Consider the following 461,373-nt stretch of genomic DNA (forward strand, 5'->3'; position numbering starts at 1 on the left):
CGGTGAATGCCGCCGGATGCGTCAGCAGGATGGCGCGTGGTACTACCCAGGCAGCGTGCGCCAGGCATATCAGTGCACCCAGCGCTGCAGCCCACACAGCGATGTCCAGCCAGTACAACGCGATCAGTGCCAGACACTGGACCGCGAGATACACCGTCACCAGCAGACGTGAAGCCTGCCAGTGACATTCAAAGCGATCACTGAGGCTGGACACGATCCAGAATCATGCGAACCATGCGCTGCAATTCAGCATCCTCGGATGCGGCACGCTGCATGAACCAGCCGAACATATCCTGATCCTCACAGGTCAGCAGACGGCGGTACAAATCGCGGTCCACGTCATTCAAATGTGGATAGACCTCACGGACAAACGGCACCAGCAGCACGTCCAGTTCAAGCATGCCGCGGCGGCTGTGCCAGTAAAGGCGGTTGAGTTCAACGTCTTCGACCATGGAGCGCTCCTCAAAGTAGGCGGCAAGTATACAGCCGTGAGCCGGGCGCGCGAATCTCGCAATGGTCGCAGCAGTTTTCATGTACCCGTATGCATAACCTCGACTCGGCACTATGATGTGTCCCCGGACTTTTTTCCCAATCTGCGATGACCATGGCCCACACAGCTTTTTTCTGCACGCTATCCCATGAGGGCGTTCTCGCCGTTCGCGGCGTGGATGCCAGCAAGTTTCTTCAGGGTCAGCTGACGTGCAACCTCAATTATCTGAATGAAGACACATCCAGCCTGGGTGCCCGTTGCACACAGAAAGGCCGGATGCAGTCGAGTTTTCGTATCGTCTTCGAGGGCGACGGCTGCCTGCTGGCGATGGCTGGCGAACTGATCGAGGCGCAACTGCTCGACCTGCGCAAATACGCAGTGTTCTCCAAATCAAAGCTCACGGACGAAAGCGCAGACTGGGTGCGCTTCGGTCTGCAGGACGGGGACGCCGCGCTGGTCAGCCTGGGGCTGGATCTGCCACAGCAAACCGATAGCGTGGTGCGCGCCAACGATCTGATGGCGATCCGCGTCTCGCCAGGCCGGGCCGAGCTCTGGGTGCGCAGCGCAGAGGCCGACAGCATCAAGTCGCGTCTGGCATCGCACTTGAATGAAGCCCCGCTGAACGACTGGCTACTGGGCCAGATACGTGTCGGCATCGGCCAGGTGTTCGGCAGCACTCGCGAAGAATTCATTCCGCAGATGATCAATCTGCAAGCGGTTGGCGGCGTCAGCTTCAAGAAAGGCTGCTACACCGGCCAGGAAATCGTTGCCAGAATGCAATATCTTGGCAAACTCAAGCGCAGGCTTTATCGCCTGACCCTGAGCGGCGAAGAGATCCCGCAGCCCGGTACGGCACTGTTCTCACCGGTGCATGCCAGCGCGGTGGGCAACGTTGTCATCGCCGCACAGGATGGGCAGAACATCGAACTGCTCGCGGTATTGCAGGGTGATGCGGCAGAAGACGGCCGTATCAATCTTGGCTCGCCAGAAGGCGCAGCGCTGCAAATGAGTGAACTGCCCTACACACTGGACAGCAAACTCGAAACTCAGCGCTAGCCAGACGAACACATTCAGCTTCCTAGTGTCTTTAGAGCGATCCAGTACAGCCTGGCGCTCTGAAGGGCGCGCGGATAACTCTGGACACCCCCAACAGCTGCGAGATGCAACATGAGCAAGATGGCTGACGAGGTGCAGAGAAACTTGATCAAGGCCATCGACAGAGATGCCTTGTTTCTCCCCACCCTGCCGGAAGTGGCACTGAGAATTCGCCTGGCTGCAGAGGACACCGAGATCAGTATCTCGGCCCTGAGCAAGGTCATCGGTAGCGATACAGCCCTTTCGGCACGCCTGATAAAGGTTGCGAACAGCCCCTTGCTGCGCCCGAACTTTGAAGTCAGCGACGTCAATACCGCGATTCGACGCCTGGGCGTCAACTACACCTGCAACCTGGCCATTGGTCTGGTGGTCGAGCAGATGTTCCACGCCAAATCGCCGGTCATCGAACAGAAAATGCGCGATATCTGGAAGCAAAGCCTGCAGGTTGCCGGTATCAGCTACACCCTGTGTCAGCGCTACACCAATCTGAAACCTGATCAGGCCACGCTCGCCGGGCTGATCCACCTGATCGGGATTCTGCCGATCCTGACCTATGCCGAAGACCATTACGAGTTGCTGTCCGACCCGATCAGCCTCAACCACGTGATCGACAGCATTCATCCGGTCATCGGCGAGCGCCTGCTGCGCTCATGGGACTTCCCTGAACCGCTGGCCTGTGTGCCAGGCCAGTTCCAGAACTTCGCGCGCGTCTCGAAAAACCCGGACTACACCGATCTGGTACAGATCGCCACGGTGCATATCCACAGAAATACCGACCACCCCTTCAGCCTCATTGAAATGGTCGACCTGCCTGCCTACAGCCAGTTGAGACTTGCCAGAGCCGAAGACGTGCTCAGCGCCCAGATGGACGAAGCCAAGAGCATGCTCTACTAGCCTCGACCCATCAGGTGGCGCTGAAACTGACCCTTACCTTCAAGCCGCGCTCGGCGCCCTCGTGCAAGGTGATTCTGGCCAGATGTGCCCGGCAGATCTCACCCACAATCGCCAGCCCGAGCCCGGCACCGCTGCCCTGCTGGCTGCGACGGTAAAAACGCTCGAAGACCCGTTCACGCTCATCTGCAGGAATGCCGGGACCATCATCCTCGACCTCCAGAACACCCGGCGCATAGACCCGCAACACCACGTTGCCGCCTGGCGAGGTATGGGCCAGCGCATTGTCGATCAGATTGCTCAGCAACTCGTTCAGCAAGGTCGGCTCGCCGCGCAGCCAGACCGGCTCATCAGCCTCCAGCGCCAGCGCCACGCCCCGGGAATGAGCCAACGGCGCCATGGCCATGCCCAGCTCCCTGGCCAGTTGACTGAGATCCAGCTGTTGCGCCCCACCCTCGGCGATGGCCCGCGCGCCGTTTTCGATGCGCGCCAGGGACAGCAACTGGTTGGCCAGATGCGTGAGTCGATCGGTGCCGAGCGCCGCCGACTCCAGCGTGCTGCGCCAATGCTGCGGGTCGCGTTCGCGCAGCCCCAGTTCGACCCGCGCCTTCAGGGCGGCCAGCGGGGTACGCAGTTCGTGGGCCGCATCGGCGATGAATTGCGCCTGACGCTCGAACTGCACGCGCAGTCGCTCGGTGAAGTGGTTCAGCGCGCCCACCAACGGACGCAGTTCGTGCTGCACCTCAACCATCGGCAACGCGCGCAGATCATCCGGCTGACGCTCCTCGACGGCAGTACGCAGCCGCTCCAGCGGTCGCAATGCCGCGCTTACCGTGAACCAGACCAGCAGCAGCGCGCCCCCTCCGAGCATGCCCAGGCGCAGCAATGTGTCGGCCATCAGGCTGCGCGCCATGCCCTTGCGCGCTTCCTGGGTTTCGGCAACGCGGATTTCAGCGGTACCGTTCATGCCCGGGTCGGTCACCGGCTTGAGCAGGCTGACGACACGCACATCCTGCCCCTGATAGGTTCCGTTATAAAATTTCGCCAGGGCCGGGTAATCGTCGGTACGCAAGGTACCGGGCGGCGGCGAAGGCAGGTTTTCATAGCCGGAAATCAGCTTCTGATGAATGTCATTGACTTGATAGTAGATGCGCCCTTCGCTGTCGTAGGCGAAGGTATCCAGCGCCACGTAGGGGATGTCGGCGCTCAGCGTCCCATCACGCTGGGTCAGACCGGCAGCGATGGTCCGCGCGGAAGCCAGCAATGTGCGGTCATAGGCGGTGTCGGCCACTTCGCGGCCATTCCAGTAAGCGCTCATGCCGCTGGCCAGCATCAACACCACCAGCAGCAAGGCCAGGTTCCACAACAACCGCCAGCGCAGGCTGTCGTTAATCATCACGGCTTTCCAGCAGATACCCCAGACCGCGAAAGGTCACGATGGCCACGGAATGCCCGTCGAGCTTTTTCCGCAGACGATGGACATAGATCTCGATGGCGTCGGGGCTGGCTTCTTCATCGAGCCCGAACACCTGCGCCGCCAGTTGCTCCTTGCTCATCACCCGACCCGGCCGGGCGATAAGCGCTTCCAGCACCGCCTGTTCGCGAGAGGTCAGGGTCAGCAGTTCTTCACCAAGCGTGAAACGTCGCGTATCCAGATCGTAGGCCAGCACGCCGCAACACTGTTGCCGCTCGCCACCCAGCACACTGCGCCGCAGCAAGGCCTTGACCCTGGCTTCCAGCTCGGAGAGTTCAAAAGGCTTGGCCAGGTAGTCGTCGGCGCCCAGATTCAGGCCATGGACCCGGTCCTTGACGTCACTGCGCGCCGTCAGCATCAGCACCGGCAGGTTTTTGCTGCGCGCGCGCAGACGCGCCAGCACTTCGAAGCCATCCATGCGCGGCAACCCGACATCGAGAATGGCAACGGCGTATTCCTCGCTGTTCAACGCCAGGTCGGCAGCCACGCCATCATGCAGCACATCAACGGTCAAACCCGCGCTTTTGAGCGCCTGCGCGACACTTTCAGCCAATTGCAGATGATCTTCCACAAGAAGAACACGCATCGCCGTCTCCTGATTGTCACTGTTGTTATCGATCGGGGTATCGAGGCTCGTGGCGGTGGAGTTTACAGGCCGGCCGCCGTCTGTGAAGGCCAGAAACGCTTCGCGGCTCTTCAATCACGACGCGAAAGGCAGCTGAAAGGTTTACGAAAGGTTTGTCGTTTAGCATCGCGAGAAGACCCGACAAAAGGGTACGTAAAAAACAGGCGCCCGGATGCGTCTGAACAATAAAAACAATAAATCGCTAAACGGAGTCACGCCATGTCTACGCCCGCCCAGGCTCACCAGCCCATGGAGCACATCCCGTCGAGGGCTGCTCTGCACACTCTTACCGCTACCCGCCTCGAAACAACACACCAGCGCAAACGCCCGCCCCTGTGACACAGCACTCAGGTTTCGCCATGCGCGTGACAAAAGCGCCTGCTGGACAGCTTCTCTCTGCCAAAAACAACAATATCTCTGGAGACTGAACATGAAATTTTCCCTGCGCCATATAGCCGCCACCGCTGGGTGCATGCTGATTGCCAGCCAGTTGCTTGCCGAACCCAAACGTCCGGAATGCATTGCCCCTGCCTCGCCCGGTGGCGGGTTCGACCTGACCTGCAAACTGGTGCAGAGCGCACTGATCAACGAGAAGATTCTGAACTCGCCGATGCGCGTCACTTACATGCCAGGCGGTGTCGGCGCGGTGGCCTACAACGCAGTCGTCGCGCAGCGCCCCGCCGATGCCGGCACACTGGTCGCGTGGTCCAGCGGTTCGCTGCTCAATCTGGCACAGGGCAAATTCGGTCGTTTCGATGAAAACGCAGTGCGCTGGCTCGCCGCTGTGGGCACCAGCTATGGCGCCATCGCCGTGAAGAGCGACTCGCCCTACAAGAACCTCGACGACCTGGTCCAGGCGCTCAAGGCCGACCCGAGCAAAGTCGTGATCGGCTCGGGCGGCACCGTGGGCAGCCAGGACTGGATGCAGACCGCGTTGATCGCCAAGGCCGCAGGCATCAACCCGCGCGCCCTGCGCTACGTGGCACTCGAAGGCGGCGGTGAAATCGCCACCGCGTTGCTCGGCGGCCACATCCAGGTGGGCAGTACCGATATTTCCGACTCCATGCCGCACATTCTGAGCGGCGACATGCGCCTGCTCGCGGTATTCGCCGAGAAGCGTATCGACGAACCCGAAATGAAAGACATCCCTACCGCCAAGGAGCAGGGCTACGACATCGTCTGGCCTGTAGTGCGTGGCTTCTACCTCGGGCCAAAGGTCAGCGACGAAGACTACAACTGGTGGAAAGCCTCGTTCGACAAGATCCTGGCCTCCGAAGACTTCGCCAAACTGCGCGACCAGCGCGAGTTGTTCCCGTTCGCCATGAGCGGCGCGGAACTGGACACCTACGTCAAGAAGCAGGTTGCCGACTACAAAGTGATGGCCAAGGAATTCGGCCTGATTCAGTGATTGAACTCAATTGACTGACATTCCGTTGTGCCCGCCTTAAGGGCGCGACTCAGGAGCTTCTCATGGTCATACAACGCATCTTCGCTGGCGTGCTGTTGCTGGCATGCATAGGCCTTGCCCTTATGGCCTGGCCTTATCAGGCCCCTTTTTCCTATGAACCGGTCGGACCACGCGCCTTCCCGCTGCTGATGCTCGGGCTGATGGGCGTCGCCCTGCTGTACCTGCTGATCAGACCCACACCCATCGTGCACACCGAGGAAGACCCGGAGCTGGACTGCGAGACCCTGATCAAGATCGGCGTGTGCATCGTCCTGCTGCTGGTATTCGCAGGGCTGTTCGAACCGCTGGGCTTCATCCTCAGCAGCATTCTGATCGGCATCCCCATGGCCCGCCTGTATGGCGGTCGCTGGCTGCCGAGCGTGGTGGTGGTGGTTCTGATGAGCGTCGGCCTGTACCTGCTGTTCGACAAGGCCATGGACGTCCCCTTGCCTTTGGGCCTGCTCAGCGTTCTGGAGAATTAAAATGGATACTTTCGGTTATCTGGGCCAGGGCTTCGGTGTCGCCCTGACGCCTTACAACCTGATCACGGCGCTGTGCGGAACATTGATTGGTACTGTCGTCGGCCTGCTACCGGGGCTTGGACCGATCAACGGTGTCGCGCTGCTGATCCCTATCGCCTTCGCGCTGGGCCTGCCGCCCGAATCGGCGCTGATTCTGCTGGCAGCCGTGTACCTGGGCTGCGAATACGGCGGACGCATCAGCTCGATCCTGCTGAACATTCCGGGTGAAGCGTCCACCGTGATGACCACCCTGGACGGTTACCCGATGGCCCGCCAGGGCCTGGCCGGGGTCGCACTGTCGCTGTCGGCCTGGAGTTCGTTCATCGGCGCGTTCATCGCCACCTGCGGCATGGTGCTGTTCGCGCCGTTGCTCGCCAAATGGGCGATTGCTTTCGGGCCTGCGGAATACTTCGTGCTGATGGTGTTCGCGATCGTCTGCCTGGGCGGAATGGCCGGTGACCGGCCGTTGAAGACGTTCATTGCCGCGCTGATCGGGCTGTTCCTGTCTGCGGTCGGTATCGATGCCAACAGCGGGGTGTACCGTTTCACGGGCGACAACATACACCTCACCGATGGCATTCAGTTCGTGGTGCTGGTGCTCGGCCTGTTTTCGATCAGCGAAATCCTCTTGCTGCTGGAGAAAACCCATCGCGGCCAGGAGGCAGTCAAGGCCACCGGGCGCATGATGTTCAACGTCAAGGAAGCCGCTGCCGTGTTCGTGGTGAATATTCGCTGCGGTCTGCTGGGGTTCATCCTTGGCGTATTGCCTGGCGCCGGTGCGACGCTGGCCAGCGCGGTCGCTTACATGACGGAAAAACGCATCGCCGGCGCTGGCGGCAAGTTCGGCCAGGGCGACATGCGTGGCCTGGCCGCACCCGAGACAGCCATCGGCGCGACGGCCTGCGGCGCCCTGGTGCCGATGCTGACGCTGGGCGTGCCCGGTTCAGGCACCACAGCGGTGATGATCGGCGCGTTGTCGCTGTACAACATCACGCCCGGCCCGATGCTGTTTCAGCAGCAGCCGGACATCGTCTGGGGCCTGATCGCGTCGTTGTTCATCGCCAACATCATGCTGGTGATCCTCAACATCCCGATGATTCGCATCTTCACGCGCATCCTTGCCGTGCCGAACTGGGCGCTGGTGCCGGTGATTGCGATCATCACCGGCATCGGTGTGTATGCAGTGCACGCCACCACGTTCGACCTGTTCCTGATGGTCGGCATCGGTATCTTCGGTTACATCCTGCGCAAGCTGGACTTCCCGCTGTCGCCGATCCTGCTCGGGTTCATCCTTGGTGGCCTGATGGAGCAGAACCTGCGTCGTGCCCTGTCGATCTCCAACGGCGAACTGGGGATCCTCTGGTCCAGCCCGATTACCCTTGGCGTCTGGGTGGTGACCGTGTTCATGCTGCTGTTCCCGCTGCTGCGCATCTGGCGCAAGCGCGCCAAACAGCAGGCTGCTGCGACGCATGGCTGATTTCTCTCTGCGCCAATGGTGGGCAACACCGTTGATCGGCCTGCTGGGCGGCTACCTCGCCAGCCAGGTCGGCTGGCCGTTGCCGTGGATGGTGGGCTCGTTGCTGGCAATCATCCTGGTGCGCTGCCTGACACCCTGGCAGCTGGCGCAGATTCCCGGCGGGCGCAAGTGTGGTCAGCTGATCATCGGGATCGGCATCGGCCTGCACTTCACCCCGGTAGTCATCGAACAGGTACTGGCGCATTTCGGGCTGATTTTCATCGGTGCGCTGGTTACCAGTCTGTCGTGTCTGGTCGGCGTGTGGCTGATGCTGCGTACCGGAGAGGATCGCCCTACGGCGTTCTTCTCCAGCATGCCGGGCGGTTCCGGGGAGATGGTCAACCTCGGCGCACGTAACGGTGCAACGCTGAGCAGTGTCGCGGCCGCACAAAGTCTGCGGGTACTTGCCGTCGTGCTGTGCGTGCCGGCGATCTTCAAATACCTATTGGGTGATGGCGCACCCGCGTTGCATGCCAGCGTCGTCGACTGGCGCTGGCTGGCCGTTCTGTTGCCGCTCGGTGCCGCGCTGGCCTGGCTGTGGCAACATCTCAAGCAGCCCAATCCCTGGCTGTTCGGCCCGCTGCTGCTCAGTGCCGTGGTGAGCGTGGTCTGGGACTTGAAAATCGGCCTGCCCAACGGTGCCAGCCAGCTTGGCCAGTTGCTGATCGGCAGCGGGCTGGGTTGTCATTTCAATCGGGAGTTCTTTCGGCGTGCGCCATCGTTCCTGGCGCGCACGCTGCTGGGCACTGCGCTGACCATGCTGATCGCCGCGCTGGCGGCACTGGCGCTGAGCGCCCTCACCCACCTGGACCTGCGTTCACTGACGCTGGGCATGATGCCCGGCGGCATCGCAGAAATGAGCCTGACCGCCGAAGTGCTGCAACTGTCGGTGCCGCTGGTCACGGCCATGCAGGTCATGCGCCTGCTGTTCGTGCTGTTTCTCGCCGAGCCGCTGTACCGACGCTGGAACAAACGGCTCGCTGACTGAACAGGTCGCTGGAACCCTTTCAAATTCAAATCAGAGCGCAGGCAAGCGCCAGTCAATCGGCGCGATGCCGTTTTGCTCAAGGTACTTGTTGGCCCGCCCGAAGTGCCCGTTGCCCAGGAAGCCTTTGTAGGCTGACAACGGCGAAGGATGGACAGAGGTCAGCACCAGATGCTTGGTCGCATCGACCAGTTTCTGCTTGCTCTGCGCATGAGCGCCCCACAGCAGGAACACCAGATGCGGCTGATGCTCGCTGACCACTTGGATGATCCGGTCAGTGAAGTGCTGCCAGCCTTTGCCCGCATGCGACGCCGCGTTGGCACGTTCGACGGTCAGGGTGGTGTTCAGCAACAGCACGCCCTGATCAGCCCAGGATTGCAGGCAACCGTGGTTCGGAATATCGATGTTCAGGTCGCGTTTCAGCTCTTTGTAGATGTTGACCAGCGATGGCGGCGTCGGCACACCCGGTTGCACCGAGAAGCACAGACCATGCGCCTGATTCGGGCCGTGATACGGATCCTGGCCAAGAATGACCACTTTCACGTTATCCAGCGGCGTGGAGTTCAACGCATTGAAAATCAGCGGACCGGGCGGATAGATTTCCTTGCCCGCCGCGTGCTCCTGACGCAGAAACTCGCGCAATTGAGCCATGTAGGGTTGTTCGAATTCGTCACGCAGGGCGTTTTTCCAGCTGGGCTCAAGCTTGATGCGGTCGTCGCTAGTCATGGTTACATCCGGTAAAAACAATGCGCGGACACTAGGAAAGCCGGGCAGCAAAGTCAATGCCGGTCGCGCTATGCGCCTTCAAGATCGGACGCAGAGCGTCCAGAAAGGCGTGCCGACGCGGAGCGTCGGCACCATAGTCATGTTGCAGCAGTCATGTTGCAGCAGTCAGTTTGCAGCAGTCAGTTCACAGCGCTGACACGATCGTGAGCGCGCGGCTTTCAGCTAGCGATGCCCGCCACGACCATCGCCGCGCCCGCCTCGTCCATGATCACGGCCATCTCTTCCGCCACGCCCACCGTGGTCATCCCAGCCACGATTGCCTCGGTCGCCGCGGAAGCCGTCGTTACGTCCGAAGCCGTCATTGCGGCCGAAACCGCCATTGCCACGAAAGCCGTCGTTTCTCCAGCCATAACCCGGTGGACGTCCCGGCTGGTAGTAGCGCGGCGGGGGCGGTGGCGCGTAATAGCGTGGTGCCGGGGCGTAGTAGCGAGGCTGGGTGTAATAGCGCGGTTGAGGCGCCACATAGATGCGTCGCTCCTGATAGTAGGTAGCGCGATAGCCATTGTCATACGCGTAGGCGCCGCCAACGACAGTCGGCTGCGTGTACACATCGGATTCGTAGTAACCGGGACCTGCGTAGCAACCAGAAAGGAAAAGGGTCAGCAACGTGATAAGCAAGGGTCTTCGATACATGGCGGCCTCCTGGACCGCGATTGGGCCAAACCAGCGACGCTGGGCGGCGTCCGTCAAAGCGGTTGGCGGACGAATTGTCTGACATCGAAAAGGCCTTCTAGTGCCTTGGGGCAGCCTTGAGGCCTGACTACGAATGGTTGCCCACTGGCTCGCAAAGGCTCTGCGACCAAGGCCTGCAGGCGTATTTCAACGTTCTACAAAGATGCTACAAAACATTTCATCCGCCGTTGCCTCATCACGGTGCGCCCTCGCACCAGCACAAGGCAGTTCCTGCGGCAACTGACCGTCGACGACTCGCCCAGGCCTTGAAAAACAAGGCGCAGCACGAGTTGGCACAACTCTCGCTTGAGTGAGCGGTGTGCAGGAGTCAACACAGGTTCGCGGCACCACAATTTGCAATAGCCGACTAGGGTTCCGGCTTGCCGCCAGGCAAGTGGCTGGTCCGAGAGTTGGCGACCTCCAGTAGAGGTTACACGGCGGGACAAAAGCCCGGGAGACAGGGACACCAGTGGTGTCACGTTGCTCCTGGCCGCCTTTTTTCACTACTGGAGATTTCTCAACATGCAAAAGTCTCGTCTCTTCGGTCTGCTGACGGCAGGCCTGCTTGCTGCGTTGAGCCTCTCGGCAAATGCCGCCCAGAAAGATCACTTCAACGTCTGCTGGACCATCTACGCAGGCTGGATGCCGTGGGAATACGCAGGTAGCCAGGGCATCGTCGACAAGTGGGCGAAAAAGTACGGCATCAAGATCGATGTCACCCAGCTCAATGACTACGTCGAATCCATCAATCAGTACACCGCCGGCCAGTTCGATGGCTGCACCATGACCAACATGGACGCCCTGACCATTCCGGCCGCAGGTGGCGTGGAAAGCACGGCACTGATCGTCAGCGACTTCTCCAATGGCAACGACGGCATCGTGCTCAAGGGCGAAGGCAAGAAAGTCGCCGACCTCAAAGGCATGGACGTCAATCTGGTCGAGCTGTCGGTGTCTCACTACCTGCTGGCCCGGGCGCTGGACAGCGTCAAGCTCAGCGAAAAAGACCTCAAAGTGGTCAACACCTCGGATGCCGATATCTCGGCCGCTTTCAATACCGACGATGTACAGGCGGTTACCACCTGGAACCCGATGCTCTCGGACATCAAGGCCAGGCCCGGCGTCACCGAAGTGTTCAACTCCAGCCAGATCCCCGGCGAGATCATGGACATGATGGTCGTCAACACCCAGACCCTGAAAGACAACCCGGCCCTGGGCAAAGCCCTGACTGGCGCCTGGTTTGAAGTGGTCGCGCTGATGAACGCCAAAAACGCTCAGGCCAAGGCTGCGCTGGAACACATGGCCAAGGCATCGGGCACCGATCTGGCCGGCTTCCAGGCGCAACTGGACACCACCAAGCTGTTTGCCACACCCAAGGAAGCCCTTGAGTTCGCGACCAGCAAACAGCTGCCGGACACCCAGCGCAAAGTGGCTGACTTCTCGTTCGCCCACGGCTTGCTCGGCGAAGGCGCACGCGACGCCGATGCGGTCGGCATGTCGTTCGCCAATGGTGTGACGCTCGGCGACAAGGGCAATCTCAAGCTGCACTTTGACCCTAGCTACGTGCAGATGGCCGTCGACGGCAAGCTGTAAATCACGTTCAGTAGAAAGGTCATTGCCATGCGTTTGATAAACCGCCATCCGGATCGTGCCGGTCGCCTGATACTGGTGATCCTGCCGTTCGCCCTGTTGCTGTTCGCCTATTTCATGGGCTCGGCCACCCGGCTTGCGGAAAACCCCAGCGACAAACTGCTGCCCAGCGCGGTACAGATGGCCGATGCGGTCAAGCGCATGGCGTTCGTTGCCGACCCGCGCAGCGGTGACTACCTGCTGTGGCAGGACAGCGCATCGAGCCTGCAACGCCTGGCCATCGGCCTGGGGATCAGCGCGCTGCTGGGTCTGTGTCTGGGCATCGCAGCGGGCATCCTGCCGTTGTGCGGCGCACCGCTGTCGCCCTTGCTGACGGTGCTGTCGATGGTGCCGCCGCTGGCCATTCTGCCGATTCTGTTCATCGTGTTCGGCCTGGGCGAGTTGTCGAAGGTGATGCTGATCGTGATCGGTATCACGCCGATTCTGGCCCGTGACCTGGAACAGCGCGCCCGTGAAATCCCGGTCGAACTGCTGATCAAGGCGCAAACCCTCGGCGCCTCGACCTGGACACTGATCCTGCGGGTGATCCTGCCGCAATTACTGCCACGCCTGTTGATCGCCCTGCGTCTGGTGCTGGGGTCGGCGTGGCTGTTTCTGATCGCCGCCGAGGCGATTGCTTCGACTGACGGCCTGGGCTACCGGATCTTCCTGGTGCGGCGCTATCTGGCGATGGACGTGATCCTGCCCTATGTGGTGTGGATCACCCTGCTCGCCTGGCTGATGGACTGGGGCCTGAAAGCCCTGACCCGACGTGCCTTTCCCTGGTACGAAGGAGCGCGAGCATGAGCTTTATCAGTGTGCGCAACGTCTGGCAGCAATACGCCGACCAGGTGGTGCTCGAGGGCCTCAACCTGGACGTGGCCGAAGGCGAGTTCTGCACGCTGGTCGGCGCGTCGGGCTGCGGCAAGTCGACCTTTCTGCGCCTGTTGCTGGGTCAGGAATCCCCCAGTCGCGGTCTGATCACCCTGGACGGCACGCCCTTGCGCAATGAGCCGGATGCCAGCCGCGGCGTGGTGTTTCAGCGCTATTCGGTGTTCCCGCACCTGTCGGTGCTCGACAACGTGGCGCTGGGTCTGGAGCTGCCCCGCTCGCCCTTGCTCGGCCGGCTGTTCGGCCAGGCAAAAGGCGAGGCCCGCGAGCACGCCGCGCAGTTGCTCGGCAAGGTCGGCCTCGGGCATGCGCTGGACAAGTATCCGACACAATTGTCCGGCGGCATGCAGCAGCGCCTGGCCATCGCTCAGGCACTGATCATGAAACCGCGCGTGCTGCTGCTGGACGAGCCGTTCGGCGCGCTCGACCCCGGCATCCGCAAGGACATGCACCACCTGCTGCTGGACCTGTGGCGCGAAACGAAACTGACCGTGTTCATGGTCACCCACGACCTGTCCGAAGGTTTCAACCTCGGCACCCGCCTGCTGGTTTTCGACAAGGTACGCCACGACCCGCACGCACCCGGCGCCTATGGCGCACGCATCACTTACGACATCCCCCTCAACAGCGAACGCCGCGCCGAACGCGCCGCCATCGATTCGCTGCTCAACGTTTCAGAGGAGCCCGTTCAATGACTGACTCAACCACGCTGTACCCGGTTTTCGCCGAAGAGATGCTGCCCGGTGGCGGCCATCGTTCGTTCATCCTCAAACGCGGCGAACTGCTGCGTCTGACCGACCTGCACGGCAACGCCAACGTCAGCCTGACCCTGCTCAACGCCCGCGAAAAAACCGAACGGCTGAACCTGCCCGACAGCCTCAAATGCCAGCACACCGCACGCCTGAGCAACGGTCATTGCCTGTATTCGGACATGGGCCGCGTACTGGCGGCCATCGTCACTGATACCTGCGGCTGGAGCGACAGCATTGCTGGCGTGCTCAATGCTCAGGAGGTTGCTGAAAAGTATGGCCAGGGTCGCTACCAGGAATTGCACAACGGCTTCTTTCGCAATGGCGTCGACAACCTGCTGGTCGAGCTGGGCAAATGGGGGCTGGGACTGTCCGACCTGCTGATGACCCTCAACCTGTTCAGCCGTGTCGATGTCGACGAGGCAGGAACCCTGCACTTCGCCCCGAACAATTCCAAAGCCGGCGACTACATCGAACTCTACGCACCGATGGACACGCTGGTGGTGCTGACCGCGCTGCAACACCCGATGGACCCCAACCCGGAATATGCCCCGCAACCGCTCAAGCTCAGCTGGATGAAAGCCGACGCCAGCGTTGCCGAGCACTGCCGCACCTCGCGCCCGGAAAACGCGCGCGGCTTCATCAATACCGACCGCCTGTTCGCCTGAGGAGCCTTGTCATGAACTCACCCACTCATCTTTGCTGCGACGCGACCATCCCGGCCGGCGAGCCCTTTCTGGCCGAGGTCAAGGCCGGGCAGACCGTGCGCATCCTCGACCTGCAAGGCAATCAGGCCGTCGACACGCTGTTTTTCAGCCTGAGCAACCCGCGTGAACGCTACGACGTGCAGCGCACCCTGCGCCGTCAGAACAGCGTGTACCTGACCACCGGCAGCGTGCTGTTTTCCAACCTCGGCCAGCCGATGCTGACCATTGTCGATGACACCTGCGGTCGCCACGACACACTCGGTGGCGCGTGCGCGCAAGAGAGCAACACCGTGCGCTACGCCTTGGAAAAGCGCTACATGCACAGCTGCCGCGACAACTATCTGCGCGCCTGTGTGCATGACGGCCGTCTGAGCAAGGCCGACATCGGCCCCAACATCAATTTCTTCATGAACGTACCCGTGACCGCCGAAGGCGGCCTGACCTTCGAAGACGGTATTTCCGCGCCCGGCAAATACGTCGAGCTGCGCGCTGAAATGGACGTGATCGTGCTGATTTCCAACTGTCCACAGCTCAACAACCCCTGCAACGGCTACAACCCGACGCCTGCGCAGTTGTTGATTCGCGACTGACCCGGCACCTGCCCTCAGCAACGGACGACCGTTGCGTAGATTGATCAATAGCGGGACGGCCCGCTTCCCATCACGAAACCGAGTGCGACTGGGTTTCCGGGGTTATGCCATGTTCGACAAACTGCTGATCGCCAACCGTGGCGCCATTGCCTGCCGCATCCTGCGGACCCTGCGCACCTTGCAGGTCAAGGGCGTGGCGGTGTATTCCGAAGCCGACGCTGCCAGCCTGCACCTGATGCAGGCCGACGAAGCCCACAGCCTGGGCGAAGGTGGCGCAGCCGGAACCTATCTGGCGGTGGACAAGATCCTCGCCATCGCCAACGCCAGCGGCGCCAAAGCCATTCATCCCGGCTACGGGTTCCTCTCCGAAAACGCTGCATTCGCTCAGGCCTGCGAAGACGCCGGTATCGCCTTCGTCGGCCCGACGCCCGAGCAGCTGCGCGTATTCGGCCTCAAGCACACCGCCCGAGCGCTGGCCAAGCAGCATGGCGTGCCCATGCTCGAAGGCACCGAACTGCTCGACAGTCTGGAGTCGGCCATCGCGGCAGCTCGCACCATCGGCTACCCGGTGATGCTCAAGAGCACGGCGGGCGGTGGCGGCATCGGCATGCGTGTGTGTCGCAGTGCCGAAGAGCTGGCTGACTCGTTCGAGGCGGTCAAGCGCCTCGGTCAGAACAATTTCAGCGATGCGGGTGTGTTCATCGAGAAATACATCCAGCGCGCCCGCCACCTGGAAGTGCAGGTGTTCGGCGACGGTCAGGGCGAGGTGCTGGCGCTTGGCGTACGCGACTGCTCGGTGCAGCGGCGCAATCAGAAAGTGCTGGAAGAAACCCCGGCCCCGAACCTGCCGCACGGCATGGCCGAAGAACTCTGCGCAGCGGCTGTCAAACTCGCCAGGGCAGTCAATTATCGCAGCGCCGGGACGGTCGAGTTCGTCTTCGACAGTGAAGATCAGCGCTTCTATTTTCTGGAAGTGAACACACGCTTGCAGGTCGAGCACGGCGTCACCGAGCAGGTCTGGGGCGTGGATCTGGTCAGCTGGATGGTGCAACTGGCCGCCGGTGATCTGCCGCCGCTGGATCAGTTGCAGGCCGGTCTGAAACCGCTTGGTCATGCGATTCAGGCGCGGCTGTACGCGGAAGATCCGGGCCGTGACTTCCAGCCCTGCCCTGGCCTGCTGACTGCGGCTGATTTCCCGCCTGCCGATGGCCGGACGCTGCGCATCGACACCTGGGTCGAAGCCGGTTGCGAGATACCGCCGTACTTCGACCCGATGATCGCCAAGCTGATCAGTTGGGCACCGACCCGCGAGGACGCCAGCGCCGGGCTGATCGACGCGCTGAACGAAACGCGTCTGTACGGTGTGGAAACCAATCGCGACTACTTGCGCCAGATCATTGCCGACGCGCCGTTCGCCAGTGGCCAGCCATGGACCCGCTGTCTGGAAGATCTGGTGTATCGCGCTGACACCTTCGAAGTGCTGAGCGGCGGCACCCAGACCAGCATTCAGGATTACCCGGGACGACTGGGCTACTGGGCGGTCGGTGTACCGCCATCCGGGCCGATGGACAGCCGCGCGTTGCGCCAGGGCAATGAGCTGCTGGGCAACCCCGAAGGATGCGCTGCGCTGGAAATCACCATGAGCGGGCCGCTACTGCGCTTCAACACCGATGCGGTGGTCGCAGTGACCGGTGCGCACATCCCGATCACCCTCGATGGCCAATCCTGTGCGATGAACACCACGCTATTGGTGAGCGCCGGTTCGACGTTGTCGCTGGGCACCATCGCAGGTGCCGGTGTACGCAGCTACCTGTGCGTGCGCGGCGGGCTCGACGTGCCGGATTATCTGGGCAGCAAAAGTACCTTTACCCTCGGCCAGTTCGGCGGTCATGGTGGTCGCGCGCTGCGCGCCGGTGATGTGCTGCACATCGCGCCCCTGATGGAGCGCAGTGCCGGGCAGCGGATTGCCGACGAGGCACTTGAAGCGCTGACAGACGTGCGCCGGATAAGGGTCATTTACGGCCCGCATGCGGCCCCGGAATACTTCACCGAAGCGTACATCGAGAGGTTTTTCGCGACCGACTGGGAAGTGCATTTCAACTCCAGCCGCACCGGCGTGCGCCTGATCGGCCCAAAACCCGAATGGGTGCGCGCCGACGGTGGCGAGGCGGGGTTGCACCCTTCCAACATTCACGACAACCCGTATGCGATCGGCGCGGTGGATTTCACTGGGGACATGCCGGTAATCCTCGGGCCGGATGGGCCCAGCCTGGGCGGATTCGTCTGCCCGGTGACCATCATCGAGGCAGACCTGTGGCAGCTGGGGCAATTGAAGGCTGGCGACAGGGTCCGATTCACCCCGGTCAGTGTCGAGGCGTGTCATGCAGAACGATGCGGGAGCGAGCTTGTTCGCGAAGACAGTATTCCTGACGCAGAAAATCCATCGACTGCAACGCCCTCTTCGCGAGCAAGCTCGCTCCCACAAGGCCCCGCAAACTCCAGTAGGAGCGAACTTGTTCGCGAAGACAGTATTCCTGACGCAGAAAATCCATCGGCTGTGCCGCCCTCTTCGCGAGCAAGCTCGCTCCCACAAAGCACCGCGCGCCTTCAAGGCATCGCAAACTCCCGTAGGAGCGAACTTGTTCGCGAAAACAGTATTCCTGACGCAGAAACCCCATCGACTGCACCGCCATCTTCGCGAGCAAGCCAGCTTCCACAAGGCCCCGCGAACTCCCGTGGGAGCGAGCTTGCTCGCGAAGGCTATATGCCTGACGCAGAAACCCCATCGACTGTGCCGACTTCTTCGCGAGCAAGCCAGCTTCCACAAGGCCCGGCAAACTCCCGTGGGAGCAAGCTTGCTCGCGAAGGCTATATGCCTGACGCAGAAAATCCATTGACTGCACCGCCATCTTCGCGAGCAAGCCAGCTTCCACAAGGCCCCGCAAACTCCAGTAGGAGCGAAGTTGTTCACGAAGGCTATATGCCTGACGCAGAAAATCCATTGACTGCACCGCCATCTTCGCGAGCAAGCTCGCTCCCACAAGACTCCGCGAACTCCCGTAGGAGCGAGCTTGCTCGCGAAGGCTATATGCCTGACGCAGAAAATCCATTGACTACACCTCCCTCTTCGCGAGCAAGCCAGCTTCCACAAGGCCCGGCAAACTCCCGTGGGAGCGAGCTTGCTCGCGAAGGCTATATTCCTGACGCAGAAAATCCATTGACTGCACCTCCCTCTTCGCGAGCAAGCTCGCTCCCACAAGGCACCGCGCGCCTTCAAGGCATCGCAAACTCCCGTAGGAGCGAACTTGTTCGCGAAGGCAGTATTCCTGACGCGGAAAATCCATCGACTGCAACGCCCTCTTCGCGAGCAAGCTCGCTCCCACAAGGCCCCGCAAACTCCAGTAGGAGCGAAGTTGTTCGCGTAGAGGATCTGCGCACTCCGGTCATCCTCGACATCGGCCAGGACGATAAACGCCTGGTCGCACGTCTGTCCGGCGATACCCATCTGCTGCTGGAAATCGGTGCGCCGGAGCTGGATCTGGTGCTGCGCCTGCGTGGCCACGCACTGATGCTTGCGCTGGAGGCCAAGGCGCTGGCGGGTGTGATCGACCTGACGCCAGGCATTCGCTCGCTGCAAGTCCACTATCGCCCCGAGCAGCTGCCGCTTCGGCAACTGCTCGACATCGTCGCCGGAGAATGGGACGCGGTGTGCGCCGCGAAAGACCTGCAAGTGGCGTCGCGCATCGTCCATCTGCCACTGTCCTGGGACGACCCGGCCTGCCAGCTGGCCATCGAAAAATACATGACCACCGTGCGCAAGGACGCACCGTGGTGCCCAAGCAACCTGGAGTTCATCCGCCGTATCAATGACCTGCCCAACCTCGACGAAGTGCAACGTACGGTGTTCGACGCCAGTTATCTGGTCATGGGCCTGGGCGATGTGTACCTCGGCGCACCGGTGGCCACGCCGCTGGACCCGCGCCACCGGCTGGTCACCACCAAGTACAACCCGGCACGCACCTGGACCGCCGAGAATTCGGTGGGCATCGGCGGCGCCTACATGTGCGTGTATGGCATGGAAGGCCCCGGCGGTTATCAGTTCGTTGGCCGCACGTTGCAGATGTGGAATCGCTATCGCGACGTCGCCGCCTTCCAGGGCAAACCATGGCTGTTGCGCTTCTTCGATCAGATCCGTTTCTACCCGGTCAGCGCCGACGAACTGGGGCGTATCCGCCGCGACTTCCCGCTGGGTCGCTTCGCCCTGAACATCGAACACAGCACCCTGAATCTGGCTGATTACCAGGCCTTCCTGAGCCGCGAAGCCGAAGGCATTACGGCATTCCGCGCCCAGCAAAACGCCGCTTTCAACGCCGAGCGCGAACGCTGGATCGCCAACGGGCAGGCCGATTTCCAGAGCGATGAAGGCGTGGCGCCGAACACTGAAGAACAGCCCCTGCAACCCGGCCAGCAAGGCGTCGACAGCCACATCGCCGGCAATCTCTGGCAAGTCCAGGTGCAACCGGGAGCGCGCGTGGAAGCAGGCGATGTGCTGGTGATTCTGGAGTCCATGAAAATGGAAATCCCCCTGCTCGCCCCGATCGCCGGCGTGGTGCAGGACGTCAGGGTGCAACCCGGCTCGGCAGTACGCGCAGGGCAACGGGTGGTGGTACTGAGCGCAGACTGAATCGAACAACTTTTCACTTTCAAGGGAATCCCGTCATGAACGACACAGCACTGCCCAATGACCTGCGCCTGGACACCGTACGCACGGCCTACCAGTCCGGGCGGATATCCCCGCGCCAGCTGATCCTGGCGCTGCGCGAAAAAGCCGCAAGGCTGAACAGCGATTATCACCTGTTCATCCACCTGCTCAGCCCGGCTGAACTCGAGCCTTACCTGGCCGCACTGGACGATCGTGATCCCAGAGACCTGCCGCTGTTCGGCGTGCCCTTCGCGATCAAGGACAATATTGATCTGGCGGCCATTCCAACCACCGCAGCCTGCCCGGACTACGCCTACACACCCGAGCACTCGGCAAGCGTCGTCGCACAACTGATCGCACTGGGTGCAGTGCCCATGGGCAAGACCAATCTGGACCAGTTCGCCACGGGTTTGAACGGCAGCCGCTCGCCCTATGGCGCCTGCCCCAACAGCGTATTGAACGAGTACCCGTCCGGCGGCTCGAGCGCCGGCTCGTCGCTGGCCGTGGCCCTGGGCGTCAGCAGCTTCTCGCTGGGCACCGACACGGCGGGCTCGGGCCGAGTGCCTGCGGCACTGAACAACCTGGTGGGAATGAAAGCCAGCAAGGGGCTGATTTCCACGGCGGGCGTGGTGCCCGCATGCCGCACGCAGGATTGCGTCTCGACCTTCACCGCCACGGCGCGGGAAGCCAGCGAGCTATTGGCACTGATCGCCGCCTTTGATCCGCGCGATGAGTACAGCCGTCGCAACCCGCTGTGGAACGACGCCTCGGCGTTCGGCACACCTCGCCCGTTTCGCTTCGGTGTACCCCGCGCCGAGGACCTGCAGTTCTTTGGCTGTGCCGAGGGGCCCGGACTGTTCAGCGCAGCCATCGACCACCTCACCGCGCTGGGTGGCGAAGCGGTCACGGTGGACTTGTCACCGTTTCTCGAAGCGGCGCGGTTGTTGTACGAGGGGCCGTGGGTGGCGGAACGCTACAGCGTCGCCGGGCAGTTGATGGAAGAACGCCCTGACGCGGTATTGCCGGTGATCCGCGACGTGCTGGCCAAAGCCCCCCAGGTCAGCGGAGTCGATACGTTTCGCGCGCAATACCGCCTGCAAGCACTCAAGGCGACGTGCGATCGGGCGCTTGAAGGGCTGGGGTGCGTAGTAACGCCAAGCATCGGCCGCCCGGTGACATCCGCAGAGCTGGCGGCCGAGCCGGTGTTGCGCAATTCGGAGCTGGGTTACTACACGAATTTCGTCAACCTGCTCGACTACGCCGCCGTCGCCGTGCCCAGCACGTTCATGAGCAATGGTCTGCCGTGGGGCGTGACGCTGTTCGGACGAGCGTTCACCGATCAGTACCTGCTCAGCCTGGCCGACGCCTTGCAGCGGCAAACCGGCCTGCCCTTGATTGGCGGCGAAGCACCTCGACTGCCTGCGCCGCAGAGCACTGCGCGCAACGATATGGCGCGGTTGGTGGTCTGCGGTGCCCATCTGGACGGACTGGCGTTGAACTGGCAGCTCAGGCAACGCGGGGCACGCCTGCTGGAAACCACGCAAAGCTCGGCCGACTATCGGCTGTATGCGCTGGCCGGTGGTCCGCCGTTTCGGCCCGGCATGGTGCGGGTGGCCGAACAGGGCGTGGCCATCGACGTGGAGGTCTGGGAGTTGCCAAGTGTCGAGCTGGGATCGTTCCTGACCGGCATTCCGGCACCGCTCGGGCTGGGCAAGGTGCAATTGGCCGACGGCCGCTGGGAGACCGGTTTCATCTGTGAAGCCTATGGCCTGGAGGGTGCCCGCGATATCAGCCAGCTCGGCGGCTGGCGTGCGCACCTGCAACAGCAGTAAGCGCAAGGCGGCACCCTCGGGCGTGCCGCCTCACTCTTTCAGCGCGCTGGCGTGTCGCGATACATAGTTGTGACCTTCCCCGTCACACTTCTCGAAATAATGGGCATTCATTCATTTTGACCGCACGTCATGAATCCCATCTGGAGTCCGCTTCGCCAGGACACGCTGTTTCACCCATCCTCTTTGCTGCTGGAACAAACCAGCGTTCTGCGCCCCGAGCACAGCAGTAGCAGACACGACACGCTGAACGCATCGATACCGTTTACCCTGGCGGACGGCTTTTCAATGCCCGAACCAACGCCGTTGCCTGCGGTAGCGGAAGAAAGCGAGCCGGAAGACGCCGCACCACACATCGAACGTCAGCTCAGGGCCATGCGTAACAGTGCAGGCTTCCGGCTGATTGCCGACTCGCCATTGCTCCTGCAAGCCTGCCAGCTGGACATGGACTTTCCGCCGACCCGACAGGATTACGTTCGCCAGCACCTGACCGAGCTGCTCAGACAGAAAAGCGGCAAGGCACTCGACCCGGACGTCCTGCAGATCACCTTCAGCAACAATGACCGACCTGCTGTTGACGACAATGGACACGAGCATTACAGCGTCAGCCTGTCGCTGACCGATGTGGCGCTGGCCAGCTTCGAGCCTGCGCACTTCCAGGCGCTGTCGCGTAGCACCCTTGCCGATCTTTCACTGTGCGAAAACACGCCTGTGCTGACAACCGCGCAGATGTTCAAGCTGATTGGCGAGCTGCCGCTCAAACGCAATTACCACGCCGTACTGCAGGCTTTCAGAGCCCGACACGAGGCGACCTGGCGCACATTGTCGCGGCTGGCGTTCCTTGACAACCTGGCTCGGCAGCTCAATCACAGGCACATCAGCCGGGACGGCTATTGGCTGGCGCTGGACGCCATGGGACTTGACCGGTCTCCCATCGACACCGACACGATCAGCATGAGTGGGCGAGGGGAAAAATCCGAGGTCCGGATCCTGACCCTGAATGGCAAACGGGTGCCGGAAATATTTCAGATCAGCTCGAAAACCACCTCGCACTGTTTCATTCACATCCTGGGTGCCAAGGGCAACGTCGTCGAATACATCAGCGATGATCCACGGCAAATGAGCAGACGCCTGTTGGCGGCGATGAACGCCTCGGGGCTCTACGGCCAGGTATTTCTTTCGCTTGAGCAGCATGCCGGCATCGTTGCCGAGGCGCCGCTGATCGAAGGCGACCTGTTCACCGCACTGACCCAGGCCTGGTTCGCCGGGCTTCTAGCCGACAGCCACGCGCGCAGCACGCTCGACCTGCTCAGACCGGTAGCGCGCAGTCTGGCGCTGGCTGGTGCAGCAGACCTGTGGCAGGTACAGCCAGGCATTCTGGAGCAGATCCCGGCTGCATCGAAAATGGCCGGCCAGGTCATGGCGAGCTATCTACAGGAAAACCACGCGCTGACGCTCAACCCCGAACAGGTATTCATCGCTTATCAACCCGGCTATTCGAGCAACCCCCTGGGCAACCCCAGATTGCCGCCTACGTATATTCACACGCCCGACCCGAGGCCGATCAGCCTGAGCGAGGCGCTGATAAGCAATTATCGAGTCGATCACCCAGCTGGCTACATCGACCACGGCGGCGGCACCATCGTCTTCCTCGACCCCACCGGGCAGGGCGACAGTGAGCAGGGTCAGTTGCTGGAGATCAGTCCGCAGGCGCTCGAGGATTACATCAGAGCCTTCGACTTTCTGACCTGGATGACCCAGCGCGTCCACGACTTCTGGGACCAGCGGAGAACCGCCATCGAACAGGCGTTCAGAACCACGTTCATCAGCCAGGCACTGATCAGCCTCAAGCGCGGCAGCCTCACGCGCAGCACCTTCGATCTGCTCGTGGAAACCCTTGCGCCCTCGGCGCCTGATCAATGGCGGTCACTCGGTTTTTTCGTCCAGGGCGCGTTGATCGACGGCATGCAACAACAGTACACCGGCCTGCTGGTTCTTGAGCAACCGGGCTCACCGAACGTGCTTTATCAGGCGGGCCACGCCGATGCGTTCATCGAGTTTGCAGATGACACGGCGCTGAAGCTGCATCTGAACCGGGCAACGGCCAATCCGGAATGGCGTGAGGCGGTCATGCGGTATGTTCCCCGCCGTCATCACCAGCGCCTGGACTACCTGCTCAAATTATGGGGCGGGACACAGGCGCCCAACCCACCCGTTTCCATCCTTCGCCCCTGGACCGATGCGCTGTACAACCCTGACACGCGACAGGCCATGAGCCACTCGTTGTGTGAAAAAAGGCTGGAAGACACGCCATTCGCTTTTCTACACCAACTGCTCAAACAGAACGCGCGGGATGACGCAGAGGATCAGATCGTCACGTCAACGCAGGTAACCCTGGCGGACTGGACCGACCGGCTGCAGCAATTACAGCGGCTGCTGGTGCCTATGTCCTTGTTGCTGACACCTGCGCTCGTTGCCTCCCTGGCGACGGAAATTGGCATCACCTCGCTGGCCATTGCCGCAACCCATCTGCCGGGCAGCCGTTACGCAGAGAAAAACCAGGCGTTGCTGGCTACGCTAACGCTGGGCTTGCTGCAACTGGCTCCGCACACGCCAAGGCTGCTGCGCTCACTGAGCCGAATCGTCAAACCTGCCGTGCGTAACCGCCAAACCACCGCGATTACACTCAACCGGGCGCTCGGCACCCGGCCGTTGCGCAGGCAATTTGTCACGCCGCGGCAGACCCGGCTGGAGAAATTCTTTCACACCGACGCCCTGCTCAAGCGCTGGACGGTCAGCACTGCCGTCTCGTCAAACCTGTTGCAGGTCCATGCCTGGAAGCTGGGTAAAAGGTTCCTCTTATGGACGTCCGACAGAGGTCAGGCGCGCACTCTGGTGGTCAGCAGCCATGGGTACTACACGCCGTGGTCCCGAACGGTGAAGATCCCCAATGGCACCGAGATTCGCACCTACGCGCCGCATGGCTACGAACTGGTGGACCCGAAGCTGCATCGGGTCGTCAATAAGAACGCCCGGCCATTCGCCCGTTCCAACACGGCGGTGCACAGCGTGATGCAGCCCACACCGCTTGAACCACTGCTTCTCACCGACAAGTTGATAGCAGGCACTTCGCTGCCCGGCAGGCTGAAGAACTACAGCCTGTCCAAGTTTCAGACGACGACCAGCGAGACCTATGACGAGATCGCAAGCGTGGTGGGCAATTCGCGCGCCTCGCCCCTGCGCGGCTGGTTGCCGCCGACGCCGATGGATGTTCTGACAGTGCGCAATCGCTTCGGCATGCCCCCGCCATCGCTGGCCGACCTTTTCGAAAGCCTGTCCATGCAAGGCATCCATTACGACAGAATATTACTGGTGCACTGCCGGTGTGCGGCGATATCGGCGCTGATGAACCGCTCACCCGTCTATCATGCCCCGGCAGCGAGCTCGGTGATTGCTAATATGGCCTGAACCGAACACCCCGATCATCCAGCAAGGCGCTTACTCTCGACATGACAACGGCCTCCCCTGACACCGCGCTGTGCCCCCTCTGCGGCTTCAGCAACCAATGCAGCCTGGCCGATCCGCGCACCGTGGACCAGCCCTGCTGGTGCTTTTCGCAAAGTATCGACCCGGCATTGCTGGCAGCGCTGCCGGATAACCTTCGCGACAAAGCCTGTCTTTGCCCGCGCTGCGCCGGGATCAAGGATGCTGCGCCAGGCTCTGTACGAAAAGTCGGCGAGCGAAGGTCAGGCGAGGCAAAAACAGGCGAGGAACGGCCGGGGTCGCGTTCGACTCTACGTGTTGTAAATGAGCATTCCGAGCCTGTTTTTAACGAAGCATCACCGAGCGCAGCCACTTTTCGTACAGAGCCTAGTCCACAGAAACGCCGGGGCACAGAGTAAGATGCGCGCCCCGTCCTTCGCTCGCCGTTATCGCCATGCGCCTTGATCGTTTCCTCAGCAACCTGCCACGCTTCAATCGTCAGCAAGTGCGCCTGGCGCTGGCCAGCGGACGGGTGCAGGTAGACGGCCAGGCAACCCGCGACCCGCACCACGAAGTACGCGAATTCAGTTGTGTGGCGCTTGACGAAGAAATCCTCCAGGCAGGCAAAGTCCCCCGCTACTTCATGCTGCACAAGCCCGAAGGCTGCGTCAGCGCGACGAGCGATGCGCAGCATCCGACCGTGCTCGATTTGCTGGACGAGCCTGACAAGCACGAACTGCACATCGCCGGACGGCTGGACTTCAACACCACCGGCCTGATGCTGATAACCAACGACGGTCAATGGTCGCGGCGCCTGACTCAGCCACAGAGCAAAATGCCCAAAGTCTATTACGTCGAGACCGAGCAACCGATCGATGAACGCTACGCCGCGAAATTCGCCGAAGGCCTGTATTTCGCATTCGAAGGCATCACCACGCAACCGGCGCAATTGACCTTGTTGGGGCAGCGCAGTGCGCGCCTGAGCATTGTCGAAGGCCGCTATCATCAGGTGAAACGAATGTTCGGCCACTTCGACAACAAAGTGTTGCGCCTGCATCGGGAAACCATCGGCGCGCTGCTGCTGGACCCCGACCTGCGCCCCGGCAGCTACCGTGCGCTGAACGCCGGGGAAATCGGCCTGTTTTGAACGTCATAGCCGCCTGGCAGACGCTGGTCGGATCGGCACAGGCCTTTGATCGACTATCGCATGTCTGTCACGAAACGCGGGCAATGTCATAGGCACGCATACCTGTCTACGCCAGGAGTGAAACCTATGTCGCCAGAAAAAGCAGTGCTCGACATTCAAGGACAGTTTCGGGTTTATACCGAGTTCTATCGCACCGATGCCGCCGCCAAGACCATCATTCTGGTCAACGGCTCGCTGGCCACTACCGCATCATTTGCCCAGACCGTCCGCAACCTCTACCCGACCTTCAACGTGGTGCTTTACGACCAGCCCTATTCAGGCAAATCCAAACCGCACAATCTGCATGGCGCGCCACTGACCCGGGAAGAGGAAGGCCAGTTGCTGCTGGAACTGATCGATCACTTCAACGCCGAGCACGTGCTGTCCTTCTCGTGGGGCGGCGCAGCGACGCTGGTTGCCCTGGCGCATCGGCCAAAACGCATCGAAAGCGCAGTGATCAGTTCGTTCTCCCCAGTGATCAACGAGAAGATGCATGACTACCTGTGTCACGGCATCACGCACCTGGGCGCGCACAACCGTTATGACATGGGCCACTTGATCAACAACACCGTCGGCAAGCATCTGCCTACGTTGTTCAAGCGCTTCAATTTCCGTCATATCAGCAGCCTGGATGCTCACGAGTATGACCAGATGCATTACCACTTCAGCCAGGTTCTGGAGCTCGACCCGGACAATTACCTGACCGCAGGCAAGAACATCACCGCCCCCGTGCTGTTCATCAACGGTGCCCTGGATGAGTACACCTGCGCGCACGACGCAGCGCAGTTCTCCCGGTACCTGCACGATTGCAGCTTCAGCACCATCGACGCCACCGGCCACTTTCTGGACATGGAACACAAGGCCGCCTGCCGCGACTCGAAACAGGTACTGATGAACTTCCTGCAACCGGCACAGGTGTCACGCGACGGCCATAACCGGGTTCAGGACTATCCGTCCCTGACCTTCTGAAAACCGCACACGGAGCCACCGTCAGCTGCGGAGCATTGTCATCTGGCGGTGGGTTTTCAGGGTGAGTATCAGGGGGCAAAGCGCTGCGCAGTGAAATTAGCGCTTCAAATCAGGGCAGGGTTCTGGTACAAAGTCAGCCGCTCAGAGCAGCTCTCAGAGCGGGTATAGTTTAGTGGTAAAACGAAAGCTTCCCAAGCTTTAGTTGAGGGTTCGATTCCCTCTACCCGCTCCATTTCTCTCCTGACTCATCGATTTAACTGAAATCCATTGAGTAACAGCGAGACAGTCACGTAGTCCTCCTGCAAAGCGCTCCTTCAACGTGACACAGCGCAACGACCTCCCCCGCCGTTCGAACGGAATCTACGTCCTTCTCATCACTGCCCCGGCTCGCTAGCGCGTTCAATCGGGTCAAGGACAAATTCACACGCCCCCGAACCACTGATCTCCGCTCAGCTGACGCTGCAGCATTGCATCTGGTGGCCGGGGCATTCATGCGTTAAGCCCGTTACCGGTGTGCTTGAATATCCTGCAGCGGCAGCAGATCCATGACGTCACAGAACAATTGCCGGTGCTTCCAGTCGTTTCTGTCGCCAATCACATAGAGGCGTCGCTTGGCGCGCGTCGCCGCCACGTTCAGCAGGTTAGGTTCCGAAACAGCCCAGTCGCGAGCGCCAGCTCCGGCAGTGTTGCCGCCCAGTACGACGATGACGATCGATGCCTCCTTGCCTTGCATCGTGTGGATCGTGCCCGACACTAGCTTGCCTCGGAGCATGCGCTTGAGGTTTTGCTGCACAGCCTTGAAAGGCGTGATGACTGAAATATCTTTCGCCTCTACGCCATCGCCATGCAGCCGCTTGAGCAGGTCGCGTAAGACCTGGCCTTCCGCAGGCACCCAATTTCCTTCGGAAGCCCCACTGACATGTATCCACCCTGTCGGCAGACTGGCGAGGGTTTCTTTGTCGGCATGCGGTGCAATCGTTCCATACACCATCGCTCCGTCGTAGGCGATAAGGTTGGCGAGTGCATACATAGGCTTGTCGCAGCGGCGATGCACAACCAATGGCAATCCTACCCACGTCTTGCCACCGGCAGGCCCGGCCATGCGCCCCCAAGGGGTGGCTTCGTCAGCCAGGACCTGTGCGGATTTTTGATTGGGAATCCAGTGTGCATCAACACCGTAACGCGTACGCATGTGCTCCAGCACCGCATCGGATACGGTGACGATGGGCTTGAGTTGCAGTGGGTCTCCCACCAGCAACGCACGTCGGGACCGCCACAGTGCGCCGACTGCCTGTTGCGGAGCGGCCTGACCTGCCTCATCCACGAGTAACCAGCCGATCTCACTGGCACCCAGCGAGCCAAACGAACGGGCAAATGATGCAAAGGTGCTGCTCAACACCGGAACGACCATGAACAAAGAAGCCCACGCCGAACGGATTGCATCGCGCGACAAGCCTTGGAAGCGCGAACCGGTCAACAGACTGTTGATCATGAATAAATTGGAACGCAGCCTTGAAGCCTCAAGTTCGAAGAACGTCTGGTGGAGCTTCAGGGCCTGGATGAAAACCCGCGCCCGAGCCTTCCGCCAGCCTTGAATGCGCCAGGGTTCGGCCAGTTCAATGGCATCCCCATCCCCGATAGCATTGTCTTTCAACCAAGCGAGCAGATGGTCGGCCTGATGACTGGTTGCCAGTTCCATGGCATCGCGCGTAAGCGTTTGGTCCTGCTGCTGCGATCCCTGAAGCACTCGGCGCGCTTCAGTGATTTTTCTTTCCGACTGGACCTTATCGATATCGAGTTGTTGAGTGAGACGTGTGATCCGCTCGAACTCGGCTTTGGCAATATCCCGCTGGCTTTCCAGCAGTTCCCGAGCGGCATTCCAGTTGCGCCGAGCATTTCCCAGGCTGAATAAATTTGACCAGAAACCGGGCCTGCGCGGGAGTTCCCCAAGTGCGTCAAGACACTTCTTGAGTGCCATATTAGCGGGGCCACCTTCCTCGTTATCCAGGCGCAAGAGTTCATTTGCTATCTCAATCAGTGACTGTTCGAATGACCGGAGCTTTTCGGAGTCTTCGGCAATCTTCTTCCTGACCTCGAGGATGGCCAGGATCAACTCACGAATCCGACTGGCGTCACTGCATGCTTTGCGTTCTTGCGCCTTGATCGCCTCGTAGTCAGAGACTGCTTGCTGCCACAGCGCTTGACGTTGCTCTGGAGAGCGGACCGCATTTACCTCGGCACTCACATTGAGCCAACCCCAAAATCCCTTCGGGCCCTTCTCTTCCTCGGGTAGAGCATCTTCGCTCTGGTTCTCGCTGTCGTCGGCGTTCTCCATCTCCGCAGAGGAGGCCGAAAAGAGTGCCTCCACAATGTTGTCGACGTCTTCATCAGGGTCGACCTCAGTCTCGTCCTCTACCTCCACTGCAACCTCGGCTCCGCTGCCAAACGGGCGCTGGCCATAGAAGTAACGATCTACGAACTTGTTGCGTCGTGCCTTGCTCCCCAGTGCACCGGAAATCAGTCCCCACGCAGGTTTATCCGAGACCAGCTCCCCCAGCTCGGCGAAATACTCTGCTTCTGGCAACCAGCTGTCATCAATCTTGTCTCGCTGCGGCAGCTCCAGCGTCACATTTTCCACGGCACCGTTGTTGGATGAAGCGACTACGATTTCGAAGCCATACAGTGCGGGGTTGAGCCTGAAACTGTATTGCTGCCTGCCACCGTCGTTGGCAGCTTCGCGTCCGTCGCTTGCGAATGCATCGGAAGCACGGCGTAGCTTGGCAAACGCATCGGCGCGGCTGGTGATAATCGCTGCAATAAGGTCGCGCAACAGCGTCGTCTTGCCCGTTCCAGGCGGGCCGTTGACGCCAAGCAGCCCTTGACCATCGGCCAGGGTGGACTGGATTGTGTTGACGGCCAGCTGCTGGGAATGCACCAGGCCCAAATGGTGCTCGGTAGGCCAACAGCTACTGGCGTAAGCATCCGGCATCAGTCGCCCCATCAGTGGCAACGATGCACGCTTATCGTCCATATGCAGGCGAAGCTCGGGATCGTGATAGCGCAGGTACTGATCCAGTGGTTCGCTTTTCACCCCCCTGGAGATCGCATCGGCGACATCGGCAAGATCGTCCAGCAAAAAGCTGTTCAGTGGATCGTCTTCCGACTCGGGCTTGTCGGGCTTGACGGGTTGTGAGCGAAAGCGAAAATGATGATGGTCCATCTCACCAAAAAAGTCCCCCAGCCCCAGGAGCTGGAGGGTCCAGTGAGTCAGTTCGCGCAAGTCTGCGCTTGATACCTCACCTTCGAACAGGGTGTTGGCGCGCTCCCTGACGGTCTTTTGGTCGGTCTCGAACCCTCTGGTCCAATCCTTGCCGGTCAATACCCGACCAAGAAACCACGCTTCGCTTGAAAGCACGAGGCTGTCATCGACCAGTCGGCCCGCCATCGTGAATTTTGCCGCAAACACGGCTGACTCGCGAAACCTGGGCTCCTGGTAGCCCTGATCGGCGCCGTACATCGCATCGAGCTTCTCGGCAACGAGACGACTGTCGTAAAGATGAGCATAGAGCGTGTGGCTCCATATGCGCTTCTTGGGCAGCGCCTGTTGACTGACGATACTTTCCGGAGTCCACGGAAGCAGCGGACGCTGAATTGACGTGTCATGGATAAACGCTTCGTATCGATTAGCGCGTTTTTTCAGCTTGGGTGCTGATTGTGGTTGCAACAACTCGACCGCATGCCAGTACCGGACGATGCTTTCTTGATCCATCAAAATGACTTCCCCTGACTCACTGATCGGGCCTTTTTAGGTGTTAGAAGGCGCGGTATTGGGTGATAGTAAAACGATTGGGTACCGGTGAATGCAACCCAAACATCGAAGTCATTGCAGTAGACCGGCACTGGCCTTACCCACCCCCGCCTCTCCCGGCACCCGCGCCTTGGCCTCTTGCGCCGAAACCGGCGCCACCAGGTACTGCCGATACTCGCGAAACGCCTGCAAGACAGAGGCATCCTGCGGGCGATAGTCGTCGCCGCTATCCTGTTGCTGATTCGCCACACAAGGCCTGCCGATCACGCTCATGCACACGTTGTTTGCAGCCGTCGAAACCGGCTCGAACAAAGCGAATGCCGTACCTGGCTGATCCGTATCGTTGAACAGTGGGTGGGCTACGTTTTCGAAGTCGTTTCCCTCTACCAGCAACTGTGAAGATGAGGTCCGCGACATGATTGCGCCTTGGTAGGTCATGCGCTGAAAGACGTTGTTGACCAGTTGAGCGCGGATTTGCGCATTTTTCATCCCGCCGGAATGAGGTGCTCTGCCGGAGGTGTCGTGTATGTAGTTTCTCGACAGCGTCAGCGTGTCCTGACTGCCGAGGAACAGCCAGACCCAATAATGATGGCCATCGCAGGTAGACGAGTAAGGCGTACGGCCGTCGAATTCATTGCTGGAAATGGTGACGTGTGAAGCAGTGCCCCAGCCTGTCACGATCATCTGTCTGCCGATCCGCGCAAAGGTGTTGTGATCGATCCACACGCCATCGGCCTTGTTCAGGGTCAGCGCATCGCCGCCCCATACGACATGCGGGTTGATATCCGAAAGGGTCAGGTTACGAACGATCACGTTATGCGCACCGTCGCCAATGAACAGTCCAGCGCCCTGAATGCCTGCCTTGTCGCCAAGCCCGATCAATGTCTTGTTGGAGCCGACTTTCAGTGGTTTCAGTCCCGCGTTGTCGTAGGTCACCATGACGGGCGGCCTTGATTGGCAGAAGTCGTTGGCACCATTCAGTGCAAGCTGCTCACCACCCTGCGGGCAGGGTTTCACGACGCAGCCAGGCTCGGTCGTTGTGCTATTGCCGTTAGTAATCACGCTCGCGCGGAAGTCGAATGTGTGGTCCAGGACAATCACTCGGGGTGTGTCATCGGTGCAGGCCCCGTGTGAGTCATGCGACGAGCAGAGTGCTGATCGAAGTTCATCCGGTGTGGAGGGATGCACGGCAGCCGCGGAGCCTCCGCCGGTCACGCCCTTGGCGAAACCTTCAGGCATGTCTGCTGCCCACAGGCATTGCGCTCCTGACAGGAGCAGAACCAGAGTGGGGGCGATCTTCAGACAGCCGCTTTGCAAAAGAGAACGCAGGGGCGTCATCGGTTGAGCTTCCAGTCATGCCCGCGGGAATCGCGGGACAATCTGGATGCTAAACGGACTGCGGCCTGGCCTGCTCCGCTTCCATGGTGTTGGTCAGCCTACGTTCAGGCTCCCTCGCTCACGAAAACACCCGCTCCATCCTGACGCTGTCAATCCCGCGCCCATGCCCGTCGATATCGACCGAGACCACGGCAAAGCCCAGGTTCGAGTAAAACCCCTGAACATGCTGGCTGGTATCGATAAAGGCTCGGGTGACGCTCGGTAATGCCTGCATGCGTTGCAGTCGGGCCTCGGTCAGAAACCTGCCAAGGCCGCTGCCGTGGCGGTCGCTGATGACCATGCCCCAGGTCAGCTCTGCCACTTCAGGGTCTGACAACACCAGGTATCCACCACAGGCGACAACCTCGCCGTCACGCTCGGCTACGAAGTAATGGCCCAAAGGGGCCATCAGAAAACGGGCAAATTGCTCGCGCTCCGCAGGGTCGAAGTAGCGCGGGACGTTGGTGTCGAAGATATCCAGACATCGCTCACGATCTGCAAGGGTGTACGGCCGTAGCATGTCCATGACAGGCCTGTTTTGCAGGGGTGATTAAAGCGCCTGGCGAAATATATCCTGAATCTGCTCAAGATCGGCAGGACGCGGGTTGGTCAGGCCGCAGGCATCTTTCAGGGCATTGCTGGCCAGCATCGGGAAGTCTTCCTCCTTGACGCCCAGCGTAGCAAGACCTGCCGGGATTTCCACGGCAGCCGACAATGCACGAATGGCGTCGATGGCTGCCTGAGCGCCTTCTTCCGGAGAGAGCCCACGGATATTGCTGCCCATGGCGTGTGCAACGTCGGTCAGGCGTGCAGCGCTGACGCTGGCGTTAAAGCGCTGCACATGGGGCAGCAATACGGCGTTGCACACACCGTGGGGCAAATCATAAAAGCCGCCCAACTGGTGCGCCATGGCGTGCACGTAGCCCAGTGACGCGTTATTGAACGCCATGCCGGCCAGAAACTGGGCATACGCCATGTTCTCGCGGGCAGTGATATTGGCCCCGTTGTTGAATGCGTCGCGCAAATTGTTGGCGATCAGCGCCATAGCCTGTAACGCACAGGCGTCAGTGATCGGGTTGGCAGCCGTGGAGACATAGGCTTCGATTGAGTGAGTCAAGGCATCCATGCCAGTGGCGGCAGTCAGCGACCTGGGCATGGCGACCATCATGTCGGGATCATTCACGGACAACAGCGGCGTGACGTTGCGGTCGATGATCGCCATTTTTACGTGCCGGGCTTCGTCGGTAATGATGCAGAAGCGGGTCATTTCACTCGCGGTTCCGGCGGTGGTATTGATGGCAATCAAAGGCAACTGCGGTTTTGCCGAACGGTCGACGCCCTCATAATCGCTGATATGCCCCCCGTTGCTGGCGCACAGGGCAATACCTTTTGCACAGTCGTGAGGCGAGCCACCGCCCAGCGATATGACGAAATCGCAATGGCGCTCCTGCAACAGGGCCAGGCCGTTCTCGACGTTGGCGATGGTCGGGTTGGGCCGGGCACCGTCGTACACAACCGAGTCAATGCCCTGCTCCACCAACAGCCCGGCGACCTGACTGGCTACTCCGGCCCTGGCAAGGCCAGCATCCGTGACGATCAGGGCCTTGCGAAATCCGTATTTGCGTATGGCGAGTATGGCTTCGTCAATGCAGCCAGTGCCGATGATGTTCACAGCGGGGATGAAAAAAGTGCTGATCATGACGGACCCTCGAGGGTAGCGCGGATGCTGGGGTGATGAGCCAAGCATCCGCCTTGCGCGAGGTACAACCATTGATCCAGCGCAACGAAGCAGTCAAACGCCAGACCGTTGGTCGCAGACGCTTCGGCCACTGCGCACAGGACGGCTATTTTCAGCCGATAAAGCCGTCGCTCTTGAGCAGCGTTTCCAGGCAATGCTCGCTAAGGCCGTAGAACGTCTTGAGCTCCTGAATGCGCGCCAGTAACTGAGCCGGATCGACCGGCTCGGCACGCTTGACCGCGAGGATCATCTTGTTCTTGTTGGTATGCTCCAGCGAGATGAACTCGAACACTTTGGTCTCGTAACCGCATGCTTCCAGCAATAGCGCGCGCAGGCTGTCGGTGACCATTTCTGCCTGCTGGCCCATGTGCAGACCGTATTGCAGCATCGGTTTCAACAGCGTCGGGCTCTGGATCTGCAAGCGGATCTGTTTGTGGCAGCACGGCGAGCACATGATGATCGAGGCGCCGGAGCGAATGCCCATATGAATGGCGTAGTCTGTCGCGATGTCACAGGCGTGCAGCGCGATCATCACGTCCAGCGCGCTGGGCGCCACTGTACGCACGTCACCCTGCGCAAAGGTCAGCCCCGGATGATCGAGCTTCGCCGCCGCCTCGTTGCACAGCGTGACCATGTCTTCGCGCAGTTCGACACCGGTCACCTGCCCTTGCGCCTGCAAGGTGTTGCACAGGTAGTCGTGGATGGCGAAGGTCAGATAACCCTTGCCTGAGCCGAAGTCCGCGACCTTGATCGGCTGATCGAGCTTGAGCGGCGATGAGCTCAGTGCATGGGAAAACACTTCGATGAATTTGTTGATCTGCTTCCATTTGCGCGACATGGCCGGAATCAGCTCATGCTGGCGATTGGTCACACCCAAGTCAGTCAGGAATGGCCGGGTAAGCTCCAGGTAGCGTTTCTTCTCACGGTCATGCCCGGCCGAAGGAGCCTGGCGCTCCTGCTGAGTCTTGCTTTTGAACAGCGTTGTCTTGCCCTTCTTGCTGAACTCCAACTGCACCTCGTCGGTCAGCGACAACAGGTGCGCGTTCTTGAAGGACGCCGGTATCAGGCTGGCAATGACAGCCACCGCTTCAGCAAGCGAAAAATTCTTGGTGATGTCGCGAGTCTTGTAGCGATACACGAAGCTCAGGCACGGTTGCTCCTTGACGGTCAGCGGCTTGATGATGATCCGCTGCAAGTCGGCTTCGCTGCCCACGTATTTGGCCAGGACCAGCTTGATCAGCGAGTTCTGCGACAGGCTGATGTCCAGCAGGCCAAGGAACTGCGCGAGGTGATCGGTCGCAGCGATGGGTGACGTGGAGGTAATGACTGACATTGAAAATGTGCCTCAAGCGTCCCGTCCGGGACTCGAAAAATCAGACCGGCATTTTAGGCGCGTCGGCACGTCAAGGGCACCCTTATTTTTCAGAGACTACGCGGGCTGTTAGTGCGGTCCTACACACCATTGCGACACGCACATGATCGGTAAAACAATCTCTACCGACAACCGCGAAGCATTGCTTGCGCCGTGTAAAAACACCTTTATAGTCGTTGTGGCTGATTACAGTTAATCAGATAAAAGTTCTGGAGCCTTTTGCTCCGGCAGAATAAACCGCACAAGGAACGTGCCTTATGTTGAGTCAAGCAGCACTGCTGGAAAACGACACACTCGCGCGGGTCACCTTAAAACCCGTAGAGTATTTGAACCTTATACTTGATGATGAAAAAAAGGGTGGCCGTGGCGCCGCGCTTATTTTGACCAAAGAAGACATTCTTAGTCTGAAACGTTACGAACGACACGCCCTTAACATCCCCACGTCACTCGCTCGCGTCGAACAGCAATTGGGTTTTACAACCAGTAGCATTCCCGGGCTTGAGCCTAAAGACATGCTGGTGACTTACAAGGCAATCCACAACCACGGCAAAAGCTGGCTGGGTATCGAGGACGCCATCAAGCGCAGCGGTTTCACCATTGACCTGTTTGCCGCACACTTCTCGGATCAGGGTCGGCAGATCATCAGTTACATTGAAAAAATGGACTTTGCCAGGCAGCTGGGTCTGACCGTTGTCGATCTGACCCTTGAAGAGGTCCGCGATACATCGCCCACGCCACTGGGGCAAACCGACCAGAAGGTCTGTATCACGCTGGCCCAGTTCCTGAAAGAAACCGCGTCACAAATAAAGAACCATCAGCACGCGGCCAGCACGTTGGCGCAACACATCGATACCTTCAGCACCGTCCTGAGCGTTCAACTCATTCCCGGCATCAACGATAAGGTAAAACTGGCAAAGCGCTCTGATCTGGACCAGCAGATCAGCGAACTGGAAAAAGACATCGAACAGCTGACCGTCGATATAGAACACAAGAACAAAGAATATAAGGCAGCCATAACCAATATTGCCTGGGGTGGTTTCGGAGGGCCCATCGGGGTTGCTATCACGGGAGGTATTTTTGGCGCCCAGGCGGAAAAAATCCGGAAAGAAAAAAACCGGATGATCGCCTCCAAGAACCTCAAGGTTCAGACACTCAAGGAAAAAGTTCCGTTGGCCGCCGCCGTACGCAGCCTGCAGATACTCTTCGAGGATATGAATATTCGCATGATGGACGCTCATCAGAGTGCGACCAATCTGAAAGACCTATGGACCCTGCTGGCGGCATACATTGACAGCTCTGCAGATGAACTGGCAGCGATCAGCGACGATCAGGCACTGATGATTTTCGCTATACGGTTTCAGGCCGTAGTCACGCCGTGGCTGGAAATAAAAAGCATGACCGCCCAGTTACTGAAGCTATTTGAAAGTGCGCTGGACCAGTTTCAACACGAACAGCAATCCAGCCTGAAAGGACAATGACCATGAGCACTGAAACCTTGGGTAAGCCGATGGTCCTCACGCCTCCCGATACTGAAATCATGAATGCCGCCAGCCAGAATATTCTGGCCCAGGTGAATACGTTGAAGCTGGACTTTCTGCCGGCGATGAAAGAAAAAATGCTGTCGCTTCAAAACGCATTGACGCGTGCAGACAACGCCTATCGTGAAGCGCTGGCCGATATCACTGTGCAGTTGAATAACGTGAACCTGCAGCCGATCGATCTGAGGCAACAGCACATTGAAGCAGACGCTCGACTCAGCGATAAACAAAAGAAGCAAGCGATCAGCCTGCTGAACGGCGAGCGCATTCGTCTGCTCTCGAATCTGACCGCCGTTTTGCGCAGCAGCGCTCACGCCATTGCCGAGCGCAGCGATGATATGGCGCAAATAAACCTCACGCTGGAAGACAACCGTTTACAGGACATACTCCAGCAACAGATTGACGGCATGACACAACGCTCAGCCGCTTTGGAAAGCGCGATGAGTGTCATCGCTGAAGACCGGCGCCTGCTTGACACAACGATCAAGACCTATGAAAAGTACAACCTTGCCGACCTGTTCAAGGACATGCTGCCTACTCAGGAAGAACTGCAGATCGTCACCATGCCATCGCCGGAACTTGCGTTGATCACCGCCGGAATTGCCAGACTCGGAAAACTCCTGGACAAGATCAGCAGCGCCCTGACCTACCTTGACCTTACTGAAGAACGCGACAGACTGAGGTCGCGCTATAACGCACTGCTCGCCGAGTCCCGCACGGTCGCCCAGGAAGCAAAGTCAATCAACGGAAGGCTCGATGAGCTGACCGGGCTCGCTGACATCAGCAAGAGCAAGGCACTTTGGGTCAAAGAGGCCAGGAAGGTTTATCACTCGCTCTACAACTTTCTGGATCAGATCACGTCGCAAGATGACGCTTCTGCACCGATCAGCACGCCTGTCGAAAAACTGAAGACGTACATAAAATCGTTCTACGATATCAGGCGCCTCGTCTGACGCGTCAGCCTTCAATATAAAGGCAGGCGTTGATCCATATCGACACCTGCCTTTTGTTGTTACCCCAGCACCACCAGCCGATTCGGCAATTCATTCCTGCCGTGAGTCACTGGTACATGATCGGCAAGCAGCTCGCCACAGGCATGGATACACCCGAGAAACCCCTGCAAGGTCTGTCCGTCTCTGACCTGCTGGGTAAACACGTCAACCATCGCCTTCCAGGTGTCGTTGTGCAGACGACTGGCAATGCCATGGTCAACCAGGATTTCGACATACCGTTCGGCCTCGCTGACAAACACCAGAATGCCGGTTCCGTCGTGGGTCTTGTGCAGGTTCTGCTCGAGAAACTGCCGACGCGCGAGATTCCCGGCCCGCCAGCGCCGCACCGAAAGCGGCACCAGCAACGCGGAGACCTTCGACAGGCGACACACCAGCGCGACAATAATGAACGTACTCATCTGCGCGAGCATCAACTCGTCCGCGCTCAACCATTGAAGGCAGTAGTTGATCGTGCCCGGCAGCAGCAGGCCGATCAGCCCGGCCCAGATCAACGGCATGTAGGCATAGTCGTCAGCGCGAGCGGCCAGTACCGTGACCAGCTCGGCGTCAGTGCGCTGCTCGACGCGGTCAATCGCTTCGGCAACCTGCCGCTGTTCGTCTTTGTTCAGTAAAGCCATGGTTCCCTCATTCCGAATCAATCAACTACCAGTTGCCTGAAGCACCGCCACCGCCGAAGCGTCCGCCACTGCGATCGGCGACTCTTTCACGTGCGGGCCGGGTGGCGCCGCCCCGTCTGACACTCATGATTACAATCCCCAGCACGATGAGGGTCAACACGATACCGATCAGCCAGACCTGGTCGTCATCGGGCTGCTCGTCATAGTCGGACATCTGCCCTGTCGGCTCGGGATAATCGGGTATCTGCCCACCCAATGCCGCGATGACCGCGCGCGTACCGCGCTCTATGCCGACGGCAAACCGGTTGTCGTCAAACTCGGGGGTCATCAGCATGTCGATGATCAGAGACGCCTGGGCGTCGTTGAGACGGTCCTTCAGCGCACCGCCGACCTCCATGAACACCTTGCGCTTGTCGCGATAGACCACCAGCAGAACACTGTCATCCTTGCCATGCAGCCCCAGGCCCCAGGCGTCGCCGAGTCGAGAGCCGAACTCTTCGATGCTCGAGCCCTGCAGATCAGCGAGGGTCACCACCACTACCCGCTCCCCGGTCGCCTTTTCATGGGCGCTCAGAAGTCTGGCCAGACGAACCGTAGTCTGGCTGTCGAGCATCTGTGCGGCATCCACCACACTGCCGGTCATCGGCGGAAAAACCAGTGCTGATGGCTCTGCCTCGGCCCGCAATACCCCTCCCAACAGCATCACCATGTACAGCATCCACTGTGAAACAGACTTCAAAATCCAGACCTCCGGTGTTTTTTTGAATCCATTGAAACGACACGCCTTAGCCAAAACACAAGTTCCCCGGCATAATCCACCGCCAACACCTGGTGCGTTCACTATTTGATCGAACAGGGTCTGTACAAAAATCAATCAAACCGCCATTTTCGTACACACCCTGGGGAGACTTCGTACAGTCAAGCGGATAGCAACTATCCTTGCATCACGTACGAACCATAACGCCAAAGGTCCATAACCCAAAAACTGGCTGTCGGACATTAAACGCGAGTTACTGACAAAAGCCTTGAGAAATCATTCATGAATAAGCTGTGTTTATTAGGTTTGCTGGTCGGTATGGCCAGTCAGTCGGTGATGGCCCAGACCGCTGCCGCCACGGACAATACAACGCTTCAGGCCAAGAATGCCTTCATCGGCAAACTCATGAAACAAATGACTCTGGACGAAAAGATCGGTCAGTTGCGACTCATCAGTATCAGTTCGGAAATGCCACAGCCGCAAATTCTCAAGGAAATTGCCGCCGGACGAATCGGCGGTACGTTCAACTCCATTACCCGTTCGGAAAATCGTCCGCTGCAGGAAGCCGCAGTCGCCAAAAGCCGTCTGAAAATTCCGATGTTTTTTGCCTACGACGTGATTCACGGTCACCGGACGATTTTCCCGATCAGCCTGGGCATGGCCGCCAGCTGGGACATGGACGCCATCGCGACGATGGGCCGGGTCTCGGCCAAAGAAGCCAGTGCCGACAGTATCGACATGACCTTCGCGCCCATGGTGGATATTTCCCGCGACCCTCGCTGGGGCCGCAGCTCCGAAGGCTTCGGTGAAGACACCTACCTGGTGTCACGCATTTCCGATGTGATGGTCAGGTCCTTCCAGGGCAAGAACGTCGCAGCCAATGACAGCATCATGGCCGCCGTCAAACACTTCGCCCTGTATGGCGCGGTAGAAGGCGGGCGCGACTACAACACCGTGGACATGAGCATGACGCGCATGTACCAGGACTACCTGCCGCCGTACAAGGCCGGCATCGATGCCGGCGCCGGCGGCATCATGGTCGCGCTCAACTCGATCAACGGCGTCCCGTCGACCTCCAACAAATGGCTGATGCAGGACCTGTTGCGCAAGGACTGGGGCTTCAAGGGCGTGACCATCAGTGACCACGGCGCGCTCAAGGAGCTGATCGACCACGGCGTGGCCAAGGATTTCCGCGAGGCCGCCAAGCTGGCTATCAAGGCGGGCGTCGACCTGAGCATGAACGACGCGGCCTATGGCGAGCAGTTGCCCGGGCTGGTGAAAGACGGCGAGGTTTCCATGAAGGAAATCGACAGCGCCGTGCGTGAAGTGCTGGGTGCCAAGTACGACATGGACCTGTTCGCCTCGCCTTACGGTCGCATCGGCGTTGCCGCCGATGACCCTGCCGACACCTATGCGGATGACCGCCTGCACCGTGCCGAAGCTCGCGATGTGGCGCGCAAGACGCTGGTGCTGCTGAAAAACCAGAACGAGACATTGCCACTCAAGAAGCAAGGCACCATCGCGGTGATCGGCGGACTGGCGCAAAGTCACCTCGACATGCTCGGCAGCTGGTCGGCAGCCGGTCGTCCCAACCAGTCGGTGACAGTGTATGAAGGGCTGGCCAACGCGGTCGGCGACAAGGCCAAGCTGGTTTACGCACGCGGTGCCAACGTCAGTGACAATGAACACGTCCTCAACTACCTGAACTTCATGGAGAAGGAAGTAGAGATCGACCCGCGTCCGGCGCAGGAAATGATCGACGAAGCGGTCAAGGTCGCCGAGCAGGCCGATGTGATCGTTGCCGTGGTCGGTGAGTCGCGCGGCATGTCGCATGAATCGGCCAGCCGCAGCAGCCTGAACATTCCGGGCAAACAGCGCGACCTGATCAAGGCGCTCAAGGCCACTGGCAAACCACTGGTGCTGGTGCTGATGAATGGCCGTCCGCTGGTTCTGGTCGACGAACAGGAACAGGCCGACGCCATGCTCGAAACCTGGTTCCCGGGCACCGAAGGCGGCAATGCAGTGGCTGACGTACTGTTCGGCGACTACAACCCGTCGGGCAAGCTGGCCATGACATTTCCGCGCTCGATCGGTCAACTGCCGGTCTACTATGCGCACCTGAACACCGGCCGTCCGTATCACGAAGGCAAGCCAGGCAACTACACCTCGCACTATTTCGAGGAGCCCAATGGCCCGCTGTTCCCGTTCGGTTATGGTCTGAGCTACACCCAGTTCGACGTCTCGGACATCACGTTGTCGGACGCCAGCATGACGCGCAAAGGCAAGCTCACTGCCAGCGTGACCGTGAAGAATACCGGCAAGGTTGCCGGTGCTACCGTTGTGCAGCTGTATCTGCATGACGTAGCGGCGTCGATCAGCCGTCCGGTAAAGGAACTGAAAAACTTCGAAAAAGTGATGCTTGAGCCCGGAGAAGAAAAAGTCGTGACCTTCACCCTCAGTGAAGACGACCTGAAGTTCTACAACACCGAGCTCAAGCACGTGGCGGAACCTGGCGAATTCAAGGTCATGATCGGCCTGGACTCCGAAGCTGTGAAAGAAGCGACCTTCAATCTGTTGTAACCCCTGCGCATGACGCGTTCGTGAGCAGTCGCTCGGGAACGCGCCAACAGGGTCCGATCAGGCTGCGACATGACGCTCAAGCATCGCTACTGGCGCATTACCCTGTACGTGCTGCTGATTCTGGCCGGTGCAGCCCTGTGCGCCGGGCTCGCGATGCGTCAGGCGCAGCGTCACGCAATGTCTGAAGATGCCGCGCGTGCCGAAGGACAACTGGCACTGTATGCCAATACCCTGCACACCCTGATCGAGCGCTACCGCGCCCTGCCCTCCGTGCTGGCGCTGGACCCGGAAATTCGAGCCGCGCTGAGCGGCCCGGTAACCGGTGAAGTACAGAACGCACTCAACCTCAAGCTGGAAAAAATCAACAACGCGGCTCATTCGTCGACGCTGGAGTTGCTCGACCTGCAGGGTCTGGCGATTGGCGCGAGCAACTGGCGCACGCCCAACAGCTATGTCGGTCACAACTACGCTTTTCGACCCTACTTCCTGCAGACCCGCGCCAAGGGTACCGGGCGCTTTTATGCGGTCGGGGTGACCACCGGAATTCCGGGGTACTTTCTGTCCAGCGCGGTGTTGAATGATACCGGTGGGTTCATGGGGGCGATGGTCGTCAAGCTGGAGTTCCCCAGCCTCGAGCAGGAGTGGGATAAGGGCGGCGACCTGCTGCTGGTCAGCGATGAGAAAGGCATCGTGTTTATCGCCAATCAACCAGGCTGGCGCTATCGCGAGCTGCTGCCGATCTCGGTGGAAGACCGTGCCACCCTGTTGCGCACCCGCCAGTACGACAAGCAGGTATTGTCACCGCTGCGCAGCCGGGTCATCGACAGCTTCAGCGAAAACAGCCATTTGAGCCGTGTCGACGGCCCGGACGGCACCACGGACTATCTCTGGCAGTCGCTGCCCCTTGCGGACGAGAACTGGACCCTGCACCTGTTGCGCAAGCCGCCCGCGTCCAGCGAGGATGTGCGCAACGCAGGACTGGCCGCCGCAGGCATCTGGCTGGCGCTGGTATTTCTGGGCCTGTTTCTCTATCAGCGCTGGCGACTGGCGCGATTGAGGGAGCGCAACCGGGATGAACTGGAGCGCCTGGTGCAAGAGCGCACACGCGATCTGCACACCGCGCAGGACGGTCTGGTGCAGTCGGCCAAACTCGCGGCGCTGGGGCAGATGTCGGCAGCGCTGGCCCACGAAATCAACCAACCGCTGACCGCCCAGCGCATGCAGCTGGCGACCCTGCGACTGCTGCTCGATCAAGGCCGAATCGATGAAGCCTGCAAAGCGCTGGTTCCCGTCGATCAGCAACTGACACGTATGGCCGCCTTGACCAGCCATCTGAAAACCTTCGCGCGCAAGAGCCCCAGCGGCCTGCGCGAGAGGCTGGACCTGGCCACGGTGGTCGATCAGGCCTTGCTGTTGCTCGACCCGCGCCTGCGCGAGGAACACGTCGACTGCGTCCTGCATCTGGCACGCCCGGCATGGGTGCGCGGCGACGCCATCCGCCTGGAGCAGGTGCTGATAAACCTGCTGCGCAATGCACTGGACGCCATGCGCGAGTGCCGCTCCAGGCGCCTTGAAGTGCGTATCGACGCCCTCGACAATCAGTGGCGGCTCAGTGTCAGGGACAACGGAAGCGGGATCGCTGCGGAAAATCTGCCCAGCATTTTCGATCCGTTCTTCACCACCAAACCGGTAGGCGATGGTCTGGGCCTTGGCCTGGCGGTGTCGTACGCCATCATTCATGAACTGGGCGGACAACTGACGGCGCAAAACCATGCGGACGGCGCCGAATTCTGGTTCAGCCTGCCCAACGACTTCCTGGAGGCCTGACCCGGCATGTTGAATTCGGTCATCGTGGTAGACGACGAGGCGCCCATTCGGCAAGCCGTCGAACAATGGCTGACGCTGTCGGGGTTCGAGGTGCAAGTCTTCGCCCGCGCCGAAGAGTGCCTGGCGCACATACCGGAACACTTCCCCGGCGTCGTGCTGACCGATGTGCGCATGCCAGGCATGAGCGGTCTGGAGCTGCTGACCCGGTTGCAAGGCGCAGACCGCGACCTGCCGGTCATCCTCCTGACCGGTCATGGCGATGTGCCGATGGCTGTGGAAGCGATGCGCGAAGGGGCCTATGACTTTCTGGAAAAACCCTTCAGCCCGGAAACCCTGATCAGCAACCTGCGGCGCGCCCTCGAGAAACGCCAGCTGGTGCTGGAAAACCGCCGCCTGCATGAGCAGGCCGATGCCAGAACCCGCCTGGACGCCACGCTGCTCGGCGTATCGCCCGGCATGCAGACACTGCGCCGCCAGGTGCTGGAACTGGCGCAACTGCCGGTCAATGTGATCATTCGCGGGGAAACCGGCAGCGGCAAGGAACTGGTCGCTCGCTGCCTGCACGATTTCGGGCCGCGCGCCGCCAGACCTTTTGTTGCACTCAACTGCGCGGCCATCCCGGAGCACCTGTTCGAAGCCGAGCTGTTCGGCCACGAAAGCGGCGCCTTCACCGGCGCGCAGGGCAAACGCATCGGTCGTCTGGAGTATGCCGACGGCGGCACGGTGTTCCTTGATGAAATCGAGAGCATGCCGATGGCACAGCAGGTCAAGCTGCTGCGCGTTCTGCAGGACAAGCGCCTTGAGCGGCTGGGCTCGAATCAGAGTATCGACGTCGACCTGCGAATCATTGCCGCGACCAAGCCTGATCTTCTCGAAGAAGCGCGTGCCGGGCGCTTCCGCGAAGATCTGGCCTATCGCCTGAACGTTGCCGAGCTGCGCCTGCCGCCGCTGCGCGAGCGTCTTGAAGACATCGCGCAACTGTTCAGCCACTTCGCCCGCGCCGCCGCCGAACGCGTGGGCCGGGAGGCGCCCGCGCTGGATGCAGCGCGCCTGAGCCTTTTGCTCGGCCATGACTGGCCTGGCAACGTGCGCGAGCTGGCCAATGCCGCCGAGCGGCAGGCGCTGGGTCTGGAGCAGGCCCTGCCGCAACCTGATACTCAATGGCAGGGACATTCATTGGCGGCGCGTCAGGAAGCCTTCGAAGCACAATGCCTGCGCGCTTCGCTGGCCCGTCATAAAGGCGACATCAAGGCGGTGCTCAATGAGCTGCAACTGCCTCGAAGGACGCTGAACGAGAAGATGCAGCGCCATGCTCTGGTACGCGAAACGTTCCTCGAATGAGGGCTGCGCAGATTCCGTACAGCTTGTTCCGGCGATAACCGAACATTTCCTGCAGCGCCGGGTCTGCATACTGTTCACGGCTATATGAGGGTCGTGATGGCTGGATACTTATAAGGCATAATGACATCATGCGCGCATGGCTATTCAGCTCACTTTGACAGTCCGAAAGATGGGGCATTTTCTACCGTGAATACTCCCCTCGACCTCCCATTGGGAGGCGGCGAAATGGGTCGGTTTATCCGAGAGACGGACTGGTCGACGTCCGCGCTGGGACCTAAGCAGGCATGGCCCGCAGCGCTACTGTCTTCAATGAATCTGATGCTCAGTTGCCCTGACAGCATGTACCTGCTCTGGGGCCCGGACTACACCCTGTTTTTCAATGACGCTTACGCTCAGGTCCTGCCCATCGCGGCAGCACAGGCGCAGGGGCAGCCCATTGCCTCGGTCTGGGGCGATGCCTGGGAAGCCGTGCGGCCGCTCGCCGAGCAGGCGCTGGCCGGACAAAACCGCCGCTCCGACAATATTCAGCGCACCATCGTGCGCAATGGCAAGCCCGAGCAGACCTGGTGGTCGCTGTCCTACTCGCCGCTGTATGGCGATAGCGGCCTGATCGAGGGCGTGTTCTGCCGTGTCAACGAGACCACCTTGCAGGTCATGGCTGAAGCACGTCAGTCGGAAAACGAAGCGTTCACGGACCGTGTGCTGTCGAGCATCAACGACTGCATCAAGGTGCTGGACCTGGACTCGCGCCTGACCTTCATGAGTGAGGGCGGTCAGCGGATCATGGAGGTCAGCGATTTCAACGCGATTCGCGGCTGCCCCTGGCCTGACTTCTGGCAGGAACAGGGCAATCTGGACGCCATCGCGGCAGTCGAAGCGGCCAGAGCGGGTCAGAACGCCAGTTTTACGGGCTCGGCGAGAACCCTGGCCGGCACCACCAAGTGGTGGCACGTGCAGGTCAGCCCGATTTTCGGCAAGGATGGCAAACCGGAGAAGATCCTCTGTGTGTCCAGGGACATGACCCAGCTCAGAGACGCTGAAGAAGCCCTGCTGTCGCTCAACGAGACGCTCGAGCAGCGCGTGGTCGAACGCACCCAGGACCGTGATCGCATCTGGCGGCTATCGACCGACCTGATGCTGGTGGCGCAGTTCGACGGGATCATCTCGGCAGTCAATCCGGCATGGACGCAAGCCCTCGGCTGGTCGGAAGAACAACTGCTCGACAGCCAGTTTCTGGCACTGGTGCACCCTGAGGACGTGGACAGTACGCTGGCCGCCATGAGCGGGCTGGAGAACGGCCGCACCATCCCGCACTTCAAGAATCGCTATCGCCATCAGGACGGCTCGTACCGGACCATCTCCTGGACGGCCGTGCCGGACAAGCAATTCATCCATGCCGTCGGCCGTGACATTCAGGCCGAGGAAGAGGCCAATGAAGCGCTGCGGCTTTCACAGGACGCCCTGCATCAGGCGCAGAAGCTGGAAGCCATTGGCCAACTTACCGGCGGCGTAGCGCATGACTTCAATAATCTGTTGACGGTGATCCGCTCCTGCAGCGACCTGCTGAAGTCGCCAAACCTCGAAGAGCATCGTCGCGTCAAATACGTCGAAGCCATTTCCAGCACGGTGGACCGGGCCGCGCGCCTGACCGGACAGTTGCTGGCGTTTGCCCGCCGTCAGGCCTTGCAGCCGGAAGTGTTCGATGTGTGCAAAAGCGTGGCGCGCATTGGCGAGATGATGGACACGCTGACCGGCGCGCGGATTCAGGTCAGCATCGACCTGCCTGCCGAGCCGTGCTTCATCTTCGCCGATGGCAGCCAGTTCGATACTGCGCTGGTCAACATGGTGGTCAATGCCCGCGATGCGATGTCCGGCGCGGGGCGGCTGGTCATCAAGGTTGAATGCGCTGCCTGTCCTGCCGACGATCAACCCGCTTCACTCGGCGAGGGTGACTGTATAGAGGGTGACTATGTAAGGGTATCGCTGACCGATACCGGCGCCGGTATTGCCAAGGAGAAGCTGGGCCTGATCTTCGAACCGTTCTATACCACCAAGAGTGTCGGTCAGGGCACCGGGCTGGGGTTGTCGCAGGTATTCGGGTTTGCCAAACAGTCGGGTGGTGAGGTGCTGGTTGAAAGCGAGCTGGGCAAAGGCAGCCGCTTCACGCTGTGCCTGCCCAGCGCACAGAATCACGAAGTCGTCCAGGAAGACCATCGCCACACCCTCACCCCATTGCCCGGGCTGTGCGTGCTGATGGTCGAGGACAATCAGGACATCGGCACCTATACCCGCCCCATGCTTGAGCAATTGGGCTTTCAGGTGCTCTGGGTGAGCAGTGCCGCCGAGGCACTGAAAGAGCTTTCCGGCAACCCGGAAAACTTTCATGTGGTGTTCTCGGATATCGCCATGCCGGGGATGAGCGGCCTGGAACTGTACGCCGAAATCGAAGCGCGCTATCCGTGGATGCCGGTGGTTCTTACCACCGGGTACAGCACTGAGTTCGCGACGATCGCTCAGGACGAAACACAGCGCTTCGACCTGTTGCAGAAACCCTACTCCAGAGACGATCTGGCGGCGATTCTGCACAAGGCGGTGAGCCGTAGCGGCGAACACTGAGGGGATGGATTCGCATCAATTCATCACGCCAGCGGATTCACTGATGCCTGATACGCATGAGTGAATCCCGGCACTCCCGACGCATAAACCCAAGACAACACCGGTTGCCTTGATTCAGAATCACGCAAAACATCGCAACACTCTTAGAGCAGGGAGCATTTTCGAGATGATCGTCGGTATTGATCTGGGCACCACCAACAGCCTGGTGGCGGTATGGCGCGACGGCAGCAGCGAGCTGGTGACCAACGCACTGGGAGAAACACTCACCCCCAGCGTTGTCGGGCTGGACGACGACGGGCAGATTCTGGTCGGCAAGGCAGCCCGCGAACGCCTGCAGACCCACCCGGAAAAAACCGCCGCCCTGTTCAAACGCTACATGGGCAGCGCCCAGGAAATTCGCCTCGGCTCTGCTACTTACCGCCCCGAAGAGCTGTCCTCGCTGGTGCTCAAAAGCCTGAAGGCTGATGTCGAGCGCGCGTTTGGCGAGCCTGTTACCGAAGCGGTGATCAGCGTCCCGGCCTATTTCAGCGACGCTCAACGTAAAGCCACGCGTATTGCCGGAGAGCTGGCGGGCCTCAAGGTCGAGAAGCTCATCAACGAGCCGACAGCGGCGGCACTTGCGTATGGCCTTCACCAGAAGGAAGGCGAAACCTCGTTTCTGGTCTTCGATCTGGGTGGCGGGACCTTCGACATCTCGATCCTCGAACTTTTCGACGGCGTGATGGAAGTACGTGCCAGCGCGGGCGACAACTTTCTGGGGGGTGAAGATTTCGATCAGGTCATGGTCGAGCACTTTGTGAACCTGCACCGCGATGAGCCGGACTTCCCGTCAACGGAGCTGATTGCCCCGGCCTTGCGGCGCGAAGCCGAGCGGGTGCGCAGGGCTTTGGGCCAGGACGCAAGTGCCGACTTCGTATTGCGTCACGCCGACAGGGAATGGCGAAAGACCATTACTCAAGAGCAGATGAGCGATTTTTATGCGCCCCTGCTCAACCGCCTTCGCGCGCCGGCCGAGCGTGCGCTTCGAGACGCGCGGATACGCGTCGCCGATCTGGATGAGATTCTGCTGGTGGGCGGCACGACGCGCATGCCGTTGATCCGCAAGCTTGCCGCGAGCCTGTTCGGGCGCTTCCCTTCCATTGCTCTCAATCCCGATGAAATCGTCGCTCAGGGCGCAGCGGTGCAGGCGGCACTCAAGCACCGGGATGCAGCGCTGGAAGAAATCGTCCTCACCGATGTGTGCCCTTACACGCTTGGGATCGAGACCATCACGCAAGTTGGCAATCGCTATGAAAGCGGTCACTACCTGCCCATTATCGAACGCAATAGCGTCGTACCGGTCAGCCGGGTAAAAACAGTGCAGACCGTCAGTGATGATCAAGAGCACGTTATGGTGCGGATCTTTCAAGGCGAAAGCCGTATGGTCAAGGACAACATCGCCCTGGGCGAGCTCATTATCCCGATCCCCAGGGCGAAGGCCGGCGAAGTGGCGCTGGATGTGCGTTTTACCTATGACAATAACGGCCTGCTGGAGGCCGACGTGATGACACAGCTGACCGGGGAACGTCACAAGCTGGTCATCGAAAACAACCCTGGCGTGATGACGCCTGATGAAATACAGGAGCGCCTTCAGGTACTCGAAGCACTCAAAGTCCATCCGCGCGAACAACAGGCCAACACTCATCTGATCGCCAGACTTGAACGCCTGTATCAGGAATGCCTGGGCAGCGATCGAGAACTTATCGATCACAGGACCACCCAGTTCCAGCATGTGCTGGAGACGCAGGACGAGCGGCAGATCAGCGAAATTCGCAAGCAACTCAAACAGGAAGTCGACACGTTCGAGCAGGGCGCAAGATGATCGACTGTTGGTCAGTACTTGAGCTGAATAACGATGCCGACGAGCGCAGCATCAAACGACAATATGCCCGGTTACTGAAGGTCAACCGTCCTGATGAAGACCCGGCTGCCTTCCAGAATCTGCGTGATGCCTATGAAGAGGCGCTGCAGCTGGCACGATCACGCGCAGATGAAGACGACCAGCCTGTCATGCTGCGCCAGCCCTTGCCTGAGCCCTCGCCTGCCACGCTTCTGACAACGACCGTTATCGAGCAGCCCGGTGGCCTGGACTGGCTTCAACAGGTCAGGCAAACCACTGCGCAGAATCTGCCCGAGCAACAGCAGCTCGCCATGGAGCATGGACAGGCGGAGCGCTTTCAACAACTGGTGCTGCTGGAGTGCCTGAACGACTCGGCGCGTCGTGTCGAGTTGATCAAAGCTGCATTTCAGCATCTGCGCTGGCTGACGGTATGGCAAAGCATTCACATCAGCAGCTACCAGCAGCACGCCTTGGCCGAGGCGATATTGCGCGAGGCGTTCGAAGCATTCAGCGCACTCATCGAGAGCGGGCAGCATGCACGCTTCATTGAAGAACTTCAGACGCTGGAGCAACAGCCCTGGCTGACAGAGCTGGAGCGTCGCGAGCATTTGCAATGCAGGTGCATGGTGTTGCTGATTGCCAGCCAGCATGTGACCTCTGACCTGCTGGAACAGACGCGCGCGGTATTTGGCTGGAACCTGCAGCAAAACCTTCACCCCGGTCCTGAAGACCTTTGGCAGACGCTGCGCCAGCGATACGAAGAAGTGGAGTACGCCGAGCATCTGCAACGCCTGCTCGATGCCAAACCGAGCACTGCCGAAGGCAAGGCCGCGCACTTGATGTTCAAGCCGCCACGTCTGGCCGCGCGGATCCGTACTGCGGTCAAGCAAGACGCCTCGGTGTGGAACGCCTGCGCGCATATTCAGGAGCAGTTGACCGTCCACTACCCCGATATCCTCAAGCGCTACCCCGAAGCAGACCTGAACGCCTGGAAACTCATGCGTGAGCAGAGCGATTTCACGCCGCTCATCTGGGTCTACATCGGCGCGTTTCTGCTGGCGTTGCTGGCACCCCCGCTAGCGCCTGAAGGCACGGAATACAATCCGGGAACGCGGGTGCTCGTGCTGTTCCTGACACCGCTCTGGACAACCGTCGGCTTCTTCATCTTTATCTGTGTATGGCGTCCGCTGATGGTTCTCGCAGAGCCTGCCGATGCCTGGCTGAGCAGCAAGTTACTGCCCAAGGTGCTGAGCTGGCCCGGTGCCCAGGCGCTGGTCTTGCGGCATGGCCTTCCGTTTTTGTTTCTGGGCCTTGTCCACGTGCTTGACGGCCCGCGCACGCTGCTGGCTTATCTGCTGCTGGCGGTGCTGTGGGTCGCCCTGTCGCCTTATCGCTACCTGTTTCAGACGGCGCCTGCCCGGCAGAAGATTCGGCAGTTTTATGCAAGGCACACAGTCATGGTGATCATCGGCACGCTGAGCATCGTCATGGCGGCGCTGTTGATCTCCTCTAAAATGAGCGCTTGAGCGGTCTTCTGTCGGCAATCGACCAGAACACCCTACGGCGAGCGCTCCCATCGGCAAGAATCCGCTTACTCCGGCCGTGCAGATAAGCGGATTCTTGCTCATCAAAGTCGCCCGACCGCTCTAGAACAAGCCCTCATGGTCTGGCACAGCTCCTGCTATGTAACACGCAGGGCATCGAATGCCTCCTTCCAAAAATAATGAAAACAAGGAACACCATGGAAACTTCCAATCCCGCCTCCCATGGGTCGGCTGCTACTGCCGCTGGCCAGAAAACCACCTCCAGCCGTCTCAAATCGATTTTCAGTGGCTCGGTCGGCAACATGGTCGAGTGGTACGACTGGTACGTCTACGCCGCCTTCTCGCTGTACTTCGCCAAAGCCTTCTTTCCCAAGGGCGACACCACCGCCCAGTTGCTCAACACCGCTGCGATCTTTGCCGTCGGCTTTCTGATGCGGCCTATCGGTGGCTGGCTGATGGGGCTTTACGCTGACTACAAAGGCCGCAAGGCTGCACTGATGGCCTCGGTGCTGCTGATGTGCTTCGGCTCGCTGATCATTGCCCTGACGCCAGGCTATGAAAGCATCGGCGTCGGTGCTCCGATCCTGCTGGTGTTTGCCCGCTTGCTGCAGGGCCTGTCTGTCGGCGGTGAATACGGCACGTCCGCCACCTACCTCAGCGAAATGGCCACCAAGGAGCGTCGCGGCTTCTTCTCCAGCTTTCAGTACGTCACGCTGATTTCCGGCCAGCTCATCGCGCTGGGCGTGCTGATCGTTCTGCAACAGACGCTGACCACCGAGCAGCTCTATGCCTGGGGCTGGCGTATCCCGTTCGTCATCGGTGCCCTGTGCGCAATCGTCGCGCTGTTCCTGCGTCGCGGCATGGAAGAAACCGAGTCGTTCACGCGCAAGAAGAAGGAAAAGCCCAAGGAAAGCCTGATGCGCACGCTGATGCGTCATCCCAAGGAACTGATGACCGTCGTGGGTCTGACCATGGGCGGGACGCTGGCTTTCTACACTTACACCACTTACATGCAGAAGTATCTGGTCAACACCGTCGGCATGAGCATCACCGACTCGACGTCGATATCAGCGGCGACACTGTTTCTGTTCATGCTGTTGCAGCCGGTCATCGGCGCGCTGTCCGACAAGGTCGGGCGTCGTCCGATCCTGATCGCGTTCGGCGTGTTGGGAACGCTATGTACCGTACCGATCCTGACCACGTTGCATACCATTCAGACATGGTGGGGTGCGTTCTTCCTGATCATGGCGGCATTGATCATTGTCAGCGGCTATACCTCGATCAACGCAGTGGTGAAGGCCGAGCTGTTTCCGACCGAGATCCGTGCGCTGGGCGTCGGTCTGCCTTACGCCCTGACGGTATCGATCTTCGGCGGCACTGCGGAATACATCGCGCTGTGGTTCAAGAGCATCGGGATGGAAACCGGTTACTACTGGTACGTCACTGCCTGTATTGCCTGCTCGCTGCTGGTGTATGTGTTCATGAAAGACACCCGCAAGCACTCGCGTATCGAAACTGACTGATCGGATTGCGACGATTCTCGTGCCCAGGCTCCGCTCTCATCGTTATATACAAATCTCGTGGGAGCGAGCTTGCTCGCGAAGAGGCCGGTACAGCCTCCAGAAATAGAGCGTTATGACTGACTCTTCATGATCAATGGGGATCGCCGCCCCGTTCACTCCATTTTTCGGGCTTATCGAGACGTGTGTATAACGCTGAGGACTCCGCGCAGGCAGAAGAGTCATTCAGGCTCACTTACAACGATCAATAGCATCGCCCGCATTGATACATCAGCCGCTCCAAAACAATCAATTACATCCAGGACCTGCAACAGAGTGTTACAGGGCGGTGCGTTATTTAGCCGAATTTCAGTAATAACCGCTTGAATAAACTGCGCTTTTAATTTGTCAAGAGCCTTTATTACAAGACTTTTCAGAAATTGCACCACAATAACGCAACACCGCCTGCAAGGCCCGAAACCAGAGCATTACAGACAACTATCATTTTCAGCGATGATCGCTAGCAATCCTATTAACTTCTTAATAATCCGCTGGCGCGTAGCATTGCCTCCATACCGGGATGACAACTCACCCGACACTCATTGGAGACATCATCATGAAAACCAACACACTGATCTTTGGCCTGGCTATTTCTGTTCTGGCTTCCAGCGCATTTGCACTTCCAGCCACCCACGTTCAAAGCGACCTGTCCAGCGCCACCCTCGTTGCTGAAGGCGGTACCAAACACACTAACGTCGGCTCGATCCGTGTATCGGCTGACGGCGCAGATCACGTCGGTGCCAACCGTCTCGCCGCTGATGGCGCAGACCGCGTCGGTGCCAACCGTCAGGCTGCCGATGGTGCAGACCACGTCGGTGCCAATCGTCTTGCTGCAGACGGTGCAGATCGCGTAGGCGCCAATCGTCTGGGCTGATCGCTCACGCAACACCCCCAAAGCCCGGCCGATGTCGGGCTTCTTCATGTCTGGCTCAGGATGAAACACGCACGCTGCTCTGGCATCCTCTGCAAATGCGCAGCACTATGCTGACATCCACTATTGAGCCCATCAGGAACCGAGCATGTCAGACGCTATTCACTCCTACGAGCCATCCAAGGGTCACGGCCTGCCGCACGACCCGTTCAACGCGATTGTAGGCCCACGCCCGATTGGCTGGATTTCGTCGCAGGATGCCAACGGCAAACTCAACCTGGCACCTTACAGCTTCTTCAATGCGTTCAACTACGTGCCGCCGATCATCGGGTTCTGCAGCGTGGGCCGCAAAGACAGCCTCAATAATATCGAGCAGACCGGCGAGTTCGTCTGGAACCTGGCGACCCGCTCGCTGGCCGAAGCCATGAATCAGAGCTGCGCACCGGTGGCGCCGGACGTCAGCGAATTCGAACTGGCAAACCTGACACCACTGGCCTCGCAGATCGTCTCGGTGCCGCGTGTACTCGAAACGCCAGTGTCGTTCGAGTGCAAGGTCACGCAGATCATTCAATTGCAACGCGCCGACAAGGAACTGGTGCCCAGCTGGTTGATTCTCGGCGAGGTGGTGGCGGTGCACATCGACAAGTCGCTGCTCAAGGACGGCGTTTACGACACCGCCGCCGCCGAGCCGATTCTGCGCGGCGGCGGCCCGGCGGATTACTTCCAGCTCGGCCCGGAAGCGCTGTTCAAGATGTTCCGCCCAGGCGCCTGATCAGGCGTCAGCCCAGACCGGTTCGCCCTCTGCATCGATATCGACCAGCCGCTGCAGCTCTTGCACAGCGGCCAGGTCGGCATCATCGGCGGTCTTGAATTTCTGGTCCGGCAGCAGCGCATGAAAACGCGGTGCGCCGCCGGCGCCCAGCGCCTTTACGGCAATCGCCGCGTTATAACCCTGCTCGGACGGCATCACTGCCGAGACCACTTCAAACCCGTTGTATTCCTTGCGTGCCATGTCTCTCAACCCTGCCAATACGTCAAAGCGCGAATTCTAGCGCGTCTTTCGGCTCGTCCGACACGCGCCATGCAGCGATAAGGCAGCCGACGCAAAACCCAACCTTGTCCTACACTCTAATCAGTCCTTTCAAACTGCTCTGTAGCCGAGGTAAGGAGTGCGTCATGAAAGCAATAACAAGAAAGTGCATGGTTGTCGCAGGAGCTCTGGCGGTATTGGCTGTATACGGCGCCGGTGCCTATCGTAACGAACTGGCGCGCCAGGCCCCCTATGTCTCCAGCTGTACGTTTGGCCATTGCGTGCCAACCGATGCAACCTTCAGCGCCTTGCGATGAGGCGCGCACAGCGTGAATTGCATCGCCATTGCGCAAAGGCAGCTATCGATTAGCAAGCTATCGGATTAGACTGGCCAGACTCTCCCGCCACACTTGCGGCGGGTCAACACTGCCATCAGGTTTTGCCTTGACCAGTCTTAATCAAACGCCTCCGGCCATCCGCAGCATCCTGTTTGCGTTGATGATGGCAGTCCTGCTCAGCGCGCTGGACCAAACCATCGTCGCGGTCTCGATGCCCGCCATCTCTGCCCAATTCAGAGACATCGATCTACTGGCCTGGGTCATATCCGCCTATATGGTGTCGTTGACCGTGGCCGTGCCGATCTACGGCAAGCTCGGCGATCTTTACGGGCGCCGTAAACTGATGCTGTTCGGGCTGGGGATTTTTACCCTGGCGTCACTGTTCTGTGGCCTGGCGCAGAGCATGGAGCAACTGGTCCTGGCGCGCGTCCTGCAAGGCATCGGCGCAGGCGGGATGGTTTCGGTCAGCCAGGCGATCATCGCCGACATCGTTCCACCTCGCGAACGTGGCCGCTATCAGGGTTATTTCAGCAGCATGTACGCCGTGGCCAGCGTCGCCGGGCCGGTGCTTGGCGGCCTGATGACTGAATACCTGTCCTGGCGCTGGGTGTTCCTGATCAATCTGCCATTGGGGGCCGCTGCGCTGATCGTCGCGTATCGGACCCTGGTCGGCCTGCCGGTGCCGCAGCGCAAGCCGATCATCGATTACCTGGGTACCGTGCTGATGATCATCGGCCTGACAGCGCTGCTGTTAGGGATTACCGAAATTGGCCAGGGGCATGGCCTGGGCGATGCCGAGGTTCAGTTGTTACTGGGCACGGCCCTGCTGACGCTGGCCATTTTCGTCTGGTACGAACGTCGCACTGCCGAACCGTTGCTGCCCATGCATCTGTTCACCAACAAGAGCGCCGTGCTGTGCTGGTGCACCGTGTTCTTCACCAGTTTTCAGGCCATCTCCCTGATTGTCCTGATGCCGCTGCGTTACCAGACCGTTACCGGGGGCGGCGCAGACAGCGCCGCCCTGCACTTGCTTCCACTGGCGATTGGCATGCCGATGGGCGCCTATTTTGCCGGGCGACGCACCGCGCATACCGGGCGCTACAAGCCGCTGATCCTGACCGGTGCGCTGTTGATGCCGGTTGCGATTCTGGGCATGGCCTTCACGCCGCCGCAGTCGCTGATAGTGATGAGCCTGTTCATGGTCCTCACCGGTGTTGCGACCGGCATGCAGTTCCCCACGTCATTGGTCGGCACTCAGAATTCGGTTCAGCCCCGGGATATGGGCGTGGCGACCAGCACGACCAATCTGTTCCGCTCACTGGGTGGTGCAGTGGGCGTGGCACTGATGTCGGCGCTGCTGTTGGCCATGTTGCAGCACACCGGGGTCGGCCAACTCGGCGCAGGAGCGCTGGGTAGCGAAGGCAGCTCCGGCAACGTCCTGCTCGACAGTCTGAACGCGGCAACCGGCCCCGCGCTGGAAACCCTGCGCACCGAACTGGCAGTGACCTTCAGAAACCTGCTGATCACCAGCGCGGCCATTTCGCTGCTCGGTCTTGCGGCAGCCGCAGTGATGCCCAATAGATTATTGCGAGGACGGGACTGATCGGCCTTTCCGGCTCAGGAAGGCAACCCGGCCCAGAACCATTGCGTTTTCTTGCTCTTTATATGAGCAAACGCAGGCATCAGTTCACCCTCGTCGAAGTGCCGACGCGAACCGGACTGTGCGCTGCTGAACCAGCTGCCTGAGCGAGGGCATGCTTGCCCGGCATAGACCGGCGGCAGCGGCTTTTCATCGAATCGCGCATACCACTGCGCAGTGGTTTCATCGGTAAAACCGATTCCGGGAGCCAGGTAGGGATGAAGATTGCCGGTGTCCTGCAGGCGAATCGGCTTGATCATCCTGTTGACCGTCACATAAGGCTTTGGCGGCGGCAGCCCTCGCCCGCCCAGCTCAGGCACCTCGCCGGCGCGAATGATCAGGCCGTTGCGATAGGTGTGGAAAACGATCTCACTGTGCGCACTCATCTCGCCGCGCATTTTGTCGCTGCCCCCCAACTGCCTGACGAACGCATCACCGAGCACGGTGTACCAGCTGACGCCCTTGATGCGGTCCAGCAGACGCAGGCTTTCAATGTGCGGGCCGGGGTCGACCATCAGCCCGCTAAAATCCTGAGCAAGCCGGAATTCCCACGGCAAATACTGATGGCCATCGCAAGGCAACACACAAGCAAGACCACCAAAGCCGTGCTCGGCCTGCAGTTCGCTGCTGAGGTACCTGATCCACTCCTCGTAATGTTTCAAGCCGTCGGGCTCGGTCAGGTATGACCAGGGCAGAACCATTTTCAGACACGATCGATCGTTGTCGGCCTGCCCCTCTGAGGTGTTCATCACGAACAGGCTATAGGTGGCGACTTCAGCCTGAGTGGCGCTGGCGATAGACCAGATGAACTGCTCGTCTGGCGGACTCTCGACAATCTGACGCCGGGTCGAGGCGAAACCGGAGCCACTCAGGCGGCGCATGCGTTTGAAGAGTTGCCATTTGAGTCTGGTTTTGAACGCATCGTAAAAGCGCGAAAAACAGGCTTCGACGCGACGCTTCATCTCCACGGTGTGGCCATTGCGAAAATACAGCGTAGTGATCAATCCCAACCGTATGACCGGTGTGCCCAACACGGAATCCATGGCCACACGTTCGGATTGTTGCGTGACCCTGGCCAATAACCTCACAGCATCAGTTGCAGTGTCCGACATGCCCCGCCCTCCCATCAGTCGCGGGGGTCAGGTTTTTGCGCGTACCTGCATGCCCTTCGCAGGTTTCGGTCACGCCGGAAATGTCCCCACTCATTGGGTAGCCATGGCCCTGCCAGCGCGAGTGAACATCAGCGTAACTGGCGATGATTTCAAGGCACATAGGCGCAAGATTCGGCAAAAACATGCAACCTTCCTCTCTTCTGATTTTTTCAGGAGGCGAAGAGTGAAGGGAGTTTTCCTGCAGGGCAATACTCGGAATTTACTTTGGGAAATCAGCTACATGTATCAGGAAATGTCCTACCTGCTTCCTACAATATCTTGTCAGATCAACGCTCGCTGATACCTGCACGGTGGGCGCAATCAATGAATACCGGCAAACGATCGGTAAACACACTCTATAAGAGGCACGAATCGGAGTCAGGCTCTGCACAGCGTCGCTGGCAGGCGGAACCGGCGGGTGCCCCGCCGGTCATGTCCAGTCAGGCACCCACTGTCGAGCGGTTATTATCGATCAGCAACGTCGGGCTGAAACGCAGCATGTCCAGGCACACGTCGACCAGTTGCTCGGCCTCTGCAGGCAGCGAGAAGCTGTCCGGAACCAGCAGCCATTGATAGATGATGCCGTTGACGTAAGCAAACAGGGCCACTGCAGCGCGCGCGGTGTCCAGCCTTTTGGGTAGCTGCCCCTGGCGTACGGCATTGTTCAGCCCCAGGGTGATCCGATCGTGGCACTGTATGGCGTTGTCCTGGCGCTGACGACGAAAATCACACATCTCGTCGGTAAACTCGCACTTGTGAAACAGGATTTCATTGATGCGACGGGTTTTCGGGTCCAGTGCGAGCTCATGAAACAGGTGAATCAACAGATTTCTCATGCAGCCCAGCGGGTCTTCCTCTTCCTCGCTCTGACTGGCCTGCGCCATTTCGTCGAGGGGTTCCTGAAGACTGTCGAGCATGGCCTGCACCAGATCGGCCTTATTGTTAAAGTGCCAATAGATGGCGCCTCGCGTCACACCGGCAAGGGTTGCAATGTCGGCCAGCGTGGTGCGGGCGACGCCTCGCTCATAAAAAGCCTGCTCGGCAGCCTCCAGAATCTGGCTGCGAGTGATCTGAGCTTCCTCTTTGGTGCGACGAACCATGGCAATAAGACCTCAAAAAATTCACCTCAGGCACGCGTCTTGCGTCATGCCTCGAGATATGGCCGGGCGGCATTTGTCTCGCCTTGTCCCGAATTGGCTGCCGGCTTCCTGAATAGTGGCCGAATGCGCACAGCGGGTGTTTACAAACAGCCGCGAATGTAAGTATATTCCTTAGCATGCTACTTATCTAGCCGAAATATTTTTTAACACTTCAACGTACTGTTGAGAAAACAGGCTCCTGCCCCGAGGATCTTCATGCAATTCAAGCCAGCTGTTACCGTTCTGGTCACTGCCATCGCCCTGGCAACCCTGCTCAGTGGCTGTAGCAAGAAGGAACAGGCCGCCCCGCCTGCGCAAACCCCTCAGGTAGGCGTCGTTACCATCAAAGCACAGCCCTATACCCTGACCACCGAGCTGCCGGGCCGGACCACCGCCTTCCGCGTTGCCGAGGTTCGCCCTCAGGTCAACGGCATCATTCTCAAGCGTCTGTTCACCGAAGGTGGCGATGTCAAAGCCGGTCAGCAGCTCTACCAGATCGACCCGGCTGTCTATGAAGCCAACGCCAACAGCGCCAAGGCCACCCTGCAGTCCGCCAAGTCGATGTCCGATCGCTACAAGCAACTGGTCAGCGAGCAGGCAGTGAGCCGTCAGGAGTACGACACGGCGCTGGCGTCGACCCAGGAAGCTCAGGCAGCCCTGCAGACCGCCCAGATCAACCTGCGCTACACCAAGGTGCTGGCACCTATTTCCGGTCGTATCGGTCGCTCCGCGGTGACGGAAGGCGCACTGGTGAGCAGCGCGCAGACCGATGCGATGGCAACCATCCAGCAACTCGACCCGATCTATGTCGATGTGGTGCAGTCATCTGCCGACATGCTCAAGCTGCGCAGCGACCTGGATAGCGGCAAACTGCAGAAAGCCGGCGACAACGCGGCCAAGGTCAAGCTGACCCTGGAAGACAACAGCGTCTACGCCCAGGAAGGCAAACTGGAGTTCTCCGAAGTATCGGTTGACCAGACCACCGGCTCCGTGACCCTGCGTGCCGTGTTCCCGAACCCTGAGCACCGTCTGCTGCCGGGCATGTTCGTTCACGCCCAATTGCAGGCTGGCGTCAATTCGAAGGCCATCCTGGCACCGCAGCAAGGTGTGACCCGCGACCTGAAAGGCACGCCGACCGCCATGGTCGTCAATCAGGACAACAAGGTTGAAATGCGTACGCTGGTGGCCAATCGCACCGTGGGCAGCGACTGGCTGATCGAAGACGGCCTGAAAGAAGGTGATCGCGTCATTACTGAAGGCCTGCAGTACGTCAAACCAGGCGCCGAAGTGAAAGTCGCCGAAGCGACCAACGTCAAAGGAGCAAACCCGGCACCTGCCCCGGCCACTGATAAAGCCGCAGGCAGCAAAGGGGAGTAACCCATGTCGAAATTTTTTATTGATCGACCCATTTTTGCCTGGGTTATTGCCCTCGTGATCATGCTGGTCGGTGCGCTGTCGATTTCCAGCCTGCCGATCAACCAGTACCCGAGCATCGCACCGCCCGCCATCGGTATCCAGGTCACCTATCCGGGCGCGTCTGCCCAGACGGTGCAGGACACTGTGGTTCAGGTGATCGAGCAACAGCTCAACGGTATCGATAACCTGCGTTATGTCAGCTCGGAAAGTAACTCCGACGGCAGCATGACCATCACTGCGACGTTCAATCAGGGCACCAACCCGGATACGGCGCAGGTTCAGGTGCAGAACAAGCTCAACCTCGCGACCCCGCTGCTGCCACAGGAAGTGCAGCAACAGGGTATCCGCGTCACCAAGGCAGTGAAGAACTTCCTGATGGTGATCGGTCTGGTGTCGGAAGACGGCAGCATGGGCAAGGAAGACCTGGCCAACTACATCGTGTCGAACATGCAGGATCCGATCTCGCGGACCTCCGGTGTGGGTGACTTCCAGGTGTTCGGTTCGCAGTACGCCATGCGTATCTGGCTGGACCCGGCCAAGCTGAACAACTTCCAGCTGACCCCGGTGGACGTGAAAGACGCGATCACCGCGCAAAACGTCCAGGTGTCGTCCGGCCAGTTGGGCGGCCTGCCATCGATCAGCGGTCAGCAACTGAACGCCACGATCATCGGCAAGACCCGTCTGCAGACCGCCGAGCAGTTCGGCAACATCTTCCTCAAGGTCAACACCGACGGCTCGCAGGTTCGCCTGAAAGACGTCGCCACGGTCGGCCTGGGCGCAGAAAACTACAGCACCGACTCGCAGTTCGACGGCAAACCGGCTTCCGGTCTGGCGATCAAGCTCGCAACCGGCGCCAACGCGCTGGACACCGCCAAGGCCATCCGCGCGACCGTTTCCTCGCTGGAGCCGTTCTTTCCGCCTGGCATGAAAGTCGTGTATCCGTATGACACGACACCGGTGGTCAGCGAATCGATCAACGGTGTGGTGCACACCCTGATCGAAGCGATCGTGCTGGTGTTCCTGGTGATGTACCTGTTCCTGCAGAACTTCCGCGCAACCATCATCACCACGATGACCGTTCCGGTGGTCTTGCTGGGTACGTTCGGCATCCTCGCGGCCTTCGGTTTCACCATCAACACCCTGACCATGTTCGGTATGGTGCTGGCCATCGGCTTGCTGGTGGACGATGCGATTGTGGTGGTGGAAAACGTCGAGCGGGTCATGGAGGAGGAAAAGCTCTCCCCGCGCGACGCCACGATCAAATCCATGACACAGATTCAGGGCGCACTGGTCGGTATTGCCCTGGTGCTGTCGGCGGTTCTGTTGCCGATGGCGTTCTTCGGCGGCTCCACCGGGGTGATCTACAAGCAGTTCTCGATCACCATCGTCTCGGCCATGGCCCTGTCGGTCGTGGTTGCGCTGATCTTTACCCCGGCGCTGTGCGCCACCATGCTCAAGCCCATCGATCACGAGAAGCACGGACAACCGAAACGGGGTTTCTTCGGCTGGTTCAACCGCACCTTCGACCGCAGCGTTCTGAGTTACGAGCGCGGCGTCGGCAACATGCTCAAGCACAAGTGGCCTGCGTATCTGGGTTACATACTGATCTGCGCGGGCATGGTGTTCATGTTCATGCGTATTCCGGCTGCGTTCCTGCCGGAAGAAGACCAGGGCGTTATCTTCGCCCAGATCCAGACACCGGCCGGCTCCTCGACCGAGCGCACGCAGGAAGTCATCGATCAGATGCGTGAGTACCTGCTGACCAAGGAAAGCGGCGCGGTGAAGTCGGTGTTCTCGGTAAACGGCTTCAACTTCGCGGGCCGCGGTCAAAGCTCGGCGATTGCGTTCGTGATGCTCAAGCCGTGGGAAGAGCGTGATTCCAACAACAGCGTTTTCGAACTGGCCAAGCGGGCTCAAGGCTATTTCTTCAGCCTGCGCGACGCGATGGTGTTTGCGGTCGTCCCGCCTTCGGTACTCGAACTGGGTAACGCCACAGGCTTCGACGTCTACCTGCAGGATCAGGGCGGCGTGGGTCACGACAAGCTGATGGAAGCGCGTAACCAGTTCCTCGGCATGGCAGCACAGAGCAAGATTCTGGCGGGCGTGCGTCCGAACGGTCTGAACGACGAACCGCAATACCAGTTGATCATCGACGACGAGCGCGCCAGCGCTTTGGGTATCACCCTGTCGGACATCAACAACACCCTGTCCATCGCCTTGGGTGGCAGCTATGTCAACGACTTCATCGACCGTGGCCGTGTGAAGAAGGTGTACATTCAGGGTGATGCAGGTGCGCGTATGACGCCTGAAGACCTGAAGAAATGGTACGTACGCAACAGCGCGGGCGAGATGGTGCCGTTCTCGGCCTTCGCCAGCGGCAAATGGTCCTACGGCTCGCCGAAACTGTCTCGCTACAACGGCGTGGCGGCAGAGGAAATTCTCGGTACTCCGGCACCGGGCTACAGCAGCGGCGATGCAATGACCGAAGTTGAAGCACTGGCCAAGAAGCTGCCGCAAGGTATCGGCATTTCGTGGACCGGTCTGTCCTACGAGGAACGCCTGTCCGGTTCACAGGCCCCTGCCCTGTATGCCCTGTCGTTGCTGGTCGTGTTCCTCTGTCTGGCGGCATTGTATGAAAGCTGGTCGATTCCGATCGCGGTCATCCTTGTGGTGCCACTGGGGGTTATCGGTGCACTGATGGCAACCAGCCTGCGCGGTCTGTCCAACGACGTGTTCTTCCAGGTCGGGTTGCTGGTGACGGTGGGTCTGGCGGCGAAAAACGCCATTCTGATCGTCGAGTTCGCCAAAGAGCTTCATGAACAGGGCAAGAGCCTGGTCGACGCGGCGATCGAGGCCTGCCGCATGCGTCTGCGCCCGATCATCATGACCTCCATGGCCTTCATCCTTGGCGTTGTGCCGCTGGCGATTTCCTCGGGCGCAGGTTCGGGTAGTCAGCATTCGATCGGTACCGGCGTAATTGGCGGTATGATCACCGCAGTTATTCTGGCGATCTTCTGGGTGCCCCTGTTCTTCGTAACGGTTTCAGGGCTCTTCAAGAGCAAGCAGAAACATATTTCACACGATGAGGCTGGCCAATGAGCAAGTCATTGATCTCACTTGCAGTTACCGCGTTCATTCTCGGCGGCTGCTCTTTGATCCCCGATTACAAGCAGCCGCAAGCACCGGTCGCGGCACAATATCCGCAAGGGCCAGCGTACTCGCCGGTCGAAGGCGCCAAAATGGCCGCCGCGGAGCAAGGCTGGCGGCACTTCTTCAATGACCCGGCGCTGCAACAGCTGATTCAGACTGCACTGCTCAACAACCGTGACCTGCGGGTTGCGGCGCTGAACATCGACGCCTACCGCGCCCAGTACCGTATCCAGCGCTCGGACCTGTTCCCTGCTGTTTCGGCCACCGGTAGCGGCTCACGTCAGCGCGTGCCGGGTGACCAGTCGCAGACCGGTCAGCCAGGCATCACCAGCAGCTACTCGGCCACCCTGGGTGTCAGCTCGTACGAGCTGGACCTCTTCGGCCGGGTCCGCAGCCTCAGCGAGCAGGCGCTGGAGACCTACTTCGCCAGCGAGGAAGCGCGTCGCAGTACCCAGATCAGTCTGGTGGCCAGCGTCGCCAATGCCTACATGACCTGGCAGGCCGACAAGGAACTGCTCAAGCTGACGCAGGACACCCTGAAGACCTACGAAGAAAGCTTCCGTCTGACCTCGCGCGCCAGCGAAGTCGGCGTTTCTTCGGCACTGGACCTGAGCCAGTCGCGCACCGCCGTCGAAAGCGCGCGCGCCAAACTGGCCCAGTACCAGCGCCTGGTTGCCCAGGATCAGAACAGCCTGGTGCTGCTGCTTGGCACCAGCCTGCCCGACAACCTGCCGGCCAGCCACTTGCTCGATTCCGACATGCTGACCGAAATGCCGGCAGGCCTGCCGTCCGACCTGCTGCAGCGTCGTCCGGACATTCTCGAGGCCGAGCACTCGCTCAAGGCGGCCAACGCCAACATCGGCGCGGCACGTGCAGCGTTCTTCCCGAGCATCAGCCTGACGGCCAGTGCCGGGACCAGCAGCAGCGAGCTGTCCGGCCTGTTCAAGGGCGGATCGGGCGCCTGGCTGTTCCAGCCAAGCATCAACATCCCGATCTTCAACGCCGGCAACCTGCGCGCCAGCCTGGACTACTCGAAAATCCAGAAGGAAATCAGCGTCGCCAACTACGAGAAGGCGATTCAGACCGCCTTCCAGGAAGTGTCCGACGGCCTGGCTTCGCGCAAGACCTATGACGAGCAGCTCCAGGCGCAACGTGACTTCGTCGCGGCCAACCAGGATTACTACCGTCTGGCCGAGCGTCGCTACCGGATCGGCATCGACAGCAACCTGACATTCCTCGACGCCCAGCGCTCGCTGTTCAGTGCGCAACAAACGCTGATCACCGACCGCCTGTCGCAGCTGACCAGCGAGGTCAACCTGTACAAGGCCCTCGGCGGCGGCTGGTATGAAAGAACCGGGCAGACCGAAACCATCTCCAAGGAGAAGCCTTCGGTTCAGTTGTTCTGATTGCAGTGCATAAAAAACCCACCTGATCAGGTGGGTTTTTTTATGGCCGAAACACACCTGCGATCAGTGATCCTGATGCAGGTACTTGGGCTCTTTGGGCAAACGCAGACTGAACAGGAACGCTACCGCCATCATCGCCGTCACGTACCAGTAAAAGCTGTTTTCCATTCCGGCACTCTTGAGCTTCAGGGCAACCCACTCAGCCGAGCCGCCGAACACCGCGTTGGCCACCGCATACGCCAGCCCTACGCCCAGCGCACGAACCTGTGGCGGAAACATTTCGGCTTTGACCAGCCCGCTGATCGAGGTGTAGAAGCTGACGATCGCCAGCGCCAGGGTAATCAGCACGAAGGCAATGAACGGGTTGGTGGTGGTCTTGAGCGTCATCAGGATTGGCACTGTACACAGCGTACCCAGCGCGCCGAACAGGAGCATCGAATTGCGACGGCCGATGCGGTCTGCGAGCATGCCGAAGAACGGCTGCATGCACATGTACAGAAACAGCGCGCCGGTCATGATGTAGCTGGCGGTCTTGGCTTCCATGCCCCCGGTGTTGACCAGGTATTTCTGCATGTAGGTCGTGAAGGTGTAGAAAATCAGCGAGCCACCGGCGGTGTAGCCCAGCACGGTGATGAAGGCCGCAGCATGATGCTTGAACAGTGCCGCAATACTGCCCGCGTCCTTATCCTGCCGGCTTTCGGCCGTGGTGGTTTCATTGAGGGTGCGACGCAGCAGCAAGGCGATGACCGCAGCGCCAGCACCGATCACGAAGGGGATGCGCCAGCCGTAGTCACGCAGCTCTTCGGTGGTCAGGAATTGCTGGAGAATGACCACCGTCAACACGGCCAGCAATTGCCCGCCGATCAGGGTCACGTACTGGAACGAAGCATAAAAGCCGCGCTGGCCACGCAGCGCCACTTCACTCATGTAGGTGGCCGTGGTGCCGTACTCGCCACCTACCGACAGACCTTGCAGCAGGCGCGCCATCAGCAGCAAGGCCGGCGCCCAGGCACCAATCGATGCATAGGTCGGCAGGCAGGCGATGATCAGTGATCCGGCACACATCATGGTGACCGAAATCAGCATGGAGTTCTTGCGCCCATGTTTGTCCGCGACACGACCAAACAGCCAGCCGCCAATCGGACGCATCAGAAAGCCAGCGGCAAACACACCCGCGGTGTTGAGCAACTGAACGGTCGGATCATCGGAAGGAAAGAAAGCCGGTGCGAAATAAATTGCGCAGAAAGCGTAGATATAGAAGTCGAACCATTCGACCAGGTTGCCGGATGAGGCGCCGACAATCGCGAAAATTCTTTTGCTTCGCTCCTCGCCGGTGTAATGCGGTGCTTTTGATGTTGTAGTCATTATTTTCCCCAAGCAGAACTGTCCATAAGAAACAATCTGTAACACCGTCTTTAATCGAGCACAATCAGTCAGGCCAATTCAGCCGACAGGAATAGCGGTATCGTTGAACATTCCGCGCCCGGACGAACAACAACCCGGATCATCGGCCTGCCTTTTCGTGGAGGCAGACAAACGATCCGGGTTGCTGGACAACAGGTTGAAGCAGGAGGGTTTACCGCTCGATGGCCAGCGCGAGCCCCTGCCCGACGCCGACGCACATGGTTGCCAGGCCTCTGCGCCCGCCGGTTTTCTCCAGATGATGCAGCGCCGTCAGCACCAGCCGCGCGCCGCTCATGCCCAGCGGGTGGCCGAGGGCAATCGCCCCGCCGTTGGGATTGACCTGCGGTGCATCGTCGGCCAGACCCAGTTCGCGCAAGACCGCAAGCCCCTGGCTGGCAAACGCTTCATTGAGTTCGATGACATCGAAATCAGTCACCGCCAGGCCCAGACGCTCGACCAGCTTGCGCACCGCTGGCACCGGGCCAATGCCCATCACCCGAGGTGCAACCGCCGCGCTGGCCATGCCGAGCACGCGGGCACGCGGCGTCAGGCCATGCTTTTTCACCGCTTCGGCCGACGCCAGAATCAGCGCAGCAGCACCGTCGTTGACCCCGGACGCGTTACCGGCAGTCACCGTGCGGTCCGGGCCGTTGACCGGCTTGAGTTTGCTCAGGGTTTCCAGACTGGTATCGCCACGCGGATGCTCATCCTTGTCGACAAGGGTCTCGCCCTTTTTGTGCGCGACTCGCACCGGCACGATCTCTTCCTCGAAAAAGCCCGCAGCCTGGGCAACGGCAGTGCGTTGCTGGCTGCGCAGGGCGAAAGCGTCCTGATCGGCTCGAGAAATCCTGAAGTCGGTTGCAACGTTGTCGCCCGTCTCGGGCATCGAGTCCACGCCGTACTGTGCTTTCATCGCCGGATTGATAAAGCGCCAGCCGATGGTGGTGTCTTCCAGCTTCATGTTGCGCGAAAACGCGGCATCGGCCTTGCCCATCACGAAGGGCGCGCGGGACATCGACTCGACGCCTCCGGCGATTGCCAGCTCGATTTCACCTGACGCGATGGCCCGGAAAGCGGTGCCGATGGCGTCCATACCGGACGCGCACAGGCGATTGAGGGTGACCCCCGGTACGCTTTGTGGCAGCCCGGCCAACAGTGCGGCCATGCGCGCAACGTTGCGGTTGTCCTCGCCGGCCTGATTGGCACAGCCGAAAAACACTTCGTCGATCTCCTCCCAGTTGACCGACGGGTTGCGCTCCATCAGCGCCTTGATCGGCACCGCCGCCAGGTCGTCTGCACGCACTGAAGACAGCCCGCCACCAAAGCGACCGATGGGCGTACGAATCGCATCGCAAATAAACACTTCACGCATCACGCTTCTCCTGCAACCTGACCGTGAGCCGCGGCAGTCCGTGCTTCCAGATCACGCAGCGCCGTCAGCTCGACCTCGGTAGGCTCTTCGGAGACCACAACGGTGTCGGCAAAGCGGATCGCCCAACCGGTTGCGGCGATAACCTGCTCACGGGTCACGCCAGGGTGCAGCGTAGTCACGACGAACTCGTGGGTGCCGGCTTCCGGCTCCATGATGCACAGGTCGGTGATGATGCCCACCGGGCCGGCACCGGGCAGGCCCAGACGCTTGCGCGAATCGCCGCCTTCGCCATGGCCGACCGAGGTGATGAAATCCAGCTTGTCGACGAACGAACGCGCCGACTGCTTGAGAATGATCAGCACTGACTTGGCCGACCCGGCGATCTCCGGCGCACCACCGGCGCCCGGCAGACGCACTTTGGGATGGTGGTAATCACCGACCACGGTGGTGTTGATGTTGCCGAAGCGGTCGACCTGCGCTGCGCCGAGAAAGCCGACATCGACGCGACCGCCCTGCAGCCAGTAACGAAAGATTTCGCTGGTGGATACCACTGTGTCTGCGGTTTCAGCCAGCTCGCCATCGCCGATAGACAGCGGCAACACCGTGGGCTTGGCACCAATCGGACCGGACTCGTAGATCAGTACCACGTCAGGCGCAGAGGTAAGACGTGCCAGGTTCGCCGCCTTCGAAGGCAGGCCGATGCCGACGAAGCACACAGAACCATTGCGCAAGCGACGGGCTGCGGCAACGGTCATCATTTCACTGGTGGAGTAAGTCATTATTTGGCCTCCGAAGCGCGAGCCAGCTTGCTCTGGAATTCACTGAAATCTGCGGTGCCGTGGATGTATTCATCGATCCACGCGGTGAAGGTCTCCCGGTCTCGGGCGATCGGGTCCCAGGCCTGATAGAAGGGGTTGTCACGTTCGTAGTAACCGTGCGCATAAGACGGGTGAGCACCGCCTGGCACCAGACACACGGCGCTCAGCGCCCAGGTCGGCAGCACGCAGGAGTTCATCGGGGCGTTCAGGTCATCGACGATTTCTTCCACCGTCACAATGCAGCGCTGTGCAGCCAGCGCGGCTTCTTTCTGCGCACCGAGAATGCCCCACAACAGCACGTTGCCCTTGCGGTCGGCTTTCTGTGCATGAATCACGGTCACGTCCGGGCGCACCGAAGGCACCGCTGCCAGCACCTCACCGGTGAACGGGCAGGTGACGGTCTTGATCAGCGGGTTGACCTTGGGCAGGTCAGAGCCGGCGTAAGCGCGCAGCACAGCGAACGGCAGACCGGACGCACCGGCTACATAGGCGTTGGCGAGGTCAGCATGGCTGTGCTCTTCAATTTCCATCGCGCGCGGCCATTGTTTTTCAACGGCATCGCGCAAACGGTGCAAGGAGCCAACGCCAGGGTTGCCGCCCCACGAAAAAATCAGCCGCTTCGCACAGCCGGCACCGATCAACTGGTCGTAGATCAGATCGGGCGTCATGCGCACCAGGGTCAGGTCCTTTTTACCCTGACGGATGATTTCATGGCCAGCGGCCGTGGGGATCAGATGAGTGAAGCCTTCCAGCGCAACGGTGTCGCCATCGTTGACCAGTTGCTTCACCGCATCGCGTAGAGAAAGAATGTCTGCCATGAGGTGCTCCGAACCCAACATCACGTTCAATGATCAGCGCGAAGACCTGCGCCGGAATGAAAATGAGGTTATGCCTGAGCAAGAGGGCAAACAATCCGATAATCGACTAAACGTTCGGTAATCGAACGAATTCCATCATTCCGAAACACGGCCACTTCAGGTAAACAGCTGCGTACTCAAGTCGCGACTGGCATCAAGCATGATGGGCAGAAAGCGCTGTTCCAGCTCGCTGCGTGCCACACGTCCGGCGCTGGTGCTGACATTCAGCGCCGCCAGCACCTGGCCCGACGCATCATAGACTGGTACCGCAATTGAACGCAGCCCCTGTTCCAGTTCCTGATCGACAATACACCAGCCCTGTTGCCGAACCAGTTGCAGACATTCGAGCAAGGCTTCCGGGGTGCGAATGGTGCGGCTGGTCTTGGGCTGCAGATCGACATGGTCAAGGTATTCATGCAACGACACGTCATCCAGTGCGGCCAGCAGAATGCGGCCCATGGACGTGCAGTACGCGGGAAGACGACCGCCCACGGAAAGGTCGACCGAGATCAGCCGCTGCGTGGTGGCAGAGCGCGCGATATAAAGAATGTCGTCGCCTTCCAGCGTGGCCATGTTGCACGCCTCGTGCAGCTGGTCGCTCATACGGTCCAGATAAGGCTGCGACGAGGTTGCCAGTGGCGTCGATGACAAATAGGCGTGGCCCAGCGTCAACACCTTGGGCAGTAGCGAGTAGGTACGGCCGTCAGTGGTCGCATAACCGAGCTTGATCAGGGTGTGCAGACAACGACGCACTGCCGCACGGGGGATCTCCGTGCGATGGCTGATCTGCGCAATGGTCAGGTGCCGCTTGCGCTCCTGAAAGGCATGAATCACGGCCAGCCCACGCGCCAGCGAGGTCATGAAATCCGGATCACCGGTCAGCGCCTGAATGCGCTTTGCGGGCGACGCCACGATGGGCGGTGCCAATGAGGCAAAAGATTTACGCAGTTCGTCGTTCATTGACACACCTTATGTAACTGCCTTTCAGGCCCTGTAAACCGCAGGTTTCAGCTCTTTGCAGGGGAGCGAAGCCAACCCCCGGTTGTGCGATTATCGAACAGGTGGCCGATAATCGCAATTGACCCCATGTAAATATACTTATACCTTTACCTCTGCCATGAAGTGACTTCTTGGAAATACTGGTCAGGTACCCACTGAGAAGTCCAAGGCAGCGGCCTTGCTCACCAAGCAAGGCCGTTTTCATTACTCAGGCGCTTGCTGTGTGCCCGATGCTCGCGACACCCTCCCCCTCCCGCTCTCGATCAGCGCCCGCCGCGCAACTCCACACATCCTGCATATAAAAAACGGTGAATTTCTTCGCCAACATTTTGTCGTCGAAAATGAAAACTGTTTTATAAAACTTATGTCATATAAACGGCTCACTGAAACTTCGGAACAATCGTACAAAAAAACCAGACCTGTGAACTCATTCAACCTCTGTTGTTGACGTAGCAGAAGTTCTTGGAGATAGTATCGGTCAGTTGGTTGGCAATACCCTCGCAACGATTGATCCATTCACCCGATTTCTGCCTCGACTGTCCTGTCGAAGCGTTGTCACGGTGCACCATCGCCGCGAGACCATCAGCAAGCCTGCCAGCGCAAGCCCTGTGCTTGAAATCAAACGTGTGTCGCTACGACAGGTATTTCTCTCTGGTGCACGTAGCCGCAGACAACAACAGGCATGTCCAGTAACCCTTTCGCGCAATCGCCCGAACAGGTCGCTGACTGTATTGGGTATACAGCCAGACTGGAGTGAACATACTTGCACTGTTTTGCGTCATCGCCAGAGCCCATTCGACTCGATCAGGTATTAAAGTGACTAAAGATGAACTGCGCGCGGAACTTGAGCGCCAGGAACAACGCTACAAGGATGTCTACGGCGGTGAAATCACCACCTACGCCGCGCAACCGGAACCGGAACGCAAGCCCTGGCGCAAGAGAGCCAGCCTGCTGGACCAGGCGTTCAAGCAAGAACTGCAAAAGATGGAAGAAGGCCTGAAAGAAGAGCCGTAACAGCACGGGTCCGATGATCCCTGCCCGATTACGTCTTCGACTTCCAGCACCCGGAATTACACGCCTCACGGCCTCATTGAGCATTCAACGGGGCGGCGCTCATGCGTCTTTTTTTTGGTTTGAGGCGACACCTCGCGGTGACGACAAGTCGTTCGGTATTTTTTCTGTCATAATCGCGCCCCCTTCAGACCCGGTCAGAAAACCTACATGATCGATTTATTCAGCGGGCTTGATGCCTGGGTGCTTGTGAGCCTGTTGCTCGCCCTGGCTTTCGTCCTCACCTTCGAGTTCATCAACGGCTTTCATGACACCGCCAACGCGGTGGCGACAGTCATTTACACCAAAGCAATGCCGCCTCATCTGGCCGTGTTCTTCTCCGGTGTATTCAACTTTCTCGGCGTGTTGCTGGGCGGCGTGGGCGTTGCCTATGCCATCGTCCATCTGCTGCCGGTCGAACTGCTCATCAACGTCAACACCGGACATGGCCTGGCCATGGTGTTCTCGCTGCTGGCGGCGGCCATCACCTGGAACCTCGGGACCTGGTACTTCGGTATTCCGGCCTCCAGTTCGCACACGCTGATCGGCTCGATACTCGGTGTGGGTCTGGCCAATGCCCTGCTCAACGATATCCCGTTGGCCGATGGCGTGAACTGGCAGAAAGCGATCGATATCGGCGCTTCGCTGGTGTTCTCGCCGCTGGCCGGCTTTATCGTTGCGGGTCTGGTGCTGGTTGCCCTGAAATGGTGGCGCCCGCTGTCGAAGATGCACAAGACCCCTGACCAGCGCCGCAAGCTGGACGACAAGAAGCACCCTCCGTTCTGGAACCGTCTGGTACTGGTCATTTCCGCCATGGCAGTCAGCTTCGTACACGGTTCGAATGACGGCCAGAAAGGCATTGGCCTGATCATGCTGGTGCTGATCGGCATCGTGCCCAGCCAGTTCGTGCTTGACCTGACCAGCACGACCTACCAGATCGAACGTACCCGCGATGCGACCCAGCATCTGAGCCAGTTCTATCAGCGCAACAGCAGCACGCTGGGCGAATATCTGGCCATGGGCAAAGCCGAAAAAGGCGACCTGCCGTCCAGCTCCGCGTGTAATCCGAAGCAGACCGAACCTACCATCGACGCGCTGCTCGACCGCCTGAAGGGCGTGTCCGACTACCACGCGCTGGCCCCTGAAAGCCGCATCGAAGTGCGTCGCTATCTGTTGTGCCTGGACGACACCGCCCGCAAGGTCGGCAAACTTCCAGACCTGTCAGCGCGTGAAAAATCCGATCTGGAGAAACTTCGCAAGGACCTGACCACCACCACCGAGTACGCACCGTTCTGGGTGATTCTGGCGGTCGCACTGGCGCTGGGTATCGGCACCATGGTCGGCTGGAAGCGTGTAGTCCTGACGATCGGCGAGAAGATCGGCAAGCAGGGCATGACTTACGCACAAGGCATGTCCGCGCAAATCACTACCGCCTGCGCAATCGGTCTGGCCAACGTGTTCAGCCTTCCGGTGTCCACCACGCACATTCTGTCGTCGGGTGTGGCCGGCACCATGGTCGCCAACAAGAGCGGCCTTCAGGGCGGAACCGTGCGCACCATCCTGCTGGCCTGGGTGCTGACCCTGCCGGCAACGGTCGCCTTGTCCGCAGCGCTGTTCTGGCTGGCTTCCAAGGCCCTGGCCTGATCTAGGCTCTGTACGAAAAGTCGGCGAGCGAAGGTCAGGCGAGGCAAAAACAGGCGAGGAACGGCCGGGGTCGCGATCGACTCTACGTGTTGTAAATGAGCATTCCGATTGGACTCGCATCCGAGCCTGTTTTTAACGAAGCATCACCGAGCGCAGCCACTTTTCGTAAAGAGCCTAAAACCCTTCGGGCGGTGCATGCCTTGCACCGCTCAAGGGTTTGACTCACTTATCCTCTTGCTCCCCCTCCTCCTCAAGCCCTTCACCAGGCGCTTGCGCTTGCTGCAGCTCGCGCCACAGTGCTGCGGCACCGTCGAAATCAGTGCCATTTTCCGCAGTCAGTTCCGCAGGGTCATAGCGGCTCAGGCAGCCTTCGCCAAGCGTTGCCGGAGCGGTGGAAGTGGCTTTGTCGAGAGGATCGGTCATTGGCTGTCACCTTGCGCGTTACACCATTGCCGACAGCTGAGTCGGAAGCGCGACAGACGCGCTCCCGAAAAGATAGATCAGCCGAAGACGACTGTCTTGTTGTCGTGAACCAGCACACGGTCTTCCAGATGAGCGCGCAGGCCGCGGGCCAGCACCATCTTTTCCACGTCGCGACCGAAGCGCACCATGTTTTCGATGCTGTCACGGTGGCTGACGCGCACGACGTCCTGCTCGATGATCGGACCGGCATCGAGCTCTTCGGTCACATAGTGGCAGGTCGCGCCGATCAGCTTGACGCCGCGCAACGAGGCCTGATGGTACGGCTTGGCACCCACGAACGATGGCAGGAAGCTGTGGTGGATATTGATGACCTGATGGGCATATTCACGGCACAACTGTGGCGGCAGAATCTGCATGTAGCGCGCCAGAACCACGACATCGGCCTGATGATGACCGACCAGACGCGACACCTCGGCGAATGCCGGCTCCTTGTCTTTCGGGTCAACCGGAACATGGTAGTAAGGGATGTCATGCCACTCGACCATGCTGCGCAGGTCCTGGTGGTTTGAAATCACACAGGCGATGTCGCAGTCGAGTTCGTCACTGTGCCAGCGGTGCAGCAGGTCGGCCAGACAGTGTGATTCGCGACTGGCCATGAGCACGACGCGCTTCTTCTGCGCCGAGTCGGTAATGCGCCAGTCCATCGAAAATTCTTCGGCAATCGGCGTGAAGGCTTCACGGAACCCGTCCAGGTCAAAAGGCAGGGTGTCGGCACGGATCTCGTGACGCATGAAAAACCAGCCGCTGAGATTGTCCGAGTGATGACTCGCTTCGGTGATCCAGCCGTTATGGGACGCCAGAAAGTTACTGACTTTGGCAACGATGCCTACACGGTCCGGGCAAGCAATCACCAGACGAAAAGTGCGCATTGGGGGAAACTCCAGAACTTCGCAAAGCCGCTATTCTAGCGGCTGCGCAGCAAAACTGCAGTATCTCTGTTGCCTGAATGCAGAGGCCGAAAAAGCACACCGCCAAGGCCAAAGATTGCACCGTGCCAGTATGCGTTTTCCGGGTGCGCACCGCTAAACAAAACCTGTAATAAGAAGGGCTTTATAGCGGCGATCTTTTGAAGGAAGCGTGACGCGTCCCTAGTTCAGGCGTCTGTAGGACGTGTGTATATTGCTAAATAATTCAAATAAAACTTTTATTTAATGTTTACTTGCTCATTTACAGTGACTATTATTGCCGCACTGTATCCCTGCAACCCTCACAACATAAGGTCCCCTCATGTCCCTGATCAACGAATACCGCGCTACAGAAGAAGCCATCAAAGAACTGCAAGCCCGTTTGAAGAACCTGTCGCAAGACGACAAACTGCAAACCGAGCTGGAATTCGAAGGCAAACTGCGCACGCTGATGGGCGAATACCAAAAGTCGCTGCGTGACATCATTGCCCTGCTGGATCCGGATGCCAAGGTAAACAAGGCCCCTCGTGGCGGCGCTGTTAAACCTGCCGGCACCAAGCGCGCCCGTAAGGTCAAGCAATACAAGAACCCGCACAACGGTGAAGTCATCGAAACCAAAGGCGGCAACCACAAGACGCTGAAAGAGTGGAAAGCCAAGTGGGGCAGCGACGACGTTGAAAGCTGGGCCACTTTGCTGGGCTAAGCTTCACCAGGTCGCGGTTCATTGCGATTGAAAAAACGCCAGCCTGCTGGCGTTTTTTATTGCCCGGTATTTTTTATACGCCCAGACGGTTACTCAGCCTGTGTGCGTAATCCTGCCACTGCCGTAACACCTCCAGCTGCTCTGGCCCGGCACTAAGGGAGCATTCTATCCATGCGGCCGTAAAGTCATGCAGGGTGTTGGGGGCGCCCCATTCCGGGTTGCGCAAGCGCTGCTGACAGAAATCCCGCCAGCGTGTTTGCTCTTCGCCACTCAAGGTGTCTGGGAAGTTACGAGCGCGATACCTGAATAACAATTCAGGCAATCGGGCATCATCAAACGGCCACGCATCACGCGCCAGTTGTTCTGGCTCGGCCTGTCGAACTTGCTCACACAGTCGACGATCACGGTCCCCGATAAAACCGTCATATAACTGCTGTTCGGGATCGTCACTTGCGGCGAAATCGTCCTTGCCGTAAATGGCAGCCAGTTTACCGTGCCAAACTTCGCGGTTTTCACTCAATTGCGTTGCGCGTGCCTGATAGCCGGCCATGTCCAGTTGCAGCCGCTGCTGATCTTCGCTGCGCAGCACCCCCAGCGGGGCGATCACCGGGCAACGGTTTATATGCAACAGTTTGAGCGGCACGGGCAATTCGCCGTCGCTCAGCGCATCGTGCCGCGTATATAAACGGCGCTTGAGTATTTCAGCGTCCTCGTGCAACAACGGTGCATGATCCAGGTGCAGATCACACACGATCAGCGCATTGCGATTATGCGGGTGCCAGGCCAACGGCAGCACCACGCCCAGGTAATTGCGCGCCGCAGAAAAGCGTCCCGAAATATGCACCAGAGGCTGCATCAGGCGAACCTGTTCCTGGACTTTCTGCTTACTGCGCAAGGTGAACAGATAGTCATAAAGCTTCGGCTGCTTTTCACGAATCAAACGTGCCAGAGCAATCGTTGCACGGACATCGGATAACGCATCGTGCGCCTGTCCATGATCAATACCGTTGGCAGCCGTCAGCCGCTCCAGTTTCAGCGTGACCCGGCCGTCCTGTTCCGGCCAGACAATGCCATCGGGGCGCAATGCATAGGCGGCCCGCACGACATCGATCAGATCCCAGCGACTGTTGCCCCCCTGCCATTCGCGTGCATAGGGGTCGAAGAAGTTGCGATAAAAACTGTAGCGCGTGACTTCGTCATCGAAACGCAAGGTGTTGTAACCCGCGCCACAGGTACCCGGCGCAGACAGCTCGGCATGTACGCGCGTCATGAAATCGGCCTCGCACAAGCCTTTTTCTGCCAGCGTGGCCGGAGTGATTCCGGTAATCATGCAGGCAACAGGATGAGGCAGGATGTCATCGCTGAGCTGGCAGTGCAGATTGACCGGAGGCGCGATTTCATTGAGCTCGGTATCCGTGCGAATTCCGGCCATCTGCAGCGCACGGTCATTGCGCGGGTTGATACCGGTGGTTTCGTAGTCGTACCAGAAGATGCTGGAGGTCACGGGCTGATCCTGAACAAAAGACCCGCGAAGTGTAGGGCGTGACAGGTGTCATTGGCTAATCGGGTCGTATCCGGCGCACCGGGAAATGTTTTCTTACAGCCCGCGTATTGAATGGTCGGTTGCTTAGCTCCGCTGCGCTAGCTAGCATCAGTTTTCGTTTTCAGGCGCGTCCTTCCGACAATGTCATCCCGTCCCGCTTCGCCAAGGAATGCAGCGCTGCCCACGCCGTTGGACACGCGCATTGAAATCGAGACGCCAGAAGGCATCGATATGCTTCTGCGCCCTGCCGGGCTGGTTTCCCGCGCACTGGCGTTCGGCATCGACTTCGCCATTCGCGCAGCCCTCGTCGGCCTGTTCTTTGTGCTTCTGCAGTTACTCGACAAGCTCGGCATGGGTCTGGCCGCTCTGGTGTTCTTTCTGGTGAACTGGTGGTACATGGTGCTGTTTGAAGTGCTCAACCAGGGACGCACACCCGGAAAGCGCCTGCTCGGGCTGCGGGTGGTGCACGACGACGGCACGCCCATCGACTGGTCTTCGTCGCTGATCCGTAACCTGCTGCGCTTCGTCGACATGCTCCCGCTGGGCTACGGGCTGGGGGCGATTACTTGTCTGAACCACCCGTTCTTCAAACGGCTGGGCGATCTTGCAGCGGGAACGCTGGTGATTTACAGCGACCGGCCGGTAGCGCGCCCTACCCTGCCGCAGGCCGATCCGGTCATCGTGCCTTTTGCCCTGCATCTGGATGAACAGCGGGCGGTGCTCGGCCTGGCGGAACGGCAGGCTGAACTGTCCAGCGCGCGAACCCAGGAACTCGCGGCCATCCTTGCCGAACCCTTGCATATTCCCGCCGACACGGCGGTCGCTCATGTAAACGGCATCGCCCGCAACCTGCTGGGACCGACATGAAGCAGAGCCTGTTTGAAACCCGCCATCAGCAGGAGTGGCAACGCTTCGAGCAGCGCCTGACGGCCCTTGAACAAGGCAAGGGCGATGTCAGCGGCGGCGAGACCTTTCCCGGCGATTATCGACGCCTCTGCCACCATCTGGCGCTGGCCCAGGAGCGCGGCTACAGCAGCCATCTGGTCGACCCCCTGCATCAGTTGGCCATGCGCGGTCATCAGCAACTTTACCGTCACCGCAGCACTGCCGGGGTGCGACTGCTGAGCTTCGTTCTGGGCGGCTTTCCGCGACGCGTGCGGGCCGAGTGGCGCTTTGTGCTGGTCGCCAGTCTGCTGCTGTTCGGCAGCCTGATCGGCATGGCGCTGCTGGTGTATGGTTTTCCACAACTGATCTACAGCGTCGTCAGCCCCGAGCAACTGGCAGACATGCAGAGTATGTATGATCCGTCGGCCAGCCGGGTCGGACAGCCCGTCGAGCGAGGTTCCGATACGGACTGGATGATGTTCGGCTACTACATCATGAACAACATCGGCATCGCCTTCCAGACCTATGCCAGCGGCTTGCTGTTCGGGCTGGGCAGTCTGTTTTTCCTGCTCTTCAACGGCTTGATGACCGGCGCAATCGCCGGGCACCTGACAGACATCGGTTACGGACAGACCTTCTGGCCCTTCGTCATCGGTCACGGCGCCTTCGAGCTGACGGCCATCGCTTTTGCCGGGGCTGCGGGCCTCAAGCTGGGCTGGGCCTTGCTGGCCCCCGGACGGCTGACGCGCAGCGCCGCCCTGCGCATCGCCGCGCGGGCCAGCATGCAACTGGTCGGCGGGGTGATCCTGTTTCTGCTGATCGCAGCCTTCATCGAGGCGTACTGGTCATCGATGACCTGGCCCGGGCCGCTTCTCAAGTACCTGACAGGTGCCGTCCTGTGGTTGCTGGTGGCCGCGTATCTGACTCTGGCAGGACGTACACCTCATGCGCCTGACTGAGTCGACTGTTGCCATACGCCCTCGCTCGCCCTGGGAGGCCATCGACCTGGGCGTACTGCTCGCCGGGCGGCACCGCGGCGTTTTGATGAGCAGTTGGGCAATCGTCACCCTGCCCTTTTTCTGCGTCCTCAGTGCGTTGCTCTGGGATTACCCAACAGCTGCCATTCTGCTGTTCTGGTGGCTCAAACCTGCGTTTGATCGGTTGCCGCTGCTGATCCTTTCGCAGTCACTGTTCGGTGCCACGCCGACACTGCGCCAGGCCCTCAAGGCCTGGCCGGCGACCCTGAAGGCGCAACTGCTGCCCAGCCTGTTGTGGCGACGTCTTTCCCTGAGTCGCAGTTTCCAACTGCCGGTGCAGCAACTGGAGCATCTGGCAGGCACCGAGCGCGCCCTGCGCATCAGCCTGCTCAGCCAGAAAGACCTGCGTGCCGCACAGCTGCTCACCATCGTTGGCGCACACCTGGAATACGCACTGTGGATAGGCCTGCTGGTCCTGCTCTACGCCCTGATACCGCAGCAGATACAGATCGACTGGCACTGGATGAGTCTGCTCGACGTCGAAAACCAATGGCTGTGGATCGACCACCTGACCAACCTCTTCTATGCCCTGGCGCTGATACTTTGGGAACCTGTATATGTCGCCTGCGGCTTCACGCTGTATTTGAATCGCCGCACGGTTCTTGAAGCCTGGGACATAGAACTGGTCTTCCGACGCCTGCGCCAGCGCCTGATCGGCACTGCCTATGCCGTGTTGATGGGCGTCGGGCTGTTACTTTCGACAGCACCCGCACCGGTCTGGGCCGATCAGCAAAGCTACAGCTGCCCGCTGCCGGAATCCGCCCCCGCGCAATCCGTTCCGTCCGTGGCGGCGCCCGACACGCCGCGTCTGACCCGCCAGCCCCTGACCAGCGAAGCGGCGCGCAGCGAGATCCAGAGCGTTCTGCAACAGCCACCCTTCCGCAACCCGAGGACCGAAACTGGCTGGCGCTTTCCTGAAAAACAGAAAGGCCCGTCTGCAGCCCGGGACGCGCGCGATCAGAGCTGGCTGATGACCTGGCTCAATCGGTTTCTGCGCGCAGCGAGCGCCTTGGCCAGCCTGATTGAAGTACTGCTGTGGGGCGTGGTCATCGGGCTTGTGGGGCTGGTGATCTTTCGTTACCGGGACTGGTTCAGGACCTTCGTTAGCCGGAAGACCGGCAAGGCAAACACCACCCGCCCGGCACCCGAGCAGCTCTTTGGTCTGCAAGTCAATGCCGAAAGCCTGCCCGACGATGTTGCCGGCCGGGCCGAGCAGCTCTGGAACAACCAGCCCCGCGAAGCGCTGGGTCTGTTGTACCGCGCCCTGCTCAGCCGCTTGCTGAGCGACTATCGATTGCCCTTGAAAAATGCCGATACCGAAAGTCAGGTACTCGCACGTATCGCCGCGCTTAACCAGCCGCTGCTGAGTGAGTTCAGCCGCACGCTGACCGCACACTGGCAAAACCTCGCCTACGGGCATCGCCTGCCACCGGCCCACGCCCGGCAGGAACTCTGCGATGGCTGGCGTCGTCTGTTCAACCGGTCAGCGCAGCCATGAGCCGCCGCACCGGGCTGCTGATCGGGCTGCTGGTCCTGTCATTACTGGCAGGCGGCGCGCTGTTTCTGAGCACCCAGCTCGAGCGCTACGAGAAAACGGTCGATCAGGGCCCCTCGCCAGAGGCGAAGGCCAATCCTTGGCTGGCGGCCGAACACTTTCTGCGTGGCCGCTCCCTCACAGTGAATACCGTCGACACGCTGGCTCAGCTTCCCGACCCGAGTCAGAGCACCCAGACCCTGCTGCTGCTCGATGACCGGGAAGACATGACCCCGGCGCAAACCCAAACGCTGCTGAACTGGGCCGAGGCAGGCGGGCACCTGCTGTTCGTCGCCGAACAACTCTGGGACGAACAAAAAGGTCGCAGCGGTGACCTGCTGCTGGACAGTCTGCAGATTCATCAGTACCTCACCAAAGACATCAATGCCAAGGAACAGCAACTGACCGACGCTCAGCCGCCACTGCCCATCCCGCTGATGACGCCCGCCCCCAAACACCAGAAAATACCTTGGCCAGAGCTGACCCGCCTGTACCTGGAAAACGAGAGCGCCCCGGCCTACATGAGTTTCGATCCGGCGTTTCACCTCGAAGACCCGGAAGATCACGCCCAATCCTGGGCCAACAGCGCCGATGCCACGCACCTGCTGCAGATAAGCCGGGGCAATGGGCTGATCACCGTTGTCACGGACGCCAACCTGTGGAAAACCCGCTCGATCGGCCACTATGACAATGCCTGGCTGCTCTGGTATCTGACGCAGGACAGCCAAGTGACTTTGGTGCTGCAAACCGAACACGACAACCTGCTGAGCCTGTTACTGCGCAACTATCCTCAGGCACTGCTGACGCTGGCACTGCTGATTGCTCTGGGTCTGTGGCACATCGGTCTGCGCGAGGGCCCGCTGCGGCGGCCCGCGCCACTCGCACGCCGCCAACTGACCGAGCACCTGCGCGCCAGTGCCGAGTTCCTGCGCAAACACACCGGGCAGCAGACGCTGATCAAACGCCTGCAACAGGACATACTGCGTCGCGCCCGCCAACTGCATCCCGGTTTCGAGCGGCTGGTCATTGCCGAACAATGGCAAGTGCTTGCTCGCCTGACCCGTCAGCCCACCAGCGCCATCAGCGACGCGCTGCGCCCTCGCCCGCCGCAACGCCTGTCCCACAGCGAATTCACCCGCCAGGTAGCCCACCTGCAAACAATCAGGAATGCCCTATGAGTGATCAAACACCCGCCCCATCAGGCAGCACCGAGCCACTTGCCGAGCCCGCAGCCGAATCCACCACCCAGTTGCAGCAGCGTCAGCGCGCCAGCCAGTTGGCTCAGGCGTTGCGCAATGAGCTGCAAAAGGCCGTGATCGGACAAAATGCGGTTATCGACGACGTGCTGACCGCGCTGATCGGTGGCGGACATGTGTTGCTGGAAGGTGTTCCGGGGCTTGGCAAGACGCTGCTGGTTCGGGCGCTGGCCAGTTGCATCGGCTGCGAATTCGCCCGCATCCAGTTTACGCCGGACCTGATGCCCAGCGATGTGACCGGTCATGCGGTGTACGACCTGCAGACCGAGCAGTTCAAGCTGCGCAAGGGGCCGCTGTTCACCAACCTGCTGCTGGCCGACGAAATCAACAGGGCACCGGCCAAGACCCAGGCGGCATTGCTCGAAGCGATGCAGGAGCGGCAAGTCACCCTTGAAGGGCGCGCCCTGCCGATCCCGCAGCCGTTCATGGTGCTGGCGACCCAGAACCCCATCGAACAGGAGGGCACCTATCCATTGCCGGAAGCTGAACTGGACCGTTTCATGCTCAAACTGCGCATGGATTATCCCGAAGCGCAGGAAGAGCTGAACATGGTGCGTCAGGTCACCCGCTCGTCCCGGGCTGACATGCTGGATGTGCGACCGCTCAGGGTCATCATGCAGGCCCGCGAGGTTCAGGCGCTGCAACGCATTGCCAGCGAGCTGCCCATCGATGAGCAAGTGCTGGACTACGCCGTGCGGCTGGCACGCAGCACGCGCACCTGGCCGGGTCTGAGTCAGGGCGCAGGCCCGCGCGCTTCGATTGCGCTGGTGCGTGGCGGGCGGGCCCGAGCTGTGTTGCGTGGCGGCGAGTTCGTGACCCCGGACGACATCAAGGGCTGCGCACTGGCGGTGCTGCGACACCGGGTCAGGTTGTCACCTGAGCTGGACATCGAAGGGCTGTCGGTGGATCAGGTGCTCAGGCAGATCCTCGACCAGGTCTCGGCACCGCGCCTGTGAAACAGGTCCTCAAGCCGTCGGTCACGCTGCTGCGCTGGCTCGGCGGGCTGATGGGTGTGGCCGTGCTGCTCGGCACGCTTCATGCGCTGGGCGTCGAGTATCCGGCAAAAATCGACGACCTTTACTGGGGGGCATTGCTGACCCTCGTCGTCGTGAGCGTGCTTGATGCAATCTGGCTGCTCAGAAGCCCCTCGCCACGTGTGCAGCGTGAGCTGGCGGGCAGTCTGACGCTGGATCGCTGGAACGAAGCCCGACTTGATGTGCAGCACGACGGTGGCAGCCCCGTGACCGTGCGGATATTCGATCATGTGCCGCACGGGCTGGAACACGAAAACCTGCCGCAGTCACTCACCCTGGCCGCACGCGGTAAAGGCAGCATTGGCTATCGTCTGCGCCCGTCAAGCCGGGGGCATTTCACCTTTGAGCGTTGCGAAATCAGCCTGCCGGGGCCTTTGCGCCTGTGGACGGCACGACGCTACCTGGCAGTGCCCGGCACCACGCGGGTCTATCCGGATTTCGCCCGCCTCTGCGGCGGTCAATTGATGGCGGTGGATAACTGGCTGAGCCAACTGGGCGTGCGCCAGTTGCAACGTCGCGGGCTGGGCATGGAATTCAACCAGTTGCGTGAGTTTCGCGAGGGCGACAGCCTGCGCCAGATCGACTGGAAAGCCACCGCCCGCCAGCGAGCGCCCATCGCACGGGAATACCAGGACGAGCGGGATCAGCAGATCGTTTTCATGCTCGATTGCGGACGTCGGATGCGCAGTCAGGACGGCGACCTGTCTCACTTCGATCACGCCCTCAACGCTTGCCTGCTGTTGAGCTATGTCGCGCTGCGTCAGGGTGATTCTGTCGGTATTGCGACCTTTGCCGGCGAGCAGGATCGTTATCTGGCGCCGGTGAAGGGGCCTGGACAGCTGAATCGGGTGCTCAATTCGGTCTATGACCTGCAGACCACCCGGCGCCCCGCTGACTACAGCGCCGCCGTGCGCCAACTGATGGTTCGTCATAAAAGACGCTCACTGGTGGTGTTGATGACCAACTTGCGCGATGAAGACGATGAGGAGCTGCTGGCCGCCGCCAGGCAGCTCGGTAAACAGCATCGGGTACTGATTGCCAGCCTGCGAGAGGAAGTACTCGACGGCCTGCGCCACTCACCGGTGCACACGTACGATGAAGCGCTGAGTTATTGCGGAACGATCGACTTTCTCAACGCCCGGGCTTCGCTGCATGATCGCTTGAGTGCGCAAGGCATCGTGATCATGGATGCGCGGCCAGGAGAACTGGGACCACAGTTGGTCAACCGTTACATGAGCTGGAAAAAGGCAGGGACGTTATGAACGACGCCCTGCCCTTCAGGCAGCAGCCTCAGGCAGAGGCTTCGTAGGAGGGGTAAAAGCAGAAGTACTGTCGCAACAGCTGCACGAACTCCAGATACTCTGCAGAAACCTGACACAATTGAAAACCGGAGTCATAACTGCCAGGTGTCTCGTCTTCGTGACACCAGAGGCACTTGGCGCTCACATCGATGGGCTGTCCGATATTGCCATTCGGCAGTTTCAGGCACAGATCGAACCTCGCCCCCACCAGGATCGGCAGGCTGCTGATAAGCATCAGCCCCTCACCGGAGACATTCCCCAGACACCCCACCAGCTTGCCGGTATGACGATTGAAAACCTGCAGATAATCCTGCAGTTGATGGCGTTCGATTTTCCGCTCTTTATACATGGCAGGCTGCCTTCCGGGACCGGTGCTGCGACCACGCAACACTGTGTGTTCGTTGCGGATGTCGAATACGCTGCACGACAGAGGCTATCCAGGAAACAGTCTCGACCCGGAGCCCTGCAGCTCGTCCGCTTAATGACCTCAGACTAGCTCACAATTAGTCGAAATCCACCCGAACACAGCACCTTCCATTCAAACGAGGGTAATTATTTCGATACGGGAGCGTTTCGAACAGGTACAGGTATGGGTCTGGCAGGTTGAGCCCTGGGGTAAAGGCCTGTTTGTGCCAGCGTGTCGAGTCTGGCGCGTGCGCGGAAGGCGTATTCACTTTCCGGATACTGCGCCATCAGGAATTGATAGGTCTGTGCCGCATCGACATACAATTTCTGTCGCTCCAGGCACTGGCCGCGCAACATCGACACTTCCGGCTGGACATAACGGCGCGAGCGGCTCTGGCGTTCGACCTTGGAGAGATCGAGCATCACCCGATCACAGTCACCTTCCTGATAGGCACGGTAGGCGTGATCGAGGTTGGAATTCATCGCCCAGCGGGTGCAACCGCTGAGCGCAGTCAGTAATACAACAATCGTTACAATACGCATGGGACTCTCCTGTTCTCTGCCCTGTATCGGCGTCACGGCCTGTTTCTTCAGGCCAATAGAGCGCCGGTTGTCAGCCGATTGCCCTCCCTGACCCTGACACGGTAGTGCAAAGGAACAATGACTAAAGACCCAGACAGGAGTAGCCTCTCGCTGCGCTTCAATTAAGGAGTTTGTGCATGACCGTTCGCCGCACCAAAATCGTCGCCACACTTGGCCCTGCCAGCAACTCGCCGGAAGTCATCGAACAACTGATCCTTTCGGGTCTGGACGTTGCTCGTCTGAACTTCTCTCACGGTACTCCGGACGAGCACAAGGCTCGCGCCAGGCTGATCCGCGAAATCGCCGCCAGACACGGGCGCTTCGTCGCTCTGCTGGGCGACCTGCAGGGTCCGAAGATCCGTATCGCAAAGTTCACCGACAAGCGAATAGAGCTGAAGGTCGGTGACAAGTTCACCTTCTCCACTGCTCATCCGCTGACCAGTGGCAACCAGCAGATCGTGGGTATCGATTACCCGGATCTGGTCAAGGATTGCGGCGTAGGCGACGAGTTGCTGCTCGACGATGGTCGCGTGGTCATGCGCGTCGATACCCAGACCGCTGACGAACTGCACTGCACCGTGCTGATCGGTGGTCCGCTGTCCGACCACAAAGGCATCAACCGTCGTGGTGGTGGCCTGACGGCGCCAGCACTGACCGAAAAAGACAAGCAGGACATCAAGCTCGCTGCCGAGATGGACCTGGACTACCTGGCCGTTTCCTTCCCGCGCGACGCCGCCGACATGGAATACGCCCGCCAGTTGCGCGACGAATCCGGTGGTACGGCCTGGCTGGTGGCCAAGATCGAACGTGCCGAAGCCGTTGCCAACGACGAAGTGCTGGATGAGCTGATCCGCGCCAGTGACGCGGTCATGGTCGCTCGTGGTGACCTGGGTGTCGAAATCGGTGATGCCGAACTGGTCGGCGTACAGAAACGCATCATCCTGCACGCCCGTCGCCACAACAAGGCGGTGATCGTCGCCACGCAGATGATGGAGTCGATGATCTCCAGCCCCATGCCGACGCGTGCCGAAGTGTCCGACGTGGCCAACGCCGTGCTCGACTACACCGACGCCGTGATGCTGTCGGCCGAAAGTGCTGCAGGCTCCTACCCGATCGAAGCGGTTCAGGCCATGGCCCGTATCTGCATCGGTGCTGAAAAGCACCCGACCGGCAAGACGTCCAGCCACCGCATCGGTCACTCGTTCACCCGTTGTGACGAAAGCATCGCGCTGGCGGCCATGTACACCGCCAACCACTTCCCGGGCGTGAAGGCGATCATCGCACTGACCGAAAGCGGCTACACCCCGCTGATCATGTCGCGCATCCGCTCCTCGGTGCCGATCTACGCGTTCTCTCCGCACCGTGGTACTCAGGCGCGTGCTGCGATGTTCCGTGGTGTCTACACCGTGCCGTTCGACCCGGCAGCGCTGCCGCCAGGTCAGGTCAGCCAGGCCGCAGTCGACGAACTGCTCAAGCGTGGTCTGGTCGAGCAAGGTGACTGGGTCATCCTCACCAAGGGCGACAGCTACCACACCATCGGGGGCACCAACGGCATGAAGATTCTGCACGTCGGCGACCCGTTGGTCTGATCGCAGCACGTTGCAAGCCAAGGCCCCGTCTCGCAAGAGTCGGGGCCTTTTGCGTTGGGTCAGCCTTATTGTGATTATCGTGTCGAAGAACGAGAACTGTAACTGACGTGCCTCTTATTCCCGCGCCACAAACACATCCGCCAGCAACTGATTACGCGGCAGCCCGGCCAGATACAGCCGTTTGGCAAACATCTCCACGCTGTCGGCACTGCCGCACACCAGCGCCATCGCGTGCCGCGACAACAGGCGCAGTTCGGCCAGGGTTGCCTGTAACGTCTGCGGAGTAACCAGCTGAACATGCAGGTGGGGGTAACGTTCAGCCAGAGCGCGCAGTTCATCGGCCAGATAGTGCTCCTGGCTGTCGCGGGCCAGGTGAATCACGCGTATCGCGCCTTGATGGTCCTGACGCAGAGCCTCGCGCAGCACGCCCCACAAGGGACCGAGCCCGGTGCCGGCGGCCAGCAGCAACAAGGGCTTCTCCTGCCAGTCCGGGTCGTAACGCAGCGCCCCGCCACGCAACTCGCCGAGCCTCAGGGCGTTGCCGACCTGCAACTGGCGGGCAACGTCACGGAAGGCCCCGGGCTGCAGGCAGTCGATGTGAAACTCCAGAAACGCATCCTCACCGGGAAGGCTCGCCAGCGAGTAAGGCCGCGCAACACCGCTGTCAGTCCACAACACCTGGTGCTGCCCGGCGCTGTAGCGCAAAGGCCGCGCAGGCTCCAGACGCAAACGCAGCACCGACGCAGAGAGCCAGTCGCAGCCTGCCACTGTGGCAGGCAGACCATCCCGCTGCGGGTCGAACACCTCGACAGCCAGATCCCCCGCCACTCGGCACTGACAGGCAAGCCGCCAACCCTGCTGGCGCTTTTCGGCAGGCAGCGCGTCGGGCAAAGCGTCTTCAGGCTCGCCCTTTACGACGCGCACCAGACACGCGTGGCAACTGCCGGCACGACAGCTGTAAGGGACCGGAATACCGGCATGGTTCAGGGCGTCGAGCAGATTGCTGGCCGATGCCACCGACCAGCTAAGCTCACCCACATGCAATTGAGGCATCAAAACGGCCTGTGCAGAAAATAACGGCGATTGTACAGACTGGCCTGTCGGGCGGGTTATACTGCCGCGCCTTTTTGCGCCCGCTATCGCCAACCTGACAGCTCTGGTTCAAGCCGCAGTTCCAGACTGCCGCCGATAGCGTAATTGAATGTTCCCGTCCTTACAGAGGAGCGCGCCGCATGACCGTGATCAAGCAAGACGACCTGATTCAGAGCGTTGCAGACGCACTGCAGTTCATTTCCTATTACCACCCCGTGGACTTCATCCAGGCCATGCACGAGGCGTATCTGCGTGAAGAGTCGCCTGCCGCTCGTGACTCCATCGCCCAGATCCTGATCAACTCGCGCATGTGCGCGACCGGTCATCGCCCGATCTGCCAGGACACCGGCATCGTCACGGTTTTCGTGCGCGTGGGGATGGATGTTCGCTGGGACGGCGCCACCATGGGCCTGGACGACATGATCAACGAAGGCGTGCGTCGCGCGTACAACCTGCCTGAAAACGTGCTGCGTGCCTCGATCCTTGCCGATCCGGCAGGCGCTCGCAAAAACACCAAGGACAACACCCCGGCCGTCATTCACTACTCCATCGTCCCGGGTAACACCGTGGAAGTGGACGTCGCGGCGAAAGGCGGCGGTTCGGAAAACAAATCGAAGATGGCGATGCTCAACCCGTCCGATTCGATCGTCGACTGGGTTCTGAAAACCGTACCGACCATGGGCGCAGGCTGGTGCCCACCGGGCATGCTCGGCATCGGCATCGGCGGCACCGCAGAAAAAGCCGCGGTCATGGCCAAGGAAGTGTTGATGGAATCCATCGACATTCATGAGCTTAAAGCCCGCGGCCCGCAGAATCGTATCGAAGAGATGCGTCTGGAGCTGTTCGAGAAGGTCAACCAGCTGGGCATTGGCGCTCAGGGCCTGGGCGGTCTGACCACCGTGCTCGACGTGAAGATAATGGATTACCCGACCCACGCCGCGTCGCTGCCGGTGTGCATGATCCCCAACTGCGCCGCCACCCGCCACGCGCACTTCGTACTCGACGGCAGCGGCCCTGCTTCGCTGGAGGCGCCATCGCTGGACGCCTACCCGGAAATCGTCTGGGAAGCCGGCCCATCGGCCCGCCGCGTCAACCTCGATACCCTGACCCCGGAAGAAGTACAAAGCTGGAAACCGGGCGAAACCGTTTTGCTCAATGGCAAGATGCTCACCGGCCGCGACGCGGCGCACAAGCGCATGGTCGAAATGCTCAACCGGGGCGAAACCCTGCCGGTGGACCTCAAGGGTCGCTTCATCTACTACGTCGGCCCGGTTGATCCGGTGCGCGAAGAAGTCGTCGGCCCGGCCGGCCCGACCACGGCCACCCGGATGGACAAGTTCACCCGGCAGATCCTCGACCAGACCGGCCTGCTGGGCATGATCGGCAAATCCGAACGCGGCCCGACCGCCATCGAAGCGATCCGTGACCACAAGGCCGTGTACCTGATGGCCGTCGGTGGTGCTGCCTATCTGGTGGCTCAGGCGATCAAGAAATCCCGCGTCGTGGCCTTCGCCGAGCTGGGCATGGAAGCGATCTACGAGTTCGAGGTCAAGGACATGCCGGTGACCGTGGCCGTAGACAGCAACGGTGAGTCCGTACACATCACCGGCCCGCAGATCTGGCAGAAGAAGATCAGCGACAGTCTGGCGGTGGAAGTGCAGTAAGCACCGGATAAAACCCGTCTCATTGAGGCGGGTTTTATCGTTTATGGTCAGCGCCAGGTTTGCGCCGCGCCGCTTTTTATAGGCCGATGCAGCGGCATCCTCCTGGCCATTTGGTCGGCGAAGGTAAACGGCTGCCATCCTCGATAACGTTCGAACTCTTGCCACTGGGCCATGCTTTCAGAGCAGACTCAGACCGATGCCGTCATACCCATCGGGTCTGCATATAGCTCCTGCACTCGGCTTCCTCATATCGCTCGCTTCCTTCACTCGTTATATTAGTTAACACACTCGTACCTGAGTGAGCAGCAAAAAAGCTGTCATCATTAAAAGTAACAGTGTGCTTACTCTCCCACTTGTTCTCTAAGATCCAGGCGCCAAAGTGCAGAGTGCGCATAGGAAAATATGAGCAGCGCCCAGGTGTCTGCGTTACGTAAAAGCAGGTTGCTCCTGAGTGTTTTATCGGTCTGCAGTTTTTTTTCTACATCGCTGGCGTGTGTGCTGCCGACGAGTGACAGCAACGTTTTTTTGGAAACGTTTTTTTCAGAGGTTGTGGCGAGCTTTTTGTCATGCAACCCTGCTCCGACTTCGTAGGCTTCCTCCGAGGTGTCTTGGCTATTAGGATTTATGGTGTGTCCTTTTCGATAGTAATAGAAATCTTCAGTGTTTAGCTTTATATGTGAAAGCTCGTGAATAAACGTCATGGCCATTACTTTTTTTGATTCTTTTAGCCCTGCTTCCGTGAAAAATATTCGCTCGTGAGGGTCACCCTTCATGACAAAAGCAAGCTCAGTGGGCACCTTGCTTTTTACAACCACCAGCTGCTCGGCATTTTCATTTTTGTAACTGATTGCAGCGGCATGAAGGGTTCTGACGTTGTTTAATAGCACATCATGGTTAGAATCCTGCCCCCCCAGTATTTGATCTGCCAGCGCAGAGGCGTTAGCGAGCTCGGGGTTCTCCAGTGCCTTGATCGCCTCGGCAGTCGCTGTCACTGCATAATCAATTGCGTTTCTTAACGTACCCGCTGTGTCACTATTATTTTTTTGAAGGTCCGTAAGCCCGCGGCTCAAAATAGGCCCCCTCTTTAAACGCACCTCTAATTCTGTCATGTCGTATTTTGTTTTGTATTTCGCGAGTCCCGATGCATCTCGGTAATTAACAGGTGAGTTTGCGATGAACTGATAAAGATTCAACCCATCCACATCCCCCGCCGGGTCCGGATTGATCCACCTTTGCAACCACGGCGCGTAATACCTGAACCCGTAATAATAAAGCCCGCTGGCATCGCGTTCTTTACCCGAGTAACGAACTGTTTTGTACTTGGCTTCTACTGAACTGCGCGCCGCCCACCAGGCCGTGCCGCCAAACGGATAATAACTTTCCTGGCTGATCAGGCCGCCTTGCTGATCAAGCTCCAGCGTGCTCGAGCCCAGATGATCACCCAGGCTGTAACGCACCTGATCGTTCGCAACAGCATCTGGTTTTCCCGCTTCCCAGTGCAACACCCGCACGCTGTTGCGACCCGCCTGAGTATTAATAACGTGAAGGGTTTCGCCATCGGCTGTGGTGCGGATTTCCAGCCCCGGCAGGTAGCGCACTTCGTTGGTCAGTGTGCGACCTGATGCCTGTGCGGTGCTGATCTTGCGACAACGCTGACCCTGCCCATCGTAGATATAACGCTCTTCATCGTTCGGCTGGTCTTCACGTTGCACGGTGGTGATGTGCTGCAACTGATTACGCGCATCCCAGCTCATGGTCTGCCCACGCACGAGTTGCAACAGGTTGCCGTTGGCGTCGAAACTTGTGGCGAAATCCACTTCTCCTTCATCGTCGGGCAGGCTGCGATTGCTGTCGGGATCAACGTGCATGTTGCGGGTGAAGTTGTGCGCGCCCTCGTGGCGCATTTGCAGCAGATTACCCGCAGCGTCGTAGCGGTAACGCTGTGTAGTTGCTGACCTGACACGGGTCATCCGTCGGCAGAGATTGCAGGCCCGGCAACGCCGGGCCATGGCTGGCACCGTTTCTGACTTCACAGCCGCTGGCTTCGATCAGCTGATACAGCGTGTCGTACTCGAAGCGACTGATCGGCTCGACGAGCTGGTTGTTGCAATAACGGTCTGGCTGGGACGCATCGTTGACCACCAGAACATTACCGACCGGGTCATAGCTGTAAATCAGCTTTTGCAATAGCGCGCCATCCGCCGCCATCGCGCTGAGTGCAGCGAGCCGGCTGTCCTGCGGATCATATTGGAAGTGACTGACAACACCATTGCCGGCCGTTTCCTGCTCGACCTGGTCAAGCGCGTTGTAATGAATTTCACCGACCAGCGTTTGCGGTGGTGAGGCACCGGCCAATGTCAGTTCAGCCGCTTTCAACTGCCCAGCGACGGTCAGGCCAAAGGCCTGTGTATTGCCCATGGCATCGGTCTGCCAGATCGCTTCGCCCAGCGCATTGACCCCACAGCGGGTTTGCAGCCCGACAGGCTCAAGCAATGCATCGCGCTCTGCTTCGCCCAGCGGCCAGTCCGGACTTTCAGGCGCTTGCAAAAAATGCCGTTCCTCACCCAGCGCAGCGCCAGGCAGGCCGTAATCATGCAGCAAACGCGAGCCTGCCGTATCGTCATGGCGAATCAGTTGATTGCACTGGTTATGCTCAGCGGCGTCGGCACCACCATAGGCCAGGCGTTCGACGACAAGCCCCTGCTCTGTCACAGAGACCGGGCGCAACGAACTGTCGTATTCCATCAAGCGCTGAGTGCCTCGCCCATCGCAGCTTTCAAGCAACTGCCCGGCCTCGCCCATCAGGTTCAGTCGCCAACCCGAGTCGACGCTTTCACTCAGCAAAGCCGCTCCGGACAGACTGAACCTGACCACCCGGTTTGCCGGGGTCTGCGCTTCGGTTTCCGAGCGACTGAACAGACGCGGATCACGACCGACAACCGGACGCCCTGCCCGGTCATAGCGCTGATGGGTCACCCGCGCGGCAAGAGGCTGCCCGGCCACAGTTCGACAGAACTGCACGCTACGCACAACCAGCGCACGCGGATCAATGACCACCAGTAGCGGCGTATTGCTGTGCACAATCGAACTCATGACCTTCATCCATGAAAGTTTGATAAGAACACTATTTCCTGCCTGACAGGATCAGTGCACGGACGTGCAGCACGAAAAATCAAGCTCATACTTCAAATACAGACCGGACGCCCTCGCGCGACCACAGCATCCTGCATCTACTTAACATAGCCTCGCGCCTTCATTTTTGAAACAACCTGCTCTCTTCCGAGAAAAAGCCCTAAAAATGCAATATTATCTGCATTATTACGCAGGATGCGGTCCCTGACACCCGGGTACGTTAAGCGGTTAACGTGGATATCTTGAAGACTACGGGTTGCAAACAGACTTGTTACATCATCTGCCGTCAGTTTACCTTCGCGAATCATGCTATCAATATTCGAAAATATGACGTGGTCATGCTGCCCTGCTGTGACATGACTTGCCGACTCTAACATGCTCTGCAAATGCTCATCCACGTCACCTGGTGTTAACTGCTCAACACCTTCATCCCGATTGACGTTCGCATTCATATAAATGTAATCCTTCGAACGCCTCTGCGTGGTATGGGAAATTTCATGGCCCATTACCAGCGCGGTTCCCAGCACATGAAAATCCAATACCTCCCGCCCTAAAAATATTCTTTTGTGTGGGTCGTTTGAAAAGGTAAGACCCTGAGTACCTGGCTGCCTGCCAAAGACGGCAAACTGATTAAACCCGTGCCCTGCCGTATAATCCTGCACCACGTCGTTCAAACTCGCGTACTGACTGGCCATTTCGGGCATTTGTGCCAGTGATGTATACCCCATGACATTCCAGACGACGACTTTTTGCGTTTCAGTTAAATCTCCGCTATTAAAAACACGCTGACTCTCCTTATAGGCCACTTCAACAACCTCAAGGGCATGACCCAGCTTATCTGTCGGAGGCTTCTTCAACAGTTTTATATTTTCTCTGCCTCGAGCGATGAGGGTGAGGCCACTTGAACTGGCCTGCTGCTCGTAAGCGTCTTGAAAGCCCTGATAAGGTCGATGTTGCAAACCCGCTATATCTTTATTTCGTAACGGACTATTCCGAACCATTGTATAAAGATTCAACCCATCTACAGCCCCCGCCGGGTCAGGATTGATCCACCGCTGCAACCACGGCGCGTAATACCTGAACCCGTAGTAATAAAGCCCACTGGCATCGCGCTCTTTACCCGAGTACCGAACTGTTTTGTACCTGGCGTCCACTGCACTGCGCGCCGCCCACCAGGCCGTACCGCCGAACGGATAATAACTTTCCTGGCTGATCAGGCCGCCTTGCTGATCCAGTTCCAGCGTGCTCGAGCCCAGATGATCACCCAGGCTGTAACGCACCTGATCGTTCGCAATAGCGCTTGGCTTTCCGGCTTCCCAGTGCAACACTCGCACACTATTGCGACCCGCCTGAGCGGTGATGACATGGAGGATTTCGCCATCGGCCGTAGTGCGAATTTCCAGCCCCGGCAGGTAGCGCACTTCGTTGATCAGCGTGCGACCTGATGCCTGCGCGGTGCTGATCTTGCGGCAACGCTGACCTTGGCCGTCATAGACATAGCGTTCGTCATCGTTCGCCCCGTCTTCACGTTGCACAGTGGTGATGTGCTGCAACTGGTTACGCACATCCCAACCCATAACCTGACCACGCACCAGTTGCAGCAGGTTGCCGTTGGCATCAAAACTCGTGGCGAAATCCACATCCTCGTCATCGTCGGGCAGGCTGCGATTGCTGTCCGGTGCAACGTGCATGTTGCGGGTGAAGTTGTGTGCGCCTTCGTGGCGCATTTGCAGCAGGTTACCCGCAGGGTCGTAGCTGTAATGCTGTCTGTAGTTGCTGACCTGGCAAGGATCGAGCGTCGGGACAGGTTGCAGACCGGGCAGCGCCGGACCATGACTGGCACCGTTTCTGACCTCACGACCCGTGGCTTCGATCAACTGATACAACGTGTCGTAACAGTAGCGGTTTATCGGCTCAATACGCTGATTGCCGCAATACCGGTCTGGTTGCGAGGCATCGTTGATGAGTAGAACGTTACCTGCCGGGTCATAGCTGTAATTCAGTTTTTGCAGCACTGAGCCGTCAGCAGATAGCGCACTGAGTTCAATCAGCCGACCGTCCTGTCGATCATACACATAGCGGCTGACCACGCCATTTCCTGCCGTCTCCTGCTCGACCTGGTTGAATGCGTCATAGTCAATTGCACTGACCAGCGTTTGCGGCTGTTCCGTATTGGTCAGGGTCAGTTCAACAGCGTGCAGTTGCCCCGCCGCACCGTAACTGAAACGCTGGACGTTACCGTTGGCGTCAGTCTGCGCCAGCGCTTCGCCCTGCGCGTTGAAAGCCCGGCGTGTCTGCAGGCCGACGGGCTCCAGCAGTGCATCACGATCAGGTTCGGCAAGTGGCCAGTCCGGGCGGTCAGGCGACTGCAGGAAACACCGTTCCTCACTCAGAACCCCGCCCGACAGTCCATAGTCCTGCAGCAGGCGCGAGCCTGCCGTATCGTCATGGCGAATCAGTTGATTGCACTGGTTACGCTCAGCAGTGGCGGGCCCGCCATAAGTGAAGCGCTCGGTCATTCGGCCTGATTCGTTGATCGCCAAAGGGCGCAATTGCGCGTCGTATTCGATCTGGCGCGGGTTGTCACGTCCGTCCCAGCCGTCGACTAACTGCCCCGCTTCGCCATTGAGGCTCACCCGCCAACCTGAGTCGACACTTTTCGATAGCAGCAAAGCCCCGGACAAACTGACGATTTGCATCAGGTTCACAGGCGCACAGACACCGTATTTCAAACGACTGGCAAAACGTGGATCGCGACTGGCGATCAGTCGCCCGGCCTTGTCGAAATATTGCTGCGTCACCCTGGCTTCAACAGGCTGATCATCAGCGCCACGATAGAACTGCACACTGCGTACCGGCAGGGCCCGTGAATCGCTGACCGCCAATTGCGGCGTATTGGTGTGCATGATCGAGTTCATCCTTGAAACCTCTATCCGCCGTTAGTGACGCCCTTCAACCATAACAGCAGACAAACGGAAGCACGCGGCTTGGTCAAGAACCAATAGGCATAAACTTTGGGTGGTCAATCGCCAATGAATATACCTTCAGCGGCGGGCGCTAATGCTTTGTTTTTATAGGAAATGCTTGGTGTTGCTGATGGTTGACTGACACTTTTGTCAGCTAGACGCGAGCGCCATGGTAAACAAGGCTGTGTCATGACCACTGGAGCGCCGGACATGACCGAGCAACCCTTCTCCCTTCTACGCAACCTGGCCCGAACCGGGAACGACACGCACGAACATGGCGATGACACGTTACCGTTCATCAACGCGATGGAAAAACTGAACATCCATTCAGTGTTCGATATCGTACGGCGCTCCAAAAGCGCTTTTGTTCACGAACTCTCACGTATCAGTGATGCTGATGCAGCGCTCGCCTATGAAAACGCTCGCTGTTACGCCACCCAGATCGTGCGCCTGTATCGCAATCAACTGCTGTCTTCAGGCCGGCCCCAGCCAGTGACACGGCGCACCGGCGTGCGTTCACTGGTAGACATCGGGCCTAGCTTTCCCAATCTTTTCAAGGAAAACTGGGATCTGTTTTGCAAGGTGGGTGCGATAGAAGCCAAGGATTCGCCCGTTGCGTACCTGACGTCCTTGTACCGGTTTGCTCTGGAACAGCTGGAAGGCAGCGTCGCGGAGGACAGCCGAATCAAACTCCATGACCGACGGCCTGATCTCAAAGGTCTGTTGATCGACCAACAAAGCACCTTCACGCCAATCCCCACGCTGCACATCGTCAATCAGGTGTTAAGTAAAGCCATCAATGCCTATGTGGACACGGTGCCTGAGGACAAGGGCAAGTCTATTTACCAATTGGTGGCCGAAAAACAACACCCGTTTCAGTTTCCTTACAACTTCCACTTTCAACAGATCAGCCTCGGGCTTGCCGGGAAGAAGCCAATGTTAGGCGAGCTGAATTACTGCGTCAGCCTTGAACTTCCAACCACTTCCAGGTACGGCAGTGACTATGGAAAAGTGCAGCACTCCAGTGCCATCGCACAAGTGCTGATGAGCGGAGCAGGCCCAGAGCAACAGGCAATCGTGATTGAACCTGCCTTATCCAGTCTGGCAAACGCAGACACGTCAGCAGACCTGACCCGTCAGTTCTTCAAAACGAAATACAACGTCGATTACGTCGACGACGCCAGCAATCCTTTGAATAATCTGAACGTCTTCCTGGAGAAGACGGGTCTGGACAGTGACGGAGTCGAAGCCCTGCTTGCCATAGGCAACCACACGGCCTATGCCTCTCCCAACATCCGTGCAGCGGGAAACACCGCAGATGAAGACTCCCCACTCGATGCGAGCCTGACAGCAATCAAGGCCCGATTCGGAGCTGGCTACGTCAATGGCCCGACCAATCAGCCGGCAATGGCTCTGAACAAGGATGCGTACGGCACTGAGCGGCTGGTAAACACCAGCGTGGACCGCTTCGACCGTCTGCAACGCATGATCCGTCTGCAGCGCTGGACGGGCATTCCGTTTACAGCGCTGGACACGTTGGTCATGGCGGTCATTCGCTCCGAAGGCGCCGTGAACCTGCAGATGGTGCTGACGGTAAATACGCTACGCGCACTGGGAACCTATCGGTATCTGAACAAACGTTACGGCCTCGCGCCTGATGAGTTTGCAGCCTTTGTTCACCTGATGCCCGGCGAGGCAAACGACGGACGCTTGCCGATGTTCGACCGGGTCTTCAACAACCCGGCATTGTTCGATACTCCGCTGGTGCTGGATGGGTCGATTCTCGACCTCGATCAGGACAGTAGCCAGCACGTCAAGACTCGCGCTCAGTTGAGCCGAGCCCTGCAGTTATCCAGCACTCATGAAGGCTTGAGGCAGCTGGCCGTCGATGTTCGCGAACTGATTGGCAACGCGCCCACTGACTTCAGACTCAATTTGAGCATGATTTCTTCGCTGTACCGCCAAGCCCGCATTGCTTCGATGTTCGGTCTGACCACAGCAGAATGCCGGGCATTGATCGACCTGCTGGGCACTCTGTCTTTTCGGAAAAAGGTGGTCTCAGGTCAACTCGACGACACCGAACCGGACGTGCTCGATATCCTGATGCAACTGGACTGGGCAGTCACGTGGCTCAAAGCGTCTGACCGAGACATCGCTGCACTGCGACGTCAGCTAGGCTGGGACATCACCGAAACGATAGTCACGCAGGAACTGACTGTTCAACTTGAGCAATTGACCAACGATGCGCGCCAGGCTGTACTGAAGAGAGACCAGCTGGCATCCCTTGACTTGCCAAGCAAGGATGACCAAAACAACACCATCAATTGGTGGACTATCCTCGATTACGACCTGATCGACGGATTAGGGCTGGTCACGACTCAGCCGCTGCACGAGGAACCCGCGGTCAGCATCCGCCGCACCCTGCATGAACGCTTGTCCTCCATAGCCATCGCGGAACCCCTTGCAAGCGAAGTCGAAGCCAGACTTGAAACGTTCGTATTGAACGGCTACCGGAGTCAACATCGGCTGGTGGAAGGGCTGTTGCTGACCCTCACCGGTTTGCCGCCGGACCGTTGCGAGCCGGTGATACGCTGGGCAGGCAGCGATGCAGGCAAGTTTCTCGGTGCGTTACTTTGGCATGATGGCGCCATTCAGAAGGTCTCGACGCTGATTCGCTATTCAGAAGTCAGCCAGCAACTGGGGCTGAGCGCCCGGGCATTACGCACATTTTTAATCAGTCCACGCTGGCTGCATGCAGACTTTGGCTTCCTGCTTCCCCTTTCAATGAACAGTCTGTATTTGCTCGACCGTTACCGCAACTGGCGCGACAACTGCGGTTACCCGGAAGAAACGCTGCTCGATTATTTCAAGCAAGCCAATGACACGCATCGAGACAATACCCAATGTGCTGCGCGGCTGGCGTCACTGACAGGCTGGACGTCATCTGAGGTACTGGCCGCAAACGCATTGCTGACCGGGTCAGATCGTATCGCTTCCAGCATGCACGAGGTGGACTGGTTGAGCCGGATGCACAGCGCCAGTGATGTCACCGGCCTTTCGGCAAGACAATTACTGTCGGCTACTGACCTGACAGCGACCAGCACTGCCTCGCACTGGAAGTCAGCAGGCGAAGCCGTGATAGCCGCCAACCGTTAAGTCGTGAGCATTAACCTGTTCAATGCCATGGAGGCCTGATCATGTCCGATACCCTTGAAAGCCGGCTCAACGAATCCTTTCGCGATGCGCTGGTGGCGTACTATCTGGGTGAGGTCGTTCCCAACGACCCTATGCTGAAGCGCCTGGGCCTGGACCAGCGCTTGAAAACGGCCAACGACCTGTACGAGTTTTTTCTGCTCGACAATCAGGTCGGCAATGAAGTCCAGACCAGCTATGTCGCATCGGCAATGAGCAGCCTGCAACAGCTCATCAATGGTACGTTACTGGGCATGGAGCCCGGCTATGAAACACTGCTGCCGACCGAAGCGCGCTTTGTCGAGTGGCGTGAACGCAGCAGTCAATACCCGATCTGGGCGGCCAATATGCAATTGGCACTGTATCCGGAAATCTATATTTCTCCGGCATTGCGCTTGAAGAAGTCCGGCTACTTCACGCAACTGGAAAACGATATCAATCAGAACAGGATCAATGTCGACACGGCGCAGGAAGCGGTAAAAGCTTACCTGGCCAGTTTTGAAGAAGTCGCCAACCTGACCATCATCAATGGCTATATCGACAGTGATCGATTTGCGCAAGGCAAGTACTACTTTATCGGCACGTCGCGCGCCGAGAATATTTATTACTGGCGCACGGTGGACATGAATGAGCGTGCCTACCAGGAAGGCACTGAAGGGCCGAAGTTCGATAATCCGACACCCGGTGCCTGGTCCGACTGGAAGCGCGCCGAGATCGGCATCAATGCCAATACGCTGGAAAGAACCATTCGCCCGGTGTATTTCAACAATCGGTTGTTTGTGGCGTGGGTGGACCTGGTTCACGTGACAGAACAGGTAGCGGTCACGCTGCCCGAAGGTACAGTCAAGCCAGCTGCCGATGGCAGTATCCCCATCACCCCACCGGCTGACATCGCGCCCTTGACGGTGGTCACACCCAATGTGCGTCTGGTATTCAATATTTCCTATAAAAAATACGACGACTCCTGGAGTGCGCCACACATCTACATGGACGTGACAACACCCAATGTCGTCACCCGGGCAGGCAAGGCAGTCAACCTTGAAAACGACCTGAACAGTATTGCGATCTTCGATGTATCGGCATCCCCGGAATCGCTGTTTATCGCGATGTATGCGGGTGAAACGCTGGCGCCTGGTGACACCGATGGCTCAACATCGACCTATGCTTTTCTGCACACGGCCTTTATCGACAAGAATTTCAACAAAACGCCAGCTTTTCCAGTTGCGAACTACGTAGACGCCGTTTCCGACAAGGCAGACCTGGGTCCGGAGCAGCCCCGCGTGCGCAAGACCTGTTGGGCATTTGCTTTAAAGAACAAGGGGAATTTTCAGTTTACGTGGAGTTTGTATATCAGGCTAAAACCATCCCTGACAACATCTCCAAACACTGGCGATACCTGGTGGGACTACCAAGACCATCAGGAAGCAATAGCCCAGATGACCGGTACCTATGCACCCCGCCTGGACCTTGAAAACGCCACACTAAAATTAAGCACTGCAATAACCAAGGACATCCTCATTAAGGGTACGACTAAAACCACACTCGTATTGACTGAGCCCGCCAGCCAGTGGACGTTTGAGTTCATAACGACACCCTACGATCTCGACCTCGACCAGAACAGCTTTATATTACAGAACGGATCAAACTTAAAAATCGAATCAACCGGAGGCTATTGGGGCGATCTGTCGCTGAACCTGTATAGCGCCGTAGACGCCCTTCCCTCAAGCACCGCGTTCCTTCGCAACCAACACAATAGTTATTACCGTATAGAACGATATACCACCGACTGGAATCTTGGAGGCGGCAAACTGAAGGTGGGCGCTGTCGAGCTAATGTCTTTGGCGGCAACCGACCCGGAGGTCATATCCTCGGCACTCATAGCACTTATACAAGGCGAAACTTCATATGATCTGTATCCCTCTGTACACGTAGGGCCTCACTACGCTGACACGCTTTCTTTCGCTCAATGGTTCAGTTACCCATTGGATATGAGCGTCCCCCACAACAACTCGCAAAAGCACCTGACCGCACGACCTCCGACCAGCAGTATTACGGCACCGAGCCGTTACGAAACAACCATTACCTTCGATAAATCCACGCTTCTGCCAAATCTTCCGCAAACCCGATTCATCAGCGGCTCGAAAAAGTTTTATATCACTCATGGCGTCGGCGTCAACTCGGTTAATCCCCCGGTCTGGATCGGTAACGCCCTCAAATCCACAGAAATAGAACTGGAGTGGGCAACCGCTGATGGGGGCGACCCTATCGCGCCCAAAATCAGCAAACGCATAAGCGCCATTCTGGGCATCGCCGAATACATCGATTTCTCCGCCTCCAGCATTCGGTTCAGCGACAACTCGACCACCGACACCCGCGACCCCATTCGCATGAACACGCTGTTCGCCCGCGAGCTGATCAACAAGGCCAACATTGCGCTCGAAGCCTTGTTGTCCTGGGACACCCAGCAGCTACAGGAACCGCCCATCGGTGATGACGCCATTGCTGACCTGATGGACTTCAAAGGCGCCAACGGCCTTTACTTCTGGGAGCTGTTTCTGCATCTGCCGTTCATGATCTCCCATCGCCTCAACCTGGAACAACGCTTCACCGATGCCGAACGCTGGCTCGGGTTCATCTTCGACCCGGGCCGTAAAAAAACCAGCGACGCACCGGCTTACTGGAACGTTCGACCTCTGGTTGAAGTACCTGATCCGGATTACTTTCTGCGCGCCCCGATCGACCCGGACGGTATCGCGGCAAGTGACCCGGTGCGCTATCAGAAAGCGGTGTATTTCCATTACATCAAGAACCTGATCGACCGGGGCGACATGGCCTATCGGCAACTGACGCCCGACAGTCTGGGCGAAGCCAAGCTCTGGTATGTGCGTATTCTCGATCTGCTCGGGCCGCGCCCGGATGTGAAACTGATCAGCCAATGGACGCCTGTGGCGTTGGGCGATCTGGCAACGTCCAGCAGTCCGGGGCTGCGGGCTTTCGAGCAGCAGCTTGTCGAGCAGGAGCAACAGGTACGTACCAGCGCCGCCGTCAACGACGGCAAAGCCACTGTCAGTTTCAGCCAACCGTCCCTGCGCCTGAGCACCTTCGGCAGCGACCCGACATTGAACGAGGAAGACAGCGATCACTTCATCCTCCCGATGAATTCGGAGCTGGTCAAATATTGGGACATGCTTGAGTCGCGCCTGTACAACCTGCGCCACAACATGACGCTGGACGGCAAGCCACTCTCCCTGCCGCTGTTCGCCGCACCGCTGGACCCAAGGGCACTGCTCGCGGCCTACGCCAATGGCGCGACCGATGGTGGTGCTGGCAGCCTGCTGGCTCAGGACACACCGCACTATCGCTACCCGGTCATGTTTGCCAGGGCCAGCGCGGCGGTGGAAACCCTGATCCAGTTTGGCTTCACCCTGCTGTCGATCATTGAGCGCAAGGAGCAAGGGCAGTTGATGGAGCTGCAACAGCAGCAGGTCTGGGAGTTCGCCCAGTACGCCATTGACCTGCAGCTCGAGGCGCAAAAAGTCGAAGTTCAGGCACGCAAGGCATTGGAGGCCAGCAAGGCCGTGATTGATGCCCGAGCCGGTTTTTACGGCCAACTGGCGGCTGAAAATGTCAGTGCAGTGGAAATCGCAGCGGGTGCCGCCAAACTTGTTTCACGGATTGCCGAAAGCGCTGCCAGTGCGGCCAGCATCGTGGCTTCAGCCATGAAAGTAGCCCCTAATCACGCCGGTATTCATGCCGGTGCAACCGGCGGTATGGCCGTTGGTGCCGCAGCCGGAGGTGCAGTAGGCGGCTTCAGGCTGGAAGGCGTACCGGAAATGGTTGCAACTGGCGCTCATGCGTTCGCCGCGCGATCTGCGGCTGTCAGTGATGCACTGGAGCGCACGGAAATGTTCCGTCGGCGCCTCCAGGAATGGGAACACGCGCGTGATCAGGCGATGCTCGAATCTGAACAGATCACCTTGCAACTGGCTGTCCACGACGCCCAGACCCGCGTTACCGCCTTGCAACTTCGTCAGGCTCAGGAAGCCAAAAAACAGGCCGAGACCGTCTACGCATTTCTTAACAAGCGCTTCACCAACAGCCAGCTCTATCAATGGCTCAATGGGCAGTTCTCGACCTTCTACTACCAGGCCTATGACGCAACATTCTCACTGTGCCTGGCGACGCAAGCCTGCTGGCAGTATGAAATTGCCGACTACTCGGCCTCCTTCATCCAGCCCGCGGCCTGGAAAGACGCGTGGCGCGGCCTGGCTGCTGGCGAGGCCCTGAAACTGAATTTGCTGCGCATGGATGCAGCCTACATGGCCCGCAACGAACGCAAAATGGAGATCGTCAAGACGGTTTCGGTGCGCCAGCTGCCAATAACCGAGGGAGATGCTGCCGGGATCAATCACGGCTGGGATGCAGTGGTCGAGCGCCTGGCGCAAGACGGGATTGCCGAGTTCGAAATCACCCGAGCCATGCTTGACGACGATTACCCGGGCCACTATCTGCGTCGTATCAGACGCATCAGTGTGTCGTTGCCCGTCACGGTCGGGCCTTATCAGGACATCCGCGCCACCCTGACCCAGTCGTACAGCGCGGTGCAGATGGACGCACAGCCTGACGCGCCGCTCAAGGAAAACATGCGCGCCAGCCAGCAGATCGCCTTGTCTACCGGCGTGGACGATGACGGGCTGTTCGTTTTCAACTTCGACGATGAGCGTTATCTGCCGTTTGAGGGCACCGGTGCGATCTCTCGCTGGACCCTGAGCTTTTCCAACCCGGCATCGCAGCGCGACATGATCGACTCGATCACCGACATCATCGTGCACATGCGCTACACGGCGAAAAGTCGTTAACCGACAGGGAGCAAGCGTCATGGAAGCTCAATCGCAATCGCAGAATCAATCGCCGCAGTCTCTCCAGCCGGCTGTTGCCACCCCGTCATTACCCAAAGGCGGTGGCGCGATTCAAAGCATCGGCAAGGGCTGGGGATCGGTTGGCACCAGCGGCGCGGCATCACTGGAGATCGCCCTGCCGATCAGCCAGGGCCGCGGTTACGCGCCCGCCCTGTCGCTGAGTTATCAAAGCACCTCCGGCAACGGTGTGTTCGGGCTTGGCTGGAACCTGAACACCAGCAAAGTGGCGCGTCGTGCCAGCAAGGGCGTACCGAGCTACACCGACGATGATCTTGTTTTCGGCCCCGGAGGCGATGTCTGCCTGCCAGAACGCGACGACAGCGGCGCGCTGGTTTCGAGTCAGGTCAGCCGCTACAACGGTGATGATCTGGATGCGACTTATCAGGTAGTGCGTTACTTCAGCAGAGTCGAAGGGGCCTTTGCGCGCATCGAGCATTGGCGCGTAAACAACACAGATCCCGGCTTCTGGCTGATTCACGGCGCCGACGGCAGCCTGAACCTCTATGGCAGGAAGATCTCGTCGCGTATTGCCGACCCGGCAGACATGAACCGGGTTGCCGAATGGTTGCTGGATGAAAGCATGAATGCCGTCGGCGAACACATCCTCTACGAATACAAGCCCGAAGACCATCAGGGCCTGCCGGAGGATCACCCGAGAAACTTCCGCGCCCAACGTTACCTGAGCCGGGTTCGCTACGGCAATGCCAAGGCGCACCCTTTGCTTTACCTGTGGGAGGAAGATTCGCTGGACGATTTGCTGTGGCACTTCGACCTGTTATTCGACTATGGCCAGCGCGACACCCGCAGTGATCCGCCGCCCGCATATGACGAGCAATTTACCTGGCCGGTGCGCAGTGATCCGCATTCAAGTTTCGCCTACGGTTTTGAGCTGGGTAATCTGCGCCTGTGCCGGCAGGTTCTGATGTTCCATCACTTCCCGAATGAACTCGGAGCATCCCCGCTGCTGACCCGGCGACTGCTGCTGGAGCATTATCAGACAACCCTCGGCTACAACATGCTGAGCGCGGCGCATTCAGAAGCATGGGATGGCACTGACTGGCGGCGCGTCGATCGACAACCCCCTGTGCAATTTCAATACACCGATTTCAGTCTTGAGTCGGGCATTTACACGCCGCTGGAGCCCATGGCCGGCCTGAATGACGGCCAGCAATACCAGTTGGTCGATCTGTATGGCGACGGCTTGCCCGGCATTCTGTATCGCGACGACAAGGCCTGGCTTTATCGCGAACCGATCCGTGATACCGCTGGCACAGCGGATGCCGTTGCCTACGGAACCTGTCAACCGTTACCCCGCATTCCCACGGCTGATTCAGCCGCACCGGTACGTCAGACCCTGACAGATCTGACCGGCGACGGGCGGCTGGACTGGGTTGTCGCCCAACCGGGAATGGCCGGATTCTTTACCCTCAACCCTGATCGAAGCTGGTCGAAATACGCCACGTTCTCGGCTTTTCCTGCAGAGTTTTTCCACCCGCAAGGCCAAATGGCGGATCTGGTCGGCGACGGGCTGTCGGATCTGGCCTTGATCGGCCCACGTAGCGTTCGTCTGTATGCCAACCGTCGAGCCGATGGATTCGCCGCAGCGGTGGACATTCCTCACGACGAGGATCGCCTGCCATTGCTCAGCGACAGTTCCACTGAACTGGTGGCGTTCAGCGACCTGCTGGGTACCGGGCAACAACACCTGATCCGGATACGGCACAACGAAATCCGCGTCTGGCCGAACCTGGGCCGAGGCCGGTTCGGCAAGGGCCAGTTGTTTGCCACACTGCCCTACACCTATGAAGCTTTCGATTCGAGCCGGGTGCGACTGGCGGACCTGGATGGCTCAGGTGCCAGTGACGTGCTTTATCTGCAAGCCGATGGCTTCCAGGTCTTCATGAATCAGGGCGGCAACGGTCTGGCCGCGGCCTTCGATCAGCCCTGGCCAGAGGGCGTGCGTTATGACCGATTCTGCCAGTTCAGTGCGGTCGATCTGCTGGGCCTCGGCTTTTCCAGCCTGGTGCTGACCGTGCCACACATGGCGCCCCGGCACTGGAGCCTTTACTACGCAGCCGACCGGACAGGCACGGTGCACAAACCGTATTTGCTGAAGGCCTCGGACAACAATCTCGGTGCTGCCGGAGAAGTCAGCTATCGCAGTTCGGCGCAGGAATGGCTGGACGAAAAGAACGAGCTGCGGGGCGCAGGCAGCGTTGCCGTCTCGGAATTGCCGTTCCCGGTTCATGTGGTCGTCAGGCAAACCCTGCAGGACAAGGTCACTGGCAATACGCTGACTCAGTTGTTCCGCTATCGACAGGGTTTCTATGACCCTCGCGAACGCGAGTTTCGCGGCTTCGGCTTGCTCCTGCAGACCGACACCGAAACGTCGTCGCAGAATCAGGAAGACTTTACCGCTCCGGTATTGAACAAGACCTGGTTCCACACCGGACGCTACCCCGCCAGACCTTGCACTGACTATGACCGCAGCGACCTCCTGGCACGCTTGCCCGGCGAACATGTGTTGTCCCGACTCGACGCCGCAACCCAGACAGAGCTGCCGATAACAGACGCGGATGACGCGACCTTGCAGGAAATGGCACGAGCGCTGAGCGGCTCGGTACTGCGCGGCGAAGTCTTTGGACTCGACGCCAGTCAACGTCCCACAGTGCTGTATTCGACCCAGTCCTGCCGCTATCTGGTTCGCCAACTGCAAGCATTGAGCGCACATCGACCCTACGCATCGATGCTGCCGCTGAGCCTGGAAGTCATCACCTATCGTTACGAGGCCGAGGAACTGGAGGATCCGATGTGCGAACACAGCATGAACCTGGCGTGGGACCGCTACGGCTCGATGCTCCACTCAGCCAGCGTCAACTATGCGCGGCGCAAGAAACCGGGCGACGCGCCCCCCTTCGCGGACCCTTACCAGCAACAATGGTGGGAAGCGTCGCACGACGAAGCTCAACAACAGTTCTACGCGAATGAAATGCGCGCCGAAGCCATTCATCTGGACAGCCCGCAGAGCTGGCGTCTGGGGCTGCCTTACCGCACACGCAGCGATGCCATGCTCATTCCGGCAAGCGCCTTGACGCCTGCGCAGATCAGCTACGAACAGTTCTCCGATCCGGACGGGCCATTCGCAACCTTGCCACGCACGCTCACCAGTCTGTCGGTGCAACGCTACATCGGTTGTGGCGATGGCGAGGCGACCTTTCAGGCGCTGGCTGACGCCGTTGAAACGGCTGAACTGGATGATCATGCACTGAGCGCCTATGAGCGGGTCATGGACAGCGTCACTCTGGCCGAAAAACTCGTCGAGATCGGCTATCAGCAGATGCCAAGCTTTCTGCCCGCAGACAGCCTGAATCTATGGTCGGTAAAACGCGGCTTCGCCACTTATGCCGGTCCGGAGCATTTCTTTCACCCCACCACATTCAGGCCCACACGCAGCCATGGCTGGAGTCTTGTCGAGTACGACGCCTATGATCTGTTCACGACTCGCATTACCGACCCGGCAGGCTGCGTCACCACGGCTGAATACGATTATCGTGTGCTGCAGCCAAGACGAATCATCGACCCCAATCAGAACAGTCAGGAAGCGGATTACGACGCCTTCGGCAGGGTATGGGCAACCAGCTTTTACGGCACGGAACTGGGTGAGGCAGCCGGTTTTCCGCCGCTCAATCGCGCCGGACATTACTGGGCTTCTGCCAGCGATGTCGTACTGCAACCCGACTATGCGCTGGGCAGGCAGGCCAGCGCGGCCTATTACGATGGCAATACGGCTTTGGGGCGGGTCCACATACCGCTGGCAACCGCTGTCCTGGTTGCGGACCGCTACCCCGAAGATCCAGACAGGCAGATCCGCATCAGCATGGCGTCGATAGACGGCTTCGGTCGCACCCTGCAAACCCGTCAAAAGGTGGAGGACGGCGACGCCTATTCCGTCGATGAATGGGGCAATCTCGAACTGGTCGGCGGTCAACCGAAAATTGTCCACGCATCGCCACGCTGGCGTGTCAGTGAACGGGTGGAATACAACAATAAAGGCCTGGCGGTGCGCGTCTACCGGCCGTATTTCGCCAACAGTCATCTGTATGTGAACGACGCCTCGATACGCTCACAAAACATCGTCGACAAACAGTTCTACGACCCGCTGGGGCGTCCGACCATCACCATTACCGCCAAAGGCTGGATGCGCCGGCAGACCTATCGGGTCTGGTACACAGTAAGTGAGGACGAAAACGACACGGCCGAGGAAGTGCTGGCAGCGAGGAAGGCAGCCGAGCATGGTCAGTAGCGCGGTACATGCCCATACGCCGGAGTTGATCGTTTGCGAGGGGCGTGGCCTGGTTGTGCGCCAGGTCCTTTTACATCGAACCGAAGCCACGGAAGCGGCCGCAATGCGGGTTACCCGACAGCGTTTCGACCCGGCAGGCAGAATGATCGCCGCCACTGATCCACGTCTGGCCAACGCCAACCGGAGCACTGTCTACAGCCTTGGCGGCAACGCGTTGGCCACTGAGAGTGTCGATGCCGGCTGGCAACGGGTGTTATTCGGCGAGGCGGGCCAGGTCTTGCGCGACTGGGATGGTCGCGGCACCGAGAAGCAGCTCCAGTACGACCTGCACCTGCGCCCGACAAGGATCATCGAACAGAATCGGTGTGCAGAGCGGTTCACCTTTGGCCAGGCAGATGCAGCGGCACACAACCAATGCAATCAACTGGTTCGCCATGACGATACGGCGGGTTCGCGCTTGCTGGCAGATTACGGGCTGCTCGGCGTAGCGCTTTGTGAAGAACGACAGTTCCTGCAAACCCCTGATAGCCCGGACTGGCCGCTGGCCGAAGCCGAGCGCGATGCCTTGCTTGAGCCTGTCGTGCTGCAAACCTGCTGGCGGTTCAATGCGCTGGGCGACGCGCTTGCGCAGACCGATGCCATGGGCAATACCCAGGCATTTGGCATGACAGTCGCCGGGCAGTTGAAAGCGGCTGGACTGACATTGGCCGGTGCCTCACAGCCGCAGACACTGGTCAATGAAATTCATTACAACGCGTTCAATCAAGTCGAACAGGAAACAGCGGGCAATGGCGTAGTCAGCCTTTATTCCTATGATCAACAGGACGGCCGACTGACCGGGCTGAGCGCGATATCTGCTGACGGCACGCTGCTGCAGCAACTCAATTACAGCTATGACCCGGTGGGCAATATCCTGCTCGTCAACGATACGTCTCAACCGGACAGGTATTGCGACAACCAGCTTATCGAACCGATCAGCCGTTACCGTTACGACACGCTGTATCAACTGATCGAAGCCAGCGGCCGTGAAGTCCGAAATGTTGCCAGCCATGGTCCCGCGTTGCCCGGGCTGCAACCTCTGCCAGCGCTTGATCCTTGCCAGGTCAGCAACTACAGACAGAATTACAGCTACGACGCAGCGGGCAATCTGATGCAAATGCGCCACGAAGGTTCGCACGCGTTCACCCGCAACATGCACGTTGCCCCGGACAGCAATCGCAGCCTGCCCGACGATGACGGGGATGTGGATTTCGCCACGAGCTTTGATGCCAACGGCAATCTGCTGCAACTGGTTCGCGGGCAGGTTATGGGTTGGGATGCGCGTAATCAGTTGCAGTACATCACTACTGTGCAACGTGAAGACGGGTCGAACGATGACGAACGCTATGTCTATGACGGCCAGGGTCAACGTTGTCGCAAGATCAGTACTGCTCAGGCATCAGGTCGCACCCTGATCAACGAAGTGCGCTACCTGCCGGGGCTGGAAATTCGTACCACGGCCGATGGCGAAATCCTCCATGTCATCACCGCTCAGGCGGGTCGCAATAGTGTGCGAGTGTTGCACTGGAAAGCCGGAAAACCGGGCATTATTACGAACGATCAGGTGCGTTACAGCCTGGGTGATCATCTGGGCTCGAGCACGCTGGAACTGGATCAGCAAGGCGGCCTGATCAGCCAGGAAAGCTATTACCCTTTCGGCGGCACGGCCTGGTGGGCGGCGCGCAGCGCAGTGGAAGCGAAGTACAAGACCGTGCGTTATTCGGGCAAGGAGCGCGACGCCAGCGGGCTTTATTACTACGGGTTCAGGTATTACGCGCCGTGGTTGCAGCGGTGGATCAATCCGGACCCGGCGGGGGATGTGGATGGGTTGAATCTGTACGGGTACGTAAAAAACAGTCCAATCACCTATTACGACAGGTTGGGATACATGGGGAAGCACGCGCTTGAGTCGCCGCCATCACCCGCTCGTCGAAAACCGATAACCTCAAATAGCTATGCCCTTGAAAATCAAGATGCGAGACCCGGTGTTTTGTGGGGCGATCAGGAGCCATTCCTCGGACCTGCTTACACATTACCAGACAGATATCTTGTTTCCGGATTGGAAGAAAGATTGGCCGCAGTTGATAAACGTTCCGGCGAGGCGACCGCTATCGTAGCGACGATGTTTGACCATAACAGCAGCTTGGCATACGGCCCCTACGTCGTAGAATCAAAGCATCTTCAAAAAGAGGACGACTTCCTCAACGAATACGCGCCCAACGAATGGACCTTTCGTTCAAATTACAAAAGAAGCGGAAGCAATGACTACCATGCCAATGACGTAGTCCGATACCAGTATAGAACCATCGCCCAAAAAACAAATACCCATGGCGTTTTACCTTCGGTTATAAAAAATAGCTTCGTCGTGAATAATGAGACGTTGACGAAAACTTTGACAATAGAAAACAAAACTCCGGAAATGCTACAGACTTTTCTTCAGGAAACGCCCAACGGCAAGCGAACTCAACGAGTACTTGACGACTTTGGCATGGAGGCTTTATGGGTTGATCGGCAGGGGGACTCAGAATTCCCCTTCGCTGACTTTATTGTTGCTGTACGCCCTAAACAGCAATCATATAGCCAGACTGGCTTTTACTAGGGAAACGATGGGGAAGACTTCCAAACTTGGTAGAACGTCTGATCTCAATCGCCGAGACGCCTGATGAAGCAGATGACCTTCACCGACGCCGACGCCGACGCCGAATACGCCGCACGGAAAGTTTCTCTTGGTCAATACCAGGTTGGTAAAAGGACGTCTAGACATGAACGAAGCTATGCATGCCCATACCACTGACCGAGTTTCAAATGGAGGCATTGTGGGTGCAGCGCCAAACAGATCCTGTACTGGATCCGATCAGCCATTTTACGCTCGGAGTGAAACACATTAATCATTTTAAACTGTAGACTCACGTCACCATCTCCAATATTGAGAATGCTCGGTACTTGCAACCGCAACTCAAAGCAAAGCCATTTTTATTTATAAGGCAGCACTCTGACAGTGCAAAGCGGCCGATAGATTCTGTACGACCACTCTGACAACAAGTAGAGATATTTCAGTCAACACCAAAGGTTGCTGACAACCATGTTCGATAAAAATAAAGATTACGCTGCTGAAACATATGGATAACTGCATGTAACATAAGACCGATCGAACGTGGAGATTTGAAACATGGCATTTGATGCGTACATCAAAATCGAAGGCATTCCAGGCGAAGCGCTGGATGATCGCTACAAGGACTGTATCGAGATCACCGGGTATGGTTTCGGCATGCACCAAAGTACCTCAGCCACGGCGAGTTCTTAAGGAGGCGCCTCGTCGGGCCGGACGTCCTTGACGTGATTTCACGTTCACCAAGATCTCAGAAAACTCCTTGAGCCTTACTTAATGAAGTCACTTTCTACGAGCACACTAATCTGCTTCACACTTACCGCTTTTAATATCCCTGCATCTGCTCAGCCATCATCGCCAGAAGGCATGAATAGAACCCACGCGCAAAACTATAAAGACATGGTTCTTGCCACCTGCATTGCGAACGCTTACAAATTCAGTGACAACGTCGGGACTGACGCTGGCAGCAGCGTCACAGCGTTGCGCGAGTGGGCCAACTATGATTGGAAAAAAGCCCTGAGAAGCCCAGAGAATTCGTAGACAACCACCTCGCAAGAGACTACACAAACCCTCTTGTCGAGCCCGAAATAAAAGGCGTGAAATTTGACTTGCTTAAGTGCCTTGATCTTTACCACAGCAAAGAGCTGGATGCGCAGACAAAAAAAGCCGTAATAAACCCTACACATACCGACGTGCAAGACTACAAGCGACCCTAAACGCGAAATGGAGTTACGTATAATGAGGATACCTTTTGCAATCAAGACAGTATTTCTTGTATTCGCGACAACCCACTGTTTTGCAGACACACTACCTTCATCACCGGAAGGCATGCATAGAAGCTATGCACAGAACTACAAGGACCTGGTTCTTGCCAACTGTATAGCGAATGCCTACGCCTACGATGTGAAGGTCGAAATTGACGCGGGTAGCAGCGTCAGCGCGATGGAAGACTGGGCAAACTACGATTGGGAGGTGGGTCCTGACGAAATCCGGGCGCTGGTCAAAAAATACCTTGCCAGAGACTACACAAACCCGTTGGCTGAGTCACAGATCAAGGGCGTGAAATTCGATCTCTTGAAGTGCCTAGATCTGTATCACAGCAAGGAACTGGATGCCTTGACAAAAAAGACTGTCGTAGATCCGAACCATACCTATATGCAAGACTATAAGTGATGGCGATGTTAAACCTCACAGGGATATTTAAAAAATGAGGTTATTTCTCGCGACCACGACAGTATTTCTATCTCTCGCAGCCTCCAACAGCTTCGCTTACACACCCACCTCCTCACCCGAAGGCATGTACCGAACCTTTGAAAAAAACTACAAGGACATGGCGCTCGCCACCTGCATAACCACCGCTTATAAATATGACGTAAACGTCGGAATTGACGCGGGCAGCAGTGTCAGTGCGATGCGTGACTGGACCTACTATGACATGGAAAAAAGTCCTCTTGCCGTCAAGGCCCTGGTTGAAAAATACCTCGCGCGCGACTACACAAACCCGTTGGCCGAATCCCAGATCAAGGGTATAAAATTCGACCTGCTGAAATGCCTGGACATGTATCACAGCAAGGAACTGGACGCGCTGACGAAGAAAGTCGTTACAGATCCAAATCATACCTACATGCAGAATATCAAAAAGCCTTAACCACTCCCTTCATGCAACAAGCCTGTCCGGCAAACACTGCACAGGCTATTTCCATTACAAGCACTCTACTCCGCACATTATCTTTAAGGCGGAGACACATCATGCTGATCCACTGTGATCCGGTAACTTCCTAACGTCTCGCCTTCGGTAACGTACTGCTTGCTGAAATACTGACAAACAGCCCTCGTCACTTCCCCGCCTGCAACGAGAACATCCTCAGCAAACCCATTTCGATAATTCTTGTAGGAATTATCAGCAGGACGCCTCCCTTCCAATTGAAGGAAATTTCCGAGAAAATCCCGGCCTCTTGCGCTTGGCTATTCAGGTCTCTAGCCTCCATTGATCGCTGCCCAATCAGCGATCAGGTTTGGTAGACCTGAGTGACCTGTGCGCAATGCGCCACCTTCTCAAGGCGCATTTTTTCGGCCTGCGTTTATGGTGGCCGTGCGCTTGGCGTCTTCGGACGCACCGGCTTGCCTGGTCACCGGTCTACCAACCTGCGTACGGCCGCCACCCTGATCGTTTGGTAGCGAAAGGGGCGGCTCCTTTCATTGATCAGGAGTTGCAAACATGCCCGATAAAATCGTTCCCGACCCGCCCACCGCCCTGTTCACCGTCAACGCATCCGTCAGCCAGGAGGAAGCGCTCAATTACGCTTCGGATCTGCTGCGCTGCATCATTACGACGGCCTATGAGTCCGGCGATAGCACCCAGGGCACCAGCCGTGACCTGGCGTTTTCGGTGTTGCACATGGCCGAGATGGCCAAAGCCATGGTTGATCGTTCACTGGAATGCATCGTTTGAGCAGATGACAACCGGGGCCGCGCTCGGCCCCGCGCCAACCTCAGTTACGCTGATCCAGCAAGTTCACCACCAGCCGGTCGATCCAGCCCCACAAGCGCTGTTTGACGCGCCGCCACAGCGGTCTGGCCTTCCAGTCTGCCAGCGTGGTTTCGGCGCTCAGGGCGAAGTCTTTTTCGAAACTGGCGACCACGTCGCGGGTCAGTCCGGGGTCGAGGGCTTCGAGGTTGGCTTCCAGGTTGAAGCGCAGGTTCCAGTGATCGAAGTTGCACGAGCCGAGACTCACCCAGTCGTCGATCAGGACCATTTTCAGGTGCAGAAAGCAGGGCTGGTATTCGAACACCTTGACCCCGGCGCGCAACAGGCGCGGGTAGTAGCGTTGACCGGCATAGCGTACGGACGGGTGATCGGTGCGCGGCCCGGTCAGCAGCAAACGCACATCTACGCCACGCGCCGCGGCCCGGCGCAAGGCGCGGCGGACTTTCCAGGTGGGCAGAAAGTAAGGGGTTGCCAGCCAGATCCGCTTTTGCCCGGTGTGCAGCGCACGTACCAGCGACTGCAGAATGTCGCGGTGCTGGCGGGAATCGGCATACGCCACGCGGCCCAGCCCCTCGCCGGTTACCGGGGCTTTGGGCAGATGATCAAGGCCGAAGTTTTCTTTCGGACGCCAGGCGAAACGCCGGGCGTTGGCGTGGAACTGCCGGTTGAACAGCGCCTGCCAGTCAATCACCAGCGGCCCGGTGATTTCGACCATCACTTCGTGCCACTGGCTGGCGTCCTTGTCCGGCTCCCAGAACTCGTCGGTCACGCCGGTGCCGCCCACCACGGCCAAGGCCTTGTCCACCACCAGCAGTTTGCGATGGTCGCGGTAGAAGTTGCGCACGCCCCGCCGCCAGTGGATCGGATTGTAGAAACGCAGAATCACACCGGCATCGGTCAGTTGCTTGCGCAGGCCGGCGTCGAAGGCTTTTGAACCGAAGTCATCGAACAGGCAGCGCACGATCACGCCACGTCTGCCCGCCTCGACCAGCGCGCGCACGATGGCGTCGGCGCAAGCCCCGGCTTCGACCAGGTACAACTCCAGATCGACCTGCTGCTCGGCGCGATCAATGGCTGCGATCATGCGCGGGAAGAACGCAGGACCGTCGATCAGCAATTGAAAGCGGTTGTTTTCACGCCACGGGAAAATCGCACCGTTCATATCAGCGCGCCGTGAAGATCAGGACAGCCCCGACCGGGACCGAGAGGCTCACCGCCGACAATCCTGCGGCATTGCGCAAGGCCTTGAAGTCCGGGGCCATATCGAAATCCTGGGCATGGATCACCAGCGGCTCGAGCGTCACGACCTGAAAGCGCCGCTCGTCGAGACGCGTCGCCAGCAGCTCGGCGTTATAGCTGTGGGTCTTGCCGCGCAGGCTGACGGTCAGCGGTAAACGCAGTTCCAGTTGTGCGCCGGGCGCAAGGTTATTGATCGGGCGCATGTCGAGCTGCGCATTGATCTGAGCAGCCGGAAACTTGCGCACCTGAAACACCTGCTCTCGAAGGCGCTCGTCGCGCAGCGGAATGCCGGTGCTGACCGAGTCGGTTTCAACCTCTACCTCAGCCAGCCCCTTGGCGTCGACTTTGCCGTGCAGCACGAGAAAGCGATGCACCTCGGCAATATCGGCATTTTTGGTCGAGGTGAACGAGAGTCGCGACGACTCGTTATCCAGATACCAGTTCGCATGGGCAGGTAACGCCACTGCGGCCAGCATGACCAGCAGCAGGCGATTCATAGTGAGCATGCAGACTCCAGACGTGCAATTGAGGGCCACCTTATCCGCCTGTCTGACCGCTGGCAAACGCCTGCGTTCGGCGGCAATCCATCAAGCCCTCATGGCAGCAGGCGACAGCCCTGTCGCTCACCCTGCCACGATGCACTGCTGGTGCGTCCCAGGCCGCTGGCAATGACCCGTTTTTGACTGCTGTCGTCGACCAGGGTGCTGGGCAGATACTGTTTGATGTAGCCCTGGCAATACGCTTCGGAATTGTTCATGACGTACCTGCACGAACAGTATTCCTTGGCGGTGTAGGCACTGATGATGGTCGGAAATGCCTGCAGGTTGACACGGTACTGCCAGGCGAGTACGGCAAGTGCGGCAACGATCAGCAACAGCAGGCTGCTGAAGGGACGGCGCAGGATGAACATTCGACGCGTGCTCATTGACCGCCCTCCTTGCCGAACGCGGCCTGTACGCGCTTGAGCATCTCATTGTGGTTGTAGGTACTGTCGCGGTCATCGGCATAGCGCACGATTACCAGCTTCTGATCGGGAATCACATACAGCGCCTGCCCCCAATGCCCCAGTGCCGCGAAGGTGTCGGGGGGAGCGTCCGGCCACGGTCCTTTGCCGCCATCGCCAGTGCGGTTAAGCCACCATTGACCTGCGGGCACTTCAACGCTGGCATCCACGCCTGCACCGGCAAACGGCGTCAGCACGAAGTCCATCCACTGCTTGTTGAGCAACTGCCGATCCTGCCATTGCCCGCCGCGCTGCATCAGCAGGCCGATGCGGGCCAGATCGCGGGCGGTCATGTAGGCATAGGAAGAACCTACAAATGTACCCGCGCCATCGGTTTCCCAGACCGCACTGCGGATGCCGAGCGGGTCGAACAGCGCGGTCCATGGATAACCCGGATAAACCTCATCGCCGACCATCTTTTTCAAGGCCGCCGCCAGCACGGTGCTGTCGCCGCTGGAGTAAAGGTAAGTCTTGCCTGGGGGTTGGGCAGCGCTGTGATCGGCGGTGAAGCGCGCCATGTCATCACGCCCGCGGGTGTAGAGCATGGCGACTACCGAGGAGTTGAGCGGAGCGTATTCGTAGTCTTCCTGCCAATCCAGACCCGAAGCCCAGTGCATCAGGTCTTTGATGGCGATATCGGGGTGCGCCTTGAACGGCGTGTAGAACTTCGCTACCGGGTCATTCAGTTGAAAGCGCCCTTCTGCGAACGCCACCCCCAACACCGTCGCCATGATGCTTTTGCTGATCGACCAGGTCAGGTGCGGCGTTTGCGCGGTGGTCACACCGGCATAGCGCTCGTACACAACTTCGCCATCACGAATCACCAGCAGCGCATCGGTGCGTACGCCCTTGCGCGAGGCGTCGTCACGCGGCGGGAAGGCATAGGCCTCGAGCTCTTCGATGGCCGCAGATCGCGGCACAGACCGAGAAGGCCATTGCTCTGCCGGCCATGTTTGAGCAACGACGCCCTGGGCACTGAAACCCAGGATCAGAACCAGACACAGGCGGACAAATCTACGCGGCATGACAGGGCCTCTAAAGAGTAATCCGCACACCGTATCAGCGTTTCATGACAGTTAGCCATCGCCCCGGGAACGGACGCAGAGCGTCCAGAACGGCACGTCCAGGCGGAGCACGCATGATCCTGCTTAGGCCGATCGTTCCTCACGCTCCAGCGTGGGAATGCATTCGCGTGACGCTCTGCGTCACAAATCTGCGCCGCCCTGCAACGGTCAAGACCAAACGCAGAAGAAATGGCCCCAGCGTTTCCCGTCACACAACCATCACCAAAGCTTCACAGGCATGACACGCCATCTCCCTAGCCTGCAGTTACGGCAAAGCGCCTGGACAAATCAGTCAACCAGCCCTTTCTGCATCTGCAAGGCTGGCTCATGGAGATTCGTATGACCCAGATCGCCCGCATTCGTGACAACACTTCTGAACGTCGTCTTCAGGCCGAGCGCCTGATTGGAGCGCGCGCCTTGCAGGAAGCACAGGCGTTGCGTTTCAGTGTGTTCAGCGAAGAGTTCAACGCCCGTCTCAACGGCGCCGAACAAGGCCTGGACATCGACGATTACGATGTTCACTGCTCGCACATCGGGGTACGCGACCTGAACACCGGGCGTCTGGTTGCCACGACCCGGCTGCTCGACCACCAGGCCGCCAACACGCTGGGGCGCTTCTACAGCGAAGAAGAGTTCAGCCTGCACGGGCTGGTCAATCTGCAAGGGCCGATCCTCGAACTGGGTCGCACCTGCGTCGATCCGGCCTACCGCAACGGCGGCACCATTGCGGTGTTGTGGAGCGAACTGGCCGAGGTGCTCAACGAAGGCGGCTACAGCTACCTGATGGGCTGCGCGAGCATCCCGATGCAGGACGGCGGTATTCAGGCCCATGCGATCATGCAACGCCTGCGCGAACGCTACCTGTGCAACGAGCACCTGCGCGCCGAACCGAAGAATCCGCTGCCGACCCTCGACATCCCGAGCAATGTGATCTGCGAGATGCCACCGCTGCTCAAGGCCTACATGCGTCTGGGGGCCAAGATCTGTGGCGAACCGTGCTGGGACGAAGACTTCCAGGTGGCCGACGTGTTCATCCTGCTCAAGCGCGACGACCTGTGCCCGCGCTATGCCCGCCACTTCAAGGCGGCCGTGTGATGAGCCGGTTGCGCGGCTATGCCCGCGTAGTCCGGGTGCTACTGGTCGTAGCGCTCGGATTGACGATTGCCAGCGCGTTCGCGGTCCTGGAACGTACCAGGATCGGAGGTTCGATGGAGCGCAGACAGCGCTGGAGCCGCTGGTTCATGGCACGCCTGACCAACGCCCTGCCGTTTCGCGTCACCGTGACAGGTCAACTGCCAACCCAGCCCATGCTGTGGGTCAGCAACCATGTGTCATGGACCGACATCGCCCTGCTCGGCATGCTCGCGCCGCTGTCGTTTCTGTCGAAGGCCGAAGTACGCACCTGGCCGGTAGCGGGCTGGCTGGCGCTGAAGGCCGGTACGCTGTTCATTCGTCGCGGATCGGGCGACAGCCGTCTGATCCAGAAGCAGATGTGCAACCACCTGCAACAAGGCAACGCACTGCTGATCTTCCCCGAAGGCACCACCACGGACGGCAAAAGCCTGCGCACCTTTCACGGTCGTCTGCTGTCCAGCGCCATCGACGCTGGCGTGCCGATTCAGCCGGTGGCCATTGGTTACTCGCGTGACGGCAAACCGGACCCGATAGCCCCGTTCATTGGCGACGATGACCTGCTGTCGCATTTGCGCCGACTGTTCGCCAACGAGCAGAGCGACGTGCATATTCACTTGCTGACACCGATCCCTACCGCTGACCAGGAACGCGCCGCACTGGCCTTCAAGGCCCAGCAGGCCGTTCAGGTGGCATTGTTTGGCGAGCCGCAGGCTCAGCCGAGCGAAGTGGTTTCGCGGCCGGCCCGAGCGGCCTGAGCGAAATTCTCGAGCAGCGGATAGAACTCGGCGAAATCCGCACTCAAGGGCTGGTAAAGCGCCTGCAGTTCCTGCATGCCGCCGGCCAGCCCTTCGGGTCGTGACAGGCGTCGGGATATGCCGCTCAACACCTGCTCCAGCACCCCGAAATCCCGGTACGAACCCAACCAGTCCTGCGCCGCCATGCGCGGTGCGATCAGCGCCAGCCGCTCGGGCAACTGCGGCTCGGCAGCCAGCGTGGCATAGACCTTGCGGGTGAATGCGTCCAACGGCAGATCGGCATAACGATGCCAGTCGCGCGCCAGGCAATGATCGAAAAAGACGTCGAGCATGATGCCGGCATAGCGCCGTCTCTGCAGCGGAAAGCGCGCAATGGAGGCCTTGATCAGCGGATGACTGTCAGTGAAGGCGTCGATGCTGCGATGCAGACGAATCGCCGCTTCCAGCTCCGCAGGAAAACGTCCCGGCAGCGGACCTTTGACGAAGTCGCCATACAGGCTGCCGAGCAATTGAGCAGGCCGATGCCCACCAAGATGAAGATGTGCCAAGTAGTTCATGGCTGCAAGCCTAGGCCGCTTTCGGGCCTGCTGTCCATATATCGTTATAACCCGATATAGCGATTTGACCCATCCTAAGCACATAATCATATTTCTATATCGCGAAATACAGATATAAGGTTCGCTCTATCGCGATATAACGCTACACCGCCTGTGAGAACGAGATGCCTATCGACCTCGACGACATAATAAAAGCCCTGGCCCACCCGGTCCGCCGAGAAATCCTGACCTGGCTGAAAGACCCGCGTGCGAGCTTTCCCGCCCAGGAGTACTCGATCGAACACGGCGTGTGCGCCGGACAGATCGATCAGCGTGCGGGATTGTCACAATCCACTGTCTCGGCCCATCTGGCGACCTTGCAACGCGCTGGTCTGATCAGCAGCAAGAAGGTCGGCCAATGGCATTTCTTCCGACGCAACGAAGAAGTCATACAGGCATTCGTTCAGGCGCTGGTTGAAGAACTGAACAACCCGACCTGATTTTTCAACATCTACCAGGAGCTGCCCCGTGCCTCTTTCGCTACTCATTCTGGCCCTGAGCGCCTTCGCCATCGGCACCACCGAATTCGTCATCATGGGCCTGCTGCCTGATGTGGCGGCCGACCTTGGCGTATCGATACCCGGCGCAGGCTGGCTGGTGACCGGCTATGCGCTGGGTGTCGCCGTCGGTGCGCCGTTCATGGCCATGGCCACGGCAAAACTGCCGCGCAAGGCCGCGCTGGTCACGCTGATGGGGATTTTCATCATTGGCAATCTGCTCTGTGCGCTGGCCAGTGACTACAACGTCCTGATGTTCGCCCGCGTGGTGACTGCGCTGTGCCACGGTGCGTTCTTCGGCATCGGCTCGGTGGTTGCCGCAGGTCTGGTGCCCGCCAACCGGCGTGCCTCAGCGGTGGCCTTGATGTTCACCGGCCTGACCCTGGCCAACGTACTGGGCGTGCCGCTGGGCACTGCGCTGGGTCAATACGCAGGCTGGCGTTCGACCTTCTGGGCTGTCACGGTCATCGGCGTGATTGCGCTCATTGGCCTGATCCGCTTTCTGCCGACCAACCGCAATGAAGAAAAGCTCGATATGCGCGCTGAACTAGGCGCTCTCCGCGGTGCCGGCATCTGGCTGTCGCTGACCATGACTGCGCTGTTCTCGGCGTCCATGTTCACCCTGTTCACTTACATTGCCCCGCTGCTCGGAGAAGTCACCGGTGTATCGCCCAACGGCGTGACCTGGACCCTGCTGCTCATCGGTCTGGGCCTGACCGCCGGCAACGTGATCGGCGGCAAGATGGCCGACCGCCGCCTGTCATCCACGCTGATTGGCGTGTTCGTCTCGATGGCGGTGATCTCCACCGTACTCAGCTGGACCAGCGCCGCGCTGGTCCCGACTGAAATCACCCTGTTCCTCTGGGCAGTCGCGGCTTTCGCTGCCGTCCCGGCGCTGCAGATCAACGTGGTGACCTTCGGCAAGGCGGCACCCAACCTGGTTTCAACCTTGAACATCGGCGCCTTCAACGTCGGCAACGCACTCGGCGCCTGGGTCGGTGGCAGCGTCATCGCCCACGGTCTGGGCCTGACCAGCGTACCGCTGGCGGCAGCCGTACTGGCAGTGCTGGCGCTGCTGATCACCCTGATTACTTTCCGTCAGACCGGCAATCCGGATCTGGCACACGCTACGCATTGATCAATTACGAGGATTCGATACATGACGACTATCTTTGACCCGATCACCCTGGGCGATCTGCAACTGCCCAACCGCATCATCATGGCCCCACTGACGCGCTGCCGTGCCGATGAAGGCCGTGTACCGAACGCGATGATGGCCGAGTATTACGTGCAGCGCGCCTCGGCCGGCCTGATCCTGACCGAAGCCACCTCTGTCACGCCGATGGGCGTGGGCTACCCCGACACCCCGGGCATCTGGTCCAACGACCAGGTACGTGGCTGGAGCAATATCACCAAGGCCGTGCACAACGCCGGTGGCCGTATCGCCCTGCAGTTGTGGCACGTGGGCCGTATTTCCCACCCGTCCTACCTGAACGGCGAAACCCCGGTCGCGCCGAGTGCCATTGCGGCTGAAGGGCACGTGAGCCTGATGCGCCCCATCACACCACTGCCAGTACCTCGCGCGCTGGAGCTGGCGGAAATCGGTGACATCGTCGAGGCCTATCGCGTCGGTGCGGAAAACGCCAAGGCTGCGGGCTTCGACGGCGTGGAAGTGCATGGCGCCAACGGCTATCTGCTCGAACAGTTCCTGCTGACCGGCAGCAACCAGCGCACCGACGAGTACGGCGGTTCGGTGGAAAATCGTGCGCGTCTGCTGCTCGAAGTGACCGACGCAGTCATCGATGTCTGGGGCGCTGGCCGTGTAGGTGTTCACCTCTCGCCTCGCTTCGACATGCACGACATGAGCGATGCAAACCGTGCTGAAACCTTCAGCTACGTGGCCAAAGAGCTCGGCAAGCGCGGTATAGCCTTCATCTGTGCCCGTGAGCATGATGCTGAAGACAGCCTCGGCCCACAGTTGAAGAAGGATTTCGGCGGCGTTTATATCGCCAACGAGAAGTTCACCAAAGACAGCGCCAATGCCTGGCTGGCAGAAGGCAAGGCCGACGCAATCGCGTTCGGTGTGCCGTACATTGCCAACCCTGACCTGCCGGAGCGGCTGGCCAGCGATGCCCCTCTGAACGAAGCCCATCCGGAGACGTTCTACGCCAAAGGGCCGGTCGGTTACATCGACTACCCGCGCCTGTAAAACGTTACTGCAAGGCAAAAAACCCTGACTCGCAAGAGTCAGGGTTTTTTATCGCCCGTGCAAGGGTAACCGCTACGGCGCAACGTCAGGCTTGACTGTACCTAATACATTGCCTTCGGCGTCGGTGATCGTACCATCCGCCATCTTCCAGCGACCGTCCGGGTAGTTGACCGAGCCATCCGCAAAAACCCAGGTTCCATCCTTGTGCTGGATATCACCATTGGGGTGCTCTGTAGAGCCATCGGCATGCACGGTCGTGCCGTCAAGGTTCTGCACGGCTCCGTCAGAATGGGTGACGGATTGACCATCTGCAGACTCGACGCTGCCGTTCGGATAGCTGACAGTACCGTCCGCGTTGTTCACGCTGTTGGGCGGCTGGACCAGTTGCAGGACGCCCGTTGCGGTGTTGACGACTGCCAGTAGTTTGTCCAGACGCGAAGGTGCAGCAGGCACCGGGGGCACCGTCTGCGCTACCGGCTCACTGGTAGAGGGCTTGACCTGCGGCTTGACTGGCGGCTTGGCCGGGTTCGTTGTCTTGACCGGCGGTTTCACAGGCGGCTCGACCGGGTTAGTGGTCTTGACCGGCGGTTTCACAGGCGGCTTGACCGGGTCCGTTTTCTTGACCGGCGGTTTCACAGGCGGCTTGACTGGATCCGTTTTCTTGACCGGCGGCTTGACTGGATCTTTCGCCTTGACCGGGGGTTTGACGTTTACCTTTGGCTTGATTGATACCGGATACTCAAGATGCATGGGCTGAAGTTCTTCAGCAACGAGGCCATCTTTTTCGGTTGTGTCTTTGTGCATATCGATGTGCATATCTTTGATTCCATTCATTATTGAAATTCCATTTATTTAACTGAAACGCAAGCGTAAGCCCTCCCTCCACTGGCAGGCATATAACTATCTAGCGAGTGCAAAAAAACCGGGCCACCTGCCTGCCGCTATGGGCAGCAGCAGGCAAGGTGCGGTTTCAACGACGTGCGTTGAGCTGTTGCGACAGGTTCTGGATCTGACTGTTAAGCGTGTTGATGCTACGGGTGACCTGCGCACGGAAGGCATCGAACTCGGCAGTATTGCCGCCTGCTGACGGTGCCGGAGTATTTTCCTGCTCGCTTTTGAGCACCATCAGTTCTTGTTCAAGTCGCTCGACAGCAGTTGAAGGGTTGCCCTGCTTTTTCAGGGCTGCGACATCGGCTGCCACGCTCTTGATCTGGGCGTCCAGCTTGCCCTGCTCAGCCTGAGCGGTTTTCAGGTCAGGCAACGCTGTTTTCAGCGCAGCCAGTTCAGCGACAACGCTTTTCAATTGTTCCTGCATCTGCGCGTTTTCGGTTTGCTGTTGCGCCGTTTGCGCGGCCATCTGCTCCAGACGCTTGTCGAGACTGCCTTGCTGACCTTCAACGCCTTCACGCTGTTTGTCCTGGTCTTCCAGTTGCGCTTCGAGCAACTTGATGCGCTGCTTGAGGGCTTCGCCGTCACTGGACAGCGATTCGGTGGCCACGACCTTGCCGGAGATATCCTGCAAACGCCCCGCCGCCTCTTCGCTGATACGCGCAAAGCTTTCCTGCGTCGCCACCAGTTGTTGCTCCATCAGGGACACTTGCTGAAAGCTCCACCAGCCAAGGCCGCAAAACGCAATGAACAGCGCACCGACCAATGCCCAGAGCGGCCCGGTGCTCGGCCCCTTGACCTTGACCACAGGCGTGGTGCGCGAATAGACGGTGGTGCGCTCGCGTGCGCCATTGCTCGGCGCAAAGTCGTCGTCATCGTCCTTGGCGCTCAGGCTGGGAACGTCATCGACATCGTCGTAGGGATCGTTGCGCATGAATAACCCTTCAGGAAGCTGTTAAATCAAAGTTCGTAAATCAAAGTTCGGCAGTATAACAACAGCGCAGAATCAATCTCACTGTGCTACTGCCGCATTCAGATCGGGTGCTGTGCCTGCCACCAGCCACAGAATTCATCCAGCGCCGTCCACAGGCTGACCTGCGGCTGATAATCCAGATAATGCCTTGCACGGCCGATATCAAGCGTGAAGTCCTTGTTCATGACCTGCATGCCCAGTCTGGACAGCGTAGGTTCAGGTCGGCCCGGCCACAGCATGCAGGCCGCTTCGTTGATCGCCGCCGCACTGTAGGCCAGCCCGTAAGAACGATAGCGGGTAACCTGAGGCAACTGCATCTGCCGCATCACATAATTGATCGCATCCCACAACGGGACCGGCGTGCCGTTACTGATGTTGTACGCCTTGCCCAGCGCAGACCCGGTTGCCAGCAAGCTGCTCAACAGCGCTTCATTGAGGTTCTGCATGCTGGTGAAATCGACCATGTTCAGGCCGTTGCCTACGATCGACAGACGCTTCTTACGCTGCATGTGCAGCAGGCGCGGAAAGATACTGTTGTCGCCAGCACCGGTGACGAAACGCGGCCGCAGGGCAATCACTTCCAGGCCGAACTCTTCAGCGCCGAAGACCTTTTGCTCGGCCAGGTATTTGGTGGCCGCATAGTGGTTGTGGAAGCGCCTGGGCACCTGGTCTTCGGTGATATCGCGGCGCGAGTGACCATCGAAATAGATCGACGGCGATGACAGGTGGACCAGCCTGCGCACTCTTTGTTTCAGGCAGCCCTCGACAATGTTCTCGGTGAGTTGCACGTTGCCCTGCACAAAATCCTGACGACGCCCCCACATGCCGACGGAGCCGGCGCAATGCACCACGGCCTCGACGTCATCGCACAGCGCGCGCACCAGATACGGGTCGGCGAGGTCGCCCTGAATGAACTCGGCGCCGCGTCTGACCAGATGCTCGACCGCATCGGCACGACGGCCATTGATCCGCACGCTCATGCCCTGCTCAAGGGCAAAACGCGCAAAGCGTCCGCCGATGAAGCCACTTGCGCCGGTGACCAGAATTTTCATTTACCGCTCCATTAACGCGTCTGCGTGACAGGGGTAACCCGACACGCATTGATTACACATGATCGTAATGACGATCATTCATCGCTCAACGGCACCAGCCAGTGGGCAGCATGTTGTGCCAGATGCTCGGTGAGACGTGTCAGCAACTGACCACCGTTGCGCCAATGGTGCCAGTACAACGGCACATCAATACAGCGATCCGGCAGCAGTTCAAGCAGCGTGCCGCTGCGCAATTGCTCGCGCACTTGCAGTTCGGGCGCCAGCCCCCAGCCCATTCCGGCTTCGATCATACGGATGAAACCCTCGGAAGAAGGGCACAAATGATGCTCGAAACCGTCCTGCACACCAAGCAATGCCAGATAACGATGCTGCAAAAGATCATCCGGCCCGTAAACGAGCGCCGCTGATCTGACCAGTTTTTCGGGGCTGACACCGTCCGCAAAATGGCGCGCGATGAATGCCGGGCTGGCCAGCGCCCGATAGCGCATCGCCCCCAGCAACTGACTGCGCGCCCCGGCCACCGGGCGCTCACTGCCACACAGACACGCTGCGACTTCGCCAGTGCGCATGCGTTTGAGCCCGACGTCCTGATCTTCGACCACCAGGTCCAGCAACAGACGATGCTGCGTGCAGAAGTCACCAATGGCCGGAGCCCACCACGTTGCCAGACTGTCGGCGTTCAAGGCGATCCGCAAACGCTCGGGCATGCCCTCCTCGTCCAGTGCCGGCACCTGACTTTGCAGATCGCGCTCCAGCAAGCGGACCTGCTGCACGTGATTGAGCAGGCGTCGGCCGATGTCGGTCGGGCTCGGCGGCGTGGCGCGGACCAGCACCGGCTGCCCAATGCGCGCCTCCAGCAATTTGATCCGTTGCGAGACCGCTGACTGCGACAGCCCCAGCACCTGGGCCGCACGTTCGAACCCGGCCTGCTCGATAACTGCGGCGAGCGCGGACAACAGCTTGTAGTCGAACATCAGTTTCCCTAATGAGAGATGATTATTATTGGTTTTACTTATATCGCTTCAACATTGAAAGTCGCCACCTGAATCTGCTCGATGGGAACGTATTTATGTGGCAAAGCTACTTCAACGGATTGCTGATCGCCGCTGGCCTGATCATGGCCATCGGCTCGCAAAACGCATTCGTACTGGCTCAGGGGCTGCGCCGTGAACACCACGTGTCAGTCGCGATGCTCTGCATTATCTGCGATGCCATTCTGGTCGCCGCCGGGGTGTTCGGTCTGGCCAATGTGCTGGCGCAAAACCCGACCCTGCTGGCGGTGGCGCGCTGGGGCGGTGTGCTATTCCTCAGTTGGTATGGCGTGCAGGCACTGCGCCGGGCCTGCTCGAAGCAGAGCCTCGAACACGGTGCCGCGGCTGGCAAAAGATCGCGCCGCACGGTACTGCTCAGCGCATTGGCCGTGACCTTGCTCAACCCGCATGTGTACCTGGACACCGTACTACTGATCGGCTCGCTCGGGGCACAACAGAGTGTGCCGGGCGCCTATGTAGCAGGCGCCGCGAGCGCTTCGTTGCTGTGGTTTTCCTGCCTCGCCATCGGCGCGGCCTGGCTCGCTCCCTGGCTGGCCCGCCCTGCCACATGGCGTCTGCTGGATGTGATGGTGGCGGTCATGATGTTCAGTGTGGCGTGGCAATTGATCCGTTCGGCCTGAAGGTTTCATGTCCGTTGAAGCAACAGCGCGGGAACCTCTATCCCACACAGTTGTTGCGTGGTTAAGCCGCAGGCCCGGTGCTATAGTCCGGGGTCTGCGCCGCAAAAGAGTAAAACTCCCGGTGCATGCTGTATCTGGCCGCCCGTGATCGGCCCTGCGACTACCGCAATTGACCTGAAAGGAGATAAACCATGGCTTTTGAATTGCCGCCACTGCCCTACGCCAAAGACGCTCTGGTGCCGCACATTTCTGCGGAGACTCTGGAATATCACCACGACAAGCACCACAACACCTATGTCGTGAACCTGAACAACCTGGTGCCTGGCACCGAGTTCGAAGGCAAGACCCTGGAAGAGATCATCAAGACCTCATCGGGCGGTATCTTCAACAACGCCGCTCAGGTCTGGAACCACACGTTCTACTGGAACTGCCTGGCCCCTAACGCTGGCGGCGAGCCTACCGGCGCTCTGGCCGAAGCCATCAACAAGGCGTTCGGTTCCTTCGACAAGTTCAAGGAAGAGTTCAGCAAGACTTCCATCGGCACTTTCGGCTCCGGCTGGGGCTGGCTGGTGAAGAAGGCTGACGGCTCCCTGGCACTGGCCAGCACCATCGGTGCCGGCAACCCGTTGACCAGCGGCGACACCCCGCTGCTGACCTGCGATGTCTGGGAACACGCCTACTACATCGACTATCGCAACCTGCGTCCGAAGTACGTGGAAGCGTTCTGGAACCTGGTTAACTGGGACTTCGTGGCCAAGCAATTCGCCTCCTGAGTCCAGCGTCATCGAAAAACCCGGCCTAGCGTCGGGTTTTTTATATTTTCCGGCCGGTAAAGGTCGCTCACCCGATGCCTGTTTCACAGACGGCGTCGAACACCCGCCTGCCAGTCAGGCGAATCGCAAATCTTTTTTCGCCTGCCGCTCGTACTTTGTGTATTGTCAGAAAACGCTAGCTGACTCGTGCCACAACGTAATTCTCTATGACGTAATTCTTTACAGTGTTCTGCTCAGGTTACCTAACTGGCCACCCGACGCATTGAGGTGGCTTTGGCCAGCAGGTGCAAGGAACGCGAAGATCAGCCAGGCGTACCGGTTGTGACAAGGTCACGGCGTGCGGGCCTGGTTTTTCGAGGGTCATGAGGCGATATGCCCTCCGACACGAACTAAGGAACGGCCATTGAAGCTGGAACTCAAGAACAGCCTGTCGGTAAAGCTGCTGCGCGTTGTGCTGCTTTCGGCGCTTCTGGTGGGCGTCCTGCTCAGTTGTGCGCAAATCATCTTCGACGCCTACAAGACTCGTCAGGCCGTGGCGAGCGATGCTGAGCGAATTCTCGGCATGTTCCGCGATCCTTCGACACAGGCCGTCTACAGCCTGGACCGCGAGATGGGCATGCAAGTCATCGAAGGCCTGTTCCAGGATGACTCGGTACGCATGGCGTCCATAGGGCACCCCAATGAAAGCCTGCTGGCCGAGAAAGACCGGCCGCTGAAAGACTCTCCCACCCGGTGGCTGACAGACCTCATCCTCGGCCAGGAGCGCAGCTTCACCACTCAACTGGTAGGCCGCAGCCCCTACAGCGAGTATTACGGCGACCTGCGCATCACACTCGACACTGCCAATTACGGCGAAAGCTTTCTGGTCAATGCCGGCATCATCTTTGTCGCCGGCGTGCTGCGTGCGCTGGCAATGGGGCTGGTGCTGTATCTGGTCTATCACTGGCTGCTGACCAAGCCGCTGTCAAAGATCATCGAGCACCTGATCGCGATCAACCCCGACCGCCCCAGCGAACACCAATTGCCGTTGCTCAAAGGCCACGAGAAAAACGAACTGGGGATCTGGGTCAATACCGCCAATCAATTGCTGGCCTCCATTGAGCGCCACACTTATCTGCGCCATGAGGCCGAGAACAATCTGCAGCGCATGGCGCAATACGATTTCCTCACCGGTCTGCCCAATCGACTTCAGTTGCAGACCGGGCTGGACAGGATTCTGGAAGATGCGGGGCGCCAGCAACACAGAGTGGCGGTTCTTTGCGTGGGTCTGGATGACTTCAAGGGCATCAACGAACAGTTCAGCTACCAGTCCGGCGATCAATTACTGCTCGCACTCGCTGACCGCCTGCGCGCGCACAGCGTACTGCTCGGCGCACTGGCACGCCTGGGCGGCGACCAGTTCGCGCTGGTTCAGTCCAACATCGAACAGCCCTACGAGGCAGCAGAGCTGGCGCAGAATATTCTCGATGAGCTGGAGGCACCGTTCATTGTCGGTGACCAGCAGATTCGACTGCGGGCAACCATCGGCATCACGCTGTTTCCCGAAGACGGCGACAGCACCGAGAAACTGCTGCAAAAAGCCGAACAGACCATGACGCTGGCCAAAGCCCGCTCGCGTAACCGGTATCAGTTCTACATCGCCAGCGTGGACAGCGAAATGCGCCGCCGCCGCGAACTTGAAAAAGACCTGCGCGAAGCCCTGCCACGCAATCAGCTGTACCTGGTCTATCAACCGCAGATCAGCTACCGCGATCACCGTATCGTCGGCGTAGAAGCACTGATCCGCTGGCAGCATCCGGAGCATGGCCTGGTGCCGCCGGACGTATTCATCCCGCTGGCCGAACAGAACGGCACGATCATCGTCATCGGAGAGTGGGTGCTGGATCAGGCCTGCCGTCAGCTGCGCGAATGGCTCGATCAGGGGTTCACCGATTTGCGCATGGCCGTCAACCTGTCGACCGTGCAGCTGCATCACGCGGAACTGCCCCGCGTGGTCAACAACCTGCTGCAGATCTATCGCTTGCCACCGCGCAGCCTGGAACTGGAAGTGACCGAAACCGGGCTGATGGAAGATATCAACACCGCCGCCCAGCACCTGTTGAGCTTGCGACGCTCCGGCGCCTTGATTGCCATCGATGACTTCGGCACCGGCTACTCATCGCTGAGTTACCTGAAAAGCTTGCCGCTGGACAAGATCAAGATTGACCGCAGCTTCGTGCAGGATCTGATCGATGACGACGATGACGCTACTATCGTGCGAGCCATTATCCAGCTGGGCAAAAGCCTGGGCATGCAAGTGATTGCCGAAGGTGTGGAGACCGTCGAGCAGGAGGCCTATGTCGTAACCGAGGGCTGTCACGAAGGCCAGGGCTATCTGTACAGCAAGCCGCTGCCGGGTCGCGAACTGCTGGCCTACCTCAAGCAGTCGCGTCAGGACCATGCCGCCAGTCTGTGAGCCGATTTGCATGCTCCCGGCCATTCACCTCATCTTGAAACCGACTGTTACAACCTGCCGAATGCCTGAACACACCCACACAGGCGTTTTGCCTTTACATCGAATGCAAATCTTTCGCATTATGTCGCAGATTTTATGGGCGCACCCCCGCCATCACCTTTATCGACGCAGGATTCCGTCATGATTCGTATGCCTCTGGCAACCGCTAGTCTGTTGGCCATCGCTATCTCTCTCGCCGGTTGTGGCGAAGGCAAGGACAAGGCTGCCGCACCGGCTCCCGCGCCAGCCGCTGCTCCGGCGACGCCGGCTGCGACGCCTGCTGCTCCTGCTCCTGCTCCGGCAGCCGCCGCCCAGACTGACGACGCGGCGGCCAAGGCTGTGGTCGCGAACTACGCCAACATGGTGTCCGCCGTGTTCGACGATGCCGAGGCCGGCGCGAAAAAACTCAGCACGGCCGTCGACGCCTTCCTGGCCAAACCCAACGATGAAACCCTGAAAGCCGCCCGTGAGGCGTGGATCGCTGCGCGTGTGCCGTACATGCAGAGCGAAGTCTTCCGCTTCGGTAACACCATCATCGATGACTGGGAAGGACAGGTTAACGCCTGGCCCCTGGACGAAGGCCTGATCGACTATGTGGCCAAGGATTATCAACACGCACTGGGCAACCCGGGCGCCACTGCCAACATCATCGCCAACACCGAGATTCAGGTCGGCGAAGACAAGGTCGACGTAAAGGAAATCACCTCCGAAAAACTCGCCAGCCTGAACGAGCTGGGCGGTTCCGAGGCCAACGTCGCCACCGGCTACCACGCCATCGAATTCCTGCTCTGGGGTCAGGACCTGAACGGTACCGGCCCTGGCGCCGGCGCACGTCCGGCCAGCGATTACCTGGAGGGGGCTGGCGCAACCGGCGACCACAATGATCGCCGCCGCGCCTACCTCAAGGCCGTCACCGACCTGCTGGTCAGCGACCTTGAAGAAATGTCCGGTAACTGGAAGGCCGGCGTGCCCGACAACTACCGCGCCACGCTGGAAGCCGAACCCGGCGAAAGCGGTCTGCGCAAAATGCTCTTCGGCATGGGCAGCCTGTCGCTGGGTGAACTGGCGGGCGAGCGCATGAAAGTCGCGCTGGAAGCCAACTCCAGCGAAGACGAACACGACTGCTTCAGCGATAACACGCACAACTCGCACTTCTACAACGGCAAGGGCATTCGCAACGTTTACCTGGGCGAGTACACCCGCACCGACGGCAGCAAGGTCAGTGGCCCGAGCCTTTCGTCTCTGGTCGCCAAGGCAGACCCGGCCACCGACGCCACCTTGCGCGCTGACCTGGACGACACTCAGGCCAAGTTGCAGGTCATTGTCGATCACGCGAACAAGGGCGAGCATTTCGACCAGTTGATCGCTGCCGGCAACACGGCTGGCAATCAGGTGGTGCGTGACGCCATCGCCGCGCTGGTCAAACAGACCGGCGCTATCGAGCAGGCGGCTGGCAAGCTGGGCATCACTGACCTGAACCCGGACAACGCCGATCACGAGTTCTGATCAACCGCGTTTGTTGCAGTAACCATCAATGCCGGTCAGTTCGCTGACCGGCATTTTTTGTGTCTGATTGACAGGCATCGTTTGCAACTGCCGTGCGCGTTGACCTGCGACATCGGCAGACTCCCGAGCATCAGTACAACGTATCGGCAATACGTCCCGGCAACGCCTTGTCGTAGGCATCACCGTCGATCTGCTCCGCCGAAACCGCCTTGAGGATCTGCCCGGCAGTGGGTAGCGCGCTGCGTTCGATGTGCTTCGCCGGGTCCCACAAACCGGACCTGATGGTCGCCCTGCTGCACTGGAAATACACGCTGGTCACTGAAATGCGCAGGACAGACCTGGGCAACTGGCCCTTCACTGCGAAACGCGACAGCAACTCGGGCTCAACCGATATCTGAGCGGTTCCGTTGACGCGCAGGGTTTCACCCACGCCGGGTATGAGAAACAACAGCGCAACGCGCGGATCGTTGACGATGTTGCGCAGCGTATCGATGCGGTTGTTGCCGCGTCGGTCCGGCAGATAAAGCGTCTTGCTGTCCTCGATATGCACCAGACCCGCCTGATCGCCACGTGGAGAAGCATCGAGCCCGTCAGGCCCGGCAGAGGCAAGCACGGCAAACGGTGCCTGCTCGATGAAAGGCCGGTAGACCTCATGAATGTGGTCAACTTCCTTGATGAGCGAAGGAGGTGCGATCGGGCCATAGATCGCTTCCAGTGCCTGGAGGGTGGTCACGAACGCGCTGTTGTCCGGGTTATTCATTGGATAATCTCTGCTGGCCGTTGGTGTATGAATGCTGCCAGCGTCATGTGACTGATCGTATGAAGCAGCCTGCGCAGCATAGGCAAAAACATCAGGACCCGACCAGCCTCAAAGATTCGTAACATCACATTGCACAACACGTCGCAAACGATAATCCCTCTTATTCAAACCGCACGAGGCTGATAAGCTTGCACGCCCCGATTTTTCGCCCCGTTGCAGGATGTCTATGAGTACGCGGCTCCGTCTATCACTTGCCTTGCTCACGACCCTGGTCCTGAGCGCATGCGATGACGCCCCGCGTTTCACGCATGCCGAGCCGGGAGAAGCCTTGTCGGGTGGCAGCGCCACCGTCAGGAAGAGCGACCAGAGCGCTTTCTCGATGCCCTCGGCCAACCTGGCCCCCGTGCGGCGGCTGGACTTCAGCGTCGGCAACAGCTTCTTCCGCAGCCCGTGGGTGATTGCGCCATCGACCACCACGGCTCGCGATGGGCTTGGCCCGCTGTTCAACACCAATGCCTGCCAGAACTGCCACATCAAGGACGGTCGCGGTCATCCGCCGGAGGCTGGCGACAGCAATGCCGTGTCCATGCTGGTCAGGCTGTCGATTCCCGATGACCCGGCCTATGCCGACCTTATAAAACGCAACGGCGTGCTGCCCGAACCGGTCTACGGCGGGCAATTGCAGGACATGTCGAACCCCGGCGTAACGCCCGAGGGCAAGGTGCGGGTCGAGTACGATGCGCTGACGGTCGAATTTCGCGATGGCACATCAGTCGAGCTGCGCCAGCCGACCCTCAGGATCACCCAGTTGGGCTATGGCCCCATGCACTCCGATACTCACATCTCGGCTCGCGTGGCCCCGCCAATGATCGGCCTGGGCTTGCTCGAGGCGATTGCCGATGACGCCATCCTTGCCAATGCCGACCCCGATGACAAGAACGCCGATGGCATCTCGGGACGTCCCAACTGGGTCTGGGACGATGCTCGGCAAAAAGTGGTGATGGGCCGGTTTGGCTGGAAAGCCGGCCAGCCGAATCTCAACCAGCAGAACGTGCACGCCTTTTCCGGCGACATGGGGCTGACCACCAGCCTGCGCCCTTTCGATGATTGCACGCCGGCCCAGACCGATTGCCTGGCTGCGCCCAATGGCAATGGCCCGGATGGCGAACCGGAAGTCAGCGACAACATCCTGCGCCTGGTGGAGTTCTACACCCGCAACCTGGGTGTTCCGGCGCGCCGCAAGGTCGACGACCCGCAGGTGCTGGCAGGCAAGAACCTGTTTTTCCAGGCGGGCTGTCAGCAATGCCACACCCCCTCTTTCAAAACCCGTAGCGACGCCGCCGAACCCGAGTTGGCCAATCAGGAAATTCGCCCGTACAGCGACCTGCTGCTGCACGACATGGGCGAAGGGCTGGCCGATAACCGTACCGAGTTCCAGGCCAGCGGAAGTGAGTGGCGCACCCCGCCCTTGTGGGGGCTGGGCCTGACCGGCACCGTAAGCGGACACACGCAACTGTTGCATGACGGTCGCGCGCGCAATGTGCTTGAGGCGATACTGTGGCACGGCGGCGAAGCGCAGGCGGCGCAGCGCCAGGTTCTGGCTTTTGACGCCCAGCAACGTGAAGCGCTGTTGGCCTTCCTGAATTCGTTATGATTGCGCCCTTTGCAGAATCTTCCTGTTCAAACACCTTCCTTTAAGAAATAAGGAGCCGGACATGTTCCGACCCAAGTTGTTGCTGACCAGCCTTGCGGCGCTTGCCTTGGGTGCCTGCTCGCCATCCGACCCTCAGGCGGTGACGTCCGCAGCGATTGCCAAACAGGTCATCCTGCCGACCTACAGCCGCTGGGTAGAGGCTGATCGTCAGTTGGCAGCCAGCGCATTAGCGTTCTGCCAGGGCAAGACTGATCTGGCCAGCGCCCGCGCCGACTTTCTGAAAGCACAGAAGACCTGGGCCGAGTTGCAACCACTGTTGATCGGCCCTCTGGCCGAAGGCAATCGCGCCTGGCAAATACAGTTCTGGCCAGACAAGAAGAACCTGGTGGGCCGTCAGGTCGAGCAACTGGTGACTGCACAGCCGCAGATCACCGCTCAGGAACTGTCCAAGGCCAGTGTCGTGGTGCAGGGTTTGTCCGCCTACGAATACATCCTCTTCGACGCCGACATCGACATGGCCAATGCCGAGCAGAAAGCACGCTACTGCCCGCTGCTGATGGCCATCGGTGAACGCCAGAAACAACTGGCTGAAGAAATCCTCAACAGCTGGAACAGCACTGACGGCATGCTCGCGCAATTGAGCAAGTTCCCCAATCAGCGCTACGCCGACTCTCATGAAGCCATCGCCGAATTGCTGCGGGTTCAGGTCACCGCCCTCGACAGCCTGAAGAAAAAGCTCGGCACGCCACTGGGTCGTCAGAGCAAGGGGCAACCGCAGCCCTTCCAGGCAGATGCGTGGCGCAGCAAGTCGTCGCTCAGCAGCCTGGAAGCCAGCCTGATCAGCGCCGAGACGGTGTGGACCGGTGTCGACAACAAGGGCTTGCGCAGCCTGCTGCCCGCCGAGCAGAAACCGCTGGCCGACAAAATCGATGCCGCCTACGCTAACAGCCGCAAATTGCTGTCGGAACTCAAGCAGCCACTGGCCGACCTGCTGGCCACGGATGCAGGACGCCAGCAACTCAATGCGTTTTACGACAGCCTGAACGCGGTGCACCGCCTGCACGAAGGCGAGCTGGCCAAGGCCCTCGGCATTCAGTTGGGCTTCAACGCCAACGACGGCGATTGATCAAGAGGTACATGTGATGTTGCGACGTCAGGCCATGGCGCTCGGCAGTCTTCTGCTCAGCGCCTGCACGCTGGGTGGCTGGACCCTGTTCAGGCAAAAGGACACACGCCCCTTGTTGCTTTCCGCTCGCGACGATGGCGACGGCAAGCACTACGCGGTGGGTTTCAAGCTCGACGGAACGCAGGTATTCGCCACCCGGGTGGGCCAGCGCTGCCACGACATCATCAATCATCCCGATTTGCCACTCGCGGTGTTCATCGCCCGTCGCCCAGGTACTGAAAGCTACCTGATCGACCTGCGCGATGGTCGCTTGCTGCAAACCATAGTGTCGCAGCCTGACCGCCACTTCTACGGCCATGCCGTGATTCATCGCGACGGCGAATGGCTGTATGCGACGGAAAACGACACCCGCGATCCAGGCCGCGGTTTATTGGGCGTCTACCGCTTCGTCGGCGAGCGACTGGTGCACTCGGCTGAAATTTCCACGCATGGCATCGGTCCGCATCAGGTCTCCTGGATGCCGGACGGTGAAACGCTGGTGGTCGCCAATGGTGGCATTCGCACCGAAGCGGAAAGCCGGGTAGAGATGAACCTCGATGCCATGCAACCCAGCCTGGTCATCATGCAGCGTGACGGTACCTTGCTCAGCAAGGAAGCGCTTTCCCAGCAGATGAACAGCGTGCGCCACATGGGCATTGCCAGCGATGGCACCATCGTCGCGGGTCAACAGTTCATGGGCGACAGCCACAAGTTGGCCGAACTGCTGGCCATCAAGCGTCCAGGCCAGCCATTCCAGGCGTTTCCGGTAGCAGAAGAGCAATTGCGCGCGATGGCCCATTACACCGCCAGCGTCGCAGTACACAGTGACCTGCGACTGGTGGCCCTGACGGCGCCACGCGGCAATCGCTTCTTCATCTGGGACCTGGACAGTGGCGCACTGAAACTGGATGCGCCGCTGCCGGACTGTGCGGGAGTGGGGGCTGTCGCCGACGGCTTTGTCGTGACCTCAGGCCAGGGACGCTGCCGCTTCTATGACTGTCGCAAGGCGCAACTGCTGGCTCGGCCATTGGACCTGCCAGCCGGGTTGTGGGACAACCATCTTCATCTGGCTCAGGTGGGTTAGGTACAGGGCCTGCAAGGGCTTCAGTTTTTGACCCCGGTGCCCTGCGCCAGGCTGTACATGAACAGCAACAGGTCGTGGTCCGGCTGCACGTTCACCAGATTCTTCGCCACGCGTGGCATCGGGCAATGCCCCTCGCCGTGCTGTGTGGTGAGGATGCGAGTAGACGGTTGTTCAAGCGCCGCCACGGCGACGGTGGCAACTGCCAGTGCACCGAAGATAAACAAACCTCTTGCCATTTCTAGCTTCATGACTCTAAACCTTTGATAGAGCTGCCAAACGCTGCCTGATAAAAGTAGATCAACTTCTGCCAGTCTGCAGCGCTGAATGACGAATGGCGTCGTAGCTGTTTCATATCATGCTGGGCTGCGCCTTGAGCGGTAAGGCGACGACGGCCCTTCTCGAGATCGAGCAAGGCGACCTCGACGTTGGCGTCCGGCCCTTCCCCTGTCACGCGCACGAAAATGTGCTTGATGTACAGACAGCTGTGCTGCCAGCGACCCAGGTGCATGCGCGCCAGCGTGGCTGCCACTTCCTTGAGCACCCGCTCATAGAACAGCTCGCCATGGCGCTCGCGCCCTCCGGCAGCCTGCCACTTTTCAATTTCCTCGAAGCCTTCCAGCGCCACGGTGACCAGCAATGCCCTCCAGGCGTTGTCCTCACCGCGTTCAGCACCGCAAAACACCACTTCGGGAACGACGACGCCAAGCTTGCGCAGGCCTTCAAGCGCCTCGCGCTCGCGCAGTACGGTGGGTCGGCCCAGCGGGTGCAGCAGGCTGCGGTAGATATGACCTGTCTGACGCTTGGCATAAAGGGTCTGCCCATCGTCCATGACCAGCCGCTGCACACCACTTTCGCCACCGCGACGCACATTGGGTTCTTCAACCCATTCGCCACGCTGGCTCCAGAACTGATCGAACTCATTCTGGATCGGGTTCACGACTGGTTCTTTCACGGACTGCAAACCCATCTTTTTACCTTTTACGTAGGACATAGACTCGCCACATGGCGTACATGGGCAGGAAATCCATTCGGTTCTGAATGCGAAATCCTGCCTGCTCAAATTCGGTTTCCGCGGTAACAACAGGTAACACAAAACGATTCTGGTAACTTTCCCGCCCGTTTTTTTGCTGGCGCTTGTTCTCCAGGCGCGCACGCTTCCATGCCTTGAAATTGCCATCAACCCAGAGGGAGACGATCACGCTGTCACGGGTCACGCGCTGAAACTCGCGCAATAGAGCCATCCGGTCGCTGGACTGACCGACATGGTGCAACAAGCGCATGCAGAAAATGCTGTCTACTGCGTTATCCGGCAGGTCGATGGCAAAGGCAGATGTCTGCAAAGGTTGTACCCGTTTTACAACGTCTGCCGGCTGCGAGGCACAGGCGGTACTGAGCATGTCTGCGGAGTTATCGGCACCGATGATCGAGCGGTTCGGCTTCTCGGCCAATAACGGCCAGAAGCGTCCGGCACCACAAGGCAGGTCCAGCACCAGGCCCGGGTCTCCGGCCATGTGCAGCGCCTTTCTCGCCAACTGTTCATCGCGATGATGCGACAGCTTGCGCCAGATACCGTCCTGATGCTTTTCCAGGTACTGGCGGGCGTGTGTCTTGTCGTACTTTCGGGAAAACTCGAGTTCGATGCGATCGCTCATGAGAGCAGCTCCTGATGTTGATGGGGGCCAAACTAAAGGCACCGCCGTCACCGTCAGGTCATCTGAATGTGAAAAAAATGTTACCTTTTAACGTCAGGTGTTTCGAGATTTTACAGAGAGTTAGAGGCCGTGTGTGGCCAATCGACGAAGTGCAGTCAATTGGCCGCTACACAATGAGGCCGGTCTACTCGGGAGAAAGGTCAGGGTTTGATCACGTTGAGCGTTACCTTGAACCGGCAACCATGAGGTTCCATAGGGGTGAGATCGACGCTCCATCCCTGGTTGGTACAAATGCGCTGCACCAGTGACAGCCCGAGGCCCAGCCCCTCTCCGCGCTGCTCGTTGCCGCGTACGAAAGGCTCGAACATTGCCTCGCGCTTCTCCTCGGGAATGCCCACACCACTGTCCTCCACGGTGAAGCTTTCGGCGTGCAGGGTCAGCGCAATGAATCCGTGATCGGTGTAGTGAAGCGCGTTGCGCAGCAAGTTGCCCATCACGGCATGCAGGAAGGTCGCGTTGTAACGAATATCGGACAGCTGGTCATCGGCCGGTGGCGTGTAGGTCAACTGCAGCCCCTTACTCTCTATCGGGTCACGCCACTGGGAGATCAATTGTTCGGCCACCCCGACCAGCGTGGCCTTGGGCGTCATGGCCGGGTCTTCGCGCTGGGTGCGAGCGAGCATCAGGAAGGTTTGTACCAGATCGCGCATTTCTTCGCAGGCACGGCCGATACGCTCGACCTGACGGCGGCCGCGCAAATCGAGCGCAGGGTTTTCCAGCAGCAGCTCACAAGAGCTGGCCAGCACCATCAACGGCGTACGCAGTTCATGGCTCACGTCGCTGGTGAACATGCGCTCGCGAATCAACGCCTGCCGCAAACGCCCCAATGTTGCATCGAAGGCCACCGCCAACTCGCCGACTTCGTCAGCGGCGTAGTCGGGCGCCAGTGGCGGTGCCAGTCCGAGCAACTGGTCACGGTGGCGAACCTGCCGGGCCAGACGCACCACAGGTGCCATGACCCGGCGCGCCAGCACCCAACCGAGAAATACCGCCAGCGCCAGGGCCAGAACGAAACCGACCAGTACGACGGCGAACAGCACCCGCTCACGCTCTTCAAAATCGCTCTGATCCTGCAACAGGGCGTAATGCCGGCCATCCACCACCTCGATCATGGCGTGGTATGACAACGGCCCACGGAACACCTCATGGAAGCCTGGCTCAAGGTGACGAATATCCTTGGGCAGGTCGAAGTCGCCAGGACCATTGCTGAAATAGAACAACTGGTCGGGCTTGGGCCGGTGGCTCCAGTCGCTGACGCTGTCCATCAGCATCAGACGGTTGAGGTCACCACCGAGGCCGGCGGAAATCAGCTTTTCTTCGACCAGGTGGACGGTGGAGATGATCCCGATGGCGAACGACCCGGCGACCAGTGCACTCATCAATGCGAAGGCAATGATGATCCGTTGCGCAAGACTCTGTTTAAACTCCATCCCGGCCCTCGGCCAAGCGATAGCCCACGCCATGCACGGTCTGCAACAGCGGTTTGCCAAACGGTTTGTCGATCACCTGACGCAACTGGTGCACATGGCTACGCAGGCTGTCGCTGTCCGGGCAGTCATCGCCCCACAGCGCTTCTTCGAGAATCTCGCGACGCAGCACATGCGGGCTTTTCTGCATCAGGACGGCGAGCAGCTTGAGCCCGACCGGGTTGAGCTTGAGCATGCGCCCCTCACGCGTCACTTCAAGGGTGTCGAGGTCATAGACCAGATCGGCCACCTGCAAGGTACGCCGCCCGCCGCCCTGGGCACGACGCAATACCGCTTCGATCCGCGCGGCCAGTTCAGACAGGGCAAACGGCTTGAGCAGGTAGTCGTCAGCACCGGAGCGGAAACCCTGCAGACGGTCGTCCAGCTGATCGCGGGCGGTCAGCATGATGACCGGCGTATCACGCCGGGCATCTTCGCGCAGACGCTTGCACAAGGTGTAGCCGTCGATACCGGGCAGCATGATGTCGAGGACGATCAGGTCGTAGTGCTCGGTGGCTGCCAGATGCAGTCCTGAGAGGCCATCCTGGGCGCAATCGACGGTATAGCCTTTCATGCCCAGGTAATCGGCCATGTTCGCCAGGATGTCGCGGTTGTCTTCAACCAGAAGAATTCGCATAAAGCACTCTCATATGCAGTTTGGGCTGGCGCAGCTTAAGACGAAGTGGGCGTGAGGGCCAGCGCCGAAATGGCATGACGTTTTTTTCACCTATGATTCATAAGGCTCATGACACACTTTGAGACGAACCGTCGCACACAATAATCGCGGCATGCCCTTCAAAGATCTGGATTCGATATGTCGAAAACCGTCGCCCCACCCTGCTCCCGTTCGATCAACCCGTGGATTTACCTGGGTATTCCTGTCGCCGTGGCGCTGATCCTCATGCTGCTTGAACTGACTTCGCTGGACATGGACATCGCCAAACTGGCCTTCGATCCGGTCAGCGGACAGTTCATCGGCAGGCACAGTTATTTTCTCGAAGACGTTCTCCACGACCGCGCCAAACAACTGGTCATGGTATTCGGCGCGGTGGCCACGATCGGCTTTGCGGCATCCTTCAAGGTAGAACGCCTGATCCCGTGGCGCAGAGAGTTGGGTTGCCTGGTGCTGTCCATGGCGCTTTCAACTGCCTTCGTTACCCCGGTGAAAGTGGTGACGTCAGTGCAATGCCCCTGGAGCCTGAAGGAATTCGGTGGTCAGGAAACCTACAGCGAACTGCTTAGCCCACGCCCTGCGACCGATAAACCGGGACGCTGCTGGCCGGGCGGGCATGCGGCGACCGGCTTTACCCTGTTCGCACTGTTCTTCGCCCTTCGCGACCGCCGTCCACGGATGGCGAAAACGGGCCTGGCTCTGGCGTTTGGCCTGGGAACGGTTTTCTCTGTCGGGCGGATGCTGCAAGGTGCGCACTTCTTTTCCCATAACATCTGGACGGCGGTGTTCTGCTGGCTGATCTGTCTGGGGGTTTATTATTTCGTGCTTTACCGCCCCGAACCCAAAGGTCTCGAGAACAGCAAGGTACAACCGACGCATTGATTGATCCGGCACACAAAGACCATAAAAAACCCCGCACAAGGCGGGGTTCTTTATGGGTGTAACGCTGGTGGTAAAGCTGGCTTACATCATGCCGCCCATACCACCCATGCCGCCCATGTCCGGCATGCCGCCGCCTGCTGGCTTGTCTTCAGGCACGTCAGCGATCATCGCCTCGGTGGTGATCATCAAGCTGGCGATGGAGGACGCCGCCTGCAGAGCAGAGCGAGTCACTTTGGCCGGGTCAAGGATACCCATTTCGATCATGTCGCCGTATTCGCCGGAAGCAGCGTTGTAACCGTAGTTACCCGAACCCTGCTTGACCTTGTCGACAACAACGCTTGGCTCGTCACCGGAGTTGGCAACGATCTGGCGCAGAGGCGCTTCGACTGCACGACGCAGCAGAGCGATACCGACGTCCTGATCAGCGTTGTCGCCTTTCAGACCTTCGATAGCCTGCAGCGAGCGAACCAGTGCCACGCCACCGCCAGGTACCACGCCTTCTTCAACGGCTGCGCGGGTTGCGTGCAGGGCGTCTTCAACGCGGGCTTTCTTCTCTTTCATCTCGACTTCGGAACCGGCACCGACCTTGATCACTGCAACGCCGCCAGACAGCTTGGCCAGACGCTCTTGCAATTTTTCCTTGTCGTAGTCCGAGCTGGTGTCGCCGATTTGCTGACGGATCTGGGAGATACGCGAGTCGATATCGGTTTTCACGCCTGCACCATCGATGATGGTGGTGTTTTCCTTGTTCAGGATAACGCGCTTGGCATTACCCAGGTGTTCCAGGGTAGTGGTTTCCAGGCTCAGGCCGATCTCTTCGGAGATAACGGTACCGCCAGTCAGAACAGCGATGTCCTGCAGCATGGCCTTGCGACGATCACCGAAACCTGGAGCCTTGACGGCAGCAACTTTCACGATACCGCGCATGTTGTTGACCACCAGAGTCGCCAGCGCTTCGCCTTCAACGTCTTCGGCAACGATCAGCAGAGGACGGCCAGCCTTGGCGACTGCTTCCAGAACCGGCAGCATTTCGCGAATGTTGGAGATCTTCTTGTCGACCAGCAACAGCAGCGGGCTGTCCAGCTCGGCAACCATGGTGTCCGGCTTGTTGATGAAGTAAGGGGACAGGTAACCACGGTCAAACTGCATGCCTTCTACAACAGACAGCTCGTTTTCCAGGCCCGAACCTTCTTCAACGGTGATAACGCCGTCTTTGGTCACTTTTTCCATGGCTTCGGCAATGATGTCGCCGATGGAGTGATCAGAGTTGGCCGAGATGGTGCCGACCTGGGCGATTGCCTTGGTGTCGGTGCATGGCTTGGACAGCTTTTTCAGCTCGGCAACAATGGCGATGGTCGCCTTGTCGATGCCGCGCTTGAGGTCCATCGGGTTCATGCCGGCAGCGACAGCCTTCAGGCCTTCGTTGACGATGGCCTGAGCCAGAACGGTAGCGGTAGTGGTACCGTCGCCTGCATCATCGTTGGCACGGGAAGCAACGTCTTTGACCAGCTGCGCGCCCATGTTTTCGAAACGGTCTTTAAGCTCGATTTCCTTGGCAACCGAAACACCGTCTTTGGTGATCAGCGGAGCGCCAAAGCTTTTCTCGATGATAACGTTGCGGCCTTTAGGGCCCAGGGTCGCTTTAACTGCGTCAGCCAGGACGTTTACACCGGCGAGCATTTTTTTGCGGCCAGAATCGCCGAATTTAACTTCTTTAGCAGCCATGATCATTATTCCTTGAATACTTAGTAGTAACGGAAGTCAGCGGGAGCACTCAGCCTTCGACGACAGCAAGAATCTCGTTCTCGCTCATCACCAGCAGGTCTTCGCCGTCTACTTTCACTGTGTTGCTGCCGGAATAAGGGCCGAACACAACCTTGTCACCCACTTTCACAGCCAGCGCACGTACTTCGCCGTTGTCCAGCACGCGGCCGGTACCCACAGCAACGATCTCGCCGCGGTTAGGCTTTTCAGCAGCCGAACCTGGCAGAACGATACCGCCGGCAGTTTTCGTTTCTTCTTCACTGCGACGGATGACGACGCGGTCATGCAGAGGACGAAGCTTCATTGTCGATCTCCTGATTATGTTTGTTTGATCGTCCGGTGAGTGCACCGGCCGGTTTAAATCCGGACTTGCCGGTTACGGTTCGACGCGCGAACCGCAGAATACGGTCTGGCCTTCAGGCCAGAAACCTTGCGGTGACCCATACATAAGGGCGAGCAAAGTGATTACAAGTCTTGGATAGAAATTTTTTACACCCGAACCGGCTGGTCAAAACGAACGCGGCACCCTGAGGTGCCGCGCTGCCGGGGGGTGTGGAGATTACTTGTCGCGATGCTCGAACTCGCCTTCGATGACGTCGGGCTCGCGGGTAGGCTGGTGAATTGCAGTTGGGCGATGACTCGACGCACCGTGATTGGCAGGTGTCTGCAAATCATCGGCGAAGGCCCGCTGACGCATGGCCTGATCTTCGGCGCGCTGGCGGACCTTGTTGATCAGCAGACGACGGGTGATCGGCAGCAGGCAGATGACACCCAGAATGTCGCTGATGAAACCGGGCAACAGCAGCAGCCCGCCGCCCACGGCAACCATCAGGCCTTCGAGCATTTCCTGCGCAGGCAGCTCGCCACGCGCCAGGCTTTCGCGTGCACGCAGCGCCGTCGCAAACCCGGCTACGCGCATCACGAACAAGCCGAGCATCGACGTCGCGACGACCAGCAGAAAGGTCCAGAGAAAGCCGATGGACATCCCGACACGAACCAGCAGAAACAGCTCAAGTACCGGGAATAATAGAAACAGCAGCAAAAAAACACGCATCAAATGAGTTCCTCAAGGGAAGAATGCCTTCCGAGTAGACCGTATGTGATGTCAGAAGGTCGTTAATTCAAGCTCCCTGCACCTGGCTTGCCGCTAAATTATGCGCACAAGTGAGCTGAACCAGGCCTTCACAAACGTGTATCGGTGTATTTCAGGGCTCGCGGCAGACCCGAGACGAACGCGCAAAAACAGCCTATAACGTGCTCTGGCTATGGCATAAGCACTCGCAACCCGCCAGTGATGCCATGGAAACGATCAACTGTGATTGGGCACGCATATGGAATTGAAAGACAAGCTGATAATCATCACCGGCGGCTGCCAGGGGCTGGGCAGAGCCATGGCCGAATACCTGGCCGGCAAAGGCGCCAACCTGGCGCTGCTGGACCTCAATCAGGAGAAACTCGATCAGGCTGTAGCCGCCTGTGAGGCACTCGGGGTCAAGGCTCGCGCCTATCTGTGCAATGTCGCCAACGAAGATCAGGTCGTCGATACGGTCAGCAAGGTCGCCGAGGATTTCGGCGCCATTCATGGCCTGGTCAACAACGCTGGCATTCTGCGTGACGGCCTGCTGGTCAAGGTCAAGGATGGCGAGATGACCAAACTGAGCCTCGCGCAATGGCAGGCGGTGATTGACGTCAATCTGACCGGCGTCTTCCTCTGCACCCGCGAAGTGGCGGCGAAAATGATCGAGCAGAAGAGTCAGGGCGCGATCATCAATATCTCGTCGATTTCACGTGCAGGGAATATCGGACAGACCAACTACTCGGCAGCCAAGGCCGGTGTGGCGGCTGCGACGGTTACCTGGGCAAGGGAACTCGCCCGCTACGGCATCCGTGTGGCAGGCGTGGCGCCGGGGTTCATTGAAACCGAAATGACCGGCAGCATGCGCCCCGAAGCCCTCGAGAAGATGACCTCGGCGATCCCGCTCAAGCGCATGGGCAGGCCGGACGAGATTGCACACTCGGTGGCTTATATTCTGGAAAACGATTATTTCAGCGGACGCATCCTGGAGCTGGATGGCGCGATGCGGATCTAGTCAGCCCGTAAAAGCAGCAGGCGACGCACAGGGTGTGCGTCGCCTGCTCTTCGCTTACCAGCTTACGCCGAAGCCAGCGGTGTAGCGTGTCTTGTCGACATCGCCATTGCTCGAACCACTGATGACGTTCTTCTCGGCTTTCAGGTTAAGCGACGCCCAGTCGGTCACCTTGTAGCGCAGCCCCGCTTCGACATCCAGCGAGTAGTCGGCGACGGAGCTCAGCGGCTTGCCCAGCTCGCCGTTGGTGAAGAATTCGACCTTCTTGCCGATCAGGTAGCGGTTGTAATCCCAGGTGCCGGCAACGGAATAGAAGTTTTCCTTCTCGTCGTTGGAGAACTCGAAATCGGTACGGTTAAGCAGCGCACCGACCTTGAATGCACCCAGTTCGTCATCCCACAGCTGGTAACCCGGACCGGTACCGACTACGCGCTGACGAGACAGATCCTCGACCTTGTCGCGTTTGTAGCTGATGCGACCGTCCCAGAAGAATTTCTCGGTCAGGAAGCGGTCCAGCGAGTACTCGGCGCTCCAGTTGTCAGTGCCGACCACGTCGTCGGTGGTCTCGCGGTTGTAATCGCCCTTGGCGTTGTGACGCCAGTCGCCATGACGAGCCGAGGTCTTGAAGGCGACGTTGTAATCATTGGTATCGTTTTCGGCCTGCTGGAAATCCAGCGCCGCGTCGATGTTGCCTTTCCAGACAAGATCCGTGATAACCGGCTTGGGCTTGATGATCTGATGGATACTTGCCAGATCGACGGTCTTGGGTGCATCGCCATTGGCCAGCACGACCTTGCCGTCATCCGCAGCCTGCAGCGAATTGGAGACCTCACCGCCATGCTCATCCTGCTTGACCAGCAACGGCTGATCGCTTTTCAGGGTCTTGACCTGTTTCCAGTCCAGCGCGATGGCGCCACCGTATTCGGTCTGCAGCAGCAACTTGCCGCCGTCGAACACCTTGATTGTGCCGGTCAGGCGGTCGCCATTCTTCAACCAGACGGTATCGGCAAGCAATGGAGTGGAAACAGCGGTGATTGCAAGGCACAACAGGGTTCTGGACAACATAAGCGATAACTAGGCTCTGTAAGGCGGGAATCGGGCATTTTCCTGCGGGGAGGTGTCGGGGCGATCCATGTACCACCAAGCACGGTGGTAACAGACAGCCCGGACCATCGAAAGTTCAGCGAACGACAATCAATAGCGTTTTATACAGGATTATCGCGTGACAGATCCGGACTTAACATTACCTTACCCAGCGGGACAATCGCCAAACGAGGCGCGACGCACCGCCCTTTACCTGACGATGGCGCAGATACCCGAAGGCAAAGTGGTCGCCTACGGGCAACTTGCCGAACTAGCAGGCCTGGGCCGAGCGGCACGCTGGGTGGGGCGTACCTTGAGCCAGTTGCCGGACGGTTCTTCCCTGCCGTGGCACCGGGTTCTGGGGGCTGGCGGTCGGCTCAGTCTGCCGCCTGGCAGCGTTTCCGGCGACGAACAACGGGCACGTTTACGCGCCGAGGGCGTTACCATTGTGAATAATCGGGTTGATATGCAGCGCCATGGCTGGCGTCCCCTATAGCACAGCGGTTAGAGTGCGCCCTTTGTTTTCGTAACCTGAGGCAGATTCCAGCCCATGCCCCGTAAAACCTGGCGCGCCGCGCTCGCCGCATATGCCAGCCCGTCGACATTAGTGTTACTGCTGCTCGGATTCGCTGCGGGCATGCCTTATATGCTGGTCTTTTCGACATTATCCGTGTGGTTGCGCGAAGCCGGTGTCGCGCGCGAGACCATCGGCTATGCGAGCCTGATCGGCCTTGCCTACGCCTTTAAATGGGTCTGGTCGCCATTGCTCGACCAATGGCGTCTGCCCCTGCTCGGCAAGCTGGGACGTCGTCGCTCCTGGTTGGTGCTTGCACAGAGCCTGGTGATTCTGGGCCTGATCGGCATGGGCTTCTGCGACCCGCAAAAGCATCTCTCGTGGCTGATCGCGATTGCCGTGGTGGTCGCCTTCTCGTCCGCCACGCAAGACATCGCCATTGATGCCTATCGCCTGGAAATTGCCCAGGACACCCAACAGGCTGCCCTGGCCGCCAGCTACATGTCCGGTTACCGGGTGGCTGCACTGCTGGCGACTGCGGGTGCACTGTATTTCGCCGAGGGCTTCGGCTCTACAGGCTTTGCCTACAAGCATTCAGCGTGGACCGGCACCTATGTGCTGTTCGGACTGCTGATGCTGCCCGCGCTGGTCACCACACTGATCATGCGCGAGCCGCCGGTGCCGCTGCGCACCCAGCTGTCGGCAGCGCGCTATGGCTTCACGCACCAGCTGGCCTCGGTGTTCGTGCTGATTGTGCTGCTGGTCTCCGTACCGGCGATGTTTACCCAGCTTTACAATACCGACTTCGCCAGTGTGCTGTTCAACGGCACCAGCTGGATGGACCTGTTGCTGGAAGACCGGGCGTTTTTACGCGCGATTCTCTACACGCTCCTGACAATCGCCTGCCTGTCCTCGATGGGTCGTCGCGGACTGGCACCGGTTCTCACTCCGATCAACGATTTCATCATGCGCTACCGCTGGCAGGCGCTGCTGTTGCTGGGCCTGATCGCGACCTACCGGATGTCGGACACGGTGATGGGCGTCATGGCCAACGTGTTCTACATCGACCAGGGCTTTACCAAGGACCAGATCGCCAGCGTCAGCAAAATCTTCGGCCTGATCATGACCTTGCTGGGGGCCGGTATCGGCGGACTGCTGATCGTGCGCTTCGGCATCATGCCGATCCTGTTCATCGGCGGACTGGCCTCGGCTTCGACCAATATCCTGTTCCTGTTGCTGGCGGACATGGGCCCGAACGTGAAGATGCTGATCGTTACCATCTCGCTGGACAACCTCAGCTCCGGGCTGGCGACATCGGCGTTCGTCGCCTACCTGTCGAGCCTCACCAACCTGAAATTCTCTGCCACGCAATACGCCTTGCTCAGCTCCATCATGCTGCTGCTACCGCGCCTGCTGGGCGGCTATTCCGGTGTGGTGGTGGAAAAGTACGGCTACCACAACTTCTTCCTGATCACCGCGCTGCTGGGCATTCCGACGCTGGTGATGATCATCCTGCAATGGAACCGAGAGATACGCACGGCGAAGACCGAGCCGCCTCAAGAGGCTTCCGTTATCGACAAGCCCTGATCTCTGGCTACCTCATCAAGGAACAACATTGGACACCGAAAACAAAGCACGCGCTTTCAACCCCGTCCCCCTGATCCTTATCAGTCTGGGGATCTGGCTGCCGATCATCGGCACCCTGCTGAGCTCCTACCTGTCACAGGATCCCGCGACCCCTTCCGGGCCAATGGCGTTCGGTGGCGCGGTGGTTCTGCTCGCACAGGTGGAGATCTTCGCCATCATCTTCCTGCTGGTTTATGCGTTCGCCGTAAAACCGTGGAGACTCTCCACAACCCTACGCACGGTGTTCTCGATCAACGCAGTCGCCGCCGTCGTCGCGGCAATCGGCATTATCGTTACGCTGGCCAATATAAGCCTGCAGTAATCGTCGACTAAAAAAGCCCTGGAAAGGTGCTGCTTGAATGAAAATCGCTGAGTTAACAGCGAGAAGAGTGGCCAAAGCTTCTTTGATCGGTGCCCTCTCGGTGAGCCCCTTCAACAGTACAAATATCCGACGGCAAGACGCTGTAGGAAAACTCTGGATTTTTGCTGCGGTAGCGCCCTGCTCAATTTCTGCATTGAGATAAAGGATGTATTCAAGCACCATCCAGGTTATAGATTGTTTCAAAGGATGGAACTCAAGACATGCTGGACGCAAACGCAACCCATATTGCCCTCACGCTGGAGGGGATATCCGTTGATTTTCAGGTACTCGGTTTTGTGGGGCGTGAAGCCCTCAATCAGCCGTTCTGCTTCGACATCGAACTGGTCAGCACCCGCCCCGACCTGAAGCTCGAAGAGTTGCTGCACAAGCGTGGCTGCCTGACCTTCGGTGCCACCGGCAAGGGCCTTGTCCACGGTCTGGTCTATCGCATCACGCAAGGCGACTCCGGCAAAAGCCTGACCCGCTACAGCATCAGGCTCATGCCGCAGCTGGCTTACCTGCGCCACAACCACGACCAACAAATCTTCCAGCAACTGACCGTACCGAAGATCATCGCCCAGGTCCTCGAAGCCCGTGGCATCTTGGCCGACGCCTACAGCTTTCAGCTCGGTGCGACCTACCCCGAGCGCGATTACTGCGTGCAGTACGACGAGTCAGACCTGCATTTCATCCAGCGCCTGTGTGAAGAAGAAGGCATTCACTTCCACTTCCAGCACAGTGCCAGCGGTCACACACTGGTGTTCGGCGATGATCAGACGGTGTTCCGCAAACTGGCGCCAGTGAGCTATCAGCAAGACTCCGGCATGGCCGCTGAAAAGCCGGTGATCAAACGTTTCAACCTGCGCCTGGAAACCCGCACCACCCGCGTCAGCCGGCGCGATTACGATTTCAAAAAGCCAGGCATCCTGCCCGAAAGCGCCGCCAAAAGCGCCTTTGCTCCGGACCTGGAGGACTACGACTACCCTGGCCGCTTCACCAGCCGTGAGCGCGGCAAACAACTGGCGACCCGCGCCTTGGAACGCCATCGCAGCGACTACCAGCTCGCCGAAGGCAAAGGCGACGAGCCGACGCTGGTCAGCGGCCATTTCCTGGCCCTGAACGAACATCCACGCGCAGAGTGGAACGACCTCTGGCTGCTGCTGGAAGTCATTCACGAAGGCAAACAGCCGCAAGTGCTGGGCGCAAACGTCACCAGCGACGTCACGGATAACAAAGACGATTTTCACCAGGGCTACCGTAATCACTTCCTGGCCACGCCGTGGGATGCGCATTACCGCCCTGCCCTGGAGCACCCCAAACCCAAAGCGCTGGGTATCCAGACGGCCTTCGTCACCGGGCCACCGGGTGAAGAAATCCATTGCGACGAATACGGGCGTGTCAAAGTCCAGTTCCATTGGGATCGTGACGGCCAGGCCAACGACAACTCCAGCTGCTGGTTGCGCGTCGCCACTGGCTGGGCCGGAAATGCCTACGGAGGCATCGCCACTCCACGCGTGGGTATGGAGGTACTCGTCACCTTCCTCGAAGGCGACCCCGACCAACCGCTGATCAGCGGCTGCCTGTTTCACAAGGAAAACGTCGTTCCCTACGACCTGCCGGCGAACAAAACCCGCAGCACCTTCAAGACGCTCAGCTCACCGGGCGGCAAGGGCTACAACGAGTTTCGCATCGAAGACAAGAAAGGTGCGGAACAGATCTACCTGCACGCCCAGCGCGACTGGGATGAAAACATCGAGCATGACCAGAAGATCCACATCGGCAATGAGCGGCATGACACGGTCGAGGCCGATGTGTTCAGCGAGTTCAAGGTGGAAGAACATCGAATCACGCACCTGGACCGCAAGACTGAAGCGCGAGCAGATGACCACCTGACCGTCGGCGTGACCCGGCATGTGAAAATCGGGGCGGCGCAGTTTGTAGAAGCCGGTACGGAGATTCACTACCACGCAGGCGACAAGGTGGTGATTGAGGCCGGAGTGGAACTGACCGCCAAGGCAGGTGGCAGCTTCGTCAAGCTGGACGCCGGTGGCGTGACAATCAGCGGTCCCGAGGTGAAGGTCAATACAGGAGGTTCTGCAGGTGTCGGGACCGGGATCGGTATTCTGACGCCACTCGTTCCGGGTGCCGCTGGCGCAGCCATTGCGGGGCAATTACTGAGTCCGCCCCCCATGGGAGAGCTCAGTGCCCAGGCGCCGACGGAAGAGGAGCTTGAGGAAGAGGAAGAAGAGGTTGAGCTGGAAGAGATCACCTTGCGAATCGGGATGTTCTTTGACGGGACGGGCAACAACCGCATCAACAGTGAGCGGGCGTTTGGCTGCTTTGCGTCAGACGTGAACCTGGAGGAAGCCGCTGAAGATATTCGTCAGTACTGCGCGGCTCATGGTTTTGACGGCAAGGGAAGCAGTCCGGATAACAGTTATGGCAATGATGTCAGCAACGTCGCCCGTCTTTATGCCCTTTATATAGACCAGCGGGACATAACACTTCCGATTGACGCCAAAACCGCAAACCTGTCCGTATATTTGGACGGGATCGGTACCAGCAGTACCGCAGGAGATTCCACCTTTTCGCAAGGCACGGGTATGGGTGTGCAGGGCGTCCGGGCGCGAGTTGAAGAAACCCCGCCGCTTATTCTCGAGGCTATCCGAACATTTCAGGACAACAACCCCGATAAGCGTGTCGCTAAAATCGAGTTCGATATTTTCGGCTTCAGCCGTGGTGCTGCCGCAGCCAGGGATTTTGCCAATGAAGTCCTCAAGGGCGAAGGAAGCATTCTGGCTAAGGCGATCCCCGCTGGCACTCCAGGGTTAGTGGACAGCTTTGCCTGGAAGCCGCATATCGATTTTTCCATCAATTTCATTGGCGTTTACGACACGGTCGCGGCCATTGCCAATCCGCTGAAGGGGGACTGGACGGGTAATAACGCTTATAACCCTGGGATCAACATCCATCTGGCGCCAGACGCGGCCCACAAAGTCGTCCAGTTGGTCGCTCGCAATGAACGCCGTTATAACTTTGCCCTCAACAGCCTTGGATCGGCCGATATTGTCCTGCCTGGCGCGCACTCAGACCTGGGCGGCGGTTATTTACCCAAGGCGATGGAGCGCATCCTGCTCAGCAAACCGCGTAAAAGCACGGTTGAAGAAAGGACGTCGTTCGCTGACGCCAACAGTTACAAGCTTGCCCAGCAGGACTTGAGACGGCTTCAAGACCAACTGGCCCCCTATAACCTTCCGTTGGAGATCCGCACGTGGGAGGTGCCGTTTCGTAACACCGACAGAGACAACCGCAAAGACATGAAACACGTGTATGCCGCCGTAAGCAGCCAGCGCGAAGTCCGCGGTGATCTGTCCTTGATCTACTTTCGGATCATGCGCGAACTGGCCGTGAAAAATGGGGTGCCGTTTGGCGAGATAGACGAAGGTGAAATGCGACTCTCTTTACCTGCGGAGCTCGTCCCCATCTCCGAGAAACTGATGGCTTACGCTCAAGGGAAAAGCAGAACAACCGGGCTAACCTCGCAGGAGGAAGAACTGCTGTTTCACCGTTATGTGCATATCTCCGATAACTGGAACGCCGCTAAAAATCTTAACAATAGCGACCTGAACATTATCTTCATCAATCGACCAGACGAAAACTCTGTACGCACGGTGCATCCAAATGAGTAATTTTATCCGTATCGCGCTTGCCGCGTTTCTGCTCGGTGGTTGTACTGTCGCCAGCAGCCAGTCAATGCCTTACAAATCCTGGTATCTGGGGTTCTCGGTCCCCGACTACATGGAAGTCTGGATTGAAACAGCCGATGTGGTTGATATTCAGGACCATATGTACCCACGTGCGATGAGTGGCAACGCATCAATATCAACTCCCCCCAACAACTCAGGCGATCCACGTGGCTGGCCGAAAAGAGCCGGCATAGGTAAAGGTAAGCACGTAACAGGGGCCGACTTGCCCAAACAGATCTATGTCCGTTGGCAATCGCTGGCAGAACCGCAAACGTACCAAATGGTGATTAAAGTCCCCGAGGCGACCAGGGAGCTTATGCGCAAGGGCGAAAAAGTGTTCTGTGCATTTGATGGGAAATGGATCACGGGTTATCGTAATTCAATCGGCGTAAGGCTAGTCCCCGGAGGTATTGCCAAAGTCTGGGTAGGCGGCGCCTGCATGACACCGGTCGAGGTGACTACGGTACACGCGGTGATTGCTCCGCGCGGTCCGTATGAAGGTACGTCTGGTGGCCACCACCGGCCCCTTTCAGCAGTTTCCAAAGCCTATGTCGAGAAGTTTGGTGTGCCGTACGACTCTTGGAAGTAGGTCAGTGCCGGCCCTTTAAGCATTCTGGATGCGAAGGGCTGGCACGTCATATCGTTACTCGACCAGACGAAAGTTCTGTGCGCACGGTGCATCCAAATGATTAATTTTATCCGTATCACTTTTGTCGTTTTTCTGCTCAGTGGCTGCACATTTGCTAGCAGTAGTTCAATGCCTTACAAATCCTGGTATCTGGGGTTCTCTGCCCCCGCTTACATGGAAGTCTGGATCGAAACAGCCGATGTCGTCGATATTCAGGACCACGTATACCCACGTGCGATGAGTGGTAACGCGTCAATATTAACTCCCACAAACAACTCTGGCGATCCGCGAGGTTGGCCAAAAAGAATAGCCCTCGGCAGCGGTAAGAATGTAACAGGTGCCGACTTGCCCAAACAGATCTATGTCCGTTGGCAATCTCTGGCCGAACCGCAAACTTACCTGATGGTGATTAAATTCCCTGAGGCCACTCGAGAGATCATGCTCAAGGGGGAGAAAGTGTTCTGCGCGGCCGATGGGAAATGGATAACGGGTTATCGTGATTCAATTGGTATAAGGCTGGCCCCCGGAGGCATTGCCAAAGTCTGGGTAGGCGGCGCCTGCATGACATCAATCGAGGTGGCTACGGTAAAAGCTATTATTGATCCGCGCGGCCCGTATGAAGGTAAGTCTGGTGGCCACTACCGACCCCTTTCAGCAGTCTCCAAAGCCTATGTCGAGAAGTTTGGTGTGCCGTACGACTCGTGGAAGTAGGTCAGTGCCGGCCCTTTAAGCATCCTGGATGCGAAGGGCTGGCACGTCACATCTTTAATCGACCAGACGAAAGTTCTGTGCTCACGGTGCATCCAAATGATTAATTTTATACGTATCGCGCTCGCCGCACTTCTACTCGGTGGTTGCACTTTCGCCAGCAGCCAGTCAATGCCTTACAAATCCTGGTACCTGGGGTTCTCGGTCCCCGACTACATGGAAGTCTGGATCGAAACAGCAGATGTGGTCGACATTCAGGACCATGTGTTTCAACGTGCGATGAGTGGTACCGCGTCAATATTAACCCCCCCCAACAACTCAGGCGATCCACGTGGCTGGCCGAAAAGAGCCGGCATAGGTAAAGGTAAGCACGTAACAGGGGCCGACTTGCCCAAACAGATCTATGTCCGTTGGCAATCGCTGGCAGAACCGCAAACGTACCAAATGGTGATTAAAATCCCCGAGGCGACCCGGGAGCTCATGCGCAAAGAGGAAAAGGCTTTCTGTTCATTTGGTGGAGAATGGATCACCGGTTATCGTGACTCGATCGGTATAAGGCTGGCTCCTGGAGGTATCGCCAAAGTCTGGGTAGGCGGCGGCTGCATGACACCGATCGAGGTGGCTACGGTAAAAGCCGTGATTGATCCGCGCGGCCCGTATGAAGGTAAGTCTGGTGGCCACTACCGGCCCCTTTCAGCCGTTTCCAAAGCCTATGTCGAGAAGTTTGGTGTGCCGTACGACTCGTGGAAGTAGGTCAGTGCTGGCACTTTTATCATCCTGGATGCGAAGGGCTGGCACGTCACATCTTTAATCGACCAGACGAAAACTCTGTGCGCACGGTGCATCCTAATGATTAATTTTATACGTATCGCGCTCGCCGCGCTTCTGCTCGGTGGTTGCACTTTCGCAAGCAGCCAGTCAATGCCTTATAAATCCTGGTACCTGGGGTTCTCGGTCCCCGACTACATGGAAGTCTGGATCGAAACAGCAGATGTGGTCGACATTCAGGACCATGTGTTTCAACGTGCGATGAGTGGTACCGCGTCAATATTAACCCCCCCCAACAACTCAGGCGATCCACGTGGTTGGCCGAAAAGAGCTGGCATTGGTAAAGGTAAACACGTAACAGGGGCGGACTTGCCCAAGCAGATCTATGTCCGTTGGCAATCGCTGGCCGAACCGCAAACCTACCTGATGGTGATTAAAATCCCAGAGGCCACTCGAGAGATCATGCGCAAGGGGGAGAAAGTGTTCTGCGCGGCCGATGGGAAATGGATCACGGGTTATCGTGATTCAATCGGTGTAAGGCTGGTCCCCGGAGGTATCGCCAGAGTCTGGGTAGGCGGCGCCTGCATGACACCGGTCGAGGTGACTACGGTAAAAGCCGTGATTGATCCGCGCGGTCCGTATGAAGGTAAGTCTGGTGGTAAGTACGACTCTCTTTCCGATGTATCCAAAGCCTATATCGAGAAATTTGGTGTGCCGTACGACTCGTGGAAGTAGGTCAATGCTGGCCCTTTAAGCATCCTGGATGCGAAGGGCTGGCACGTCACATCTTTAATCGATCAGACGAAAACTCTGTGCGCACGGTGCATCCAAATGATTAATTTTATACGTATCACTTTTGTCGTTTTTCTGCTGAGTGGCTGCACATTTGCTAGCAGTAGCTCACTACCTTACAAAGCATGGACTCTAGGGTTCTCTGCTCCTGACTACATGGAGGTCTGGATCGAAACAGCCGATGTGGTCGACATTCAGGACCATGTGTTTCAACGTGCGGCGAGTGGCATTGCGTCAATGCAATCGCCTCCCAACAACTCCGGCAATCCTCGTGGTTGGCCGAAAAGAGGGCCTGCCGGAGGCGGAAAACGTGTGTTAGGCGCGGACTTGCCCAAATATATCCATGTCCGCTGGCAATCGCTGGTTGAACCGCAAACCTACCTGATGGTGATAAAAATCCCCGAGGCCACTCGAGAGATCATGCGCAAGGGGGAAAAAGTGTTCTGCGAGGCCGATGGAAAATGGATCACGGGTTATCGTAAGGCAATCGGCATAAGGCTGATCCCGGGAGGTATCGCCAGGGTTTGGGTAGGCGGCGCCTGCATGACACCGGTCGAGGTGACTACGGTACAAGCCGTTATTGACCCTCGTGGCCCGTATGAAGGTAAGTCTGATGGTGAGTACGACCCTCTCACCGATGCATCCAAAGCCTATGTCGAGAAGTTTGGTGTGCCGTACGACTCTTGGAAGTAGATCAATACTGGCCCTCCAAGCATCCTGGATGCGAAGGGCTGGCACGTCACACCTTTAATCGACCGGACGAAAGTTCTGTGCGCACGGTGCATCCAAATGATTAATTTTATCCGTATCGTTTTTGTCGCTTTTCTGCTTAGCGGCTGCACCTTCGCCAATAGCCAGTCAATGCCCTATAAAGCCTGGCGCTTGGGATTTTCTGCTCCCGCTTACATGGAAGTCTGGATCGAATCGGCGGATGTGGTCGATATTCAGGAACAGGTATATCCACGTGCGATGAGTGGCAACGCTGCAATACTAACGCCCCCCAACAACTCCGGCGATCCCCGAGGCTGGCCTAAAAGAGCAGGTTGGGGTAAGGGCAAGTACGTGACAGGTGCTGACTTGCCCAAACAGATCTATGTCCGCTGGCAATCGCTGGTCGAGCCGCAAACCTACCAGATGGTGATTAAAATCCCCGAGGCGACCCGGGAGCTTATGCGCAAGGGGGAGAAAGTGTTCTGCGCGGCCGATGCGCAATGGATCACCGGATATCGTGAGGCAATAGGTATAAGGCTGGTTCCCGGAGGCATTGCCAAAGTATCGGTAACCGGTCCCTGCATGACACCTATCGAGGTGACTACGATAAAAGCCGTGATTGATCCGCGCGGTCCGTATGAAGGTAAGTCTGGTGGTCACTACAGGCCCCTTTCAGCAGTTTCCAAAGCCTATATCGAGAAGTTTGGTGTGCCGTACGACTCTTGGAAGTAGATCAATACTGGCCCTCCAAGCATCCTGGATGCGAAGGGCTGGCACGTCATATCTTTACTCGACCAGACGAAAGTTCTGTGCGCACGGTGCATCCAAATGATTAATTTTATCCGTATCACTTTTGTCGTTTTTCTGCTCAGTGGCTGCACCTTTGCCAATAGCCAGTCAATGCCCTATAAGGCTTGGCGCTTGGGGTTTTCGGCTCCCGCTTACATGGAAGTCTGGATCGAAACGGCAGATGTGGTCGATATTCAGGACCAGGTATATCCACGTGCAATGAGTGGCATTGCCGCAATGCAAGAGCCTCCTAACAACACCGGCGATCCCCGAGGCTGGCCGAAAAGAGCAAGTTGGGGTAAGGGCAAATACGTTACAGGGGCTGACTTGCCCAAACAGATTTATGTCCGCTGGCAATCGCTGGTCGAGCCGCAAACCTACCAGATGGTGATTAAAATCCCCGAGGCGACCAGGGAGCTTATGCGCAAGGGCGAAAAAGTTTTCTGTACATTTGATGGGAAATGGATCACCGGATATCGTGAGGCAATCGGCATAAGGCTGGTCCCCGGAGGTATTGCCAAAGTATGGGTAACCGGTCCCTGCATGACACCGATCGAGGTGGCTACGGTAAAAGCGGTGATTGATCCGCGCGGCCCGTATGAAGGTAAGTCTGGTGGTGAGTACGCCCCTCCCTCCGATGTCTCCAAAGCCTATGTCGAGAAGTTTGGTGTGCCGTACGACTCTTGGAAGTAGGTCAGCGCTGGCCCTTTAAGCATTCTGGATGCGAAGGGCTGGCACGTCACATCTTTAATCGACCAGACGAAAACTCTGTACGCACGGTGCATCCAAATGAGTAATTTTATACGTATCGCGCTTGCCGCGTTTCTGCTCGGTGGTTGTACTGTCGCCAGTAGTCAGTCAATGCCCTATAAAGCATGGACGCTGGGGTTCTCGGCTCCTGACTACATGGAGGTCTGGATCGAAACAGCCGATGTGGTCGACATTCAGGACCATGTGTTTCAACGTGCGGCGAGTGGCATTGCGTCAATGCAATCGCCTCCCAACAACTCCGGCAATCCTCGTGGTTGGCCGAAAAGAGGGCCTGCCGGAGGCGGAAAACGTGTGATAGGTGCGGAATTGCCCAAATATATCCATGTCCGTTGGCAATCGCTGGTTGAGCCGCAGACCTACCTGATGGTGGTAAAAATACCCGAGGCGACCAGAGAGCTTATGCGCAAGGGCGAAAAAGTTTTCTGTACTTTTAATGGGAAATGGATCACGGGTTATCGTGATTCAATCGGCATAAGGCTGGTACCCGGAGGCATTGCCAGAGTCTGGGTCGGCGGTCCTTGCATGACACCGGTCGAAGTGACTACGGTAAAAGCTATGATTGATCCGCGGGGCCCGTATGAAGGTAAGTCTGGTGGTAAATACGACTCTCTCTCCGATGAATCCAAAGCCTATATCGAAAAATTTGGTGTGCCGTACGACTCTTGGAAGTAGGTCAGCGCTGGCCCTTTAAGCATCCTGGATGCGTAGGGCCATTGTGCTGTTTTCGAAATCGCCTTTCGCTGGACACTGCAACTAAAAAAGCCCCGACTCTCAAGAGCCAGGGCTTTGTCTTACCGCACAAACCCTTATTCCTGAACCACCCGCACAATCCGTTGCGGCAGTGGGATCTCGATGCCGGCGTCCTTCAGGCGGTCGCGCGCTTCGATGTTGAACATCGACGTCACGTCGCCCATGTCGCCACTGCTGGTCCAGACGCGCAGGGACAAGGTAATCGCGTTCTCCCCCAGCGCTGCCACCACAGCCTGGGGGGCCGGGTCCTTGAGGACGCGCGGGTCGTCGGCCATGTCCAGCAGGACCTGCAAGGCCTTCTTGAGATCGGCATCATGGCTGACGCCGATGTCGAAGGTGATCTTGCGGGTCGGTTGACGGTTGGTGTTGGTGATGATGCCGTTGGACAGGTTGCCGTTGGGAATGATCACGGTACGGTTGTCGCCGGTGCGCAGCACGGTGTGGAAGATCTGGATGTTGTCGACGGTTCCCGCCACACCCTGGGCTTCGATCCAGTCACCGATACGGAACGGGCGGAACAACAGAATCAGTACGCCACCGGCGAAGTTCGCCAGGCTGCCTTGCAGGGCCAGACCGATCGCCAGACCGGCCGCACCGATCGCCGCCACGAACGAGGTGGTTTCCACGCCGATCATCGACGCGACGCTGACCACCAGCAGGATTTTCAGAATGACGTTGGCCAGATTACTGACAAAGCCCTGCAAGGCCAGATCGGCGTGTCGCAAGGCCAGCAAGGCGCCCAGTTTGCCGGTCAGCCGGTTGATCAGCCACCAGCCTACGCACAGCGTGACGACTGCCAGCAGCAAGCGGCTGCCGTACTCCATGATCATCGGAATCCAGGCCTGCGACGCTTGCCACAGATGACCGACTTCTGCGTTTAAATCCATCGTTATCTCCTTACTCGTCACGAACTGCGATCAAAACCACGGCGGCCTGCCGTCATTTCAATGCTCAGGGCGATTCGGACTGGCGGGGGAACGCAGGGTTCCCCGGCTTTCAATGCAACGATCAGTCGCGGAAGTTGTTGAATTGCAACGGCATGCCCGAATCGTAGGCACGCAGCGCTGCGATGGCTTCTTGCAGGTCGTCGCGCTTCTTACCGGTCACCCGCACCTGCTCGCCCTGGATGGCGGCCTGGACCTTGAGCTTGGCTTCCTTGATGTGAGCGACGATTTTCTTCGCCAGCTCCTTGTCGATGCCTTCACGCAGGATGACTTCCTGCTTCATCAATTTGCCGGAAGCATAAGCGTCCTTGATCTCGAGGCACTTCGCGTCGATCTTGCGTTTGACCAGCGCCAGCTTGAGGATTTCGATCATGGCCTCCAGCTGGAAGTCTGCTTCTGCGGTCAGCGTGACAGTCAGTTCCTTGAACTCGAACGTGCCTTTGCCTTTGAGGTCATAGCGACGGTCCAGCTCTTTGATAGCGTTGTCGACGGCATTCGTGACTTCGTGTTTATCCAATTCGGACACTACGTCGAACGAGGGCATGTATGTTCTCCAGATAAACGGCGTGCGCACAATTCGGGCACGCATGACTTGACGGTGTGAAAGAACGCTCATTATAACGAGACTTTTCCGGCGTTCACTGTGAGCCTTCCATGCACATCCTTGTTTTCACCTTCTGCAGACCGCTTCAGCGCCATAACGTGCCGCTGTGATGGCGGCGACATGGCATGTTCTCGGTGCGGGCAGCCTGGGCAGTCTCTGGGCGACGCGACTGGCACGCGCGAATCTGCCGGTGCGGTTGATCCTTCGTAACGCGGATCGGCTGGCCGCCTATCAAGCCAATGGCAGCTGCGTGACGCTGGTCGAGAACGATATTGCCCATGCGTACCGGGTCGAAGCACAGACCGCCGACCATCGACAGCCCATCGAACGGCTGCTGGTGGCCTGCAAGGCTTACGAGGCCGAGCAGGCTGTCGCTCAACTGGCTCCGCGACTGACGGCGCAGGCCGACGTCATCCTGCTGCAGAACGGTCTGGGCAGCCAGGATGCAGTGGCCGCACAAATACCCCACGCGCGCTGCCTGTTCGCGTCCAGCACCGAAGGCGCATTTCTGGAGTCGGACTGGCGCGTCAGGTTCGCTGGCCATGGTTTCAACTGGCTGGGTGATGCATCCAACCCGACAGCCCCCGCGCTTGTGCAGGATTTGCACGACAGTGGCATTCCCCACGAATGGACGCCGGACATCCTGACCCGCCTGTGGCGCAAGCTGGCCCTCAACTGTGCGATCAACCCGCTAACGGTCCTGCACGACTGCCGTAATGGTGGCCTGCTCGAACACGCCTGCGAGGTCGCCACGCTGTGCGCCGAGTTGAGCGAACTGCTGGGCCGCTGCGGCCAGCCAGCGGCTGCGCAGGAGTTGCACGCTGAAGTGCTGCGGGTCATCCAGGCGACCGCCGCCAACTACTCATCCATGTATCAGGATGTGCTTCACGGGCGACGCACCGAAATCAGCTACCTGCTGGGTTACGCGTGCGCAGCCGCAGTGCGTCATGGCTGCCCGGCACCGCACCTGCAGCATTTGCAGACGCGTCTGACCGCTCATCTGGCAAGCAAGGGTTTGCGTACCGACTAGCCCGCGCTACCCTGCTCGCATCACCCGTCACTGCGACTTGCCCAATGCCTTTGCGCCAACGCCTGGAAAACCTGCCGGTAGGTCAGAAACTGCTGGCTGCCCTGCTGGTCCTGATGACCACTGTACTGCTGGTCGCCAACCTGACCTTCATCAGCGCGGCCTACTACATCTCTCAGGAGGCGATGGCTCCGCAGGCCCTGCAGACCATCGGCAGGCTGATCAGCAGCGCCAACCTCAACGAGCGGGCCTTGTACTCGCCTGATGAGGCGCGCGCGCTGCTCAAGGAGCTGAGAAGCTACGGGCCGTTGCGTGCCGCAGCCCTGTATGACAACAGCGGCGAGCGGCTTGAACAGATGCATCAGGGCGAAAGCCTTGAGCTGCCCAGACGCTTTAAAGACCTGGATAGCTGGCGCCTCACCGAATTTCGCAGCACGCAAGTCATCACCGTACCCAAAGGTGACGAGCCGCCAGGGCATCTGCTGCTGGTGGCCAGCAGCGAGCTGCCACCGGCCTTCTACACCGGCACGCTCACCGCCAGCCTGGGCATTCTGGTGTTCAGCGTGTTGCTGTGGCTGGTGGTGGCGCGGCAGATTCGCCGACTGATCACCGAGCCCATTTACCAACTGGAAGAATTGTCCCGGCAGGTGACCCGCGAAGAGAACTACGCACTGCGCGCAGAACCCGGCAACGATGATGAAATCGGCAGTCTGGCCGAGGCGTTCAACACCATGCTGTCGCGTATCGAAGCGCGTGAACAGCAACTCAAGCGCGCGCGCGACGACTCGCAGGAAGCCTACGATCAGGCCCAGGGGCTGGCCGAGGAAACCCGCCACACCAACCGCAAGCTGGAGCTGGAAGTCCAGGTGCGCAGCAAGATCGAGAAGAAGCTCACCGGCTTTCAGAATTACCTCAACAGCATCATCGACTCGATGCCCTCGGCGATGATTGCGCTGGATGAACAGTTGTACGTCACCCAGTGGAATCAGGAAGCCACAGCGCTGTCCGGCACCACACTGGACGAAGCGCTGAACCAGCCGATCTTCCTGGCCTTCGAGCCGATGCGCTCGTTTCTGCCGCAGATCAAACACACCGTCGAGCGTCACAGCGTGACCAAGATCGAGCGCGTGACCTGGATCAAGAATGACGAGCCCCGCCACTACGCTCTGACGTTCTATCCGTTGACTGGCGATGCCGGGCGCGGCGTGGTGATCCGGATCGATGACATCACCCAGCGCATATCGCTGGAAGAAATGATGGTGCAGTCGGAAAAAATGCTGTCTGTCGGCGGTCTGGCAGCAGGCATGGCCCATGAGATCAACAACCCGCTGGGCGCCATACTGCACAACGTACAGAACATCCGTCGGCGGCTGTCCCCGGAACTGCCGAAGAACATCGAGCAGGCCGAGGCCGACGGCATCGATCTGGCGCAGGTCAACCATTACCTGGAAAGCCGCGAAGTGCCGAAACTGCTCGACGGTATTCAACAGGCCGGTGCCAGGGCCGCAAAAATTGTCAGCCACATGCTCAATTTCAGCCGCCTGAGCAGTCGGCAGTTATCGCCCTGCGACTTGCCGGCCTTGATCGATCAGGCCGTGGAGATCGCCAGTAACGACTTCGATCTGACCATCGGCTTCGACTTCAAGGGTCAGCACATCATCCGTCAGTTCGACCCCGAACTGGGTCCGGTACCATGCATCGCCAACGAGCTGGAGCAGGTGCTGCTGAACCTGCTGAAGAACGCCGCGCAGGCCATTCACCAGCGGCCGGAGAGCGAAGAGCCAGGGCGCATTACCCTGCGCACGCGTCTCAATCCGCCGTGGGCCGAGATTCAGGTCGAGGACAACGGCATCGGCATGTCGGAGAGCATTCGCAAGCGTACGTTCGAGCCGTTTTTCACCACCAAGGAAATCGGCCAGGGCACCGGGCTGGGTCTGTCGGTGTCCTACTTCATTGTCACCAACAACCACAAAGGCCAGATGGAGGTACATTCCTCTCTCGGCACGGGCACCTGCTTTACGCTGCGTCTACCGCTGGTGGCCAACCCGGTGAGCGTTCAGCAGCAGGTCATTTCAAAATCCTGATCAGGAATCGCATCAATGGGCTTTCGTTTGTCGAAGATTTACACGCGTACCGGCGATGCCGGTGAAACCGGTCTGGGCGATGGCCGACGCGTCTCCAAGGATCATCCGCGCGTCGAGGCCATCGGTGAGGTCGATACGCTCAACAGCCAGCTGGGACTGTTGCTGGCGGGGCTGATCGATGAAGCTCAGCGCGTCCCGGCGCTCAACGAAGTGATCGAAGTACTTGCACCCTGCCAGCACCGACTGTTCGATCTGGGCGGGGAACTGGCCATGCCGACCTACAAGGCGCTGAACGAAGCCGAGGTCGAGCGGCTGGAAGCCGCCATTGATGTCTGGAATGAGGAACTGGGCCCGCTGGAGAATTTCATTTTGCCAGGCGGTTCATCGCTGATCGCCCAAGCGCACATCTGCCGTAGCCTGGCACGCAGTGCAGAACGTCGCTGTCAGCATCTGAATGCCGTCGAGCCGCTGGAAGGCGCAGGGCTGGCGTACATCAACAGGCTGTCGGACCTGCTGTTCGTCGCAGCCCGATTGATCGCCAGACGACAGGGCATTTCCGAGATCCTTTGGCAGCCCGCGCCCAAGCCGCTTTGATGGACATATCCATTAAACGGAGCATCACAGAAGACATCCTCACGCCAGCGTTCTGGCGTTAGGTATAGGTCTTGTGGGAGTGAGCGAGGCGGGCTCACGAAGACGTCGGTCCAGACGCCCCATTTTCAGGGGTTTTACTGGCCTCTTCGCGAGCAGTTGGCTCCCACGGCCTGCGGCCAGAATCAAGAGCAGACTTGTGTATAACGCTAGTTACTCTGCGTGGGCATGCCGTTCTGGACGCTCTGTGTCCTCTGCTGAGCGTCAGACGATCTCGTCAGGCCAGAACGCGCGAATCCCGGCCACGCCCTGTGCGCCGCTCTCCCAGGCCTGTTGACGCTCGGCAGGGCCCACTCCGCCCAACAGAAAGACCGGCTTGTTGAAGCCTGCGATCAATTGCGTTGCCTGCTGCCAGCCCAGCGGCTGTGCATCAGGGTGGGTCAGGGTTGGCTGAACGGGCGACAGGGTGACGAAATCCACGCCCATCTGCTCGGCCAGAGCCAGCTCTTCGGCGTTATGGCATGACGCCGCCAGCCAGCGGTTCTCCGGGAACGGACGCCCGCGACTGGCGTACTTGCGCAGCTGCTCCGCCGTCAGGTGCCAGCCGGCGGACGGAAAGTCGCCCAGCCACTCCAGAGGCCCTTTGAGCATGAGCTGCGCCTTGCCGGCACACAGGCCTGCCGCATCCACGGCCAGGTCACGGTACTTCGGATCGTAGCCGCCCGGTGCCCGCAACTGGACCAGCTTGATGCCACCGGCGATGGCTTTCTGCATACCGCGCAACAGCTCGATAGTGTCCAGCCCGTCAGGCGTGATCAGATACTCGCCAGGCAAACGTGCCGCCGCGACGATCGGCTGATTGGCGGCTGGAAAGTCATAATTGGCCAGCTCGCGCGGGGTGGCCCAGACCAGCGGCTGCCCTTCGGCGCCATGCGCCTGGCCAGTGAAGGCCGAGACTTCCCAGACGTCCAGGAGCACCTGCTTGTCCGGATAGTCGTGGCAGACCTTGATCAGCGGACGCGCAGCCGTCACCAGGATACCCAGCTCTTCCTGCAGTTCACGTGCGAGCGCCGCCTGGACGGTCTCGCCCTCCTCGACCTTACCGCCGGGAAACTCCCAGAGGCCACCTTGATGCTGGGTATCGGCACGTCGGGCAATCAATACGCTGCCGTCAGCACCACGAATGACGGCGGCGGCCACATGCACTCGTTTCACGATCAGGACTCCTCCAGACCGGCCTGCTGCCAGCGTTTGAAGGCAGGCCATTGGTAGATGGTTTCGATGTAAGCCAGCGCTTCTGCGGGCAACTCGACACGATAGCTGCGCAGACGAATCGCCACCGGCGCGAAGAACGCATCGGCAATGCTCGGCTTGCCGAACAGAAACGGACCGCTTTCGGCCGCCGCATTGCGGCATTCGGCCCACAGCTCGACAATACGGTCGATGTCGTTCTGGGTATCGACCGGAATCACTTCCAGTGCCTGATCCTGACGCAGGTCCATCGGCATATTCGAACGCAGGCTGACAAAACCGCTGTGCATCTGCGCGCAGGCAGAACGCGCCTGGGCACGTGCGGCGGTGTCGCTCGGCCACAGGTCGGCGTCCGGAAAACGCTCGACCAGGTATTCGCAAATGGCCAGCGAATCGATGATCGTGCCGTGCTTGCACTGCAACGCAGGGACCTTGCCGGTCGGTGAATACTTGAGAATGTTCGCGCGGGTGTCAGGCTGGTTCAGGCGGATGACCTGATCGGTGAACGGAGCACCGGTCATTTCCAGCACCAGCCAGGGACGCAGCGACCAGGAGGAGTAGCGTTTGTCGCCGATAATCAGATGCAGGCTCATGGTTCAGCTCCATTGAGCCCGGCGCGAAGACAGGATGCCGGCGCGCCGGGCATTGAATCAGGTGCGGTATTCCGCATTGATCTTCACGTACTCGTGAGAAAGATCGGTGGTCCAGATCGTTTCGCTGCAATCGCCGCGGCCCAGCTCGATACGGATGGTGATTTCTTCTTCGGCCATGACCGCCGAGCCCTGCTCTTCGGTGTAGGTCGTGGCGCGGCAGCCCTGGCTGGCGATGCACACGCCCCCCAGGAATACGTCGATCTTGCTCACGTCCAGATCCGGCACACCGGCACGGCCGACCGCCGCCAGGATACGTCCCCAGTTCGGGTCGGAGGCGAACAACGCGGTCTTGATCAGCGGCGAGTGGGCCACGGCATAGCCGACGTCCAGGCATTCCTGGTGATTGCCGCCACCGTTGACTTCCACGGTCACGAACTTGGTCGCACCCTCACCGTCACGCACGATGGCCTGAGCGACCTCCATGCACACGTCGAACACGGCTTTCTTCAACGCTTCGAACAACGTGCCTTTGGCCTCGGTAATTTCCGGCAGGTCAGCCTGACCGGTGGCGATCAGCATGCAGCAATCGTTGGTCGAGGTGTCGCCATCGATGGTGATGCGGTTGAACGACTTGTTGGCGCTGTCACGAATCAGGTCCTGAAGCACGCTCTGCGCCACTTTGGCGTCGGTGGCGATGTAACCGAGCATGGTCGCCATGTTCGGGCGAATCATGCCTGCGCCCTTGCTGATGCCGGTCACAGTGACGGTCACGCCGTCATGGCTGAACTGACGGCTGGCGCCTTTGGGCAGGGTGTCGGTGGTCATGATCCCGGTCGCCGCAGCGGCCCAGTTATCCACAGACAGATCATCGATCGCGGCTTGCAGAGCGCCTTCGATCTTTTCCACCGGCAGCGGCTCGCCGATCACGCCCGTCGAGTAGGGCAGCACCGCCGAAGCATCGACGCCAGTCAGTTGCGCCAGCTTCTCGCAAGTACGACGCGCCGCAACCAGACCCGGCTCGCCGGTGCCCGCATTGGCATTGCCGGTGTTGGTCAACAGATAACGCACAGTGCCCTGGACGCGCTGTTTGGCCAGAATGACCGGCGCTGCGCAGAACGCATTCAAGGTGAATACACCGGCAACGCTGGAGCCTTCGGCACAGCGCATGACCACAACATCCTTGCGCCCCGGGCGTTTGATGCCGGCAGAAGAAATGCCAAGTTCAAAACCGGGAACCGGGTGCAACGCAGGCAAAGGACCAAGACCAACAGCCATCGGGGTGCTCCTCATGGAGTGTGGCGCCGTCCGCATCGGTACGGCGCTCAATGAAAAAACGCCGCGACGGGCAAGCCGGTCGCGGCGCAGGTATTACACGGTCAAAGGCTTAGTTGATCTGGCCGTGACAGTGCTTGAATTTCTTGCCCGAACCACACCAGCACAGCTCGTTGCGACCCAGCTTCTGGTCGTTGCGAACCGGCTCGGATGCAACGGCAACAGGCGCTTCGCCACCCTCTTCGTCGAGCAGCGGTTGCTCGATGCCCGGGGCAGGCGCGTGTTCGAACTGCATGCGACTGGCCAGCTCTTCGGCGTCCTGACGCAGGCGTGCCTCTTCTTCCTCTGGATCTTCGCGACGAACCTGAACATGCGAGAGCACACGGATGGTGTCGCGCTTGATCGAGTCGAGCAGTTCCTGGAACAGCGTGAAGGACTCGCGCTTGTATTCCTGCTTCGGGTTCTTCTGAGCGTAGCCGCGCAGGTGGATACCGTGACGCAGGTGGTCCATGGTCGACAGGTGATCTTTCCACAGGTCGTCCAGCACGCGCAGGAGGATCTGCTTCTCGAAGGAGCGCAGCGCTTCGGCGCTGGCCTGGTCTTCCTTCTCGTTGTACGCCACCAGCAACTGCGCCATGATTTTTTCGCGCAGGCTGTCTTCGTGCAGCTTGTCGTCTTCGTCGAGCCACTGCTGGATCGGCAGTTGAACCGCGAAGTCGGTATTGAGCGCCGATTCCAGGCCTGCAACATTCCACTGCTCCGGCAGCGACTGTGGCGGAATGTGCTGGCTGATCAGGTTGTTGAGCACTTCCTCGCGGAAGTCGGCAATGGTCTCGCCAATGTTCTCGGCAGCCAACAACGTGTTACGCATGTGATAAATCACTTTACGCTGCTCGTTGGCCACGTCATCGAATTCAAGCAACTGTTTGCGGATGTCGAAGTTGCGACCTTCCACCTTGCGCTGCGCTTTTTCGATGGCGTTGGTCACCATGCGATGCTCGATGGCCTCGCCGGACTGCATACCCAGCGCCTTCATGAAGTTCTTCACCCGGTCAGAGGCAAAGATGCGCATCAGGCTGTCTTCGAGCGACAGGTAGAAACGGCTGGAGCCGGTGTCGCCCTGACGGCCGGCACGACCGCGCAGCTGGTTGTCGATACGACGCGATTCGTGACGCTCGGAGGCGATGACGTGCAGGCCGCCCGCTTCGATCACCTGCTGATGGCGCTTCTGCCAGTCAGCCTTGATCTGTGCGATCTGCTCGGGGGTCGGGTCTTCCAGATTGGCAACCTCGACTTCCCAGTTGCCGCCCAGCAGGATGTCGGTACCACGACCAGCCATGTTGGTGGCGATGGTCAACGCACCCGGACGACCGGCCTGCGCAATGATTTCCGCTTCCTTTTCGTGGAACTTGGCGTTCAGAACCTTGTGCTCGATGCCTTCCTTGTTGAGCAGATTGGACATGTGCTCGGAAGTTTCGATGGTCGCCGTACCGACCAGTACCGGACGGTTTTCCGCGATGCAGGCCTTGATGTCGGTGACGATGGCGGCGTACTTCTCTTCCGCCGTCAGATAGACCAGGTCGTTGAAGTCCTTACGCGCCAAAGGCTTGTTCGGCGGGATGACCATGACGGCCAGGTTGTAGATCTGGTGGAATTCGAACGCTTCGGTGTCGGCGGTACCGGTCATGCCGGACAGCTTGTTGTACAGACGGAAGTAGTTCTGGAACGTGGTCGATGCCAGGGTCTGGCTTTCGGCCTGAATGTTCAGACCTTCCTTGGCTTCGATGGCCTGGTGCAGACCTTCGGACAGGCGACGGCCCGGCATGGTCCGGCCGGTGTGTTCGTCGACCAGCAGCACCTGACCGTCCGAAACGATGTATTCGACGTTGCGGTTGAACAGCTTGTGCGCACGCAGACCGGCATAGACGTGAGTCAGCAGGCCCAGGTTATGCGCCGAGTACAGGCTCTCGCCTTCGGCCAGCAGGCCGACTTCGGTGAGCATTTCTTCGATGAACTGGTGACCGGCTTCGTTCAGTTCGACCTGACGGGTTTTCTCGTCAACGGTGAAATGCCCCGGCTTGGTGACTTCGCCTTCCACTTCCTCGATATGCTGCTCGAGCTTGGGGATCAGGCGGTTGATTTCGGTGTACAGCTTGGAGCTGTCTTCAGCCTGACCGGAGATGATCAGCGGCGTACGCGCTTCGTCGATCAGAATCGAGTCGACTTCGTCGATCACGGCAAAATTGAGTTCACGCTGGAACTTGTCGTCCATGCTGAACGCCATGTTGTCGCGCAGGTAATCGAAACCGTATTCGTTGTTGGTGCCGTACGTGATATCGGCAGCGTAGGCGGCGCGCTTCTCTTCTGGCGGCTGGAATGGCGTGACGATGCCTACGGTCAGGCCGAGGAATTCGTACAGCGGACGCATCCAGTTGGCATCGCGGCGAGCGAGGTAGTCGTTCACGGTAACCACGTGAACGCCCTTGCCGGACAATGCGTTGAGGTAGACAGCCAGCGTACCGACCAGGGTTTTACCTTCACCGGTACGCATTTCCGCGATCTGACCTTCGTGCAGGGTCATGCCGCCGATCAACTGGACGTCGAAGTGGCGCATGCCCATGACGCGCTTGCCCGCTTCACGAGCGACAGCAAAGGCTTCCGGGAGCAATTGATCGAGGGTCTCGCCTTTGGCTATGCGGGCCTTGAACTCTTCGGTCTTGGCGCGCAGTTGCTCGTCCGAAAGGGCCACCATTTGCTCTTCGAAGGCATTGACGATCTGTACCGTCTTGAGCATGCGTTTTACTTCACGCTCGTTCTTGCTTCCAAAAAGTTTTTTCAACAAAGGCGCAAACATATCGACAGGATCTTCCACACATAGGAATGGAGGGCGGCCCCGTGAGTCGCCCGTGCAGCCCAGATGGCCGCATGCGAACGAGCATTCTACCCGGAAACGATGGTGAGGAAAGTGGCGTTATTCCACGATGCTGGCACAGCGCTGTGACGGGGCAGGTTTACAATGGGGCCATTTTCAAGCACTTCAACCCGTTATCCGGGGAAGTTACTCATTGATTTGCATATGAAAGCACGGAAATGCCCTGAAAAGCAGCCGTCAGAACGCTTTCTGTTAAGATGTTCATCTTGTTACCCAGGCATCCCTCCATGGCCTTTCGTCCTCTGAACGCCCGCCCGCCCGCTGTTCTGCTGCGTGAAGCCAAGCCCCTGAAGGCTATATTTCGCCACGCCGAACGCCTCAGCCACCTGCAGCGCCTGCTCGAAAGCCAGCTGCAGCCTGCGGCTCGCGAGCATTGTCGCGTGGCCTCGTGGCGCGAGGGCACCTTGTTGCTGATCGTGACGGACGGTCACTGGGCCACGCGCCTGCGCTACCAGCAGAAACGCCTGCACCGGCAAATGATGGCCTTCGACGAATTCATCAACCTGACCCGCATTGTGTTCAAGGTGCAGCCGCCTGAAGCGCCACGCGGGGCGGCCACGCACACGATCGATCTGTCGGCAGTGGCTGCCGAAAACATTCAGGCCACCGCTGAAGGCATCACCGATCCACGCCTGCGTGCCGCACTTGAACGGCTGGCCAGCCATGCAAAGGACAGGAAGTAAGCCTGCCTGATCGCTGCAAGGCCTCCGCGAGCACTGACTTCCCCTGAATAAACCCATAAAAAAAGGCCACCCGAGGGCAGCCTTTAAAGAACAAAAGGAAAGAGAGTAAAGCTTGCTTACACGGCCGCGACAGGGCGCATGTAAGAAATTGGTGCCGTACTGGCATCCTCGAAAGTCACCACTTCCCAAGCGTCTTTCTGCTCGATCAACGTGCGCAGCAGACGGTTGTTCAGTGCATGCCCCGATTTGAAACCCCGGAACTCACCTATCAGGCTGTTGCCCAGCAGGTAGAGGTCACCGATGGCGTCGAGGATTTTGTGTTTGACGAATTCGTCCTCGTAACGCAGGCCGTCTTCGTTCAGTACACCGTCCTTGTCGACCACGATGGCGTTTTCCACGCTGCCGCCGAGTGCGAGGTTGTGCTTGCGCAGGTACTCGATATCACTCATGAACCCGAAGGTCCGGGCACGGCTGACTTCCTTCACGAAGGAAGTGCTGGAAAAGTCCACGCTTGCACTCTGGGTGCGGTCACGGAAGACGGGGTGATCGAAATCGATCTCGAAACTGACCTTAAACCCTTCGAAAGGCACGAAGGTAGCGCGTTTACCGCCCTCCTCCACCGTGACTTCACGCAGGATACGGATGAATTTCTTCGGCGCGTCCTGTTCTTCCAGGCCTGCCGATTGAATCAGGAATACGAAAGGGCCTGCGCTGCCGTCCATGATAGGAACTTCGGAGGCAGAGAGCTCGACGTAGGCGTTATCGATGCCAAGGCCAGCCATGGCCGAGAGCAAGTGTTCTACCGTGTCGACTTTGACATCACCATTGACCAGAGTGGTCGACAGAGTGGTGTCACCGACGTTTTCCGCACGCGCAGGGATCTGCACGACGGGGTCAAGGTCAGCTCGGCAAAACACAATGCCGGTATTCACAGGTGCGGGCTTGAGGGTCAGGTAAACCTTCTCCCCGGAGTGCAGGCCTACACCTGTGGCACGGATAATATTTTTCAGGGTGCGTTGTTTAATCATGGCATGGGCCGCTTCAGCGCAAGTTGCGAACTGGTATCAACAAAGGCTGGCGATGATAGCAGACCATGCCTTTGCTGAACACCAATCACCCTAATACCCCTGATACATTTCATCAATCGGCCTGACGACGCAGGAAAGCCGGGATGTCCAGGTAATCAAGATCATCGTTGGGATTCATCTTCGCCGCGGCTGTAGCGCCTGCGTGTGCCTGATTGCGCATCACGGTAGGACGATCCAGGTCACGGTAGTTGACCGACGGTGCTTCCTGGCGGGACGCCTGCTGTGTAGGAGCCTGCTGGGTGGTCTGCAACGTGTTATCAATGACCTTGACAGGTTTCTCGATTTTCGCGCCCAGGCCGGTGGCAACCACGGTCACGTGCAACTCGTCACGCATATCCGGATCGATAACGGTACCGACCTTGACCATCGCGTGCTCGGAAGCGAACGCCTCGATGATGCTACCCACGTCCGAGTACTCACCCAGAGACAGGTCAGGACCGGCAGTGATGTTGACCAGGATGCCGCGAGCGCCCTGCAGGTTGACGTCTTCGAGCAACGGGTTGCGGATGGCCGCTTCAGTCGCTTCACGTGCACGGTTAGGACCGCTGGCGCAGCCAGTGCCCATCATCGCCATGCCCATTTCGCTCATCACGGTACGCACGTCGGCGAAGTCGACGTTGATCATGCCCGGACGCTTGATGATGTCGGAGATACCGCGAACGGCACCGGCCAGTACATCGTCAGCCTTGGCGAAAGCCGACAGCAGGCTGGCGTCTTTACCGAGGATGGTCAGCAGCTTCTCGTTGGGGATGGTGATCAACGAGTCGACGCTTTCGGACAGCATGCGGATGCCTTCATCGGCGATCTGCATACGCTTGCGACCTTCGAACGGGAACGGACGGGTCACGACTGCGACCGTCAGAATGCCCATTTCCTTGGCCACTTCAGCAATGATCGGGGCTGCACCGGTACCGGTACCGCCGCCCATGCCCGTGGTGATGAAAACCATGTTGGTGCCCTGCAGAACTTCTGCAATGCGCTCACGATCTTCCAGTGCGGCCTGACGACCGACTTCAGGGTTGGCGCCAGCGCCAAGGCCTTTGGTCACGCCGGTGCCCAGTTGCAGAATGGTCCGCGCGCCGATGTTTTTCAGCGCTTGAGCATCAGTGTTGGCGCAGATGAATTCCACGCCTTCGATGTTGCTCTTGACCATGTGATTGACAGCGTTGCCGCCACCACCGCCTACGCCGATAACCTTGATAACCGGGCTTTGCGGGACGTTGTCTACGAGTTCGAACATTTTCTCTCTCCTTCCGCTTTCTAGTTAGTTTTGCCTACTGCCTGCCGATATTGCTGGTGAAGCCCTGAATCTGAAGCCATGAAACCGTTGAACGTTGAAACCTAGAAATTGCCCTGCACCCAACGCTTGATACGCTCAAGCACCGGTGCCTTGGTTTCGTCGCTGTAACTGCTGTTGCCGACAATCCCGGACAGCGAAATGCCATCCGATTGTTTTTGCAGCCCGTACATCAACAGACCTACGCCGGTTGAGTAGATCGGGTTGCGCACAACATCAGCGAGCCCTTTGACGCTGTGCGGTACGCCCAGGCGGACCGGCATGTGGAAGATTTCCTCGGCCAGTTCGACCGCACCTTCCATTTTCGCTGTGCCCCCGGTCAGCACGATGCCAGCCGGGATCAGGTCTTCGTAGCCGCTGCGGCGCAGTTCGGCCTGGATCAGGGTGAACAGCTCGTCGTAACGAGGCTCTACCACTTCGGCCAGGGCCTGACGCGACAGCTCGCGAGGTGGACGGTCGCCCACGCTCGGCACTTTGATGGTTTCGCCTGCACCGGCCAGCTTGGCCAGCGCACAGGCATAACGAATCTTGATTTCTTCGGCGTACTGGGTCGGAGTGCGCAACGCCATGGCGATGTCGTTGGTCACCTGGTCACCCGCAATCGGGATGACCGCCGTGTGGCGAATGGCGCCTTCGGTGAAGATCGCGATGTCGGTGGTGCCGCCGCCGATGTCCACCAGGCAGACACCCAGTTCTTTCTCGTCATCGGTCAGCACGGAATACGCCGAGGCCAACTGCTCGAGGATGATGTCATCGACTTCCAGACCGCAGCGACGCACGCACTTCTCGATGTTCTGCGCCGCGTTCACTGCACAGGTCACCACGTGGACCTTGGCTTCCAGACGTACGCCGGACATGCCCAGGGGCTCACGCACGCCTTCCTGGTTATCGATCACGTAATCCTGAGGCAGGGTGTGCAACACGCGCTGGTCGGCAGGAATGGCCACCGCCTGAGCAGCATCGAGCACACGCTCCAGGTCCGCAGAGCTGACTTCGCGATCACGAATCGCCACGATGCCGTGCGAGTTCAGGCTGCGAATGTGGCTGCCCGCCACGCCAACGAATGCCGAGTGGATACGGCAGCCGGCCATCAACTGCGCTTCTTCGATTGCGCGCTGGATCGACTGCACGGTCGACTCGATATTCACCACCACGCCCTTTTTCAGGCCGCGGGAGGGATGGGTACCGATACCCACGATTTCCAGCGAGCCATCGGCCGCGACTTCGCCTACCAGTGCCACCACCTTGGAGGTACCGATATCCAGCCCGACGATCATTTTGCCGCTTTGCACATTTGCCATGGTCCTGCCTCTTATCAATTCTTCGCGACGGCGGGTTTTTCCGTCGCCGGCGCTGCCTGTTCGCGCCAACCGACCGCAAGGCCGTTGGAGTAACGCAAGTCGACGCGCGCGATATTCGTTATTTGGTCTTTCAGCGTTTTGTCGTAAATCGCGATGAAGCGGCGCATTTTTTCGACAAGGTGGTCGCGTCCAAGCAACAATTCGATACCCGGGCCAGCACTACCGGCACCTGTTGTCAGGAACCAGCTGCCACGCTCGCGCAGTTCCAGGCGCACGATGGAGAAGCCCAGCGGGCGCAACATCTGACTCAACACCTGATACTGCTGCATCACCTGCTGCTGGGCCCGCTGCGGGCCGAACAACTGGGGAAGATGTTCGTAATTGGACAGTTCACGCGGTGTGAAAGCCTGCCCCTGGTTATTCAACAGCGCTTCATCGCCCCAACGGGCAACCGGCAATTGCTCTTCAAGACGAATCACTACCTGATCCGGCCATACACGACGGACCTCGGCGTGCGCGATCCATGGCATCTGCTCAAGCTCGGTGCGCATGGCCGCCAGATCGATCTTGAAAAAGCTCGACGCCACATAAGGCGCAATCCGCTGCTGCACAGCCTGCTGGCTGATGTAACTCAAATCGCCCTGCACGTTGATGCGGGTGATCGGGCGGTCGGCGTACGGCAGCAGACGCTGTGCTGCCTCATAAGTACCGAAGCCCAGAACCACCAACAGCACGGGCCAGAGCAGACGCTTCAGAAAACTGAAGTTGGCCTTGGGCAGGCGCGCCGACAAGGGCTCCTTGGCCACCATACGGCTGGCGCCGCGCGGCACCGGCTTGTTGCGGCCGGTTGCAGGTGGCTGAGGACGTGTCGACGGGCCGTACATGCCTTAACCCCTCGCCTGAACGCTGTCGGCCAGGATCGCCAACACCAGTTGTTGAAAATCCAGACCTGCCGCACGGGCCGCCATAGGCACCAGACTGTGATCGGTCATGCCCGGTACAGTATTGACTTCCAGTAACCAGAACTTGCCTTGTGCGTCCTGCATGACATCCGTGCGCGCCCACCCTGCAATGCCAATGGCATCGCAAGCACGTGCTGCAAGTTGTTTGAGTTCCTGTTCCTGCGCATCGCCAAGTCCGCACGGAATCCGGTACTGGGTATCGGACGCCAGGTACTTGGCATCGTAATCATAAAAACTGTGAGGAGTGCCCAGGCCGATGGGAGGCAACACCTGGCCACGCAGAGACGCCACAGTGAACTCAGGTCCCTGAATCCATTGTTCGACTAATACTTGCGAATCGTAGGTACTGGCGGCTTTCCATGCGGCGATCAATTCATCGACGCTGTTCACCTTTGCCATACCGATACTTGAACCTTCATGGGCCGGTTTGACGATCAAAGGCAAGCCCAGTTCCGTCGCCGCGCAAATACAATCACTCTCGTTTTCAAGAACGGCATGCGCCGGTGTAGCAAGGCCGAGACTCTGCCAGACCTGCTTGGTGCGCAGCTTGTCCATCGCCAGCGCAGAAGCCAGTACGCCACTGCCGGTATAAGGGATTTCCAGGCATTCCAGCAGGCCTTGCATGGTGCCGTCTTCACCGCCGCGTCCGTGCAGAACAATAAAGGCACGGTCGATTTTCTCGCTGACCAGTCGCTGCAGGAAGTCATCGCCCACATCGATGCCGAACGCATCCACACCAGCCTCGAGCAACGCGCCGAGCACGGCATTACCCGAGTTCAGCGAGACCGCACGCTCGGCACTCTTGCCACCGAAGAGCACGGCGACACGGCCGAAGCTTTTCGGCTCGAGTGTCGAGCGCAGGGACGACTGGGCAACGGCTGTCATTTCAGCTTCCCTTCGGTGGAGGCCACTTTGGCACCGGCGAACAGCGGGCTCTTGAGTAACTGCGGTGCGAGACCAGCGATGTCACCGGCGCCCTGACACAACAGGATGTCGCCGGCACGCAGCAACGGCTTGACCAGCGGCGCCAGCTCTACACCGCGTTCGATGTAGATCGGGTCCAGCTGGCCGCGCTGACGAATGCTGTGGCACAGGTTGCGGCTGTCCGCACCGGGAACAGGCTCTTCACCGGCCGGGTAGACTTCCATCAACAACAGAACATTGGCTTCGGCCAGGACCTGCACGAAGTCGTCGTACAGGTCACGGGTGCGGCTGAAACGGTGTGGCTGGTAAACCATTACCAGACGACGATCAGGCCAGCCGCCACGCACAGCGTTAATCACGGCTGCGACTTCGCGCGGGTGGTGACCGTAGTCATCGACCAGCATCACGTGACCACCGTCGACCGGCAGCTCGCCGTAAACCTGGAAGCGCCGACCGACGCCCTGGAACCCGGAAAGGCCCTGAACGATGGCCTCGTCGCTGACACCCTCATCAGTGGCGATGGCAATGGTCGCCAGCGAGTTGAGTACGTTGTGATTGCCGGGCATGTTCACCGACACATCCAGCGGCTCGCGGTCGCGGCGCAGTACGGTGAAGAAGGTCAGCATGCCGTCCTGACGCACATTGATTGCGCGTATATCGGCAGACTCGCTGAAGCCGTAGGTCAGCGTCGGACGCTTGACCAGCGGCAGAATCTCACGCACCACCGGGTCGTCGATGCACATGACTGCCAGCCCGTAGAACGGCAGGTTGTGCAGGAACTCGACGAAGGTCTTCTTCAGTTTGTTGAAGTCGCCTTCGTAGGTCGCCATGTGATCGGCGTCGATATTGGTGACCACTGCGACCAGAGGCTGCAGGTGCAGGAAGCTGGCGTCGCTTTCATCGGCTTCGGCGATCAGGTAGCGGCTGGTGCCCAACTGCGCATTGGTGCCTGCCGCATTGAGACGGCCGCCAATCACGAAGGTCGGGTCCAGGCCGCCAGCAGCGAACACCGAGGCGATCAGGCTGGTGGTGGTGGTCTTGCCGTGCGTACCGGCAACGGCGATGCCGTGGCGATAACGCATCAGCTCGGCGAGCATCTCGGCACGCGGTACGACCGGGATGCGACGCTCCAGGGCAGTGGCCACTTCCGGGTTGGAGGTGTTGACGGCGCTGGACACCACCAGTACGTCGGCACCGATGGTGTTCTCGGCACGATGGCCGACAAAAATCTGCGCGCCGAACGATTCCAGGCGCTCAGTCACGGCCGAACCCTTCAGGTCGGAGCCCGAGACTTCGTAGCCCAGGTTCAACAACACCTCAGCGATCCCGCACATGCCTACGCCGCCGATACCGACGAAGTGGATACGACGGATACGGCGCATTTCAGGTTGTGGCATGGCGCGTTGATTCTCAACCATGGGCCACCTCCACGCAGACGTTGACGACGGTGCGGGTTGCATCAGGCTTGGCCAGGCTGCGTGCAGTGCGGGCCATGCTGTTTAATTGTTCGGGTTGCATCAAAACCTCTTTCAGGCGTGCTGCCATCTCGGCGGCGCCAGTTGTCGCTTGCGGCATGACGAAGGCTGCGCCTTCGCGAGCCAGATAGTCAGCGTTACGTGACTGATGGTCATCAATCGCGTGGGGCAGCGGTATCAGCAACGACGGCAGGCCGGCGGCGGCCAGTTCGCTGATGGTCAATGCGCCTGCGCGGCAGACCACCAGATCGGCCCAGCCATAGGCTTGGGCCATGTTCTGGATGAACGGCGCAACCTGCGCCTCGACGCCCACGTTGCGATAGCGCTCGGCGGTGACTGCGTCATGATTCTTGCCCGACTGATGAAAGACTTCGGGCTGGATGTCCTGAGGCAGCTGAGACAGCGCCTCGGGCAGTAATTTGTTCAACGGCTCCGCGCCCAGGCTGCCGCCCAGTACCAGCAGACGAGCCTTGCGTCCGGCCAGTGCCTGACGCGGTGTTTCCAGAAACAGCTCGACACGCACCGGGTTGCCGGTGGTGCGACGCTTGGACGAATCCGCAAAAGTGTTCGGGAACGCTTCGCACACCCGGCTGGCGAACGACGCCAGACTGCGGTTGGCGGTACCGGCCACGGCGTTCTGCTCGTGAATGATCAACGGTACGCCGGCCAGCTTCGCCGCCAGACCGCCGGGGCCGGTGACGTAGCCACCAAAGCCGACCACGCAGACCGGTTTCACCTGACGCACGACCTTGCGTGCCTGCATCAGGGCCTTGAGCAACATGAAAGGCGCCTTGAGCAGCGACAAGCGGCCTTTGCCACGCAGACCGGTGACGTTGATCAGGTGCAGCGTCAGACCGGCTTGCGGTACCAGTTCGTTTTCGATACCGCGCGGCGTGCCCAGCCAATGGACCTTGTAGCCGCGTGCCTGAAACTCGCGGGCACAGGCCAGCGCCGGGAATACATGCCCGCCGGTCCCGCCCGCCATGATCAGCACATTAGCGTCCATGGGGCGTCTCCTCGGCGAAGTCGCTTTCCTTGAACTCGGCCTCTTCACTGCCCATGTTGTTGCGCGATTCCCACTCGATGCGCAGCAGCAGCCCGAGGCTCGCGCAGCAGATCACCAGCGAGCTGCCGCCGTAGCTGAGGAACGGCAGGGTCAGGCCCTTGGTGGGCAGCAAGCCGACGTTCACACCGATGTTGATCAGGAACTGACCGATCCACAGGAACGACAGACCGTAGGCCACGTAGGCACCGAAGAACTGCTTGGCGCGCTCGGCCCACATGCCGATGTACATGCCGCGAATACTGACGAACAGAAACAGCGCGACGGTGATCAGCGAACCCACGACGCCCAGCTCTTCTGCAAGGACCGAGAACACGAAGTCGGTGTGCGCTTCCGGAAGGTAGAACTGCTTCTGCACGCTGTTGCCCAGCCCGACGCCGAACCACTCGCCGCGACCGAAGGCGATCAGCGCCTGGGTCAACTGATAGCCGGAACCGAACTGGTCGGCCCACGGGTCCGTAAAGTTGGTCAGACGCGCCATCCGGTAAGGTTGGGCCTGAACCAGCACCACCACAGAAGCGACCGCCAGTACCACCATCAGCGAGAAGCGGAACAGGCCGACCCCGCCAAGAAACAGCATGGCCGCCGCCGCGCCCATCATGACCACGGTCGCACCGAAGTCAGGCTCCATGAGCAGCAGACCGGCCATCGGCAGCAGCACGATGAACGGCTTGAAAAAGCCCATCCAGCTTTCGCGAACTTCCTGCTGCTGACGAATCAGGTAGCCGGCAAGGAAGATCACCACAAACACCTTGGCGATTTCCGACGGCTGCACGTTGAACGCGCCGAAGCCGATCCAGCGCATCGAACCGTTCACCTCGCGCCCGATTCCCGGCACCAGTACCAGCAGCAACAGGCCGAACGCACCGAGCAGCATCATCCAGCCCAGGCGCTGCCAGGTGGCCACCGGAATCATCATGGTCACGCCGCAGGCACCCAGGCCGATCAGCAGATAAACCAGGTGACGGGTCATCATGTACAGCGTGTTGCCCGACTGCACCGCGGCCACTTCCGAAGAAGCCGAGGTAATCATTACCAGGCCAAGGCCGAGCAGCGCCAGGCAGCCGACCAGCATCGGGAAATCGAGGTCGATGCCGCGCCCGCTGATCAGTGGCGATGGATAAGGCTTGATCACACCGAAGATCATGACAAGCACTCCACTGCCTGCGCGAACACACGTCCGCGCTCTTCATAATTCTTGAACATGTCCAGACTGGCGCATGCAGGAGAAAGCAATACGGCGTCGCCACGTTGCGCCAGTTTGGCGCTGTGCTCGACAGCCGCCTGGATGGTATCGACACGCAGCAGCGGAACGGCGTCGCCCAATGCCCGGGCAATCAGCTCGGCATCACGCCCAAGCAGTACCGCTGCGCGGCAATGCCTGGCGACTGGCGCACGCAAACCGCTGAAGTCAGCGCCTTTGCCATCGCCGCCGGCGATCAGCACCAGCTTGCCATCGATATCCGAGCCCAGCCCTTCGATGGCAGCCAGTGCGGCACCGACATTGGTGGCTTTGGAGTCGTTGTAGTAATCAACGCCTTCGTGCTCGCGCAGCCACTGGCAGCGATGCTCCAGGCCGGTGAATTCACGCAGGCTGGCGAGCATGGCGTCGAACGGCAGGCCGACTGCATGCCCGAGCGCCAAGGCTGCGAGCGCGTTGGCCTGATTGTGCGCACCGCGCACTTTCAGCTCACGCACCGACATGAGGTTTTCAAACTGGAACGCCAGGTACTTTTCGCCGTTCTCTTCACGCAGGCCGAAACCATGGAAATCGGGCTTGTTGAGGCCGAATGTCCAGCACGGCAGACCTTCGCCAATCAACGGACGAGACAGCGCGTCCTGACGATTGACCACCACTTGCCGCGCGCCACGGAAAATCCGGTGCTTGGCCAAGTGGTAGGCAGGCAGGCCGCTGTAGCGGTCCATGTGGTCTTCGCTGATATTCAGCACGGTCGCCACTTCAGCATTGAGCTGGTCGGTGGTTTCGAGCTGAAAGCTGGAAAGCTCCATCACGTAAAGCTCGACATCGTCGCTCAGCAGGTCCAGCGCCGGAGTGCCGAGATTGCCGCCCACCGCCACACGCTTTCCAGCGGCAGCGGCCATCTCGCCGACCAGCGTGGTCACGGTGCTTTTTGCATTCGAACCGGTAATGGCAATCACCGGCGCCTTCGCGTAACGCGCGAACAGTTCGATGTCGCCCGACAGTTTGACGCCGCGTGCGTGCGCCTGCTGCAGGGCCGGGGTCGCCAGGGCCAGACCGGGGCTGACATACAGCTCATCGGCACGGCAGAGGAAATCCACGTCCAGCTCGCCACAACGCACTTCCACCTGCGGATAGTCGCGACGCAAGGTCGCCAGCTCAGGAGGATTCTCCCGCGTGTCGGCCACAGCAAAGGACACGCCCTGGTTCGCCAGGAAGCGAACCAGAGACATGCCGCTTTTGCCTAGACCCACGACAATGCGGAAGCGGTCGGAAACGATCAGGGACACTCGTTCTACCTCAGTTTCAGCGTGGCAAGGCCAATGAGCACCAGAATCACGGTGATGATCCAGAAACGGACGATCACACGTGGCTCGGGCCAGCCTTTGAGTTCAAAGTGGTGGTGGATCGGCGCCATGCGGAATACGCGGCGGCCGGTAAGTTTGAAAGACGCAACCTGAATGACCACTGAAAGGGTTTCCATCACGAACACGCCGCCCATGATGAACAGGACCATTTCCTGACGAACGATCACCGCCATGGTGCCCAGCGCCGCGCCGAGCGCCAGCGCACCGACGTCGCCCATGAACACCTGCGCCGGATACGTGTTGAACCAGAGGAACCCCAGCCCGGCGCCAATCAGCGCGCCAGAGAACACAATCAGCTCGCCCGCCCCCGGAACGTAGGGAATCAGCAGGTATTCAGCGAATTTCACGTTACCTGACAGGTAGCAGAAGATGCCCAATGCACCGCCCACCATCACCGTTGGCATGATCGCCAGACCGTCCAGGCCGTCAGTCAGGTTGACTGCGTTGCTGGAGCCGACGATCACGAAATAGGTCAGTACGATGAAACCGATACCCAGCGGGATGCGCACATCCTTGAGCATCGGCACGATCAGCGTGGTTTCGGTTGCCGACGGCGCAGTCGTATAAAGGAAGATCGCGGCACAGAGGCCAAATACCGACTGCCAGAAATACTTCCAGCGGCTCGGCAGGCCCCGCGAATTCTTTTCGATCACCTTGCGGTAGTCATCGACCCAACCGATCGCGCCGAACAGGAAGGTCACCAGCAACACGACCCACACGTAACGGTTGCTCAGGTCAGCCCACAGCAACGTACTGATACCAATGGACGACAGGATCAGCGCCCCGCCCATGGTCGGCGTGCCGGACTTGGACAGGTGCGACTGCGGACCGTCGTTACGCACCGACTGACCGATCTGACGCATCTGCAGGGTGCGGATCATCCACGGCCCCAGGCACAGTGACAGCGTCAGTGCAGTGAGCACGCCAAGAATCCCGCGCAATGACAGGTACTGAAAGACCGCGAAGCCTTTGTAGAACTGTTGTAAAAACTCGGCCAACAGCAGCAGCATTAATGTTTCTCCAGGCTAGAACCGCACAAGGCAGCCACGACGTGTTCCATCGCAGCGCTACGCGAGCCCTTGATCAGTAAAGTGGTATCGGGGTCCTGCTCGGCGCCCAGCGCCGCAATCAGTTCAGCCTGACTGGCAAAGTGGTAAGCGTGCTCGCCAAAGGCGCTGACGGCGTGAGTCATCAACGGGCCGACGGCATACAGCGCCGAGACCTTGCCAGCGGCATAGGCACCGACTTCGCGATGGCCCTGCTCGGCCCAGTCGCCCAACTCGCCGATATCGCCCAGCACCAGTACGGTACGACCGGTGAAGCCGGTGAGGATGTCGACGGCCGCGTTGATCGAGGCAGGGTTGGCGTTGTAGGTATCATCAATGACGCGCGTGCCATTGCTGGCGATTTGCGCCACGGCACGGCCCTTGACCGGCTGCACGTTGTTCAGCCCGGTAACGATCCCTTCCAGCGGCACCCCCATTGCGCAGCCGGCAGCCGCAGCGGCCAGGGCGTTGGACACATTGTGCGTGCCGAGCAGGTTCAGTTGAACCCGGGCGGTGCCGAGCGGGCTGCTGATGATAAAGCCCGGGCAGCCCCGAGCATCACGGCTAAGCTCGCTGGCGTACACATCCGCCGCAGAGTCGGTCAGTGCGAAGGTCAGGACATTGCGATTGCCGGCGCGCTTGCGCCAGATCGGAAACGCCTTGTCTTCCAGGTTCAAGACTGCAGTGCCACCCGCGTCGAGACCTTCCAGAATCTCGCCCTTGGCTTCGACAATCCTGTCCGGGCCGCCAAACTCGCCAACATGGGCGGTGCCGGCGTTGGTAATCATGGCGACGTGCGGCTTGGCAAGGCTCACGGTGTAGGCAATCTCGCCAACCCGCGATGCACCCAGTTCGATCACAGCGGACGTGTATTCGGGAGCCAGTTCCAGCAGCGTCAGTGGAACGCCCAATTCGTTGTTCAGGTTGCCTCGGGTCGCCAGCACAGGCCCGCGCGTGCGCAGGATGCTCGCGAGCATCTCCTTGACCGTGGTTTTGCCACTCGACCCGGTGACGGCAGCAACCGGCCGGTCGACGAACGCATTGCGATTCATGGCACCCAGCTGGGCAAGTGCCTTGCGGGTATCCAGCACGACCAGTTGCGGCAAGGCGGCGCCCTGCACTTCGCGCTCGACCAGCGCACCGACCGCACCTTTGGCAGCCACTTGGTCGAGGTATTCATGACCGTCGAAACGCGGGCCGGTCAGGGCCACGAACAGTTGCCCAGGCTCGATGCCACGACTGTCGGTGCTCACGCCGGCAAAGCTGCAGTCGCCGCCGACCAGACGGGCGTCGAGTGGTACAACCAGTTCGCGGAAGGTCATTGGCTTAAGCATTCGCAGGCTCCCATACGGCAAGCGCACTGGCGGCTTCTTGCAAATCGGAGAACGGCTGCCGCTGACCGTTGATTTCCTGGTAGTCCTCGTGGCCCTTGCCAGCAAGCACCACCACGTCATCGGCATTGGCGCTGGCAATCAGCTCGGCAATGGCCTGACCGCGACCTTCGATGAAACGCACCTTGTCCGCAGCAACGAAGCCAGGGCGTATATCGTCAAAAATACTGACAGGCGATTCGGAGCGCGGATTGTCATCAGTGACCCATACGCCGTCGGCCAGACGCTCGACCACTCCAGCCATCAACGGACGCTTGCCACGGTCACGATCACCGCCGCAGCCGAACAGGCACAACAAGCGGCCCTTGGCGTGCGGGCGCAGTGCTTCGAGTACTTTTTCCAGCGCGTCCGGGGTGTGCGCGTAATCCACGACCACCAGAGGCTTGTCGGCACCCCCCAGACGCTGCATGCGTCCGACCGGGCCTTCGAGTTTCGGCAGCGCCTTGAGAATTTCGTCCAGCGCGTAATCCAGGCCCAGCAGCGCGCCGACCGCAGCCAGCACATTGCTCAGATTGAAACGACCCAGCAGGCTGCTGCGCAGGAAATGCTCGCCCTGCGGCGTGACCAGCGTGGCACGCACGCCATCGTCATCGAACTTCGCATCGCGGCAATACAGGTAGGCCGAACTGTCCAGCTGGCTGTAGGTGATCAACCGCGACTCTTGTTTGACCGCGGCCAGTTCACGACCGAAGTCGTCATCCAGGTTGATCACCCGGCATTTCAGATCGGACCATGCGAACAGCTTCGCCTTGGCGGCAGCGTAGGCCTCCATGGTGCCGTGATAATCCAGATGGTCACGGGACAGATTAGTCAGCACCGCCACATCAAAGGCCAGCGCCGTAGCGCGTCCCTGATCAAGACCGTGGGACGAGACTTCCATCGCCACTGCGCGCGCACCGGCCTTTCTCAGGTCGGTCAGCGTCGCCTGCACGGCAATCGGGTCGGGCGTGGTGTGGCGACCGCTTTGCAGCGAGCCGTAGAAACCGGTGCCCAAGGTACCGACGATCCCGCAACGCTGGCCGAGGACATCAAGCGCCTGGGCCACCAGTTGGGTCACGCTGGTCTTGCCGTTGGTGCCGGTAACACCGACCAGATTCAGACTGCGGCTCGGATCGCCATAGAAGCGACCGGCGATAGCGGACAACTGCCCGGCGAGCCCCTTGACCGGGATCAGCGGCACGTCGGTGATCGGCAGCACGGTCGACCCTTCGACTTCATAGGCTACGGCAGCTGCGCCACGCTTGAGCGCGTCGGCGATATGCGCGCGGCCATCGACCTTGATGCCCGGCACTGCCAGAAACAGGTCGCCCGGGCGCACATTGCGGCTGTCGAGGGTCAACTCGCGAATCAGCGCATCGCGGTCGGTGTGAGCGAAAATCTTGCTCAGATTAAATGCCATCAACCACGCCCTCCTTTGGCTGCCGGTGCGGCGTTGACTTGTTCGGGTGGCGCAAGGTTGTCCGGCGTCACGTTCATCAGACGCAACGTGCCGGACATGACCTTGCTGAATACCGGGGCCGAAACCAGACCACCGTAGTAACCACCCTTGCTCGGTTCGTCGATGACAACCACGATGGCGTAACGCGGGTTACTCATCGGGCCGAAACCGGCGAACAGCGAGCGATAGGAATTTTCCGCATAGCCCTTGGTGCCAATGGACGTCTTGCGCGCCGTACCACTCTTGCCGCCAACGTGGTAGGACGGCACACGGGCGCGATAGACGCCGCGTGGGTCCTCGATAACCTGCTGCAACATGCCTTGCAGGGTCTTCGCGGTTTTCTCCGGAATGGCCTGGGTCGACTCCGGCTCTTTATCTGTTTTCAGGATGGTCAACGGCACGATGCGGCCATTGTTGGCCAGCGCGCCGTAGGCATGCACCAGCTGCAAGGCCGTGACCGACAGACCGTAGCCATAGGACAGCGTGGCGGTTTCGGCCTTGCGCCATTCGCGGTAGTTGGGCAGGTTGCCGACGCGCTCGCCAGGGAAGCCGAGGCCGGTGTACTGACCGAAACCGACGCGCTGCATGGCACGGAAGATCGCCTCACCGCCCACATCAAACGCAACCTTGCTCATGCCGACGTTACTGGAGTTGATCAGAATGCCGGTCAGATCGAGGATCGGGCCTTCGGTCTTGGTCACGTCACGAATCGTGTACTTGCCGATCTGCAGGGTGCCCGGATAAACCTCGACCTTGTCGGTAGGCTTCCAGCGGCCACTGTCCAGCGCTGCGGTCATGGAGATCGGCTTCATGGTCGAACCGGGTTCGAACACGTCGATGATGGCCCGGTTGCGCATGGCGGCAGGCACCATGGTGCGACGGTTGTTCGGGTTATAGGTGGGCTGGTTGACCATCGCCAGAACCTCACCGGTCTTGACGTCCATGATCACCATGCTGCCGGCCTTGGCCTCGTTCTCGACGATGGCATTGCGCAGTTCACGGGTCGCCAGGTACTGCAGGCGCAGGTCAATAGACAAAGCCAAGGTCTTTCCGGCCTTGGCATTCTTGGTGACCTGAACATCCTTGATCAGTCGACCGCGCCGGTCCTTGATGACCTGACGCTTGCCGGGCACACCGGCGAGCCAGTCGTCATACGCCAGCTCGACGCCTTCCCGGCCATGGTCATCAAGGTCGGTAAAGCCGACCATGTGTGCAGTGACATCGCCGGCCGGATAAAAGCGGCGGAACTCTTCGATGCCGTAAACGCCGGGCACTTTCAGATCGATGACCGACTGGCCCTGTTCTGGCGTGAGGCCACGGACCAGGTAGATGAATTCCTTGTTTGCCTGCGAGTCCAGACGCTCGGTCAATGCCTTGAGATCCTGGCCCAGCGCTGCGGCCAGCATCGGCCACTTGGACTTGTCCTGCTGCATTTCACGCGGGTTGGCCCACAGCGTCGTCACCGGAGTACTGACCGCCAGCGGCTCGCCGTTACGGTCGGTGATCAGGCCACGGTGCGCCGGAATAGGGATATGCCGAAGGCTGCGTGCATCGCCCTGTTCCTTGAGAAAGGTATGGTCGATGACCTGCAGGTCGACAATGCGCCAGCAAATGGCGAGCACGAGGGACACCAGCAGCCCTACGACTACGCGAAAGCGCCACGGATAAAGAGCGCCATCAAGTTTCATCATGGCGCCACCATCCGCACTTCGGCAGCGCTCGGGATGCGCATCTTCAGCTGTTCGGTGGCCAGAGTTTCGATACGGCTGTGCGCAGTCCAGGTGCTCTGCTCAAGAATCAGCCGGCCCCACTCTGCCTGCGCCTTGTCGCGCACGCTCATTTCCGAATACAGCGAGTTGAGCAGTTGACGATTCCAATGTGCACTATAGGAAACGCCAATCGCCGAAATCAGGACAGCAATGAACAGCAGCAGCATAATGAAACTGCCGCCGGGCAGAGGCTTCAGAAACAGACGGCTCACCTGAGCTTCTCCGCTACACGCATGACAGCACTGCGCGAGCGCGGGTTGGCTTTGGTTTCGGCATCCGAGGCGAATTGAGCCTTGCCGTGAATTTTGATTTTCGGTTCGAACGGTTTGAACTGGATCGGCAGATTGCGCGGCATGTTGTCGGCTTCGCCCTTGGCGAGCTTGCGCATGAACAGCTTGACGATGCGGTCTTCCAGCGAGTGAAAGCTGATGACGACCAGGCGGCCACCCACTTCCAGCGCATCCAGTGCCGCTTCGAGGCCGGCTTCCAGATCGCCCAGTTCGTTGTTTACGTGAATACGCAGGCCCTGAAAGGCACGCGTTGCCGGATTCTTGCCCTTTTCCCAGGCAGGGTTGGCGACCTTGAGCACTTCTGCCAGATCGGCTGTGCGCTCGAAAGGCTGGACTTCGCGACGCGCAACGACCGCATTGGCCATCCGCTTGGCAAACCGCTCTTCGCCGTATTCCTTGAAGACGCGGGCAATTTCTTCAGCCGGTGCAGTTGCGATGAACTCGGCGGCGCTTACGCCACGGGCGGGGTCCATGCGCATATCCAGAGGACCGTCGTTCATGAAGCTGAAACCGCGCTCTGGATCATCCAGCTGCGGGGACGACACGCCCAGATCCAGCAGAATGCCACTGACCTTGCCGGCCAAACCGCGCTCCTGAGTTTCGGATCCCAATTCGGCAAAGCTGCGCTGCACAATGACAAAGCGGCCGTCTTCGGCCGCTAGCGCTTGCCCGGTGGCAATCGCTTGAGGGTCCTTGTCGAATCCCAGAAGCCGACCATCGGGGCCCAGCTGGCTGAGTATCAGACGACTATGCCCGCCACGTCCGAACGTGCCGTCCAGATAGCAGCCATCGGCGCGCACCTCGAGAGCCTCCACGGCTTCTTCAAGCAGCACGGTGATGTGGGTAAAGCCGCTATTCATAGTCACAGGATCAAATCACGTAATTCGTCGGGCATCGCGCCAGGTTTTTGAATGGCAGCCAGGTCAGCGTCAGCAAGAGCGTTCCAGGCGTCCTCGTCCCACAGTTGAAACTTGTTGAGCTGGCCCACCAACATCACGCGCTTGTCGAGCTTCGCGTATTCGCGAAGACGTGGCGGCACCAGAAAACGCCCGCTGCCATCGAGTTCCAGATCGACAGCATTACCAATCAGAAGCCTTTGCAGACGACGGTTTTCTTCACGAAACGTCGCCAGATCACGAAGTTTTGCCTCTATCAGCTCCCATTCGGAAAGCGGGTAAAGGCAAAGGCATGGATCAACGGCATCAATGGTCACGATAAGTTGGCCGGCGCTACGCGAATCCAACTCGTCACGGTACCGGCTCGGCATAGCGAGACGGCCCTTGGCATCGAGATTGATCGCATTGGCACCACGGAACACAGGCGCATTCTCCGAATATTAGCTTTTTGCGCTAAAAAAACCCACTTCGTGCCACTTTCTGCCACTTGCGCACACTATAGGAACGCGCCCACCACACCGTCAAGGCACGGTCTTAAGGAAAACCCTTACATTTCGGAGATTTAGGAGAGGCATTGGGGATAAAAGGGTAATTTTGCGAAGGATCCGACGGATAAATCCCACGCAACTCAAATCGTTGCGATTCGAAGTTAATGTAATTTATGAGCTGTAAGATTTTTTTGGTATTACGGAGGGGTTTTGCTGCTTGAAACGAAGGGGAAGAAAAAAGGTGGAGAGTCGATCTGTAAGCCGGGTTCTGTCGAGAACAGTCATTCCTCTACGACGGCCATCACTGGACGTCTTTAGCAACCTACCCGGTTCCAGCGCGGGCCACGCCTAGGAACCCTATTTGGTCTTGCTCCGAGTGGGGTTTACCTTGCCACGAACTGTTACCAGACGTGCGGTGCGCTCTTACCGCACCTTTTCACCCTTACCGGCACCGAAGTGCTTAGGCGGTTATTTTCTGTGGCACTTTCCGTAGGCTCACGCCTCCCAGGCGTTACCTGGCACTCCGCCCTATGGAGCCCGGACTTTCCTCCCCCCCTTGTTGCGGAACAACAAGAGGCAGCGACTGTCCAATCGACTCTCCGCCGACAAGGTTAGCGGCACACGCCATCAAGAACAAGCTTTAATAGCATGCGTGTCCCGGTTGTCCCTTTCAAAAGCAGCGTGTTACTCCTTCTGTTTTTCCAGCGCCACCTGATACAGCAGGTTCTTGCGCACGCCGGTTATTTCGGCAGCCAGCGCTGCGGCGCGCTTGAGCGGCATCTCGGCAAGCAGCAAATCCAGCACCCTGCGGGCCTCATCACCGATGACGTCCTCGTCATCCGGCGGCGTCCAGCCCGCCACCAGCACGACGCACTCGCCACGCTGCTGATTACTGTCGGATTCGACGAACGCCCGCAGCTCACCTAAAGGCAGACCCTTGAGGGTTTCGAAAGTTTTGGTTATTTCACGCGCCAGCAACGCCTGACGGTCAGCACCGAAGACCAGTTCCATATCCTGCAGACACTCCAGGATGCGGTGCGGCGCCTCATAATAGATCAGCGTGCGCGGCTCTTCCCTGACACGCTCAAGCCTGGCCTTGCGACCGGCAGACTTGGCCGGAAGAAAGCCTTCGAAAATGAATCGATCCGACGGCAGCCCGGCCGCAGACAGCGCTGCGATCAAGGCGCACGCGCCCGGCACCGGTACGACCGGCACACCCGCGGCGCGCGCCTGGCGCACCAGGTGGTAACCGGGATCGGAGATCAGTGGCGTGCCCGCATCGGAAATCAGTGCGACGTCATCACCGGCCAGCAGACGCGTGATGAACCGACTACCCTCATCACGTTCATTATGTTCGTGACAGGCCGCCAATGGCGTAGAGATGCCGAAATGCTGCATCAGCCGTGCGGAATGACGCGTGTCTTCAGCCGCAATCAGCGCGACCTCACGCAACACCTTCAGGGCTCGCACGCTCATGTCGTCCAGATTGCCGATAGGAGTCGCCACTACATAAAGCGAACCCGAAGTGGAATTCGAAACAACCGGAACAGTCAAAACGCAAACCTCGCAGGTTAAAACAGGCACTTGGAAAAAATGCATTGTACAGACTGCGGCCCGGCGGAACGGTTCGCGCGTCAGGATGCCGACAAAAAAGGAATGAAAACATGTTCAGACCCGAGCAAGAAGCGCGGCGCACCTCTCGAATTGAACGATTTGGCCGCCAGATGACCTTAACGCGACTGATATCACGGCTTTAAATACCTTCGACATCGCACCCCGGCCAGCGCTTGGGTACAATCCCCCGTTAATTCGCTCGAGTTTCAGGAACATACCAATGATCGCTTGTCTGCGGCTGCTCTCTGCCCTCTGCCTCGCTGCCCTCCTCGCAGCCTGTGCCAGCTCGCCCTCGTCCAGCCTTGGCGAGCTGCCTCGAACCCCTGATGCCAGTATCGAGCAATTGCTCGAGCAGGCCGCCAGCGCCAAAACACCCGAGCAGGCCGCAACGCTGCGCTTGAGTGCTGCCGATCTGGCCAACCGCCAGAATGACGCGGGGCGCGCCGCGCAAATCCTCGGACAGGTGCAAATCGATCAACTCAAGCCCGGCTTGCAGGTTTTCGCCAGCACACTGTCCGCTGAGCTGGCGATGGGCCGCAATCAACCCAAGGCAGCGCTGACCGCCCTGAATCATCCAAGCATGCAGCGCCTTGGCGAACTGTCGGTCGAGCAGCAGATTCGCACTCACATGGTCAAGGCACGCGCTCTGGAAGCCGATGGTCAGGCTCTGGCAGCCGCCAACGAGCGGGTTTACGCCGGCCCGCTGCTGCAAGGCACAGACGCCAGCGCCAACAATGACGCGATCTGGACACTGGTCTCCGCCCTGCCTGCCGAGCAACTGCAGAGCACAGCCACCGACGATATGGGCGGCTGGCTGAACCTGGCTCGCTCGATCAAGGGCGCAGGCACGCTCGAGCAGCAACAGGCTGCCATCGACAACTGGAAAGCGCAGAACCCTAAACACCCTGCTGCACTGCAATTGCCTACTGCCCTCGCGCAGCTGCGTGCACTGACCAGCGAGCCGATTACCAAAATCGCCCTGCTGCTGCCGCAGGACGGTCAGTTGGCCGCGGTCGCCAAGGCGTTGCGCGAAGGCTTCATGGCCGCGCACTTCCAGGCTCAGCAAGCAGGCGAGAATCCGCCGGCCATTCAGGTCTTCGACAGCTCGCGAATCACCTCGATGGACGAGTTCTACCGTCAGGCTCAGGCCGCTGGTGTGCAACTGGTCGTCGGTCCGCTGGAAAAGAACCTCGTCAAACAGCTGAACAGCCGTCAGCAGCTGCCTATCACTACCCTGGCGCTGAACTACAGCGACACCAGCAATGAAGGCCCTGCCCAGCTGTATCAGTTCGGCCTGGCCGCCGAAGACGAAGCCCGCGAGGTCGCACGTCGCGCCTGGGCGGACGGCAAGCGCAGCGCCGTAGCGATGGTTCCGAAAGGCGAATGGGGCGACCGCGTGCTGGATGCCTTCCGCAAGAGCTGGCAGGCCAAGGGCGGCACGCTGATCGCTGCAGAGCACGTTGATCAGCCCGTAGAACTGGCACAGCAGGTCGCCGACCTGTTCCAGCTGCGCAACAGCGAAGGCCGCGCGCAACGCCTGCAAAGCACGGCCGGCACTCAGATCGCCGCTCAGCCAAGCCGTCGCCAGGACATCGACTTCATGTTTCTCGCCGCGACCCCGCAACAAGCGCAGCAGATCAAACCCACCATGGTCTTCCAGTACGCAGGTGACGTTCCGGTCTACGCCACTTCGCACCTGTTCACCAACAGCAACGATCACGCGCAATACATGGACCTGAATGGCGTGCGCTTCTGCGAAACGCCGTGGCTGCTGAACGCCGAAGACCCGCTGCGCCAGCAGGTCACCGCGCAATGGCCGCAGGCCGCAGGCAGCCTGGGTCGCCTGTATGCGATGGGTATCGACGCCTATCGTCTGGCACCGCGCCTCGCCCAGCTCAAGGCAATGCCTGACAGCCGCATTGACGGGCTGTCCGGCAGCCTCAGCCTGAACCCTGGCCGTCGCGTCGAACGCCAACTGCCATGGGCCGAATTCGTCGACGGCAAGGTCCAGCGCCTGCCGGACACGGCTCCTTGATGCAACGCAGCACCCGCCAGCAAGCAGGGCGCGAGGCTGAAGCCTTCGCCCTGCAGTTTTTGCAACGACAGGGGCTGCGCCTGATTGAACAAAACTGGTTATGCAAACGCGGCGAGCTTGATCTAGTCATGCTTGACGGCGATACAGTAGTATTCGTCGAAGTTCGCTACCGGCGCCATTCAGGCTGGGGCGGCGCCATGGAAAGCGTCGATTTTCGCAAGCAGGAGAAACTCGTCACGGCCGCACAGCTTTTTCTGCAGCACGCAACGGCCTGGGCCAATCATCCTTGCCGTTTCGACGTGATCGCCATTGAAGGCGAGCCTGGCAATGCCGCACCGCTGAACTGGATCAAGAGCGCTTTTGACAGCTGAGCTGGCGCAGCGGCCCAGCCTGAGCCAGGAATGCAATACGCTACAGCCCTCACCGATTTCGCTATTTGTTTTGCCGGCTGCACACCTTGTGTGCCGGATAGCTCCCGGGAGAACCCGGCGCATCCGCCTCGCCGCCGTACGCTCTAATTAAGGTCACATTGATGGACATGCAATCCCGAATTCGCCGGCTGTTCCAGGCCAGCATCGAAACCAAGCAACAGGCGATGGAAGTCCTAGCACCCTTTATCGAGCAAGCCAGTCAGGTCATGGTCAATGCCCTGCTCAACGAGGGCAAGATGCTCGCGTGCGGCAACGGCGGATCAGCAGGCGATGCACAGCACTTTTCCTCGGAACTGCTCAACCGCTTCGAACGTGAGCGGCCGAGCCTGCCGGCGATTGCACTGACCACCGACAGCTCGACGATCACCTCGATCGCCAACGATTACAGCTACAACGAAATCTTCTCCAAACAGATCCGCGCGCTGGGGCAGCCAGGCGATGTGTTGCTGGCCATTTCCACCAGCGGCAACTCGGCGAATATTATTCAGGCCATCCAGGCCGCACATGATCGCGAAATGATTGTCGTAGCATTGACGGGACGCGACGGTGGCGGCATGGCCTCGCTGCTATTGCCCGAGGATGTGGAGATCCGCGTACCCGCCAATGTCACGGCACGCATACAAGAAGTCCATCTGCTGGCGATCCATTGCCTTTGCGATTTGATCGACAGCCAACTGTTCGGGAGTGAAGAATGACCCCTAATCGTCTCAGCCTACTGGTTCTGACACTGTGCCTCAGCGTCACCGGATGCAGTTCGGTGATCACGGCCACTCGCGAAAAACCGATCGAAGATGATCGCGGCACGCGCACCTTCGGCAGCAAGATCGATGACTCGCTGATCGAAACCAAGGCAGCCGTCAACATCTCCAAGGCCAGCCCTGACCTCGCAGACGGTTCCCACATCGTTGTGACCAGCTTCAACGGCATCGTGCTGCTGGCTGGCCAGACACCGCGTGCCGACCTCAAGGCCATGGCCGAACAGGCCGCCAGCGCGGTTCAGCGCGTCAAGAAGGTCAACAACGAACTGCAGGTGATGGCACCCTCCTCGCTGCTGGCGCGCAACAACGACGCCTGGCTGACGACCAAGATCAAAAGCCAGATGATCGCTGACGCGTCCATCCCCGGCTCGCGCATCAAGGTAGTGACCGAGAACGGCATCGTGTTCCTGCTGGGCCTGGTGACCCAGGACGAAGCCAATCGTGCTACCAACCTGGTACAGGGCGTGTCCGGTGTGCAGAAGATCGTCAAACTCTTCGAGTACATCGACTGACGGGTGACCGACAGGCATGAAAAAGGCGATCCGAAGATCGCCTTTTTTATTGCCCGTTTTTTACTTCACGACCTTCAGACTCGGCCTGCCACTCGGACGTGGCGGTTCGCTGTCTGGCGGAGGCGTATCGTCTTCGATCTCGATCTCGATTTCCTCGCCCTCTTCCATGGAAGGCTCCAGATCGAAAACCATGCCCTGACCGTTCTCGCGGGCATAAATACCCAGGATGGCAGCGACAGGTACGTAAAGCGTGTGCGGCACACCGCCGAAGCGGCCTTCGAAACTGACCGCTTCGTTATCCATATGCAGATGACGCACGGCACTGGGCGAAACATTCAGGACAATCTGCCCGTCATTGGCAAACCCTTGCGGGACCTGCACCGACGGGTAATCCGCATTGACCAGCACATGCGGGGTGCAATCGTTATCGACGATCCACTCATAGAGAGCACGAACAAGATAAGGGCGACTGGAGTTCATCAACGGCTCCTTAAGCCTTAGCGCATTTCACGTTCGGCAGCAGACAGACTCGTCTGAAAAGCCTCACGCGCAAATTGGCGCTCCATGTAATCAAGCAACGGCTTGGCAGGCCGCGGCAATTCAATACCCAAAATTGGCAAACGCCAGAGTATGGGGAGTAGACAGCAGTCAACGAGACTTAGCTCGTCGCTCATGAAAAAAGCTTTTTCCGCGAACAACGGGGAAACCCCGGCCAGACTCTCGCGAAGCTCCTTGCGCGCCTGAACACGAGCAGGCTCTTTGCTGCGCGTGTCCAGAATCAGGTCGACAAGGCCGCACCAGTCTCTCTGGATACGATGGATCAGCAAACGGCTATTGGCACGGGCAACCGGATAGACGGGCAGCAGAGGCGGATGTGGATAGCGCTCATCCAGATACTCCATCACCACGGTCGACTCGTACAACGCCAGGTCACGATCGACGAGGGTCGGCACGCTGCCGTACGGATTTACTTCAATCAGTTGCGGCGGATGACGACCTGCCACCACTTCAATGATTTCGGCGCTGACACCCTTCTCGGCGAGCACAATGCGTACGCGATGAGAATAGTGGTCGGCGGGGTCGGAGTAGCAGGCCAACCGGTTGGTCACGCCCATGGCGATCCTCCTCGCTTGTTAAAATTTATCGGACAGACGAACGAACGCGCTTCAAGGGCGCATCCGATAATGAACGCAACAGGACAGGTGTTCGTCGCGGGCCACAAGATAGCTCATTTACGCGATGTAAATTCCGTAATCTTCGTCGACAGGCGGATAAATTTCACAATATCGACGTAAAACAAGCAGCCCAAAAACACCTTAACCGTAAAACACACGCCCATAAAAAAACGCCCAGCCCCGCGAGGGGATGGACGTTCTTTCTTTGAACGAAGAGCGTATTAACGCTTCGAGTACTGCGGACGCTTACGCGCTTTACGCAGACCGACTTTCTTACGTTCAACTTCACGAGCATCGCGAGTCACGAAGCCTGCTTTACGCAGAGCGCCACGCAGTGTCTCGTCGTACTGCATCAGAGCGCGAGTGATACCGTGGCGGATTGCGCCAGCCTGACCACTTACACCGCCACCGATAACGGTGACGTAGATGTCGAACTTTTCAACTGTCTCGGTCAGTTCCAGCGGCTGACGAACTACCATGCGGGCAGTTTCGCGACCGAAGAAATTGTCCAGGGAGCGGTTGTTGATCGAGATGTTACCAGTACCCGGACGCAGGAAAACGCGAGCGGTTGCGGTCTTGCGACGGCCAGTGCCGTAATTTTGAGTCGCCGACATAATGAACTATTCCGTTAAAACTTCAGTTCTTGGGGCTGCTGAGCAGTATGAGGGTGTACAGCGCCCGCATAGACTTTCAGCTTACGATACATGTCGCGACCCAGCGGGTTCTTAGGCAGCATGCCTTTGACCGCGGTCTCGATCACGCGCTCAGGAGCTTTGGCGATCAGCTTTTCGAAGTTGATCGACTTGATCCCGCCCGGAAAACCGGAGTGTGAGTAGTAGATCTTGTCGGTGGTCTTGGCACCAGTAACGCGGATCTGCTCGGCATTGATCACGACGATGTAGTCGCCGGTATCAACGTGCGGAGTGTATTCCGGTTTGTGCTTGCCACGCAGACGGCTCGCGATTTCGGTGGCCAGACGACCCAGGGTCTGACCAGCAGCGTCGACGACGAACCAGTCGCGCTTAACTGTTTCCGGTTTAGCAGTAAAAGTTTTCATTCTTTATAGCCTCAGGGGCCGCCCTGAAAATTAGACGGCGGATCTTACTGAATAGTGCGTACTTTGACAAGTCAAAGGCAGCCGGAAACAGACGCTATCGGGGGCTCGGGTCAGCGCGTCCGTTATACGGCAAGATTCTTCGGCAGACGGCGCATCACTTCCACTGCAAAGAGCTGGCGGATTATACAGACTGTAAAAATAACCTCAACCGGATTTTTTGTTCACATTCTGTTTATTGCCTGCGGGGCGTGGATTGGCGGATATTTACCCCCCTTAGCACAAAGCCATCATGGGTACCCTGCCAAGGAGCCCCACGTAACGAGGCTGGACAGTTTTGGCAAAAAATAAGACGATCCAGCCGTTGCTTGACCATTTACCCATATAAGAATAACGACTATGCCGATCCGACACGCCACTCTTCTGCGCCGCGTAAGCATCCTGACCACGGACAAGATGTTTGCCTCGACCGTCATGCAGGCCAAGGACTTCTTCCATCTGGCGAGCCTGCGCTACAGCAAGCAATTGGGCCACGGCCTCGTACCCGCCTTCGAAACGCGCCTGGTCAGCCCGGACGGGCTTTCGGTCAGCAGCTTCAGCGACGTCACCCTGCCGGTCGACGGCGCGCTGTGCCAGAGCGACATCATCGTCATCCCGGCCTTTTGGGACGATTTTGAAACCCTCTGCCAGCGTTACCCACAGATCCTGCCGTGGTTGCGCGAGCAGCACGCCAACGGTGCCGTACTCTGCGCCGAAGCCACCGGTGTCTACTGGCTTGCCGAAGCCGGCTTGCTGGACGGCAAGGAGGCGACGACCTACTGGCGTTTTTTCAGCGCATTTGCCGAGCGCTATCCCAAGGTCCTGCTCAATCAGGAGAAGCACCTGACCGATGCCGACAACGTGTATTGCGCGGGCGGCACGACCTCGGCCTGCGATCTGTACATTTATCTGATCGAGCGCTTCTGCGGCGCCAATGTCGCCCAGGCCGTCGCCCGCGACATCCTCTATGAAGTGCGGCGCACGTACTCGCCGGGGCGAATCGGCTTTGGCGGTCAGAAGCTTCATCAGGACGTGGTCATTCTGCAGATTCAGCACTGGCTGGAAGAGCACTTTGCCGACAAGTTCCGTTTTGAAGACGTGGCCCGCGAGCACGGCATGAGCATTCGCAATTTCATGCGCCGCTTTCAGACCGCCACAGGCGACAAGCCGCTGCATTACCTGCAACGGCTGCGGATCGAAACGGCAAAGGGATTGCTCTCGGGGACGCGCAAGAGCATCAAGACCATCAGCTACGAAGTGGGCTACGACGACGCCAGCTTCTTTGCCCGACTGTTCCGCCAGCACACCGAGCTGTCACCCAATCAGTACCGGCAACAGTTCGAGAGTCAGAGGGAGAAGCTATAAGCTGCAAGCTGCAAGCTGCAAGCTGCAAGAGCCTGGGCTTTTAGCTTGCGGCTTGCAGCTTGAAACTTGCCGCAGCGACTAGGCCCTGTGCGCCCGCGAGAGGAACTCGTGGGACTGCATTTCCAGCAGACGGCTCAAGGTGCGCTGGAACTCGAACATCAAGCGGCCACCGGTGTACAGGTCCTTCAATTCAACCTCGGCCGAGATGATCAGCTTGACGTTGCGATCGTAGAACTCGTCGACCATGTTGATAAAGCGTCGGGCGATGTCGTCAGTGGCAACGTCCATCTGCTCGACACCGCTGATCAGCACGGCATGGAAGATCTTGCCCAGCTCGATGTAGTCGTTCTGACTGCGCGGGCCGTCGCACAACTCACGGAAGTCGAACCATGCCACATCGTCACAGGTGCGCAGCGCACGGATCTCGCGGTTTTCGATCATCAACACATCGTTTTCGATGGTTTCTGCGCAATCCGGCGTCAGTGCCTTGAAGCTTTTACGCAGACTTTCCTGTGCAACTTCGTTGAGCGGGAAGTGGAACAGTTCGGCCTGCTCCAGATGCCGCAGACGGTAATCGACGCCACTGTCGACGTTGACGATGTCGGTGTTCTGCTTGATCAGCGCGATGGCCGGCAGGAAGCGCGCCCGCTGCAGGCCGTCCTTGTACAGACCGTCCGGAACGATGTTGGAAGTCGCCACCAGCGTCACGCCGTTCTTGAACAGCTCTTCCATCAGCGTGCCAAGGATCATGGCATCAGTGATATCGGAGACGAAAAATTCGTCGAAACAGATGACCCGCGCCTCGTCGGAAAAACGCCTGGCGATGATCGTCAGCGGGTTTTTCTCGCCCTTGAGGGTCTTCATCTCTTCGTGCACGCGCTTCATGAAGCGGTGGAAGTGCGTACGGACCTTGTCCTGGAACGGCAGCGCGTCGAAGAACGTATCGACCAGATACGTCTTGCCGCGACCTACGCCACCCCAGAAGTACAGCCCCTTGACCAGCGTCTGCTCTTTCTTGCCGAACAGTTTGCCGAACAGGCCGGGCTTGCTGTCGTGAGCGGCGATCAGATCGTCGTACAGGCGCTGCAGATGACGCACAGCGTTTTCCTGAGCGGCATCGTGAAAGAAGTCCGGGCGTTTCAGATCAGCTTGATATCGTTCTAGGGGCGTCATAATTCGTTAGCAAGGCAACAAAAACGGGTCGTCACTGTAGCGACGACCCCGGGGATTGGCAATCAGTCCTGTTGGGGAGCGAGCGCCAGCTTGAGCGTTTCGATGGCACTGTCGCGCGTGGCAGCGTCGGCGAATACCGGACTGTCCGCCACACAGGCGCCGTTCAGCCACAGCGTGAAGCGATCGTCTTCGCTGCGCAGGTCCAGTTCACCGCCCTGCTGCAACTGCTTGCTGACCACGCCAGCCGCCTTGCCATCGGCAAAATTGCGCGACAACAGCAACTGCTCGCCATCGGCTGCCAGCAGACGGAAACGGAAGCTGCCGTCGTCTTCACGGAAGCTGACGAAACGGGCGCCTTTAGTGGCCTTCTTCTTGCCGGTGTCGGCGTTCTGCACCACGGTACGGAACGACCGCAGGCCCACCGCCTCGCGCAACTCTTCGAGGAAAGGGGTGGCGACACGTCGGGCTTTCTGTGCGCCAGCGAGCAGGATGTCTTCGAGATCGGCAGGACGCTCGATCAGCCCCAGATACTTTTCACGGGGCTCGCTAAGCTGCGCATCCAGCAACGTGAACAGACGATTCTTGGCTTCACCCCAACCCAGGCCCTGCAACAGGTCGGAACGGAATTCAGCGCACTGCTCGGCGGTCGAGAAGGCCTGATACAGGGTAAACAGGTGCGAGGTGTCCGGGTCTTTTGCTTCACCCGGCGCACGTGAGTCGGTGACGATGCGCGATATCGCGCCTTTCATGTCCTTGGCAGCGCTGAACAACGGGATGGTGTTGTCGTAGCTCTTGGACATCTTGCGACCGTCCAGACCGGGCAGCGTCGCCACGCTCTCTTCGATCAGCGCCTCGGGCATGACGAAGAATTCCTTGCCATTGCCGAACAGGTGATTGAAACGCTGGCCGATGTCGCGTGCCATTTCAACGTGCTGAATCTGATCGCGGCCTACCGGAACCTGATGCGCATTGAACATCAGGATGTCGGCAGCCATCAGCACCGGGTAGCTGTACAGCCCCATGGTGATGCCTGCATCCGGGTCTTCACCACCTTCCACGTTCTTGTCTACCGACGCCTTGTAGGCGTGGGCGCGATTGAGCAGGCCCTTGGCCGCGACGCAGGTGAGCAGCCAGGTCAGTTCCGGGATTTCAGGGATGTCCGACTGGCGATAGAAGGTCACACGATCAACGTCCAGCCCCGCCGCCAGCCAGGTCGCGGCGATTTCCAGACGCGAGCGCTGAATGCGCAGCGGGTCATCGCATTTGATCAGCGCGTGGTAGTCGGCCAGAAAGTAGAACGAGTCGAAATCGCTCTGACGGCTGGCGACAATGGCCGGGCGAATGGCGCCCGCGTAGTTGCCCAGATGGGGAGTGCCGGTGGTCGTGATACCGGTCAGGATACGAGTGGTCATGGCAGGTCGCTTATCAATAGGATGCAATACGGGCTGCAATCAGCTGGAAAGTCGCGGCAGGAGCAGATCTTTCAGATCAGTCAGCTTGCCGTGAAAAAAGTGTCCGCATTCTGCCACTTTCAGCAGCTCATGGGGACGTTGCAACGCGGCGGACCATGCATAGACCGTCTCGGGATCGATCACTTCGTCGTTCTCCGGCTGAATGATCGTCAGCGGGCAGGCCTTGGGCAGTACGCTCTGATCCTCAAGGCGCGACGCCGCAGCCGCAATCAGAAACAGATGGGTGAGCGTTTCACCCTGCGCTTCCAGCCTGCCACCCAGATTGGCAGCGACGTAGCCGCCAAAGGAAAATCCGAACAGGGTCATCGGCAGATCTGGATGTTGCGCCCGCAGCCATTGGGCGGCAGCCTGGGCATCATCGATCTCGCCCGGCCCGGCAACCGAGGTACCGGCACTGGCACCGACGCCGCGATAATTGAAGCGCAACGTGATCAAACCCTGATCGCGTGCGGTACGCTGCAATGTCGAGACGACTTTATTGAGCATCGTTCCGCCCTGTATCGGGTTAGGATGGCAGATCAGTGCAACACCTCGGGCGTCGGGGACGTCCTGGTACAGCGCTTCGAGCTGGCCTTCAGGGCCATCGATAAATAATGGGGTTTCACGCATGAGCAAAACAGAACTCCGTGACCTCGAAATGGGTCGACTCGTCTAGCTGATTGTCTGCGGCTTGCATATCAACGATACGTCGCGGGTATACAGCGCAGGTTCGAGCCGTTAACGTAAAGCAAAGCCGTTTATAGAGGAAGGACTCGTGGAACACTCGCTCTTAGTCTGGTTGTTGCCGACGCTCGCCCTGGTGGCCGGTGTCGTCATTGGTTTTCTGGTGGCACGCCTGCTGCCCAACACCGTTCCGAACAGCACCCAGCGCCAGCTGGATGACATTCAGGAGCGTTTCGACGCCTATCAGAACGAGGTAGTCACGCACTTCAACAGCACGGCCAATCTGGTCCAAAAGCTTTCACAGAGCTATCAGGATGTTCAGGAACACCTTGCCGAGGGCGCCAACCGCCTGGCTCTCGACGAGCTGACCCGCCAACGCCTGCTGGCCGCGCTGCACCCTGAGGCCAGTCATGCGCACCGCGATCATCGCGACCGCCTGACCCCGCCACGCGACACTGAAACACCCAAGGATTACGCCCCCAAGTCGCCCAACACCCCGGGCATGCTCGATGAGCATTACGGCTTGAAGAAGTAAGCTTTCGCAGCCACACAAAAAGCCCGCCGCAGAGAGCATCTGCGGCGGGCTTTTCTGTGGATTGAAACTGCAATCCCTTGCCCCGCTAGAGGCTATGAATCAGATCGCGCCGCGGCTGCGCAGCAGCTCCAGCACCTGCCTGACGCTTTCTTCGACGTTGAGTGTCTGCGTGTCGATCACCAGATCGGCATTCAGCGGCACGTCATACGGGAAGGACTCGCCAGGAATGTTGTCGCCATCGGCGGCATACAGGCCCTGTGGATCACGCTCGCGGCAGACCGCTGGCGATGCCTGCACATAGACGGTAAGCAGACGATCCTTGCCGATCAGCGCCTTGGCGCGCTCACGCCCTTCTGCATCCGGTGCAACGAATGCCGCCAGGGTCAGCAGGCCGGCTTCGTTGAACTGACGCGCCACATGAGCGGCACGGCTCCAGTTCTCGGTACGACCGGCACGGTCCTGTGACAAGCCCTTGTTCAGGTCATGACGCAGGTTCTGACCGTCCAGCACATAGACCGCACGGCCCATGTCGAACAGCTTGCGCTCGACGGCATAGGCCAGGGTGCTCTTGCCCGCACCGGACAGGCCGCTGAACAACACGGTGGCCGGTTGCTGGCCGAAGCGCTGCGCGCGCTCCTCAGTGGAGACGTGAGCCCGTTCGCCATGGTGCTGCGAGCCACCACCTGAAACCGGCTTGGCGATGATCATGCCCGCAGCAACGGTGCCATTGGTCAAACGATCGATGACGATGAACGAACCCGTGGTGCGGTTGCTGCTGTAGCCGTCCAGCGCGATAGGCGCATCAAGGCTGACCTTGACCCGGCCGATCTCGTTCAGCTGCAACGAGCTGGCAGGGCCTTCCTGCAGCGTGTTCACATCGACCCGGTGGGTGATGCTGGCGATGGAGCCCGGCACATAGCTGGTGGCGCGCTTGATGTCGTACTTCTTGCCCGGCAGCATCGGCTCTTCGGCCATCCACACCAGCATGGCATCGAACGCATCGCTGACCTGCGGAACGTTGTCGGCATGCACCAGCAGATCACCACGGGAAATGTCGATCTCGTCTTCCATGGTCAGCGTCACCGCCTGACCCGGCCCCGCCTGCTCCAGCTCGCCCTCAAAGGTGACGATGGACTTCACACGGCTGCTTTTGCCCGACGGCAGCACGACGATCTCGTCGCCCTTGTGCACGATGCCGCTGGCCAGCGTACCGGCGAAGCCGCGGAAGTTCAGGTTCGGACGATTGACGTACTGCACCGGGAAACGCAGGTCCGCATAGTTGCGGTCGCTGGCGATTTCGACAGTTTCGAGAATTTCCATCAGCGACTGGCCGGTGTACCACGGCGAACGCTCGCTCTTGTTCACCACGTTGTCGCCCTTGAGCGCCGACATCGGCACAAAAGCCATGGTGGTCGGCTTGAACGCGATGCCCTCGGCAAACTTCAGGTAATCGGCCTTGATCGACTCGAAAACGCTTTCATCGAAGCCGTTGAGGTCCATCTTGTTGATGGCGACGACGATATGCTTGATGCCCAGCAGCGAGGCGATATAGCTGTGACGACGGGTCTGGGTCTGCACGCCATAGCGGGCGTCCACCAGAATGATCGCCAGGTCACAGGTCGACGCACCGGTAGCCATGTTGCGGGTGTACTGCTCGTGGCCCGGGGTGTCGGCGATGATGAACTTACGCTTGGCGGTGGAGAAATAGCGATAAGCGACATCGATGGTGATGCCCTGCTCCCGCTCGGCCTGCAGGCCATCCACCAGCAACGCCAGATCGACATCATCGCCGGTGGTGCCGGACTTCTTCGAGTCACGGGTGATGGCTTCCAGATGATCTTCGTAGATCATCTTGGAGTCGTGCAGCAGACGCCCGATCAGCGTGCTCTTGCCGTCATCGACGTTGCCACAGGTAAGAAAGCGCAGCATTTCCTTGCGTTCGTGCTGGCCGAGATAGGCGAGGATGTCCTCGCTGATCAAATCAGATTGGTGACTCATAGCGGTTGAGCTCCAAGCTGTAAGCTTCAAGCGGCAAGCTTGTCGGCGTACAGCTATTCAGAAATTTTGTTGATCAGCCCGCACAGCATTTTCGAGAGCTCGCGGGTTTCAGTAATCAATGCTGCTGCAACTGCCTCAGGGATATAACCGATTTCACTGCCGATCATGAGCTGAGTTCTCAGCTCGCCGCACGAGGCTTTCGCAATATACAAAAAGCGACATTTGTCCTTGGCAGTGAATCGCTCCATGCCCTCAGCAATATTGCTTGGTACCGACAAACCAGAGCGTGTGATCTGGCTTCTGAAAGCCAGATCAGGGCAAGACACCGTTTGCCTGTAGAGAATGACCGCCAGCGCCTTTGCTCTTTGCCATACCAAGAGTCTCTCGAAGTCCATTTCGATCCCCTGCTTTTAATTTTCTTGTAGCTTGCCGCTTGAAGCTAAAAGCTGCTCCTTAGAAATAACCCTGACGTTTCTTTTCTTCCATCGAACCAGCGCCGTCATGGTCAATGACCCGGCCCTGGCGTTCGGAAGTTCGCGTCAGCAACATTTCCTGAATGATGTCGGTCAGGCTGGTCGCTTCGGACTCGACGGCACCGGTCAGCGGGTAGCAGCCCAGAGTGCGGAAACGGACCTTTTTCTTGACGATGCGCGACTTCTCTTCATCGGTGAGATGCTCGAGGATGCGCTCGTCGTCGATCATGATCAGCGTGCCGTTCTTCTCGATAACGTCGCGCTCGGCGGCGAAATACAGCGGCACGATCGGGATGCCTTCCAAGTAGATGTACTGCCAGATGTCCAGCTCGGTCCAGTTGGAGAGCGGGAACACACGAATCGACTCACCTTTGTTGACGTTGCCGTTGTAGACGTTCCACAGCTCGGGACGCTGGTTTTTCGGGTCCCAGCGGTGCTTGCTGTCACGGAACGAGTAGACGCGTTCCTTGGCCCGGGACTTTTCTTCGTCGCGTCGGGCACCGCCAAAGGCGGCGTCGAAACCATGCTTGTCGAGCGCCTGCTTCAGGCCCTCGGTCTTCATGATGTCGGTGTGTTTGGCGCTGCCGTGGGTGAACGGATTGATGCCCTGTGCCACGCCATCGGGGTTGATGTGGGTGATCAGGTCCAGGCCCATTTCCTCGACCATCTGGTCACGAAAGCGATACATCTCCTGGAATTTCCAGCGCGTATCGACGTGCATGACCGGGAATGGCAGTTTACCGGGGAAGAATGCCTTGCGCGCCAGGTGCAGCATCACGGCCGAATCTTTGCCGATCGAGTACAGCATCACCGGGTTATCGAACTCGGCGGCGACCTCGCGGATGATGTGGATGCTTTCCGCCTCCAGCTGTTTCAGATGCGTCAGTTTGTCAACCATGGCTACTCACGGATTGCGTTCGTTATGGACCGGGAAACCCCGGGGCGGCCAGCGGGCCGTATTCGAGCCGCGCACTTTAACATGCGTGATATCGCTAATCAGCGATGCAACTAGATCGAAACGATCTATGCATATGCCCTGCTGTTTGATCGTTCAAATCGGGTTCGGGCAGTCGATAAAGATATGTTCGAGCGCAAACCGCCGCGCCAGATAATCGCCCAGCGCCTGCACGCCGTAGCGCTCGGTGGCATGATGACCGGCGGCAATGAAGCTGATGTCATTCTCGCGTGCACTATGAAACGTCTGCTCCGACGCTTCGCCACTGAGGAACAGATCGACGCCTTCCAGCACCGCCTGATCGATATAGTTCTGACCACCGCCCGTGCACCAGCCGACACGGCGAATCATCTGACTGCCTTCGATGAGCAACGGCTCACGACCCAGCGCATCCTGCACACGACGGGCGAAATCCCGTGCAGTCACGGGCTCGGACAATGAGCCGATCAGCCCGACCACACGCGGGTTTTCAGGGTCCAGAGGGCCTTCGACCGTGATGTCCAGTTGACGCGCCAGTTGCACGTTATTGCCCACCTCGGGGTGCACATCCAGCGGCAGGTGATAGGCCAGCAGGCTGATGTCATGCTTGAGCAGGGTTTTCAGGCGACGCTGCTTCATACCGACGACACACGGGTTTTCGCCCTTCCAGAAATAACCGTGGTGGACCAGAACCAGATCAGCCTGAGCGTCGACTGCCGCGTCCAGCAGGGCCTGACTGGCCGTCACGCCGCTGACGATGCGCATGACTTGCGGACGCCCTTCGACCTGCAGGCCATTGGGGCAGTAATCCTGAATCCGGGCACTGTTCAGATAGCGGTCGGCTTCTTCGACCAGGGTGCTCAGGGCAACAGCCATAAAAGACTCCTAAATATGCAGTTCAGAGCTGCGTTGTACTCGTATAATGCCCGCCATTATGGCGCACCCGTGGCAAAACTTTCTGCGCCCGCAACCATCAGGACTTGTTAAATGTTCAAGGCACTGCGTTTTTTCGGCTGGCCATTGCTGGCTGGCGTGCTTATCGCCATGCTGATTATTCAGCGCTATCCGCAGTGGGTCGGCCTGCCGAGCCTGGATGTCAATCTGCAACAGGCCCCGCAGACCACCAATGTCATGCAAGGTCCGTCTTCCTATGCCGACGCGGTCATTGCCGCAGCGCCCGCGGTGGTCAACCTCTATACCACCAAGATGGTCAACAAGGGCAACAACCCGCTTTTCGAAGACCCGCAGTTCCGACGCTTCTTCGGCGATAACACGCCCAAGCAGAAGCGCATGGAATCGAGCCTGGGTTCTGGCGTCATGATGAGCCCCGAAGGCTACATACTGACCAACAACCACGTCACCACCGGCGCTGACCAGATCGTGGTCGCGCTCAAGGACGGCCGTGAAACCATTGCCCGGGTCATCGGCAATGACCCGGAAACCGACCTCGCGGTGCTCAAGATCGACCTGAAAAATCTGCCGGCGATTACCATCGCGCGCTCTGACAGCATCCGCATCGGCGACGTGGCACTGGCGATCGGCAACCCGTTCGGGGTCGGCCAGACCGTGACCATGGGCATCATCAGTGCCACCGGGCGCAATCAGTTGGGCCTCAACACCTATGAAGACTTCATTCAGACCGATGCGGCCATCAACCCGGGTAACTCGGGGGGTGCGCTGGTGGACGCCAGCGGCAACCTGATCGGTATCAATACCGCGATCTTTTCCAAGTCCGGCGGCTCGCAGGGCATCGGCTTCGCCATTCCGACCAAGCTGGCCATGGATGTCATGAAGTCGATCATCGAGCACGGTCAGGTCATTCGTGGCTGGCTGGGCATCGAAGTTCAACCCCTGACTCAGGAACTGGCCGAATCCTTCGGGCTGAAGGATCGTCCAGGCATCGTTGTGGCGGGCATCTTCCGCGACGGCCCGGCGCAGAAAGCCGGACTGCAACTGGGTGACGTGATCCTGAGCATCAATGGCGAACCTGCCGGCGACGGTCGTCGCTCGATGAACCAGGTGGCGCGTACCAAACCCAAGGACAAGATTGCCATCGACGTGATGCGCAACGGCAAGGAAATGCGCCTGAGCGCCGAAGTCGGCCTGCGTCCACCGCCCGCCCCTACCCCGGTCGCAGCGCCGGAGTGATGCGCCAGTACCTCAAAATGAGGTACAGCACAGATCAGTGACGCCCGAAATAAAGGGCGTCCAGGCTTCTGCCCAAAGGACGTGGGAGCCAACTGCTCGCGAAGGCGTAGTAACGGATATATAGATTTTCAGCGACTGCACCGGCCCCTTCGTGAGCAGGCTCACTTCCACAGGTCCGGCGTGTTTTCAAGCCCTGTGGATCACTCCCGCAGGTCGGGGGTGTTTTCGAGCCACGTAGATGTTCTGCAGCAGCGCTGATCTTGTGGGAGCGAGCTTGCTCGCGAAGGCGTAGTCACGGATATATAGATTTTCAGCGACTGCCCCGGCCCCTTCGTGAGCAAGCTCACTCCCACAGGTCCGGCGTGTTTTCAAGCCCTGTGGATCACTCCCGCAGGTCGGGGGTGTTTTCGAGCCACGTAGATGTTCTGCAGCAGCGCTGATCTTGTGGGAGCGAGCTTGCTCGCGAAGACGGTGTTTCAGTCGATGCATTTTCGGCGTTTGTGCAGACCCTTTCGCGAGCAAGCTCGCTCCCACAGGTCCGAGGTGTTTTCGAGCCATGTGGATTACTTACACAGGTCGGCGATGAGTGACGGCGCAGAGTCAGCCCGTGTTCGGGCTGACCGATCCGCTTCTCAGAGGTCGCTCAGACCTTCCAGCAACGCCTGGTGCTGCTCTGGCGTGCCGATGCTGATGCGCAGGAACTGGGCGATTCGCTGCTGTTTGAAGTGGCGGACGATGACGCCCTGCTCGCGCAGTCTGGCAGCCAGTGCTGCGGCATCGTGTTGCGGGTGGCGGGCGAAGATGAAGTTGGCTGCCGATGGCAGCACCTCAAAGCCTTTGCCCTGCAGTTGCTCGACCAGTGCCTCGCGGCTTTCGATGACCTTGTTGCGGGTCATCTCGAAGTGCTCGCGATCCTCGAAAGCGGCCGCCCCACCCACATTGGCCATACGGTCCAGCGGATAGGAGTTGAAGCTGTTCTTGACCCGCTCCAGCGCCTCGATCAGGTCAGGATGCCCCACCGCCAGGCCGACGCGCAGGCCGGCCAGCGAGCGCGACTTGGACAGGGTCTGGGTGACCAGCAGGTTCGGGTAACGATCGACCAGCGTAATGGCTGTCTCGCCACCAAAGTCGATATACGCTTCATCGACGACCACCACCGAATCCGGGCTGGCCTTGATGATCTGCTCGACCTTGTCCAGACCGAGCAGGCAACCGGTCGGCGCATTCGGGTTGGGGAAGATGATCCCGGCATTCGGTCTGGCGTAGTCTTCGGCACGAATCTGGAACTGTTCGTCCAGCGGGACCGTTTCATAGTCGATGCCATACAGACCGCAATACACCGGATAGAAGCTGTAGCTGATATCCGGGAACAGCAGCGGAGTATCGTGCTGAAACAAGGCATGGAAAATGTGCGCCAGCACTTCATCCGAGCCGTTGCCCAGGAATACCTGACTGGGCTGCACCTTGTAGTAATCGGCGACAGCGTGCTTGAGCAGATCGCTGTTGGGGTCCGGGTACAGGCGCAAGTCGTCGGTCAGCGCAGCGCGCATGGCGTCAATGGCCTTTGGCGAAGGGCCATACGGGTTTTCATTGGTATTGAGCTTGACCAGTCGGGTCAGTTTCGGCTGTTCGCCCGGCACATAAGGCACCAGATCGCTGACAAAAGGGCTCCAGAATTTGCTCATTATTTGCCGTCCTCTGTGTTGCCTGCTTTCCAGTCAGGGTCAGTGATTCGGTATTCGGCACTGCGCGCGTGGCCGCTCAGGGATTCGCCACGAGCCAGCACGGACGCGGTCTTGCCCAGCTCGGACGCACCTTGCGGCGAGCAATAGATGATCGACGAGCGCTTCTGGAAATCGTAGACGCCCAGCGGCGAGGAAAAACGCGCCGTGCCGGAGGTCGGCAGCACGTGGTTGGGACCTGCGCAATAGTCGCCCAGTGCTTCGGAGGTGTGACGCCCCATGAAGATCGCACCCGCATGGCGAATCTGCGGCAGCCAGGCTTCCGGATCGGCGACCGACAGTTCGAGGTGCTCGGGCGCAATGCGATTGGCGACTTCGATGGCCTGGGCCATGTCAGCCACCTTTATCAGCGCGCCGCGACCGTTGATCGACGTTTCGACGATGGCCGCCCGCTCCATGGTCGGCAGCAGACGGGTGATGCTGGCCGCCACCTTGTCGAGAAATTCGGCATCCGGACTGACCAGAATGGCCTGGGCATCTTCGTCGTGTTCGGCCTGCGAGAACAGGTCCATGGCAATCCAGTCAGGATCGGTCTGGCCGTCACACACCACCAGAATCTCGGAAGGACCGGCGATCATGTCGATCCCGACTTGGCCGAACACGTGACGCTTGGCGGTGGCCACATAAATGTTGCCAGGGCCGACCACCTTGTCGACTTTCGGCACGCTTTCAGTACCGTAAGCCAGCGCTGCAACAGCCTGCGCACCGCCGATGGTAAACACCCGGTCGACACCTGCAATGCAGGCAGCGGCCAGCACCAGCTCGTTGATTTCACCACGCGGCGTCGGCACGACCATCACCACCTCGGTCACACCTGCCACCTTGGCCGGTATGGCGTTCATCAAAACCGACGACGGGTAGGAAGCCTTGCCACCCGGCACGTACAGGCCTGCACGGTCCAGCGGCGTGACCTTCTGGCCCAGCACCGTGCCGTCGGCCTCGGTGTAGCTCCAGGAATCCTGCTTCTGCTTTTCGTGGTAGCTGCGCACACGCTCGGCGGCCTTTTCCAGGGCTTCGCGCTGAACCGGGGTAATGCGCGTCAACGCAAGTTCCAGACGCTCGCGAGGCAGGATCAGGTCGGCCATCGACGCAACCTGCAGCCCGTCGAACTTCTGGGTGAACTCGACCAGCGCCGCGTCGCCACGCTCACGCACCGCCTTGATGATGTCGAGCACGCGCTGGTTGACCGAATCGTCAGACACACTTTCCCAGCTCAGCAGATGATCCAGATGTCGTGCGAAATCCGGGTCAGCAGCGTCGAGTCGTCGAATTGCAGTGGGAGTGGTCATAGCGGGGCCTCAATAATTGGCGGATGCTCAGGAGCCTAAAGCTACCAAGCTATCCGCGCAGGCACCTGAGAAATCTGGCTATGACACGGATAGCTGGACGCAACTCAACGTTGCGTGAATGAATCAGCTACGGTGTCGCGACTCCACTGCCTTGCGCAGGGTGTCGATGAGGGCCTGAATGCGTGCGTGCTGCATCTTCATGGAGGCCTTGTTCACCACCAGACGCGAGCTGATGGTCGCGATCAGTTCCTGAGGCTCGAGGCCGTTGGCGCGCAAGGTGTTACCGGTGTCGACCACGTCGATGATCTTGTCTGCCAGACCAATCAGCGGCGCCAGCTCCATGGAGCCGTATAACTTGATGATATCGACCTGACGCCCCTGCTCGGCGTAGTAACGCTTGGCAACGTTGACGAACTTGGTCGCTACGCGCAGACGGCCCTTGGGCTCGACCGCCCCGATGGCACCCGCAGTCATCAGCCTGCATTTGGCAATCTGCAGGTCCAGCGGCTCATACAGGCCCTGACCGGTGTATTCCATCAACACATCCTTGCCTGCGACGCCCAGATCGGCGGCACCATGCTCGACATAGGTCGGCACGTCGGTGGCGCGCACGATCAGCAGGCGCACATCGGCCTGAGTCGTGGGGATGATGAGCTTGCGGCTCTTGTCCGGATTCTCGGTCGGCACGATGCCTGCTTCAGCGAGAAGCGGCAGGGTGTCGTCAAGAATGCGGCCCTTGGACAGTGCGATGGTCAACATGGGAAACGTAAGTCCTTATCAGGAAACTTTTGTCACGACGCAAGCGGCGCATGACAACCCTCAGGCCTGTTGACCTGAAGTGAAACGAATCAGAAATCACACCCGCGACAGAACAGGCGGCCCCGATGCCAGCGGCATCAGGGCCGCGTGCTGCTAGCCCGGAACGCGGCGGATCTTGGCACCCAGCATTTGCAGCTTCTCTTCGATGCACTCGTAACCACGGTCTATGTGGTAGATGCGGTCGATCAGCGTGTCACCCTGGGCAACCAGCGCCGAGATCACCAGACTGGCCGATGCACGCAGGTCGGTGGCCATGACTGGCGCGCCCTTGAGCACTTCGGTGCCGGTGACAATAGCGGTATTGCCTTCAACCTGAATCTGAGCGCCCATGCGGTGCATTTCATACACGTGCATGAAGCGGTTTTCGAAGATGGTCTCGATGACCGCCCCCGTGCCTTCGGCAATCGCGTTGAGCGAGATGAACTGCGCCTGCATGTCGGTCGGGAACGCCGGGTAAGGCGCGGTACGCACATTGACCGCCTTCGGACGCTTGCCGTGCATGTTCAGCTCGATCCAGTCTTCACCGGTCGTGACTTCTGCACCCGCTTCCTGAAGCTTGAGCAGCACAGCTTCGAGGATGGTCGGATCGGTGTCCTTGACCTTGACGCGACCGCCGGTAACGGCAGCGGCCACCAGGTAGGTGCCGGTCTCGATACGGTCAGGCATGACCTTGTAAGTGGCCGGGCCCAGGCGCTTGACGCCATCGATGGTGATGGTGTCGGTACCTGCGCCGTGAATCTTGGCACCCATTGCGATCAGGAAGTTGGCCAGATCGACAACCTCGGGCTCGCGCGCGGCGTTCTGCAGCACGCTGCGACCGTTGGCGAGGCTGGCAGCCATCATGATGTTTTCGGTACCGGTCACGCTCACGGTATCGAAGAAGAAGTTGGCACCGCGCAAGCCACCCTCAGGTGCCTTGGCCTTGATGTAGCCACCTTCGACGTCGATGATCGCGCCCATGGCCTCAAGACCGCGGATGTGCAGGTCTACCGGGCGCGAACCGATGGCACAGCCACCCGGCAGAGCCACTTCAGCCTCGCCGAAACGAGCGACCATCGGGCCCAGCACCAGAATCGACGCGCGCATGGTTTTCACCAGCTCGTACGGGGCGACCAGGGTCTTGATGGTGCGCGGGTCGATCTCGACACTGAGCTTTTCGTCGATCACAGGCTCGATGCCCATGCGACCGAACAGCTCGATCATGGTCGTGATGTCGTGCAGGTGCGGCAGGTTCTGAACGGTGACGGGTCCGTCCGCCAGCAACGTGGCGGCTAGGATCGGCAGGGCAGAGTTCTTTGCCCCGGAAATGCGAATTTCGCCATCAAGACGAACGCCGCCGGTAATAATCAGTTTATCCATTAGAGTCTCGACACCAATTGGCTCAGGAACGCTCGGCCCATGCAGCGCGGCTGAAAAATTTCATGGTCACCGCGTGGATGCTGCCATCGGCAATCCAGGGGTTCAGATGGGTATAAATCTGTTGCTGACGCTTGACCGGGCTCAGGCCGGCCAACTCGTCGCTGATGATATTCAGCTGGAAGTTACAGCCTTCGCCTTCGACTTCCACTTTGATTTCCGGCAGCTTTCCTTCAAGGAAGCTTTTAACTTCTACGGCCTGCATGCTTAACCTCGATCGGCGCTGTACGCGCGCGGGTCTGGCATCATACAAAAAAAGCCCATGTTATGCGAAGCCCGACAAGCAGGTCCCGGATAAAGGGCTTTTTCGATAGTGCCTTTCAGTGGGCGTCCAGCAGCTCGGTCAAACCTGATACGCGAGCTATCTGGCGCATGTCTTCGGGGAGCGAGCGGAGGGTCATCGACTTTCCCGCATCCCGGGCATCGCGCATGAACGCCAGCAACAAGGCCAGGCCGACGCTGCTGGACTTCTCGACCCCCGAGCAGTCAAGTGTGAGGTCTGCCAGATCACCGGATTTGATCAGTGCCGCACCCTGCTTGCGCAGTTGCGGCCCTGTGCGGTAATCCAGCACCCCGATCAGTCTGAGCTCACCCGGCCCGACAAGGCGAACGGCAGATTCGGTCATTGCACCGGCTTCTGCGTGGCATCAACGGTAGATTTGGTCTTGGCCACTTCGCCAGCCCAGTTGTTGATGGTGGTGTCCAGGTTGTTGCCGTTGCGCTGCATGGCATCGGCGAACTGGTCACGGAACAGCTTGCCGATATTGATGCCGTTGATGACGACGTTACGCACTTTCCACTCGCCGTTCAGCTTGACCAGCGTGTAGGAGACCGGATAGACCGCGCCGTTATTGCCCTTGACCTGCATGTCCACGCTGGTGCGGTCATCGCCTTCATCCTTGGCAGGTGCGACGGTGATGCCCTGGTTGTTGAATTCAAGCAACGCATTGCCATAGAACTGCATCAGGCTGCGCTTGAAGTTTTCCTCGAAACGCTTCACCTGTTCAGGGCTTGCCTTGCGGGAATACTTCACGGTCATGATGCTTTTGGAGATGCCGTCGGCATCCACGACAGGACCGACGATGCGGTTCAGGGCATCGTAGAACGCGCTTGGGTTGGATTTGTACTGCTCGCGATTGGTCGCCAGGTCACTCAACAGTTCCTTGGTGGTGCGCTCCACCAGGTCATGAGCCGACGGGGTCGCCGCGGCATTCGCCAGCATTGGCAGAGTGGCCAGCAATACCAGCAGACCACGGCGCAGAATAGAGATCATTTGAAGCTCCTCACTTGGCGTCTTTACTAACAGTATTGAGCAGGAATTTTCCGATCAGGTCTTCCAGCACCAGCGACGACTGCGTGTCATGGATAGTCCCGCCATCCTTGAGCAGCTTGTCATCACCACCGACGCTGAGACCGATGTATTTTTCACCCAGCAAACCAGCCGTCAGAATCGACGCAGTCGAGTCCGAAGGCAGGTTATCGACCTTCTTCTGAATCTCCAGCGTGACGCGACCGGTAAAGGTATCGCGATCCAGATCGATCGCCGTCACCTTGCCGATCGTGACGCCAGCCATGCTTACCTTGGCTCTGACAGTCAAACCGGCAATATTGTCGAAGTAGGCATAAAGTTTATAGGTGTCGGTGCTCGCGCTTGTGCTCAGACCACTGACTCGCAGGGCCAGCAGGAGCAGAGCCAGTATCCCCGCCAGCAGGAACAGACCGACTCCGGTTTCGATGGCACGGTTTTGCATCAGAAATCTCCAAACATCAAAGCGGTCAAAATAAAGTCCAGTCCCAGCACGGCCAACGAGGCGTAAACGACGGTTCTGGTCGTCGCGCGACTGATCCCCTCGGAAGTAGGCTCGCAATCGTAACCCTGGAAAACGGCAATCCATGTCACCACGAAGGCAAATACGACGCTTTTGATCACCCCATTGAGCACATCGTTCGTGAAAGAAACGCTGTTCTGCATGTTCGACCAGAAAGAACCGTCATAGACTCCCAGCCAATCGATCGCCACCCAGGAAGCGCCCCAGATACCGACCACGCTGAAGATCATCGCCAGAATCGGCAGCGAGATGAACCCGGCCCACAGACGCGGCGCCACGATGTACTTGAGCGGATCGACACCGATCATTTCAAGGCTCGACAGCTGCTCGGTGGACTTCATGTTGCCGATCTCGGCGGTCAACGCAGAGCCTGCACGACCGGCGAACAGCAAAGCCGTCACCACAGGGCCGAGTTCACGCAACAGCGTCAGGGCAACCATCTGGCCGACCGCCTGCTCCGAACCGTATTTGGTCAGGATGCTGAAGCCCTGCAGCGCCAGCACCATGCCGATGAACATGCCGGACACCACAATGATGACCAGCGACATGACGCCAACCGAATACAGCTGCCTGACCAGCAGTTGGAAACTGCTGCCCGCACCGCCACGACCGAGCAAGGCATGCACCAGAAACAGACCGGAACGCCCCAGAACAGTAACAATATCAATGGCCGAGCGCCCCAGCAGGCGAACCCGGTCCATGAGTGACTTATTGCGCATCAGCGCTTCCCCAATAGATCTTCGCGAAAATCCGGCGCCGGATAGTGGAACGGTACAGGGCCGTCCGGTTCGCCGGTCATGAATTGACGAATACGTGGATTGTCCGAGGACATCAGTTCCTGAGGCGTACCCTGCCCCAGCACCTGCCCGTCGCCGACAACATAGAGATAGTCGGCAATGCTCGCCGTCTCGCTGAGGTCATGGGACACCACGATACTGGTGATACCCAGCGCGTCGTTGAGCAGGCGGATCAGACGCACCAGCACCCCCATCGCAATCGGGTCCTGCCCGACGAAGGGCTCGTCATACATGAGAATCTGCGGATCGAGAGCGATTGCGCGCGCGAGCGCGACACGACGCTTCATGCCGCCCGACAATTCGTCCGGCATCAGTTCCACCGCACCGCGCAGGCCCACGGCCTGAAGCTTGAGCAGAACGATGTCGCGGATCATTTCTTCCGGCAGCTCGGTATGCACGCGCAGGGGAAAGGCGACGTTTTCGAAAACATCCAGATCGGTAAACAGCGCACCGCTCTGAAACAAAACGCCCATCTGCTTGCGGGCATCGAACAGATCACTGCGCGATAGCTCAGGCAGATTCTGGCCATTGACCCACACCTGCCCTTCGCTCGGGCGCAACTGGGCACCCATCAGGCGCAGCAGGGTCGTCTTGCCGCAGCCTGACGGCCCCATGATCCCGGTGACCTTGCCGCGCGGAATACGAATATCAACGTTATTGAAAATGCTGCGCGCACCGCGTTTGAAAGACACACCTTTCAACTCGACCGCATAGGCGTCATCAGGACTCATCTAAACTCCTTGCGATACAGCTTCCGCCACAAGCCGCCGGTTGTTGAACACCGACAGGCTGTCCAGGCGTGCCGAACAGGCCGCGAACTATATCACCGCAGCCACCCGCCCCCAAGAAGAGAACCGAGTGGTTCAGGTATTCGCTGAATTATTCTGTACCACAATGTTATGGCCACAGGCTTGAATACAGACCCGCAAGTACGTAGGAAATTCGTTTAAAAACAACACAACGACGATCAGACGTGAGGGAATCGTTCATTACCGCTATAATCGCCGCCTTTCAGCAGGCTGACCCTTTCCAGACATGAACCAATCCAGTGACCTGATCCAATCGGCGCAACGCACCATTCGCCTTGAGATAGAAGCCATGCAAGGCTTGCTTGAACGTCTTGACGGCGATTTTGTGCGCGCGTGCGAAATGATCCTCGCCAGCAAAGGGCGCGTGGTCGTGGTCGGCATGGGCAAGTCCGGACACATCGGTAACAAGATCGCCGCCACCCTGGCGAGCACCGGCACCACCTCGTTTTTCGTGCATCCGGCCGAAGCCAGCCATGGCGACATGGGCATGATCACCCGTGATGACATCATCCTGGCCCTGTCGAACTCCGGCAGCACCAACGAAATCGTCACCCTGCTGCCACTGATCAAGCGCCTGGGCATAAAGATGATCAGCCTGACCGGCGACCCCGAGTCCATTCTGGCCAAGGCTGCCGACATAAACCTCAACGCGCATGTCGTGCATGAGGCCTGCCCGCTCAACCTGGCACCGACGTCATCGACAACCGCCGCACTGGTCATGGGCGACGCCCTCGCCGTGGCGCTGCTCGACGCGCGCGGTTTCACTGCCGAAGATTTCGCATTCTCCCATCCGGGCGGCGCACTGGGTCGCCGCCTGCTGCTCAAGGTCGAGAATGTGATGCACTCCGGCGAATCACTGCCCAGCGTGCAACGTGGCACCCTGTTGCGCGACGCACTGCTTGAAATGACTCGTAAAGGTTTGGGCATGACGGCCATCGTCGAAGCCGACGGCACACTGGCCGGCATCTTCACGGACGGTGACTTGCGCCGGACACTGGACCGCCCCGTCGATATCCGCCAGACCATCATCGACGAGGTCATGACGCTTCATGGCAAGACCGCCCATGCCGAGATGCTCGCCGCCGAGGCGCTGAAAATCATGGAGGACAACAAAATCAGTGCGCTTGTTGTCGTAGACCAGAACGACCGGCCGGTTGGCGCATTCAACCTGCAGGATCTCCTGCGCGCAGGCGTCATGTAATGGAAACCGAAATAATGACCCAGGATCTCATGCAACGCGGCAAGGCCATCAAGCTGGCAGTCTTCGATGTCGATGGCGTGCTGACCGATGGCCGCCTTTACTTCATGGAAGACGGCAGCGAGATCAAGACATTCAATACTCTCGACGGCCAGGGCATTAAAATGCTGATAGCCTCGGGCGTCACCACGGCGATCATCAGTGGCCGCAAGACCGCGATAGTCGAGCGCCGGGCAAAGAGCCTGGGCATTGAACACCTGTTTCAGGGACGTGAAGACAAACTGGTGGTACTGGACAAGTTGCTGGCAGAACTCAACCTGAGTTACGAACAGGTCGCCTATCTGGGTGATGATCTGCCAGACTTGCCCGTCATCAGACGCGTCGGCCTGGGCATGGCAGTGGCCAATGCTGCCGGCTTTGTACGCGAGCACGCACACGGGATAACCAGGGCGCGAGGCGGCGAAGGTGCAGCGCGCGAATTCTGCGAACTGATTCTGAGTGCGCAAGGCAACCTTGAAGCGGCTCACTCCGCCTATTTATAGAAGCCATTATGTTCACTAAAAAAATTCGCAAGTTCCTGCTTCTCGGGGTACTGGCGCTGCTGCTGGCAGCGGTCGGTTACTGGAACATCAGCCCGGAAAGCTTCATGGACCAGCCTGATGCGTCGCTTGACGACACGGCGATCGACTACTATGCGATCAATACTCGCAGCGTGCAGTACCTGCCAGACGGCACACTTCAGTACGACATGACCTCCGACAAGGTCGAGCATGTGAAGGCCACAGATGTGAGCCTGCTGACGACACCCAATCTGAACATGTACCGCGGCGGAGCATTTCCGTGGCACGTGCAAAGCAAACGAGGTGAAGTTTCGTCCGACGGCGATCAGGTCGAGCTGATGGATTCCGTTCGTGTTGAACGCACCGATGAAAAACAGCGCACGACCATTATTACCAGCAGCCGCATGACCGTATTTCCTCAGAAGGAATATGCGCAGACCGACCAAGACGTTAGAATCGACGGCGCGGGCGGTGTCACTACGGCCAAGGGAATGAAAGCGTATTTGAAAGACAGCAGGATGGACCTGCTGTCCAACGTAAGAGGACAGTATGAGGCTCGTTAAAACTCTTCCTTTATTGCTCGGCCTGGGCGCAGCACTGGGAAGCGCGAGCGCCTGGTCCCTGCCAACCGACCGAGATCAGCCTATCCACATCCAGTCTGACGATGCTCAGCTCGATGACAAGAAAGGCGTGGCGACCTACAAGGGCAATGTCATCATCACTCAGGGCTCGATGAAAATCACGGGCAACACCGTGACAATCACGCGTAATGCCCAGGGCGAAGTCGACGTCTTCACCTCCGTCGGCAACCTGGCTTACTACGAGCAGAAGCCTGCCGTAGACAAACCGATCGTGCAGGCCTATGCCGTCACCATCCAGTATTACGCTGGCCAGGACCGTATCGTCCTGATCGACAAGGCCAAGGTCATCAATGATGGCAACACCTCGGAAGGCGAGAAAATCGTCTACGACACGGTTAGACAGGTCGTCACCGCCGGTCGGGCCAATGGCGGCGCCAAGGTGACCACACCACGTCCGCGTATCGACATGGTCATCCAGCCGAAAAAGAAAACTGATCAACCTCAGAAGGCCCAGTAAATGGCGACGCTCAAAGCCCAGCATCTGGCTAAAAGCTACAAAAGCCGGCAGGTCGTGCGCGATGTGAGCATTTCCATCGACAGCGGCCAGATCGTCGGCCTGCTGGGCCCGAACGGTGCCGGCAAGACCACCTGCTTCTACATGATCGTGGGTCTGGTCCAGGCTGATCAGGGGCGCGTGCTGATTGACGATCTGGATGTCAGCCATCAACCCATGCACGGTCGCGCCCGCGCAGGCATCGGCTACTTGCCTCAGGAAGCCTCGATCTTTCGCAAGCTGTCGGTGTCCGACAACATCATGGCGATTCTCGAGACCCGCAAGGAGCTCGATGCCGGTGCGCGCCGCAAGGAACTGGAAAGCCTCCTGCAGGAGTTCCACATCACCCATATCCGCGACAACCTGGGCATGAGCCTGTCCGGCGGTGAACGTCGCCGCGTGGAAATCGCTCGAGCCCTGGCCACCGCACCGAAATTCATCCTGCTGGATGAACCGTTCGCAGGTGTCGACCCTATTTCGGTAGGCGACATCAAGCAGATCATTCACCATCTCAAGGCCAAGGGTATCGGTGTACTGATCACTGACCACAACGTCCGGGAAACGCTGGATATCTGCGAAATGGCCTACATCGTCAACGATGGACAGCTGATTGCGGAAGGCGATTCCGAAACCATTCTGGCGAATCAGCTGGTGAAAGAGGTCTACCTCGGCCACGAGTTCCGCCTTTAATCGACTGCCCTTTGCGCTTCGCAGCCGATTGATGCCTATGCAGTGTATTGACAACATTTTATTTGTCATATCTCTCTAGGCAAACGCACAGGTTTCAGGCATATAATTTGCTTAAGTTGGCGCCACGGCGCCTGTAGTAGATGGCGCATGCGCGCCGGCGAATAAGGTGTTTAGCCCCTGCCATGAAACCATCGCTAGTCTTGAGAATGGGCCAGCAGCTGACGATGACACCGCAGCTGCAACAGGCAATCCGCTTACTTCAGCTTTCCACTCTGGATCTCCAGCAGGAGATCCAGGAGGCGCTGGAGTCAAACCCTATGCTGGAGCGGCAGGAAGAAGGCGACGACTTCGACCATTCCGACCCGCTTGCCGACAACATCGAACAAAAGCCCAACCCCGACGTTCAGGAACCGACCTATCAGGAATCCGCGCCTACCGTGGACAACCTTGAAGAAGGTGAATGGAACGAACGCATTCCCAACGAGCTGCCCGTCGATACCGCATGGGAAGACATCTACCAGACCAGCGCCAGCAGCCTGCCAAGCAACGATGACGACGAGTGGGACTTCACCACGCGCACCTCTGTGGGCGAAAGCCTGCAAAGCCACCTGCTGTGGCAACTGAATGTCGCGCCGATGTCCGACAAGGACCGTCTGGTAGCGGTTACGCTGATCGACTGCATCAACAACCAGGGTTATCTCGACGAGACGCTCGATGAGATTCTCGAGTCCTTCGACCCCGAACTGGACATCGAGCTCGACGAGATCGAAGCCGTCCTGCACCGCATCCAGCAGTTTGAACCTGCCGGCATCGGCGCTCGCAACCTGAGCGAATGCCTGCTGCTGCAACTGCGCCAGCTGCCAGCAAAAACACCCTGGCTGACAGAAGCACAACGCCTGGTCAGCGACTACATCGACCTGCTCGGAAGCCGCGACTACGGCCAGCTGATGCGACGCATGAAGCTCAAGGAAGACGAGCTGCGTCAGGTCATCGAACTGGTGCAGAGCCTCAACCCGCGTCCAGGCTCGCAGATCGAATCCACAGAAGCCGAATACGTCATTCCGGATGTGATCGTGCGCAAGGACAATGAACGCTGGCTGGTCGAACTCAATCAGGAGTCGGTGCCGCGCCTGCGCGTCAATCCGCAATACGCGGGCTTCGTACGGCGCGCCGATACCAGCGCAGACAACACCTTCATGCGCAATCAGTTGCAGGAAGCGCGCTGGTTCATCAAGAGCCTGCAAAGCCGCAACGAAACACTGATGAAGGTCGCCACGCAAATCGTCGAACATCAGCGCGGCTTTCTCGAGTACGGCGACGAGGCCATGAAGCCGCTCGTCCTGCACGACATCGCCGAGGCAGTGGGCATGCACGAGTCGACCATCTCGCGCGTAACCACCCAGAAATTCATGCACACCCCACGCGGCATTTACGAGCTGAAATACTTCTTCTCAAGCCATGTGAGCACCTCCGAGGGCGGTGAATGCTCGTCCACGGCAATTCGCGCAATCATCAAAAAACTGGTTGCGGCGGAAAATCAGAAAAAGCCGTTGAGTGATAGCAAGATCGCTGGTTTACTGGAGGCACAAGGCATTCAAGTAGCCCGTCGCACAGTCGCCAAGTACCGTGAGTCTCTCGGGATCGCCCCTTCCAGTGAGCGTAAGCGGCTGATGTGATGCAGGCCGAGCCACAGCGTCCCAGAGGCATGCGCCATGCCTGCCTCTTTATGCACTGGCAAAGGAGAAAGCTGTATGCAAGTCAACATCAGTGGACACCAACTGGAAGTGACCAAACCCCTTCGTGAATACGTTGAGCTCAAGCTCAAGAAGCTCGAGGGGCATTTTGACAAGATTACCAACGTGCAGGTCACGATGACGGTCGAAAAGCTCAAGCAGAAGATCGAAGCCACGTTGCACATCCATGGTGGAGAGGTCGTTGCCAATGCTGAACATGATGACATGTATGCTGCCATCGACCTGCTCACTGACAAGCTAGACCGACAATTGCTCAAGCATAAGGAAAAGCAGCAAAGCATCCTCAAAGGTGCGGCCGCTCGCTAACGCCCATTTAATGATCCGAATCGAAAATATCCTGACCCCCGGCCGCTCCCTTGTGAACGTGCCGGGCGGCAGTAAAAAGCGTGTACTCGAAGAAATTGCCAACCTGATCGGCCGTGAAGTGCCGGGCATGGTGTCGGACACAGTATTCGCAAGTCTCGTCGCCCGGGAAAAACTGGGCTCGACCGGTTTTGGCAACGGTATTGCCATCCCCCACTGCCGCCTCGCTGACTGCAGCGAGCCTGTCAGTGCAGTGATTCACCTCTCCACCCCTGTGGATTTCGACGCCATCGATGGCGCGCCGGTCGACCTGCTGTTCGTCTTGCTGGTCCCGCAAGCTGCCACCGATGAACACCTGGAGCTGCTGCGCCAGATCGCCAGCATGCTCGACGACAAAGATGTGCGTAAGCGCCTGCGCAGTGCCGAAAGCGCTGAGGCGCTTTATCAAGTGGTGCTGGACGTGCAGAACGGAAACTGACCATGCGCATGATCATCGTCAGCGGTCGCTCCGGCTCAGGCAAGAGTACGGCGCTCGATGTGCTGGAAGACAACGGCTTTTACTGTGTCGATAACCTGCCGGCCGGCCTGCTGCCGGAGCTTGCCGAACGCGCGCTGATCAACACCGAACTCGCCGAACCGCTGCTGGCGGTTTCGATAGATGCCCGCAATCTGCCCAGCCACCTGACCCGTTTTCCGCAGATGCTGAGCGAAGTACGCTTGCGCAATATTCAGTGCGACGTGCTGTACCTGGATGCAGACGAAGCCACCCTGCTCAAGCGCTTCTCCGAGACCCGGCGCCGCCACCCGCTGAGCACGGCAGATCGTTCGCTGGCCGAAGCGATACGTGACGAAACCGCACTGCTTGGCCCGATCATCGATCTGGCCGACCTGAAGATCAACACCACCCACCTGAATCTCTATCAGTTGCGCGACGCGCTCAAGCTTCGTCTACTGAACAAGCCCGAGCCAGGTACTGCATTTCTGATCGAGTCCTTTGGTTTCAAGCGCGGCATGCCTGTCGATGCAGACCTGGTATTCGATGTGCGCTGCCTGCCCAATCCGTACTGGAAGCCAGAACTGCGCGACCACTCGGGGCTTGAACAACCCGTTATCGACTACCTGTCGGTGCAGCCTGACGTCGAAGAAATGTTTCAGGACATCTTCGCTTACCTGAACAAATGGCTACCCCGGTTTGCAGCCAGTAACCGTTCTTACGTTACCATTGCCATCGGCTGTACCGGCGGACACCATCGTTCGGTCTACCTGACCGAGCGGCTTGGTCAGGTCTTGCAACAATCACTCAAGAACGTTCAGGTCCGCCACCGCGACCTCAGCTGAAGGATTTTCACTGCGATGCCCGCTCGTCAAATCACCATCATCAACAAACTGGGCCTGCACGCCCGCGCTGCCGCCAAATTCGTCGGGGTCGCAGGCAAGTTTCCCTGCAAGATCAGGGTCGGCCGCACTCCGGAGAGCATGGTCGACGGTAAAAGCATCATGGCCGTGATGATGCTGGCTGCCGGCAAGGGCACCGAGATCCACCTGCACACCGAAGGCGAATTCGAACAGGAAGCGCTTGATGGCCTGATCGAGCTGATCGACAACCGGTTTGATGAGGGCGAATAAGCCCTCGTACAAACGCGGTATCCGTCACCACCAGCCTTGCACGCACATCCAGCTCAGCCCGTGGGCAATCAGTAGCGCCATACCCGCCAACAGCAGCACGCTCCCGACTGCCAGACGAAATAACCGCACATTGCTGAGCGTGAGGAATCCGGAGCGCATACGCCGCCTTGGGTCCGGCTGCCAGGCTCAGGCCAGAGCGGCCTGATAACGGCGGGACACCTCATCCCAATTGATCACGTTGTAGAACGCATTGATGTATTCGGGACGACGGTTCTGATAGCGCAGGTAGTAAGCGTGCTCCCACACGTCCAGCCCCAGAATCGGCGTGTTGCCGTTCATCAGCGGGCTGTCCTGGTTACCACTGCTTTCCACCACCAGCTTTTTGTCAGGCGTGACGCTCAGCCATGCCCAGCCACTGCCGAAACGGGTCAATGCGGCCTTGGTGAATGCCTCCTTGAAGCTTTCGTAGCCACCTAGTTGCTCATTGATGGCAGACGCGACAGCGCCCGTGGGCAAGCCGCCGCCGCCCGGCACCATGACTTCCCAGAACAACGAGTGATTGGCATGGCCGCCACCCTGATTGATCACCGCTGGACGCAGGTTTTCAGGCAACTGCTGGACACTGGCCACCAGCTTCTCCACCGACCAGTCGGCGAACTCCGTCCCTTCGACCGCGGCATTGAGGTTATTGATGTACGTCTGGTGATGCTTGGTGTAGTGGATTTCCATGGTTTGCGCATCGATATGTGGTTCAAGGGCATCGTATGCGTAAGGCAGTGCAGGCAAGGTGTATGGCATTTCAATGTGCTCCGTAGAAAAGTCCGGAAGGGCTTGCCGAATGGCGCTGTAGCGATGAACGGGTGTGCTCGCTGCCGCTGTTCAGCAACCGATGAGTGCGCGGGTATTCGCCGTGTTCGCTGATGAAACTCAGCAGCTCGGCGTATGTTTTGCTGCTGTGGCGCAAGGCTGCCTCGCGTAACGCGGGCGGGAGGCGTTGATTCTGCATGGTCTGCAACAGGTGCTGGTGGATGGCACACAGGTACTCGGCGCTCTCCTCCGGCTGGCCCAGACTCAGGTGCAGATCCGCCAGGTTATGGTGAGAAATCACACAGGCCGCGACCGCTTCATCGACATCCGCCCAGCGCTCGAACAAGACCTGCGCCAACGCCAGCGCCTGAAGGTACAACTCGCGAGCTTCGACCCAATCGCCAAGATTGAAACAGCGATTGGCCAGCTCGATGGTGCGTTTCCAATGCTGCATGAGGTACCTCCAGGAACATTGACTGGGCAGCGACCATGGGCCGGGGCGGGGCGCTCAATCGCGCCAGGGACGCCTCTTGGCGAGGTAATGCTCGATCAGCAGAGGCTCGTCGGTTTCAAGCGCACAACGAATCCGCAGACTCAAGCCACGCTGGTTTCCAGATAAGACAACTCGTGCAGAACAGACCCCATGATCGCAGTTCATTTTAGAAATGATATTCATTATTAAATGAGATACAGAATCAACACAAGCCCGATCGCTGCACGGCCTTGCACCGGTGAGCGTGAACATGCTTTGAGGGAGACGTAACACGCGGGTTCGGACGAAGGTTATGGGCGGCCAAAACCGGAGGTGGATGGGTGACGCAGAGCGTCACGAACGGCATTCCCACGCGGGAGCGTGAGGAACGATCAGCCTGACTATCGTGCGGCGCTCCGCGTCGCATGCCTTTCCGGACGCTCTGCGCCCTCTTGACGACGCAGAGCGTCGTGAACTGCATTCCCACGCTGGAGCGTAGGGAACGATAACCTCAACTATCGTGCGGCGCTCCGCGTCGCATGCCTTTCCGGACGCTCTGCGTCCTCTTGACGACGCAGAGCGTCGTGAACTGCATTCCCACGCTGGAGCGTAGGGAACGATAACCTCAACTATCGTGCGGCGCTCCGCGTCGCATGCCTTTCCGGACGCTCTGCGTCCTCTTGCGACGCAGAGCGTCGAGCACTGCACTCCCACGCTGGAGCGTGCGGAACGACCATCGCAACTATCGTGCGGCGCTCCGCGTCGCATGCCTTTCTAGAAGCTCAGCGTCATCCTGGCGACGCAGAGCGTCGTGAACTGCATTCACACGCGGGAGCGTGAGGAACGATAGCCTGAATCGGGGATCTGTCAGCTCCCCGCCACCATCATGCGCTCGATCAGTACCGAGCCGGTGCGGATGTTGCTGCGCAGCTCAAGATCGCTGCCAACGGCGACGATCTGCTTGAACATGTCGCGCATGTTGCCGGCAATGGTCACTTCCTGAACCGGGAACTGAATCTCGCCGTTCTCGACCCAGAAGCCTGCCGCGCCGCGTGAATAGTCGCCGGTGACCATGTTCAGACCGCTGCCCATCAATTCGGTCACCAGCAGGCCACGTCCCATACGCCGGATCAGCGCAGCCTGGTCGTCCGAGCCATGGCTAACGAACAGGTTGTGCACACCACCCGCGTTGGCGGTGCTCGGCATGCCCAGCTTGCGGCCGGAATACGTGCTCAACACATAGGAAACCAGATCGCCACCTGCCACGAACGGTTTGGCGAAGGTCGCCAGACCATCGCTGTCGAACGCCGAGCTGCCCATCGCATGCCTGAGGTGCGGGCGCTCATCGATGGTCATCCACTCAGGGAACAGGCGCTGACCCAGCGCGCCTTCAAGGAACGACGACTTGCGGTACAGGGTGCCCCCGGAAATGGCGCCGAGAAAGCTGCCGAACAGGCCGCCTGCCAGCTCTGCAGCAAACAGCACCGGCACTTCACAGGTCGGCACAGGACGCGCGCCCAGACGGCTCGCTGCACGCAACGCCGCCTTGCGACCAATGCTCTGCGCATCGGCCAGCAGCTCGCCCTGGCGGTTGACGTCATACCAGTAATCGCGCTGCATCTGGCCTTCGCCCTCGGCGATCATCACACAGCTGAGGCTGTGCCGCGTTGACGCATAGCCACCGATGAAGCCATTGCTGTTGCCGTACACACGGCAGCCCTGATGGGTATTGAGCGTAGTGCCGTCGGCATTCTTGATGCGGCTGTCGGCATCGAAGGCCGCCGCTTCGCAGAGCAGCGCTTTCTCGATGGCCTGCTCGGGCGTGATGTCCCAGGTGTGATAAAGGTCAAAATCCATGACCTCTTTGGCCATCAGCGCAGCGTCAGCCAGCCCGGAGCTTTCATCTTCGGAGGTGTGTTCGGCAATCGCCAGTGCAGCGGCGACCGTTTCACGAATGGCATCGGCACCGGTTGCCGACGTGCTGGCCGAGCCCTTGCGCTGTCCGACATACAGGGTGATACCAAAGCCCTGATCGCGGTTGAACTCGACGGTTTCGACTTCACGCTGACGGACCGAGGTCGACAGCCCCTGATCCAACGAGACTGCGACTTCGCAGGCGCTGGCGCCCTGACGCCGGGCTTCGGCAATGATCTGCTCGACCTGTTCCTGCAGCTCGGGCAAGGCTTGTGGGCCGACGCTTTGGGTTGCACTCATGACTTTCTCCATCAAATTCTTCTTTCAGCACAGGCCGAATACCGACCGGGCCGGACAAGCGGCCCACGACTGGTTATCATGGCGGCGTTTCTTTGCGGACTGCCCCCATGGTTGATTCTTACGACGACTCCCTCGACGGGGAGAAAAGCAAAACCCAGGTCAAACGAGAGCTGCATGCTCTGGTCGACCTCGGCGAGCGACTGACAACACTCAAAGCCGATGTGCTGGCCAAGCTGCCGCTGACCGACGCTTTGCGCAAGGCCCTGGCCGAAGCGCCCAAGCACACGGCGAACATCGCGCGAAAGCGGCACATTCTGTTCATCGGCAAGCTGATGCGCGATCAGGACCAGGAAGCCATTCTGGTGTTGCTGGACCAACTCGATGCCTCCACTCGCCAATACAATGAACGTTTCCACAATCTGGAGCGCTGGCGTGACCGCCTGATCGCGGGCGATGACGCCGACCTCGAGAAATTCGTTGTCGAATACCCCGATGCCGACCGTCAGCAGCTGCGTTCGCTGATCCGTCAGGCGCAACACGAAGTTGCACGCAACAAACCGCCGGCCACCAGCCGCAAAATCTTCAAATACATCCGTGAGCTGGACGAACTTCAACGCGGTCTGCGTTGAATTCGCCCTCGGGGCCGGCGGCAGCAAGCAGCCGGCCCCGACTCACTTTCAGCTACCGGTGCCACCCACGGTAATCGCGTCGATTTTCAGCGTAGGCTGACCCACACCGACCGGCAGCGACTGGCCATCTTTCCCGCATGTGCCGACGCCACTGTCCAGCGACAGATCGTTACCCACCATCGATACCCTGCTCATGGCTTCCGGCCCGTTACCGATCAAGGTCGCCCCTTTGACCGGTGCAGTGATCTTGCCATCTTCGATCAAATAGGCCTCACTGGTCGAAAACACGAACTTGCCGCTGGTGATATCCACCTGACCACCGCCCAGGTTGGCGCAATAGATGCCGCGCTTCACGGAGGCGATGATTTCCTGCGGATCGCTCTGCCCGCCCAGCATGTAGGTGTTGGTCATGCGCGGCATCGGCAGGTGGGCATAGGACTCGCGACGGCCGTTGCCGGTGCGCGCCACACCCATCAGGCGCGCATTGAGTTTGTCCTGCATGTAGCCCTTGAGTACGCCGTTCTCGATCAGCGTAGTGCATTCGGTCGGTGTGCCTTCGTCATCCACGCTCAGCGAGCCTCGACGCCCCGCCAGGGTGCCGTCGTCGACGATGGTGCAGAGTTTCGACGCAACCATTTCGCCCATGCGCCCGCTGTAGGCCGAGCTGCCCTTGCGGTTGAAGTCACCCTCAAGGCCGTGACCGACCGCTTCGTGCAGCAGCACACCGGACCAGCCCGAACCGAGCACCACTGGCAAGGTGCCTGCCGGAGCGGGAATCGCCTCCAGGTTGACCAGCGCCTGACGCAGGGCCTCACGGGCATAGCCCATGGCGCGATCGTCGGTCAGGAAATAACGGTAGTCAGTACGCCCGCCGCCACCGTGCCCGCCCCGCTCGCGACGGCCATTCTGCTCGACGATGACACTGACGTTGAAACGCACCAGCGGGCGCACATCGGCGGCCAGGCTGCCATCTGCGGCGGCCACCAGGATGCGCTCCCAGACACCGGCCATGCTCACCGAAACCTGCTGGATACGCGAGTCCAGCGCGCGCGTTGCGACGTCGATGCGCTTGAGCAACTCGACTTTCTCGGCGCGGCTCAGTACTTCCAGTGGGTTATCCGGGGCATACAACTGTGCCACGTCCTGCGAGGTGAAAGCCTGCACACGACCATTCTGGCCTGCGCGGGAAATAGAGCGCGCGGCCTGTGCGGCGGTGCGCAGGGCCTCGGCGGTGATCGCGTTGCTGTACGCAAAGCCGGTTTTCTCACCCGACTGGGCACGCACGCCCACGCCTTGATCGAGATTGAAACTGCCTTCCTTGACGATCCCGTCTTCGAGCGACCAGGACTCGGAGATCATGCCCTGAAAATACAGATCGGCCGCGTCGATTCCTGGTCCGGCCAGATCGCCCAGCACGGACTGCAGGCTGTCGAGGTTCAGGCCGCCGGGTGCCAGAAGGTGTTCGCTGACTGAGGACAGATCACTCATATTCACTCCGAAGCAGGCCGCATGGCGTCCTGCGAAAAAAAGCGCCGGTGACTGGACACCGGCATCCGCGCCCGTATGGACGCCTGTTCTTCACTGTCGCGTGTGCCCAGCAGCACCGCTTCACCCTGTGCCTGCTCGGCCAGTACGCGGCCCCATGGATCAACGATGGCCGCGTGTCCGTAAGTCTCGCGAGGCCCAGGATGGACCCCGCCCTGTGCCGCCGCCAGCACGTAACACTGGGTTTCGATGGCACGCGCGCGGATCAGAATGTCCCAGTGCGCAGCCCCCGTTACCGCAGTGAAGGCTGACGGCGCGGTAATCAGTTCAGCACCGGCTTCACGCAGCGCGGTGTACAGCTCGGGAAAGCGCAGGTCATAACAGACGGTCAGCCCCAGACGTCCCACCGGCGTATCGGCTACCACCACCCTGCTCCCATGAGCATAGTCATCCGATTCACGATAGCGGCCACGATTGTCAGCGACATCCACATCGAACAGATGCAGTTTGTCATAACGGGCCACCTGCTCACCGTGCTCATCGATCAACAGCGAACACGCCGTCACCTTGCCATCCGGCCGCTCATCCGGCGGCAGTGGCAAGGTTCCGGCAACAATCCATAACTTGAGGTCGCGAGCGGCCAGTTTCAACCATGGCAGGATCGGTCCGTGCCCCTGAGCCTCGGCACGCCCGATATCGGCGACGTCACGGCGCCCCATCGCAACGAAGTTTTCGGGCAGCACCGCCAGCCGCGCGCCACCGTCGGCTGCCTGCTCCAGCAAACGTCGGGCGCTGGCCAGATTGGCCAGGACATCGCTTTGGCTGACCATCTGAATCACCGCGAAGGACATGGCAACCCGCTCCTGAATGAGATGGCCACCACTGTACTCCATGAGACGCTATTGGGGCTTTTCAAATGGCTTGTCGAAGGTGATCTTCGGCTCTTTCCAGGGCCCTTCGACCTTGTATTGCACGCTGGCGAAACGCGCAACCCGGTCGCCCAGCAGCTTGTCGACCAGAAACAGCGCCCCGCCAATGGCCGGCGCGCCGACAATCAGTGCAGCGATAGGCAGGTTGTTGGTGACCGGCAAGGTCACCAGCAGCTTCGCATCGACACGATCGCGGACCATGTCCAGCGTACCGTTGAGCTCCAGATTGCTCGACGGCCCGGTCAGGGTGATCGGGTTGCGCGTCACATAGACACCGTCGCTGGCGACCAACAGCCCTTTGACCCGGTCGTAGCTCAGGCCTTTGCCCAGCAGATCGGAGAAGTCCAGACGCAGACGCCGGCCGATGGAGTTGAAATTCAACAACCCGAACACCCGCAATGCCTGAGCGCCGCCCTCGACCTCGACAAACTGGCCTCTGTTGAGCGTGGCATCCAGACTGCCGGAATAGCGCTTCAGACCAACCCAGGCAGGCGAACCCGGCCAGCGCCCGTCCACGTTCATCTCGAAGCGTTCACTGGTAACAGTGGGTGCGAAGTTCCAGGCTTTGAGAACATCCGCGAGGTTCTTGCCCGCCAGACGGCCTTTGAACGAACTGCTGCTGTTCCCGGGCGCACCCTCCCAGGTAGCGTCACCCTCCAGCAGAATACCTTTGAGCCCCAGGCTCATGTCCGACATGCGCATGCCGGCAGGCGTCGGCCGGGTTTTCAATGCCCAGGCCCCGAGCAACTGATCGCCCTGAAACAGCTGGGAGATCTTCACGTCCAGCGCAGGGATAGCGTGTGGGTCGATATCAGCCAGAGGGTCAGGTGCGTTTTCCACCACGGTCGCTTTAGGGTCAGATGCAGGCAGTCGAACGTAGAGCATGTTGACGCCGATCGGTGCAGACTTGGCGTCGGGCAGCGTTGCCGTGCCTTTGGCCATTGCGCTGTCCAGCGACAGGGCCCAGGCTGCCGCGTTGCGCTGCAACTGGACACGCACGTCATTGAGTGTGGTGCCCATCGCGGTCAGCTTGCCGATCTGCAGATCAACGCTGTTAAGCAGTTGTTTTGCGTTGCCGCCCGGATCATTCCCGGTGTAGCGAGCGGCCAGTTCCTGCCAGGGCGCGATGTCCAGTTCGGACAACTCTCCACGGATCCGCAAGCCCTTGGCGTCCGGCACGATCGCCCCGCCGCGCCCCAGATAAAGCTCGCCACGACCTTCGGCAAACTTGCCATTCGGTGCTGCGAACGCAAAGTTGGCCTGATCGTTATAGGCCGCGCCGAGCCTGCGCTCCGCGCCTTGCAGGGTCATGCGAAATTCGCTGGGACGCTCCTGCTCGGCGGTCTTGCCAAACGGTGCGGGCAAATCGATCGCCACGCCCTTGAGCGTGGAGTTGATTACCAGCGGGCTGTCCTTGCTGTCCAGAATCAGCTGCAACTGATATGGCAGGTCACCGGAGACCGGCAGCGGTTGGGTCACGTTCAGCCAATCGGTGAGCCGCTTCAAGGTGATTTGTCCGTTCGCCACAATGCGCGTCACGTTGTCGCCAGGCTTGCCCTCGGCGGCGATCTCTGCGGTCACAGGGCGATCGAATGCCTGGGCCTTGATGCCCTTGCCACTCAGCCCGCTGGAGCTGTCAAAACGGAAGTCGCCTTTCAGGCGAGTCAGCTCCAGCACCGGGTCGGCCAGTTTCAAGCGCGCATTGTCGGTGCTGAAGTCCACCACGACCTTTGGCTCGACGCCCTTGGCCAGCGGGATATCCAGCTTCAGCTTACCGTCCAGCGGGCCCTCGCCCTGCCATCCGGCAAACGTGCTGCCCGTACCGATGGGCGCCTGCTGAAGAATCTTCAGGCCGTCGATCAGGTTTCCGGAGAAATTACCGTCCACCAGCAGGTGACTGTCCTGACCTGACGGCACATGGGGAATATTGACCAGCACGTTGCTGACCTTGGTATCCAGCAACTGGCCTTTGCTTGCCTTGACACGTACACCGCTGTTTTCGACGTAGACCTTGCCATCCACCCCGGTCAGCGACGGCCAGCCCGGCTGGAACGCCAGCGTTGCGTTGTTGACGTCGAAGAACAGGCTGATGACACGCGCCGTATCGGGCGAGTTCTTGTTCAGCGACCCTTGATATTGGAAGAAACCCTGCTTGACCGCGCCACTGACCACGGCGGTGCGCAACCAGTGATCAAGCTCCGGACTGAGCGCTGTCGGCAGGTACTTGCTGGTGTAACGGCCGTCGCCGTCGACCATACCGACCCGCAGATCCATGTAGTCTTCCTGATCATGATTGAGGTGAATCTTGATCAGAAAGTCCGCCGCAATCTTGCCTTCGTCGCCGAGCACCTTGATGTACGGGGCAATCAGCGTGAATGCCTGATCATCCAGTTTCCAGGTCAGACGGGCATTGGCCTTCTGGTAATGCCAGGGTTTGGCGAAGATCGGGTCCAGGTGCAGCATGAAGTCATCGGTGTCGAGGCGCAGCTCGCCCTGCCCCAGATCGCCGCTGATGGCACCGCTGACATTTCCGGCCGCAGGCGCTCCGCGATACGCGTTGAAACCCACCTTGTCCAGATTGGCCGCAAAGCTCAGGCGCTGGTCACCGATTGCCTGTGGCCGGTAGTCGAGCAGCACGTTATGCAGCCCGCCTGTCACCTTGAGGCCGTCGACCACTGCCATGGCCTTGTCAGGCAGGGGCGCGAGCGAGTCGATCAGCGGCGTGACGGGGGTCAGGTCCAGACGATCCGCCTGTACGTGCCAGAGCTCTTCGCTGTCAGGCGTCGCGGCGGTTTGCGTCAGTTGCACACGACTTTCCCAACGCGCGTCGCCAAGGCTCATCGCCAGTGAATCGAGGTTCAGGTCGAAACCTGTTTCAGTGCGTGCAAACCATGCGTTCAGCGCAAGGTTATTGATCGTCGACGGTTTGCGACCGGCATAAACGCCTTTGACCTGTGGTGCATTGAGGCGCGTGGTCGCGCTTTGCACGGTGCCCTTGCCCCAACTCAACCAGACCTCGCCGCCGGCCTGCAGCTTCGCCAGCGTCCATTCGCGCGTAAGGCTTTTCGGCAGCCACCTGGCCCAGTCGCTTTGCGGCAGGCTGGCGTAGATATCGGCCTCGCCGTCCTTCCACTGACTGGCCTGGATGCGCGAGCGCACGTTCAGCGCGACCGGCTGACCATCCGGCAGAGTCAGGCGTGCGTCAAGTCGCTGGGCATAGCTGCCGGTGTCCAGGCTGAGGTTTACATAGGTGAGGGTCAGCGGCGCAGCGTCAAACGGTTGCACCGTGACCTGGCTGTCGAGCAACGACACATGCGCGACCATCTGCATCTGCTTGAGCGCCTGCTCGGGATCGAACGGGCTGTCGTTGTGCACCGGCAAGCCCTGAATCGACCACGCGCCGTCCTTGTCCTGCCTGAGGCTGAACTGCAGGCCGTCCACTTCAAGATGAGCGATGCGCACGTCACGCGCCAGCAGGCTTTCCCAAAGGTCGGGAACCACCCTTACGCGATCCAGACGCAGAGCACTGGCACCCTCGCCGACCATCACGTCGTGGGCCAGCAGTACCGGGGCAAAGCGGCTCCAGCTACCTTCCAGACTGCCGATGCTCAGCGGTATGCCCAGCGCGCTGCTGGCACGGGTTTCCACATCGACACGGTATTCGGCAACCAGCGGCGTCAACTGACGGCCGAGGCTCACGTACAGCGCCGCAAGCACCAGAATCAGTGCGCACAGGCTCAGCCCCCAGCGGGTCAGGGTTGCAACGAGGCGAGGAAGACGTCCCATCTCAGGAGGTCCTCCACTGCGGGGTGCAAAGAGCAGAATCGGCGAACGGAGTCAGGCTCGGATGCGCAGGTGCGGTCAGGTACAGGTTTTGCTCATTCGCCACGCATCATTCTCGATAAAACGGCATACCTGCCAGAAACCCGTAGGGCACTTGTCATAGATTTCAAACGATCAGCACCCTCAGAGCAGCACCACGTCGTATTGTTCCTGCGAGTACATGGTTTCTACCTGAAAACGGATAGTGCGGCCAATAAAGCTCTCCAGTTCAGCCACGTTGCCGGACTCCTCGTCGAGCAGGCGATCCACCACGCGCTGATTGGCCAGAACGCGATAGCCCACTGCCTGATAGGCCCTGGCCTCGCGCAGGATTTCCCGGAAGATTTCGTAGCAGATGGTCTCGGGGGTCTTCAGCTTGCCCCGCCCTGCGCAGCAATGACACGGTTCGCACAGCACCTGTTCGAGACTTTCGCGGGTGCGCTTGCGGGTCATCTGCACCAGACCCAGCTCGGTGATGCCGATGATGTTGGTCTTGGCGTGATCGCGTTCCAGCTGTTTCTCCAGCGTGCGCAGCACCTGACGCTGGTGTTCACCGTCTTCCATGTCGATGAAATCGATGATGATGATGCCGCCCAGATTGCGCAGGCGCAGCTGCCGGGCGATGGCCGTGGCAGCTTCCAGATTGGTCTTGAAGATGGTTTCTTCGAGGTTGCGATGCCCCACGAACGCGCCGGTGTTGACGTCGATGGTGCTCATCGCTTCGGCTGGATCGATTACCAGATAGCCGCCCGACTTGAGCGGCACCTTGCGCTCGAGGGCCTTCTGGATTTCGTCCTCGACCCCATAGAGGTCGAAGATCGGCCGCTCGCCCGGATAGTGCTCAAGCCTGTCGGCGATTTCCGGCATCAGCTCGGCGACGAACTGGGTGGTTTTCTGAAAGGTTTCCCGCGAGTCGATGCGGATCTTCTCGATACGCGGGCTGACCAGATCGCGCAAGGTGCGCAGCGCCAGGCCCAGGTCTTCGTAAATCACCGTGGGCGGGCTGACCGTCTTGATCTGCTCGCCGATCTGATCCCAGAGCCTGCGCAGATAGCGGATGTCCATGAGGATTTCATCAGCCCCGGCGCCTTCGGCAGCGGTGCGCAGAATGAAACCTCCGGCTTCCTTGATGCCTTCCTGGGCAACACAATCACTGACCACTTTCTTGAGTCGTTCGCGCTCGGCTTCGTCCTCGATTTTCAGCGAGATGCCCACATGCGCCGTGCGCGGCATGTACACCAGATAACGCGACGGAATGGAGAGTTGCGTGGTCAGCCGTGCGCCCTTGCTGCCGATCGGGTCTTTGGTGACTTGCACGACAAGGCTCTGGCCATCATGTACCAGCGACGCAATGCTCTCGACCGCCGGCCCTTCACGCATGGATATTTCCGACGCATGAATGAACGCCGCGCGATCCAGACCAATGTCGATGAACGCCGCCTGCATGCCGGGAAGCACCCGCACAACCTTGCCTTTGTAGATATTGCCGACGATGCCGCGACGCTGGGTGCGCTCGACGTGCACCTCTTGCAGAACCCCGTTTTCCACCACTGCCACGCGCGATTCCATCGGCGTGATGTTGATCAGAATCTCTTCACTCATGACTTGTCACCTTCCAGGCATTGCCAGCAGGGTATGCCGAAATGGCCAAGCAGTTCTGCGGTTTCGCACAGGGGCAGACCCACCACCCCAGAATAGCTGCCTTGCAGGCCCTCGACGAAAATCGCTGCCAACCCCTGAATGGCATAGCCGCCGGCCTTGTCGGCGGGCTCGCCACTGGTCCAGTAGGCCTGGGCTTCATGGATTTGAATCGGGCGAAAGCGCACACGACTGGTAACAATACGGGTTTCGCTGCGTTGCCGATCACTGAGCGCGACAGCCGTCAGCACTTGATGCTCGCGCCCGGACAGGGCCATGAGCATGGCCTGGGCATCCGCTTCATCGACCGGCTTGCCGAGAATGCGTCCATCGAGCACCACCGCCGTGTCGGCCCCTATCACGCAGGCCTGTTGTGCGGCTGGCAGCAGGGACAGCCCGGCCTGAGCCTTGCCCAGCGCAAGACGCTCGACATAGGCAGCCGGGGTTTCATGGTCAAAGGGGGTTTCGTCGATCTGAGCGCTCAGTACGGTAAAGGGCACACCGATCTGAGTCAGAAGTTCGCGGCGGCGCGGCGAGCCAGAAGCCAGATAAAGCGAGGGCATAAGGACATCTCCGTGTCTGTGCGGGTGAGCGCGAAGAACGCAGCGGGGCGTCGCGCTCACCTTGCGCTTAATTGATTTTCAAACGTTTGCGCAATCCACGCAGGCCATAACTGATCCAGGGCCACAACAGAGCACTGACCAACGCGGGCAGCACCAGCGCCAGCGTTGGCTGACGATTGCCGGTCAGCGCGCTGAGCCAGAGTTGCGCAAGCTGTGCCAGACCGAATACCACCAGCAGCACCAGGCATTGTTGCCACATGGGAAACATGCGCAGGCGCTGCTGCAGGGACATCACCAGAAAGGTGATCAGACTGAGGATCAGGGCATTCTGGCCGAGCAAGGTGCCGTACAGCACATCCTCCATCAGGCCCAGTATCCACGCGGTGGTCATGCCGTATTTGTGCGGCAGCGCCAGAACCCAGAAGGTCAGCAGCAGGGCCAGCCACAGTGGCCGGAAGATTTCCATGAATTGCGGCAGCGGCGAAACGCTCAGCAGCAGACCGATCGCAAACGTCAGCCAGACCACCCAGCCATTGCGCCCGGAAACATGACTAACCATCGATAGGCTCCCGGGCAGTGGAAGGTCGTGAAGCAGGCGGCTGTGACGCCGCAGGCCGGGCAGCAGGCCTTGCCGGTGTCGCGGGCGTTGCCGCCGGTGCAGGTGCAGCTGCAGGTGTTGCCGATTGCGCTGCAGGCTTGTGCGTCAGCGTACTGCCCGGAAAGACCGGAACGACGGCCTGCGGCCACATCGGGAAGGCGGGTGTCGGCGGCGGCAGTGTCGCCATCACGGAGGGCTCGACGCCCTTGTCGAGGGATTCCTGTGCTTGCGCGGCATCGGCAGCGCGCTCTTCCGGCGAGCGCCCGTCGGAGAACACCAGCAACAGATAGCGACTGCGATTCAGCGCAGCGGTCGGCACTGCACGAACGATCGCAAACGGCTGGCCGGAGTCGTGAATCACTTCCTTGACCGTCGCCACCGGGTAACCGGCCGGGAAACGCTGCCCAAGGCCCGAACTGACCAGCAGGTCGCCTTCCTTGATGTCTGCAGTGTCCGCCACATGCCGAAGCTCCAGACGCTCCGGGTTACCGGTGCCGCTGGCGATGGCACGCAGACCGTTGCGGTTGACCTGCACCGGGATGCTGTGGGTGGTGTCAGTCAGCAACAAGACGCGTGAGGTATAGGGCATCAACTCGACCACCTGCCCCATCAGGCCGCGCGCATCGAGCACAGGCTGGCCGAGCACCACGCCGTCGCGTTCGCCCTTGTTGATGATGATGCGATGGGTGAAGGGGTTCGGGTCCATGCCGATCAGCTCGGCGACCTCGACCTTTTCGTTGACCAGCGCCGAGGAGTTCAGCAACTCACGCAGCCGAACGTTCTGCTCGGTCAGTGCCGCCAGCTTTTGCAGGCGACCTTGCAGGAGCAGGGCTTCGGTCTTGAGTTTTTCGTTTTCGGCGATCAGCTCTGTGCGGCTGCCGAACTGGCTGGCGACGCCTTGATACAGACGCTGCGGCAGGTCGACGATCCAGTAGGACTGCATGAGCACCATCGACATCTGGCTGCGCACGGGCTTGAGGATCGTAAAGCGGGCGTCGACAACCATCAACGCAACCGACAGAACGGCCAGCACCAGCAGACGTACACCCAGCGACGGGCCTTTTGAGAAAAGCGGTTTAATAGGCCGCTCCTCCGGGGCATGCGATCGTTGGATCGAACTTCGATTGGCAATTATTCATGCGGTATGTAACCGGCCTGGACAAATGAAAGAGATAGGCACCCTGTTTCGGCGTCAGCCTGAAGCATACAGGTAGCATATCCGCCACCTGCATACAAAAGACTCCGTGAAAGGCACCCCGGCGAATTATTCGCTGGAGAGCAGATCCATGGTGTGCTTATCCATCATTTCCAGCGCACGGCCACCGCCACGCGCTACACAGGTCAGCGGGTCTTCGGCGACGATCACCGGCAGACCGGTTTCCTGAGCCAGCAACTTGTCCAGATCACGCAGCAGCGCACCACCACCGGTCAGGACCAGACCACGCTCGGCGATGTCCGAGGCCAGTTCCGGAGGCGATTGCTCCAGAGCGCTCTTGACCGCCTGAACGATGGTCGCCAGCGACTCCTGCAGTGCCTCGAGCACTTCGTTGGAGTTCAGGGTGAACGCACGTGGAACGCCTTCAGCCAGGTTGCGGCCACGCACGTCGACTTCACGTACTTCACCGCCCGGATAGGCAGTACCGATTTCCTGCTTGATGCGCTCGGCAGTCGATTCGCCGATCAGGCTGCCGTAGTTGCGGCGCACATAGGTGATGATCGCTTCGTCGAAACGGTCACCGCCAACCCGGACGGATTCGGCATACACCACACCGTTCAGGGAGATCAGGGCAATTTCGGTAGTGCCGCCGCCGATGTCGACAACCATCGAACCGCGAGCTTCTTCCACCGGCAGACCGGCGCCGATTGCAGCGGCCATCGGCTCTTCGATCAGGAAGACTTCGCGTGCGCCTGCACCCAGGGCCGACTCGCGAATCGCGCGACGCTCAACCTGGGTGGATTTGCACGGAACGCAGATCAGCACACGAGGGCTGGGCTGCAGAAAGCTGTTTTCATGAACCTTGTTGATGAAGTACTGCAACATTTTTTCGCAGACGCTGAAGTCGGCGATAACGCCGTCTTTCATTGGACGAATGGCTGCGATGTTGCCTGGAGTACGGCCCAGCATGCGCTTGGCTTCGGTACCGACGGCCACGACACTCTTCTGGTTGCCGTGAGTACGAATGGCAACGACAGAGGGTTCATTCAGAACGATACCGCGCTCACGCACGTAAATAAGGGTGTTGGCAGTGCCCAGGTCGATGGATAGATCACTGGAAAACATGCCACGCAGTTTCTTGAACATGGGAAAGGGACCCTAGGGAACGCGTGGTAAAAAAAGTGCGGCAAACTCTAACAACGACAGGGATTTTGGGCAAGGAGCCAATATGCTAAATTGGCGGTTTTCCGAACACCACCCTCGACGTTAGCGGCTTGAGACAGTAATAACGCGATAGTGTTCCGCAATTGGCAACAAAGCAAATCCATAAGCATTCCACTGGAGATACCCCATGGCGCTTGAACGCTCCGACGTGGAAAAGATCGCTCATCTGGCCCGACTGGGTCTCAATGACGCCGATATCCCGCGTACCACCGAAGCACTGAACAGCATTCTTGGGCTGGTCGATCAGATGCAAGCGGTCGACACCGCTGGCATCGAGCCGCTGGCTCACCCGCTGGAAGCCACCCAGCGCCTGCGCGAAGACGCCGTCACCGAGCGAAATCGCCGTGACACTTACCAAGCCATCGCACCAGCGGTCCAAGACGGCCTCTATCTGGTTCCGAAAGTCATCGAGTAAGGGAAAGCGCCTGCATGCACCAAATGACTCTGGCCGAGATCGCTCGCGGACTCGCCGATAAAAAGTTTTCTTCCGAAGAGCTGACTCGTGTTCTGCTGTCGCGCATCGCGACGCTCGACCCGCAGCTCAACAGCTTCATCAGCCTCACCGAAGACCTGGCCATCACCCAGGCGCAGGCGGCAGACGCGCGCCGTGCCGCCGGTGAAAACGGCCCGTTGCTCGGTGCTCCGCTGGCCCACAAGGACCTGTTCTGCACCCAGGGCATCCGCACCAGTTGCGGCTCGCTGATGCTCGACAATTTCAAGGCACCCTACGACGCCACGGTCGTGTCGCGTCTGGCATCGGCCGGCACAGTGACGCTGGGCAAGACCAACATGGACGAATTCGCCATGGGTTCGGCCAACGAATCCAGCCATTACGGCGCGGTGAAAAACCCGTGGAACCTGGAATGCGTCCCTGGTGGCTCTTCGGGTGGTTCGGCAGCCGCGGTCGCTGCACGCCTGTTGCCTGCCGCAACCGGCACCGACACCGGCGGCTCGATTCGCCAGCCTGCAGCACTGACCAACCTCACGGGCCTCAAGCCGACCTACGGCCGCGTATCGCGCTGGGGCATGATTGCCTACGCGTCCAGCCTCGATCAGGCGGGGCCGATGGCACGCACGGCCGAAGACTGTGCGCTGCTGCTGCAAGGCATGGCCGGTTTCGACCCGCAGGACTCCACCAGCATCGACGAACCGGTTCCGGACTACTCCGCCAGCCTCAATACCTCGCTCAAGGGCCTGCGTATCGGTGTGCCGAAAGAGTATTTCAGCGCAGGCCTTGACCCGCGCATCGCGCAACTGGTGCATGAAAGCGTCAAGGAGCTGGAAAAACTCGGCGCGATCGTCAAGGAAGTCAGCCTGCCGAACCTGCAACACGCGATCCCGGCCTACTACGTCATCGCCCCGGCTGAAGCCTCGTCCAACCTGTCGCGTTTCGACGGTGTGCGTTTCGGCTACCGCTGCGAAGACCCGAAAGACCTGACCGACCTGTACAAGCGCTCGCGCGCCGAAGGCTTCGGCCCGGAAGTGCAGCGACGCATCATGGTCGGCGCCTACGCGCTGTCGGCGGGTTACTACGACGCCTACTACCTGCAGGCGCAGAAAATCCGTCGCCTGATCAAGAACGATTTCATGAACGCGTTCGCCGATGTCGACGTGATTCTCGGTCCGACCACGCCCAACCCGGCCTGGAAAATCGGCGCCAAGACCCACGACCCGATTGCCGAATACCTGGAAGACTTCTACACCATCACCGCCAACCTGGCGGGCCTGCCCGGCTTGTCCATGCCTGCGGGCTTCGTCGACGGCCTGCCGGTCGGCGTGCAGCTGCTCGCTCCGTATTTCCAGGAAGGCCGCCTCTTGAATGTGGCGCATCAGTATCAGCAAGCCACCGACTGGCACACTCGCGCACCTGAAGGCTTCTGAGGAGAAACACATGCAATGGGAAGTCGTCATCGGGCTGGAGATTCATACCCAGCTTTCGACCCAATCAAAGATTTTTTCCGGTAGCGCGACCACGTTCGGCTCCGAGCCCAACACGCAGGCCAGCCTCGTCGACCTGGGCATGCCCGGCGTATTGCCGGTGCTGAACAAGGAAGCCGTGCGCATGGCCGTCAAGTTCGGCCTGGCCGTAAACGCCGAAATCGGCCAGCACAACGTGTTTGCCCGCAAGAACTACTTCTACCCGGACCTGCCCAAGGGCTATCAGATCAGCCAGATGGAGCTGCCGATTGTCGGCAAGGGCCACCTGGACATCCCCCTTGAAGACGGCACCGTCAAGCGCATCGGCATCACCCGTGCGCACCTGGAAGAGGACGCGGGCAAGAGCCTGCACGAAGACTTCCAGGGCATGACCGGTATCGACCTGAACCGTGCCGGCACCCCGCTGCTGGAGATCGTTTCCGAGCCGGACATGCGCAACGCCAAGGAAGCCGTGGCTTACGTCAAGGCCATCCATGCGATTGTCCGCTACCTGGGCATCTGTGACGGCAACATGGCCGAAGGTTCGCTGCGCTGCGACTGCAACGTATCGATTCGCCCCAAGGGTCAGGTCGAGTTCGGCACGCGTTGCGAGATCAAGAACGTCAACTCGTTCCGCTTCATCGAAAAAGCGATCAACAGCGAGATTCAGCGCCAGATCGACCTGATCGAAGACGGTGGCAAGGTTATCCAGCAGACGCGCCTGTATGACCCGAACACCAACGAAACCCGTGCCATGCGCAGCAAGGAGGAAGCCAACGACTACCGTTACTTCCCCGACCCGGATCTGTTGCCGGTGATCATCGAGGACTCGTTCCTCGAAGAAACCCGCGCCACCTTGCCGGAGCTGCCACCGCAGAAACGCGAACGCTTCCAGAGCCAGTTCGGCCTGTCGACCTACGACGCCAGCGTACTCGCTTCGAGCCGCGAGCAGGCTGATTACTTCGAACAGGTGGTGAGCATCAGCGGTGACGCCAAACTGGCAGCCAACTGGGTCATGGTCGAGCTGGGCAGCCTGCTCAACAAGCAGGGCCTGGAAATCGACCAGTCGCCGGTCAGTGCCGAGCAGTTGGGCGGCATGCTCAAGCGCATCACCGACAACACCATTTCCGGCAAGATCGCGAAAATGGTCTTCGAGGCGATGGCCAATGGTGAAGGCAGCGCCGATGAAGTCATCGAAAAGCGCGGCCTGAAGCAGGTCACCGACAGCGGCGCCATTGAATCGATGCTCGACGAGGTACTGGCAGCCAACGCGGAACAGGTCGAACAGTATCGCGCCGCCGATGAAGCCAAGCGCGGCAAGATGTTCGGCTTCTTTGTCGGTCAGGCGATGAAAGCCTCCAAAGGCAAGGCCAACCCGCAGCAGGTCAACGAACTGCTGAAGGCCAAGCTGGAGGGCTGATCCTCGTCACTCTCGTTCCCACGCTATGCGATCAGCGTTATACACGAGTCTTGTGGGAGCGAGCTTGCTCGCGAATAGGCCGGTACAGCCTCTAGAGACAGGGCGTTTGGACCAAGGTCTTCGTGAGCAAGCTCACTCCCACAGAGGTCTTTATTCACATCGCGATTAGGGTCAAAGACCCCGCCTTCTGGGCTCTTCATGACTTGTGTATAACGATGAGCGCTCTGCGTGGGAATGCAGTTCTGGACGCTCTGCGTCCGCTGTTGAGTACGCACTGCAACACCGAGTTGCGACGCGAAGCGTCACGAAATGCATGCCAGCATGGAGGATTGGCACGAGCGTCAACCACAACTACTCCGGCACTCAGGAACCCACCCCATGCGCCGCCTTATTTTTACCTGCAGCCTGCTGACGTTACTGGCAGGGTGCGCCAATCACATCATCGACCCCCATGGTTATGACGAGACCGGCACCGCCGCCTATTACGGCGCCCGCCATCACGGCAACCGCACTGCCAGCGGCGAGCCGTTCAATCAGAACGCGCTGACCGCTGCACATCGCCAATTGCCCTTCGGCACGCGCGTCAAGGTCACCAACCTCGACAACGACAGGTCGGTAGTCGTGCGCGTCAACGATCGCGGCCCTCACACCCGTGGTCGTCTGATCGATGTCTCTCGCGAAGCGGCCGAACAACTGGGTATGCTGCGCAGCGGGACAGCGCCAGTCCGTGTGCAGGCCCTGGATTAAACCCAACCCCCGATCACCGCCAACAAGGACACTCGTATTCTCCAGCTATCGGCCCTGCCCGCCCCCGCACTTATCCAGATGCTCAGTGGCTTGTTATTGCTGCTGATCGGGGCAGAACTGTCAGTGCGTGCAGCGGTGCATCTGGCGGCGATTTTCAAGGTCCGGCCACTGATCGTCGGCCTGACCGTCGTGGCGATGGGCACCAGCGCGCCGCAGATGGCAGTAAGCCTGCAAGCCGCGTTTGCCGATAACACCGACATCGCGGTGGGCAGTGTCATCGGCGGTAACATTTTCAATGTACTGGTGATCCTGGGCCTGTGCGCGCTGATCATTCCGTTACGCGTTGCCCGTCAGGTGTTGCATGTCGACATTCCGCTGATGATCGGTGCCTGCCTGCTGGCTATCGGCCTGTCGTGGAGCGGCGAATTCAGCAAGCTTGACGGCGCACTGCTGCTCGCCGGGTTGCTGTTCTGCCTGATCGTCATCATCCGTCAGGGCGGTCATGCGCCGCGTCACGGACATGCCGAGACAACCGCAAAACCTCGTACCTTCACGCGTATCCTCATGCTTGCCACTGGCCTGCTGCTGTTGACCGCTGGCGGACACCTGCTGGTCGACGCGTCAGTGGTGATTGCAATCCATCTTGGGCTGTCCGAACGCATCGTCGGCCTGACCATCATTGCCATCGGCACCTCATTGCCGGCACTGATGACCTCGCTGATCGCAGCGTTTCGTGGTGAGCGCGATATTGCCGTGGGCAACGTGATCGGCAGCAACCTGTTCAATCTGCTGGGCGTGCTGGGGCTGACCGCACTGGTCGCCCCGGTGCCGCTGACGATCTCGCCAAATGCGCTGGTATTCGACCTGCCGATCATGCTCGGTGTGTCGCTGCTGTGCGTGCCGCTGTTCTATTCCGGTTACCGGATAGACCGCCTGGAAGGTCTGTTTCTGCTGTCGTTGTACCTGACCTACGGGCTGCATATCCTGTCGATCAGCACCGGTATGGCGCTGGCTGAACGGCTTGAAAGCAAAATGCTCACGCTGGTGTTACCTGTGCTGGGCGCTGTGGTTGTCTGGGGCACGATCCGCGCCTGGCGACGCCAGCACTGACCTCCACCCCGCATCGATACAAGGAGCAAGGCCATGACAGACAAGACGATCAGTGACGGCGAACAGATCCGTCGCCAGGTGATGGGCGATGTCTACGTCGACCGCGCGCTGGGCAATGCCACCGAGTTCAGCCAGCCACTGCAGGATTTCGTCAACGAGCACGCCTGGGGCAGCGTCTGGAGTCGCGAGGGCCTGCCATTGAAAACCCGCAGCCTGATCACCCTGGCCACTCTCACCGCCCTGAAATGCCCGCAAGAACTGAAGGGCCACGTTCGTGGCGCACTGAACAATGGCTGCACGGTCGAGGAGATTCGCGAAGCGCTGCTGCACTGCGCGGTGTACGCCGGCGTGCCAGCGGCCATCGACGCGTTTCGTGCGGCGCAGGAAGTGATCGACAGCTACGTCAAAGCGGATTAGATCCAGCCGCCCCATTGCAGGATGAAAATCCCCACGTTGGTCGTGACCGCGGCAGCCAGCGTGGTGATGACAATGATCGCGGCAGCCAGCTCGTAGTTGCCGTTGGCCGTGCGCGCCATGATGTAGCTGGCAGCCGCCGTAGGGCTGCCGAAATACAGGAACAGAATCCCCAGTTCAGCGCCGCGAAAACCGGCCAGCCAGGCGGCCAGCGTGCATAGCACTGGCAGCGTGATCATTTTCATGACGCTGGCACTGACAGCCAGTTTCCCACTCTTGCGCAATGACGCCAGCGACAATGTGCCACCGATGCAGATCAGTGCCAGCGGCAGGGTCATCTGGGCCAGGTAGCTGCCGGAGGTTTCCAGCCATTTGGGCAGGCCGATGGCGAAGTAAGCGAAGGGTGAGGCGATGATCACACTGATGATCAGCGGGTTGGCCAGCACGCTTTTGAAGATGCTCCAGGGATCGGACTTGATCACCGGGCTGTAAACCGCCAATACCACCGTCGATAACGTGTTGTAGAAGACGATGACCAGCGCGGCGAGAATCGCGCCCAGTGAAATGCCATCAGGCCCGTACATGCTGGCCGCCAGGGCCAGACCGATGACCCCGTTATTGCCACGAAACGCGCCCTGGACGTAGATCCCGCGCTCTTCGTGCGGGCAACGCCAGATCGCCCAGCACCAGGCGAATGCAAAACTCAGGAGCGTAGCGATGCTGAAAAAAATCAGCAGCTTGGGCTGCAGGGCGGTGCGCAGGTCGGCGTGAATAATGCCCAGAAACAGCAGCGCAGGCATGGTGACGTTGAACACCAGCCCGGAAGCCGCAACGATGAAGCCATCATTGATCGCGCCGATACGCCTGAGGAACACGCCCAGAAACAGCATGGCAAACACCGGGGCGGTGATGTTCAGGGTTTCGAGAAAAATAGCCAGCATGCAACGCATCCGGTCCCGTCGTTAGGTAGCTCATGATAGGCCACCGAGGACGAGCATGTTGCACGGAATTTCCGAAACCCTGATCACCGCGCCGCGTCTGTTGTTTATCAGACGATGCGGCTGACTTCCTTCACAGGCTGGAGCTTGCGCTCGAAGACCGAGACCCCGTCCAGATCGCGCAGCGCCACGGTCATCTCACCGGTCTGCCCGTCGATATTCACTTCACCAAAAAACTGAAAACCCGCGAACGGCGAGGTGTTCTGCGCAGGCGGCGCTTTCTGGAACACCAGCTCGGGACCAAAGGTCTTGTCCAGCACGTTGGGACCATAGCTACCGGCGTTCAATGGCCCGGCGACGAACTCCCAGAACGGGTCGAAGTCCTGAAACACGGCCAGATCCGGCTGGTAATGATGTGCGGCGCAGTAATGCACATCGGCCGTCAGCCAGACGCAATCGCGAATCTTCTGCGCGCGCAGGTACGCCAGCAATTCGGCGACCTCCAACTCACGCCCCAACGCCGGACCGTCATTGCCGTTGGCGATGGCCTCCCAACGCGGTACGCCGGGGCTGACCTCGCCATCCGGCACGCCCAGGCCAATGGGCATGTCCGCCGCGATGACTTTCCACTGCGCGCGCGATGCATTGAGCTCACGCTTGAGCCAGTCCAGTTGCTCACGGCCCATGAATGCGGTGGTCGCACCCGACTTGTCGGCCAGGTTGGCATCGTTGCCGGCGCGGTAGCTGCGCATATCGAGGACGAAAACGTCGAGCATCGGACCGTAGGGGATCTTGCGATAAATGCGCCCGCCATTGTCGGCTTCCTGCAAGCGCAGCGGCGCGTATTCCAGATAAGCCTGGCGGGCACGCGAGGACAGCAGGCCGATGTCCTTGACCTTGTAGCGATCATCGAGCTGTTTGCTGGGTGACCAGTTGTTGGTCACTTCGTGATCGTCCCACTGCCAGATCTGCGGCACTTCGGCGTTGAAGCGGCGCAGGTTTTCATCCATCAGGTTGTAGCGGTAATTGCCCCGGTATTCGTCGAGGGTCTCCGCCACCTTGCTCTTCGCCTCGGTGGTGATGTTGCGCCAGACGCGCCCGCCCTCCGTGGTGAGCTGCTCCGGCACCGGGCTGTCGGCGTAGATGGTGTCACCGCTGTGGATAAAAAAGTCCGGCAAGCGCAAACGCATGGCTTCGTAGATACGCATGCCGCCAATATCGGGGTTGATGCCAAAGCCCTGCCCTACCGTGTCGCCGCTCCAGACGAAGCGGATGTCGCGGCGCTGCTGCGGTGTGCTGCGCAAATGACCGAACCACGGCTCACCGGCGACACCGCTCTGCGCATCCTCGAAAGACACCCGGTAGAAAATCGCCTGATCGACAGGCAGCCCGCTCAACTCGACCCGCGCAGTGAAATCGGTACGCTGATCGGCCAGCGCCGACACCACGCGGCGTGGCTGGGTGAACATGCTGCGCGTGTCCCACTCGACGACCATGCGCGAAGGCCGGTCGCTGCGGCTCCAGACGATCGCCTTGTCACCGAACACATCGCCGGACTGCACGCCATCCATCATCTTCGGACGATCCTGCACCGAGGCGATGACCGCCGGTGCAACACCCGGTAACAGCAGACCGGCACCTACCGTTCCGACGGCCTGGATGACACGGCGACGCTTGAGATCGAACTGGCTCACGGTTATCCCCTCGCTGACAGGCAAAAAAGCACCGTAGCAGGGGAATATTGGCGCTGTATGACAACGCAGGAGATCAAGCGCATGGCAGACGCCAAAAACCCCCGGCGCCCGGTAACTGGTAAACTCCCGCGCCTTATTCCAGCCCGAGGCGCTCAGCATGTCTTCCTTGAATCAGGCGCTCAGCGTCGCCCTCGACAATCGCCAGGCGTTGCTTGACCAATTGCATGGACAGGGCACGGACTGCTATCGACTGTTTCACGGCAGCCAGGAGGGTGCCAGCGGGCTGACCATCGACCGCTACGGCCCGCAATTGCTGGTACAGAGCTTTCACACCCGCCTGGATCGCGATGCCCTGCTGGCGCTGCATGAACAGGTCAACACGCGCCTGGGCCTGGACACCCTGCTGGTCTATAACGATCGCTCGCAAGGCAACTCGCGCGTCGATCGCCACGACACCGTGTACAAGGCTGAAGACGCGGCTCTGGCCGATCATGTCGGCCACGAATGGGGGCTCAATTACCGGGTCCGCGGTCGGCATGCAGGCCAGGACCCGCTGTTGTTTCTGGACCTGCGCAACACCCGCGGCTGGGTCAAGCAGCACAGCGCCGGCAAAAGCGTGCTGAACCTGTTCGCCTACACCTGCGGCGTCGGCCTGAGTGCGGCGGCCGGTGGCGCGAGTGAAGTGTGCAATCTCGATTTCGCCGAGGGCAATCTGGCGGTGGGTCGCGAGAATGGTGCGCTCAACCCGCAACTACCACCCATGCAATTCATCCAGTCGGATTATTTTCCGGCGATCCGCCAGTTGGCCGGGTTGCCCATTGCTGCGCGCCGCAGCCAGCAATTGCCCAGCTACGTGAAACTGCAACAGCGCCAATATGATCTGGTCCTGCTCGATCCACCGGCCTGGGCCAAGAGCGCGTTCGGCACCGTTGATTTGCTGCGCGACTATCAGAGCCTGCTCAAACCTGCGCTGTTGACCACGGCAGACGATGGCGTGCTGATCTGCTGCAACAATCTGGCGAAAGTCAGCATGCAGGACTGGCGCGAGCAGGTGCTGCGCTGCGCCACCAAGGCCGGGCGTCCGGTGCGCGACTGCCAGGAGATGCGTCCCGCCGCAGACTTCCCGTCTCAGGATAATCAACCACCGCTGAAAACGCTGATTCTGCAACTCTGATTCGACGCCTGATATCGTCAAGCGCAACCGGAAAATTCCTACAAGCCGCGACGGCAGTGCCTTGGGAACCGAACAGGCATGCCATACTCCAAGGGCTTCCAAAAGAGAGAGACGCCGCTGCCCATGTCCAGAGGATTGAAACGCACACTCGGCTCCCTGCTGGCTGTGATCGCGCTCTACAGTTTGCTGGGGTTTTTCATTCTTCCCGGCGTCGCTCTGCGGATCGCCAACCAGCAACTGGCCAATTACGCCACGGTGCCGGCAAAGCTCGAACGCCTGGAGTTCAACCCCTTCACCCTGGAGCTGACACTCTGGGGCCTGAACATCGGCACGCCAGGCAAGGAGCAGGTGGCGTTTGAAAAGCTTTATGCCAATCTGCAAATCAACAGCCTGTGGACGCGGGCCCTGCACCTGCAACGCGTCGAGCTGATCAAACCGCGCGCCGAACTGCTGTTCGACAAACAGGGCAAGCTCAATCTGGCGCAGCTGTTCAAGCTGCCCGCCAGCGAACCGACACAGGACCAACCCGCCAGCAAGCCATTCCCGCTGCGTATCGACGAAATCAAACTGGCGGGAGGCTATGTTCACTTCCAGGACTTGCGCCCCAGCCAGCCCATCGAGTTTCTCTACGACGCGCTGGATTTCGAGCTCAAGAACCTCAGCACCCTGCCTGAAGACAATGCCGACATGACCCTGGTCGCGGCGGGTCCGGACGGTGGGCAGATCGACTGGGTCGGCCGTATCAGCCTGATCCCGATCACCTCCGAGGGCACGTTGAAAGTCGCCGACAGCAAGATGAAACTGTGGTGGCCTTATGTGCGCGATGCCTTGCCACTGGCGCTCGAGGACGGCGTGCTGAATTTCAGCACGGCCTACACATTGAACCTGTCCAGGGAAACCGAGCTGAAGTTGACCAACGTCTCGGCCAGTGTTGCGCCGTTCGCGCTCAACGCTCCCGACGGTCGCCCCCTGGTACGTCTGCAACGCCTGGACGTCAGCGAAACATCGGTCGACCTGGCAAAGCAGCTGGTTACCGTAGGCAAGATCCGCAGCCAGAAACTGGAAACCTGGGCCGCGCGTGAAGCCGACGGGCAACTGGACTGGCAAAAACTGTTCGCCAGCCAACCGGGCAAGCCCGCAGCGCCGCACACCCCGGCCGTGGACGAAAAAGCCGCCGAGCCGGCGCCTGCCACCGAGGCCTCAGCCAAAGTCAGCGCTCAACCCGTGGCGCAGAGCAAACCCTGGCAGGTCCTGTTGCGGGATGTGCAATTGCGCAACTACATGGTCCATCTGGCAGATCGCGTGCCTCAAGAGCCGGTCGCGCTGGACGTTGGCCCGCTGAATCTGGACATCCAGAATTTCGACAGCCTGAACAAGGCGCCTTTCACGCTCAAGCTGGATACCGGGCTGGGCAAACAGGGCAATCTCACTGCCGCCGGTGACGTGAACCTCAATCCGGTCAGCGCACGACTCAACGTAACCACCCGCGACATCGACCTGCGCCTCGCCCAGGCCTACATCAGCCCGTTCATTCGTCTGGAGCTGCGCAGCGGCATGCTCGGCAGCGATCTGGCGGTCGACCTGAAAAGCACCGAGCCACTGGCGTTCAGCATCACCGGTAAAGCACAGGTCAATCAGTTGCACACGCTGGATACGCTCAAACAGCGCGACTTCCTGAAGTGGCAGCAACTGGCGCTGGAGGGGCTGGACTACCAGCACGGCAAGGGCCTGTCGATTGCCAAAGTGAACATGGATCAGCCTTACGCACGCTTCATGATCAATGAGGACCGGACCACTAACATCGACGATCTGTTGATCCCGCAGCCAGCCGACGCAGCCGCTGGCAAGAGCGCCGGCCAGCCTAAGGCAGCCAGAACCCAAGCCGCAGGCAAGAAGGAAAACCCGCTGGCGATCTACGTGGGTGAAGTGAATATCAACGATGGCTCGGCAAACTTTGCCGACATGACCCTGACCCCCAACTTCGCCACCGCCGTGCAGCAGCTCAACGGTCGTATCGGCACCATCGACAACCGCAAGCCTACACCGGCCCCGGTGAACATCGAGGGCAAGGTCGACCGCTATGCGCCGGTGACCATCAAGGGCAGCCTCAACCCGTTCGACCCGATGGCCAGCCTGGATATCACCACCAGCTTCAAGCGCGTCGAGCTGACCAACCTGACTCCCTACTCCGGCAAGTTCGCAGGTTTCCGGATCCGCAAGGGCCGGCTCAATCTCGACCTGCACTACCTGATCACCAAGGGCCAGCTCAAGGCCCAGAACAAGGTGCTGGTGGAGCAACTGCAACTGGGTGAGCGGGTCGACAGCCCGGATGCGCTGGACCTGCCTATTCGTCTGGCGGTCGCGCTGCTCAAGGATACCAAAGGGCGTATTTCCCTTGAGCTGCCCATCGAAGGCGACCTGAACAACCCGCAGTTCAGCGTCATGCCGATTGTCTGGCAGACCCTGCGCAATCTGGTGCTACGTGCCGCACAGGCACCGTTCAAGATGCTCGGCGGGCTGGTCGCCGGTGGAAGCTCCGAGGACCTCGGCAGTGTAAGTTTCGCGCCAGGCACCAGTGACTTGTCGGCAGAGGCGCAAAATGCCCTGGACAAGCTCTCGGTAGCGCTCAAGGAGCGTCCGGACCTGAAGCTGGAGATCGAAGGCACAAGCGCCGCCAGCAGTGACGGTCCATTGATCGCCCAGCAAAGGCTGGAACGCGAATACCAGTACACGTATTACAAGATCCTCCAGCGACGTGGCGACAAGGTTCCAGCCAGGGCTGGCTTGGTACAGGTCCCGGAAGAGGAAAAGGCGCCTATGCTCGAGGGTATCTACAGGACACGCCTGAAACAGCAACCGCTCGCTGAATGGGCCAGTCTGGGCAAGGAGCAACGTGCTGCCCAGATGCGTGCCGCCGTGCTCAAGTTCTGGAGCAGCAATGAGGTGCTGCTGCGCGAACTGGGCCAGAGCAGAGCCAGTAGCATCAAGGATTACCTGGTGGACAAGGGCAAGCTCGAAGACGCTCGCGTGTACTTCGTCGATGCCCGTCTGGGCCAGGCCCAACCGGATGGTAAAGTCATCAGCCCTCTGCACCTCGACAGCGAATGAAGCCTTTGGCACACACCCGGATCAAACGACTGATCAACCTGACCCTCGCCGCCATGGCCGGGTCAATTGTCGCCTCGGCATATGCCAGCTCAACCCTGCGTTGCGGCAGCCAGCTGGTCAGCACCGGTGACCGGGCGTTCGAAGTCCAACAGAAATGCGGCGAACCGGTCAGCCAGGAGGTGCTCGGCACTCAGGAAACCTTCAATAGCAATTATCGAAGGTCCGAAGCCGTGAGGATCGAGGAGTGGATATACGGTCCTGATAACGGCATGTATCAGTACCTGCGCTTCGAAGGCGGGCGCCTGGTGGGCATCGAGAGCAAACGCCGCAACTGATCCCCTGCTTCCCTGCCCTTCATCTGTTTCGTCAACCCATAGAAAAGGCCCCAACTCTTCAGTCGGGGCCTTTAATGGCTACATCCTTGTAGCCTCGCATGAACCTTCCATCAATCAATGACTGCGGCTGTTCATGAGCAGTATTCGATTACTCGGCTTTCAGGCCAGCAGCCGATACGTCTTTAACACCTTTGATTTTCTTGGTGATGGCGACGGCGGTGTTTTTCTGAGCTTCGGTAACTTTTACCATGGAGGACAGGGAAACCACGCCTTTGTTGGTCTCAACCTTGATGTCCGAACCTGGGATGCCTTTTTCGGTCAGCAGGTCAGCTTTGACTTTGGTGGTGATCCAAGTGTCAGAAGTATCTTCTTTGACTTCTTGAGTAGTGGTGTTAGCTGCCAGAACCATTGGCGCTTGGGCCGAGGTCTGTGCGAAAGCAGCATTGGCCATGGTCAGAGTCAGGGCAGTAGCGGTAGCAGCGGCAATAGCGAACTTCTTCATACGATAACTCCTGTTTTTCTCAAAATCTGCACCAGCATGTGGTGGCAGGGTTAACAGGTGTATCGCAAGCGGTGTGCCAAAAATGAGACAGTCAAAATAACCTTTATAATCAATAGCTTATGTTTTTCTCTATTTTGCTGAGTCGTGCAGATTGCCCGTTCGCTCAAACCCGGGGTTGCAAGATGCATGTTTGCACCGAGCAGTTTGCATGCTCCATGTGTAAGCCTTTAATTGCGCTCATAAAAAAGGACTCCGAAGAGTCCTTTTTTACATGCCGCTCAGATCAATCAGACGCCCGACGCTTTCGCTGCGGCTACGTCCTTGATCGACAGCTTGATACGGCCGCGATTGTCCACGTCCAGTACCAGTACTTCGACCTCCTGACCTTCCTTGAGGATGTCGGTCACTTTCTCTACGCGAGCATCGCTCAGCATCGAGATGTGAACCAGACCATCCTTGCCCGGCAGGATGTTGACGAATGCGCCGAAATCGACGATGCGCTCAACCTTACCGACGTAGATCTTGCCGATTTCTGCTTCTGCGGTGATGCCCAGAACGCGCTGACGTGCTGCCTCAGCCGCTTCCTTGGACTCGCCGAAGATCTTGATCGAGCCGTCGTCTTCGATGTCGATCGAAGCCTTGGTCTCTTCGCAGATGGCACGGATGGTTGCGCCGCCCTTGCCGATCACGTCACGGATCTTGTCGGTGTCGATCTTCATCGCGATCATGGTCGGAGCGTTGGCCGACAGTTCATTACGCGACTGACCGATGATCTGGTTCATCTGGCCGAGGATATTCAGGCGAGCTTCCAGGGCCTGGCCCAGGGCGATCTCCATGATCTCTTCGGTGATGCCTTTGATCTTGATGTCCATCTGCAGCGCGGTAACACCTTTGGAGGTACCGGCTACCTTGAAGTCCATGTCGCCCAGGTGGTCTTCGTCACCCAGGATGTCGGTCAGAATGGCGAACTTCTCGCCTTCCTTGACCAGACCCATGGCGATACCGGCAACCGGCGCCTTCATCGGCACACCAGCGTCCATCAGAGCCAGGGAAGCACCGCAGACCGAAGCCATGGAGCTGGAGCCGTTGGACTCGGTGATTTCCGAAACGACACGGATGGTGTACGGGAACACGTCAGCGCCTGGCAGCATGGCCTGGACACTGCGACGGGCCAGACGGCCGTGACCGATTTCACGACGACCTGCGCCGCCCATGCGACCACACTCGCCCACCGAGAACGGAGGGAAGTTGTAGTGCAGCATGAAGGGGTCTTTTTTCTCGCCTTCGAGGGTATCGAGCAGCTGTGCGTCACGTGCAGTACCCAGCGTGGCAACGACCAGCGCCTGAGTTTCGCCACGGGTGAACAGTGCCGAACCGTGAGTCTTCGGCAGAACGCCGACTTCGATGTTCAGAGGACGAACGGTGCGCGTGTCACGGCCATCGATACGCGGCTTGCCGTTAACGATGTTTTCGCGAACGGTGCGGTATTCGATTTCGCCGAAAGCCGCTTTGACTTCGCTGGCAGACGGGCTGCCGTCTTCGACAGCGAGCTTGGCAACGACCTGATCTTTCAGTTCGCCCAGACGCGCATAGCGGTCGGCTTTGACGGTGATGGTGTAAGCCTGGGAGATCGCGTCGCCGAACTCGGCACGGATAGCGCCCAGCAGTGCAGTCGCTTCAGGCTTTGGCTGCCAGTCCCAGGTAGGCTTGGCGGCTTCGGCAGCCAGTTCCTTGATGGCGTTGATCACGACCTGGAACTCGTCATGCGCGAACAGCACGGCGCCCAGCATCTGGTCTTCGGTCAGCTCTTTGGCTTCCGACTCGACCATCAGAACGGCTTCGGAAGTACCGGCAACGACCATGTCCAGGCTCGAAGCCTGCAGCTGCTCGTAAGTCGGGTTCAACAGGTAGCCGGTGCTTTCGTGGAAAGCAACGCGGGCAGCACCGACCGGACCGTCAAACGGGATACCGGAGATGGCCAGGGCAGCCGAGGTACCGATCATCGCAGCGATGTCCGGATCGATTTTCTTGCTGGTAGAGACGACGGTGCAGACGACCTGCACTTCGTTCATGAAGCCTTCTGGAAACAACGGGCGGATCGGACGGTCGATCAGGCGCGAAGTCAGGGTTTCTTTCTCGGAAGGACGGCCTTCACGCTTGAAGAAACCACCAGGAATCTTGCCGGCAGCGTAGGTTTTTTCCTGATAGTGCACGGACAGAGGGAAGAAGCCTTTGCCAGCGTCAGCCTGTTTGGCGCCGACCACAGTCACGAGTACGCTGACGTCGTCGTCAACGGTGACCAATACTGCACCAGAGGCTTGACGGGCGATACGGCCTGTCTCGAGGGTTACGGTCGATTGACCGAACTGAAACTTTTTGATTACCGGGTTCACGGTTTCCTACCTTTCTTTGTGGCTCTTGGGGAACTGGTTTCTTGCGAATTCTTGGGCAGCGTGGGGAATCGGCCCCTTCCACAGCCCAGATAAAACTTGAGGCTGGGAGCCTGCCAGAACCACCGGGCAAACCCGACGGATCGTGACAGACAACCAACCTCTAGCAACGTCGTTATTAGCGACGCAGACCCAGACGACCGATCAGGGCGCTGTAACGGCTAACGTCCTTACCTTTCAGGTAATCCAGCAGCTTGCGACGCTGGTTTACCATACGGATCAGACCACGACGCGAGTGGTGGTCCTTACCGTTGGCCTTGAAGTGGCCTTGCAGTTTGTTGATGTTGGCGGTCAGCAGTGCAACTTGCACTTCTGGCGAACCAGTATCACCAACAGCTTGCTGGTAGTCGGTTACGATCTGAGCTTTTTCTTCAACGCTGAGTGCCATGTGGGCAATCCTTTTGTGCAAGGAAGCGTTTCCGGAGAAACGTTTCCAACAGGCCGAGGACAGATCCTCGTATTAAAAAAATGAGGTATGACCGTGCCTGTTGACAGCCATCCTCGTTCCACCCCACTCGCCGGCAAGCCGGCGGCTGGACTGGTTTCGGTCACTCTGACCGAATCAGGCGACGCGGCGCAATGCGCCCGTCTTCGGCGACTTCACCGATACCGATGAAGCGACCTTCGTGATCCTGCACGCGAACCATACCGAATTTCGGTGCGTCCGGCGCGCGTACTGGCTGACCATGCAACCAGTAAAACGAACTGTGTTCCGAAAACTTCAACAGCGGCCAGTCCAGCAGACCGCTGTCCGATGGCATGAGGAAACGGTCAACCGCTTCATTGCCGCCGTCGGCATGCACCTGCTCGAGCTCTTCCAGCGTCACTGTCTGAGCCAGCGTGAAAGGCCCGGCCTGGGTACGACGCAGCTCTGCGACGTAAGCACCACAACCAAGCTTCTCACCGATATCCTCGACCAGCGTGCGGATATAGGTGCCTTTGCTGCAATCGACGGACAGACGTGCTGTGTCACCTTCGCAAGCAAGTAATTCCAGGCGCGCAATAGTAACAGAACGGGGCTCGCGCTCCACTACTTCCCCTGCACGTGCCAGCTTGTAAAGTGGCTGGCCATCACGCTTGAGGGCCGAGTACATGGGAGGTATCTGGCTGATTTGTCCGCGAAAATGCGGCAGAGCCGCTTCGATATCGTCGCGACCAACGGTCACCGGACGCGTGAGCAAAACCTCGCCTTCAGAGTCGGCAGTGGTAGTGGTCTTGCCCAGTTGCGCCAGGGTCTCGTAGGACTTGTCCGAATCGAGCAGGTACTGAGAGAACTTGGTCGCTTCACCAAAACACAACGGCAGAACGCCCGTTGCCAGAGGATCGAGGCTGCCGGTGTGCCCGGCTTTCTCGGCATTGAGCAGCCAGCGAACCTTTTGCAGAGCGGCGTTGGAAGTGAAACCCAGCGGCTTGTCGAGCAGGATGATCCCGCTGACATTGCGGCGTATACGCTTGACCTGAGCCACTCTTTATTCCTCGGTACTTTCAGGCTTTGCATCCGCCGATGCAGGGCCTTCCTGATGCTGACCGTCTTCTGCCACGGCACGCTCGATCAGCGCTGAGAGATGCGCGCCACGCACGACGCTTTCGTCATAGTGGAAATGCAGTTGAGGCACGCTGCGCAGCTTCATTTCACGGGCCAGCTGCATACGCAGGAAACCTGCGGCAGCGTTGAGCACCTTGATGGTCTGCGCGATTTCTTCGGCGCTGTCCTGGCCCATGACGGTCATGAAAATCTTCGCATGACCCACGTCACGGCTGACGTCTACGGCGGTGATGGTGACCAGACCCACGCGTGGGTCCTTGATTTCGCGACGGATCAGCTGCGCCAGTTCGCGCTGCATCTGATCGCCGATACGTTGGGTACGGCTGTATTCTTTTGCCATGCTTGTTACCTGTTACTGATCCGGGACCAAACCCTGACAGTCTGAAAGCGGCAAACGCCCGGCCTGACAATTGCCAGACCGGGCGTTGCGTTTAGAGCCCATGGGGAAAGCAGGGCATTTGCATGCGAGGCTCCCACCATGACTCCTGAAGCTCGCGATTTAGAGGCTGCGAGCCACTTGGACCTTCTCGAAGACTTCGATCTTGTCACCGACCTTGACGTCGTTGTAGCTCTTGACGCCGATACCGCATTCCATGCCTGCACGTACTTCGGCAGCGTCGTCCTTGAAGCGGCGCAGGGATTCCAGCTCGCCTTCAAAGATAACGATGTCTTCGCGCAGAACACGAATCGGACGGTTACGGTAGACAGTGCCTTCCAGAACCATACACCCTGCGATCGCGCCGAATTTCGGCGAGCGGAACACATCGCGGACTTCGGCGATACCCAGGATATTCTCCCGGACGTCGCTGCCAAGCATGCCGGTGAGGGCTTTCTTGACGTCTTCGATGATGTCGTAGATCACGTTGTAGTAACGCATGTCCAGACCTTCCTGCTCGACGATCTTGCGCGCGCCGGCATCGGCACGCACGTTGAAGCCGAACAGTACAGCGTTGGAGGCCAGTGCCAGGTTGGCGTCGCTCTCGGTGATACCACCGACACCGCCACCGACCACGCGCACTTGCACTTCGTCGTTACCCAGACCGTTCAAGGCGCCGTTCAACGCCTCGAGGGAACCGCGTACGTCAGATTTGAGGACGATATTGAGCGTCTTCTTCTCTGCCTGACCCATGTTCTCGAAGATGTTTTCCAGCTTGCCAGCGTGAGCACGGGCCAGTTTGACTTCGCGGAACTTGCCTTGACGGAACAGAGCCACTTCACGGGCTTTCTTCTCGTCCGACAGCACGCTCATCTCGTCGCCAGCGTCCGGTGTACCGTCAAGACCCAGGATCTCGACCGGAATCGAAGGACCTGCTTCTTTGACCGGCTTGCCGTTCTCGTCGAGCATGGCGCGGATGCGGCCGAAGTTCGAACCGACCAGCACCATGTCGCCCTGACGCAGCGTACCGTCCTGAACCAGAACAGTAGCGACCGGGCCACGACCCTTGTCCAGACGGGACTCGACAACAACACCACGACCAGGGGCCGACGGGGTTGCCTTGAGTTCCAGAACTTCGGCCTGCAGCAGAACAGCTTCCAGCAATTCGTCGACGCCAGTACCCATCTTCGCGGAGACCGAAACGAAAGGCGTATCACCGCCCCACTCTTCGGACGTCACGCCATGGACCGACAGCTCGCTGCGGATACGATCGAGGTCAGCACCAGGCTTGTCGATCTTGTTCACCGCAACAACCAGCGGAACGCCAGCCGCGACAGCGTGCTGAACAGCTTCGATGGTCTGAGGCATCACGCCATCGTCAGCTGCAACAACCAGAATCACGATATCCGTTGCCTTGGCACCACGAGCACGCATGGCGGTAAACGCGGCGTGACCCGGGGTGTCGAGGAACGTGACCATGCCGCGCTCGGTTTCAACGTGGTAGGCACCGATGTGCTGGGTGATGCCGCCGGCTTCGCCAGCTGCAACCTTGGCACGACGGATGTAGTCGAGCAGCGAGGTCTTACCATGGTCGACGTGGCCCATTACGGTCACAACCGGTGCACGGGAGAACGACTCACCTTCGAACTTCAGCGATTCAGCCAGGGAATCTTCCAGAGCGTTGTCGCTGACCAGCGTGACCTTGTGGCCCAACTCTTCAGCGATCAACTGGGCAGTTTCCTGATCCAGTACCTGGTTGATGGTCACCGGGGTGCCCATCTTGAACATGAACTTGATGACTTCAGCGGCCTTGACCGACATCTGTGCCGACAATTCGCCGACAGTGATGGTCTCGCCAATGGCAACGTCACGGATGACCGGGCCGGTAGGGCTCTGGAAACCATGCGCGTTACGCTTCTTCAGCTTGCCCTTGCCACGACCACCACGACGGAAGCTGTCGCTTTCCTCGTCGGTAGTGCGAGGAGCAACGCGAGGGGCCGGAGCCTTCTCCTTGACCGAAGCGCGATGCGGAGCGTTTTTACGCTCGCCGTCGCCGCCACGGGCGTTGCGGTCGTCAGCACGAGGCTTGTCAGGGCGACGCTGTTCGTCACGCTTGCGAGCATCGGCAGAAGGCGCGGCGCTGGCCGGTGCCGGAGCAGCGGCTGGCGCTGCTTCGCGCACAGGCTCGGCGGCGGCAACAGGCTCGGCAGCAGCCGGAGCCGACTGGCTGGCAGCAGGCTGGCTGCGCGCATCTTCTTCAGCGCGACGCTTGGCTTCTTCTTCAGCCTTTTGACGGGCGGCGTTTTCTACCGCACGGCGTTCATCCATCTCGCGCTTGCGCTCGGCTTCGATCTCTTCCGGGCTACGCTGCACAAAGACTTTCTTCTTGCGCACTTCAACGCTGATGCTCTTGCTGCCAGCAACGCGCAGGGTGCTGGTGGTCTTGCGCTGCAAGGTAATCTTGCGAGGCTCTTCCACCTTGGCCTTGTGACCGCTTTTCAGGTGCGTCAACAAGGCTTGTTTTTCGTTATCGGTCACAACTTGCTCGGCGGCGGTGTGCGGCAGACCTGCCTCACGCATCTGCTGTAACAGGCGCTCTACCGGTGTGTCGACCACTTTGGCCAGTTCTTTCACCGTGACTTGCGTCATGCACTTCTCTCCTCAGGCCGCGCCCAATTACTCGAACCAGTGGGCTCGGGCGGCCATGATCAACTTGCCGGCACGATCATCGTCAATGCCGTCGATGTCGAGCAGGTCATCTATAGACTGCTCGGCCAGGTCTTCGCGGGTAATTACGCCGCGCACCGCCAGTTCCATCGCCAAATCCTTGTCCATACCCTCAAGCGAGAGCAGGTCTTCGGCCGGATGGGCGTCTGCCAGCTTTTCCTCTGTAGCGATGGCTTTAGTCAACAAACGATCCTTGGCACGAGCGCGAAGCTCGTTGACGATGTCTTCGTCAAAGCCGTCGATGTTGAGCATTTCTTCCAACGGTACGTAGGCAATCTCTTCCAGGCTGGTGAAGCCTTCATCAACCAGCACCTGTGCCAATTCTTCATCGACTTCGAGCTCTTCGATGAAGTTGCGCAGGATGTCACCGGTTTCAGCTTGCTGCTTGGCCTGGATGTCCGATTCGGTCATTACGTTCAGGGTCCAGCCAGTCAGCTGACTTGCCAGACGCACGTTCTGACCGCCACGACCAATAGCCTGGGCCAGGTTGTCCGCTCCCACTGCGATATCCATTGCATGCGCGTCTTCATCTACGATGATTGCCGCTACTTCTGCAGGGGACATTGCATTGATCACGAACTGCGCCGGGTTATCGTCCCAAAGAACGATATCCACACGCTCGCCACCCAGCTCGCCGGAAACAGCCTGAACTCGCGAACCGCGCATGCCGATACAGGCACCTTGCGGGTCGATTCGTTTATCCTTGGAGCGAACAGCGATTTTCGCACGAGAACCCGGGTCACGGGAGGCAGCCATCACCTCGATGAGACCTTCGGCAATTTCCGGCACTTCAATGCGGAAAAGCTCGATCAGCATCTCTGGCGCAGTACGCGACAGGATCAGCTGAGGGCCACGGTTTTCGGTGCGAATTTCCTTCAGCAGAGCACGGACGCGAACACCGACCCGGAAAGTTTCCCGGGAAATGATGTCTTCACGAGCCAGCAAGGCTTCGGCATTGTTACCCAGGTCAACGATGACATTGTCACGTGTAACCTTTTTAACAGTACCAGAAATGATTTCACCCAGACGCTCGCGGTAGGCATCGACTACCTGAGCACGCTCGGCTTCGCGAACTTTCTGCACAATGACTTGCTTGGCGGTCTGCGCCGCGATACGACCGAATTCGATGGAATCGATTTTTTCTTCGATCAGGTCGCCTGCAACAGCACCCGGCTTTTTCGCCTGGGCCTGATCAACAGCCAATTCGTAAGCAGGATCGTCCAGATCTTCGTCTTCGACAACTGTCCAGCGACGGAAAGTCTCGTAGTTGCCTGTCTGGCGATTGATCTCTACACGCAGTTCTACTTCATCTTCAAAACGCTTCTTGGTAGCGGTGGCCAGAGCCAGCTCCAGCGCTTCAAAAATGACACTAGCCGGAACGCCCTTTTCATTGGACACCGACTCAACAACCAGCAGTACTTCTTTGCTCATCGTACGCCTCGCCTTTCGCAAGCCATTGGATCCGCGGGATCCGCAGTAACCGGCACGTCTCAGTCAAACGTGGGAATAATGTTGGCCTTGTCGATCATGTCGATCGGCAACAGGAACTCATGGTCTTCAACCTGCACCACGACATCCTGCTCCTCCACCCCGCGGAGAAGGCCTTGAAAGTTGCGTCGACCTTCGAAAGGTGAACGCAGCTTTATTTTCACTTGTTCCCCGGCGTACGAAGCAAACTGCTCAATAGTGAACAGCGGGCGCTCCATGCCAGGAGAAGATACTTCAAGGGTGTACTCGGTGCTGATTGGATCTTCTACGTCCAACACACCGCTGATCTGGCGACTGACGATTGCACAGTCGTCGACCAGAACGCCCCCTTCCTTGTCGATATAAATGCGCAGCACCGAATGCTTGCCCTGGGAACTGAAATCGATTCCCCAGCATTGGTAGCCAAGGGCCACGACCACTGGGGCCAACAAGTCCTGCAACTGTTCTAGCTTGCTCGACACCTGAACCCCCTCGTGCATGCTTTAGAAATAAAAAAATGGGCAAAAGCCCATCCCTGAAAACGCCGCTGAACATCGACGTCATGTACTGTCCAGCTAACAAAAAGCCCCTTAAAAGGGGCTCCGCTAAAACTGGTTGCGGGGGCTGGATTTGAACCAACGACCTTCGGGTTATGAGCCCGACGAGCTACCAAACTGCTCCACCCCGCGACAAAGCTGGGGCGGAAGTATACGACCGATCCATTGCTGGGTCAATCCAACATCCACCTACAAGAAAGCCCGCTAGTGCGGGCTCTCCTGTTAATTGGTACCGAGAAGGGGACTCGAACCCCTACACCCTATGGGCACAACCACCTCAAGGTTGCGTGTCTACCAATTCCACCACCTCGGCATTACAACTCTTTTTGGCGACCTCACGAACATCGCCGAATTCTGTATTACTTCTTCTCTGGGGCTTGAGGTACGTCAGCTGGAACAGCGGCTGGCTTTTGCCCTTCGAGAACCGGTACATCATCTGCTGCCGGCTTTTGCTTCACTTCCAGTACTGCCGGGTCTGGCAAACCTACCTGAGTCAGCTGTTGAGCTTTCTCTTTAGCAAAGTAACCTAACCCCAAGCTGGTTATGAAAAAACATGCCGCAAGTATAGCAGTAAACTTACTGAGAAAGGTAGAGGTTCCTTGACCTCCGAAGACAGTATTTGATGCACCTGCTCCGAACGACGCGCCTGCGTCGGCACCTTTACCCTGCTGCAGCAATACCAGAGCGACAACGCCCAGAGCGCCCAACAGGTGAAAAACGATTACGACTGTTTCCAGCATTTTTTCAGTTTCCCGCGGCGCGACAGATCGCACCGAACTCATCTGCATTCAGGGAAGCTCCACCAATGAGCCCCCCATCGATATCCGGCATGCTGAAGAGCTCGACCGCATTGGCCGCCTTCACGCTGCCGCCATAGAGAAGTCGCACGCCTTGTGCGACTTCGGCATTCTCTTTTGCCAGTTGCGCACGGATGGCTGCGTGCACTTCCTGCGCTTCCTGAGGCGAAGCAGTCAATCCGGTGCCAATGGCCCAGACCGGCTCGTAGGCAATGACGGCGTTGACCAGTGCATTGACGCCAAACTCGGCGATAACACTGTCCAGCTGACGCCCTACCACTTCAAGCGTTTGCCCCGCCTTGCGCTCTTCCAGGGTTTCACCTACGCAAAGCACAGGTGTCAGACCTTTCGCCTGGATTGCCGCAAACTTTTTGTTCAGAACATCATCCTGTTCGCCAATCAACTGACGACGCTCGGAGTGCCCGACAAGTACCAGCTTGCAACCTGCATCAGCCAGCTGGCTAGATGCAACTTCACCCGTCAGCGCGCCCTGCTCAGCCTGAATGGCTGCGTCCTGCGCACCGACGATGATCGACGTGGCCTTGAGCCCATCGACCACCTGACAGGTAAACAGACTGGCAGGCATCACGGCGATATCGACGCTGCCTGGCAACGACTGCTTGCACAAACCCTCGATCAGCTCAGCGACGCTGGCGCGGGTACCGTGCATTTTCCAGTTACCAGCTACCATTGGGCGACGCATGCTACACCTCGTGGGTCAAAGTGGGCGCAGATGTTACCCAACAGTTCCGACACTGGCAAGCCGAAATCAGGCGCAAACTTCAGTAACCAGTTTTGCGAGTTCTTCGGCGTACGCCCTGACCTGCGTTTCGTCCTCGCCTTCGACCATGACGCGCACCAACGGCTCGGTACCCGATTTGCGCAGCAGCACCCTGCCACGCCCGGCCATCTGCTCGGTGACACGGGCGCAGGCTTCCTTGACCGACGGATGCGAAACCGGGTCAACACCCGACCCGGCGAAGCGGACGTTGATCAGGATTTGCGGGCACTTGCGCAATTTCAGACGCGCTTCGGCCAGGCTTACACCACTGCGACGCAGGGCCAGTATCACCTGCAATGAGGCGATAATCGCGTCACCGGTGGTAGCGTGCTGGAAACAGACTATATGACCGGAGTTTTCACCGCCAATCTGCCAGTTGCGCTCGAGCAGTTCGGCGATCACATAACGGTCACCGACATTGGCCCGAACAAAGGGAATGCCCTGCTCGGCCAGGGCCAGTTCAAGCCCCAGGTTACTCATCAATGTGCCGACGACGCCGCCCTGCAAGCGACCCCGCTCATGCAGGTCGCGGGCGATGATGTAGAGCAATTCGTCGCCATCGACGATGGTCCCGGTGTGATCGACCATCAACACGCGGTCGCCGTCACCGTCGAAACCGATGCCCATATCCGCATGCTCGGCAAGCACGGCCGCCTGCAGGGCTTCCATGTGCGTGGAGCCGCAGTCCTTGTTGATGTTGAGCCCGTCAGGTTGCGCGGAAAGCACCACGACCTGCGCGCCCAGCTCACGAAATACGTTGGGCGCCACCTTGTAGGTCGCACCGTGGGCGCAGTCGATGACGACCTTGAGGCCGGCGAAGTCGGTGCTGGTAGGCACGCTGCTTTTGCAGAATTCGATGTAACGCCCGGCCGCATCGTTGATCCGCGAGACCTTGCCGAGGTTCTCGGACTCGGCAACGGTCATCGGCGCATCGAGCAGCTCTTCGATCATCATCTCGATCTCGTCAGGGAGCTTGGTGCCCTGACCGGAGAAGAACTTGATGCCGTTGTCGTAGTGCGGGTTATGCGAGGCGCTGATGACGATGCCTGCCTCGGCATGGAAGGTACGTGTCAGGTAGGCGATGGCCGGTGTCGGCATCGGGCCCAGCAAGAGAACGTCGGCACCCGCAGCAGAAAGGCCGGCCTCCAGGGCGGACTCGAACATGTAGCCGGAGATGCGCGTGTCCTTGCCGACGAGAATCCGGCAGGCGCCCATCTTGCGAAACGCCATGCCGGCGGCCCAACCCAGTTTCAGCATGAACTCGGGAGTGATCGGGAATTGCCCTACACGACCGCGAATGCCGTCGGTTCCGAAATATTTTCTGCTAGTCATGGATGCCCCACTGTTGTTATTCAGCTGCTTCGACAGCTGCGATCATGCGCACCACGTCAGCCGTTTCGGCGACATCATGCACACGTAGAATTCTTGCCCCTTTGGCCATCGCCAGAACCGCCAGGGCGAGCCCGCCGGACAGACGCTGGTCGACGGGACGCCCCAGCACAGCACCGATCATGCTCTTGCGCGAAACACCCACCAGCAAAGGCCGGCCGAGCGCATGCAGCGCTTCCATATGCTTGAACAGGCTCAGATTGTGCTCCAGTGTCTTGGCAAAGCCAAAGCCCGGATCAAGAATGATCTGCTGCTGACCGATGCCTGCAGCGACGCACTGCTTCATGCGCTCAGCCAGGAAGGCACAGACCTCGCCCACCAGGTCATCGTAGTGCGGGTCATTCTGCATGGTTCCGGGCTCGCCCAGCATATGCATGAGACAGACCGGCAAACCGGTGCTTGCGGCCGCCTCAAGCGCGCCTGGGCGCTGCAGCGAGCGAACGTCGTTGATGAGCCCGGCACCCAGCCCAGCCGTCGCCAGCATGACCTCAGGCGTGGAGGTATCCACCGAGATGATCACATCCAGCTCGCGCGCGATGACCTCGACAAGCGGGGCCACACGTTCGACCTCTTCCGATGCAGAGACTGGACGCGCACCCGGCCGCGTTGACTCACCACCGATATCGATAAGCGTCGCGCCTGCCTGCACCATTGCCTCGGCATGACGCAGCGCAGCATCGAGCTGGCTGTAGCGGCCGCCGTCGGAAAATGAGTCTGGGGTTGCGTTGAGGATGCCCATCACGTGCGTATGGGCCAAATCAAGAACCCGGTTGCCGCAAGGCAACCGGGTTGGATACAGCGCAGATGTCATGTCAGACCTTAGTGCTCGGCAGCAGGACCGCCAATCGGAGTTTCCGGACGAGGGTCAGGCGTGATCGGAGTACCGTTGGTACCCGAACCACCACCCCAGTCACGCGGCTCGCGCGGAGTACGACCGGTCATGATGTCGTCGATCTGGTCGGCATCAATGGTTTCATACTTCATCAGCGCGTCAGCCATCGCTTCCAGCTTGTCGCGATTGTCCGTCAACAACTGCTTGGCGGTGCCGTAGCAGTGATCGATGATGCTGCGCACTTCGGAGTCGATAAGCTTGGCAGTATCGCCGGAAACACTGGAGTTCTGGCTACCGCCGCGCCCCAGGTAACCTGCATCTTCATCTTCCGAGTACATCAGCGGGCCGAGCTTTTCAGACAGACCCCACTTGGTGACCATGTTCCGGGCGATCTGGCTGGCACGCATGATGTCATTGGAGGCACCGGTTGTGACGCCATCGAAGCCCAGGGTCATTTCTTCCGCAATACGACCACCGTACAGCGAGCAGATCTGGCTGATCAACGCACGCTTGGACAGGCTGTAACGGTCTTCTTCCGGCAGGAACATCGTCACACCCAGCGCACGACCGCGCGGGATGATGGAGACCTTGTAGACCGGATCATGCTCTGGCACCAGACGACCGACGATAGCGTGACCCGCCTCGTGGTAAGCCGTGTTGCGCTTTTCCTTGTCGGACATGACCATCGATTTGCGCTCGGCGCCCATCATGATCTTGTCCTTGGCCAGTTCGAACTCTTTCATCTCTACAACGCGCTTGCCGGAGCGAGCAGCGAACAGCGACGCTTCGTTGACCAGGTTAGCCAGGTCCGCACCGGAGAAGCCCGGCGTACCGCGAGCGATAACGCCCGGGTTGACGTCTTCGCCCATTGGCACCTTGCGCATGTGAACCTTGAGGATCTGCTCGCGGCCACGAATGTCTGGCAGACCTACAACCACCTGGCGGTCGAAACGACCTGGACGCAGCAGCGCCGGGTCCAGTACGTCAGGGCGGTTGGTTGCGGCAATGACAATGATGCCGTCATTCATTTCAAAACCGTCCATCTCGACCAGCAACTGGTTGAGAGTCTGCTCACGCTCGTCATGACCACCGCCCATGCCGGCGCCACGATGGCGACCGACCGCGTCGATTTCGTCAATGAAGATGATGCATGGCGCGTGTTTCTTGGCTTGCTCGAACATGTCGCGAACGCGGCTCGCACCAACACCCACGAACATCTCGACGAAGTCGGAACCGGAGATCGTGAAGAACGGAACCTTGGCTTCGCCGGCAATGGCCTTGGCGATCAGCGTTTTACCGGTACCCGGAGGGCCGACCATCAGCACGCCGCGCGGAATCCGACCGCCCAGGCGCTGGAACTTGCCCGGATCGCGGAGGAATTCGACCAGCTCGCCCACTTCTTCCTTGGCTTCGTCGCAACCGGCAACGTCAGCCAGGGTCGTCTTGACCTGATCTTCTGACAACAGACGCGCCTTGCTCTTGCCGAAGCTCATCGGGCCGCCCTTGCCGCCCGCCCCGCCCTGCATCTGGCGCATGAAGAACATGAACACCGCGATGATCACCAGTATCGGGAAGCTGGCCACCAGCAACTGGGTCCAGATGCTCTGCTGCTCAGGCTGCTTGCCTTCGATCACGACGTTATTGCTGACCAGATCACCGATCAGGCCATTGTCCGGGATGTTCGGGCGGATGGTCTTGAAGGTGTCGCCATCGCTGCGCTTGCCCGTAATGACGTAGCCGTCTACAGAAACCTTCTCGACCTTGCCATCCTTGACCTGCTGGATGAACTCGGAATAGTTGAGGTTCTGCGGCTCGTTCGGGCTGGAGAAGTTGTTCATCACCGTCACAAGGACAGCCGCGATGATCAACCACAGGATCAAATTCTTTGCCATATCGTTCAATTAGCTACCCTCTGAAGCAAGCTCCACGCAGCAAGCGTGCCTCGCATGATATTCACCGGCCTAACTTACTACAGAACCTACAGATGCGGCAGACACCGTCTGTAACCCTTTGTGAAACTTTGACAACATAATGTTCAGTCATGCTGCATCGGTAACGCCATTTGAAAAAAGCTATCGCGCCTTGTCAAAAACGTTCGATGCTGGCCGCGCCATCAATTCCGCGAAAGCCGCGAGCCAGCAGGTATTGCTCGCGTGACCTGTCGCGGGACGACGACGGTTTGCGCATCTGCACCTTGTCGAACAGCTTGCGAATGTCCTTGTGGTAGACATCGAAGCCTTCACCCTGGAAGACCTTGATCAGAAAATCGCCACCGGGACGCAGTACCCGACCGGCAAGATCGAGCGCCAATTCGCAGAGAAACATTGCACGCGGCATATCTACAGCGCTCAATCCACTCATATTGGGGGCCATATCGGAAATCACAAGGTCTACCTGCGTATTACCGACTGCCTCGAGGATCTGCTCAAGAATCGCATCCTCGGTAAAATCCCCCTGAATGAAGGTCACGTCGGGGATGCTGTCCATTTCAAGGATGTCGGAAGCGATCAGACGACCTTGACCGCCGATCAGACGACTGGTCACTTGTGACCAGCCTCCCGGCGCTGCGCCGAGGTCGATCACGGTCATGCCCGGACGGATGAGTTTGTCCTTTTCCTGGATCTCGAGCAGCTTGTAACTGGCGCGCGAACGGTAGCCGTCCTTCTGCGCCATTTTGACGTACTTGTCGTCGAAGTGTTCTTTGAGCCAGTTATGGCTTGTCTTGGAACGGGCCACGGGGCACCTCAAAAATAAACGAGTCGTGATTAACTGGGCGGTCCCGGACTCGCTCGGGTAAACTGGCCGCCGCTTTTAAAAGATCAGACGCAGAGGTCAGATTATGCCGCTCACTCCAGAGCAGAAGAAACAATACAAATCCATTGGCCACCATCTGAAACCGGTATTGATCGTGGCTGACAATGGTTTGACTGAAGGTGTACTTGCAGAGCTTGAACGCGCACTGAGCGATCATGAGCTGATCAAGATCAAGCTCAACATCCTCGACCGCGAAAGCCGTCTCGGCGCCATCGCAGAATTGTGCAAGGCCGGTTCTGCCGACCTGGTTCAGGTCATCGGCAAAATGGCGTTGATCTATCGCAAGAACCCAAAGGTAAACAAGCAACTGTCCAACGTCCACCGCGCGCACGGATAAAAACAGAAGTCAGGGCCGCCAAAAGCGCGCCCTGACTCTTTTTTGCCGCCGAAAGCGCCCGTAAAAACGGGCGCCAGCATCAGATATGACGCACTTCGATGATTTCGTACTCGATAACGCCGCTGGGCGTTTTCACCACGACGACGTCACCCTCTTCCTTGGCAATCAAGGCACGGGCAATGGGCGAACCCACTGAAATCTTGCCTTTCTTGATATCCGCTTCGTCCTCACCCACGATCTGATAGACCACACTTTCGTCAGTCTCGACGTTGGCGATTTCGACTGTCGTGCCGAAAATCACCTTGCCGGTGTGCGGAATCGTCGTGACGTCGATGATCACAGCGTTCTGCATGCGGCCTTCGATATCACGAATACGCGCCTCGACCATCCCCTGCTGCTCGCGGGCAGCATGGTATTCGGCGTTTTCCTTGAGGTCGCCCAGTTCGCGCGCAGTACCGATGTCCTGGCTCAACTTGGGACGGACCACCTTGGTCAGGTGGGTCAGTTCTTCTTCCAGGGCGCGAGCGCCCTGGACGGTCATTGGGTATTTGATCATGCCTTCAATCCTGCATGGAGATCCTGCAAGCGACGTACAGTCTTCTCCGGACCGAACTTGAGCGCTTCACAGATCGCTTCGCCTGCTGCAATGGTAGTGGTGCAGTAAATCTTGTGCTGCAGGGCGTTGCGACGGATGGAGTAGGAATCCGCAATCGACTGGCGACCTTCGGTGGTGTTGATGATCAGAGTGACTTCGTCATTCTTGATCATGTCGACCACATGCGGACGGCCTTCGGTCACCTTGTTGACGCGACGCACTTTCAGGCCCGCCGCTTCGATCAGCTTGGCAGTGCCTGCGGTGGCGACGATCTCGAAGCCGAGATTGATGAGGTCACGAGCGACCGCTTCAACCAGGGGCTTGTCATCGTCACGTACGCTGATGAACGCGGTACCGCCAGTCGGCAGCACTTCGCTTGCGCCCATCTGGGCCTTGGCAAACGCTTCGCCGAAGGTATCACCCACACCCATCACTTCACCGGTCGATTTCATTTCCGGGCCGAGGATCGGGTCAACACCAGGGAATTTGGCAAACGGGAACACTGCCTCTTTCACGCTGTAGAAGTTCGGAATGATTTCCTTGGTGAAATTCAGCTCTTTCAGGGTTTTGCCTGCCATCACGCGGGCAGCGATCATTGCCAGGGAAACACCGATGCACTTGGAAACGAACGGCACGGTACGCGATGCACGCGGGTTGACTTCAATGACGTAGATGTCTTCGCCCTGAAGCGCCAGCTGCACGTTCATCAGGCCGACAACGCCCAGCTCCAGTGCCATCTTCTTGACCTGCTCGCGCATTTCGTCCTGGATGTGAGCCGGCAGCGAGTACGGCGGCAGCGAGCACGCGGAGTCACCGGAGTGAACGCCCGCCTGCTCGATGTGCTGCATGATCGCACCGATCACCACGTCAGTACCGTCGCAGACCGCATCGACGTCCATCTCGATTGCGCAGTTCAGGAAGTGGTCCAGCAGCACCGGGCTGTCGTTGGACACCTGAACCGCTTCGCGCAGGTAACGCTTGAGCTCGTCTTCCTGGTAAACGATTTCCATCGCACGGCCACCCAGTACATAGGACGGACGCACCACCAGTGGATAACCGATCTTCGCTGCGGCACGAATCGCTTCGTCTTCGCTGCGCACAGTGGCGTTTGGCGGCTGACGCAGGTTCAGACGCTCGACCATGTGCTGGAAGCGCTCGCGGTCTTCGGCACGGTCGATGGCATCAGGGCTGGTGCCGATGATCGGTACGCCGGCGGCTTCAAGAGCACGCGCCAGTTTCAGAGGCGTCTGGCCACCGTACTGGACGATCACACCTTTCGGCTTCTCGACACGGACGATTTCCAGCACGTCCTCCAAGGTGACAGGCTCGAAGTACAGACGGTCCGAGGTGTCGTAGTCAGTGGACACGGTTTCCGGGTTGCAGTTGACCATGATGGTCTCGTAACCGTCTTCACGCAGTGCCAGCGCGGCGTGTACGCAGCAGTAATCGAACTCGATACCCTGGCCGATGCGGTTCGGCCCACCACCCAGGATCATGATCTTGTCACGAGTCGAAGGGTTGGCTTCGCACTCTTCCTCGTAGGTCGAGTACAGGTACGCGGTGTCGGTTGCGAACTCGGCTGCGCAGGTGTCGACGCGCTTGTAGACCGGGAACACTTCGAGCTTGTGACGGTGCGTGCGCAGGTTCTTCTCGGTAACGCCCAGCAGCTTGGCCAGACGCGCGTCGGAGAAGCCCTTGCGCTTGAGACGGAACATGACTTCGCGGTCGATCGCCGACAGCCCCAGAGTCTTGATCTTCTCTTCGTCCTTGATCAGGTCTTCGATCTGCACCAGGAACCATGGGTCGATCATGTTCATGGCGAAGATTTCTTCGACCGTCATGCCGGCGCGGAAGGCATCGGCGACGTACCAGATACGCTCGGCGCCCGGCACGGTCAGCTCGCGCTTGAGCGTGCTCATGCTTTCCGGATGACTCAGGTCCAGCTTCGGATCAAGACCGCACACACCGACTTCCAGGCCGCGCAGGGCTTTCTGCAGGGATTCCTGGAAGGTACGGCCGATGGCCATGACTTCACCGACCGACTTCATCTGAGTGGTCAGACGCGCATCGGCCTTGGCGAATTTCTCGAAGGCAAAGCGCGGCAGCTTGGTGACGACGTAGTCGATCGACGGTTCGAACGACGCCGGGGTCTTGCCGCCAGTGATTTCGTTCGACAGCTCGTCGAGGGTGTAGCCCACTGCCAGCTTGGCGGCAACGCGGGCGATCGGGAAGCCGGTCGCCTTGGAGGCCAGTGCCGAGGAGCGCGATACACGCGGGTTCATCTCGATGACGACCATGCGGCCGGTGTTCGGGCAGATGCCGAACTGGACGTTGGAGCCACCGGTTTCAACGCCGATCTCGCGCAGCACTGCCAGCGAGGCATTACGCAGGATCTGGTATTCCTTGTCGGTCAGGGTCTGTGCCGGCGCCACGGTGATCGAGTCACCGGTGTGCACACCCATCGGGTCGAAGTTTTCGATCGAGCAGACGATGATGCAGTTGTCCTTTTTGTCGCGGACAACTTCCATTTCGTACTCTTTCCAGCCGATCAGCGATTCGTCGATCAGCAGTTCCTTGGTCGGCGACAGGTCCAGACCACGGGCGCAGATTTCTTCGAACTCTTCACGGTTGTAAGCGATACCGCCGCCGGTGCCACCCATGGTGAACGACGGACGGATGATGCAAGGGAAGCCGAGCTTTTCAAGAACCGCGTTGGCTTCTTCCATGCTGTGCGCGATGCCGGAGCGCGGGCACGCCAGGCCGATGGACTTCATCGCCTTGTCGAAGCGCGAACGGTCTTCTGCCTTGTCAATGGTGTCAGCGTTGGCGCCGATCATTTCGACACCGAACTTCTCCAGAACGCCTTCGCGCTCAAGATCCAGTGCGCAGTTCAGAGCGGTCTGGCCGCCCATGGTTGGCAGCAGTGCGTCCGGACGTTCTTTTTCGATGATCTTGGCAACGGTCTGCCACTTGATCGGCTCGATGTAGGTGGCGTCGGCCATGGCCGGGTCGGTCATGATGGTGGCCGGGTTGGAGTTCACCAGGATGACGCGGTAACCCTCCTCACGCAGAGCCTTGCAGGCCTGGGCGCCGGAGTAGTCGAATTCACAGGCCTGGCCGATCACGATGGGGCCGGCGCCGAGAATCAGGATGCTTTTAATATCTGTACGTTTTGGCATGGGTTGTCACTCAAATCCGCAGGTCAGTCGGCAAGCCGTCTTGAACATTTGTCTGAGGTGGCCTGGGCGGCAGCGACCGGACACTGAGTCCGGGGCCGCCCTGGGCACCTGCGTATTACAGTCTCAAGGCAACCGGTCAGCGGCGCTTGGCCATGGCTTCGATAAAGCGATCGAACAAAGGCGCGACGTCGTTCGGGCCCGGACTCGCTTCAGGGTGACCCTGGAAGCTGAATGCGCTCTTGTCGGTCAGTTCGATACCCTGCAGGGTGCCGTCGAACAGCGACTTGTGAATGGCGCGAACGTTGCTCGGCAGGGTTGCCTCATCCACCGCAAAACCGTGGTTCTGGCTGGTGATCATGACCACACCGGTGTCCAGATCCTGGACCGGGTGGTTGGCACCGTGGTGGCCGTGGCCCATCTTCACCGTCTTGGCACCCGCGGCCAGAGCCAGCAACTGGTGACCGAGGCAGATGCCGAACACTGGAATGTCGGTTTCCAGCACTTCCCTGATCGCCTTGATGGCGTAATCGCACGGCTCCGGGTCACCTGGGCCGTTGGACAGGAAAACGCCGTCCGGCTTGTAGGCGAGCACTTCACTGGCAGGCGTTTGCGCCGGCACCACGGTTACGCGACAACCGCGCTCGACCAGCATGCGCAGGATGTTGACCTTGACGCCATAATCGTAGGCGACCACGTGATAAGGCAGCTCGGAGGCGGAGATTTCAGGATGGCTGTCGGTTTTCAGATCCCAGACGCTGGAGCGCCACTCGTAGGTGTCCTTGGTGCAGACTTCCTTGGCCAGGTCCATGCCCTTGAGGCCCGGGAAGCCGCGGGCAGCGGCGATGGCTGCCTCTTCGGTGATGTTATCGCCGGCCAGGATGCAGCCGTTCTGGGCGCCTTTCTCACGCAGGATGCGGGTCAGGCGACGCGTATCGATGCCAGCGATGGCAACGACGTTGTTGGCTTTCAGGTAATCACCGAGGGACAGCTTGTTACGCCAGTTGCTGGCGACCAGAGGCAGGTCGCGAATGACCAGGCCGGCGGACCAGACGCGATCCGACTCTGCGTCTTCAGGGGTGGTGCCGGTGTTGCCGATATGCGGGTAAGTCAGGGTAACGATCTGCTGGGCGTAGGAAGGATCGGTAAGAATTTCCTGATAGCCTGTCATTGCGGTGTTGAACACCACCTCACCAACGGTCTGACCGTCGGCTCCAATGGCTTCGCCGCGAAAAATGCTGCCATCAGCAAGGGCGAGTATGGCTGGCTTAGTCAAGAAGACCTCCCGTAAATAAAACCTGAAAGGGCGATCGCAGGCTGCAAAAAAGCGGAATGACGTAGTTACGTCACCCCGCTTTCTTATGGAATCATCTGCGCGCTTTTAGTGGACACACTAAAGCTGTAGCTTACAGAAAAGGCCCATTTTGGTCTACCACCAATGAGCCTGAAATGCGGGGAAATGCGACAGGGCCACGAATGGCCCTGTATGAAATCAATGCAGACCCAACACATCCTGCATGTCGTAAAGCCCTGGTGCCTTGCCGTCGAGCCACATTGCAGCCCGCACAGCACCCTTGGCGAAGGTCATGCGACTGGACGCCTTGTGCGTGATCTCGACCCGCTCACCGTCCGCGGCGAACAGCACGGTGTGATCACCCACTATGTCACCGGCACGAAGGGTCGCAAACCCGATGGTCTGACGATCACGCGCACCGGTCTGACCTTCACGGCCGTAGACCGCGACTTTTTCCAGATCGCGACCCAGCGCATTGGCAACCACTTCACCCATGCGCAAGGCGGTGCCGGACGGCGCATCAACCTTGTGCCGGTGGTGCGCTTCGGTGATTTCGATATCGACCTCATCACCCAGAACGCGCGCAGCGGTGTCGAGCAGCTTCAGACACAGATTCACGCCGACACTGAAATTGGCAGCAAAGACGATGGGAATGTCTTTGCCCGCCTCTTCCAGACGCTGCTTTTCTTCCGCGCTGAAACCAGTGGTGCCAATAATCATCGCCTTGCCTGCCTTGCGACAGAACGCCAGATTTTTCAGCGTCACCGACGGGTGGGTAAAGTCGATCAGGACGTCGAACTCGTCCGCTACCTTTGCCAGATCGCCCGACAGCGGCACACCGATACGACCCAGCGCAGCCAGTTCGCCCGCATCAGCGCCCACCAGCGTGCTGTCAGGACGATCGATAGCGGCGGTCAACCCGGCGCCTGGCGCCTGCTGAACCGCCTCGATCAAGGTCTTGCCCATACGCCCGGCGGCGCCTACTACAGCAATACGTCGCATGCCCTGCTCCCGTTGATAGCCTTACAGATCGCCGAAGAAACGCTTCACACCCTCAAACCAGCCACTGGCTTTCGGAGAGTGGGACTCGTCGTTTTCAAGCGAGGTGCGGAACTCTTCAAGCAGCTCGCGCTGACGCTTGCTCAGGTTGACCGGGGTTTCGACGGCAACACGGCACATCAAGTCACCGGCACCACCGCCACGCACTGGAGCGACGCCCTTGCCACGCAAGCGGAACTGCTTGCCGGTCTGGGTACCTTCGGGGATTTTCAGTTTGACGCGACCGTCGAGCGTCGGCACCTCAAGCTCGCCGCCCAGCGCTGCATCGGTAAAGCTGATAGGCACTTCGCAGAACAGGTGCTTGCCGTCCCGCTGGAAGATCGCGTGCTCGCGCACATTGATCACGACATACAGGTCGCCGGTCGGGCCACCCTGGGTACCCGCCTCGCCTTCGCCAGACAGACGAATGCGGTCACCGGTATCGACACCTGGCGGCACTTTGACGGAAAGCGTCTTGGACTCTTCGACGCGGCCTTCGCCGTGGCAGGAATCGCACGGGTCAGAGATGATCTTGCCGTGGCCGTGGCAGCGCGGACAGGTTTGCTGCACAGAGAAGAACCCCTGCTGCATGCGCACCTGACCAATGCCGCCGCACGTAGGGCATGTGACCGGCGAAGAACCTTTCTTGGCGCCGCTGCCGTCGCATGGTTTGCAGTTGACCAGCGTCGGAACGCGGATATTCACGTTAGTACCGCGAACCGCCTCTTCCAGATTCAGCTCCAGCGTATAGCGCAGGTCGCTGCCACGCTGAGCGCCGCCACGACCACCGCCGCCACCGGCACGGCCGCCGCCAAAGAAGTCGCTGAACACATCGCCGAAGATATCGGAGAAGTTGGCGCCACCGGCACCGCCACCAAAACCACCGCCGCCACCCATGCTCGGGTCGACACCGGCATGGCCATACTGATCGTAGGCCGCGCGTTTGCTGGCGTCGGAAAGCACTTCGTAGGCTTCGTTGGCCTCTTTGAACAGCTCTTCCGATGCTTTGTCATCAGGGTTGCGGTCAGGGTGATGCTTCATCGCCAGACGGCGATAAGCCTTCTTCAGGTCCGCCTCGCTGGAGCCTCGCTCCACTCCCAACACTTCGTAATAATCACGCTTTGCCATAATTCTTCCGCACTCTTGAGGACGTTCGGCGAAGGCTCTCCTGAGCCGCACCAAACTCGTTGAGCCCCATACAGGCCCGGACCCAACTCACGTCGATTCAACGATCCTGGTCTTCGTTCAGCAGCCAGATGCATCCGGCCGAGAAAGCGGCAGAATGATTCGCCACGCAGGAGCGTCGCGATCTTGCCACGTGGCGTGCGGAGCAACTCCACACGCCGAAATTTTTGCCTGTTCCAGACACGCCAACGCGGGAGCAAGCTCCCGCGCGGCGACATCCTACCAGTCAGCGCTCGAAAGAGGTCAACCGGCTTTCAAGTGAGCCTGCGCTTACTTGTGGTCTTTTACTTCTTCAAACTCGGCGTCGACAACATCGTCAGCCTTGGCAGTTTCTTCAGCTGGCTTGGCCGCAGCGTCCGGGTTTTCAGCCTGCTCGGCATACATCTTCTGAGCGATTGGCGCGGAAACCTTCGACAGCTCTTCGACCTTGGCTTCAATGGCAGCCTTGTCGTCGCCCTTGATAGCGGCTTCCAGAGCAACCAGCGCAGCTTCTACCGCAGTCTTCTCTTCAGCAGTGACCTTGTCACCCGCGTCAGCGATCATCTTGCGAGTCGAGTGGACCAGCGCATCACCCTGGTTACGGGCAGAGGCCAGCTCTTCGAACTTGCGATCTTCTTCGGAGTTGACTTCAGCATCGCGAACCATCTGCTGAATTTCTTCCTCGGACAGACCGGAGTTGGCCTTGATCACGATGGACTGCTGCTTGCCGGTGGCCTTGTCTTTCGCGCCAACGTGCAGAATACCGTTTGCGTCGATGTCGAAGGTCACTTCGATCTGTGGCACGCCACGTGGAGCAGGTGGAATCTCGGCCAGGTCGAACTTGCCCAGAGACTTGTTCTGAGCGGCTTGCTTACGCTCACCCTGCAGGACGTGAATGGTTACCGCGTTCTGGTTGTCATCGGCAGTCGAGAACACCTGGGATTTCTTGGTAGGAATCGTGGTGTTTTTCTCGATCAGCGCAGTCATCACGCCGCCCATGGTTTCGATACCCAGAGTCAGCGGGCTGACGTCCAGCAGCAGAACGTCTTTGACATCACCCGCCAAGACTGCGCCCTGAATGGCAGCACCCATGGCAACGGCTTCGTCAGGGTTGACGTCTTTGCGTGCTTCTTTGCCGAAGAACTCGGTCACCAGCTTCTGAACCAGCGGCATACGTGTCTGACCACCGACCAGAATCACGTCGTTGATCTTGCTCCTGTCGATGCCAGCATCTTTCAGCGCCATTTCGCAAGGAGCGATGGTGCGCTGAACCAGGTCTTCAACCAGCGATTCCAGTTTGGAGCGGGAAATCTTCACTACCAGGTGCTTCGGACCGGTTGCGTCTGCAGTGATGTACGGCAGGTTGACTTCGGTCTGGGTGCTGGAAGACAGCTCGATCTTGGCTTTTTCGGCAGCTTCTTTCAGACGCTGCATGGCCAGCGGATCACCCTTGAGGTTCATGCCGCTTTCTTTCTTGAATTCGTCGACGAAGTAGTCGATCAGACGAATGTCGAAGTCTTCACCACCCAGGAACGTGTCGCCGTTGGTGGCCAACACTTCGAACTGGTGCTCGCCATCGACTTCAGCGATCTCGATGACCGAGACGTCGAAGGTACCGCCACCCAGGTCATACACGATGACAGTGTGGTCGCCCTTGGCCTTGTCCATCCCGTAAGCCAGCGCGGCTGCGGTAGGTTCGTTGATGATGCGTTTGACGTCCAGACCGGCAATACGGCCAGCGTCCTTGGTAGCCTGACGCTGGCTGTCGTTGAAGTAGGCCGGAACGGTGATGACCGCTTCGGTAACCGCTTCACCGAGATAGTCTTCGGCAGTCTTTTTCATTTTCTTCAGGATTTCAGCGGAAATCTGAGGAGGCGCCATTTTCTGGCCATTCACTTCAACCCAGGCATCACCGTTGTCAGCCTTGACGATCTTGTAAGGGACCATCTGGATGTCTTTCTGAACGACATCCTCTTCGAACTTGCGACCGATCAGACGCTTAACCGCGTACAGCGTGTTGTGCGGGTTGGTGACCGCCTGACGCTTCGCGGACTGGCCGACCAGAATCTCGCCATCATTTGCGTAAGCAATGATCGAAGGTGTAGTACGAGTACCTTCGGCGTTCTCGATAACCTTGACGTTACCGTTTTCCAGAATGGAGACGCAGGAGTTGGTAGTCCCCAGGTCGATACCGATAATTCTGCCCATCTTTGACTCTCCCGAAACTTGCAAAACTTGGATTTGGTTGCCGCCAGTGCGTTTACACCGTGCGGTAGCTCTTAAACGCTTGACCTTTAAATGGGGGCCTTACAGCTGATTTCAAGCCTGCTCGTTGATTGACGGCGTTGCAGGCGATGGTGCCTTGCTGACCACGACCATGGCCGGGCGCAACAGGCGACCATTAAGCTGATAACCCTTCTGAAATACCTTGAGCACCGTGTTGGGCTCAACGTCGGCACTTTCCTGCATGGCCATCGCCTGGTGCTGGTCGGCACTGAACGGTTGACCGTGCGGATCGATGGCTTCCAGCTGATAACGCTTGAGGGTGTCCTGGAACATCTTCAAGGTCAGCTCGATGCCTTCACGCATCGGGCGAATGCTTTCATCGTCCGGACTGGACAGATCAAGGCCTCGCTCCAGACTGTCGATGATCGGCAACAGATCACCGGCAAATTTCTCCAGCGCAAACTTGTGCGCCTTTTCAACATCCTGTTCGGCACGGCGGCGGACATTCTGCAGATCCGCAGCCACGCGAAGGGATTGGTCCTGCGCAGCAGCCAGTTGCTCTTCGAGCACCTGCACGCGGGTTGTCAGTTCGTCACCCGCGCCCGCCTCGGCAGCCTGATCCTGAGCCTGCGCATCCAGATTCTGTTCGTCAGCCATACATGTTCTCCTCTAAAAACGTCCGCGATCCCGATTCGCGCTTCTGCCCACCTATATGGGATCGGATTTTCCGGCTTCAAGGGTTTCGTGCGATCGAGATACGCATTCCCTGACAAATAATCCGGATTCCAGCCCGACAAAAAATGGCGAAACGACTCAAGAGAGACTAAAAACCACTGCAGACCGATGAAATCGAGCTAAGCAAGGGCATTGTCAGCCACAAATAAAACACTGTATAAATAACCAGACAAACAGCCCGGGAGCCGCTCAATGCTGGTGCACCTTTCCGTACACAACTACGCCATTGTCGAACACCTTGATCTTGAACTGGATCGAGGCATGAGCGTCATCACCGGCGAAACCGGCGCTGGCAAGTCGATCATGCTCGACGCCCTGGGCCTGACCCTGGGCGACCGTGCCGACAGCGGCGTGGTCAGGCCGGGCGCCGACAAGGCCGACATCCTGGCCACGTTCGACCTGGGCGACATTCCCGAGGCACAGACCTGGCTCAAAGAGCGCGACCTGGACAACGACGGCCCCTGCATCCTGCGCCGGGTCATCACTGCCGAAGGTCGGTCACGCTCCTATATCAATGGCTCGCCCTGCCCTCAGGGCGACCTGAAGGCGCTGGGCGAACTGCTCATCGATATTCACAGCCAGCATGAGCACCAGTCGCTGCTCAAGACCGATACCCATCGGCGCCTGCTCGACGAATACGCGGGCGCAACCGATCTGGCCCGTCAGGTCCATCTCGCCGCACAGCGCTGGCGGCAGACGCGGCAGGAGCTCGAGCGTCTTTCCAACTCGGGTGACGAGCAACGCGCACGGCATCAGTTGCTGAGCTATCAGCTCGAAGAGCTGGAAAGCCTGAGCCTGGGCGAAAACGAGCTTGAACAGCTCGAACAGGAACACAAGGACCTGACCAACGCCGAAAGCCTGCTGAGCATTTGCCGACAAGTGGTCGAACAGTGCAGCGAAAGCGATTCCGGCAACGTGCTCAATGCCCTGACCGCCAGCCTGCATCGTCTTGGCAGCGTCGACCATTCCCCGTCCGCCCTGAGCGAAGCCACAGGCCTGCTGTCCAGCGCACAGATCCAGGTAGAAGAAGCGGTAGGAGAACTGAACCGCTTTCTGGATCACTTCGATGCCGACCCAGCCAGGCTGCAACAGCTCGAAGAACGCCTCGATGCCATTTACACACTGGCGCGCAAGCACCGCATCCAGCCGGGCGAAGTGGCGACACTGCAACAAAAGCTGCTGGATGAAATAGAAACGCTGAATGCCAACGACGAATCCATCGAACGCCTGGAGCATGAAGTGCAGGCATTCGCCCGGCACTATCAGGATAAAGCCCGTGAGCTGAGCGACCTGCGCCACAATTCGGCGACGAAACTGGCCAGCGCTGTGGAACAGGAAATTCATCGTCTGGGCATGCCCGGCGGCCGTTTCCAGATCGACCTCAAAGCCAACGCCAGCGTAGAACCCTCGCCTCACGGCCTGGAGCAGGTGGAGCTACTGGTCAGCGCCAACCCCGGCCAACCACTGAAAGCGCTGGCAAAAGTCGCGTCGGGGGGTGAGCTGTCGCGCATCAGCCTGGCGATCCAGGTCATCACCGCACAAACTTCGCGGGTGCCGACGCTGGTATTCGATGAAGTGGATGTGGGGATTGGCGGACCGACCGCCGAGATCGTAGGGCAACTGCTGCGTCGCCTGGGCGAGCGCGGTCAGGTCATGACCGTCACTCACCTGCCGCAGGTCGCGGCGCAGGGCCATCAGCACCTGTTCGTGCACAAGGTGCGCGACAACGATGCAACGCGCACAGCGGTGTCCAGGCTCAGCAAGACTGAACGTATAGAGGAAGTCGCCCGAATGCTGGGCGGCATCGATCTGACCAAGGAATCTCTGGCGCACGCCAAAAAGATGGTCGTTACGGCGAAAAGCTGAGCTATAGAACGCACAAAGGCGACCGCGGTCGCCCCTGTTGCTGATTACGCCTTCTTGTTGCGGACGTAAAGCACCAGATTGTGGTCCACCAGGTCAAAGCCGTGTCTCTCGACAATGGCTTTTTGAAGCTTCTCGATTTCTTCGTCGAAGAATTCGATCACCTCACCCGATTCCACATTGACCATGTGGTCGTGGTGGCCGCCATCAGCCAGCTCGAACACAGCATGACCGCCGTCGAAATTGTGGCGCACCACCAGCCCAGCGGACTCGAACTGAGTCAGAACACGGTAAACCGTGGCCAGACCGACGTCCTCGCTGGCCTCCATGAGAGCCTTGTAGACATCCTCGGCACTCATGTGGCGTTGCTCTGCAGAATCGAGCATTTGCAGTATTTTGACCCGCGGTAGGGTTACCTTGAGTCCTACTTTACGTAGTTCGCTATTTTCAACCATGGTCAGCTTTCTCGCAGACGCTGCTTCGCAGCTTCTCTTAATGCAGGTATGATCGGAGTTTACGTTGTCCCAGCCAAGATAGTGGAAGTCGCCCACCGATGCAAAACACCAAGCTCTTGCTAACCAGTTTCACCTTCGTGGGACTGCTCGCACTCGCCGGTTGTTCATTCCCCGGGGTTTACAAAATCGACATCCAGCAGGGTAATGTCGTCACGCAGGACATGATAGACCAGTTACGCCCCGGAATGACCCGGCGGCAAGTACGGTTTATCATGGGCAACCCCCTGCTGACCGACACTTTCCACTCCGATCGGTGGGATTACCTGTACAGCCTGCAGCCAGGTGGCGGTGAACGCCAGCAGGAGCGTGTCAGCCTCATATTCAACGGTAATGACCAGCTCGTGAGCCTGTCTGGTGACTTCATGCCCGGCGTCAGCCGCGATGAAGCCATTCTCGGCAAGGACAGCAACACCACTGTCCCGGCAGAGAACCAGCCAGTGCAGCAGCCTGAAGAGCCGGCCAAGCCAGGTTCGTTGCTGGATAAAATCCAGAAAGACGTGGACAGCGTCGAGACCGTACCGGTCCCGACTCAGGAACCGCTGGACACCAACTCCCGGTAGTCCAAAGCGTCCAACAAAAAGCCCGGCATGCCGGGCTTTTTTGTGCTTTCCATTCAGCCTGCGTTCAGCCGGGAAGCCCTCTTTTCTCACGCGCCCTGGCGGCACGCAGACGCCTGATCTCCATGGGGTCGGCCACCAGCGGACGATAAATCTCTATCCGCTCACCCGCCTCCAGCACCCGCGCAGCAGGATCAGTCACCACCTTGCCGAAGATACCCACGGCACACTGGCCAAGATCCAGTTCGGGAAACTCCTTGTCCATGCCGCTGAGTGCCAGCGCCTGACGCACCGAAGAACCGGTCGGTACATCGACTGTCTTCAATACCTGGCGCTGTACAGAGGCGTAGACCACCTCTATCTGAATCGATGCGTCAGCCATGCAGCTCTTTCGCTCGCTGGCAGAACGCATCCACCAGCGTGTTGGCTGCCTGATTGAACAGCGGCCCCAGCGTGGCGCGAACGATGGTGCCGGCATAATCGAAGGACAGATCCAGACTGATCTTGCAGGCTTTATCGCCCAGCGGCTTGAATGTCCAGACACCGTGGAACTGTTCGAACGGCCCTTCGACCAGGTCCATCACGATCGACTCGCCGGGAACCAGGGTGTTGCGCGTCATGAACTTCTGGCTCAGCCCCCCTTGGCGATCTCCAGGCTAGCGCGCATCTGCGCCTCACTGGCTTCAACCACGGTAGCGGACGAGCACCACGGCAGGAACTCGGGATAACGAGCCACATCATTGACCAGGTCATAAAGAAACCCGGCCGGGTACGGCAGTAAAGCAGAGCGTTGTATATGCGTAGTCATGTGAGCGTCATTTCCAGAGCTGAGCGGCAAACACCACAAGAATGCCGAGCGGCGCCACGTAGCGCATCAAAAAGTACGTCAGGTTGAAGAGCAGCGGACTGCGAATCGACAATTCGTCGCGCACCGTCTCACGGCTCATCACCCAACCAGCGAATACTACAAAACACAACCCACCCAGCGGCAACATGATCCGCGAAGTGAAGAAATCAATGACTCCGAAGAAGTCCAGGCCAGTCGATGCGCCCCATTGATAGAGGTGGAATGCGCCTCCATCGTTCACGAAAAACTTGGCTTTTTGCCAGATATTGAACGAGAACACCGTGCCCAGCCCGACAAACCAGCAGGTAAAGGCCAGCCAGAACGTCACCCAGGCGCGACGAATACGGGTGCGCTCGACCAGATAGGCGACCATCGGCTCAAGTAACGAAATCGCCGAACTCCAGGCTGCAACGGCCACCAATACGAAGAACACGATGCCCATCAACTGGCCGAACGCGACGTTGCCGAATGCATACGGCAACGTGACGAACATCAGGCCCGGCCCCTCGCTGGGGTTAAGGCCTGCTGCGAACACGATGGGGAACAGCGCAAGGCCAGCCAACAGCGAAACGAAGGTATCGAGCAACGCGATGCCGACAACCGTGCTGCTGATCGACGCGCCTTTGGTCATGTACGCGCCGTAGACCATGATCGAGCCCACACCGACGCTCAGGGAAAAGAACGCATGGCCCATCGCGGGCAGCAAGCCATCCAGCACCTTCTCGGGATTGAAGTCGAACATGAAATGCACGCCTTCCATGAAATGCCCGGTGGTCAGGCTGTAGCCCAACAGCGCCAGCATCAGCAGGAACAGCATCGGCATCATGATACGCAGGCTTTTCTCCAGCCCCGCCTCGACACCCTTGCCGATCACCACCGCCGACAGCAGCATGAAAATGGTGTGCCACAGAATCAGACGCCATGGGTCGGCAATCACCGCACCGAAATACGCACCGACCTGATCCGGCGACACACCCTGAAAGTCGCCGCGCCCCATGTCGATGATGTAATCCAGCGACCAACCGCCCACCACACTATAAAAGGAGAGAATCAGCAGCGCCGTGATCATCCCGGCAAACGCACCCCAGGACCAGCGCGGCGAATGCCCCGCTTCCTGCGCCAGCGTCTTGAGCGCATTCGCAGGACTGAGCCGGGAACGACGACCAATCAGCGTCTCGGCGATCATGACCGGAATACCGATCAGCGCGATGCACGCCAGAAAAACCAGTACAAATGCACCGCCGCCGTAGGCACCGACCATGTACGGAAATTTCCAGATACTGCCCAGCCCCACAGCAGAGCCGGTGGCAGCCAGGATGAACACCCAGCGGCTTGCCCAGCTACCGTGGACCGAAACCTTGTCCGTCGACATTATCGAAACGCCCAGCCAAAAAAGATCGCGCATTGTCCGGGATTCAACCTTTGTGCTCAAGCACGCGCTTTCCCGTAGCCGACATTGATGCAACTGCCTATAATGCGCCCCCTATGGCTAAGCTCAAGAAACACCCTACAGGGACCATCGCGCAGAATAAGAAAGCGCGTCACGATTACTTCATCGAACACAAGTTCGAGGCCGGTCTGGTCCTGTCTGGCTGGGAAGTAAAAAGCCTGCGTGCCACCAAGGTACAGCTGGTCGACAGTTATGTGCTGCTCAAGGATGGCGAGGCCTGGCTGATGGGTTGCCACATCACGCCTCTCAAGACTGCCAGCACACACGTCATCGCTGACCCGACACGCACCCGCAAACTGCTGCTGAACAAGCGCGAGCTCGAAAAGCTCACCAGCTCGGTTCAGCAGAAAGGCTATGCCTGCGTCGCCCTTTCCGTTTACTGGAAGGAGCACCTGGTCAAGTGCGAAATTGCGCTGGGTAAAGGCAAGAAGGAATACGACAAGCGTCACACCGAACGCGAACGCGATTCGGACCGTGAGCTGCAGCGTGCCGTGCGCTCCAAGGGCAAGGACGACTAGCTTCTGGCGCCGGCGTGTGCCAGATGTCCTGACCCGGATATTTGGCACTTCATATCTACCCCTTTACCCCCACACCCCGCCCCACTCCCCCGCTTCAACCTTTTCGATACCTCCAAGCGAAGATCGCCTCATTTTGGTGCTTGAATGCGCAATGTGGCTATTTCGCAGTATTGCGAAAATAAAATAGAACGCCTGCGTTACACCACAGTCAATCCTTTAGGCCCAACTGTTAACGGGCTTTCAACCCCCTCGGGCGACGGCCTCAAACACCGGCCATACCGAGTCCACAGGTTACAAGGAGAGACATATGAAGCGTACCGCCCTCACTGGATTGTTCCTCAGCGCCGCCCTGTTGGCTTCGCCGGTTTTTGCCGACGATGATTTGTGCTCTGCCAATATCAAGACTCTTGAAAACTCTGTGGGCTCTACCAACACAAACCTGAGCACCGGAAACACGGACATGCTCGAAACCACGGTGAAGAACGCTAAGGCGGCCCAAGCTCAAAAAGACGAGAAAAAATGCATTGAGATCACTCAGAAAGCTATCACGTCATTGAACAACACCGGCTCGGGTAGCGAAGGCGCCAAGTAAAGCTTCGAGCAGGCCAGCCAGGCTGGCCTGAACGATTGCAGCAGACGGGTCGACGTGCCACGCCAATTGGCGTACACTGCGCCCCAGTGATTGCGAAAGCAGTCTCGGGGCCGATTTGGATTCGACGCCGGTGATGAAACTTTAGGTGCATGCCGAGTTGGTAACAGAACTCGTAAATCCACTGTTGCAACTTTCTATAGTTGCCAATGACGAAACCTACGGGGAATACGCTCTCGCCGCGTAAGCGGTGCTAGCCTTCCTTCTGGTAGCTTCGGCTCCAGCAATCATCAGGGGATGCCTGTAAACCCGAAATGATTGTCATATAGAACAGGATCGTCGCCTAGTACGTTGTGGACGAAGCGACTAAAACTTACACAACTCGCCCAAAGCACCCTGCCCGTCGGGTCGCTGAGGGTTAACTTAATAGACACGGCTAAGCATGTAGTACCGACAGCGGAGTACTGGCGGACGGGGGTTCAAATCCCCCCGGCTCCACCAAATAGCAGTCTAGACCTGTCTCAGACAGTCTACGAAACCCCTCAAGAAGCCCGCCCTGTGCGGGCTTTCTTGTTTCTGACGATCTATCTACGTCTACCCCTATATCTTCCCGCCGTGTATCCCACTGTGTATCCTTGCACTATATTTGAACTGAAGGGATACATACGGGATGAAGCGTGCCGATATCAAGCGTCGCCCTCTCTCTGACACCACCCTGCTCGGCCTAGAGCCTGACGCAAAGGAATATCGAGAACATGATGGCAACGGTCTGTATTTCCGCGTCAAGCCTGATGGGCAAAAGTCTTGGCAGCTGCGCTACAAAACTCCCGCAGGTAAATGGAGTTGGCTAGGCCTGGGGGGATATCCAGAAGTTAGCGGCTCCCTCGCGAGAAAAAAAGCAACTGAGCTCCGCGGTGATGCTGCGGAAGGCAAGAACCCTATTGCCACCAAAAAAGCTCGTAAAGCCGCCGAAATTGAAGCCGCCAACAACACCTTCGAAGCGCTGGCACGAGAGTGGTTTACAGCTCGTCGCAGGAACTGGGAGGAAGGCACGGCCGTTAGAGTTATTGGCGCTCTGGAGCTGCATGTGTTTCCAGTTTTCGGCAGGCGAATTTATACCGAAATCCTTCCTCTCGAATGGATGGATTTTCTACGGGGTATGGAACAGAAAGGCATCTTGGAACAAATGAGCCGGGTACGCGGATTTTGCAAAGAAATCTACGATTTGGCCCGAGTCACCGGCAGGGCTGTGCACAATCCACTCGAAGGACTGCACAAGTTTTTGCAGACCCGAGCAGCAGAAAACTACGCGCACGTAACGAATGAAGAATTACCTGCGCTGCTTCGTGCAATTACCTCATACCCGCATGCAAAAGACGTTCGCCTTGGCCTACGTCTTCTTGCTCTGTTGGCGGCTCGTCCCTCAGAGCTGCGCGAAGCAAAATGGACTGAGTTCGACTTCGAGAAAAGGCTATGGACAATCCCAGCGGAACGTATGAAGAAACGCAGGGAACATCTAGTACCGCTTTCTCGGCAAGCTATCGAAGCGCTCAAGGAGTTACACACGTTGAGTGGGGCTTACCCGCTGCTCTTTCCCGGCCGTAATGATCGTACAAAGCCACGCAGCAACACCGTATTTCTAATGGCCCTAAGGCGACTAGGGTATGAAGGCCGACAAACAGGCCACGGTTTCCGACACATCGCAAGTACGACGCTGAACGAGAACGGCTTTGAGGAAAATCATGTAGAAGCTCAGCTTTCACACGTCAAAGATGGAGTTGCCGGTGTTTACAACAAGGCGATTTATCTCAAGCAACGGACGTCAATGATGCAATGGTACGCCGACTACCTCGATGAGCTTGAGCATGGAAATGTTGTCCAAGGCCAATTTGGAAAGGCCGTATGAGATGTCAACTCCACACCCCCTCCAAAAGCGGTGTTACTCGTGTTACAGGTGTAGCGCACGTCTATAAGCCATTGATTATAAATGAATTAATTCAAGTTACACGACGACGGGGGCGACACAGTGCGACGTGTTACGAGGCCGAATCGTGTAACAACATTGCCCCAGCTACTCCGCTGCTGGCCCGAACTGTAGTACTGCCGAACCGCTGTACATGTGACACAAGCCGGGGCCAAGGGGCGGTCGATGGACAATGAGAATATGCCGGTTGGTTGCCTTGAAATTGCTGGATGCGATGTCAGCAATTTGCTTGAGGAGCTGGACGACATCGAACAGGCCGTGCATGAGTTAGCGCTGTATCCGCAATTTCGTGAGCATTTCAAAGAAGCTCTCGATGTGGCCAATCACGCCACGTCATTCTGGCTTGAGGATGGCAGCTACCCTGATCGAGCAGGATCGGTAGTGGCCACCATGTTCCGACTGCGCGATGAGATTGAGGACCAGGCCAGCTATAGAGATTCCGGTTCGCTGCCGAGTGTCATGAGAGGATTTCTTGGAGTTGACCACAACGATGCTGATTCGCAACTCGTAGCAACTTACGCTCTGGTGCAGAGCGTTCAAGCTGTCCAGGTACTCGCTAATTGGCTCTTTGAAACGGAACTCTACGTCTTCGAGCTGGATGTCGATCTCATCGCCCAAATGCAAGCGACAGATCCTGATAGGTATTGCGCACTGGTGGGTAAGGTGCGGCTAAAGCATCCGGGGGCGGAGATTGACGCTCGAGAATCCTTTCGCACCTTCATGGGCGAGGCCGACAAGGCGCTCATGCTTGCGAGCATCTTCAAGCAGGTTGAAGAGGTCGACGTAGCGAAGGGCAATTTCAATGTAGCCAACTTTTTAAGGAAAGCGCTGAATAAGGCACTGACCAACGCGTTTTCCGTACAAGCCTCGCAAAGAGGCGCGGCGGCTGGCAGGGCCAACAGCCACCCGGACTCGGTAAAGCAGCAGAACGCAGCGGACCTGCGCAAGCGCATTTGCAAAGCCGCCGACCGTCTCATTCTGGGCAACCCGGCTATTTCAGAGCGAACACTAAAACGAGCGTTGGTCGAACAAGGGATAGCGTCTGAGCCCACCATCAAGAAATACCTGGTCACCTGTGGCTACTTACCTCGGTAAATTTTCTTAAAAGCAAACCGTGTTTGCTTTTTTCCGCCTCCCTAGTCTGTGCCTGTCTCTCACCATATAGGCACGGCTATGTCATTCCCTCTGCAAGCAATTAACACCGCGCACCCAGCTCGTGATCCCGCCACCACGCTCATTCGCATCAGCGAAGTCATTGCGATAGTCGGCCTTGCTCGCCCCACGATTTACAAGCTGATGCAGCAACAAGACAGCGGCTTTCCGCTCCCCGTAAAACTGAGCAACAGTAACGCCCGAGGAGCGCCCGTCGCCTGGGTCTTGGGGGAAGTTCAGGCATGGACACGAGCACGCATTGCTGCTCGCGATCAGGTGGCCGCATGAACAATCGCATTCCAAAAGGTGACGGACCTTTCATCGACTCCTACAGCATCGGGTTCCAGCTCTACAGACCGGACGAGCTCAACTGGAAAAGTCGCACCATTGCGGGCATCAGTTGGAATGGCCTGGAGCAGGAGGCGATCTTTTTCAATGCAGACGGCCTGGCTCTTCCTCTCAGACCCAACCCTTGGAACGTGCCTGAGTGGATTCGCAAGCACGCGATCCGCCGCGAGTTCGCCAGCGTGCATGGGACTGGCCATTTCGCGATGAAGGATGGCCGCCGTAAGGCATTGCGCACGGTCGGCCTCAACGACTGGGTGACTTACTGGCTGGTCGACCAGTCCGGCGGCTTCGCCAATGAGGCGAAGTTTTGGCAGGACTACGTGGCCACCGATCTCGCCACCGAACAGGCCAACAGCGAAAAGCTACACAGCGAAATGCGTTTGCAAGACGACCGGGCGACTTACATCGAGCAGAGCATTGCCGAGCGTCGGGACTACCTGACGGTCATGCATCGCCGTCGATGTAACGAAGATCGAAAAATTCTCGCCTGGTTGAAAGGCGAAGTCCCCGCCCCGCTATTTGACACCGAAACGAAGGCGGCTTGAGCCCTCCACGCCCCAAGCTGCTCGCCCCGATCTGGCACCAGAACGCCGGGCTATCACGTCACAGGTTCGGCGCACGCACAAACGAAAACGCCTCCGGGGGCAACCGGAGGCGTTGAGGTAAATCTACATGCACGTCAAATGTATTTCGCATCGAGCGCGAGTGCAAGTCGCTCAAACAGTTGCACATCCCAAAAACGGACGTTATTCTCCAGGCGTCGCTGCAAAATCAGCGACCGGGTTTGGCGACCCGATCTACAGTAGGCGCACAGGCGCCCCCATTACGATTGCAGGCGCTTTTTTTGTGCCCGCATCCCCGTTTTATGGCGGCTGTGCGTGGGAGACCTTCGGGTCTGCCGGGTTCCTATTGTCCCGGTTCGCCAACCTGCGCACAGCTGCCACCCTAATTCGTTTGGCGACGAAGTGTGGCAGCTCCTCAACAATAGGAGTTTTGCCAGATGCCCAGCCTCAATCCGTTCAAAATTCGCGCCGCTGCCCAACGTGCAATGGCTCTCGCCGCTTTACACGCCAATTCCAGCCTCGCTACTCGCCTTGCCCGCTACAACGCTCACATGACCAAAGCACGCGCCCTGGAAACCGTAGGGGGTGCCCAATGAACAACGCCCTGAGTTTTTGCCTGCCCGAAGACCTGCTCTGTGTTAACCCAACAGCGGAAGCTGGTATTCCCATCGACGCCATCACCTGCGCCATCGACCGGGCCAACTCGGTGCTGTTGCTGCTTGAAGACCAGTTTGAAAACGACGGGCCGAGCCTGGCCAACCACGTCATCGCCGCCGCCCTTTGGGACGTGCGCGGCACGCTGGGTTTGATACGCACGCTGGCGCTTCATGCGGACGATCTGGGCCGCGGTCCTGCGCAAGGAGGTGGCCTGTGAGCGCATCCTTCCAAGGCAACACCACAGGGCACACCGCGTTTGCCAAATACAACGCCGGAAACAAACCGCTGTTTAGCGTCAATGCAGGCGTTTCCTGCGAAGAGGCGTTAGAACACGCCTCCGTGCTGACGGAATGCATCAACAAACTGACGCTCCAAGCGGGCATGAACGACGACAGCAGCGCGGCATGGGCTGCCCATTACCTCGGTGATATGGTCAAGGCCATCATTGATGACGTCACCACCAGCCTGCAGTTCTCGTCGGAGGAACGCCCATGAGCGCCTCCAGCACGAACAAGCGCCCTTCTTTCGCACAGGTAAAAACAGCCGCGCTGAACAACATCGATAAGGTACTGGCTCACTGGTTGCCCAACGGGAAGCGAGTGGACGGCGGCAAGGAGTACACCGCGCCAAACCCCACCCGAACGGACAAGCGTGCGGGCTCTCTGAAAATCAGTCTCAGCAAAGGCACCTGGTGTGACTTCGCGACCGGCGACAAGGGCGGAGATCTGATCGACCTTGTGCGCTATATCGACGGCGGCACCGACGTCGAGGCCTGTAACAAACTGGCAGATCTGCTTGGCGTATCTGCTGACTCCGCGCCCGCCAAACCCGCACCGGCCAAAAGCAAAGCCCCTGAGTGGATCGCCATTCAGCCGATCCCGGCCGAGGCGATGAACAAATGCCCGGTTAAACACCGGCAGCACGGCACACCGTCCAAGGTTTGGGTTTATCGCGATGATCAGGGTCAACCGCTCATGGCGTTGTACCGGTTCGACCTGGGCCTCGACGAAGACGGCAAACCGAAGAAAGTCTTCGCGCCGTTGACCTGGTGCAAACGCAGCGACGGCGAAACGACCCAATGGCGCTGGCAAGGGTTGCCCGAGCCTCGACCGCTTTTGCGCCGGGATGAACTGGCACTGCGCGCCGATGCGCCGGTGATCTTGTGCGAAGGCGAAAAGGCCGCAGATGCAGCCGCTGATTTGATGCCGAACTACGTGGCCACCTGCTGGCCGAACGGGTCCAACTCCTGGCATAAGGCAGACCTGACACCGCTAAAAGGTCGCGACGTGCTGTTGTGGCCAGACAACGACGACAGCGGCGCTACCTGCATGGACGCGGTCGCCCACAAGCTGAGCGAGATCGGCGCAGGCTCAGTGAGGCTCATTGCGTTGGATGTGTTCAAGCGCAAACCCACGATGAAAAACGAACGCGCCGTTTTCGCCAAAGGTGGCCAGTGGGACAACGGCGATGATGCCGCCGACGCTGCTGCCAAAGGCTGGACAACCGCCCATTTCGCGGAGCTGGAGCGCAATGGCGAGCTGTTTGCGTCGGTAGAAGAACCTTCCGCACCGGAGGAGCCCGAACCCACTCCGAAAGCGAAGGCAAAGCCAGCGGCCAAGCGTCCTGCGAAACCGAAAAACGACCTGATGCCCGGTGGCTTTCGACTGACACCAGAAGGTGTGTTTTACGCAGGCGACGATGGCGAATCGCGCCCGGTGTGTTCGCCTCTTGAAATCCTCGCCCGCACTCGCGATGACAAGGGCCACAACTGGGGCCTACTCGTGGAGTTCGACGACCCCGACGGTGCCAAGAAGCGCTGGAACATACCGGCGCGCACCATGACCGGCGATTTCGGTAAGGACGTACTCGGCCCATTGGTGGACATGGGCCTGCGCCTGGCTGGCAGCCGATCAGGCCGCAATGCACGCAACGACCTGCAGAGTTACCTCGGCGGTTTCGACAGCGCGCAACGGGCTCGATTGGTGACTCGCCTGGGCTGGCACGACAGCGCCTTTCTCCTACCGGAACAACAGGTGGGGCTACACAGCGAACACCTGCACTTCTATGAAGCCGGATCTCAGCTACCGCCGATCAGCGAAGCGGGCACGCTTGAGCAATGGCAAGAGCAGATCGGCGCGCTGTGCGTGGGCAACCATCGTCTGGCGTTTGTGGTCGGCGTGGCCCTCGCTGGCCCGCTGCTGCACATGCTGGGTCATGAGTCAGGCGGCTTTCACTTGTACGGTGACAGCTCGGGCGGCAAGACCACGCACCTGCAGGTCGCCGCATCGATCTACGGCGGACCTCGCCTGGTACGTTCGTGGCGCTCCACGGACAACGCACTGGAATCCATCGCTGCTGCGCACTCGGACGGGCTTCTGGTACTGGATGAGATCGGCATGTGCGATCCGCGCATCATCGGCGAGACGGTGTACATGCTCGGCAACGGCACCGGCAAGGCACGGGCTAATGATCGAGGCCAGGCAGGCCGACAGGTGCAGGAGTGGCGTTTGCTGTTCCTCTCCACCGGCGAGAAGACGCTGGCCCAGCACATGGCCGAAGCGAACAAGGAACTGAAAGCGGGCATGGAAGTACGCATGCTGGCCGTTCCAGCCGATGCCAGCAAAGGCCTCGGTATGTTCGATACGTTGAGCGGTTTTGAAGATGCGGCAGCACTGTCCGACGCGCTCAAAGCGCGAGTCGCGAAATACTACGGCACGCCACTTACCGCCTTTCTCACAGCGCTGTGTGAGCCCGACAAACGCCATGCTTGGTCCGCCATTCTACGCCGCACGCAGGAAGGCTTTATCGCCAAATCGTTACCCGCGTCGGCCAGCGGACAAGCTCACCGTGCCGCCGCTCGCTTTGGCCTCGCCGCCGCAGCGGGTGAGCTGGCCACCGCAATGGGGATAACAGGCTGGCCCGATGGCACCGCCACCACCGCTGCTCGGGTGTGCCTCAACGCATGGATGAACGAGCGTGGCGGCGTCGGTAACTTCGAGGGTGACGCAATCGTGTCGCGACTGCGCCAGGTCATCGAGCGCTTCGGCGAGAGCCGTTTTACCCGCTGGGAATCGGCAGCGGCAAAGATCGACGAACACGGTCCGCGCACCATCGACCGGCTGGGCTTTCGCAAGACGATGGAGCACGGCCTGGGCGACTCCCTGCACACCACCAACACGTATTACGTGCTGCCCGAGTCATGGCGCTCGGAGATATTCCGGGGCATGAACATCAATGCGGTGAACAAGGAGCTGCTGCAGCGCGGGGTCATTGAGCCGGGAAACGACGGCAAGGCATCGAGTCTGGTCCGCTTGCCCGGCCTAGGCACGCAACGTTGTTACATCGTGAAGACGATTCCGGGATTGGCTGAAAGCGAGGCTCGAGCTGCCTGAGTGCATCCCCGCTGATCGAGGTAGCGCCGGCTGATTCCCGGCCTCGCCAGCCACACAACCAACTCCCAATCGAATTGAACAGAGACCAGTCACATGAACGAGATCCAAGAACTGAAAGACCGCCGCGATCAACTGCTGAAAGAGGCTGATCGGTTGCATACCCAACTGCTGCCGTTTGAAGCCGCGCTGGAAAATGAGCAGTCCATTGGGACTGCCCAGGAACGCGAACTGCGCGATAAGTACAACGAGCTGAAAACGCGTTTCGATGCGCGCAAGCATGAAGCTGACATGTTGGATCGGAAGATCAATCGCCGCGAGACCCTCATCAACAGCCAGTCCCTGATGGCGGGTTACATCAAGGCCATGAACACCTGGAAAGCCGATGAGCAGGAGCTGAATGAAAAACGTCAGAGCCTCAGCATCCGTCTGGAACAGATCCAACAACAGGCGGTAGAGGACATGGCCAAAGCCCAGCAGGCGGAAACGGATGCGGCTACCGCATATGCACAGGCTGTCGCATGGGGCGACACCGAAGGTGAAAAGACCGCCAATGCCGATGCACAAAAAGCCGCAAAAAATCTGGCAACCGCCGCCGAGCATGATCGTCGGCAGGGGCTGATCATATCCGCGCTCAAGCAGGAGCTGGCCACGGTAGATCAATACATCGTCGAAGCACAGGAAAAGCACAGAGGCATAGAGCGCGACGCCCTGTGGCTTTCTCAAACAGTGCTAGAAGAGAAATGGAACGAGGCCGCTAAGACACTCTTCGATGTGGGCGGAAGGCTCTGGGCGAATTACAACCTGCTCGGCATTGATCAAGTGAGCTTGCTGAAGTTGGCCGTTCCACAAGCAGGCGAACGGGTCGGGAACTGGACGTGGCATGAACTATCCGACCGGGCGCGCAGATACAACGCGCAAGATCTGCTCCTGCTCAACGATATTTCGACACCTCAACAGGCTGTACTCGTGAGCCAACTGGAGCAACAAACGGATGAAAGCAGTGAACAACACGGCGCTGATGTCGTCGAGGTATGGCTGAAGAAATAAAGCCGCTTCACCTGAAAAAGGGCCCAGACGGGCCCTTTTTGGTGTAGACGCTTTGCTGGAAATACACAGTATTTCTAGCCCATCGCATCAAGAGAATGCTCCATAGGATGCGCGGCTCTATACCTATCTAGTCACAGTCTGCTCTCGGCCAGAAGCAGTCGGTCGCGATCAGAAAGGTTTGACGACAACGAGTCGCTCTCGCCCTCTGTCTCTACCCCATCCTGCCCAATTCCTGGCCGCAGGCTTGCAAGCTGAGCAATGAAGATTTAGAGAACACCAATGAGTGTGCTCATGTACACTCGTGAGCTTCGTAAGTAGTTTGAAACCGCCGCTGCGTGCAGCGGCCGTACGGATACCGCACCCATCATTTACAGGAGTTTGGAGTTGAACAACTTCTCGCAGAGAACGCGTGCGCGCGGGCGGAGCAGCCGCAAGAGATCGATTGTGGCTATCTCGCTGGTCGTTGTGGTCGCACTAGTGGTCGCTGCAGCGCTGGTTCAAAATCGCGGGCTACAGATTGATGCAAAGCGCAATGGAGTCGGCGTGAAACTTGATCCGGCGGAGCAACCGGCCCCCTCTATTGCCACCCACAACGCCGGCTCTCCCATCGTTACCGCACCTGACGCGAAGGTCGAGGTCCACGTCACCGGGCCAGCTAAATCGGCGCCTGCACAACCCCCTGTAAAGGACGGAATGTCCACCCACGGAGCGGCCTCGCCGATCGTTACCGGGCAAGGCGCTGTGGTTAAGTCCACAGTCGATACCCGGCCATGAGGGGGGTTAAACTTCGCCGTGCGGCGATGATGCTTTCGGTGCTGGTGATGCCTCCGCTGGCCTTGGCGCAGTCACCAAATATGCAGACCACGGGCCCATGCTCGTCCATCGTCACCGGTGCGGGCGCATCGGGGACAAGTTATTGCATCGGTATCACCAAAGAAGCGTTGGAACGCCTGACCAACATCACTGCCGCGAGCCAGGGCCGAAGGCTCTTTGTTGCAGAGGCTTGGCTTAGCCCGACTCCGATATTCGGACGACCCGGCGGTGACAAGCAATCTGTTAACGAGCAGGTTTTCTTGTCCGTGCGCGCGACGAACATCACGGCGGCGCCCATTGTCCTGACAGCAGCCAAGTGGGAGATATTGCAGGCGACAAATCTGTCCAAGGGCGGCGGCTCATTCGGCTCCAGGAACTTGCTGTGGCCTGCGCTTTCAGTGAACAAGCCAATCAAGATCGAGGCTGGAGAACAGGTCGACATCAAGTTCGGTGAAGGGTTGGAGCTGAATGGCATGGCCAGCCGCCTGCGTAAAAACCGTGACCTAGACAGTGCTTATACATTGCCTGTCGAACCGACACGGATCAACGGCGACAGATACACCAACTGGTTCGCCGAACAGATGGGGCTGCTGTACGGGACCGGGGCCAAGTTGCGACTCACGCTTTACGAGGGTGACTACAAGCCTATCGCCAGTCTGTCACTGCCACTCGCCCAGGGTGTGGACTTTTTCTATCATGGCGAGGCGGTGGACCAGAAAGGAAACGTGCAGTACGCGCCCCGCCTGGCGTACGACGCGTTCCTCGGCCAGTACCTCGAAATGCGGGCAAAAATGGAGCCTGGGTTTCGTATCAATACTCCGCCGACCAGGGTGATTGAGGTGACTCCAGATCCTAGCGTGTGGGGTAAGCAAAGGTATCGAGATCTGGGGGTTCAAGAGCAGCCGGAGGAGTGATGTTGCGCGCATCGTGGCAGTGCTCTGGAGCCCTCGTATAGCAGGCGGATCAATGCATCGTTTCTGAGCAAATCCCGGAACCCCAGCATGTGGTTGATCGAAAGTTGGCCACGCCTAGAAACGTGGAGCTTGTGGGTGCAGACCCCGTGCACGTTGCGCCGGTAGAAATGATGCCCTTCCGATAGATCACTGCCTCGAACATACCCCAACGCCAACAACAACTCGTCTCGCGCCAGCTCATTGTGATGCAATCCATCCTCAATGAGAGCATCGATCTCAGGCTTGGCCGCGAGCCCTGGAACAGCTGTGCTCCTGACGTGGTGGATGTCGTTAAGTTCATCGCCAAAGGCTGAGGCAATGAGTGACTTGTCTGCTGGAAGCAGTCGGGCCATTCAGGGTCATAGGGAAATCCTGATAGTTATCGCCACGTCCGTTCCTTGGAGGCAAATAGGTAATGCGCTGGGTTGTCCCTCAACAAAAGAGCGGCTGCTATCGGCCGTTTTCTGACTCTCACGGCGGGCAGAAAACGGCCAATTGCTGTCAATCACACCCGCAGAGTTATCACCCGGTAGCTACCACTTGCCACGGCGGGAGCCTACCGCTCGGCTCTTGCTTCAAGTAGGTCAGACAATCATTTGTCTATGGCCATCCAGCTAAAACTTCCTGTGTAAAGACTGCGCTTCGCGGCAAGATCCCGCTCGCCACGACATTTTCCAAGGTGGTCGTCGGATCGGCGACAAAGAACGTTAGTACCAGCCCCCGCTGGGCGCGAGTGCAGCAGACGTAAAGCAGTCGCAGCGTTCGGCTCCAAGTGTTTTCATCACCGCCTAGTGCTCGTGCACGATCTGCAGCACGGGCCTCAGCGCTCGCGAAGACACGTTCGTAGTTGTACGTTCGGTAGTCGCTTTCTTCCTCGTCCATCACCACCATGACGCGTTCGAACTGCGCTCCCTTCACACCGTGCTGTGTAGCATAGGGAGACCCTTCTGAGACATAGCGCTCATAGGGCCAAAGCTCTTGTGCCGAGCACTTGAAGAACTTTGCCATTGCCGCATCTGAGGATAGTCCTTCGGCCGGAACTGCATCAGCAGCCTCGGGCTCCTGGGCAGCGTCTGCAACATCCCTGACAAATCCGAGAACACGCGCATAGCGATCGTCGAACTCGAAAAGCCCCGTGTCACAGAGATGGAGTGCTATGTCACCAATGGTGGTCCCTGCCTCGTCCAGCATGGCGACAAGTCTAGACATAGCAGCGTGCAGCTCTCGCAATACAGCCGCGGCACGTCGGCCGGTAAGAGCCCCTGGCGCCAGACGCGGGCTGAACTTCCGGAGCAGGTTCATCGCCGCGAACTCGTTGCCGGCTTTCACGGCAGCAACGATCGGTAGCGCAAAACTTAGGAACGGTCGAACGGGCCAGCCGGTGCCATCCTGCATCCCCTGCTTCATGCCCTCCGATGTCTTATCGTTCAGCGCCGAGTAGATGCCACCGAAGCCGAGCCGGTTTGCGGCCATGCGGTGCACGATGACAAGAATCTTGAGCGCGATTTCTGGGGTCGTCCAACCCTCGTCGTTGTTCGTCACCGCGCTCCACGCCCGGATTCTCGCCAAGGCCTCAATTCGGTTCAGCGTGTTCGGCAGTACGAACATCCGGGCCGAGCCCTCCACCGGCTTGAGTTCTCCATCGACCCTTTCGTGCAGCCCGCGGACTTGCTCCATGCCGTCGCCCTGCGCGCGCACGGCGTTGGCAACGTCAAGGATCTGCTTCGCACAGCGAAAATTCTCTGGTTTCGTGATAGCCCGCCAATGGTCCTCAAGCGGGATGTCCCCCGACCCTCTCATGAAAATCGCCTGCATCGGGTCGCCAAAAAAACCGAGACAGAACTTGCGCCGCATCTGGGCTTCCACTTCCTTGAAGGACTTCACTACGCTCGGGAACGTGTCCTGACTCTCGTCAATGAACACAAACGGGAAGTTCAGCGCTACGACCCGTCGGAACAGCGGGCGATTTTGCAGCAGGAAATCGGCGAGCTGAAGGATGTCCTCGTGGCCGAGGACGCCGTTCCCGTAGTCACTGCCCACGCCGTAGTTGAAAGTCTTGACGCCAGCAATAGTCTCAAGGCTTCGGGCATAACGCTCTTGGTCAGCCTTGTTCCTGTCGCGTGTAGTCTGCCGGACACGCGAGCTGTAGTTCTTGAATTCTTCTTCCAGTTCGGTGATCCGCCTGCGGATGTCGTTCTGTAGCCAAACCTTAATGTCTGCCTGAAACGTCTTGGTAATAGACCAGTAGAAGCTGTGGATGGTCGAGACATGAACCAGCGGGTCGTCGTTGACATCCGCCAAGATTTCTTTGGCGGCGAGGTCCGTATATGTGATGCAGGCGACCTTCTGCTTCTTCGCCCGCATGCTGGCGCCGTGCTCTGAGATCACCCAGTCCAGCGCCTTGATAAGGGAGGTGGTCTTGCCGGAACCTGCACCGGCGCGGACCACGAACGGCTGCGGGGGGGTCTCGGCAATACACGCGTGGATCTCGCGGTCGGCGTCGGTGTCTGGGCTATCAATTCGTCTGCTCATATCGTCTGCCCCGCGCCTGCAATAACGGCGACAACACCGGCTGCAGTCGGCTCAATTGTCGCGACCTCGTTGGCAATAGCCGCGTCCGCCTCAATCTCGTGGGCCACTTTGGTTTCGAGCCAGGCTAAGCCCTCGGCGATGTACGTGGGGACTTTCCAGCAGTTGAGCGGCCCGCTTGCGAGGACCTCCAGCGCAAAGCGAGTCTTGTCGAAGTTCTTGCCGATCACCCTTTCGTGCAACTTCTCAGCCAGTTCTTCAGGGCTGTTTGGTGCGCGCTTCAGCTTGAGTCCGACCGAGCGGTTAGCCTCAGCCTGACACCAGTCGGAGTTCTCAAGACCGAAGGCCTCCTCAAGCGTGCGGCCGCAGAGCTGCGAGGTCGTGGCACCCACCGTCACCAAAACCTTGGTTTGATAGGCCACCCGAACCTCAGCGCTGGTCCCCTCGGCAAGCGACAGCGTTTTTTGCTCCGCCGTGACTTCCCAGAGTTCGGCAACCAACCGTTTCTTAGGGATCCAACTGATAAGGGTTTGGTTGGACGTGAACGCACCCTCCACGTGAGCATGGCAGGTGCTGCCACGCTTCTTGGACTTCTTCTTGCCGCCCGGTGCTGCTTCGTCGTCGTCTTCGAGCTCGAAGGCCTTCAGGTCGTCTTCCTCGTTATTTCCGTCGACGGCACCGGCTCCTGTATCTTGCTCGGCGGCATTCTCGGCATCCGTCTTGACCGCTACGCTGTCCAGATCCGTGATGACCAGCGTAGTAAGTCCAACGAAGGCAATCAATTCCTGGAACCGATGCGCGAACGCGCCACCGACTTCAAGGATGGTTAGGGCGGAGGAACGCAGGCGCTTGGCCGCCGTCTCGATCATGGCTGGCAATAGCAGGCGCTCGACATTGCCCTCCACCAGGATGACAGCATCGGAAAAGAAGAGATCGCAGTGTGTCAGTTTCAGATACCGCTGCAAGAATTCGCGCGCTGGAGCGTCGGCCGCGCACGTCTTGAAGAGCGAAAGATTCTTTACCTCGGTGTTATGATCCAACTGGTCGCTAACACGGCGAAAGTACCTAATGGGAGAGAAACCGCGCTCATAGAGAATGTGCGGGGAGTGCGTGGTGACAACGAGCTGCGTGTGGAAAAACGTTGCGTGATCGTTGGCATCCTCAAGGAGGCGCAAAACATTCCTGATGAAGACCTGCTGGATCTGAGCGTGCAGATGCGCCTCAGGCTCCTCGATGAAGACCAGATGCAGTGGCGCCCGCTTGTCTTCCTCGGCTTTCCACTGCTCGTGCAGGTCGAGGAGTTCAACCACCATATAGACTAGGTTCTTGAACCCCAGACCATTGTAGCTGTCGGGCAGTTGCGCGGTGATCGCACCAGGAACCACGTAGTGAACCTTGGAATCCTGCCCCAGGACGGTGGTCGGATCCAAGGCCGCCCGAATCACGATCTCGGGGTTGTTGACGCCTGGATAGCCGAGTTTGGCGAGGCGCTTGAGAGTGTCGTTGAAGACTTCCTTCAGGTGGAAGTTCAGTTCTTTCTCCGAGGTATCGAGCGCTTTGAGCGCTGCATGGTCGTCGCCACGTTTCTCCAGATTGCGGTGATAGAAACGGCTCAGACGCCGCGATAAGCTCTCGGCGCGGTCGGAGCCGCCAGCATCCGGGTCATCGAGGTGCCGCTGCGCGCGCAGGAAGTCCACCCTCACCAGAGACTTGAGAATCGCCGCGCCACCCGGCTCCTTGCCTAGGGGCAGCGGCGCATAATCAACTTCCTTTGGCTGATAGCCGACAAATGCGCGCTCATCGAGCACGTAGTAGCGGAACGTATATTCTTTGCTCAGTTCCTTGGTGAGGTACTTCGTCAGACTTTCCGGCCAGGGCTTGTACTCGCCGGGATCCGCTACCACCGCCGCCGCATTTTCCGCACCTGCGCCCGCGCCTACACTGCGTCTGGCCACCAGTGCGTTCGCAGCGTTGTTGGCCTTTTCATGCAGTTCGTGGAACTTCCGGATGAGTGCATGGGCGTCCTGAGGCTCGAACGCCACCCGGATCCCGACGCACTTACCGTCCCACTCCGTGCTCGGAAGAAGCGACATTGCAGTGGCGAGGTCGTCTTCACCGACGCGGAACCAGAGATCCAAAAGAATGGACGGCAACTGCTTGGGCGCGTCCTCATCGCCTGGAGGCGTCCTGCCGATGGCGTCGATCTCGGCCCACAACGCCGCGCTGAAGTCGAAGAGTTCGAACTTCTTCGCTTCGCCACGGAGCATCGAGTACAGGCCTTGTACGGCAGACGTCTTGCCGCTGTTGTTGGCGCCAACGAAGATGGAAATCTCATCGTCAAGCTCAATGACGGCGTCGCGCAGTCGGCGATAGTTCTGCAGCCGATATGCTTGTAGCTTCATGATCACCTCTTCCTAAGTGTGGCCGGGACAACTTGGTGCTGAGCACACAGGCCGGCTGCTTTCCTTTGAGCGTTCGTGAATCTAACAGCATCTATGTGCGGATGCCGAGAGCAGACTTATATAGCGCACGCCATGCTAAACCTCCAGTCAGCACATCAACGTCGCAATAACGACGACCTTACCCATACATACATCACTTCACGTATCGTAGCAGAGGCGATTTTGATGCCATGCCAATCAAGAAGAAGTAGGAGACAATGATGAAAAGCAACGAGTTACCAACAGAAATGTCTTGCGAGGTCGACCTTACGCTGACCTATGGTATTGCCCCTGGTCTCGGCCGTCGGGCGAGGTACTCGGCCCAGCCGATTTTGATCTGTCGAGAACTAGCCAAAAAAACGAGCGTCCAGGTGGCTAACTTAGGTGTGGATTTGCTGAAATCGCCTGCTATCAGTCATGCGCAAATTATTCTACCAGACGGAACATTGCTGTCTGGAGCTGTAACCAAAATCAGCCCCTGCGGCACCTACTTTGAGATGATTGAGGATAAGGGTGTGAATCGCCCCTAGTTTCGTAGACGCCATCAAGCTTCAAGGAAGGGTTGCTAATTTTGCGTAACTGTCCGCTTTTGGCCGATAGCAGTCGCCTCACTGGCCGCCGCCCTTTCCCCACAAGGGCCGGTTTTGGGCTCGCATTGTTAACCAACCAGACCTAAAGGCCGTCAATCGACAGACCAGAACAACTCCAGCCTTGAGTAGTCATTCCTTGATCTGCTTGCCATCTCGATTGTAACAGTCATGTCATAGCTACCGTCCTCCACAACAAGCTCAACCAGATCACTTTGTAAGTCTTCCTTCAAGCAATCGATCAAATTACAGGCGATTAGGACAGCGTGGTCGGACGCAGTTTCTTTCGTATAATCCCCAAGGGCGCCCTGAAAAAATCGAGCTAGATCGTTGATAATTTGTCCCGTGAACTCGCAATACCCAGTCGGACGGTCGCTATGCAAAGCATCTCGCATATCCCCTTTTAGGTAGCGATGCGCTTGCCTGTAGGCATACTGGTAGCGAAACAATAAACCGCCCTCGGGATAAGCGAGGCTCGATGAACCCGCCATTTCTTCAAGGAAGCGGACCGTTCGTTTTGAAAGCATTTTCCCCACCGTTCTAACTTGGACCGTTCGCGTTGCTGAGTGCTCATAGGCATGGCATGAGGAGCAGAATAACCTTGCCGGAAATGTAACGGTGGCGAAAAGCAGCCATTGGCCGCTAACGGCCATTGTACACGGTTGCCCGTACGGCACAGAGGCAGCGGCAGTGTTACACAGCTCCGTATTGTTACATCACATACATAGAAATCCTTGGCGAAGTGTTACAGCTATTTTATCCTTATTTTTCATATACTTAATAAATACCGCTACACCTGAAACACCAGTTACACCGCATTTGAAGGGTCTGTCCCCCGCCCCCCTATGAAGTGAGCCCCATCAGCGAATGGAATCCGGTAAAAGCCGGGGGACCCTGAGGACTTCCGCTGCATACGGGGCAGGGAACCCGCGCATCTTGAATAGCCGACGTTTTCACAGCTTAGTGAACTGGTGAACCCGGTGAACTCACCCAATCGGGTGGTGAACCCAGATGTTCATTCCATCAGCTACTGGTCTGCTGCTGTAAACCCGTCAACTGTCAACCAACGTCAACCGATCAGCAGCTACCAAAGCCACGCGGGTTTCCAGCCCCGTATCAAAGGCCTTCCTTCAGGGTCCCCAGCCCAAGGTTGGTTGTCAGCGAAAGGAAGCTGCAATGCGCAAGCGCAAACGCCGAAGTAGCATCTAGAAACTCTTCGACCTTGGCTGCACGACTGCGTACACGTGCCACCCATTCGCTTGTGACCTTTCGGTAGGCTCTTTCTCGCTCCTCCTTCCAACCAAGACCCTTCGGGTCTCTAGACAGCGTGTGGGTTAAATAAATACGGTCGATTGCCTGGTCCGAGAAGCGCTGATGGTGATGCACAGAATTCCTAGCTCTCAGTTCCTGATCGAACTCCTTGTCGAACAGCTTTATGTACCTGCCTACGTCTACCTTATTGTTTGACACCGAAGCGTCTAGGGCATTGAGGTAGTTCTTGAGCCGCTCCCTAAACTCATAGAATCGGCCAAAGTACATTTCGCATACGTTCGTTAGGTGATCCGAATGGCTGACAGGCAAACCGCGAAAGGGATACCGTCGGAAGTAATACTCACAGTCGCGCAGTACCTGGATCGTCTGATGAAGGCCCAAGTATTGATAGACGACTGCGTATTGCCCATCCACCTCTGGAGGAAAATTGAAATCTTCGAGCGGCTCGCGCTCCTCGTCTGACAGCCATTCATCGTCAAACAGCACCCTGTCAAGTTTTTTGCGGTTCCACTCTCTCCAGCCTGGGTAGCTATCGAGTCTACGAATCCATTCGTAGACTGCTTCCAGCATTAATTTGTTGTTCGGCCACGGCTCGGTCGAAATTGTACTCACCGGATCAGCCATCTAATCAATTCCCCAGCTCCGCTTATCATTGACGTTATGTACGTCAATTTAGCCGTTTCTTTTGACATTGGCAGACGCAGCGTCGAGCACCCTGTATCCCTGCATGTATCCCCAGAAACTTACAACCCGGCCTACCCCTTTAAATACGGACACCTTGCCGCCCGGTTCAAACGACCCCGGCCCACCAAATTGCAAATGAAGACGCCCTAGGGCGTCTTTTTTGTGTCTGTAATCCAGAAAAATACAGGGGTTTCGACGCTTTTGGAGTCCTATTGGTATTGACGCTCCAACTGGTATTCCAGCGCATCTACGCGAGCTTTTGGAAGCGCACGGGCAAGCGACCAGCACCGCGAATGATGACCTAATAAGCACCGGTGTGCAGCGATGCCATGAAAACCGGGTCACTCATACGACTCCCCAAAGGACCCGCCCCTTTGCAGACGGGTCCAGCCAGGGAGACTATAAAGAGCGGATCGTGTAGTTGATGTGCAAAATGATATCGTTCAGGCTTTCCAGCAGCGCCTTCTGTTTCGTTTCGGCCTGCGGGAAGCTGATTATCATGCTGCCCTCCCTGATATCTGCCCCTTCAAACGGTAACCAACGTGGGTCATTAAAGTCGGGTTGAAACTGACCGCTGTCATTCACTCCTCGCGAAATTGCCATGTTGTCGCAACCCGGCGGTAAAACGTTCCCCCCGCCGGTGTAATTGAGTACCGCCTGAATATCCTGGTAAGGCCCCAACAAGGCGGGCAGTGATACGCTGACCTGTTTGATTCGGCGCTGATCTCCCAGCCCGCCGGGGTAGTCATCAACTATATTCAGATCTGCCAGTGTAATTGAAGCCGTTAACGCGCCGCTTTCGTCCAGCCTGACACGCTCGGCGCTGCCCTCTGGGGGCGTATCCCCGTTCAGCAACGCCGACACCGCTGCTGACAGTTCAAATTGATCGGTTTCTGCCAATGTGCTGCGGTAAAAATCAGCCAGCGAAACTGTCCGTGTGATTTCAAGGGCGCGTTTAGACCACTTCATCCGGGCAGTTTCCAATTGCGCCAGATTGAGCATGAGCCCTTCCCCGCAAGTAAGTCCGGCCCAGGTACCCTGCCAGCCACCACCGCGAATGTAGGTATCGCTCTTGCCACTCTCCCAGTGCCACGCCTTTTCGGCCATCAGGCAGCGCGACACCGCCAGGTCGTAAAACTGGAAGTAAATGGTTGCCAAACGACCACGCAGCCAGCTGTAAAGAGCGCTATTACTAAACTTGGTCTGCAGGAAGTCTAACTGCGCCTGTGCTTGTCCTTGTTGCATCTCCAGGTGCGCTTTCTGCAGTTCAGTAGACTCGCGGCGCACCTCGAGCGATGCTAGCTGGGCCTCTATCTGCTGGATCTCGCCCTCTGCATTGTTGCGCTGGATCTCCCACTCCTGGCGCCGGCGACGGTACATCTCTTCCTGAGCGATGCGTAAACTCGTTATCATCAATACATCGGACGCCATCGTAATACCAATGCCGACCGCATTGCCTATACCTTCGTACTTCATACCGCCATTGGCGAGCCCGAAGATATTTGGCGCCAGGCCTGAAGCAGCTGCGGTCATATGCGCAACCTTTGCTCCAGCCGCAATCGATTGTGAAGCTACTTGCGTATCCATTGACAAACGTTCGCGAGCATTAATGTTTTCATCATACATGCGGGAGTAACTGTCGAATCGCTTCTGTGCACTGTCTTTGGCTTTAGAAAGAACTGCTTTTTCAGCCTCCAGCTCTCTGAGCGTGCCTTCTTGTACCTGGATAGTGCTAGCCATCAACTCAGCGCCTTGATTTTGCAACAAGGCGTTCAGCGACTCTGCATCCTGACGTTCAAGCACACCCAGAACAGCATTACCGAACTGTATGAGCTGGAACACCAAACCACGAGCACTGTCGAGCATCGGCTCGAAGCGCCACAGAGGGAGAGATGTGACGGGGAGATCTGACCCGCCACTACTCTCCGCCGCCACGGCAGCGTTGAGCAGGGCCTTTGGATCAGCCGGCTTGGCGAATAGCGGCAACAGCAGCGGCTGACCGTCCAGCGCCAGGTTATGCCGCAAGTTGTACATCCGTTGGCACAACGTTAGCCAGTAGCCCTGCATGACCTCGTTGATTTCCGGCAGGAACAAGGCACTCGCTGCAGCCGTTTTTGTCGATGCCATCGACTTAAGGGTTTCGACTCGCCCGTCGCGCAGCAAGCTCAATACGGTCAAGTGTTGCTCAGCCAACGCCTCAGAGGATGCCTCGCCTAGCGACGGCTCAGTCCATAGCACATTGGCGCGGATGTAGGGCTGTTCACCCAGCAGGTTCAGAGCCTGGCTGTACCAGACTTTCGCCTCAGCGAGCGTGTCGCGCTCAAGTTTACGGTAAGCAGAATCACCGCGGGCAATGAGCAGGTCCAACGCCCGCATGAAGGTAGCGACCTTATAGTGCATAGGGTCGTTTTGCGCCACTGCGTCAGGATCTACAGCTTTGAGTGGGGCGTCGTTCCAACTGGTGTCCTCTTGAAGCGGGCGCACGTTCCAGTTACGGTCGACATGCTGACCGCGAACAACATAACCTGATGGACTCCATACATAGCGCAACCATTGATCGGCCAACGTGAACTGTTGCTCTTGCAGGAAGCGTTGCGCTGCCATCATGGGGGTGTAGTAGAACAGCTCCCAGAAGTAGAGCGCGTTGGCGCCTGAGAAGTCCATCGATATGCTCCGATTACTGTCAACCGAAACACTATGGGCAACGTCTGGGAGAGGCATTGCAGTCGTAGGCCTGGTCACAGTCGCCGCCCCATTACCGGGCGTATACGAAAACATAATACTTCGACCAATCGCACCTGTATTATCGTTCCCCTTGTACTGCACTCGCAGATGGATAGCTTGACCTTGCTGCCATCCGTTGTCGGGATAGGGAACAAATAATCTTAAGGGTGTCGTGCTCGTCGCACTGAGGTTACCTGCCCACGCTAAATAACTATCTGACACCTCAAAAAAATATGAAAAGTATATGTTCACCCAGCTCTCATCTCCGTGAGCCTCAGAGTCGTAGACGGGTAGATTGATATTAGTAAAAAAACCTGCCCCCAATTGAGGCTCCTGAATCTCTTGCGTCTCGTAGGTAAGAATAGTGTCGATACCTGCAGCAGACCTTTCCACTAACTGGCGTGCAAACAGTGTATTGAGGCGGGTGCGATAAGCATCGACCTCCATATACTGAGCCTTTTCAGGGGTGCTTTTTATTTTGATAATGTTTTTTGAGTCAGATGCATTTCGAGTGATGGGAACAATCCACTGTATACGATCATCACCGTCAACCCCACCAATGCTGAAGCTGAACGCCACATCATAAGAGGGAAGGACACCCCATTCTTTACTAATCGACACATTGCTAACATCAAAGTCAAAAACCATTCCACTTACATCAAAGGGAGGAAGAGCACTCACATAATCTCCGGCCAAAAAAGCCTGAGGTCCGTTGACATCAAAAACATTTAATTGAAGAAGATCGAAAGAAAAAGGGTAAAAAGGATTTGCCATCCACTGAGGCGGCGTATCAAATTGATAACTACCCGTAACAAGTTGTATCATTACAGTAAATCCTGCGGGACTCGGACAAAGCATCGAATCAGGATACGGATCATTGTAAACCGCAAGCACAAACGTCACAGCACTCACAGCATCTTCACGCACTAACAACCTGGCATGTGCATCACCGTAGTACACCCATACAGAAAGAGGAACTCCCCATGTTAAAATAGTACTCAGCGCTAAATATATCTTTCCTCCCTGCCTGACGAACCATATCTTGCCGTCGTCAGAGCTCAGGGCGCGAAGAAAGGGTGTTTCAGCGAACGAACTATAGTATTCATACAGCAGCCTTAACGGGTTGGGAATTCTCGGCACCAGCGTAATCCGCTTACGTATGGAAATTTTCGCGACAGCCTCAGATCCATTGACATCGAGCGTATAACTTCCATAACTGACTGAGATATCATAATTCCGTTCATATAATCCATGAACTGACTCGCCTCCTAAACTCAATCCGTGAGTGTATTTATTATTGACAACGTTGCCTTCAGTGGGATCAAGCTCATACTTCATAGACGAAAGAAAAGTTTCAGCAGAGCTTTGTCTTTGATCCGATGCCATGTCTTCATAAATGTAGACTAAACGCATATCCGCTTGAACTGGCAGTTGATCCGCATAACTATCTGCTTTTCTATAGAGCAGCACTGCCATCGTTGTTTCTGCGTCAAAACTCGTGCAATAAATCCCTGGTGGCTTACCGCCAGCCGCAAAGCCATTTTCTTCCTCGGTCACATCAATTATTTTCGGTGACGTCCAGTTGCCGTCGTAACGTAGATAGGAAATATTGATGGCGTAATCAAACATCTTCGAATCACCCGGCGAGCCGTCCGCCTTAGGTGGAGTGACATCTTTTCGCTCTAACCAGCAGAGATAAAGGCGCGATTTGTAAATCACCGGCCGGATGCAATCCCCCCACGGCTGTGCGGCACACTCAATCTTGCGCCAGTCAGTCCAGGCGTTCGCCGCTAATTGCCCGTCCTCACTGCGCCGGCCTTCGTCCGCGCTGCGCCAGTAGAATTCACGCACTTCGCTCTGGTTCGTACCGATGAAGTAGGTCTTCCCTTCATGAACGTCAAGGTTATCGTGATAGCCACTGATCACCCTGAGGTTGGCCACTTCCTCAAAACTGTTGAGGTAGGTGTTAAAGGCGTCCCCTACCGTATCGGTATTGAGTTGCGCCTGCCCCAACGTTTGCAGCATCGTATTCATCATGCCGCTCTGGCCCAGACGCACCGTGGGATCGACATAGTTTTCCGGGTAGTAGACCAACTTCGCCGCGCCAGCCCAGGTGCTGTAGCGCTGGTTATACCGTTCCCAGTCGGTAAAGAATTGCCCCGTGACTGCCGCCTTATCTACGGTACCTTGTGACTCGGCGGCACTTAAGGTCCGCTGTATAAATGTCTGTACGCTCACGATGGCTTCAGCCACGCGAGAGGTCATTACCTGTGGCCCGTTGAGGTTGTCTAACAGTAGATATTGATAGAGCCCTTCACGCGAATTATTTGCCAACTGGGCAGTCATCCCGGACTTGAGCAGATAGCCACACAGGGCGGCGCTCAGTCCGGAGGCCAAAGCGGCCTCCATGCCTTTGGTCTCGTAGGGTGTCAGCCCTGCCGTGAACGCATCCGCAACGCGCACCCAGTCGTCCCATGGCGGCTGGTTACCTGCGGTATAGTTCAGCGCAAGAAGCTGCCCGATATTCACGGGTGTCACACCAAAGGTGGTGCTCAACGCCGCCCACTGCAGCACGACGTCGATCTCCGACCAGGCACTGAGTTTCGTTTCTGAAGCTGCTTGAGTATTAGCATAGGCTTGCCTGGTAGCCTGCTCGAACCTTGTCGCATCATCATTCAGCGCCCTTGCAAGATCAGCCGGAGTGAGGGTGTCGGCCACAAAGGCTGCCAGCACGGCAGACGCTCCATCACCCAGGCTTTTTAGCCAGGCACTGAAGTTGCAAAGCGCTTGTACCGTTGCCAAAGCACGCGGCAACACCGCAACCTCTGGTGCAGGACCCAAGAGCCGGGCAGGACCCAAGAGCCGGGCAGGACTGGCTACAAACAATGAAAAGGCTTGAGGATTGATACCTGTGGCGTGATAAATCAACGCCAATTGCGCTAGTCCGTAGCAAAACGCAACGACGCTATCATCGTCGGTCTCCGCCCCGTCCCAGAATTGATCCACGGTCCACTCAGCTGGCTGGAGGCCATTGGCCCAAGCAAGAACCGACTCAGCCACTGGGGCGGACGGTAGCGCTAAAGACGAAACCAAAACGGGTGCTAGAAGGGCGATACGCTTTTCCAAGGTATCGGCGTCAGGATGAGCACTTATCACACCCTTAAGCTCTTCCAACAGCGCCGAAATTTCGGTGGTAGCCGCCTGCGTAAATGTCGGGCGCGTTAACAACTCAAGGTCGGCCACGGACAGTTTTCGCGAGTTCAGCCATTGCGTCAGGCTGTCGACCTTTTGCAACCAGCCTGACCATAGCTGAGTACTTTCCAGTTCAGAGGTGAGCCTAGGCAAGCCAGCAACCTTCAATAATTGTTCTAGCTCCGTCACACTTAACGCGTGGAGTTGGGCCCAGCGGCTCAGGGCATACATCGCTGACAAATTTTTGAGATTAAGAGTCAATACGCCTGAAGAGGCGGCGTTGTCAAAAATCCTGAGCAAGGCAAACAGCCCCACGTCGTCAACGTTAAGCGCACGCTTCAAAATAGCTTTTTCAACAGTGTTGTCGGTAGCGTTCGTCGGCAGCAGGTTTATTGAGGTCGTTGAGGGTGCGAACGTCTCGCCATTTAGCGGCGGGCTATTAAATACCTGATCAAACAGACTTTGATTATCGTCATAACTGTTGTTGGACAGTAGTCCTCCGCAGAGAACCAAGGCTTCTTCAGGCTCAACGCCATAGCGCTGTACGCATCGCTGAACCTGAAACAGTAACTGCAAAGTCTCATCGGTGATATTAACAGGATTAACGCTATTGACAATGACTTCCAAGCTTTTAGGATGCAGACCCGTGGCACGCCACAGGCGTATGGCCTTATTCAATTTAAGCATGTAAAACTGGAACGAATCAATAATATTTACATTATAACTTACGACCCCACCCACATAGGAGCCGTTATAATGATAACGCCGCAGGGACATTGTAAGTTCACCCTGCAGAAGCTCCGAAGCCTGAATTCTTACCGTATACGATTGCCCAGGAACAAAATCCCCCCAATCCTGGTTTTCTCCATATATGATAGCGTCTGCAGTATCAACTCTCACCCGAAAAATATCATAACCAGGCTGAGCATCACTAAAACTGAATTTCAACAACCACGTTCCGTCCGCCTGAGGCAGTAACCAAGCGTAGTTTAACGTATTCGTAGGATGTCCGCTTTGTAGACGATAAATCTTATCCCCTATCCTGGTCACCAATAAATTGTTGATGTATTCTTCAGCCCCCTCCTCCCCATTGGCATAATCTGTTGAAAATAGCGCCACTTCCTCATCACTAAGTCCGTAATAACGACGCAGACTCTGTGGCGTGATCAACGTCTCCGGATCAATAGTGCCGAAGTTTCTGGCGTATAACTCATCAGCGCTTCCCGCCGTTACTTCCTCCGTCAATATAGCGTACACCTCAGGGGAAATATCAAACGCCATTCCCGCCATGGTGGCCCCGGAAAACAAACCCGTTACTCGAGGGTTAGCCGCCAACTGTTTAAACTTGGGATCCTTCTGTATCTGACTCTGACGCAAACGGGCATGGGGGTGATGATACGGTGTCGAGCCACTGAGTCGATACGTAGACAGCCATTCCAATACCGACCCCTGACCCTCTGCCGTTACATCCAGCTTCAGCGACTCTCCAGCCAGGGTCATCAGCACCTCGTTCGAGAGCGAGAGCGCAGAAACCTCCTTGTTCATATTGCTTTGACTGAGTGATAACCCCTTCAGGTCGGGCCGGCGCTTGTCAATGTGATAAGGCGACTCTTCCGGGTACAGGCCGCGAGCATTCCGGTAGAGAGCCGAAAGGTAGGCCGCCGGGGAGAACATCGATGACACAGAGCCTGGCAAGGTATAGCTACTGGCGCGATGACCAAACTGCTCTTCATAATCACGTAGCGATGCGTCCGGAGGGTTGATGCCCAAACGCACTGCGTTTTTCAGCAATGGAGAGGAGCGAGCCAGCAAGCATTTCTCGTAAATTAGCGCCGCCTCTCGCTCGTCACGGGCTGATTCATACAGCTCATCGACCTCACAGAATGATAAACCACTCGTCGATAGTTTGTTACGAAAGGCTGCGGGGGATATCAACGCCTGTGCAGCCAATGAATCCAGCCCCGCACGCGCTGACAAGCGTTTTATTCTGGACAATCTATTAAGACCCATGGAAATATCCTTATAATTAAATTCGCACACATGGCTGTGTTTGGGGCTATGAAAGCACTGTCACAATTACAGTCGGAAATACATCGCCACCTCTCAGAGTGAGGGGCCTGGCGCTCAAGTGTTGTTCATGATAATTGAGCGTAGCCATGAACTAATCTTTAGCAACGCGAACAAATTAAATTCATGATGACCGGTTGAAACCGGACGCTCGTCTTTTAGGCGAGAATGCTTTAGGCGAGCAGGTTTATAGATCGATATAGCTGACGACGTTGCGCTTATTCCAGTGTGCTGTTTTCTAAATAACTCACTTTACGTCTAAGGTTTCAAGCGTCTCACGTCTGCGTGGGATTTTATTCAACGTCTCCTGTCCCTTTGCGTTGCAAAACTTATCGGATTGGCTGAGCATTTCGTAACACTGTCAACCTCGGACAAATACAGATCCTGGGTGGAAAAAGATTATTTACCTGGCCCGCGTCGATGGAATTCCAGTGGCAACAGGGCTGACCCACCTCAAGAGCAGGGAGATAGGCAATCTTCGTATTGCCCGCATTCATGGGCCAGGGCGGAAGCGCCCATGCGGTCTACATCTGACCATCGGGCTACGTCTGGCTGCGCAAGCAACTGTAGACCAGACCGGCCGCTGCCCTGCCCTGCCCTGCCCCTCATTCAACAAAGCCTGCGCGCACCACCGCAAGACCAGCGGCCATCCCCCGCATCTGACAATCACGTATAGTGGCCATATATCATCACCCTGTTCGACCAAGGCGTGTGCCGTCGATAACGGTTCGGCTGGCATCAGTATGGAAAACTGCACGTGCCGCAAAGAAGAAACCTGAAAAACTCTATTTTCGTACCCTTGAAGCTGTCTCAATTGATCGGTCTTTTCAGTTGGGTTATCAGCTGGTGTCTGAATCCGTCCATTGATCGATCACTGGATATATTCATCTGCTGCGCGCTGGCGGGGGCGACGCTGTCGATCATTGTCACGTCTAATAGCAGGAGCATGCTGGCGTGGCGCCTGTTCGGCATCATTTACATGGCATCACTGACCTTTCTGTTCAATGAACAGATCGACCGCATGGGCGTGGAAGCGTCGATGTGGGGGTTGGTTGTCACCTCCCTGCTCATCACGGGAATGAGCGTATTCTTCGTCAAGTTTATTGATTACATCGCCGCGGCTGCGCTGATCTGGTTGATCATGTGGCAAACGGACCTGACGGCCGTCGGCGTCGACCATGTACCTCTGTTTTATGTGTTCCTGATCAGCTCGACGTTACTGGGCGGCTGCCTGAATGCAACCTTCCTGAGCCTTATCATGCAGACCATGGCAGCCAGGGATCGTTATCAGGAACTGTCCGAAACCGACACCCTGACGCACGCCCCCAACCGTCGTGCACTGGTTGCCGGTCTGAATACCGCGCTGGCATCCGCTGATAAATCGTCGTTGTGGTTTGCCATGCTTGATCTGGATCACTTTAAAAGTATCAACGACACCCATGGTCACGACGTGGGTGACAATGTTCTTATCAGTTTTGCAACACTGCTGAAAAGCACAAATGGGCTCATCAGCTTCGGTCGCTTGGGTGGGGAAGAGTTTGGCGTGATCTTATCGGCGGCGAACGCCACAGACGCTATACATGCACTGGAAGGGTTATTGATGCTCGCGCAACATGATGACGCGGCTCAAGTGCCCTATTCATTCAGTGCCGGTGTGGCGAGTTTGTCGCGGGTTGAAACGATCAATGACCTGTTGAAAGAGGCCGATGAGAACCTGTATTACGCCAAGCGCAGTGGCAGAATATGTATCGCCTTTGAAGGCAGGATAGTTTCATCGAACGCTGTCAGCACGACAAAGCACAATCAAGCGACACAATCAGTTGAAAAGCCTACGCATGCCTAGCGCCCGTTTTCCCCTTCAAACATTCCCGCCCCGCCGCACCTTCGAATACCGATCGATATCCTCCCGCAATGTCCATCCCTGCCCCTGCCAATAACGTCCGGCCGCTTCATTACTCTTCATGACGTCCAGGTGACACTTGTAAATACCCAGCGCCTCCAGACACTCGAGACAGCGTTCGACCAGCTCATGGGCAATCCCCCGCCGGCGATACTCGGGCAGCACGATCAGATGCTGCAGATAACCGCGTCTTCCGTCATGCCCGCACATCACGCAGCCGCACAAGGTGCCGTCCGCCTCGGCGACGAAGCTCATGCCGGGGTTGCGTTCGAGGTAGCGAGCGGTCGCTTCGCGCGAATCGGCGTCGCGCAGGGAGATGCCTGGCGTGCTGCGCATCAGTTCGATGACCGCATCGTAGTCGTCCAGGGTCATGCTGCGAATCGTGATCATGGGCTAAGCCAGGCCTGCGGTCTCATGGGCTGAGCAGATTAGCAGAGCCGCTTGATGCCTTGATGACAGCGCTGCCAGAGTCTGCCTATCGCCCCGTAATGTTCTTTCTATTAGAAATCTTCGTGAAGAAGGCTAATCTGCATAAGCATCGGCGAAAGTCGTGCGGTTTCACCCTGATAAGGAGATAACAATGAGCTCAAGTCTGCTATGCACGTTGTGGGCTCGGCTCGCAGCAATCTGACGATCGCTGTGCCGCGTATCTGTAGGGCTGGCCTGATCGTTCACCGAGCGGCCGGCATGAACCCAGTGCTGTTGAGTTCCGTCATCATTGTCTGAGGTCCCACGAGTGGACTGGATGGCCGGATGCAAATGACAAAAAGGTGTATCAAGCATGTCAACTGAATCGAAATGCCCCTTCAACCACGCTGCCGGCGGCGGCACCACCAACCGTGACTGGTGGCCCAAGCAGCTGAACCTGAAAATTCTGCATCAGCATTCCACGCTCTCCGACCCGATGGGCGAGAATTTCGACTATGCCAAGGAGTTCAAGAGCCTTGACATCGAAGCGGTCAAACAGGACCTGCGTAACGTCATGACCCAGTCCCAGGACTGGTGGCCGGCAGACTTCGGCCACTATGGCCCGCTGTTCATCCGTATGGCCTGGCACAGCGCCGGTACTTACCGGACAGGCGATGGTCGTGGCGGTGCAGGTGCCGGTCAGCAACGTTTTGCGCCGCTCAACAGTTGGCCCGACAACGTCAGCCTGGACAAGGCTCGCCGCCTCATCTGGCCGGTCAAGCAGAAGTACGGCCGCAAGATCTCCTGGGCTGACCTGATCGTGCTGACCGGTAACGTCGCGCTCGAATCCATGGGCTTCAAGACCTTCGGTTTCTCCGGTGGTCGCGCGGATGTCTGGGAACCGGAAGAGGACGTGTACTGGGGTTCCGAGACCACCTGGCTGGGTGGTGAAGAACGCTACGGCGCGCAGAAGAAAATGCAGCAACCGGGCGACGGCACGCTGGTGGCCGAGCCGGAGAATCACGCCAACGAAGAAAGCCGTACCGCCAGTGGCGAACGCAATCTGGAAAACCCGCTTGCCGCCGTGCAGATGGGCTTGATCTACGTGAACCCTGAAGGCCCTGAAGGTGTGCCGGACCCGGTTGCTTCGGCAAGGGATATCCGTGAAACCTTCGGTCGCATGGCGATGAATGACGAAGAGACCGTGGCGCTGATCGCCGGTGGCCACGCCTTCGGCAAGACCCACGGTGCCGGCCCTGCCGACAACGTTGGTCCGGAGCCTGAAGCGGCCGGCCTGGAAGAACAGGGTCTTGGCTGGAGAAACAAATTCGGCAGCGGCAAGGGTGGCGACACCATTACCAGCGGCCTGGAAGTGACCTGGACTTCGACGCCAACCAAATGGAGCAACGAGTACCTCGAAAACCTCTTTGGCTTCGAATGGGAACTGACCAAGAGCCCGGCAGGCGCGCATCAATGGACGCCGAAGAACGGCGCAGGCGCCGGCAAGATTCCGGATGCCCACGATCCATCCAAGCGTCATGCACCAAGCATGCTGACCTCTGACCTGGCGCTGCGCTTCGATCCGGCTTACGAGCAGATCTCCCGTCGCTTCCTGAACAACCCTGAGCAACTGGCCGACGCGTTCGCCCGCGCCTGGTTCAAGCTGACTCACCGTGACATGGGCCCGCTTGCCCGCTACCTCGGCCCGGAAACACCGGCCGAAGAGCTGCTGTGGCAAGACCCGATTCCAAGCGTTGATCATGCGTTGGTGGATGATCAGGATGTGGCCACACTCAAGGCCAAGATTCTCGCTTCGGGCCTTTCGGTCTCGCAGCTGGTGTCGACGGCCTGGGCGGCAGCTTCTACCTTCCGTGGCTCGGACAAGCGCGGTGGTGCCAACGGCGGCCGTCTGCGTCTGGCTCCGCAGAAGGATTGGGCAGTCAACCAGCCTGAGCAACTGGCAGGCGTGCTGAAGACCCTTGAAGGTATTCAGAGCGAATTCAACGCAGCTCAGTCGGGCGGCAAGAAGGTTTCAATCGCCGACCTGATCGTCCTGGCCGGTAACGCAGGTGTCGAGCAGGCTGCAAAAAATGCAGGCCAGCACGTCACCGTTCCGTTCGCACCGGGCCGTGCCGATGCGTCTCAGGAGCAGACCGATGTTGAGTCGTTCAGCTTCCTCGAGCCGATCGCTGATGGTTTCCGCAATTACCAGAAGGGGCATTACAAGGTCTCGGCAGAATCGTTGCTGGTCGACAAGGCGCAACTGCTGACCCTGACGGCACCGGAGATGACTGTGCTGCTGGGCGGCCTGCGGGTCTTGAACATCAACGTCGGACAGAGCAAGCATGGCGTCTTCACTGATCAGCCGGGCACCCTGACCAACGACTTCTTCAAGAACCTGCTGGACATGGGCGTGGAGTGGAAAGCGACTGCGGGTGGCACCGATACGTTCGAAGCCCGTGACCGCAAGACTGGCGCAGTGAAATGGACCGGCACCCGTGTCGATCTGGTCTTCGGCTCGCATGCTCAACTGCGTGCGATTTCCGAAGTGTATGGCAGCTCGGATGCACACGAGAAGTTCGTCAACGACTTCGTGGCAGTCTGGACCAAGGTGATGAACCTGGACCGCTTCGACCTGGCCTGATGTATCTGATGTGCTGAGTTGAAAAAACGCCTCCCTTGCGGAGGCGTTTTTTTTTGCCGCTATCAACCAGCGAACGCTGGTTTTATCAGCGGCTCATCATGCTTGCCGCCTGCTCCGTCGCTTCGGTCGTTCTGGTCGCCAGCTTGCGGACTTCATCCGCCACAACCGCAAAGCCCCGCCCTGCCTCACCGGCGCGCGCAGCCTCGATTGCCGCATTGAGCGCCAGAAGGTTGGTCTGGCTGGCAATGCTCTGGATAGTGCCAACTATCTGGGTCAGTTGAGCGATGTTCTCTTCCAGGTTTTTCTGATGCTGTGCTTCGGTATCGCGAAGAGCGTCCTGCTCATGTTTCAAATGCACATCCACCAACGCACCGACCACCCTCAGCGGAACACCTTCGGGATTGCGCCGAGTCTGGCCGCGCGCACGGAACCAGCGGTACTCGCCGGTTTTCATCTTCAGGCGGTACTCGATATCGAACGGCGTCTTGCCAGTCCGGTCATTCAAGTGCGCACCGAATGCCGTCAGACTGCGCTCCTTGTCTTCAGGGTGCAGCCGTGACGCCCAGCTATCCAGTACGTCAGGAAACTCTTCGACCGTTTCAAAACCCAGCAGGCGCCTGAACTGGGGGGACCACCAGAAAGGATTGCGCGCATTGACCGGGGCACCGGCAATGACTTCCATGTCCCAAAGACCGTCGGAGAGCATCTCCCGAGCGAGTTCGAAGCGAGTAATGATCACATCGTGTTCAAGATCACGCTCAAGCTCATCGTGAATATCCCGAAGAGAACCGGCGACCCGCAGCGGCGTTCCGCGCGCATCCCTTAATGTTTCGCCCTGGGCATAGAACCAGCGGTAGGTGCCGTCCTTCATCGCCAGACGATTCTTGATCCGATACGGCGTGTTGCCGGAACGGTCATTCAGGTGTTTGGCAAATGCGTCCAGCGAGGCTTGTTTATCTTGAGGATGAAGCCGGTCTGCCCAGCTCGCCAGTACGTTGGGGAAGTCCCGCTCGTCATTGAAACCGAGAAGCTTGCGTAGTTGCTGCGACCACCAGAATCGATTGTTCGGGTTGACCGGATCGCCCGCGACCACCTCCATGTCCCAGAGGCCTTCACTTGACGCACGGTTGACCAGATCAAAGCGGGTTTCATAAGCGGCAGCCGAGGCAGAGGCTTCGCCCAACAGATGGCGGGCGGTTTCCAGTTCTTGCTCAAGCGCGGCAATACGTTGCTCGTCGAGGCGACGCTGGGTGCTCAGCGAGCTCCAGCATTCCAGTACCGCACTTTTTTCAGCACATCCCCCTACCGCGGGCTCAGTGCCGCCCTTGAGCGAGGAAATAAGTTGCTGAAGGGCCTTTTTGTCGCGACGGGGGCTGAACAGGTGAAGCATGCTGTGGGCTCTCAAAATAAAGTCGGATTTGCCGAGTCCCTGGCATGTCACTTCTTTATCGACATGCCGTGAGGTTTCTGTATGTCGGATTGCGATCAGATCATGGACATCCGATCCAGAATCAACTTCACGGCCTGCTGATCGGTTTGCGCCCTGCCACCGACTCCGCTACCCGGACGCGGAGCGTCCAGAACGGCATTCCCACGCTGGAGCGTGAGGAACGATAATCTTGTAACTATCGTGCCAAGGACTACTGCAACTTCACCCCCGCTGCGCAAACCTGCGCAACACCACCACACCCAGCACAGCCGACAACACCGAACCGATCAGCACGCCCACCTTGACCTCATCGACCAGTTCCGGCGCGCCCGGGAAGGCCAGTGCGCCAATGAACAGGCTCATGGTGAAGCCGATACCACACAAGGCTGCAACGCCATAAAGCTGGCCCCAGTTGCTGCCATCCGGCAAGCGCGCCAGGCCAGCGCGAATCGCCAGCGCGGCCATGGCGAATATGCCGACCTGTTTGCCGACCAGCAGTCCTAGCGCAACGCCGAGCGGGACCGGGTCCACGAGCGTGTCGGCGGTAATGCCCGACAGTGACACGCCAGCGTTGGCAAAACCAAAGATCGGTACGACGGCAAACGCCACCCACGGGTGCAGCTTTTCTTCCAGGTGCAGCAGCGGCGAGCGGGCCTCCTCATCGGGTTTGCCCAACGGGATGCACAGCGCCAGCGCGACGCCCGCGAGGGTGGCGTGGATACCGGACTGGAGCATGAAGAACCACAGCAGCGCGCCGACGATGAGGTAAGGCAGCAGTTTTTTAACACCCAGACGATTCAGCGCGAAGAGCACGGCGATGGAGCCCAGCGCTGCGAGCAGCATGGGAATGGAAAGATCGCTGGTGTAGAACAGCGCGATGATCAGCACCGCGCCGAGATCATCGAGAATCGCCAGTGCCGACAGGAAGATCTTAAGCGACAGCGGCACGCGCTTGCCCAGCAGTGACAGCACACCCAGGGCGAACGCGATATCGGTCGCTGCCGGAATGGCCCAGCCGCCGATGGTGTCTGGCCGCCCCCAGTTGAAGGCCACGTAGATCAGCGCCGGAACCAGCATGCCGCCAAGCGCCGCAAAGCCCGGCAAGGCTCTCTGGCTCCAGGAGGCAAGCTGACCGGCGAGCACCTCGCGCTTGATCTCCAGGCCGACGAGCATGAAGAAGATCGCCATCAGACCGTCGTTGATCCAGTGCGAAACCGACAAACCGGCGAACACTGCGTGCAGCGCGGCGAAGTAGCTGTCGGCCAGCGGTGAGTTGGCTACGATCAGGGCCGCCAGCGCAGCCGCCATCAGCACCAGCCCGCCAGCGGATTCAGCAGCGAAGAAACGCGTGATGAACGCCAGTGCGTTCGGGGATTCGGTAAGAGGGGTGGGTTTGTGCATGACAGCTCCGCGGGGGTACAGCGCAAAAAGGCCGCAATTTTACCACCGGCAGAACCTGTCAAAGGCCTGGTAAACCTGAGGATACAAATTAACGTTTCCCGGCCGAATAGGCATCGGAAAGCGTTGCTGAATAGCGCCTGCCGTTCAGACAGGCGCCCTGCTCATGTCACTTCTTGACCGTTTCTTCGAGCGTAAAGCGGCCCAGCGGGTTCTGGCCGAAGTGCTCGATGTTCTTGCGCGACACGCTGATGTAGGGACTGTAGTAGAGGTCGATCCAGTTGACGTCCGCCTTGGCCATTTTCTGCAGGTCGATGTACATCTGCTCACGCTTTTTCGGGTCCATCTCGACCCGTGCGGCAGCGACCAGCTCCTTGACCTTGTCGTTCTTGTAACGGGTCATGTAGTTATTGTTGGTGTCGTGGCCGAGCACGAAGGTGGTCTTCTGGTCCGGGTCGAGGATGTCGTTGGTCCAGTACATCACCGAGATGTCGTAGTCACCGGCAATCAACATGTCCCAGCTCTGGCTCGGGTCGACTTTCTGCAGCGTTGTGGTCACGCCGACCTTGGCCAGTTGCTGTTGCAGCATGACCGCGATTTGCTCGTCGACCTCGTTGCCCGCGTTGACCACGTAATTGAGTTTCAGGTCCGATGCACCGGCGTCCGCCAGCATCTGTCTGGCCTTCACCGGGTCATAAGGACGTTGCAGGTTGTCGGCGTAGTGGTACAGCGCGCCTTTGGGAATGTAGGAATTGGCCACGGTGCCCAGCCCGAAAGTGGCGGCATCGACCAGCGATTTCTTGTCGATGGCCATGTCCAGCGCCTGGCGCACTTCCGGCTTGGCCAATGCGCCATGTTCGTGGTTGATCAGCAGATGATCTTCACGGGTGGAGGGGTCGAGATGGACCACCAGATCGGGGTCCTTCTGCAGATTTGCGATGCGCGAGAACGGTATCCATATCGCAGCATCGAGCTCGCCCTTCTGGACCATGAGCGTGCGGGTGTTATCGTCCGGCACCGAGATCCACTCGACCCCGTCCAGGCTCACGCTCGGCGCCTCCCAGAAGTTGGGGTTCTTCGCCAGAATCACCCGGTCACCGCGCCGCCACTCCTTCACGGTAAATGCGCCAGAGCTGACAGGCTGCTCGGCATACGCTTCCTCGCCCATGCTCTTCATGGCTTTCTCGGAGAGAATCGACACGTTGGGCAGGGCCAGTTGCGAGAGGAACGAGGCCGAAGGATTCTTCAGCGTGATCACCAGCGTATGCGGATCTGTCGCGACGGCCTTGTCGATAATCTTGTAGGAATCGCTCCACAGCGAACCCTTGTCGTCGCGGATTCGCAGCAGGCTGAACACCGCGTCACTGGCCGTCAGGTCCGAGCCATCGGAGAATTTGGCCGGGCGCATCTTGAGCGTGTAGGTCAGCCCGTCAGGCGAGATCGACCAGCTTTCCGCCAGCCCCGGTACCAGCTTGGTGCCTTTGTCATCTACGCGGATCAGCACGTCGTAGACGTTGGAAAACACCCAGTTGTCGATGTTCTGCGCGCTTTTGATCGGGTCGAACGTGGTGCCATCCTCACGACGGCCGATGGTCAGCACGCCCGCAGCTTCGGCCACGCCCGCCGCCAGGGAACAGGCCGCCAGCATGGCGACGGTCAGCATTTTCATTGGTCGAGCTTTCATACGCATGAACTCCTTGTCGATGTCGGGACAGATGTGGTTACAGGTTGAGATCAAAAAACCGGGGCTTCCAGCACGCAGTCGTAGCGCTGCTGGCCGACATGCCGGGTCGGTGGCGCGACGCTGGAGCAGGTCGGCCTGGCGAACCGGCAACGCGGATGAAACGCGCAGCCGTCGGGCAAATTCAGGGGGCTTGGCGGCTCACCCTGCAACGGCTCGCCGAGCAAAGGACGATCCGGATCGATTTCCGGAATCGCCTGAATCAGCGCCGCGGTATAGGGGTGGCGCGGCGAAACAAAGACATCCTCGACCGGGCCTTCTTCAACGATTCTGCCCAGGTACATCACCGCCACCCGATCACACAGGCGACGCACGATGGCCAGGTCATGGGCGATGAACAGAATCGCCAGGTTCATGCGCTGGCGCAGCTCCAGCAGCAGGTTGATGATCTGCCCCTGAATCGAAACGTCCAGCGCCGCCACGCATTCGTCGGCAATGATCAGCCGTGGCTCGATGGCCAGCGCGCGAGCGATACCGACACGCTGACATTGTCCGCCGCTCAAGGCACCCGGCTTGCGTTCGGCAAATTCGGGCCGCAGACCGACCATGTCGAGCAGCTCGGTGACCCGCGCCGGAATGTCGGAAGTGGCGACCTTGCGCTGCACGGCAAGCACCTCGGCCAGCGTCGCACCGATGGTCATGCGCGGATTGAGCGAAGAGGACGGGTCCTGAAAGACCATCGCGGTTTCGCTGCGCAGGCGTTGCAGATTGATACCGCTGCCCTGGGCCATGTCGACGTCATCGAAGACGATCTGCCCGGAGGTAATGTCATTCAGGCGCAGAATGGCGCGGCCCAGCGTGCTCTTGCCGCTGCCGGACTCGCCGACCAGCCCCAGCGTTTCACCCGCGCAAATGCTCAGTGACACACCGTTGACGGCATGCACCCAACGCTTGTTGAGGCCCATGAAACCCGAGCCGGGTGCCGGGAAGCGCACCACCAGATCATTGACGTTCAGCAGTATTGGGCCGCTCATGAGACGGCCTCCCGCGATTGCACCAACGGGTAGTGACAGGCCGCCGCATGGGCAACGCCCATCGGCCGCATCAGCGGTAGCCTGTCAGGACAGTCTGCTCCTGCATGACTGCAGCGGGCATGGAAACGGCAGCCGCCGGGCAGTGCGTCGAGCAAGGGCGGCTGGCCGGGAATGGTCCGTAGCAGTTCGCTGCCCGCGCTGCTGGCGGGCTGGCATTCGATCAGACCGTGGGTGTAAGGATGACGTGCGCGGGCGAGCACATCGCGCTTGCTGCCGTGCTCACACAGGCGACCGGCGTACATCACCGCAATCGAGTCGCAGGTTTGCGCCACCACGCCGAGATCGTGGGTGATCATGATCAACGACAGCCCGTGACGATCGCGCAGGTCCAGCAACAGACGCAGGATTTGCGCCTGCACCGTCACATCCAGCGCAGTCGTCGGCTCGTCGGCAATCAGGACCTGCGGCCCACAGCCCAGTGCCACGGCAATCATCGCGCGCTGGCGCATGCCACCGGAAAACTCATGGGGGAAGTTATCCACACGGGACGCCGGATCGGGAATACCGACCTGGCGCAAAAGATCGATCGCCTGCGCCCGGGCTTCACGCTTCGATGCGCCCTGATGCAGACGAACACCTTCGGCGATCTGCTCGCCGATACGCATCAGCGGGTCCAGATGGCTGGCGGGGTTCTGGAAAATCATGCCGATCCGCCGCCCACGCATGGCACGCATTCCAGCGGCACTCAGCTTCAACAGGTCGACATCATTGAGCCGTACCGAGCCGCCACGCACGTGCAGATCCGGCGACGGCATCAATTGCATCAGCGCCCGGCAGGCCATGGTCTTGCCAGAGCCGCTTTCACCGACCAGCCCGAGGATCTCGCCCTGGTGCAGGTCGAACGACAACCGGTCGACCAGCGTCACTTCGCGGCCGCGATGGCTCGCCACCACGCTCATCTCGCTGACCTGCAGCACGGGCGTACTCATTGCCGTTCTCCCAGGGTTTCGGCGACGCCGTCCGCCAACAGGCTGAAGCCCATGGCCAAGGTCACGATGGCCAGGCCCGGAAAGGTGCAGATCCACCACGCAGAAGTGAGGAACGCCTGCCCTTCGGCGACCATGGTCCCCCACTCCGCCATCGGTGGTTGCACACCCAGGCCCAGGTAGCTGACCGATGCGCCACTGAGCAGCACCAGAACCGCGTCAGACATGGAAAACACAATCGAGCCGAACATCGCGTTGGGCAGCAGATGGCGGAACAGGATACGCAGGTGACCAAAGCCCAGGCTCTTGGCCGCCAGGGCGAAATCGCTTTCCTTGAGCACCAGGACCTGTGAGCGGATCAGCCGCGCATAAGACACCCAGCCCACCAGTGCCATGGCAATGTAGAAGCTGCCCAGGCCTGGCCCGAGAATCGCGATGATCGCCAGCATCAGCACCAGAAACGGGAATGCCAGCACGATGTCGATCACGCGCATGCACAGGTTGTCGAAACGTCCGCCGATGTAGCCCGACAAGGCGCCGACGAAGGTCCCGATCATGAACGGGAAGATCACCCCGATCACGCAGATCTGCAGATCGACGCGTGCCGCCCAGATCACTCTGGACAGAATGTCGCGACCGAAATTGTCGGTGCCGAACGGATGCGCGAGGTGCGGCGCGAGCATGCGCAGCTCGGTGTTCTGGTAGATCGGATCGTAAGGTGCCAGCCATGGCGCAAACAGCGCCAATATCAGCCACCCGCCCAATAAAGAGCCGCCCAGCAGCATCGCCAGCCGGCCATTGCGCAAACGCAGGCGCAGCCGGGAACGCCAGTGCGGACGAAGATGGGCATGGGCCACGGTCATTTGATATTCACCCGCGGGTCAATGGCCACCGTGGCCACATCGGCCAGGAAGTTCACGATCACCGTGGCACAGGCCAGCACCATGGCCACCCCCTGCACCACCATGTAATCGCGACTGAAGATGCCGCGCACCAGCAACTGACCGATGCCGGGAATCGCAAACAGACTCTCGATCACCACGGTGCCGCTGATCAGCCAGCCGATGTTCACCGCCAGCAGGTTGATCGAAGGCACCAGCGAATTGGGCAACACGTGGCGCCGAAACAGCGCACCTTCACTGAGGCCACGCGCCCGGGCCGCCGTCACATGATCGGCTTGCAGCTCCACAAGCATGCTCGCGCGCAGGTTGCGAATCAGCACCGCAGACAGGGCCAGCGCAATGGTCAGACAAGGCAGCACCAGGTGATGAACCTTGTCCAGCCAGTCGCTGCCGTAACCCGACACCGGAAACCAGCCAAGCTGCACACTGAACATCAGGATCAGCATGATGCCAAGCCAGAACGCCGGCATGCCCAGCCCGGTGGTGGTAAAGACGCGGATCAGGTTGTCGCTCCAACTGCCTTTGTTACGCGCAGCGAGCGTGGCCAGGGGCACGGCAATCAGCAGCGCCAGCAGAACGCTGCCCGACACCAGAAATACGGTGGGCTCGATCCGTGTGCTGATCAGCTTGAGTACGTCTATCTTGTACAGCAGCGATTTGCCCATATCGCCCTGCACCAGGTTTTTCATGAAATACACGTACTGTGTCCGCAGAGGCTCATCCAGACCATACTGGGCGCGGATGTTGGCCAGGGCCTGTGGTGTGGAACGCGAACCCAGCAGCATGCGCGCCGGATCGCCGGGGATCGAACGCACCAGAATGAAGGTGACCAGGCTGATGCCGAACAGCACCGGCAGCAGCTGCAGCGGACGCTGGAGAATAAAACGATAACGACCCAGATTCATCAGACGCCCCGATGCTGTGACAGAAAATTCAGCAGGACCGGAAAGTACGCCGCCGCCCCCTCTACGTAAAAGGGCAGAGCAACGTTGTAGTCGAACATTGACCATCCGTCGACTTCGATTGTTTTCAGCTCATCCGGCCTGTGTTCATAGCCCATTGCATTGCACCTCTGCGGACGACGCTCATGGCATCAACCCTATCCTGCAAGGCGAGCGCAGACAGCTAGCAATTCTTATAGGTTTTACAGGACTGGCAGCCGATTGGACGCACGCGTGGCACCGTCCTTGCTAATTGCTATATTAGAGCCCTACATCGGCTCAATGACAAAGGAGGTCATGCCATGCATATCAGGTTGTCGGATTTCAATTCGCGGCTGCAGTCTGCATCTACGCTGGATCAGCAAATGGATTGCGCGCTGCTGCTGGCATCGGATCTCGGATTCGATGCCGTGATTTACGACTACAGCCCGGTGCCAGTGTCCCATGATGGAGCACTGATCACCCCGTCGCTGCTTTCATTGCGCAATACACCTGCGGACTGGCACGCGCTTTGGTGCAGTCAGGGCTATTACCAGATCGATCCGGTGCAACACCTGGCCGTCGCCAGCGTCTCGCCCTTCGTATGGTCATACCAGCCCAGGGCCGAGACGGTGCTGAAAACCTTCATCACGGATATGCACAAGCCGGTGGTGCGCTATCTGCATGACTCACACATGACCTGTGGCGTAACGGTGCCGATCCACATGCCCAAGGGCGGTTTTGCCACGCTGACCGGGCTGTGTACGGACGGCAGCGATGTCGCCCTCGAGGACGCCCGCCAGAGCCTGGCCGAGTTTGGCCTGCTCGCTCACGCCTTTCAGGAGGTCGCCTACCCGCTGTTCGACCAGAAAATACGCTCATGCAATGCGATCAGGCTGACCCCGCGTGAGCGCGAATGCCTGAGCTGGTCTGCCGAGGGCCTGACGGCCAGGGAGATTGCCGATCAGCTCAACCGCTCTGTCGCTACGGTGACCTTGCACCTGAATTCGGCCATGCAGAAGCTGGGGGCAAAAAACCGTGTGCAGGCGGTGGTGCGTGCCGTTCACTACCGTTTACTCGACCACTGACCGGATTATCGGCCAAAACCTATCATTTTCTATAGTTATGAGGCGCAAGACGCCGCGCTATGGTGCCCCCAAACTATCCAGCAGGGACCGGCGACATGGCAGATATGACGATCAAGGAAGGTTTTGCGCCCTTTGGCGACTATCAGACGTGGTATCGCATCACAGGCGACCTGCACGGTCCCGGCACACCACTGGTCATTCTGCACGGCGGCCCCGGTTGTACGCACGATTACGTCGATGCGTTCAAGGACATCGCCAGCACTGGCCGGGCCGTTATCCATTACGACCAGTTGGGTAACGGAAAGTCGACTCGACTGCCCCATAAGGGTCGCGATTTCTGGACGGTCGATCTGTTCCTGAGCGAACTCGACAATCTGCTTGCGCACCTGAGTATCAAAAACAACTACGCATTGCTGGGCCAGTCGTGGGGCGGGATGCTGGCGGCAGAGCATGCCGTGCGCCAGCCTGCAGGGCTGAAGGCGCTGATCATCGCCAACTCCCCCGCAGACATGCTCACTTGGGTAAACGAGGCCAACCGGCTGCGCGAGGATCTGCCAGCCGACGTGCAGGCTGCGTTGCTCAAGCACGAAGAGGCGGGAACATTGAAAGACCCGGAATACCTGAAAGCCTCGCGAGCATTCTATGACCGTCATGTCTGCCGCATCACACCGTGGCCGGAAGAGGTAAAACGTACCTTCGACGCGATTGACGCCGATCCGACCGTGTACCACGCCATGAATGGTCCTACCGAGTTTCACGTCATCGGCACGATGAAGGACTGGACCATCGTTGATCGCCTGGAGCTCATCAATGTTCCTGCCTTACTGATTTCCGGGAAGTACGACGAAGCCACACCGCTGGTCGTGAAGCCCTATGTGGATAACGTCCCCGACATCAGTTGGTCTGTCTTCGAAGAGTCCAGTCATATGCCCCATGTAGAGGAGCGAATGGCCTGTATGGGATGCATCGCAGGTTTTCTGGACAAGCTGGTCGTTACGGGTAACGAGTTTGCGGCTTAACCATAAGCCCTCATTTGATCCGCCCCGGGAAGCCACGTCATTAGAGTTAATACTTCAGTAACGCTAATAGCGAAAGTTAACTTTATTGGTCGTACGACTGGAACTTTTCGACGCACACCGTTGCTTAACGTCGCCTAACGACACGTGAATACTTCATGAAATAACTTTCATCGCCATTCATTAAAGCTCTCTCGTTTCCAGCAGAAAACCAGTTACTGGAAGGAAAGTATTCGCCTTCGTCTGTTTTGCCGCTGGAGGCAACCATGAACCTCAGATCGTTAAGCATTTCACGCAGGGCCTCCCTGTGTTTTGGCGTCATTACCTTGCTGTTGATCGGTCTGGGAGCCTTCTCCTACGTACAGATCGGCCACCTGCGCGTAGCCGAACAGAACATAGAAGAAAACTCACTGCCCAGCGTTCAGGTCGTCGACGACATTCAGATCGCCCTGCTTCACGCCCGTCTGGAAAGCATCCGCATGCTTGCCAGCAACGATCCGAGCGTACACGCCAGCGCAGAAGCCAAGGTACGGGAAGCGATCGAGGCGCTACGTGCCAACAGCGACTTCTATCAAAAACACCTGCTGTCGGGAGAAGCCGACCGGGCGCAATTCGAAGAAGCCAATAACAAGATGGGCGTCTACATTGACGGCTTGAAACAGGTCGTCGCACTGGACAGCGCTGATCACGAAAGAGCGGTCTCCCTTGCCAACGGAGAACAGGCCCTAAAGGCCGCTGCCTATCAGGAAAAACTCACTGCGCTACGCGGGCACAATGCTGAAGAAGCGGTCGTCTCCGGGAAAGATGCCACTGCAGTCTACGACCACAGCGTCAACGTGTTGATGATTGTGCTGATCGCAGCGTTCCTGCTTACCGTGGTACTCGCGATTGCCCTGACACGCAGCATTGTCGACCCGATCAGCGCCTCGCTGAAACTGGCGGAAGACATCGCCGCCGGTGACCTGACCCGGCAATTGAGCGTTAGCGGCAGTGATGAAGCATCACGCTTGATGACGGCCCTGAACACCATGTCGGGGAACCTGCGCACCACCATTCACGAAATTTCCGGCGCGTCCGCGCAGTTGAGCACTGCCGCCGTCGAGATGACATCGATCACCGAAAGCGCCGACCGCACTCTGCAGCAACAGAACAGCGAAATCGAGCAGGCAGCGACTGCGGTAAACGAAATGAGTGCTGCCGTAGAAGAGGTCGCTCGTAATGCTACGTCGACTTCGCAGGCCGCCCAACAGTCGAGCCTTTCCGCCGATCTGGGTAACCAGCGTGTTAACGAAACCCTGACCGCCATGCAAAACCTGACAGGCCTGGTCGAGGGGTCTTCCGCGCAAGTTACTGCGCTGGCCGGTCAGGCTCAGGACATCAGCAAAGTGCTGGGCGTGATTCGCGGCATTGCCGAACAGACCAACCTGCTGGCACTCAATGCTGCCATCGAAGCTGCGCGTGCCGGCGAACAGGGTCGCGGCTTTGCTGTGGTCGCCGATGAGGTGCGGGCTCTGGCGCATCGTACACAGACGTCCACGCAGGAAGTCGAGCAGATGATTTCGGCAATTCAGGCCGGCTCTTCCGCCACCGTCGAGTCGATGCACAAGAGCACTCAGGAAGTTCACATCACTCGCAAGACCGCAGAAGATGCCGGCGAATCGCTGCGCCAGATCACCGACTCGGTACTCGAGATCAATAACCGTAACCTGCAGATCGCGGCGGCCTCCGAGCAGCAGGCGCATGTAGCGCGTGATGTCGACAGAAGCCTGGTCAGCATTCGCGACCTGGCCGTGCAGAGCAGCGAAGGCACCCGGCAGACCCTGATCGCCAGTACCGAACTTTCGCAGTTGGCGGTCAACCTGAATGATCTGGTTCTGCGCTTCAAGACATAATCCAGGCCTCCACGCCAAGCGGCCATGACAGAAGGGCAGCAGATTCGTCTGCTGCCCTTCTTTTATGGAGTCAGTACAGTTTCGGCAAAAAACCGGCAATGGCTTCTCCTACCGACAGCCCCTCCTTTCAAAACCTGTCAGCCGCGCCTCTCTGCTGACAGCGTTTCAGACGCATTGCCTTCATTAGTTGAAATAGGATCCATAAAGGCCTATTTATGAGCAAAGGCTATTTGAAAAAGCCCGCAACGTTGACATGGGCATAAAACTCATTCAATAGTTGGCGGCGAACAACACGATATTTCATGTAAGCCACGATCAGGTATGACACGATCACTTCCTGCACGGGATCGGCAGCGCCCGGCGTACTGCCAAGGCCGCATCAGTGCTTTTTATGACCAGGGTGACAAATTTTGAACAACAACCTGACTTCAGCAGAGCTGGCAGTCATCAGTGAAATCGAGGCCACTTCCAGTCTTTTACGACTGGTAACCCGGCTGACCGGGCTAAGATTTGCGGCAATTGCCAAAGTAACCGAGGCCAGCTGGACCGCATGCGCTGTTTACGACGAAATCCAGTTCGGGCTGGAAGCCGGTCATCAGCTCAAGCTGGAGACCACGTTCTGCAATGAGCTGCGTCAGCACCGCCAGCCTATCGTAATCAACGAAGTCGCGACCGACCCCGTCTACGCAGAGCATCCCATTACTAAAATGTACGGTTTCCAGAGCTACTTCTCGTTGCCGATCATTTTTCCCAACGGAGATTTCTTCGGCACCCTGTGCGGCCTGGATACCAAGCCTGCGCCACTCGATGACGCCAATACTCTCGATACCCTGAAAGTATTCTGCACGCTGATCGCCAGCACGCTGTACGCGCACTATCAACTGCAGGAAATGCAGGAAGTTACCGCTTAAGGCATGGAATGCCTCAGACGCACAGTTGCCGCTCCATGATCAACGTACGCTCCTCTCCCTCCAGATGCTCCCGCACCACGTTGAAACCCAGCGCCCAGTAGAACCCCTGCGCAGTCAAGGATGACGGTACAACCATCCGCACCGCGCCAGCCTTGCGGGCTACGCGCTCCAGTTCTGCCATCAACAAACGCCCGACACCCCGCCGATGCCGGTCCGGATCGACGAACACGGAGCGCACCACCTCCCCCTCCAGACTGGCAGTGCCCACCACCACGTTGCCCTCTGATGCCACGAATACCAGCCGCTGCTGTATGAGCTGCTCGATCGCAGCCGGGCTGAAACTCAATTGCACGCGCTCGATCACGCTGGCGGGATAATCCCTGGCATTGCTGATTCGCAAGGCCGCCAATACCACGCGACTGATGGCATCGGCGTCGGCTATGCGGGCGGGTCGCACCTCGATATTCATGATGTGCCTCCTGGCTAACTTGCTATGGGTGAGCTCGTTTCCAGCGAAAGTGACAAGCAACACACAAACCCATGCGATGAATGATGTGCTCACCGCGCACGCAAGAAATGCAGACAAAGAGCCTGCGGGACGATGCTCGATTCAGTTTTTTTCGTCCAGTCGACGAATGGTGGTGCTCACAAGATACCGTAAATAAAAGGTCAACCCCTCGCCGTGCGCGGCTTGAACAACGATAGCGTTCAAAAAATCCGATCTGCGGCCGATTAATTGGGATCTCGCCGCTGTGGTCGGAATCTTTTCGTCTGTTAAAGTGAGTTTAGTGATGTCATATAGTCATCATCGAGTACCCATTGAGAATCGTCATGAACGCCAGTGCCCCCATCCCTCTGAATGAAACGCAACGTCTGTTGCGCATCCGGGAACTGTGCGTGCTTGAGGATACGTCCGATGACGTATTCGATGAACTCGTCGCGATGACCGCTGCTTTTTTCGAGGCGCCGATTGCCTTGATCTCGATCGTCGATGAGCACCGTCAGTTTTTCCGCGCCAGGGTGGGCCTGAAAGCTCGTGAAACGCCACGTAACGTGTCCTTCTGCGCCTACACCATCCTTTCCGACACGCTGTTCGAGATTCCCGACGCGACGCTTGATGCGCGCTTCGTGAACAACGGCCTGGTGACCGGCCACCCAGACATCCGCTACTACGCAGGCGCGCCACTGATCACCGATGATGGCATTGCCCTGGGCAGCCTGTGTGTGATCGACACCAAGCCGCGCGAGCCGATGAGCGAATACCAGACGCAGATGCTCAAGCGCTTTGCGTCGCTGGTCATGAAGCGCATCGTCGGCCTCAGGCTCAGTTGCTTCATCGACCAGCCCACCGGCTTGTACAACCGTTCACGCCTGCAGGAAGATATTCATCAGGCAGTGGCATCCAGTGTCGATTATCAGCTGGTCGTGGTGGACATGATTACCTCCGCGTTCCTCAACGACATCGTCAAGGCGCTGGGTTACAGCTTCTCCCAGGACCTGGTGACGGCAATCAAGGGCCGCCTGGAGTGCCTGCTGCCGCCGACCTGTTCCCTGTACAAGGTCAGCCCTACGCGCTTCGGCTTTCTGTTGGCGGGCGACCGCACGCCTGAGCACCTGTTTCGCACCATCCTCAAAGACTTCGAGACACCCGTTGAGTGCCGGGGTATTCCGGTACAGATGCAGGTCGGCCTGGGCGTCGTGACCCTGAACCAGGGTGCAGTCGAAGAGCAGGACTGGATGCGCATGGTGATCAGCGCTGCCGACGATGCCCGCGACCGCGATCTCGGCTGGGCGATGTATGAACCGCACTTCGACGCCGCCCAGCAGCGCGCTTTCAAACTGCTCAGTTCGTTGACCAGAGCGGTGTACGCTCATGATCAACTGCGTCTGGTCTATCAACCGCGCATCGACCTCGACTCCGGCCTGTGTACGTCGGTAGAGGCCTTGCTGCGCTGGAATCACCCGACACTCGGCGCCATCGGACCGGCCGAGTTCGTGCCGCTGGCCGAGAAGACCGCACTGATGCGCCCGCTGAGCCTTTGGGTGCTGACCAGTGCCATCGAACAGGCCGCTCGTTGGCAGCAGCAGGGCTTCGATTTCCGTATTGCGATCAACGTGACGCCCGAAGACCTCACCGGCCCGGCGTTCACCGACCGGATGATCCGCCTGCTGGGCATGCACAAGATCGACCCTACCCGCTTTGAGCTGGAGTTCACCGAAGGCGCGTTGATGCACAACCCGGCAGAGGTGCGCCATCAGCTGGAGCGCATGCGTCAGATGGGCATGGATGTGGCGATCGATGACTTCGGTACGGGCTACAGCAACTGGAATTACCTGCGGCAGCTGCCCGCGACGACGGTCAAGCTCGACCAGTCGCTGATCCGCAATCTGGCGTCCGACAAGACCGATCAGCGTCTGGTCAAGGCATTGATCGGTCTGGCCAAGAAACTCGGATACTGCGTTGTGGCCGAGGGCATCGAAACCGACGAGATTCGTCGTCTGGTCAAGCAATGGGGCTGCGATGAGGGTCAGGGCTACCTGATCGCCAAACCCATGGAAGCCGAGGCGCTGCTGAACTGGATCGGCCCGAACCAACGCCTGCAGAGTGCTGCCCAAGCCGCAGAGGCGGCAGTCGTCCGCGACAAACGGTTATAACGTTAGAACACATCTTCATAACCGTTTACCACACAAGCCGTTATGCTACCCGCCACTTTTTGCCTATGCGTTTGCTTGAAAAAGGTTGGATATGGAAGCGGGTGGTCTGGGTTTCGTCGTTGCAGGGCTGGTAGTCGGTTTCATCGTTGGTATGACCGGAGTCGGTGGCGGCTCGCTGATGACGCCGATACTGTTGTGGTTCGGCATCAATCCGGCGACGGCGGTCGGCACAGACTTGCTGTACGCGGCGATTACCAAATCCGGCGGGGTTCTGGTCCATCGCAAGAACGACAACATCGACTGGAAAGTCACCGGGCTGCTGACCCTGGGCAGCGTCCCGGCGGTGCTCATGACGCTGTGGTTTCTGAGCACCCTGCATACCGCTCCCGAAGCGCTCAACGCGATCATCAAGCAGGCGCTGGGGTTTGTGCTGCTGCTCACCGCCCTCGCCGTCCTGTTCAAGAAAAAACTGCTGGCCTTCGCTCACCGACGCGGAGACGGCTACTCGTTTTTCAGCGGCACCAGCCTGACGGTATTGACCGTGATCACCGGCCTGATTCTCGGCACCATGGTTGCACTCACCTCGATCGGTGCGGGCGCGCTGGGCACGGTAGCGTTGTTCATCCTCTATCCACTGCTGCCAACCCGGCGTCTGGTGGGTACGGAGATCGCCCACGCAGTCCCTCTTACGCTGGTCGCAGGCCTTGGCCATGCGAGCATGGGCAACATGAACTGGGAGTTGCTGGGCTGGCTGTTGATGGGCTCACTGCCCGGTATCTACCTGGGCAGCCACATGGCCGGCCGCGTCTCCGATGACCTGCTACGGCCCTTCCTGGCGATTATGCTGGGCACGATCGGCTTCAAGCTGGCGTTCTGATCGGCGCTTATCCATCAGCCTGTCACATTTCTGAGTCAGGCTTCTCCACGAACACAGCCTTGAAAGCTGCAGAGCCGGTTTGCTTTCAGGCCGTGTGCGCTCATCGGGGAATTGTAATTTTTTGTAGCGAGACACCGATTTTCGGCGCAGGATTTCGTGCGTCTGCTTTAGCGCCGATGACCCGGCAAAGACTTACCCTCACTGAAAGGAGATGCCAACAATGCTCATCCGAATTGAAGAAGGTGTATATGGCGATGCCTGGGTTGTAATACTGGACGACTACCCGGTCAAATGCCGGAGCTGGCAGGAAGCCAGAGAATTTGCCGACCGCATGAAATCCAGAATCGATGCGCCTCATTCGCTGCCGCATCTGGCACACCGCGCAGTCCCTGAAAGAAGCGTACAGGCGATTGCCCGCTAGACCGACTCAATCCCCCGCGAATCATTCGACACAGCGTTGCCACGCAACCGGCGACGCTGTTTCACCCCGTCATGACGCCGCTTTATTATCGATCCACTTCTCGATTCCATGACATCCGTTTCACATCCCCTTCACGTCCGGCTGCGTAAATTGACCCTACTCCTTTGATGAATCCCATTTGGCCCACCCCGTTGTGGGCCATTTTTTTGCCTGCAGAAAAGTGCCGGTACTCCCCCGCTGATCCGGCAGGATCACTCGCCTCGCGCTACGGGCGACGATGACACTGCCAGCACCTGGCTGCTCAATACGTCGGTATTAAGCTCTGCCAGCCGATCACTGCCGGTGCCATTGGCAATGTGATCGCTCCAGGTCGCTACCGACATTGCCATCCAGCCCAGCACAAACAATGCAGCTGCCTGTAATGCCCACTTGGTCATGATCGACATACGCGTTCTCCTTGTTCAGGTCTGAATGGCAAGCATGTAAACACCCCACCATTGCAGAAGAATTGCAGAGATTTTTATTTTTGCCAGCCGGCATTTCACCTTTGTGAGCAAAGGTGTCAAAAAACAGGAGGGGGCGATCTACAAGAGGAAATACCCACGCCCGCAGGCGGGGTATTTTTGAAAAGCGGGGTCAGTACTTGGTGTTTTGCTGCTCAGGTCTTGCCGGTGTGTCCACATGACGCGGACCCGCAACCAGCAGGGCCAGCACGCCAACGATTGGCACGGCAACAACGACAATGATCCACATCAGCTTGTTGCTGGATTGTGTCTTGCTCTTGCGAATACGCAGTACTGCCCAGATGTCCGAAATCACGATCAGGGCGGTCAGCGCTGCGAACAACCACAAATGATTTTCCGATATCCAACCCATTTGAAATCTCCTGCACCATCAACGAAGGCAGCCAGACCGGCTGCCCTACTGTAGAAGAGGTCACAAAGAGCCTTAAAGTTCAGAGAATATTTCGGATTGTGACCGGGTGCTCAGCGCAGACGCAGAGCGTCCAGAACGGCATGCCCAGGCAGAGCATGAGCACGATAGGGGTATTCACCCACATATCGTTCCTCACGCTCCAGCGTGGGCATGCCGTTCGTGACGCTCCGCGTCCCACTCCAGTCAGGTAATCGGTGCCGGGTTGAAGAGCGTGATGTCGTTGTGCAGCCGGTAATGCTCGGTCCAGGTCTTCTTCTTGCCGCTGGCCACGTCCAGGTAGAAGTGGAAAAGCTCCCAGCCCAGATCCTCGATGCTCGCGCGTCCGGTCGCGATGCGCCCGGCATCTATATCGATCAGGTCAGGCCAGCGCTGGGCCAGTTCGGTGCGGGTCGAGACCTTCACTACCGGCGCCATTGCCAGACCATACGGAGTACCGCGCCCGGTGGTGAATACATGCAGGTTCATGCCGGCAGCCAGTTGCAAGGTGCCGCAGACGAAGTCACTGGCCGGTGTCGCGCAGAAGATCAACCCCTTGCCGCTGACCCGCTCGCCAGGGCCGAGTACGCCGTTGATGGCACTGCTGCCTGACTTGACGATCGATCCCAGAGACTTCTCGACGATGTTCGACAACCCGCCCTTCTTGTTGCCCGGCGTGGTGTTGGCGCTGCGATCAGCCTCGCCTTTGGCCAGATAGCGGTCGTACCAGTCCATCTCCCGCACCAGCGCCTGCGCGACGTCCTGATCCTGTGCGCGTGAAGTCAGCAGGTAGATGGCATCGCGCACTTCGGTCACTTCGGAAAACATCACCGTTGCACCGGCGCGAAGCAGCAGGTCCGAGGCGTAACCCAATGCCGGGTTGGCGGTAATGCCGGAAAACGCATCACTGCCGCCGCATTGCATGCCCAGAATCAGCTCCGAAGCGGGAACCGTCTCGCGACGCCGCAAATCCAGCTTTTTCAAACGCGTCTCGGCCAGCTCCATGATCTGTTCGATCATTTCGTTGAAGCCGTGGCTGGAGTCCTGCAGGCGATATAGCCAGGGTTCGCTGAGGTCCACCGAGCTGTCGCCCTCATGCATGACCTGCCCGGCCTGCAACTTCTCACAGCCCAGGCTGATCACCAGTGCCTCGCCGCCCAGATTCGGGTTGCGTGCCAGGTTACGTACCGTACGAATCGGGATGTAAGCATCAGTGGCAGTGATCGCCACGCCGCAGCCGTAGCTGTGGGTCAGCGCCACGACGTCGTCGACGTTCGGGTACTTGGGCAACAACTCGTCACGGATGCGCTTGACCGCATGGTCGAGCACACCGGTCACGCACTGCACGGTGGTGGTGATACCGAGAATGTTGCGAGTACCCACGGTGCCGTCGGCGTTGCGATAGCCTTCGAAGGTGTAACCCTCGAGCGGGGCCTGCTTTTCCGGCACGGCATCAGACATCGGCAGGCTGTCGAGCGCAGGCGCGGAAGGCATGCGCAACTGGTCTTCCCTGACCCAACTGCCACGCGGTATCGGTTGCAGTGCATAGCCGATGGTGTGGCCGTAACGAATCACGGCCTCGCCCACGGCCAGGTCAACGGTACTGACCTTATGGCTCTGCGGTACGTTATCGACAGTGACCAGGCCGTTGTCGAATTCGGTTCCGGCCGGCACACCCTGGTCGTTGACCACGACCACGACGTTATCCAGCGGATGCAGCCGGATATAGCGTGGCGAATCGGCATGTTGAATCAGGTTCATCACGGTTTCCTCAGGATTTTGCTTCGGAAAGGTCGCTGACCGAGTCGTTCAGCAATGGCCCCTTGGCAGGCGGCTCTTTCAATTCCACACGCTTGATTTCACCCACGATGAAAATGTAACTGATCACCGCCAGCAGCGCGTTGGCGCCCACGAACACCAGCGCCCATTTGAACGAGCCGGTGCTGCTGATGATGTAGCCAATCACGATCGGGGTGGTGATCGATGCAATGTTACCGAAGGTGTTGAACAAACCGCCGCTCAAACCGGCGATCTGCTTGGGCGACACGTCGGACATCACAGCCCAGCCCAGCGCGCCCACGCCCTTGCCGAAGAATGCCAGGGCCATGAAGCCCACGACCACCCATTCGATGTCGACGTAGTTGCAGGTCACGATCGAGGTCGACAGCAGCAGGCCGCCGATGATCGGCGCCTTGCGCGCAAAGGTCAGCGAATGGCCCTTGCGCAGCAGGTAGTCGGAAATGATCCCGCCCAACACTCCGCCGATGAAGCCGCAGATCGCTGGCAGAGACGCGATGATGCCGGCCTTGAGGATGGTCATGCCGCGCTCCTGAACCAGGTACACCGGGAACCAGGTCAGGAAGAAGTAGGTAATGCCGTTGATGCAGTACTGGCTGAGGTAGATACCCAGCATCATACGGTTGGTCAGCAACTGACGGATGTAATCCCACTTGGGGCCGCTGCTGGCTGTTTTTTGCGCGCCTTTACCCTTGTCCTGATCCAGATCGACCAGCGCGCCATTGCTGGAAATGTATTCCAGTTCGGCCTCGTTGATCATGGGGTGGTTGCGCGGGCCGTAGATGACCTTCATCCAGATCATGGAGAACACGATACCGAACGCGCCCATCACGACGAACACGTGCTGCCAGCCGTAGGTGTAGACGATCCAGCCCATCAGCGGAGCGAACAGCACGGTGGCGAAGTATTGCGCCGAGTTGAAAATCGCCGAGGCGGTACCGCGTTCGGCGGTCGGAAACCAGGCGGCGACAATGCGCGCGTTACCCGGAAAGGACGGTGCTTCGGCCAGACCGACCATAAAGCGCAGCATGAACAGCGCAACGATGGCCGTGGAGACACCGAACTCGCCCACATAGCCTTGCAGCAGAGTGAACAGTGACCAGGTGAAAATGCTCATGGCGTAGACTTTCTTCGACCCGAATCGGTCGAGCAGCCAGCCACCGGGAATCTGACCGGCCACGTAGGCCCAGCCGAATGCGGAGAAGATATAGCCCAGCGTGACGGCACTGATGCCCAGGTCTTTCTGAATGCTGGAACCAGCGATAGCGATGGTGGCGCGGTCGGCGTAGTTGATCGTGGTGACCAGAAACAGCATCAACAGGATCAAATAGCGGACATGCGTCGGCTTGGACTTTTGCATGGTAGAGCTCCCACTGATTATTTTTTTACGCGGGTAAAGCTGTTTTTGGGTGTAGCGTTACAGGCCCCTTGGCAGCGTCACGGCGACGACATCTGCCACCTGTAAGGGTCATGCCGTGCAACGAAAAAACCGCTGATCGCTCAGCGGCTTTGACGTGGCAGGTGTTACTGCTTGCCCTGCTTGTCCATCAGTGCAGCGAGCATGTCGCACTCGTCTGACGTCAGATCGGTCAACGGTGCGCGCACCGGACCTGCGTCATAACCGGCGATCTTCGCGCCGGCCTTGACGATGCTCACGGCATAACCGGCCTTGCGGTTGCGGATTTCCAGGTAAGGCAGGAAGAAATCGTCGATGTACTTGCCGACCGCCTGATGATCGTCGCGGGCGATGGCGTGGTAGAAGTCCATCGCCAGTTTCGGTACGAAGTTGAACACTGCGGACGAGTAGACCGGCACGCCCAGCGCCTTGTAGGCAGCGGCATAGACTTCAGCGGTCGGCAGGCCGCCCAGGTACGAGAAACGGTCACCGAGACGGCGGCGGATCGAAACCATCAGCTCGATATCACCCAGGCCATCCTTGTAACCGATCAGGTTAGGGCAACGCTCGGCCAGTTGTTCCAGCAGGGTTGGCGTCAGGCGGCAGACGTTACGGTTGTAGACCACCACACCGATCTTCACCGATTTGCACACGGCTTCGACGTGAGCGGCAACACCGTCCTGGCTGGCTTCGGTCAGGTAGTGCGGCAGCAGCAGCAAGCCCTTGGCGCCCAGACGCTCGGCTTCCTGAGCGTACTCGATGGCCTGACGGGTCGCACCGCCTACACCGGCGAGGATTGGCACGCTGGTGGCGCAAGTGTCGACGGCAGTCTTGATGATTTCGGAATATTCGCTGGCAGCCAGGGAGAAAAACTCACCCGTGCCGCCGGCGGCGAACAGAGCGCTTGCGCCATACGGAGCCAGCCACTCGAGGCGTTTGATGTAGCCAGCGCGATGAAAATCGCCCTGGGCATTGAAATCGGTAACCGGGAAAGACAGCAGACCGGAAGAGAGGATGGACTTCAGTTCTTGTGGATTCATTATTCGAACACCCTGGAGGACATAATTGTTAGAGGATCACCGGGTCAGCGCCGATGTCGTAAGTCATCGTACAACTGATAATAAAATCACTCAACAGGGATTTCGGGTTTTTTCAGAGGGAGCGCACGGGGCCCGGTTTTGACTCCTGCGATGCCACGTAGATGTGTGACGCGGAGCGTCAAGACCGGCATTCCCACGCTGGAGCGTGGGGACGATAGTCAAAATCGCAGCCACTGCCGCAAAAGTGCTTTTCTACCACGATGGCACGGACGACGCAGAGTGCGACGTTAGTGACGGCTGAGTCCTGGCACTGATCCGGGGGTAGCCTGGCAGGACGCCAGGCTAGCCGCACCGCGCCATGGATGGCGCGTTGCGGCGCCCCCCGGATCAGTGACAGGGCGAAGGAACCCGACGAAGTCGGGCCGGAAACGGAGCGAAAGGCTTTGGTTACTTTGGCCTCATCAAAGTAACTCGCCGAGGGGCGAAAAGGTGACCTGAGCCAACCCCAAATCCACCTGACAAAGAAAAGCCGCTGTGTGACGCAGAGCGTCACGAACTGCATTCCCACGCGGAGCATGGGAACGATAGTCAAGCGTGAGGAACGATAGATGTCAGGGAGAACACTTATCGTGCCCACGCTCCAGCGTGGGCATGCCGTTCTGGACGCTCTGCGTCCTCTTTTTAAACCTCAAGCCCGCTGCGATTCGGCCTCTTCATGCGCATGGCGCAGGCGTTCGCGGCTGTTGGTCAGGTGCAGGCGCATGGCGGCGCGGGCCGCATCGGAATCCTGGCGGGCGATGGCGTCGAAGATTTCTTCGTGCTCGCGGCTCAGCCGATTCATATAGTGCTGCTGGTCATCATGTGCCAGACGCGCGGAATTGAGCCGGGTACGCGGGATGATGCTGGTGCCCAGGTGGGTCATGATGTCAGTGAAGTAACGATTGCCGGTCGACAAGGCAATCTGCAGATGGAACTGGAAGTCCGAGGCCACGGCATCGGTGGCGTGTGCCGCACTTTCATTGAGCGCGTCCAGCGCCGAACGCATGGCTGCCAGTTGTTCATCACTACGCCGCTGGGCTGCCAGGCCTGCCGACTCGACTTCAAGGCTGATGCGCAATTCGAGAATCGCCAGTACATCGCGCAGGGTGACGATGGTCGCCGGGTCAATCCTGAAGCCACTGGGGCTTGGCGTATCGAGCACGAAGGTGCCGATGCCGTGACGGGTCTCGACCAGACCGGAGGCCTGCAGACGCGAAATCGCCTCACGCACGACCGTCCTGCTGACGCCCTGCTCTTCCATGATTGCGGATTCGGTGGGCAGTTTGTCGCCGCGCTTGAGCTGACCGCTGCGAATACGCTCGGACAGCTCTGTCACCAGCTCCTGCGCGAGGCTGCGGTGTTTTCTGCGGGCGCGGGGCAGAGCGCTTTGATTTTCCATCCAACATCGATCTCTGGACTGCTAAACATGGGCTAATCATAGCTCAGCGGTTGTATGATCACACCCTCAAAAGCGCCGTGTCCCCTATAGCATCGACCTCAAAACGTTGCGGATCACGCTTGCTCGATCAATTTGCCGCTCTCGACGCGCACATGCCGGTCATGGAAGCGTTTCAGGCTGCTGCGGTGCCCGACGCTGATCAGCGTCAGGCCGGGCAGTCCGTCGATGATGGCGCAGTGCATCGCCGTCTCGTCATCTTCGTCCATGGCCGAGGTGGCCTCATCCACATACAGCCAGTTCGGCGCGACCAGCAGGGCACGCGCGAACGCCACCCGCTGCTGCTCGCCCGGTGAGAGAAAACGCTGCCAGTGGTTGCTTTCGTCCAGGCGCGGTATCAGATGCTCCAGACGGCACTGATTCAGTACCTCGGCAAAGCGCTGTGCCGGGTAATGCTCGACAGGCTGTGGATAACTCATCGCCTCACGCAAGGTGCCGATGGGCAGGTAAGGCCGTTGCGGCAGGAACAGCGCCGTGCCGGTGGGCAAGCGAATCTGCCCCGAACCCTCAGGCCAGAGACCGCCCAGCGCCCTCAGCAACGAGCTTTTGCCACTGCCCGAGCGACCGCTGAGCATGACCCGCTCTCCCGCACCGACCTGCAGACTGGCGTCGCTCAGCAACTGACGACCGCCGGCAATGCTCAAGCCCAGATTGCGCAGGTCCAGCGTGTCGTTGCCGTGAATTCTTTCGATGGCCGGCTGCCGACCTTCATTGTCAGTCATGGCCTGGCGGAAGCTCAGCAGACGGTCGCTGGTGGCGCGCCATGACGCCAGCGTGCCATAGGCGCTGATGAACCAGCTGAAGTTCTCCTGCACATTGCCGAATGCCGAGTTGATCTGCATCAGATCACCCAGCTCGATCTTGCCGGCGAAATAGCGTGGCGCGGCCACAATGAAGGGAAAGATCAGCGCAATCTGCGAATAGCCCGAGGTGAAGAACGTCAGCCGCTTCTGGACCTTCATCGAGGCCCGGAAGTTATTCCAGATCATCGTGAAGCGTGCGCTCAGGCGCTGGTTTTCGTTGCGCTCGCCTTCGGACAAGGCAATGCTTTCAGCGTTCTCGCGCACACGCACCAGGGCAAAACGCAGGTCCGCCTCGAATCGCTCCTGCTGGTTGTTCAACGGGATCAGCCGCTTGCCGATCCAGTGGGTCAGCAGGCTGCCCACCAGCGCATAGAGCAAGGCCGCCCAGAACATATAGCCGGGAATGGTCACGCCGAACAGCTCGATACTGCCCGACACGCCCCAGAGAATCACCGAAAACGACACCAGGCTGACCACCGAGCTCATCAGCCCCAGCCCCAGGCTGAGGGTGCTGGTGGTGAACTCGTTGAGGTCTTCGGACAGGCGCTGGTCAGGGTTATCGGTGTAACCGCCCTGCTCCAGCTGGTAGTAATTCTTGTCGGCGAGCCAGCGCGCGAAGTGTTGCTCCGTCAGCCAGCGACGCCAGCGGATGGTCAGCAACTGGGTCAGGTACAGGCGATAGACCGCAGCCAGAATGGCGATCGCGGCGATGCCGCTGAAGTACAGGATCAGGTGGGTGAACGCAGCCAGATCCTTGTTCTGCAGCGCGTTGTAGAAGTCTCGGTACCAGCTGTTGAAGAACACCGAGACCTGCACGCTGAACAGCGACAGTGCGATCACCGAGACCAGCAGCAGCCAGGCAGTGGTCTTTTCCTCACTGCGCCAATATGGCGTTATCAGCTTCCAGACGCGGGGTAAAAATGCTCCTTGCACAGTATCGTTGACGGCAGAATATTCAGCATTGCGATTCATGTGGTTCAGGCTCGCTCTCTTTGAACGTACGATGCCTGAGCACAATGAAGCAAAAAAACGCCTAATCGATCACTATGAAAAAACCTTCATCAACGTCGCACGGGGCGTTTCTGCAACTTGCGCTGCAAGGTCCGGCGATGCATGCCCAGCGCACGCGCAGTCGCTGAAATATTGCCCTCGTGCTCGGTCAGCACGCGCTGGATATGCTCCCACTGCAAGCGGTCCACCGACATCGGATTCTCCGGGACCAGCGTGTCGAGGTTGGCGTGCTCGGACAACAGCGCTGCCAGTACGTCATCAGCGTCAGCCGGTTTGCACAGGTAGTTGCACGCGCCACGCTTGATCGCTTCGACCGCCGTGGCAATGCTCGAATAACCGGTGAGAATCACCACGCGCATCTCCGGGTCCATTTCCAGCAGCTTGGGCAGCAGCACCAGACCGGAGTCGCCGTCCATCTTCAGGTCCAGCGCGGCGTATTCGGGGATGTCCTGTTGCGCCAGGGCCAGCCCTTCTTCAGCCGAGCCGGCGGTGCTCACGCGAAAACCACGACGGCTCATGGCCCTCGCCATCACACGGGTGAACGTCGCGTCGTCATCGACCAGCAACAGGTGCGGCAGCTCTTCGCCTTCGACCTGGATGTCATCGTCACTCATGCTTCTTCTCCTCGCGTATCTCGGGGCAGGCGCAGCTCGGTGAGCGTACCGCCTTCTTCATGACTGTAGAGCTTCACCGAGCCACCCGCACGGGTGACGCTGGCCTTGCTCAGGAACAGACCCAGGCCGAAACCTTTGCCCTTGGTAGTAAAGAACGGTTTGCCGATCTGTTCGGCAATCGCCAGCGGCACACCCGCGCCATGGTCGCGAATGCTGATGCAGATTTCCGCACTGTCCCAGTCCAGGTTGACTTCAAGGCCATCGGGGCAGGCATCGGCAGCGTTGTTGAGCAGGTTGAGCAGCGCCTGAGTCAGGTCCGGCGGCGGCGCCAGCATCGGCGCTTCGCCCTTGCCCAGCTTATAGAAACGGTAACTCACTTCCGGGCGCATCAGATGCCAGCGGTTGAGGGACTCATCCAGCCAGCGGGTGGCAGCCTGATATTCGACAGCCATACGCCGATTGGCTTCGGCGGCGCGCACCAGTTGCTGCAGGGTCTGCTTGCACTGCTTGACCTGCTCCTGCAGCACGGACAGGTCATCCTGCAAGGCCGGGTCACTGTGATCCTGGCGCATTTCCTTGAGCAGCACGCTCATGGTTGCCAGCGGCGTTCCCAATTCATGGGCAGCCCCTGCGGCCTGGGTCGCGACGGCGAGCAACTGCTGATCACGCAGGCCTTCTTCGCGACGCTCGGCACGCAGTTGCTCCTGACGACGCAACTCTTCGGCCATCTTCGCGGCAAAGAAGGTGATGACCGCCGCCGCCAGGGCAAAACTCAACCACATGCCGTAGATCTGCATGTTTTCCCGGGCGATGGAGTCGGTTTCCAGCGGGTAGGAACGCACCATCAACAAGGTGTACATGCTCAGCGCAAAGCCGGACAGGATCAGCGAGTAGCGCCACGGCAGCGTGGCAGCGGCGATAGTCAGCGGCACCAGATAATAGGAAACGAACGGGTTGGCCGAGCCGCCCGAGTAATACAGCAGCGCGCTGTGGATCAGCAGGTCCAGCGCCAGTTGCAGCGCATATTCAAGCTCGGTGAGCGGCAGCGAGGTGCGCAGACGGATGACCGTCAGCCCGCAGAGCACCAGTGAGCAGCCCAGGGTGATCGACAGTTGCAGCCAGGGCAACGGCAGAAAGTCGAACAGCCAGGCCATACCGACCGAGCCGGCCTGCGCGGCCAGCACCAGAATACGGATGAATGTCAGGCGCCACAGGTTTTGTCGTGTGGCTGAAAGCATTTGAACGGGGGCGAGCATGAGCTCTCCTGATGAGTGCTCCAGGCGGATCGCAGCGAGTATAACCAAGCGGGAGGCAAAACTGAAAAAGTGCGTCAACGCACCGCACGCCAGGGCACTCGGTCATCGCAGGAACCGGGCCAAAGCGCTACAGTCAGAACACTTTGCGCCGCCCGACAACTGTCGGCGGCCGTTTGATAACAAGGAGCTCTCATGTTCAACCTTCGCCCTGCCGCCACCCTCGTCGCGCTGGCCGCTGCTCTGTCCAGCCTGCCCGCCATGGCTGAAGAAGCCCGTTACAACCAGATTTCACTGCGCGCCGAGGTCAACCAGGAGGTGCAGCGCGACCTGATGCTCGTCACGCTGTACACCGAAGCGCAGGACATCGACCCGGCCAAACTGGCCGCGCAGATCACCGAGACGCTGAACAAGGCATTGGGTCAGGCGCGCCAGGTCAAGGACGTGAAGATCCGCCAGGGCAGCCGCAACAGCTACCCGGTCTACGACGATAAAGGCCAGAAGATCACCGGCTGGCGTGAACGTGCCGAACTGCGCCTGGAAAGTGCAGACTTCGCCGTGCTGTCCAAGCTGACCGGCGAGCTGCTGACCGACCTGAAAATGGGCGGCATGGACTTCTCGATCTCGCCATCGACGCGCAAGACCAGCGAAGACGCCCTGCTCAAGGACGCGGTGACCGCATTCAAGGCTCGCGCGCAACTGGTCACCGAAGCGTTGGGTGGTACGGGCTACAAGCTGGTCAACCTGAACCTGAATACCTCGGGCTACCCGCAGCCGTATCTGCGCGCGCCGGTCATGATGATGGCAAAGTCTTCGCGTGCAGACTCGGCACCGACACCCGATGTCGAAGCGGGCACCAGCCAGGTCAGCGTTGCGGCAGATGGCGTGATTGAAGTCGCGATTCCGTGAATGACAGGGCGGTAGTATCGACTGCCGCCCTTTTCCACGCTCCCCTCCTCCTGACTCCCCCCTCTTGCTCGGCAATCTCCTACGTTGGCTGATGCCCCGCCTGATTGTCGGTAATCTCGCGGCTCGCGAAACTTGCCATCTCACTTCCGAGCACTATCGCCTTGGCTGAGCGAACCGGCCAACGCGCGCTTGCCATCAAGGAATCAAGGATGAATCCCCCGCATAACGCTTCCCGCAACCCTGCCACTGTCAACGATCAGGGCATGAATACCCATCGCGAACCGCTTCCAACCCCCTTGAGATTCGAAGCCGGTGATGGCGACAAACACAAACATACCCATGGCGCTATCGAAGCCGTTCTCGAATCTGCAGGTTTCAGGCCTGAGGAAATCCGCGCGATCTATTTCGGCAACTGGCTGCGCGACTACTCGCAGTTGCTTGATCCGAAAATCGTCAGGGCGACAAGCATGCCGAAAAGCTTCCCTGACCTGCTTTCCCGTGACGCACTGACGCGCATTGTGGACGTGCTGGCAGTCAAGGAATTCACCGATCTGATGAAGGCAGACCGCTCGCGCTTCGTCGTGACCGCAGAGCGCCTCGGCGTCTATCGTCCTGCTGAACACATCGACAACCCCAGAACCCCCGCCCCCAAACCGGCCAATCCAAAAGAACGCGACGCCGACTTCGACGCCTGGGTGCTGCCTGACGATCCGCTATTGAAGGTCGACCCTGACACCTCGATGAAACGCTACATTCAGCGCTCGGTGGAGGTGATGGCTGCGGGGCTGGAATCGGCCGTCAATGGCGGCCCCGGCTCTACAGACGGTTTGCGCGACATGGGCGCGGCGCTGCACATTCTCGAAGACTTCTTCGCCCACTCCAACTTCGCCGAACTCAGCCTGATCAAACTCGGCCATGAGCGCATTCTGCCCTGGACGTCCGAAGCAGACTGCAAGCACCGTCTGCCGCTGGTAACCGGTACGTTCGGTGGCAGCGATATCATCGCCAGCCTCGCTGAGCCGCTTGGCAGGATTCTGTTCTCGACAGACGAAAAACCGTTCGAAGCGATCAAGGCTGGAGAACGTTACGAGCGCGACCAGATTATTCAGATCGTTCTGGGCGAGCACCCTGATCCGCGACTGCTCACGGGTTACGAAGCCTTTCTCGAAGCGCGGGACCAGTGGGCCAGCCAGCCGTTCTCCGAACAGGTCGAACAGTTCTACGCCTTCGTCGGTACGCCGGGGCGATTGCTTGGCAATGCATTTGGCACCGTCATGCAAAGTCTGGCCATCTGGCTTGGCAACAGCGTCGACGACCTGCAGACCCTGCTCGACGAAGACCCCAATAGCAGCGGCTCGACCGATCCGTCACATTCGCAACTGGCCAAGGATCATGCGCAGCACCCGCTGCATGTGCTTGCCGCAACCCTCGCCAGAAAGGCCGTGCTGCAAGTAGGTCAGGCCGTTCTGGGCCAATGGCATGGCAAGGAAGGCGCCGAACAACCGGTCCGGGTAGCCACGCGGTTCTTCACTCATCCCATGGACTGCGACTGGCAGGACGCGATTGTCCGGGAATGGGCCGAGGCCAATCCAGAACAGGTCGAGCGGGCGACACTCAAGAGCGAGCTGGACCAGTCCAGAATCCAATTGCAGCAAAGCACGAAAAAGGACTTGCAGCGTTTTAGTCAGGACGGCAGCAATTTTCTGGACGTGTTTTTTGAAAGTGTGTCGCTGGCAGACCTTTGGGCGAGGATTACCGGCAAGTAAGCGTATTGTCCGACCCCGACCAAGTACGGCACTATCCGTTGTCTAGCTGATTGTCGACTTTCAAGCACGGTTACTGCCGTACCACGCGAGGGATCCATGGGACACACACTTTTCAAACCGCTGCTGCTGACCACCGCGCTGCTGGCCTGCGCGCCTTTGGCCCACGCGGCAAGCACGCTGGTGTATTGCTCTGAAGCCAGCCCGGCCGGTTTCGACCCCAGCCAGTACACCAGCGGCACCGACTTCGATGCCTCGGCCGAAACCGTTTTCAACCGTCTGACCCAGTTCAAGCGTGGCGGTACGGAAGTGGAGCCGGGTCTGGCCACGCGCTGGGACGTTTCGCCGGATGGCCTGACCTACACCTTTCACCTGCGCGATGGCGTGAAATTCCATACCACGGATTATTTCACCCCGACGCGCACGTTCAACGCCGATGACGTGCTGTTCACCTTCAACCGCCTGCTCGATGCCAACCACCCGTTCCGCAAGGCGTATCCGTCCGAGTCGCCCTACTTCACCGACATGGGCCTGAATACGACGATCAAGAGCGTCGAGAAAGTCGACCCGCTGACCGTCAAGTTCACCCTGAACAACATCGATGCGGCCTTCGTGCAGAACCTGGCCATGAGCTTCGCATCCATTCAGTCTGCCGAGTACGCAGACAAGCTGCTCAAGGAAGGCAAGGCCGAAGACCTGAACCAGAAGCCCATCGGCACTGGTCCGTTCGTCTTCAAGCGCTACCAGAAGGATTCGCAGATCCGTTACGTCGGCAATACCCAGTACTGGAAGCCGGAGGATGTGAAGATCGACAACCTGATCTTCTCGATCAGCAGTGATGCCGCCGTGCGCCTGCAGAAGCTCAAGGCCAACGAATGCCAGGTCAGCGGCTATCCGCGTCCACAGGACATCGAGGAGATGAAAAAGGACCCGAAACTCAAGGTCCTCAGCCAGCCAGGCTTCAACCTGGGCTTCGTGGCCTACAACGTTACGCATCCGCCGCTGGATCAGCTCAAGGTCCGCCAGGCGCTGGACATGGCCATCGACAAGCCGGCGATCATCAAAGCGGTTTATCAGAGCGCGGGCCAGCTGGCTGAAAATGCGCTGCCGCCGGGTCAGTGGAGCTTCGATCCGACCATCAAGGACGCCCCGCACGACCTGACCAAAGCCAGGCAGCTGCTCAAGGAAGCAGGTGTAGCGCCGGGTACCAAAATCGACCTGTGGGCCATGACTGTGCAGCGCGCGTCGAACCCCAATGCACGCATGTCGGCACAGATGATCCAGTCCGACTGGGAGAAAATCGGTATCAAGGCCAACATCGTCAGCTATGAATGGGGCGAATACATCAAGCGCGCCAAGGCCGGCGAGCATGACGCGATGATTTACGGCTGGACCGGTGATAACGGTGACCCCGACAACTGGCTCGGCGTGCTTTACAGCTGCGCAGCCGTCAAAGGCAGCAACTACGCCAAATGGTGCGACCCGGCCTATGACAAGCTGGTGCAGCAGGCCAAGCTGACCAGCAACCGCGATGAACGCATCAAGCTCTATCAACAGGCTCAACACATTCTCAAGCAGCAGGTGCCGATCACCCCGATTGCCAACTCCAAGGTGTTTCAGCCGATGCGCCAGGAAGTGCAGGACTTCAAGATCAGTCCCTTCGGTCTGACACCCTTTTATGGTGTCAGCCTGGGAACAGTGAAGTAACAACACAGCGCCAACCGGGTGCATTTTTCTCACCCGGTTGCGCCTTATTGGTGCGCGAAATAATCGAAAAAGCGTCGCGCAAACGATCAACTACCAAGAAAGTTACACTTTCGCGACATTCCTGTACGATCGTGCCACTCTTTGTCGCTTCTTTCGCCTCACTGTCTTGCTTTGGGTATGGCCCCTGCATAAGTATCGGACGGATCGGCTCACGAGGTCGTTCCCTCTAATCAAAAATGACAACAACTGAGGCAACCATGCTCAAACACGCGGTCATTCCGTTTCTGGTCGGCGCCAGCTTGCTCGCCAGCGCACCTTTCGCTCACGCGGCATCGAATCTGGTGTTCTGTTCCGAGGGCAGCCCAGCGGGCTTCGATCCGGGTCAATACACCACTGGTACTGACTTCGACGCCTCGGCAGAGACCATCTTCAACCGCCTGAGTCAGTTTGAGCGCGGCGGCACCGCCGTAGTGCCGGGCCTGGCGACCAAATGGGACATCTCCGAAGATGGTCTGACGTACACCTTCCACCTTCGCGAAGGCGTCAAATTCCACACCACGCCGTACTTCAAGCCGACCCGTGAATTCAATGCCGATGACGTGCTGTTCACGTTCAATCGCATGATCGACAAGGACATGCCTTACCGCAAAGCGTACCCGACCGAATTCCCGTACTTCACCGATATGGCGATGGACACCAACATCAAGAAGATCGAGAAGATCGACGATCACACCGTCAAGTTCGTGCTGGGCATGGTCGACGCCGCGTTCATCCAGAACATGGCGATGAGCTTCGCGTCCATCCAGTCCGCAGAGTACGCCGCCAAGCTGCTCAAGGAAGGCAAGCCGGAGCTGATCAATCAGCAGCCGATCGGCACTGGCCCGTTCGTGTTCAAGAGCTACCAGAAAGACTCCAACATCCGTTACACCGGCAACAAGGATTACTGGAAGCCTGAGGACGTCAAGGTCGACAATCTGATCTTCGCCATCACCACCGATGCTTCGGTGCGCATGCAGAAGCTCAAGAAAAACGAATGCCAGATCACCGCCTACCCGCGTCCTGCCGACCTCGAACCGCTCAAGGCTGACAAGAACCTGAAGATGCCTGATCAGGCGGGCTTCAACCTGGGTTACATCGCCTACAACGTGATGCCTCAGATCAAGGGCGAAGACCATCCAAACCCGCTGGCTCAGTTGGAAGTGCGTCAGGCGCTGGACATGGCGGTCAACAAGCAGCAGATCATCGACTCCGTTTACCAGGGTGCTGGTCAATTGGCGGTCAACGCCATGCCGCCGACCCAGTGGTCCTATGACACCACCATCAAGGACGCCAAGTACGATCCCGAGAAAGCTCGCCAGCTGCTCAAGGAAGCCGGCATCAAGGAAGGCACCGAAATCACCCTGTGGGCGATGCCGGTTCAGCGTCCTTACAACCCCAACGCCAAACTGATGGCCGAAATGCTCCAGTCCGACTGGAAGAAGATCGGTATCAACGCCAAGATCGTCAGCTATGAATGGGGCGAGTACATCAAGCGCGCCAAGAATGGCGAGAACGGCGCCATGCTGATTGGCTGGAGCGGTGACAATGGTGACCCGGACAACTGGCTCGGCACCCTGTTCGGCTGCGACGCCGTCAATGGCAACAACTTTGCCAAATGGTGCGACAAGCCGTTCGACACGCTGATCCATCAGGCCAAGCAAACGTCCGATCAGGCCGAGCGCACCAAACTGTACAAGCAGGCGCAACACCTCCTGAAAGACGCCGTGCCAATGACGCCTATTGCGCACTCGACGGTCTATCAACCCATGAGCTCCAAAGTACAGGACTTCAAGATCAGCCCGTTTGGCTTGAACTCCTTTTACGGTGTGAGCGTGAGCGGCAAGTAAAAGCGACTGTTTGCTGCGCCGCTCACCCGGCGCAGCAAACCGCTCTACTTGAATATAAGCCCCGAGCGATGGGTTGAAACGTGCCGATAACGGCATTCTTCTACTATCACTAAGATATTTCCTACGAGCTTTGCAGCCTTCGAGCCTATATACCGCGTGCCTCTGACGACTTACCGTCGAAGGGCAGCGGCAATGGCGGGAAGCCCGCCGCTTCGTGTCCAGGTGTACCGGGCATGTCGTGCAAAATTGCGTGGGGCGACGCCTTTGGGCCAGTTAGATATTAGAGCCTCGGCTCATCCTTCGAGGATAGGGATCATCATGCGTAAAACTCTTGCGATGACGTCGTGCCTGGGACTGTTGGCACTGGCCCCGTTTGCCCAGGCGGCAAGCAATCTGGTGTTTTGCTCCGAAGCGAGCCCGGCTGGCTTCGACGGTGCTCAATACACTTCCTCCACCGATAACGATGCATCCGAGCCGATCTACAATCGACTCACCGAATTCAAGCAAGGCGATACCACCGTGGTTCCAGCGCTGGCGACTTCCTGGGACACCTCGGAAGACGGCCTGGTCTACACGTTTCATCTGCGCGAGGGCGTGAAGTTCCACAGCAACAAGAACTTCAAGCCCAGCCGTGACTTCAACGCCGACGACGTGCTGTTCACCTTCAATCGCATGCTCAAGCCCGATCATCCGTTCCGTGTCGCTTACCCGACCGAGTTCCCCTACTTCACCGGCATGGGCCTGAACAAGAAGATCAAGTCCGTCGAGAAGACCGACCCGCTGACCGTCGTCTTCACCCTCAATACGGTCGATGCGGCATTCATCCAGAACATCGCGATGAACTTCGCCGGCATTCTCTCCGCCGAGTACGCCGAACAGCTGATGGCCAAGGGCGACGTGCGCGACATCAATCAGCAGCCTATCGGTACAGGGCCGTTCGTGTTTCAGCGCTATCAGAAGGATTCGCAGATTCGCTACAGGGGCAACAAGGAATTCTGGGACCCGAGCCGGGTGAAAATCGACCAGTTGATCTTCGCCATCGTGACCGACGCCTCCGCGCGCATGCAAAAGCTCAAGGCCAACGAATGCCAGGTCTCGGTCAACCCGCGTCCGGCGGACCTCGCCAGCCTCAAGGCAGACAAAAGCCTGCAGGTCATCGAGAAGCCAGGCTTCAACCTCGGCTACATCTCTTACAACGTGCGCCACGAACCGCTGGGCAAGCTGCAAGTCCGTCAGGCGCTGGACATGGCCGTCAACAAAAAGGCGATCATCAACGCGGTTTATCAGGGCGCGGGGCAACTGGCAGTCAACGCCATGCCACCGACCCAGTGGTCCTATGACGACAGCATCAAGGACGCCCCCTACGACCCGGAAAAAGCCAGGACCCTGTTGCGTGCCGCTGGCGTCAAGGAAGGCACGGAACTAACCCTGTGGGCCATGCCGGTTCAGCGTCCGTACAACCCCAACGCCAAACTGATGGCTGAAATGCTTCAGGCCGACTGGGCCAAGGTCGGTATCAAGGTCAAGATCGTCAGTTACGAATGGGGTGAATACCTCAAACGCACCAAAAACGGCGAGCACGATATCTCGCTGATCGGCTGGACCGGCGACAACGGTGACCCGGACAACTGGCTGGGCACGCTTTACAGCTGCGACGCGATTGGCGGCAACAACTATTCGATGTGGTGCGACAAGAAATACGACGACCTGATCAAGGACGCGGTTGCGACCACTGACCGCGTGAAGCGTACCGAACTGTACCAACGGGCGCAGCGCTACCTGAAGGAGCAGGTGCCGATCACACCGATTGCCCACTCGACCGTCAATCAGCCATTGCGCGCCGAGGTCAGGGACTTCCATGTCAGCCCGTTCGGTCGCAACAACTTTTCAGGCGTCAGCATCGTCGATTGATCGAAAACTCCGCACGCCCTCGCCGTCTTGTGTCACGGCGAGAGCGGGTACTTGCGCGTCGATACCTATAACAACGCAGGACCCAAAGTCCTGCACCACCAAAAGCCAGGCTCAAAGAACTGGCATATAAAAAAGTGATAAAGGGAGCTGCACATCGTGAAAACAACTAGCACTGCGTTATTGGCATTGTCTCTCTCGTCGTTTGGCGCACTGGTTCAGGCTGAACCGGCAAGCCAGACGTTCGTACCGACCGAGCTGAGTTCAAAGAATGCACAGGCCGACGCCAACGGTTTTATCGAAGATCAACACCTGACCGGCACGACCCGTAACTGGTACGCCAATGAACTCAAACGTCGCGGCGAAGTGTTCCGCTACAACGACAACGGCATTGCCGAGCAGACCTCGCGTCGTATCAACTGGCAGCAGGGCACCATCGTCAACTACACCTCGGGTTACACCCAGGGTGTTGTAGGTTTCTCCACCGAACTGGCGCTGTACAACGCCATTGCGCTGGACCGTGACACCGACGACTTTGCCGGCAACTCCAACCGTACCCTGGCACACAGCGACGGCGATGCAGTCGGTCAGTGGAGCAAGATGGGCCTGGGTAACGTCAAGGCGCGGGTTTCCAACACCGTACTGACCATGGGTCGCCAATCGGTGAACACCCCGGTCATCGCCTTCATCGGCAACCGCGCACTGCCCTCCAGCTTCCAGGGTGTTGCCGTACAGAGCGACGAGCTGAATAACCTGTCCTTTCAAGCCGGTAGTTTCGACCGCGTATCGCCACGTATGGAGCAGAGCCTGGACAAGTTCCGCTCCGAGTACGGTGATCGCAGCCAGACCGCGGACCGTCTGGACATGTTCGGCGCTGACTACAAGCCGACCGACAGCCTGACAACCAGCTTTTACGCATCGAATCTGGAAGATTTCTGGCACCAGTACTACTTCGGTTTCACCCACGAACTGGGTGACAGCAAGGCGCTGGCGCTCAGCACCAACCTGAACTACTACAAGACCAAGGACTCCGGTCAAAGCAAACAGGGCCCTATCGACAACGATACCTACAGCCTGTCCTTCACCGGTACACACAATGCTCACAGCATCAGCCTTGCCTATCAGCAAGTATCTGGCGATGAGTACTTCGACTATGCGCACGACACCAACGCGATCTTCCTGGCCAACTCCCTGCTCTCGGACTTCAACGGCCCGAACGAGAAATCCCTGCAGATCGCCTACGTACTGAACATGGCCGAATACGGCGTGCCGGGTCTGAAATTCAACATCTACCAGGCTCGTGGCTGGGACATCGACGGCACCAAATACAAAGGCAACGTCTACGGCGACGTCCAGACCATCAATGGCGTTCGGACACCGAGCGGCGTAAACGCAATGGACGGCGAGACTCACTACGAATACGGTATCGGTACGTCGTACTCCGTGCAGTCCGGCCCGCTCAAGGCTACTGCCATCCGCGCCACTTACACCACCCACCGCGCCAGCGAGAATCAGGCTGATGGCAACATCAACGAATTCCGTCTGGTGACCACCGTTCCGTTCAACATTCTTTAAGCGGTCCCGTAGCCGCGGCTGACACAGGGTCAGTCACGGCTTCTTCGATCAACAAGGAGGCTTCTATTGAAACTGCTATCGCTCCGCGCGTCGATTGCCATTGCGCTGCTTAGCGCCGCCGCAACCGTTTCGGCCAAACCGCTGGTGGTCTGCACCGAAGCGAGCCCTGAAGGTTTCGATATCGTGCAGTACACGACCGCCGTCACGGCAGATGCCTCGGCCGAAACCATTCTTGAACGTCTGGTAGCGTTCACCCCAGGCACCACTGATACCGTACCGGGCCTGGCTGAAAGCTGGGACATCAGCCCCGACGGTCTGACGTACACTTTCAAACTGCGAAAGGGCGTCAAATTCCAGACCACCGACTACTTCAAGCCCACCCGCGAAATGAATGCCGATGACGTGGTCTGGAGCTTCAAGCGCCAGTTGGACCCCAAGCATCCGTGGCACGCACTTTCGCTGGTCGGCTACCCCTATTTTGAAAGCATGGGCTTCCAGAACTTGCTCAAGGACGTCGAAAAAGTTGACGACTCCACCGTCAAGTTCACCCTTGCGCATCCCGAGTCGCCATTCCTGCGTGATCTGGCGATGCCGTTCACCTCGATCTATTCCGCCGAATACGCCGACCAGTTGCTCAAGAGCAACAAGACCGCCGAACTCAACAGCAAACCGATTGGCACCGGCCCGTTCATCCTGACTCGCTATGCCAAGGATGCCCAAGTCCGCTATAAAGCCAACCCGAATTACTGGAAAGGCAAAGTGCCGAGTGAAGCACTGATCTTTGCCATCACTCTGGACAACAACACACGCCTGCAAAAGCTCAAGGCGAATGAATGTCAGGTTGCGCTTTACCCAAAACCTGACGATATTGCCAACATCAAGGCTGACCCCAATCTCAAGATCGACGAGATGGAGTCCATGATGACCAGCTACCTGGCCATGAACACCTCGCACAAATACCTGAGCGATGTGCGCGTGCGGCAGGCGATCAATCTGGCCTTCGACAAGAAATCGTACATCAGGGCACTGTTTGGCGAAGGCAAGGCCACTGAGGGTGTAGGCCCGTATCCACCGACCATGATGGGTTACGACACCGCTAGCAAGAGCCCCGCATACGATCCTGACAAGGCCCGTGCGCTGCTCAAGGAAGCCGGCGTACCTGAGGGTCAGGTATTCACCCTGTTTGCTCGAAATGGCGGCGCGGTGACCAACCCGAACCCGATGGTAGGCGCACAGATGCTTCAGTCGGACATGGCCAAGGTCGGGATCAAGATAGACATTCGCATCATGGAATGGGGCGAAATGCTCAAGCGCGCCAAAAATGGCGAACACGACATGGTTTTTGCCGGATGGGCTGGCGACAATGGCGACCCGGATAACTTCCTCACGCCCAACCTGAGCTGTGACGCGGCCAAAAATGGCGAGAACTATGCCCGCTGGTGCAACAACGCGTTCGAGGACGCAATCACTCAAGCACGAAAAATAACCGAACCGGCGGAACGTGCCGCCCTCTATAAGCAGGCTCAACAAGTGTTCAATCAAGAACAGCCCTGGATCAGCCTGGCTTACCCGAAACTTTTCGTTGCAATGCGCAAAGATGTCGAAGGCTTTAAAATAAGCCCTTTGACCAATAACAACTTCGCCACTACCCAGGTGAAGTAGAAAAATAATCCGGCGAGCTCATAACCCGAGACTCGCCGGAGCACGCCTAACCGGCTGATGAGGTACACACCAAGATGTTTAGTTTTATCGCCCGCCGAGTGGGGTTGCTGATACCCACTTTCTTCGGCATCACCTTATTGACCTTCGCCCTGATTCGTCTGATTCCGGGCGATCCGGTCGAAGTCATGATGGGTGAGCGCCGTGTCGATCCGGAAATGCACGCTCAGGCCATGGAGCGTCTGGGTCTGAACAAACCCCTCTACGCCCAGTACATCGATTACATCGGCAAGCTCGCCCAGGGCGACCTCGGTGAATCGCTGCGTACGCGCACCAGTGTCTGGTCCGAATTCACTTCGCTGTTCCCGGCAACCCTGGAGTTGTCGCTGGCGGCGCTGATTTTCGCGGGTATTCTCGGCCTGCTGGCCGGGGTGATCGCCGCACTCAAGCGAGGGTCCCTGTTCGACCATGGGGTCATGGGGATTTCCCTCGCCGGTTATTCCATGCCGATCTTCTGGTGGGGCCTGATCCTCATCATGTTCTTCTCGGTAACGCTGGGCTGGACCCCGGTTTCCGGGCGCATCGACCTGCTGTACGACATTCCGCCGGTCACCGGCTTCATGCTGATCGACACGCTGCTCAGTGACGAACAGGGTTCGTTCCTCGATGCCCTGCACCACATGATTCTGCCGGCCATCGTACTGGGCACCATCCCGCTCGCGGTGATCGCCCGGATGACTCGCTCGTCGATGCTCGAAGTGCTGCGTGAAGACTACGTGCGTACCGCCAGAGCCAAAGGCCTGTCGCCTGCCCGTGTGGTATTCGTTCATGGCCTGCGCAATGCGCTGATTCCGGTACTGACCGTGTTCGGTCTGCAAATCGGTACCTTGCTGGCCGGTGCGGTACTGACCGAAACGATCTTCTCCTGGCCGGGTATCGGCAAGTGGTTGATCGAAGCCATTGGCGCCCGGGACTACCCGGTCGTGCAAAACGGCATTCTGCTGATCGCCTGTCTGGTGATCCTGGTCAATTTCGTGGTGGATATCCTCTACGGCTTTGCCAACCCACGCATTCGTCACCAGCGCTGAGATCATCGATATGAGCACCCCTACTCCTGCGGTAGCAGTCGATCAAAGCCTGCTTTACCCATCCCCGTACAAAGAATTCTGGCAAGCCTTCTCGAAAAACAAAGGCGCGGTTGCCGGCCTGCTGTTCATGATCCTGATCGTGTTCTGCGCCCTGTTCGCGCCCTGGGTTGCACCCCATGACCCGAGCGAGCAATACCGCGACTTCCTGCTGACGCCTCCGGTGTGGCTCGAAGGCGGCCAATGGCAATTCATCCTCGGTACCGACGAACTGGGCCGCGATCTGCTGTCACGTCTGATCCAGGGTTCGCGCCTGTCGCTGCTGATCGGTCTGGCATCGGTGGTCATGTCGCTGATCCCCGGCATTCTGCTGGGCCTGCTGGCGGGCTTCTTCCCTCGCGTGCTCGGCCCTTCGGTGATGCGCCTGATGGACATCATGCTCGCCCTGCCTTCGCTGCTGCTGGCTGTGGCCATCGTGGCGATCCTCGGCCCAGGCCTGATCAATACCGTAATCGCCATCGCCATCGTGTCGCTGCCTTCCTATGTTCGTCTGACCCGCGCTGCGGTGATGGGCGAGCTGAACCGCGACTACGTGACGGCTGCCCGTCTGGCTGGCGCCACACTGCCACGCCTGATGTTCATCACCGTGCTGCCCAACTGCATGGCACCGCTGATCGTTCAGGCGACCCTGAGCTTCTCGTCGGCGATTCTCGATGCCGCAGCGCTGGGCTTCCTGGGTCTGGGCGTACAGCCACCGACGCCTGAGTGGGGCACCATGCTCGCCTCGGCGCGCGACTACATCGAACGTGCCTGGTGGGTCGTGAGCCTGCCCGGTCTGACCATTTTGCTCAGCGTGCTGGCAATCAACCTGATGGGCGACGGTCTGCGCGATGCGCTGGACCCGAAACTCAAGAACGCCGCCTGAGGAGATTCGCATGTCACTTCTTGAAATCAAGAATCTCAACGTCCGCTTCGGCGACGCCAAGGCCGTACCTGTTGTGGACGGCCTGTCCCTGAGCGTCGAAAAGGGAGAAGTACTGGCCATCGTCGGCGAATCGGGTTCCGGTAAATCGGTGACCATGATGGCGCTGATGGGGCTGATCGACTCCCCCGGCATCATCACCGCCGACGCGCTCAATTTCGACGGCAACGACCTGCTCAAGCTCAACTCGCGGCAGCGTCGACGCATCATCGGCAAAGACCTGGCGATGGTCTTTCAGGACCCGATGACCGCTCTGAACCCCAGCTATACCGTGGGTTTCCAGATCGAGGAAGTGCTGCGCCAGCACCTGAACATGTCGGGCAAGGCCGCACGCCAGCGTGCACTGGAACTGCTGGAAAAGGTCGAGATCCCTGGCGCCGCTGCGCGCCTGAATGCCTACCCGCACCAACTGTCCGGTGGCATGAGCCAGCGTGTGGCGATTGCCATGGCGATTGCCGGCGAACCGAAACTGCTGATCGCCGACGAACCGACTACCGCGCTGGACGTGACCATCCAGGCGCAGATCATGGAGCTGCTGCTGAGCCTGCAAAAAGAGCAGGACATGGCACTGGTGCTGATCACTCACGACCTGGCTGTCGTGGCCGAAACCGCCCAGCGAGTCTGCGTGATGTACGCCGGTCAGGCCGTCGAAGTCGGTCAGGTGCCTGGGCTGTTCGATGTCCCTGCCCACCCGTACAGCGAAGCCTTGCTGGCCGCCATTCCCGAGCACAGCATGGGCGCCGAGCGCCTCGCCACGCTGCCGGGCATGGTCCCGGGCCGCTATGACCGTCCACAGGGTTGCCTGCTGTCTCCGCGCTGCCCGTACGTACGCGACAACTGCCGTACCGAACGCCCTGCCCTTGATCCCAAGGCGCACAGCCTGGCGCGCTGCTTCTATCCCTTGAATCAGGAGGTGGCGTAATGAGCGTCGTACTGACCGCCCGCGACCTTACCCGTCACTACGAAGTTTCCCGCGGCCTGTTCAAGGGCTCGGCGCTGGTGCGTGCGCTTAACGGGGTGTCCTTTGAACTGGAAGCCGGCAAGACTCTGGCTGTGGTCGGCGAGTCCGGCTGTGGCAAATCGACACTGGCGCGCGCGCTGACACTGATTGAAGAGCCGTCATCCGGCTCGCTCAAAATCGCCGGTCAGGAAGTTGCCGGGGCCAGCAAGGCCGAGCGCAAGCAGTTGCGCAAGGACGTGCAGATGGTCTTCCAGAGCCCTTATGCCTCGCTCAACCCAAGGCAGAAAGTCGGGGATCAGCTCGGCGAGCCGCTGCTGATCAACACCAATCTGTCGGCCGCCGAACGCCGCGAGAAAGTGCAGGCGATGATGGCCCAGGTCGGTTTGCGCCCTGAGCACTATCAGCGCTACCCGCACATGTTCTCCGGCGGTCAGCGTCAGCGTATCGCGCTGGCCAGGGCAATGATGCTGCAGCCCAAAGTGCTGGTAGCGGACGAGCCGACTTCAGCGCTGGACGTATCGATTCAGGCCCAGGTACTGAACCTGTTCATGGACCTGCAGCAGGAATTCAACACCGCCTATGTGTTCATCTCCCACAACCTGTCGGTGGTGCGTCATGTCGCCGATACGGTATTGGTGATGTACCTGGGCCGGCCTGCGGAAATGGGTCCCAAGGAAGAGATCTACAACCGTCCGCTGCACCCGTACACGCAGGCGCTGCTGTCGGCGACCCCGACCATCCACCCGGACCCGCTCAAGCCGAAGATCAAGATCGTCGGCGAGCTGCCCAATCCGCTCAACCCGCCAAGCGGCTGCGCCTTCCACAAGCGCTGCCCCTATGCGACCGAGCGTTGTGCAGCCGAAGTGCCGGAGCTGCGTCTGGTGGATAACCGCCAGGTGGCGTGCCATTACGCCGAGCAATTCGTAGCGGCGTAGCTGGAAGCTACAAGCTACAAGCTACAAGCTACAAGCTACAAGCTACAAGCTACAAGCTACAAGCTACAAGACTATCGTGCCCACGCTCCAGCGTGGGCACGCAGTTCTGGACGCTCTGCGTCCGATCTTCGCTAGTCAATACACGTCCCGCCGATAACGCCCTTCCTCGATCAGTTCCCTGACTGCCTGCTCGCCCAGCACCTCGTTCAGCACCTGATCCACGCCCGCCGCCATACCCAGCAAGCTTCCACAGATGTAAATCGCTGCACCGTTGTCGAGCCATAGACGCAGTTCATCGGCCGCCTCGCGCAAGCGATCCTGCACGTAGATCTTTTCTGCCTGATCCCGGGAAAAAGCCAGGTCCAGACGCGTCAGATGGCCAGCCTGCAACCAGCTCTGCAGTTCAGCACCGCAATGGAAGTCATGCGCGCGGTTACGTTCGCCGAACAACAACCAGTTGCGCACTCGCCCTTGAGCGATACGCGCCTTGAGCAGGCTGCGCAAACCGGCCAGCCCCGTGCCATTGCCCAGCAGGATCAATGGCAGCGGCTCGGCAGGCAGATGAAAGCTGCTGTTGCGGCGTAAACGCAGGCTGACGGCACCGCCCAGGGCACAGTGTTCGGTAAGCCATCCCGAGCCCAGCCCCAGGCTGCCGTCGGCATGCACTTCCTGGCGCACGATGAGCTGCAGACAGCCGTCCTCTGGAATCGAGGCAATCGAGTATTCGCGTACGGAGACCGGCACCAGCGCATCGATCAACGCCTGCGCATGCAGCCCCACCAGATGCGCACGGTTCTGCGGTAGCTGGCGGCTTGCCAGCGCCTGCGCGAGCGGCTCCTGCAAACCATCCACGCTGACCAATGCATCCGGATCGACACCCAGCCCGGCGAGAAACGGCTCGATGACCCGCAGCGTGTGACGCGGCATCACCTCGACCAGATCCCCCGCCTGCCAGTGCGCCGAGGTAGGTGGCGTCAAGTCCAGCAGATAGACCTTCGAACCACTGCTGCCAGCGTTCAATAGCGCGCGCCGAGTCAGCGTCCAGTTCTCGAAAACCGGTGCCTGCCAGTGCGCTGCAGGCGCGCAACCGGTCACCTGCCCCAATTGCTGCTGCCAGTGTTGCAGGGCTGCAGGATCGGCGCTGTCGACTTCAACGGGCGGGAACAGGCTGCGTCCGCCCAGCTCGGTCAACCAGCCGTGCAAACGATGGGCAAAGCCGCAAAAATGCGGGTACTGCCGGTCGCCCAGCGCCAGAACGGCATAATCGAGCTGGTTCAGTGAAAGCGGACTACCCAGCAGCTTGCGCTCGAAACGTCGGGCACTGTCCGGCGCCTCCCCGTCACCAAAGGTACTGACAACGAACAGGGCATTACGGCTTCGGCATAGTTCTTCTTCGCTCAGATCGCCCAGCCGCTTCACGCGTACCGACAATCCCGAAGCCTGCAACTGGCCGGCGGTCTGCCAGGCCAATTGCTCGGCGAAACCGCTTTGACTGGCGAAACAGACGAGCCAGGACGCTTCATCGTCGTGATCACCACCCTGAACATCGCCGCGTGCACGCTCGATACCGCGCTTCTTGCGACGTCGATCCAGGTACAGCAACCAGCCAGTAATAAAGAACAGCGGCATCAGCAACGATGCGCCGGTCATGATGATTCGCCCGACGAGCCCGAAGTAACTGCCGACGTGCAGCGCGTAATTGCTGGCCAGTAATTGCGCACCGAAACTGCGTTCGGCATAGCGTACAACCGAGCTGACCTGACCATTGGCCGGATCAAGGGTGATGGTGTTCAGCGCACGCGGGTGCGGAGAATCCTTGAGCAGGTAAAACACGGTGGCAGGCTGACCGCCTGCAGCAGGCAGGCGCAGGTTATAAGCCCGCAAGTCCGGCCCTGCGGTCTTCCGGATACTGTCCCAGACCGCCACGTAATCGACCACCAGCGGCAATCTTCCGGCAGCCTTGGCTGGGGCAGCGATGCCCTCCTCGAGCGGCGGATCCCCGATCAGTTTATTCAGGCCGTTGCTCACCCAGTCATATGACCAGGTGAGCCCCGTGATGGCGAACAACAGGTAGAACAACAAGCACCAGGTGCCGAAGATCGAATGCAGGTCCCAGTTAAAACTGCGCCCCTTCTTCGCCCAGTCAACCGTCAGCCAGACCCGCCAGTTCCGCACTGCGCGAGGCCAGCGCAGGTACAGTCCGGACAGGCAAAAGAACACCAGAATCAGCGTACACGCCGCCGTGACCTGCTTGCCCGCCTCGCCCACGGCCAGATAACGGTGCAGCTTCAGGACAAAGTCGAAAAACCCTTCCCCCACCGCATTGCCTTTCAGCTCGCCGGTGTAGGGATCGAAATTGCGCTTGGGGCCTCGACGCTCGCCCGCTTTGGGCGTGAAGAAGACCTGAGCGACACGATTGCCGGTGGTTTCGACACGCAGAATAGCGACCGTCAGGCCGGTCGCAGCTTCCAGCCTGCGCACCAGTTCGACGGGCGGCAGCGTGGCACCGCGCGACTCGACCAACAGCACATTCGGATTCAGCGCATCGAGAATTTCGTCCTCGAACGAATACAGCGCACCGGTCAGCCCCATGAGGGTCAACACCAGACCTGCCGTGATCCCGAAGAACCAGTGCAGTTGAAACAGGACTTTCTTCAACGCCGACGCTCCCCCCTCTGCGGGCTGCGGCGCGCATTATGCTCCAACCGCGACACATTCTCATCTTTAAATCGAGGCAACGCGGGTTTCCCTGTCCAGTCGCGCCGCTGACGAGTAAAAACATCCTTATAAAGAACATTAAATCTACCCCTATACCACCTCCATTTAAAAAGGCAGTTGCCCACGACGGCTGACTGCAAATAGTCAGGTGTCTTACATCTTTAAACCATGTTTCTGCTTTGACGCCCTCCGCCCTGAAACTCTAATCTTTTTCAGCACGAGAACATTAACTCGTGGAGGGGATCAATTTCTGTTCTCCCAGTGGAAATAAGGACATATCCATGCACCCAATGTTTTATGACGTCGTGAAGGCAGAACCTTTATCCGGTGACCTCAAGGCGGATGAGGCGATAAAAACGGCCGAACTGTTCGGTACGATGTCGTCTGCCACTAACAAGCAGGTCACCCGTGCACCCGGTCTGATTCTGACCAAAGAGCAGATTATCAACCTCAAGAAATATGAATTGGCGGGCCTCGCTCTGCCCATTGAACTGGACGATGTCATTGTTTATCTCGGCTATTCAAAAGGTGCCGGTGTCGGGCTTGAACCTGAAGACTTTCTGAAAAGTTTCAACCTTATCCACCGGCATGCACGTCGCTGGAGTCCTCTGCGCACCGACCTTCTGGGCATAGGCAGCAAACTGAAAGTCTTCGCAGGCAAGATGCTCGTGTACGGCCAAAGCATGGAGGAGATCAACGACGACATCCGGACCGGGAAAATCGTTGACCATTATCAGATCAAGACACTGGAGGATGTTAAACGCTTGACCCTTGAACTGGGCAAGGACTTCCCGGGCATCGCGCTGGATGAAAACGATAAGGAGATCACCAAGGAAATAGGCTACCACCTCACCGATATACTGGACCTGATCACCGCCAATCTGGCCGATGCCCAAACCATCAAGAAGGAGCTGGATCAGTTCGGCCTGGACCTGTCGCTGCATGTCGGGCCCGAGATACAACGCAAGATGGTTGCCATCGACAACAGCTCACTGCCAGCCGACGTGGCGAAGCTGACCCTGGATATCGAGCAGCGCGCAAAGGACATCGATGAAAAGAACAAGGAATACAAGGCGACGGTACAACAATCGTTGAATTCGGTCAGTAGCTTGAACATTGCGGGTCTGGCACTGGGCATTTACTTTGGCGTCGAGGCTGAGAATGCCAGGTACGCGCGCAATGAATTAATCGCACAACAAGCCGCCGACATAGACACCTTGCAAGACAAGAACAATATTCTGGGCTCATTGAGCAGGGTAAAGTTTAATTTGCAGAACCTGGCGACGATTGTGGTCGATGCCGACGTGGCCACTAAAAACCTGATTACCGTATGGAACAAGCTTTTTCTGTTCATTGAGGCGTCTGTGGGATCGGCGTCCGAGATAAACGACGCCTTGTCCTTAAGGCAATTTATGAATCACTTCAGACAAGTCGTTCAACCCTGGAAGACCATCGAAGATGACTCGGACGCCTTGCTTAATGTGTTCAAGGAAGCCGATGAAGAATATAAACGGATTTATGGATAACTCGACAATGAAAAATACGCTCACGCTCAATGACACCGCCTTCTCGGCTCAAGCACCTGACCGCGCCGCCATGACTCGCAGCCTGCAACTCATGCGTAACAATCTGGTAAAGGCAGACCTGCTGTTTGCCAAGACCCAGTACCTGCCCAACCTTTATGAAAAGCTCACGCGCCTGAACATCCTGGCCGTCACTGAACAGCAGCGCCTCGGAGAACACGCTGAACGGCTGATCATTGATATCGAGTCGAAGACCACCCTGCTGAGGCAGTACGCTCAACCCTCCGCTATTCCCATAGATGCCGAGGATCTGGAAGATATTGACGCTCAGTGTCAGCGCCTTGTGAACAATGTCACTGCAACGGCCGATCAACTGGCCAATGCTGTGAGTGGACTGACGCAAGGTATCGATCGACAGCAGACCGCTGAGTTTGTACAGAGTCTGGAAGGTGACATGGCAAAAGTCGGCATCGAACTCGATGTTTCACACACCAGCCTGGCGAAGTTGAAAGACGAGCGTCAAGTGCTGAGCAGCGCTATCGACGCCCTGGAAAGCAAGGGGCTGGCGAGTATTGCCAAGGACACCTTGATCACTGCGGAGAAGGTGCTCGGCCTGGGAATGCAGCCCCCGCAACTCGCCGTGATCATGCTGGCGCTCGAGCAAATGAAGGCGACCCTGGAAAAGGGTGCAGCGGGAATCAACCTCATCGCGATGATCAAACGCCGTGATGGTTTTCGCGAGCGCATCAATGCCCTGTCCCAGCAATTGGCAAGCCTGGACAAGGACAAAATGGGGTTCGCACAGCGCATTGAACTGCTTGAATGCTTCAACGCTTTTGACGAGCAACGGGCCGCTTATGTCGAGCAATACCAGAAAATCAAAAACGCGCTGGACAGCTTTCTGGACGTCAACACCACGGGTACATCCGATGACAGCCAACGCAGCATGCGCCTGATCGAGTCGGGCCGACAGTTGATCGGCTACTTGAGCCGCATTCGCTGATAGCAGCGTAGCTCGGGTTGCAAGGGGAATGGCCTGTACGCCCGTTGCAACCCGCGTTTATACACCTGCCGTTCGACAGCAGCCAAAAAGTCATCAACTCTCGAGGGGCCAGCATGACAGAACAACTCTTGTACCAAAGCGACTTCAAGGACCTCACCACTTACCTGCAGGTCTTGCAGAGGCTTCCGGAATTGACCCGCTCTTTCAAGGTCCATCTTGATCAGGTGCCGCTGGCCGGACGCAGCGCCGACCCCATTCCCGAACTACGCAATGTGCTTGACAGGGCCTACAAGGACTTATCTGTCTGGTCAACGCTTATGCCCAAGTTGATGGCGATGCACAGACGACTTGACGCCCTGACGGCAGAACTCACGCAGTTTTCCGGAAATGCAACGCAGCACCAGAAGCTGGCCGTGCAACTGAGGGGCTCCGCAGGCGATCGGCTGATAGCGTTCGAGAACGAGTTCGATAACGAGGAACAGACCGTACAGAAACTGACCCAGGGTATCTGCACCATTCTGCCGCGACTTATTGACTTCCTGAACGACGCTATCTCTCGCTATAGCCGCAAGTTCGGACTGAAGCCGGGCAACCCTCTCCGGGAAAATCTGGCAAACGCCCTGCCGCTGTCATTCGGTGCACCGGATGCGATCGACGCGCAAGAACGACTGTTTCGTGCACAAGGTTATGCGTACCGAGCGTCAGGGTGGTACACCCGCGCTTACACGGCCGCCAGTAATCTGGGTGCCTACCTGTCGCGAATGTGGGAACTGCTCTGGGCCTGTGTGGGCAGCATTATCGGCGTACGTAAAGCCGACACACCTTCGCGTGACCGCCTGGCATCAGGGCTGCTACTGGTCAACGTGCGGGAAATCCAGCGTCTTTCCAAAGGGTTCGACACTGGGCAGGAGCTGACTGCCTGACCCCGGATGAAACGCAAAAAAAACCCGCGATCACTCGCGGGTTTTTATATCAGGACAGCGCTTACAGGTAGAACGACTTCAGCGGCGGGAAGCCATTGAATTCCACTGCGCTGTAACTGGTGGTGTAGGCACCGGTGGACAACCAGTACATGCGGTCACCGATGGCCAGGTTGAGGGGCAGACCGTACTTGTAGTTTTCGTACATGATGTCGGCGCTGTCGCAGGTAGGACCGGCGATGACCACTTCTTCCATTTCGCCTTTCTTTTCGGTCCAGATCGGAAACTTGATGGCTTCGTCCATGGTTTCGATCAGGCCGGAGAACTTGCCCACATCGGTGTATACCCAACGCTCGACCGCGGTACGCGACTTGCGGGCAACCAGTACCACTTCGCTGACCAGAATACCGGCGTTGGAGATCAACGAACGGCCTGGCTCGAGAATGATTTCCGGCAGGTCATCACCGAAGTCTTCCTTCAGGAAGCGGATGATCTCTTCAGCGTAGGTTTCCAGGCTGTTGGTGCGGGTGATGTAGTTGGCCGGGAAGCCGCCACCCATGTTGATCAGCTTGAGAACGATGCCGTCTTCTTCTTTCAGACGCTCGAAGATCACTTTGACCTTGGCGATGGCAGCATCCCAGACGCTGATGTCGCGCTGCTGCGAGCCGACGTGGAACGAGATGCCGTAAGGCACCAGACCCAGATCGCGGGCAAGAATCAGCAGGTCCATGGCCATGTCGGTCTGGCAGCCGAATTTGCGCGACAGAGGCCAGTCGGCGGTGGTCGACCCTTCGGTCAGGATGCGCACATAGACTTTCGCGCCCGGTGCAGCCTTGGCAATGTTGCGCAGGTCGGCTTCGGAGTCGGTGGCGAACAGACGCACGCCCTTCTCGTAGAAGTAACGAATGTCCTTGGATTTCTTGATGGTGTTGCCGTAGCTCATGCGCTCCGGACCAACGCCGCAGCTCAGGACCTTGTCCAGCTCGTAGATCGAGGCGATGTCGAAGCTCGAACCCTTTTCCTTGAGCAGATTGATGACTTCAACGGCAGGGTTGGCCTTGACCGCGTAGTAAACCTTGGCGAATTCGAAGCCCGCACGCAGGTCGTCATATGCCTTGCTGATGATGTCAGTATCAATGACCACGAACGGGGTTTCTTGCTTGTCAGCGAACGCCTTCATTTTCTTGAAGGTTTCGGCTGAGTAGTAGTCTTCGACATTGATCGGCATGCTGCTGGAACTCCTATTGGCAAACGGTATTGGTCAATGGGTACAAATGAACGCCCTCCGTATCCCCACTTTGGTTCGCCTACTTCCCAAGGCATGTCGCCGAAAGCAAAAAGGCCCTGAAGGGCTGCCTTCCTGGCCTTGCTGTCTCGTCGTCAGTACTTGAGCCGGATGGATCGTTTCCAGCATGGACGTTCGGCGCGAACTTTAGGACCTGAGGGGCCGGATATCAACAAAAAATGTCGCGTTTTTGCACAGGGCTCTCGAGTTGCCTTCCCAAGGACCTGTTTAACCGACCTGCATGACAGGCAGATGTTCCCCGCACGGATAACCCGCGGCTGAAAGGGAATGGCTGGATAGGTCGGGTTTGCCAATAAAAACAAGGATCAGCACTGGGCGCGCCGGGCAAGCACAGCGATTACCGATAGCAAAGGCGGCTGACGAATCAGGAAGGAGGCGCTGAATAAAAGATTCAGGAGATAACGCGTCGTTCGCGGGGAAAAGGTACAGAAACAGTGTAAGCCCGGTACCTCGCAGGCACCGGGCTTACATTGCGAGACTTACACCTGTGCTTCGGCTGCAACGTCCGCAGGCGAAACAATGCTGGTCTTCATGCCACGCGAACGGCCCGAGCTCAGATACGCCGCAATGGACTCTTGCGTCACTTCACCCAGGAACACGTTCTCGGCGTCCAGCACCGGCAGCCAGGCGCGGTTGAACTCGTACATGCGCGACAGCAGGATACGCAAGTGCTCGTCGTAAGCGGCAGTGGCGTTGAATTCACGCAGGAACTGCGCGCACGTGCCCTGCTGGCGATGCAGGTCACGACGACGCACATAGCCCATCGCCTTGTTCTCGCTATCGGTGACAACGATGTAGCGACGGTCGTTTTCGTCCATCACTTCCAGTGCGTCGGCAACCGGAGTTTCCGGGCTGACCGACGGCGCGTTGTCGGCGGCGTCTTCGGCCTTGACCAGCAGCAGGCGCTTGAGGGTGCTGTCCTGACCGACGAAGCTACTGACGAAGTCGTCAGCCGGATGCGCGAGCAGGGTGTCCGGATGATCGATCTGCAGCAGTTTACCGCCACGGAAAATCGCGATCTTGTCGCCCAGCTTGATGGCTTCGTCGATGTCGTGGCTGACCATGATCACGGTCTTGTTCAGCGCGCGCTGCATCTCGAAGAACTCGTTCTGGATCATCTCGCGGTTGATCGGGTCGACCGCGCCGAACGGTTCATCCATCAACAGCAACGGCGCGTCGGCGGCCAGCGCACGGATCACGCCGATGCGCTGCTGCTGACCACCGGACAGTTCACGCGGGTAGCGATGCAGGTACTGCTTGGGCTCCAGCTTGATCATGCTCATCAGCTCGCGAGCACGATCATGGCAACGCTGCTTGTCCCAGCCGAGCAGCTTGGGCACGACCACGATGTTTTCTTCGATGGTCATGTTCGGGAACAGACCGATCTGCTGAATCACGTAGCCGATGTTGCGACGCAGGGTCACTTCGTCCAGGCCCGTGGTGTCTTCGCCATTGATCAGCACTTTGCCGGAGGTCGGCATGATCAGGCGGTTGATCATTTTCAGCGTGGTGCTCTTGCCGCAGCCCGACGGGCCGAGGAAGACGCAGATTTCGCCTTCGTTGACCGTGAGGCTGACCGAATCGACAGCCTTCACTTCTTTGCCGTTGCTCTGGAAAGTCTTGGAGAGGTTCTGGAGTTCGATCATTTCAGTAATCCTTTTGGAGTCAGCGTGCGTTGCAGCCATTGCAGGAGCAGGTCGGCGATGATGGCCAGAATGCTGACCAGGACCGCGCCGACGATCAGCATCGACATATCGCTGCGGCTGATTGAAGCGAGAATGAGTACACCCAGACCACCGGCGCCGATGGTCGCGGCGATGGTCATGACACCGATATTCATCACCACGGCAGTGCGCACACCGGCGAGGATCACAGGCACGGCGATGGGCAGTTCGACCATGCGCAGACGCTGGCCGAAGGTCATGCCGATGCCTTTGGCGGCTTCGCGAATACCCGGTTCTACCCCGGTCAGCGCCAGATAGGTGTTACGCATGATCGGCAGCAGCGAGTAGAGGAACACCGCGGTAATCGCCGGCATCGGGCCAAGGCCCTGGCCGAATTTGGAATAGAACGGCAGCAGCAGGCCGAACAGAGCAATCGACGGCACGGTCAGCAGCACCGTGGCGCTGGCCTGCAAGGGGCCCGCCAGCGCTGGAAAACGCGTCATCAACACGCCCAGCGGCACACCGACGACAATCGCCAGGGTCACGGCGATGCCGACCAGCGTGATGTGCTGCCAGGTCAGTTGCAGGACCTGTGCCCAGTCCAGATGGGAGAAGGCGCTCAAGAAGCTCATATCGTCTCCTTCCTTAGTTCAATGGATGCTGGCGCAGAAAATCTGCGGCAACAACGGATGGGCTTTCATGGCCGACGTCGACGCGAGCGTTGAGGTCGATCATGGTCTGGTTGTCCAGCAGGTCAGCCAGCGGCTTGAGCAGCGTGGCGATGTCCGGATGCTTATCCAGATATTCCTGACGGATCACCGGCGCCGCGGTGTAGTCCGGGAAGTAGTGCTTGTCGTCTTCCAGCACTTTCAGTTTGAACGCATTCAGACGACCGTCGGTGGTGTACACCAGACCGGCAAAAACCTGACCGTTGCGCAACGCGGTGTAGACCAGCCCGGCGTCCATCTGCCGGGTGTTTTCACGACCGAGATTCATGTCGTAGTGCTTGACCATGCCGATCAGCCCGTCGGAACGGTTGGCAAACTCGGTGTCCAGCGCTACGACATGACCCTCTTTGGCTTCGTCCTTGAGCACTATGGTCAGGTCGGTCATGGTGTTGACCTGCGGGTACTTGTCAGCCACTTTTTGCGGCAGTGCCAGCGCGTAGGTGTTGTTGAACTTCGACGGAGAAAGCCAGACCAGGCCTTTCTTCGCATCCACTTCTTTCACCCGCGCATAGGTCTGGGCGCTGTCGAGTTTTTCATCGATATGGTTGTAGGCCACCAGCGACACACCGGTGTATTCCCACAGCAGATCCAGCTGACCGCTTTCCTGAGCGCTGCGCGCCAGATTGCTGCCAAGACCGCCGGTAATCTGCACGTCGTAGTTCTTGGTCCGCAGGTATTGCGCAGTCAGTTCGGCAAGCATGGTCTGTTCGGTGAACACCCGTGCGCCGACACGTAACAGCGGCTTTTCCGCAGCCTGGGCCAATGCCGGAAACAGCAAGGCAAAGCCTAAAAACAAGCATATTCTTTTCATGAGGATTCCTTCGCTCAGCGAGCCAGTCCGCGTTCCAGCCAAAGACGACTGGCCAGTGTCACCAGACCATCGAGCAGCAGCGCCAGCAGAGCGGTACACGCCGCACCCAGCACCAGTTGCGGCTGGTTGTTCAAGGCAATGCCCGGGAAAATCAGGCTGCCAAGGCTGTTGGCACCGATGAGAAACGCCAGCGGCGCGGTCCCGACATTGATCGCCAGCGCGACACGCACACCGCCGATAATGATCGGTACGGCATTGGGCAACTCGACACGCCACAGCACCTGGCGCGGGGTCATGCCGATACCGACGGCAGCTTCCTTGAGTGAACCCTGGACGTTTTTCAGGCCCTCGTAGGTGTTACGCACGATAGGCAACAGAGAGGCGAGGAACAGCGCGAAGATCGCCGGCCCGCTGCCGATCCCGAGAATCCCGAGGGCAATGGCCAGAACGGCGAGAGGAGGAACGGTGTTACCAATGTTGAATATCTGCATGAAGCGTTCGGCGCGGCCAACCATGCTTGGTCGGCTGAGGGCAATGCCTGCAGGGATGCCGACCACAAGGGCCGCCAACATCGAAACCAGAACCAGAATCAGGTGAGCCTGAAGGTAGAACAGCAGGTCATCCTGGTATTGCTTGATAGTACTGATGCCGATCCAGTGGATCAGCAGGGCCAGGAGTGCGATCGCAACCGCACCTCCCAATAGCCCCTTGCCATAGCGATTTGCCACAGGCGGACTCCTTATTTCAGTCGGCGAACGCGTTGACCTGGACGTCCGGAAAGGACGCCGGCAATAACGTTCGCGAAGAGCAGCGGGTGGGTCGCCGGTAAGGGTTTAACCTCGGCGAAAACACAAGCCATAAGCGCAGCTTCGTCAAACCAACATGCTGATGAATCAGCCCCTTGCGTTGGCTTCGTTGCGAGCCTTGACGGGGGAGTGGACGTCTCCACGACCTGAAAGGTTCCCACACGAGACATTATCTGGCCATCGTTTATTGTCTGAACGGTTCGGTTATTGCCGCGAGTTGAGCTATAATCTGCGCCCTTTTTCAATCCCATCCCAGGCGATTTCCCATGACCCAACAGGCCGCCGAAGTCGCGAAACGCCGCACTTTCGCCATTATTTCCCACCCGGATGCGGGTAAAACCACCATCACGGAAAAACTCCTGCTGATGGGCAAGGCCATTTCCGTCGCCGGTACGGTCAAGTCGCGTAAATCCGACCGTCACGCCACCTCCGACTGGATGGAAATGGAGAAACAGCGTGGTATCTCCATTACCACGTCCGTGATGCAGTTTCCGTATCGCGACCACATGATCAACCTGCTCGACACCCCGGGCCACGAAGACTTCTCCGAAGACACCTACCGCACCCTGACGGCGGTCGACTCGGCCTTGATGGTCCTCGACGGCGGTAAAGGCGTCGAGCCACGCACCATCGCGCTGATGGATGTCTGCCGTCTGCGCGACACGCCTATCGTCAGCTTCATCAACAAGCTCGACCGCGATATCCGCGACCCGATCGAGCTGCTCGATGAAATCGAAGCGGTCCTCAAGATCAAGGCGGCGCCGATCACCTGGCCGATCGGTTGCTACCGGGACTTCAAGGGTGTCTATCACCTGGCCGACGACTACATCATTGTCTACACCGCAGGCCACGGCCACGAGCGCACCGAAACCAAAATCATCGAGAAGCTCGATTCGGACGAAGCCCGCGCCCACCTGGGCGATGAATACGAGCGCTTCGTCGAGCAACTGGAGCTGGTACAGGGCGCCTGCCACGAATTCAACCAGCAGGAATTCATCGACGGTCAGCTGACCCCGGTGTTCTTCGGCACCGCGCTGGGCAACTTTGGTGTCGATCATGTACTCGATGCCGTGGTGAACTGGGCGCCCAAGCCGCTGGCACGTGTGGCCAACGAGCGCACCGTCGAGCCGGCGGAAGAGAAATTCAGCGGTTTCGTGTTCAAGATCCAGGCGAACATGGACCCCAAGCACCGCGACCGCATCGCCTTCATGCGTATCTGCTCGGGCCGTTACGACAAGGGCATGAAGATGCGCCATGTGCGCCTGGGCAAGGACGTACGGATCGGCGACGCGCTGACGTTCTTCTCGTCGGAGCGCGAGCAGTTGGAAGAAGCCTACGCCGGCGACATCATCGGCTTGCACAACCACGGCACCATCCAGATCGGCGACACCTTCACCGAAGGCGAAGCGCTGGGCTTCACCGGTATTCCGCACTTCGCCCCGGAGCTGTTTCGTCGCGTCCGCCTGAAGGACCCGCTCAAATCCAAGCAACTGCGTCAGGGTCTGCAACAGCTGGCCGAAGAAGGCGCCACACAGGTGTTCTTCCCGCAGCGCAGCAACGACATCATCCTCGGCGCCGTCGGTGTGCTGCAGTTCGATGTGGTCGCCAGCCGCCTCAAGGAAGAATACAAGGTCGAATGCGCCTACGAGCCGATCACTGTGTGGTCAGCGCGCTGGATCGACTGCGACGACAAGAAGAAGCTCGAAGAGTTTGAGAACAAGGCGGTGGAAAACCTGGCAGTGGACGGCGGCGGTCACCTGACCTACCTCGCCCCTACCCGCGTGAACCTGGCCCTGATGGAAGAACGCTGGCCCGACGTGAAATTCCGCGCCACCCGCGAGCACCACTGACCGGCCGATGGCGTCGCTGGGTGACGCGGAGCGTCACGAACGGCATTCCCACGCTGGAGCGTGAGGAACGATAGTTCTGTAACTATCGTGCCGATGCTCCGCGTCGAGCGTGAGGAATGATAAGCGTCCGAGAGAACATCTATCGTGCCGACGCTCCGCGTCGAGCGTGAGGAATGATAAGCGTCCGAGAGAACACCTATCGTGCCGACGCTCCGCGTCGGCATGCAGTTCTGGACGCTCTGCGTCCTGCCCCGAACTTGCGGCGCGGCGCAGATCTGTGACGCAGAGCGTCACAAACGGCATTCCCACGCTGGAGCGTGAGGAACGATGGGTGTCTGAGAGAACACCTATCGTGCCGACGCTCCGCGTCGGCATGCAGTTCTGGACGCTCTGCGTCCTGCCCAGAACTTGCGGCGCGGCGCAGATCTGTGACGCGGAGCGTCACCCACGGCATTCCCACGCTGGACCGTAAGGAACGGTGGGCGTGTCCGAAAGTACGCTCCGTATCCTCTTCTGGCTGGCATTCGCTGATCTGGATCAACCATTCAGCGCAAAATGAGAATTAATCTCAATAGAGCCTTGCTATTATCCCGATAAGAATTATTCTCATCTGACTTGCACAGGAGATGAGACATGACCTATTTGATCGATGCATGGCTGGACAGACCCCACCCTTACCTGAGAATTCTCCATCGCGAGACAGGGGAAGTGTGTGCCGTACTGGAAGAGGAAGCGCTGGAGGAGTTACGCGATCAGGGCGATCTGGATGTGTGCAGCTTGAGTTCCAGCGAGCCATTGGTGCTCAAGGAGCTGGTGAGAAACCTGTTTCTGTTCTGCTACGCGCGGGCGTTGCGCCCCATGGGTGAGTTGCACTGAGCATGAAGCATCAGCACAACTGCGTCGCTGAACGAATCGGCGCGATTCGCTCAGCGACCATCTGCATCGACCGCGTCGCTTACAGAACGTCCAGCAGTTCCACGTCAAACACCAGCACGCTGTGCGGTGCGATGCTGCCTACGCCCTGAGCGCCGTAAGCCAGTTCGCTCGGCACGTGCAGACGCCATTTGCTGCCGGCGTTCATCAGTTGCAGCGCCTCGGTCCAGCCGGCAATCACGCCGCTGACCGGAAATTCGGCCGGCTCGCCACGATCGTAGGAGCTGTCGAAGACGTTACCGTCGATCAACGTGCCGTGGTAGTGAACGCGTACCTGGTCTTCACGGGTTGGCTTGGCGCCAGTACCAGCGGTCACGACTTCGAATTGCAGACCCGAAGCCAGCGTGGTCACGCCTTCGCGCTTGGCGTTTTCAGCCAGGTAGGCCTTGCCGGCGCCCGCAGCCTGTTCAGCCTTGGCGGCTGCTTCAGCCTGCATGATTTCGCGGATGACCTTGAAGCTGGCGGACATTTCTTCCTGACCGACACGGCTTGGCTGACCGCCAAACGCATCGCGCAGGCCCGCCACGATGGCTTCCAGATCGACGCCCGGTGGCGGGTTGTCGCGCAACTGATCGCCCAACTGACGGCCAATGCCGTAGCTGACGCGGGTTTCGTCGGTGGACAGATTGACTTCGGACATGACACTGCTCCGCATGGGGGCATACAGTCAGTGAGCGGTTGAGGCCTGATGGCCGTCACTTCGACACTCGCTGATACACCCCGGACAAAAGGCCGAGCAGCCTAGCACAACAGACCGGAAACGTCCTACAGCAGCGGTGGCTAACTTCTGACGATCAGCACCATGAAGAATGAAACGAGATCGGCAGGCGCATTTCGGAACGGTCATTGACCGGCATGCCGCACAGCTCATCATGGACCACGCAATGGACCAGGTAAAAAGGCACCACCGGTATGTCCTTGAGCAGCTCCCGGGCATGCTCTACCGAGCGAAGATGCAGGGTCTTGCCCGCCGGGTCCTTGAGCATCACCGAAGTGCCATTCATGCGCACATCCAGCAGATAGATGCCGCCTTCGATGGAGATCAGGTTCAGCTCATCGACCCGCCCGGCTTGGGCGTGGTCGGTAAATTCCTGATAATTCATGATCGAACCTCCTGCGCAAATGCCTGATGCATCGGAACGGACGTTTTACAACACACAGCGCCGACATGCCAGAAACGATAACGCCCGCCCCTGTCATTCCATGTTGTTTCAGTGCTTGGTGACCTTGTCCAGATAGCCCATCGCAAACGCCGATATCACGAACGTCATGTGGATAATCACGTACCACATCAGGTATTCGGGCTTGATGTTGGTGGCGTCCATGAACACCCGCAACAGGTGGATGGAAGAAATCGCGACAATCGATGCTGCGACTTTCATCTTCAATGAAGACGAATCCATGGTGCCCAGCCAGTTGAGCTTTTCCTTGTCATCGTCGATGTCCAGTTGCGACACGAAGTTCTCGTAGCCGGAGATCATCACCATCACCAGCAAGCCACCGACCAGCGCCATGTCGATCAGCGACAACAACACCAGAATCAGGTCAGCTTCGGCCAGCGAGAAGATGTTGGGAATGACGTGAAAGATTTCCTGGAAAAACTTCAGACACAACGCCAACAGACCAAGGGAGAGGCCGAAATAGATCGGCGCCAGCAGCCAGCGCGATGCGTACATGGCATTTTCAAAAAAACGTTCCATTGATACTCGCAAGGTGTTTTAAAAGAGCGGGCGAGTATATCAGCGGTAATGCGCCGCTCTGAGCGTGCGACAAAATATCGCACAGCGGCAGTTAGCGCACTTGAGGAAACGGGTTGAAGGCTAGAACAGCGACGAACTCTGACAGACAGTCCTGTCGCTATCGATACGGCGCAATTCAGCCTGTATGTGCAGCGTCCAGATAGGCACGTCATCGGCACATTGATAACCATGCAACGACAGGCTTTCAATAACGCTGGTGAGCACCGTTTGCGCTGCGGGCAAGCCTTTGAAAGGCCCCTGGGACTTGATTGCGGAAGGCTGTTCTTCGGCCATACCGGCGGCGAAGAACACCATCCACTGTCCGTTGTCATGAGGAAGAGGCCGGATGACACACTCGATGCGGGTCATCAGCCCCATGCATTCTCGGGTAAGGCAAAGGCTACGCGGCATGATGCGCTCCTGTTCAGCAACAGTATTCATCCGTCCCATGAAGCAGAATGCACGCCAATCTCTTTGGCCACTGCGATCACCTCAAGACTAGAAGAAAACCACCCGGCGAGAAACCATCTCTGATGAACGGAGCACCGGACGGTTTGGCACCGCCCGGTTCCTGCGCAGTCAGACCTTGAGTTCAGGCTGCAACTGCGCAGGCTCCTTTTCCAGCTCTTCCTTGAGGTCTTCGTCGCTGAGCATCTCTGCGATATCGCGCAGACGCTCCACGACACGCGCATTGACGCTGCCCTCAGGGAATTCGCCATGCTCGTCGGGCGCACCGGCAGGTTCGCCCACCAGCAGGCTCAGCGCCTCATCGGCCTGACGTACTGCGTAGATGTGGAATTGCCCGGCACGAACAGCCTGTACCACACGCTCATCCAGCATCAGCGTGGTGACGTTGGCGTGCGGAATGATCGCCCCCTGCTCACCGGTCAGCCCACGTGCTTCGCAGAGGCGGAAGAAGCCCTCGATCTTTTCATTGACCCCGCCCACCGCCTGAACTTCGCCAAACTGGTTGATCGAGCCGGTAATCGCGAAGCACTGCTTGAGTGGCGTGCGTGACAGCGCCGAGATCAGCGTGCAGACCTCGCCCAGCGACGCACTGTCGCCGTCCACGTAACCGTAGGACTGCTCAAGGGCGATACTCGCGGAAATCGCCAGCGGGAACTCCTGGGCATAACGGCTGCCGAGGTAGCCGGTAAGGATCATCACGCCCTTGGAGTGGATCGGCTGGCCAAGGTTGACCTCGCGCTCGATGTCGACGATCCCGCTGCCGCCCGGGTAAACCGTGGCGGAAATCCGCGCGGGCACGCCGAAGGCCGAGTCACCAACCTCCAGAACCGTCAGGCCGTTGCACTTGCCGACTGCCGCGCCGTCAGTGTCGATCAGGATCACGCCAGCCATCATGTCATCGAGAATCCGCGCCGAAACTCGCCCGGTACGGGTGGCCTTGGCCTTGAGCGCACGCTCGATATGCCCGGCGTCGGTCTTGTCGTCGTTGGCCAGCTGGCGGATGAAATCGGCCTCGCTGACCAGCTGGAACAGGTCGCCGATACGCGCCGACAAACGCCCCTGATGCTCGGCCAAGCGGGCGCTGTAAGTCGCCAGTCGTGCCACCGCGTCAGCGGTCAGAGGTGCCATGCCCTCCTCCGAGGTCCGGGTCTTGAGCAACTGAGCGAACTGCTCGAGCGTTTCATCGACCATCGGAATCTCTTCATCGAAGTCGACCAGCACCCGGAACATCTCCTGGAAGTCAGGATCGAGGTCTTGCAGGGTGTAGTACAGCGAACGCGAACCGATGATGATGATTTTGACGTTCCACGGAATCACTTGCGGCGTCAGGCTCACGGTGGCAACACGGCCGAGCTCGCCCAGCGGCGACTCCATCTTCAGCTTGCGCGATTGCAGGGTACGCTTGAGCGCATCCCAGACGAACGGCTCGCCGAGCATCTTCTCGGCTTCCAGAATCAGGAAACCGCCGTTGGCGCGATGCAGCGCGCCGGGGCGCAGTTGCCGGTAGGTGGTGTACAGCGCGCCCTGATCGGTGCTGTATTCGATGCGCCCGAACAGGTTGTCATAGGTGGGGTGTTGTTCGAAAACCACCGGCGCACCGCCATCACGGGTATTCCCGACCACCAGACTCGGGCTGTACTGCTCTTCCAGCAGCTTGCGCGCCTGGGCATCGGTCTTGGCATCATCGACCAACTGCTCGACCAGCGTCTTGAGCAGGTACACCTGCATGGCCTGCAGGTAGGCGCAGACCGCAGCGTTCTCGGCGTACTTTTCCGAAAGCGGTGCCAGCAAGGGTTGCAGGGTCAGGGTGATGGTTTCTTCATTCAACTGACGCAGCTGATTGTTGGACTCGCGCTTCCACTGCGGCAGGCTGGCCAGCTCTTCGTTGAGACGCTCCTCGAGCGCGGAGATATCTTCGTGAAAACGCTCGCGATCCGCCTCGGGCAGCTGCGAAAACTCGGCCTCGTCCAGCGCCTTGCCGTCGGCCATCGGCGTGAACGCGATGTTGGAGCTGTCGCGATACAGCGCGATGTCTTTCTCCAGCGACAGGCGCTCGATGACATCAAGAGCACGGTCGTAGCGCTGATTGAACGCACGGTCGATCGAGCTTTTCTTCTGCTGATACGAGGGGTGCTCGAAAACCGCCGGGAAGGTCACCAGCAGGTTGTCGATCAGACCGCCGATGTCGGCGGTGAACTCATGAGCAGTACCTGGTGGCAGCTCCAGCGCCTTGGGTTCGCGGGGCTCGTCGAAGTTGTTGACGTAGACCCAGTCCGACGGCGTCTGCATCCGCTTGCCTTCGGCCTTGAGGTAGCGTTTGACGAACGAAAAGCGCCCGGTGCCGGGCTCGCCCATGACAAACACGTTGTAACCGGGGCGCGGCATGGCAACGCCGAACTGCAGGGCCTCTACGGCTCTCTCCTGGCCAAGGACACCGCGAAAGGGTTCGAGCTCGTGGGTGGTCGCAAAGCTGAACTGCTCAGCGGAAAACGGACGGGTCAGCGCGTTGGGCGCCAGGCGTAGGTTGGCTGCGACAGAATCGGGCATCAGTAATCCTTACATCAGGCGGGGCAGATGTCGGCATTCTGGCGCTCGCTGTACACGACTTGCAAGGCAGGAAAGAGTCGAAAAGCATTTGCGTGTCTACCGCCAGGAGCCGCGTCCTGAAAAAAGCCGTTTTCAGGTAATAATCTGTAATCACTCACGGAACCCTTGGAACGTGCCTAAACTCCAAACTGAACAGGTGGTTGCTGGCTGGCCATCTGTCTTGATGTAACGACTCAAGAAACTCGACCCTTGGCTGAACTAAAAAGAGAAAAAGCTATGAAACGGATTCTTCTTGGAACGCTCTTCGCCGCTGTATCGATCAACGCTATGGCTCAAGCACCAGGCGGCCCTGACTGCGGTTGGGGCAACATGCTGTTTGAAGGTCAACGCGGTACTCCAGCTCACTTCCTGGCTTCGACCACCAACGGTACTTCGGGTAACGCCACCTTCGGCATGACCTCCGGCACCAACGGCTGCTCCACCAACGGCGCACTGACCTATGGCGGTAAATCCTGGCTTGCCATGAACGGCATGATGGATGAACTCTCCAAGGATATGGCCATGGGTCAGGGCGAAGCACTGACGACCTACGCTGTGGTACTGGGCGTTGCACCAGAAGACCGCGAGCACTTCGCCGCCGTCACCCACGAGCACTTCTCGCAAATCTTCAGCAAGGCCGACGCCACTGCCGAAGACGTCCACACCAACACTGTGAATGTTCTGAAAAACGATCCGACTCTGGCCAAGTACGCTACCCAGGCTTAAAGTCGCTCGCCCGCCCTTTCTTCGCAAAGGGCGGGATCCCCTTTTCTGATTAGTTGCCCTCTATGCTCAAACGTCTTGTATCGCTGGCGCTGTTCGTCTGTGCCCCTTTATCTGCGGCACCTCATGCCAGCGCTGACCGTTTGCAGCAACTGGCCAATGAGCCGTTCTGGATTTCCCTGGGTCACTACGAGGCCGGCAAGCTCGGTGGCTGGCGCAGCTACGTCACAGACCCCAAATTCTTTCTCGCCGCCGACGGTGCGCATGACCCTAAGGCAGAGCTCAGCGCCACGCTGGAGGCGATTTACGCCCCCGTGACCAATGAGCAGACCCACGCCCAGTGCGTATACCCGGCACGTACCCGCTGGCTGCGCGACCAGTTGCACCTGACTGACCTGCCAACCCCGGACTGCAAGGAATTCAAAGCCTGGTACAAGGATGTGGCGCCGGACAGCACGGTGCTGATTTTCCCGGCCGCGTACCTCAACAGTCCCTCGTCGATGTTTGGCCACACGCTGCTGCGCATCGATCCGGCCAGCGCGAAAACCAACAACACCACACTCTTGAGCTATGCGATCAACTTCGGTGCCTACATCGAAGGCATGGACAACAGCATTCTGTACGCGTGGAAAGGTCTGGCAGGCGGCTACCCGGGGTTGTTTGCGCTGGTGCCGTATCAGGAAAAACTGTCGGAATACCGCAGCCTGGAAAACCGCGACCTGTGGGAATACCGGCTGAACCTGACTGCGGAAGAAACCGGGCGCATGGTCGAGCACGTCTGGGAGCTGAAACAGATCCGCTTCAGTTATTTCTTCTTCGACGAAAACTGCTCCTACCGGCTGCTGGAATTGCTGCAGGTCGCCCGCCCGGGCCTGAAGCTTACCGATCAGTTCGGCCTGACCGCGATCCCGACCGATACGGTCAAGGCGATCAAGGCCGCCGGGCTGGTGGAGAAGATAGATTATCGCCCGTCACGCGAACGCGAGTTGCTGAGCCGCGCCGAACCGCTCGATGCAGACGAGCAACAGTGGGTATTGAAGGTCAGCGCCGATCAGAAACAGCTGCACAACAGCGAGTACCTCGCGCAGCCCAAAGAACGCCGCGCGTTGATTCAGGACGCCGCCTACCGTCTGGAACGCTACCGCGCCAACGGTCTTGAGCGCGACACGCAGCGCTCGCAACGCAGCTTCGAGCTGTTGCAGGCGATCAATCAGAACCCGCCGCCACAACTGGACATCCCGCGCCCCGGCCTGCCGGAAGAAGGCCATGAATCACGTACCTGGCAGCTGGGAGCGGGCACCCGCGGTGACAAGGCGTTTGCCGAATATGGCCTGCGCATGGCCTACCACGACCTGAACGACAACGCCTATGGCTTCCCGCTGGGTGCGCAGATCGAGATTCTTCAGCTCAAGGTGCGCCAATATGAAGGCAACGACTGGCAGGTGCAGCAACTGGACCTGGCGACCATTCGCTCGCTGACTCCGCGTACCGAGCTGCTGAAACCCTGGTCATGGCAAGTTACCGGCGGCCTGGAGCGGGTTCTCGGCAGGCATGGCGACGAGAACCTCGTCAGCCATGTCAACGGTGGTGGCGGCGGCACCTGGAAACTGACCGACGACATGCTCGGCTTTGCACTGGGCACGGTGCGGGTCGAGCACAACAACGATTTCGCCGAATTCATCTCCCCCGCTGCGGGCTTTAACACTGGCCTGCTGTGGCGCAACCCGCTGGGCAACCTGAGCCTGGAAGCCAAGGGCGACTATTTCACCAATGGCGAAGTGCGCCGCAGCGTCAGCCTCAACCAGCAATGGGAGCTGTCCCGCAACCTCGGCCTGCGCCTGAGCGCCCAGCGCGAATTCAGCCAGATGAGCTCGCCACAGAATGAAGTGATGCTTGAGGTGAAGTGGTATCACTACTGACCGGCTCGGTGGAAACGGCCGGCAGTGTGTCGCGAAAATAAAAGCACACTGCCATTACACGTTCCCTACATCGCTTTTACGAATAACTCACAAATTACCTTCTAGACTCCTCTCATAAGCAGAGGGAATCACCATGAAGCGGTATTGGCTGTTGTTGTCGCTGGCCATCGTGCTGGCGGGTTGTCAGTCCACCCGTGACCAGATGCTGGCCGAGGGTTATCCGCCGGGCTTTGCAGACGGCTATCAGGATGGTTGCAGCAGCGGCAGGGACGCAGCAGGCGCCACGACCGGCCAATTCCGCAAAAACGTACCCCGTTACTTGAAAGACAAGCTCTACGCCCAGGGCTGGACCGATGGCTTTCGTCAGTGCGAGACCTCGCAGGACAATCGCGACCGGCTTGATCCTGGCCAGGTCTTCAATGAGCGTGATCGCGCCTGGGAGCAGGAAAAGACCCGCAGTGCCGCCAAGGCCTATCGTCCGAACTGACCCGCAAAGCGTGGAAAATCGACGAAACCAATGATGTCCTGCTGTGGCCCAAAGCCTATTAGGGAGGACTTTTCATGAGCCGCGCATTCGTAAACGAAGACAACGCTGCCGCCGAGGCCGAACAACCGGTAGAGCGGCTGGTCAGCACACAGATCAACTACGTCACTGCCGAAGGCCTGACCCTGTTGAAGAAACACGTCGGCAGCCTGCAGGCGCAGCACAGTACGCAAACTGCGTTGGGCGAAGCGGCGGACAAGCAACGACTGGCCGACCTGGAACGCGACCTGCGCTACTTCAACCAGCGCCTGCAAAGCGCGCAGGTCGTTGCACCGGCCGTGTCGACCGAAAAAGTGCAGATCGGCAGTTGGGTGACGTTCGCGGATGAACAGGATAACCGCCAGCGCGTGCATCTGGTCGGAGAGGATCAGGCCGATGCAGCCAACGGGCTGATCAATTGGGGATCGCCACTGGGCCGCGCCCTGATCGGCGCACAGAAAGGCGATGAAGTGTTGTGGCAGCGCCCGGCAGGCGATCAGTCGATTGAAGTGCTGCTGATCGAACCTGACGCGTGAGCCAGGCCAGCCAACGGCAGCGCCGCTCCTTGCAAGGAGCGGCGCGTGCCTGAACGCTGATCAGGCCAGCTTTTTGTGACGCACACGATGCGGCTGGGCAGCCGCTTCGCCCAGACGCTTCTTGCGATCGGCTTCATACTCGGTGTAGTTGCCTTCGAAGAAGATCGCTTGCGAATCGTCTTCGTACGCCAGGATATGCGTGGCTACACGGTCAAGGAACCACCGATCGTGAGAGATCACAATGGCAGCGCCCGGGAAGTCCAGCAGCGCTTCCTCCAGTGAACGCAGGGTTTCCACGTCAAGGTCGTTGGACGGTTCGTCGAGCAGCAGCACGTTGCCGCCCTCTTTCAGGGTCAGCGCCAGGTGCAGACGACCACGCTCACCACCGGACAGGTCCTTGACGAACTTCTGCTGATCGCCGCCCTTGAAGTTGAAGCGACCGACGTAGGTACGCGACGGAATCTCATAGTTACCGATACGGATCACATCGGAGCCGTCGGACACAGCCTGGAACACCGACTTGCTGCCGTCCAGGTCATCACGGCTCTGGTCCACACAGGCCAGCTGCACGGTTTCACCGACTTCGATGCTGCCCGAATCCGGCTGCTCCTTGCCCATCAGCATGCGGAACAATGTCGACTTACCGGCACCGTTACCGCCGATCACGCCAACGATGGCGCCTTTGGGCATGGAGAACGACAGGTTGTCGATCAGCACGCGGTCGCCATAGCCCTTGGTGACGTTCTTGAACTCGATAACCTTGTCGCCCAGACGCGGACCGGCAGGGATGTAAATCTCGTTGGTCTCGCTGCGCTTCTGGAATTCCTGCGACTGCATTTCTTCGAAGCGTTGCAGACGCGCCTTGGATTTGGACTGACGCGCCTTGGCACCCTTGCGGACCCATTCCAGCTCGTCTTTCATGGCTTTTTCGTGCGCGGTCTGCTGCTTGGATTCCTGCGCCAGACGGTCGGACTTGGCTTCAAGCCAGCCGGAATAGTTGCCCTCGTAAGGAATACCGGCGCCGCGGTCGAGTTCCAGAATCCAGCCAGCCACGTTGTCCAGGAAGTAACGGTCGTGCGTGATCGCAACCACAGTACCCGGGAAGTCGTGGAGGAAATGCTCCAGCCAGGCGACCGAGTCGGCATCCAGGTGGTTGGTCGGTTCGTCGAGGAGCAGCATGTCCGGTGCGGAGAGCAGCAGGCGGCACAGCGCGACACGGCGCTTCTCACCACCGGAAAGGACCGAAACCTTCGCATCCCAGGCCGGCAGGCGCAGCGCGTCGGCGGCGACTTCCAGCTGACGCTCCAGGTTATGGCCATCGCTGGCCTGCAGGATGGATTCGAGCTTGGCCTGCTCGGCCGCCAGCTTGTCGAAATCAGCGTCCGGCTCGGCGTATTCGGCGTAGACCTGATCGAGACGCGCCTGGGCGTCCTTGATCACGCTGACCGCCTCTTCCACGACCTCACGGACCGTCTTGTTCGGATCAAGTTGTGGCTCCTGCGGCAGATAACCCACATTGAGCTCCGGCATCGGACGTGCTTCGCCATCGAACTCGGTGTCGACACCCGCCATGATTTTCAACAGCGTGGATTTACCCGAACCGTTGAGGCCCAGCACACCGATCTTGGCACCGGGGAAGAAAGACAGAGAGATGTTTTTCAGGATTTCACGCTTCGGCGGCACAACTTTGCTCAGCCGATGCATGGTGTAGACGTATTGAGCCATGAAATGAAAACCTAGCGTCTGTAATGAGGACCGATTTGGGTAACGAGCTTAAAGCTCCGGCCGGAAAAAAGCTTTTATTTGTCCTTGAGACTTGCCGCGGGACCGTTCCGAGCCTTGAATAAACTCAGTTGGAAACCTGTCGGGCAGTGCTGGCAAATATAAAGCCTGATCGATATTGCAAAAAGTGGAGTCACTCATGCAGGAGTCGGTGGAGACCACGCGTTGCGCAAAGCTACCCGAATGCTGCGTGCAGGGCAAACGATACGGCCCAACGGGACTGGCACTTTGCCACAACTAAAGGCATGCTAGCCGCCCTCTTTGGGCGACCCGCCTATTTTACATAAAGCACCACTGCTTCAGTCCAGCAGTCAGGAACAGCGATTTGCCCACTTCAACGCCTCTGTCGTCATCCAGTGTCGCTACAGACAGTGCGACCAGGCCTCTGCGTGGGTCAGTGAAAGGCGTGTTGGCGGGTCTGGTTCTGGTGGTGCTTGCCCTGTTGCTCTGGCAACTGATCGAGCAGTTTCACCAGACTCAGGAGCGTCAGCGTCAGCGCAGTCTGGAGTACAGCGTGCAGCTGTCCGACCGGATGAGTCTGAACATGGCGCTCAAGGCGCAGATCGCCATGAACCTGCTGGACGAGGCGCTCTCCTCCGGGGAGCAGCTGGAGCAGCCGACGACGCTGGTGAACCTGCGCACTGCCCTGCCCGCGCTGCGCAGCGTCGCCCGCCTGAACCCGGCGGGTGAGATTGTCAGTGACAGCGCCGAGGCCTCGCGCGACGCTGAGTTTCTCGGACGGGCCATGAAACAGGCGCGAGGTCGCCCCTACTTCTATACCAACTCCGAAGACGGCAACCAGATTTATATACTGATTCGCCTGGGCAACGGCGTGAGCGGCGATTACTGGGCATTGCGCGTGGCGCCCGACGCTTTGAAGGAACTTGCCAGCCAGCCGGCTCAGGACTTTCAGTACCTGTGGCGTCTCGAACAGCGCAAGACGCAGCGGGTCATTCTCCATGAACCGGTGGCCGCCAACGACGCGGACAGTGGCCTGTCCGACACCATTCTGCTTCAGCCGCTGAGCAACAGTGACTGGCAACTGCGGGGGCTGTTCGACACCTACAAGGCCCGCAGCGAACTGCTTGCGCCGCTGATCGGCAAGTGCCTGATCGGCGTGCTGCTGTCGATCCTGCCGTTGATCGCGCTGATGAGCCTGCGCAGACGCCAGCGCCAGATGCTGCAAAGCCGACGCCGCTACCGGGATATCTTCGAGGGCGCGGGCGTCGCAATCTGTGTCATGGACATGTCCGGCCTGCAGGAACAACTGGAAGCACTCGAGGTCATGAACGGCGAGGACTTCGAGCGTCTGCTCAAAAGCCAGCCCGCCTCCCTGAAACGCCTGTTGCAGCAATTGCGCATCAGCGAACTCAACGAAGTCGCTCTGAGCCTGCTGGACATCGAGCACCGCGAACAGGCATGGCAACCGTTGATCGAGGGTGAATCGCGCTCGCGTCCGGGGGTCGGCATTCCGATCATTCAGGCGGTTCTCGCCGGACAGCCGCGACTGGAACTGGAAATCTGCCTGACCCGTGCAGGCGGTCAGGATCAGCACCTGTGGCTGGTCATGCGCCTGCCCGAGACACGCGGCGACTTCGATGCCGTCATTCTCAGCATTGGTGATATCACCAGCCGTAAACAGGTCGAGCTGTCGTTGCTGGACCGCGAGAGCTTCTGGTCCGACGTGGTCCAGACCGTTCCCGACCATCTGTACGTTCAGGACGTGCTCAGCCAGCGGGTGATCTACAGCAACCACCACTTCGGCTACACGCTGGGTTACAGCAAGTCAGAACTGCACGCCATGGGCGAGTTCTTCTGGGAAGTCCTGCTGCACCCCGACGACGCCCGACACTATCAGGACATGCGCCTGCGCCAGCGTCACCATGGGCACAATGAATTACTGCAAAGCGTGTTGCGCTTTCGGGACCGCGAGAGCAACTGGCGGAGCTTCGACATTCGCGAACAGGCACTGGCCTGGGACGCAGAACACCGGGTCACCCGCATCATCGGCATTGCCAAGGACATTACCGAGCAGGTCGCGTCCAGCCAGTCGCTGCGTGACAGCGAACAGCGTTACCGCATGCTCGCCGAAAGCATCAGTGACGTGATTTTCTCCACCGACGGCCGGCTGGCAGTCAACTACGTCAGCCCTTCGGTAGAACGTGCGCTGGGCTACAGCGCCGAGTGGATCATACAGAACGGCTGGTCCGCCGCGATTGCCAACCCCCAGCAAATAGTCGGTTTTGATGCGCTCATGAGCCGCATCGACAAGGTCCTCGACAAACCTCAGGAACTCGCCAGGCTGCGCGAAGAAGTCACCACCCGAATGTTCCTGTTCGACTGCCTGCGTGCCGACGGTCGCAAGATCCCGGTGGAACTGCGCGTGGTGCTGGTGTGGGGCGAACACGGCAATTTCGAGGGCATCTTCGGCGTGGGCCGGGACATCAGTCAGCAGCGTCGGGCCGAGAAAGACCTGCGCATGGCTGCCACTGTATTCGAGCATTCGACATCCGCCATCCTGATTACCGACCCCGCCGGCTATATCGTGCAGGCCAACGAGGCCTTTACCCGTGTCAGTGGCTATGAAGTGGCTCAGGTGCTCGATCAGTTGCCGGGCATGCTCACCGTGGAATCAGAACAGGAAACCCGCCTGCGCCACATTCTCAGGCAGTTGAACGGACAAGGCACGTGGGAAGGTGAAATCCGGCTCAAGCGCCGTAACGGCGAACACTACCCGGCCTGGGTCGGCATTACCGCAGTCCTCGACGACGAAGGCGATCTGGCCAGCTACGTGTGCTTCTTCAGCGATATCAGCGAACGCAAGGCCAGCGAGGACCGTATCCACCGTCTGGCCTACTACGACGCGCTGACTCACCTGCCCAACCGCACCCTGTTCCAGGATCGCCTGCATTCGGCGCTGCAGCACGCCGAGCGCCAACAGGCCTGGGTCGTGCTGATGTTCCTCGACCTCGACCGCTTCAAACCGATCAACGACTCCCTGGGGCATGCCGCGGGCGACCGGATGCTGCAGGAAATGGCCACGCGGCTGCTCGCCTGTGTGTCGGTGGATGACACCGTGGCCCGCATGGGCGGTGATGAGTTCACCCTGCTGCTGGAACCGGATGAAAGCCGTGAAGCGGCGCTGAATCGCGCCATTCACGTCGCCGAACGCATTCTGACCAGCCTGATCACGCCGTTCGTGCTGGAAGGCCGCGAGTTCTTTGTGACCGCCAGTATCGGCATCGCACTCAGCCCGCAGGACGGCAAGGAACTGAGTCAGTTGATGAAGAACGCCGACACGGCGATGTATCACGCCAAAGAGCGCGGCAAGAACAACTTCCAGTTCTATCAGGCCGACATGAACGCGACCGCGCTGGAGCGTCTGGAGCTGGAAAGCGACTTGCGCCACGCCCTGGAGCAGAAGGAGTTCACCCTCTTCTACCAACCGCAGTTCAGCGGCGACGGCAAACGCCTGACGGGCGCGGAAGCCCTGTTGCGCTGGCGCCATCCGCGCCGCGGGCTGGTGCCGCCCAACGACTTCATCCCGGTGCTCGAAGAGCTCGGGCTGGTCGTGGAAGTCGGCGACTGGGTCCTGGCCGAAGCCTGCCGTCAACTCAAGCACTGGCATCAGGCCAGGGTTCGCGTGCCCAAGGTGTCGGTCAACATCTCGGCACGGCAGTTCTCGGACGGTCAGCTCGGTAAACGCATCGCCCACATACTCGAACAGGCCGGCCTGTCACCCGCCTGTCTGGAACTGGAGCTGACCGAAAGCATCCTGATGCGCGAAGTCAACGAGGCCATGCAGATACTCGATGGCCTCAAGAACCTCGGCCTGAGTATCGCCGTCGATGACTTCGGCACCGGCTACTCGTCGCTGAACTACCTCAAACAGTTCCCGATCGACGTGCTGAAGATCGACCGCACCTTCGTCGATGGCCTGCCGTCCGGAGAGCAGGACGCCCAGATCGCCCGCGCCATCATCGCCATGGCCCACAGCCTGAACCTCTCGGTGATCGCCGAAGGCGTAGAGACCCACGAGCAACTTGAGTTTCTCCGCGAACACGACTGCGACGAAGTCCAGGGCTACCTGTTCGGCCGCCCGATGCCACCTGCCCAGTTCGAAGCGCAATTCAGCAACGACGCGTTGTTCATGCTGGATTGAGGGCCAGTTCTCGCAACGTCGCCATCGTCCATTTGAACGATAGCCGAACCCTTGAATATGAGTAGACTTGAGCCACTGCCTCGCACAGCGTCGACGACAGCGAGCGCTCTACCCATAACAAAGAACACAAGGGGGTAGCATGATCAGCGATACAACGTCCCTGGACAGTGTTTCCTGGCAGGTCGTGGAAGCCTTGAACAAGGTGATTCTCGCGCTTCAGACCGAGGTCAGCAGTGCGTCTATCTCTACGTTTCATCAACAGGCACTTGAGCGGGTGCGCGCGCTGGTGCAGTTCGACAAGGCCTGGTGGGGCAGATCCACCTGGCGTGACAACTGGCCCGTCGAGCACAGTTCCTTTTTGCTCGGCCTGCCCTCCGGTTACGCCGCCGAGTGGGAGCAACTCAAGACCTCGGATGCCAGCGTCGGCAGAATGCATCAGACCCAGGGCGTCTGTCAGGTCATTCACTGCACGGCAGCGGATGCCCCTCCCGCGCTTGCCGACCTCGGACGCCAGTACGACCTTTGCTTCGCGCTGGGCATAGTCCTGACCGACCCGCACACCCAGCAGGGCGTGCATTTGACGCTGTTTCGCTCGGCCGACCACACGCCCTTTTCGCCCTTGGACAAACGCCTGATCGAGTGGCTGATGCCGCATCTGATCGCCGCTGAACAGGCCAGTTATCTGCGCACGCTCACGACCCTGCGGGAAACGCAGGGGGCCTACGATGAGACCGCCATGGCGGTGAGTGATCGTTACGGCGTGCTGCTTTCCATGGAGCCTGCGTTCGCGTCGATGCTGGCCTCGGAATGGCCCGACAGGCCGTCCAATCGTCTGCCCCGACAGTGCAACCCTCAAGCGGGCTATTCGAGCCATAACCTGCACATCACGTCGCAGCCGGTGGGCGACCTCGTTCTATTGACGGCGCGCCGACGCAGCAGCCTGGAACTGTTGAGCACGCGCGAACTTCAGGTCGCCCGAGGCTTTGCGGTCGGACAGACGTACAAGGAAGTTGCACGCAACATCGGTATGTCGCCCTGCACCGTCCGGCACCACTTGAGAAAGATCTACAACAAGCTCGGTGTCACCCGTAAAGCGCAGATCGCCCAGTTACTGCATTTGACTGACGGCTGACGCCAACGCGCTCTATCCCCATTTCCGGTTTTTCCAATAACTGCCACCCCGCAAGGGAGGGCTGTGCTCGCCCATAAAAATAACAAGGCACTTACCGATGTCATTAAAAAACCACTTTCTCAGCGCTTCAGGGCTCGCCATGGCGATCCTGTGGTTATCGTCCACAGCGTGCGCCACCGAGAATGCGGCGCCCACGACAGCCGCTGGCGTTTTCGACTTTGGCGCAGGCTTCATGCCGCCCAACACCCCTAATGGCACCGTCGGCATGCGCATCAGCAACTACCACGCGGATGTCATCAAGGACAGCCACGGCAATGACAGCCCCAACGACTTCCAGATCAACGTCCTGGCGATCGGCCTCGCCTACTTGCGAATGACCGATCAGGCGTTTTTGGGGGCCCGCTATGGTTTCGCGGTGGTGCCGATCTTTTTCAAGATGGATGCAGACCTGGGCGTGAACGTCGGGGGGCAACGGGTAGTCAGCGACAGCGCAGCGCTGTTTCGCCAGGCGGACCTGCAAGTGGTGCCGATCATCCTGGACTGGAAGCTCGGGCCGGGGCTGGGCATCAATACCCAACTGATGATTCAGGCGCCCACCGGGGACTATGACAAAAACCGCCTGGTCAGCCCTGGCACCCATCACTGGACGGTCTCTCCGCTGTTGAATGCGACCTACGTGTCACCCGGCGGCTTCGAGGTTTCCTCGAGTTTCCAGATCGATATAAACGCGCGTAACCCCGACACCGATTACCGCAGTGGCGTTGAGTACCGGCATGAGTTTGCAGTGGGCCAGCATGTCGGCGACTGGACCGTCGGCATCGGCGGCTACTACTACCGGCAGCTGTCGGACGACGACGCGCCGGGGCTGACCCGCGGCAATCGCGCGCGGGTACTCGCCGCAGGCCCTGCAGTGAGTTACTTCAAACCCGGCTCAGGTCTGCCGCCCATCTGGTTGCACGCCTACAAGGAGTTCGACGCCCGCAACCGTGCCGAGGGCTACACCGTGGCGCTGCGTACCGGCATCAGCTTTTAAGTGGCGTGCGCACCGCGACGACACGCTTTCAATCCTGGAGACGATCGATGAACGACCTGCACGAATTATTCAATACGCTGGACGGCCGTGGCCTGGCAACACTGGTACGCAATGGCGAGGTGAGCCCCGGCGAGCTGCTGGAAACCGCAATCGCGCGGGTCGAGCAGGTCGAGCCCGGCCTGAACGCCGTCAGCGAAAGGCTTTACGAGCAGGCGCGCAGCCAGGCGAGCGGAAGCAGCGTCAGACAGGGCGTCATGGCAGGCGTACCGACCCTGGTGAAAGACATGTTCACCCCGATGACCGGAGCACGGATGACCAGTGGCTCGCATGCGCTGGGCGAGTTTCGCTCAAACATCGACTGCGAAATCGTCAGCCGGCTGCGCCAGGCCGGCTGCCAACTGATCGGAACGACCACCGCCCCTGAATTCGGCGTGTCCTACAGCACCGAATCGCAACGCTTCGGCGCGACCTGCAATCCATGGAATCTGCAGCACAGCGCGGGCGGTTCCAGCGGGGGTGCCGCCGCTCTGGTTGCGGCGCGCGCCATCCCCTTCGCTCATGGCAACGACGGCGGCGGCTCGCTTCGCGTACCGGCCTCCTGCTGCGGCGTATTCGGCTTCAAGCCCTCGCGCGGCCTGCTGCCGTCCGGCCCGATGGTCGGCGAGGGCTGGGCAGGCCTGAGCACCGCTCATGCGATTACCCTGTCGGTAGGCGACAGCGCCGCCCTGCTTGATGCCACTGCCGGGAGTGACCTGGGGGCTCCCTATGCGGCGCCCATGCCAGCGACGCCCTTTGCACACGCTGCAGGACGCGATCCCAGGCGCCTGAAAATCGCCTTGATCTCGGCAATATCACCCTGGCCGGCCGAACCGGAAGCCCTGGCTGCGCTGCAACACACTGCGGCCTTGCTGGAGGCGCTCGGGCATTACGTGGTCCCGGCGACGTTGCCGGTTCAGTTACCTGAATTCCTCGATGCGACGTTCGACATCATCGGCTCACACACCCAGGGCTACCTCGATCTGTTGGGCAAAATGCGCGGTTTCCCGGTGGCCATGGACGAAGTGGAGCCGCGCACCCGCGTGATTCTGCGCGAACGCGGGCAACTGCCTGCAACACGCTACATTTCCGCGGTCGAATCGATGCATGCACTGGGCCGGGCGATGGCCGGTTTCTTCGAAGAGTACGACATTGTTCTCACCCCGACGCTCAACCGCGCGCCGCCCCGCCTGGGGGAGCTGGCCTTCGACGACGACAGCCGCTCCCTGCAGGACTTCATCGCGCTTTCGCACCGCTACTCGCCCTACACGGCGATCTTCAACGCGACAGGCCAGCCGGCCATGTCCGTGCCCCTCTACTGGACAGCCGATTCGCTGCCGCTGGGCTCTCACTTCGCCGCGCGGTTTGGCGACGAACTGACCTTGCTGAGCCTCGCCGGGCAACTGGAACGCGCCCAGCCGTGGGCCGCACGCAGGCCGCCGCTAAACGCTTGTGCGGGTTGATGCGAAGGGATTATTGGCGGTGGCGAGACCACCGCCTGCGTTGCAGGCGGCGGTCTGCCGGCTACAGGCTTATGGCTCGCCAGCCGCTTGCTGTGCCGGCGTCGGGTGCGACCCGGTCAGGTACCGGAAGCGGTCGTAGAGACCCGCCACTACCTGCCCGCCTGCGATCCTGCCCGGAATTGCCGTTTGCAGGGTGCCGACCGCGCTCCCCAGACGCGAGGTGCCGACGTAATTCCCGGCCCAGGACGCAGCCGCCCTGCCAGCCTGATGCGCCGCCTTGCCTTTGTCAGTCAGGTAGCTCAAGCCTTTGCCGGCTGCTGCGCCAGCCACTTCTCCAACCATACCGGGAAGCGTGAGGTTGGCTGCGGTCAGGACCGCAGCACCGGAGGCATAGCCTTTGATCCCCTTGTCGAGAAAATTCCAGACTTTGTTGACGCCCAGAAACCCTGTCATCACCAGATTCAGGCCGACGATTTCCTTGAAGACCTGAACCGCCTTTTGCATGTCGACTTCAGGGTTCATGGCCAGCTTGAGCATCTCCGATACGCACCAGACGCCGTCCGCCGCGTAATCGGCTTTGCCGACCATGCTTTTCATCAACATCACCAGCGCCGCACCGATACTCGCCGTCAGGGCCACCAGGCCCAGTTTGGTGTAGAAGTCAGGGTCCGCCTTGCGCTCCCCCTCGGCCAGTGGCAGACCTGCGCGCAGGGCATCGGCGCTTTCGAACCTGGCCTGAAACTCGCTGCTCTTGGTGCCCAGGTACGTCAGGCTCGAGTTCATGATGTCGGTGATGCTTTTGTCTTGCTTGTACAATTCGGTCGCCACTTTCATCTGCTGGGCAAAATGCTCGCTGACGTCGAAATGCCTGACCACGGCAAGATGGTCTTCCTCCGGGATGCTGGCGTTCCCGGTGTCTTGCCTGGAAAGCTTGCTCTTGGCGAGCTTGAAGGCGGCGACGATCGATTCGCGGTTGAATACGCCCAGCGTGGCTGCGCCCGATGCCACGGCCGTTGCGATACCGAAGCCGACCTGCTCCAGCAGGTGTTCGTTCCTGGCAAAGGTGGGCTGCGCCACGATGGCGTTGGCCAGCACGGTGACGAAGTAGCGGTTCAGGCCGTGATCGACATTGGTCCGCGCGTTGGTCAGCTCGTTCATCATCAGGCCAGCCATGAACACTGCGTTCTTGGTGAAGTGGGCAACCAGCGATGAGCTGTAGGAGTTGTCCTTGCTGACGAACGCCACGGCCAGTGGCAAGGGTGCCAGCGCGAGCAGCATCGCCGGACTTGCAAGGATGCGACTCTTGAACGAGGCACCGTTCTTGAGCGTGCCCAGTTCGGCATTCATGCTTTGGTTAAGGCTGAGCAACTCATCTTTCACATCAGAGGGTAGCCCCGAGCGGCTCAACACTGCAGGCAACTGTTCGTTGTGAGCGCGCCAGGCGTCGAGTTGACCCTGGCCGTTGGCCTGAACGATTGCGCCCAACATGTCACGCTCGGCTTCGCTCAGCGCCGACGATGGTTTTTCCAGCAGCGTCTTCACAACGTCGGACGTCGTGGTAGCAGCACTGGGCAAATGACCAAGACGGGCCAGTTGCTCCTCGCTCAATACCAGCGAACCGTTGGCCAGCGCCAACCGCAGTTTTTCATCGAACCCCATGCCGCACCGGGCCTCGATGTCTCCTTCAGGGGCGAAGGGCAACGGGGTATTGCTGACGATATCGCGTTGTTCCTGCGTGAGATGCAGCACATGCTTGTTCAGGAAGGCATGCATCTGATCGGGCGACAGGTGTGGCGCCGGGGTGCGCATCAAGGCCAGCAACCCCTTGTCGTCCATTGGCGCGAGCGCCCCATAGGCATCAAACTTGCGCACCAGATTGCCGCCGGCCTTGAGCAATGCCTGGCTTCTCGTCAGCCGGGGCTCGGCAGCCTCATGGCCAGGTGCAGGTGCTTCGCCTGGCTCGATGGAGATTGCTTCCAGCCTCGGCAAAATGCCGTGTTCGCGCAATAGCTGCAGCAGCGCCCCCACCACTTCCGCCAGCTCGCGCAATTCATTGCAGGCAGGCGCGTCCTGGCAATTTTCGGTCAATGCCTGCAATGCGCCGGGCAACGTCTCCAGGTCATTGAGCGTGTCGGCATGTGAGCGCAGCAGACTGACGACCGCTTCGGGTTGACGCTGGAGGCTGTCATTCAACTCCGCAGTACGCTGCTTGGCCGTGTGAACGAAATGGCTGAAGAGCGTGTAAGACGAAACAACGGGGGGCTCTGCGCCCAGCGTCTCGGGATCCAGATGAGTCAACGCCAGCAGATCCGGAATCGCCCGGGCCAGAGCGGGCGTCCGGGCAGTCAAACGAGCGACGGATTGGTGCAGCCGCGCCGTCCTGAGCCCCTCGCAGGCCAGCGACAGTGAGTCGTGAGATGCATGAGAAGCAGGCATATCGGCCAGCCGACCAATACAGCGCTCAAGCAGGTCTTTCAGCGCCGGCGCCTGATCCTCGCTGGCAAGTTGGTGCCAACCCTGCTCGGTCGTGGCGACCTCGGCCAGGCTGTGGCAGAGCTGGGCAACTGTGGGCCAGGACGGCTGCTGTTTATCCAGCTCACGCTGAAGAGCAGACAACAGACGAACAGAGTCCTGCGCTGGCGCGGTCGAGGTGCGACCAAATGCCACAGCCAGCTCGCCGGAGGCAAAAAACGCCACGGTACGAGCCTGCTGCGGGGTTCGCTCACAAACGCCGGTGGCACCGGAGGACGCAGGAGCAACGTCCGGCAATGAGGAATGAGAGGAGCGCGTTATCTGGGAGGGCATCATGGGCGTTTTCCCTATTGTCGGTGGGTACGGGCAACAGACCGACTGAGTGTCGTCCGCCCCGGAACGGTTCCGGTAATTGAGGGCAAATCGATGCGTGATCACTGAAATTTCGAGTGGATGTGCCTGGTTCACGCCGCCGATGACTAAATTGATCTTGACCATCTCATACGGCCGGGCCCCACACAGAACAAGCCTTGCGCCTGCAGCACGACCATGATTTTCAGGCCTGGTCGAAACCCGCTTGAACGCGGTCACTGGTCAAGATGACTGCCTTTCATATGCCAGATAAAACCCGATGGGGTAGAATAGCCGCCTTTTCCGCCATGCCCCCTTGAGGACTGCCATGTTCAGCCGTGATTTGACTATCGCCAAGTACGACGCCGATCTGTTTGCCGCCATGGAGCAAGAAGCTCTGCGTCAGGAAGAACACATCGAGCTGATTGCCTCGGAAAACTACACCAGTCCGGCCGTCATGGAAGCTCAGGGCTCGGCCCTGACCAACAAGTACGCCGAAGGCTATCCAGGCAAGCGCTACTACGGTGGTTGCGAGTACGTCGACATTATCGAGCAACTGGCCATCGACCGCGCCAAGGAACTGTTCGGCGCTGATTACGCCAACGTCCAGCCACACGCCGGTTCGCAAGCCAACTCGGCGGTCTACCTGGCCCTGCTGCAAGGCGGCGACACCATTCTGGGCATGAGCCTGGCTCACGGTGGTCACCTGACCCACGGCGCCAGCGTTTCGTCCTCGGGCAAGCTGTACAACGCCGTTCAGTACGGCATCGATGCCAACGGCATGATCGACTACGACGAAGTCGAGCGCCTGGCCGTCGAGCACAAGCCAAAAATGATCGTCGCCGGTTTCTCTGCCTACTCGCAGATCCTCGACTTCCCGCGCTTCCGCGCCATCGCTGACAAGGTCGGTGCCTACCTGTTCGTCGACATGGCGCACGTCGCCGGTCTGGTCGCCGCAGGCGTCTACCCGAACCCGGTGCCATTCGCCGACGTCGTGACCACCACCACGCACAAGACCCTGCGCGGTCCGCGTGGCGGCCTGATCCTGGCGCGCGCCAACGCCGAGATCGAGAAGAAGCTGAACTCGGCGGTGTTCCCTGGCTCCCAGGGCGGCCCGCTGGAGCACGTCATCGCGGCCAAGGCCGTGTGCTTCAAGGAAGCGCTGCAGCCTGAGTTCAAGACCTACCAGCAGCAAGTGGTGAAGAACGCCAAGGCCATGGCCGGCGTGTTCATCGAGCGTGGCTTCGACGTCGTTTCCGGCGGTACCGAGAACCACCTGTTCCTGCTGTCGCTGATCAAACAGGACATCTCCGGTAAAGACGCTGACGCCGCTCTGGGTCGCGCCTTCATCACCGTCAACAAGAACTCCGTACCGAACGACCCACGCTCCCCGTTCGTCACCTCCGGCCTGCGCTTCGGCACCCCGGCAGTGACCACTCGCGGCTTCAAGGAAGCTGAGTGCAAGGAACTGGCCGGCTGGATCTGCGACATCCTGGCTGACCTGAACAACGAAGCCGTGATCGACGCGGTTCGTGAGAAGGTCAAGGCCATCTGCGCCAAGCTGCCGGTTTACGGCGCTTGATGAGTTTGGTTTAAACGCAGTACCAAAAGCCCCGACTTGTGAGAGCCGGGGCTTTTTGTTGGACGCTCACCGTATGGACAGAAGCTCAGCCGCTGCCCGACCTCTCAGCCGCATACCTTCTCGAACCCCGCCCGTATCTTCTCCTCCGGCAACTCATCGGCAATGAACACAATCACGCTCTCGCGCTTTTCGCCTTCGGCCCACTCGGTGTCCCAGTCGAAGCCGTACAGCTTGAGCACGCCCTGAAACACCATCTTGCGCGGTTCGTCTTCGATGTTGAGCACGCCCTTGTAGCGCAGCAGTTGTTTGCCGTGGTCTTCGAGCAGTTCATTCATGAACTCGCTGAGGCGGTCCAGATTCAGTGGTTTGTCGCTGCGCAGGACCAGGCTGCTGATGCGGTCAGCGGAATTGCCGGCCGGGGCCAGCGGGCGCAGGATCATGCCGCCGCCCAGGTCAGCGTTGAGGTTGAAGCCGCGTACGTCGAGCAGTTCGGCGAGGTCGATTTTGCCGTGCTCGACGATACGGATCGGCGCGCGGCGGTTGATGCGGGTCAGGCGCGCACTCAGGGCTTCGAAGGCTGCGTCGTCGACCAGATCACGCTTGCTGACCAGCAACCGGTCGGCAAAGCCGATCTGCGCCTGGGCGATGGTTTGCGCCAGGTGGGTATCGGCGTGCGCGGCGTCGACCAGGGTGATGATGCCGTCGAGGATGTAACGCTCGCGCAATTCTTCATCAATGAAGAAGGTCTGCGCGACCGGCGCCGGGTCAGCCAGGCCGGTGCATTCGATCACCAGTCGGTCGAACGCGATTTCGCCGCTGTCCATACGCTCCAGCAACAGGTAGAGCGCCTTGGTCAGGTCGGTGTGAATGGTGCAGCACACGCAACCGTTGGACAGGGTCATGATCTGTACAGGGTCGGTGCCGAGCAACTGGCTGTCGATGCCAGCATCGCTGAATTCGTTTTCGATCACGGCGATTTTCAGGCCGTGTTCGGCCTTGAGCAGGTGGCGCAGCAAGGTGGTCTTGCCGGCGCCCAGAAAACCGGTCAGCACGGTCACGGGGATGGGTTGCAACTCAGTCATAAGGCTCCTGGCGTGAGGCATTCAGCTGAAATGAAAACGCGCCACAGGTGATGGCCTGCGGCGCGTCGGATCAAACCATAACGCAGATCAGCGGATCAACAGCACTTCGGACCGGCCTTGCCGCCGTACCGTGCCTCTTGCCGTTCCCGGAAGAACTGCTCGTAGGTCATCATCGGCTTGTCCGGATGAGTGTTCTGCATGTGTTCGACGTAGGTGTCATAGTCCGGCATGCCCACCATCAGGCGCGCGGCCTGACCGAGGTATTTGCCGAGGCGACTCAGGTCATTGAACATGGGCAATTCCTCTGTGGGTAACCATCGTCACACCTGCGACGCTGGCGGCATGGCCTGGAACGGCGCTTCCTTGTCGGTGCGCTCCTTGGTGCTCCAGGCCGCACGGCCGACTTTAATGGCGTAGAACAGGATGCTGAACACCACGAACAGGAACAGCACGGTCAGCCCGGCGTTGGTGTAAGCGTTGAAGATCACGTGCTGCATCTGGTCCATGGTCTTGGCCGGGGCCAGAATCTGACCGGCATCGGCCGCAGCGCTGTATTTCTTGGCCAGGGCCAGGAAACCTACCGCAGGGTTGGCGTCGAACAGTTTGATCAAGCCAGCGGTCACGGTGCAGATCAGTAGCCAGACGGCAGGCAGCATGGTCACCCAGACGTAGCGCTGACGCTTCATCTTGATCAGCACCACGCTGGCCAGCATCAGGGCGATACCGGCGAGCATCTGGTTGGAGATACCGAACAGCGGCCATAAGGTATTGATGCCGCCCAGCGGGTCGATGACGCCCTGATAGAGCAGATAGCCCCACAGCGCCACGCAACCGCCGGTGCCGATGGCGTTGGCCGTCCACGACTCGGTGCGTTTCAAGGCCGGAACGAAGCTGCCCAGCAGGTCCTGCAGCATGAAGCGTCCGGCACGTGTCCCGGCGTCGACGGCGGTCAGGATGAACAGCGCCTCGAACAGAATCGCAAAGTGGTACCAGAACGCCATGGTGTTTTCACCCGGCAGCACCTGATGGAGGATCTGTGCGATACCGACGGCCAGCGTCGGAGCACCACCAGCCCGCGCCAGCACGGTGTTTTCACCAATGTCTTTCGCCACAGCCGTCAGTTGCTCCGGCGTGATGGCAAAGCCCCAGCTGGACACGGTCTGCGCAACGGTCACCACGTCACTGCCGACCACGGCAGCCGGGCTGTTCATGGCGAAGTACACGCCCGGCTCGATCACCGAAGCGGCAACCATCGCCATGATGGCCACGAAGGACTCCATCAACATGCCGCCGTAACCGATGTAACGGGCGTTCTTCTCGTTATCCAGCAGCTTGGGCGTGGTGCCCGACGAGATCAGTGCGTGGAAACCCGACACTGCACCGCAGGCAATGGTGATGAACAGGAACGGGAACAATGCGCCCTTCCAGACCGGGCCTGTGCCGTTGGTGAACTGGGTCAGGGCCGGCATTTTCAGCTCGGGCGCCAGGATCAGGATGCCGATCGCGAGTGCCAGAATGGTGCCGATTTTCAGGAAGGTCGACAGGTAGTCACGGGGCGCAAGCAGCAGCCAGACCGGCAGCATGGCCGCTACAAAGCCGTAACCGACCAGCATCCAGGTGATCTGCACACCGGTGAACGTGAACATCGGCCCCCAGGTCGGATCCGCCGCTACCATCCCGCCGACCCAGATCGAACCGAGCAACAGAATGACACCGACGATGGAGATTTCACCAATGCGCCCCGGACGGATGTAGCGCATATAAATGCCCATGAACATCGCGATCGGGATCGTCGCCATGACCGTGAACATGCCCCACGGGCTCTCGGCCAGGGCCTTGACCACGATCAGCGCCAGCACCGCCAGGATGATGATCATGATCAGGAAGCAGCCGAACAGCGCGATGGTGCCGGGAATACGGCCCATTTCCTCGCGAACCATGTCACCCAGCGAGCGTCCGTCACGGCGCGTGGAGAGGAACAGGATCATGAAGTCCTGCACCGCACCGGCCAGCACCACGCCGGCGATCAGCCAGAGCGTACCGGGCAGATAGCCCATTTGCGCTGCCAGTACCGGGCCGACCAGCGGGCCTGCGCCAGCGATGGCGGCAAAGTGGTGTCCGAAGAGAATGTGTTTGTTGGTCGGCACATAGTCCAGACCGTCGTTGTTGACCACCGCCGGTGTCGCGCGCAGCGGATCGAGCTGCATGACGTGAGTGGCGATGAAAAGACTGTAGTAACGATAGGCAACCAGGTAGATAGCTACCGCAGCGACCACTATCCACAAGGCGTTTATCGCCTCTCCGCGGCGCAAGGCCACGACCCCAAGGGCACATGCCCCGACAATTGCAACGATGAGCCAGGGAACATGGCGCATCAGACTATTATTATTTTTCATTTTTTTTATTCCAGCAGAGTTGACTAGAAGGCAAGCCATGCGAGTTTAGCGCCGGATCAGCGAAAGACCACCCCCAACCAAGGTCTAGGTCGAATTTTGATCAATTGCGGCAGATACCCGGCATAGAGGGCTGGAATGGCCGCGACAGATGGCGGTCCGATCACAAAACCGTGATACAGAACTGTTCTGTAATTGCTTTCCGGTCTATCGTGCATGGACAACAGAATCGATTAGATAACGACCTGCCGCTGACCTCTCGTGGCGGGTAACAAGAGAGTTCATTCGATGACCGACTCACCTGCAGATCGCCGTCGTTTCAAGCGCATTGCCTTCGACGCCAAAACCGAATTGAAACAGGGCGATCAGACCTGGAAGGTTCAACTGCTCGACCTGTCCCTGAAAGGCCTGCTGATCGAGCGACCCGAGTCATGGACCGCCCATACGGCGCAGCCCTTTGAAGTCGATATTCGCCTGAGCAATGACGTGTACGTGCACATGGATGTCCAAATCACCCACGACCATAACCGGCAACTCGGTTTCGTCTGCCGGCACATCGGGCTGGAGTCGATCAGCCATCTGCGGCGCCTGATCGAGCTGAACCTTGCCGATCAGGACGAACTGGACCGCGAGCTGGCAGCACTGATCGAACTCTAGACCGCTTACTCGAACAGCGCATCCAGGGCCTGCTCCAGGCGCGTAACGGCAATGATCTGCAAGCCGGGCGGCGCTTCCTTCGGCGCATTGCCCTTGGGCACGATGGCGCGCTTGAAGCCGTGCTTGGCGGCCTCCTTGAGGCGCTCCTGGCCGCTGGGCACCGGCCTGACTTCGCCCGACAGCCCCACCTCACCGAACACCAGCAAGTCATGCGGCAACGGACGATTGCGCAGGCTGGACATCACCGCTGCCATCAAGGCCAGGTCGGAGGCGGTTTCCAGCACCTTCACACCACCCACCACGTTGAGAAACACGTCCTGATCGTGAGTGGGAATGCCGCCATGTCGGTGCAGGACCGCCAGCAACATGGCCAGACGATTCTGATCCAGACCCAGCGTTACGCGGCGCGGATTGGACATGTGACTGTCGTCCACCAGCGCCTGCACCTCGACCAGCATCGGCCGCGTGCCCTCCCAGGTGGCCATGACCACACTGCCCGGTACTTCTTCCTGCGCACGGGTGAGAAAGATCGCCGACGGGTTGGAGACTTCTTTCAGGCCCTTGTCGGTCATGCCGAACACGCCCAGCTCGTTGACCGCGCCAAAGCGGTTCTTCACCGCGCGCAGCAAACGCAGGCGGCCGTCCGATTCGCCCTCGAAATACAACACGGTGTCGACCATGTGCTCAAGCACACGCGGGCCGGCCAGTGCACCTTCCTTGGTGACGTGGCCGACCAGGAAGATCGCCGTACCGCTCTGCTTGGCGTAGCGCACCAGCAAGGCGGCGCTTTCGCGAACCTGCGACACGCCGCCAGGGGCCGACTGCAGCTGTTCGGTGAAAATCGTCTGGATCGAATCGATCACCATCACCTTGGGCTTCTCGACCTTGGCGGTGGCAATGATGGTCTCGATGCAGGTTTCGGTCATTACCCGCAGCTTGTCCTGCGGCAGCCCCAGGCGCCGGGCACGCATGGCGACCTGCTGCTGGGATTCCTCACCGGTGACATACAGCGCGGGCATGCGCTGGGCGATGTTGCACAGCGTCTGCAAGAGGATCGTGGACTTGCCGATGCCGGGGTCGCCGCCAATCAGCACCACCGAACCGTCAACCAGACCGCCGCCGAGCACCCTGTCCAGTTCGGTGGAGTTGGTGGAGAAGCGCGGGATTTCTTCGACGCTGACTTCCGCCAGGGTCCTGATCTGCGCTTGGGAACCGGTCCAGCCGGTACGCCCGGTAGGCGGCGCGGCGGCACCGCTTTCAATCATGGTCTCGACCAGTGTGTTCCAGGCACCGCATTCGCTGCACTGGCCCGCCCACTTGGGAAATGTCGCGCCGCACTCGGTGCAGCCGTACAAGCGTTTGGCCTTGGCCATGACAACCCCAGTCGTTAAAAAACGCCCATGATAACGCAGGTTGCAACCCCTGCCAGTCGCTCGGCGACAACTGCTTTTGAAAACCGGATAAAACTTACGCGAACGACTTCGGTCGATTGAACGTGGCACGGGCGGCAGCAGTACGTCTGGGCTACACTCATCCGGATCAAATTTATCTGCTACAAGGAATTACCCCATGAGCGTGCTTAAGGAATTCAAGGCATTCGCGGTCAAAGGCAACGTAGTTGATATGGCTGTCGGTATTATCATCGGCGCGGCATTCGGCAAGATCGTTTCTTCGTTCGTCGGCGATGTCATCATGCCGCCGCTGGGCCTGTTGATTGGCGGTGTCGACTTCAGCGACCTGGCCGTCACCCTGCGCCCCGCGCAAGGGACTGCCCCGGCAGTGCTGCTGGCGTACGGCAAGTTCATCCAGACCGTCATCGACTTCATCATCGTCGCGTTCGCGATCTTCATGGGCGTCAAGGCCATCAACCGCCTGAAACGCGAAGAAGCCAAAGCCCCTACCCTGCCGCCAACGCCCTCCAAGCAGGAAATCCTGCTGGGCGAGATTCGCGACCTGCTCAAAGAGCAGAGCAAACCGGCAGCGCCCATTACCGTGGATCCTGCGCGTACGCTTTGATTGAGCAAGGCCTGCACCTGCAGGCCATCGGCCCTAACCACGATGGCACTGACGACGCAAATTGCGACGTAAGTGACGGCTGAGTCCTGGCGCTGATCCGGGGGTAACTCGGCAGGACGCCGAGTTAGCCGCACCGCGCCATGGATGGCGCGTTGCGGCGCCCCCCGGATCAGTGACAGGGCGAAGGAACCCGACGAAGTCGGGCCGGAAACGGAGCTGCGGGTTTTGCTTACTTTGGCCCCATCAAAGTAAGTCGCCGAGGGGCGAAAAGGTGACCTGAGTCGAACCCTATCAAACTGACAAAGAAAAGCCGCTGTGTGACGCAGAGCGTCACGAACTGCATTCCCACGCGGAGCGTGAGGAACGATGGTTATGTGACTATCGTGCCAATGCTCGGCACGATAGCCATCGTTAGCCGCCAACCCTCACCAATACGTCTCCACCGCCACCTGCCCCGGCTTACGTGACAGGCTCAAGCGCATCTCGCGCTGCTTGAGAATCGCCCGAGTGTCATCGATCATCTGCGGATTGCCGCACAACATCACCCGCGAATGCTCCGGCGTGAGAGCAATGCCGGCCGCGCGCTCCAGCTCCCCGTTTTCGATCAACTGCGTGATACGTCCATTCAATGCGCCCGGATGCTGTTCACGGGTCACCGTGGGCAGAAACAGAAACTTGTCCGCGTATTCAGCCAGGTACTCACGCTGCATCAGTTCGGCAATCAATTGCTGATAGGCCAGCTCGCGCGACTCACGAACGCTGTACACCAGAATCACCCGCTCGAACTTCTCCCAGACCTCGAAATCCTGAAGGATCGACAGAAACGGTGCGACCCCCGTCCCAGTGGATAACAGCCAGAGATCGCGCCCATCAATGAAACGATCCAGAGTCAGGTAACCGAACGCCTGCTTTTCCACCAACAGGCTGTCGCCTTCACGCAAACGGCTCAACTCGCTGGTGAATTCGCCATCCGGCACCACAATGGAAAAAAACTCCAGAAACTCGTCGTGCGGTGAAGAAACCATCGAATAGGCACGCCATACCACTGAACCGTCGGCCTTGGTCACCCCGAGACGCGCGAACTGTCCGGCACGAAAGCGAAAACCGGGATCACGCGTGGTGCGCAGGGTAAACAGGTTCGCGGTCAGCGGCGTTACACGCTGCAATGTCTGTCGGGTGAATTTGTCGTCACTGACGGTCATGGTGCGCTTTGAACTCCTGAATATGGAAAGCAGAGCCCAGTGTCCCGCAAAGCAGGCTCGATAAACACCGGCTGTTTGTGATGGATTATCCGGCAACGGGCTCTGCCGCTTAGAGTATTTGGTTCTTGGATCAGCCCTTGCCGGGTCGAACATCCACAGAGCCGATTACCCCGACCCTTCTCGCGCGGGGTTTTCAGCCGACAGCCCCAGAACACGCAGCCATGTGCCATCAGCCCATCCGTCCGGCTGATCCGCAGCCCGACGGATTGCGGTCTATTTGTTCCTAGACTGGATAAACACCCAGCAAGGTCTGTACACGTACTGCAAGGAGGCTACATGAACACAATGGACATAAATTTCTCACAGCCCTCGCCAGCAAAAAACCTGACTCAGAGAGAAATCGAAGTCCTCAAGTGGTCCGCCGAAGGCAAAACAGCTGGCGACATCGCAATGATCCTCTGCCTGAAGGAACGCACCATTCACTTCCACATTGCCAGTGCCATTCAAAAAATGGGCGTTTGCAACAAGACGGCTGCCGCCGTACAAGCCGCGCTCAGCGGGATGTTCTGACAAACGGGCAATCACCGCGTAATCAGACAGGTATCGAAACGAAAAAATACGTAAAATCGTTTGTCTCAGCGAGCCCACCTGTCATCGGGCTCACTGACATACCTTCGATTGCACAGAGTTCTCCCGCCAATGCCCCTGCTCATCAGTCCCTTCGCTGAACTTGATCTCATTCGCCAACCCGAGCAACAGGATGAGCCCCTGCAGGCATTCGATGCCGCCGACGAGTACCTGCTCAATCATGTTGCACAGGCAGGGCTCAGCCTGCCCAGCCGGGTTCTGGTGCTCAATGACAGTTTCGGCGCGCTGGCGGCGAGTCTCGCGCCGCATGCCACGGTGATCAGCAGTACCGACTCGTTTCTGGCGGCGCAGGCGCTGGAAAAGAATCTGGCGCGCAACGGCATGAGCTACGACGCAGTACCGCACATCCCGGCCAGCGAAGCGTTGCAGGGGCCCTTCGACTGGGTGCTGATCCGGGTGCCCAAGACCCTGGCGCTGCTGGAAGAGCAACTGATACGCCTGCAAGGCCAGCTGGCCCCCGGCGCTCGGGTCATTGCTGCGGCAATGGTCAAGCATTTGCCGCGTTCGGCGGGCGACTTGCTGGAGGAATATGTAGGGCCGGTGCAGGCCTCGCTGGCAGTGAAAAAAGCCAGGCTGCTGTTCGCCACGCCACAGCCCATGGAAGTGCGCACCTCGCCCTATCCGACGCGCTACCGGCTGGAGGAGCCGGCCATCGAACTGCTCAACCATGCCAATGTGTTTTGCCGCGACGGGCTGGACATCGGCACTCGCGCCTTCCTGCCGCATCTGCCGAAAAACCTTGGCACGGCAAGGGTCGCAGACCTGGGTTGCGGTAACGGCGTACTGGCCATTGCCAGCGCGCTGGACAACCCGCAGGCGCACTACACGCTGGTCGACGAGTCGTTCATGGCCGTGCAATCGGCAGCCGAGAACTGGCGGGCGACGCTGGGTGATCGCGACGTCCGGGTTCGGGCTGGCGACGGTCTGGAGATGCAGGAGCCTGACTCGCTGGATGTGGTGCTGTGCAACCCGCCCTTCCACCAGCAGCAAGTGGTCGGCGACTTTCTTGCCTGGCGGATGTTTCTGCAGGCGCGTGCCGCGCTGGTGACCGGCGGGGCGCTGTACATCGTCGGCAATCGCCACCTGGGTTATCACACCAAGCTGTCGCGCCTGTTCCGCGGCGTCGAACAAGTCGCCGCTACGCCGAAATTCGTGATTCTGAAAGCCCGCAAGTAACTCACTGCACAAAAAAAGACCCCCTTGCCACGCGAGTGGCAAGAGGGTCGCAAAACGTGTCCGGAAGACACGAACGGGAATTCAGTATCAGTGTGTCGTCAGGCCCGCTGCGCTCATGAACATGCGCATCAGGCTGGCCACGATGAACAGCGCGAATACGCTGCCCGCCCAGATTCCGACCAGCCAGGCCAGTCGCTGCCAGAGCGGCTTGCTCAGCGCCGGATCAGGATCGTGCATGGAATTTTTACCAGACATCGTCATTCTCCTCGGTTCGGACTAGTGATAACCGTCTGCAGCCGTCACCTTGCCGCGGAACACGTAGTAGCTCCAGAAGGTGTAGCCCAGAATGAACGGAATGATGAACAGCGTGCCCACCAGCATGAAGCCCTGGCTCTGCGGCGGCGCGGCGGCTGTCCAGATCGATACCGAAGGCGGAATGATGTTTGGCCACAAACTGATGCCCAGACCGCTGTAACCCAGGAAGATCAGCAACAGGGTCAGTAGAAACGGCGTGTAGTGGGCATTTCGGGCCACCGCCTTGAACAGACCGTACATGGTCACCAGCACCAGAATCGGTACCGGCATGAACCAGAACAGGTTCGGCATGCTGAACCAGCGATGCGCGATATCAGCGTGGGCCAGCGGCGTCCACAGGCTGACCACGCCCATGACCGCGAGCACCGCAAGGGCCAGCGGACGTGCCAGATCATGCATCGCCTTCTGCAGCGAGCCTTCGGTTTTCATGATCAGCCAGGTGCAGCCCAGCAGCGCGTAAGCGACGATCAAGGCCAGCCCGCAGAACATCGGGAATGGCGAGAGCCAGTCCAGCGAGCCACCGGCAAACTGGCGATCGACCACCGGGATGCCTTCAATGTAGGCACCCAGCGCCACGCCCTGGAAGAAGGTCGCCGCCAGCGAGCCGCCAATGAATGCCTTGTCCCACCAGTGACGCTTCAGCTCGGTCGCCTTGAAGCGGAACTCGAACGCCACGCCACGGAAGATCAGGCCCATGAGCATGAACATCAGCGGCAGGTACAGCGCAGACAGGACCACCGAGTAGGCCAGCGGGAATGCACCGAACAGTGCCGCACCGCCCAGCACCAGCCAGGTTTCGTTGCCGTCCCAGACCGGCGCGACGGTGTTCATCATCACGTCGCGGTCGGAACTGTCCTTCATGAACGGGAAGAGAATCCCGATACCCAGATCGAAACCGTCCATCACCACGTACATCATGATGCCGAAGACGATGATGATGGCCCAGATCAGCGGAAGATCGATACCCATGGCTTAAATCCCCTTGCCGTGACGGTCAAGATTGTCGCCATCTTCTTCGCCTTCAACAGCAGCGGAGAGCGGACGGGCCGGTGTGCGTTGCTGGCCGGGACCACCGTGCGGCACATGTTCGACATAGGCTTTCGGCCCTTTGCGAACCAGACGCATCATGTAGCCAAGACCGGTGCCGAAGAGCACGAAGTAGACGACCACGAACAGCACCAGGGTGATGCTCATCTGCGCCACGCTGTGCCCGGAAGAAGCATCGGCGGTGCGCATCAGGCCGTACACGACCCACGGCTGACGGCCGATTTCGGTGGTGAACCAGCCGGCGAGAATAGCGATCAGGCCGGATGGCCCCATCCACAACGCCAGGTACAGGAACGGACGCGAGTTGTACAGCGTGCCGCGCTTGCGCAGCCACAAGCTCCAAAGGCCGGTGAAGATCATCAGCATGCCAAGGGCGACCATGACCCGGAACGACCAGAACACGATCGTCGAATTAGGGCGATCCTCAGGCTTGAATTCCTTGAGCGCAGGCACCTGCTTGTCCAGGCTGTGAGTCAGGATCAGGCTGCCCAGGTACGGAATTTCCACCGCGTACTTGGTACGTTCTTCCTTCATGTCGGGAATGCCGAACAGGATCAGCGGGGTCGGTTCGTCACCAACGTTCTCCCAGTGACCTTCGATGGCCGCAATCTTCGCAGGCTGATGCTTGAGCGTGTTCAGACCGTGGAAGTCACCGACGACAGCCTGGACAGGCGCCACCAGCAGGGCCATCCACATGGCCATCGAGAGCATCTTGCGCACTGCAGGTGTGTCGCGGCCCCGCAACAGATGCCAGGCGGCCGACGAACCGACGAAGAACGCCGTCGCCACGAACGCGGCGATCGCCATGTGCGTCAGGCGATAAGGGAACGACGGGTTGAACACCACAGCGAACCAGTCAGTGGGAATGACCCGACCGTCGATGATCTCGAACCCTTGAGGGGTCTGCATCCAGCTGTTGGACGACAGAATCCAGAAGGTGGAGATCAGCGTGCCGATGGCGACCATTACCGTGGAGAAGAAGTGCAGGTTGCGGCCGACACGATTCCAGCCGAACAGCATGACGCCGAGGAACCCCGCTTCGAGGAAGAACGCGGTCAGCACCTCGTAGGTCAGCAGCGGGCCGGTCACAGCACCTGCGAAGTCGGAGAAGCGGCTCCAGTTGGTGCCGAACTGGTAGGCCATGACAAGCCCGGAAACCACGCCCATGCCGAAGTTGACTGCAAAAATCTTCGACCAGAAGTGGTACAGGTCACGGTAGACGTCATCGCGGGTCTTCAGCCACAGACCTTCGAGCACAGCCAGGTAACTTGCCAGACCGATGGTGATGGCAGGAAACAGGATGTGGAACGAAATCGTGAATGCGAACTGAATCCGGGCGAGATCTATAGCCTCTAAACCGAACATAAGATGTTCCTCTCTCAGATGAAACCTGCTGCCGGCCGCAAGCCAACAGCGATTGCCCCCACGGTAATGAGTGCTTATGTTTCTTTATTCTGGCGTTTCCAATGGCGAAAACGCTGGTCGATGCACTGATCGTTGCCTGAACACACTGATACAGATCAATCGACCATCAAAGAGTAGTCCTGTTCGGCCATTAAAGTCGTGTGGTCTATTGTCGCGTGGCGGGTTGTCTCACCTGCGGAGAACTGCGGCGTCTATCGTTCCTCACGCTCCGCGTGGGAATGCAGTTCGTGACGCTCCGCGTCACACATTGCAGCGTTGACGCCTGATTCAGGCGTTACAAGGTGCACGCACCCTCAAAGCCTGAGCCTGGTTTACGCGCGCTGTCTCGCCGTGCTGAAAATTTGTGACGCAGAGCGTCACGAACTGCATGCCAACGCGGAGCGTTGGCACGATAGGCAGTTGGATTCGCGCTCAGCGGGAGAGCGCCTTGCGAAACGCGAGCAGCTCCATTGTTACAACAGCTTATCCAGCGTGATCGGAAACTCGCGGATCCGTTTGCCGGTGGCGTGATAGATCGCGTTGGCAATCGCTGCCGGCACACCGACGATGCCGATCTCGCCGACGCCCTTGGAACCCAGCGCGTTGACGATGTCGTCGTGTTCTTCGACAAACAGCACGTCAATGTCGCCGATGTCAGCGTTCACCGGGATATGGTACTCGGCCAGGCTGTGGTTCATCGGGCGGCCCAGGTCGTGGTCAAGCATCGCCTCTTCCTGAAGCGCCATACCCATGCCCCAGACAACGCCGCCCAGAATCTGGCTGCGCGCCATTTTCGGGTTCACGACCCTGCCCGCTGCCACGGCACTGACCACACGATTGACCTTGATAGTGCCCAGATCCTCGTCGACCAGCACTTCGACGAACACCGCCGAGTGCGTGGCTGCCGCGTAGGCTTCGCGCTTCTTGTCCGGCTCGGCGTCGACTTGCACCTCGATGACACCGTGGGGCTGAGACGCTGCCAGTTCAGCCATCGATAGTGCCTGATCGCCGACATACAGCTTGCCCGCCTCGAAGCGAACCTCATCCGGCGTCACAGAAGCGAATTGCGGATGCAGCCCTTTGGCAACTTCCAGTACCTGACGCTGCAGAGCCTGACAGGCCTGCTGCACCGCAGTACCGACTGAAGACACCGTGAACGAGCCACCCTGCAACGGCGCGGTCGGCAACGAAGAGTCACCCAGCAGGAAGCTGACGTTATCCACCTCGATACCCGACGATTCTGCAGCGATCTGCGTCATGACGGTATAGGTGCCGGTGCCAATGTCGGTGGTAGCGCTGCTGACCACCAGCGTGCCGTCCGCTTGCAGACGCGCCTTGGCGCTGGCCTTCATCTGCATGGCCTCCCAGACACCACCGGCCATGCCCCAACCGACCAGCTGACGGCCTTGACGCATGCTGCGTGGCTCAGGGTTGCGGCTGGACCAGCCAAAGCGTTCGGCACCCTGTGCGTAGCATTCGCGCAATTCCTTGCTCGAATACGGCTTGTCTTCGTTACCGTTGCGCTCGGCGTAGTTGGTCAGGCGCAGGCGCACCGGATCGATAGCCAACGCGTAAGCCAGCTCGTCCATGGCGCATTCCAGACCGATCATGCCCAGGGCAGCACCCGGCGCACGCATGTCGAGCGGCGTGAACACGTCCAGCGGCACCAGTTTGTAGGTCAACTGCACGTTGTCGCAGTGGTAGAGCATGCCGCTCCATTCCACGACGTGTTCGCTGAAGTCCTCGAAACGCGAAGTCTGCCCGATGGCTTCATGACCGACCGCCAGCAAACGACCGTTGGCAGCCGCGCCCAGACGCAGGCGCTGAATGGTGCGCGGACGATAACCGAAGGTGAACATCTGCTGGCGGGTCAGCGTCAGGCGCACGGAGCGCTTGAGGTGCAGTGCAGCCATTACTGCCAGCGGCAGTTGATATTGCGGGCGCAGGCCAGAACCGAAGGCACCACCGACGAAAGCGGCCAGCACGCGGATCTTGTCCTTTTCCAGGCCGAACACCTTGTGCAGATAGTCCTGACAGTTTTGCGTGCCCTGGGTCTTGTCGTGAATCTGCAAGCTGCCATCGGCCTGATACAGGACGGTCGACGCATGCGGTTCCATCGGGTTGTGGTACTCGCTGGGCGTGCTGTACGTCACGTCCACGCTCAGCGCGGAGCTGGCAAGTTCGCCTTCGAAGTTGCCACGCGGCGGCGGCAATTCGGCAGGCGCGTCATAGGCGGTGTCGAGCATGGCCTGCAGATCGGTCTGGTGCTCCTGCTGCTCATATTCGATACGCACCAGCGAGCCCGCGTGACGCGCCAGTTCCAACGTATCGGCAACGACCAGCGCGAGCGGTTGGCCGCTGTACATGACGTTGTCGTTGTAAAAAGGACGAAACGGCGAACCGTCGGCCGAATCGGCATCCTCATAGTTTTCGTCATAGCTGGCCAGCCACGGACGATTGGTGTGGTCGATGACCGCGACCACACCCGGAACCTTCATTGCCTCGCTCTTATCGATGCTGGCGACGCGACCGTTGGCGATGGTGCTGGAGACCACGCTGCCATACAGCAACCCTTCTTCAGGGTATTCACCGGCGTAACGTGCGCCCCCGGTCACTTTCAGGCGGCCGTCGACGCGGTCCACAGGCTTGCCCATTGGCGAAAATGGCTGGTTCATTGGGCGCTCCCTCCTGTTGCGGCATCGCTCAAGGCACGAATGATCGCGCGGCGGGCCAGTCTGACTTTGAAACCGTTGTGCTCCAGAGGCTGCGCATCTTCAAGCATGGCGTCTGCAGCAGCGGCGAAGTTCTCGCGAGTGACCGGCTTGCCGACCAACAGCGCTTCGACCGCCTTGTCGCGCCATGGCTTGTGCGCGACACCGCCCAATGCCAGACGCACGTCGCGAATCACATCGCCGTCCATATCGATGGCGGCAGCCACCGATATCAGGGCAAACGCATAGGACGCACGGTCGCGGATCTTCAGATAAGCGTTGTGGCTGACAAAGCCGTTTGCAGGCAGTTCGACGGCGACGATCAACTCATCGTCGGCCAGTTGATTGTCCCGTTGCGGAGCATCACCCGGCAGGCGATGGAAATCAGCAAACTCGATAGTGCGGCGGCCGGCACGTCCTTGAACATGCACCACGGCTTCCAGCGCAGCGAGTGCCACGCACATGTCGGACGGGTGAGTCGCGACGCAGTCTTCGCTGGCACCCAGGATCGCGTGAATGCGATTCACGCCGGTGCGCGCCGGGCAGCCACTGCCCGGTTCGCGCTTATTGCACGGCACGCCGGTGTCATAGAAGTAATAGCAGCGGGTGCGTTGCAGCAGGTTGCCGCCGGTGCTGGCCATGTTGCGCAGCTGCGGCGAAGCACCGGCCAGCACGGCTTTGCTCAGCAGCGGGTAACGCGCTTCGATCAGCGGGTGGTAGGCCAGGTCGGCGTTGCTGACCAACGCACCGATCATCAGACCGCCCGAGGCGGTTTCACTGACATCCCTTAAAGGCAGGCCGGTGATGTCGATCAGGTGCTCGGGCGTGGCGACGTTTTCTTTCATCAGGTCAAGCAGATTGGTGCCGCCTGCAATGAAACGCGTGGCCGGTCCGCTCAGGTTGACCGCAGCAGTGATGTCGGTCGGCTTGCTGTAAGTAAACGGATTCATGCGTTCACCTCCGGCTTCGGCGCTGCGTTGTGGAACTGCGGCAGCGCCTCTTCGACGGCGGCGAGAATATTGCTGTAGGCACCGCAACGGCACAGGTTACCGCTCATCAGTTCCTGAATCTCGGCACGCGTGCTGGCGCGCCCCTCATTGGCAAGCCCGACAGCCGAGCAGATTTGCCCGGGCGTGCAGTAGCCGCACTGGAACGCATCGTTCTTGATGAACGCCTGCTGCATGGGATGCAACTGGTCGCCATCAGCCAGGCCTTCAATGGTGGTCAGCTCGGCGCCATCACACATGATCGCCAGCGTCAGGCAGGCATTGATGCGCGTGCCGTCGCGCAGTACGGTACACGCACCACACTGGCCGTGGTCGCAGCCTTTTTTGGTGCCGACCAGATCGAGCTGATCGCGCAGCAGGTCAAGCAAGGTGGTCCAGGGCAGCACATCCAGTTGGCGGAGCTGTCCGTTCAGGGTCAGGGAAATCGCGTGGGTGGCGAATTCCTGGGGGTTCGGGGTCGTTGCACTCATGGAAACCTCACGGTAGGCGGTCACTTAGCGCACTTTTTATGCGTCTTAAGGGGTGGGACTTCGCGAGGTTTGCAACGTTCAGGCTTTCTTGATGGGCGTAGTTGTCATTGAAAGGCCGTCATCCGCAGGCAGCCATCCTGCCAAGCTGCTGGTATGATGCGCGGCTTTTTCCGACCCGCAAAAATCAAACGGGCTGCCCTGCAGTCTGTGCATTGCTGTTGGAGTCGATCATTCACGACGCGCGCCGCGTCACGGAGAGCCAGACATGCTGGAAAGGCTGTTTCAACTCAAGGCACACAACACCAACGTGCGAACCGAGATTCTTGCGGGCGTCACGACTTTCCTGGCGATGGCTTACATCCTGTTCGTCAACCCGAGCATCCTCGGCGAAACCGGCATGGACAAGGGCGCGGTATTCGTCGCCACCTGCCTGGCAGCGGCCATCGGCTCGACGGTGATGGGCCTGATCGCCAACTACCCGATCGCCCTGGCACCGGGCATGGGCCTGAACGCCTTCTTTACCTACACCGTGGTCCTGCACATGGGCCACAGCTGGCAGGTAGCGCTGGGCGCGGTGTTCATTTCAGCGGTGATGTTCTTCATCCTGTCGATCTTCCGGATTCGTGAATGGATCATCAACAGCATTCCCCTGCCCCTGCGTTCGGCGATTGCGGCCGGTATCGGCCTGTTTCTGGCGCTGATCGCCCTGCATAACGCCGGTATTGTGGTCAGCAACCCGGCGACCATGGTCGGCATGGGCGATCTCAAGCAGCCAGCCCCGGTACTGGCGACGCTGGGCTTCTTTCTCATCGTGGCCCTGGATTACCTCAAGGTTCGCGGCGCCGTGCTGATCGGCATCCTCGCGGTGACCCTGGTGTCTATCGCCCTGGGCTTCTCGCCGTTTGGCGGTGTGGTGTCGATGCCGCCTTCGCTGGCACCGACCTTCATGCAACTGGACATCATGGGCGCGCTGGACGTCGGTCTGGTCAGCATCATCTTCGCTTTCCTGTTCGTCGACATCTTCGACAACTCCGGCACGCTGATCGGCGTGGCCAAACGCGCCGGGCTGATGGGCAAGGACGGGCACATGCCGAAGATGGGCCGTGCGCTGATCGCCGACAGTACTGCCGCGATGGCCGGTTCCCTGCTGGGCACCTCGACCACCACCAGCTACATCGAGTCGGCTGCAGGCGTGAGTGCCGGTGGCCGCACAGGTCTGACTGCAGTGGTAGTCGCCGTGCTGTTCCTGCTGGCGCTGTTCTTCGCCCCGCTGGCCGGCAGCGTGCCCGCCTTCGCGACCGCACCCGCGCTGCTGTTCGTCGCTGTGTTGATGGCGTCCGGCATGGCGGAAATCGACTGGGATGACATCACGGTCGCAGCGCCAGTAGTCATCACGGCCCTGGCCATGCCATTCACCTATTCCATCGCCAATGGCATTGCCTTTGGCTTCATTTCCTGGACAGCGATCAAGCTGCTGTCGGGACGCTGGCGCGAGCTGAATTCGGCGCTGGTGATCCTGTCGATCCTGTTCGTGATCAAGCTGGGCTGGTTCAACGCATGAGTGTTCCCTTCGACCCTGCGAGCTACGACCGTCAGCTCGAAGAAAAAACCGTCCGCCTGCGCGAGTTGCTGGCGCCGTTCGATGCTCCCGAGCCACAGGTGTTCGACTCGCCACGCGAACACTATAGGCTGCGCGCCGAGTTCCGCCTGTGGCGCGAAGACCAGAAGCGCTATTACGCGATGTTCGCGCCGGGCGACAACAGGACGCCGATCCTGCTCGAGGGCCTGCCGATCGCCAGCGAGCGCATCAACGCGCTGATGCCGGTGCTGCGCGAGCGCTGGGAAGCCAGCCCGACGTTGAACCACAAGCTGTTTCAGGTGGACTTCCTGACCACGCTGGCAGGCGACGCGATGATCACCCTGTGTTATCACCGCCCGCTGGACGCCGAATGGCAGGCCGCCGCCGCGCAACTGGCCGCCGAACTGGACGTCAGCCTGATTGGCCGTTCCAAGGGGCAGAAGCTGGTCATCGGTCATGATTACGTGACCGAGAAGCTCGACGTGGCTGGCCGCACCTACAGTTACCGGCAACCGGAAGGCGCTTTCACCCAGCCCAACGGCACGGTGAACGGCAAGATGCTCAACTGGGCCTTCGATGCGCTGGGCGAGCGGCAGGACGACCTGCTGGAGCTGTATTGCGGCAATGGCAACTTCACCCTGCCGCTGGCTACACGCGTGCGCAAGGTGCTGGCCACCGAAATCAGCAAGACCTCGGTCAATGCGGCGCTGAGCAACCTGGATGACAACGGCGTGGACAACGTCACGCTGGTGCGTCTGTCGGCCGAAGAACTGACCGAAGCCCTGAACGAAGTGCGCCCGTTCCGCCGTCTGCACGGCGTGGACTTGAAGAGCTACGATTTTGGCAGCGTGTTCGTCGACCCGCCGCGCGCCGGCATGGACCCGGACACCTGCGAACTGACCCGGCGCTTCGAGCGCATTCTGTACATATCCTGCAACCCGGAAACCCTGGCCGCCAACATCGCCCAACTGCACGACACCCACCGGGTCGAGCGCTGCGCACTGTTCGATCAGTTTCCGTACACCCACCACATGGAATCGGGCGTGCTGCTGGTTAGGCGCTGAGGCTCCTCTGACTGACTATCGTGCCGACGCTCCGCGTTGGCATGCCGTTCTGGACGCTGCGCGTCCTATCCTGAACATGCGGCGCGACGCAGATCTGTGACGCAGAGCGTCACGAACGGCATTCCCACGCTGGAGCGTGAGGAACGATAATCTCGACTATCGTGCCGACGCTCCGCGTTGGCATGCCGTTCTGGACGCTGCGCGTCCTATCCTGAACATGCGGCGCGGCGTAGATCTTTGACGCAGAGCGTCACCCACGGCATTCCCACGGAACGATAATCCCGACTATCGTGCGGCGCTCTGCGTCGCATGCCGTTCCGGACGCTCCGCGTCCTATCCCGACGTGCGGCGCGACGCAGATCTGTGACGCAGAGCGTCACCCACGGCATTCCCACGCTGGAGCGTGAGGAACGATAATCCCGACTGTCGTGCGGCGCTCTGCGTCGCATGCCGTTCCGGACGCTCCGCGTCCTCTTGCGACGCGGAGCGTCGTGAAATGCATTCCCATACTGGAGCGTGAGGAACGAGAGTTCTTTCATGCTCGTCAACTGCGAAACTGTCAGAATATTTATTAGCTTCCTATCGATACGCTGGGGTATAAACCAAAAACCTGAATCAGCTGCTTCGATGGGATCCTTTTTCTTGAGCTCCGAGTCTTCCGCGCCTTCTGTACCGGTCAAGTTGTCCAGCCAGCCCGGTTTCGTCAGTTTTATCCTCTCGCGCCTGATGGCGGTGTTCGCCATGCAGATTCAGGCGGTGGTCATTGCCTGGCAGGTTTATGACATGACCCGCGAGCCGATGGCGCTGGCCTATGTGGGCCTTGCTCAGTTCATTCCCATGTTGCTGCTGTTGATGCCTGCCGGGGATCTGATCGACCGCTACAACCGCAAGATCATCCTGATGCTCAGTTGGGGTGTGCAGGCGATCTGTGGGGTCATTCTGCTGGTGTTCTCGGCACTGAAGCTGCAAGACCTGCGGCTGATCTACGGCGCGCTGATGCTGTATGGCTGCGCCCGCGCTTTTACCGGTCCGGCGCTGCAAAGCCTGCTGCCACAGATTGTCCCGCGCGACCAACTGGCCTCGGCCATCGCCACCAACAGCGTGATCATGCGCTGTTCGACCGTCGGTGGGCCGCTGATCGGTGGCTATCTGTACTGGCTGGGCGGCGCAGAGCTGACCTATTCGGTCTGCGTCGCAGCATTTATCGCCGGCATCCTGTTTCTGGCCCCCGTGGCAACGCCCTTTGCCGGCAAGCCGGTGGAACTGGGTTCCAGCGCCTGGGGCCGGTTCACCGCGGGCATTGCCTTCATTCGCTCGCGGCCGATCATCCTCGGCACCATTTCGCTGGACCTGTTCGCCGTGCTGCTCGGCGGCGTGGTGGCGCTGCTGCCGATCTACGCCCATGAAGTGTTGCACCTCGGGCCGCAGGGGCTGGGCATGCTGCGTGCGTCGATGAGCCTGGGTGAACTGGGCGTCGGCATTTACCTGAGCATGCGCCCGCTGCAGCGCAACGTCGGCATGACCATGTTTCTCGCCGTCGGCCTGTTCGGCGTCGCGAATCTGGTGTTTGCCCTGTCGACCCTGTTCTGGCTGTCATGCCTGGCCCTGCTGATCGCGGGCGCGGCGGACATGGTCAGCGTGTTCATTCGTTCAGCGCTGGTGCAGTTCTCGACGCCGGACAACATGCGCGGCCGGGTCAATGCCGTGAACATGCTGTTTATTGGCTCCTCCAACGAACTGGGCGAGTTCCGTGCAGGCACCAGTGCCTCGCTGGTCGGCGCAATCCCTGCCGCGATCCTGGGTGGCGTCTGCACGCTGGGCGTGGTCGGCGCCTGGATGACGGGCTTCAAGTCATTGCGCCAGGTCGACCGTTTTGCCGACGCCTCGCCGCCGGACGTGCTCAACGCGCAGCCCGTCAAACAGGCCTGACGGCGGCAGGTTTCAGCAAAACACAGCCACGGCACAGCTTGCGCGAACCAATCAGCCTCGCCGCACCTCTATACCCTCGCATTCTGCACACGACGCTGGCCGGAACACGCCGGACTGGCGCATTCGCGTATCAGCAGCGAAACTAATTGCACGAAAAGAAGAGGGATCCGACATGCTCTGGAAAAAAGGCCGACGCAGCGACAATGTAGTCGATGCGCGCGATGGCGGCAGCAGTGGTGGCGGCGGTGGCATGCGCATCGGCGGCAAGGGGCTGGGTCTGGGCGGCATCGTGATCATCGTCGCCATCGGCCTGCTGACCGGCCAGGACCCGATGCAGATTCTCGGACAACTGACCGGACAAGTGACCGAGCAAAGCGCTCCACCCAGCGCGCAAACGCGTGAAGCGCCGCCGGCCAACGACCAGCAGGCCGAATTCGTGCGCAGCATCCTTGGCGATACCGAGGACACCTGGCGTGCCGTGTTCGCCCAGAACGGTCGCGAATACAAGGACCCCACGCTGGTGTTGTTCAGCGGCCAGGTGAACTCGGCCTGCGGTCGCGCTACGTCGGCAACCGGTCCGTTCTATTGCCCGGCTGACCAGCAGGTCTATCTGGACATGGAGTTCTTCCGTGAAATGGCCCAGCGCTTTTCCGCCGCTGGCGACTTCGCTCAGGCTTACGTGATCGCCCATGAAGTCGGGCACCATGTGCAGACCCTGCTGGGCATTTCCGCCAAGGTCGACAAGGCTCGCCAGGCCGGGCAAAAAATGGAAGGAGCCAACGGTTTACTGGTCCGCCAGGAGCTGCAAGCGGACTGCTTTGCCGGTGTTTGGGCGTACAACGCACAAAATCGTTTGAACTGGCTCGAGCCGGGTGATATTGAAGAAGCATTGAACGCGGCCAACGCTATCGGCGATGATCGCTTGCAACAGCAAAGCAGTGGTCGAGTCGCTCCGGACTCCTTCACGCACGGCACGTCTGCACAGCGTGTACGCTGGTTCAAGGCAGGCTTTGCCCAAGGTCAAATCAATCAATGCGATACATTCGCCGCCAAGAGTCTCTGAGCACATGATTAAACCGCTTCTGGTCCTGTTGTTGAGCACTGCCTTCGTGAGCCTCGGGGCGCATGCCGAGGATCAAGCGGTCAATTCCATCAGCCCGGATCGCCTGGCGATCAATGGTGCCGAGGCGACCCTCGGGCTGAGCCAGGAGTGGGTACACCCCAAGCCGAAGATCGAGCGCGTGGTAATCGTCCTGCACGGTCGCCTGCGCAATGCGCAAACCTACCTGCGCAGCATCGAACGTGCGGCCAACCAGTCCAGAGAGCGCGGCAAGACCCTGCTGATCGCCCCGCAATTCCTGGATGAAAAGGATATCGTCGCGCACCACTTGCCGGACTCGATCCTGCGCTGGCGCCAGAACAGCTGGATGGAAGGCGCAACCTCCACCGATCCCAAGCCGGTCAGCTCGTTTCTGGTGCTGGACCACATCCTCAAGCGCCTGAGTGACAGCAAACTGTTCCCCAACCTGAAGGAAATCGTCATTGCCGGGCACTCCGGTGGTGCCCAGGTGGTGCAGCGCTACGCGATGATCGGCGGCAAGGAAGACGCCCTGCTGCAGCGTGAAGGGGTGAAGCTGCGCTACGTGATCGCCAATCCGTCGTCCTACGCCTATTTCGACGCGGAACGGCCTGAGCCGGTAACCGCGCAAAGCTGCCCGAACTTCAACGACTGGAAATACGGCCTCAACAAGATGCCGTTCTACTCGGGCAAGGAAAAGCCGGCTGACATCGAGAAGAATTACGTGAAGCGCGACATCACTTACCTGATGGGCGAGCTGGACACCGACCGTAACCACCCGGCGCTGGACAAGACCTGCGCCGCCGAAGCGCAAGGCGCCTACCGCCTGATTCGCGGGCAGAACTACTTCAACTATCTGCAGAAGCGTCACCCCGAGGGGCTGAACCAGCGCCTGGTGATCGTGCCGAAAGTCGGCCACAACGGCGACGGGATCTTCACCTCACCGGAAGGCCAGGCGGTGCTGTTCAAGCCGTTTTGAGTGATCTGGATATAACTATCGTCCCCACGCTCCGCGTGCAACGCTACATACAAGTCCGCTTTTGATTCTGGCCGGAGGCCGTGGGAGCGAACTTGTTCGCGAAAGGGTCAACATAATCGCCGAAAATGCATCGACTGAAATACCGTCTTCGCGAGCAAGCTCGCTCCCACAAGATCAGCGCTGCTGCAGAACATCTACGTGGCTCGAAAACACCACCGACCTGCGGGAGTGATCCACAGGGCTTGAAAACACGCCGGACCTGTGGGAGTGAGCTTGCTCACGAAGAGGCCGGGGCAGTCGCTGAAAATCTATATATCCGTGACTAAGCCTTCGCGAGCAAGCTCGCTCCCACAAGATCAGCGCTGCTGCAGAACATCTACGTGGCTCGAAAACACCCCCGACCTGCGGAGTGATCCACAGGGCTTGAAAACACGCCGGACCTGTGGGAGTGAGCTTGCTCACGAAGGGGCAGGTGCAGTCGCTGAAAATCTATATATCCGTTACTACGCCTTCGCGAGCAAGCTCCCACAAGATCAGCGCTGCTGCAGAACATTTACGTGGCTCGAAAACACTCCCGACCTGCGGAGTGATCCACAGGGCTTGAAAACACCCCGGACCTGTGGGAGTGAGCTTGCTCACGAAGAGGCCGGGGCAGTCGCTGAAAATCTATATATCCGTGACTACGCCTTCGCGAGCAAGCTCCCACAAAGACTTGTGGATAACGGTGAGCGCTCCGCATTGCCACGATAGGCAACTCAGATCACCCCAGCATCCCGCGCAGCGCTATGCAATTCTCTGCATGCCAGTCAGTCAGCTCCGGCCAGGGATTGTCCTTCAGGTTGACCAGAACAGTTTTGGCGCCCGCCGCACGGCCGCAGTTCAGGTCATGCATGTAGTCGCCGATCATGACCATCTTCTCCGGCTCGACACTCCAGCGCGTGGCCAGCTGCAGTAAACCCGCCGGATCCGGTTTGGGAGTCGCCTCGTCGCGGCCCAGTACATCCTCGACGGCAAAGCAGTCAGCCAGGCCGATGGCCTTCAAGGTGATATACGCCAGCTCCTGAGCGTTACGGGTGAGTATGCCCAGTCGATAACCGCGCGCCGACAATTCGCGAACCAGCTCGACCGCGCCTTCGGCAGGCTGCGAAGCCAGTGCCAGCTCGCGCTCATGCTCCAGCAGCCAGGCGTGCTTGGCCGCCGATTCCTCAGCGGGCAACGCAGCAAGATGCCCGAGAATGTCATCGTCCTGGGGGATGCCCAATTCACGTTTGATGGCCGGGAAGTCGTGGATAGGGACGGTCAAGGTACCGTCCATGTCGAACACCCAGTGCCGTATACCTTCGAGTGTCATGCCCAATCCTTACGATGGCGGATCAGCCCTTCCTGACTGACCGATGCGACCAGTTGCCCGGTGCGGTTGAAGATACTGCCGCGCGAGAAGCCGCGCGAGTTGCCTGCCCAGGGGCTGTCCATCGCGTAGAGCAGCCAGTCATCGGCACGCAGGTCGTTATGGAACCACAGCGAATGGTCAAGGCTGGCGACCTGCATGTCGCGCTGCCAGACGGTCTTGCCGTGCGGCAGCAGGGATGTGGTCAGCAAGTTGAAGTCGGAGGCATAGGCGAGCATGTAACGATGCAGCGCCTGCACGTCCGGGAGGCTGCCATCGGCGCGGAACCACACGTATTTGACGGGATCGCCGGGCTTGGGATCGTACGGATCTTCAGCGGTCACCGGGCGGAACTGAATCGGCTTGGGGCGCAGAAACTTGTCGTGCATCGCTTCAGGAATCAGGTGCGCGCGGCGGGTCAGCAACTCCAGCTCGGACGGCAGGTCTTCCGGGCCGACAATCTTCGGCATCGTCGCCTGGTGCTCGAAGCCCTCTTCGTCGTACTGAAACGAAGCGCTGCAGGTGAAGATCGGCTTGCCCTTCTGAATGGCAGTGACACGGCGCGTGCTGAAGCTGCCACCGTCACGCACACGGTCCACCTGATAGACCACCGGCAAACCGGCATCGCCGGGACGCAGAAAGTAGCCGTGCAGCGAGTGAACATGACGGTCCTCTTCAACTGTCTGACTGGCGGCAGACAGCGACTGACCCAGCACCTGACCACCAAACAACTGGCGAAAGCCCAGATCCTGGCTATGACCGCGGAACAGGTTTTCTTCAATGGCTTCCAGCGTCAGCAACTCAACCAGATCATCCAGCACTTGGCTCATTCTCATTCCTCTCGTACATCGACTTTGCACTTGTACGGCAACAGCAGTCGCTGCATTTTCCCACAGGCCTCGGGCCCGTCCCCGCTGGAATGGAATGATACAGATTTAAGATGGTTGGCTTAATTCAATCTGCACCCGGATCAAGGCTTCAGCGTCTTGAGCCACTGCTCATGGCTGATCCGGTACAGCACGTGCGGTTTGAGCGGGTGGCCGTCCGCAAGATTGGGGTGATCGAAGTTGCCGGACTCATCCTGCTGCATGCCGATTGCCTGCATCACCTTTTGCGACGGCTGATTGTTGACCGCCGTGAACGACACGATCTCCTTCAGCTCCAGGCGCTCGAAACCACAGCCCAGCGCGGTCCAGGCCGCCTCGCTGGCAAAGCCCAGGCCCCAGTGTTTGTGCGCCAGCCGCCAGCCGATTTCCACGGCCGGGGTGAACGGTGCCTTGAAACCCACGACATGCAGCCCGGTGAAACCTATGAACTCGCCGGTGTCCTTGCGCTCCAGCGCCCAGAACCCGAAGCCCAGTTCGGCAAAATGACCACGCAGCCGCCCGATCATGGCAGCACTTTCGAGACGGCTCAGGGGGTCTGGAAAATAGCGCATGACACGAGGGTCCGCGCACATGTCGGCGAACGCCGGCAAGTCATCGTCACGCCACTGCCGCATCAGCAGTCGGGCGCTATCAAGCTTGAGTATCGGTTCCATCGATTCCCCCGTGTCACGAGACATGAATGGGCGTCAGTGCAGCCATCTGCTGCGCCACACAACTGGGCGTACGGATGCTTTACTGGCACTATCGGGCTTCGGCCCTCTAACGGACGCAAAATGTCCCTACCGCTTATCTACCATGAAGACTACAGCCCGGACTTCCCGGCGGATCATCGCTTCCCGATGGACAAGTTTCGTTTGTTGCGCGATTACTTGATCGACAGCGGCCTGACCAGTGACGTTCAATTAATGCGTCCCGAGTTGTGCCCGGCGGACATTCTGGCGCTGGCTCATGATCCGTCCTACATCAGCCGCTACCTTAGCGGTGATCTGTCGCGCGAAGACCAGCGGCGTCTCGGACTGCCGTGGAGCGAGGCTCTGGCACGCCGAACCATCCGTGCGGTAGGCGGCTCACTGCTGACCGCCGAACAGGCCCTCAAGCATGGCCTGGCCTGCCACCTGGCGGGCGGCACCCACCATGCGCACTATGACTACCCGGCGGGTTTCTGCATTTTCAATGACCTGGCGGTGATCAGTCAGTACCTGCTGCAAAGCGGCCGCGTGGACAAGGTGCTGATCTTTGACTGCGATGTGCATCAGGGTGACGGCACGGCGCGCATTCTGGCCGATACCGAGGACGCCATTACCGTCTCGCTGCACTGCGAAAAGAACTTCCCGGCACGCAAGGCGCAGAGCGACTGGGACATCCCGCTGCCGATGGGCATGGGCGACGCCGACTACCTGAACGTCGTCGATGACCTGCTCAACTACCTGCTGCCGCTCTATAAGCCGGACCTGGTGCTGTATGACGCAGGCGTCGATGTCCACAAGGACGATGCGCTGGGCTATCTGCAACTCACCGACCAGGGGCTGGCCAATCGCGACGAAGCGGTGCTGCGTCATTGCCTGAGCCGCGACATTCCGGTCATGGGCGTGATCGGCGGTGGCTACAGCAAGGACCGCTTGGCACTGGCAAGGCGCCACGGAATCCTCCATCACAGTGCGCAACGGGTCTGGAACGACATGGGCCTGTGAGCCTGCGCGGTACTTCGCTTCAGTCTCCGCCAATGACGTGCGCCACACCTTGAAAGAACGCTCGGGTAGAATGCCCCACCCCTCTGCTATCGATACTTCGCTGACCATGACCGACCTTGCCCTCTCCGCTGCCCGAACCGTCGCCATCATCGGAGGCGGCCCTGCGGGGTTGATGGCAGCAGAAGTGTTGAGCCAGGCCGGACTGAAGGTCGATCTGTACGACGCCATGCCATCGGTTGGGCGCAAGTTTCTGCTCGCCGGGGTGGGCGGTATGAACATCACTCATTCCGAGCCTTACCCGGCCTTTCTGGCGCGCTATGCCGAACGTTCGCCGATGATCGCTCCGCTGTTGCGCGGTTTTGACGCTGATACCCTGTGCCAGTGGATTCATGCGCTGGGCATCGAGACTTTCGTCGGCAGCTCGGGGCGTGTGTTTCCCACAGACATGAAAGCCGCGCCCCTGCTCCGTGCCTGGCTCAAGCGGCTGCGCGATGCCGGTGTCACGATTCACACGCGGCATCGCTGGTCGGGCTGGAACGCCGATGGCAGCCTGCGCATCGCTAATGCTGACGGTGAACGGGCGATCGAACCTGCAGCCACATTGCTGGCGCTGGGCGGAGCCAGTTGGGCGCGGCTGGGGTCTGACGGGGCCTGGCTGCCGTGGCTGCAGGCAAGGCAGGTCGAGGTTGCACCTTTGCAGGCCGCCAACTGTGGTTTCGAGGTGAGCGCCTGGAGCGACCTGCTGCGCGACAAGTTTGCCGGTGCTCCGTTGAAGAATATCGCGATGGGCCTGCATGGCCATGCCCTGCGCTTGGGCGAATGTGTGCTGACCGCGACGGGCGTGGAAGGCAGCCTGGTGTATGCACTGTCGGCGCAGATTCGTGAACAGATCAACCTCCACGGCTCAGCGATTGTGGATATTGACCTGCTGCCCGGCAAGACGCTGGCAGACATTCAAAAAGCCCTGAGCAAACCCCGTGGCTCGCGCTCGATGTCCAAGCACCTGCACAGCCAATTGGGCCTGGACGGCGTCAAGGCAGCACTGTTACGCGAGCTTGCGCCTCGTGAAGCGTTTGCCGATCCACTGGTGTTGAGCGAGGCCATCAAGGCGCTGCCACTGCCCCTGATCAAACCGCGCCCCATCGATGAGGCCATCAGCACCGCAGGGGGCGTCACCTTCGAGGCCATGGACGAGCGTCTGATGCTCAGGCAATTGCCCGGCGTATTCTGCGCCGGTGAAATGCTCGACTGGGAAGCGCCGACCGGCGGCTACCTGCTGACCGCCTGCTTCGCCAGCGGCCGCGCTGCGGGGTTGGGGATGGTCGAATGGCTGCAATCGCGCTGATCATGATCGTCGCCACGCTCCGCGCTTATCGTTATGTAAAAGTCCGCTTTTGATTCGGCCCGTAGGGCGTAGGAGCGAACCGGGAGACGCTTCGCTTGTTCGCGAAGAGGGTGTTTCAATCGATGCATTTTCGGCGATTATGCAGGCCCCTTCGCGAACAAGTTCGCTCCTACGGCCTCCGGCCAGAATCAAAAACGAACTTGCGTATAGCAATGAGCGCTCCGTCCGCTTTGAATGCGCACTGCGCCTCAAGGCTTCTTCTTGCGTGGGCCGGTGTTGAAGACCGGTACTTTACGCACCGGTTTGACCACCGGCGCAGGCTCGGAGTCGCCGCTGTCGACCCATTTGCCCAGGTTGCGCTTGCTGCCCGACACCTTGGGTTTTTTCGGTTTCTTGGGCTTTTTCAGGATCTGGCCGCTGGCATCCGTGCTCGGTACGCGATGCTCCGGCTCGAAGTCCTGCTCTTCCTTGCGCTCCAGGGTCTGGCGGGTCAGCACTTCGATGGCTGACAGCAGTTCGACTTCATCGGCACACACCAGCGAAATTGCCTCCCCCGTCAGCCCCGCACGGCCGGTGCGGCCAATACGGTGGATGTAATCCTCGGCCACGATCGGCAGGTCCAGATTGACCACGGTCGGCAGGTCATCAATGTCCAGACCGCGCGCTGCCACGTCGGTGGCCACCAGAATCTTCACTTCGTTGCTCTTGAAGCGGTCCAGCGCACGCTGGCGAGTGGCCTGCGGCTTGTCGCCATGAATGCCGTCGGCGTTCATGCCCAGCGCCTGCAAGCGATCCACCAGTTGATCGACGCCAACCCGGGTCTTGGCGAATACCAGCACCTGACCCCAGCGATGCTTCTTCATCAGATGGATGAACAGATCCGCCTTGCGTTTCTTGTCCACGGTCACGACCCATTGCTTGACCGACGACGCCGCAACGTTGCGCGGGCTGACTTCGATGGTCAGCGGGTCATTGAGCATCTGCGCGGCCAGCAGACGAATCTCGTCAGAGAACGTCGCGGAGAACAGCAGGGTCTGGCGCTGCTTGGGCAACACCGCGTAGATACCGCGCAGTTCCTCGGCAAAACCCAGGTCGAGCATACGATCAGCTTCATCGAGGATCAGCGTCTGCAACTGGGAGAACTTGACCGCGTTCTGGCGATGCAGATCGAGCAAGCGACCGGGGGTCGCGACCAGCACGTCGACGCCCCTGCGCAGCTTCATCATTTGCGGGTTGATGCTCACGCCGCCGTAAGCCGCGTAGGTGGTCAGCGGCAGATGCTCGGCGTACTGACGAATGCTTTCGTGAACCTGATCGGCCAGCTCGCGGGTCGGCGCCAGTACCAGCGCGCGAATCGAGTTGGGCGCGACTTTCGGGCCTTCCATGGTCAGCCGTTGCAGCAGCGGCAAGGCAAAACCTGCGGTCTTGCCGGTGCCGGTCTGCGCAGCTGCCATCAGATCGCGGCCCGCCAGTACCGGAGGAATTGCCTGGGTCTGTACAGGCGTCGGAGTCTGGTAACCGAGCGCTTCGAGGGCGCGCAGCAAGGGTTCGATCAGGCCGAGAGAGGCGAATGTCATGGAAATACCGTAGGAAAGATTCAACGCAAGGCGCGCAGTTTAACCTGTCCGGCGCGCCTCGGTTAGCTTGTGCGTGTCGATGCGACCTCTGGCGGCGGCGACCGGCGCCATTGCGGCAGGCCAATCAGCACCACGGCACTGATGATCACCACCATGGCCATGCACTCTTCGACACCGATCGTTTCGCCAGCGAACACCACGCCGAGCATCACTGCCACGGCCGGATTGACGTAGGCGTAGCTGGTCGCCGCTGCCGGGCGCACGTTCTTGAGCAGGTACATATAGGCGCTGAACGCGACGATAGAGCCGAACACCACCAGATACAGCAGCGCGCCCCAGCCCGCCGCCGTCGGCATATGCGCCAGACGCTCGCCACTCAAGGCACTGCCGATCAGCAGCGTCGCCCCCGCCGTGATCATTTCCGCCGCACTGGCCATCGGACCCTTCGGCAACGGCAGGTGCTTGCTCAGCACCGAACCGAACGCCCAGGCTGCGGCGGCAAAGATCACCACGGCGGCGCCATAAGGGCTGGCCTGCAAATTGGAGCCGAGGTTCAGCAGGCCGATGCCGATCAGGCCCAGCACGATGCCTGCCCATTCAAGATTCGTGGTGCGATTGCCCCAGAACAGGCCGAACAGCAGGGTAAACAGCGGCATGGTCGCCACCGCCAACGCGGCAACGCCTGATGCGACGCCTGCGTGTTCGGCCAGGGTGACACCGCCATTACCGCAGGCCAGCAGCAGGAAGCCGATCACGAACGCGGCTTTCCACTCGCGCCAGGTCGGCGCAGGCACGCCGCGAAACCGCAGAAAGCCATACATCAGGCAGCCGGCAATCAGAAAGCGCACACCCGCCATCATCAACGGCGGCCATGATTCCACGCCGATGCGGATCACCAGATAGGTAGAGCCCCAGATCAGGTACAAGGCCAGAAAGGCACCGATGAGCAAGGGTGAAACACGGACGGACTGAGGCATGGCAAGGCTCTGGGATCATTGTTATGGTTGGCCTATTGTATGAAGGCCGAAAGCGGATATTAAGCAGACAAACCTGTTTAAAACGCGCTGAAACTTACGATTCGATGCTTGTACGGCCTTCTTTCCTTTTTATTTTAAAAGCGCCCATCGTCGGGTACGAGGCACGCCATGACCCTGGATAAATACGATCGGATTCTGCTCGATGAGCTGCTGAAAAATGGCCGGGCGTCTTTTGCGCAACTGGCGAAACTGGTCAACCTGTCCGCGCCCGCCGTGGCCGAGCGGGTCGCCAAGCTGGAAGCCAGTGGCGTGATTACCGGTTACGAGGCCAAGGTCGATCTGTCGAAAGTCGGCCTGCCGATTCAATGCATCATCGAACTGCGCATGGGCAGCCATGGCAATCAGCAGGCCTACAAGGAACTGTGGAAAGTCCCCGAGCTGATCCAGTGTTACCGGGTGACGGGCGACCCGTGCGTAATCATGCGCGCAGCGGTCGATTCGATGCCGCATCTGGAAGACCTGATCAACCGGATCGCCAAGTTTGGCTTCAGCAAGACATCAATCGTGCTGTCGACAGCCGTGGAGCGCAGCCTGCCGAGCGATTACTTGATCAGCAACGGCAAGCAGGAGCACTGACAGGTCAGACGCCGCGCTGGCGCTTCAGGGTTTCACTGATCTTCGCGGCCGGGACTTTCTGCAGGGAACACAGCATCTGGTGGGAGATGGCAGAGATGCCGTGGGTCTGGCGCAATTCGTTGGTCAGGTGCGCCGTCAGGTTGGCCGCCATTTCCGCATCGGCCATCGCCCGGTGAGCCTTGCCGGTGTCGGGCAGACGCGCATAGCGGGTCAACGTGCCGAGCTTGTGGTTCGGTGCGCCGGGCATCAGGCGTCGGGCCAGCAGCAGTGAACAGGCGAAGCTCTGTTCGCGCGTGCGCTGGATACGCGACAGCTCGTAGTCCCAGAACTTCTGGTCGAACGAGGCGTTGTGCGCCACCAGCGGTGTCGAACCGACGAAATCCGCCACATCGCCCATCACCCGCTCGGCGCTGGGGGCGGTACGAATCATGTTGTTACTGATGCCGGTCAACCCTTCGATGAACGCAGGAATACGCACGCCGGCATTCATCAGGCTCTGAAAGCGCTCGACGATACGCCCCTGCTCCATGATCACCACCGCAATCTCGGTCGCCCGGCAGCTATGGCCCGGGGAGATGCCGGTGGTTTCAAAGTCGATGACTGCAATACGTTCCAACACTGGCCTGACCCTGTTAATTCATTTCAGCAAAAACGTGCCTTCGATCGGCACGTAACGACTGGCGGCGCGGATCAACGAGTTCGCGGTCAACCCCGGCACGCCGTAGGCGACCGCCTCGACCCCATGTTTGCTGATCACGCGTTCGAGCAACATGTCGAAGTCGCCATCACCCGACGCCAGCACGATTTCGTCCACTTGCGGCGCGTAATCCATGATATCGATGGTGATGCCGACATCCCAGTCGCCTTTGGCCGAACCGTCGCTGCGCTGGATATACGGCTTGAGCCTGACCGTGAACCCCAGATTGCGCAGTATCTGCTGGAACTGCTGTTGCTTGCTGTCGCCACGATCGATGGCGTACGCAAACGCGTGAACGATCTCGCCACGTTTGCTGATATCCGCCCACAAGGCGGCGTAATTGAAATGACAGCCATGCGCCTGGCGCACGGTGTAATACAGGTTCTGCACGTCGGCGAACACCGCGATCTTCTTCACCGCAATTCCTCATGGCGGGCAACATGCCCACGGGTTACAGCGATCCGGAACGTGAATCGGTGCCCAGTATGCCAGTTTGAGGAAGGAATTGAGGGATGGATCGGTACCGGCCGCTGCGAAGCCCGCGCGTCATGGCACAGATCATCGTTCCCACGCTCCAGCGTGGGAATGCCGTTCTGGGCGCTCCGCGTCCGTTCCGGAGCACGCGGCGCAGCGCAGATTCGTGACGCAGAGCGTCAAAAACATTCCCGCTGGAACATGAAGAACGACCGTCACATCCTCAAACGAACGAATCATCATCCGAGAACATGTCGCCACCATCGTCGAAATTGTCGTCAGCCGTGTACTGCTGATCCGGCTGCCCCCAACCGCCCTGATCATTGAACGAGCCGGTGTCCTGCGCCTGTGGCGCGTCATGAATGACTTCGACGATTTCCTGCGGCTGGCTGTGGTGGCTGAACATGCTGCTGATACCTTCTGCCAGCAGCACACCGCCCGCGACACCGGCCGCGGTCTTCAGCGCCCCGCCAAGAAAGCCACTACCGGCAGCCGGAGCAGGCGCGGCATAACCGCCCTGCGGCGCTGCGGGCGCAGGTGCAGGATTGAAACCGCCACCATCACGCCAGCCGCCACTGGATGGCTGGCTCGGTTGTGGCTGCGATGCGCGCGGTGCACTGCTGCCAAAGATACTCGACAAAAACCCGCCACTCGCTGGCGCGGACGAGGCTTGCCCCTTGGCCTGCTGGAGCTCGGCCTGCAACTGCTGAATCTGCTCGTCGCGCTGTTTTACCTGCTGATTGAGCTGATTGACGGCCGCTTCCTGCACCAGAATCGCCTGCGTCATGTAGTACGGCGCAGCGGGCTGGCGGGTCAGATGCTCCTTGATACGCGCCTCGGCCGCAGCATCTCGCGGGGCGGAAGCCGTTTCAGCGTCTTTCAGTTTCGAGAAAAGACCGTCAATCAGGGTTTGCTCTTCGCTGTTCATGACCACCTCACTGAGTTGCCACTGGAATTCTTCCCTGCCGCAACGGCAGGACCATGTGCAGAAAATGGGGCCTCATCGACGCGCTTCAATGACATGAAGAAAAAGATAACAAGGCGTGCGCCGAAAACCACTGCGCTTGGTTAGACCGGGGCCATGGGCTAAAGTGTGCGCCTGCTTTTAGCCTGCGATCTATCTCCATGAACCCGTTGAACATCATCCAGGATTCGCTTTATTTCTTTCGGCGTAATCTAGGCAGCATCGCGCTGCTGTGCCTGCCTGTCGTGATCCTTGAAGTGCTGGCCAAACAAGCGCTGGGCAGCGCCATGTCCGCCGACACTTCACCTGCCTACGCGTTGGTGATCGGGCTGTTTTTCTACCCTATTTATACGGCCGCGCTGATCCTGTTTCTCGACGCACGCAGCCGTGGCGAGGACGTACACACCCGTGATGTACTGGCGATGGCGGTGCGCCTGTGGCCGACGTTCGCCGTGCTCTCGGCCATGAGCACCCTGCTGATCATGTTCGGCCTTTCACTGTTCGTCTTACCCGGCATCTGGGTGATGATCAAACTGGCGTTCAGCGAATACCTGCTGGTCCTGCGCAAACTCACGCCGTTCATGGCCATGCGCGAAAGCATGCAGATGACCACCGGACACTTCACGCGCATTCTGGTGTGCGTACTGAGCGTCTACATTCCCCTGTGGCTGCTCGAGGGTGCCAGCCTGTACCTGTTTCCGGAGCCGCAAAGCGCAGCGGTTTCCGTGATCACCGACAGCATCGGCAGCTTCCTGCAACTGTTCACCACCATCGTGACGTTCCGCCTGTTCATGCTGATCAGCGAGCCCGCGCACCGCGCCTGAAGCAAAGGCTGACGTCAGGCGCGTCGATTCGGTATGCTCAACGCCGAGTCCCTCACTGAGCGCCAGGCGCTCCAAGTCGAGCCGATGCCCCGTTTACTGCTACGTCTGACCCTGTACGGCTTGCTGCTGGTCGCCGTATTGCTGTTACTGGTTTTCCAACTGACCTGGCGCCCTCCGGCCCGTGAATTACTCACGGCCAGCTGCAACCCTGCAGTCGAGGCACCGAAACTGGTGCCGGGGCAAGCGCTGAAAGTCATGACCTGGAACATCCAGTACCTGGCGGGTAAGCGCTACGTGTTCTGGTACGACATGGCCGACGGCAGCGGCCCGGACGAACGCCCGACCCATGAAGACCTTGCCTACAATCTGGACGAAGTGGCGCGGGTCATCCGTGACGAACAGCCCGACATCGTGCTGCTGCAAGGCGTCGACGATGGCGCCAAGAACTCTGACTATGAAGATCAGTTGGCGCTGATCAAGGAACGTGTCGCGGACCTCTACCCGTGCAGCACGCAGGCCTTCTACTGGAAGGCAGAGTTCGTGCCCAACCCGCATATCTGGGGCAGCGTCGGCAGAAAACTGGTGACCCTCAGCCGCTTCCATATCGACAGTGCCGAACGCCTGCAACTGCCGGTGCCCGACGCCAACATCATCAGCCGTCAGTTTCAGCCAAAGGATGCGTTGCTGGTCAGCTACCTGCCCTTGCGTGACGGCGGCAAACTGGCCGTCATCAACACCAGCCTGACCACCGCCAGACACGCCGGCGACACCGCACAAAAACAGGTCGCGGCCACTGAAACGCAGCTGGACAAGCTGGAAAGCGGCGGCACGCCCTGGCTGATCGGCGGCGACTTCAACCTGCTGCCGCTGGGCCAATACCAGCGCCTCCCCGAGCAACAGCGCCTTGGCTATGCCGCCGACAGCGAACTGCACCAGCTGTGGGACAAATACCCGATGATCCCCAACAACGCCGAATCCAGCGGCATCGACCGCAGCAAATGGCTGACGCACTTCCCCAACGACAGCCGCATCAACGGGCCGGACCGGACGGTGGACTATCTGTTCTACAGCCCGAGCCTGAAGCGGGTCAGCGCGCGGGTGCGGCGGGATGATACGTTGCTGATCTCTGATCACTTGCCGGTGATCGGGCGATTTTTGCTGCCGGTTTTGCCTTGAGGTGGAAAGCGGCATTCAGGTTTCAATACTCTGGCTGGTCACCAGACTTCCGAATGACGTGCTTCAACAGCCGATTATGATCAAATACTTGGAACCGTTTCTGGAAGCGCTCGCCTAATGATTAGCCCGTGGATACTTCCATGGGCGACGTGCCAATACCGGCATACACCAAAGGGTGATCCACATGGCTAAAGACGACAAGAAAAGTAAAGGCGAAGCCTCGAAAGCCAGCAAAGACCTGAAAGACAAGAAGGCATCACCGGCCAAGAAATCTGAAGCGGCCTCGACGCTTTCCAAGTCTTCCGAAAAGAAAGACAAGAAGAAAGACGCCGAGCCAAAGAAAGCGGCCAAAAAAGCTGATAGCAAGCCAGAAAAGGCCAAGAAATCAGACAAGGTTGAAAAGGCTGAAAAGCCGGCTAAAAAGAAAAAGTGACATCTGCTGCCTGCCAGGGCGTTGCGCCCTGGCGTTCTCTGGGTCACTGTCTCGCTTGCAAGCTAAGTGACCAGAATAAAGAGGTTCTCCCTTTAGATATCAACTCAACGTTGCACGCCCTGAATTTTCTCAAGACGCATTTCATAACCTTGACCTGGCTGCGTGACCGTCTCTGTTTCAACGGTCTGCACAACACGGCCCGATGCATCCTTGGTCACTGCGATGCTTTTGCTGTAAGCGGTTTGAACGCAGCCCGAGATAGAGATGACTGCCAGCAACAACAAAGCGAAGTTAGTTTTCATTATGGATTCCTGTCCATTGGTTGAGTGGCGGGCAGCTTAACCGGATAGATAGCCTCTTGCCGTCATTTTTGCGCTTTTGCTTTATAAAGTCCGCTGGAAAAGCCGAGCCCCTAATTAGCCTGACGCCGTTCAACGTGATCGGTTGGCAGAGCTTGACGGCTTAGCCTCTCGGTCTACTGGATTACGAGCCATTGCTCCCGGACCTCACGTCCCCCTCAGCTTCACCCGCGCCCTCGCCTCCGCCACCAACGGATCATCCGGCCAGTAATGCTTTCTATCACCTAGCACCTGCGACATTGACAGCGTTGTAGCTTCTAAATTAGTGGACTTCTGGCGTTTTCGTCAGCAACACCGTTGACTGTCAATCTCGCTATGGAGGATTGACATTTTGAGAGGATATTTTTTGAGAGGATTGACACCCTCGGCAAGATCTGCCCATAACAAAGCGAAACGGCCCTAACAAGGCGGGCCGTTTGCTTGGGACCGTCACGTAGCGTTAGAGGGTTGAAGCAACAACTGTATATGTATACACAAAACCGCACCTATTAGATCCGTGCAAACCCATACTCAAGTCTTCGCACATATCAATCGAAATGTTCCGAGCATTCGCAAACCATCCTTTCTTCTAGCCAGATAGAGCTCATTCAGTTCAACAGAGCCATAGTCTCTCACGGACTGAAATCCTATACTCTGAAGCTCATTTTCAATGACAGCGGGGTCAAGCCATGTTTTCCATGGTTCACCCAGTTGCCCGATCAAACTCACAAGATAATCGCCTATGGCATTTTCAATGGGATCGAGCAACGTAGGGGTGACGCCGTAATCGAAAATTATGCCGCTTCCTTTTGGCAGTGACGCGACAAACGTTAGTGTGTCAAGTATCGCTTCCTGGGATATGTATATCGTCACGCCTAGCCAAGAAAAAAATGCAGGTTGATCTGCGCGAAAACCGGCTTTCTGCAGCTCTTCGGCTAAGGTGTTACTTTCAAAATCAACCGCCACGAACGTCAATGAGTCAGGTACTTTTATGGACGCTTCTTTAAGGAGACTTCTCTTCCATTCTTGGGTAGATGGATGGTCCACTTCAAATACCTGAAGGCCCTCTTCAAGATAAGTATTCCTGAGAGCGAATGTATCAAGGCCGGCACCTAAAACGACATATTGTTTCACTCCGGAGTGTACACATTTTTTGAGTTCATCTTCAGCTAATCGACTACGAATAACCACGGCAGCACGTATGCCTCGCGCATGGAGATCGTTGGATTGGAATGAATACTGTCGCAGGTCGGTTGCCGCCTGCTCGCCAAGAATCGGCAAGGCCAACGGGTCGTTGAATATGATTGGTTCGTCCAGCAGCTGATGAGCGGCCCGGAGTTCGGCAACCTGAAAAGCAGTTCGACTTGGAATACCCGTATTAATAATGTTTTTCTGTGAAGTGAGCATCATAGCTTTCCTGTATCGTACTATGGACCAACTAATATTTTCTGCATGATTATCCTTCACGTTTTACACCATCAATAGTTGCTGGTCTGCTATAGCTGGTTTTTTCGATCGACACTTGCAATTTGGCTTGCAACGTCCAGATTCCGCTTTAAGGACCTTTCGTGACCTGACTCCGCTGTCCTTGCACGCCCACCGGTACTTCGCCCTTGAAGGTCACCCGGCGTACGATGCGCTCTTGGGTTCCTTAATCATCCAGCGCGTAATGCTGGGTGGCGCGGTTATCCCAGATCGCTACGTCACCGCTATGCCAGCGCCAGCGCACAATATTTTCCGGCCGTGGGACGTGACTCTGCAGCAGGCTGAACAGGTGGGGGGGGGGGGTAATGTTGTTCGATTAAGGCTATAGCTGGCATATTCAGGCAGCAAATGACTTAAATTCACTCTCGATGTATTTGATTCAGCCTACGCAAAAAGATAGATGGTGCCGTTCTATGCTGTCGGCACTGCGGATGACCGAGGAAGGCTCGATGGAGTTACGATGTCACTGTCGGCAACGTCAGCATGAAAAAGGCGCAAAAAGGGTCAAGAAAAATGCCAGTATTTCTTGACCCTTATCTGATGAGGGCTTGATGTCAATAAATTTTACTTACGAACGGGACAGTCGCTGACGAATTTGCGCAACCAACGCGTCAAGCGTCCCGCTTTCATTGGTCTCCACGCGTTTGCTGAGCAGCAACTCTTCGGCGCTGAGCGGGTCACGATTGGCCTGCTGCCCTTCGATGACGGTCAGGGTGGCGTCGGACAGATCGTTGTTGTCTGTCTGACGTTGTGCCAGCCAAGCGGCGATCACGGCCTGTGGCGCATTGCAGTCGAGGATCAGGAACGGTGCGCCGGTGGCCTCAGCGATTTTCGCCGCAGCGTCGCGTTGTTCACGCTTGAGGAAGGTCGCATCCAGTACCACCGTGAAACCAGCGCGCAGTACGGTGTCGGCGATCTCGTTCAAGCGCGCGTAGGTGGCGGCGCTGGCATCTGCAGCGTAGATCCCGGCCTGCGGCTTGTTCTCGACATGCTGCTCGCCGAACAGGCGCTTGCGCTCTACATCCGAACGTAGGCGAATTGCCCCCAGTGCTTCTACCAGGCGCATGGCCACGTGGCTTTTGCCGACGGCTGATACGCCGTGAGTGATGGCCAGGAAACGCGAGGGGGTGGTGCTGTAGCTTTCTGCCAGGTTGGCGTAGTTGCGGTATTGGCGCAGGGTGGTTGCGCGCTGCACCGCGTCTGCCTCGGAAGGCATGCTGAACAGTGCAACCTTGGCGCGTACCAGGGCGCGGTAGGCTTTATAGAAGTTCAGCAGCTCCAGGCCTTGGTAGTCGCCGGTAAGTTCCAGGTACTGGCTGATAAAGCGCCGCGCCAGGCTTTTGAGGCCACGGTCTTCCAGGTCCATCGCCAGGAAACCGGTGTCGGCATACACGTCGGTGAAGCGGAATGGCTCGTTGAACTCGATGCAGTCAAAGATCACCACATGGCCATCAATCATAGTGGCGTTGCCCAGGTGAATATCACCGTGGCATTCGCGGATGAAACCATTGAGCTTGCGTTGTTCAAACAGTGGCTTGAGGCGCTCGAAGCTGCTTTCGGCCCAGGCCTGCAAGGCTTCCAGTTGTGCCAGGTCAGCCTTGTCGCTGAGGAAAGGGCGGATCTGCTCGAAGTTCTGCAGCACCGGCACCATGACGTCGTGTGGCGTGCCGGCGGTGTGTGTGGCCGGCACTTTCGGGGCATTCAGGTGAAAGTGCGCGATCTGCCTGGCCAGTTCATCGATGTGCGCGCTGGTCAGTTCGTCGTTGGCTTGCAAGGTGCTGAGCAGCTGGCTTTGTGGGAACTGGCGCATTTTCAGCACGTAGTCGACTACCGGGCCGTCGCCGCCCAATTGCGGTGCTTCTGCGCTGCCGGTGATTGGCAACACTTCAAGATACAAATTATCGGTCAGGCGCTGGTTGAGGCGCAGCTCTTCATTGCAAAAGTGGCTGCGGGCTTCCAGGGTGGTGAAATCGAGGAAGCCGAAATTCACCGGCTTCTTCATTTTATAAGCGTAGTTACCCGTAAGCAGGACCCAGGAAATATGGGTCTCGATGACGTGGAACTGATCCACCGGATGGGGGAACAGGGCCGGGTTTTGCAGGGCAGCAATCAGGGACTGGCTCACGTGTGATCCTTCGGAGTTTGGGGAAATTCATGGAGGGTATGATTGCTGCTACAGACGGTTGTGCAAACCGCTGTCCAGCTCATATTGGTCATCAATAGTATTAGCTCAGCAGGCTGGAAACACCTGAATATAATATAGCGCAAGAAAACATCATCAATACCGATGCTGATGCTGATGCTGATGCTGATGCTGATGCTGATGCTGATGCTTTAAGTATTACCCGCCTTGTGCCCCCTCCTTCCTGCGAATGGAGATTGACAACAGTTCCGACGCTCAGCCAAAAAAGGGTTGCCAGCAACATAACCCCAGAAAAGACCAGCATTTCCTGAGCAATTAAAAGCGGATCGTCGATAAGCGTAACGGAAAAGATGATCGAAGACACAATAAATGCTTTCGGATTAAACAACGTAGTAATAAATATATTAAATCCCAAAGTAGTTTCGGTCGCTTTTAAAAAGTCACCTGAAAGCTTCCACGTCTTGCAAGACAGGTAAGATATAGAGCCCGCACAGAACACCTTCATGAAAAACAGACAACCTGTATTGCCCGAGACATATTCGATCAGAATGGAATAGAAGGTGATCGCAATCACGTAGCCGGAAAGCTCGAACAACGGTAAACCAGCAGACGTCAAAAACCCCTTGGACACGCCGGTCGCCAGCAATAACGTATTCGTCGGTCCCGGAACAAATAACAGTACAGCAGACTCAATCGCTACCTTCAGTAGTTCATGCATATCACACCCTTGCACAATAGCAACATTTCACTTGACAAAAATTCATTGAATACCTGGTCACTCACCGCGCGCCCCGCAACTCGACCCCGTCCGCGCGCGTACGTCCCCAAGGCATAAACACGCGGTCATAAAGCTTTTTCAGGCATGGTACTTAACGATGCATGCCCCCCAAAAAAACATGCCAAAACTCAGGCAAAAGGCCAAATCACCATCATCCATCGGGGTCCCAGTCAGATTCAACAAACTATCAATCGTAAAAACATGCGCTTTCGGAGGCCGCGTTGGCAGCCTGAGTTTTGAGGCGTCGCCGCCGACCTCCATAATGTACATTTTGGACAAGTGCATAATAAAGTTATTGGTTATGAAGTGGCTTATAGCACTTTTATCAAAATCAACTTTCAAAAAAATATCCCTAGACAGCGTATGAATTGCGGTCAAGGCGAGCCGCAACGCATCAATAGTTTTCTGTTCAGCATAAGCCTTAGTGACTCGGTGGTCGGTGGCCTCCGACCGCGCGATAACCTCGTAGCAGTTTCCGGTTTTTTCGCAGGTCACCAGACAAACTGCCACCCCGTCACTTAAAATCGCCGTTCCAGGATAATGCCGCTCCTCGTCAGTCATCAGCTTTTCTGCGAATACCAACAAAACCTTACTGTCTGGACGCTCCTGCAGGATCTGCCCACAAAAACGCAAGGCATGAACGAAATTACCGCACTCCCCCGCAGACAAGGCATACAGCGTCGCCTTATGAATACCGATATTCGCTGCCAACTTCGAGAGGTAGACACTCAGGCCAACGACCTTGTCAATGAATTTGGTTGAGCTGATATAGACAATATCGGTCACATCCTCTCGACCGACATGGCTCTCATCCAGGACCTTCGCGGCTACCTTTTCGCACACAGCATAAACGTCACGACTTTCATTTACATAATATTCAAAGCCGCCCGCCCGAAAGGCCTTAAGCTCATCAGGACTCATGCAAGATGACAAGCTATCAATTGACTTCGACTCGCCGAAATCAAACACGACGTTAGAAATAAACAGATTGGACATACCGGCATTCCCTGGCAATTAAATATATACAAAAAAGAGACAGTCCAAATACTCAAAGCCCTGGCAGCCTATACGCCATTCAAAAGAGCCGAGCTTAACTCGGCCAACGATGGCTGTTTATTGACGAACTGAACCTTGAGCCATTCGGAAATGGCCAGATAGTTGGACGGTAGCAACCTGCATAGCGTTGGCCTTTGATCATCCGGCAGCCAATCATGGGCGTTACCCGCACGCTGGCGAATCGCTGGATCATTAGTGATGTACGTCTTGGCTCGCCCACCAAAATGGATCGTCTTAGGATCTGGGAGATCCACTATAAAGGCGTCGCTTGCGGAAAAAAGGGTCTGCCTGATCAGTCCAGGCAAAAAAGACTCGCCTATCAGCACGTTCAACTCACTGCTGACAAAAAAATCTATTTGACTGAGCGTCCCTTGAGTGAAGTCGTTCGGGGCCGACAGCGCGCCTTCGATGCCAATCTTTATATCCAGTTCAGGGTGTTCAACCCTCAACCGGTTAATGCCCATCAATGCCTCCAGGTCATGCTCTTCATTATTGAGAATAATGGCATCACAGGCAGCGATGTTTTTCGCAAACTCAAACTGAGCAGCATCAATTCGCCCTTGCAGGTGCAAACGCTCAAGAACATCTTGCGGTAGCTTCTGGTAAAAGCCCTGAACACAGCGAGGATCATCCACGCTGATAAACAACTTGTTCTTTTGTGGGGTACTACTAAAACGCCCTTGGTAGGCCGAAATAACCCGGTAGTAGACCAGTTCAGTCGTCATACCGTAGACGCCGGTCAGGGCGACAGCGTTCAACTGATGCGCCAGAACTTTTGAAAACAGAACCTTATCGTTTTCACTGTGGGTAATAGCCACCCCCACACACCCGGAGTCATTGGATCTTTTGGCGCCCAGTCTCGACAGAATGCTGTCCAGGCTACCGGAATCAATCGCCTCAGCGGTCCAAGGAACTGCCTGAAAAGCTAGATGTCCGCACGCCTGTGCACGCTCTATAAAAGAATAATCCAGATTATCTTCCGAGAGCGTCAGGACATGAGGGTAAGCCAGGCCAAAATAACTAGAAAACTCATCCCCCCGGCTCCAGCGACTTTTGAAAGCCTTACCCAACCCGTCTTTCGCAGGCTGCCGGGCAACCTTGCTTTCCACGCTTTCTGTGCTGCCTGGCACTTGGCGAATGACTTTCTCACCCAAGACTAATGGCGAGCATTTATTGCGGATCTTTGTTGTCAGTTTGGTGAGCACATCACCAGGACCGATCTCTACGTACTCATCGACCTCCAACCCCATCAAGTAACGAACGCTGTCCAACCACTGCACTGGGCTGTACAGTTGCTTCACCAGTTGGCTCTTCAGCGTTTCATTCTGATGGGGCAAACCGGTGACGTTACTGATCACCGTTTTATTCATCGGTCGAAACGTGAAAGGCTCGAGAAACCGCTCAAAATCTTGTGCTATCGGCTGCATGTAGCGCGAATGAAAAGGTGCCCCCACCGGAATAGGAATGTAGGTGCCCGCCAGCGAGTTGATAATGCCTTCAAACGCCTCCAGCGCCTGATGCGGCCCTGCAATCACCAACTGATCCGGAGAGTTGATGTTTGCAACATCAATGCTGGTAATGCCGTTATCGTTGAGCAGTTGCTGCAGATCCTGAGCTTTATAATTCAGGATCACGGCCATGGAACCGGCATTCGCGGAAGACATCAATTCCCCGCGGTGCTTGACGATGCGCAGTCCCGTTTCAAAGTCAAAGACATCCGCGGCGAACAGCGCCGCATATTCTCCCAGGCTGTGCCCGGCCAGGAACTTGATCACCACCTCGTTATCTTCCCGATAGGCGAGGTACTGCAATGCACACACGGTATACAGCGCAGGTTGCGTGTACTGTGTTTTGTTCAACTGCTTCTGTGGGTCTTCCAGGCACAGCTGCTCAATGGAATATCCCAGAATATCACTGGCGATTTCAGTCTGCCGACGGAAACGTTGGAACAATTCACGCCCCATGCCCACTCGCTGTGAGGCCTGTCCTGGAAAAACAAGGGCAGTGTTCTTTGCTGGATTATTGCCGACCACGCTTGTTCGAGTCTTTTCCATAGAATGATTTACCAAGGTAGTGTCTTGAGGCCCGGGTTGAGCGATAGCGCTTTCGCTATACGCCTTTGCAAGGCGCTTTAGGGTCAGCACGCCGGCCTGGTATTGAGTCGTGTCGTTACTCATCAAGGACATCAGCGTCAGGCTCACAGGGACCTGCTTTGCCCTGAACGCACCCAGATGCTGTTTGACAAATCCATGCAACGATCCGGAAGGACTAAGATCAACATACACAGGCGTCGCGCCTGTGGCGCTTGCCTCTATCAAGTCGATGGTGTCTGCAAAGTTGATGGGTGACTCAACGATCCCCCAAAAGTGCTCGGCGTCAATCACACGACACCGCGCAACCGTTGCACAGGAGTAAAAAGGCAGCGTGAATGCCCCGGTTGTGTACTTTTTTATCGACGCTAAAGAAGCCGCTTTTAACGGGCGTATGGCAGGCGAATGAAAGGCGTAGTCCACAGCGATCCGCTGATATAAAAAAGCTCGTTGCTGGCAGCTCTTTTCCAACGCATCAATCACCCACGTATCTCCCGAAAAGGTGACGTGTCGTGAGTGATGCACACCCGCAACAGCAACTTCAGGAAACTCGGCGAGCAGTGCGTCCCTTTCATCCGGGGTAATCAATGCCGACAGCATGCCGCCTTTCGGCAACTTGCCTTGTCCTGCAAACTGCTCGATCAATAAGGCTTGATCACAGATTGCAGCCAATAAATCCGTATCCGAAATGGCACCGGCAACACAAGCGGCAATGAACTCCCCCAAACTCGTGCCGATCACCGAGTCAGCGGTGATCCCTTCAGCAGCGAGGGTTGAGACCAGTGCCAGTTGCACCATCACGATGCTCGGATGAGTGAACGTGATAGAGGAGAAGTCATCGCTGCGAGACTTGTCTTTACGATAAATCTCCGCGATTACCGATTTACCCAGTATGCGTTGGCCTATCAGATCCAGCCGCAGCATGGCTTCACGAAACGTTGAATGCGTCAGGAATAGATGGCTCGCCATCTGATAGTAATGACACCCCTGCCCGCCGAACATAAATATCCTGTGCAAGGGATAGACTATCCCCTGGTTCAGCGGCGAGGCGGTGTCTCTGGCGAGCGCATCGGTCCTGACATTCATTGCATCAGCCCTCCACGTCGGTTTCTAACACTTCTTCAATCTGGTCGCCGTGCTCAGCCACCAGGTACTGTGCCAACGACTGAATGGTGTCGTGCTCGAAAAACACCACCACAGAGATCGCCAGCCCCAGACGGCTGTTGATCAACTCACACAACCCAACAATGCTGATCGACTCGTAGCCGTTTTCAGTAAACGTTGCTACAGGACTAAACGAAGCTGACTCCTTGTCCAGCAACTCCGAGGAGATCGAAACCAACCAGGAAACCGTTGCCTGCAACTCGTCACTGGCGCCATCAAACGAATAGGCCGGCTGTTTTTGCGCGACCGCTGCCAGTGGCGCAGGCGATGCAACGGGAGGTTCCACGGTTACCTGCGGTTGAATGACTGGCGTATTGTCAGCGAGAGTTGCGGCCTTCCAGATGAACGCGAATTGCTCATCCGAATGGTTTTTGTCCAGGGCGTGAATAAATGCAGTGGCAATGTCATTGGCCGCGTTGCCCTCCACTTCCAGCGCTACGGTCTTGCCTTCGCGGTAACCAGTACCCTGCAACGCCGCGCGATAACGACCAAAGGTTTTTGCCAGGGTGTTGAGCTGTTTACTGTCGTGTTCCTCGACGGTCATGACGATGGAGAACGATTGCAGCTGGGAGTCAAATGAGTAGGTCGCCTCATCTAGGTTAATCAGTGCCGCGAGATGACGAATAAGCGCCTTGTCTTTCAACGGTTCCTTATGCTGCTGAACCTTGTCATCGGCCGGAACAATGTAATGCACACCCTGGATATCGCCCAGTTGGTCTTTTATCAGCAACAGTGCATTGAACACGGACTTTCTATCGTCAAGTTCAGCCGCGTAGTAGCCGACTTTGGTATTGTCCAGGCTGTTCTGAAGTAACCCGATTTGCTCATCGATGTCTGGCGCTGAAAGCGCGTCACCCAGGATTGCGATATGGCATCCGCTGGTTTCATCATCAATCGCACGAATCACACTTTGGCCCACCTCATTCAAGCCGTTTGCCAGGACATAGACACAGTTGTCATTGAGTAACGAGCCTGATTCCGGCTGGCTGACTTTCTGCACGCTGCCGGCATAGATACTGTCGTGGGCACACAGGTATTCAGCGATGTGAGTCTGTGTGTCTGCTGCACGGTTGATCAGCGTCGAAATGTTGGCAAACGAGCACAAGGCTTCACAGTAAATAATCGTCAGTTTGACATTGGCAGCACCCAGCACGTGCTGTTCCAACGCCCCGGTCAATGCTGCATAGAGTTGATACTGGCGATCGAACGGCATGATGATTTGCAGGTGCAAAGGCTGAGTGCTGTCCGCCAGCCAGGCTTTGACCTTCTTCGCCAGTTGACGTGAGACGGACTTGGCCAGATCAGCGAAGGACTGGGCAAAGCCGTTCGGCAGGACTTGCTGCCATTCTGAAGAGCCGGCATCGAGGCCGCAGGTCTCCAGATCTCGCTGGAAGTAGTCCAGGGTGTCCAGGCCAACGACACAGATTTTCGTATCGGCCTGCGCCGGTTTCGGATGTGGGCTCACGTCCACCTTGTTCCAGCGATGAATAAACAACGACTTCGGTTCGGCGGTGACTTTTTCGACCGCCACCGGTGCCGTAATGAACGGCTTGCCAACCACCGGCTCAACGGTTTTCTGAACAATCTTCCCTGCGACTTTTTCAACGACCGGTTCAACCATAGCGGCTACGGTTTTCACCCGCTGCTGCACAGAAGCTGCCTCGACTTTTTGAGACACGCCGGCCGTGTGGTTGCCCATCGGCAACCAATGACGGTTTTGTGAGAACGGGTAGGTCGGCAGGCTGATACGTTGCCCTCTTTTCCCCAGCAGGCCGCCCCAGTTAATCACCACCCCTTTGGCCCAGAGCGCGACGATGTTCTGGTATTTACCTTGCTTCAGCCATTCAGAAAGAATCAGCTCAAGGGAGTTATCCTCGTACAACAGCTTCGCTGTGGCGTCCATCTCGCTGGCATAGCAGACATGCAGCGGGGATTTGCCTTTTTTATCATTCAGGAATGCATCGAGGTTGTCTTCAAGGTGCTCGATGGAGTCCGCCAGGAAGCTCAGGCGGTACGGCATTTGAGTGCGGCCGGTTTGCAGCGTATAGGCAATGTTGCCCAACCAGTATCGTGGCTGGTTGTTCAGGGAGGTGTTTTGCTGAGCGTTGTAGTGGATGTAGCCCAGCAACTGCGCAGCTCTCTGGTGTAGCGCCTCCTTTGATTTTGCGGACAACACGATCAGTTCCGGGTAATCCATCGTGTAATTGACCTGATTCGACACTTCCTCGTGCTCTTCGATGATGAAGTGCGCATTCGCACCGCCCGCGCCAAAGGACGACAGGCCGGCAATCCGCTTTTTGACCTCTTTATTCGGCAGACGCCAATGGGACAGCAACTGGGGGATCGAGAAGGAGGTTTTTTCGATCTGCAGGTTTTTATTAATTTTCTTCGAGTGGAGCGAAGGGACGATTTGCTGGTATTTCAGTTGCAGCAGAATCTTGGTCAAACCGGCCATGCCTGCGGCACTTTCGCAATGACCGATATTCGATTTCACCGAGCCTACCGAGCAGAACTTACCTTGTTGTGCCGAGTCTTGATCGATGGAAAACGCCTGCCTCAGCCCATGAATTTCGATGGCGTCGCCCAGATGGGTGCCCGTACCGTGCGCTTCAATGTACGAAATGTCCGCAGAACGAATGCCGGCCTGTTGGACCACTTTTGAGATCAGCTTACTGTGAGCTTTCGGGCTTGGAACGGTATACCCATTGGTCTTGCCTGCGTGAACGATCAGCGACCCGGTAATCACCCCATAGATGTGGTCGCCATCGCGCAGCGCATCCTCGTAGCGTTTCAACAAGACCGCACCAACACCTTCTCCCGGTACATAGCCGTCTGCACTCTCGGAAAAGCTCGCACATTTACCGGTCTGCGAAAGGTCGCCGCCCTGTTTCAGCACACCATATTTGTTGGGATGCAAGGTCAGATTGACCCCGCCGGCAATCGCGTAATCAATCTCCCCAAGCTTCAACGCAGAGCACGCCAGGTGCACGGCGGACAGCGATGACGAACACATGCTGTCTATGGCGACGCTAGGGCCTTCCAGGTTCAGGATGTAGGAAACACGGTTGGCAATGGAGGCAAAGCTGTTGGAGATGGCCTGCCCTTCGTACAGACCTTTAGCCGTTTCGCTGTGCAGCTGATACTCCTGGTACATCGCGCCGACATAGACACCGGTGGTCATGTCACTTTCGGCCAGGGACTCTTTGGTGTAGCCCGCATCTTCCAGCACCGAGAAGGCACATTCGAGGAATTTGCGTTCCTGAGGATCTGTCAGCAGCGCATCGGTTTCACTGAAGTCGAAGAACTCCGCGTCGAACTGGTCAAAGCCGTCAATAAAGCCGCCCTTGAAATTTTCCGGATTTTCGACCCGATTAAAGCCGGTTTGCTCCCACCTTGCCTTGGGCACTGAGGTCACCAGGTCACGACCTTGCGACAGGTTTTCCCAGAACTCGTCCAGGGTCCGCGAGCCAGGGTAAGTACCATTCAGACCGATGATCGCGATATCGCCGGAACGACGGGGTTCAGGGTAGGTTTCCTGGAAATCAGACACCTGAGGCAGTGACGCCGACGGGGCGTCAACCTCTTGAAGGGAGAATGCGCCCAGGTCGATCACGTCAAACTGAGTAACCGCAGGTGCGCTGGCAGGGGCCTGGGTGTGAGAAGCAACGGCAACCGGGGCAGCACTAGGTGGTTGTGCATCGCTGAAATCAATACCCAGCAACGCCGCCAAGGCCTGTTTATCTTGCTCGATAAAGTAATCGATGATGCCTTCGACGCTATCAATATCAAACAGCAGGGAACTGCTGACCTGCTCGAAATGCTCACGCAGTTTATTGGTGAGGGTGACGACCAGGATAGAATCGAATCCCAGTTTTTCGAGGGAGAGGTCCAGCGCGATTTCATCGACAGGAAGCTGAACGACGTCGGCGATCAGATCAGTGAAAAACGCCTGGCTCTTGGCTTTCAACATTGCAACGTTGACAGCCGAAGGGGTATTTGACGGGGTAAGCATGGAGGATTCGTTCCCTGATGAATGACTGGATCCGGACTCAACGACCTTGGGGGCAAGGGACGCGGCGTGCTTTTGCGCACGCATCAACATCACGAACTGCCCCATGTCGTGGGCCAGCTCGGCGGGGAACTGCGTAGAGCCGTAACCCACTTGCAGGGCGGTGTTGTGCCACGTGGCAGGCTCCAGAACCGGAGAGCCCGGCACCCTGATGTGATCGTCGTTGTACAACCACCAACCGTCGAGGAAACCAAACGTGAGGTGGTTGAACAAGGTATTGCGGCTGAGCTCGTTGACGATCAATGAGCCCTGATCTTTCAAAACTTCCCAGACCCGGCGAATCGAGGCGGCAATGTCACTGGTGGCGTGTAACACGTTGGTGGCAACTGCAATATCGTAGTAATCACGCTGCAGTGGTTGGTCATCGACCGACTTTTCTACGTTGAAAATCTCGTAGCGCAAGAATGGATTGCCTGGCCCGTATTCCCGCTGGGCATGAAACAGAAACGACTTCGAAAGGTCGGTGTAGCAGTACTCTGCGATGTTGGCGTGAAACGGCGCCAGGTGCTTGAGTAACACGGCGGTTGTACCGCCGGTGCCAGCGCCCACTTCCAGAATGCGAATTTTCCGCTGAGGGTCAGCGGCCAGCAGCGTGTTGATTTCGTCAACCACCGTCCTCGAAAGCACCAGGTTGAAGTAGTCAGCAACGCGGTTGTTTTTATAGATACCCTCGACCATGCGCATCGAAGAGTCAGGGAACATGATGTCGGTGGCCTTTATTTTCCCGGTCAGTATCTCCTTGGTATGGATCAGCAGGGCTTCAACCAGTTTGACTTGAGCGGATTTATTATCATCCAGCAGCCATTCAACTTTTGCGGTGTTCCAGGAGAGCCAGGCTGCGCTGGCATCGCTCTCAGGAAACTCTGCCGTTTTGCTGAATTGACCGGCGTCGTGACGAAGGTAGCCCTGGCGCACAAGGCTCATCAGGGTCTCCGTCAACCAGCGCGAAAAAACTGCGCGAATATCGGTCTTGCGAAGCACGTCTTCAACGGAAAACTCAGTACCGGAAAACACGCCCAAGGTTTCAAGATCGGCAGCGACGATCCGGCAAAGGTAGCTGTCCATGTCCTCCAGGTAAAAAACGCCTTCCTCCCTTAGGGCCATATAGTGTTCATTCCGATACACATATTCCATCATACAGCCCTCCACTACATTGTTATTTAACTGAGTTGTTGATTGCACAAAACCAAATTCTGTAGTGTTCTGATGAAGTGTCACCTTATCTATCAATGTTATTTTTTCTGGATCGTAGGCAGCGATAAAACTGGCCTGTAAATGATCCCCTGCCATCAACGCCTCAAAGGCCAACATGCCGATGGTCGGGTTGATTGACGCCATCCCGCTTTTTTCCAGCACCTTTTGATACGACGCATCACTGACAATGCCGACGGTTCCCCAATACCCCCAGTTCATGGTTCTGACATGGGTAGTTGCGCACTTGGCCTGCAAGTAATGGGCGAAACTGTCTTTAAAGGTGCACCCCGCAGCGTAATTACTCTGCCCGGCCTGGCGAGCAAAGCTCTGGATCGAGGAATAGAAGGCGATGAAGTCGAGGTCTAGATCGGCAAAGTAATTTTCGATGTTTCGGCAAATATCCACTTTCGCAGCAAGGGCCGAACTAAAGGTTGTTTCAGACATATTGGCAACCGTCTTGTCCTCCAGGACGATTGCCGAATGAATAATGCCGTCCAGCCGGCCATATTGACGGAGGATGGTGTGTCGTAATTGCTCCATTTGGTGTGGCTGGGTGGCATCAACCGATACGTACAGGGGAGCACGACCGAGTCTCTCCATGGCACGCAATGAATGACGGATTTCATCATTAATGGCTTTTCGACCTGCCCAAATGACTTGGCTATCGTGCCGTTGCAAAAGACTTTCGGTCCAGGCCTGGCCCAAGCCACCGGCACCACCGATGATCAGATACACCCCGTTGTCACGGTAGATCGGCTTGACCGGCTCACTGCCGTTTTCAACCGGCAACACCTCCAGGTGCTCGGCATACCATTGATCGTCGCGGCAGCAATACGTCTGTCCTTTGACTTTTCTTTTTTCAATACCTTGCGACGAGCGCACCAGCGAGGGGTTTGAGGTCGCACGCGCCACAAAGGCGTCATCGACATCAAGCAAGCTTATCGTCCAATGGCTGTATTCTTTCGCAGCGGCACCGACCAACCCGTGCAACCCGGCGTTGACCGCTGTGTTAGTGCCTTCGTTGTTGACATTGAAGTTATTCTTGGTGACGACTGTGATCGACAACCTGACTTCATCAGCCTTTAATTCCAGCAACGCCTTGAAGAACCTGAAGAAGATTTTTTCTTCGATACCATACTGTAAACCTTGATCCTCTGCGTGCACAGAGACATCAAGGCTACCGCCGATCCAGAGGATACTTTTAATCTTTCCCGGGATGTAGTCCGCCAGTGTCGCGGTCATACGTTCCAGCGTATCCAGCGCAGTAAAGCTGCAGTGAGCCTGACCGCCAACCCACGACAATAATCTCTGCCTGTTTGGCGACACACCCGCCGCAGAAGTGACTGGAATAATAACCAGAACGCTTTCATCGGTCGCCAACGACGGGCTGCCCGCTATTGGCCGCCAACGATTAACGGCATAAATGTTATGCACGGCATTGCTCATATCAAACCTTCTACCCAGAGGTAACAATCAATAGCACCCAAACACCAGGACCTGTTTAAGCTTCAGACAATCGCGGCACACCGGACAGTATCCGTTGGCGATAACCATCCAGCACCGCACAGACATTGGATTGCGCGTCGTAGATAACAATGGTCCAGATTTCTTTCTTGCCATCATTCAGCACATGCCCAACCGACCAGGCGTTGAGTGGAATTTCCCGATACTGTTGAAAGCGGTCTATTGCAAAAGGAACCCGGGTTTGCACCCCACCCTGATCCCTGGTTTGTTTGGCTTTTTCCCGCGCTACAGCGAGAATCGAGATGGCCTGAAGTGCAGAGTCTGCAAGGCAGGGATGAACCGAAAAAGGCGACTGTTTATTCGCCAGGATCGACGGCAGTTGCAATTGAGCGATGACCGTCGAGGGCGAAAAGTAGAGGGCCTTGATACCTTGCAAACGGGTCTTGTGGGTAATGCCATGGCGACGCAACAAGTCATAGCATTGCGCTGCCGGTACTTTTCGATACTGGGCCAGCCCTGCCGCGCTCAGGTCAATCTCATCGAACCGGATCCCCTGTGCTTTCAGGTGACTGAACGACTGATCTTCTGCCAGCACCTGTTGACCTGACGACAAATCACAGATGGCTTGGGCATACAGCTGCTTTTTATCTCGGCTCAGCACCTTCAGGTCAGCGTTGTCGCCTCGCTCTGTCACTTCCACAATAATCGGTAAGCGTGGCGTGGCGTCGGTAAAGACCATCGGCTGAACCCAGGCAATATCGTTCAGCGCTATTTGGTAGGCATTCTTGAACTTGTCGCCATACACCGCGCAAACACTGCGTTTCATCAGCTCGATATACATCACGCCGGGCAGGACTTTCTGCCCCATAACCAAATGATCCGCGATGAAGAAATCATCCACCGTCAGGGTGAATTCACAGTACTTGCTGGCGGCTTTTGACCTTGTCGCCGTGGCTCGTGGGGCTGATGCGGGAGGACTCGGACGTGCAACGGAGGCCTGTTTCGCCGGCGCTTTATCCTTCGAAGACGCCCAGAACGACATGGAATTGAACGGACTTGCCGGCAGGCTACAAATGCTGCCCTGGAACGAAGCGTCGTTGACCTGGCCGTTTTCAATATAGACGTGCGCTTGTTTCAGCAAAGCCTGGGCATTGCCCTGCCCCAGGTCGCTCGGCGTAAAGATTTGCATGCTCGGCTTGGCTGCTGACAGCAGGGAGCCCAGTGCATTGGCCAGTTCAGAAACCGAGCGGCTAAGAATCGCCACGCGCTTGCCGAAGTGCCTGCGCCCGCAGGCCAAGGTGTAAGCGATGTTGGTCAGCGACACCGTCGCGTCAGACTCGAGGTGCTCACGCAGTTTCTGCAGGAGTTTGACCAACTGTGGGTCAGAGTTCGCCGACAGCAGAATCAACTGCGGCCCAAACTTCTCCGCCGTGTGCCGTACCGGCTGGGGTAAATCACCGAGCACCACGTGTGCATTGGTGCCACTGGCACCGAAGGCACTGATCGTTGCCAGCCTCCGGCCATTTCTGGCTTGCCACGGTTGTGAAGATTTCGCGACATAAAACGGGCTACCGGCCAAATCAATTCGCGAGTTGCCTTTGGTGTGGTGAATCAGCGGCGGAATGGTGCTGTGTTCCAGTGCCAGCACCGACTTGATCACACTCGAGATACCGGCGGCAAATTGGGTGTGGCCAATGTTGGCTTTGACCGAGCCCAAGGCGCAGTAATTCTTGTGCGCGGAGTCCGTGGTGAAGGCTGCACAGAGTGCGTTGAACTCAATCGGGTCGCCCAGGTTGGTGCCGGTGCCGTGGGCCTCCACCATGGAGATGTCGTTAGCGGTAATACCGAAATCCTTGTACACCCGTTTCAGCAACTTCTCTTGCGAGACGGCGCTTGGGGCCGTGATGCCGTTGGTTCTGCCGTCCTGGTTGATGCCGTCACCGTAGATGACCGCGCGAATGTTGTCGCCATCGGCCAAGGCATCGTCCAAACGTTTAAGAATAATCGCCCCGACCGCTTCGCCGGGGACAAAACCATCGGCGTTTTCATCAAATGGCGAGCACGTCCCGGTGGGCGACAACATCCCGGCTTGTGTCGCCTGCACGTACAAGCGCGGCGTCGTCTGTACAAATACACCGCCCGCAATCGCCGTATTGGTGATCCCCAGTCGCAGGTCTTTACAAGCCTGATGGATCGCCACCAACGAACTTGAACACGCAGTGTCGATGGTCAGCGCCGGCCCTTTGAAATCCAGGTAATAGGCAATCCGCGACGCAATCATCGAGCCCATGTTGCCCCACAGCGCTTGCGCCGGTGCCTCACTGGCCTCGAACACTTCGTTGTAGTCGCCAGTCCAGCCGCCGACGTAAATGCCGAACTGATCTTTCACTTCAGGGGTCAGGCGACTGCCTGCATAGCCACTGTCCTCCAGGGCATGCCACGCCTCTTCGAGGAAAAGGCGTTGTTGTGGGTCCATATACGTGGCTTCAACCCCGGAAATGTTGAAGAAGATCGCATCGAACTTATCAATTTCATTGAGGAATCCACCGCGCTGGCAAACACCGTCGCGATACTTTTCCTGATTGAGATAGTCCGCCAGGTCCCAACGACTCACCGATTCGGTGCTGTCTTTGCCGTCGCGGATATTGTTCCAGAACGCCTCGGTATCATCGGCACCGCCAAAACGGCCACTCATGCCGATAATTGCAATCGGCTTTTGGTTGCGTTCCTGGCCAGTTGCAGGCGACTCGCTGAGTAGCTGAGGCGCTGGCCGAGCGAATTGAGTCGACGAGTCGACGATCGTCACAGGCGTAATCAGCCCATGGGCATGGCGGGATAGATCCTCGACATTCGGATAATCGTAGATACACGTGGTTTTCAAACCGAGACGATACTGTTCATTAAGCGAATGGATTAAATCAACGCCCAGAATGGAGTCCAGACCGTAATCGACAAACGACACCTCATTGTTGATCGACGCGTCATCCATCTTGAGTACATTGGCCAGTCTTTCTCGAATGAATCCGGCAACGGCCGGCACTTCAAGGCGAACGGGCACGTGACTGATGATTTCGGCGCTCACCTTCCCTGCTTCTGATGGCTGATCCAGGTGTCTCACGGCCCTTGCGTTCGAACCGACTTTGTCCAGGAAGCTATGGGTGTTGGCCGCAAAGGCATACTCGGGTATCCGGCATTTTTTCGGTTGCAGCCCATCGCTGTACAAACCTTCCCACTGCTCAAAGCTGCCATTGACCCACAGTTGCGCCAAGGCGTCCGACTCGTGGTGGGCAAAAGCAATCTGAACGCGGTCGTGGGCCAGCGCTCTTTGCTTGGAAAGCTCTTCAAACCGGTGAGTTTTCACCCCGGCATACAGGCCGCTACCATTAACCTGAGGGTCTTCCTCGCCAAGGAAGCGCTGGAGACGCTCGATAAAACCGGCTAGATCCCTGGCACAAATCGCGACGCGATGTTGATGGGCATTTCGACACGTCTGCAGCGTGAACGCGACGTCACGCAACGCGGGTACGGTCGACGATGAAGCGCCGCCCTGAATAACCGCCACCAGTCGCCCAATCGATACGCTGCCTTGCCAATTGAGCATCGACAGATTCAGCCCGTAGCGGGTGTTGACGGCCTCGAATAGTCGATAGAAATCAAATGGTTTGAGCCCGGCATCGACCAAGGGGGTTGAATCGTCAACCTGATTCAACGAGAGATTGTTATCCAGCCCCCGAAGCGTGGCGCGAATAAACGTCGCAATATCCATTGCAGTGGAGGCTTCAGGCGCTTGCGCCTGAAGGAAATCCAGGAACCGACGGCAGTTTCTTTTCAGGCCTTGTTCGGTATTCGAAGAGAAAGGGAAAACCAACGCCTGGACATGTTCTTGCCCGACAGGTGCGCCAACGACCTGTTCCTGCGGCGCTGTGTACTCCTCCAGAATAACGTGGGCATTCACCCCCGCCGCACCGAACGACGAAACACCGGCGATACGATTGCGGTTGTTGCGCGATGGCCACTCGATCAGCTCCCGCTGCAAATAGAACGGCGACTGGTCGAACTCCAAGTTAGGATTGATCGTCTGTGCGTGCAGGCTGGGTACCAGGACCCGGTGCTGCATCTGCAGCACCACTTTGATCACACCGGCCAGACCGGCGGCGGCTTCCAGGTGGCCGATATTGCTTTTTACCGAGCCAATCGCGCAGGAAGACTCAGGCAGGTCATTACCTGAGAAACAGGCTTTGAGTGCGTTCAACTCGATGGGGTCACCGAGTTCCGTCCCGGTGCCGTGAGCCTCGATGTAGCTGAGTTCGCCCGCTGTGATATTGGCGCTGTTCAGGGCTTTCTCGATCACCGCCGTTTGCGCCTTGGGGTTCGGCACGGTGTAGCCTTTGGCGGCGCCACCATGATTGACCGCCGAGCCTTTGATTGTTGCGTAAATCCGGTCGCCGTCTGCCTGGGCCTGCCGAAGCGGCTTCAGAATAAGCGTCGCGACACCTTCACCCGGTACAAAGCCGTCCGCCTGGTCGCCAAAACTGTGGCACTGACCTTTTTGCGACAGCATGCTGGACGCACAGAGTTGTACATAGCTTGCGGGGTGCAGATACAGGTTCACGCCACCGACAATCGCCATCTGGCAACGCCCAGCCTTGAGACTATGGACCGCCTCATGAATCGCCACCAGCGACGATGAACACATGGTGTCGATGGGCATGCTGGGCCCATTGAGGTCGAAGAGATAAGAAATACGGCTGGCGACAGAACTGAACGAGGTCGTCGGAATCGTGCGTTCGTCTTGATTCCAGAGTGCCGGGCCGTAGAGATTGAAGCCAGTCTTGGTAATGCCGACGTAGACACCAACGTCGCCGTCATACTGCTGCTTGATTTTATCTTTGGTGTAACCAGAGTCCTCCAGGGCACGCCAGCAAGACTGCATAAACAGCCGCTCCTGCGGATCCATGGCGAGGATTTCTCGTGGTGAGAGCTTGAAAAACTGCTCATCGAAATCATAAGCCTGTTCAAGAAACCCGCCTTGCTTGCAGTAGGATTTACCGTCTCTGATGGCCTCGATTTTGTCCGTGGCATAGAAGTCTTCCAGGGACCAGCGCGACTCAGGAATCTCGGTCACCGCGTTCACGCCGTTGCGCAACAGCTCCCAGAACGCTTCGATATTCGCCGCTCCCGGAAACTGCGCGTTAATACCAATAATGGCGACCGCATCACCGGCCTGCGCATCCACTGCGCGGGGCACTGCCGGACGCGGCTGAGCGTCCTGACGGGCAGAGGCTTGCGGAGCCTGTTGGCTCGCTGCCGGGGCAACCGCGCCGAGCCACGCCTGCACCGCGTCGGGTTGCAACTGGCTCAGTGTGGTGGCCAGGTCATGAATGGATTCCACTTCGTACAGCAGCGTTTTCGACAGTCGAGAGAAATGCTCACTCAACGCCTGATTGATCCGCATGATGGAAAACGAGTCGAGGCCGTAGCTTTGCAACGGCTCGAAGGTGTCGAGTTTGCTTGTCTCCAGCTTCAGGACGCTGGAGATCAACTGTTTGAGGTGAGCGACCAATGGATCATAGGCAGTCTCAACCGATGTCACTGCGCCCTTCCCGCTGGCTGCTTGAGCCGTTTGCTGACTGAGCGCCGGGGTTTGCAGGTTCCGCTGTGGTTTAGCGTTAACGTACTGGCTATCAATTTTCACCGGATCGCCATAGGTCACCAGAACATGGTGGGTATCGGCGGCCAGTAACAACGTATTCACGTGATTGAGGGCCACATCGACCGGCAACGGCAACAGACCGTACTCGACGTGGAGTTCTTTCAGCGCCTGCTGATCAACACCCATACCGGCGTTTTCCCAGAGCGGCCAGTTCACCGACAACAGGCGATCAAAGCCGTTACGCCCGACCTTGTTTCGAGCGTCGCTGAAACCATCAATGAATCCATTGCCGGCCGCATAGTCGATCTGGCCGACAAAACCTAACTGGCCTGCACAAGAGGAGCAAAATAGAATGAAGTCAAAGCCCGTTTCAGTCTGTTGACTGACGTCGTTTGCAGCCTGAATCAGATGGATGCTGCCACTGACTTTGGCTTCCAGGGTATTTTCAAACTGCTCGACGGTTTTGTTGACCAGAAAACTGTCATTCAACGTGCCGGCGCAGTGGAAAATCCCTTCGAGGTGATGGGAGGCGACGACCTTGATCAACAGCGACTTGAGGTCCGAGTAGCTCGCTGCGTTCGCCGTGAGATAGGAAACCCGGGACTTTCCGTAGGTTTTTACCAATTGCAGGTACGGCGTATTACTTTGCAGATCGGCTTCACTGCGGCGCCCGGTCAATACGACGCGGGCCTGCTGCCCCTGGCGCAAAATGTAATCTGCCAAGTGCAAACCAATACCGCCTACGCCACCTATAATCAGATAACTCGCATCGGTTTTTATAAAGCTTTGCAACGACGCACCATCAGAACGGTCACTGAGCGTTTCAAACACCTGAACATAACGGACATTCTTGAGGTAGCGCACATACGCCGCGTGACTGTGCTGTTCCTCGGCCAGGCTATTTTGGCTTGACTGACCCAAGGAGGCTTCATCAAGCGCCACCAGTTGAGTGGTAATGCTCGGGTGCTCCTTATTCAGGGTTTTCAGCATGGCTGAAATAGCCGCTTCCACTCCGACATACACAGATTCGTGCGCTACTTTGTCTTCAGCGTAACTATCGGGCCTCAGAAAAAACACCTGGAGCAGCGTATCCGCCGAGCTTTTCCGGCCTTTACCATGCTGCAAAATGGCCGTGACCTGCGCCTTCAAACTGAGGAAAACGTCGAGGATCATCGCACTGGCCAAACCGCTCATCTGGTCGGCAAGCGTGCCTTTGGCGGCCGCCTCTTCGGGAGCCGACACTACCGTCATCCGGGCCAGCAGGCGTTGATCCAGGCGGGCTTTCAAGGTATCCACCAACCGCTCATGACCGTGCTCCGTTACGACCACCACGCAATGCTGTTCGTGAGCCTGAGCCACATCGAGCGCGCGCCCAAGCGGCGCATCGCGCCACACTGGCACATAACGCGTACTGCCCGGCGGCCCGGACTGCTCTTCACGCATACTGCCCCCGGTGGCGTCGGTTTTGGCCAGCGCCTGAACCGCTTGCTCTTTAGTAATACGACCCGCTTTGAGTTGATCAATAATGTAACGCTGAAAGTTAGCAATCTCATTGGAGTTATTCATGACGACACCCTTAATCCTTTCTCAATAGCTGCAGGACCGTCTCGGTATCCAGATCGTCCAAAAGCACTCTATCCAATAAATCTTCATAAAATGAGTGCGCTACAAATTGCTCATTTGAAAAATTATCGACGTCATACCAGGTGGTCACTTGGTCTTTAGGCAGCCAATACCGCTGCTGTTCGAAAGGATAACCAGGCAACACAACCCGATTAGGCCGTGCGCCTCCGTAGAGCAAATTCCAGTTAAACTTAACGCCTTTAACAAACCGCTCCGCCACTATATTGGCATTGTCCAAAGTGAGCAGTTTTGGCAGTGCCTCGTTGGACATTTTCTCGGTTTTCGAGCCCTTGATATGCCCGGTAAAGATGGACACGTGGTTTAACTCATTGGCCCCGGTCGAGAAGTCTGCATCGGACAGTGCGGCCTCACTTTCAATAAACCGCGTGAGTTTGCTCAGGCCATCCGCGCTATCCATGGCCACAATCGACAAACGGTAAGACAGCTCGGCACGCCCAACCTGGAGGGTGTAAGCCACCTCCTCAATCTGCTCGGGATGACTGGACAGGTGCTGGCGTAAATTGATCGCTTGCGAGACCAGCCCACGGCGAGTTTTCGCCGACAGCACCAGAACCACCTCGTGCCCGGAAAACGCCCGGTGCGCACGAGCAGTCGTCCGATTGCTTTCATAACGGCGCAGAACGACGCTGGCAATCGAGCCGCCAAATCCGAAACTGCTGACCGCCGCGAAAATCCCCTGATCACTGGCCTTCAAGCTGGACTGGCGTTCGTTGATCACGAAGCGGCTGTCATGCAGCTCGATATAGGGGTTCAACGGTGAGCAGTGAAGATTGGCGGGCACCGTCCGCTCGCTGAGTACTTTCACCGCTTTGATCAGGCCGGCCACGCCTGCGGCTGACTCCAGATGCCCGATATTGCTTTTCAGCGCGCCGAGATAAATCGGCAAACCATGCGTTTCCGTCACCGCCTGTTTCAGCGCATTGACCTCTACAGGATCGCCAAGCTCGGTGCCAGTACCATGAGCCTCAACATATTGCAGTTGGCTCAAGTCGATCTTTTTAAGGGTTGTACGCAACAGCTCAGCCTGGCTCTTGGCATTCGGCGCCGTCAGCGACTTGGCCCGGCCGCCATGCTGATGCGCGCTGCTTTCAATCACGGCCAGGATGTTGTCGCCGTCTTTCTGTGCCAGCGAAAGCGGCTTCAGGATGACCACGCCCACACCCTCCCCTCGAACATAACCATTGGCATTGCGCGAGAAGGTGTTGCAACGCCCATCCAGGCTCAACATGCCTGCATGGTCAGGCTCGGCGAAGCCCTGGATGTCGAGTAACAGATTGACCCCACCGGCGATGGCAAAGGACGCCGAGCCGGAACGCAGGCTTTCACAGGCATTATGGATAGCGACCAGTGAACTGGAACACGCGGTGTCAATCGACTCACTCGGGCCGTGGATGTCCAGGAAGAACGACACACGGTTCGCCAGCATGGCGTGAGAGTTGCCCGTGGCGATGTAACCGTCCAGCTCCTGGTCTTTTTGCAGCAATGCCCGGTAGTCATTGTTGCTGACCCCGATAAATACCCCGGTGTCCGAAGGCAACTGGCTGGGGTCATAAGCGGCGTTTTCAACGGCGTGCCAGACCACCTCCAGGACTTGGCGTTGCTGTGGGTCCATGAACTCCGCTTCAACCCGCGAAATATTGAAAAACGCCGCATCAAACCCGTCCACCTTATCCAGGTAGCCACCCTTTTTGACGCAAGCCACACCGGCGAACGCCGCTTGGGTGTCCTGGTTGTAACGCTGGTAGGGGAAGTCTTGAATGCTGTCTTGGTTATTGAGCAGGTTCGACCACAACGCTTCAACCGACGCGGCCCCCGGGAATCGTCCGGCCATACCAATGACCGCGATGGATTCATGAGGGTGCGGCAGACGGTGATTCCGCTCGGCCTCTGGTTTCTCGACGCGAGAAACCGGCGTTGCAGCCTGGTTCACTGCAGAGGCGCTGTTCTGTGGCGCCTCTTCACTGGTGCCGCTGACGCCTTGATCCTTGAGGTAAAAACACAAGGCCTCAATATTTTCGCAGTCAAAGAAAACGGCCGGGGTGATTCTGGCGCCCAGCATCTCGTTAATTTCTTTGCTCAACTGGGTTAAGCCGATGGAGTCAAAGCCGAACTCGTAGAAGCTGGTTCTTGCGTCCACTTCGGATTCATCAAACTTCAAAAGCTTAGCGACGATGGCAGACACGGCTTTGCCGAGACCGTCGGACTCCGTGCCAGCGGCGGCGACTGGTCGTGGAGACTCGGCAGTCTCGTGGCGGAAAACGGGTTGACTGCGGAAGCTGGCCGTCTCAATGGTCTTGGCGGCACGCGGTTCAATGGCTTGGCTATTGGCGATATACACATCGTCCAAGAGGGACAACAAAGTGCCATTCTTATCAGCCAACGCAATCGTTCCGCGCAACGCTTGCCCCGACGATTCGAGGGAGAACAGCAGGCTGCTGACCTTCGACACAGACGCTAAATCCAGCTGGACATTGCAGGCGCAAAGCGCGTAGTTGCTCCAATGGTCCAGTCCTTGGCGCAAGGCGATGTAGAGGACGGCTTGTTGCAACGCCGAACCGAGTTCGGATAAAAACGTCGTGTTGCGGGCAAAGTGATTGTGTCGATAATCAGTATCTTTCAAGTGCACGCGATAGCGCTGTTCACCGATCAACTGCAGCTCGCTGATAGCATTGACGTAATCGCCAAAAACGATTTTGTGCTCTTCCAGCGCTTTGCTGACCTGTGCACCGGAAAGGCTTTCCCGAACGGTCGCATTCGCAAACGCGGGAAAAGGCTGCTGGAGAACCCTGCGTCCATCGCCAGCTTGCACGGCAAATTCGACCCGTGCACACAGTTGATGCGGCGTCGACGCATCCGCTGTGGAAGAGATGTAAACGTCAGAAAATTGCCCCGTTTGATCATTCAATGCCACCGCATAACACAGCTGCGAAGGCACAACAGGGATAGGCGCCAGCAACTCCCAACGCACAGAGGTGTAGCCGCTTTGCGGATCAGCCTGCTTCATCACTGCAATCGCCGCATCGAGCAGGCTGAACGTGATTAACTGCGGCTGTTTCTTGACCCGGTAAAGGTAGTCGAGGATTTCAATCTCGATCAAATCAGCGGAGTAACGGATGCCGCTCAGGTCGGAGGTGTTGTCACGGACCAGCGGGTGATATTTGTTGCGGTTGCCCAGAGGATCAATAACGCTTGGGGCGTCTTCCAGAACCTCAAACCAGCAGCGTTTCTTCTCGAACTGATAAGCCGGAATGCGTACTTTAATCATCGCACCCAAGGCCGCTTGGTCATTCAAGCCATGCAAGGCAAACCAGTCCACGGTCGAGCCATTGGTCCAGTACTCGGCCAATGTCTCAAGCTCAGCGCTCTCGATAGCCTGACTCAGTTCCCTCCTGGAGAACTCCTTGGTCGCACCCGACGCACTGTCCACGAAGCGCACGGAACGGTTGCTGGAAAGACCACTCAGCCAGCTATCAATCGACCCAATGACCTCATTGACGCTGTCTGCGCAGAATGCCAGGCGGCATTTCATCTGGTTCTTGGCCACTTGCAGGGTGTAGGCCAGCGAGACGGGCGATACATCACGGTGGTCTTTCAGGTAGCTTGAAAAACTTTGCAGGTTCCTGACCAGCGAATCACGATTGGTCGCCGAAAATACAAACAGCTGTTGCTGGGTCTGGCGCGGGCTGCGGCTGGTCGTCCGAGGGTCGACATACTCCTCCAAAATCATGTGCGAGTTCATCCCTCCAGCACCGATGGAGGTGATCGATGCTCGACGCGGTAAGACCAGGTTGCTTTCGGAACGAGGAGCTGGCCACGACTGCAGTTCTTTATGCACATAAAACGGTGAGTCTTCGAAACGAATATTGCTGTTGAGCGTATCCGCACCCAGCGACGGCACGATCTGCTGGTGCTTGAACTGCAGTAAGATCTTCGAGATGCCGGCGATACCAGCGGCCGCTAGAAGGTGGGCAAGGTTCGACTTGATCGAGCCAATCGGACAGAACTGCTTCTTATCGGTGTATTTTCGGAAGGCCTGGGTAGCGCCTTTTATTTCGACCGGGTCGCCCAGTTCGGTACCCGAACCATGGCCTTCGAAGTAACCAATGGTTTGCGGGTCAATTTGCGCATCTTCAATCGCTTTTTCTATCGCCAGAGCCTGCATATGCGGCTGCGGAACGGTGAAACCATTGCGTACGCCAGCATTGGACAGGGCCGTTCCCTTGATAATGCCCCAGATGTTGTCGCCATCACGCTTGGCATCTGCCAGGGTTTTCAGGACCACGGCACCCACGCCTTCGCCCAAAATAGTGCCATCGGCGCCAATCCCATAGCTTCTGATGACATCTGAGGTTTTGGTGGTGAAATGTTCCTGGGAACTGGAGATCAGGTTGTAAGGGTGCAGGAGCAAGTTCATGCCCCCCGCCACGACTATTTTCGACTCACCAGACCGCAGCATTTGCACAGCCACATGAATGCAGGTCGATGTCGCCGAGCACATGGTGTCGACAAACAAGGACGGGCCGGTGAACCCATAAAAATACGACAGCATGTTCGGGATCGTGCCGGTGTAGCTGCCGCTGGCAGAACCGCCCCGCGTGAGGTTGTTTTGGAAACCATACAAGTTGTAGTGGTTGCTCATGGTGCCCGCGACAACACCCACGTCGCCTTTATACAGCTGTTGCAACGACTCTTTTGAATAGCCCGAATCTTCCAGGGCCTCGACGCCCACTTCGAGGAACAGCCGGACTTCCGGTGACATCTTCTCGGCTTCGAGTTGAGAAATCTGAAAGTAACGCGGATCAAACTTGTCTATGTCGTCGAGGAAGCCACCGGTCTTGATCGTCGACTTACCCCACACATCGCGTTCTTTGTAGTAAATAGCGTCGTGCTTCCAGCGATCCGCCGGGATCTTCTCGAACGCATGCTGGCCACTTTTCAACAACTCCCAGAGTTCATCCATGTTTCTCGATTTAGGATAACGTCCGGACAGACCGATGATCGCAATATCATGCTGATCACGGTCATCGGCGGCGACCTGACTGGCGACAGGTACTGCTTCAATTTGCTTGTTGATCGACGGTGCCGGTGCGGCAGCCGCCTCTTCAGCGACCTGTTTGTCTTTAGAGGGCGTGTCTGTATGAGCTGCGACCTCGACGACAGGCGCTCTGCCCTCCAGGTACAGGCTCTTTAGTTTATCGCTGTATTCATCCATCAGATAATCGGCCACTTCATTGATCGTGAAGTATTCGAAGAACAGCGTTTTTGATAACTGACCGAATTGCCCCTCGAGTTGACGGATCATTTCTACCGCCATAATCGAGTCAAAGCCGTACTCTTCGATTTTCTGATCGCCTCGGATCGTCTTGGCGTCGCGTTCAATGACGATAGCCAACTTGCCCTTCAGATAGTCCTGGGCATATTGAAACAGGGCCTCATTATCGACGTCATCACCGCTCTTCGAGGGATCAGGACTCTCCTGACTGCCCCCCTCAGGCACAACGCTGCGCTGGTTAAGGCCTGCGATGTAAGCGTGGATTTTCTCCTGGTTGCCGTACGTGACGAGGATCGGAAAATCATCGGTGGTGGTCAGCGCATAACGCAACGCGTGCATCGCTTCATGGGTGGGAAGCGGCTCCATGCCGGTTGTTTCATGCACCGATGCTAAGGTGCCGGCGTCCATTTTCATGCCACCTTCTTGCCAAAGCGGCCAATTAATGGCGATCGTCTGCCCGGTCCCCTCCCCCTCGCGCACCCGTTGATTGCGATCAATCGCGAAGGCATCCAAAAAGGCGTTGGCTGCGGCATAGTCACATTGGCCAGCATTGCCAAACGTGCTCGCCACCGAAGAGAACAGCACGAACTTGCCTAATGGCAGACGCTTGATCGCCTGATCAATAGCCAGCGTCCCATCGAGCTTTGGCGACAGCACTGGCAGCGAATCCTTGACCTCTTTACGCAAGATGAAGTTATCGGCAATGTGGCCAGCGGCATGGAATATGACATCAACGCTGTGATGAGTATTCTTCAGTGCAGCGACAAAATTCTCGACCTCAACGACATCGGTAATATCGAGTGGCTGATAATCGATCTTGCCACCCCGTGCTTGTATTTCACTTTTCAAGGCAGAGAAAACAGCCTGCTGCTCGGCGGCGGTTTTGCGCCCGGTCAGGTAGAGCGTGCACCCCGGAAAATCCGCTGCGAGCTGCCTGGAAATCAGTTGACCAATACCACCCAGCCCGCCGGTTATCCAGAACACCGGCTGTTCATTAAGCACCGGAATTTTTCCCTGAACAGGCCTTACGGGTTGCGCTGTAATCCGTTCTATCCGACGCAGGCCTTGCGCATCATGACGTACGCTAAATGCTCCGTCGGCGATGAGAAACTCACGGGCGATGATCGATCCGGAATCGACCAGCGGTGAGTTTTCTATCGATACAAAGCGGCCGTGGATCCGTGGGTTTTCATTGTGCGCGACCCGCAGCAGCGCAGTCAGGCTGGAGCGGATCACATCCGGCAGTGTCGAGGAGGCGCAGACCAAAAGGTGTTGAATAGTTTTAGGCTTGGTTTCCAGGAGTTTCTTAATGTATGAAAACACGTGGGAGTACGCTTCAATCGTCGGTGCGCTGCTCACTGCCTCAGGGGAAGACAGCGCCATCGACTGGAACGTGCAGGACGTTTGCGCAGACACCTGATTACGATAATTGGCGATCCAGCGATCATCCTGAATCGTACTGCCCACATAAAGGGCAAGCACGTGATTAGCACGATCTGCGGGCGCTGTTGAGCTTATTGGCGGCTGTTGATGGTCTGTACTGTCAACAACCCACTGTTTCGAAAAATAAAGATTCTGGCTACTCGGTTCATTCGAGCCACTGTTATTCTTGCTGGTCATTTGCTCACCCACGGGACTGCGCAATAAGCACATCGTAAAGTTTTTCGCCGACGCTACCTGTTCGCCTTGTTCGGTAAAAATATTCAGGTCAAAGGTCAACGAGGCTTTAGTGCCGGCAAATCGATTTTTCTCACTGATACGAGCCCAGACGGTCGTGGGGCAAATCTGATAGACCGATAAACTGTCGAGTGAAAAAGGAACATAGGGATAACGTGAGGCGTTATTGGACAACGCCGTCGCAATACCGGCCTGCAATACCGAGTCGAGAATTGCCGGGTGGGCAGAGAATGATTGTTGACTCCCAGCGATTGAAACCTTTACCCAGACTTCATCCACGCCGACATGGATTTGCTCGACACCCTGCAGCCTCGGGCCATGGTAAATACCTGTGCTCTGAAGGTATTGATAGCATTGATCGCGGTGAATTTTCTTGAATGGCGACATGTCCGGCAGGTCAATACGATCGGCTACCGTTGAACCCGGCTGATACTCGCCTTGCACATGAACACGAACTTTATCTTTAGCCTGCCCTTCGATATTTTTGGGATGGGTATAAAAACGAAAGCCTTTGCCTGGCTGCCCAGAGGCAGCGTTTGCATCAGCCTGCTTACTGTCGAAGTCGAGGTAAATCGACTTTCTGATATCGACGTCGTCGTCGGACAGTTCGATGGCAAATGGCGATAACCAAAATACGTTTGAGAAGTCGACATTGATCATTTTATCGGCACGGGGAATCGTCGATAAAATCATTTCCAGATAGTGCACACCCGGCAATATAGATTGGTTATTAACCGTGTGATCTTCCAGGAAGAAGGCTTTACTCGACAGCGTAAATTCGACTGTACCCGGCTGTTTTGGCTTGGCCACATCAGCGTTCTTTTTGGGGAACCAGTAAGCTGTGCGCTCAAATGAATAAAGCGGCAAGCGGACTTTCGCGGGGATCAGGCCAGCGTCGAGATAAAGGTCATTCCAATCGACGGCAACCCCAAAAACCCAGTACTGGGCCAGGCTGAGCATATCGTGATTGGACATCCAGTTTTCAGTCAGTGACGCTCGATTTTCTTCGGCGTAACTCCTAAGTTTCTTGCCTTCTCCGGCA

At 58.7% G+C, this 461,373-nt stretch carries 365 protein-coding genes, 3 tRNA genes, 2 other RNA genes, 10 pseudogenes and 1 riboswitch (2 of these 381 running past the window's edge); of the genes and pseudogenes, 179 read left to right on the top strand and 201 right to left on the bottom strand.

The annotated features are described in order from the left end of the window. Both KUIN1_RS20590 and KUIN1_RS20595 read right to left on the bottom strand, forming a co-directional pair. Positions 1-214 carry the 5' portion of a protein YgfX gene (locus tag KUIN1_RS20590; protein WP_024639469.1) on the bottom strand. It extends 251 nt beyond the left edge of the window, so the window shows 214 of its 465 coding nt (coding positions 1-214); it begins with the start codon at positions 212-214; the stop codon falls past the left edge of the window. Beyond that, entirely contained in the window at positions 198-452 is a 255-nt protein-coding gene (locus KUIN1_RS20595) for an FAD assembly factor SdhE (protein ID WP_152092237.1), read from the bottom strand. The genes KUIN1_RS20590 and KUIN1_RS20595 overlap by 17 nt, the downstream gene beginning before the upstream one ends. A gap of 152 nt (positions 453-604) precedes the next feature. Between KUIN1_RS20595 and ygfZ the strand changes: the two genes are divergently transcribed. Both ygfZ and KUIN1_RS20605 read left to right on the top strand, forming a co-directional pair. Then, positions 605-1,546 (top strand): CAF17-like 4Fe-4S cluster assembly/insertion protein YgfZ, encoded by a 942-nt coding sequence (ygfZ, locus tag KUIN1_RS20600; protein ID WP_032607913.1) that lies wholly within the window; start codon positions 605-607, stop codon positions 1,544-1,546. Positions 1,547-1,657: 111 nt separating this feature from the next. Beyond that, positions 1,658-2,479: an HDOD domain-containing protein gene (locus tag KUIN1_RS20605; protein WP_003405327.1), complete on the top strand. Its 822-nt coding sequence runs from the start codon at positions 1,658-1,660 to the stop codon at positions 2,477-2,479. Positions 2,480-2,489: 10 nt separating this feature from the next. Here KUIN1_RS20605 and KUIN1_RS20610 read toward each other — a convergent pair whose 3' ends face one another. Together KUIN1_RS20610 and KUIN1_RS20615 are read right to left on the bottom strand one after the other, a co-directional pair. Next, the gene (locus KUIN1_RS20610; RefSeq protein ID WP_003405326.1) at positions 2,490-3,872 is read right to left on the bottom strand and encodes a sensor histidine kinase; all 1,383 of its coding nucleotides are present in this window, start codon (positions 3,870-3,872) and stop codon (positions 2,490-2,492) included. Next, entirely contained in the window at positions 3,865-4,536 is a 672-nt protein-coding gene (locus KUIN1_RS20615) for a response regulator (RefSeq protein ID WP_003405325.1), read from the bottom strand. The genes KUIN1_RS20610 and KUIN1_RS20615 overlap by 8 nt, the downstream gene beginning before the upstream one ends. A 463-nt stretch (positions 4,537-4,999) precedes the next feature. Between KUIN1_RS20615 and KUIN1_RS20625 the strand changes: the two genes are divergently transcribed. The 4 genes from KUIN1_RS20625 (at position 5,000) to KUIN1_RS20640 (ending at position 9,047) form a co-directional block, all read left to right on the top strand. Then, the gene (locus KUIN1_RS20625) at positions 5,000-5,983 is read left to right on the top strand and encodes a Bug family tripartite tricarboxylate transporter substrate binding protein (protein ID WP_172980107.1); all 984 of its coding nucleotides are present in this window, start codon (positions 5,000-5,002) and stop codon (positions 5,981-5,983) included. 62 nt (positions 5,984-6,045) lie between these two features. Next, positions 6,046-6,504, top strand: a complete 459-nt coding sequence (locus tag KUIN1_RS20630; protein WP_152092238.1) for a tripartite tricarboxylate transporter TctB family protein — start codon at positions 6,046-6,048, stop codon at positions 6,502-6,504. Position 6,505: 1 nt separating this feature from the next. After that, positions 6,506-8,020, top strand: coding sequence for a tripartite tricarboxylate transporter permease (locus KUIN1_RS20635; protein ID WP_003405319.1), 1,515 nt, complete (start codon positions 6,506-6,508; stop codon positions 8,018-8,020). Further along, positions 8,013-9,047 (top strand): AbrB family transcriptional regulator, encoded by a 1,035-nt coding sequence (locus KUIN1_RS20640; protein WP_058822998.1) that lies wholly within the window; start codon positions 8,013-8,015, stop codon positions 9,045-9,047. The genes KUIN1_RS20635 and KUIN1_RS20640 overlap by 8 nt, the downstream gene beginning before the upstream one ends. Before the next feature lie 30 nt (positions 9,048-9,077). On the opposite strand, the gene ung is transcribed toward KUIN1_RS20640, so the two are convergent. Together ung and KUIN1_RS20655 are read right to left on the bottom strand one after the other, a co-directional pair. Further along, on the bottom strand, positions 9,078-9,770 hold the full coding sequence (gene ung / locus KUIN1_RS20645) for a uracil-DNA glycosylase (protein WP_003405314.1): 693 nt from the start codon (positions 9,768-9,770) through the stop codon (positions 9,078-9,080). Positions 9,771-9,992: 222 nt separating this feature from the next. Continuing rightward, complete coding sequence (locus KUIN1_RS20655; protein ID WP_161632398.1) at positions 9,993-10,379, bottom strand: hypothetical protein; 387 nt, start codon at positions 10,377-10,379, stop codon at positions 9,993-9,995. Between the two features lie 479 nt (positions 10,380-10,858). Beyond that, positions 10,859-10,961, top strand: a riboswitch (guanidine-I (ykkC/yxkD leader). A 63-nt stretch (positions 10,962-11,024) separates the two neighbouring features. On the opposite strand from KUIN1_RS20655, the gene KUIN1_RS20665 reads away from it, so the two are divergent. From KUIN1_RS20665 to KUIN1_RS20720, 12 genes and pseudogenes are all read left to right on the top strand, one after another. Further along, positions 11,025-12,092 (top strand): putative urea ABC transporter substrate-binding protein, encoded by a 1,068-nt coding sequence (locus KUIN1_RS20665; RefSeq protein ID WP_011268762.1) that lies wholly within the window; start codon positions 11,025-11,027, stop codon positions 12,090-12,092. A 27-nt stretch (positions 12,093-12,119) separates the two neighbouring features. Further along, positions 12,120-12,935, top strand: coding sequence for an ABC transporter permease (locus tag KUIN1_RS20670; RefSeq protein WP_003413041.1), 816 nt, complete (start codon positions 12,120-12,122; stop codon positions 12,933-12,935). Then, positions 12,932-13,714 carry an ABC transporter ATP-binding protein gene (locus KUIN1_RS20675; protein WP_054091772.1) on the top strand — a complete coding sequence of 261 codons (783 nt, stop codon included), beginning with the start codon at positions 12,932-12,934 and terminating at the stop codon, positions 13,712-13,714. Before KUIN1_RS20670 ends, KUIN1_RS20675 begins: the two co-directional genes overlap by 4 nt. Continuing rightward, a complete protein-coding gene (locus KUIN1_RS20680; protein WP_152092239.1) occupies positions 13,711-14,436 on the top strand; it encodes an urea amidolyase associated protein UAAP1 in 726 nt (241 codons plus the stop codon). The genes KUIN1_RS20675 and KUIN1_RS20680 overlap by 4 nt, the downstream gene beginning before the upstream one ends. A gap of 11 nt (positions 14,437-14,447) precedes the next feature. After that, a complete protein-coding gene (locus KUIN1_RS20685; RefSeq protein ID WP_003405298.1) occupies positions 14,448-15,065 on the top strand; it encodes an urea amidolyase associated protein UAAP2 in 618 nt (205 codons plus the stop codon). 109 nt (positions 15,066-15,174) lie between these two features. Further along, complete coding sequence (locus KUIN1_RS20690) at positions 15,175-19,749, top strand: 5-oxoprolinase/urea amidolyase family protein (RefSeq protein ID WP_152092240.1); 4,575 nt, start codon at positions 15,175-15,177, stop codon at positions 19,747-19,749. 35 nt (positions 19,750-19,784) lie between these two features. Further along, positions 19,785-21,599, top strand: coding sequence for an allophanate hydrolase (atzF, locus tag KUIN1_RS20695; RefSeq protein WP_152092241.1), 1,815 nt, complete (start codon positions 19,785-19,787; stop codon positions 21,597-21,599). A gap of 129 nt (positions 21,600-21,728) precedes the next feature. After that, positions 21,729-25,064 carry a dermonecrotic toxin domain-containing protein gene (locus tag KUIN1_RS20700; protein WP_152092242.1) on the top strand — a complete coding sequence of 1,112 codons (3,336 nt, stop codon included), beginning with the start codon at positions 21,729-21,731 and terminating at the stop codon, positions 25,062-25,064. A gap of 41 nt (positions 25,065-25,105) precedes the next feature. After that, positions 25,106-25,291: pseudogene (locus KUIN1_RS20705) on the top strand (cysteine-rich CWC family protein); the annotation flags it as partial. A 242-nt stretch (positions 25,292-25,533) separates the two neighbouring features. Further along, positions 25,534-26,226, top strand: coding sequence for a pseudouridine synthase (locus KUIN1_RS20710; RefSeq protein WP_103360003.1), 693 nt, complete (start codon positions 25,534-25,536; stop codon positions 26,224-26,226). A gap of 126 nt (positions 26,227-26,352) precedes the next feature. After that, positions 26,353-27,234 (top strand): alpha/beta fold hydrolase, encoded by an 882-nt coding sequence (locus tag KUIN1_RS20715; RefSeq protein ID WP_003406223.1) that lies wholly within the window; start codon positions 26,353-26,355, stop codon positions 27,232-27,234. 158 nt (positions 27,235-27,392) lie between these two features. Further along, a tRNA-Gly gene (locus KUIN1_RS20720) sits at positions 27,393-27,466 on the top strand. Positions 27,467-27,739: 273 nt separating this feature from the next. On the opposite strand, the gene KUIN1_RS20725 is transcribed toward KUIN1_RS20720, so the two are convergent. From KUIN1_RS20725 to KUIN1_RS20745, 5 genes are all read right to left on the bottom strand, one after another. Then, positions 27,740-31,003 carry a DEAD/DEAH box helicase gene (locus KUIN1_RS20725; protein WP_152092243.1) on the bottom strand — a complete coding sequence of 1,088 codons (3,264 nt, stop codon included), beginning with the start codon at positions 31,001-31,003 and terminating at the stop codon, positions 27,740-27,742. Positions 31,004-31,114: 111 nt separating this feature from the next. Beyond that, on the bottom strand, positions 31,115-32,380 hold the full coding sequence (locus KUIN1_RS20730; RefSeq protein ID WP_152092244.1) for a pectate lyase family protein: 1,266 nt from the start codon (positions 32,378-32,380) through the stop codon (positions 31,115-31,117). A gap of 118 nt (positions 32,381-32,498) precedes the next feature. Beyond that, positions 32,499-32,945, bottom strand: coding sequence for a GNAT family N-acetyltransferase (locus KUIN1_RS20735; RefSeq protein WP_103377947.1), 447 nt, complete (start codon positions 32,943-32,945; stop codon positions 32,499-32,501). A 24-nt stretch (positions 32,946-32,969) separates the two neighbouring features. Then, complete coding sequence (gene yiaY, locus KUIN1_RS20740; protein ID WP_129450050.1) at positions 32,970-34,118, bottom strand: L-threonine dehydrogenase; 1,149 nt, start codon at positions 34,116-34,118, stop codon at positions 32,970-32,972. A 151-nt stretch (positions 34,119-34,269) separates the two neighbouring features. After that, the gene (locus KUIN1_RS20745; protein WP_060406368.1) at positions 34,270-35,490 is read right to left on the bottom strand and encodes a class I SAM-dependent methyltransferase; all 1,221 of its coding nucleotides are present in this window, start codon (positions 35,488-35,490) and stop codon (positions 34,270-34,272) included. A 296-nt stretch (positions 35,491-35,786) separates the two neighbouring features. Between KUIN1_RS20745 and KUIN1_RS20750 the strand changes: the two genes are divergently transcribed. Together KUIN1_RS20750 and KUIN1_RS20755 are read left to right on the top strand one after the other, a co-directional pair. Beyond that, positions 35,787-37,007, top strand: coding sequence for an alpha-xenorhabdolysin family binary toxin subunit A (locus KUIN1_RS20750; RefSeq protein ID WP_024639172.1), 1,221 nt, complete (start codon positions 35,787-35,789; stop codon positions 37,005-37,007). Then, complete coding sequence (locus KUIN1_RS20755) at positions 37,004-38,020, top strand: alpha-xenorhabdolysin family binary toxin subunit B (RefSeq protein WP_058822875.1); 1,017 nt, start codon at positions 37,004-37,006, stop codon at positions 38,018-38,020. Before KUIN1_RS20750 ends, KUIN1_RS20755 begins: the two co-directional genes overlap by 4 nt. A 59-nt stretch (positions 38,021-38,079) precedes the next feature. On the opposite strand, the gene KUIN1_RS20760 is transcribed toward KUIN1_RS20755, so the two are convergent. Both KUIN1_RS20760 and KUIN1_RS20765 read right to left on the bottom strand, forming a co-directional pair. Beyond that, entirely contained in the window at positions 38,080-38,697 is a 618-nt protein-coding gene (locus KUIN1_RS20760) for a TPM domain-containing protein (RefSeq protein WP_003406246.1), read from the bottom strand. Between the two features lie 25 nt (positions 38,698-38,722). Further along, positions 38,723-39,406: a TPM domain-containing protein gene (locus KUIN1_RS20765; protein WP_172980108.1), complete on the bottom strand. Its 684-nt coding sequence runs from the start codon at positions 39,404-39,406 to the stop codon at positions 38,723-38,725. Between the two features lie 330 nt (positions 39,407-39,736). On the opposite strand from KUIN1_RS20765, the gene bglX reads away from it, so the two are divergent. From bglX to KUIN1_RS20815, 9 genes are all read left to right on the top strand, one after another. Continuing rightward, positions 39,737-42,034: a beta-glucosidase BglX gene (gene bglX, locus KUIN1_RS20770; protein ID WP_152092245.1), complete on the top strand. Its 2,298-nt coding sequence runs from the start codon at positions 39,737-39,739 to the stop codon at positions 42,032-42,034. Between the two features lie 69 nt (positions 42,035-42,103). Beyond that, positions 42,104-43,861 carry an ATP-binding protein gene (locus tag KUIN1_RS20775; protein WP_152092246.1) on the top strand — a complete coding sequence of 586 codons (1,758 nt, stop codon included), beginning with the start codon at positions 42,104-42,106 and terminating at the stop codon, positions 43,859-43,861. A gap of 6 nt (positions 43,862-43,867) precedes the next feature. Beyond that, positions 43,868-45,202, top strand: coding sequence for a sigma-54-dependent transcriptional regulator (locus tag KUIN1_RS20780; RefSeq protein ID WP_058822877.1), 1,335 nt, complete (start codon positions 43,868-43,870; stop codon positions 45,200-45,202). Between the two features lie 225 nt (positions 45,203-45,427). Next, positions 45,428-47,818 carry a PAS domain-containing protein gene (locus KUIN1_RS20785; protein ID WP_103360008.1) on the top strand — a complete coding sequence of 797 codons (2,391 nt, stop codon included), beginning with the start codon at positions 45,428-45,430 and terminating at the stop codon, positions 47,816-47,818. A 166-nt stretch (positions 47,819-47,984) separates the two neighbouring features. After that, complete coding sequence (locus KUIN1_RS20790) at positions 47,985-49,679, top strand: molecular chaperone HscC (RefSeq protein ID WP_152092247.1); 1,695 nt, start codon at positions 47,985-47,987, stop codon at positions 49,677-49,679. Then, a complete protein-coding gene (locus KUIN1_RS20795) occupies positions 49,676-51,223 on the top strand; it encodes a J domain-containing protein (RefSeq protein WP_057457892.1) in 1,548 nt (515 codons plus the stop codon). Before KUIN1_RS20790 ends, KUIN1_RS20795 begins: the two co-directional genes overlap by 4 nt. Positions 51,224-51,438: 215 nt before the next feature. Then, a complete protein-coding gene (locus KUIN1_RS20800) occupies positions 51,439-52,764 on the top strand; it encodes an MFS transporter (RefSeq protein ID WP_024641536.1) in 1,326 nt (441 codons plus the stop codon). A 592-nt stretch (positions 52,765-53,356) separates the two neighbouring features. Next, positions 53,357-53,674 (top strand): hypothetical protein, encoded by a 318-nt coding sequence (locus tag KUIN1_RS20810; RefSeq protein WP_011268785.1) that lies wholly within the window; start codon positions 53,357-53,359, stop codon positions 53,672-53,674. Between the two features lie 145 nt (positions 53,675-53,819). Further along, positions 53,820-54,443 (top strand): flavin reductase family protein, encoded by a 624-nt coding sequence (locus KUIN1_RS20815; protein ID WP_003406312.1) that lies wholly within the window; start codon positions 53,820-53,822, stop codon positions 54,441-54,443. Here KUIN1_RS20815 and KUIN1_RS20820 read toward each other — a convergent pair whose 3' ends face one another. Continuing rightward, positions 54,444-54,683, bottom strand: a complete 240-nt coding sequence (locus KUIN1_RS20820) for a hypothetical protein (RefSeq protein WP_003406313.1) — start codon at positions 54,681-54,683, stop codon at positions 54,444-54,446. A gap of 164 nt (positions 54,684-54,847) precedes the next feature. Between KUIN1_RS20820 and KUIN1_RS27735 the strand changes: the two genes are divergently transcribed. Together KUIN1_RS27735 and KUIN1_RS20825 are read left to right on the top strand one after the other, a co-directional pair. Continuing rightward, positions 54,848-55,018, top strand: coding sequence for a hypothetical protein (locus KUIN1_RS27735; protein ID WP_162885101.1), 171 nt, complete (start codon positions 54,848-54,850; stop codon positions 55,016-55,018). Between the two features lie 127 nt (positions 55,019-55,145). Continuing rightward, positions 55,146-56,642 (top strand): MDR family MFS transporter, encoded by a 1,497-nt coding sequence (locus KUIN1_RS20825; protein WP_152092248.1) that lies wholly within the window; start codon positions 55,146-55,148, stop codon positions 56,640-56,642. Between the two features lie 14 nt (positions 56,643-56,656). Here the strand turns inward: KUIN1_RS20825 and KUIN1_RS20830 are convergent, their stop codons facing one another. Both KUIN1_RS20830 and KUIN1_RS20840 read right to left on the bottom strand, forming a co-directional pair. Continuing rightward, positions 56,657-57,790: a DUF3396 domain-containing protein gene (locus KUIN1_RS20830; RefSeq protein WP_024659900.1), complete on the bottom strand. Its 1,134-nt coding sequence runs from the start codon at positions 57,788-57,790 to the stop codon at positions 56,657-56,659. A gap of 479 nt (positions 57,791-58,269) precedes the next feature. Next, positions 58,270-58,929, bottom strand: coding sequence for a TetR family transcriptional regulator (locus tag KUIN1_RS20840; protein WP_003406317.1), 660 nt, complete (start codon positions 58,927-58,929; stop codon positions 58,270-58,272). Between the two features lie 255 nt (positions 58,930-59,184). On the opposite strand from KUIN1_RS20840, the gene KUIN1_RS20845 reads away from it, so the two are divergent. The 3 genes from KUIN1_RS20845 to KUIN1_RS20855 are packed head-to-tail and all read left to right on the top strand — an operon-like array spanning position 59,185 to position 64,940. Continuing rightward, on the top strand, positions 59,185-60,345 hold the full coding sequence (locus KUIN1_RS20845; protein WP_003406318.1) for an efflux RND transporter periplasmic adaptor subunit: 1,161 nt from the start codon (positions 59,185-59,187) through the stop codon (positions 60,343-60,345). A 3-nt stretch (positions 60,346-60,348) separates the two neighbouring features. Further along, positions 60,349-63,483: an efflux RND transporter permease subunit gene (locus KUIN1_RS20850; protein WP_152092249.1), complete on the top strand. Its 3,135-nt coding sequence runs from the start codon at positions 60,349-60,351 to the stop codon at positions 63,481-63,483. Beyond that, positions 63,480-64,940, top strand: coding sequence for an AdeC/AdeK/OprM family multidrug efflux complex outer membrane factor (locus KUIN1_RS20855; RefSeq protein WP_011268788.1), 1,461 nt, complete (start codon positions 63,480-63,482; stop codon positions 64,938-64,940). The genes KUIN1_RS20850 and KUIN1_RS20855 overlap by 4 nt, the downstream gene beginning before the upstream one ends. A gap of 63 nt (positions 64,941-65,003) precedes the next feature. Here the strand turns inward: KUIN1_RS20855 and KUIN1_RS20860 are convergent, their stop codons facing one another. The 5 genes from KUIN1_RS20860 to pcaR form a co-directional block, all read right to left on the bottom strand. Further along, positions 65,004-66,305, bottom strand: coding sequence for an MFS family transporter (locus tag KUIN1_RS20860; protein WP_024650600.1), 1,302 nt, complete (start codon positions 66,303-66,305; stop codon positions 65,004-65,006). 211 nt (positions 66,306-66,516) lie between these two features. Next, the gene (pcaF, locus tag KUIN1_RS20865) at positions 66,517-67,719 is read right to left on the bottom strand and encodes a 3-oxoadipyl-CoA thiolase (RefSeq protein WP_172452242.1); all 1,203 of its coding nucleotides are present in this window, start codon (positions 67,717-67,719) and stop codon (positions 66,517-66,519) included. Beyond that, complete coding sequence (locus tag KUIN1_RS20870; protein WP_172980109.1) at positions 67,716-68,498, bottom strand: CoA-transferase subunit beta; 783 nt, start codon at positions 68,496-68,498, stop codon at positions 67,716-67,718. Before KUIN1_RS20870 ends, pcaF begins: the two co-directional genes overlap by 4 nt. Next, a complete protein-coding gene (locus tag KUIN1_RS20875) occupies positions 68,495-69,352 on the bottom strand; it encodes a CoA transferase subunit A (protein ID WP_003406329.1) in 858 nt (285 codons plus the stop codon). Before KUIN1_RS20875 ends, KUIN1_RS20870 begins: the two co-directional genes overlap by 4 nt. 156 nt (positions 69,353-69,508) lie before the next feature. Then, complete coding sequence (gene pcaR / locus KUIN1_RS20880; RefSeq protein WP_003363842.1) at positions 69,509-70,351, bottom strand: pca regulon transcriptional regulator PcaR; 843 nt, start codon at positions 70,349-70,351, stop codon at positions 69,509-69,511. Positions 70,352-71,206: 855 nt separating this feature from the next. Here pcaR and KUIN1_RS20885 point away from each other — a divergent pair. Both KUIN1_RS20885 and KUIN1_RS20890 read left to right on the top strand, forming a co-directional pair. Further along, positions 71,207-71,404 carry a hypothetical protein gene (locus tag KUIN1_RS20885; protein WP_002554967.1) on the top strand — a complete coding sequence of 66 codons (198 nt, stop codon included), beginning with the start codon at positions 71,207-71,209 and terminating at the stop codon, positions 71,402-71,404. 207 nt (positions 71,405-71,611) lie between these two features. Beyond that, positions 71,612-73,084, top strand: coding sequence for an inorganic phosphate transporter (locus KUIN1_RS20890; protein WP_003363847.1), 1,473 nt, complete (start codon positions 71,612-71,614; stop codon positions 73,082-73,084). A gap of 222 nt (positions 73,085-73,306) precedes the next feature. Here the strand turns inward: KUIN1_RS20890 and KUIN1_RS20895 are convergent, their stop codons facing one another. Continuing rightward, positions 73,307-73,507: a hypothetical protein gene (locus tag KUIN1_RS20895; RefSeq protein ID WP_103754454.1), complete on the bottom strand. Its 201-nt coding sequence runs from the start codon at positions 73,505-73,507 to the stop codon at positions 73,307-73,309. Between the two features lie 77 nt (positions 73,508-73,584). Next, positions 73,585-74,436, bottom strand: a complete 852-nt coding sequence (gene purU / locus KUIN1_RS20900; RefSeq protein WP_003406331.1) for a formyltetrahydrofolate deformylase — start codon at positions 74,434-74,436, stop codon at positions 73,585-73,587. A 358-nt stretch (positions 74,437-74,794) separates the two neighbouring features. Between purU and mvaT the strand changes: the two genes are divergently transcribed. Beyond that, positions 74,795-75,175: a histone-like nucleoid-structuring protein MvaT gene (gene mvaT, locus KUIN1_RS20905; RefSeq protein WP_002554971.1), complete on the top strand. Its 381-nt coding sequence runs from the start codon at positions 74,795-74,797 to the stop codon at positions 75,173-75,175. A gap of 73 nt (positions 75,176-75,248) precedes the next feature. Here the strand turns inward: mvaT and sbcB are convergent, their stop codons facing one another. Then, positions 75,249-76,679 carry an exodeoxyribonuclease I gene (gene sbcB / locus KUIN1_RS20910; protein ID WP_116894164.1) on the bottom strand — a complete coding sequence of 477 codons (1,431 nt, stop codon included), beginning with the start codon at positions 76,677-76,679 and terminating at the stop codon, positions 75,249-75,251. Between the two features lie 180 nt (positions 76,680-76,859). Between sbcB and KUIN1_RS20920 the strand changes: the two genes are divergently transcribed. The 6 genes from KUIN1_RS20920 to KUIN1_RS20945 are packed head-to-tail and all read left to right on the top strand — an operon-like array spanning position 76,860 to position 83,726. Then, complete coding sequence (locus KUIN1_RS20920) at positions 76,860-77,585, top strand: RDD family protein (protein ID WP_024639161.1); 726 nt, start codon at positions 76,860-76,862, stop codon at positions 77,583-77,585. Beyond that, the gene (locus KUIN1_RS20925) at positions 77,582-78,562 is read left to right on the top strand and encodes a stage II sporulation protein M (protein WP_116894165.1); all 981 of its coding nucleotides are present in this window, start codon (positions 77,582-77,584) and stop codon (positions 78,560-78,562) included. The genes KUIN1_RS20920 and KUIN1_RS20925 overlap by 4 nt, the downstream gene beginning before the upstream one ends. Next, the gene (locus KUIN1_RS20930; RefSeq protein WP_152092250.1) at positions 78,549-80,138 is read left to right on the top strand and encodes a DUF4129 domain-containing protein; all 1,590 of its coding nucleotides are present in this window, start codon (positions 78,549-78,551) and stop codon (positions 80,136-80,138) included. The genes KUIN1_RS20925 and KUIN1_RS20930 overlap by 14 nt, the downstream gene beginning before the upstream one ends. Continuing rightward, positions 80,135-81,352, top strand: a complete 1,218-nt coding sequence (locus tag KUIN1_RS20935; protein WP_024651815.1) for a DUF4350 domain-containing protein — start codon at positions 80,135-80,137, stop codon at positions 81,350-81,352. The genes KUIN1_RS20930 and KUIN1_RS20935 overlap by 4 nt, the downstream gene beginning before the upstream one ends. Then, positions 81,349-82,386 carry an AAA family ATPase gene (locus tag KUIN1_RS20940; protein WP_096104505.1) on the top strand — a complete coding sequence of 346 codons (1,038 nt, stop codon included), beginning with the start codon at positions 81,349-81,351 and terminating at the stop codon, positions 82,384-82,386. The genes KUIN1_RS20935 and KUIN1_RS20940 overlap by 4 nt, the downstream gene beginning before the upstream one ends. Beyond that, entirely contained in the window at positions 82,383-83,726 is a 1,344-nt protein-coding gene (locus KUIN1_RS20945; protein WP_024651814.1) for a DUF58 domain-containing protein, read from the top strand. The genes KUIN1_RS20940 and KUIN1_RS20945 overlap by 4 nt, the downstream gene beginning before the upstream one ends. Before the next feature lie 28 nt (positions 83,727-83,754). Here the strand turns inward: KUIN1_RS20945 and KUIN1_RS20950 are convergent, their stop codons facing one another. Together KUIN1_RS20950 and KUIN1_RS20955 are read right to left on the bottom strand one after the other, a co-directional pair. After that, positions 83,755-84,114 carry a PilZ domain-containing protein gene (locus tag KUIN1_RS20950; protein WP_003406342.1) on the bottom strand — a complete coding sequence of 120 codons (360 nt, stop codon included), beginning with the start codon at positions 84,112-84,114 and terminating at the stop codon, positions 83,755-83,757. Between the two features lie 203 nt (positions 84,115-84,317). Continuing rightward, complete coding sequence (locus KUIN1_RS20955; RefSeq protein ID WP_003345370.1) at positions 84,318-84,713, bottom strand: tetratricopeptide repeat protein; 396 nt, start codon at positions 84,711-84,713, stop codon at positions 84,318-84,320. Positions 84,714-84,889: 176 nt separating this feature from the next. Between KUIN1_RS20955 and pyk the strand changes: the two genes are divergently transcribed. Next, complete coding sequence (pyk, locus tag KUIN1_RS20960; protein WP_003363893.1) at positions 84,890-86,341, top strand: pyruvate kinase; 1,452 nt, start codon at positions 84,890-84,892, stop codon at positions 86,339-86,341. Positions 86,342-86,455: 114 nt separating this feature from the next. Here pyk and KUIN1_RS20965 read toward each other — a convergent pair whose 3' ends face one another. Continuing rightward, the gene (locus KUIN1_RS20965) at positions 86,456-87,394 is read right to left on the bottom strand and encodes an iron-sulfur-binding ferredoxin reductase (protein WP_152092251.1); all 939 of its coding nucleotides are present in this window, start codon (positions 87,392-87,394) and stop codon (positions 86,456-86,458) included. Positions 87,395-87,573: 179 nt separating this feature from the next. Between KUIN1_RS20965 and KUIN1_RS20970 the strand changes: the two genes are divergently transcribed. Further along, positions 87,574-89,097, top strand: a complete 1,524-nt coding sequence (locus tag KUIN1_RS20970; RefSeq protein ID WP_011268799.1) for a fumarate hydratase — start codon at positions 87,574-87,576, stop codon at positions 89,095-89,097. Between the two features lie 341 nt (positions 89,098-89,438). Here the strand turns inward: KUIN1_RS20970 and KUIN1_RS20975 are convergent. After that, positions 89,439-92,190 (bottom strand): annotated as a pseudogene (locus KUIN1_RS20975) (RHS repeat domain-containing protein). 137 nt (positions 92,191-92,327) lie between these two features. Continuing rightward, positions 92,328-95,147 (bottom strand): RHS repeat-associated core domain-containing protein, encoded by a 2,820-nt coding sequence (locus KUIN1_RS20980; protein ID WP_152092252.1) that lies wholly within the window; start codon positions 95,145-95,147, stop codon positions 92,328-92,330. Positions 95,148-95,384: 237 nt separating this feature from the next. Here KUIN1_RS20980 and KUIN1_RS20985 point away from each other — a divergent pair, with 237 nt between their 5' ends. From KUIN1_RS20985 to KUIN1_RS21035, 9 genes and pseudogenes are all read left to right on the top strand, one after another. Continuing rightward, positions 95,385-98,351, top strand: a complete 2,967-nt coding sequence (locus KUIN1_RS20985) for a Tc toxin subunit A (RefSeq protein WP_232059978.1) — start codon at positions 95,385-95,387, stop codon at positions 98,349-98,351. A 41-nt stretch (positions 98,352-98,392) separates the two neighbouring features. Further along, complete coding sequence (locus KUIN1_RS20990) at positions 98,393-103,246, top strand: neuraminidase-like domain-containing protein (RefSeq protein ID WP_152092253.1); 4,854 nt, start codon at positions 98,393-98,395, stop codon at positions 103,244-103,246. Between the two features lie 19 nt (positions 103,247-103,265). After that, complete coding sequence (locus KUIN1_RS20995) at positions 103,266-107,609, top strand: SpvB/TcaC N-terminal domain-containing protein (RefSeq protein ID WP_152092254.1); 4,344 nt, start codon at positions 103,266-103,268, stop codon at positions 107,607-107,609. Next, a complete protein-coding gene (locus KUIN1_RS21000; protein WP_152092255.1) occupies positions 107,599-110,247 on the top strand; it encodes an RHS repeat-associated core domain-containing protein in 2,649 nt (882 codons plus the stop codon). Before KUIN1_RS20995 ends, KUIN1_RS21000 begins: the two co-directional genes overlap by 11 nt. 570 nt (positions 110,248-110,817) lie before the next feature. Further along, a pseudogene (locus tag KUIN1_RS28110) lies at positions 110,818-111,019 on the top strand (type VI secretion system tube protein Hcp); the annotation flags it as partial. Between the two features lie 14 nt (positions 111,020-111,033). Further along, positions 111,034-111,473, top strand: a pseudogene (locus tag KUIN1_RS21015) (type VI secretion system amidase immunity protein Tai4). Between the two features lie 22 nt (positions 111,474-111,495). Beyond that, entirely contained in the window at positions 111,496-111,930 is a 435-nt protein-coding gene (locus tag KUIN1_RS21020; protein WP_003405903.1) for a type VI secretion system amidase immunity protein Tai4, read from the top strand. 34 nt (positions 111,931-111,964) lie between these two features. Next, entirely contained in the window at positions 111,965-112,405 is a 441-nt protein-coding gene (locus KUIN1_RS21025; protein ID WP_057458328.1) for a type VI secretion system amidase immunity protein Tai4, read from the top strand. 570 nt (positions 112,406-112,975) lie between these two features. Then, complete coding sequence (locus tag KUIN1_RS21035) at positions 112,976-113,209, top strand: DUF6124 family protein (protein ID WP_003313478.1); 234 nt, start codon at positions 112,976-112,978, stop codon at positions 113,207-113,209. A 40-nt stretch (positions 113,210-113,249) separates the two neighbouring features. On the opposite strand, the gene KUIN1_RS21040 is transcribed toward KUIN1_RS21035, so the two are convergent. The 4 genes from KUIN1_RS21040 to KUIN1_RS21055 all read right to left on the bottom strand — a co-directional run bounded on the left by KUIN1_RS21040 (position 113,250) and on the right by KUIN1_RS21055 (position 116,512). After that, the gene (locus KUIN1_RS21040) at positions 113,250-114,407 is read right to left on the bottom strand and encodes a phospholipase D-like domain-containing protein (RefSeq protein ID WP_152092256.1); all 1,158 of its coding nucleotides are present in this window, start codon (positions 114,405-114,407) and stop codon (positions 113,250-113,252) included. Position 114,408: 1 nt separating this feature from the next. Next, the gene (locus tag KUIN1_RS21045) at positions 114,409-114,990 is read right to left on the bottom strand and encodes a YceI family protein (RefSeq protein ID WP_011268811.1); all 582 of its coding nucleotides are present in this window, start codon (positions 114,988-114,990) and stop codon (positions 114,409-114,411) included. A gap of 89 nt (positions 114,991-115,079) precedes the next feature. Further along, positions 115,080-115,409: a hypothetical protein gene (locus tag KUIN1_RS21050; RefSeq protein WP_003395271.1), complete on the bottom strand. Its 330-nt coding sequence runs from the start codon at positions 115,407-115,409 to the stop codon at positions 115,080-115,082. Then, entirely contained in the window at positions 115,406-116,512 is a 1,107-nt protein-coding gene (locus KUIN1_RS21055; protein ID WP_152092257.1) for a serine hydrolase domain-containing protein, read from the bottom strand. Before KUIN1_RS21055 ends, KUIN1_RS21050 begins: the two co-directional genes overlap by 4 nt. A 378-nt stretch (positions 116,513-116,890) precedes the next feature. Here KUIN1_RS21055 and olsB point away from each other — a divergent pair, with 378 nt between their 5' ends. Together olsB and KUIN1_RS21065 are read left to right on the top strand one after the other, a co-directional pair. Next, positions 116,891-117,646 carry an L-ornithine N(alpha)-acyltransferase gene (olsB, locus tag KUIN1_RS21060; RefSeq protein ID WP_003405915.1) on the top strand — a complete coding sequence of 252 codons (756 nt, stop codon included), beginning with the start codon at positions 116,891-116,893 and terminating at the stop codon, positions 117,644-117,646. Next, a complete protein-coding gene (locus tag KUIN1_RS21065; RefSeq protein WP_011268813.1) occupies positions 117,646-118,440 on the top strand; it encodes a lysophospholipid acyltransferase family protein in 795 nt (264 codons plus the stop codon). The genes olsB and KUIN1_RS21065 overlap by 1 nt, the downstream gene beginning before the upstream one ends. Here KUIN1_RS21065 and KUIN1_RS21070 read toward each other — a convergent pair. Then, on the bottom strand, positions 118,398-118,997 hold the full coding sequence (locus tag KUIN1_RS21070; RefSeq protein WP_003405918.1) for an acyl carrier protein phosphodiesterase: 600 nt from the start codon (positions 118,995-118,997) through the stop codon (positions 118,398-118,400). The genes KUIN1_RS21065 and KUIN1_RS21070 overlap by 43 nt on opposite strands. Before the next feature lie 164 nt (positions 118,998-119,161). On the opposite strand from KUIN1_RS21070, the gene KUIN1_RS21075 reads away from it, so the two are divergent. From KUIN1_RS21075 to KUIN1_RS21085, 3 genes are read left to right on the top strand one after another with little or no spacing between them, the layout of a single operon-like run. Next, positions 119,162-119,476: an ArsR/SmtB family transcription factor gene (locus KUIN1_RS21075; RefSeq protein ID WP_003405921.1), complete on the top strand. Its 315-nt coding sequence runs from the start codon at positions 119,162-119,164 to the stop codon at positions 119,474-119,476. 28 nt (positions 119,477-119,504) lie between these two features. Beyond that, complete coding sequence (locus tag KUIN1_RS21080; protein WP_003405924.1) at positions 119,505-120,671, top strand: MFS transporter; 1,167 nt, start codon at positions 119,505-119,507, stop codon at positions 120,669-120,671. Positions 120,672-120,692: 21 nt separating this feature from the next. Then, positions 120,693-121,742, top strand: a complete 1,050-nt coding sequence (locus KUIN1_RS21085) for an alkene reductase (RefSeq protein ID WP_003405927.1) — start codon at positions 120,693-120,695, stop codon at positions 121,740-121,742. A 72-nt stretch (positions 121,743-121,814) separates the two neighbouring features. Here KUIN1_RS21085 and KUIN1_RS21090 read toward each other — a convergent pair whose 3' ends face one another. The 4 genes from KUIN1_RS21090 to KUIN1_RS21105 all read right to left on the bottom strand — a co-directional run bounded on the left by KUIN1_RS21090 (position 121,815) and on the right by KUIN1_RS21105 (position 125,629). Further along, entirely contained in the window at positions 121,815-122,576 is a 762-nt protein-coding gene (locus KUIN1_RS21090; RefSeq protein WP_152092258.1) for a hypothetical protein, read from the bottom strand. Positions 122,577-122,712: 136 nt separating this feature from the next. After that, positions 122,713-123,564 carry an ATPase gene (locus KUIN1_RS21095; RefSeq protein WP_152092259.1) on the bottom strand — a complete coding sequence of 284 codons (852 nt, stop codon included), beginning with the start codon at positions 123,562-123,564 and terminating at the stop codon, positions 122,713-122,715. Positions 123,565-123,662: 98 nt separating this feature from the next. Then, a complete protein-coding gene (locus tag KUIN1_RS21100) occupies positions 123,663-124,655 on the bottom strand; it encodes an NAD-dependent epimerase/dehydratase family protein (RefSeq protein WP_103360026.1) in 993 nt (330 codons plus the stop codon). A gap of 74 nt (positions 124,656-124,729) precedes the next feature. Continuing rightward, positions 124,730-125,629, bottom strand: coding sequence for a LysR family transcriptional regulator ArgP (locus KUIN1_RS21105; protein ID WP_103713639.1), 900 nt, complete (start codon positions 125,627-125,629; stop codon positions 124,730-124,732). A gap of 95 nt (positions 125,630-125,724) precedes the next feature. Between KUIN1_RS21105 and KUIN1_RS21110 the strand changes: the two genes are divergently transcribed. The 4 genes from KUIN1_RS21110 (at position 125,725) to KUIN1_RS21125 (ending at position 131,100) form a co-directional block, all read left to right on the top strand. Next, positions 125,725-126,327, top strand: coding sequence for a LysE/ArgO family amino acid transporter (locus KUIN1_RS21110; protein WP_003405944.1), 603 nt, complete (start codon positions 125,725-125,727; stop codon positions 126,325-126,327). A gap of 191 nt (positions 126,328-126,518) precedes the next feature. Beyond that, entirely contained in the window at positions 126,519-127,100 is a 582-nt protein-coding gene (gene sodB, locus KUIN1_RS21115) for a superoxide dismutase [Fe] (protein WP_003405945.1), read from the top strand. A gap of 403 nt (positions 127,101-127,503) precedes the next feature. Then, the gene (locus tag KUIN1_RS21120) at positions 127,504-129,555 is read left to right on the top strand and encodes a putative bifunctional diguanylate cyclase/phosphodiesterase (RefSeq protein WP_024652474.1); all 2,052 of its coding nucleotides are present in this window, start codon (positions 127,504-127,506) and stop codon (positions 129,553-129,555) included. Between the two features lie 180 nt (positions 129,556-129,735). Then, positions 129,736-131,100, top strand: a complete 1,365-nt coding sequence (locus tag KUIN1_RS21125; RefSeq protein WP_152092260.1) for an imelysin family protein — start codon at positions 129,736-129,738, stop codon at positions 131,098-131,100. Between the two features lie 130 nt (positions 131,101-131,230). On the opposite strand, the gene KUIN1_RS21130 is transcribed toward KUIN1_RS21125, so the two are convergent. Next, positions 131,231-131,860: a pyridoxamine 5'-phosphate oxidase family protein gene (locus tag KUIN1_RS21130; protein ID WP_003405948.1), complete on the bottom strand. Its 630-nt coding sequence runs from the start codon at positions 131,858-131,860 to the stop codon at positions 131,231-131,233. A gap of 226 nt (positions 131,861-132,086) precedes the next feature. Here KUIN1_RS21130 and KUIN1_RS21135 point away from each other — a divergent pair, with 226 nt between their 5' ends. From KUIN1_RS21135 to KUIN1_RS21145, 3 genes are all read left to right on the top strand, one after another. Continuing rightward, a complete protein-coding gene (locus KUIN1_RS21135) occupies positions 132,087-133,514 on the top strand; it encodes a di-heme oxidoreductase family protein (RefSeq protein WP_103377918.1) in 1,428 nt (475 codons plus the stop codon). A 61-nt stretch (positions 133,515-133,575) separates the two neighbouring features. Further along, complete coding sequence (locus tag KUIN1_RS21140; RefSeq protein ID WP_152092261.1) at positions 133,576-134,640, top strand: imelysin family protein; 1,065 nt, start codon at positions 133,576-133,578, stop codon at positions 134,638-134,640. A 16-nt stretch (positions 134,641-134,656) separates the two neighbouring features. After that, positions 134,657-135,763 (top strand): DUF1513 domain-containing protein, encoded by a 1,107-nt coding sequence (locus KUIN1_RS21145; protein ID WP_152092262.1) that lies wholly within the window; start codon positions 134,657-134,659, stop codon positions 135,761-135,763. 20 nt (positions 135,764-135,783) lie between these two features. On the opposite strand, the gene KUIN1_RS21150 is transcribed toward KUIN1_RS21145, so the two are convergent. The 5 genes from KUIN1_RS21150 to colR form a co-directional block, all read right to left on the bottom strand. Beyond that, complete coding sequence (locus tag KUIN1_RS21150) at positions 135,784-136,011, bottom strand: hypothetical protein (RefSeq protein WP_011268826.1); 228 nt, start codon at positions 136,009-136,011, stop codon at positions 135,784-135,786. Continuing rightward, positions 136,008-136,730, bottom strand: a complete 723-nt coding sequence (locus KUIN1_RS21155; RefSeq protein ID WP_003405954.1) for a lipopolysaccharide kinase InaA family protein — start codon at positions 136,728-136,730, stop codon at positions 136,008-136,010. Before KUIN1_RS21155 ends, KUIN1_RS21150 begins: the two co-directional genes overlap by 4 nt. 4 nt (positions 136,731-136,734) lie before the next feature. Then, complete coding sequence (locus KUIN1_RS21160) at positions 136,735-137,415, bottom strand: class I SAM-dependent methyltransferase (protein WP_003313508.1); 681 nt, start codon at positions 137,413-137,415, stop codon at positions 136,735-136,737. 200 nt (positions 137,416-137,615) lie between these two features. Further along, entirely contained in the window at positions 137,616-138,905 is a 1,290-nt protein-coding gene (locus KUIN1_RS21165; RefSeq protein WP_011268827.1) for a sensor histidine kinase, read from the bottom strand. After that, positions 138,895-139,578, bottom strand: a complete 684-nt coding sequence (colR, locus tag KUIN1_RS21170) for a two-component system response regulator ColR (RefSeq protein WP_002555020.1) — start codon at positions 139,576-139,578, stop codon at positions 138,895-138,897. Before colR ends, KUIN1_RS21165 begins: the two co-directional genes overlap by 11 nt. 177 nt (positions 139,579-139,755) lie before the next feature. Between colR and KUIN1_RS21175 the strand changes: the two genes are divergently transcribed. Next, a complete protein-coding gene (locus KUIN1_RS21175; protein WP_054092422.1) occupies positions 139,756-140,496 on the top strand; it encodes a phosphatase PAP2 family protein in 741 nt (246 codons plus the stop codon). Positions 140,497-140,577: 81 nt separating this feature from the next. Here the strand turns inward: KUIN1_RS21175 and groL are convergent, their stop codons facing one another. From groL to KUIN1_RS21190, 3 genes are all read right to left on the bottom strand, one after another. Continuing rightward, positions 140,578-142,221: a chaperonin GroEL gene (gene groL, locus KUIN1_RS21180; protein ID WP_010439729.1), complete on the bottom strand. Its 1,644-nt coding sequence runs from the start codon at positions 142,219-142,221 to the stop codon at positions 140,578-140,580. A gap of 49 nt (positions 142,222-142,270) precedes the next feature. Further along, on the bottom strand, positions 142,271-142,564 hold the full coding sequence (locus KUIN1_RS21185) for a co-chaperone GroES (RefSeq protein ID WP_003304675.1): 294 nt from the start codon (positions 142,562-142,564) through the stop codon (positions 142,271-142,273). A 255-nt stretch (positions 142,565-142,819) separates the two neighbouring features. Beyond that, complete coding sequence (locus KUIN1_RS21190) at positions 142,820-143,314, bottom strand: FxsA family protein (RefSeq protein ID WP_103754475.1); 495 nt, start codon at positions 143,312-143,314, stop codon at positions 142,820-142,822. 277 nt (positions 143,315-143,591) lie between these two features. Here KUIN1_RS21190 and KUIN1_RS21195 point away from each other — a divergent pair, with 277 nt between their 5' ends. After that, positions 143,592-144,350, top strand: coding sequence for an SDR family oxidoreductase (locus KUIN1_RS21195; protein WP_103754476.1), 759 nt, complete (start codon positions 143,592-143,594; stop codon positions 144,348-144,350). Positions 144,351-144,404: 54 nt separating this feature from the next. Here the strand turns inward: KUIN1_RS21195 and KUIN1_RS21200 are convergent, their stop codons facing one another. Next, a complete protein-coding gene (locus tag KUIN1_RS21200) occupies positions 144,405-145,412 on the bottom strand; it encodes a DUF481 domain-containing protein (RefSeq protein WP_003405967.1) in 1,008 nt (335 codons plus the stop codon). Positions 145,413-145,569: 157 nt separating this feature from the next. Here KUIN1_RS21200 and KUIN1_RS21205 point away from each other — a divergent pair, with 157 nt between their 5' ends. The 12 genes from KUIN1_RS21205 to KUIN1_RS21260 all read left to right on the top strand — a co-directional run bounded on the left by KUIN1_RS21205 (position 145,570) and on the right by KUIN1_RS21260 (position 157,516). Continuing rightward, a complete protein-coding gene (locus KUIN1_RS21205; RefSeq protein WP_011268830.1) occupies positions 145,570-145,926 on the top strand; it encodes an MGMT family protein in 357 nt (118 codons plus the stop codon). Between the two features lie 54 nt (positions 145,927-145,980). Further along, positions 145,981-147,531 carry an AmpG family muropeptide MFS transporter gene (locus KUIN1_RS21210; protein WP_011268831.1) on the top strand — a complete coding sequence of 517 codons (1,551 nt, stop codon included), beginning with the start codon at positions 145,981-145,983 and terminating at the stop codon, positions 147,529-147,531. 28 nt (positions 147,532-147,559) lie between these two features. Continuing rightward, the gene (locus KUIN1_RS21215; protein ID WP_004416217.1) at positions 147,560-147,892 is read left to right on the top strand and encodes a hypothetical protein; all 333 of its coding nucleotides are present in this window, start codon (positions 147,560-147,562) and stop codon (positions 147,890-147,892) included. Between the two features lie 260 nt (positions 147,893-148,152). Continuing rightward, positions 148,153-151,620 carry a type VI secretion system tip protein TssI/VgrG gene (gene tssI / locus KUIN1_RS21220; protein ID WP_152092263.1) on the top strand — a complete coding sequence of 1,156 codons (3,468 nt, stop codon included), beginning with the start codon at positions 148,153-148,155 and terminating at the stop codon, positions 151,618-151,620. Further along, on the top strand, positions 151,613-152,266 hold the full coding sequence (locus tag KUIN1_RS21225; protein WP_103754857.1) for a DUF2931 family protein: 654 nt from the start codon (positions 151,613-151,615) through the stop codon (positions 152,264-152,266). The genes tssI and KUIN1_RS21225 overlap by 8 nt, the downstream gene beginning before the upstream one ends. A gap of 96 nt (positions 152,267-152,362) precedes the next feature. Beyond that, positions 152,363-153,016 (top strand): DUF2931 family protein, encoded by a 654-nt coding sequence (locus tag KUIN1_RS21230; RefSeq protein ID WP_152092264.1) that lies wholly within the window; start codon positions 152,363-152,365, stop codon positions 153,014-153,016. Between the two features lie 96 nt (positions 153,017-153,112). Continuing rightward, positions 153,113-153,766 (top strand): DUF2931 family protein, encoded by a 654-nt coding sequence (locus KUIN1_RS21235; RefSeq protein WP_152092265.1) that lies wholly within the window; start codon positions 153,113-153,115, stop codon positions 153,764-153,766. Between the two features lie 96 nt (positions 153,767-153,862). Continuing rightward, a complete protein-coding gene (locus KUIN1_RS21240) occupies positions 153,863-154,516 on the top strand; it encodes a DUF2931 family protein (protein ID WP_152092266.1) in 654 nt (217 codons plus the stop codon). A 96-nt stretch (positions 154,517-154,612) separates the two neighbouring features. Then, positions 154,613-155,266, top strand: a complete 654-nt coding sequence (locus tag KUIN1_RS21245; protein WP_152092267.1) for a DUF2931 family protein — start codon at positions 154,613-154,615, stop codon at positions 155,264-155,266. Positions 155,267-155,362: 96 nt separating this feature from the next. Beyond that, positions 155,363-156,016, top strand: a complete 654-nt coding sequence (locus tag KUIN1_RS21250) for a DUF2931 family protein (RefSeq protein WP_152092268.1) — start codon at positions 155,363-155,365, stop codon at positions 156,014-156,016. A 96-nt stretch (positions 156,017-156,112) separates the two neighbouring features. Beyond that, on the top strand, positions 156,113-156,766 hold the full coding sequence (locus KUIN1_RS21255; RefSeq protein ID WP_152092269.1) for a DUF2931 family protein: 654 nt from the start codon (positions 156,113-156,115) through the stop codon (positions 156,764-156,766). A 96-nt stretch (positions 156,767-156,862) separates the two neighbouring features. Further along, on the top strand, positions 156,863-157,516 hold the full coding sequence (locus KUIN1_RS21260; RefSeq protein WP_152092270.1) for a DUF2931 family protein: 654 nt from the start codon (positions 156,863-156,865) through the stop codon (positions 157,514-157,516). 134 nt (positions 157,517-157,650) lie between these two features. Here the strand turns inward: KUIN1_RS21260 and KUIN1_RS21265 are convergent, their stop codons facing one another. After that, positions 157,651-158,481, bottom strand: a complete 831-nt coding sequence (locus KUIN1_RS21265) for a mechanosensitive ion channel family protein (protein ID WP_003405984.1) — start codon at positions 158,479-158,481, stop codon at positions 157,651-157,653. Positions 158,482-158,602: 121 nt separating this feature from the next. Further along, positions 158,603-159,082: a YajQ family cyclic di-GMP-binding protein gene (locus tag KUIN1_RS21270; RefSeq protein WP_003304827.1), complete on the bottom strand. Its 480-nt coding sequence runs from the start codon at positions 159,080-159,082 to the stop codon at positions 158,603-158,605. A 169-nt stretch (positions 159,083-159,251) separates the two neighbouring features. Between KUIN1_RS21270 and KUIN1_RS21275 the strand changes: the two genes are divergently transcribed. The 3 genes from KUIN1_RS21275 to KUIN1_RS21285 are packed head-to-tail and all read left to right on the top strand — an operon-like array spanning position 159,252 to position 162,847. Next, positions 159,252-160,172, top strand: coding sequence for a putative 2-dehydropantoate 2-reductase (locus KUIN1_RS21275; protein ID WP_152092271.1), 921 nt, complete (start codon positions 159,252-159,254; stop codon positions 160,170-160,172). A 44-nt stretch (positions 160,173-160,216) separates the two neighbouring features. After that, positions 160,217-162,253, top strand: coding sequence for a sensor histidine kinase (locus KUIN1_RS21280; protein WP_152092272.1), 2,037 nt, complete (start codon positions 160,217-160,219; stop codon positions 162,251-162,253). Positions 162,254-162,268: 15 nt separating this feature from the next. Next, positions 162,269-162,847 carry a cob(I)yrinic acid a,c-diamide adenosyltransferase gene (locus KUIN1_RS21285; protein ID WP_011268839.1) on the top strand — a complete coding sequence of 193 codons (579 nt, stop codon included), beginning with the start codon at positions 162,269-162,271 and terminating at the stop codon, positions 162,845-162,847. A gap of 261 nt (positions 162,848-163,108) precedes the next feature. Here the strand turns inward: KUIN1_RS21285 and KUIN1_RS21290 are convergent, their stop codons facing one another. From KUIN1_RS21290 to secA, 4 genes are all read right to left on the bottom strand, one after another. After that, complete coding sequence (locus KUIN1_RS21290; RefSeq protein ID WP_024651840.1) at positions 163,109-164,059, bottom strand: Nudix family hydrolase; 951 nt, start codon at positions 164,057-164,059, stop codon at positions 163,109-163,111. Positions 164,060-164,061: 2 nt separating this feature from the next. Continuing rightward, a complete protein-coding gene (locus KUIN1_RS21295) occupies positions 164,062-164,688 on the bottom strand; it encodes a glutathione S-transferase family protein (protein WP_152092273.1) in 627 nt (208 codons plus the stop codon). Positions 164,689-164,745: 57 nt separating this feature from the next. Continuing rightward, positions 164,746-165,963, bottom strand: coding sequence for a bifunctional glutamate N-acetyltransferase/amino-acid acetyltransferase ArgJ (argJ, locus tag KUIN1_RS21300; protein WP_152092274.1), 1,218 nt, complete (start codon positions 165,961-165,963; stop codon positions 164,746-164,748). A 109-nt stretch (positions 165,964-166,072) separates the two neighbouring features. Then, complete coding sequence (secA, locus tag KUIN1_RS21305; protein ID WP_053275758.1) at positions 166,073-168,814, bottom strand: preprotein translocase subunit SecA; 2,742 nt, start codon at positions 168,812-168,814, stop codon at positions 166,073-166,075. 305 nt (positions 168,815-169,119) lie between these two features. Here secA and KUIN1_RS21310 point away from each other — a divergent pair, with 305 nt between their 5' ends. Then, positions 169,120-169,575 (top strand): DUF721 domain-containing protein, encoded by a 456-nt coding sequence (locus KUIN1_RS21310; protein WP_003313540.1) that lies wholly within the window; start codon positions 169,120-169,122, stop codon positions 169,573-169,575. A gap of 116 nt (positions 169,576-169,691) precedes the next feature. Here the strand turns inward: KUIN1_RS21310 and lpxC are convergent, their stop codons facing one another. The 18 genes from lpxC to rsmI all read right to left on the bottom strand — a co-directional run bounded on the left by lpxC (position 169,692) and on the right by rsmI (position 189,125). Further along, positions 169,692-170,603 (bottom strand): UDP-3-O-acyl-N-acetylglucosamine deacetylase, encoded by a 912-nt coding sequence (gene lpxC, locus KUIN1_RS21315; RefSeq protein WP_002555040.1) that lies wholly within the window; start codon positions 170,601-170,603, stop codon positions 169,692-169,694. A gap of 112 nt (positions 170,604-170,715) precedes the next feature. Then, entirely contained in the window at positions 170,716-171,903 is a 1,188-nt protein-coding gene (gene ftsZ, locus KUIN1_RS21320) for a cell division protein FtsZ (RefSeq protein ID WP_152092275.1), read from the bottom strand. Between the two features lie 101 nt (positions 171,904-172,004). Beyond that, the gene (gene ftsA / locus KUIN1_RS21325) at positions 172,005-173,261 is read right to left on the bottom strand and encodes a cell division protein FtsA (RefSeq protein WP_003364017.1); all 1,257 of its coding nucleotides are present in this window, start codon (positions 173,259-173,261) and stop codon (positions 172,005-172,007) included. A 14-nt stretch (positions 173,262-173,275) separates the two neighbouring features. Beyond that, complete coding sequence (locus tag KUIN1_RS21330; protein ID WP_152092276.1) at positions 173,276-174,145, bottom strand: cell division protein FtsQ/DivIB; 870 nt, start codon at positions 174,143-174,145, stop codon at positions 173,276-173,278. A gap of 3 nt (positions 174,146-174,148) precedes the next feature. Next, positions 174,149-175,108: a D-alanine--D-alanine ligase gene (locus tag KUIN1_RS21335; RefSeq protein ID WP_011268844.1), complete on the bottom strand. Its 960-nt coding sequence runs from the start codon at positions 175,106-175,108 to the stop codon at positions 174,149-174,151. Then, complete coding sequence (gene murC / locus KUIN1_RS21340; RefSeq protein WP_003406013.1) at positions 175,105-176,565, bottom strand: UDP-N-acetylmuramate--L-alanine ligase; 1,461 nt, start codon at positions 176,563-176,565, stop codon at positions 175,105-175,107. The genes KUIN1_RS21335 and murC overlap by 4 nt, the downstream gene beginning before the upstream one ends. After that, a complete protein-coding gene (gene murG / locus KUIN1_RS21345; protein WP_152092277.1) occupies positions 176,558-177,628 on the bottom strand; it encodes an undecaprenyldiphospho-muramoylpentapeptide beta-N-acetylglucosaminyltransferase in 1,071 nt (356 codons plus the stop codon). Before murG ends, murC begins: the two co-directional genes overlap by 8 nt. Further along, positions 177,618-178,832: a putative lipid II flippase FtsW gene (ftsW, locus tag KUIN1_RS21350; RefSeq protein WP_003406017.1), complete on the bottom strand. Its 1,215-nt coding sequence runs from the start codon at positions 178,830-178,832 to the stop codon at positions 177,618-177,620. Before ftsW ends, murG begins: the two co-directional genes overlap by 11 nt. Beyond that, positions 178,829-180,175, bottom strand: coding sequence for a UDP-N-acetylmuramoyl-L-alanine--D-glutamate ligase (gene murD, locus KUIN1_RS21355; protein WP_152092278.1), 1,347 nt, complete (start codon positions 180,173-180,175; stop codon positions 178,829-178,831). The genes ftsW and murD overlap by 4 nt, the downstream gene beginning before the upstream one ends. A gap of 5 nt (positions 180,176-180,180) precedes the next feature. Continuing rightward, positions 180,181-181,263: a phospho-N-acetylmuramoyl-pentapeptide-transferase gene (gene mraY, locus KUIN1_RS21360; protein ID WP_003313553.1), complete on the bottom strand. Its 1,083-nt coding sequence runs from the start codon at positions 181,261-181,263 to the stop codon at positions 180,181-180,183. Then, positions 181,263-182,633 carry a UDP-N-acetylmuramoyl-tripeptide--D-alanyl-D-alanine ligase gene (locus tag KUIN1_RS21365; protein WP_152092279.1) on the bottom strand — a complete coding sequence of 457 codons (1,371 nt, stop codon included), beginning with the start codon at positions 182,631-182,633 and terminating at the stop codon, positions 181,263-181,265. Before KUIN1_RS21365 ends, mraY begins: the two co-directional genes overlap by 1 nt. Next, a complete protein-coding gene (locus KUIN1_RS21370) occupies positions 182,626-184,089 on the bottom strand; it encodes a UDP-N-acetylmuramoyl-L-alanyl-D-glutamate--2,6-diaminopimelate ligase (RefSeq protein WP_024638353.1) in 1,464 nt (487 codons plus the stop codon). Before KUIN1_RS21370 ends, KUIN1_RS21365 begins: the two co-directional genes overlap by 8 nt. Then, positions 184,089-185,816, bottom strand: coding sequence for a peptidoglycan D,D-transpeptidase FtsI family protein (locus KUIN1_RS21375; RefSeq protein WP_010427469.1), 1,728 nt, complete (start codon positions 185,814-185,816; stop codon positions 184,089-184,091). The genes KUIN1_RS21370 and KUIN1_RS21375 overlap by 1 nt, the downstream gene beginning before the upstream one ends. Next, the gene (gene ftsL, locus KUIN1_RS21380) at positions 185,816-186,109 is read right to left on the bottom strand and encodes a cell division protein FtsL (protein ID WP_003340690.1); all 294 of its coding nucleotides are present in this window, start codon (positions 186,107-186,109) and stop codon (positions 185,816-185,818) included. The genes KUIN1_RS21375 and ftsL overlap by 1 nt, the downstream gene beginning before the upstream one ends. Further along, the gene (gene rsmH / locus KUIN1_RS21385) at positions 186,106-187,047 is read right to left on the bottom strand and encodes a 16S rRNA (cytosine(1402)-N(4))-methyltransferase RsmH (protein WP_152092452.1); all 942 of its coding nucleotides are present in this window, start codon (positions 187,045-187,047) and stop codon (positions 186,106-186,108) included. Before rsmH ends, ftsL begins: the two co-directional genes overlap by 4 nt. 2 nt (positions 187,048-187,049) lie before the next feature. Further along, positions 187,050-187,505, bottom strand: a complete 456-nt coding sequence (gene mraZ, locus KUIN1_RS21390) for a division/cell wall cluster transcriptional repressor MraZ (protein WP_003406034.1) — start codon at positions 187,503-187,505, stop codon at positions 187,050-187,052. Positions 187,506-187,812: 307 nt separating this feature from the next. Further along, an RNA gene (gene rnpB, locus KUIN1_RS21395) (RNase P RNA component class A) lies at positions 187,813-188,170 on the bottom strand. Between the two features lie 85 nt (positions 188,171-188,255). Then, positions 188,256-189,125, bottom strand: coding sequence for a 16S rRNA (cytidine(1402)-2'-O)-methyltransferase (rsmI, locus tag KUIN1_RS21400; protein ID WP_024641908.1), 870 nt, complete (start codon positions 189,123-189,125; stop codon positions 188,256-188,258). A 280-nt stretch (positions 189,126-189,405) separates the two neighbouring features. Between rsmI and KUIN1_RS21405 the strand changes: the two genes are divergently transcribed. From KUIN1_RS21405 to KUIN1_RS21420, 4 genes are all read left to right on the top strand, one after another. Beyond that, positions 189,406-191,220, top strand: a complete 1,815-nt coding sequence (locus KUIN1_RS21405; RefSeq protein WP_152092280.1) for a penicillin-binding protein activator — start codon at positions 189,406-189,408, stop codon at positions 191,218-191,220. Continuing rightward, positions 191,217-191,591 (top strand): YraN family protein, encoded by a 375-nt coding sequence (locus KUIN1_RS21410; RefSeq protein WP_024638357.1) that lies wholly within the window; start codon positions 191,217-191,219, stop codon positions 191,589-191,591. Before KUIN1_RS21405 ends, KUIN1_RS21410 begins: the two co-directional genes overlap by 4 nt. Before the next feature lie 161 nt (positions 191,592-191,752). Next, entirely contained in the window at positions 191,753-192,346 is a 594-nt protein-coding gene (locus KUIN1_RS21415; protein WP_003418801.1) for a phosphoheptose isomerase, read from the top strand. Continuing rightward, positions 192,343-192,921 carry a BON domain-containing protein gene (locus KUIN1_RS21420; RefSeq protein ID WP_003406039.1) on the top strand — a complete coding sequence of 193 codons (579 nt, stop codon included), beginning with the start codon at positions 192,343-192,345 and terminating at the stop codon, positions 192,919-192,921. Before KUIN1_RS21415 ends, KUIN1_RS21420 begins: the two co-directional genes overlap by 4 nt. Positions 192,922-192,981: 60 nt before the next feature. Here the strand turns inward: KUIN1_RS21420 and KUIN1_RS21425 are convergent, their stop codons facing one another. The 4 genes from KUIN1_RS21425 to rplM form a co-directional block, all read right to left on the bottom strand. Continuing rightward, positions 192,982-193,401 carry a ClpXP protease specificity-enhancing factor gene (locus tag KUIN1_RS21425; RefSeq protein WP_003313571.1) on the bottom strand — a complete coding sequence of 140 codons (420 nt, stop codon included), beginning with the start codon at positions 193,399-193,401 and terminating at the stop codon, positions 192,982-192,984. Positions 193,402-193,418: 17 nt separating this feature from the next. Next, positions 193,419-194,036 (bottom strand): glutathione S-transferase N-terminal domain-containing protein, encoded by a 618-nt coding sequence (locus tag KUIN1_RS21430; RefSeq protein WP_003406040.1) that lies wholly within the window; start codon positions 194,034-194,036, stop codon positions 193,419-193,421. A gap of 281 nt (positions 194,037-194,317) precedes the next feature. Next, positions 194,318-194,710 (bottom strand): 30S ribosomal protein S9, encoded by a 393-nt coding sequence (gene rpsI, locus KUIN1_RS21435; RefSeq protein WP_002555064.1) that lies wholly within the window; start codon positions 194,708-194,710, stop codon positions 194,318-194,320. A 14-nt stretch (positions 194,711-194,724) separates the two neighbouring features. Then, complete coding sequence (gene rplM / locus KUIN1_RS21440; protein ID WP_002555065.1) at positions 194,725-195,153, bottom strand: 50S ribosomal protein L13; 429 nt, start codon at positions 195,151-195,153, stop codon at positions 194,725-194,727. A gap of 495 nt (positions 195,154-195,648) precedes the next feature. On the opposite strand from rplM, the gene KUIN1_RS21445 reads away from it, so the two are divergent. Beyond that, entirely contained in the window at positions 195,649-196,554 is a 906-nt protein-coding gene (locus tag KUIN1_RS21445) for a GlxA family transcriptional regulator (RefSeq protein WP_161632426.1), read from the top strand. A gap of 78 nt (positions 196,555-196,632) precedes the next feature. Here KUIN1_RS21445 and zapE read toward each other — a convergent pair whose 3' ends face one another. The 3 genes from zapE to KUIN1_RS21460 all read right to left on the bottom strand — a co-directional run bounded on the left by zapE (position 196,633) and on the right by KUIN1_RS21460 (position 199,808). Further along, a complete protein-coding gene (gene zapE, locus KUIN1_RS21450) occupies positions 196,633-197,727 on the bottom strand; it encodes a cell division protein ZapE (protein ID WP_003406046.1) in 1,095 nt (364 codons plus the stop codon). A gap of 62 nt (positions 197,728-197,789) precedes the next feature. Beyond that, the gene (locus KUIN1_RS21455; protein WP_011268853.1) at positions 197,790-199,139 is read right to left on the bottom strand and encodes a tryptophan--tRNA ligase; all 1,350 of its coding nucleotides are present in this window, start codon (positions 199,137-199,139) and stop codon (positions 197,790-197,792) included. 39 nt (positions 199,140-199,178) lie between these two features. After that, positions 199,179-199,808, bottom strand: coding sequence for an alpha/beta hydrolase (locus tag KUIN1_RS21460; protein WP_024651836.1), 630 nt, complete (start codon positions 199,806-199,808; stop codon positions 199,179-199,181). Between the two features lie 145 nt (positions 199,809-199,953). Here KUIN1_RS21460 and KUIN1_RS21465 point away from each other — a divergent pair, with 145 nt between their 5' ends. Continuing rightward, on the top strand, positions 199,954-200,397 hold the full coding sequence (locus KUIN1_RS21465) for a YhcB family protein (RefSeq protein ID WP_003406053.1): 444 nt from the start codon (positions 199,954-199,956) through the stop codon (positions 200,395-200,397). A gap of 99 nt (positions 200,398-200,496) precedes the next feature. Here the strand turns inward: KUIN1_RS21465 and cysN are convergent, their stop codons facing one another. The 4 genes from cysN to KUIN1_RS21485 all read right to left on the bottom strand — a co-directional run bounded on the left by cysN (position 200,497) and on the right by KUIN1_RS21485 (position 204,678). Then, entirely contained in the window at positions 200,497-202,395 is a 1,899-nt protein-coding gene (gene cysN, locus KUIN1_RS21470) for a sulfate adenylyltransferase subunit CysN (protein WP_152092281.1), read from the bottom strand. A gap of 53 nt (positions 202,396-202,448) precedes the next feature. Continuing rightward, positions 202,449-202,790 (bottom strand): four helix bundle protein, encoded by a 342-nt coding sequence (locus tag KUIN1_RS21475; RefSeq protein WP_103377908.1) that lies wholly within the window; start codon positions 202,788-202,790, stop codon positions 202,449-202,451. 58 nt (positions 202,791-202,848) lie between these two features. Beyond that, positions 202,849-203,766: a sulfate adenylyltransferase subunit CysD gene (gene cysD / locus KUIN1_RS21480; RefSeq protein ID WP_003313577.1), complete on the bottom strand. Its 918-nt coding sequence runs from the start codon at positions 203,764-203,766 to the stop codon at positions 202,849-202,851. Positions 203,767-203,919: 153 nt separating this feature from the next. Next, positions 203,920-204,678, bottom strand: coding sequence for a Nif3-like dinuclear metal center hexameric protein (locus tag KUIN1_RS21485; RefSeq protein ID WP_003406058.1), 759 nt, complete (start codon positions 204,676-204,678; stop codon positions 203,920-203,922). A gap of 111 nt (positions 204,679-204,789) precedes the next feature. Between KUIN1_RS21485 and algW the strand changes: the two genes are divergently transcribed. Continuing rightward, the gene (algW, locus tag KUIN1_RS21490; protein ID WP_003340656.1) at positions 204,790-205,950 is read left to right on the top strand and encodes a Do family serine endopeptidase AlgW; all 1,161 of its coding nucleotides are present in this window, start codon (positions 204,790-204,792) and stop codon (positions 205,948-205,950) included. A gap of 632 nt (positions 205,951-206,582) precedes the next feature. On the opposite strand, the gene hisC is transcribed toward algW, so the two are convergent. The 10 genes from hisC to KUIN1_RS21555 all read right to left on the bottom strand — a co-directional run bounded on the left by hisC (position 206,583) and on the right by KUIN1_RS21555 (position 214,573). Next, positions 206,583-207,635 (bottom strand): histidinol-phosphate transaminase, encoded by a 1,053-nt coding sequence (gene hisC, locus KUIN1_RS21505; RefSeq protein WP_054092910.1) that lies wholly within the window; start codon positions 207,633-207,635, stop codon positions 206,583-206,585. After that, positions 207,635-208,981: a histidinol dehydrogenase gene (gene hisD / locus KUIN1_RS21510; RefSeq protein WP_003400252.1), complete on the bottom strand. Its 1,347-nt coding sequence runs from the start codon at positions 208,979-208,981 to the stop codon at positions 207,635-207,637. The genes hisC and hisD overlap by 1 nt, the downstream gene beginning before the upstream one ends. A gap of 123 nt (positions 208,982-209,104) precedes the next feature. Next, on the bottom strand, positions 209,105-209,740 hold the full coding sequence (gene hisG, locus KUIN1_RS21515; protein WP_005739058.1) for an ATP phosphoribosyltransferase: 636 nt from the start codon (positions 209,738-209,740) through the stop codon (positions 209,105-209,107). Between the two features lie 153 nt (positions 209,741-209,893). Beyond that, positions 209,894-211,159, bottom strand: a complete 1,266-nt coding sequence (gene murA, locus KUIN1_RS21525) for a UDP-N-acetylglucosamine 1-carboxyvinyltransferase (RefSeq protein ID WP_002555078.1) — start codon at positions 211,157-211,159, stop codon at positions 209,894-209,896. Positions 211,160-211,181: 22 nt separating this feature from the next. Further along, positions 211,182-211,421 (bottom strand): BolA family protein, encoded by a 240-nt coding sequence (locus KUIN1_RS21530; RefSeq protein ID WP_002555079.1) that lies wholly within the window; start codon positions 211,419-211,421, stop codon positions 211,182-211,184. A gap of 115 nt (positions 211,422-211,536) precedes the next feature. After that, on the bottom strand, positions 211,537-211,842 hold the full coding sequence (locus tag KUIN1_RS21535; RefSeq protein WP_003313585.1) for an STAS domain-containing protein: 306 nt from the start codon (positions 211,840-211,842) through the stop codon (positions 211,537-211,539). Further along, on the bottom strand, positions 211,839-212,489 hold the full coding sequence (locus KUIN1_RS21540; RefSeq protein WP_003400251.1) for an MlaC/ttg2D family ABC transporter substrate-binding protein: 651 nt from the start codon (positions 212,487-212,489) through the stop codon (positions 211,839-211,841). The genes KUIN1_RS21535 and KUIN1_RS21540 overlap by 4 nt, the downstream gene beginning before the upstream one ends. 10 nt (positions 212,490-212,499) lie before the next feature. Further along, positions 212,500-212,967, bottom strand: a complete 468-nt coding sequence (gene mlaD / locus KUIN1_RS21545) for an outer membrane lipid asymmetry maintenance protein MlaD (RefSeq protein ID WP_003313587.1) — start codon at positions 212,965-212,967, stop codon at positions 212,500-212,502. Continuing rightward, the gene (gene mlaE, locus KUIN1_RS21550) at positions 212,967-213,764 is read right to left on the bottom strand and encodes a lipid asymmetry maintenance ABC transporter permease subunit MlaE (RefSeq protein WP_003313588.1); all 798 of its coding nucleotides are present in this window, start codon (positions 213,762-213,764) and stop codon (positions 212,967-212,969) included. The genes mlaD and mlaE overlap by 1 nt, the downstream gene beginning before the upstream one ends. Continuing rightward, positions 213,764-214,573 carry an ATP-binding cassette domain-containing protein gene (locus KUIN1_RS21555; protein ID WP_003313589.1) on the bottom strand — a complete coding sequence of 270 codons (810 nt, stop codon included), beginning with the start codon at positions 214,571-214,573 and terminating at the stop codon, positions 213,764-213,766. The genes mlaE and KUIN1_RS21555 overlap by 1 nt, the downstream gene beginning before the upstream one ends. A 304-nt stretch (positions 214,574-214,877) precedes the next feature. Here KUIN1_RS21555 and KUIN1_RS21560 point away from each other — a divergent pair, with 304 nt between their 5' ends. From KUIN1_RS21560 to KUIN1_RS21605, 10 genes are all read left to right on the top strand, one after another. Then, positions 214,878-215,852: a KpsF/GutQ family sugar-phosphate isomerase gene (locus KUIN1_RS21560; protein ID WP_003400250.1), complete on the top strand. Its 975-nt coding sequence runs from the start codon at positions 214,878-214,880 to the stop codon at positions 215,850-215,852. After that, entirely contained in the window at positions 215,852-216,391 is a 540-nt protein-coding gene (locus tag KUIN1_RS21565; RefSeq protein WP_003413390.1) for a KdsC family phosphatase, read from the top strand. Before KUIN1_RS21560 ends, KUIN1_RS21565 begins: the two co-directional genes overlap by 1 nt. Before the next feature lie 8 nt (positions 216,392-216,399). Beyond that, entirely contained in the window at positions 216,400-216,972 is a 573-nt protein-coding gene (gene lptC, locus KUIN1_RS21570) for an LPS export ABC transporter periplasmic protein LptC (protein ID WP_003400249.1), read from the top strand. Next, a complete protein-coding gene (gene lptA / locus KUIN1_RS21575) occupies positions 216,959-217,507 on the top strand; it encodes a lipopolysaccharide transport periplasmic protein LptA (protein ID WP_003424523.1) in 549 nt (182 codons plus the stop codon). Before lptC ends, lptA begins: the two co-directional genes overlap by 14 nt. Further along, positions 217,508-218,233 carry an LPS export ABC transporter ATP-binding protein gene (gene lptB / locus KUIN1_RS21580; RefSeq protein ID WP_003313594.1) on the top strand — a complete coding sequence of 242 codons (726 nt, stop codon included), beginning with the start codon at positions 217,508-217,510 and terminating at the stop codon, positions 218,231-218,233. 182 nt (positions 218,234-218,415) lie between these two features. Beyond that, positions 218,416-219,909 carry an RNA polymerase factor sigma-54 gene (locus KUIN1_RS21585; protein ID WP_003340639.1) on the top strand — a complete coding sequence of 498 codons (1,494 nt, stop codon included), beginning with the start codon at positions 218,416-218,418 and terminating at the stop codon, positions 219,907-219,909. A gap of 75 nt (positions 219,910-219,984) precedes the next feature. Continuing rightward, on the top strand, positions 219,985-220,293 hold the full coding sequence (hpf, locus tag KUIN1_RS21590; protein ID WP_002555091.1) for a ribosome hibernation-promoting factor, HPF/YfiA family: 309 nt from the start codon (positions 219,985-219,987) through the stop codon (positions 220,291-220,293). A gap of 10 nt (positions 220,294-220,303) precedes the next feature. Then, complete coding sequence (ptsN, locus tag KUIN1_RS21595) at positions 220,304-220,768, top strand: PTS IIA-like nitrogen regulatory protein PtsN (protein ID WP_003400244.1); 465 nt, start codon at positions 220,304-220,306, stop codon at positions 220,766-220,768. A gap of 2 nt (positions 220,769-220,770) precedes the next feature. After that, a complete protein-coding gene (gene rapZ, locus KUIN1_RS21600) occupies positions 220,771-221,628 on the top strand; it encodes an RNase adapter RapZ (protein WP_011268862.1) in 858 nt (285 codons plus the stop codon). A 15-nt stretch (positions 221,629-221,643) separates the two neighbouring features. After that, positions 221,644-221,916, top strand: coding sequence for an HPr family phosphocarrier protein (locus KUIN1_RS21605; protein ID WP_003400240.1), 273 nt, complete (start codon positions 221,644-221,646; stop codon positions 221,914-221,916). A 24-nt stretch (positions 221,917-221,940) separates the two neighbouring features. Here KUIN1_RS21605 and KUIN1_RS28295 read toward each other — a convergent pair whose 3' ends face one another. The 4 genes from KUIN1_RS28295 to pmbA form a co-directional block, all read right to left on the bottom strand. After that, positions 221,941-222,075: a hypothetical protein gene (locus tag KUIN1_RS28295; RefSeq protein WP_258035911.1), complete on the bottom strand. Its 135-nt coding sequence runs from the start codon at positions 222,073-222,075 to the stop codon at positions 221,941-221,943. Between the two features lie 27 nt (positions 222,076-222,102). After that, positions 222,103-222,714: a superoxide dismutase gene (locus KUIN1_RS21610; protein WP_011268863.1), complete on the bottom strand. Its 612-nt coding sequence runs from the start codon at positions 222,712-222,714 to the stop codon at positions 222,103-222,105. Between the two features lies 1 nt (position 222,715). Beyond that, entirely contained in the window at positions 222,716-223,177 is a 462-nt protein-coding gene (locus KUIN1_RS21615; protein ID WP_003400234.1) for a tetratricopeptide repeat protein, read from the bottom strand. A gap of 885 nt (positions 223,178-224,062) precedes the next feature. Then, a complete protein-coding gene (pmbA, locus tag KUIN1_RS21640; RefSeq protein WP_152092282.1) occupies positions 224,063-225,409 on the bottom strand; it encodes a metalloprotease PmbA in 1,347 nt (448 codons plus the stop codon). Positions 225,410-225,516: 107 nt separating this feature from the next. On the opposite strand from pmbA, the gene yjgA reads away from it, so the two are divergent. After that, on the top strand, positions 225,517-226,038 hold the full coding sequence (gene yjgA, locus KUIN1_RS21645; protein WP_003364101.1) for a ribosome biogenesis factor YjgA: 522 nt from the start codon (positions 225,517-225,519) through the stop codon (positions 226,036-226,038). Between the two features lie 48 nt (positions 226,039-226,086). Here the strand turns inward: yjgA and tldD are convergent, their stop codons facing one another. The 8 genes from tldD to mreB all read right to left on the bottom strand — a co-directional run bounded on the left by tldD (position 226,087) and on the right by mreB (position 237,375). Then, the gene (tldD, locus tag KUIN1_RS21650) at positions 226,087-227,526 is read right to left on the bottom strand and encodes a metalloprotease TldD (protein WP_003400228.1); all 1,440 of its coding nucleotides are present in this window, start codon (positions 227,524-227,526) and stop codon (positions 226,087-226,089) included. 2 nt (positions 227,527-227,528) lie between these two features. Continuing rightward, positions 227,529-228,374, bottom strand: a complete 846-nt coding sequence (locus KUIN1_RS21655; RefSeq protein WP_111522105.1) for a carbon-nitrogen hydrolase family protein — start codon at positions 228,372-228,374, stop codon at positions 227,529-227,531. Between the two features lie 48 nt (positions 228,375-228,422). Continuing rightward, positions 228,423-232,238: a YhdP family protein gene (locus KUIN1_RS21660; protein ID WP_152092283.1), complete on the bottom strand. Its 3,816-nt coding sequence runs from the start codon at positions 232,236-232,238 to the stop codon at positions 228,423-228,425. A 180-nt stretch (positions 232,239-232,418) separates the two neighbouring features. Beyond that, the gene (gene rng / locus KUIN1_RS21665; RefSeq protein ID WP_003364105.1) at positions 232,419-233,876 is read right to left on the bottom strand and encodes a ribonuclease G; all 1,458 of its coding nucleotides are present in this window, start codon (positions 233,874-233,876) and stop codon (positions 232,419-232,421) included. Beyond that, positions 233,873-234,475, bottom strand: a complete 603-nt coding sequence (locus KUIN1_RS21670; RefSeq protein ID WP_096127366.1) for a Maf family protein — start codon at positions 234,473-234,475, stop codon at positions 233,873-233,875. Before KUIN1_RS21670 ends, rng begins: the two co-directional genes overlap by 4 nt. A 67-nt stretch (positions 234,476-234,542) precedes the next feature. Then, positions 234,543-235,034, bottom strand: a complete 492-nt coding sequence (mreD, locus tag KUIN1_RS21675; RefSeq protein WP_003364106.1) for a rod shape-determining protein MreD — start codon at positions 235,032-235,034, stop codon at positions 234,543-234,545. Beyond that, positions 235,027-236,106, bottom strand: a complete 1,080-nt coding sequence (gene mreC, locus KUIN1_RS21680) for a rod shape-determining protein MreC (protein WP_232059979.1) — start codon at positions 236,104-236,106, stop codon at positions 235,027-235,029. The genes mreD and mreC overlap by 8 nt, the downstream gene beginning before the upstream one ends. Before the next feature lie 231 nt (positions 236,107-236,337). Next, positions 236,338-237,375: a rod shape-determining protein MreB gene (gene mreB / locus KUIN1_RS21685; protein WP_002555108.1), complete on the bottom strand. Its 1,038-nt coding sequence runs from the start codon at positions 237,373-237,375 to the stop codon at positions 236,338-236,340. 205 nt (positions 237,376-237,580) lie between these two features. On the opposite strand from mreB, the gene gatC reads away from it, so the two are divergent. The 6 genes from gatC to KUIN1_RS21720 all read left to right on the top strand — a co-directional run bounded on the left by gatC (position 237,581) and on the right by KUIN1_RS21720 (position 243,064). Further along, positions 237,581-237,868, top strand: coding sequence for an Asp-tRNA(Asn)/Glu-tRNA(Gln) amidotransferase subunit GatC (gene gatC, locus KUIN1_RS21690; protein WP_003400217.1), 288 nt, complete (start codon positions 237,581-237,583; stop codon positions 237,866-237,868). Between the two features lie 14 nt (positions 237,869-237,882). Next, a complete protein-coding gene (gene gatA / locus KUIN1_RS21695; RefSeq protein WP_152092284.1) occupies positions 237,883-239,334 on the top strand; it encodes an Asp-tRNA(Asn)/Glu-tRNA(Gln) amidotransferase subunit GatA in 1,452 nt (483 codons plus the stop codon). Between the two features lie 10 nt (positions 239,335-239,344). Further along, the gene (gene gatB, locus KUIN1_RS21700) at positions 239,345-240,790 is read left to right on the top strand and encodes an Asp-tRNA(Asn)/Glu-tRNA(Gln) amidotransferase subunit GatB (protein ID WP_003313612.1); all 1,446 of its coding nucleotides are present in this window, start codon (positions 239,345-239,347) and stop codon (positions 240,788-240,790) included. 378 nt (positions 240,791-241,168) lie between these two features. Further along, a complete protein-coding gene (locus KUIN1_RS21710) occupies positions 241,169-241,537 on the top strand; it encodes a septal ring lytic transglycosylase RlpA family protein (protein WP_024641676.1) in 369 nt (122 codons plus the stop codon). Positions 241,538-241,615: 78 nt separating this feature from the next. Beyond that, positions 241,616-242,647 (top strand): calcium/sodium antiporter, encoded by a 1,032-nt coding sequence (locus KUIN1_RS21715; protein ID WP_011268872.1) that lies wholly within the window; start codon positions 241,616-241,618, stop codon positions 242,645-242,647. Between the two features lie 33 nt (positions 242,648-242,680). Then, positions 242,681-243,064, top strand: a complete 384-nt coding sequence (locus KUIN1_RS21720; protein WP_003400208.1) for a carboxymuconolactone decarboxylase family protein — start codon at positions 242,681-242,683, stop codon at positions 243,062-243,064. On the opposite strand, the gene KUIN1_RS21725 is transcribed toward KUIN1_RS21720, so the two are convergent. Together KUIN1_RS21725 and KUIN1_RS21730 are read right to left on the bottom strand one after the other, a co-directional pair. Continuing rightward, entirely contained in the window at positions 243,061-244,002 is a 942-nt protein-coding gene (locus KUIN1_RS21725; RefSeq protein WP_024639739.1) for an AEC family transporter, read from the bottom strand. The two genes, KUIN1_RS21720 and KUIN1_RS21725, sit on opposite strands and share 4 nt — an antisense overlap. Before the next feature lie 107 nt (positions 244,003-244,109). Beyond that, the gene (locus KUIN1_RS21730) at positions 244,110-245,693 is read right to left on the bottom strand and encodes an alkaline phosphatase D family protein (protein ID WP_104724363.1); all 1,584 of its coding nucleotides are present in this window, start codon (positions 245,691-245,693) and stop codon (positions 244,110-244,112) included. A 157-nt stretch (positions 245,694-245,850) separates the two neighbouring features. Between KUIN1_RS21730 and KUIN1_RS21735 the strand changes: the two genes are divergently transcribed. The 3 genes from KUIN1_RS21735 (at position 245,851) to KUIN1_RS21745 (ending at position 250,310) form a co-directional block, all read left to right on the top strand. Then, entirely contained in the window at positions 245,851-246,867 is a 1,017-nt protein-coding gene (locus KUIN1_RS21735; protein WP_011268875.1) for a class I SAM-dependent rRNA methyltransferase, read from the top strand. 123 nt (positions 246,868-246,990) lie between these two features. After that, positions 246,991-249,975 (top strand): DUF748 domain-containing protein, encoded by a 2,985-nt coding sequence (locus tag KUIN1_RS21740; RefSeq protein ID WP_172980070.1) that lies wholly within the window; start codon positions 246,991-246,993, stop codon positions 249,973-249,975. After that, the gene (locus tag KUIN1_RS21745; protein WP_024639742.1) at positions 249,972-250,310 is read left to right on the top strand and encodes a DUF2845 domain-containing protein; all 339 of its coding nucleotides are present in this window, start codon (positions 249,972-249,974) and stop codon (positions 250,308-250,310) included. Before KUIN1_RS21740 ends, KUIN1_RS21745 begins: the two co-directional genes overlap by 4 nt. Before the next feature lie 148 nt (positions 250,311-250,458). Here KUIN1_RS21745 and KUIN1_RS21750 read toward each other — a convergent pair whose 3' ends face one another. From KUIN1_RS21750 to rlmE, 16 genes are all read right to left on the bottom strand, one after another. After that, positions 250,459-250,812 carry a BON domain-containing protein gene (locus tag KUIN1_RS21750; protein WP_002555119.1) on the bottom strand — a complete coding sequence of 118 codons (354 nt, stop codon included), beginning with the start codon at positions 250,810-250,812 and terminating at the stop codon, positions 250,459-250,461. Positions 250,813-251,099: 287 nt separating this feature from the next. Then, entirely contained in the window at positions 251,100-253,205 is a 2,106-nt protein-coding gene (gene pnp, locus KUIN1_RS21755; RefSeq protein ID WP_024639743.1) for a polyribonucleotide nucleotidyltransferase, read from the bottom strand. Positions 253,206-253,380: 175 nt separating this feature from the next. Then, on the bottom strand, positions 253,381-253,650 hold the full coding sequence (gene rpsO, locus KUIN1_RS21765) for a 30S ribosomal protein S15 (protein WP_002555121.1): 270 nt from the start codon (positions 253,648-253,650) through the stop codon (positions 253,381-253,383). Between the two features lie 160 nt (positions 253,651-253,810). Further along, the gene (gene truB, locus KUIN1_RS21770) at positions 253,811-254,728 is read right to left on the bottom strand and encodes a tRNA pseudouridine(55) synthase TruB (RefSeq protein WP_003400189.1); all 918 of its coding nucleotides are present in this window, start codon (positions 254,726-254,728) and stop codon (positions 253,811-253,813) included. A 3-nt stretch (positions 254,729-254,731) separates the two neighbouring features. Beyond that, positions 254,732-255,148 carry a 30S ribosome-binding factor RbfA gene (rbfA, locus tag KUIN1_RS21775; RefSeq protein ID WP_003340588.1) on the bottom strand — a complete coding sequence of 139 codons (417 nt, stop codon included), beginning with the start codon at positions 255,146-255,148 and terminating at the stop codon, positions 254,732-254,734. Positions 255,149-255,307: 159 nt separating this feature from the next. Next, entirely contained in the window at positions 255,308-257,833 is a 2,526-nt protein-coding gene (gene infB, locus KUIN1_RS21780) for a translation initiation factor IF-2 (RefSeq protein WP_024639744.1), read from the bottom strand. Positions 257,834-257,860: 27 nt separating this feature from the next. Further along, a complete protein-coding gene (gene nusA / locus KUIN1_RS21785; RefSeq protein WP_003340582.1) occupies positions 257,861-259,342 on the bottom strand; it encodes a transcription termination factor NusA in 1,482 nt (493 codons plus the stop codon). Positions 259,343-259,401: 59 nt separating this feature from the next. Further along, positions 259,402-259,860, bottom strand: a complete 459-nt coding sequence (gene rimP, locus KUIN1_RS21790) for a ribosome maturation factor RimP (protein ID WP_002555126.1) — start codon at positions 259,858-259,860, stop codon at positions 259,402-259,404. 130 nt (positions 259,861-259,990) lie between these two features. Further along, positions 259,991-260,067 (bottom strand) — tRNA-Met (locus KUIN1_RS21795). Positions 260,068-260,162: 95 nt separating this feature from the next. Next, positions 260,163-260,248: transfer RNA gene (locus KUIN1_RS21800), tRNA-Leu, on the bottom strand. A gap of 46 nt (positions 260,249-260,294) precedes the next feature. Next, positions 260,295-260,675, bottom strand: a complete 381-nt coding sequence (gene secG / locus KUIN1_RS21805; RefSeq protein WP_003313628.1) for a preprotein translocase subunit SecG — start codon at positions 260,673-260,675, stop codon at positions 260,295-260,297. 4 nt (positions 260,676-260,679) lie between these two features. Then, entirely contained in the window at positions 260,680-261,435 is a 756-nt protein-coding gene (tpiA, locus tag KUIN1_RS21810; RefSeq protein WP_011268882.1) for a triose-phosphate isomerase, read from the bottom strand. Between the two features lie 66 nt (positions 261,436-261,501). Beyond that, positions 261,502-262,845: a phosphoglucosamine mutase gene (gene glmM / locus KUIN1_RS21815; protein WP_011268883.1), complete on the bottom strand. Its 1,344-nt coding sequence runs from the start codon at positions 262,843-262,845 to the stop codon at positions 261,502-261,504. A gap of 16 nt (positions 262,846-262,861) precedes the next feature. Then, positions 262,862-263,713 carry a dihydropteroate synthase gene (gene folP, locus KUIN1_RS21820; protein WP_024639746.1) on the bottom strand — a complete coding sequence of 284 codons (852 nt, stop codon included), beginning with the start codon at positions 263,711-263,713 and terminating at the stop codon, positions 262,862-262,864. Between the two features lie 8 nt (positions 263,714-263,721). Beyond that, positions 263,722-265,626 (bottom strand): ATP-dependent zinc metalloprotease FtsH, encoded by a 1,905-nt coding sequence (ftsH, locus tag KUIN1_RS21825; RefSeq protein WP_003313633.1) that lies wholly within the window; start codon positions 265,624-265,626, stop codon positions 263,722-263,724. A gap of 193 nt (positions 265,627-265,819) precedes the next feature. Further along, positions 265,820-266,470 (bottom strand): 23S rRNA (uridine(2552)-2'-O)-methyltransferase RlmE, encoded by a 651-nt coding sequence (gene rlmE, locus KUIN1_RS21830; protein WP_003313635.1) that lies wholly within the window; start codon positions 266,468-266,470, stop codon positions 265,820-265,822. 103 nt (positions 266,471-266,573) lie between these two features. On the opposite strand from rlmE, the gene KUIN1_RS21835 reads away from it, so the two are divergent. Further along, positions 266,574-266,885, top strand: coding sequence for a YhbY family RNA-binding protein (locus tag KUIN1_RS21835; RefSeq protein WP_003340569.1), 312 nt, complete (start codon positions 266,574-266,576; stop codon positions 266,883-266,885). Between the two features lie 79 nt (positions 266,886-266,964). Here KUIN1_RS21835 and greA read toward each other — a convergent pair whose 3' ends face one another. From greA to grpE, 7 genes are all read right to left on the bottom strand, one after another. After that, positions 266,965-267,441, bottom strand: coding sequence for a transcription elongation factor GreA (gene greA, locus KUIN1_RS21840; protein WP_003400161.1), 477 nt, complete (start codon positions 267,439-267,441; stop codon positions 266,965-266,967). Further along, positions 267,438-270,659 (bottom strand): carbamoyl-phosphate synthase large subunit, encoded by a 3,222-nt coding sequence (carB, locus tag KUIN1_RS21845; RefSeq protein WP_152092286.1) that lies wholly within the window; start codon positions 270,657-270,659, stop codon positions 267,438-267,440. The genes greA and carB overlap by 4 nt, the downstream gene beginning before the upstream one ends. A gap of 136 nt (positions 270,660-270,795) precedes the next feature. After that, on the bottom strand, positions 270,796-271,932 hold the full coding sequence (carA, locus tag KUIN1_RS21850) for a glutamine-hydrolyzing carbamoyl-phosphate synthase small subunit (protein WP_152092287.1): 1,137 nt from the start codon (positions 271,930-271,932) through the stop codon (positions 270,796-270,798). 216 nt (positions 271,933-272,148) lie between these two features. Beyond that, positions 272,149-272,952, bottom strand: a complete 804-nt coding sequence (gene dapB / locus KUIN1_RS21855; protein ID WP_003400159.1) for a 4-hydroxy-tetrahydrodipicolinate reductase — start codon at positions 272,950-272,952, stop codon at positions 272,149-272,151. A gap of 21 nt (positions 272,953-272,973) precedes the next feature. Beyond that, positions 272,974-274,116 carry a molecular chaperone DnaJ gene (gene dnaJ / locus KUIN1_RS21860; RefSeq protein WP_003395180.1) on the bottom strand — a complete coding sequence of 381 codons (1,143 nt, stop codon included), beginning with the start codon at positions 274,114-274,116 and terminating at the stop codon, positions 272,974-272,976. A gap of 327 nt (positions 274,117-274,443) precedes the next feature. Continuing rightward, positions 274,444-276,360: a molecular chaperone DnaK gene (gene dnaK / locus KUIN1_RS21865; RefSeq protein ID WP_003400158.1), complete on the bottom strand. Its 1,917-nt coding sequence runs from the start codon at positions 276,358-276,360 to the stop codon at positions 274,444-274,446. Between the two features lie 111 nt (positions 276,361-276,471). Beyond that, entirely contained in the window at positions 276,472-277,035 is a 564-nt protein-coding gene (gene grpE / locus KUIN1_RS21870; protein ID WP_003313642.1) for a nucleotide exchange factor GrpE, read from the bottom strand. A 270-nt stretch (positions 277,036-277,305) separates the two neighbouring features. On the opposite strand from grpE, the gene recN reads away from it, so the two are divergent. Next, positions 277,306-278,979 carry a DNA repair protein RecN gene (recN, locus tag KUIN1_RS21880; RefSeq protein WP_003418848.1) on the top strand — a complete coding sequence of 558 codons (1,674 nt, stop codon included), beginning with the start codon at positions 277,306-277,308 and terminating at the stop codon, positions 278,977-278,979. Positions 278,980-279,023: 44 nt separating this feature from the next. Here recN and fur read toward each other — a convergent pair whose 3' ends face one another. Next, the gene (gene fur, locus KUIN1_RS21885) at positions 279,024-279,431 is read right to left on the bottom strand and encodes a ferric iron uptake transcriptional regulator (RefSeq protein ID WP_003400156.1); all 408 of its coding nucleotides are present in this window, start codon (positions 279,429-279,431) and stop codon (positions 279,024-279,026) included. A 98-nt stretch (positions 279,432-279,529) separates the two neighbouring features. Between fur and KUIN1_RS21890 the strand changes: the two genes are divergently transcribed. Continuing rightward, entirely contained in the window at positions 279,530-280,051 is a 522-nt protein-coding gene (locus KUIN1_RS21890) for an outer membrane protein assembly factor BamE (RefSeq protein WP_003400155.1), read from the top strand. A gap of 64 nt (positions 280,052-280,115) precedes the next feature. On the opposite strand, the gene KUIN1_RS21895 is transcribed toward KUIN1_RS21890, so the two are convergent. The 3 genes and pseudogenes from KUIN1_RS21895 to KUIN1_RS21905 all read right to left on the bottom strand — a co-directional run bounded on the left by KUIN1_RS21895 (position 280,116) and on the right by KUIN1_RS21905 (position 282,267). Further along, positions 280,116-280,430, bottom strand: a complete 315-nt coding sequence (locus tag KUIN1_RS21895; protein ID WP_103713608.1) for an RnfH family protein — start codon at positions 280,428-280,430, stop codon at positions 280,116-280,118. After that, positions 280,423-280,856, bottom strand: a pseudogene (locus KUIN1_RS21900) (type II toxin-antitoxin system RatA family toxin). The gene KUIN1_RS21895 and the pseudogene KUIN1_RS21900 overlap by 8 nt, the downstream one beginning before the upstream one ends. Positions 280,857-280,863: 7 nt before the next feature. After that, complete coding sequence (locus KUIN1_RS21905) at positions 280,864-282,267, bottom strand: sodium-dependent transporter (protein ID WP_024639748.1); 1,404 nt, start codon at positions 282,265-282,267, stop codon at positions 280,864-280,866. A 113-nt stretch (positions 282,268-282,380) separates the two neighbouring features. Here KUIN1_RS21905 and smpB point away from each other — a divergent pair, with 113 nt between their 5' ends. From smpB to KUIN1_RS21975, 14 genes are all read left to right on the top strand, one after another. Next, positions 282,381-282,863, top strand: a complete 483-nt coding sequence (gene smpB, locus KUIN1_RS21910; protein ID WP_003400147.1) for an SsrA-binding protein SmpB — start codon at positions 282,381-282,383, stop codon at positions 282,861-282,863. 307 nt (positions 282,864-283,170) lie between these two features. Continuing rightward, a complete protein-coding gene (locus tag KUIN1_RS21915; RefSeq protein WP_003400145.1) occupies positions 283,171-283,455 on the top strand; it encodes a hypothetical protein in 285 nt (94 codons plus the stop codon). Positions 283,456-283,561: 106 nt separating this feature from the next. Beyond that, positions 283,562-283,953, top strand: a transfer-messenger RNA (tmRNA) gene (gene ssrA, locus KUIN1_RS21920). Between the two features lie 169 nt (positions 283,954-284,122). Then, positions 284,123-285,358, top strand: coding sequence for a tyrosine-type recombinase/integrase (locus KUIN1_RS21925; protein WP_152092288.1), 1,236 nt, complete (start codon positions 284,123-284,125; stop codon positions 285,356-285,358). 243 nt (positions 285,359-285,601) lie between these two features. After that, positions 285,602-286,531: a hypothetical protein gene (locus KUIN1_RS21930; protein ID WP_152092289.1), complete on the top strand. Its 930-nt coding sequence runs from the start codon at positions 285,602-285,604 to the stop codon at positions 286,529-286,531. Positions 286,532-286,609: 78 nt separating this feature from the next. Further along, entirely contained in the window at positions 286,610-286,876 is a 267-nt protein-coding gene (locus KUIN1_RS21935; RefSeq protein ID WP_024420646.1) for a helix-turn-helix transcriptional regulator, read from the top strand. Further along, entirely contained in the window at positions 286,873-287,481 is a 609-nt protein-coding gene (locus KUIN1_RS21940) for a hypothetical protein (RefSeq protein ID WP_152092290.1), read from the top strand. Before KUIN1_RS21935 ends, KUIN1_RS21940 begins: the two co-directional genes overlap by 4 nt. Before the next feature lie 455 nt (positions 287,482-287,936). Beyond that, entirely contained in the window at positions 287,937-288,095 is a 159-nt protein-coding gene (locus KUIN1_RS27745) for a hypothetical protein (RefSeq protein WP_172980071.1), read from the top strand. Further along, positions 288,092-288,373, top strand: a complete 282-nt coding sequence (locus KUIN1_RS21945) for a hypothetical protein (protein ID WP_152092291.1) — start codon at positions 288,092-288,094, stop codon at positions 288,371-288,373. Before KUIN1_RS27745 ends, KUIN1_RS21945 begins: the two co-directional genes overlap by 4 nt. Continuing rightward, positions 288,370-288,651, top strand: a complete 282-nt coding sequence (locus tag KUIN1_RS21950; RefSeq protein ID WP_152092292.1) for a DUF3077 domain-containing protein — start codon at positions 288,370-288,372, stop codon at positions 288,649-288,651. Before KUIN1_RS21945 ends, KUIN1_RS21950 begins: the two co-directional genes overlap by 4 nt. Beyond that, positions 288,648-291,548 (top strand): DUF927 domain-containing protein, encoded by a 2,901-nt coding sequence (locus KUIN1_RS21955; protein WP_152092293.1) that lies wholly within the window; start codon positions 288,648-288,650, stop codon positions 291,546-291,548. The genes KUIN1_RS21950 and KUIN1_RS21955 overlap by 4 nt, the downstream gene beginning before the upstream one ends. Positions 291,549-291,641: 93 nt before the next feature. Then, positions 291,642-292,595 carry a chromosome segregation protein SMC gene (locus KUIN1_RS21960; protein WP_172980072.1) on the top strand — a complete coding sequence of 318 codons (954 nt, stop codon included), beginning with the start codon at positions 291,642-291,644 and terminating at the stop codon, positions 292,593-292,595. Positions 292,596-292,979: 384 nt separating this feature from the next. After that, entirely contained in the window at positions 292,980-293,369 is a 390-nt protein-coding gene (locus KUIN1_RS21970) for a hypothetical protein (RefSeq protein ID WP_152092295.1), read from the top strand. A gap of 26 nt (positions 293,370-293,395) precedes the next feature. After that, positions 293,396-294,322, top strand: a complete 927-nt coding sequence (locus KUIN1_RS21975) for a hypothetical protein (protein WP_232059980.1) — start codon at positions 293,396-293,398, stop codon at positions 294,320-294,322. 32 nt (positions 294,323-294,354) lie between these two features. Here the strand turns inward: KUIN1_RS21975 and KUIN1_RS21980 are convergent. The 3 genes and pseudogenes from KUIN1_RS21980 to KUIN1_RS21990 form a co-directional block, all read right to left on the bottom strand. Next, positions 294,355-294,728 (bottom strand): annotated as a pseudogene (locus tag KUIN1_RS21980) (GrpB family protein); the annotation flags it as partial. Between the two features lie 233 nt (positions 294,729-294,961). Then, on the bottom strand, positions 294,962-296,893 hold the full coding sequence (locus KUIN1_RS21985; RefSeq protein WP_152092297.1) for a UvrD-helicase domain-containing protein: 1,932 nt from the start codon (positions 296,891-296,893) through the stop codon (positions 294,962-294,964). After that, on the bottom strand, positions 296,890-299,292 hold the full coding sequence (locus KUIN1_RS21990) for an AAA family ATPase (RefSeq protein ID WP_152092298.1): 2,403 nt from the start codon (positions 299,290-299,292) through the stop codon (positions 296,890-296,892). The genes KUIN1_RS21985 and KUIN1_RS21990 overlap by 4 nt, the downstream gene beginning before the upstream one ends. Before the next feature lie 257 nt (positions 299,293-299,549). On the opposite strand from KUIN1_RS21990, the gene KUIN1_RS21995 reads away from it, so the two are divergent. Further along, complete coding sequence (locus KUIN1_RS21995; RefSeq protein ID WP_172980073.1) at positions 299,550-299,861, top strand: hypothetical protein; 312 nt, start codon at positions 299,550-299,552, stop codon at positions 299,859-299,861. A 152-nt stretch (positions 299,862-300,013) separates the two neighbouring features. Here KUIN1_RS21995 and KUIN1_RS22000 read toward each other — a convergent pair whose 3' ends face one another. From KUIN1_RS22000 to KUIN1_RS22010, 3 genes are all read right to left on the bottom strand, one after another. Further along, a complete protein-coding gene (locus KUIN1_RS22000; RefSeq protein ID WP_060400354.1) occupies positions 300,014-300,445 on the bottom strand; it encodes a hypothetical protein in 432 nt (143 codons plus the stop codon). Between the two features lie 589 nt (positions 300,446-301,034). Beyond that, on the bottom strand, positions 301,035-301,814 hold the full coding sequence (locus KUIN1_RS22005) for a hypothetical protein (RefSeq protein ID WP_083553794.1): 780 nt from the start codon (positions 301,812-301,814) through the stop codon (positions 301,035-301,037). A 459-nt stretch (positions 301,815-302,273) separates the two neighbouring features. Beyond that, the gene (locus KUIN1_RS22010; protein WP_152092300.1) at positions 302,274-309,800 is read right to left on the bottom strand and encodes a neuraminidase-like domain-containing protein; all 7,527 of its coding nucleotides are present in this window, start codon (positions 309,798-309,800) and stop codon (positions 302,274-302,276) included. 814 nt (positions 309,801-310,614) lie between these two features. Here KUIN1_RS22010 and KUIN1_RS22015 point away from each other — a divergent pair. Beyond that, the gene (locus KUIN1_RS22015; RefSeq protein ID WP_103713606.1) at positions 310,615-311,700 is read left to right on the top strand and encodes a GGDEF domain-containing protein; all 1,086 of its coding nucleotides are present in this window, start codon (positions 310,615-310,617) and stop codon (positions 311,698-311,700) included. Positions 311,701-311,715: 15 nt separating this feature from the next. Here KUIN1_RS22015 and KUIN1_RS22020 read toward each other — a convergent pair whose 3' ends face one another. Beyond that, positions 311,716-312,147, bottom strand: coding sequence for a GNAT family N-acetyltransferase (locus tag KUIN1_RS22020; protein WP_011268889.1), 432 nt, complete (start codon positions 312,145-312,147; stop codon positions 311,716-311,718). Between the two features lie 391 nt (positions 312,148-312,538). On the opposite strand from KUIN1_RS22020, the gene katG reads away from it, so the two are divergent. Beyond that, complete coding sequence (katG, locus tag KUIN1_RS22025) at positions 312,539-314,809, top strand: catalase/peroxidase HPI (RefSeq protein WP_024640299.1); 2,271 nt, start codon at positions 312,539-312,541, stop codon at positions 314,807-314,809. Positions 314,810-314,900: 91 nt separating this feature from the next. Here katG and KUIN1_RS28810 read toward each other — a convergent pair. The 8 genes and pseudogenes from KUIN1_RS28810 to KUIN1_RS22065 all read right to left on the bottom strand — a co-directional run. Further along, positions 314,901-315,188 (bottom strand): annotated as a pseudogene (locus KUIN1_RS28810) (methyl-accepting chemotaxis protein); the annotation flags it as partial. Further along, positions 315,189-316,199 (bottom strand): annotated as a pseudogene (locus KUIN1_RS28300) (PAS domain-containing protein); the annotation flags it as partial. A 261-nt stretch (positions 316,200-316,460) separates the two neighbouring features. Further along, positions 316,461-317,639, bottom strand: a complete 1,179-nt coding sequence (nhaA, locus tag KUIN1_RS22040; RefSeq protein WP_152092302.1) for a Na+/H+ antiporter NhaA — start codon at positions 317,637-317,639, stop codon at positions 316,461-316,463. 166 nt (positions 317,640-317,805) lie between these two features. Next, positions 317,806-319,320 (bottom strand): ABC transporter substrate-binding protein, encoded by a 1,515-nt coding sequence (locus tag KUIN1_RS22045; protein ID WP_024643152.1) that lies wholly within the window; start codon positions 319,318-319,320, stop codon positions 317,806-317,808. 50 nt (positions 319,321-319,370) lie between these two features. Beyond that, entirely contained in the window at positions 319,371-320,351 is a 981-nt protein-coding gene (locus KUIN1_RS22050) for an ABC transporter ATP-binding protein (protein ID WP_011268894.1), read from the bottom strand. Next, the gene (locus tag KUIN1_RS22055) at positions 320,348-321,340 is read right to left on the bottom strand and encodes an ABC transporter ATP-binding protein (RefSeq protein ID WP_024652655.1); all 993 of its coding nucleotides are present in this window, start codon (positions 321,338-321,340) and stop codon (positions 320,348-320,350) included. The genes KUIN1_RS22050 and KUIN1_RS22055 overlap by 4 nt, the downstream gene beginning before the upstream one ends. Continuing rightward, the gene (locus tag KUIN1_RS22060) at positions 321,337-322,200 is read right to left on the bottom strand and encodes an ABC transporter permease (RefSeq protein WP_152092303.1); all 864 of its coding nucleotides are present in this window, start codon (positions 322,198-322,200) and stop codon (positions 321,337-321,339) included. The genes KUIN1_RS22055 and KUIN1_RS22060 overlap by 4 nt, the downstream gene beginning before the upstream one ends. Further along, positions 322,197-323,144 (bottom strand): ABC transporter permease, encoded by a 948-nt coding sequence (locus tag KUIN1_RS22065; RefSeq protein WP_152092304.1) that lies wholly within the window; start codon positions 323,142-323,144, stop codon positions 322,197-322,199. Before KUIN1_RS22065 ends, KUIN1_RS22060 begins: the two co-directional genes overlap by 4 nt. A gap of 338 nt (positions 323,145-323,482) precedes the next feature. Between KUIN1_RS22065 and KUIN1_RS22070 the strand changes: the two genes are divergently transcribed. From KUIN1_RS22070 to KUIN1_RS22085, 5 genes and pseudogenes are all read left to right on the top strand, one after another. Beyond that, positions 323,483-324,247 (top strand): LuxR family transcriptional regulator, encoded by a 765-nt coding sequence (locus KUIN1_RS22070; protein ID WP_003400082.1) that lies wholly within the window; start codon positions 323,483-323,485, stop codon positions 324,245-324,247. 95 nt (positions 324,248-324,342) lie between these two features. Further along, entirely contained in the window at positions 324,343-325,266 is a 924-nt protein-coding gene (locus KUIN1_RS22075) for a proline iminopeptidase-family hydrolase (RefSeq protein WP_024652652.1), read from the top strand. 263 nt (positions 325,267-325,529) lie between these two features. Further along, a pseudogene (locus KUIN1_RS28815) lies at positions 325,530-326,297 on the top strand (MCP four helix bundle domain-containing protein); the annotation flags it as partial. 69 nt (positions 326,298-326,366) lie between these two features. Beyond that, positions 326,367-327,155 carry a methyl-accepting chemotaxis protein gene (locus KUIN1_RS28820; RefSeq protein ID WP_419178099.1) on the top strand — a complete coding sequence of 263 codons (789 nt, stop codon included), beginning with the start codon at positions 326,367-326,369 and terminating at the stop codon, positions 327,153-327,155. Between the two features lie 410 nt (positions 327,156-327,565). Beyond that, positions 327,566-328,066 (top strand): GAF domain-containing protein, encoded by a 501-nt coding sequence (locus KUIN1_RS22085; RefSeq protein WP_004411778.1) that lies wholly within the window; start codon positions 327,566-327,568, stop codon positions 328,064-328,066. Positions 328,067-328,079: 13 nt separating this feature from the next. On the opposite strand, the gene KUIN1_RS22090 is transcribed toward KUIN1_RS22085, so the two are convergent. Beyond that, positions 328,080-328,535 (bottom strand): GNAT family N-acetyltransferase, encoded by a 456-nt coding sequence (locus tag KUIN1_RS22090; protein WP_116886278.1) that lies wholly within the window; start codon positions 328,533-328,535, stop codon positions 328,080-328,082. Between the two features lie 362 nt (positions 328,536-328,897). Here KUIN1_RS22090 and KUIN1_RS22095 point away from each other — a divergent pair, with 362 nt between their 5' ends. The 3 genes from KUIN1_RS22095 (at position 328,898) to KUIN1_RS22105 (ending at position 332,019) form a co-directional block, all read left to right on the top strand. Then, on the top strand, positions 328,898-330,721 hold the full coding sequence (locus KUIN1_RS22095; protein WP_003400070.1) for a sensor domain-containing phosphodiesterase: 1,824 nt from the start codon (positions 328,898-328,900) through the stop codon (positions 330,719-330,721). Between the two features lie 91 nt (positions 330,722-330,812). Further along, positions 330,813-331,598 (top strand): sulfite exporter TauE/SafE family protein, encoded by a 786-nt coding sequence (locus KUIN1_RS22100; protein WP_003400068.1) that lies wholly within the window; start codon positions 330,813-330,815, stop codon positions 331,596-331,598. A gap of 220 nt (positions 331,599-331,818) precedes the next feature. Further along, on the top strand, positions 331,819-332,019 hold the full coding sequence (locus KUIN1_RS22105) for a hypothetical protein (protein WP_003400066.1): 201 nt from the start codon (positions 331,819-331,821) through the stop codon (positions 332,017-332,019). 251 nt (positions 332,020-332,270) lie between these two features. Here the strand turns inward: KUIN1_RS22105 and KUIN1_RS22110 are convergent, their stop codons facing one another. The 9 genes from KUIN1_RS22110 to KUIN1_RS22165 all read right to left on the bottom strand — a co-directional run bounded on the left by KUIN1_RS22110 (position 332,271) and on the right by KUIN1_RS22165 (position 342,343). Then, a complete protein-coding gene (locus KUIN1_RS22110) occupies positions 332,271-332,465 on the bottom strand; it encodes a hypothetical protein (RefSeq protein ID WP_003400064.1) in 195 nt (64 codons plus the stop codon). Positions 332,466-332,655: 190 nt separating this feature from the next. Continuing rightward, positions 332,656-332,895, bottom strand: a complete 240-nt coding sequence (locus KUIN1_RS22115) for a PLDc N-terminal domain-containing protein (RefSeq protein ID WP_003400063.1) — start codon at positions 332,893-332,895, stop codon at positions 332,656-332,658. Between the two features lie 243 nt (positions 332,896-333,138). Continuing rightward, positions 333,139-334,692, bottom strand: coding sequence for a galactarate dehydratase (gene garD, locus KUIN1_RS22125; protein ID WP_003368648.1), 1,554 nt, complete (start codon positions 334,690-334,692; stop codon positions 333,139-333,141). A gap of 10 nt (positions 334,693-334,702) precedes the next feature. After that, positions 334,703-336,088 (bottom strand): MFS transporter, encoded by a 1,386-nt coding sequence (locus KUIN1_RS22130; RefSeq protein WP_116886279.1) that lies wholly within the window; start codon positions 336,086-336,088, stop codon positions 334,703-334,705. A gap of 164 nt (positions 336,089-336,252) precedes the next feature. Continuing rightward, entirely contained in the window at positions 336,253-337,164 is a 912-nt protein-coding gene (kdgD, locus tag KUIN1_RS22135; RefSeq protein ID WP_004411794.1) for a 5-dehydro-4-deoxyglucarate dehydratase, read from the bottom strand. Positions 337,165-337,852: 688 nt separating this feature from the next. Then, positions 337,853-338,602 (bottom strand): FadR/GntR family transcriptional regulator, encoded by a 750-nt coding sequence (locus KUIN1_RS22145; RefSeq protein WP_003400058.1) that lies wholly within the window; start codon positions 338,600-338,602, stop codon positions 337,853-337,855. 113 nt (positions 338,603-338,715) lie between these two features. Next, a complete protein-coding gene (locus KUIN1_RS22150) occupies positions 338,716-340,434 on the bottom strand; it encodes an ABC transporter ATP-binding protein/permease (protein WP_011268906.1) in 1,719 nt (572 codons plus the stop codon). An 89-nt stretch (positions 340,435-340,523) separates the two neighbouring features. Next, complete coding sequence (locus tag KUIN1_RS22160; RefSeq protein ID WP_003400057.1) at positions 340,524-341,087, bottom strand: response regulator transcription factor; 564 nt, start codon at positions 341,085-341,087, stop codon at positions 340,524-340,526. Next, a complete protein-coding gene (locus KUIN1_RS22165; protein ID WP_024640040.1) occupies positions 341,084-342,343 on the bottom strand; it encodes an ATP-binding protein in 1,260 nt (419 codons plus the stop codon). Before KUIN1_RS22165 ends, KUIN1_RS22160 begins: the two co-directional genes overlap by 4 nt. A 192-nt stretch (positions 342,344-342,535) precedes the next feature. Between KUIN1_RS22165 and KUIN1_RS22170 the strand changes: the two genes are divergently transcribed. From KUIN1_RS22170 to KUIN1_RS22220, 11 genes are all read left to right on the top strand, one after another. Further along, entirely contained in the window at positions 342,536-343,249 is a 714-nt protein-coding gene (locus KUIN1_RS22170; protein WP_024642518.1) for an SIMPL domain-containing protein, read from the top strand. A 209-nt stretch (positions 343,250-343,458) separates the two neighbouring features. Continuing rightward, positions 343,459-345,015, top strand: a complete 1,557-nt coding sequence (locus tag KUIN1_RS22175; RefSeq protein WP_103359945.1) for an HET-C-related protein — start codon at positions 343,459-343,461, stop codon at positions 345,013-345,015. A 96-nt stretch (positions 345,016-345,111) separates the two neighbouring features. After that, positions 345,112-346,719 (top strand): ABC transporter substrate-binding protein, encoded by a 1,608-nt coding sequence (locus KUIN1_RS22180; protein WP_024652359.1) that lies wholly within the window; start codon positions 345,112-345,114, stop codon positions 346,717-346,719. A 257-nt stretch (positions 346,720-346,976) separates the two neighbouring features. Continuing rightward, complete coding sequence (locus tag KUIN1_RS22185; RefSeq protein ID WP_011268911.1) at positions 346,977-348,605, top strand: ABC transporter substrate-binding protein; 1,629 nt, start codon at positions 346,977-346,979, stop codon at positions 348,603-348,605. Between the two features lie 318 nt (positions 348,606-348,923). Continuing rightward, positions 348,924-350,516 (top strand): ABC transporter substrate-binding protein, encoded by a 1,593-nt coding sequence (locus KUIN1_RS22190; RefSeq protein WP_116886873.1) that lies wholly within the window; start codon positions 348,924-348,926, stop codon positions 350,514-350,516. Between the two features lie 156 nt (positions 350,517-350,672). Further along, positions 350,673-352,088, top strand: coding sequence for an OprD family porin (locus KUIN1_RS22195; protein WP_024640036.1), 1,416 nt, complete (start codon positions 350,673-350,675; stop codon positions 352,086-352,088). Positions 352,089-352,154: 66 nt separating this feature from the next. Continuing rightward, positions 352,155-353,750, top strand: a complete 1,596-nt coding sequence (locus tag KUIN1_RS22200; protein WP_024642524.1) for an ABC transporter substrate-binding protein — start codon at positions 352,155-352,157, stop codon at positions 353,748-353,750. Between the two features lie 74 nt (positions 353,751-353,824). After that, complete coding sequence (locus KUIN1_RS22205) at positions 353,825-354,835, top strand: ABC transporter permease subunit (protein WP_003400038.1); 1,011 nt, start codon at positions 353,825-353,827, stop codon at positions 354,833-354,835. A 10-nt stretch (positions 354,836-354,845) separates the two neighbouring features. Further along, positions 354,846-355,757 carry an ABC transporter permease subunit gene (locus KUIN1_RS22210; protein WP_002555194.1) on the top strand — a complete coding sequence of 304 codons (912 nt, stop codon included), beginning with the start codon at positions 354,846-354,848 and terminating at the stop codon, positions 355,755-355,757. Between the two features lie 10 nt (positions 355,758-355,767). Continuing rightward, the gene (locus tag KUIN1_RS22215; protein WP_010436785.1) at positions 355,768-356,736 is read left to right on the top strand and encodes an ABC transporter ATP-binding protein; all 969 of its coding nucleotides are present in this window, start codon (positions 355,768-355,770) and stop codon (positions 356,734-356,736) included. Continuing rightward, on the top strand, positions 356,736-357,710 hold the full coding sequence (locus tag KUIN1_RS22220) for a peptide ABC transporter ATP-binding protein (protein WP_003400031.1): 975 nt from the start codon (positions 356,736-356,738) through the stop codon (positions 357,708-357,710). The genes KUIN1_RS22215 and KUIN1_RS22220 overlap by 1 nt, the downstream gene beginning before the upstream one ends. Positions 357,711-357,845: 135 nt before the next feature. Here KUIN1_RS22220 and KUIN1_RS22225 read toward each other — a convergent pair whose 3' ends face one another. After that, positions 357,846-360,368, bottom strand: a complete 2,523-nt coding sequence (locus tag KUIN1_RS22225; RefSeq protein ID WP_011268915.1) for a PepSY domain-containing protein — start codon at positions 360,366-360,368, stop codon at positions 357,846-357,848. Between the two features lie 341 nt (positions 360,369-360,709). Here KUIN1_RS22225 and KUIN1_RS22230 point away from each other — a divergent pair, with 341 nt between their 5' ends. From KUIN1_RS22230 to KUIN1_RS22240, 3 genes are all read left to right on the top strand, one after another. Then, complete coding sequence (locus KUIN1_RS22230; protein WP_003400026.1) at positions 360,710-361,954, top strand: alpha-xenorhabdolysin family binary toxin subunit A; 1,245 nt, start codon at positions 360,710-360,712, stop codon at positions 361,952-361,954. Between the two features lie 7 nt (positions 361,955-361,961). Then, entirely contained in the window at positions 361,962-362,954 is a 993-nt protein-coding gene (locus KUIN1_RS22235) for an alpha-xenorhabdolysin family binary toxin subunit B (protein ID WP_003400023.1), read from the top strand. Positions 362,955-363,067: 113 nt separating this feature from the next. Further along, positions 363,068-363,877: a hypothetical protein gene (locus KUIN1_RS22240; RefSeq protein WP_003400020.1), complete on the top strand. Its 810-nt coding sequence runs from the start codon at positions 363,068-363,070 to the stop codon at positions 363,875-363,877. A gap of 61 nt (positions 363,878-363,938) precedes the next feature. On the opposite strand, the gene KUIN1_RS22245 is transcribed toward KUIN1_RS22240, so the two are convergent. The 5 genes from KUIN1_RS22245 to KUIN1_RS22265 all read right to left on the bottom strand — a co-directional run bounded on the left by KUIN1_RS22245 (position 363,939) and on the right by KUIN1_RS22265 (position 369,111). Further along, positions 363,939-365,102, bottom strand: coding sequence for a type III PLP-dependent enzyme (locus KUIN1_RS22245; RefSeq protein WP_003368674.1), 1,164 nt, complete (start codon positions 365,100-365,102; stop codon positions 363,939-363,941). A 557-nt stretch (positions 365,103-365,659) separates the two neighbouring features. Continuing rightward, complete coding sequence (locus KUIN1_RS22250) at positions 365,660-366,826, bottom strand: osmoprotectant ABC transporter ATP-binding protein OsmV (protein WP_024642528.1); 1,167 nt, start codon at positions 366,824-366,826, stop codon at positions 365,660-365,662. Beyond that, positions 366,823-367,476, bottom strand: a complete 654-nt coding sequence (locus KUIN1_RS22255; protein WP_003400010.1) for an ABC transporter permease — start codon at positions 367,474-367,476, stop codon at positions 366,823-366,825. The genes KUIN1_RS22250 and KUIN1_RS22255 overlap by 4 nt, the downstream gene beginning before the upstream one ends. A gap of 13 nt (positions 367,477-367,489) precedes the next feature. Continuing rightward, positions 367,490-368,383 carry a glycine betaine ABC transporter substrate-binding protein gene (locus KUIN1_RS22260; protein ID WP_103713601.1) on the bottom strand — a complete coding sequence of 298 codons (894 nt, stop codon included), beginning with the start codon at positions 368,381-368,383 and terminating at the stop codon, positions 367,490-367,492. Between the two features lie 14 nt (positions 368,384-368,397). Beyond that, positions 368,398-369,111 (bottom strand): ABC transporter permease, encoded by a 714-nt coding sequence (locus KUIN1_RS22265; RefSeq protein ID WP_024640031.1) that lies wholly within the window; start codon positions 369,109-369,111, stop codon positions 368,398-368,400. 344 nt (positions 369,112-369,455) lie between these two features. Between KUIN1_RS22265 and KUIN1_RS22275 the strand changes: the two genes are divergently transcribed. Beyond that, complete coding sequence (locus KUIN1_RS22275; protein ID WP_003396266.1) at positions 369,456-371,039, top strand: peptide chain release factor 3; 1,584 nt, start codon at positions 369,456-369,458, stop codon at positions 371,037-371,039. A 633-nt stretch (positions 371,040-371,672) separates the two neighbouring features. Then, positions 371,673-371,915: a PA4570 family protein gene (locus KUIN1_RS22290; protein ID WP_002555214.1), complete on the top strand. Its 243-nt coding sequence runs from the start codon at positions 371,673-371,675 to the stop codon at positions 371,913-371,915. Between the two features lie 79 nt (positions 371,916-371,994). Here KUIN1_RS22290 and KUIN1_RS22295 read toward each other — a convergent pair whose 3' ends face one another. The 5 genes from KUIN1_RS22295 to KUIN1_RS22315 form a co-directional block, all read right to left on the bottom strand. Further along, positions 371,995-372,612, bottom strand: coding sequence for an FKBP-type peptidyl-prolyl cis-trans isomerase (locus tag KUIN1_RS22295; protein WP_003419060.1), 618 nt, complete (start codon positions 372,610-372,612; stop codon positions 371,995-371,997). Positions 372,613-372,766: 154 nt separating this feature from the next. Further along, positions 372,767-373,075, bottom strand: a complete 309-nt coding sequence (locus tag KUIN1_RS22300; RefSeq protein ID WP_103713600.1) for a DUF6482 family protein — start codon at positions 373,073-373,075, stop codon at positions 372,767-372,769. Positions 373,076-373,183: 108 nt separating this feature from the next. Then, positions 373,184-373,672, bottom strand: a complete 489-nt coding sequence (locus KUIN1_RS22305; protein WP_103377879.1) for a TIGR00645 family protein — start codon at positions 373,670-373,672, stop codon at positions 373,184-373,186. Positions 373,673-373,792: 120 nt separating this feature from the next. Continuing rightward, positions 373,793-374,122: a PA4575 family protein gene (locus KUIN1_RS22310; protein WP_032607618.1), complete on the bottom strand. Its 330-nt coding sequence runs from the start codon at positions 374,120-374,122 to the stop codon at positions 373,793-373,795. A gap of 168 nt (positions 374,123-374,290) precedes the next feature. Continuing rightward, positions 374,291-376,726: a Lon protease family protein gene (locus KUIN1_RS22315; RefSeq protein ID WP_011268923.1), complete on the bottom strand. Its 2,436-nt coding sequence runs from the start codon at positions 376,724-376,726 to the stop codon at positions 374,291-374,293. 276 nt (positions 376,727-377,002) lie between these two features. Between KUIN1_RS22315 and KUIN1_RS22320 the strand changes: the two genes are divergently transcribed. The 4 genes from KUIN1_RS22320 (at position 377,003) to KUIN1_RS22335 (ending at position 380,466) form a co-directional block, all read left to right on the top strand. Beyond that, positions 377,003-377,491 carry a DUF3015 domain-containing protein gene (locus tag KUIN1_RS22320; RefSeq protein WP_002555221.1) on the top strand — a complete coding sequence of 163 codons (489 nt, stop codon included), beginning with the start codon at positions 377,003-377,005 and terminating at the stop codon, positions 377,489-377,491. 62 nt (positions 377,492-377,553) lie between these two features. Further along, positions 377,554-379,407, top strand: a complete 1,854-nt coding sequence (locus KUIN1_RS22325; RefSeq protein ID WP_011268924.1) for an Lnb N-terminal periplasmic domain-containing protein — start codon at positions 377,554-377,556, stop codon at positions 379,405-379,407. Positions 379,408-379,540: 133 nt separating this feature from the next. Next, on the top strand, positions 379,541-379,894 hold the full coding sequence (locus KUIN1_RS22330; RefSeq protein ID WP_003368687.1) for a lipoprotein: 354 nt from the start codon (positions 379,541-379,543) through the stop codon (positions 379,892-379,894). 74 nt (positions 379,895-379,968) lie between these two features. Further along, the gene (locus KUIN1_RS22335; RefSeq protein WP_058822748.1) at positions 379,969-380,466 is read left to right on the top strand and encodes a GreA/GreB family elongation factor; all 498 of its coding nucleotides are present in this window, start codon (positions 379,969-379,971) and stop codon (positions 380,464-380,466) included. A 60-nt stretch (positions 380,467-380,526) separates the two neighbouring features. Here KUIN1_RS22335 and ettA read toward each other — a convergent pair whose 3' ends face one another. Next, positions 380,527-382,191, bottom strand: a complete 1,665-nt coding sequence (gene ettA / locus KUIN1_RS22340; protein WP_003399986.1) for an energy-dependent translational throttle protein EttA — start codon at positions 382,189-382,191, stop codon at positions 380,527-380,529. 382 nt (positions 382,192-382,573) lie between these two features. On the opposite strand from ettA, the gene KUIN1_RS22345 reads away from it, so the two are divergent. The 4 genes from KUIN1_RS22345 (at position 382,574) to KUIN1_RS22360 (ending at position 390,074) form a co-directional block, all read left to right on the top strand. Further along, positions 382,574-386,410 (top strand): sensor domain-containing protein, encoded by a 3,837-nt coding sequence (locus tag KUIN1_RS22345; RefSeq protein ID WP_152092305.1) that lies wholly within the window; start codon positions 382,574-382,576, stop codon positions 386,408-386,410. 139 nt (positions 386,411-386,549) lie between these two features. After that, positions 386,550-387,542 carry a helix-turn-helix transcriptional regulator gene (locus tag KUIN1_RS22350; protein WP_011268927.1) on the top strand — a complete coding sequence of 331 codons (993 nt, stop codon included), beginning with the start codon at positions 386,550-386,552 and terminating at the stop codon, positions 387,540-387,542. 97 nt (positions 387,543-387,639) lie between these two features. Further along, entirely contained in the window at positions 387,640-388,575 is a 936-nt protein-coding gene (locus KUIN1_RS22355) for a SphA family protein (RefSeq protein WP_032611585.1), read from the top strand. A gap of 47 nt (positions 388,576-388,622) precedes the next feature. Further along, a complete protein-coding gene (locus KUIN1_RS22360; protein WP_024660888.1) occupies positions 388,623-390,074 on the top strand; it encodes an amidase in 1,452 nt (483 codons plus the stop codon). A 69-nt stretch (positions 390,075-390,143) separates the two neighbouring features. On the opposite strand, the gene KUIN1_RS22365 is transcribed toward KUIN1_RS22360, so the two are convergent. Continuing rightward, entirely contained in the window at positions 390,144-392,882 is a 2,739-nt protein-coding gene (locus KUIN1_RS22365) for a HopW family type III effector protein (protein ID WP_103713597.1), read from the bottom strand. A gap of 343 nt (positions 392,883-393,225) precedes the next feature. On the opposite strand from KUIN1_RS22365, the gene glyA reads away from it, so the two are divergent. Next, on the top strand, positions 393,226-394,479 hold the full coding sequence (gene glyA / locus KUIN1_RS22370; protein ID WP_003419083.1) for a serine hydroxymethyltransferase: 1,254 nt from the start codon (positions 393,226-393,228) through the stop codon (positions 394,477-394,479). Positions 394,480-394,583: 104 nt separating this feature from the next. On the opposite strand, the gene yjiA is transcribed toward glyA, so the two are convergent. The 3 genes from yjiA to KUIN1_RS22385 form a co-directional block, all read right to left on the bottom strand. Next, on the bottom strand, positions 394,584-395,561 hold the full coding sequence (gene yjiA / locus KUIN1_RS22375; RefSeq protein ID WP_011268931.1) for a GTPase: 978 nt from the start codon (positions 395,559-395,561) through the stop codon (positions 394,584-394,586). A gap of 95 nt (positions 395,562-395,656) precedes the next feature. After that, positions 395,657-395,854 carry a YbdD/YjiX family protein gene (locus KUIN1_RS22380; protein ID WP_003399964.1) on the bottom strand — a complete coding sequence of 66 codons (198 nt, stop codon included), beginning with the start codon at positions 395,852-395,854 and terminating at the stop codon, positions 395,657-395,659. Positions 395,855-395,881: 27 nt separating this feature from the next. Continuing rightward, positions 395,882-397,957 carry a carbon starvation CstA family protein gene (locus tag KUIN1_RS22385; RefSeq protein WP_011268932.1) on the bottom strand — a complete coding sequence of 692 codons (2,076 nt, stop codon included), beginning with the start codon at positions 397,955-397,957 and terminating at the stop codon, positions 395,882-395,884. 285 nt (positions 397,958-398,242) lie between these two features. On the opposite strand from KUIN1_RS22385, the gene KUIN1_RS22390 reads away from it, so the two are divergent. Continuing rightward, the gene (locus tag KUIN1_RS22390; protein ID WP_003399961.1) at positions 398,243-398,611 is read left to right on the top strand and encodes a PilZ domain-containing protein; all 369 of its coding nucleotides are present in this window, start codon (positions 398,243-398,245) and stop codon (positions 398,609-398,611) included. A 5-nt stretch (positions 398,612-398,616) separates the two neighbouring features. Here the strand turns inward: KUIN1_RS22390 and radA are convergent, their stop codons facing one another. Next, on the bottom strand, positions 398,617-399,984 hold the full coding sequence (gene radA / locus KUIN1_RS22395) for a DNA repair protein RadA (protein WP_002555235.1): 1,368 nt from the start codon (positions 399,982-399,984) through the stop codon (positions 398,617-398,619). A gap of 196 nt (positions 399,985-400,180) precedes the next feature. Between radA and mscL the strand changes: the two genes are divergently transcribed. Next, positions 400,181-400,627, top strand: coding sequence for a large-conductance mechanosensitive channel protein MscL (mscL, locus tag KUIN1_RS22400; protein ID WP_003399960.1), 447 nt, complete (start codon positions 400,181-400,183; stop codon positions 400,625-400,627). A 425-nt stretch (positions 400,628-401,052) separates the two neighbouring features. Here mscL and KUIN1_RS22410 read toward each other — a convergent pair whose 3' ends face one another. Continuing rightward, complete coding sequence (locus KUIN1_RS22410; RefSeq protein WP_011268934.1) at positions 401,053-401,829, bottom strand: ferredoxin--NADP reductase; 777 nt, start codon at positions 401,827-401,829, stop codon at positions 401,053-401,055. Positions 401,830-402,165: 336 nt separating this feature from the next. Between KUIN1_RS22410 and KUIN1_RS22415 the strand changes: the two genes are divergently transcribed. Both KUIN1_RS22415 and KUIN1_RS22420 read left to right on the top strand, forming a co-directional pair. Further along, a complete protein-coding gene (locus tag KUIN1_RS22415; protein WP_003340758.1) occupies positions 402,166-402,399 on the top strand; it encodes a helix-turn-helix domain-containing protein in 234 nt (77 codons plus the stop codon). A 129-nt stretch (positions 402,400-402,528) separates the two neighbouring features. After that, positions 402,529-403,653, top strand: a complete 1,125-nt coding sequence (locus KUIN1_RS22420) for a methyltransferase (protein WP_024642069.1) — start codon at positions 402,529-402,531, stop codon at positions 403,651-403,653. 87 nt (positions 403,654-403,740) lie between these two features. Here the strand turns inward: KUIN1_RS22420 and KUIN1_RS22425 are convergent, their stop codons facing one another. The 6 genes from KUIN1_RS22425 to KUIN1_RS22455 all read right to left on the bottom strand — a co-directional run bounded on the left by KUIN1_RS22425 (position 403,741) and on the right by KUIN1_RS22455 (position 410,607). Further along, a complete protein-coding gene (locus tag KUIN1_RS22425; protein ID WP_002555239.1) occupies positions 403,741-403,908 on the bottom strand; it encodes a DUF2474 domain-containing protein in 168 nt (55 codons plus the stop codon). A gap of 21 nt (positions 403,909-403,929) precedes the next feature. Continuing rightward, positions 403,930-404,937: a cytochrome d ubiquinol oxidase subunit II gene (gene cydB, locus KUIN1_RS22430; RefSeq protein ID WP_054091399.1), complete on the bottom strand. Its 1,008-nt coding sequence runs from the start codon at positions 404,935-404,937 to the stop codon at positions 403,930-403,932. Positions 404,938-404,940: 3 nt separating this feature from the next. Continuing rightward, positions 404,941-406,380: a cytochrome ubiquinol oxidase subunit I gene (locus KUIN1_RS22435; protein WP_003399952.1), complete on the bottom strand. Its 1,440-nt coding sequence runs from the start codon at positions 406,378-406,380 to the stop codon at positions 404,941-404,943. A 512-nt stretch (positions 406,381-406,892) separates the two neighbouring features. Beyond that, positions 406,893-409,094, bottom strand: coding sequence for a xanthine dehydrogenase family protein molybdopterin-binding subunit (locus KUIN1_RS22445; protein WP_103713595.1), 2,202 nt, complete (start codon positions 409,092-409,094; stop codon positions 406,893-406,895). Beyond that, complete coding sequence (locus KUIN1_RS22450) at positions 409,091-410,080, bottom strand: FAD binding domain-containing protein (protein ID WP_003399948.1); 990 nt, start codon at positions 410,078-410,080, stop codon at positions 409,091-409,093. The genes KUIN1_RS22445 and KUIN1_RS22450 overlap by 4 nt, the downstream gene beginning before the upstream one ends. Next, complete coding sequence (locus KUIN1_RS22455; protein ID WP_032619652.1) at positions 410,077-410,607, bottom strand: (2Fe-2S)-binding protein; 531 nt, start codon at positions 410,605-410,607, stop codon at positions 410,077-410,079. The genes KUIN1_RS22450 and KUIN1_RS22455 overlap by 4 nt, the downstream gene beginning before the upstream one ends. 265 nt (positions 410,608-410,872) lie before the next feature. Between KUIN1_RS22455 and KUIN1_RS22460 the strand changes: the two genes are divergently transcribed. The 5 genes from KUIN1_RS22460 to KUIN1_RS22495 all read left to right on the top strand — a co-directional run bounded on the left by KUIN1_RS22460 (position 410,873) and on the right by KUIN1_RS22495 (position 417,236). After that, on the top strand, positions 410,873-412,168 hold the full coding sequence (locus tag KUIN1_RS22460; protein ID WP_003396212.1) for an NCS2 family permease: 1,296 nt from the start codon (positions 410,873-410,875) through the stop codon (positions 412,166-412,168). Continuing rightward, on the top strand, positions 412,165-413,250 hold the full coding sequence (trmA, locus tag KUIN1_RS22465) for a tRNA (uridine(54)-C5)-methyltransferase TrmA (protein ID WP_024659843.1): 1,086 nt from the start codon (positions 412,165-412,167) through the stop codon (positions 413,248-413,250). Before KUIN1_RS22460 ends, trmA begins: the two co-directional genes overlap by 4 nt. 642 nt (positions 413,251-413,892) lie before the next feature. Beyond that, positions 413,893-415,179: an MFS transporter gene (locus KUIN1_RS22485; protein WP_162886094.1), complete on the top strand. Its 1,287-nt coding sequence runs from the start codon at positions 413,893-413,895 to the stop codon at positions 415,177-415,179. Between the two features lie 172 nt (positions 415,180-415,351). Beyond that, a complete protein-coding gene (ypfJ, locus tag KUIN1_RS22490) occupies positions 415,352-416,242 on the top strand; it encodes a KPN_02809 family neutral zinc metallopeptidase (protein WP_003399938.1) in 891 nt (296 codons plus the stop codon). A gap of 4 nt (positions 416,243-416,246) precedes the next feature. Further along, on the top strand, positions 416,247-417,236 hold the full coding sequence (locus tag KUIN1_RS22495) for a hypothetical protein (RefSeq protein ID WP_003399936.1): 990 nt from the start codon (positions 416,247-416,249) through the stop codon (positions 417,234-417,236). Positions 417,237-417,996: 760 nt separating this feature from the next. Here the strand turns inward: KUIN1_RS22495 and KUIN1_RS22510 are convergent. The 3 genes from KUIN1_RS22510 to KUIN1_RS22520 form a co-directional block, all read right to left on the bottom strand. After that, positions 417,997-418,587 carry an HAD family hydrolase gene (locus KUIN1_RS22510; RefSeq protein ID WP_054092210.1) on the bottom strand — a complete coding sequence of 197 codons (591 nt, stop codon included), beginning with the start codon at positions 418,585-418,587 and terminating at the stop codon, positions 417,997-417,999. Beyond that, positions 418,584-419,453, bottom strand: coding sequence for an acyl-CoA thioesterase II (tesB, locus tag KUIN1_RS22515; RefSeq protein ID WP_024642208.1), 870 nt, complete (start codon positions 419,451-419,453; stop codon positions 418,584-418,586). The genes KUIN1_RS22510 and tesB overlap by 4 nt, the downstream gene beginning before the upstream one ends. A gap of 140 nt (positions 419,454-419,593) precedes the next feature. Further along, on the bottom strand, positions 419,594-420,163 hold the full coding sequence (locus tag KUIN1_RS22520) for a GNAT family N-acetyltransferase (protein ID WP_003399930.1): 570 nt from the start codon (positions 420,161-420,163) through the stop codon (positions 419,594-419,596). Positions 420,164-420,283: 120 nt separating this feature from the next. Here KUIN1_RS22520 and KUIN1_RS22525 point away from each other — a divergent pair, with 120 nt between their 5' ends. Both KUIN1_RS22525 and KUIN1_RS22530 read left to right on the top strand, forming a co-directional pair. Next, a complete protein-coding gene (locus KUIN1_RS22525; protein ID WP_003399927.1) occupies positions 420,284-421,201 on the top strand; it encodes a histone deacetylase family protein in 918 nt (305 codons plus the stop codon). Between the two features lie 106 nt (positions 421,202-421,307). After that, complete coding sequence (locus KUIN1_RS22530; RefSeq protein WP_177410931.1) at positions 421,308-422,546, top strand: TIGR03862 family flavoprotein; 1,239 nt, start codon at positions 421,308-421,310, stop codon at positions 422,544-422,546. A gap of 248 nt (positions 422,547-422,794) precedes the next feature. Here KUIN1_RS22530 and KUIN1_RS22540 read toward each other — a convergent pair whose 3' ends face one another. Both KUIN1_RS22540 and yedA read right to left on the bottom strand, forming a co-directional pair. Further along, entirely contained in the window at positions 422,795-424,123 is a 1,329-nt protein-coding gene (locus KUIN1_RS22540; RefSeq protein WP_003399924.1) for a DEAD/DEAH box helicase, read from the bottom strand. 62 nt (positions 424,124-424,185) lie between these two features. Then, positions 424,186-425,100 carry a drug/metabolite exporter YedA gene (gene yedA / locus KUIN1_RS22545; protein WP_011268946.1) on the bottom strand — a complete coding sequence of 305 codons (915 nt, stop codon included), beginning with the start codon at positions 425,098-425,100 and terminating at the stop codon, positions 424,186-424,188. A gap of 168 nt (positions 425,101-425,268) precedes the next feature. On the opposite strand from yedA, the gene KUIN1_RS22550 reads away from it, so the two are divergent. Further along, positions 425,269-425,736, top strand: a complete 468-nt coding sequence (locus KUIN1_RS22550; protein WP_024640221.1) for an Lrp/AsnC family transcriptional regulator — start codon at positions 425,269-425,271, stop codon at positions 425,734-425,736. Between the two features lie 4 nt (positions 425,737-425,740). On the opposite strand, the gene KUIN1_RS22555 is transcribed toward KUIN1_RS22550, so the two are convergent. From KUIN1_RS22555 to KUIN1_RS22570, 3 genes are all read right to left on the bottom strand, one after another. Next, the gene (locus KUIN1_RS22555; protein ID WP_003399918.1) at positions 425,741-426,352 is read right to left on the bottom strand and encodes a 3'-5' exonuclease; all 612 of its coding nucleotides are present in this window, start codon (positions 426,350-426,352) and stop codon (positions 425,741-425,743) included. 21 nt (positions 426,353-426,373) lie between these two features. After that, complete coding sequence (locus tag KUIN1_RS22560) at positions 426,374-426,850, bottom strand: NYN domain-containing protein (RefSeq protein WP_003399916.1); 477 nt, start codon at positions 426,848-426,850, stop codon at positions 426,374-426,376. A gap of 280 nt (positions 426,851-427,130) precedes the next feature. Then, on the bottom strand, positions 427,131-427,835 hold the full coding sequence (locus KUIN1_RS22570) for a DUF2076 domain-containing protein (RefSeq protein ID WP_011268948.1): 705 nt from the start codon (positions 427,833-427,835) through the stop codon (positions 427,131-427,133). A gap of 197 nt (positions 427,836-428,032) precedes the next feature. On the opposite strand from KUIN1_RS22570, the gene KUIN1_RS22575 reads away from it, so the two are divergent. The 3 genes from KUIN1_RS22575 (at position 428,033) to KUIN1_RS22585 (ending at position 430,304) form a co-directional block, all read left to right on the top strand. Continuing rightward, positions 428,033-428,695: a YciC family protein gene (locus KUIN1_RS22575; protein ID WP_011268949.1), complete on the top strand. Its 663-nt coding sequence runs from the start codon at positions 428,033-428,035 to the stop codon at positions 428,693-428,695. 33 nt (positions 428,696-428,728) lie between these two features. Next, a complete protein-coding gene (locus tag KUIN1_RS22580; protein WP_103713593.1) occupies positions 428,729-429,871 on the top strand; it encodes an endonuclease/exonuclease/phosphatase family protein in 1,143 nt (380 codons plus the stop codon). A 175-nt stretch (positions 429,872-430,046) separates the two neighbouring features. Continuing rightward, positions 430,047-430,304, top strand: a complete 258-nt coding sequence (locus KUIN1_RS22585; protein WP_024639707.1) for a hypothetical protein — start codon at positions 430,047-430,049, stop codon at positions 430,302-430,304. A gap of 104 nt (positions 430,305-430,408) precedes the next feature. Here KUIN1_RS22585 and KUIN1_RS22590 read toward each other — a convergent pair whose 3' ends face one another. The 10 genes and pseudogenes from KUIN1_RS22590 to KUIN1_RS22635 all read right to left on the bottom strand — a co-directional run. Next, entirely contained in the window at positions 430,409-430,606 is a 198-nt protein-coding gene (locus KUIN1_RS22590; protein ID WP_003313844.1) for a hypothetical protein, read from the bottom strand. 567 nt (positions 430,607-431,173) lie between these two features. Further along, on the bottom strand, positions 431,174-432,052 hold the full coding sequence (locus tag KUIN1_RS22595; protein ID WP_232059981.1) for a class I SAM-dependent methyltransferase: 879 nt from the start codon (positions 432,050-432,052) through the stop codon (positions 431,174-431,176). Between the two features lie 145 nt (positions 432,053-432,197). Then, a pseudogene (locus KUIN1_RS22600) lies at positions 432,198-432,419 on the bottom strand (TauD/TfdA dioxygenase family protein); the annotation flags it as partial. Positions 432,420-432,695: 276 nt separating this feature from the next. Further along, entirely contained in the window at positions 432,696-434,252 is a 1,557-nt protein-coding gene (locus tag KUIN1_RS22605; protein WP_103713592.1) for a bifunctional aminoglycoside phosphotransferase/ATP-binding protein, read from the bottom strand. Positions 434,253-434,352: 100 nt separating this feature from the next. Continuing rightward, positions 434,353-434,988: a hypothetical protein gene (locus KUIN1_RS22610; protein ID WP_162887970.1), complete on the bottom strand. Its 636-nt coding sequence runs from the start codon at positions 434,986-434,988 to the stop codon at positions 434,353-434,355. A 138-nt stretch (positions 434,989-435,126) separates the two neighbouring features. Next, positions 435,127-436,044 carry a hypothetical protein gene (locus KUIN1_RS22615; protein ID WP_060405826.1) on the bottom strand — a complete coding sequence of 306 codons (918 nt, stop codon included), beginning with the start codon at positions 436,042-436,044 and terminating at the stop codon, positions 435,127-435,129. A gap of 68 nt (positions 436,045-436,112) precedes the next feature. Next, positions 436,113-439,280 (bottom strand): ACP S-malonyltransferase, encoded by a 3,168-nt coding sequence (gene fabD, locus KUIN1_RS22620; RefSeq protein WP_103713589.1) that lies wholly within the window; start codon positions 439,278-439,280, stop codon positions 436,113-436,115. A 4-nt stretch (positions 439,281-439,284) separates the two neighbouring features. Beyond that, entirely contained in the window at positions 439,285-446,067 is a 6,783-nt protein-coding gene (locus KUIN1_RS22625) for an SDR family NAD(P)-dependent oxidoreductase (protein WP_103713588.1), read from the bottom strand. Positions 446,068-446,122: 55 nt separating this feature from the next. Continuing rightward, positions 446,123-453,304 carry a type I polyketide synthase gene (locus KUIN1_RS22630; protein WP_103713587.1) on the bottom strand — a complete coding sequence of 2,394 codons (7,182 nt, stop codon included), beginning with the start codon at positions 453,302-453,304 and terminating at the stop codon, positions 446,123-446,125. 10 nt (positions 453,305-453,314) lie between these two features. Further along, positions 453,315-461,373, bottom strand: the 3' portion of a protein-coding gene (locus KUIN1_RS22635) for an SDR family NAD(P)-dependent oxidoreductase (protein ID WP_152092308.1). 1,637 nt of this gene lie beyond the right edge of the window; only the last 8,059 of its 9,696 coding nucleotides appear in the window; the start codon falls outside the window, past its right edge; it ends in the stop codon at positions 453,315-453,317.

This window comes from Pseudomonas sp. KUIN-1, assembly GCF_009176725.1.
GTDB classification, from domain to species: Bacteria; Pseudomonadota; Gammaproteobacteria; order Pseudomonadales; family Pseudomonadaceae; genus Aquipseudomonas; species Aquipseudomonas fragariae.

What these genes read in the sequence shown, in the direction of transcription:
- katG (WP_024640299.1), top strand. Translation starts at nt 312,539, where the DNA reads ATGTCAACTGAATCGAAATGCCCCTTCAACCACGCTGCCGGCGGCGGC.
- fur (WP_003400156.1), bottom strand. Translation starts at nt 279,431, where the DNA reads ATGGTTGAAAATAGCGAACTACGTAAAGTAGGACTCAAGGTAACCCTA.
- hisC (WP_054092910.1), bottom strand. Translation starts at nt 207,635, where the DNA reads ATGAGCAAATTCTGGAGCCCTTTTGTCAGCGATCTGGTGCCTTATGTG.
- KUIN1_RS21460 (WP_024651836.1), bottom strand. Translation starts at nt 199,808, where the DNA reads ATGCGTGAAACCCCATTATTTATCGATGGCCCTGAAGGCCAGCTCGAA.
- KUIN1_RS21085 (WP_003405927.1), top strand. Translation starts at nt 120,693, where the DNA reads ATGACGACTATCTTTGACCCGATCACCCTGGGCGATCTGCAACTGCCC.
- KUIN1_RS22250 (WP_024642528.1), bottom strand. Translation starts at nt 366,826, where the DNA reads ATGATCGAACTCCAGAACCTCTCCAAGACTTTCCAGAGCAACGGCAAA.
- KUIN1_RS20795 (WP_057457892.1), top strand. Translation starts at nt 49,676, where the DNA reads ATGATCGACTGTTGGTCAGTACTTGAGCTGAATAACGATGCCGACGAG.
- KUIN1_RS20680 (WP_152092239.1), top strand. Translation starts at nt 13,711, where the DNA reads ATGACTGACTCAACCACGCTGTACCCGGTTTTCGCCGAAGAGATGCTG.
- zapE (WP_003406046.1), bottom strand. Translation starts at nt 197,727, where the DNA reads ATGACGCCCCTAGAACGATATCAAGCTGATCTGAAACGCCCGGACTTC.
- KUIN1_RS20690 (WP_152092240.1), top strand. Translation starts at nt 15,175, where the DNA reads ATGTTCGACAAACTGCTGATCGCCAACCGTGGCGCCATTGCCTGCCGC.
- carB (WP_152092286.1), bottom strand. Translation starts at nt 270,659, where the DNA reads ATGCCAAAACGTACAGATATTAAAAGCATCCTGATTCTCGGCGCCGGC.
- mscL (WP_003399960.1), top strand. Translation starts at nt 400,181, where the DNA reads ATGAGCGTGCTTAAGGAATTCAAGGCATTCGCGGTCAAAGGCAACGTA.
- KUIN1_RS20840 (WP_003406317.1), bottom strand. Translation starts at nt 58,929, where the DNA reads ATGGTTCGTCGCACCAAAGAGGAAGCTCAGATCACTCGCAGCCAGATT.
- gatC (WP_003400217.1), top strand. Translation starts at nt 237,581, where the DNA reads ATGGCGCTTGAACGCTCCGACGTGGAAAAGATCGCTCATCTGGCCCGA.
- KUIN1_RS21075 (WP_003405921.1), top strand. Translation starts at nt 119,162, where the DNA reads ATGCCTATCGACCTCGACGACATAATAAAAGCCCTGGCCCACCCGGTC.
- KUIN1_RS20855 (WP_011268788.1), top strand. Translation starts at nt 63,480, where the DNA reads ATGAGCAAGTCATTGATCTCACTTGCAGTTACCGCGTTCATTCTCGGC.
- KUIN1_RS21455 (WP_011268853.1), bottom strand. Translation starts at nt 199,139, where the DNA reads ATGACCACTCGTATCCTGACCGGTATCACGACCACCGGCACTCCCCAT.
- infB (WP_024639744.1), bottom strand. Translation starts at nt 257,833, where the DNA reads ATGACGCAAGTCACGGTGAAAGAACTGGCCAAAGTGGTCGACACACCG.
- KUIN1_RS21995 (WP_172980073.1), top strand. Translation starts at nt 299,550, where the DNA reads ATGATGAAAAGCAACGAGTTACCAACAGAAATGTCTTGCGAGGTCGAC.
- KUIN1_RS20810 (WP_011268785.1), top strand. Translation starts at nt 53,357, where the DNA reads ATGAAAACCAACACACTGATCTTTGGCCTGGCTATTTCTGTTCTGGCT.
- KUIN1_RS20775 (WP_152092246.1), top strand. Translation starts at nt 42,104, where the DNA reads ATGACGCTCAAGCATCGCTACTGGCGCATTACCCTGTACGTGCTGCTG.
- KUIN1_RS20820 (WP_003406313.1), bottom strand. Translation starts at nt 54,683, where the DNA reads ATGGCACGCAAGGAATACAACGGGTTTGAAGTGGTCTCGGCAGTGATG.
- KUIN1_RS21175 (WP_054092422.1), top strand. Translation starts at nt 139,756, where the DNA reads ATGTCGAAAACCGTCGCCCCACCCTGCTCCCGTTCGATCAACCCGTGG.
- KUIN1_RS21935 (WP_024420646.1), top strand. Translation starts at nt 286,610, where the DNA reads ATGTCATTCCCTCTGCAAGCAATTAACACCGCGCACCCAGCTCGTGAT.
- KUIN1_RS21945 (WP_152092291.1), top strand. Translation starts at nt 288,092, where the DNA reads ATGAACAACGCCCTGAGTTTTTGCCTGCCCGAAGACCTGCTCTGTGTT.
- KUIN1_RS22005 (WP_083553794.1), bottom strand. Translation starts at nt 301,814, where the DNA reads ATGGCTGATCCGGTGAGTACAATTTCGACCGAGCCGTGGCCGAACAAC.
- mlaE (WP_003313588.1), bottom strand. Translation starts at nt 213,764, where the DNA reads ATGCGCAATAAGTCACTCATGGACCGGGTTCGCCTGCTGGGGCGCTCG.
- KUIN1_RS20890 (WP_003363847.1), top strand. Translation starts at nt 71,612, where the DNA reads ATGATCGATTTATTCAGCGGGCTTGATGCCTGGGTGCTTGTGAGCCTG.
- KUIN1_RS22115 (WP_003400063.1), bottom strand. Translation starts at nt 332,895, where the DNA reads ATGGGTTGGATATCGGAAAATCATTTGTGGTTGTTCGCAGCGCTGACC.
- hisG (WP_005739058.1), bottom strand. Translation starts at nt 209,740, where the DNA reads ATGTTGACCATCGCACTGTCCAAGGGCCGCATTCTTGACGACACCCTG.
- KUIN1_RS22275 (WP_003396266.1), top strand. Translation starts at nt 369,456, where the DNA reads ATGACCCAACAGGCCGCCGAAGTCGCGAAACGCCGCACTTTCGCCATT.
- KUIN1_RS21960 (WP_172980072.1), top strand. Translation starts at nt 291,642, where the DNA reads ATGAACGAGATCCAAGAACTGAAAGACCGCCGCGATCAACTGCTGAAA.
- KUIN1_RS21240 (WP_152092266.1), top strand. Translation starts at nt 153,863, where the DNA reads ATGATTAATTTTATACGTATCGCGCTCGCCGCGCTTCTGCTCGGTGGT.
- KUIN1_RS22580 (WP_103713593.1), top strand. Translation starts at nt 428,729, where the DNA reads ATGCTCAACGCCGAGTCCCTCACTGAGCGCCAGGCGCTCCAAGTCGAG.
- smpB (WP_003400147.1), top strand. Translation starts at nt 282,381, where the DNA reads ATGGCTAAGCTCAAGAAACACCCTACAGGGACCATCGCGCAGAATAAG.
- KUIN1_RS21835 (WP_003340569.1), top strand. Translation starts at nt 266,574, where the DNA reads ATGCCGCTCACTCCAGAGCAGAAGAAACAATACAAATCCATTGGCCAC.
- grpE (WP_003313642.1), bottom strand. Translation starts at nt 277,035, where the DNA reads ATGGCTGACGAACAGAATCTGGATGCGCAGGCTCAGGATCAGGCTGCC.
- KUIN1_RS28820 (WP_419178099.1), top strand. Translation starts at nt 326,367, where the DNA reads ATGACATCGATCACCGAAAGCGCCGACCGCACTCTGCAGCAACAGAAC.
- cysN (WP_152092281.1), bottom strand. Translation starts at nt 202,395, where the DNA reads ATGAGTCACCAATCTGATTTGATCAGCGAGGACATCCTCGCCTATCTC.
- sodB (WP_003405945.1), top strand. Translation starts at nt 126,519, where the DNA reads ATGGCTTTTGAATTGCCGCCACTGCCCTACGCCAAAGACGCTCTGGTG.
- KUIN1_RS22180 (WP_024652359.1), top strand. Translation starts at nt 345,112, where the DNA reads ATGGGACACACACTTTTCAAACCGCTGCTGCTGACCACCGCGCTGCTG.
- KUIN1_RS22055 (WP_024652655.1), bottom strand. Translation starts at nt 321,340, where the DNA reads ATGAGTACGCCCGTGCTGCAGGTCAGCGAGATGAGCGTGGTGGCGAGC.
- KUIN1_RS20595 (WP_152092237.1), bottom strand. Translation starts at nt 452, where the DNA reads ATGGTCGAAGACGTTGAACTCAACCGCCTTTACTGGCACAGCCGCCGC.
- KUIN1_RS20955 (WP_003345370.1), bottom strand. Translation starts at nt 84,713, where the DNA reads ATGCGTATTGTAACGATTGTTGTATTACTGACTGCGCTCAGCGGTTGC.
- KUIN1_RS20965 (WP_152092251.1), bottom strand. Translation starts at nt 87,394, where the DNA reads ATGCCTCAATTGCATGTGGGTGAGCTTAGCTGGTCGGTGGCATCGGCC.
- KUIN1_RS22415 (WP_003340758.1), top strand. Translation starts at nt 402,166, where the DNA reads ATGAACACAATGGACATAAATTTCTCACAGCCCTCGCCAGCAAAAAAC.
- algW (WP_003340656.1), top strand. Translation starts at nt 204,790, where the DNA reads ATGTTCAAGGCACTGCGTTTTTTCGGCTGGCCATTGCTGGCTGGCGTG.
- KUIN1_RS22165 (WP_024640040.1), bottom strand. Translation starts at nt 342,343, where the DNA reads ATGCTCGCCCCCGTTCAAATGCTTTCAGCCACACGACAAAACCTGTGG.
- KUIN1_RS21090 (WP_152092258.1), bottom strand. Translation starts at nt 122,576, where the DNA reads ATGAATGGAATCAAAGATATGCACATCGATATGCACAAAGACACAACC.
- KUIN1_RS22150 (WP_011268906.1), bottom strand. Translation starts at nt 340,434, where the DNA reads ATGAATCGCAATGCTGAATATTCTGCCGTCAACGATACTGTGCAAGGA.
- KUIN1_RS22595 (WP_232059981.1), bottom strand. Translation starts at nt 432,052, where the DNA reads ATGATGCTCACTTCACAGAAAAACATTATTAATACGGGTATTCCAAGT.
- mreD (WP_003364106.1), bottom strand. Translation starts at nt 235,034, where the DNA reads ATGGTTAGTCATGTTTCCGGGCGCAATGGCTGGGTGGTCTGGCTGACG.
- KUIN1_RS21150 (WP_011268826.1), bottom strand. Translation starts at nt 136,011, where the DNA reads ATGAAGCTAGAAATGGCAAGAGGTTTGTTTATCTTCGGTGCACTGGCA.
- KUIN1_RS20710 (WP_103360003.1), top strand. Translation starts at nt 25,534, where the DNA reads ATGCGCCTTGATCGTTTCCTCAGCAACCTGCCACGCTTCAATCGTCAG.
- KUIN1_RS20850 (WP_152092249.1), top strand. Translation starts at nt 60,349, where the DNA reads ATGTCGAAATTTTTTATTGATCGACCCATTTTTGCCTGGGTTATTGCC.
- recN (WP_003418848.1), top strand. Translation starts at nt 277,306, where the DNA reads ATGCTGGTGCACCTTTCCGTACACAACTACGCCATTGTCGAACACCTT.
- KUIN1_RS20785 (WP_103360008.1), top strand. Translation starts at nt 45,428, where the DNA reads ATGGGTCGGTTTATCCGAGAGACGGACTGGTCGACGTCCGCGCTGGGA.
- KUIN1_RS27735 (WP_162885101.1), top strand. Translation starts at nt 54,848, where the DNA reads ATGAAAGCAATAACAAGAAAGTGCATGGTTGTCGCAGGAGCTCTGGCG.
- KUIN1_RS20615 (WP_003405325.1), bottom strand. Translation starts at nt 4,536, where the DNA reads ATGCGTGTTCTTCTTGTGGAAGATCATCTGCAATTGGCTGAAAGTGTC.
- KUIN1_RS21425 (WP_003313571.1), bottom strand. Translation starts at nt 193,401, where the DNA reads ATGAACTCCAGTCGCCCTTATCTTGTTCGTGCTCTCTATGAGTGGATC.
- KUIN1_RS21725 (WP_024639739.1), bottom strand. Translation starts at nt 244,002, where the DNA reads ATGCTGGCTATTTTTCTCGAAACCCTGAACATCACCGCCCCGGTGTTT.
- KUIN1_RS21155 (WP_003405954.1), bottom strand. Translation starts at nt 136,730, where the DNA reads ATGGGTTTGCAGTCCGTGAAAGAACCAGTCGTGAACCCGATCCAGAAT.
- KUIN1_RS21110 (WP_003405944.1), top strand. Translation starts at nt 125,725, where the DNA reads ATGTGGCAAAGCTACTTCAACGGATTGCTGATCGCCGCTGGCCTGATC.
- KUIN1_RS21260 (WP_152092270.1), top strand. Translation starts at nt 156,863, where the DNA reads ATGAGTAATTTTATACGTATCGCGCTTGCCGCGTTTCTGCTCGGTGGT.
- KUIN1_RS22320 (WP_002555221.1), top strand. Translation starts at nt 377,003, where the DNA reads ATGAAACGGATTCTTCTTGGAACGCTCTTCGCCGCTGTATCGATCAAC.
- purU (WP_003406331.1), bottom strand. Translation starts at nt 74,436, where the DNA reads ATGCGCACTTTTCGTCTGGTGATTGCTTGCCCGGACCGTGTAGGCATC.
- ptsN (WP_003400244.1), top strand. Translation starts at nt 220,304, where the DNA reads ATGATCCGAATCGAAAATATCCTGACCCCCGGCCGCTCCCTTGTGAAC.
- hpf (WP_002555091.1), top strand. Translation starts at nt 219,985, where the DNA reads ATGCAAGTCAACATCAGTGGACACCAACTGGAAGTGACCAAACCCCTT.
- KUIN1_RS22570 (WP_011268948.1), bottom strand. Translation starts at nt 427,835, where the DNA reads ATGAACAGCGAAGAGCAAACCCTGATTGACGGTCTTTTCTCGAAACTG.
- mlaD (WP_003313587.1), bottom strand. Translation starts at nt 212,967, where the DNA reads ATGCAAAACCGTGCCATCGAAACCGGAGTCGGTCTGTTCCTGCTGGCG.
- KUIN1_RS22145 (WP_003400058.1), bottom strand. Translation starts at nt 338,602, where the DNA reads ATGGAAAATCAAAGCGCTCTGCCCCGCGCCCGCAGAAAACACCGCAGC.
- KUIN1_RS22170 (WP_024642518.1), top strand. Translation starts at nt 342,536, where the DNA reads ATGTTCAACCTTCGCCCTGCCGCCACCCTCGTCGCGCTGGCCGCTGCT.
- KUIN1_RS21475 (WP_103377908.1), bottom strand. Translation starts at nt 202,790, where the DNA reads ATGGACTTCGAGAGACTCTTGGTATGGCAAAGAGCAAAGGCGCTGGCG.
- KUIN1_RS21610 (WP_011268863.1), bottom strand. Translation starts at nt 222,714, where the DNA reads ATGCCATACACCTTGCCTGCACTGCCTTACGCATACGATGCCCTTGAA.
- KUIN1_RS21245 (WP_152092267.1), top strand. Translation starts at nt 154,613, where the DNA reads ATGATTAATTTTATACGTATCACTTTTGTCGTTTTTCTGCTGAGTGGC.
- KUIN1_RS21265 (WP_003405984.1), bottom strand. Translation starts at nt 158,481, where the DNA reads ATGGATTTAAACGCAGAAGTCGGTCATCTGTGGCAAGCGTCGCAGGCC.
- KUIN1_RS22175 (WP_103359945.1), top strand. Translation starts at nt 343,459, where the DNA reads ATGAATCCCCCGCATAACGCTTCCCGCAACCCTGCCACTGTCAACGAT.
- KUIN1_RS22510 (WP_054092210.1), bottom strand. Translation starts at nt 418,587, where the DNA reads ATGACACTCGAAGGTATACGGCACTGGGTGTTCGACATGGACGGTACC.
- KUIN1_RS21185 (WP_003304675.1), bottom strand. Translation starts at nt 142,564, where the DNA reads ATGAAGCTTCGTCCTCTGCATGACCGCGTCGTCATCCGTCGCAGTGAA.
- KUIN1_RS22105 (WP_003400066.1), top strand. Translation starts at nt 331,819, where the DNA reads ATGCTCATCCGAATTGAAGAAGGTGTATATGGCGATGCCTGGGTTGTA.
- rbfA (WP_003340588.1), bottom strand. Translation starts at nt 255,148, where the DNA reads ATGGCAAAAGAATACAGCCGTACCCAACGTATCGGCGATCAGATGCAG.
- KUIN1_RS22525 (WP_003399927.1), top strand. Translation starts at nt 420,284, where the DNA reads ATGTCCCTACCGCTTATCTACCATGAAGACTACAGCCCGGACTTCCCG.
- pcaR (WP_003363842.1), bottom strand. Translation starts at nt 70,351, where the DNA reads ATGAACGACGAACTGCGTAAATCTTTTGCCTCATTGGCACCGCCCATC.
- KUIN1_RS21420 (WP_003406039.1), top strand. Translation starts at nt 192,343, where the DNA reads ATGACCCCTAATCGTCTCAGCCTACTGGTTCTGACACTGTGCCTCAGC.
- KUIN1_RS22630 (WP_103713587.1), bottom strand. Translation starts at nt 453,304, where the DNA reads ATGAATAACTCCAATGAGATTGCTAACTTTCAGCGTTACATTATTGAT.
- KUIN1_RS21670 (WP_096127366.1), bottom strand. Translation starts at nt 234,475, where the DNA reads ATGCCCTCGCTTTATCTGGCTTCTGGCTCGCCGCGCCGCCGCGAACTT.
- KUIN1_RS22190 (WP_116886873.1), top strand. Translation starts at nt 348,924, where the DNA reads ATGCGTAAAACTCTTGCGATGACGTCGTGCCTGGGACTGTTGGCACTG.
- tpiA (WP_011268882.1), bottom strand. Translation starts at nt 261,435, where the DNA reads ATGCGTCGCCCAATGGTAGCTGGTAACTGGAAAATGCACGGTACCCGC.
- KUIN1_RS22260 (WP_103713601.1), bottom strand. Translation starts at nt 368,383, where the DNA reads ATGAAAAGAATATGCTTGTTTTTAGGCTTTGCCTTGCTGTTTCCGGCA.
- rpsI (WP_002555064.1), bottom strand. Translation starts at nt 194,710, where the DNA reads ATGTCGGCGACTCAAAATTACGGCACTGGCCGTCGCAAGACCGCAACC.
- yjgA (WP_003364101.1), top strand. Translation starts at nt 225,517, where the DNA reads ATGGTTGATTCTTACGACGACTCCCTCGACGGGGAGAAAAGCAAAACC.
- KUIN1_RS20995 (WP_152092254.1), top strand. Translation starts at nt 103,266, where the DNA reads ATGGAAGCTCAATCGCAATCGCAGAATCAATCGCCGCAGTCTCTCCAG.
- KUIN1_RS20715 (WP_003406223.1), top strand. Translation starts at nt 26,353, where the DNA reads ATGTCGCCAGAAAAAGCAGTGCTCGACATTCAAGGACAGTTTCGGGTT.
- KUIN1_RS20920 (WP_024639161.1), top strand. Translation starts at nt 76,860, where the DNA reads ATGTCATCCCGTCCCGCTTCGCCAAGGAATGCAGCGCTGCCCACGCCG.
- KUIN1_RS22420 (WP_024642069.1), top strand. Translation starts at nt 402,529, where the DNA reads ATGCCCCTGCTCATCAGTCCCTTCGCTGAACTTGATCTCATTCGCCAA.
- kdgD (WP_004411794.1), bottom strand. Translation starts at nt 337,164, where the DNA reads ATGAATCCACAAGAACTGAAGTCCATCCTCTCTTCCGGTCTGCTGTCT.
- tssI (WP_152092263.1), top strand. Translation starts at nt 148,153, where the DNA reads ATGCTGGACGCAAACGCAACCCATATTGCCCTCACGCTGGAGGGGATA.
- KUIN1_RS20940 (WP_096104505.1), top strand. Translation starts at nt 81,349, where the DNA reads ATGAGTGATCAAACACCCGCCCCATCAGGCAGCACCGAGCCACTTGCC.
- KUIN1_RS20635 (WP_003405319.1), top strand. Translation starts at nt 6,506, where the DNA reads ATGGATACTTTCGGTTATCTGGGCCAGGGCTTCGGTGTCGCCCTGACG.
- ftsA (WP_003364017.1), bottom strand. Translation starts at nt 173,261, where the DNA reads ATGGCAAATGTGCAAAGCGGCAAAATGATCGTCGGGCTGGATATCGGT.
- KUIN1_RS22540 (WP_003399924.1), bottom strand. Translation starts at nt 424,123, where the DNA reads ATGACATTCGCCTCTCTCGGCCTGATCGAACCCTTGCTGCGCGCCCTC.
- KUIN1_RS22550 (WP_024640221.1), top strand. Translation starts at nt 425,269, where the DNA reads ATGACCCTGGATAAATACGATCGGATTCTGCTCGATGAGCTGCTGAAA.
- glmM (WP_011268883.1), bottom strand. Translation starts at nt 262,845, where the DNA reads ATGACTAGCAGAAAATATTTCGGAACCGACGGCATTCGCGGTCGTGTA.
- KUIN1_RS21235 (WP_152092265.1), top strand. Translation starts at nt 153,113, where the DNA reads ATGATTAATTTTATACGTATCGCGCTCGCCGCACTTCTACTCGGTGGT.
- KUIN1_RS20800 (WP_024641536.1), top strand. Translation starts at nt 51,439, where the DNA reads ATGGAAACTTCCAATCCCGCCTCCCATGGGTCGGCTGCTACTGCCGCT.
- KUIN1_RS22050 (WP_011268894.1), bottom strand. Translation starts at nt 320,351, where the DNA reads ATGAGCGGCCCAATACTGCTGAACGTCAATGATCTGGTGGTGCGCTTC.
- KUIN1_RS22625 (WP_103713588.1), bottom strand. Translation starts at nt 446,067, where the DNA reads ATGAGCAATGCCGTGCATAACATTTATGCCGTTAATCGTTGGCGGCCA.
- KUIN1_RS20610 (WP_003405326.1), bottom strand. Translation starts at nt 3,872, where the DNA reads ATGATTAACGACAGCCTGCGCTGGCGGTTGTTGTGGAACCTGGCCTTG.
- ung (WP_003405314.1), bottom strand. Translation starts at nt 9,770, where the DNA reads ATGACTAGCGACGACCGCATCAAGCTTGAGCCCAGCTGGAAAAACGCC.
- KUIN1_RS22075 (WP_024652652.1), top strand. Translation starts at nt 324,343, where the DNA reads ATGGCAGATATGACGATCAAGGAAGGTTTTGCGCCCTTTGGCGACTAT.
- KUIN1_RS21275 (WP_152092271.1), top strand. Translation starts at nt 159,252, where the DNA reads ATGGCGGCGACATGGCATGTTCTCGGTGCGGGCAGCCTGGGCAGTCTC.
- KUIN1_RS27745 (WP_172980071.1), top strand. Translation starts at nt 287,937, where the DNA reads ATGCCCAGCCTCAATCCGTTCAAAATTCGCGCCGCTGCCCAACGTGCA.
- KUIN1_RS21070 (WP_003405918.1), bottom strand. Translation starts at nt 118,997, where the DNA reads ATGAACTACTTGGCACATCTTCATCTTGGTGGGCATCGGCCTGCTCAA.
- KUIN1_RS22310 (WP_032607618.1), bottom strand. Translation starts at nt 374,122, where the DNA reads ATGCCGCGTAGCCTTTGCCTTACCCGAGAATGCATGGGGCTGATGACC.
- KUIN1_RS22295 (WP_003419060.1), bottom strand. Translation starts at nt 372,612, where the DNA reads ATGTCCGAAGTCAATCTGTCCACCGACGAAACCCGCGTCAGCTACGGC.
- KUIN1_RS21000 (WP_152092255.1), top strand. Translation starts at nt 107,599, where the DNA reads ATGGTCAGTAGCGCGGTACATGCCCATACGCCGGAGTTGATCGTTTGC.
- KUIN1_RS21330 (WP_152092276.1), bottom strand. Translation starts at nt 174,145, where the DNA reads ATGTACGGCCCGTCGACACGTCCTCAGCCACCTGCAACCGGCCGCAAC.
- mraY (WP_003313553.1), bottom strand. Translation starts at nt 181,263, where the DNA reads ATGCTGCTGCTGTTGGCCGAGTTTTTACAACAGTTCTACAAAGGCTTC.
- KUIN1_RS21135 (WP_103377918.1), top strand. Translation starts at nt 132,087, where the DNA reads ATGAGTACGCGGCTCCGTCTATCACTTGCCTTGCTCACGACCCTGGTC.
- KUIN1_RS22230 (WP_003400026.1), top strand. Translation starts at nt 360,710, where the DNA reads ATGCACCCAATGTTTTATGACGTCGTGAAGGCAGAACCTTTATCCGGT.
- KUIN1_RS21255 (WP_152092269.1), top strand. Translation starts at nt 156,113, where the DNA reads ATGATTAATTTTATCCGTATCACTTTTGTCGTTTTTCTGCTCAGTGGC.
- KUIN1_RS22110 (WP_003400064.1), bottom strand. Translation starts at nt 332,465, where the DNA reads ATGTCGATCATGACCAAGTGGGCATTACAGGCAGCTGCATTGTTTGTG.
- cydB (WP_054091399.1), bottom strand. Translation starts at nt 404,937, where the DNA reads ATGGGTATCGATCTTCCGCTGATCTGGGCCATCATCATCGTCTTCGGC.
- KUIN1_RS22060 (WP_152092303.1), bottom strand. Translation starts at nt 322,200, where the DNA reads ATGACCGTGGCCCATGCCCATCTTCGTCCGCACTGGCGTTCCCGGCTG.
- KUIN1_RS21125 (WP_152092260.1), top strand. Translation starts at nt 129,736, where the DNA reads ATGATTCGTATGCCTCTGGCAACCGCTAGTCTGTTGGCCATCGCTATC.
- colR (WP_002555020.1), bottom strand. Translation starts at nt 139,578, where the DNA reads ATGCGAATTCTTCTGGTTGAAGACAACCGCGACATCCTGGCGAACATG.
- KUIN1_RS20755 (WP_058822875.1), top strand. Translation starts at nt 37,004, where the DNA reads ATGACCATGAGCACTGAAACCTTGGGTAAGCCGATGGTCCTCACGCCT.
- murG (WP_152092277.1), bottom strand. Translation starts at nt 177,628, where the DNA reads ATGGACGCTAATGTGCTGATCATGGCGGGCGGGACCGGCGGGCATGTA.
- KUIN1_RS21285 (WP_011268839.1), top strand. Translation starts at nt 162,269, where the DNA reads ATGGGCTTTCGTTTGTCGAAGATTTACACGCGTACCGGCGATGCCGGT.
- KUIN1_RS20765 (WP_172980108.1), bottom strand. Translation starts at nt 39,406, where the DNA reads ATGGTGATGCTGTTGGGAGGGGTATTGCGGGCCGAGGCAGAGCCATCA.
- KUIN1_RS20760 (WP_003406246.1), bottom strand. Translation starts at nt 38,697, where the DNA reads ATGGCTTTACTGAACAAAGACGAACAGCGGCAGGTTGCCGAAGCGATT.
- nusA (WP_003340582.1), bottom strand. Translation starts at nt 259,342, where the DNA reads ATGAGCAAAGAAGTACTGCTGGTTGTTGAGTCGGTGTCCAATGAAAAG.
- KUIN1_RS22590 (WP_003313844.1), bottom strand. Translation starts at nt 430,606, where the DNA reads ATGAAAACTAACTTCGCTTTGTTGTTGCTGGCAGTCATCTCTATCTCG.
- KUIN1_RS21065 (WP_011268813.1), top strand. Translation starts at nt 117,646, where the DNA reads ATGAGCCGGTTGCGCGGCTATGCCCGCGTAGTCCGGGTGCTACTGGTC.
- KUIN1_RS21745 (WP_024639742.1), top strand. Translation starts at nt 249,972, where the DNA reads ATGAAGCCTTTGGCACACACCCGGATCAAACGACTGATCAACCTGACC.
- KUIN1_RS21740 (WP_172980070.1), top strand. Translation starts at nt 246,991, where the DNA reads ATGTCCAGAGGATTGAAACGCACACTCGGCTCCCTGCTGGCTGTGATC.
- pyk (WP_003363893.1), top strand. Translation starts at nt 84,890, where the DNA reads ATGACCGTTCGCCGCACCAAAATCGTCGCCACACTTGGCCCTGCCAGC.
- KUIN1_RS21990 (WP_152092298.1), bottom strand. Translation starts at nt 299,292, where the DNA reads ATGAAGCTACAAGCATATCGGCTGCAGAACTATCGCCGACTGCGCGAC.
- KUIN1_RS22575 (WP_011268949.1), top strand. Translation starts at nt 428,033, where the DNA reads ATGAACCCGTTGAACATCATCCAGGATTCGCTTTATTTCTTTCGGCGT.
- KUIN1_RS20950 (WP_003406342.1), bottom strand. Translation starts at nt 84,114, where the DNA reads ATGTATAAAGAGCGGAAAATCGAACGCCATCAACTGCAGGATTATCTG.
- gatB (WP_003313612.1), top strand. Translation starts at nt 239,345, where the DNA reads ATGCAATGGGAAGTCGTCATCGGGCTGGAGATTCATACCCAGCTTTCG.
- KUIN1_RS22245 (WP_003368674.1), bottom strand. Translation starts at nt 365,102, where the DNA reads ATGCCGATCAATGTCGAAGACTACTACTCAGCCGAAACCTTCAAGAAA.
- KUIN1_RS22610 (WP_162887970.1), bottom strand. Translation starts at nt 434,988, where the DNA reads ATGCATGAACTACTGAAGGTAGCGATTGAGTCTGCTGTACTGTTATTT.
- KUIN1_RS21210 (WP_011268831.1), top strand. Translation starts at nt 145,981, where the DNA reads ATGCCCCGTAAAACCTGGCGCGCCGCGCTCGCCGCATATGCCAGCCCG.
- KUIN1_RS21985 (WP_152092297.1), bottom strand. Translation starts at nt 296,893, where the DNA reads ATGAGCAGACGAATTGATAGCCCAGACACCGACGCCGACCGCGAGATC.
- KUIN1_RS21200 (WP_003405967.1), bottom strand. Translation starts at nt 145,412, where the DNA reads ATGTTGTCCAGAACCCTGTTGTGCCTTGCAATCACCGCTGTTTCCACT.
- KUIN1_RS21540 (WP_003400251.1), bottom strand. Translation starts at nt 212,489, where the DNA reads ATGATCTCTATTCTGCGCCGTGGTCTGCTGGTATTGCTGGCCACTCTG.
- KUIN1_RS21055 (WP_152092257.1), bottom strand. Translation starts at nt 116,512, where the DNA reads ATGCCGCGTAGATTTGTCCGCCTGTGTCTGGTTCTGATCCTGGGTTTC.
- KUIN1_RS22520 (WP_003399930.1), bottom strand. Translation starts at nt 420,163, where the DNA reads ATGGAACCGATACTCAAGCTTGATAGCGCCCGACTGCTGATGCGGCAG.
- KUIN1_RS21720 (WP_003400208.1), top strand. Translation starts at nt 242,681, where the DNA reads ATGACAGACAAGACGATCAGTGACGGCGAACAGATCCGTCGCCAGGTG.
- KUIN1_RS22240 (WP_003400020.1), top strand. Translation starts at nt 363,068, where the DNA reads ATGACAGAACAACTCTTGTACCAAAGCGACTTCAAGGACCTCACCACT.
- KUIN1_RS21585 (WP_003340639.1), top strand. Translation starts at nt 218,416, where the DNA reads ATGAAACCATCGCTAGTCTTGAGAATGGGCCAGCAGCTGACGATGACA.
- KUIN1_RS22360 (WP_024660888.1), top strand. Translation starts at nt 388,623, where the DNA reads ATGAACGACCTGCACGAATTATTCAATACGCTGGACGGCCGTGGCCTG.
- KUIN1_RS22435 (WP_003399952.1), bottom strand. Translation starts at nt 406,380, where the DNA reads ATGTTCGGTTTAGAGGCTATAGATCTCGCCCGGATTCAGTTCGCATTC.
- KUIN1_RS20845 (WP_003406318.1), top strand. Translation starts at nt 59,185, where the DNA reads ATGCAATTCAAGCCAGCTGTTACCGTTCTGGTCACTGCCATCGCCCTG.
- tesB (WP_024642208.1), bottom strand. Translation starts at nt 419,453, where the DNA reads ATGAGCCAAGTGCTGGATGATCTGGTTGAGTTGCTGACGCTGGAAGCC.
- KUIN1_RS21160 (WP_003313508.1), bottom strand. Translation starts at nt 137,415, where the DNA reads ATGAGCGATCGCATCGAACTCGAGTTTTCCCGAAAGTACGACAAGACA.
- KUIN1_RS21280 (WP_152092272.1), top strand. Translation starts at nt 160,217, where the DNA reads ATGCCTTTGCGCCAACGCCTGGAAAACCTGCCGGTAGGTCAGAAACTG.
- KUIN1_RS22385 (WP_011268932.1), bottom strand. Translation starts at nt 397,957, where the DNA reads ATGAAAAATAATAATAGTCTGATGCGCCATGTTCCCTGGCTCATCGTT.
- ettA (WP_003399986.1), bottom strand. Translation starts at nt 382,191, where the DNA reads ATGGCTCAATACGTCTACACCATGCATCGGCTGAGCAAAGTTGTGCCG.
- KUIN1_RS22530 (WP_177410931.1), top strand. Translation starts at nt 421,308, where the DNA reads ATGACCGACCTTGCCCTCTCCGCTGCCCGAACCGTCGCCATCATCGGA.
- KUIN1_RS20935 (WP_024651815.1), top strand. Translation starts at nt 80,135, where the DNA reads ATGAGCCGCCGCACCGGGCTGCTGATCGGGCTGCTGGTCCTGTCATTA.
- KUIN1_RS21370 (WP_024638353.1), bottom strand. Translation starts at nt 184,089, where the DNA reads ATGGCATTTAATCTGAGCAAGATTTTCGCTCACACCGACCGCGATGCG.
- KUIN1_RS21140 (WP_152092261.1), top strand. Translation starts at nt 133,576, where the DNA reads ATGTTCCGACCCAAGTTGTTGCTGACCAGCCTTGCGGCGCTTGCCTTG.
- KUIN1_RS22290 (WP_002555214.1), top strand. Translation starts at nt 371,673, where the DNA reads ATGACCTATTTGATCGATGCATGGCTGGACAGACCCCACCCTTACCTG.
- lptB (WP_003313594.1), top strand. Translation starts at nt 217,508, where the DNA reads ATGGCGACGCTCAAAGCCCAGCATCTGGCTAAAAGCTACAAAAGCCGG.
- KUIN1_RS22095 (WP_003400070.1), top strand. Translation starts at nt 328,898, where the DNA reads ATGAACGCCAGTGCCCCCATCCCTCTGAATGAAACGCAACGTCTGTTG.
- KUIN1_RS21925 (WP_152092288.1), top strand. Translation starts at nt 284,123, where the DNA reads ATGAAGCGTGCCGATATCAAGCGTCGCCCTCTCTCTGACACCACCCTG.
- KUIN1_RS22215 (WP_010436785.1), top strand. Translation starts at nt 355,768, where the DNA reads ATGTCACTTCTTGAAATCAAGAATCTCAACGTCCGCTTCGGCGACGCC.
- KUIN1_RS20790 (WP_152092247.1), top strand. Translation starts at nt 47,985, where the DNA reads ATGATCGTCGGTATTGATCTGGGCACCACCAACAGCCTGGTGGCGGTA.
- KUIN1_RS21270 (WP_003304827.1), bottom strand. Translation starts at nt 159,082, where the DNA reads ATGCCCTCGTTCGACGTAGTGTCCGAATTGGATAAACACGAAGTCACG.
- rpsO (WP_002555121.1), bottom strand. Translation starts at nt 253,650, where the DNA reads ATGGCACTCAGCGTTGAAGAAAAAGCTCAGATCGTAACCGACTACCAG.
- lptC (WP_003400249.1), top strand. Translation starts at nt 216,400, where the DNA reads ATGTTCACTAAAAAAATTCGCAAGTTCCTGCTTCTCGGGGTACTGGCG.
- KUIN1_RS21250 (WP_152092268.1), top strand. Translation starts at nt 155,363, where the DNA reads ATGATTAATTTTATCCGTATCGTTTTTGTCGCTTTTCTGCTTAGCGGC.
- KUIN1_RS21535 (WP_003313585.1), bottom strand. Translation starts at nt 211,842, where the DNA reads ATGACCGAATCTGCCGTTCGCCTTGTCGGGCCGGGTGAGCTCAGACTG.
- olsB (WP_003405915.1), top strand. Translation starts at nt 116,891, where the DNA reads ATGACCCAGATCGCCCGCATTCGTGACAACACTTCTGAACGTCGTCTT.
- KUIN1_RS22350 (WP_011268927.1), top strand. Translation starts at nt 386,550, where the DNA reads ATGATCAGCGATACAACGTCCCTGGACAGTGTTTCCTGGCAGGTCGTG.
- KUIN1_RS20780 (WP_058822877.1), top strand. Translation starts at nt 43,868, where the DNA reads ATGTTGAATTCGGTCATCGTGGTAGACGACGAGGCGCCCATTCGGCAA.
- KUIN1_RS21905 (WP_024639748.1), bottom strand. Translation starts at nt 282,267, where the DNA reads ATGTCGACGGACAAGGTTTCGGTCCACGGTAGCTGGGCAAGCCGCTGG.
- KUIN1_RS22380 (WP_003399964.1), bottom strand. Translation starts at nt 395,854, where the DNA reads ATGTTCAATGACCTGAGTCGCCTCGGCAAATACCTCGGTCAGGCCGCG.
- KUIN1_RS20895 (WP_103754454.1), bottom strand. Translation starts at nt 73,507, where the DNA reads ATGACCGATCCTCTCGACAAAGCCACTTCCACCGCTCCGGCAACGCTT.
- lptA (WP_003424523.1), top strand. Translation starts at nt 216,959, where the DNA reads ATGAGGCTCGTTAAAACTCTTCCTTTATTGCTCGGCCTGGGCGCAGCA.
- KUIN1_RS22315 (WP_011268923.1), bottom strand. Translation starts at nt 376,726, where the DNA reads ATGCCCGATTCTGTCGCAGCCAACCTACGCCTGGCGCCCAACGCGCTG.
- KUIN1_RS22220 (WP_003400031.1), top strand. Translation starts at nt 356,736, where the DNA reads ATGAGCGTCGTACTGACCGCCCGCGACCTTACCCGTCACTACGAAGTT.
- KUIN1_RS22100 (WP_003400068.1), top strand. Translation starts at nt 330,813, where the DNA reads ATGGAAGCGGGTGGTCTGGGTTTCGTCGTTGCAGGGCTGGTAGTCGGT.
- murC (WP_003406013.1), bottom strand. Translation starts at nt 176,565, where the DNA reads ATGGTTGAGAATCAACGCGCCATGCCACAACCTGAAATGCGCCGTATC.
- rng (WP_003364105.1), bottom strand. Translation starts at nt 233,876, where the DNA reads ATGAGTGAAGAGATTCTGATCAACATCACGCCGATGGAATCGCGCGTG.
- KUIN1_RS22045 (WP_024643152.1), bottom strand. Translation starts at nt 319,320, where the DNA reads ATGAAAGCTCGACCAATGAAAATGCTGACCGTCGCCATGCTGGCGGCC.
- nhaA (WP_152092302.1), bottom strand. Translation starts at nt 317,639, where the DNA reads ATGCACAAACCCACCCCTCTTACCGAATCCCCGAACGCACTGGCGTTC.
- ftsH (WP_003313633.1), bottom strand. Translation starts at nt 265,626, where the DNA reads ATGGCAAAGAATTTGATCCTGTGGTTGATCATCGCGGCTGTCCTTGTG.
- KUIN1_RS21145 (WP_152092262.1), top strand. Translation starts at nt 134,657, where the DNA reads ATGTTGCGACGTCAGGCCATGGCGCTCGGCAGTCTTCTGCTCAGCGCC.
- garD (WP_003368648.1), bottom strand. Translation starts at nt 334,692, where the DNA reads ATGAACCTGATTCAACATGCCGATTCGCCACGCTATATCCGGCTGCAT.
- KUIN1_RS28295 (WP_258035911.1), bottom strand. Translation starts at nt 222,075, where the DNA reads ATGCGCTCCGGATTCCTCACGCTCAGCAATGTGCGGTTATTTCGTCTG.
- KUIN1_RS21430 (WP_003406040.1), bottom strand. Translation starts at nt 194,036, where the DNA reads ATGGGCGTGACCAACCGGTTGGCCTGCTACTCCGACCCCGCCGACCAC.
- KUIN1_RS20670 (WP_003413041.1), top strand. Translation starts at nt 12,120, where the DNA reads ATGCGTTTGATAAACCGCCATCCGGATCGTGCCGGTCGCCTGATACTG.
- KUIN1_RS21225 (WP_103754857.1), top strand. Translation starts at nt 151,613, where the DNA reads ATGAGTAATTTTATCCGTATCGCGCTTGCCGCGTTTCTGCTCGGTGGT.
- greA (WP_003400161.1), bottom strand. Translation starts at nt 267,441, where the DNA reads ATGATCAAATACCCAATGACCGTCCAGGGCGCTCGCGCCCTGGAAGAA.
- fabD (WP_103713589.1), bottom strand. Translation starts at nt 439,280, where the DNA reads ATGAATGTCAGGACCGATGCGCTCGCCAGAGACACCGCCTCGCCGCTG.
- KUIN1_RS20750 (WP_024639172.1), top strand. Translation starts at nt 35,787, where the DNA reads ATGTTGAGTCAAGCAGCACTGCTGGAAAACGACACACTCGCGCGGGTC.
- yjiA (WP_011268931.1), bottom strand. Translation starts at nt 395,561, where the DNA reads ATGACTGAGTTGCAACCCATCCCCGTGACCGTGCTGACCGGTTTTCTG.
- KUIN1_RS20640 (WP_058822998.1), top strand. Translation starts at nt 8,013, where the DNA reads ATGGCTGATTTCTCTCTGCGCCAATGGTGGGCAACACCGTTGATCGGC.
- KUIN1_RS20815 (WP_003406312.1), top strand. Translation starts at nt 53,820, where the DNA reads ATGTCAGACGCTATTCACTCCTACGAGCCATCCAAGGGTCACGGCCTG.
- KUIN1_RS21165 (WP_011268827.1), bottom strand. Translation starts at nt 138,905, where the DNA reads ATGGAGTTTAAACAGAGTCTTGCGCAACGGATCATCATTGCCTTCGCA.
- bglX (WP_152092245.1), top strand. Translation starts at nt 39,737, where the DNA reads ATGAATAAGCTGTGTTTATTAGGTTTGCTGGTCGGTATGGCCAGTCAG.
- argJ (WP_152092274.1), bottom strand. Translation starts at nt 165,963, where the DNA reads ATGGCTGTTGGTCTTGGTCCTTTGCCTGCGTTGCACCCGGTTCCCGGT.
- KUIN1_RS20875 (WP_003406329.1), bottom strand. Translation starts at nt 69,352, where the DNA reads ATGGCAGACATTCTTTCTCTACGCGATGCGGTGAAGCAACTGGTCAAC.
- KUIN1_RS21045 (WP_011268811.1), bottom strand. Translation starts at nt 114,990, where the DNA reads ATGCTCACTATGAATCGCCTGCTGCTGGTCATGCTGGCCGCAGTGGCG.
- KUIN1_RS21405 (WP_152092280.1), top strand. Translation starts at nt 189,406, where the DNA reads ATGATCGCTTGTCTGCGGCTGCTCTCTGCCCTCTGCCTCGCTGCCCTC.
- KUIN1_RS20700 (WP_152092242.1), top strand. Translation starts at nt 21,729, where the DNA reads ATGAATCCCATCTGGAGTCCGCTTCGCCAGGACACGCTGTTTCACCCA.
- KUIN1_RS21615 (WP_003400234.1), bottom strand. Translation starts at nt 223,177, where the DNA reads ATGCAGCATTGGAAACGCACCATCGAGCTGGCCAATCGCTGTTTCAAT.
- hisD (WP_003400252.1), bottom strand. Translation starts at nt 208,981, where the DNA reads ATGACCACTCCCACTGCAATTCGACGACTCGACGCTGCTGACCCGGAT.
- KUIN1_RS22455 (WP_032619652.1), bottom strand. Translation starts at nt 410,607, where the DNA reads ATGAGTGCAACGACCCCGAACCCCCAGGAATTCGCCACCCACGCGATT.
- KUIN1_RS21555 (WP_003313589.1), bottom strand. Translation starts at nt 214,573, where the DNA reads ATGAGTCCTGATGACGCCTATGCGGTCGAGTTGAAAGGTGTGTCTTTC.
- KUIN1_RS20730 (WP_152092244.1), bottom strand. Translation starts at nt 32,380, where the DNA reads ATGACGCCCCTGCGTTCTCTTTTGCAAAGCGGCTGTCTGAAGATCGCC.
- KUIN1_RS22235 (WP_003400023.1), top strand. Translation starts at nt 361,962, where the DNA reads ATGAAAAATACGCTCACGCTCAATGACACCGCCTTCTCGGCTCAAGCA.
- radA (WP_002555235.1), bottom strand. Translation starts at nt 399,984, where the DNA reads ATGGCCAAGGCCAAACGCTTGTACGGCTGCACCGAGTGCGGCGCGACA.
- KUIN1_RS21050 (WP_003395271.1), bottom strand. Translation starts at nt 115,409, where the DNA reads ATGAGCACGCGTCGAATGTTCATCCTGCGCCGTCCCTTCAGCAGCCTG.
- KUIN1_RS20735 (WP_103377947.1), bottom strand. Translation starts at nt 32,945, where the DNA reads ATGGACATGCTACGGCCGTACACCCTTGCAGATCGTGAGCGATGTCTG.
- pmbA (WP_152092282.1), bottom strand. Translation starts at nt 225,409, where the DNA reads ATGAGTGCAACCCAAAGCGTCGGCCCACAAGCCTTGCCCGAGCTGCAG.
- KUIN1_RS21750 (WP_002555119.1), bottom strand. Translation starts at nt 250,812, where the DNA reads ATGAAGAAGTTCGCTATTGCCGCTGCTACCGCTACTGCCCTGACTCTG.
- KUIN1_RS22410 (WP_011268934.1), bottom strand. Translation starts at nt 401,829, where the DNA reads ATGACCGTCAGTGACGACAAATTCACCCGACAGACATTGCAGCGTGTA.
- KUIN1_RS20745 (WP_060406368.1), bottom strand. Translation starts at nt 35,490, where the DNA reads ATGTCAGTCATTACCTCCACGTCACCCATCGCTGCGACCGATCACCTC.
- KUIN1_RS21195 (WP_103754476.1), top strand. Translation starts at nt 143,592, where the DNA reads ATGGAATTGAAAGACAAGCTGATAATCATCACCGGCGGCTGCCAGGGG.
- KUIN1_RS21485 (WP_003406058.1), bottom strand. Translation starts at nt 204,678, where the DNA reads ATGGCTGTTGCCCTGAGCACCCTGGTCGAAGAAGCCGACCGCTATCTG.
- folP (WP_024639746.1), bottom strand. Translation starts at nt 263,713, where the DNA reads ATGACATCTGCGCTGTATCCAACCCGGTTGCCTTGCGGCAACCGGGTT.
- KUIN1_RS20970 (WP_011268799.1), top strand. Translation starts at nt 87,574, where the DNA reads ATGACCGTGATCAAGCAAGACGACCTGATTCAGAGCGTTGCAGACGCA.
- KUIN1_RS21930 (WP_152092289.1), top strand. Translation starts at nt 285,602, where the DNA reads ATGGACAATGAGAATATGCCGGTTGGTTGCCTTGAAATTGCTGGATGC.
- KUIN1_RS22365 (WP_103713597.1), bottom strand. Translation starts at nt 392,882, where the DNA reads ATGATGCCCTCCCAGATAACGCGCTCCTCTCATTCCTCATTGCCGGAC.
- secA (WP_053275758.1), bottom strand. Translation starts at nt 168,814, where the DNA reads ATGTTTGCGCCTTTGTTGAAAAAACTTTTTGGAAGCAAGAACGAGCGT.
- KUIN1_RS20675 (WP_054091772.1), top strand. Translation starts at nt 12,932, where the DNA reads ATGAGCTTTATCAGTGTGCGCAACGTCTGGCAGCAATACGCCGACCAG.
- glyA (WP_003419083.1), top strand. Translation starts at nt 393,226, where the DNA reads ATGTTCAGCCGTGATTTGACTATCGCCAAGTACGACGCCGATCTGTTT.
- KUIN1_RS21335 (WP_011268844.1), bottom strand. Translation starts at nt 175,108, where the DNA reads ATGACAGCCGTTGCCCAGTCGTCCCTGCGCTCGACACTCGAGCCGAAA.
- KUIN1_RS21415 (WP_003418801.1), top strand. Translation starts at nt 191,753, where the DNA reads ATGGACATGCAATCCCGAATTCGCCGGCTGTTCCAGGCCAGCATCGAA.
- KUIN1_RS22425 (WP_002555239.1), bottom strand. Translation starts at nt 403,908, where the DNA reads ATGTCTGGTAAAAATTCCATGCACGATCCTGATCCGGCGCTGAGCAAG.
- KUIN1_RS21715 (WP_011268872.1), top strand. Translation starts at nt 241,616, where the DNA reads ATGCTCAGTGGCTTGTTATTGCTGCTGATCGGGGCAGAACTGTCAGTG.
- KUIN1_RS21655 (WP_111522105.1), bottom strand. Translation starts at nt 228,374, where the DNA reads ATGTCCTTCGCGGTGATTCAGATGGTCAGCCAAAGCGATGTCCTGGCC.
- KUIN1_RS21040 (WP_152092256.1), bottom strand. Translation starts at nt 114,407, where the DNA reads ATGAACGGTGCGATTTTCCCGTGGCGTGAAAACAACCGCTTTCAATTG.
- KUIN1_RS21605 (WP_003400240.1), top strand. Translation starts at nt 221,644, where the DNA reads ATGCCCGCTCGTCAAATCACCATCATCAACAAACTGGGCCTGCACGCC.
- KUIN1_RS22010 (WP_152092300.1), bottom strand. Translation starts at nt 309,800, where the DNA reads ATGGGTCTTAATAGATTGTCCAGAATAAAACGCTTGTCAGCGCGTGCG.
- KUIN1_RS21915 (WP_003400145.1), top strand. Translation starts at nt 283,171, where the DNA reads ATGAAGCGTACCGCCCTCACTGGATTGTTCCTCAGCGCCGCCCTGTTG.
- KUIN1_RS22000 (WP_060400354.1), bottom strand. Translation starts at nt 300,445, where the DNA reads ATGCTTTCAAAACGAACGGTCCGCTTCCTTGAAGAAATGGCGGGTTCA.
- KUIN1_RS22160 (WP_003400057.1), bottom strand. Translation starts at nt 341,087, where the DNA reads ATGAGTGACGATGACATCCAGGTCGAAGGCGAAGAGCTGCCGCACCTG.
- KUIN1_RS22205 (WP_003400038.1), top strand. Translation starts at nt 353,825, where the DNA reads ATGTTTAGTTTTATCGCCCGCCGAGTGGGGTTGCTGATACCCACTTTC.
- KUIN1_RS20930 (WP_152092250.1), top strand. Translation starts at nt 78,549, where the DNA reads ATGCGCCTGACTGAGTCGACTGTTGCCATACGCCCTCGCTCGCCCTGG.
- KUIN1_RS21100 (WP_103360026.1), bottom strand. Translation starts at nt 124,655, where the DNA reads ATGAAAATTCTGGTCACCGGCGCAAGTGGCTTCATCGGCGGACGCTTT.
- KUIN1_RS20925 (WP_116894165.1), top strand. Translation starts at nt 77,582, where the DNA reads ATGAAGCAGAGCCTGTTTGAAACCCGCCATCAGCAGGAGTGGCAACGC.
- rsmH (WP_152092452.1), bottom strand. Translation starts at nt 187,047, where the DNA reads ATGAATAGCGGCTTTACCCACATCACCGTGCTGCTTGAAGAAGCCGTG.
- KUIN1_RS22330 (WP_003368687.1), top strand. Translation starts at nt 379,541, where the DNA reads ATGAAGCGGTATTGGCTGTTGTTGTCGCTGGCCATCGTGCTGGCGGGT.
- KUIN1_RS20860 (WP_024650600.1), bottom strand. Translation starts at nt 66,305, where the DNA reads ATGACTACAACATCAAAAGCACCGCATTACACCGGCGAGGAGCGAAGC.
- KUIN1_RS20630 (WP_152092238.1), top strand. Translation starts at nt 6,046, where the DNA reads ATGGTCATACAACGCATCTTCGCTGGCGTGCTGTTGCTGGCATGCATA.
- KUIN1_RS22065 (WP_152092304.1), bottom strand. Translation starts at nt 323,144, where the DNA reads ATGAATCTGGGTCGTTATCGTTTTATTCTCCAGCGTCCGCTGCAGCTG.
- gatA (WP_152092284.1), top strand. Translation starts at nt 237,883, where the DNA reads ATGCACCAAATGACTCTGGCCGAGATCGCTCGCGGACTCGCCGATAAA.
- KUIN1_RS21230 (WP_152092264.1), top strand. Translation starts at nt 152,363, where the DNA reads ATGATTAATTTTATCCGTATCACTTTTGTCGTTTTTCTGCTCAGTGGC.
- KUIN1_RS21565 (WP_003413390.1), top strand. Translation starts at nt 215,852, where the DNA reads ATGGAAACCGAAATAATGACCCAGGATCTCATGCAACGCGGCAAGGCC.
- KUIN1_RS21895 (WP_103713608.1), bottom strand. Translation starts at nt 280,430, where the DNA reads ATGGCTGACGCATCGATTCAGATAGAGGTGGTCTACGCCTCTGTACAG.
- KUIN1_RS21890 (WP_003400155.1), top strand. Translation starts at nt 279,530, where the DNA reads ATGCAAAACACCAAGCTCTTGCTAACCAGTTTCACCTTCGTGGGACTG.
- KUIN1_RS20830 (WP_024659900.1), bottom strand. Translation starts at nt 57,790, where the DNA reads ATGTCGGACACTGCAACTGATGCTGTGAGGTTATTGGCCAGGGTCACG.
- dapB (WP_003400159.1), bottom strand. Translation starts at nt 272,952, where the DNA reads ATGCGACGTATTGCTGTAGTAGGCGCCGCCGGGCGTATGGGCAAGACC.
- KUIN1_RS20985 (WP_232059978.1), top strand. Translation starts at nt 95,385, where the DNA reads ATGACCACTGGAGCGCCGGACATGACCGAGCAACCCTTCTCCCTTCTA.
- KUIN1_RS22335 (WP_058822748.1), top strand. Translation starts at nt 379,969, where the DNA reads ATGAGCCGCGCATTCGTAAACGAAGACAACGCTGCCGCCGAGGCCGAA.
- KUIN1_RS20980 (WP_152092252.1), bottom strand. Translation starts at nt 95,147, where the DNA reads ATGAACTCGATCATGCACACCAATACGCCGCAATTGGCGGTCAGCGAT.
- KUIN1_RS21025 (WP_057458328.1), top strand. Translation starts at nt 111,965, where the DNA reads ATGAGGTTATTTCTCGCGACCACGACAGTATTTCTATCTCTCGCAGCC.
- KUIN1_RS21560 (WP_003400250.1), top strand. Translation starts at nt 214,878, where the DNA reads ATGAACCAATCCAGTGACCTGATCCAATCGGCGCAACGCACCATTCGC.
- KUIN1_RS21295 (WP_152092273.1), bottom strand. Translation starts at nt 164,688, where the DNA reads ATGAGCCTGCATCTGATTATCGGCGACAAACGCTACTCCTCCTGGTCG.
- KUIN1_RS21365 (WP_152092279.1), bottom strand. Translation starts at nt 182,633, where the DNA reads ATGCTTAAGCCAATGACCTTCCGCGAACTGGTTGTACCACTCGACGCC.
- KUIN1_RS21975 (WP_232059980.1), top strand. Translation starts at nt 293,396, where the DNA reads ATGATGCTTTCGGTGCTGGTGATGCCTCCGCTGGCCTTGGCGCAGTCA.
- atzF (WP_152092241.1), top strand. Translation starts at nt 19,785, where the DNA reads ATGAACGACACAGCACTGCCCAATGACCTGCGCCTGGACACCGTACGC.
- yiaY (WP_129450050.1), bottom strand. Translation starts at nt 34,118, where the DNA reads ATGATCAGCACTTTTTTCATCCCCGCTGTGAACATCATCGGCACTGGC.
- KUIN1_RS21710 (WP_024641676.1), top strand. Translation starts at nt 241,169, where the DNA reads ATGCGCCGCCTTATTTTTACCTGCAGCCTGCTGACGTTACTGGCAGGG.
- KUIN1_RS21130 (WP_003405948.1), bottom strand. Translation starts at nt 131,860, where the DNA reads ATGAATAACCCGGACAACAGCGCGTTCGTGACCACCCTCCAGGCACTG.
- rapZ (WP_011268862.1), top strand. Translation starts at nt 220,771, where the DNA reads ATGCGCATGATCATCGTCAGCGGTCGCTCCGGCTCAGGCAAGAGTACG.
- KUIN1_RS22020 (WP_011268889.1), bottom strand. Translation starts at nt 312,147, where the DNA reads ATGATCACGATTCGCAGCATGACCCTGGACGACTACGATGCGGTCATC.
- KUIN1_RS21940 (WP_152092290.1), top strand. Translation starts at nt 286,873, where the DNA reads ATGAACAATCGCATTCCAAAAGGTGACGGACCTTTCATCGACTCCTAC.
- KUIN1_RS22210 (WP_002555194.1), top strand. Translation starts at nt 354,846, where the DNA reads ATGAGCACCCCTACTCCTGCGGTAGCAGTCGATCAAAGCCTGCTTTAC.
- trmA (WP_024659843.1), top strand. Translation starts at nt 412,165, where the DNA reads ATGAGTGTTCCCTTCGACCCTGCGAGCTACGACCGTCAGCTCGAAGAA.
- KUIN1_RS21020 (WP_003405903.1), top strand. Translation starts at nt 111,496, where the DNA reads ATGAGGATACCTTTTGCAATCAAGACAGTATTTCTTGTATTCGCGACA.
- ypfJ (WP_003399938.1), top strand. Translation starts at nt 415,352, where the DNA reads ATGCTCTGGAAAAAAGGCCGACGCAGCGACAATGTAGTCGATGCGCGC.
- KUIN1_RS21310 (WP_003313540.1), top strand. Translation starts at nt 169,120, where the DNA reads ATGGCCTTTCGTCCTCTGAACGCCCGCCCGCCCGCTGTTCTGCTGCGT.
- KUIN1_RS22070 (WP_003400082.1), top strand. Translation starts at nt 323,483, where the DNA reads ATGCATATCAGGTTGTCGGATTTCAATTCGCGGCTGCAGTCTGCATCT.
- KUIN1_RS21530 (WP_002555079.1), bottom strand. Translation starts at nt 211,421, where the DNA reads ATGCAGGCCGTAGAAGTTAAAAGCTTCCTTGAAGGAAAGCTGCCGGAA.
- KUIN1_RS22185 (WP_011268911.1), top strand. Translation starts at nt 346,977, where the DNA reads ATGCTCAAACACGCGGTCATTCCGTTTCTGGTCGGCGCCAGCTTGCTC.
- KUIN1_RS22445 (WP_103713595.1), bottom strand. Translation starts at nt 409,094, where the DNA reads ATGAACCAGCCATTTTCGCCAATGGGCAAGCCTGTGGACCGCGTCGAC.
- rplM (WP_002555065.1), bottom strand. Translation starts at nt 195,153, where the DNA reads ATGAAAACTTTTACTGCTAAACCGGAAACAGTTAAGCGCGACTGGTTC.
- KUIN1_RS20990 (WP_152092253.1), top strand. Translation starts at nt 98,393, where the DNA reads ATGTCCGATACCCTTGAAAGCCGGCTCAACGAATCCTTTCGCGATGCG.
- ygfZ (WP_032607913.1), top strand. Translation starts at nt 605, where the DNA reads ATGGCCCACACAGCTTTTTTCTGCACGCTATCCCATGAGGGCGTTCTC.
- mreB (WP_002555108.1), bottom strand. Translation starts at nt 237,375, where the DNA reads ATGTTCAAGAAACTGCGTGGCATGTTTTCCAGTGATCTATCCATCGAC.
- secG (WP_003313628.1), bottom strand. Translation starts at nt 260,675, where the DNA reads ATGCTGGAAACAGTCGTAATCGTTTTTCACCTGTTGGGCGCTCTGGGC.
- KUIN1_RS22130 (WP_116886279.1), bottom strand. Translation starts at nt 336,088, where the DNA reads ATGCAAAAGTCCAAGCCGACGCATGTCCGCTATTTGATCCTGTTGATG.
- KUIN1_RS22450 (WP_003399948.1), bottom strand. Translation starts at nt 410,080, where the DNA reads ATGAATCCGTTTACTTACAGCAAGCCGACCGACATCACTGCTGCGGTC.
- KUIN1_RS22615 (WP_060405826.1), bottom strand. Translation starts at nt 436,044, where the DNA reads ATGTCCAATCTGTTTATTTCTAACGTCGTGTTTGATTTCGGCGAGTCG.
- KUIN1_RS20725 (WP_152092243.1), bottom strand. Translation starts at nt 31,003, where the DNA reads ATGGATCAAGAAAGCATCGTCCGGTACTGGCATGCGGTCGAGTTGTTG.
- ftsW (WP_003406017.1), bottom strand. Translation starts at nt 178,832, where the DNA reads ATGATCTTCGGTGTGATCAAGCCTTATCCATCGCCACTGATCAGCGGG.
- tldD (WP_003400228.1), bottom strand. Translation starts at nt 227,526, where the DNA reads ATGAGTGATCTGTCCTCAGTCAGCGAACACCTTCTGGCACCCGGCGGC.
- lpxC (WP_002555040.1), bottom strand. Translation starts at nt 170,603, where the DNA reads ATGATTAAACAACGCACCCTGAAAAATATTATCCGTGCCACAGGTGTA.
- cysD (WP_003313577.1), bottom strand. Translation starts at nt 203,766, where the DNA reads ATGGTTGACAAACTGACGCATCTGAAACAGCTGGAGGCGGAAAGCATC.
- KUIN1_RS20685 (WP_003405298.1), top strand. Translation starts at nt 14,448, where the DNA reads ATGAACTCACCCACTCATCTTTGCTGCGACGCGACCATCCCGGCCGGC.
- murA (WP_002555078.1), bottom strand. Translation starts at nt 211,159, where the DNA reads ATGGATAAACTGATTATTACCGGCGGCGTTCGTCTTGATGGCGAAATT.
- KUIN1_RS21735 (WP_011268875.1), top strand. Translation starts at nt 245,851, where the DNA reads ATGTCTTCCTTGAATCAGGCGCTCAGCGTCGCCCTCGACAATCGCCAG.
- KUIN1_RS22355 (WP_032611585.1), top strand. Translation starts at nt 387,640, where the DNA reads ATGTCATTAAAAAACCACTTTCTCAGCGCTTCAGGGCTCGCCATGGCG.
- KUIN1_RS20665 (WP_011268762.1), top strand. Translation starts at nt 11,025, where the DNA reads ATGCAAAAGTCTCGTCTCTTCGGTCTGCTGACGGCAGGCCTGCTTGCT.
- mvaT (WP_002554971.1), top strand. Translation starts at nt 74,795, where the DNA reads ATGTCCCTGATCAACGAATACCGCGCTACAGAAGAAGCCATCAAAGAA.
- KUIN1_RS22255 (WP_003400010.1), bottom strand. Translation starts at nt 367,476, where the DNA reads ATGAGCTTCTTGAGCGCCTTCTCCCATCTGGACTGGGCACAGGTCCTG.
- KUIN1_RS22325 (WP_011268924.1), top strand. Translation starts at nt 377,554, where the DNA reads ATGCTCAAACGTCTTGTATCGCTGGCGCTGTTCGTCTGTGCCCCTTTA.
- KUIN1_RS21375 (WP_010427469.1), bottom strand. Translation starts at nt 185,816, where the DNA reads ATGAAACTTGATGGCGCTCTTTATCCGTGGCGCTTTCGCGTAGTCGTA.
- KUIN1_RS22090 (WP_116886278.1), bottom strand. Translation starts at nt 328,535, where the DNA reads ATGAATATCGAGGTGCGACCCGCCCGCATAGCCGACGCCGATGCCATC.
- KUIN1_RS22305 (WP_103377879.1), bottom strand. Translation starts at nt 373,672, where the DNA reads ATGGAACGTTTTTTTGAAAATGCCATGTACGCATCGCGCTGGCTGCTG.
- KUIN1_RS22495 (WP_003399936.1), top strand. Translation starts at nt 416,247, where the DNA reads ATGATTAAACCGCTTCTGGTCCTGTTGTTGAGCACTGCCTTCGTGAGC.
- yedA (WP_011268946.1), bottom strand. Translation starts at nt 425,100, where the DNA reads ATGCCTCAGTCCGTCCGTGTTTCACCCTTGCTCATCGGTGCCTTTCTG.
- groL (WP_010439729.1), bottom strand. Translation starts at nt 142,221, where the DNA reads ATGGCTGCTAAAGAAGTTAAATTCGGCGATTCTGGCCGCAAAAAAATG.
- KUIN1_RS21095 (WP_152092259.1), bottom strand. Translation starts at nt 123,564, where the DNA reads ATGCGCAACGATCCCTACGACGATGTCGATGACGTTCCCAGCCTGAGC.
- KUIN1_RS21955 (WP_152092293.1), top strand. Translation starts at nt 288,648, where the DNA reads ATGAGCGCCTCCAGCACGAACAAGCGCCCTTCTTTCGCACAGGTAAAA.
- KUIN1_RS22300 (WP_103713600.1), bottom strand. Translation starts at nt 373,075, where the DNA reads ATGAATTATCAGGAATTTACCGACCACGCCCAAGCCGGGCGGGTCGAT.
- KUIN1_RS21105 (WP_103713639.1), bottom strand. Translation starts at nt 125,629, where the DNA reads ATGTTCGACTACAAGCTGTTGTCCGCGCTCGCCGCAGTTATCGAGCAG.
- KUIN1_RS20605 (WP_003405327.1), top strand. Translation starts at nt 1,658, where the DNA reads ATGAGCAAGATGGCTGACGAGGTGCAGAGAAACTTGATCAAGGCCATC.
- KUIN1_RS21660 (WP_152092283.1), bottom strand. Translation starts at nt 232,238, where the DNA reads ATGGGACGTCTTCCTCGCCTCGTTGCAACCCTGACCCGCTGGGGGCTG.
- dnaK (WP_003400158.1), bottom strand. Translation starts at nt 276,360, where the DNA reads ATGGGCAGAATTATCGGTATCGACCTGGGGACTACCAACTCCTGCGTC.
- dnaJ (WP_003395180.1), bottom strand. Translation starts at nt 274,116, where the DNA reads ATGGCAAAGCGTGATTATTACGAAGTGTTGGGAGTGGAGCGAGGCTCC.
- KUIN1_RS22390 (WP_003399961.1), top strand. Translation starts at nt 398,243, where the DNA reads ATGACCGACTCACCTGCAGATCGCCGTCGTTTCAAGCGCATTGCCTTC.
- KUIN1_RS21035 (WP_003313478.1), top strand. Translation starts at nt 112,976, where the DNA reads ATGCCCGATAAAATCGTTCCCGACCCGCCCACCGCCCTGTTCACCGTC.
- ftsZ (WP_152092275.1), bottom strand. Translation starts at nt 171,903, where the DNA reads ATGTTCGAACTCGTAGACAACGTCCCGCAAAGCCCGGTTATCAAGGTT.
- KUIN1_RS22460 (WP_003396212.1), top strand. Translation starts at nt 410,873, where the DNA reads ATGCTGGAAAGGCTGTTTCAACTCAAGGCACACAACACCAACGTGCGA.
- KUIN1_RS21190 (WP_103754475.1), bottom strand. Translation starts at nt 143,314, where the DNA reads ATGCGTGTTTTTTTGCTGCTGTTTCTATTATTCCCGGTACTTGAGCTG.